This is a genomic window from Marinobacter sp. THAF197a (assembly GCF_009363275.1).
GTDB lineage: Bacteria > Pseudomonadota > Gammaproteobacteria > Pseudomonadales > Oleiphilaceae > Marinobacter.
In genome coordinates, this window is record NZ_CP045324.1 from 974751 (window position 1) to 1436123 (window position 461373).

Annotated in this window: 404 protein-coding genes, 6 tRNA genes and 6 pseudogenes (2 of these 416 running past the window's edge); 243 read left to right on the forward strand and 173 right to left on the reverse strand. The window is 56.4% G+C overall.

Annotation, left to right across the window (positions count from 1 at the left end):
* The 8 genes from FIV08_RS04535 to pdxJ all read left to right on the forward strand — a co-directional run.
* Nucleotides 1-1955, forward strand: the 3' portion of a protein-coding gene (locus FIV08_RS04535) for an EAL domain-containing protein (protein ID WP_152437485.1). The gene continues 772 nt to the left of window position 1, outside the view; 1955 of the gene's 2727 nt are visible here — the last part of the coding sequence; its start codon lies off the left edge, out of view; its stop codon occupies nucleotides 1953-1955.
* 103 nt (nucleotides 1956-2058) lie between these two features.
* Nucleotides 2059-3861, forward strand: a complete 1803-nt coding sequence (lepA, locus tag FIV08_RS04540; protein WP_061332334.1) for a translation elongation factor 4 — start codon at nucleotides 2059-2061, stop codon at nucleotides 3859-3861.
* A 15-nt stretch (nucleotides 3862-3876) separates the two neighbouring features.
* Entirely contained in the window at nucleotides 3877-4665 is a 789-nt protein-coding gene (gene lepB, locus FIV08_RS04545) for a signal peptidase I (RefSeq protein ID WP_138437766.1), read from the forward strand.
* A gap of 25 nt (nucleotides 4666-4690) precedes the next feature.
* Nucleotides 4691-5077, forward strand: coding sequence for a DUF4845 domain-containing protein (locus FIV08_RS04550; protein ID WP_072678269.1), 387 nt, complete (start codon nucleotides 4691-4693; stop codon nucleotides 5075-5077).
* On the forward strand, nucleotides 5074-5763 hold the full coding sequence (gene rnc, locus FIV08_RS04555; protein ID WP_061332276.1) for a ribonuclease III: 690 nt from the start codon (nucleotides 5074-5076) through the stop codon (nucleotides 5761-5763). The genes FIV08_RS04550 and rnc overlap by 4 nt, the downstream gene beginning before the upstream one ends.
* Entirely contained in the window at nucleotides 5763-6680 is a 918-nt protein-coding gene (era, locus tag FIV08_RS04560; protein ID WP_152437486.1) for a GTPase Era, read from the forward strand. Before rnc ends, era begins: the two co-directional genes overlap by 1 nt.
* 7 nt (nucleotides 6681-6687) lie before the next feature.
* Complete coding sequence (recO, locus tag FIV08_RS04565; protein WP_061332274.1) at nucleotides 6688-7428, forward strand: DNA repair protein RecO; 741 nt, start codon at nucleotides 6688-6690, stop codon at nucleotides 7426-7428.
* On the forward strand, nucleotides 7425-8159 hold the full coding sequence (gene pdxJ, locus FIV08_RS04570; RefSeq protein ID WP_152437487.1) for a pyridoxine 5'-phosphate synthase: 735 nt from the start codon (nucleotides 7425-7427) through the stop codon (nucleotides 8157-8159). Before recO ends, pdxJ begins: the two co-directional genes overlap by 4 nt.
* 7 nt (nucleotides 8160-8166) lie before the next feature.
* On the opposite strand, the gene FIV08_RS04575 is transcribed toward pdxJ, so the two are convergent.
* Nucleotides 8167-11037 carry an ATP-binding protein gene (locus FIV08_RS04575; protein WP_152437488.1) on the reverse strand — a complete coding sequence of 957 codons (2871 nt, stop codon included), beginning with the start codon at nucleotides 11035-11037 and terminating at the stop codon, nucleotides 8167-8169.
* A 226-nt stretch (nucleotides 11038-11263) separates the two neighbouring features.
* Here FIV08_RS04575 and cysM point away from each other — a divergent pair, with 226 nt between their 5' ends.
* The 5 genes from cysM (at nucleotide 11264) to FIV08_RS04600 (ending at nucleotide 17194) form a co-directional block, all read left to right on the forward strand.
* A complete protein-coding gene (cysM, locus tag FIV08_RS04580) occupies nucleotides 11264-12157 on the forward strand; it encodes a cysteine synthase CysM (RefSeq protein ID WP_058091714.1) in 894 nt (297 codons plus the stop codon).
* Nucleotides 12158-12198: 41 nt separating this feature from the next.
* Entirely contained in the window at nucleotides 12199-13542 is a 1344-nt protein-coding gene (gene rlmD / locus FIV08_RS04585) for a 23S rRNA (uracil(1939)-C(5))-methyltransferase RlmD (protein WP_152437489.1), read from the forward strand.
* An 85-nt stretch (nucleotides 13543-13627) separates the two neighbouring features.
* Nucleotides 13628-15865, forward strand: coding sequence for a GTP diphosphokinase (relA, locus tag FIV08_RS04590; RefSeq protein WP_152439587.1), 2238 nt, complete (start codon nucleotides 13628-13630; stop codon nucleotides 15863-15865).
* The gene (gene mazG / locus FIV08_RS04595) at nucleotides 15862-16701 is read left to right on the forward strand and encodes a nucleoside triphosphate pyrophosphohydrolase (RefSeq protein ID WP_061332270.1); all 840 of its coding nucleotides are present in this window, start codon (nucleotides 15862-15864) and stop codon (nucleotides 16699-16701) included. Before relA ends, mazG begins: the two co-directional genes overlap by 4 nt.
* Nucleotides 16702-16849: 148 nt before the next feature.
* On the forward strand, nucleotides 16850-17194 hold the full coding sequence (locus tag FIV08_RS04600; RefSeq protein ID WP_061332269.1) for a hypothetical protein: 345 nt from the start codon (nucleotides 16850-16852) through the stop codon (nucleotides 17192-17194).
* Nucleotides 17195-17274: 80 nt separating this feature from the next.
* Here the strand turns inward: FIV08_RS04600 and FIV08_RS04605 are convergent, their stop codons facing one another.
* On the reverse strand, nucleotides 17275-17508 hold the full coding sequence (locus FIV08_RS04605) for a hypothetical protein (RefSeq protein WP_061332268.1): 234 nt from the start codon (nucleotides 17506-17508) through the stop codon (nucleotides 17275-17277).
* A gap of 104 nt (nucleotides 17509-17612) precedes the next feature.
* On the opposite strand from FIV08_RS04605, the gene ppc reads away from it, so the two are divergent.
* The 6 genes from ppc (at nucleotide 17613) to FIV08_RS04635 (ending at nucleotide 24608) form a co-directional block, all read left to right on the forward strand.
* Nucleotides 17613-20258 carry a phosphoenolpyruvate carboxylase gene (gene ppc, locus FIV08_RS04610; protein WP_152437490.1) on the forward strand — a complete coding sequence of 882 codons (2646 nt, stop codon included), beginning with the start codon at nucleotides 17613-17615 and terminating at the stop codon, nucleotides 20256-20258.
* Between the two features lie 57 nt (nucleotides 20259-20315).
* Nucleotides 20316-21686, forward strand: a complete 1371-nt coding sequence (locus tag FIV08_RS04615; protein WP_058091708.1) for an HDOD domain-containing protein — start codon at nucleotides 20316-20318, stop codon at nucleotides 21684-21686.
* Nucleotides 21687-21914: 228 nt separating this feature from the next.
* Nucleotides 21915-22568, forward strand: a complete 654-nt coding sequence (gene adk, locus FIV08_RS04620; RefSeq protein WP_061332267.1) for an adenylate kinase — start codon at nucleotides 21915-21917, stop codon at nucleotides 22566-22568.
* Between the two features lie 33 nt (nucleotides 22569-22601).
* The gene (gene tsaB / locus FIV08_RS04625; RefSeq protein WP_138437758.1) at nucleotides 22602-23306 is read left to right on the forward strand and encodes a tRNA (adenosine(37)-N6)-threonylcarbamoyltransferase complex dimerization subunit type 1 TsaB; all 705 of its coding nucleotides are present in this window, start codon (nucleotides 22602-22604) and stop codon (nucleotides 23304-23306) included.
* Nucleotides 23307-23409: 103 nt separating this feature from the next.
* Nucleotides 23410-23784: a UDP pyrophosphate phosphatase gene (locus FIV08_RS04630; RefSeq protein WP_152437491.1), complete on the forward strand. Its 375-nt coding sequence runs from the start codon at nucleotides 23410-23412 to the stop codon at nucleotides 23782-23784.
* A complete protein-coding gene (locus tag FIV08_RS04635; protein WP_152437492.1) occupies nucleotides 23784-24608 on the forward strand; it encodes a class I SAM-dependent methyltransferase in 825 nt (274 codons plus the stop codon). Before FIV08_RS04630 ends, FIV08_RS04635 begins: the two co-directional genes overlap by 1 nt.
* Before the next feature lie 29 nt (nucleotides 24609-24637).
* Here FIV08_RS04635 and plsB read toward each other — a convergent pair whose 3' ends face one another.
* Nucleotides 24638-27109, reverse strand: coding sequence for a glycerol-3-phosphate 1-O-acyltransferase PlsB (gene plsB / locus FIV08_RS04640; RefSeq protein ID WP_152437493.1), 2472 nt, complete (start codon nucleotides 27107-27109; stop codon nucleotides 24638-24640).
* A 140-nt stretch (nucleotides 27110-27249) separates the two neighbouring features.
* Between plsB and nudC the strand changes: the two genes are divergently transcribed.
* Both nudC and murI read left to right on the forward strand, forming a co-directional pair.
* A complete protein-coding gene (gene nudC / locus FIV08_RS04645) occupies nucleotides 27250-28080 on the forward strand; it encodes an NAD(+) diphosphatase (RefSeq protein ID WP_152437494.1) in 831 nt (276 codons plus the stop codon).
* On the forward strand, nucleotides 28080-28925 hold the full coding sequence (murI, locus tag FIV08_RS04650; protein ID WP_152439588.1) for a glutamate racemase: 846 nt from the start codon (nucleotides 28080-28082) through the stop codon (nucleotides 28923-28925). Before nudC ends, murI begins: the two co-directional genes overlap by 1 nt.
* Here the strand turns inward: murI and FIV08_RS04655 are convergent.
* The 4 genes from FIV08_RS04655 to FIV08_RS04670 all read right to left on the reverse strand — a co-directional run bounded on the left by FIV08_RS04655 (nucleotide 28903) and on the right by FIV08_RS04670 (nucleotide 35019).
* Nucleotides 28903-29910, reverse strand: coding sequence for a DUF2156 domain-containing protein (locus FIV08_RS04655; protein WP_068351570.1), 1008 nt, complete (start codon nucleotides 29908-29910; stop codon nucleotides 28903-28905). The two genes, murI and FIV08_RS04655, sit on opposite strands and share 23 nt — an antisense overlap.
* 45 nt (nucleotides 29911-29955) lie before the next feature.
* On the reverse strand, nucleotides 29956-30609 hold the full coding sequence (locus FIV08_RS04660; RefSeq protein WP_061332259.1) for a class I SAM-dependent methyltransferase: 654 nt from the start codon (nucleotides 30607-30609) through the stop codon (nucleotides 29956-29958).
* A 234-nt stretch (nucleotides 30610-30843) separates the two neighbouring features.
* Nucleotides 30844-33021 (reverse strand): EAL domain-containing protein, encoded by a 2178-nt coding sequence (locus FIV08_RS04665; protein ID WP_152437495.1) that lies wholly within the window; start codon nucleotides 33019-33021, stop codon nucleotides 30844-30846.
* A 21-nt stretch (nucleotides 33022-33042) separates the two neighbouring features.
* On the reverse strand, nucleotides 33043-35019 hold the full coding sequence (locus FIV08_RS04670; RefSeq protein ID WP_228715492.1) for an HDOD domain-containing protein: 1977 nt from the start codon (nucleotides 35017-35019) through the stop codon (nucleotides 33043-33045).
* 227 nt (nucleotides 35020-35246) lie between these two features.
* Here FIV08_RS04670 and FIV08_RS04675 point away from each other — a divergent pair, with 227 nt between their 5' ends.
* The 5 genes from FIV08_RS04675 to FIV08_RS04695 all read left to right on the forward strand — a co-directional run bounded on the left by FIV08_RS04675 (nucleotide 35247) and on the right by FIV08_RS04695 (nucleotide 42741).
* Complete coding sequence (locus FIV08_RS04675) at nucleotides 35247-36563, forward strand: MinD/ParA family ATP-binding protein (RefSeq protein WP_152437496.1); 1317 nt, start codon at nucleotides 35247-35249, stop codon at nucleotides 36561-36563.
* Nucleotides 36564-36817: 254 nt separating this feature from the next.
* A complete protein-coding gene (locus FIV08_RS04680; RefSeq protein WP_152437497.1) occupies nucleotides 36818-38356 on the forward strand; it encodes a fatty acyl-CoA reductase in 1539 nt (512 codons plus the stop codon).
* Between the two features lie 301 nt (nucleotides 38357-38657).
* Nucleotides 38658-40607 carry an acetate--CoA ligase gene (acs, locus tag FIV08_RS04685; protein ID WP_152437498.1) on the forward strand — a complete coding sequence of 650 codons (1950 nt, stop codon included), beginning with the start codon at nucleotides 38658-38660 and terminating at the stop codon, nucleotides 40605-40607.
* A 41-nt stretch (nucleotides 40608-40648) separates the two neighbouring features.
* Entirely contained in the window at nucleotides 40649-41314 is a 666-nt protein-coding gene (locus FIV08_RS04690; RefSeq protein WP_058090659.1) for a LuxR C-terminal-related transcriptional regulator, read from the forward strand.
* Nucleotides 41315-41655: 341 nt separating this feature from the next.
* Complete coding sequence (locus tag FIV08_RS04695; RefSeq protein WP_152437499.1) at nucleotides 41656-42741, forward strand: fatty acid desaturase family protein; 1086 nt, start codon at nucleotides 41656-41658, stop codon at nucleotides 42739-42741.
* Between the two features lie 341 nt (nucleotides 42742-43082).
* Here FIV08_RS04695 and FIV08_RS04700 read toward each other — a convergent pair whose 3' ends face one another.
* Nucleotides 43083-44060, reverse strand: coding sequence for a D-2-hydroxyacid dehydrogenase (locus FIV08_RS04700; RefSeq protein ID WP_152437500.1), 978 nt, complete (start codon nucleotides 44058-44060; stop codon nucleotides 43083-43085).
* Nucleotides 44061-44264: 204 nt separating this feature from the next.
* Between FIV08_RS04700 and FIV08_RS04705 the strand changes: the two genes are divergently transcribed.
* From FIV08_RS04705 to FIV08_RS04715, 3 genes are all read left to right on the forward strand, one after another.
* Nucleotides 44265-45491: a pyridoxal phosphate-dependent aminotransferase gene (locus tag FIV08_RS04705; protein WP_058090650.1), complete on the forward strand. Its 1227-nt coding sequence runs from the start codon at nucleotides 44265-44267 to the stop codon at nucleotides 45489-45491.
* A 6-nt stretch (nucleotides 45492-45497) separates the two neighbouring features.
* Nucleotides 45498-45689, forward strand: coding sequence for a CPXCG motif-containing cysteine-rich protein (locus tag FIV08_RS04710; RefSeq protein ID WP_058090649.1), 192 nt, complete (start codon nucleotides 45498-45500; stop codon nucleotides 45687-45689).
* 85 nt (nucleotides 45690-45774) lie between these two features.
* Nucleotides 45775-46347: a DUF1439 domain-containing protein gene (locus FIV08_RS04715; RefSeq protein WP_228715493.1), complete on the forward strand. Its 573-nt coding sequence runs from the start codon at nucleotides 45775-45777 to the stop codon at nucleotides 46345-46347.
* A gap of 84 nt (nucleotides 46348-46431) precedes the next feature.
* Here FIV08_RS04715 and FIV08_RS04720 read toward each other — a convergent pair whose 3' ends face one another.
* Nucleotides 46432-47691, reverse strand: a complete 1260-nt coding sequence (locus tag FIV08_RS04720) for an aspartate aminotransferase family protein (RefSeq protein WP_058090647.1) — start codon at nucleotides 47689-47691, stop codon at nucleotides 46432-46434.
* A gap of 43 nt (nucleotides 47692-47734) precedes the next feature.
* Nucleotides 47735-48889 (reverse strand): isocitrate/isopropylmalate dehydrogenase family protein, encoded by a 1155-nt coding sequence (locus tag FIV08_RS04725; RefSeq protein WP_152437501.1) that lies wholly within the window; start codon nucleotides 48887-48889, stop codon nucleotides 47735-47737.
* A gap of 198 nt (nucleotides 48890-49087) precedes the next feature.
* Between FIV08_RS04725 and FIV08_RS04730 the strand changes: the two genes are divergently transcribed.
* Together FIV08_RS04730 and FIV08_RS04735 are read left to right on the forward strand one after the other, a co-directional pair.
* Nucleotides 49088-49852 carry an EAL domain-containing protein gene (locus FIV08_RS04730; protein WP_172972247.1) on the forward strand — a complete coding sequence of 255 codons (765 nt, stop codon included), beginning with the start codon at nucleotides 49088-49090 and terminating at the stop codon, nucleotides 49850-49852.
* Nucleotides 49853-49877: 25 nt separating this feature from the next.
* Entirely contained in the window at nucleotides 49878-50234 is a 357-nt protein-coding gene (locus FIV08_RS04735) for a hypothetical protein (RefSeq protein WP_072677863.1), read from the forward strand.
* Here FIV08_RS04735 and FIV08_RS04740 read toward each other — a convergent pair.
* Nucleotides 50228-51130 carry a LysR family transcriptional regulator gene (locus FIV08_RS04740; protein ID WP_152437502.1) on the reverse strand — a complete coding sequence of 301 codons (903 nt, stop codon included), beginning with the start codon at nucleotides 51128-51130 and terminating at the stop codon, nucleotides 50228-50230. The two genes, FIV08_RS04735 and FIV08_RS04740, sit on opposite strands and share 7 nt — an antisense overlap.
* Before the next feature lie 147 nt (nucleotides 51131-51277).
* Here FIV08_RS04740 and FIV08_RS04745 point away from each other — a divergent pair, with 147 nt between their 5' ends.
* From FIV08_RS04745 to FIV08_RS04765, 5 genes are all read left to right on the forward strand, one after another.
* A complete protein-coding gene (locus FIV08_RS04745) occupies nucleotides 51278-52489 on the forward strand; it encodes an acyl-CoA dehydrogenase family protein (RefSeq protein ID WP_152437503.1) in 1212 nt (403 codons plus the stop codon).
* A 470-nt stretch (nucleotides 52490-52959) separates the two neighbouring features.
* Entirely contained in the window at nucleotides 52960-53781 is an 822-nt protein-coding gene (locus FIV08_RS04750; RefSeq protein ID WP_152437504.1) for an SDR family oxidoreductase, read from the forward strand.
* A 21-nt stretch (nucleotides 53782-53802) separates the two neighbouring features.
* Entirely contained in the window at nucleotides 53803-54867 is a 1065-nt protein-coding gene (locus FIV08_RS04755; RefSeq protein WP_152437505.1) for a phosphotransferase family protein, read from the forward strand.
* Nucleotides 54867-55556: a histidine phosphatase family protein gene (locus tag FIV08_RS04760; RefSeq protein WP_072677858.1), complete on the forward strand. Its 690-nt coding sequence runs from the start codon at nucleotides 54867-54869 to the stop codon at nucleotides 55554-55556. Before FIV08_RS04755 ends, FIV08_RS04760 begins: the two co-directional genes overlap by 1 nt.
* 14 nt (nucleotides 55557-55570) lie before the next feature.
* Nucleotides 55571-56341, forward strand: a complete 771-nt coding sequence (locus tag FIV08_RS04765; protein ID WP_072677857.1) for an SDR family oxidoreductase — start codon at nucleotides 55571-55573, stop codon at nucleotides 56339-56341.
* Between the two features lie 76 nt (nucleotides 56342-56417).
* On the opposite strand, the gene FIV08_RS04770 is transcribed toward FIV08_RS04765, so the two are convergent.
* Entirely contained in the window at nucleotides 56418-57284 is an 867-nt protein-coding gene (locus tag FIV08_RS04770; protein ID WP_152437506.1) for a DUF6279 family lipoprotein, read from the reverse strand.
* A gap of 366 nt (nucleotides 57285-57650) precedes the next feature.
* Between FIV08_RS04770 and FIV08_RS04775 the strand changes: the two genes are divergently transcribed.
* The 7 genes from FIV08_RS04775 to FIV08_RS04805 all read left to right on the forward strand — a co-directional run bounded on the left by FIV08_RS04775 (nucleotide 57651) and on the right by FIV08_RS04805 (nucleotide 63760).
* Nucleotides 57651-59048: a DUF4397 domain-containing protein gene (locus FIV08_RS04775; RefSeq protein ID WP_152437507.1), complete on the forward strand. Its 1398-nt coding sequence runs from the start codon at nucleotides 57651-57653 to the stop codon at nucleotides 59046-59048.
* A 145-nt stretch (nucleotides 59049-59193) separates the two neighbouring features.
* Complete coding sequence (locus FIV08_RS04780) at nucleotides 59194-59370, forward strand: periplasmic nitrate reductase, NapE protein (protein WP_152437508.1); 177 nt, start codon at nucleotides 59194-59196, stop codon at nucleotides 59368-59370.
* Nucleotides 59371-59378: 8 nt separating this feature from the next.
* On the forward strand, nucleotides 59379-59876 hold the full coding sequence (gene napF / locus FIV08_RS04785; protein WP_152437509.1) for a ferredoxin-type protein NapF: 498 nt from the start codon (nucleotides 59379-59381) through the stop codon (nucleotides 59874-59876).
* A complete protein-coding gene (locus FIV08_RS04790) occupies nucleotides 59869-60192 on the forward strand; it encodes a chaperone NapD (RefSeq protein ID WP_138437734.1) in 324 nt (107 codons plus the stop codon). The genes napF and FIV08_RS04790 overlap by 8 nt, the downstream gene beginning before the upstream one ends.
* Nucleotides 60189-62693, forward strand: coding sequence for a nitrate reductase catalytic subunit NapA (gene napA / locus FIV08_RS04795; RefSeq protein WP_152437510.1), 2505 nt, complete (start codon nucleotides 60189-60191; stop codon nucleotides 62691-62693). The genes FIV08_RS04790 and napA overlap by 4 nt, the downstream gene beginning before the upstream one ends.
* Before the next feature lie 12 nt (nucleotides 62694-62705).
* Nucleotides 62706-63176, forward strand: coding sequence for a nitrate reductase cytochrome c-type subunit (locus FIV08_RS04800; RefSeq protein ID WP_152437511.1), 471 nt, complete (start codon nucleotides 62706-62708; stop codon nucleotides 63174-63176).
* Nucleotides 63176-63760, forward strand: coding sequence for a NapC/NirT family cytochrome c (locus FIV08_RS04805; RefSeq protein ID WP_072677850.1), 585 nt, complete (start codon nucleotides 63176-63178; stop codon nucleotides 63758-63760). The genes FIV08_RS04800 and FIV08_RS04805 overlap by 1 nt, the downstream gene beginning before the upstream one ends.
* Before the next feature lie 23 nt (nucleotides 63761-63783).
* Here the strand turns inward: FIV08_RS04805 and dacB are convergent, their stop codons facing one another.
* Nucleotides 63784-65358, reverse strand: coding sequence for a D-alanyl-D-alanine carboxypeptidase/D-alanyl-D-alanine-endopeptidase (dacB, locus tag FIV08_RS04810; RefSeq protein ID WP_152437512.1), 1575 nt, complete (start codon nucleotides 65356-65358; stop codon nucleotides 63784-63786).
* A 266-nt stretch (nucleotides 65359-65624) separates the two neighbouring features.
* On the opposite strand from dacB, the gene FIV08_RS04815 reads away from it, so the two are divergent.
* Together FIV08_RS04815 and FIV08_RS04820 are read left to right on the forward strand one after the other, a co-directional pair.
* Nucleotides 65625-66395 carry a glutathione S-transferase N-terminal domain-containing protein gene (locus tag FIV08_RS04815; protein WP_072677848.1) on the forward strand — a complete coding sequence of 257 codons (771 nt, stop codon included), beginning with the start codon at nucleotides 65625-65627 and terminating at the stop codon, nucleotides 66393-66395.
* Nucleotides 66396-66487: 92 nt separating this feature from the next.
* Nucleotides 66488-66901, forward strand: a complete 414-nt coding sequence (locus FIV08_RS04820) for a GFA family protein (protein WP_072677847.1) — start codon at nucleotides 66488-66490, stop codon at nucleotides 66899-66901.
* On the opposite strand, the gene FIV08_RS04825 is transcribed toward FIV08_RS04820, so the two are convergent.
* From FIV08_RS04825 to FIV08_RS04860, 8 genes are all read right to left on the reverse strand, one after another.
* Nucleotides 66902-68023, reverse strand: coding sequence for a PQQ-dependent sugar dehydrogenase (locus FIV08_RS04825; protein ID WP_152437513.1), 1122 nt, complete (start codon nucleotides 68021-68023; stop codon nucleotides 66902-66904).
* Nucleotides 68024-68157: 134 nt separating this feature from the next.
* Entirely contained in the window at nucleotides 68158-70296 is a 2139-nt protein-coding gene (locus FIV08_RS04830) for a TonB-dependent siderophore receptor (RefSeq protein ID WP_152437514.1), read from the reverse strand.
* Between the two features lie 68 nt (nucleotides 70297-70364).
* On the reverse strand, nucleotides 70365-71195 hold the full coding sequence (locus FIV08_RS04835; protein WP_152437515.1) for a (2Fe-2S)-binding protein: 831 nt from the start codon (nucleotides 71193-71195) through the stop codon (nucleotides 70365-70367).
* Nucleotides 71182-73212 (reverse strand): Fe(3+)-hydroxamate ABC transporter permease FhuB, encoded by a 2031-nt coding sequence (fhuB, locus tag FIV08_RS04840; protein ID WP_152437516.1) that lies wholly within the window; start codon nucleotides 73210-73212, stop codon nucleotides 71182-71184. The genes FIV08_RS04835 and fhuB overlap by 14 nt, the downstream gene beginning before the upstream one ends.
* On the reverse strand, nucleotides 73202-74086 hold the full coding sequence (locus FIV08_RS04845) for an iron-siderophore ABC transporter substrate-binding protein (protein WP_228715494.1): 885 nt from the start codon (nucleotides 74084-74086) through the stop codon (nucleotides 73202-73204). The genes fhuB and FIV08_RS04845 overlap by 11 nt, the downstream gene beginning before the upstream one ends.
* A gap of 43 nt (nucleotides 74087-74129) precedes the next feature.
* The gene (locus FIV08_RS04850; RefSeq protein ID WP_152437518.1) at nucleotides 74130-74903 is read right to left on the reverse strand and encodes an ABC transporter ATP-binding protein; all 774 of its coding nucleotides are present in this window, start codon (nucleotides 74901-74903) and stop codon (nucleotides 74130-74132) included.
* 62 nt (nucleotides 74904-74965) lie between these two features.
* Nucleotides 74966-76768, reverse strand: coding sequence for an ABC transporter ATP-binding protein (locus FIV08_RS04855; protein WP_152437519.1), 1803 nt, complete (start codon nucleotides 76766-76768; stop codon nucleotides 74966-74968).
* A gap of 84 nt (nucleotides 76769-76852) precedes the next feature.
* A complete protein-coding gene (locus tag FIV08_RS04860; protein ID WP_106693594.1) occupies nucleotides 76853-77305 on the reverse strand; it encodes a YaiI/YqxD family protein in 453 nt (150 codons plus the stop codon).
* A gap of 304 nt (nucleotides 77306-77609) precedes the next feature.
* Here FIV08_RS04860 and FIV08_RS04865 point away from each other — a divergent pair, with 304 nt between their 5' ends.
* The 7 genes from FIV08_RS04865 (at nucleotide 77610) to FIV08_RS04895 (ending at nucleotide 83123) form a co-directional block, all read left to right on the forward strand.
* Entirely contained in the window at nucleotides 77610-78149 is a 540-nt protein-coding gene (locus FIV08_RS04865; protein ID WP_228715536.1) for a histidine phosphatase family protein, read from the forward strand.
* 40 nt (nucleotides 78150-78189) lie between these two features.
* Nucleotides 78190-78528 carry a zinc ribbon domain-containing protein YjdM gene (locus tag FIV08_RS04870; RefSeq protein ID WP_058090623.1) on the forward strand — a complete coding sequence of 113 codons (339 nt, stop codon included), beginning with the start codon at nucleotides 78190-78192 and terminating at the stop codon, nucleotides 78526-78528.
* A 34-nt stretch (nucleotides 78529-78562) separates the two neighbouring features.
* Nucleotides 78563-79072 (forward strand): phosphate-starvation-inducible PsiE family protein, encoded by a 510-nt coding sequence (locus tag FIV08_RS04875; protein WP_152437521.1) that lies wholly within the window; start codon nucleotides 78563-78565, stop codon nucleotides 79070-79072.
* Between the two features lie 213 nt (nucleotides 79073-79285).
* On the forward strand, nucleotides 79286-80365 hold the full coding sequence (gene pdhA, locus FIV08_RS04880) for a pyruvate dehydrogenase (acetyl-transferring) E1 component subunit alpha (protein WP_152437522.1): 1080 nt from the start codon (nucleotides 79286-79288) through the stop codon (nucleotides 80363-80365).
* Nucleotides 80362-81366 carry an alpha-ketoacid dehydrogenase subunit beta gene (locus FIV08_RS04885; RefSeq protein ID WP_152437523.1) on the forward strand — a complete coding sequence of 335 codons (1005 nt, stop codon included), beginning with the start codon at nucleotides 80362-80364 and terminating at the stop codon, nucleotides 81364-81366. The genes pdhA and FIV08_RS04885 overlap by 4 nt, the downstream gene beginning before the upstream one ends.
* Nucleotides 81363-82487 carry a dihydrolipoamide acetyltransferase family protein gene (locus FIV08_RS04890; RefSeq protein ID WP_152437524.1) on the forward strand — a complete coding sequence of 375 codons (1125 nt, stop codon included), beginning with the start codon at nucleotides 81363-81365 and terminating at the stop codon, nucleotides 82485-82487. The genes FIV08_RS04885 and FIV08_RS04890 overlap by 4 nt, the downstream gene beginning before the upstream one ends.
* Nucleotides 82488-82601: 114 nt before the next feature.
* Nucleotides 82602-83123, forward strand: a complete 522-nt coding sequence (locus FIV08_RS04895) for a copper chaperone PCu(A)C (protein WP_228715495.1) — start codon at nucleotides 82602-82604, stop codon at nucleotides 83121-83123.
* Between the two features lie 12 nt (nucleotides 83124-83135).
* Here FIV08_RS04895 and FIV08_RS04900 read toward each other — a convergent pair whose 3' ends face one another.
* Complete coding sequence (locus FIV08_RS04900) at nucleotides 83136-83846, reverse strand: tellurite resistance TerB family protein (RefSeq protein WP_152437525.1); 711 nt, start codon at nucleotides 83844-83846, stop codon at nucleotides 83136-83138.
* A 432-nt stretch (nucleotides 83847-84278) separates the two neighbouring features.
* On the opposite strand from FIV08_RS04900, the gene FIV08_RS04905 reads away from it, so the two are divergent.
* Complete coding sequence (locus FIV08_RS04905; protein ID WP_267313116.1) at nucleotides 84279-85334, forward strand: efflux RND transporter periplasmic adaptor subunit; 1056 nt, start codon at nucleotides 84279-84281, stop codon at nucleotides 85332-85334.
* Nucleotides 85331-88429 (forward strand): efflux RND transporter permease subunit, encoded by a 3099-nt coding sequence (locus FIV08_RS04910; RefSeq protein WP_152437527.1) that lies wholly within the window; start codon nucleotides 85331-85333, stop codon nucleotides 88427-88429. Before FIV08_RS04905 ends, FIV08_RS04910 begins: the two co-directional genes overlap by 4 nt.
* Before the next feature lie 112 nt (nucleotides 88430-88541).
* Here FIV08_RS04910 and FIV08_RS04915 read toward each other — a convergent pair whose 3' ends face one another.
* Nucleotides 88542-90269, reverse strand: a complete 1728-nt coding sequence (locus tag FIV08_RS04915) for an alkyl sulfatase dimerization domain-containing protein (protein WP_172972248.1) — start codon at nucleotides 90267-90269, stop codon at nucleotides 88542-88544.
* Nucleotides 90270-90331: 62 nt separating this feature from the next.
* On the opposite strand from FIV08_RS04915, the gene FIV08_RS04920 reads away from it, so the two are divergent.
* Nucleotides 90332-91306, forward strand: coding sequence for an arsenic resistance protein (locus FIV08_RS04920; protein ID WP_152437529.1), 975 nt, complete (start codon nucleotides 90332-90334; stop codon nucleotides 91304-91306).
* A gap of 15 nt (nucleotides 91307-91321) precedes the next feature.
* Here FIV08_RS04920 and FIV08_RS04925 read toward each other — a convergent pair whose 3' ends face one another.
* The gene (locus FIV08_RS04925) at nucleotides 91322-91600 is read right to left on the reverse strand and encodes a SelT/SelW/SelH family protein (RefSeq protein WP_106693606.1); all 279 of its coding nucleotides are present in this window, start codon (nucleotides 91598-91600) and stop codon (nucleotides 91322-91324) included.
* Between the two features lie 98 nt (nucleotides 91601-91698).
* On the opposite strand from FIV08_RS04925, the gene FIV08_RS04930 reads away from it, so the two are divergent.
* The 3 genes from FIV08_RS04930 to FIV08_RS04940 all read left to right on the forward strand — a co-directional run bounded on the left by FIV08_RS04930 (nucleotide 91699) and on the right by FIV08_RS04940 (nucleotide 93802).
* Nucleotides 91699-92931 carry an RNA polymerase sigma factor gene (locus tag FIV08_RS04930; protein WP_152437530.1) on the forward strand — a complete coding sequence of 411 codons (1233 nt, stop codon included), beginning with the start codon at nucleotides 91699-91701 and terminating at the stop codon, nucleotides 92929-92931.
* A 142-nt stretch (nucleotides 92932-93073) separates the two neighbouring features.
* Entirely contained in the window at nucleotides 93074-93433 is a 360-nt protein-coding gene (locus FIV08_RS04935) for a YciI family protein (RefSeq protein WP_061333342.1), read from the forward strand.
* Between the two features lie 15 nt (nucleotides 93434-93448).
* Nucleotides 93449-93802, forward strand: a complete 354-nt coding sequence (locus FIV08_RS04940) for a DUF1428 domain-containing protein (protein ID WP_072677831.1) — start codon at nucleotides 93449-93451, stop codon at nucleotides 93800-93802.
* A gap of 25 nt (nucleotides 93803-93827) precedes the next feature.
* On the opposite strand, the gene FIV08_RS04945 is transcribed toward FIV08_RS04940, so the two are convergent.
* Entirely contained in the window at nucleotides 93828-96014 is a 2187-nt protein-coding gene (locus FIV08_RS04945; protein ID WP_152437531.1) for an OsmC domain/YcaO domain-containing protein, read from the reverse strand.
* Nucleotides 96015-96038: 24 nt separating this feature from the next.
* On the opposite strand from FIV08_RS04945, the gene FIV08_RS04950 reads away from it, so the two are divergent.
* Nucleotides 96039-96266, forward strand: coding sequence for a hypothetical protein (locus FIV08_RS04950; protein WP_152437532.1), 228 nt, complete (start codon nucleotides 96039-96041; stop codon nucleotides 96264-96266).
* On the opposite strand, the gene FIV08_RS04955 is transcribed toward FIV08_RS04950, so the two are convergent.
* Together FIV08_RS04955 and FIV08_RS04960 are read right to left on the reverse strand one after the other, a co-directional pair.
* Nucleotides 96263-97096, reverse strand: coding sequence for a zinc-dependent peptidase (locus FIV08_RS04955; RefSeq protein ID WP_152437533.1), 834 nt, complete (start codon nucleotides 97094-97096; stop codon nucleotides 96263-96265). The genes FIV08_RS04950 and FIV08_RS04955 overlap by 4 nt on opposite strands.
* Nucleotides 97097-97138: 42 nt before the next feature.
* Nucleotides 97139-97558: a universal stress protein gene (locus tag FIV08_RS04960; protein WP_152437534.1), complete on the reverse strand. Its 420-nt coding sequence runs from the start codon at nucleotides 97556-97558 to the stop codon at nucleotides 97139-97141.
* 86 nt (nucleotides 97559-97644) lie between these two features.
* On the opposite strand from FIV08_RS04960, the gene FIV08_RS04965 reads away from it, so the two are divergent.
* Nucleotides 97645-97965, forward strand: a complete 321-nt coding sequence (locus tag FIV08_RS04965) for an antibiotic biosynthesis monooxygenase family protein (protein ID WP_152437535.1) — start codon at nucleotides 97645-97647, stop codon at nucleotides 97963-97965.
* Here the strand turns inward: FIV08_RS04965 and FIV08_RS04970 are convergent, their stop codons facing one another.
* On the reverse strand, nucleotides 97966-98937 hold the full coding sequence (locus FIV08_RS04970) for a ribonuclease Z (protein WP_152439593.1): 972 nt from the start codon (nucleotides 98935-98937) through the stop codon (nucleotides 97966-97968).
* A 71-nt stretch (nucleotides 98938-99008) separates the two neighbouring features.
* Here FIV08_RS04970 and FIV08_RS04975 point away from each other — a divergent pair, with 71 nt between their 5' ends.
* The 3 genes from FIV08_RS04975 to FIV08_RS04985 are packed head-to-tail and all read left to right on the forward strand — an operon-like array spanning nucleotide 99009 to nucleotide 100860.
* A complete protein-coding gene (locus FIV08_RS04975) occupies nucleotides 99009-99380 on the forward strand; it encodes a YidH family protein (protein ID WP_058090609.1) in 372 nt (123 codons plus the stop codon).
* 37 nt (nucleotides 99381-99417) lie between these two features.
* On the forward strand, nucleotides 99418-100272 hold the full coding sequence (locus FIV08_RS04980) for a crotonase/enoyl-CoA hydratase family protein (protein ID WP_152437536.1): 855 nt from the start codon (nucleotides 99418-99420) through the stop codon (nucleotides 100270-100272).
* Between the two features lie 3 nt (nucleotides 100273-100275).
* Nucleotides 100276-100860: a CPBP family intramembrane glutamic endopeptidase gene (locus FIV08_RS04985; RefSeq protein WP_152437537.1), complete on the forward strand. Its 585-nt coding sequence runs from the start codon at nucleotides 100276-100278 to the stop codon at nucleotides 100858-100860.
* On the opposite strand, the gene FIV08_RS04990 is transcribed toward FIV08_RS04985, so the two are convergent.
* Nucleotides 100850-101749, reverse strand: coding sequence for a LysR family transcriptional regulator ArgP (locus FIV08_RS04990; protein WP_072677825.1), 900 nt, complete (start codon nucleotides 101747-101749; stop codon nucleotides 100850-100852). The genes FIV08_RS04985 and FIV08_RS04990 overlap by 11 nt on opposite strands.
* Before the next feature lie 88 nt (nucleotides 101750-101837).
* Here FIV08_RS04990 and FIV08_RS04995 point away from each other — a divergent pair, with 88 nt between their 5' ends.
* The 3 genes from FIV08_RS04995 (at nucleotide 101838) to FIV08_RS05005 (ending at nucleotide 105409) form a co-directional block, all read left to right on the forward strand.
* Nucleotides 101838-102443, forward strand: a complete 606-nt coding sequence (locus FIV08_RS04995; RefSeq protein WP_072677824.1) for a LysE/ArgO family amino acid transporter — start codon at nucleotides 101838-101840, stop codon at nucleotides 102441-102443.
* Between the two features lie 93 nt (nucleotides 102444-102536).
* On the forward strand, nucleotides 102537-103019 hold the full coding sequence (locus FIV08_RS05000) for a DUF4442 domain-containing protein (RefSeq protein WP_072677823.1): 483 nt from the start codon (nucleotides 102537-102539) through the stop codon (nucleotides 103017-103019).
* 98 nt (nucleotides 103020-103117) lie between these two features.
* Complete coding sequence (locus tag FIV08_RS05005; RefSeq protein WP_152437538.1) at nucleotides 103118-105409, forward strand: putative bifunctional diguanylate cyclase/phosphodiesterase; 2292 nt, start codon at nucleotides 103118-103120, stop codon at nucleotides 105407-105409.
* 7 nt (nucleotides 105410-105416) lie between these two features.
* Here the strand turns inward: FIV08_RS05005 and FIV08_RS05010 are convergent, their stop codons facing one another.
* Nucleotides 105417-106472 (reverse strand): alpha/beta hydrolase, encoded by a 1056-nt coding sequence (locus FIV08_RS05010; protein ID WP_152437539.1) that lies wholly within the window; start codon nucleotides 106470-106472, stop codon nucleotides 105417-105419.
* An 85-nt stretch (nucleotides 106473-106557) separates the two neighbouring features.
* On the opposite strand from FIV08_RS05010, the gene FIV08_RS05015 reads away from it, so the two are divergent.
* The 3 genes from FIV08_RS05015 (at nucleotide 106558) to FIV08_RS05025 (ending at nucleotide 108629) form a co-directional block, all read left to right on the forward strand.
* Nucleotides 106558-106872 (forward strand): DUF2007 domain-containing protein, encoded by a 315-nt coding sequence (locus tag FIV08_RS05015; RefSeq protein WP_152437540.1) that lies wholly within the window; start codon nucleotides 106558-106560, stop codon nucleotides 106870-106872.
* A 92-nt stretch (nucleotides 106873-106964) separates the two neighbouring features.
* A complete protein-coding gene (locus FIV08_RS05020; RefSeq protein WP_072677819.1) occupies nucleotides 106965-107966 on the forward strand; it encodes a CobW family GTP-binding protein in 1002 nt (333 codons plus the stop codon).
* 3 nt (nucleotides 107967-107969) lie between these two features.
* On the forward strand, nucleotides 107970-108629 hold the full coding sequence (locus tag FIV08_RS05025; RefSeq protein ID WP_072677818.1) for a hypothetical protein: 660 nt from the start codon (nucleotides 107970-107972) through the stop codon (nucleotides 108627-108629).
* Between the two features lie 33 nt (nucleotides 108630-108662).
* On the opposite strand, the gene FIV08_RS05030 is transcribed toward FIV08_RS05025, so the two are convergent.
* From FIV08_RS05030 to FIV08_RS05040, 3 genes are all read right to left on the reverse strand, one after another.
* On the reverse strand, nucleotides 108663-109505 hold the full coding sequence (locus FIV08_RS05030) for a DUF6160 family protein (RefSeq protein ID WP_152437541.1): 843 nt from the start codon (nucleotides 109503-109505) through the stop codon (nucleotides 108663-108665).
* A gap of 102 nt (nucleotides 109506-109607) precedes the next feature.
* Nucleotides 109608-111422, reverse strand: coding sequence for a choice-of-anchor D domain-containing protein (locus tag FIV08_RS05035; RefSeq protein ID WP_152437542.1), 1815 nt, complete (start codon nucleotides 111420-111422; stop codon nucleotides 109608-109610).
* 248 nt (nucleotides 111423-111670) lie between these two features.
* Complete coding sequence (locus FIV08_RS05040) at nucleotides 111671-112693, reverse strand: helix-turn-helix transcriptional regulator (RefSeq protein WP_152437543.1); 1023 nt, start codon at nucleotides 112691-112693, stop codon at nucleotides 111671-111673.
* A 194-nt stretch (nucleotides 112694-112887) separates the two neighbouring features.
* Here FIV08_RS05040 and FIV08_RS05045 point away from each other — a divergent pair, with 194 nt between their 5' ends.
* Nucleotides 112888-113547: a class I SAM-dependent methyltransferase gene (locus FIV08_RS05045; RefSeq protein ID WP_152437544.1), complete on the forward strand. Its 660-nt coding sequence runs from the start codon at nucleotides 112888-112890 to the stop codon at nucleotides 113545-113547.
* Here FIV08_RS05045 and FIV08_RS05050 read toward each other — a convergent pair.
* The 5 genes from FIV08_RS05050 to FIV08_RS05070 all read right to left on the reverse strand — a co-directional run bounded on the left by FIV08_RS05050 (nucleotide 113544) and on the right by FIV08_RS05070 (nucleotide 118029).
* Nucleotides 113544-114605, reverse strand: coding sequence for a PA2778 family cysteine peptidase (locus FIV08_RS05050; RefSeq protein WP_228715496.1), 1062 nt, complete (start codon nucleotides 114603-114605; stop codon nucleotides 113544-113546). The genes FIV08_RS05045 and FIV08_RS05050 overlap by 4 nt on opposite strands.
* Nucleotides 114563-114964 (reverse strand): PA2779 family protein, encoded by a 402-nt coding sequence (locus FIV08_RS05055; RefSeq protein WP_152437545.1) that lies wholly within the window; start codon nucleotides 114962-114964, stop codon nucleotides 114563-114565. The genes FIV08_RS05050 and FIV08_RS05055 overlap by 43 nt, the downstream gene beginning before the upstream one ends.
* A gap of 94 nt (nucleotides 114965-115058) precedes the next feature.
* A complete protein-coding gene (locus FIV08_RS05060; RefSeq protein WP_228715497.1) occupies nucleotides 115059-116531 on the reverse strand; it encodes a phospholipase D family protein in 1473 nt (490 codons plus the stop codon).
* A 10-nt stretch (nucleotides 116532-116541) separates the two neighbouring features.
* Entirely contained in the window at nucleotides 116542-117285 is a 744-nt protein-coding gene (locus tag FIV08_RS05065) for a glutamine amidotransferase (protein ID WP_152437546.1), read from the reverse strand.
* A 15-nt stretch (nucleotides 117286-117300) separates the two neighbouring features.
* Complete coding sequence (locus FIV08_RS05070; protein WP_152437547.1) at nucleotides 117301-118029, reverse strand: YebC/PmpR family DNA-binding transcriptional regulator; 729 nt, start codon at nucleotides 118027-118029, stop codon at nucleotides 117301-117303.
* Between the two features lie 182 nt (nucleotides 118030-118211).
* Here FIV08_RS05070 and FIV08_RS05075 point away from each other — a divergent pair, with 182 nt between their 5' ends.
* Complete coding sequence (locus tag FIV08_RS05075) at nucleotides 118212-118634, forward strand: tetratricopeptide repeat protein (protein ID WP_152437548.1); 423 nt, start codon at nucleotides 118212-118214, stop codon at nucleotides 118632-118634.
* A gap of 9 nt (nucleotides 118635-118643) precedes the next feature.
* On the opposite strand, the gene FIV08_RS05080 is transcribed toward FIV08_RS05075, so the two are convergent.
* Both FIV08_RS05080 and FIV08_RS05085 read right to left on the reverse strand, forming a co-directional pair.
* Nucleotides 118644-119444 (reverse strand): MBL fold metallo-hydrolase, encoded by an 801-nt coding sequence (locus tag FIV08_RS05080; RefSeq protein ID WP_152437549.1) that lies wholly within the window; start codon nucleotides 119442-119444, stop codon nucleotides 118644-118646.
* Nucleotides 119445-119631: 187 nt separating this feature from the next.
* Entirely contained in the window at nucleotides 119632-120060 is a 429-nt protein-coding gene (locus tag FIV08_RS05085; RefSeq protein WP_058091690.1) for an SRPBCC family protein, read from the reverse strand.
* A 168-nt stretch (nucleotides 120061-120228) separates the two neighbouring features.
* Between FIV08_RS05085 and FIV08_RS05090 the strand changes: the two genes are divergently transcribed.
* The 4 genes from FIV08_RS05090 to FIV08_RS05105 are packed head-to-tail and all read left to right on the forward strand — an operon-like array spanning nucleotide 120229 to nucleotide 126237.
* The gene (locus FIV08_RS05090) at nucleotides 120229-122349 is read left to right on the forward strand and encodes a type VI secretion system Vgr family protein (RefSeq protein WP_152437550.1); all 2121 of its coding nucleotides are present in this window, start codon (nucleotides 120229-120231) and stop codon (nucleotides 122347-122349) included.
* Nucleotides 122346-123143 (forward strand): DUF4123 domain-containing protein, encoded by a 798-nt coding sequence (locus FIV08_RS05095; protein WP_152437551.1) that lies wholly within the window; start codon nucleotides 122346-122348, stop codon nucleotides 123141-123143. The genes FIV08_RS05090 and FIV08_RS05095 overlap by 4 nt, the downstream gene beginning before the upstream one ends.
* Nucleotides 123140-125269, forward strand: a complete 2130-nt coding sequence (locus FIV08_RS05100; RefSeq protein ID WP_152437552.1) for a LysM peptidoglycan-binding domain-containing protein — start codon at nucleotides 123140-123142, stop codon at nucleotides 125267-125269. Before FIV08_RS05095 ends, FIV08_RS05100 begins: the two co-directional genes overlap by 4 nt.
* Complete coding sequence (locus FIV08_RS05105; protein ID WP_152437553.1) at nucleotides 125269-126237, forward strand: formylglycine-generating enzyme family protein; 969 nt, start codon at nucleotides 125269-125271, stop codon at nucleotides 126235-126237. Before FIV08_RS05100 ends, FIV08_RS05105 begins: the two co-directional genes overlap by 1 nt.
* Before the next feature lie 108 nt (nucleotides 126238-126345).
* On the opposite strand, the gene FIV08_RS05110 is transcribed toward FIV08_RS05105, so the two are convergent.
* Nucleotides 126346-127257 (reverse strand): formylglycine-generating enzyme family protein, encoded by a 912-nt coding sequence (locus tag FIV08_RS05110; RefSeq protein WP_152437554.1) that lies wholly within the window; start codon nucleotides 127255-127257, stop codon nucleotides 126346-126348.
* Between the two features lie 203 nt (nucleotides 127258-127460).
* Here FIV08_RS05110 and FIV08_RS05115 point away from each other — a divergent pair, with 203 nt between their 5' ends.
* Both FIV08_RS05115 and FIV08_RS05120 read left to right on the forward strand, forming a co-directional pair.
* On the forward strand, nucleotides 127461-128159 hold the full coding sequence (locus tag FIV08_RS05115) for a DUF3592 domain-containing protein (RefSeq protein ID WP_152437555.1): 699 nt from the start codon (nucleotides 127461-127463) through the stop codon (nucleotides 128157-128159).
* Nucleotides 128160-128185: 26 nt separating this feature from the next.
* Entirely contained in the window at nucleotides 128186-128797 is a 612-nt protein-coding gene (locus FIV08_RS05120; RefSeq protein ID WP_152437556.1) for a DUF3592 domain-containing protein, read from the forward strand.
* 88 nt (nucleotides 128798-128885) lie between these two features.
* On the opposite strand, the gene FIV08_RS05125 is transcribed toward FIV08_RS05120, so the two are convergent.
* Both FIV08_RS05125 and FIV08_RS05130 read right to left on the reverse strand, forming a co-directional pair.
* Nucleotides 128886-130220, reverse strand: coding sequence for a S8 family peptidase (locus tag FIV08_RS05125; protein WP_152437557.1), 1335 nt, complete (start codon nucleotides 130218-130220; stop codon nucleotides 128886-128888).
* A 90-nt stretch (nucleotides 130221-130310) separates the two neighbouring features.
* Nucleotides 130311-130676: a thiol-disulfide oxidoreductase DCC family protein gene (locus FIV08_RS05130; RefSeq protein WP_152437558.1), complete on the reverse strand. Its 366-nt coding sequence runs from the start codon at nucleotides 130674-130676 to the stop codon at nucleotides 130311-130313.
* A 215-nt stretch (nucleotides 130677-130891) separates the two neighbouring features.
* Here FIV08_RS05130 and FIV08_RS05135 point away from each other — a divergent pair, with 215 nt between their 5' ends.
* The 3 genes from FIV08_RS05135 (at nucleotide 130892) to FIV08_RS05145 (ending at nucleotide 134257) form a co-directional block, all read left to right on the forward strand.
* Nucleotides 130892-131995 carry an AI-2E family transporter gene (locus tag FIV08_RS05135; RefSeq protein WP_152437559.1) on the forward strand — a complete coding sequence of 368 codons (1104 nt, stop codon included), beginning with the start codon at nucleotides 130892-130894 and terminating at the stop codon, nucleotides 131993-131995.
* Between the two features lie 79 nt (nucleotides 131996-132074).
* Nucleotides 132075-133226, forward strand: a complete 1152-nt coding sequence (locus tag FIV08_RS05140) for an alcohol dehydrogenase catalytic domain-containing protein (RefSeq protein ID WP_152437560.1) — start codon at nucleotides 132075-132077, stop codon at nucleotides 133224-133226.
* Complete coding sequence (locus FIV08_RS05145; protein WP_152437561.1) at nucleotides 133223-134257, forward strand: proline racemase family protein; 1035 nt, start codon at nucleotides 133223-133225, stop codon at nucleotides 134255-134257. The genes FIV08_RS05140 and FIV08_RS05145 overlap by 4 nt, the downstream gene beginning before the upstream one ends.
* On the opposite strand, the gene FIV08_RS05150 is transcribed toward FIV08_RS05145, so the two are convergent.
* The 3 genes from FIV08_RS05150 to FIV08_RS05160 are packed head-to-tail and all read right to left on the reverse strand — an operon-like array spanning nucleotide 134254 to nucleotide 136393.
* Nucleotides 134254-135471 carry a MerC family mercury resistance protein gene (locus FIV08_RS05150; RefSeq protein WP_152437562.1) on the reverse strand — a complete coding sequence of 406 codons (1218 nt, stop codon included), beginning with the start codon at nucleotides 135469-135471 and terminating at the stop codon, nucleotides 134254-134256. The two genes, FIV08_RS05145 and FIV08_RS05150, sit on opposite strands and share 4 nt — an antisense overlap.
* Nucleotides 135472-135509: 38 nt before the next feature.
* The gene (locus FIV08_RS05155) at nucleotides 135510-135743 is read right to left on the reverse strand and encodes a zf-HC2 domain-containing protein (RefSeq protein WP_152437563.1); all 234 of its coding nucleotides are present in this window, start codon (nucleotides 135741-135743) and stop codon (nucleotides 135510-135512) included.
* Entirely contained in the window at nucleotides 135740-136393 is a 654-nt protein-coding gene (locus FIV08_RS05160; protein WP_152437564.1) for an RNA polymerase sigma factor, read from the reverse strand. The genes FIV08_RS05155 and FIV08_RS05160 overlap by 4 nt, the downstream gene beginning before the upstream one ends.
* Nucleotides 136394-136557: 164 nt before the next feature.
* Between FIV08_RS05160 and FIV08_RS05165 the strand changes: the two genes are divergently transcribed.
* Nucleotides 136558-137070: a cupin domain-containing protein gene (locus tag FIV08_RS05165; protein WP_172972249.1), complete on the forward strand. Its 513-nt coding sequence runs from the start codon at nucleotides 136558-136560 to the stop codon at nucleotides 137068-137070.
* A gap of 4 nt (nucleotides 137071-137074) precedes the next feature.
* On the opposite strand, the gene FIV08_RS05170 is transcribed toward FIV08_RS05165, so the two are convergent.
* The 5 genes from FIV08_RS05170 to FIV08_RS05190 all read right to left on the reverse strand — a co-directional run bounded on the left by FIV08_RS05170 (nucleotide 137075) and on the right by FIV08_RS05190 (nucleotide 141758).
* Nucleotides 137075-137575: a VOC family protein gene (locus FIV08_RS05170; RefSeq protein ID WP_152437565.1), complete on the reverse strand. Its 501-nt coding sequence runs from the start codon at nucleotides 137573-137575 to the stop codon at nucleotides 137075-137077.
* 207 nt (nucleotides 137576-137782) lie between these two features.
* On the reverse strand, nucleotides 137783-138604 hold the full coding sequence (locus FIV08_RS05175; protein WP_072677799.1) for an ABC transporter permease subunit: 822 nt from the start codon (nucleotides 138602-138604) through the stop codon (nucleotides 137783-137785).
* Complete coding sequence (locus FIV08_RS05180; RefSeq protein ID WP_061333489.1) at nucleotides 138597-139526, reverse strand: ABC transporter permease subunit; 930 nt, start codon at nucleotides 139524-139526, stop codon at nucleotides 138597-138599. Before FIV08_RS05180 ends, FIV08_RS05175 begins: the two co-directional genes overlap by 8 nt.
* Nucleotides 139527-139530: 4 nt before the next feature.
* Nucleotides 139531-140613 (reverse strand): polyamine ABC transporter ATP-binding protein, encoded by a 1083-nt coding sequence (gene potA / locus FIV08_RS05185; protein WP_416376628.1) that lies wholly within the window; start codon nucleotides 140611-140613, stop codon nucleotides 139531-139533.
* Nucleotides 140614-140651: 38 nt separating this feature from the next.
* Nucleotides 140652-141758, reverse strand: a complete 1107-nt coding sequence (locus FIV08_RS05190) for a polyamine ABC transporter substrate-binding protein (protein WP_058091669.1) — start codon at nucleotides 141756-141758, stop codon at nucleotides 140652-140654.
* Between the two features lie 266 nt (nucleotides 141759-142024).
* On the opposite strand from FIV08_RS05190, the gene FIV08_RS05195 reads away from it, so the two are divergent.
* The gene (locus FIV08_RS05195) at nucleotides 142025-142990 is read left to right on the forward strand and encodes a hypothetical protein (RefSeq protein WP_152437566.1); all 966 of its coding nucleotides are present in this window, start codon (nucleotides 142025-142027) and stop codon (nucleotides 142988-142990) included.
* Here the strand turns inward: FIV08_RS05195 and FIV08_RS05200 are convergent.
* The 4 genes from FIV08_RS05200 to FIV08_RS05215 are packed head-to-tail and all read right to left on the reverse strand — an operon-like array spanning nucleotide 142970 to nucleotide 147732.
* Nucleotides 142970-144157: an ABC transporter permease gene (locus FIV08_RS05200; RefSeq protein WP_152437567.1), complete on the reverse strand. Its 1188-nt coding sequence runs from the start codon at nucleotides 144155-144157 to the stop codon at nucleotides 142970-142972. The two genes, FIV08_RS05195 and FIV08_RS05200, sit on opposite strands and share 21 nt — an antisense overlap.
* The gene (locus FIV08_RS05205) at nucleotides 144157-145302 is read right to left on the reverse strand and encodes an ABC transporter permease (protein ID WP_152437568.1); all 1146 of its coding nucleotides are present in this window, start codon (nucleotides 145300-145302) and stop codon (nucleotides 144157-144159) included. Before FIV08_RS05205 ends, FIV08_RS05200 begins: the two co-directional genes overlap by 1 nt.
* 25 nt (nucleotides 145303-145327) lie before the next feature.
* The gene (locus FIV08_RS05210) at nucleotides 145328-146305 is read right to left on the reverse strand and encodes an HlyD family secretion protein (protein WP_152437569.1); all 978 of its coding nucleotides are present in this window, start codon (nucleotides 146303-146305) and stop codon (nucleotides 145328-145330) included.
* The gene (locus tag FIV08_RS05215; RefSeq protein WP_152437570.1) at nucleotides 146302-147732 is read right to left on the reverse strand and encodes a TolC family protein; all 1431 of its coding nucleotides are present in this window, start codon (nucleotides 147730-147732) and stop codon (nucleotides 146302-146304) included. The genes FIV08_RS05210 and FIV08_RS05215 overlap by 4 nt, the downstream gene beginning before the upstream one ends.
* A gap of 254 nt (nucleotides 147733-147986) precedes the next feature.
* Between FIV08_RS05215 and FIV08_RS05220 the strand changes: the two genes are divergently transcribed.
* A complete protein-coding gene (locus FIV08_RS05220) occupies nucleotides 147987-150485 on the forward strand; it encodes a penicillin acylase family protein (RefSeq protein ID WP_152437571.1) in 2499 nt (832 codons plus the stop codon).
* 103 nt (nucleotides 150486-150588) lie between these two features.
* Here FIV08_RS05220 and FIV08_RS05225 read toward each other — a convergent pair whose 3' ends face one another.
* The 5 genes from FIV08_RS05225 to FIV08_RS05245 form a co-directional block, all read right to left on the reverse strand.
* Nucleotides 150589-151026 carry a DUF7282 domain-containing protein gene (locus tag FIV08_RS05225; RefSeq protein ID WP_152437572.1) on the reverse strand — a complete coding sequence of 146 codons (438 nt, stop codon included), beginning with the start codon at nucleotides 151024-151026 and terminating at the stop codon, nucleotides 150589-150591.
* Nucleotides 151027-151130: 104 nt separating this feature from the next.
* Nucleotides 151131-151877 carry an anti-sigma factor gene (locus FIV08_RS05230; RefSeq protein WP_152437573.1) on the reverse strand — a complete coding sequence of 249 codons (747 nt, stop codon included), beginning with the start codon at nucleotides 151875-151877 and terminating at the stop codon, nucleotides 151131-151133.
* Nucleotides 151874-152482 (reverse strand): sigma-70 family RNA polymerase sigma factor, encoded by a 609-nt coding sequence (locus FIV08_RS05235; RefSeq protein WP_152437574.1) that lies wholly within the window; start codon nucleotides 152480-152482, stop codon nucleotides 151874-151876. The genes FIV08_RS05230 and FIV08_RS05235 overlap by 4 nt, the downstream gene beginning before the upstream one ends.
* Before the next feature lie 7 nt (nucleotides 152483-152489).
* Nucleotides 152490-153023: a hypothetical protein gene (locus FIV08_RS05240; protein WP_152437575.1), complete on the reverse strand. Its 534-nt coding sequence runs from the start codon at nucleotides 153021-153023 to the stop codon at nucleotides 152490-152492.
* Nucleotides 153024-153105: 82 nt separating this feature from the next.
* Complete coding sequence (locus FIV08_RS05245; protein WP_152437576.1) at nucleotides 153106-154086, reverse strand: XdhC family protein; 981 nt, start codon at nucleotides 154084-154086, stop codon at nucleotides 153106-153108.
* Between the two features lie 99 nt (nucleotides 154087-154185).
* Here FIV08_RS05245 and FIV08_RS05250 point away from each other — a divergent pair, with 99 nt between their 5' ends.
* Nucleotides 154186-155658 (forward strand): metal-dependent hydrolase family protein, encoded by a 1473-nt coding sequence (locus tag FIV08_RS05250; RefSeq protein WP_152437577.1) that lies wholly within the window; start codon nucleotides 154186-154188, stop codon nucleotides 155656-155658.
* Between the two features lie 21 nt (nucleotides 155659-155679).
* Here the strand turns inward: FIV08_RS05250 and FIV08_RS05255 are convergent, their stop codons facing one another.
* Nucleotides 155680-156600, reverse strand: coding sequence for an AraC family transcriptional regulator (locus tag FIV08_RS05255; protein ID WP_152437578.1), 921 nt, complete (start codon nucleotides 156598-156600; stop codon nucleotides 155680-155682).
* A 115-nt stretch (nucleotides 156601-156715) separates the two neighbouring features.
* Here FIV08_RS05255 and FIV08_RS05260 point away from each other — a divergent pair, with 115 nt between their 5' ends.
* The 5 genes from FIV08_RS05260 to mmsB are packed head-to-tail and all read left to right on the forward strand — an operon-like array spanning nucleotide 156716 to nucleotide 162230.
* Nucleotides 156716-158209 carry a CoA-acylating methylmalonate-semialdehyde dehydrogenase gene (locus tag FIV08_RS05260; protein ID WP_152437579.1) on the forward strand — a complete coding sequence of 498 codons (1494 nt, stop codon included), beginning with the start codon at nucleotides 156716-156718 and terminating at the stop codon, nucleotides 158207-158209.
* Between the two features lie 15 nt (nucleotides 158210-158224).
* On the forward strand, nucleotides 158225-159391 hold the full coding sequence (locus tag FIV08_RS05265; RefSeq protein WP_152437580.1) for an acyl-CoA dehydrogenase family protein: 1167 nt from the start codon (nucleotides 158225-158227) through the stop codon (nucleotides 159389-159391).
* Nucleotides 159392-159420: 29 nt separating this feature from the next.
* Nucleotides 159421-160200: an enoyl-CoA hydratase gene (locus FIV08_RS05270; protein WP_152437581.1), complete on the forward strand. Its 780-nt coding sequence runs from the start codon at nucleotides 159421-159423 to the stop codon at nucleotides 160198-160200.
* 14 nt (nucleotides 160201-160214) lie between these two features.
* Nucleotides 160215-161300, forward strand: coding sequence for an enoyl-CoA hydratase/isomerase family protein (locus FIV08_RS05275; protein WP_152437582.1), 1086 nt, complete (start codon nucleotides 160215-160217; stop codon nucleotides 161298-161300).
* Nucleotides 161301-161342: 42 nt separating this feature from the next.
* The gene (gene mmsB / locus FIV08_RS05280) at nucleotides 161343-162230 is read left to right on the forward strand and encodes a 3-hydroxyisobutyrate dehydrogenase (RefSeq protein WP_152437583.1); all 888 of its coding nucleotides are present in this window, start codon (nucleotides 161343-161345) and stop codon (nucleotides 162228-162230) included.
* A 38-nt stretch (nucleotides 162231-162268) separates the two neighbouring features.
* Here the strand turns inward: mmsB and FIV08_RS05285 are convergent, their stop codons facing one another.
* The 3 genes from FIV08_RS05285 to FIV08_RS05295 all read right to left on the reverse strand — a co-directional run bounded on the left by FIV08_RS05285 (nucleotide 162269) and on the right by FIV08_RS05295 (nucleotide 165417).
* The gene (locus FIV08_RS05285; protein WP_152437584.1) at nucleotides 162269-163600 is read right to left on the reverse strand and encodes an acyltransferase family protein; all 1332 of its coding nucleotides are present in this window, start codon (nucleotides 163598-163600) and stop codon (nucleotides 162269-162271) included.
* Between the two features lie 7 nt (nucleotides 163601-163607).
* Nucleotides 163608-164312 (reverse strand): SGNH/GDSL hydrolase family protein, encoded by a 705-nt coding sequence (locus tag FIV08_RS05290; RefSeq protein WP_152437585.1) that lies wholly within the window; start codon nucleotides 164310-164312, stop codon nucleotides 163608-163610.
* A 79-nt stretch (nucleotides 164313-164391) separates the two neighbouring features.
* Complete coding sequence (locus tag FIV08_RS05295; RefSeq protein WP_152437586.1) at nucleotides 164392-165417, reverse strand: DUF2235 domain-containing protein; 1026 nt, start codon at nucleotides 165415-165417, stop codon at nucleotides 164392-164394.
* 195 nt (nucleotides 165418-165612) lie between these two features.
* Between FIV08_RS05295 and FIV08_RS05300 the strand changes: the two genes are divergently transcribed.
* The 10 genes from FIV08_RS05300 (at nucleotide 165613) to FIV08_RS05345 (ending at nucleotide 174003) form a co-directional block, all read left to right on the forward strand.
* Nucleotides 165613-165900, forward strand: a complete 288-nt coding sequence (locus FIV08_RS05300) for a DUF4258 domain-containing protein (protein ID WP_072677781.1) — start codon at nucleotides 165613-165615, stop codon at nucleotides 165898-165900.
* The gene (locus FIV08_RS05305) at nucleotides 165887-166189 is read left to right on the forward strand and encodes a CopG family antitoxin (protein WP_072677780.1); all 303 of its coding nucleotides are present in this window, start codon (nucleotides 165887-165889) and stop codon (nucleotides 166187-166189) included. Before FIV08_RS05300 ends, FIV08_RS05305 begins: the two co-directional genes overlap by 14 nt.
* Before the next feature lie 67 nt (nucleotides 166190-166256).
* Entirely contained in the window at nucleotides 166257-166841 is a 585-nt protein-coding gene (locus FIV08_RS05310) for a DJ-1/PfpI family protein (protein ID WP_152437587.1), read from the forward strand.
* Nucleotides 166842-167045: 204 nt separating this feature from the next.
* On the forward strand, nucleotides 167046-168695 hold the full coding sequence (locus FIV08_RS05315) for an AMP-binding protein (RefSeq protein ID WP_152437588.1): 1650 nt from the start codon (nucleotides 167046-167048) through the stop codon (nucleotides 168693-168695).
* Nucleotides 168692-169108 (forward strand): PaaI family thioesterase, encoded by a 417-nt coding sequence (locus FIV08_RS05320; protein WP_152437589.1) that lies wholly within the window; start codon nucleotides 168692-168694, stop codon nucleotides 169106-169108. Before FIV08_RS05315 ends, FIV08_RS05320 begins: the two co-directional genes overlap by 4 nt.
* A gap of 88 nt (nucleotides 169109-169196) precedes the next feature.
* Nucleotides 169197-170000, forward strand: coding sequence for an ABC transporter ATP-binding protein (locus FIV08_RS05325; protein WP_152437590.1), 804 nt, complete (start codon nucleotides 169197-169199; stop codon nucleotides 169998-170000).
* Complete coding sequence (locus tag FIV08_RS05330; RefSeq protein ID WP_152437591.1) at nucleotides 169997-170719, forward strand: ABC transporter ATP-binding protein; 723 nt, start codon at nucleotides 169997-169999, stop codon at nucleotides 170717-170719. Before FIV08_RS05325 ends, FIV08_RS05330 begins: the two co-directional genes overlap by 4 nt.
* 79 nt (nucleotides 170720-170798) lie before the next feature.
* Entirely contained in the window at nucleotides 170799-172010 is a 1212-nt protein-coding gene (locus tag FIV08_RS05335; RefSeq protein WP_152437592.1) for an ABC transporter substrate-binding protein, read from the forward strand.
* A 107-nt stretch (nucleotides 172011-172117) separates the two neighbouring features.
* On the forward strand, nucleotides 172118-173005 hold the full coding sequence (locus FIV08_RS05340) for a branched-chain amino acid ABC transporter permease (RefSeq protein WP_058092356.1): 888 nt from the start codon (nucleotides 172118-172120) through the stop codon (nucleotides 173003-173005).
* 2 nt (nucleotides 173006-173007) lie between these two features.
* A complete protein-coding gene (locus FIV08_RS05345) occupies nucleotides 173008-174003 on the forward strand; it encodes a branched-chain amino acid ABC transporter permease (protein ID WP_152437593.1) in 996 nt (331 codons plus the stop codon).
* A gap of 112 nt (nucleotides 174004-174115) precedes the next feature.
* Here FIV08_RS05345 and FIV08_RS05350 read toward each other — a convergent pair whose 3' ends face one another.
* Both FIV08_RS05350 and FIV08_RS05355 read right to left on the reverse strand, forming a co-directional pair.
* Complete coding sequence (locus FIV08_RS05350; RefSeq protein WP_152437594.1) at nucleotides 174116-174937, reverse strand: YciI family protein; 822 nt, start codon at nucleotides 174935-174937, stop codon at nucleotides 174116-174118.
* 143 nt (nucleotides 174938-175080) lie between these two features.
* On the reverse strand, nucleotides 175081-176388 hold the full coding sequence (locus tag FIV08_RS05355) for a short-chain fatty acid transporter (RefSeq protein ID WP_152437595.1): 1308 nt from the start codon (nucleotides 176386-176388) through the stop codon (nucleotides 175081-175083).
* A 199-nt stretch (nucleotides 176389-176587) separates the two neighbouring features.
* Here FIV08_RS05355 and FIV08_RS05360 point away from each other — a divergent pair, with 199 nt between their 5' ends.
* A complete protein-coding gene (locus tag FIV08_RS05360; RefSeq protein ID WP_072677778.1) occupies nucleotides 176588-176965 on the forward strand; it encodes a nuclear transport factor 2 family protein in 378 nt (125 codons plus the stop codon).
* A 122-nt stretch (nucleotides 176966-177087) separates the two neighbouring features.
* Nucleotides 177088-178425 (forward strand): GGDEF domain-containing protein, encoded by a 1338-nt coding sequence (locus FIV08_RS05365; protein ID WP_152437596.1) that lies wholly within the window; start codon nucleotides 177088-177090, stop codon nucleotides 178423-178425.
* A 26-nt stretch (nucleotides 178426-178451) separates the two neighbouring features.
* On the opposite strand, the gene FIV08_RS05370 is transcribed toward FIV08_RS05365, so the two are convergent.
* The 3 genes from FIV08_RS05370 to FIV08_RS05380 all read right to left on the reverse strand — a co-directional run bounded on the left by FIV08_RS05370 (nucleotide 178452) and on the right by FIV08_RS05380 (nucleotide 180192).
* A complete protein-coding gene (locus FIV08_RS05370; protein ID WP_152437597.1) occupies nucleotides 178452-178838 on the reverse strand; it encodes a cupin domain-containing protein in 387 nt (128 codons plus the stop codon).
* A gap of 111 nt (nucleotides 178839-178949) precedes the next feature.
* On the reverse strand, nucleotides 178950-179714 hold the full coding sequence (locus tag FIV08_RS05375) for a dioxygenase (RefSeq protein ID WP_152437598.1): 765 nt from the start codon (nucleotides 179712-179714) through the stop codon (nucleotides 178950-178952).
* 37 nt (nucleotides 179715-179751) lie between these two features.
* Nucleotides 179752-180192 (reverse strand): DoxX family protein, encoded by a 441-nt coding sequence (locus tag FIV08_RS05380; RefSeq protein WP_152437599.1) that lies wholly within the window; start codon nucleotides 180190-180192, stop codon nucleotides 179752-179754.
* A 109-nt stretch (nucleotides 180193-180301) separates the two neighbouring features.
* Here FIV08_RS05380 and FIV08_RS05385 point away from each other — a divergent pair, with 109 nt between their 5' ends.
* Together FIV08_RS05385 and FIV08_RS05390 are read left to right on the forward strand one after the other, a co-directional pair.
* The gene (locus FIV08_RS05385) at nucleotides 180302-181192 is read left to right on the forward strand and encodes a LysR family transcriptional regulator (protein ID WP_152437600.1); all 891 of its coding nucleotides are present in this window, start codon (nucleotides 180302-180304) and stop codon (nucleotides 181190-181192) included.
* A 37-nt stretch (nucleotides 181193-181229) separates the two neighbouring features.
* Nucleotides 181230-182513 (forward strand): MFS transporter, encoded by a 1284-nt coding sequence (locus FIV08_RS05390; RefSeq protein WP_152437601.1) that lies wholly within the window; start codon nucleotides 181230-181232, stop codon nucleotides 182511-182513.
* Nucleotides 182514-182527: 14 nt separating this feature from the next.
* Here the strand turns inward: FIV08_RS05390 and FIV08_RS05395 are convergent, their stop codons facing one another.
* From FIV08_RS05395 to FIV08_RS05465, 16 genes are all read right to left on the reverse strand, one after another.
* On the reverse strand, nucleotides 182528-183223 hold the full coding sequence (locus FIV08_RS05395) for an aspartate/glutamate racemase family protein (RefSeq protein ID WP_152437602.1): 696 nt from the start codon (nucleotides 183221-183223) through the stop codon (nucleotides 182528-182530).
* 113 nt (nucleotides 183224-183336) lie between these two features.
* Nucleotides 183337-184071 carry a hypothetical protein gene (locus FIV08_RS05400; RefSeq protein ID WP_152437603.1) on the reverse strand — a complete coding sequence of 245 codons (735 nt, stop codon included), beginning with the start codon at nucleotides 184069-184071 and terminating at the stop codon, nucleotides 183337-183339.
* A gap of 227 nt (nucleotides 184072-184298) precedes the next feature.
* Nucleotides 184299-184784, reverse strand: coding sequence for a shikimate kinase (locus FIV08_RS05405; RefSeq protein WP_152437604.1), 486 nt, complete (start codon nucleotides 184782-184784; stop codon nucleotides 184299-184301).
* Nucleotides 184785-184872: 88 nt separating this feature from the next.
* Nucleotides 184873-185187, reverse strand: a complete 315-nt coding sequence (locus FIV08_RS05410; RefSeq protein ID WP_152437605.1) for a HigA family addiction module antitoxin — start codon at nucleotides 185185-185187, stop codon at nucleotides 184873-184875.
* Between the two features lie 10 nt (nucleotides 185188-185197).
* Complete coding sequence (locus tag FIV08_RS05415) at nucleotides 185198-185476, reverse strand: type II toxin-antitoxin system RelE/ParE family toxin (RefSeq protein WP_152437606.1); 279 nt, start codon at nucleotides 185474-185476, stop codon at nucleotides 185198-185200.
* Between the two features lie 141 nt (nucleotides 185477-185617).
* The gene (yidD, locus tag FIV08_RS05420; protein WP_152439597.1) at nucleotides 185618-185821 is read right to left on the reverse strand and encodes a membrane protein insertion efficiency factor YidD; all 204 of its coding nucleotides are present in this window, start codon (nucleotides 185819-185821) and stop codon (nucleotides 185618-185620) included.
* Complete coding sequence (locus FIV08_RS05425; RefSeq protein ID WP_152437607.1) at nucleotides 185821-186063, reverse strand: DUF4177 domain-containing protein; 243 nt, start codon at nucleotides 186061-186063, stop codon at nucleotides 185821-185823. Before FIV08_RS05425 ends, yidD begins: the two co-directional genes overlap by 1 nt.
* A gap of 294 nt (nucleotides 186064-186357) precedes the next feature.
* Nucleotides 186358-188058 (reverse strand): AMP-binding protein, encoded by a 1701-nt coding sequence (locus FIV08_RS05430; protein WP_152437608.1) that lies wholly within the window; start codon nucleotides 188056-188058, stop codon nucleotides 186358-186360.
* Nucleotides 188059-188111: 53 nt separating this feature from the next.
* A complete protein-coding gene (locus tag FIV08_RS05435) occupies nucleotides 188112-188690 on the reverse strand; it encodes a peroxidase-related enzyme (RefSeq protein ID WP_152437609.1) in 579 nt (192 codons plus the stop codon).
* Between the two features lie 146 nt (nucleotides 188691-188836).
* Complete coding sequence (locus FIV08_RS05440; RefSeq protein ID WP_152437610.1) at nucleotides 188837-189745, reverse strand: hydroxymethylglutaryl-CoA lyase; 909 nt, start codon at nucleotides 189743-189745, stop codon at nucleotides 188837-188839.
* Nucleotides 189745-191748 carry an acetyl/propionyl/methylcrotonyl-CoA carboxylase subunit alpha gene (locus FIV08_RS05445; protein WP_152437611.1) on the reverse strand — a complete coding sequence of 668 codons (2004 nt, stop codon included), beginning with the start codon at nucleotides 191746-191748 and terminating at the stop codon, nucleotides 189745-189747. The genes FIV08_RS05440 and FIV08_RS05445 overlap by 1 nt, the downstream gene beginning before the upstream one ends.
* Before the next feature lies 1 nt (nucleotide 191749).
* Nucleotides 191750-192556, reverse strand: coding sequence for an enoyl-CoA hydratase-related protein (locus FIV08_RS05450; protein ID WP_152437612.1), 807 nt, complete (start codon nucleotides 192554-192556; stop codon nucleotides 191750-191752).
* A 14-nt stretch (nucleotides 192557-192570) separates the two neighbouring features.
* Nucleotides 192571-194178 carry a carboxyl transferase domain-containing protein gene (locus tag FIV08_RS05455; RefSeq protein ID WP_152437613.1) on the reverse strand — a complete coding sequence of 536 codons (1608 nt, stop codon included), beginning with the start codon at nucleotides 194176-194178 and terminating at the stop codon, nucleotides 192571-192573.
* Between the two features lie 91 nt (nucleotides 194179-194269).
* Nucleotides 194270-194401 carry a hypothetical protein gene (locus tag FIV08_RS19890; RefSeq protein ID WP_267313118.1) on the reverse strand — a complete coding sequence of 44 codons (132 nt, stop codon included), beginning with the start codon at nucleotides 194399-194401 and terminating at the stop codon, nucleotides 194270-194272.
* 77 nt (nucleotides 194402-194478) lie between these two features.
* Nucleotides 194479-195645 (reverse strand): isovaleryl-CoA dehydrogenase, encoded by a 1167-nt coding sequence (locus FIV08_RS05460; protein WP_152437614.1) that lies wholly within the window; start codon nucleotides 195643-195645, stop codon nucleotides 194479-194481.
* Between the two features lie 49 nt (nucleotides 195646-195694).
* Nucleotides 195695-196135, reverse strand: a complete 441-nt coding sequence (locus FIV08_RS05465; protein ID WP_152437615.1) for a MerR family transcriptional regulator — start codon at nucleotides 196133-196135, stop codon at nucleotides 195695-195697.
* Between the two features lie 104 nt (nucleotides 196136-196239).
* On the opposite strand from FIV08_RS05465, the gene FIV08_RS05470 reads away from it, so the two are divergent.
* The 4 genes from FIV08_RS05470 to FIV08_RS05485 all read left to right on the forward strand — a co-directional run bounded on the left by FIV08_RS05470 (nucleotide 196240) and on the right by FIV08_RS05485 (nucleotide 201792).
* Nucleotides 196240-197001, forward strand: coding sequence for an SDR family NAD(P)-dependent oxidoreductase (locus FIV08_RS05470; protein WP_152437616.1), 762 nt, complete (start codon nucleotides 196240-196242; stop codon nucleotides 196999-197001).
* 80 nt (nucleotides 197002-197081) lie between these two features.
* A complete protein-coding gene (locus FIV08_RS05475) occupies nucleotides 197082-198230 on the forward strand; it encodes an acyl-CoA dehydrogenase family protein (protein ID WP_152437617.1) in 1149 nt (382 codons plus the stop codon).
* A gap of 499 nt (nucleotides 198231-198729) precedes the next feature.
* Nucleotides 198730-199908 (forward strand): thiolase family protein, encoded by a 1179-nt coding sequence (locus FIV08_RS05480; RefSeq protein ID WP_152437618.1) that lies wholly within the window; start codon nucleotides 198730-198732, stop codon nucleotides 199906-199908.
* A gap of 549 nt (nucleotides 199909-200457) precedes the next feature.
* A complete protein-coding gene (locus tag FIV08_RS05485; RefSeq protein ID WP_152437619.1) occupies nucleotides 200458-201792 on the forward strand; it encodes a sodium-dependent transporter in 1335 nt (444 codons plus the stop codon).
* A 445-nt stretch (nucleotides 201793-202237) separates the two neighbouring features.
* Here the strand turns inward: FIV08_RS05485 and FIV08_RS05490 are convergent, their stop codons facing one another.
* A complete protein-coding gene (locus FIV08_RS05490) occupies nucleotides 202238-204136 on the reverse strand; it encodes a sigma 54-interacting transcriptional regulator (protein ID WP_152437620.1) in 1899 nt (632 codons plus the stop codon).
* Between the two features lie 303 nt (nucleotides 204137-204439).
* Between FIV08_RS05490 and FIV08_RS05495 the strand changes: the two genes are divergently transcribed.
* The 4 genes from FIV08_RS05495 to cynS are packed head-to-tail and all read left to right on the forward strand — an operon-like array spanning nucleotide 204440 to nucleotide 208132.
* Nucleotides 204440-205864 carry an ABC transporter substrate-binding protein gene (locus tag FIV08_RS05495; RefSeq protein WP_152437621.1) on the forward strand — a complete coding sequence of 475 codons (1425 nt, stop codon included), beginning with the start codon at nucleotides 204440-204442 and terminating at the stop codon, nucleotides 205862-205864.
* 2 nt (nucleotides 205865-205866) lie between these two features.
* Nucleotides 205867-206694, forward strand: coding sequence for a nitrate ABC transporter permease (ntrB, locus tag FIV08_RS05500; protein WP_072677764.1), 828 nt, complete (start codon nucleotides 205867-205869; stop codon nucleotides 206692-206694).
* A 57-nt stretch (nucleotides 206695-206751) separates the two neighbouring features.
* Nucleotides 206752-207660: an ABC transporter ATP-binding protein gene (locus tag FIV08_RS05505; protein WP_152437622.1), complete on the forward strand. Its 909-nt coding sequence runs from the start codon at nucleotides 206752-206754 to the stop codon at nucleotides 207658-207660.
* Between the two features lie 28 nt (nucleotides 207661-207688).
* Nucleotides 207689-208132: a cyanase gene (cynS, locus tag FIV08_RS05510; RefSeq protein WP_058093075.1), complete on the forward strand. Its 444-nt coding sequence runs from the start codon at nucleotides 207689-207691 to the stop codon at nucleotides 208130-208132.
* Nucleotides 208133-208585: 453 nt separating this feature from the next.
* Here the strand turns inward: cynS and ilvD are convergent, their stop codons facing one another.
* From ilvD to ilvG, 3 genes are all read right to left on the reverse strand, one after another.
* Entirely contained in the window at nucleotides 208586-210262 is a 1677-nt protein-coding gene (gene ilvD, locus FIV08_RS05515) for a dihydroxy-acid dehydratase (RefSeq protein ID WP_152437623.1), read from the reverse strand.
* A 316-nt stretch (nucleotides 210263-210578) separates the two neighbouring features.
* Nucleotides 210579-210851, reverse strand: a complete 273-nt coding sequence (locus tag FIV08_RS05520; RefSeq protein ID WP_152437624.1) for an ACT domain-containing protein — start codon at nucleotides 210849-210851, stop codon at nucleotides 210579-210581.
* Entirely contained in the window at nucleotides 210848-212542 is a 1695-nt protein-coding gene (gene ilvG, locus FIV08_RS05525) for an acetolactate synthase 2 catalytic subunit (protein WP_152437625.1), read from the reverse strand. Before ilvG ends, FIV08_RS05520 begins: the two co-directional genes overlap by 4 nt.
* Nucleotides 212543-212883: 341 nt before the next feature.
* On the opposite strand from ilvG, the gene FIV08_RS05530 reads away from it, so the two are divergent.
* Together FIV08_RS05530 and FIV08_RS05535 are read left to right on the forward strand one after the other, a co-directional pair.
* Nucleotides 212884-213966 (forward strand): efflux RND transporter periplasmic adaptor subunit, encoded by a 1083-nt coding sequence (locus tag FIV08_RS05530; protein ID WP_152437626.1) that lies wholly within the window; start codon nucleotides 212884-212886, stop codon nucleotides 213964-213966.
* Between the two features lie 5 nt (nucleotides 213967-213971).
* The gene (locus tag FIV08_RS05535; protein WP_152437627.1) at nucleotides 213972-217055 is read left to right on the forward strand and encodes an efflux RND transporter permease subunit; all 3084 of its coding nucleotides are present in this window, start codon (nucleotides 213972-213974) and stop codon (nucleotides 217053-217055) included.
* Here the strand turns inward: FIV08_RS05535 and FIV08_RS05540 are convergent.
* Nucleotides 217052-218677, reverse strand: a complete 1626-nt coding sequence (locus FIV08_RS05540; RefSeq protein ID WP_152437628.1) for a methyl-accepting chemotaxis protein — start codon at nucleotides 218675-218677, stop codon at nucleotides 217052-217054. The two genes, FIV08_RS05535 and FIV08_RS05540, sit on opposite strands and share 4 nt — an antisense overlap.
* Nucleotides 218678-218838: 161 nt before the next feature.
* On the opposite strand from FIV08_RS05540, the gene FIV08_RS05545 reads away from it, so the two are divergent.
* Nucleotides 218839-219594 carry a pseudouridine synthase gene (locus FIV08_RS05545; RefSeq protein WP_228715499.1) on the forward strand — a complete coding sequence of 252 codons (756 nt, stop codon included), beginning with the start codon at nucleotides 218839-218841 and terminating at the stop codon, nucleotides 219592-219594.
* Nucleotides 219595-219722: 128 nt separating this feature from the next.
* A complete protein-coding gene (locus tag FIV08_RS05550) occupies nucleotides 219723-221591 on the forward strand; it encodes a sensor domain-containing diguanylate cyclase (protein ID WP_152437629.1) in 1869 nt (622 codons plus the stop codon).
* Here FIV08_RS05550 and FIV08_RS05555 read toward each other — a convergent pair.
* On the reverse strand, nucleotides 221561-223027 hold the full coding sequence (locus FIV08_RS05555) for an amidase (protein WP_152437630.1): 1467 nt from the start codon (nucleotides 223025-223027) through the stop codon (nucleotides 221561-221563). The genes FIV08_RS05550 and FIV08_RS05555 overlap by 31 nt on opposite strands.
* 184 nt (nucleotides 223028-223211) lie before the next feature.
* Between FIV08_RS05555 and FIV08_RS05560 the strand changes: the two genes are divergently transcribed.
* Nucleotides 223212-223820, forward strand: coding sequence for a methyltransferase family protein (locus FIV08_RS05560; RefSeq protein ID WP_152437631.1), 609 nt, complete (start codon nucleotides 223212-223214; stop codon nucleotides 223818-223820).
* Between the two features lie 9 nt (nucleotides 223821-223829).
* Here the strand turns inward: FIV08_RS05560 and djlA are convergent, their stop codons facing one another.
* Both djlA and FIV08_RS05570 read right to left on the reverse strand, forming a co-directional pair.
* Nucleotides 223830-224612, reverse strand: coding sequence for a co-chaperone DjlA (gene djlA / locus FIV08_RS05565; protein ID WP_058093084.1), 783 nt, complete (start codon nucleotides 224610-224612; stop codon nucleotides 223830-223832).
* Nucleotides 224613-224662: 50 nt separating this feature from the next.
* Nucleotides 224663-227464 carry an HD domain-containing phosphohydrolase gene (locus FIV08_RS05570; RefSeq protein ID WP_152437632.1) on the reverse strand — a complete coding sequence of 934 codons (2802 nt, stop codon included), beginning with the start codon at nucleotides 227462-227464 and terminating at the stop codon, nucleotides 224663-224665.
* Between the two features lie 86 nt (nucleotides 227465-227550).
* Between FIV08_RS05570 and alkB the strand changes: the two genes are divergently transcribed.
* Nucleotides 227551-228246 (forward strand): DNA oxidative demethylase AlkB, encoded by a 696-nt coding sequence (gene alkB, locus FIV08_RS05575; RefSeq protein ID WP_152437633.1) that lies wholly within the window; start codon nucleotides 227551-227553, stop codon nucleotides 228244-228246.
* On the opposite strand, the gene FIV08_RS05580 is transcribed toward alkB, so the two are convergent.
* A complete protein-coding gene (locus FIV08_RS05580; protein WP_152437634.1) occupies nucleotides 228205-229485 on the reverse strand; it encodes an MgtC/SapB family protein in 1281 nt (426 codons plus the stop codon). The genes alkB and FIV08_RS05580 overlap by 42 nt on opposite strands.
* A 324-nt stretch (nucleotides 229486-229809) precedes the next feature.
* Here FIV08_RS05580 and FIV08_RS05585 point away from each other — a divergent pair, with 324 nt between their 5' ends.
* The 3 genes from FIV08_RS05585 to FIV08_RS05595 all read left to right on the forward strand — a co-directional run bounded on the left by FIV08_RS05585 (nucleotide 229810) and on the right by FIV08_RS05595 (nucleotide 233803).
* Nucleotides 229810-231297, forward strand: coding sequence for a SulP family inorganic anion transporter (locus FIV08_RS05585; protein ID WP_152437635.1), 1488 nt, complete (start codon nucleotides 229810-229812; stop codon nucleotides 231295-231297).
* 77 nt (nucleotides 231298-231374) lie between these two features.
* A complete protein-coding gene (locus FIV08_RS05590) occupies nucleotides 231375-232226 on the forward strand; it encodes a universal stress protein (protein WP_416376917.1) in 852 nt (283 codons plus the stop codon).
* A 17-nt stretch (nucleotides 232227-232243) separates the two neighbouring features.
* Nucleotides 232244-233803, forward strand: coding sequence for a phospholipase D family protein (locus tag FIV08_RS05595; RefSeq protein WP_152437637.1), 1560 nt, complete (start codon nucleotides 232244-232246; stop codon nucleotides 233801-233803).
* A gap of 6 nt (nucleotides 233804-233809) precedes the next feature.
* Here FIV08_RS05595 and FIV08_RS05600 read toward each other — a convergent pair whose 3' ends face one another.
* From FIV08_RS05600 to FIV08_RS05610, 3 genes are read right to left on the reverse strand one after another with little or no spacing between them, the layout of a single operon-like run.
* Entirely contained in the window at nucleotides 233810-235000 is a 1191-nt protein-coding gene (locus FIV08_RS05600; RefSeq protein WP_152437638.1) for an NAD(P)/FAD-dependent oxidoreductase, read from the reverse strand.
* Nucleotides 235001-235045: 45 nt separating this feature from the next.
* On the reverse strand, nucleotides 235046-235852 hold the full coding sequence (locus tag FIV08_RS05605) for a PhzF family phenazine biosynthesis protein (RefSeq protein WP_152437639.1): 807 nt from the start codon (nucleotides 235850-235852) through the stop codon (nucleotides 235046-235048).
* Nucleotides 235849-236154: a hypothetical protein gene (locus FIV08_RS05610; protein WP_152437640.1), complete on the reverse strand. Its 306-nt coding sequence runs from the start codon at nucleotides 236152-236154 to the stop codon at nucleotides 235849-235851. Before FIV08_RS05610 ends, FIV08_RS05605 begins: the two co-directional genes overlap by 4 nt.
* 208 nt (nucleotides 236155-236362) lie before the next feature.
* On the opposite strand from FIV08_RS05610, the gene FIV08_RS05615 reads away from it, so the two are divergent.
* Complete coding sequence (locus tag FIV08_RS05615) at nucleotides 236363-237784, forward strand: PLP-dependent aminotransferase family protein (protein WP_228715500.1); 1422 nt, start codon at nucleotides 236363-236365, stop codon at nucleotides 237782-237784.
* Here FIV08_RS05615 and FIV08_RS05620 read toward each other — a convergent pair.
* Nucleotides 237765-238421, reverse strand: coding sequence for a response regulator transcription factor (locus FIV08_RS05620; RefSeq protein ID WP_152437642.1), 657 nt, complete (start codon nucleotides 238419-238421; stop codon nucleotides 237765-237767). The genes FIV08_RS05615 and FIV08_RS05620 overlap by 20 nt on opposite strands.
* A gap of 6 nt (nucleotides 238422-238427) precedes the next feature.
* Entirely contained in the window at nucleotides 238428-239918 is a 1491-nt protein-coding gene (locus tag FIV08_RS05625; RefSeq protein WP_152437643.1) for a sensor histidine kinase, read from the reverse strand.
* Between the two features lie 149 nt (nucleotides 239919-240067).
* Here FIV08_RS05625 and FIV08_RS05630 point away from each other — a divergent pair, with 149 nt between their 5' ends.
* Both FIV08_RS05630 and FIV08_RS05635 read left to right on the forward strand, forming a co-directional pair.
* Complete coding sequence (locus FIV08_RS05630) at nucleotides 240068-241696, forward strand: acyl-CoA synthetase (RefSeq protein WP_152437644.1); 1629 nt, start codon at nucleotides 240068-240070, stop codon at nucleotides 241694-241696.
* Between the two features lie 95 nt (nucleotides 241697-241791).
* Nucleotides 241792-243162, forward strand: coding sequence for a solute carrier family 23 protein (locus FIV08_RS05635; protein ID WP_058093103.1), 1371 nt, complete (start codon nucleotides 241792-241794; stop codon nucleotides 243160-243162).
* Between the two features lie 94 nt (nucleotides 243163-243256).
* Here FIV08_RS05635 and FIV08_RS05640 read toward each other — a convergent pair whose 3' ends face one another.
* Entirely contained in the window at nucleotides 243257-244240 is a 984-nt protein-coding gene (locus FIV08_RS05640; protein ID WP_152437645.1) for a hypothetical protein, read from the reverse strand.
* 270 nt (nucleotides 244241-244510) lie between these two features.
* Between FIV08_RS05640 and FIV08_RS05645 the strand changes: the two genes are divergently transcribed.
* The 3 genes from FIV08_RS05645 (at nucleotide 244511) to FIV08_RS05655 (ending at nucleotide 247555) form a co-directional block, all read left to right on the forward strand.
* On the forward strand, nucleotides 244511-245329 hold the full coding sequence (locus FIV08_RS05645) for a metal-dependent hydrolase (RefSeq protein ID WP_152437646.1): 819 nt from the start codon (nucleotides 244511-244513) through the stop codon (nucleotides 245327-245329).
* A 117-nt stretch (nucleotides 245330-245446) separates the two neighbouring features.
* Complete coding sequence (locus tag FIV08_RS05650) at nucleotides 245447-246397, forward strand: DegV family protein (RefSeq protein ID WP_106695330.1); 951 nt, start codon at nucleotides 245447-245449, stop codon at nucleotides 246395-246397.
* A gap of 132 nt (nucleotides 246398-246529) precedes the next feature.
* Nucleotides 246530-247555, forward strand: a complete 1026-nt coding sequence (locus FIV08_RS05655) for a hypothetical protein (RefSeq protein WP_152437647.1) — start codon at nucleotides 246530-246532, stop codon at nucleotides 247553-247555.
* Nucleotides 247556-247666: 111 nt separating this feature from the next.
* On the opposite strand, the gene fdxA is transcribed toward FIV08_RS05655, so the two are convergent.
* Entirely contained in the window at nucleotides 247667-247990 is a 324-nt protein-coding gene (gene fdxA / locus FIV08_RS05660; RefSeq protein WP_011785560.1) for a ferredoxin FdxA, read from the reverse strand.
* Between the two features lie 163 nt (nucleotides 247991-248153).
* A complete protein-coding gene (gene mutS, locus FIV08_RS05665) occupies nucleotides 248154-250787 on the reverse strand; it encodes a DNA mismatch repair protein MutS (protein WP_152437648.1) in 2634 nt (877 codons plus the stop codon).
* A gap of 103 nt (nucleotides 250788-250890) precedes the next feature.
* Between mutS and pncC the strand changes: the two genes are divergently transcribed.
* From pncC to FIV08_RS05680, 3 genes are all read left to right on the forward strand, one after another.
* Nucleotides 250891-251391 (forward strand): nicotinamide-nucleotide amidase, encoded by a 501-nt coding sequence (gene pncC / locus FIV08_RS05670; protein ID WP_152437649.1) that lies wholly within the window; start codon nucleotides 250891-250893, stop codon nucleotides 251389-251391.
* A gap of 163 nt (nucleotides 251392-251554) precedes the next feature.
* Nucleotides 251555-252598: a recombinase RecA gene (recA, locus tag FIV08_RS05675; RefSeq protein WP_152437650.1), complete on the forward strand. Its 1044-nt coding sequence runs from the start codon at nucleotides 251555-251557 to the stop codon at nucleotides 252596-252598.
* A 301-nt stretch (nucleotides 252599-252899) separates the two neighbouring features.
* The gene (locus FIV08_RS05680) at nucleotides 252900-253367 is read left to right on the forward strand and encodes a flavodoxin family protein (protein WP_152437651.1); all 468 of its coding nucleotides are present in this window, start codon (nucleotides 252900-252902) and stop codon (nucleotides 253365-253367) included.
* Here the strand turns inward: FIV08_RS05680 and FIV08_RS05685 are convergent, their stop codons facing one another.
* Nucleotides 253368-253745 (reverse strand): PilZ domain-containing protein, encoded by a 378-nt coding sequence (locus FIV08_RS05685; RefSeq protein ID WP_058093151.1) that lies wholly within the window; start codon nucleotides 253743-253745, stop codon nucleotides 253368-253370.
* A 239-nt stretch (nucleotides 253746-253984) separates the two neighbouring features.
* Between FIV08_RS05685 and FIV08_RS05690 the strand changes: the two genes are divergently transcribed.
* The 3 genes from FIV08_RS05690 to FIV08_RS05700 are packed head-to-tail and all read left to right on the forward strand — an operon-like array spanning nucleotide 253985 to nucleotide 258669.
* A complete protein-coding gene (locus tag FIV08_RS05690; RefSeq protein WP_152437652.1) occupies nucleotides 253985-256393 on the forward strand; it encodes a Lon protease family protein in 2409 nt (802 codons plus the stop codon).
* Between the two features lie 38 nt (nucleotides 256394-256431).
* Nucleotides 256432-257052 carry a response regulator FixJ gene (gene fixJ, locus FIV08_RS05695; RefSeq protein ID WP_058093114.1) on the forward strand — a complete coding sequence of 207 codons (621 nt, stop codon included), beginning with the start codon at nucleotides 256432-256434 and terminating at the stop codon, nucleotides 257050-257052.
* Nucleotides 257053-257103: 51 nt separating this feature from the next.
* Entirely contained in the window at nucleotides 257104-258669 is a 1566-nt protein-coding gene (locus FIV08_RS05700; protein WP_152437653.1) for a response regulator, read from the forward strand.
* Nucleotides 258670-258716: 47 nt separating this feature from the next.
* On the opposite strand, the gene FIV08_RS05705 is transcribed toward FIV08_RS05700, so the two are convergent.
* A complete protein-coding gene (locus FIV08_RS05705; RefSeq protein WP_152437654.1) occupies nucleotides 258717-259589 on the reverse strand; it encodes a MaoC family dehydratase in 873 nt (290 codons plus the stop codon).
* A 247-nt stretch (nucleotides 259590-259836) separates the two neighbouring features.
* On the opposite strand from FIV08_RS05705, the gene FIV08_RS05710 reads away from it, so the two are divergent.
* Nucleotides 259837-260868: an AraC family transcriptional regulator gene (locus tag FIV08_RS05710; RefSeq protein ID WP_152437655.1), complete on the forward strand. Its 1032-nt coding sequence runs from the start codon at nucleotides 259837-259839 to the stop codon at nucleotides 260866-260868.
* Nucleotides 260869-260990: 122 nt separating this feature from the next.
* Nucleotides 260991-261067, forward strand: a tRNA-Asp gene (locus FIV08_RS05715).
* Between the two features lie 23 nt (nucleotides 261068-261090).
* On the opposite strand, the gene FIV08_RS05720 is transcribed toward FIV08_RS05715, so the two are convergent.
* Nucleotides 261091-262134 (reverse strand): AraC family transcriptional regulator, encoded by a 1044-nt coding sequence (locus tag FIV08_RS05720; RefSeq protein ID WP_152437656.1) that lies wholly within the window; start codon nucleotides 262132-262134, stop codon nucleotides 261091-261093.
* 139 nt (nucleotides 262135-262273) lie between these two features.
* Between FIV08_RS05720 and FIV08_RS05725 the strand changes: the two genes are divergently transcribed.
* The 21 genes from FIV08_RS05725 to FIV08_RS05825 all read left to right on the forward strand — a co-directional run bounded on the left by FIV08_RS05725 (nucleotide 262274) and on the right by FIV08_RS05825 (nucleotide 289073).
* Nucleotides 262274-264337, forward strand: coding sequence for an NADPH-dependent 2,4-dienoyl-CoA reductase (locus FIV08_RS05725; protein WP_216646173.1), 2064 nt, complete (start codon nucleotides 262274-262276; stop codon nucleotides 264335-264337).
* A gap of 139 nt (nucleotides 264338-264476) precedes the next feature.
* The gene (locus FIV08_RS05730) at nucleotides 264477-265706 is read left to right on the forward strand and encodes a DNA repair protein (protein ID WP_152437657.1); all 1230 of its coding nucleotides are present in this window, start codon (nucleotides 264477-264479) and stop codon (nucleotides 265704-265706) included.
* A gap of 112 nt (nucleotides 265707-265818) precedes the next feature.
* On the forward strand, nucleotides 265819-266703 hold the full coding sequence (locus FIV08_RS05735; RefSeq protein ID WP_058093152.1) for an NAD(+) kinase: 885 nt from the start codon (nucleotides 265819-265821) through the stop codon (nucleotides 266701-266703).
* Between the two features lie 2 nt (nucleotides 266704-266705).
* Nucleotides 266706-267719: a metallophosphoesterase gene (locus tag FIV08_RS05740; protein ID WP_152437658.1), complete on the forward strand. Its 1014-nt coding sequence runs from the start codon at nucleotides 266706-266708 to the stop codon at nucleotides 267717-267719.
* A gap of 2 nt (nucleotides 267720-267721) precedes the next feature.
* Nucleotides 267722-268411, forward strand: coding sequence for a rhomboid family intramembrane serine protease (locus FIV08_RS05745; RefSeq protein ID WP_197492793.1), 690 nt, complete (start codon nucleotides 267722-267724; stop codon nucleotides 268409-268411).
* 176 nt (nucleotides 268412-268587) lie between these two features.
* Nucleotides 268588-268887 carry a YeaC family protein gene (locus tag FIV08_RS05750; RefSeq protein WP_072677728.1) on the forward strand — a complete coding sequence of 100 codons (300 nt, stop codon included), beginning with the start codon at nucleotides 268588-268590 and terminating at the stop codon, nucleotides 268885-268887.
* Entirely contained in the window at nucleotides 268884-269720 is an 837-nt protein-coding gene (locus FIV08_RS05755) for a DUF2797 domain-containing protein (RefSeq protein WP_152437659.1), read from the forward strand. Before FIV08_RS05750 ends, FIV08_RS05755 begins: the two co-directional genes overlap by 4 nt.
* A gap of 30 nt (nucleotides 269721-269750) precedes the next feature.
* Entirely contained in the window at nucleotides 269751-272393 is a 2643-nt protein-coding gene (pepN, locus tag FIV08_RS05760) for an aminopeptidase N (RefSeq protein ID WP_152437660.1), read from the forward strand.
* Between the two features lie 177 nt (nucleotides 272394-272570).
* Nucleotides 272571-273959, forward strand: coding sequence for a DUF1329 domain-containing protein (locus FIV08_RS05765; protein ID WP_152437661.1), 1389 nt, complete (start codon nucleotides 272571-272573; stop codon nucleotides 273957-273959).
* A 140-nt stretch (nucleotides 273960-274099) separates the two neighbouring features.
* On the forward strand, nucleotides 274100-275248 hold the full coding sequence (locus tag FIV08_RS05770; RefSeq protein WP_228715501.1) for a WD40/YVTN/BNR-like repeat-containing protein: 1149 nt from the start codon (nucleotides 274100-274102) through the stop codon (nucleotides 275246-275248).
* Nucleotides 275249-275294: 46 nt separating this feature from the next.
* Nucleotides 275295-277679 carry an efflux RND transporter permease subunit gene (locus FIV08_RS05775; protein WP_061331698.1) on the forward strand — a complete coding sequence of 795 codons (2385 nt, stop codon included), beginning with the start codon at nucleotides 275295-275297 and terminating at the stop codon, nucleotides 277677-277679.
* 185 nt (nucleotides 277680-277864) lie between these two features.
* Complete coding sequence (locus tag FIV08_RS05780; RefSeq protein WP_152437662.1) at nucleotides 277865-278848, forward strand: TAXI family TRAP transporter solute-binding subunit; 984 nt, start codon at nucleotides 277865-277867, stop codon at nucleotides 278846-278848.
* A gap of 81 nt (nucleotides 278849-278929) precedes the next feature.
* Nucleotides 278930-281530, forward strand: coding sequence for a TRAP transporter permease (locus tag FIV08_RS05785; RefSeq protein ID WP_152437663.1), 2601 nt, complete (start codon nucleotides 278930-278932; stop codon nucleotides 281528-281530).
* A 151-nt stretch (nucleotides 281531-281681) separates the two neighbouring features.
* Nucleotides 281682-283607 carry a threonine--tRNA ligase gene (gene thrS, locus FIV08_RS05790; RefSeq protein WP_152437664.1) on the forward strand — a complete coding sequence of 642 codons (1926 nt, stop codon included), beginning with the start codon at nucleotides 281682-281684 and terminating at the stop codon, nucleotides 283605-283607.
* Nucleotides 283604-284149 (forward strand): translation initiation factor IF-3, encoded by a 546-nt coding sequence (gene infC / locus FIV08_RS05795; protein WP_072677721.1) that lies wholly within the window; start codon nucleotides 283604-283606, stop codon nucleotides 284147-284149. Before thrS ends, infC begins: the two co-directional genes overlap by 4 nt.
* Before the next feature lie 94 nt (nucleotides 284150-284243).
* Nucleotides 284244-284435, forward strand: a complete 192-nt coding sequence (rpmI, locus tag FIV08_RS05800) for a 50S ribosomal protein L35 (protein WP_007151842.1) — start codon at nucleotides 284244-284246, stop codon at nucleotides 284433-284435.
* 50 nt (nucleotides 284436-284485) lie between these two features.
* Nucleotides 284486-284839: a 50S ribosomal protein L20 gene (gene rplT, locus FIV08_RS05805; protein WP_022989373.1), complete on the forward strand. Its 354-nt coding sequence runs from the start codon at nucleotides 284486-284488 to the stop codon at nucleotides 284837-284839.
* Nucleotides 284840-284977: 138 nt separating this feature from the next.
* A complete protein-coding gene (gene pheS / locus FIV08_RS05810; protein ID WP_058093131.1) occupies nucleotides 284978-285976 on the forward strand; it encodes a phenylalanine--tRNA ligase subunit alpha in 999 nt (332 codons plus the stop codon).
* A gap of 72 nt (nucleotides 285977-286048) precedes the next feature.
* Nucleotides 286049-288421 carry a phenylalanine--tRNA ligase subunit beta gene (gene pheT / locus FIV08_RS05815; protein WP_152437665.1) on the forward strand — a complete coding sequence of 791 codons (2373 nt, stop codon included), beginning with the start codon at nucleotides 286049-286051 and terminating at the stop codon, nucleotides 288419-288421.
* A 3-nt stretch (nucleotides 288422-288424) separates the two neighbouring features.
* Nucleotides 288425-288727, forward strand: coding sequence for an integration host factor subunit alpha (ihfA, locus tag FIV08_RS05820; protein ID WP_044386556.1), 303 nt, complete (start codon nucleotides 288425-288427; stop codon nucleotides 288725-288727).
* Complete coding sequence (locus FIV08_RS05825; RefSeq protein ID WP_152437666.1) at nucleotides 288708-289073, forward strand: MerR family transcriptional regulator; 366 nt, start codon at nucleotides 288708-288710, stop codon at nucleotides 289071-289073. The genes ihfA and FIV08_RS05825 overlap by 20 nt, the downstream gene beginning before the upstream one ends.
* Before the next feature lie 92 nt (nucleotides 289074-289165).
* On the opposite strand, the gene FIV08_RS05830 is transcribed toward FIV08_RS05825, so the two are convergent.
* Nucleotides 289166-289354 (reverse strand): DUF2892 domain-containing protein, encoded by a 189-nt coding sequence (locus tag FIV08_RS05830; RefSeq protein ID WP_152437667.1) that lies wholly within the window; start codon nucleotides 289352-289354, stop codon nucleotides 289166-289168.
* A 110-nt stretch (nucleotides 289355-289464) separates the two neighbouring features.
* Between FIV08_RS05830 and FIV08_RS05835 the strand changes: the two genes are divergently transcribed.
* Nucleotides 289465-290106 (forward strand): Crp/Fnr family transcriptional regulator, encoded by a 642-nt coding sequence (locus FIV08_RS05835; RefSeq protein WP_152437668.1) that lies wholly within the window; start codon nucleotides 289465-289467, stop codon nucleotides 290104-290106.
* Here the strand turns inward: FIV08_RS05835 and FIV08_RS05840 are convergent.
* Together FIV08_RS05840 and FIV08_RS05845 are read right to left on the reverse strand one after the other, a co-directional pair.
* A complete protein-coding gene (locus tag FIV08_RS05840; RefSeq protein WP_152437669.1) occupies nucleotides 290092-291255 on the reverse strand; it encodes a glycerate kinase in 1164 nt (387 codons plus the stop codon). The two genes, FIV08_RS05835 and FIV08_RS05840, sit on opposite strands and share 15 nt — an antisense overlap.
* Before the next feature lie 11 nt (nucleotides 291256-291266).
* Complete coding sequence (locus tag FIV08_RS05845; RefSeq protein ID WP_058093137.1) at nucleotides 291267-291719, reverse strand: winged helix-turn-helix transcriptional regulator; 453 nt, start codon at nucleotides 291717-291719, stop codon at nucleotides 291267-291269.
* 203 nt (nucleotides 291720-291922) lie between these two features.
* Here FIV08_RS05845 and putA point away from each other — a divergent pair, with 203 nt between their 5' ends.
* From putA to FIV08_RS05870, 5 genes are all read left to right on the forward strand, one after another.
* The gene (putA, locus tag FIV08_RS05850; RefSeq protein WP_152437670.1) at nucleotides 291923-295552 is read left to right on the forward strand and encodes a bifunctional proline dehydrogenase/L-glutamate gamma-semialdehyde dehydrogenase PutA; all 3630 of its coding nucleotides are present in this window, start codon (nucleotides 291923-291925) and stop codon (nucleotides 295550-295552) included.
* 220 nt (nucleotides 295553-295772) lie between these two features.
* On the forward strand, nucleotides 295773-296963 hold the full coding sequence (locus tag FIV08_RS05855; protein ID WP_228715502.1) for an MFS transporter: 1191 nt from the start codon (nucleotides 295773-295775) through the stop codon (nucleotides 296961-296963).
* Between the two features lie 68 nt (nucleotides 296964-297031).
* Nucleotides 297032-297487, forward strand: a complete 456-nt coding sequence (locus FIV08_RS05860) for a sn-glycerol-3-phosphate transporter (RefSeq protein WP_152437671.1) — start codon at nucleotides 297032-297034, stop codon at nucleotides 297485-297487.
* Nucleotides 297488-297823: 336 nt separating this feature from the next.
* On the forward strand, nucleotides 297824-299182 hold the full coding sequence (locus tag FIV08_RS05865) for a tyrosine-type recombinase/integrase (RefSeq protein WP_152437672.1): 1359 nt from the start codon (nucleotides 297824-297826) through the stop codon (nucleotides 299180-299182).
* Complete coding sequence (locus tag FIV08_RS05870; protein WP_152437673.1) at nucleotides 299182-300234, forward strand: hypothetical protein; 1053 nt, start codon at nucleotides 299182-299184, stop codon at nucleotides 300232-300234. Before FIV08_RS05865 ends, FIV08_RS05870 begins: the two co-directional genes overlap by 1 nt.
* Nucleotides 300235-300314: 80 nt before the next feature.
* Here the strand turns inward: FIV08_RS05870 and FIV08_RS05875 are convergent, their stop codons facing one another.
* Both FIV08_RS05875 and FIV08_RS05880 read right to left on the reverse strand, forming a co-directional pair.
* Nucleotides 300315-301814, reverse strand: a complete 1500-nt coding sequence (locus FIV08_RS05875) for a YfjI family protein (protein ID WP_152437674.1) — start codon at nucleotides 301812-301814, stop codon at nucleotides 300315-300317.
* A complete protein-coding gene (locus tag FIV08_RS05880) occupies nucleotides 301811-302068 on the reverse strand; it encodes a helix-turn-helix transcriptional regulator (protein WP_152437675.1) in 258 nt (85 codons plus the stop codon). The genes FIV08_RS05875 and FIV08_RS05880 overlap by 4 nt, the downstream gene beginning before the upstream one ends.
* A 253-nt stretch (nucleotides 302069-302321) precedes the next feature.
* Here FIV08_RS05880 and FIV08_RS05885 point away from each other — a divergent pair, with 253 nt between their 5' ends.
* The 8 genes from FIV08_RS05885 (at nucleotide 302322) to FIV08_RS05920 (ending at nucleotide 309030) form a co-directional block, all read left to right on the forward strand.
* A complete protein-coding gene (locus FIV08_RS05885) occupies nucleotides 302322-302666 on the forward strand; it encodes a hypothetical protein (protein WP_152437676.1) in 345 nt (114 codons plus the stop codon).
* A 141-nt stretch (nucleotides 302667-302807) separates the two neighbouring features.
* Nucleotides 302808-303770 (forward strand): DUF932 domain-containing protein, encoded by a 963-nt coding sequence (locus FIV08_RS05890; protein ID WP_152437677.1) that lies wholly within the window; start codon nucleotides 302808-302810, stop codon nucleotides 303768-303770.
* A gap of 86 nt (nucleotides 303771-303856) precedes the next feature.
* Entirely contained in the window at nucleotides 303857-304858 is a 1002-nt protein-coding gene (locus FIV08_RS05895) for a lambda-exonuclease family protein (protein ID WP_216646174.1), read from the forward strand.
* Nucleotides 304859-304922: 64 nt separating this feature from the next.
* Nucleotides 304923-305819, forward strand: a complete 897-nt coding sequence (locus tag FIV08_RS05900; RefSeq protein WP_152437679.1) for a hydrolase or metal-binding protein — start codon at nucleotides 304923-304925, stop codon at nucleotides 305817-305819.
* 224 nt (nucleotides 305820-306043) lie between these two features.
* The gene (locus tag FIV08_RS05905) at nucleotides 306044-306640 is read left to right on the forward strand and encodes a PIN domain-containing protein (protein ID WP_152437680.1); all 597 of its coding nucleotides are present in this window, start codon (nucleotides 306044-306046) and stop codon (nucleotides 306638-306640) included.
* A gap of 109 nt (nucleotides 306641-306749) precedes the next feature.
* Complete coding sequence (locus FIV08_RS05910) at nucleotides 306750-307205, forward strand: DUF6998 domain-containing protein (protein WP_152437681.1); 456 nt, start codon at nucleotides 306750-306752, stop codon at nucleotides 307203-307205.
* Between the two features lie 129 nt (nucleotides 307206-307334).
* Nucleotides 307335-307637 carry a hypothetical protein gene (locus FIV08_RS05915; protein ID WP_152437682.1) on the forward strand — a complete coding sequence of 101 codons (303 nt, stop codon included), beginning with the start codon at nucleotides 307335-307337 and terminating at the stop codon, nucleotides 307635-307637.
* Between the two features lie 178 nt (nucleotides 307638-307815).
* Complete coding sequence (locus FIV08_RS05920) at nucleotides 307816-309030, forward strand: IS256 family transposase (protein WP_152439549.1); 1215 nt, start codon at nucleotides 307816-307818, stop codon at nucleotides 309028-309030.
* 42 nt (nucleotides 309031-309072) lie between these two features.
* Here FIV08_RS05920 and FIV08_RS05925 read toward each other — a convergent pair whose 3' ends face one another.
* Entirely contained in the window at nucleotides 309073-309960 is an 888-nt protein-coding gene (locus tag FIV08_RS05925; RefSeq protein ID WP_228715537.1) for a protein rep, read from the reverse strand.
* 604 nt (nucleotides 309961-310564) lie between these two features.
* On the opposite strand from FIV08_RS05925, the gene FIV08_RS05930 reads away from it, so the two are divergent.
* The 10 genes from FIV08_RS05930 to FIV08_RS05975 all read left to right on the forward strand — a co-directional run bounded on the left by FIV08_RS05930 (nucleotide 310565) and on the right by FIV08_RS05975 (nucleotide 330243).
* Nucleotides 310565-313495 carry an SNF2-related protein gene (locus FIV08_RS05930; RefSeq protein WP_152437684.1) on the forward strand — a complete coding sequence of 977 codons (2931 nt, stop codon included), beginning with the start codon at nucleotides 310565-310567 and terminating at the stop codon, nucleotides 313493-313495.
* A gap of 48 nt (nucleotides 313496-313543) precedes the next feature.
* Nucleotides 313544-316117: a site-specific DNA-methyltransferase gene (locus tag FIV08_RS05935; RefSeq protein ID WP_152437685.1), complete on the forward strand. Its 2574-nt coding sequence runs from the start codon at nucleotides 313544-313546 to the stop codon at nucleotides 316115-316117.
* Between the two features lie 75 nt (nucleotides 316118-316192).
* On the forward strand, nucleotides 316193-316825 hold the full coding sequence (locus FIV08_RS05940; protein ID WP_216646175.1) for a hypothetical protein: 633 nt from the start codon (nucleotides 316193-316195) through the stop codon (nucleotides 316823-316825).
* Nucleotides 316822-320163, forward strand: a complete 3342-nt coding sequence (locus FIV08_RS05945; RefSeq protein WP_216646176.1) for a DEAD/DEAH box helicase family protein — start codon at nucleotides 316822-316824, stop codon at nucleotides 320161-320163. The genes FIV08_RS05940 and FIV08_RS05945 overlap by 4 nt, the downstream gene beginning before the upstream one ends.
* Nucleotides 320164-320226: 63 nt before the next feature.
* Nucleotides 320227-322401 (forward strand): ATP-dependent nuclease, encoded by a 2175-nt coding sequence (locus FIV08_RS05950; protein WP_152437686.1) that lies wholly within the window; start codon nucleotides 320227-320229, stop codon nucleotides 322399-322401.
* On the forward strand, nucleotides 322398-324281 hold the full coding sequence (locus tag FIV08_RS05955) for a UvrD-helicase domain-containing protein (protein ID WP_152437687.1): 1884 nt from the start codon (nucleotides 322398-322400) through the stop codon (nucleotides 324279-324281). The genes FIV08_RS05950 and FIV08_RS05955 overlap by 4 nt, the downstream gene beginning before the upstream one ends.
* Before the next feature lie 92 nt (nucleotides 324282-324373).
* Nucleotides 324374-325237, forward strand: coding sequence for a hypothetical protein (locus tag FIV08_RS05960; RefSeq protein ID WP_152437688.1), 864 nt, complete (start codon nucleotides 324374-324376; stop codon nucleotides 325235-325237).
* Nucleotides 325221-328217: a hypothetical protein gene (locus FIV08_RS05965; protein ID WP_152437689.1), complete on the forward strand. Its 2997-nt coding sequence runs from the start codon at nucleotides 325221-325223 to the stop codon at nucleotides 328215-328217. Before FIV08_RS05960 ends, FIV08_RS05965 begins: the two co-directional genes overlap by 17 nt.
* Entirely contained in the window at nucleotides 328214-329632 is a 1419-nt protein-coding gene (locus tag FIV08_RS05970; protein WP_152437690.1) for a hypothetical protein, read from the forward strand. The genes FIV08_RS05965 and FIV08_RS05970 overlap by 4 nt, the downstream gene beginning before the upstream one ends.
* Entirely contained in the window at nucleotides 329629-330243 is a 615-nt protein-coding gene (locus FIV08_RS05975; protein ID WP_152437691.1) for a condensin complex protein MksE, read from the forward strand. The genes FIV08_RS05970 and FIV08_RS05975 overlap by 4 nt, the downstream gene beginning before the upstream one ends.
* Before the next feature lie 151 nt (nucleotides 330244-330394).
* Here the strand turns inward: FIV08_RS05975 and FIV08_RS05980 are convergent, their stop codons facing one another.
* The gene (locus FIV08_RS05980; RefSeq protein WP_152437692.1) at nucleotides 330395-333124 is read right to left on the reverse strand and encodes an ankyrin repeat domain-containing protein; all 2730 of its coding nucleotides are present in this window, start codon (nucleotides 333122-333124) and stop codon (nucleotides 330395-330397) included.
* A gap of 187 nt (nucleotides 333125-333311) precedes the next feature.
* Between FIV08_RS05980 and FIV08_RS05985 the strand changes: the two genes are divergently transcribed.
* Nucleotides 333312-334223, forward strand: coding sequence for a viperin family antiviral radical SAM protein (locus tag FIV08_RS05985; RefSeq protein WP_152437693.1), 912 nt, complete (start codon nucleotides 333312-333314; stop codon nucleotides 334221-334223).
* Nucleotides 334224-334605: 382 nt separating this feature from the next.
* Here FIV08_RS05985 and FIV08_RS05990 read toward each other — a convergent pair whose 3' ends face one another.
* From FIV08_RS05990 to FIV08_RS06025, 8 genes and pseudogenes are all read right to left on the reverse strand, one after another.
* Entirely contained in the window at nucleotides 334606-334818 is a 213-nt protein-coding gene (locus FIV08_RS05990) for an AlpA family transcriptional regulator (protein WP_152437694.1), read from the reverse strand.
* A gap of 820 nt (nucleotides 334819-335638) precedes the next feature.
* On the reverse strand, nucleotides 335639-336130 hold the full coding sequence (locus FIV08_RS05995; RefSeq protein ID WP_323847470.1) for an SCO family protein: 492 nt from the start codon (nucleotides 336128-336130) through the stop codon (nucleotides 335639-335641).
* Nucleotides 336131-336254: 124 nt separating this feature from the next.
* Nucleotides 336255-337097, reverse strand: a pseudogene (locus FIV08_RS06000) (cytochrome c oxidase assembly protein).
* Between the two features lie 19 nt (nucleotides 337098-337116).
* On the reverse strand, nucleotides 337117-337755 hold the full coding sequence (locus FIV08_RS06005; RefSeq protein WP_011786689.1) for a DsbA family protein: 639 nt from the start codon (nucleotides 337753-337755) through the stop codon (nucleotides 337117-337119).
* Nucleotides 337756-337799: 44 nt separating this feature from the next.
* Nucleotides 337800-338792, reverse strand: coding sequence for an arsenic resistance protein (locus FIV08_RS06010; protein ID WP_197492701.1), 993 nt, complete (start codon nucleotides 338790-338792; stop codon nucleotides 337800-337802).
* Nucleotides 338793-338834: 42 nt separating this feature from the next.
* Nucleotides 338835-339743 (reverse strand): cation diffusion facilitator family transporter, encoded by a 909-nt coding sequence (locus tag FIV08_RS06015; RefSeq protein WP_023011863.1) that lies wholly within the window; start codon nucleotides 339741-339743, stop codon nucleotides 338835-338837.
* 97 nt (nucleotides 339744-339840) lie between these two features.
* Nucleotides 339841-340356, reverse strand: coding sequence for a signal peptidase II (gene lspA / locus FIV08_RS06020; protein ID WP_023011862.1), 516 nt, complete (start codon nucleotides 340354-340356; stop codon nucleotides 339841-339843).
* A gap of 4 nt (nucleotides 340357-340360) precedes the next feature.
* A complete protein-coding gene (locus tag FIV08_RS06025; RefSeq protein WP_072678654.1) occupies nucleotides 340361-341257 on the reverse strand; it encodes a cation transporter in 897 nt (298 codons plus the stop codon).
* Between the two features lie 172 nt (nucleotides 341258-341429).
* On the opposite strand from FIV08_RS06025, the gene FIV08_RS06030 reads away from it, so the two are divergent.
* The gene (locus FIV08_RS06030) at nucleotides 341430-341897 is read left to right on the forward strand and encodes a hypothetical protein (RefSeq protein ID WP_152437695.1); all 468 of its coding nucleotides are present in this window, start codon (nucleotides 341430-341432) and stop codon (nucleotides 341895-341897) included.
* 345 nt (nucleotides 341898-342242) lie between these two features.
* A pseudogene (locus FIV08_RS06035) lies at nucleotides 342243-342548 on the forward strand (MerR family DNA-binding protein); the annotation flags it as partial.
* 696 nt (nucleotides 342549-343244) lie between these two features.
* On the opposite strand, the gene FIV08_RS06045 reads toward FIV08_RS06035, so the two are convergent.
* Nucleotides 343245-344558 carry an ATP-binding protein gene (locus tag FIV08_RS06045; protein ID WP_152437696.1) on the reverse strand — a complete coding sequence of 438 codons (1314 nt, stop codon included), beginning with the start codon at nucleotides 344556-344558 and terminating at the stop codon, nucleotides 343245-343247.
* 144 nt (nucleotides 344559-344702) lie between these two features.
* Here FIV08_RS06045 and FIV08_RS06050 point away from each other — a divergent pair.
* From FIV08_RS06050 to FIV08_RS06065, 4 genes and pseudogenes are all read left to right on the forward strand, one after another.
* Nucleotides 344703-346002: pseudogene (locus FIV08_RS06050) on the forward strand (IS1380-like element ISMaq4 family transposase).
* A gap of 333 nt (nucleotides 346003-346335) precedes the next feature.
* Nucleotides 346336-347553 carry a TolC family protein gene (locus tag FIV08_RS06055; RefSeq protein ID WP_058092801.1) on the forward strand — a complete coding sequence of 406 codons (1218 nt, stop codon included), beginning with the start codon at nucleotides 346336-346338 and terminating at the stop codon, nucleotides 347551-347553.
* 24 nt (nucleotides 347554-347577) lie between these two features.
* Complete coding sequence (locus FIV08_RS06060) at nucleotides 347578-348828, forward strand: efflux RND transporter periplasmic adaptor subunit (protein WP_068351585.1); 1251 nt, start codon at nucleotides 347578-347580, stop codon at nucleotides 348826-348828.
* A gap of 14 nt (nucleotides 348829-348842) precedes the next feature.
* On the forward strand, nucleotides 348843-352040 hold the full coding sequence (locus FIV08_RS06065; RefSeq protein WP_068351588.1) for an efflux RND transporter permease subunit: 3198 nt from the start codon (nucleotides 348843-348845) through the stop codon (nucleotides 352038-352040).
* 87 nt (nucleotides 352041-352127) lie between these two features.
* On the opposite strand, the gene FIV08_RS19810 is transcribed toward FIV08_RS06065, so the two are convergent.
* On the reverse strand, nucleotides 352128-352556 hold the full coding sequence (locus FIV08_RS19810; RefSeq protein WP_227513205.1) for an ATP-binding protein: 429 nt from the start codon (nucleotides 352554-352556) through the stop codon (nucleotides 352128-352130).
* A 6-nt stretch (nucleotides 352557-352562) separates the two neighbouring features.
* Nucleotides 352563-352985 carry a hypothetical protein gene (locus tag FIV08_RS19815; protein ID WP_228703918.1) on the reverse strand — a complete coding sequence of 141 codons (423 nt, stop codon included), beginning with the start codon at nucleotides 352983-352985 and terminating at the stop codon, nucleotides 352563-352565.
* A 302-nt stretch (nucleotides 352986-353287) separates the two neighbouring features.
* Between FIV08_RS19815 and FIV08_RS06075 the strand changes: the two genes are divergently transcribed.
* Nucleotides 353288-353527: a hypothetical protein gene (locus tag FIV08_RS06075; RefSeq protein ID WP_072676519.1), complete on the forward strand. Its 240-nt coding sequence runs from the start codon at nucleotides 353288-353290 to the stop codon at nucleotides 353525-353527.
* 59 nt (nucleotides 353528-353586) lie between these two features.
* On the opposite strand, the gene FIV08_RS06080 is transcribed toward FIV08_RS06075, so the two are convergent.
* The 3 genes from FIV08_RS06080 to FIV08_RS06090 form a co-directional block, all read right to left on the reverse strand.
* Nucleotides 353587-354255, reverse strand: a complete 669-nt coding sequence (locus tag FIV08_RS06080; protein WP_072676521.1) for a response regulator transcription factor — start codon at nucleotides 354253-354255, stop codon at nucleotides 353587-353589.
* A gap of 209 nt (nucleotides 354256-354464) precedes the next feature.
* Complete coding sequence (locus FIV08_RS06085; protein WP_072676522.1) at nucleotides 354465-355820, reverse strand: sensor histidine kinase; 1356 nt, start codon at nucleotides 355818-355820, stop codon at nucleotides 354465-354467.
* Complete coding sequence (locus FIV08_RS06090; RefSeq protein WP_152437697.1) at nucleotides 355807-356472, reverse strand: response regulator transcription factor; 666 nt, start codon at nucleotides 356470-356472, stop codon at nucleotides 355807-355809. Before FIV08_RS06090 ends, FIV08_RS06085 begins: the two co-directional genes overlap by 14 nt.
* Nucleotides 356473-356920: 448 nt before the next feature.
* Here FIV08_RS06090 and FIV08_RS06095 point away from each other — a divergent pair, with 448 nt between their 5' ends.
* The 3 genes from FIV08_RS06095 (at nucleotide 356921) to FIV08_RS06105 (ending at nucleotide 358409) form a co-directional block, all read left to right on the forward strand.
* On the forward strand, nucleotides 356921-357385 hold the full coding sequence (locus FIV08_RS06095) for a hypothetical protein (RefSeq protein WP_152437698.1): 465 nt from the start codon (nucleotides 356921-356923) through the stop codon (nucleotides 357383-357385).
* Nucleotides 357382-357735, forward strand: a complete 354-nt coding sequence (locus FIV08_RS06100) for a hypothetical protein (protein WP_152437699.1) — start codon at nucleotides 357382-357384, stop codon at nucleotides 357733-357735. Before FIV08_RS06095 ends, FIV08_RS06100 begins: the two co-directional genes overlap by 4 nt.
* 65 nt (nucleotides 357736-357800) lie before the next feature.
* Entirely contained in the window at nucleotides 357801-358409 is a 609-nt protein-coding gene (locus tag FIV08_RS06105; protein WP_072676526.1) for a hypothetical protein, read from the forward strand.
* 394 nt (nucleotides 358410-358803) lie between these two features.
* Here FIV08_RS06105 and FIV08_RS06115 read toward each other — a convergent pair whose 3' ends face one another.
* The 8 genes and pseudogenes from FIV08_RS06115 to FIV08_RS06150 all read right to left on the reverse strand — a co-directional run.
* The gene (locus FIV08_RS06115) at nucleotides 358804-359526 is read right to left on the reverse strand and encodes a cytochrome c biogenesis CcdA family protein (RefSeq protein ID WP_011784772.1); all 723 of its coding nucleotides are present in this window, start codon (nucleotides 359524-359526) and stop codon (nucleotides 358804-358806) included.
* A 26-nt stretch (nucleotides 359527-359552) separates the two neighbouring features.
* Complete coding sequence (locus FIV08_RS06120; RefSeq protein WP_011784773.1) at nucleotides 359553-360029, reverse strand: hypothetical protein; 477 nt, start codon at nucleotides 360027-360029, stop codon at nucleotides 359553-359555.
* A 36-nt stretch (nucleotides 360030-360065) separates the two neighbouring features.
* Entirely contained in the window at nucleotides 360066-360497 is a 432-nt protein-coding gene (locus FIV08_RS06125) for a c-type cytochrome (protein WP_011784774.1), read from the reverse strand.
* Nucleotides 360490-361344, reverse strand: a complete 855-nt coding sequence (locus FIV08_RS06130; protein WP_152437700.1) for a hypothetical protein — start codon at nucleotides 361342-361344, stop codon at nucleotides 360490-360492. The genes FIV08_RS06125 and FIV08_RS06130 overlap by 8 nt, the downstream gene beginning before the upstream one ends.
* 10 nt (nucleotides 361345-361354) lie before the next feature.
* Nucleotides 361355-361867, reverse strand: a complete 513-nt coding sequence (locus FIV08_RS06135; protein WP_011786663.1) for a DUF411 domain-containing protein — start codon at nucleotides 361865-361867, stop codon at nucleotides 361355-361357.
* A 99-nt stretch (nucleotides 361868-361966) separates the two neighbouring features.
* Nucleotides 361967-362272 (reverse strand): hypothetical protein, encoded by a 306-nt coding sequence (locus tag FIV08_RS06140; RefSeq protein WP_011784777.1) that lies wholly within the window; start codon nucleotides 362270-362272, stop codon nucleotides 361967-361969.
* 110 nt (nucleotides 362273-362382) lie between these two features.
* Nucleotides 362383-362691, reverse strand: coding sequence for a hypothetical protein (locus tag FIV08_RS06145; RefSeq protein ID WP_223268882.1), 309 nt, complete (start codon nucleotides 362689-362691; stop codon nucleotides 362383-362385).
* Between the two features lie 386 nt (nucleotides 362692-363077).
* Nucleotides 363078-363443 (reverse strand): annotated as a pseudogene (locus FIV08_RS06150) (Tn3 family transposase); the annotation flags it as partial.
* A gap of 510 nt (nucleotides 363444-363953) precedes the next feature.
* Between FIV08_RS06150 and phnC the strand changes: the two are divergent.
* Genes phnC through FIV08_RS06175 form a run of 5 tightly spaced genes read left to right on the forward strand, consistent with a single transcriptional unit; the run spans nucleotide 363954 to nucleotide 368374 of the window.
* Complete coding sequence (gene phnC, locus FIV08_RS06155; RefSeq protein ID WP_011784779.1) at nucleotides 363954-364799, forward strand: phosphonate ABC transporter ATP-binding protein; 846 nt, start codon at nucleotides 363954-363956, stop codon at nucleotides 364797-364799.
* Nucleotides 364796-365659 (forward strand): phosphate/phosphite/phosphonate ABC transporter substrate-binding protein, encoded by an 864-nt coding sequence (gene phnD, locus FIV08_RS06160; RefSeq protein ID WP_011784780.1) that lies wholly within the window; start codon nucleotides 364796-364798, stop codon nucleotides 365657-365659. Before phnC ends, phnD begins: the two co-directional genes overlap by 4 nt.
* 10 nt (nucleotides 365660-365669) lie before the next feature.
* Nucleotides 365670-366500, forward strand: a complete 831-nt coding sequence (phnE, locus tag FIV08_RS06165) for a phosphonate ABC transporter, permease protein PhnE (protein ID WP_011784781.1) — start codon at nucleotides 365670-365672, stop codon at nucleotides 366498-366500.
* A gap of 9 nt (nucleotides 366501-366509) precedes the next feature.
* Nucleotides 366510-367520, forward strand: coding sequence for a phosphonate dehydrogenase (locus FIV08_RS06170; RefSeq protein WP_011783502.1), 1011 nt, complete (start codon nucleotides 366510-366512; stop codon nucleotides 367518-367520).
* Nucleotides 367514-368374, forward strand: a complete 861-nt coding sequence (locus tag FIV08_RS06175; protein ID WP_011783503.1) for a LysR family transcriptional regulator — start codon at nucleotides 367514-367516, stop codon at nucleotides 368372-368374. Before FIV08_RS06170 ends, FIV08_RS06175 begins: the two co-directional genes overlap by 7 nt.
* On the opposite strand, the gene FIV08_RS06180 is transcribed toward FIV08_RS06175, so the two are convergent.
* The 5 genes from FIV08_RS06180 to FIV08_RS06205 all read right to left on the reverse strand — a co-directional run bounded on the left by FIV08_RS06180 (nucleotide 368289) and on the right by FIV08_RS06205 (nucleotide 373260).
* The gene (locus tag FIV08_RS06180; protein WP_081432065.1) at nucleotides 368289-368858 is read right to left on the reverse strand and encodes a reverse transcriptase domain-containing protein; all 570 of its coding nucleotides are present in this window, start codon (nucleotides 368856-368858) and stop codon (nucleotides 368289-368291) included. The genes FIV08_RS06175 and FIV08_RS06180 overlap by 86 nt on opposite strands.
* A gap of 494 nt (nucleotides 368859-369352) precedes the next feature.
* Entirely contained in the window at nucleotides 369353-369934 is a 582-nt protein-coding gene (locus FIV08_RS06190; protein ID WP_011784782.1) for a DUF6448 family protein, read from the reverse strand.
* Nucleotides 369935-370149: 215 nt separating this feature from the next.
* Nucleotides 370150-371289 carry a helix-turn-helix domain-containing protein gene (locus FIV08_RS06195; RefSeq protein ID WP_011784783.1) on the reverse strand — a complete coding sequence of 380 codons (1140 nt, stop codon included), beginning with the start codon at nucleotides 371287-371289 and terminating at the stop codon, nucleotides 370150-370152.
* Entirely contained in the window at nucleotides 371280-372605 is a 1326-nt protein-coding gene (locus FIV08_RS06200) for an ATP-binding protein (RefSeq protein ID WP_019677803.1), read from the reverse strand. Before FIV08_RS06200 ends, FIV08_RS06195 begins: the two co-directional genes overlap by 10 nt.
* Entirely contained in the window at nucleotides 372595-373260 is a 666-nt protein-coding gene (locus FIV08_RS06205; protein WP_011786648.1) for a response regulator transcription factor, read from the reverse strand. The genes FIV08_RS06200 and FIV08_RS06205 overlap by 11 nt, the downstream gene beginning before the upstream one ends.
* 167 nt (nucleotides 373261-373427) lie before the next feature.
* Between FIV08_RS06205 and FIV08_RS06210 the strand changes: the two genes are divergently transcribed.
* From FIV08_RS06210 to FIV08_RS06250, 9 genes are all read left to right on the forward strand, one after another.
* A complete protein-coding gene (locus tag FIV08_RS06210; protein WP_011784786.1) occupies nucleotides 373428-374744 on the forward strand; it encodes a ferric reductase-like transmembrane domain-containing protein in 1317 nt (438 codons plus the stop codon).
* A gap of 76 nt (nucleotides 374745-374820) precedes the next feature.
* The gene (locus FIV08_RS06215; protein WP_011784787.1) at nucleotides 374821-375201 is read left to right on the forward strand and encodes a PepSY domain-containing protein; all 381 of its coding nucleotides are present in this window, start codon (nucleotides 374821-374823) and stop codon (nucleotides 375199-375201) included.
* A 54-nt stretch (nucleotides 375202-375255) separates the two neighbouring features.
* Nucleotides 375256-375729 carry a DUF2271 domain-containing protein gene (locus FIV08_RS06220; protein WP_011784788.1) on the forward strand — a complete coding sequence of 158 codons (474 nt, stop codon included), beginning with the start codon at nucleotides 375256-375258 and terminating at the stop codon, nucleotides 375727-375729.
* Nucleotides 375730-375751: 22 nt separating this feature from the next.
* The gene (locus FIV08_RS06225; protein ID WP_011784789.1) at nucleotides 375752-377971 is read left to right on the forward strand and encodes a PepSY domain-containing protein; all 2220 of its coding nucleotides are present in this window, start codon (nucleotides 375752-375754) and stop codon (nucleotides 377969-377971) included.
* Nucleotides 377972-378046: 75 nt separating this feature from the next.
* Nucleotides 378047-378799, forward strand: coding sequence for a VIT1/CCC1 transporter family protein (locus tag FIV08_RS06230; protein WP_011784790.1), 753 nt, complete (start codon nucleotides 378047-378049; stop codon nucleotides 378797-378799).
* Nucleotides 378800-379424: 625 nt separating this feature from the next.
* On the forward strand, nucleotides 379425-379931 hold the full coding sequence (locus FIV08_RS06235; protein WP_152437701.1) for a hypothetical protein: 507 nt from the start codon (nucleotides 379425-379427) through the stop codon (nucleotides 379929-379931).
* A 58-nt stretch (nucleotides 379932-379989) separates the two neighbouring features.
* A complete protein-coding gene (locus FIV08_RS06240; RefSeq protein ID WP_152437702.1) occupies nucleotides 379990-381714 on the forward strand; it encodes a hypothetical protein in 1725 nt (574 codons plus the stop codon).
* Entirely contained in the window at nucleotides 381711-383408 is a 1698-nt protein-coding gene (locus FIV08_RS06245) for a hypothetical protein (RefSeq protein WP_152437703.1), read from the forward strand. Before FIV08_RS06240 ends, FIV08_RS06245 begins: the two co-directional genes overlap by 4 nt.
* A 239-nt stretch (nucleotides 383409-383647) precedes the next feature.
* Nucleotides 383648-384262: a tyrosine-type recombinase/integrase gene (locus FIV08_RS06250; protein ID WP_152437704.1), complete on the forward strand. Its 615-nt coding sequence runs from the start codon at nucleotides 383648-383650 to the stop codon at nucleotides 384260-384262.
* A gap of 116 nt (nucleotides 384263-384378) precedes the next feature.
* Here the strand turns inward: FIV08_RS06250 and istA are convergent.
* Both istA and FIV08_RS06260 read right to left on the reverse strand, forming a co-directional pair.
* Nucleotides 384379-385362, reverse strand: a pseudogene (istA, locus tag FIV08_RS06255) (IS21 family transposase); the annotation flags it as partial.
* 83 nt (nucleotides 385363-385445) lie between these two features.
* Nucleotides 385446-385889 (reverse strand): annotated as a pseudogene (locus FIV08_RS06260) (transposase); the annotation flags it as partial.
* 112 nt (nucleotides 385890-386001) lie between these two features.
* Between FIV08_RS06260 and FIV08_RS06265 the strand changes: the two are divergent.
* On the forward strand, nucleotides 386002-386247 hold the full coding sequence (locus FIV08_RS06265; protein ID WP_152437706.1) for a hypothetical protein: 246 nt from the start codon (nucleotides 386002-386004) through the stop codon (nucleotides 386245-386247).
* Between the two features lie 63 nt (nucleotides 386248-386310).
* On the opposite strand, the gene FIV08_RS06270 is transcribed toward FIV08_RS06265, so the two are convergent.
* The 9 genes from FIV08_RS06270 to FIV08_RS06310 all read right to left on the reverse strand — a co-directional run bounded on the left by FIV08_RS06270 (nucleotide 386311) and on the right by FIV08_RS06310 (nucleotide 395158).
* Nucleotides 386311-386739, reverse strand: coding sequence for an Lrp/AsnC family transcriptional regulator (locus FIV08_RS06270; RefSeq protein WP_152437707.1), 429 nt, complete (start codon nucleotides 386737-386739; stop codon nucleotides 386311-386313).
* A gap of 143 nt (nucleotides 386740-386882) precedes the next feature.
* Nucleotides 386883-388712: a glutamine--fructose-6-phosphate transaminase (isomerizing) gene (glmS, locus tag FIV08_RS06275; protein ID WP_152437708.1), complete on the reverse strand. Its 1830-nt coding sequence runs from the start codon at nucleotides 388710-388712 to the stop codon at nucleotides 386883-386885.
* 22 nt (nucleotides 388713-388734) lie between these two features.
* On the reverse strand, nucleotides 388735-389505 hold the full coding sequence (locus FIV08_RS06280; protein WP_152437709.1) for an SDR family oxidoreductase: 771 nt from the start codon (nucleotides 389503-389505) through the stop codon (nucleotides 388735-388737).
* Between the two features lie 34 nt (nucleotides 389506-389539).
* Nucleotides 389540-390505, reverse strand: a complete 966-nt coding sequence (locus FIV08_RS06285; RefSeq protein WP_152437710.1) for a DMT family transporter — start codon at nucleotides 390503-390505, stop codon at nucleotides 389540-389542.
* An 11-nt stretch (nucleotides 390506-390516) separates the two neighbouring features.
* On the reverse strand, nucleotides 390517-391275 hold the full coding sequence (locus FIV08_RS06290; RefSeq protein WP_216646177.1) for an SDR family NAD(P)-dependent oxidoreductase: 759 nt from the start codon (nucleotides 391273-391275) through the stop codon (nucleotides 390517-390519).
* Nucleotides 391272-391976: a cupin domain-containing protein gene (locus FIV08_RS06295; RefSeq protein WP_152437712.1), complete on the reverse strand. Its 705-nt coding sequence runs from the start codon at nucleotides 391974-391976 to the stop codon at nucleotides 391272-391274. The genes FIV08_RS06290 and FIV08_RS06295 overlap by 4 nt, the downstream gene beginning before the upstream one ends.
* Complete coding sequence (locus tag FIV08_RS06300; RefSeq protein WP_152437713.1) at nucleotides 391954-392679, reverse strand: hypothetical protein; 726 nt, start codon at nucleotides 392677-392679, stop codon at nucleotides 391954-391956. Before FIV08_RS06300 ends, FIV08_RS06295 begins: the two co-directional genes overlap by 23 nt.
* Before the next feature lie 647 nt (nucleotides 392680-393326).
* Nucleotides 393327-393403 (reverse strand) — tRNA-Pro (locus FIV08_RS06305).
* A 126-nt stretch (nucleotides 393404-393529) separates the two neighbouring features.
* Nucleotides 393530-395158: an FMN-binding glutamate synthase family protein gene (locus FIV08_RS06310; RefSeq protein ID WP_152437714.1), complete on the reverse strand. Its 1629-nt coding sequence runs from the start codon at nucleotides 395156-395158 to the stop codon at nucleotides 393530-393532.
* Nucleotides 395159-395433: 275 nt separating this feature from the next.
* On the opposite strand from FIV08_RS06310, the gene FIV08_RS06315 reads away from it, so the two are divergent.
* On the forward strand, nucleotides 395434-397026 hold the full coding sequence (locus FIV08_RS06315; RefSeq protein WP_152437715.1) for a BCCT family transporter: 1593 nt from the start codon (nucleotides 395434-395436) through the stop codon (nucleotides 397024-397026).
* 71 nt (nucleotides 397027-397097) lie between these two features.
* Here the strand turns inward: FIV08_RS06315 and FIV08_RS06320 are convergent, their stop codons facing one another.
* From FIV08_RS06320 to FIV08_RS06335, 4 genes are all read right to left on the reverse strand, one after another.
* Nucleotides 397098-398045, reverse strand: coding sequence for an alpha-L-glutamate ligase-like protein (locus tag FIV08_RS06320; RefSeq protein ID WP_152437716.1), 948 nt, complete (start codon nucleotides 398043-398045; stop codon nucleotides 397098-397100).
* 1 nt (nucleotide 398046) lies between these two features.
* Nucleotides 398047-399564, reverse strand: a complete 1518-nt coding sequence (locus FIV08_RS06325; RefSeq protein ID WP_152437717.1) for an inactive transglutaminase family protein — start codon at nucleotides 399562-399564, stop codon at nucleotides 398047-398049.
* On the reverse strand, nucleotides 399561-400361 hold the full coding sequence (locus FIV08_RS06330; protein ID WP_152437718.1) for an ATP-dependent zinc protease: 801 nt from the start codon (nucleotides 400359-400361) through the stop codon (nucleotides 399561-399563). Before FIV08_RS06330 ends, FIV08_RS06325 begins: the two co-directional genes overlap by 4 nt.
* A 146-nt stretch (nucleotides 400362-400507) precedes the next feature.
* On the reverse strand, nucleotides 400508-400894 hold the full coding sequence (locus tag FIV08_RS06335) for a hypothetical protein (RefSeq protein ID WP_152437719.1): 387 nt from the start codon (nucleotides 400892-400894) through the stop codon (nucleotides 400508-400510).
* 292 nt (nucleotides 400895-401186) lie between these two features.
* Between FIV08_RS06335 and rmuC the strand changes: the two genes are divergently transcribed.
* Together rmuC and FIV08_RS06345 are read left to right on the forward strand one after the other, a co-directional pair.
* Nucleotides 401187-402830: a DNA recombination protein RmuC gene (gene rmuC, locus FIV08_RS06340; protein ID WP_228715538.1), complete on the forward strand. Its 1644-nt coding sequence runs from the start codon at nucleotides 401187-401189 to the stop codon at nucleotides 402828-402830.
* Nucleotides 402831-402879: 49 nt separating this feature from the next.
* A complete protein-coding gene (locus FIV08_RS06345) occupies nucleotides 402880-403716 on the forward strand; it encodes a hypothetical protein (protein ID WP_172972317.1) in 837 nt (278 codons plus the stop codon).
* Nucleotides 403717-403743: 27 nt separating this feature from the next.
* Here FIV08_RS06345 and FIV08_RS06350 read toward each other — a convergent pair whose 3' ends face one another.
* Nucleotides 403744-404763 carry an AraC family transcriptional regulator gene (locus FIV08_RS06350; protein WP_152437721.1) on the reverse strand — a complete coding sequence of 340 codons (1020 nt, stop codon included), beginning with the start codon at nucleotides 404761-404763 and terminating at the stop codon, nucleotides 403744-403746.
* A gap of 189 nt (nucleotides 404764-404952) precedes the next feature.
* On the opposite strand from FIV08_RS06350, the gene FIV08_RS06355 reads away from it, so the two are divergent.
* The gene (locus FIV08_RS06355) at nucleotides 404953-406011 is read left to right on the forward strand and encodes a CaiB/BaiF CoA transferase family protein (RefSeq protein WP_152437722.1); all 1059 of its coding nucleotides are present in this window, start codon (nucleotides 404953-404955) and stop codon (nucleotides 406009-406011) included.
* Between the two features lie 77 nt (nucleotides 406012-406088).
* On the opposite strand, the gene FIV08_RS06360 is transcribed toward FIV08_RS06355, so the two are convergent.
* Nucleotides 406089-409127, reverse strand: coding sequence for a hypothetical protein (locus FIV08_RS06360; RefSeq protein WP_152437723.1), 3039 nt, complete (start codon nucleotides 409125-409127; stop codon nucleotides 406089-406091).
* Between the two features lie 377 nt (nucleotides 409128-409504).
* Here FIV08_RS06360 and FIV08_RS06365 point away from each other — a divergent pair, with 377 nt between their 5' ends.
* Nucleotides 409505-411019 (forward strand): fumarate hydratase, encoded by a 1515-nt coding sequence (locus FIV08_RS06365; RefSeq protein WP_058091821.1) that lies wholly within the window; start codon nucleotides 409505-409507, stop codon nucleotides 411017-411019.
* 43 nt (nucleotides 411020-411062) lie between these two features.
* On the opposite strand, the gene FIV08_RS06370 is transcribed toward FIV08_RS06365, so the two are convergent.
* The gene (locus FIV08_RS06370; protein WP_152437724.1) at nucleotides 411063-411386 is read right to left on the reverse strand and encodes an MGMT family protein; all 324 of its coding nucleotides are present in this window, start codon (nucleotides 411384-411386) and stop codon (nucleotides 411063-411065) included.
* 23 nt (nucleotides 411387-411409) lie between these two features.
* Nucleotides 411410-412171, reverse strand: coding sequence for an SDR family oxidoreductase (locus FIV08_RS06375; RefSeq protein WP_152437725.1), 762 nt, complete (start codon nucleotides 412169-412171; stop codon nucleotides 411410-411412).
* Between the two features lie 72 nt (nucleotides 412172-412243).
* On the opposite strand from FIV08_RS06375, the gene FIV08_RS06380 reads away from it, so the two are divergent.
* The 6 genes from FIV08_RS06380 to gspD all read left to right on the forward strand — a co-directional run bounded on the left by FIV08_RS06380 (nucleotide 412244) and on the right by gspD (nucleotide 418827).
* Nucleotides 412244-412813, forward strand: coding sequence for an FxsA family protein (locus tag FIV08_RS06380; protein ID WP_138436635.1), 570 nt, complete (start codon nucleotides 412244-412246; stop codon nucleotides 412811-412813).
* A gap of 196 nt (nucleotides 412814-413009) precedes the next feature.
* On the forward strand, nucleotides 413010-413297 hold the full coding sequence (gene groES / locus FIV08_RS06385; protein ID WP_058091815.1) for a co-chaperone GroES: 288 nt from the start codon (nucleotides 413010-413012) through the stop codon (nucleotides 413295-413297).
* Nucleotides 413298-413373: 76 nt separating this feature from the next.
* The gene (gene groL, locus FIV08_RS06390) at nucleotides 413374-415023 is read left to right on the forward strand and encodes a chaperonin GroEL (protein ID WP_106695369.1); all 1650 of its coding nucleotides are present in this window, start codon (nucleotides 413374-413376) and stop codon (nucleotides 415021-415023) included.
* Nucleotides 415024-415191: 168 nt separating this feature from the next.
* On the forward strand, nucleotides 415192-415983 hold the full coding sequence (gene gspN, locus FIV08_RS06395; RefSeq protein ID WP_152437726.1) for a type II secretion system protein N: 792 nt from the start codon (nucleotides 415192-415194) through the stop codon (nucleotides 415981-415983).
* Between the two features lies 1 nt (nucleotide 415984).
* Nucleotides 415985-416839 (forward strand): type II secretion system protein N, encoded by an 855-nt coding sequence (locus FIV08_RS06400; RefSeq protein ID WP_152437727.1) that lies wholly within the window; start codon nucleotides 415985-415987, stop codon nucleotides 416837-416839.
* Between the two features lie 32 nt (nucleotides 416840-416871).
* Nucleotides 416872-418827 carry a type II secretion system secretin GspD gene (gene gspD / locus FIV08_RS06405; protein ID WP_152437728.1) on the forward strand — a complete coding sequence of 652 codons (1956 nt, stop codon included), beginning with the start codon at nucleotides 416872-416874 and terminating at the stop codon, nucleotides 418825-418827.
* A 226-nt stretch (nucleotides 418828-419053) separates the two neighbouring features.
* Here gspD and FIV08_RS06410 read toward each other — a convergent pair whose 3' ends face one another.
* From FIV08_RS06410 to purE, 6 genes are all read right to left on the reverse strand, one after another.
* Complete coding sequence (locus tag FIV08_RS06410; RefSeq protein WP_152437729.1) at nucleotides 419054-421030, reverse strand: M48 family metallopeptidase; 1977 nt, start codon at nucleotides 421028-421030, stop codon at nucleotides 419054-419056.
* Nucleotides 421031-421040: 10 nt separating this feature from the next.
* Nucleotides 421041-421628 carry a LemA family protein gene (locus tag FIV08_RS06415; protein WP_058091810.1) on the reverse strand — a complete coding sequence of 196 codons (588 nt, stop codon included), beginning with the start codon at nucleotides 421626-421628 and terminating at the stop codon, nucleotides 421041-421043.
* Between the two features lie 23 nt (nucleotides 421629-421651).
* The gene (locus tag FIV08_RS06420) at nucleotides 421652-423712 is read right to left on the reverse strand and encodes a putative bifunctional diguanylate cyclase/phosphodiesterase (protein WP_152437730.1); all 2061 of its coding nucleotides are present in this window, start codon (nucleotides 423710-423712) and stop codon (nucleotides 421652-421654) included.
* Between the two features lie 255 nt (nucleotides 423713-423967).
* Nucleotides 423968-424546: a superoxide dismutase [Fe] gene (sodB, locus tag FIV08_RS06425; RefSeq protein WP_058091808.1), complete on the reverse strand. Its 579-nt coding sequence runs from the start codon at nucleotides 424544-424546 to the stop codon at nucleotides 423968-423970.
* 74 nt (nucleotides 424547-424620) lie between these two features.
* Nucleotides 424621-425739, reverse strand: coding sequence for a 5-(carboxyamino)imidazole ribonucleotide synthase (locus FIV08_RS06430; RefSeq protein ID WP_152437731.1), 1119 nt, complete (start codon nucleotides 425737-425739; stop codon nucleotides 424621-424623).
* Between the two features lie 174 nt (nucleotides 425740-425913).
* Nucleotides 425914-426405: a 5-(carboxyamino)imidazole ribonucleotide mutase gene (purE, locus tag FIV08_RS06435; protein WP_152437732.1), complete on the reverse strand. Its 492-nt coding sequence runs from the start codon at nucleotides 426403-426405 to the stop codon at nucleotides 425914-425916.
* Between the two features lie 173 nt (nucleotides 426406-426578).
* Here purE and FIV08_RS06440 point away from each other — a divergent pair, with 173 nt between their 5' ends.
* The 6 genes from FIV08_RS06440 (at nucleotide 426579) to FIV08_RS06465 (ending at nucleotide 429327) form a co-directional block, all read left to right on the forward strand.
* Nucleotides 426579-427535 carry a hypothetical protein gene (locus tag FIV08_RS06440; RefSeq protein ID WP_152437733.1) on the forward strand — a complete coding sequence of 319 codons (957 nt, stop codon included), beginning with the start codon at nucleotides 426579-426581 and terminating at the stop codon, nucleotides 427533-427535.
* Nucleotides 427536-427680: 145 nt separating this feature from the next.
* Nucleotides 427681-428541, forward strand: a complete 861-nt coding sequence (locus FIV08_RS06445; protein WP_152437734.1) for a DUF2846 domain-containing protein — start codon at nucleotides 427681-427683, stop codon at nucleotides 428539-428541.
* Nucleotides 428542-428590: 49 nt separating this feature from the next.
* On the forward strand, nucleotides 428591-428848 hold the full coding sequence (locus tag FIV08_RS06450) for a hypothetical protein (protein WP_152437735.1): 258 nt from the start codon (nucleotides 428591-428593) through the stop codon (nucleotides 428846-428848).
* 190 nt (nucleotides 428849-429038) lie between these two features.
* Nucleotides 429039-429114: transfer RNA gene (locus tag FIV08_RS06455), tRNA-Val, on the forward strand.
* Nucleotides 429115-429164: 50 nt separating this feature from the next.
* Nucleotides 429165-429241: transfer RNA gene (locus tag FIV08_RS06460), tRNA-Asp, on the forward strand.
* A 10-nt stretch (nucleotides 429242-429251) separates the two neighbouring features.
* Nucleotides 429252-429327, forward strand: a tRNA-Val gene (locus FIV08_RS06465).
* A gap of 138 nt (nucleotides 429328-429465) precedes the next feature.
* Here the strand turns inward: FIV08_RS06465 and FIV08_RS06470 are convergent.
* A complete protein-coding gene (locus tag FIV08_RS06470) occupies nucleotides 429466-430872 on the reverse strand; it encodes a 3-oxoacyl-ACP reductase (protein WP_152437736.1) in 1407 nt (468 codons plus the stop codon).
* Nucleotides 430873-431061: 189 nt separating this feature from the next.
* On the opposite strand from FIV08_RS06470, the gene FIV08_RS06475 reads away from it, so the two are divergent.
* From FIV08_RS06475 to FIV08_RS06490, 4 genes are all read left to right on the forward strand, one after another.
* On the forward strand, nucleotides 431062-432399 hold the full coding sequence (locus FIV08_RS06475) for an acetyl-CoA C-acetyltransferase (protein WP_152437737.1): 1338 nt from the start codon (nucleotides 431062-431064) through the stop codon (nucleotides 432397-432399).
* 97 nt (nucleotides 432400-432496) lie between these two features.
* A tRNA-Met gene (locus FIV08_RS06480) sits at nucleotides 432497-432573 on the forward strand.
* A gap of 139 nt (nucleotides 432574-432712) precedes the next feature.
* Nucleotides 432713-433933 carry a serine/threonine transporter SstT gene (gene sstT / locus FIV08_RS06485; protein WP_152437738.1) on the forward strand — a complete coding sequence of 407 codons (1221 nt, stop codon included), beginning with the start codon at nucleotides 432713-432715 and terminating at the stop codon, nucleotides 433931-433933.
* Nucleotides 433933-434439 (forward strand): shikimate kinase, encoded by a 507-nt coding sequence (locus FIV08_RS06490; RefSeq protein WP_152439605.1) that lies wholly within the window; start codon nucleotides 433933-433935, stop codon nucleotides 434437-434439. Before sstT ends, FIV08_RS06490 begins: the two co-directional genes overlap by 1 nt.
* Nucleotides 434440-434462: 23 nt before the next feature.
* On the opposite strand, the gene FIV08_RS06495 is transcribed toward FIV08_RS06490, so the two are convergent.
* The 3 genes from FIV08_RS06495 to FIV08_RS06505 are packed head-to-tail and all read right to left on the reverse strand — an operon-like array spanning nucleotide 434463 to nucleotide 438060.
* Nucleotides 434463-435470: a hypothetical protein gene (locus FIV08_RS06495; protein WP_152437739.1), complete on the reverse strand. Its 1008-nt coding sequence runs from the start codon at nucleotides 435468-435470 to the stop codon at nucleotides 434463-434465.
* Between the two features lie 53 nt (nucleotides 435471-435523).
* The gene (locus FIV08_RS06500; RefSeq protein WP_152437740.1) at nucleotides 435524-436738 is read right to left on the reverse strand and encodes an acyl-CoA dehydrogenase family protein; all 1215 of its coding nucleotides are present in this window, start codon (nucleotides 436736-436738) and stop codon (nucleotides 435524-435526) included.
* Between the two features lie 17 nt (nucleotides 436739-436755).
* Entirely contained in the window at nucleotides 436756-438060 is a 1305-nt protein-coding gene (locus tag FIV08_RS06505; protein WP_152437741.1) for an acyl-CoA dehydrogenase family protein, read from the reverse strand.
* Between the two features lie 217 nt (nucleotides 438061-438277).
* Here FIV08_RS06505 and FIV08_RS06510 point away from each other — a divergent pair, with 217 nt between their 5' ends.
* Nucleotides 438278-440026 carry an autotransporter assembly complex protein TamA gene (locus tag FIV08_RS06510; protein ID WP_152437742.1) on the forward strand — a complete coding sequence of 583 codons (1749 nt, stop codon included), beginning with the start codon at nucleotides 438278-438280 and terminating at the stop codon, nucleotides 440024-440026.
* Nucleotides 440023-443802, forward strand: coding sequence for a translocation/assembly module TamB domain-containing protein (locus tag FIV08_RS06515; RefSeq protein ID WP_228715505.1), 3780 nt, complete (start codon nucleotides 440023-440025; stop codon nucleotides 443800-443802). Before FIV08_RS06510 ends, FIV08_RS06515 begins: the two co-directional genes overlap by 4 nt.
* A gap of 10 nt (nucleotides 443803-443812) precedes the next feature.
* Here the strand turns inward: FIV08_RS06515 and FIV08_RS06520 are convergent, their stop codons facing one another.
* From FIV08_RS06520 to FIV08_RS06530, 3 genes are read right to left on the reverse strand one after another with little or no spacing between them, the layout of a single operon-like run.
* Nucleotides 443813-444499 (reverse strand): SIMPL domain-containing protein, encoded by a 687-nt coding sequence (locus tag FIV08_RS06520; protein ID WP_152437743.1) that lies wholly within the window; start codon nucleotides 444497-444499, stop codon nucleotides 443813-443815.
* 2 nt (nucleotides 444500-444501) lie between these two features.
* Nucleotides 444502-445245 carry a gamma-glutamyl-gamma-aminobutyrate hydrolase family protein gene (locus tag FIV08_RS06525; RefSeq protein ID WP_061331797.1) on the reverse strand — a complete coding sequence of 248 codons (744 nt, stop codon included), beginning with the start codon at nucleotides 445243-445245 and terminating at the stop codon, nucleotides 444502-444504.
* On the reverse strand, nucleotides 445238-446239 hold the full coding sequence (locus tag FIV08_RS06530) for an amidoligase family protein (protein ID WP_152437744.1): 1002 nt from the start codon (nucleotides 446237-446239) through the stop codon (nucleotides 445238-445240). Before FIV08_RS06530 ends, FIV08_RS06525 begins: the two co-directional genes overlap by 8 nt.
* A gap of 166 nt (nucleotides 446240-446405) precedes the next feature.
* Between FIV08_RS06530 and lexA the strand changes: the two genes are divergently transcribed.
* Both lexA and FIV08_RS06540 read left to right on the forward strand, forming a co-directional pair.
* Nucleotides 446406-447014, forward strand: a complete 609-nt coding sequence (lexA, locus tag FIV08_RS06535) for a transcriptional repressor LexA (protein ID WP_152437745.1) — start codon at nucleotides 446406-446408, stop codon at nucleotides 447012-447014.
* Nucleotides 447015-447054: 40 nt separating this feature from the next.
* On the forward strand, nucleotides 447055-447546 hold the full coding sequence (locus FIV08_RS06540; RefSeq protein WP_058090185.1) for a cell division inhibitor SulA: 492 nt from the start codon (nucleotides 447055-447057) through the stop codon (nucleotides 447544-447546).
* Nucleotides 447547-447552: 6 nt separating this feature from the next.
* Here the strand turns inward: FIV08_RS06540 and FIV08_RS06545 are convergent, their stop codons facing one another.
* Together FIV08_RS06545 and FIV08_RS06550 are read right to left on the reverse strand one after the other, a co-directional pair.
* Nucleotides 447553-447813: a hypothetical protein gene (locus FIV08_RS06545; RefSeq protein WP_058090184.1), complete on the reverse strand. Its 261-nt coding sequence runs from the start codon at nucleotides 447811-447813 to the stop codon at nucleotides 447553-447555.
* 61 nt (nucleotides 447814-447874) lie between these two features.
* Nucleotides 447875-448357, reverse strand: a complete 483-nt coding sequence (locus FIV08_RS06550) for a DUF6586 family protein (protein ID WP_152437746.1) — start codon at nucleotides 448355-448357, stop codon at nucleotides 447875-447877.
* A gap of 222 nt (nucleotides 448358-448579) precedes the next feature.
* Here FIV08_RS06550 and FIV08_RS06555 point away from each other — a divergent pair, with 222 nt between their 5' ends.
* The 13 genes from FIV08_RS06555 to FIV08_RS06615 all read left to right on the forward strand — a co-directional run.
* A complete protein-coding gene (locus tag FIV08_RS06555; protein ID WP_152437747.1) occupies nucleotides 448580-449938 on the forward strand; it encodes a DUF1329 domain-containing protein in 1359 nt (452 codons plus the stop codon).
* Between the two features lie 89 nt (nucleotides 449939-450027).
* Nucleotides 450028-450357: an SOS cell division inhibitor gene (locus tag FIV08_RS06560; protein ID WP_152437748.1), complete on the forward strand. Its 330-nt coding sequence runs from the start codon at nucleotides 450028-450030 to the stop codon at nucleotides 450355-450357.
* Between the two features lie 70 nt (nucleotides 450358-450427).
* Nucleotides 450428-451876: a sigma-54 dependent transcriptional regulator gene (locus FIV08_RS06565; RefSeq protein ID WP_152437749.1), complete on the forward strand. Its 1449-nt coding sequence runs from the start codon at nucleotides 450428-450430 to the stop codon at nucleotides 451874-451876.
* A 202-nt stretch (nucleotides 451877-452078) separates the two neighbouring features.
* A complete protein-coding gene (locus FIV08_RS06570; RefSeq protein ID WP_152437750.1) occupies nucleotides 452079-453317 on the forward strand; it encodes a sensor histidine kinase in 1239 nt (412 codons plus the stop codon).
* A gap of 25 nt (nucleotides 453318-453342) precedes the next feature.
* Nucleotides 453343-454800 (forward strand): sigma-54-dependent transcriptional regulator, encoded by a 1458-nt coding sequence (locus FIV08_RS06575; RefSeq protein ID WP_152437751.1) that lies wholly within the window; start codon nucleotides 453343-453345, stop codon nucleotides 454798-454800.
* Nucleotides 454801-455050: 250 nt separating this feature from the next.
* Entirely contained in the window at nucleotides 455051-455419 is a 369-nt protein-coding gene (gene fliE, locus FIV08_RS06580) for a flagellar hook-basal body complex protein FliE (protein WP_072677674.1), read from the forward strand.
* Nucleotides 455420-455434: 15 nt separating this feature from the next.
* Entirely contained in the window at nucleotides 455435-457138 is a 1704-nt protein-coding gene (gene fliF / locus FIV08_RS06585) for a flagellar basal-body MS-ring/collar protein FliF (protein ID WP_152437752.1), read from the forward strand.
* Entirely contained in the window at nucleotides 457131-458177 is a 1047-nt protein-coding gene (gene fliG, locus FIV08_RS06590) for a flagellar motor switch protein FliG (protein WP_058090175.1), read from the forward strand. The genes fliF and fliG overlap by 8 nt, the downstream gene beginning before the upstream one ends.
* Nucleotides 458177-459067, forward strand: a complete 891-nt coding sequence (locus tag FIV08_RS06595) for a flagellar assembly protein FliH (protein ID WP_152437753.1) — start codon at nucleotides 458177-458179, stop codon at nucleotides 459065-459067. Before fliG ends, FIV08_RS06595 begins: the two co-directional genes overlap by 1 nt.
* Nucleotides 459048-460439, forward strand: a complete 1392-nt coding sequence (gene fliI, locus FIV08_RS06600; protein WP_152437754.1) for a flagellar protein export ATPase FliI — start codon at nucleotides 459048-459050, stop codon at nucleotides 460437-460439. The genes FIV08_RS06595 and fliI overlap by 20 nt, the downstream gene beginning before the upstream one ends.
* Complete coding sequence (gene fliJ / locus FIV08_RS06605) at nucleotides 460439-460882, forward strand: flagellar export protein FliJ (protein ID WP_152437755.1); 444 nt, start codon at nucleotides 460439-460441, stop codon at nucleotides 460880-460882. The genes fliI and fliJ overlap by 1 nt, the downstream gene beginning before the upstream one ends.
* A gap of 133 nt (nucleotides 460883-461015) precedes the next feature.
* Nucleotides 461016-461321, forward strand: coding sequence for an STAS domain-containing protein (locus tag FIV08_RS06610; protein WP_058090171.1), 306 nt, complete (start codon nucleotides 461016-461018; stop codon nucleotides 461319-461321).
* Nucleotides 461296-461373: the 5' portion of a SpoIIE family protein phosphatase gene (locus FIV08_RS06615; protein ID WP_416376906.1), read on the forward strand. The gene runs 1716 nt beyond the window's last position; the window shows 78 of its 1794 coding nt (coding positions 1-78); its start codon is at nucleotides 461296-461298; its stop codon lies beyond the right edge, outside the window. The genes FIV08_RS06610 and FIV08_RS06615 overlap by 26 nt, the downstream gene beginning before the upstream one ends.

The following is a 461373-nucleotide window of genomic DNA, read 5'->3' on the forward strand; positions in this document are numbered from 1 at the left end:
GGATCTACGACAGCGGTGTGGTGGCCCGGGACACCCTGATGTATGGCTCCAACCTGGGGTCGCTGGATAACGAATTCAGCTTTGAAATGAGCCAGACTATCTCCCATGGCGGCCGGGACTGGCTGTTGCAGACCCGTTCAACACCTGCCTTCGACTTTCTGGCGGCAGACCCTCGCCCACCGATTGTGCTGGGGTCCGGGTTGGCCATCAGTGCTTTGTTATGCCTGTTTGTGCTGGCGCTGATTCGTTCCCGGCTGATCGCCCAGATCAGCGCTGGCCGTTACCGGGCCATTACCGAAGGAGCTGCCAACGTCACGCTGGTGATGGATCGCCGTGGTGAGCCGCTTTATGCCAGCCCGTCCAGTCGGGACATCCTGGGCTTCGACCCCGACAAGGTCCATTCCATGCAGTTGGAAGCCCAGGTGCATCCGGACGACCTGCCCCTGCTGCAGCGCGGTTTTGAGGAATCCATGCGTGCGCCGGGCAAACAGATGCCGGTCGTGCGGGCTCGTATCCGGGATTCTGAGGGCCAGTGGCGTGACATGGAAGGCACCTACACCGCCATGTTGTCTGTGCCTGGTGTTAACGGCGTGGTGCTGAGCCTGCGGGACCTGACCCAGCTCAAGGCTGCCCAATCCGAGTTGCATCGACTGGCGTTCTACGATCCGCTCACCGGGCTGGCAAACCGTCAGTTGTTCCGGGACCGTCTGAACCACGTGGTACGCCGGAGTCGCCGCAGTGGTGAACCCGCGGCCCTGATGTTCCTGGATCTCGATGGTTTCAAGCGCATTAACGACACCCTGGGGCACGACGCCGGGGATGAGCTGCTGAAACAGGTGGCGCTGTGGCTGGAAGGCTGTGTGCGTGAGGAAGACTCAGTGGCCCGCCTGGGAGGCGACGAATTTGTGGTGCTGTTGTCCCAGATCAGCGGGCCGGACGCCGCCGGCAAGGTGGCAGAGTCCATACTCCGCCGCCTGTGCCAGCGAATACGCCTGAACGACCACGAAGTAGGCATTACCGTGAGTATCGGCATCACCATGATTCCGCATGATAGCGAGGATGCCGGTACTCTGATGAAGTATGCCGATCTGGCCATGTACCGGGCCAAGGAGCTGGGTCGCAATACCTATCAGTTCTTCACTCCTGCCATGAATATCAAGGCCGCCCGGCGCCTGTTGCAGCAGGAAGAGCTGGCCACGGCCCTGGATGGCGACCGGTTTGTTCTGCATTACCAGCCAAAGATTGATCTCGTCAGCCAGCGGGTGATTGGCGTTGAAGCTTTCCTGCGTTGGCACCACCCGGAAAAGGGACTGGTTTCGGCGCAGCAGTTTATCAACCTGGCGGAAGAGACCGGCCTGATTGTCCGGCTGGGCGAGCTGGCCCTGCGGCAAGCGTGTATTCAGGTGCAGGCCCTGGAACGGGCCGGCTTCGAATCCCTGAAGATGGCAGTGAACCTGTCGGTGCGACAGCTGACCGATTCCGGTTTCCTGGACATGATTCGCCAGGTCATTACGGAAACCGGCGTGTCGCCGGAGCGTCTGGAGCTGGAGATGCCGGCAGAGTTGTTGAACGAAGACCCTCGCATGCTGCGTGAACTGCTGGTGTCGCTGAATGATCTCGGGGTTTGCCTGATCCTGGATGACTTCGGGACCGGTTCATGCTCGCTGGTCGCGTTACAGCAGCTCCCGCTGGACGTCATCAAGATTGATCATCGGTTTATCCGGGACATTCCCTATAACGTCAGTGCTACCGATGTGGCGTCTGCCGTGATCGCGCTGGCGAAGAAACTGCATCTGACCGTGGTAGCCGAGGGCGTGGAAACCCTGCAGCAGCTGAGTTTCCTGAAATCCGCCGGGTGCGCCCAGTGTCAGGGTAATCTGTTCAGCTACCCGCTGGACGAAGACGCGTTGATCGGGTTCCTGATCCGGCAGTACGAGAAGCCGCTTATTTCCTGATCATGGCAATAGCGGCCGGTAACCGGTAAAATCACGCCGTTCCCGGACCCGGTAGCGGCCATTCCGGGCTCAACCCTACGTCTTATATGAGTAATCATTGTCTGTGACTGAACTGAGCCGAATCCGTAACTTTTCCATTATTGCCCACATTGACCACGGTAAATCCACACTGGCGGATCGTTTTATCCAGATATGCGGTGGCCTGACCGACCGCGAAATGGCCGAACAGGTGCTTGACTCCATGGATCTGGAGCGGGAACGGGGTATTACCATCAAGGCCCAGAGCGTAACGCTCAACTACACCGCCAAAGATGGTGAAACCTACAAGCTGAATTTCATCGACACCCCTGGCCACGTGGATTTTTCCTATGAGGTATCCCGGTCCCTCTACGCCTGTGAGGGTGCGCTTCTGGTGGTAGATGCCGGCCAGGGTGTGGAAGCCCAGTCGGTGGCCAATTGCTATACCGCCATTGAGCAGGGCCTTGAAGTGGTGCCTGTTCTGAACAAGATGGACCTGCCCCAGGCAGAGCCGGAACGGGTGGCGGCGGAAATTGAGGACATCATCGGCATCGAAGCCGCCGATGCGGTGCGCTGCAGTGCCAAAAGCGGCCTGGGCGTGGAAGATGTACTTGAGGATCTGATCAGGAAGATTCCGCCACCGAAGGGTGACCGCAGTGCGCCTCTGCAGGCGCTGATCATTGATTCCTGGTTCGATAACTATCTGGGCGTGGTATCCCTGGTTCGGGTGACCGAGGGCGTTCTGCGCAAAGGCGACAAGATTGTCATCAAATCCACCAAGAAAGCGTGGAATGCCGACAAGGTGGGTATCTTTAATCCGAAACCCACCGACACTGATGTTCTGGAAGCCGGTGACGTAGGCTTTGTGGTGGCGGGTATCAAGGATATTCACGGTGCACCGGTGGGCGACACCATCGTGCATCAGAAGTTCGCCGACGAAACTCCGATGTTGCCGGGCTTCAAGAAGGTTCAGCCACAGGTTTATGCGGGCCTGTTCCCGGTCAGCGCTGACGATTATGACGACTTCCGGGATGCCCTGGAAAAGCTGACGCTGAACGACGCCTCCCTGTTTTTTGAGCCAGAGAATTCTGACGCCCTTGGTTTCGGGTTCCGCTGTGGTTTCCTGGGCATGCTGCACATGGAAATTATCCAGGAGCGGCTGGAGCGTGAGTACGATATCGATCTGATTACCACGGCGCCCACGGTAATCTATGAAGTCATTACCAAGCAGGGTGAGACCCTGTCGGTGGACAACCCCTCGCGGCTACCGGATATTGGCTCCATCGAGGAAATGCGTGAGCCCATCGTGGAGGCGAATATCCTGGTGCCTCAGGAACACCTGGGTAACGTTATTGCCCTGTGTGAAGAGAAGCGGGGTGTTCAGAAGAACATGCACTTCATGTCCACCCAGGTTCAGCTCACCTACGAGTTGCCGATGGCGGAAGTGGTGATGGATTTCTTCGATCGGATCAAGTCTGCCAGCCGTGGTTTTGCCTCGCTGGATTACCACTTCGTGCGGTTCCAGCAGGCCAATCTGGTTCGCCTGGACGTGTTGATTAACGGTGAGCGGGTCGACGCCCTGGCATTGATCGTTCATCGGGATCTGGCGCACCGCAAGGGGCGCCAGCTGATCGAGAAGATGAAAGAGCTGATTCCCAGGCAGATGTTTGATATCGCCATCCAGGCGGCGATCGGAACCCAGGTGGTGTCACGGGTTACGGTCAAGGCATTGCGCAAGAACGTTACCGCCAAGTGTTACGGTGGTGACGTCAGCCGGAAGAAGAAACTGCTTCAGAAGCAGAAAGAAGGTAAAAAACGTATGAAGCAGCTGGGCAATGTCGAGGTGCCTCAGGAAGCGTTTCTTGCTGTATTGAAAGTGGATAACTAAAACTAAGGCTCCCGGATGGATATTGATTTTCCGCTGGTACTGGTGGTTCTGACCTTCGCGACTGGATTGATCTGGCTGGCGGATAAAGTGTTTTTCAGCAAACGGCGGCAGGCAGCTGGTCCGGACGTTGGCGGTGCCGCGTCTGATGACACTGCCGAAACCAGTGAACCCTGGTTGGTCGACCTGAGCCGATCGTTCTTCCCGGTACTGGCCATCGTTCTGGTGCTTCGTTCGTTTCTGGTAGAACCCTTTCAGATTCCCTCCGGTTCGATGCTGCCGACCCTCGAAGTTGGTGATTTTATCCTGGTAAACAAGTACGCCTACGGGCTTCGGTTGCCAGTGGCCGGCACCAAGGTGGTGTCGATGGGTGATCCCGAGCGTGGTGATGTCATGGTGTTCCGTTATCCGGAGGATGGCGCCACCAACTACATCAAACGAGTGATTGGTTTGCCGGGTGACCGGGTGCGCTATCGCGATAAACAGCTGTTTATCAATGATGAACCGGTGGCCAGGGAGTTTGTGGCCCGTCTTCCGCCAATGGAGCGCTGGCGTGAGGAAGTGGGCGGCGTTGAGCACGATGTGTATCTGACCCTGGGCCGGGTTGCAGGCAACGGGGAAGGTGAATGGCTGGTGCCTGATGGCCACTACTTTGTCATGGGGGACAACCGGGACAACAGTAACGACAGCCGGTTCTGGGGCACTGTGCCTGATGAGCTTGTGGTCGGGAAGGCCTTTGCCATCTGGATGCACTGGAAATCGCTGACAAGTCTGCCATCTTTTGATCGAGTGGGTAGCATTGACTAACCCCGTTGTGCCGGAGACAAACATGATGAAAAAGAATAATCCCGTCGGATTGCAGCAGCAGGGCGGCAGCGCTCTAACCATGCTGATTGTGGCGATGTTTTTTGGCAGCCTGCTGGCCCTGGGGCTGAAAATTGGCCCTGCTTACCTGGACGATTTCACCATTCAGGAAGCACTGGAAGGTCTTGATGGCACCGAGGGGTTGTCGCGAATGGGGCCGGCTGAGGTGCGCAACCTGATTAACCGGCGCCTGAGCGTCAATAACGTCAGGGGCTTCGACGCCAAGCAGATCAGCGTTGAGAAAAATGGCGAGTTTGTGGTCATCAAGGTGGACTACGAGGTTCGCAATCATCTATTCGGAAACGTGGACACCATCGTTCATTTCCAGCACGAGTATGAGTTAAAGGGACAGTGAGTTCACAACCAGATCTGGATCAGTTGCAGCGTCGTATCGGATACACCTTCAAGGAACCCGAGCGGTTGCTGCTGGCCCTGACCCACAGAAGTTACGGGAACCAGAATAATGAACGCCTGGAGTTCCTTGGGGATTCCATCGTTAATATGGTGATTGCAGAGCACTTGTACCTGCACTTCGAGAAAGCCCGGGAGGGCCAGTTGAGCCGGCTCCGGGCGCGGATGGTCAAAGGCGTGACCCTCGCCGAGATCGGTCGCGAATTCCAGTTGGGCCAGTATCTCCGGCTGGGCTCTGGTGAGCTCAAGAGTGGTGGCTACCGGCGCGAGTCGATTCTGGCGGATGCGGTGGAGTCCATCATCGGTGCTATTTACCTGGACAGCGATTTTCATACCTGCCGTGAGCAGGTGCTGCGCTGGTTCGAGCATCGCCTGGCCAATCTGGACATTCAGGACACCCAGAAAGATCCGAAAACCCGGTTGCAGGAATACCTGCAATCCCGGCAGTTCCCGCTGCCTCGTTACGAAGTGATCTCCGTCGACGGTGAAGCCCATGAGCAGACGTTCCACGTCTCCTGTGCCTTACCGTCACTGGATCGAAAGACCAGCGGCACCGGTAGCAGTCGGAGAATTGCTGAACAGCAGGCTGCCCGCAATGCCCTAAAGCAACTGGGCGTGGAGAACTCCTGATGAATGATATTACCCGCCCGGAAGATCCGGACAGCCGTTGTGGTTTTGTCGCCATTGTTGGCCGGCCGAACGTGGGAAAATCCACGCTTCTGAACCATATCCTGGGCCAGAAACTGAGTATTACCTCCCGCAAACCCCAGACCACCCGACATCAGGTGCTGGGTATCAAGACAGACGGACCGGTGCAGGCCATCTATGTGGATACCCCCGGCATGCACGAAGACGAGCCCCGTGCGCTGAACCGTTATATGAACAAAGCGGCGTCGTCTGCCCTGATCGACGTGGACGTGGTGGTGTTCGTGGTGGACCAGCTGGCGTGGACCACTGCCGATAACATGGTGCTGGAGAAATTGTCGCGGTTGAAATGCCCGGTTATCCTTGCAGTTAACAAGGTGGACAAGGTTGAGAACCGGGACAAACTGCTGCCGCACCTTGAGGCACTGTCCAAAAAACGGGAATTTGCCGAAATTATCCCTTTGTCTGCGTTGAAAGAAACCAACCTCCAGCCACTGGAGGAAGCTGTGGGACGTTTTCTGCCCCAGAGTGTGCACTTCTACCCGGACGATCAGATTACGGATCGCAGCGAGCGCTTTATGGCGTCGGAGATGGTGCGGGAGAAAATTACCCGCCAACTCGGGGCTGAATTGCCTTATTCCGTGGCAGTAGAGATCGAAGAGTTCAAGCACGAGGGGAAAACCCTGCATATCTCGGCCCTGATTCTGGTGGAACGGGAAGGCCAGAAGAAAATCATTATCGGTGACAAGGGCGAGCGCCTGCGCCGCATTGGCCAGGAAGCCCGAGTGGATATGGAACGCATGTTTGGCACCAAGGTCATGTTACGTTTGTGGGTGAAGGTAAAGCGCGGCTGGGCCGACAGCGACCGGGCATTGAAAAGCCTTGGCATGAGCGATTTCTGAGGTCGCTATGAAGGGAGCGGTGCAGCAGGAGCCCGCTTATGTGATTCACCGGCGCCCCTGGCGGGAAACCGCCTTGCTGGTGGATCTGTTTACTCTGAATCACGGCCGAATGAGTCTGGTGGCGCGCGGCGCCAACAGTGCCAAAAGCCCCCTCAAGGCCCAGTTGCAGCCGTTCCAGCCGTTAATGGTGGACTGGACCGGAAAAAGCGATCTGAAAACACTGGTGCAGCTTGAGGTTCGGTCGGCGCCGCTGCTTTCGCAAACCCGTGCCCTGTACAGCGGCCTCTACATCAATGAACTGCTTCAGCGCATTCTGCCAGTGGCAGACCCTCATCCCACCCTGTTTGCCAGTTACATAGAAAGCCTGCAGGCTCTCGCGGCACTGGCGGCCAAAACCGATGTAGAGCCAATATTGCGGCACTTTGAACGGGCGTTTGCCGGGGCCCTCGGGTATGACTTCGCCTGGGATGAAGCCACTGATACCGGCTTGCCAGTGGTGGCCGGTGGTTACTACGGTTATGATCCGGTGCAGGGCATTGTGTCTGCCGCTGCCACCGGGGTTCGATTGCAGCAGATTCCGGGCGAAGCTTTGCTGGCCCTGGCCGACGGCGACTTTACCGGTGAGTTACCGCGCAGGACTGCCAAGCGGGTCATGCGTGTTCTGGTGGACTATCTGTTGCAGGGTAAACCATTACACAGCCGCAATCTGTTCAGCCATTCCGTTTCATCATCAGGGAGAACCCCATGAATTCCAGAGTGTTGCTCGGTGTGAATATTGACCATGTGGCCACATTACGCCAGGCCCGCGGCACCCGCTATCCAGACCCGGTTCAGGCGGCGCTGGTGGCCGAGGAAGCGGGGGCCGATGGTATTACCATTCACCCCCGGGAAGACCGCCGGCACATCCAGGATCGAGATGTACTGCTGCTGCGAGAAGTCCTGCAAACCAAGATGAACCTGGAAATGGCGGTAACCGATGCCATGCTGGCCTTTGCCGAACAGGTTCGGCCGGAGTGTGTCTGCCTGGTGCCGGAGAAGCGCGAAGAATTGACCACCGAGGGTGGGCTGGATGTCGACGGTCAGGAAGAGCGTGTGGCCAAGGCCTGCGACCGGCTGGCAAAGATCGGGGCCGAAGTATCACTGTTCATTGACCCGGATCCGGTGCAGATAGACGCCGCTGTGCGCTGTGGTGCGCCGGTTGTCGAGCTGCACACCGGCGAATACGCCGAAGCGCAGGACCCGGCTGTTCGGGAAAAAGCGTTCAAACAGCTGGCCGATGCCGTGGCCTATGCCCGAAAGAAAGGGTTGATTGTGAACGCTGGCCACGGCCTGCATTATCACAACACCGAGCGGGTGGCGGCGATTCCGGGCATTAACGAGTTGAACATCGGCCATGCCATTGTTGCCAGGGCAGTGTTCACTGGTCTGAAAGAGGCGGTTCGGGAGATGCGCGCCATTATTGAGCGCGCCCGCCCCTAAGCTGGCCTCAGGTGGTCTCCGGTTGGCGCTGCTGCTCTCTGAACAGCTGCTGCCAGTCGGTTTGTTCACTCCAGATCTGCAGTCGGTCCATGGCTGCCAATAGCTGGTCCTTCTGTAACTCCATATCCGGGGCCTGGCACTTCAGTGCGGTTTCAAAACGGTTGGCGGCGGTTCTCAGCTCCGGTACGCCGCAGTAACGGGTTGCGCCGTGGAGCTTGTGTACGCATTCAAGCAGCTCGTCGGTGTCATTGTTGTTCCAGAGTTCGGTTACACGCTCGATGTCGGTGTGCAGTTGTTCCAGCAACATGCTGAACAGTTCTTCCGCCAGGTCGGCCTTGCCAGCGGCCAGTTGAATGCTTTCATCAACACTGACGCAATCCTGCTGCATGCGACGGTTTGATGGCCGCAGGGTGCGGCGGGTATCCCGGACTTCCGAGATTTTGAAACTGTCGTTGCTGCTCTTGCAGTCATAACCCGTGTATTCGCGAATCAACTGGACCAGCTGAGTGCTGCTGATCGGTTTTGGCATGTAACCGTCGAAGCCCTGCTGGGTCAGTCTTTCCTGTTCATCCGCCAGGGCATGGGCGGTCAGGGCGATGATCGGGGTATGGTGAGAGCCGGTATCCAGATCCCGGATTCGTGCCGTGGTTTCCACACCATCCATGCCCGGCATTTGCAGGTCCATGAACACCAGGTCAAAGGGCTTCTGCCGGGCCTTGGTCAGCGCCTCGAATCCGCTTGAGGCGCCCTCTGCTTCAAGCCGGCAGTCCTGCAGCAGGGTCATCACCAGTTTCAGGTTGGCGTCATTGTCGTCCACGGCCAGTACACGCGGAACTCTCGAAGGGCCGCTGCTTCTCAGTGGCAGGGGCACTTCTCCTGCGCCCCGGTTGCTGGCCTGGATGCCGTGGATCAACAGCAACAGTTCGTCGTAGAAGGCATCCCGGCACACCGGTTTGGTAAGGTGTCCGCTGGACAGCCCGGACAACGGCGTGTCGTGGGTTTCCAGGGTGGGGGTCAGCAGCAGTGTCCGGCAGTCCCGCTCAACTTCTAGCGAACGCACCATGTTGCAGTACTGGCTGGAGTTCAGCAGGTGGCGGGTAATGCCGATAATGGCGGCGGCGTAGCCTTCCTGCTTCCGTTGGGCTTCCTCCACGTGTTCCACCAGGGCGGCTGGCGAGGACACCCGTTGTACCGCCACGCCCCAGTCCCGTAACAGGTGTTCGACCGCGAGCCCGGTGGTTTTCTGCTGTTCGAGGTAGATTATCCGCTCGCCGCGCAGGGCGTCTTTTGGCGCGCTGGTGTCGGCAGCGGCAGACAGTTCCGGCGTGAGGGTAAACCAGAAGGTAGAGCCTTTGCCGAGTTCGCTTTCCAGGCCAATCTTGCCGCCCATCTCTTCCACCAGCCGCTTGGAAATGGCCAGTCCCAGCCCGGTGCCGCCATACTGCCTGGCGGTTGAGGCGTCAGCCTGGCTGAAGGCGTTAAACAACGATTGTTGCTGGGCCCGGGACAGGCCCACGCCGGAGTCCGTGATGCTCAGGCGCAGGGTTACCCGATTGCTGTCGGGTGTTTCGTCTTCCAGGCTGGCCCGCAGCACCACTTCACCGGTCTGGGTGAATTTGATGGCGTTATTGACCAGGTTGGTGATGACCTGCTTCACCCGCAGCGGGTCACCCATGACGTTGTCCGGTACATCGTTATAGACCAGTGGCACCAGGTCCAGGTTCTTGGCGTGGGCTGCCGGTGCCAGCATCACCATCACCTCTTCCACGATATCCCTTAGCTGGAACGGTACCCGGTCAAGAATCAGCTTGCCGGCCTCGATCTTGGAAAAATCCAGGATGTCGTTAATGATCGTCAGCAGAATCTCGGACGATTTCCGGATGGTGTTCAGGTGGTCCCGTTGCTGGCGGGGCAGGGGGCTTTTCAGCAGCAATTCGGTAAAGCCGATGATGCCATTCAGGGGCGTGCGGATTTCGTGGGACATATTGGCCAGGAATTCGGACTTGATCCGGCTGGCTTCCAGGGCTTCCTTGCGGGCGAAATCCAGTTCGATATTCTGAATTTCAATGGTTTCCAGGGTTTCCCGGAGGTCCTCTGTGGCCTGGTCGATGTTCTGCTGCATTTCCGCCTGGGCCTTGCTGAGCTCGGAGGCCATGTCATTCAGGCCGGATTCCAGTTGCTCGAATTCGGGGCCGGCACTGGTGTACACCCGGGTATCCAGCTTACCTTCCTTGAGCCGGGCTACGGCTTCATTGAGCTGGAACACCGGATCGGTGAAGGCACGGCTCAGACGCAGGGCAATGGCCATGCTGAGCAGTACCCCGCCAATCACCAGTAGCAGGGAAATCAGTAGCGCCTTGTAGGTTTCCTTTTCGGTGCGGACATGGGACATCTCCACCGCAACCCAGCCCAGGGGTTCCTGTAACCGGGTGGCCGACTGCCGGACATCCGGGTCGAGCATGGTCTCGATCATCAGGTCCTGCAGATAAACCGGAGTGACAAACCGGGTGCTGCTGTCCCGGGTAATCTTTACCGCCAGGTCCGGCTTCAGGGAGGATTCGTCGATGGCATCGGCGCCGCCCGGACCGGTGTGGAGCAAGCGGCGGCCGTCTGGCGAGAAGAAGGTGATCGAGCGAACGTCCTGCTCTTCCAGCAGGGCGTTGGACAAGCTGCTCAGCAGGCTGCGGTTGGCGGTGAACAGGCCATACTCGGAGCCGGCAGCAAGCTGGCGGGACAGGGATTCACCCCGATCCCTCAACAGGTTCTCGATGTTGTTGACCCAGCTGTAGGTGAAAAACAGCCCCAGTAACAAAGTGGTCAACAAGGTGGGAACCAGCGTTACCACCAATACTTTTTTGCGAATGCCCCAGCGCCGCATAGATATGTTCCTGCTAGTTTCCTGAGCCTGGCCGGGCCGATCTTACCCGGAACCGGCACTTCCCTGTGTTATGAGCATAGTTGATCTGATTCCCGAAAACTGTGGTAAAGGTTCCGGGAACAAACAGTTATAGCCGCGGGTCATGGATATAGCGACAAGCTGTATTGGGACAATGCGGCCATAAAGCGTATGATTCGAACCCAAAAGTGTATCACAGGGTTTCGCTATGATTTTCCCGACCATTGAAGATTATGTAGGGCATACCCCTCTGGTTCGATTGCAGCGTCTGCCGGGGGAAACCTCCAATGTCATTCTGGCCAAGCTGGAAGGCAATAACCCGGCCGGGTCGGTGAAGGACCGGCCTGCCATCAGCATGATTCAGGAAGCCGAACGCCGTGGAGAAATCAAGCCAGGCGATACCCTGATTGAAGCGACGTCCGGTAACACTGGCATCGCCCTGGCGATGGCTGCGGCAATCAAAGGTTACCGGATGGTTCTGATCATGCCGGCGCACATGAGTGAGGAGCGCCGCGCTTCCATGCGGGCATACGGAGCGGAGATCGTGACCGTCAGCAAGGAAGAGGGCATGGAAGGGGCACGGGACCTGGCTGCGCGGATGGAATCTGAAGGCAAGGGCAAGGTGCTGGACCAGTTCAGCAACCCGGATAACCCACTGGCCCATTACCGCACCACCGGCCCGGAAATCTGGGAGCAGACCCAGGGCAAGGTGACTCACTTTGTCAGCTCCATGGGGACCACCGGGACCATTATGGGCGTGTCCCGTTATCTGAAAGAGCGAAATCCCGATATTCAGATTATTGGGTTGCAGCCGGAAGATGGTGCATCCATCCCCGGTATCCGCCGCTGGCCCGAGGCCTATTTGCCGTCGATTTACGACGCTGCCCGGGTAGACCAGGTTCTGGACATTGGCCAGAAAGAAGCAGAAGACACCATGAGGGCGCTGGCCGCCAAAGAAGGAATTTTCTGTGGCGTGTCGTCCGGTGGCTCCATTGCCGCTGCCCTCAAATTATCCCGTGAGGTTGAAAACGCGGTGATCGTGGCCATTATCTGTGACCGCGGAGACCGATACCTGTCTACCGGTGTTTTTCCCGGCGCCTGAACCGGTCATCCAAGCCGGCTACACAAGAGAGATTAACCCCTATGAGTAAGCGTCGCCGCAAGGTTCTGCCCCAGGAACCGGTGCGTTGTGAAATTGAGACCCTTGGCCACGACGGCCGGGGCATTGCCCGGGCCGAAGGTAAAGTCCAGTTTGTGGACGGCGCTCTGCCGGGTGAAACGGTGATGGCAAAGATGGTCAGCACCCGCAGCAAGTTTGATGAACTGCGTACCATGGAGGTTCTGGAAGCGGCTCCAGACCGCCAGCAACCGCCCTGTGATTTTGCTGACCTTTGTGGTGGCTGCAGCCTCCAGCACATGAGCGCCGATGCTCAGATTCGGTTCAAGGAAGACACGCTGAGGGAGCATTTTGCCCATTTTGGAGGCATCGAACCCCAGGAGTGGGTTGAACCCATGCGCTCACCCGCTACCCTTGGCTATCGTCGCAAAGCCCGCCTGGGCGTGCGCTATGTGAAGGCCCGGGAGTCGGTGCTGGTAGGATTCCGGGAAAAGCGTAACAGCTTCCTGACGGATATTGACCGCTGTGTAGTGCTGGACCCGCGCATTGGTGATCGCATCAAGCCCCTGCGGGAACTGCTGCATGGCATGGTGGCTTTCGACCGGATTGCCCAGGTGGAAGTGGCCTGTGGTGATGATGTGGCGGCCATGGTGTTCCGTAATATGGACGAACTGGTTCCCGAAGACCGGGAAAAACTGATTGCCTTTGGTCAGGCCCATGACTTGCATATCTATCTTCAGCCCAAGGGCCCGGATACGGTGCACCGCATCTGGCCGGAATCGTCCGGTCGTGATGGTGAGCGCCTGAGCTACAGCCTGGACGAGTTTGATCTGACCATGAAGTACCATCCGATGGACTTCACACAGGTCAATGCCGGTATCAATCAGAATATGGTTCATCGAGCCGTGGAGTGGCTGGATGTTCAGCCCGGTGAGCGGGTATTGGATCTGTTCTGTGGCCTGGGTAACTTTACCCTGCCGTTGGCCCGCAAAGGTGGCCAGGTGGTTGGCGTCGAAGGCGATGATGCCATGGTGGTGCGTGGCCGCGAGAACGCACAGCTCAATGGTCTGGATAATGTGGAGTTCTTCGGAGCCGATCTGCACGGTGACTTTACCGGGCAAAGCTGGGCCAAAGAGGGTTTCGACAAGATTCTGATTGACCCGCCCCGGTCCGGCGCGGAAGACATCTGCAAGTACCTCACGGCGTTCGGGGCCAGCAGAATTGTCTATGTTTCGTGTAATCCGGCCACTCTGGCAAGAGATGCCGGCGTCATGGTGCGCAACGGTTATCGCCTGGTGCGCGCAGGTGTGATGGATATGTTCCCCCACACCACCCATGTCGAATCCATTGCTCTTTTTGAGCGTGAATGACTCTGACTGATCAGTCGACAGTCAGATGCCGGGTCGCCAGGATCGCGACCCGGGTAACCGGAAAATCAGCGGGTATGCCTCTGCTATGGTAAAAGTTCGGGAAGATTATTCGGTCACTGGTGATGGCGAAATCGACATTGATCGTTGTGTTCGCCACATCGCTGAACAGACGCACCTGGATAATCCGGAGCAGCTCCGGCAGGCCTGTGAAAAAGCGGCCAGTATTGCCATGCAGGCATTCAGAGAGGATCGCCTCTGGGCGCCGGGCTCCAGCAGTTTCCGTACTGGTCTGGAAATGGCACAGGTGCTGGCCGAACTGCATCTGGACCAAGCCAGTCTGGTGGCTGCGGTGTTGTACCGGGCCGTGCGTGAAGAGCGGGTACCCCTGGAAGAGATCCGCAAGGAATTCGGTGACGAAGTCGCCGGGCTGATCAATGGTGTGCAGCAGATGGCAGCCATTTCGTCGGTGCACCACCCGCTCAAGGGCAATGTGCTGGGCCAGAGTGAAGGGCAACTCGACAATGTCCGGAAAATGCTGGTTACCATGATTGACGACGTCCGGGTTGCGTTGATCAAACTGGCCGAGCGGACCTGTGCGATTCGGGCCGTCAAGGATGCGCCGGAAGAGAAGCGCATGCGGGTGGCCAGGGAAGTCTTCGATATCTACGCGCCCCTGGCACACCGCTTGGGTATTGGTCACATCAAATGGGAGCTGGAAGACCTGTCTTTCCGGTACCTGCACAGCTCAGCGTACAAGAAGATCGCCAAGCTGCTGGATGAGAAGCGGCTGGACCGTGAAGGCTATATCCGGCGAGTAATCGAGACCCTGCAAACCGAACTTCAGGCCTCCGGTATCAAGGGTGAACTCTCCGGCCGGGCCAAGCATATCTACAGTATCTGGCGCAAAATGCGCCGCAAGGGTATCGACTTTTCCCAGGTCTATGATGTCCGTGCGGTGCGCATCCTGGTGCCGGAAGTGCGGGACTGCTATGCCGCTCTGGGCATTGTTCACACCTTGTGGCGGCATATTCCCAACGAGTTTGACGACTACATCGCCAACCCCAAGGAGAACGGCTACCAGTCGCTCCATACCGCGGTGATCGGCCCCGAAGGCAAGGTGATGGAAGTGCAGATCCGCACCCATGCCATGCACGAGGAAGCTGAGTTAGGTGTTTGTGCCCATTGGTTGTACAAGGGCACCGACAAGAACAACAAGTCCACCGGTTACGACGCCAAGATCAACTGGCTGCGGCAGGTGCTGGAGTGGCAGGAAGAGTTGGGCGACTTGTCTGGTTTGGCTGACCACCTGAAGTCAGACGTCGCCTCGGACCGGGTTTATGTCTTCACCCCCGAGGGCCACGTGGTCGATCTGCCCCAGGGTGCCACACCGGTGGATTTCGCTTATCGGGTACACACCGAAATCGGTCACGCCTGCCGGGGTGCCCGGGTGAACAGCCGGATCGTCCCTCTGACCTATCCGCTGAAAACCGGCGACCAGGTATTTATCCTCACCTCCAACAACCCGGCGCCGAGCCGGGACTGGCTGAACCCAAGCCTGGGCTATATCCAGACATCCCGGGCCAGGGCAAAGGTTACCCACTGGTTCAAGCAACAGAATCGTGACCGTAATATCACAGACGGCCACGCAATCCTGGAAGACGAATTCAAGCGTTTGTCGCTGTACGATGTTGATCTGGGGGATTTGGCCAAAAAGGTGAATTACCACTCGCCAGACGATATGTTCGCCGCCATTGGGGCCGGCGATTTGCGGCCTGCGCACGTGGCGAACGTGGCGCAGCAGATGCTGGAGCCGAAGTCTGAACAGCTCGACCTGAAGCTGACCACTGCCCGCAAGAAGGATTATGACACCGAGTCAGACATCCAGATTCTCGGTGTGGGCAAACTCAAGACCCAGGTGGCCAAGTGCTGCAAACCGCTACCGGGTGATGCGATTGGCGGATATATCACGGTTGGGCGCGGTGTCACCGTGCACCGACAGGACTGCCTGACCTTCCTCAGCCTGAGGGAATTCGAGCCCAACCGGATCATCGAGGTGAACTGGGGTGGCAAGCCGGCCTCTGTGTACCCTGTCGATATCGAAATCGAAGCTTACGATCGCTCGGGGCTGTTGCGGGATATAACCCATGTGTTGTCGTCGTCCCGCAGTGACGTGCTGGCCCTGAATACCTTGACCAACAAGGATGAGAACATCGCTACCATGAGGGTGACGGTGGAAATCTCCAGCCTGGAACAGTTGGCGCGGTTGCTGGCCCAGATTCGCAACCTGCCGAACATCATCGACGTAAGGCGAAAGCGCGGATGAGCTATTCCATTGATGACCTGAAAAACCTGATGGCCCGGCTCCGGGAGCCAGACACGGGCTGCCCCTGGGACACCCGGCAGACGTTCGCCAGCATCGTGCCCCACACGATAGAAGAAGCCTACGAAGTGGCCGACGCCATTGAACAGGCGGATTACCCGCATCTGAAGGATGAGTTGGGAGACCTGCTGTTCCAGGTGATCTTCTACGCTCAGATGGGGCGTGAGGAAGGGCATTTCGATTTCGATAGCATCGTTGATCACCTGGTCCGCAAACTGATTCGCCGGCATCCCCATGTCTTCCCGGAAGGCACTCTGGAAAGCCGCATTGACCCGAGCAACCGTCCCAGCGAAGCCTGGATCAAGGAGAGCTGGGAGCGTATCAAGGCGGAGGAGCGGGCCGAGAAACCTGTTGTTGAGTCTTCGGTTAGCCGCCTGGATGGCATTGCACGAACCCTGCCGGCCATGGCCCGTGCCGAAAAATTGCAGCGCCGGGCTTCGCGCCATGGCTTTGACTGGCCTGACGTTGGCCCGGTCTTCGACAAGCTTCACGAGGAGATCGATGAGCTGAAAGACGCATGGCAGGCCGCCCAGAATGGTAGTGGCGACCAGGATGCGGTCGAGGATGAACTGGGTGATCTGCTGTTCGTGTGCGTGAATTTGGCACGATTCATGAAAGTGGATCCTGAGCAGGCCCTGAACCGAACGAACCGCAAATTCGACGCACGTTTTCGGGCGATCGAAGCGGTGCTGGAAAGTGAGGGGCGTGATCTGGATGAGGAGTCCCTTGAAGCGCTGGATGCCATATGGCAGAAGGTCAAGGGGGTTGAAAACCGTTAACGGTCAGTGCCTCGGAACAGTAGCCGATAAGTACAATCCGTTACCAATTTTCAGTCACTGAAATGTCATTCTTCGTCTACACTTCTAGTACGGCTTGCACCATATCGGTGCGCTGTACCGTCAGATAAGATGCAGGGGTGAAGGCACCATGAAAATCAAAGATCTGGTCAAGCATTGGGACAAGCACGGTCGTGGTCGGCTCACTCGTGATGCCGCGTACCTATCGTTGTCTGACCAGCATCACGAGCTGTTGCAGAAAGTGGCAGCGATGTATCCGATGAAATCCTCTCAAGACCTGATGCGTGATCTGATCTCCGCTGCGCTTGATGAGCTGGAAACCAGCTTTCCCTACGTTCAGGGCGACAAAGTGGTTGCTTATGATGAGGATGGTTTTGAGATCTACGAAGACCAGGGGCTGACTCCGCGGTTTGTAGCCCTGAGCCAGAAGCATATCAAGCGGATCAAAGCCCGTCAGCTTGAATCGGTGGCCTGACGCCAGTACCGATTCAGCTCACCACCGGGTTTCCATCAACCCAGGCGCCGTGCGCTTGGGTTGATGTCTGCTCATCTATATTACTTTCCCTTGTCTGCCAGGCGATCCTTCAGCGGCCCCTGAGTAATCAGGTCGTCCAGGGCAGCGGCAATCATGTCATTGAGAATCTCGCTTTCGCTGCGATCTGGATAGAGTTCCGCCAGCGCGGCTACCCGGGCGGCGTCTTCAAGGGGCAGGCGCAGATTGTATTCGTGTGTACGTTCCGTCGTCTGTTTTTCCTGTTCCCAGTGCTGGGGCAAATCGGTCACTTTCATGGTGGCTCCTTGGGGCGAGGGGATTGAATCGCCAATAGACTTTTCGAACGGATCCTTAGTATCGTAAGTTTACTTCGTCTCCGTCAATTCAGAAGGAACTCAACGTGACCGAACTGCACCCCGATCTGCGAGAAAATGTGCGTCTGCTGGGCGAATTACTGGGCCAGAGCATCCAGCGTTTTCCCGGGCAGGACTGCTACGAGCGGATTGAGGAGATTCGGGCTGCGGCCAAAGCTGACCGTCGGCAGGAGAGTGGCTCCGGGCAGCGCCTGGTAACACTCCTGGGGCAACTGAGCGACGATGAACTGTTGCCGGTCACCCGCGCCTTCAACCAGTTTCTCAACCTGGCGAACCTGGCCGAGCAGTACCATGGCATTCGCCGTAAGCAGGGCCACCCTTCCGACCTGATGGTGGAGTCCCTGGGTGAGGTCTTCGAGCGATTGAAATCCGGGGGCGTTGATCCTGAGGAATTGCATCAGCGGGTGGCTGACCTGCGGATTGAGTTTGTACTGACAGCCCACCCGACAGAAGTTGCCCGCCGTACCCTGATTCTGAAATACGACGAAATGTCGGATTGCCTGGCCCGGCTCGACCACGACGATCTGATGCCGGCGGAGCGTGATGAGATTGTGGCCCGCCTGTCACAGCTGATTACTGAGGCCTGGCACACCGACGAAATCCGCCATGAGCGGCCGACGGCTGTGGACGAGGCCAAGTGGGGCTTTGCGGTCATCGAGAACAGCCTCTGGCAGGCATTGCCCAGATTCCTTCGAAGCCTGGACCAGTCACTTTCTGATGCAACGGGCAAAGGCCTGCCCCTGCAGAATTCCCCGATTCGTATTGCCTCCTGGATGGGAGGGGACCGAGACGGTAACCCGAACGTGACTCACGATGTGACTCGTCAGGTCTTCCTGCTGGGCCGCTGGATGGCTGCCGATCTTTACCTGCGGGATATTCAGGCACTGAGGGCCGAGTTATCCATGTGGCAGGCCAGTGATGAACTGAGGGCGCGGGTCGGTGATTGCCGGGAACCCTATCGTCAGGTACTGGCCGAGTTGCGGGAGCGCCTGGTCCGTACCCGGGACTGGGCCGAGGCCGGCGTTAAAGGCCACGTAGCGGACGAGACCGGTATCCTGTTTGAGAACGAAGACCTGACGGCTCCCCTGGAGCTGTGTTATCGATCACTGATGGATTGCGGCCTGGAGCGAATTGCCAACGGCCCGCTGTTGGACACCATTCGCCGTGCTCACACATTCGGACTGCCGCTGATTCGCCTGGATATCCGGCAGGAGGCTTCCCGGCATGCGGAGGCGGTGGCAGAGATGGTGGATTACCTGGGGCTGGGAGACTATCTGTCCTGGTCGGAAGACGACCGGCAGGCATTCCTGCTGCGCGAGCTGCAAGGCCGCCGGCCACTGGTGCCCCGCAACTGGGAACCCTCAGAGTCAGTCAGGGAAGTGCTGGCTACCTGCGAGGTGGTGGCGGGCCAGACCCCGGAAGCGCTGGGTTCCTACGTTATCTCCATGGCCAGCAAGCCTTCAGATGTATTGAACGTGATCCTGTTGTTGCGGGAAGCGGGAATGAAGTTCCCGATGCGTGTGGTGCCTTTGTTTGAAACCCTCAGCGATCTTCAGGGTGCACCAGACAGCATGGCTGCCCTGTATCAGGTTGATTGGTACCGCGAGTACTGTCAGGGCCGCCAGGAGGTGATGATTGGCTATTCGGACTCGTCCAAGGACGCCGGCCAGCTGATGGCAGCCTGGGCCCAGTACCAGGCGCAGGAAAAACTCACCCAGGTGGCCCGCCAATATGGCGTTCACCTGACCCTGTTCCACGGTCGCGGCGGCACGGTGGGCCGTGGTGGCGGCCCGGCAAACCGGGCGATTCTGTCGCAACCGCCGGGATCGGTGAACGGCAGTTTCCGGATTACCGAGCAGGGGGAAATGATCCGATTCAAGTTCGGTTTGCCCCGGCTGGCGGTACAAAGCCTTACCCTGTACACCACTGCCGTCATTGAGGCGACCCTGGCGCCACCGCCACAACCCGAGGACAGCTGGCGCGAGATGATGGACTGGCTGACCGAGCGTTCCCTCAAATCTTACCGGGAAGTGGTAAGGGATAACCCGGATTTCGTGCCTTATTTCCGGCAGGTTACACCCGAAACTGCGCTGGGTAAGCTGGCCCTGGGCAGTCGACCGGCGCGCCGGAAAGCCACCGGTGGCGTGGAGAGTTTGCGAGCCATTCCCTGGATTTTTGCCTGGACCCAAATGCGCCTGATGCTGCCCAGTTGGCTGGGCAGCGATGTGGCCCTGGAGGAAGCCGCCCGGCATCAGCGCCTGCCAGAGCTGCGTGAGATGATGCGGGGCTGGCCGTTTTTCCGCACCTATGTCGACATGCTGGAAATGGTGCTGGCCAAAGCCGACCTGCGCATTGCCAGCTATTACGAGCAGACCCTGGTGGAGGATGAAAGCCTCAGGGCCCTTGGGGGTAGCCTCAGGGAACGGCTGAACGGCTGTATCGAGCGCGTGCTGGAGCTCAAGGATCAGCAAGCCCTGTTGGAGAGCGAACCGGTGTTTGCCCATTCCATGAGAGTGCGCAACCCCTACACGGACCCATTGCATTACCTTCAGGCGGAATTGCTCAAACGTGACCGCGAGAGTGAGGGCAAAGGTGAGGTGCCGGATATGGTGGAGCGGGCGCTGAAAGTCACCATGGCGGGCATCGCCGCTGGTATGCGTAATACGGGCTAACGTGCATAATAACGCCGGGGCCGGAAAGCCCTGAACCGGATAAAGGAGTCTTCCCCGTTGGCACTGTCAGAGCGACTGTCGCATTACCTCGCCCGCAAGGGTATCAGCTATCAGCAGATCGAAATTGCACCGGTAAGCAATCTCGATGCCGCGGTTCTTGCCTCTGGCAAGCCCCAGCATGATTTTATCCAGCCCACGCTGCTGATCGACATCAATGGTGTGGTCATGGCGGTGCATCGCTTTGACAGTACGTTGGATATGGACACCCTGCATCAGTTTACCGGGCGTCGCCTGCAGCCGCTAACCGCGCGCCAGACAGCAAGGCTGTTTGGCGACTGCGAGCCGGGATTCGTGCCACCGGTGGGGAATGCCTGGGACCTGCCGGTGCTGATTGACGAAGATCTCACCACCGCCGACCAGGTGGTGTTCTCAGCTGGCACCAACGATACCCTGGTTGTGATGGACGGCCGCTCGTTCCGGTTGGCACTGGCGGGTGCCCGGGAAGGGCATCTGGTTATCCGGGGGCAGGGTAATGGCTCCCGTGGCGCACTGAGCCTCGACGAAGTGGCTGACAAACTGCAGAAACTCTATCGTCTGCCGCCCATGCCGGCGCTGGCGTTGCGGATTCTGCGCCTGACCGCCAATACGGAAGCCACAGCCAGAGAGCTGGCGGAACTGATTGAGTTTGACCCGAGCATGACGGCCCAGATCATGCGCTACGCACGGTCGGCACTGTTCAATTACCCTGGTCAGATCAACTCGGTTCAGGAGGCCGTTACCCGGGTGCTGGGATTTGATCGGGTCGCCCATATTGCCATGGGTATTGCATCGGTGAGGGCTTTTGATGTGCCCAGGGGTGGAATGCTGGGCATGGATAATTTCTGGCGTCACTCACTGTATTGTGCCTTCCTGTGCCAAAGTCTGGCGGCGCGCTCCGGCCGGGACAAGGGGCTGGCGTATCTGTGCGGGCTGTTGCACAACTTTGGCCTGTTGCTGGTGGGGCACCTGTTCCCCTCTGAATTTCAGGAACTGAACGCTCTTCGGGAGATCAACCCTGAAGCAAGCATGCATTCACTGGAACAGGAAGTGTTTGGCCATAGCGAGCGCCAGGATATCCTGGCGGTTGGCCATGGTGCCATTGGCGGTATTCTGCATCGGCTCTGGCAACTGCCGGAACCGGTCATCAAGGCGGCAGGCATGCACCAGCACCCGGGTTATCATGGTGAGCATGAAGAGTATGTTTTGATGGTCCAACTGGCGAATGCACTGCTGAAAGAGCAGGGTATTGGCGACGAGTTCAACCCGGATGATATCCCCGCACTGACAGAAGCGCTTGGCCTGGAGCCCGCAACACTGGCGCTGGTTCAGGAAGAAATCCAGGCGGTTGCAACCGACCTGGATGTGCTGGCGTCGTCGCTTGCATCCTGAGCAAAACGGCGTCAGGCTTCTGTGCCTGAAGCCCCCTGTCTTCCGGTAATTCCAACCATGATACGGAGGTCGACTTTCTCTGTCGGGGCGGACTTCGTATAATGCTGCCTCAATTTTGGGCAGGCGCGCCAGCAAGTGGGCCTGGAGCCCCTGAGAGGTTGTCGCAAAGGCGACGGTTTTTGCCGCAACTTTTCAAACGATAATATAAGACAACGGGAGCACAACGTTATGAGAATCATCATGTTAGGCGCGCCAGGCGCTGGAAAGGGTACTCAGGCTCAGTTCATTACCGAGCGTTTCGAGATCCCCCAGATCTCCACAGGCGACATGCTCCGTGCCGCCGTCAAGGCCGAGTCCGAACTGGGCAAGCAGGTCAAGGAAGTGATGGCCTCCGGTGGGCTGGTGTCTGACGATATCATCATCGCCCTGATCGACGAGCGTATTCAGCAGCCGGATTGCAAGAACGGTTTCCTGCTGGACGGTTTCCCGCGCACCATTCCCCAGGCCGAAGCGCTGAAGAACCAGGGTATTGCCATCGATTACGTGGTGGAAATCGCCGTTGAAGACGAAGAAATTGTCAGTCGTCTGTCTGGCCGTCGTGTGCACGAAGGCAGTGGCCGTATCTACCACGTGAAATACGATCCGCCCAAGGTAGAGGGCAAGGACGATGAGACCGGCGAACCGCTGGTACAGCGTGAAGACGACAAGGAAGAAACCGTACGCAAGCGCCTGAACATCTACCACGAGCAAACGGCGCCGCTGATTGGTTTCTACCAGGACTGGGCCAGCAAGGCACCTGCCGATGCGCCCAAGTACGTGCGCGTGGAAGGCATTGGTAGCCTGGACAGCATCCGCGACCAGATCCTGTCCCAGCTTAAGTAATCGAAACGGGAGTAGCCCGGGAGGCTTGATTCTGTGAAGCTTTTAGCACTGGATACGTCTTCTGAGGGCTGCTCCGCCGCTCTATGGCTGGATGGCCAGATCAGCGAGCGGTTTGAACTGGCCCCACGGGGCCACACCCGCCTGTTAATGCCCATGGTTCGCGAACTGCTCGCCGAACAGGGGCTTTCCCCGAAAGATCTTGACGCTCTGGCTTTTGCCCGTGGCCCGGGCTCCTTCACCGGTTTGCGCATTGCGACCGGGGTGATCCAGGGGCTTTCCTGGGGGCTCAACTTACCGGTTGTGCCGGTGTCGTCGCTGGCGGCTGTCGCCCTGGACGCCATTGAGCAGCACCAGTTGGCTGATGGTGAACACATTGCGGTGGCCTTTGATGCCCGTATGGGCGAAGTCTACTGGGGTACCTTCCTGTGTCAGCAGGGGTTGCCTGTGTTGATCGGCGAGGAGCGGGTCTGCCCGCCCGGGGCGGTGAGCCTGCCGGGCTCAGACGTATCGGCGAACTGGACTGGTGCTGGCCAGGGCTGGACATTAAAGGGCGATATGCCCGAAGTGGTGGTCTGCCGGATCAGAGCGGTGGATGACACCCTGGTGCCCCGGGCCGCCATGGTGGCACGGTTGGCAGAACAGGATTTTCGCAATGGCATCGCGGTGCCGGCGGAGCTGGCGCAGCCGGTCTATATCCGGGATGAAGTGGCCTGGAAGAAACTGCCCGGCCGTGCGTGAAAGGTCGTTTTCTGATCAGAAATGTTGCCGCCTGCCTTTCCAAGAGGCCCCGGTTCTTCCATAATGCAGCAACACACTTGAACCGTTTCTGTGGTTGCGCATTATGATCGGTGGTATTAATCCGGCCAATTCCTCCCTGATTCAAACGGGTAACAACAACCCGGCACGAGAGCGTACCGATGTCGCCAGGTCCCCGGCCGCCTCTCCCCAGGCCCCCGGTGCCGAGTCGGTTCGTCGTGACCTGAATGCGCCCCAGCAAAGTCGGGATACCGCTCCTGGCAGCCAGACCACCTCTGAAGCGACTGAGCGCCGCATTGAAGCCCGCAGGGCGGCTGAAGATGCCCGTCTCGAACGATTCCGTGCCGACGAATTGCCATTGCCTGCGTCCAGGGCACTGTCCACCTTTGCCGGTGTGGCAGCCGCCGGGCAGGAATTTGAAGGCGGCTCGGTTATTTCCGGTATCGACATTCTCGTCTGATGCCAAACCCTTCCCATGATACTTGCCACTCCCTGACGACGACCGTTGCCGTTGGTTCCAGCCCGCTGGGTGACCAGATGGTTGCACGACAGCTGGCGGACGAGCTCGGGGTGCGTTGGCTGGGTGTCGTCAAACCCAAACAGGTCCGGGAATTTCCGGTGTTGCTGTATATGGACGACGAAGGCCTTGCCCTGCAGCTGACCGGCAAAGGAGCACCTGGGCCAGTCCGGGCCGAGTTTGTGACCGGCAAAATGGGCTACCGCCGGGAGCACGGTGGCGGTACCGGCCAGTTGGTGGCCCGCGCCGTTGGTTTGCAGAAAACCAGGGCCCAGCTGCACGTACTGGATGCCACTGCCGGCCTCGGCCAGGACGCGTTCGTGCTTGCCAGCCTCGGTTGCCGGCTAACCCTGCTGGAGCGCAACCCGGTGATCCATGCCTTGCTGGCAGATGGCCTGGCAAGGGCCGTACTGAATATCGATTGCGCGCCCCTGGTGGCTCAGATGCAGCTTGAGGCCGGCAGTTCCATTGACTGGCTTGAGAACGCCGGCAGGGAAGCGGCGGATGTGGTGTACCTGGACCCGATGTTCCCCCATCGGGACAAAGCTGCCCTGGTCAAAAAGGAAATGCAGGTATTCCGGCAGGTGGTGGGAGACGATGACGATTCCGAACAGTTGCTTGCCGCAGCCTTAGCCTGTGCCAGTTACCGGGTGGTTGTGAAGCGCCCCCGGAAGGCGCCTGCGGTGGCGGGGCCGGAGCCCACTACGCGGCTCGAAGGCAAAAGTAGCCGTTACGATATCTATTCCATCAAGGCGCTGCCCGCCTGAGATAACCCGGGCCGGCAGACCTCAAAGACTCACGCATCCAGCATGGTGACCTGCTGAATGGCTTGTCGTTTTTCAACGCTCAGCACCAGCCGGGCATCTTCGGCCACCTCATCCAGACCTTCTCCGTAACAAAGCAGGCCGTTGTCATCGGTGGTTAGCACGCCGGTTTTCTGCATATTGGCGATGAAGTTCCGGAACAGGGTTTTGTCGAAGAATTCCGGCGCATTCAGGCCAAACAGGATAGACATCCGCTCGGCCAGCAGGGTGCTTTGCTCTTCCAGTTCCGCCGCGGTCAGTTTGCCCGAACCATACTTGCGCAGAATGCCCAGGGTAATGTGGTATCGCTCCAGGGTCTGGATGATAAAGCGGGACAGGATGCGGGCCCGCAGCATGGCTTCGGTGCCTTCTTCCGGTCGGCCCAGGCGCTCGTCATCCAGTTGGATAACCAGGCCCTGATCAATCAGCACGTCGATCCACTTGTTAATAACCGATTCCACTTCATCCTGCCCGAATTTCAGGAACAGTTCGGACTGCAGGTAAGGGTAGGCAACGCTGGTAAGGAACAGAACCTTGTCTCTGCGCAGGCTGGTTTTGTTCTCGAACAGGCTGACAATCAGCGCCGGCAATGCAAACAGGTGCTGGATGTTGTTGCGGTAGTAGGTCATCAGAATGGCGTTGGCGCCTTCCAGGGCAATGATATCGCCCAGCTTCTGGGGTTGGCGGGTAATCAGCCCCATGTTCTCACAGTAGGCAACCCAGTCCCGCGCAGAACCCTCTGGCAAGGTGACGGTGTTGGCGTACGGGTAGGCCCTGAGCAAGTTGGCATACTGGTCCATCAGCCTGATCAGTTGACCCTCATCCATGGCCAGGCGCTCGGTACCCAGTAAAACGGTGGCGGTCATGCCAATCGGGTTGACCGCCACAGAAGCGTTGATGTTGCTGGCTACCCGCTTGGACAGTTCATCCACTGCCTCGGTGAGCCACGTGGGCCGGTACTCGGCGTCGTAAGCCTCGCTGCGCCAGCTTTCATGGACTTCGTCCAGAACATCGGCCAGTGGTATGGCGTCACCAAAGTTCACCGCTACCCGGCCGAACGAGTTGGTCAGTTTCCGGGCCGTCTTGGCCAGGCCGAAGACGCTTTCCTTCTGTTTCTTTTTACCGCGCAGCTCGCCCAGGTAGGAGCGGCCCTCCATCACTTTCTCATAACCGATGTAAACCGGCACGAATACGATGGGTTTGCGGTGATCCCGCAGGAAGCTGCGCACGGTCATCGACAGCATGCCCGGACGTGGTGGCAGCATGCGCCCGGTGCGGGAGCGGCCGCCCTCGACAAAGTATTCCACCGAGTAGCCCCGGGTGAACATCACGTGCATGTATTCGTTGAAAACCGTGGCGTACAGGGGATTATCCCGGAAGCTGCGGCGCATGAAGAAAGCCCCGCCCCTGCGCAGGATAGGGCCAACAATGGGCATGTTCAGGTTGATGCCGGCAGCAATGTGGGGTGGCATCAGGCCGTTCTTGTAAAGCACGTAGGACAGCAACAGGTAATCGATGTGCGAACGATGGCAGGGAACATAGACCACCGCATGGTCCTGGGCGACTTCCTTGGCCACCTTGATGTTGTTGACGGCGATGCCGTTGTAGATTCGGTTCCAGAGCCAGGCCAGCGCCAGTTCCAGGAATCGGATGGTCACAATGGACATGCTGGCGGCAATTTCGTCCGCGTATTTGTAGGCTTTGGCGCGAACCTTTTCAGGCGGGATATCGTCTTTGGCGGCAGTTTCCCGTATCGCTTCCTTGACAGCCTGGGTGCGCACCAGGCCTTCCACCAGGGTACGACGGTGCGACAGATCCGGCCCCAGCACCGCCTGGCGAACCCGGCGGAAATGGGTGCGCAGAATACGTGCCAGCTTCCGCTTGGCTTTTTCTTCGTTGTTCCTGTATTCGTCGACCACCTGCTTGAGTGACAGGGGCTGGTTAAACTGCACATAGGTGCTGCGACCATGCACCAGAATGATCAGGAACTTCTGCAGCCGCCCGGCAACCGACCAGGTGTCTGACAGCAACAGCTTGACCAGGGATTTCTCCTTATCCGGAGAACGGCCCCAAAACAATGAGACAGGAACAATCTGTACGTCCTGTTCGGGATGCTCCAGGCCAAACTGTACGAGGCCGGTGAACTCTTTGGTGGGAACCGGGGTTTGCCGGCCGCCGCTGAACGGCCCGCCAATGCGCTTGTACAGATAGAAAAAGGAGTGGGCCGGCCCGTTTTTTACCGGCAGGCTGTCGGTTGCACCGGGCAGGCGCGCATGGATGACCTCTTGCTCAAGCACCAGGCGGCTGGACAACGAGCTGTATTGCAGCACGTAGCACACCGGTTTGTCCGGATCGAGCCCCAGGGCCTCCAGGGTATTGCCGCTGACATCGGTCCTGACCCATAAAAACAGGATCTTGCGGAAAAGAGACAGGATCAGGCTGCGAATGCCCTGATAAAGTCGCATAAGATGTTACTCCGGTACTGGAAACAGGCGCCAAGTTTAACGGGTTGAGGCGGGTGCGGAAAGCGGTATACAGATTCTTGCTAGTGATTGTGATGTGTTACATTGCCGCTCAGACAAACGGTTGCTGATAAGGCAAAAGCATGGTGAGCAAAAGCGAGCAGTGGTTGCCGGGCTGGTTTGAAGACGTCCCTGTGCAAGGGGACCTGCTTCTGGCGTTTTCCGGTAACAATGTCCTTAAGCCGGATAACGGCTGGTTGTTGGCCTGGGGCGGTCCGGAAATGGGCGACAGTCGCCCGGAGGCCCTTGCCCTGGGTACCTGGAATGGCCGGCGTCTGTTCGTTTGTACCTTGCCAGACTCCGGGCTGCCTGGCGCCCAGTTGGTTACCTTGAGGGACGCCCTGCTGGTGTCACCCGAGGCGCCTGCAGATTTGCTCAGTACCGGCTTCCAGGTATTGCAGTGGTGGCAGGACCACCGCTATTGCGGTCGGTGCGGAGAGCGCACCGAGTCACATCCCCGGGAGCGGGCTCGCTGGTGCAGCCGTTGCAATATCCCCTGGTATCCCCGAATCGCACCCTGTGTGATTGTGGTCATCCGGCGCGGCAGCCAGTTCCTGCTGGCGAGGTCTTCCAGGGTGACCCGGAATTTCTACAGCCTGATTGCCGGTTTTGTCGAACCTGGGGAAAGCCTTGAGCAGGCCGTGGCCCGGGAAGTAAAAGAAGAGACAGGATTGGACGTTGGCAATATCCGCTACCGGAGTTCCCAACCCTGGCCTTTTCCCCATCAGATGATGGTGGGTTTTTTTGCCGATTATCAGGGTGGTGAACTCAGCCTGCAGGAAGATGAGCTGGCGGATGCCGGCTGGTTCAGTGCCGACGATCATCCACCCATTCCGCCCGATACCACCATTGCCGGCCGCCTGATCAGTGCCATGAAACAGGAAATTGCCGAGAACGGGAGCGATGCCGGATGATGGCCGGTTTGCCTCCTCGGGTGCTGGTATTCGATTCCGGTGTTGGCGGGCTCAGTGTGGCTGCCCGCATTCACCAGTCGCTTCCCGGTGCGGACCTGGTGTATCTGGCGGATAACGCTGGTTTTCCCTACGGCGGTCAGAGCGAGCAGGTGGTGATTGAGCGCTGCTGCTCCCTGATCCGGCAAAGCCTGCAACAGTCGCCTTGTGACATCATCGTGGTGGCCTGCAACACCGCCAGCACGGTGGTGCTTCCGCATTTGCGGGCCATGACGGAGCTCCCGGTTGTGGGTGTGGTGCCGGCGATCAAGCCCGCCGCCGCCTGCACTGTGAATGGTCGGGTCGGGCTACTGGCAACGCCGGCAACGGTACAGCGACCCTATCTGGATAAGCTCATTGCCGAGTTTGCCAGTGACTGCGACGTGGTGCGGCTTGGCCACCCTGGGCTCGTGTGCTGGGCAGAGCAACTGGTGCAAGGCGCAGAACCGCCCCAGAATGAGCTGGATGAAGCCATGGCGCCGCTGCGTGAGGCTGGTGTAGATACCGTAGTGCTTGGCTGTACTCACTATCCGCTGTTGCTACCCTGGCTCCGGAAAAGCCTGCCGGAGGTCACTGCATGGGTGGATTCCGGTGACGCCATCGCTCGCCGGGTCGCCTTCCTGCTGGGCGAATCCGGGCGTTTGGCGGCAGCGGAAACCCCCAGAGCGGATACCGGTGGCGTGGTGTCAGAGGCCCACTTTACCGGGGACGCCCCCCCGGATGTTGCCCTGTTCATGGCCGAAATGGGGATTTCAGTGGCGCGGGTTTGCGAGCATTGGCCCGGCGTTACAACAGCCGGGTCAGCTTGAACATGGCGAGGAATTCCAGAGCCGGAATAGCGCGTTTGTGGCAGCAGTAGGTTTTGAAGTTGTCACCCCGGAAACGGGATTTGGTGAACTCCAGGCCTTTGAAGTTGTAAAGGAAATTGCCTTTCTCGTAGATGCCGTGCATCAAACGTTTCAGTAATCGGCTTTCCTGGTGCTCGGTGGCCTGGTCCAGCGATAGCGGAATCAGGCCCAGGTCCAGGAAGGGCACACCTTCGGCCTTGAAGGTGTCCATGGCGTGGGCCATCAGGGTGTAGAAAATGCCCTGTCGGAAATCGGCGTTGGCGCGGGAGATATTCGGTACGTAACTGATGATCTCGTTGTTGCGGTAGATCGGATCAAAATAGATGAAGCCCACCGCCTTGCCGTCCTGGTAGGCGTAAAAGTGCCGCTCGTTTTCCCGATAGTCCATTTCCATGGGCCGAATCAGGAAGCGGATCTCGTTGCTCTTGCACTTGCGGGTGCGTATCCAGGCTTCGGAGATCTCCCGGGTGTGGTCATCACTGAACCGTTCCATGACGGTAATGCCGTTCTTCTCGGCCTGGTTAAGTGCGGTGCGCAGAATCTGTTTCTTCTTGCCGGTCAGGCTCCAGGACCTGAGATCAATCCGGGATTCGCAGCCAAACTGGGTGCCATACAGGCCAAAGCGAAGGTGCAGAAAATCCACCACCGATTTCGAAACCTGGATGTAGCAGGCGTTAGGAAAGGTCTGCTGGAACTTCTCCAGCATGGCGGGGAAATGCTCGGGTGCGCTCACTGGATCTGACAGGACAAAGGTGCCGCCCCATTTTCGCATATAGGCAATGTAGCCCATACCCGGCACATCAAAATACTGCATGCCCGGCTGCAGGGTTGAGAACGACTGTGAGTGCTGGCCGTATTTCTTGAGGTAGTTGACGCGCTCGGCGAAGCTGAACTGGCCGTCTGCCAGTTCCCTGATGTTGTCGAGGGCAAGAATCTGATCTGACATGATGAAGCTCCCGGTAACCTGTTGTTATTTTGAGTCGGAAGAGATTCAGGCTTGCTTGCGGCCAAGAATCGACCAGTAGCAATCCATGTTCAGAAGTTTGAAATGCTTTTTCTCGGTAACCTGCAGGCCCAGGCGCTGCATGTGTTCCGGGTAGTTGTAGATCTTGTGGAAGGCGTTGTTGGCAAACAGCCAGAAGATGAACACCGCCATGTACCAGTAGAGCTTCTTGAACATGCGGGAGAGGATGTTGCCGGTCGGGTAGCAGAAGTCACCAACCACCACGCTGGCGTCTGCCTTGCCCAGGCGAATCAGGTGTTCCAGCACTTTCACCATCATGTCTTCGTCAAACACGTTGAGGAAAAAATTCGCCACTACCATGTCGTACTGCTCGAACTCGTTCACCTTCATGATGTCGCTGTGAATACGGCGGATGGTCAGGTTCGGCGCTTCTTTCTGCTGGGCATCGGCAAACTTGCGCAGCATGGTTTCAGACAGGTCGACCACGGTTACATCGGCGCCGAGTTCGGCGGCGCGGATGGCATCCCGGCCGTGCCCTACGCCAGCAAACAGGATGCGGTCACCGGGTTTGACGGTTTCCACGTCGAGCATGGCGGTTTTGCAGCGGTGAATGTTTTTGCCGCTGTACAGGTTGCTCAGGAAGTCATAGACGGGGCCGATGTACTTGTACTTGTCGCGCATGATGACTGCTGCCTTCTTCTTGTTCGCTGGTTGAACGTCACCGTTATTGTGATTGTTATTCCGACAGCCTGTCGGACAGTCCGGTGATCGGTTACTGATAACCTGAGCTTAGAGAAGGGGTGGGTTCAAAGATGTGCAGTACTGCGCAATTCCAGATACACAAAGTAACGTATCGAAACACTTTGCAAACCGGGTCAATGTTTTAGTTAGGAGTGTCCTACAATCGAAAACCGGTTATCCGGTGTGGGCGAAGGCCAGGCCATCGCGGCTCAGCAGCCGGTCAATATCGGCCGCTGGCCGGGCGGGGCCGTAGAAGAATCCCTGCACCTGATGGCAGCCCAGGCTTGTCAGGTAGTTGAGCTGGTCGTCTGTTTCCACGCCCTCGGCGACGATCTCCAGTTTCAGGCCGTGGGCCATGGCAACGATGGCGTTCACTATGCAGGCGCCGTCCTCTCCGCTGCGAATGGCCCTGACAAAGGATTGATCCACTTTCAGGGTGTGGATGGGCAGCCGGTGCAAATAGTTGAGGGAGGAGTAGCCGGTGCCGAAGTCGTCAATGGCGATGCGTACACCGCAATCCGCCAGTTCTTTCAATTTCCGGCTGATCTGTTCCAGATCGTTCATGATCACGTTCTCGGTGATCTCGATTTCCAGATTGCCGGCAGGAAAACGATGGGACTGGACCTGCTCCAGCAATGTCTCGACAAAGCGCGGATGTTCTACCTGGCTGGGTGACAGGTTGACCGCCAGGCGCAGGTTCGGATGCCCGCTGTTGATCCAGTGTCCTACGTCTCTGCAGGCCTGGTCCAGCACTCGCTCACTGAGCTTGCCGATTAGCCGGGTTTCTTCCGCCAGTGGCAGGAAGTCGCCCGGATAGATCAGCCCCCGTTCCGGATGTTGCCAGCGCACCAGAGCCTCCAGCCCTACCACCTGGTTGGTCTTGGAGCAGACTTGAGGCTGGTAGAACACCCTGAGTTCGTCCCGCTCCAGGGCCAGCCGTAAATCCCGCTCAAGGCTGAGCCGGTTGGCGGTATTGATGCTCATGCTGTCGGAATAGAAACGATAGCCATCTTTACCGCGGGCTTTGACGTGATACATGGCGATATCCGCGTTCTGGATCAGCTGGTCCATGGAGTTTCCAGCATCCGGGAACACTGCGATGCCAATACTGACCCCCACAAAGACTTCATGGTTACCGAGCTGGAAAGGATCTTTCAGAGTCTGTATCAGTTTCCTGGCAATGCCCCGGGCGTCTTCCGGGCTATTTACCGAGGGCAGCAGCAGGGTGAATTCGTCGCCACCGAAGCGCGACAGGGTGTCGCCCCGGCGCAGGCATTTCTCGAGCCTGTGGGTCACGGCTTGCAGCAGGCGGTCACCCATGGCGTGGCCGAGGGTGTCGTTCACCACCTTGAAGCGATCCAGGTCCAGGAACATGACGGCGAGTTTTTGCTTGGCCCGCCGAGCCTGGGTGATGGCCAGCTCCAGGCGATCTTTGAACAGGGCCCGGTTGGGCAGTCGGGTGAGCAGGTCGTGGTAGGCCTGGAAGTTGATGAACGCTTCCGCCTCCTTGCGTTCAGTGACATCCCGGGCGATGCCGTAATAACGGGCCGGCTGGGCTGTCGAGCCGCCACGGGTGTCGCCGGTCTGGGGCCAGGTTTGCGGGTCTACCGGGAAGGCAGTGATTTCGAAATGCCGGGTTGCCTTGCTGCTGCCGCGGGTTTTAAGCCGCACTTCCAGCGTTCTGGGGTTATCCACCGAGATGTCCGGCCCCTGAAGGGCGTAGGTGCCCCTGGCCACGTCCCGGTCGTCCAGAATGTGCCCGAAATGACGACCGCAGAGCTCCGAAGGCTGATAGCCCAGCAGGCTTTCCACCTTGTTGTTGATGAAACAGATATGACCGGTTTTATCGAGCATGAATACGATATCCGGTGAACTGTTGACGATGTAGCGGTGCAGGGCTTCGGATTTTTCCAGCCGGGTCTGGATCATTTCGTGGGCTTTGATCAGAGACTGTTTGCCCAGTACGCCCTCAACCGTGGTCAGCAGTTCCTCGGGATCAAACGGCTTGCGTATGTAGTCCAGGGCTCCCCGGCGCAATGCCCGGCTGACGGTACCGAAAGATCCTTCGCCGCTGACCACAACCACACCGCAATCCGGCTGGTGGCTGGCTATGCGCTCCATCACCGCAAAACCATCGGTGTCGGGCATGTTGAGGTCGAGCAGTGCCAGGTCAAAGGCCTTGCTGGCCAGTTGTTCACAAGCCTGTTTTCCGCCATTGGCTTCGGTTACCTCGAAACCTCGGCCTCTCAGTAATTTGGCCAGGCTGGCCAGGAGGCGTGGTTCGTCATCGGCTATCAGAATCCTGGCCGGTTCGGACCCATGGAAGGGCTGCTTGCTCTGCTCTAATGCCATTGGTCTGCTTCCGCTAATTCGTCAGTCGGTACCATGCTTGTAGTGGCCTGCCGCCGGGAGCAGAATCCGGAAGGTAGTGCCTTCCTGCCCCGTGTGACAAGCGATGATGCCCTCCATGTCATCAATCAGCTGCTTGACAATGCTCAGGCCAAGGCCGCTGTGGCCCTGGCCCTTCAAACTGTTTACCGGTGCAAACAGGTTGCGCCTGACGGCCTCGGGAATGCCGGGGCCATTATCGGTAATTTGCAATTCAACCCAGCGGCGCTGGTTCTGGAATATTGGTGCTGCTGTACTCAAGGAAATCTCGCCATTGCCGGGCTCCAGGCTCTCAACGGCGTTGCGGATCAGATTGATGATGATCTGCCGGACGGCAGAGGCGCTGCCCTGCACCTGGGTGTCCTCACGGCACGGCCTCAGTTTGAGGGTGCGGTCGTTGCCGTTGAACAGGCTGTCCTGAAGGATGCGGGCAAGGCTTTCAAGCTCCCGGTTCAGGTCTGTACCGCTGGTAGTGCCGGGCGCATCGCCGGTGCTGATTTGCAGCAACAGATAGCCTGCCCGATCCAGTTCCTCCTGAATTATGTCGAGTTCTTCCTGGACGGTCTCATCATGCATCCGGGCACGAAGCTGGAAAATGTACTGTTTGATGATGGTCAGGGGGTTGCTGACTTCATGTACCTGGCGACGTATCCGGTCGTGGGCGATCTGGCTGTCGACGCCTGGCCCTTCGGTTGTCTGACCTTCAATCAGCTGCGTAAGCTCGTGGATGAACAGCCGAACCAGCTGGGTAGTGACCTCCATTGATTCGGAGTCGGTGCCCAGGGCAAAGATCCCGTGTTTTTGCCCACCCTGCTGAACAGGAATCGCCAGGAGAGACGGCGTTCTCAGAATGGCCAGCAGTTGCCGGTCAAGTACGCTGGGCTCACGTTCGTTCAGGCTGACCAGAGTGCCGCCGTTCCACGCATCGCTCAGGACGCTGCCGCCAGGCTGGGGCGACAGGCGCAGGTCCGGAAGGTTGGTGTCGGTACCGGAAAGCAGCCTGAGCTCCTCTGCCTCGGGGCCAAAGCACAGGGCCGGCAGTCCGGTCAGGACGCCCAGACTGCTGACGGTACTGGCGATCAGATCGCACGGGGTCGTGCTGTCTGTGGCTCGCAGCTCAAGGGTTTTGCTGGCGATCGCCTGGTGTATCAGGGTTTGCCTGAGCTGCCGGGCGCCTTCCTCACTCTGGTAGGCGGTGTCCAGAGGAATTCCGAGGGAGGCCGCCATGGTGGCTACTTCTTCGTTGATTCTGTCGCAGATTTCCCGTGTCAGGTCTTCCTGCAACCCAAAGATCGTTCCTGCAGCAGCAATGCCCGCTGAGTCTGAGAGGGCAAGCCGGGTCGACAGGCTGATCAGTTTCACCAGGTGGCTGGCGTCCCGGAGCTGGGTTGGTAGCGACTGCTGATATCGCATGGCGTCTGCCGCCAACGGTCCTAACCCCCATACGGTTACAAAATGGGCGGCAATCTCATTCTGGTGGTTGAGGATGTCCTGTTTGCGTTCCTGGGGCTGGGTCTTGATGGCGATCAGTTCACCAATGTTGTGAACCATACCAAGCAGGAACGCTTCTTCAGGGCTTGGGTAGCGTGTCAGTGTGGCCAGGGCCCGGGCGGTCAGGGCTGTGGTCAGAGAGTGGCGCCAGAAATCCCTCAGTTGCTGCCACTCGTCGCCGCCGAGTTCAAATAGCAATTGTCGCAATGCCGATGTCAGCAGCAGGGTCTGGAAGCGGCGGGTGCCCAGGCGAAGCAGTGCCTGCTCAACGGAGCGGATGGGAGGATTACTTCTGTACAGCGCGGAGTTGGCCAATGACAGAAGTCGGGCGACGAGTGCGGTGTCCGTGGCGACAATCTGACTGATCTCGCGGTAACTGTCTCCGGCATGACATGCTTTCAGCGCCCGCAGGGTTACCTCCGGCAGGCTCGGTAGTTGAAGATCAGCTGCAATATCCATCGCATTAGTCATCGCGCGCCCTTTGTCCTTGCTCCGCGTCATTATGTTTGCGGGGCAAGGTTCCCTGTTCTGTATCAGAGTTTTATGACAGGGTGTTCATTCTTCTTATAAGTCAGTGAGCTTAGACAATAATCCACCCGTGTTAAACCTTTATTGCTGATTTTTTAAGCAGGGTATTTCAAGTCTGTGATATGTGTACCCTTTTTACAGGTTAAAATGTCGCTTATAGTGACAAGCCTATGGATTCGTCTGTTTTCGGTTGCTCAAGCTACGAGGGAAGGCAAAAGTTGCGCCAACCAAGAACCATCGCGGTAACAGGCGGTAAAGGTGGAGTGGGAAAGACCACCGTTGCCGTCAATCTGGCGCTTGCCCTGGCCAAAGCCGGGCAGAAAGTGCTGTTGCTGGACGCGGACACAGACCTTGCCAACGTGAGTCTTTTGGTGGGGCTTTATCCGGAACGCACGCTTGCCGATGTGATCGCCGGCCAGTGTGGTCTGGCTGATGCCATTCTGCAAACCCACTATGGGCTGGACATTGTTCCAGGTGCCTCCGGGGTTCAGTCGTGTATGGAGATGACCCGCGAAGACAGCCTGAAGCTCCTTAAGTCGCTGCATGAGCTGGAGCATTGTTACGATTATGTGATTATTGACACGGCATCAGGGCTGCAGACTGTAGGTCTTCATATGATCGCAGCGGCAGAGTTGGCCTGTGTGGTTGTAACCCCGGACCCAGCCTCACTCACCGATGCTTTCTCCCTAATGAAAGTTCTCAAGCGCCGAGGGTACAGGCGCAAGCCGTCCGTGATCGTCAACATGGCGCAAGGCGCCAGCCAGGCACGATCGGTGTTCCAGCGTCTGAACGGTGCCTGCCAGCGGCATCTGCAGTGGACATTGCATTACCTGGGGGCACTTTGGCGGGATGAAACGCTTCGGCAGTCCGTGCTCAATCAACACCCGGTGACCCTGCTGCCCACCTCGGACCCCTCCTGCCGGCAGTTTCACACCCTGGCGGAAATGCTCAATGTTCACCTGGCGGCACTGCCTCGGCGCAAAGCCGGTATAGCGGCTTACTGGCATCAGGCCGCGCGCCGGCAAGCCGGGCAGGCTGAAGCCGCCATTCCCGGCGGTGAACCCGTTGGCGAGCAATGTCGGGCCCTGGTCGGGCAGTTGGAAAAATTGCTGGCAGCAAAGCCGGACGATGCCATGCTCCGGTATGACGCATTTACCCGCCTTTTTGCACTGTTGGGGCGCAACCCTGATGCCGATACCGTGGAGATCGTACAAACCGGGTTGGCATCAATGAAATGGGATCATCTGCGCCAGGTAGACCGGGATAGGCTGGCGGCCCACCTGCGGCACCTGGCCGATGATCTGGCGTCACCCTCGGCTAAGCCGGAGCCTGCTGTATTGCCTCGAGGGGTGGAGGGACCACTGTACGATCGAGTCAGTTTTGGCGAGCAGGATCAATTACTTCGGGTGCTGCGAGAGAAACCATCGGATGTTTCCCTGGATGACATCTTGCGCTCACTGGCAGGCAGAGATCCCACCCGGTCATGAACGAGCCAAGAGTATGTGCCCAGTTGCTGGTCATTTTTTTAGGGATTTATGTGTCGTAATTTTGCAGTCTGTCACCGCCCTGTAACGGTCACTGTGCAAGAATTGACCGAAATCGTGGCCCGCATTATGCAGGCAGCTCTGACAGGCGGATGCAAAACGGATGCATACATGTCGGGGCAAAGGAAACCGGCCCCCCGCGACTTTTGACCGGCGTTGATCGCTGGTGACATCGATCTCAGAGAAGGAGTTCTACCATGGCAAACCAGCAAGTGAATCAAAAAGAGTCTTCGTCGAAGGTGCTCGGGCAGCTCCGCGGCAAGCGGGTGCTGATTACCGGAACCACCGGCTTCCTGGGAAAGGTGGTTCTGGAGAAGCTGATCAGGTCCGTCCCGGACATTGGTGGCATTTACTTGCTGATTCGGGGCAATAAACGTCATCCTGATGCCCGCAGTCGCTTTGATAATGAGATTGCCACGTCATCGGTATTTGATCGCTTGAGAAGTGTCGATGCGGACTGGTTTGAAACCTTCCTCGAAGAGCGGGTTCATTGCATCACCGGTGAAGTGACGGAACCTTGTTTCGGTATGGGTGAGGACGCCTGGCAGAAACTGGCCGGAGAACTGGATGCCGTGATCAACTCTGCTGCCAGCGTGAACTTCCGGGAGGAGCTGGACAAAGCCCTGACCATCAACACCCTGTGTCTTGAGAATATCGCCGGGCTGGCCCGGCAGAATGCGGAGCTGGCAGTTCTTCAGGTGTCTACCTGCTATGTTAACGGCATGAATTCCGGGCCGGTCACCGAATCGGTGATCAAGCCCGCAGGTGAGTCAGTTCCCCGCTCAAGCGAGGGGTATTACGAGATTGAAGAGCTGGTGCAGTTACTGCAAGACAAGATTGCCGATGTTCGCGCCCGTTACTCCGGTAAAACCCTTGAAAAGAAGTTGGTGGACCTGGGTATTCGGGAAGCAAACCGCTACGGCTGGAGCGACACCTATACCTTTACCAAGTGGTTGGGCGAACAACTGTTGATGAAGGCGCTGAACGGCCGCAGCCTGACCATTGTTCGGCCCTCCATCATTGAAAGTGCCCTGGAAGAGCCTGCCCCTGGCTGGATTGAAGGCGTCAAGGTAGCGGATGCCATTATCCTGGCCTATGCCCGGGAGAAGGTGACCCTGTTCCCGGGTAAGCGCTCGGGTGTGATTGATGTCATTCCGGTGGATCTGGTGGCCAATGCGATTGTTTTGTCGCTTTCCGAGGCCCTGGCAGAACCTGGTCGGCGCCGGATCTACCAGTGCTGCAGTGGCAGCTCCAATCCGGTCTCACTGGGGCAGTTCATCGACCACCTGATGGCGGAATCCAAAGCCAATTACGCCGCCTACGATCATCTGTTCTACCGGCAGCCCAGCAAGCCGTTCATTGCGGTTAACCGAACCCTGTTTGACCTGGTGGTCAGCGGTGTGCGCCTGCCCCTGAGTGTGACGGACAAGGTATTGAAGTTGTTGGGTAATTCCCGTGACCTGAAAATGCTAAAGAATCTGGATACCACCCAGTCACTGGCCACTATTTTTGGTTTTTACACAGCCCCGGATTACATCTTCCACAACGATGAACTGCAGGCGTTGTCTGCCAGAATGGGTGAGGTCGACAAGGGGCTTTTCCCGGTGGATGCACGCCAAATTGATTGGGAAGTCTATCTGCGCAAGATTCACTTGGCGGGTTTGAACCGCTATGCCCTGAAAGAAAGAAAGGTCTACAGTCTCCGGGCTTCCAAGCAGCGCAAAAAAGCTGCCTGATCATCCTTCCTGGGTCCGGCCAGCGGCCGGGCCTGCTTTCCCCACGTCATGTTTTGCCATTCCCCGATCTGCAACTATTCTTGATAAAGCCGCTGTTAAAGCTGCTAAACCCTGCCTTGATCGACGCATTGCTGAACAGGTTAGCCCGAAAATGGCGGTAGGTTAGGACGTTAGTCTAATTCATTGTGCGGTGGCACACATGTTGAACTACATGCATCTGTCTTAAGGGCAAAAATCGCCCGACCACCCTGAATTTTAAAAAACCGACAATGACAACAGACTCTGATTAAGGGGGAGCACAATGACTGATAAACAGGTATATCCGGTGAGTCCGGAAGTTGCCGAGCGTGCACTGGTCAGCAAAGAGCAATATGAACAAATGTATCGCCAGTCCGTAGAAGACCCGGATACGTTCTGGGGTGAGCACGGCAAGCGCCTTGACTGGATCAAGCCCTACAGCAAGGTCAAGAACAGCACCTACGATTACAACAACCTGTCCATCAAATGGTTTGAAGACGGTGTACTGAACGCCTCCGCCAACTGTCTGGACCGCCACCTGGAGAAACGCGGCGATCAGACGGCCATCATCTTTGAAGGCGACGACCCTTCGGTATCCCGCAACGTTACCTACCGGGAGCTGTACGAAGAGACCTGCAAGTTTGCCAATGCGCTCAAAGCCCAGGGCGTAAAGAAAGGTGATGTGGTCACCATCTATATGCCGATGATTGTGCAGACCGCGGTCGCCATGCTGGCCTGTGCCCGGATCGGTGCGATTCACTCGGTGGTGTTCGGTGGCTTCTCCCCGGAAGCGCTCGCTGCCCGGGTTGTGAACGGCAAATCCCGTTTCGTGATTACCGCTGATGAAGGTTTGCGCGGTGGCCGTGCCATCCCGCTGAAGAAGAATGTTGACCACGCGCTCAAGCACGAGGAAGACGCCAAGGTCGATAAGGTGATCGTGGTTACCCACACTGGCAACAAAGAGGTCCCCTGGACCGAAGGCCGTGACGTTCGTTACGAAGACCTGATCAAAGATGCACCGGCCGAGTGTAAGCCGGAGCCGATGAACGCGGAAGACCCGCTGTTCATGCTCTACACCTCCGGTTCCACCGGTGCGCCGAAGGGCGTTCTGCACACTACTGGCGGTTACATGGTCTATGCCTCCATGACCCACGAGTATGTGTTCGACTACCACGACGGTGACGTTTACTGGTGTACCGCCGACTTCGGTTGGGTAACCGGTCACAGCTACATTCTGTATGGCCCGCTGGCCAATGGCGCCATCACCCTGTTGTTTGAAGGTGTGCCCAACTACCCGGACAGCTCCCGCATGGGCCAGGTTGTCGACAAGCACAAGGTCAACATCCTGTACACCGCGCCCACCGCCATCCGTGCGCTGATGGCTCAGGGTGAGTCCTGCATGAACGGCACTTCCCGCGAAAGCCTCAAACTCTTGGGTTCGGTGGGTGAGCCGATCAACCCGGAGGCGTGGGAGTGGTACCACCGGGTCATTGGTAACAGCAAGTGCCCGATTGTGGACACCTGGTGGCAGACCGAGACCGGCGGCATCCTGATTTCCCCGCTGCCTGGCGCGGTAGACCTGAAGCCGGGTTCCGCCACCAAGCCGTTCTTCGGCGTTCAGCCGGCACTGGTGGATAACGAAGGCAACATCCTGGACGGCAAGACCGAGGGTAACCTGGTCATCCTGGATAGCTGGCCGGGTCAGATGCGCACCATTTACGGTGATCACGAGCGGTTTATCCAGACCTACTTCAGCACCTACAAGGGCATGTACTTTACCGGTGACGGTGCCCGCCGTGATGAAGACGGCTACTACTGGATCACCGGCCGTGTGGATGACGTTTTGAACGTGTCTGGCCACCGCCTGGGTACTGCCGAGGTTGAGAGTGCCCTGGTGGCTCATGACAAGGTGGCCGAGGCTGCGGTGGTTGGCTACCCCCATGAAATCAAGGGGCAGGGCATCTACGTGTACGTGACCCTGGTGCAGGGTGAGGAGCCATCGGACGAGCTGAAGAAGGAGCTGGTTCAGTGGGTTCGTAAAGAAATTGGCCCGATTGCGTCTCCGGATGTGATTCAATGGGCGCCTGGACTGCCCAAGACGCGTTCTGGCAAGATTATGCGCAGGATTTTGCGTAAGATTGCTGCGAACGAGCACGATCAGCTTGGAGATACTTCGACCCTGGCTGATCCGGGCGTAGTGGATGACCTGATCAGCAGCCGGGCGTTTCAGTAACGCCGGCGGCTGACAGCCCTAACCTGTGAGGAATCTGTTGAATGACACAAACAATTATCGTCGCTGATGATCACCCGTTGTTTCGGGCTGCATTGAAACAAGCGGTCAATCAGGCGGTGCCGGATGTCGAGACTGTGGAGGTCGACAGCATCAAGTCACTGCAGGCGGCGGTAGAGTCGCACCCGGATGCAGACCTGATCCTGCTGGATCTGAACATGCCGGGTGCCCATGGTTTCTCCGGGCTGGTGTTCATGCGAGGCCAGTACCCGGGGCTGCCGGTGGTGGTTGTGTCGGGTTCCGAAGACTTGCAGGCCATGCGTCGCTCGATTGACTACGGTGCCTCGGGGTTTATTCCCAAGAGTGCACCGCTGCCTACCATTACTTTGGCCATTCAGGCGGTGCTGGAGGGCGATGTCTGGCTGCCTGAGGGCATAGCCGACAAGATTGAGCGGATGCAGTCTGAATCCACCGATTTCTCGGAGCGCCTGGCGTCTTTGACGCCGCAGCAGTTCCGGGTGTTGGGGATGCTGGCTGAGGGGCTTTTGAACAAGCAGATTGCCTATGATCTGGATGTGTCAGAAGCCACCATCAAGGCCCATATCACGGCGGTGTTCCGGAAGCTTGGTGTTCGTAACCGGACTCAGGCGGTGATTGCCATTCAGCAGATGGAGCTTGATCCTTCGGAGCAGTCGCTTTCGGGGGGCTGAGATTTGGCTTTTAGTTGATGCATTGAGAACGGGCGCCTTCGGGCGCCCGTTTTTTTTTGGAGTTAGGCGGTAGTCGGGATGGGCTTCTGAAACACGCTGTGAATACTTCCCTGTACGCTCCGCTCCGCCATCCCTGGCTCCGCAGGGTTTCAGAAGCCCATCCCGACTACCGCCCCGTACTCCGAGTGGTTTTCAGCGAACGCTTGTTTTTATTTTTCATGGGTTCTTTGATTTTTCTATTTTCCAGCCATTGTTTAGTTGTCTTTATTGGTATAAATTCGGCGCACACATGTACGCTGTAAATTTGTTATTGTCGAAATTCAACTAAGCAAAGGTGAAAAATGAACGCAGCAGTGAAACCGGGAGCGGCGGGGGCCGTGGTTTATGGTAAGCCGGACGAGCGGGAGCTTCGGGACCGGATGAAGAAGGAGCTTCCCGCTGATACGTTCAAGGCTCAGACCTGGCGAGTGATCTGGTTCTTGCCCCTGCAGGCGATTATCTGGGGTGGGCTGGCGGTGATTCTGATGGCGGGGTTGCCCTGGTATGCCAATCTTGGCCTGGCGTTGCTGGTGGGGCATACCATTGGTTGCCAGGCTTTGTTGGCTCATGAGGTGTTGCACGGCGCCTTGGGCATGAGCCGGCGTTGGCAGAATTTTTTTGGCTGGCTGGGGTTTGGTCCGTTGATGGTGCCGCCGGAGTTTTGGCGTAAGTGGCACAATGTGGTTCACCACGGTAACACCAACACCGGCGACACAGACCCGGATAGCTTCGGCACACTGCGCCGTTATAAAACCAATCCCGGGCAGAAGAAGTTTCACAAGCTGGCGCCGGGTTCAGGTACCTGGTACAGCTATCTGTTCCTGACCTATTCGTTCACGTTTCACGCCCAGCTGGTGCTGTGGATTCAGGCGAAACATCGAAAGCAGTTCAAGGGCTTTAACCGCAATCTGGCCATTGCTCAGGTGTTCCTGTGCGTGGCGTTGTGGGCTGCCCTGGCGGTTGTCTCAGGCCCGCTGGCGGTGTTTACCGTGCTGATTCCGTTCATGACGGCCAACGCCTTGGGGCAGGGCTATATCCTGACCAATCACTTCCTGCGGCCGCAAACGCCCACGAACAATCCGCTGGATAACTCCATGAGCTTGCGCAGCAATCCGGTTCTTGATCGATTGCATTTCCGGTTCAGTCATCACATCGAACACCATTTCTTTCCGAAGATGGCCCACAACATGGCGCCGCGGGTTCGGAAGTGGTTGGAGGAGAATGAGCCTGAGCGTTACATGGCGATGCCTCATGGCAAGGCTCTGAAAATGCTCTACACCACGCCTCGGGTTTACAAGTCCGCCACGGAGCTTGTGGACCCCAACGACGAGACTCGTGTTTTCGACTTGTTGCCGTTGCAGCGGGAGTTTTCGGCGGCCAACCGATAACTTGGGGATGTGAGCGGGTCGGAGGGTGCCTTCCGAAACACGCAGTAAATACGTCCATGTAAGCTCCGCTCCGCCATCCCTGGCTCCGCAGGGTTTCGGAAGGCACCCTCCGACCCGCTCAGTCCAACCCGGGAGTTGGTTTCAGTGAGTCAGGAGCGGCGTCAGGCCGGCTTACTCGGAGGAGCGGATGACGGGGAGCCCTCTCACAAACCTTGCGGAGCCAGGGATGGCGGAGCAGAGCGTACAGGGAAGTATTCACAGCGTGTTTGTGAGAGGGCTCCCCGTTAGCCGCTCCGGACTCTGACCCAAACGGCAAAGAACCCGAGCGGCAATCACAAAGGCTAACCGGCGTACCCAAGTTCCTTGTTGACAAGGTTGAACAGCTCGCCACCCTTGTGCCAGCGGTCAAAGTTCTCCAGGAACTGGTCCGTCAGCGACCGCTTCCAGCCGATGAAATCGCCCGCCATGTGCGCCGTCATGATCACATTATCCCGCTCCCAGAGCGGATGATCTTCCGGTAACGGCTCCTCCTCGAACACATCGAGAGCCGCTCCGGCAATCTCACCATCGTCCAGAGCTTTGATAAGATCATCCGTCTTCACAATCGGCCCGCGGCCGATATTGATCAGCCTGGCTGACTTTTTCATCGCCGCAAACGCCTTGCTGTCGAACAGCCCTTCGGTTTGCGGTGTCAGTGGTGCGGCAATCACCACAAAGTCCGCATGGCTCAACTGGTCATACAATTCATCGTTGCCGTGCACCGCTACAAAGTCCGGGTCTTTCTGCCGGGGCGTGCGGGCAATGCCATGGGCATGCATGCCTGCGGCGTTAACCAGTCGGCCGATCTGACGGCCGATGGAGCCGGCGCCCACTACCAGCACCTGCTTGCCTTCGGCCCGCTCTGTGTCCCGATGCTTCCACTCGTGCTTCAGTTGTAAACGGATGGACCGCGGGAAATCCTTGGCGAACATCAGAATGCTGCACAGCACATATTCCGCAATGGTCCGGTCGAAGATGCCCCGGGCATTGGTCACGGTAACGTCGCCCTTGATCAGTGCCGGGAACATGAGTGCATCGACACCGGCGCTGGTGGCGTGAATCCATTTCAACCGGTCTGCGGTTGGCCAGGCGGCTTCCAGAGCTTCAGTCCGGAAATCGGTCACCATCATGACATCGGTGCCGGGCAGGGTGTCCCGGAGTGTCTGTTCATCGCAGGCGAAGCGAACTTCCGCCCTGGCCTGAACGGCTTCTATGCCGGGAGGCGGTGCCTCGCCAGGCGCTGTCAGAACAGTGACAACCGGTTTGTTGGACGCTGTCATTTCACCTCCGCAGGAATCGCAACGATTGGTTTTAGTCCATCGTTGTAGTCTGGTAGGCGAGTGGGTGTGGGTCAACCTGGCTTGACGGATCCATTGCCTCGGCGGGTTTGTTCAGTCTTTAGTCCCACTGGCCTTGTACCGCTGATTTTTACTGACTAACCTGCAGGGGTAGGTCTTTATTTACCCTGTTATCGGGAGGTGCGTATGGCGGAATCCGCGAACAAGGATACCGGCGAGACCAAGCCGCGGAAAGTGAAGTACCGCAAGACCAAGGCCAGCTGGAACCCGGCCATGCAGGCCATTCCTGTTTCGGGGATTCGCCGGCTGGTGAATATGGCATCCACCATGAAGGATGTGATTCACCTGTCGATAGGGCAGCCAGACCTGCCAACACCAAAGCATATTATTGATGCCTATATTGACGCGCTGAACGCCGGCCAAACCGGCTATACCATGGATGCCGGCCTGCCGGAACTGCTGGTGGCGCTGCGGGATTACTATGGCAAGCGCTACAACCGCAAGCTCACCCGCGACAATATTCTGGTAACAAGCGGTGCCACCGAGGCCATGTACCTGGCCATTTCGGCGACCTCGGCGCCCGGTCGTCAGTTTATCGTGACGGACCCGTCGTTCCTGCTCTACGCACCCCTTATCCGGATGACCGGCGGCGAGGTGAAGTTTGTGCCCACCCGTGCTGAGAACAACCACCAGCTGGACCCGGATGATGTGATCCGGGCCATGGGGGCACGAACATTCGCTCTTATCCTGAATAACCCCAACAATCCGACCGGAGCGGTGTATCCCCGCAGTACCGTCGAGACGATTCTCGAGGAGTGCGCCTATCGCGGGATTCAGGTATACGCAGATGAGGTCTATGACCACCTGATCTTTGATGATGATGACTTTGCCAGCGTCCTGAACTGTTCTATGGACCTGGACAACATCATGTGCATCAGCAGCTTCTCCAAGACCTACAGCATGGCGGGTTTGCGGGTTGGTTGGGTCATCTCCAGCCAGGCGGCAATCAAGTCGCTACGGCGCTACCATATGTTTACCACCTCGGTGGCCAATACACCGTCGCAGTTTGCTGGCGTGGCTGCCCTGACGGCAGACCAGCAGTGCGTCCGCGACATGGTTGATATTTATCGCGAGCGTCGGGACAAGATTGTGGAGCTGATTGACCAGACTCCCTATCTGACCGGCTACAAGCCCGGCGGCGCGTTCTTTGCTTTTCCGGATTTACCGCCCCATGTGGATGGTTCTGATCTGGCGCTCCGGATGCTGAAGGAAACTGGGGTATGTGTGGTGCCGGGTGACGCCTTCGGTGAGCACTGCACCAATGCCCTGCGCTTCAGTTTCTCGACGACCTGTGAGCGGATGGAAGAAGCGTTCGACCGGATCATCCCCTGGATGGCCAAGCAGCAGTTCTGAGTTCGCATGTCTGCGCTTGATTCAGTGCTCGTTCAATGCCCTTACTGCTGGGAGACGCTGGAAATCAGCGTCGACCCCTCGGTGGCTGAACAGGAGTATGTCGAGGATTGCCAGGTGTGCTGTCAGCCCATCGTGCTGACCGTAACGTTTGATGAACGGCTGACTCCAACCGTGCAGGCCCGTGCTGAGAACGACTGACTCCCTCACCAATCGTTAATCAACACGGCTTGCGTGGAAGGCATGCCTGCCGCAGGATAGGGGGCTCGGTTTCAGAGGAAGAAAAATGAAAACATTCATGCAGGTTCGGGTCTGGTTCCCGGTTCTGGTGCTGGCAGTACTGGCCAGTGGTTGTGCGAGCATTTCACCTTATGCCATCTCCGAGGGCGAGATTGAGCGGCATCTCAAGCGGGCCGTGGCCGACTATGATCGGCAGCATTTGCAGAGTGGATCGCCGCTCAGCCTGAGTCTTAGTGATGCAGATATTACCCTGGGGCCGGATGGTCGCGATGTCGCGGTGATTGATCTTCGGGGGCAGGTGGCTTTGAACGCACTGATGGCCAAGCTGCCGGTGGACCTGGCGCTCAAGGTTGAAGGTGCACCAGTGTACGACAGTCAGGAAAAAGCGGTGTACATCCGCCGGCTCCAGCTTCTGGAGAGCTCCATTGATTCACCCTTTTTCAAGGGCGACCTGGCGCCGGTCACGGACAACGTGATGCGGGTGGTGGCCCAGATGCTGGAAACCATGCCGGTGTATCGCCTCAATGAGGAAGACTTTGCCCAGCGGATGCTGGGCATTGTGCCCGTGGATATCCGTGTTGCCCCCGGGCGCCTGGAGTTTGTCACCGCCGACAGATAATACCGCCGTGGTTCCAGGATAGGCTCTGTGAGAAAGGCCGGATGATGGATATCATCCGGCCTTTTTCGTTTCATGAAATGGGGCTCAGGCGGTGGCTTTCAGGGCCTCCTCGAAGATGCCGGTCGCTTCATCAATCTGGTTCTGGGTGACGATCAGTGGCGGCAGCCATCGGACGATTTCCTGGTAAGGCCCGCAGCGAAGCATCAGTAATCCCCGGTTTTCGCATTCCTTGAGGATCTTGCCGGCCCGTTCGCCATCGGGGCAGTCGCCCCGGCGCATTTCAACTCCGACCATCAGGCCTTTGCCCCGGACATCGGCCATCTCCGGATAATCCTTTTTCAGGGCATGCAAATTGTCCCACAGGCGTTTACCCATGCGGTCTGCGTTTTCCACGAGGCCCTCTTCGCGAATGACGTCGATGGTAGCAATAGCTGCCGCCGCAGCCACGGCGTTGCCTCCGTAGGTGCCACCCTGTGAACCGGGCCAGCCTTTGGACATGGTTTCCTCGGAAGCCGCCAGGGCAGAGATCGGGAAGCCGCTGGCCAGGCCTTTGGCGATCATGATGGCATCCGGGGTTACGCCAAAGTGTTCATGGGCCCAGAACTTCCCGCTGCGGCCGAAGCCGGCCTGCACTTCATCGAACACCAGCATGATGCCGTGTTTGTCGCAGCGTTCCCGAAGGCCCTTCAGGAAGCGGGCGTTGGCGGGTACGTAGCCGCCTTCACCCTGAACCGGCTCAATCAGCATGGCGGCGGTTTCCTTGGGGGCCGAATAAGTTACGAAGATTCTGTCCAGCTCCCGCAGGCAGAAGTCGGTGGCTTCGTCCAGGCTCCAGCCATAGTGAAAAGCGTGTGGAAAGGGGGCAACCACAACGCCACCCATCATCGGGCTGACACCGGCCCGCAGGGCAACGCTGGAGGTGGTCATGGACAATGACCCCATGGTGCGGCCGTGGAAGCCGCCATGGAATACAATCACGTTGGGGCGTCCGGTGGCCTGGCGAACCAGGCGAACCGCGCCCTCGGCCACCTCGGTGCCGGAGTTGGAGAAGAAAAAGGCATTCAGAGGGTCTGGTGTCAGCTCTCCGAGTTTTTCCGCCAGTTCCGGCAGCCTGGGGTTCATTACCGTGGTGGCCTGGGCGTGAATCATGGTAGCCACCTGTTTTTGGGCTGCGGCCACCACTTTCGGGTGGCAGTGGCCGGTGCTGGTGACACCGATGCCGGAGGTGAAATCCAGATACCGACGGCCCTCGGGGTCAATAATATAGGCGCCTTCGCCTTTGGCGGCAGTAATGCCGGTAGCCTGCTTGAGCAGGGGAGACAGTTTGCCTTTATGGTCGGTCATGGGCACCTCCCGAAGTGAATGAAATACCTCTTTAGCAGACTAGTCAGGCCTGCAGGCGTTTACAAATGGCATCGCCAATCTGGCTGGTCGCCCGTTGCTGGTTACCCTGTTCGGCAAGGTCAGCGGCTACTGCGTCGAACAGCTCCTTCCCGGCCTGTGCCAGTTTGGGGTCTTTGCGGCCAAGCCAATCGAGCATACGCGCCGTGGTAAACAGCATGGCGGTGGGGTCTGCAATACCCTGGCCGGCAATATCCGGTGCACTGCCATGGGTGGGCTCGAACATGGACGGCATATTCGGGTCGGTCGGGTTGAGGTTGCAGGAGGGAGCAACGCCCATGCCGCCAGACAGGACGGCTGCCAGGTCGGTCAGGATATCGCCCTGCAGGTTGCTGGCCACCACCACATCAAAGGCCCAGGGGCACTGAACAAACTTCATGCAGGCGGCATCTACGAGTTCGTGGTGGGTGGCCACGTCGGGAAAGTCGTGGCTGACTTCCTCAAAGACTTCGGTGTACATGTCACCCCAGTAACGCAAGGCATTGCGCTTGGTCACCAGGCAAACCTGGCTTTCACAGCTTCGGCCATCCAGTGTGCGGAAGGCGCGGGTACGGCCTTCCTGCACCCGCTCACCGGCACGCTTGCGGGCCTGCTCAAAGCCGTAACGGATGATTCGTTCGGTGGCCCGGCGGGTAAAAACCTCCATCTGGGTGGCCACTTCATCTGGCTTGCCCGGGCGCAGTCGCCCGCCCTGACTGACGTACTCGCCTTCACTGTTCTCGCGGATCACCAGCATATCGATGTCCTTGGCGCGATCATCTTTCAGGTACTGCCTTGCACCCGGCAACAGGCGCGCGGGGCGTTCACACACCCACTGGTCGAAACCTTTACGCATGTCCAGCAGGGGAGCCAGTGAAATGCTGTCTGGCAGGAGGTACCGGTTGGTGTCGTCCATAGGGCCGGGATCGCCCAGGGCGCCCAGCAGGATGGCGTCATAGGCCTTTAGCTGGGCAAGCGCGTCTGCCGGCCAGGATTCGCCGTATTCTTCGTGCCAGGCATGTGATGGCCAGGGGAACCGGGTCCATTCCAGTGCCAGCTTGTGCTTCGCGCGCAGGGTCTCCAGACAGCGGACAGCTTCGGCGACAACTTCCGGACCGATGCCGTCTCCGGGGGTAACTGCGATGCGAGTGGTCTGGGCCATTCCCGAGCCTCCTAACGTGCGGTGTTTGCGGGTTCTGAACAACAACCCCAGTGTAGTCCTCGGGCTGGCAGATGCCAGTGGTGGTGGCTTTAATTAATTGACGAAGTTTTACGACCTGTCGGTTGATAGCTATAGTGGAAACTGATTGATTCTTTTAAGCTTCCAGCGACATGTATCTGTTTTTGTTCCGGAGCCCGTGTGAATAAACCCGAAGTGCTATTTGATGAGTCACATTGTGAGCAGTGTGCCTGTGGGAGCGGTCTGGATTTTGCGTTCAGTTTTGCCTTCCAGCCCATTGTGGATGCGGACAACAAAACAGTGTTTGCCTATGAGGCGCTGGTGCGCGGCCCCGAAGGAGAGGGCGCCATGTCGGTGCTGTCCAGGGTCAATGAAAACAACCGATATGCGTTTGACCAGATTTGCCGGGTCAAAGCGGTCAAGCTGGCAGCCCGGCTCGACATGCAACCGCTACTCAGCATCAACTTCATGCCGAACGCGGTGTACAAGGCTGAATATTGCATACGGACCACTCTGGCGGCGGCGGAAACCTACAACTTTGATACCCGGAAAATCATCTTCGAGATGATTGAAAACGAGGATCTCAGTTCCGTAGAGCATCTGTCCTCCATCATCGAGGCGTACCAATCGATGGGGTTCAGCACTGCAATTGACGATTTCGGGGCCGGTTACTCCCGCTACAACATCATGATGCTGAGCCCGCCGGATCTCCTGAAACTGGATATGGCGCTGGTGCGGAATATTCATGACGATTCCAATAAACAGGCGGTTGTGCTTGGAATCATCACCATGATGCGCCATCTTGGTGGTCGGATTATCGCGGAAGGCGTAGAAACCAAAGAGGAATACTTCTGGCTGCGCTCCCAGGGAATTGCGCTCTATCAGGGCTACCTGTTCGCCAAACCGGGGTTTGAGTGCCTGCCAGAGCCCGTGTTCCCGGACTGACCACCTAAACGTAAAGGATAACTCAGTGCTGTACCGGATTATTACGCTTGTTGGCGGCCTGGTCTTTGTGGTTGCCCTGTTTGCCCTGCTGTGGTTCTTCTGTAAGAAGTTTCTGGAGCACCATGGTGTCAAAGAGCAGAGTTCGGATCGGGCCATGGTGCTGGCTACCTGGACCTTTGCCGGCATCGCAGTTGGCCTGGTGTTTGCTGTCGTGGGCTCGTTTGTGCTCGGCCCCTGGGCTTTCTATCGAACCTTGAGGGGCCACGACGTGCCAGTGTCAGACGCCGCCGCAATCTGGTGGGGTTTTGGAATTGTAGTGCTTTCCCTGGGCATTACCGCTGCCGGTTTCTTTGGCTTCCTTGCCCTGGTAGGCGCCTACTGATGTTGTGGCAGGCTGCGTAGCAGGTCCCGAAACCACACCAGCGCAGGCTCCCGCTCATACGCCCTGTGCCAGTATAGGTGCACATCGATGGAGGGCATCTGTGCGGGCGGGCTCATCACTTCTATTTCACTGCGTTCGGCAATAATCCGGGCGTAGGTTTCCGGCATAGTCAACAACAGGTCGGAATTCTCCACCACCCGGCAGGCAGCATAGTAGTGCTGGCAGCGTAGCCTTATGCTGCGCTGTACGCCGTGCCGGGACAGCTCAAAGTCCTCGATGCCCGGACCCTCGGTACGGGACGAAACCAGTACATGTTTTGCCTTCAGGTACGCCGGCATATCCAGCCCGTCTTTAATGGCTGGGTGCCCCTTGCGCGCCAACACCACCAGGCGGTCCTGCCGAAGCAGTTCGTGGCTGGTCTGGTTACTGACCGGCAGCAATACATCAATGGCGAAATCCAGTTTGCCGGCGGCTAACTGGGTTTCCATATCCCGCCTTGGTATCCGCTGGGAGACAATCTCCATGTCCGGGTAGGGTGCCAGCTTGCCCATCAACTGCGGCAGAAAGGTTGATTCCAGCACATCCCGCAACCCCAGGGTGTAAGTCTTGCGCTGACTGGCCGGGTCAAAGGCATGGAACTGGTTTACCGCGCTCTGCACCTGATTCAGTCCCGGCCGCATGGACTCCAGAAACCTGCGTGCTAACGGAGTGGGCACCATCTGGTTGCCCTGGCGGGTAAACAATGGGTCATCAAAGTGATCCCGCAGCCGCGCCAGGGAATGGCTCACCGCTGGCTGTGTCAGGTGCAGCGCCCTGGCGGCGCGGGTCAGGCTGCCCTCCCGATAAATGGTATCGAAAACATGCAGCAGGTTGAGGTCCAGTCGATTCAGGGCCATGAGACGCGTCCGGTTCCGGAATAAGTAAGGGTAATGATAAACGATAAGAACAATTCAGTCGCGTAATAGCGCGTTGGCTCCTAGACTGTTTTCCATCTGAACAAAAGTGCGCCCCGGTTGGGGCAGGTAAGCGCGAGGAGCTGCACCATGGATTTCAATATTTCCGAGAAAGGCCAGGATTACCTCAAACGCGTGAAACAGTTCATGCGTGACGAGATCTTTCCCATTGAAGAGCAGTACCACAAGGAGCTTGCCTCCCTGGAAAACCGCTGGGTGGTGTTGCCGATCATCAAAGAACTGAAAGAAAAAGCCAAGGCCCAGGGCCTGTGGAACATGTTTTTCCCGGACGACAAATACGGCTGTGGCCTGCTGAACTCCGACTATGCCCTGATTGCCGAAGAAACCGGTCGCAGCTTCATTGCCCCGGAAATCTTTAACTGCAATGCGCCAGACACCGGCAACATGGAAGTGCTGATCCACTACGGCTCGGAAGAGCAGAAAGCCGAGTGGCTGCCAAAATTGATGAGCGGCGAAATCCGCTCCGCCTTCTGCATGACCGAACCGGCGGTTGCCTCCTCCGACGCCACTAACATGGAAGCTACCGCGATGGTTGAAGGTGACGAAGTGGTGCTCAATGGCCGTAAATGGTGGAGCACCGGCATTGGCCACCCGGACTGTAAAGTCGGCATTTTCATGGGCGTGACCGACCCGGACGCACAGAAACACCGCAGGCACTCCATGGTGTTGGTGCCGCTGGACACCCCTGGCATCACCATCGAGCGCATGCTGCCAGTCTTCGGCGCCTACGATGAGCCATATGGCCATGGCCAGGTACTGTTCGACAACGTACGCCTGCCCAAGAGCGCCATCATCGCCGGCCCTGGCCGTGGCTTCGAAATCGCCCAGGGCCGTTTGGGGCCGGGCCGCGTGCACCACTGCATGCGTGCCATCGGTGCCGCTGAGCGCACTCTTGAGTTAATGATCAAGCGCGCCATGACCCGCGAAGCCTTCGGCCGGCCCATCGCCAAGTTGGGTGGCAACCCGGATGTCATCGCCAATGCCCGCATGAACATTGAGCAGGCTCGACTGTTGACGTTGAAGTGTGCCTGGGCGTTGGATACCAAGGGCATTATGGGGGCGTTACAGGAGGTCTCCATGATCAAGGCGGTGGTGCCGGCGATGTTGCAGCAGATTGTGGATGATGCGATTCAGATTCACGGTGGTGCCGGGGTTAGCGACGATGATTTCCCGCTGACGGCATTGTTCGGTTACGCTCGGGTTCTGCGGTTGGCCGACGGTCCCGACGAAGTGCATCGGGCCATGGTGGCTCGCCTGGAGCTTCGGAAGTATAAGTCCTGATTTTTGGATTGGGTGCTTTGGTTCGCCTGGCCTCTTGATTGGGCGTGGGGTGCCGTCGGGGTGGGGCTTCTGAAACACGCTGTGAATACGTCCGTGTAAGCTCCGCTCCGCCATCCATGGCTCCGCAGGGTTTCAGAAGCCCCACCCCGCCGGCCCCTTTTCCAACTTTGGTGAGGGATTGCGGGTAAAGACTTAGGGCAACCTCGTTGCGTTGAAAGTATGAGGTGGTCAGGGCATAAGACTCATTTTTGTTCGGAACAGCCCACTGAGGCGCTTGGGAGCTGATGCCGGGTAGGCCTTTCCAAAACCTTGCGGAGCCATGGATGGCGGAGCAGAGCGTACACGGACGTATTCACAGCGTGTTTTGGAAAGGCCTACCCGGTAGCAGCTCCTACTCCAAAACAAAGAACACGAACTCCAAAACAAAGAACACGAACTCCAGAACATAAACATAACGGAGAGAAACACCGATGACACAGCGAGTATTTATAACCGGCGGGGCCAGTGGCTTGGGCCGGGCGATTGCATTGCGGTATGCCAAAGAGGGCGCGAAAGTCTGCATTGGGGACATTAACCCGGAGCAGGGCGTGGCCGTTGAGGCGGAACTGAACAACGCAGGGGGCGAGGGCTATTTCGTTGAATGTGACGTCCGCCGCCTGAGCGACTTTGAAAAAGTTCGTGATGACCTGGTAGAGAAGTGGGGCGGTGTGGACGTTGTGGTCAACAACGCCGGCGTTGCCTCCGCAGGCTCCATTGAAGACACCACCATTGGCGACTGGGAATGGATTCTTGATATCAACGTACTGGGTGTGGTGCGTGGCTGCAAAGCCTTCACGCCGCTGTTCAAGGAACAGGGCTCCGGAGCGTTTGTGAATGTGGCTTCCATGGCCGGGCTCATGCTGGCGCCGTTGATGGACAGCTACAATGTTTCCAAGGCGGGGGTGATTGCCCTGTCCGAAACCCTCAGCCAGGAGCTGCGGGATTCCGGTATTCATGTTAGCTGTGTGTGTCCGGCGTTTTTCCAGACCAACCTGGCCAGCACCATGCGTTCGGATATTCCCGGCATCCAGCAGAACGTCAACAAGTTGATGAAGCGGTCCAACATTACCGCCGAAAACGTGGCCGAAGATATCTTCCGCAGCGTGAAAGACAAAGACTTCTGGGTACTGCCCCACGCCAAAGAGCGCCGTATGTGGATGCTCAAGCGCCATGCGCCCTGGGCGTTTGACTGGTTGATGCACCAGGAAACCAAGCGCTGGATGAGCAAGATGGGTGGCAAGGCGAACGCCTGAATACATCACAGGAGAGATTGAATGACTCAGATCGACCAGGCCGTAGACATCCGGGAAGGCGAAGAGCTGGATATCAGCGCCGTCGACCAGTTCATGAAACAGGCCATTCCCGGCCTGGAAGGACAGCCGAGTATCAAGCAGTACCCCGGTGGTGCTTCCAACCTGACCTATCAGGTGGACTACGGCGAGCAGTCTTACGTACTGCGCCGGCCACCGTTCGGCAAGATTGCCAAGTCGGCCCACGACATGCTGCGGGAAGCGCGGGTGATGGACGCGTTGAAGCCGGTTTACCCCTATGTGCCCAACATTGTTGCCATCTGTGACGATCACAGCGTGCTGGGGTGTGACTTCTACGTGATGGAAAGGCTCAAGGGCATCATCCTGCGCCAGGATTTCCCCAAGGATTTCGAGCTGAGTGCGGAAGATACCCGCAAGCTGTGCCTGAACGTGATCGACAAGCTGGTGGACCTGCACACCGTGGATGCCACGGCCGCCGGCCTGGACAAACTGGGTAAGGGAGCCGGCTACGTGCAGCGCCAGATTGGAGGCTGGAGCGACCGTTTCCGCAAGGCTCGCACCGAGGATGTCGGTGACTTTGAAATCGTGATGGCGTGGCTGAACGAAAAGATGCCGGACGACATCGCCCAGGTTGTCATCCACAACGATTTCCGTTTCGACAATGTGGTGCTGAACCCGGACAACCCGTTTGAAGTGATCGGCGTTCTGGACTGGGAAATGGCCACCATCGGTGACCCGTTGATGGACCTGGGCAACAGCCTGGCGTACTGGATTGAAGCGGACGATGAAGGCCCGTTCCAGATGCTGCGGCGCCAGCCCACCCACCGGCCGGGCATGCTGACCCGCAAGGAAGTGGTGGACTACTATATGGAGAAATCCGGCTTCCGGTCTGAAAAGTTCGATTTCTACGAAATCTACGGTCTGTTCCGATTGGCAGTGATTGTCCAGCAGATCTATTACCGCTTCTATCATGGACAGACCAAAGACAAGCGCTTTGCCGCCTTCGGCCACGCTGCCAATTATCTGGAGAAACGGTGCCAGCGCCTGATCAGCGAGAGCGCGCTGTAATGGCCACGATTTATCTGGTGCGCCACGGCCAGGCCAGTTTTGGCAAGGAGAACTATGACCAGCTCTCTCCGCGAGGCTGGGAGCAGGGCAGGATCCTGGGCCGCTGGCTGGCGGACAAGGTGGAGCCGGGTGCCATTTTTGGAGGTAACCTGCAGCGCCATCGGGAAACCGTTGAAGCGATCACCACCGGTTACGGTGCAAGCCTGCCGGATATGCAGGTGATGGAAGGCCTTAACGAGTTTGATCATGTTGAAGTGGTGGAACGCCTGCGCCCGGAATGGGCGGACAAACAGTTGATGGCTCGGGACCTGGCGAGTTTCCCGAAACCGGCGAGGGCGTTTCAGCAGGCTTTTGAAAAAGCTGTCGCCCGCTGGGTGAGTGGTGAACACGACCACGAATACGCGGAATCCTGGCAGGGTTTCCGGCAACGGGTTAGCACTTCGCTGGATCAACTGATTGAGCTGGCGGACGGTGCCGATGTCATTGTTTCCACCTCCGGCGGGCCCATTGCGGTGATTGCCCAGCACCTGCTGGAGTTGTCCGACCACAAGGCGCTGGAGATGAACAATGTGATTGCCAACACCAGCGTGTCCCGCATTCTGTATTCCGGCCCCCGGCGCAGCCTGGCCGTATTCAACAACTATAGCCACCTGGAAGCGGAAGACCCCGCCCTGGTGACATTCCGATAATCTGAGGGAAATCCATGAGCAACGTAAACCTGTTCGACCTGACTGGCAAAGTCGCCCTGGTAACCGGTGCCAGCCGTGGCATCGGTGAGAGCATCGCCCGCACACTGGCCCACTACGGCGCCCACGTGATCGTCAGCAGCCGCAAGATTGACGGTTGTGAAGCCGTGGCCAGTAGCATCCGTTCCGATGGAGGTAGCGCTGAAGCCTTCGCCTGCCACATTGGTGAAATGGATCAGATTGAAGCGGTGTGGGAACACATTGCCAAAGCGCACGGCAAGCTGGATATTTTGGTCAACAACGCCGCTGCCAACCCCTACTTCGGCCCGGTAGAAGATACCGACCTGAGCGCTTTCCACAAAACCGTGGACGTGAACATCCGTGGTTACTTCTTCATGTGTGCCCGCGGTGCCCAGCTGATGAAGAAAAACGGTGGCGGTTCTATTGTGAACGTGGCGTCTGTAAACGGCGTAAATCCCGGCCACTTCCAGGGCATCTATTCGGTGACCAAGGCGGCGGTGATTTCCATGACCAAATCCTTCGCGATGGAACTCGGCCAACAGAACGTGCGGGTAAACGCCCTGCTGCCGGGCCTGACCGACACCAAGTTCGCCAGCGCCCTGACCACCAACGAGGCCATCAAGAAACAGGCCATGGCCCACATTCCCATGAAGCGGGTGGCAGACCCGGACGAAATGGCCGGTACCGTGCTGTACCTGGTGTCCAACGCTTCCAGCTACACCACGGGTGCCTGCATTAATGCGGACGGTGGTTACCTGACGGTTTAATCACAGCCAGAATGAAAAGGGCCGGAGAATTCGTCATCTCCGGCCCTTTTTTGTGTCTGGTGCTCAGCTGGCAAGATCAGGAGCAGGTCAGGGCTGTGAAGTCCTGGTTCAATTTATTTGCCCGGGCCTGCAGGTGCTCCCGGTGCTGTTGGTCGCCAGCCTGGATCAACGAATGCATCAGGTTTGCCATGGCTTGCTGGCTTTCCGTCATCATGGCTTGATACTCCGGGCCTCTGGCGTTTTCTGAGTTAACCACCAGCTCGCGGATGGCTTCATCAAAGCCGGGTTGATTCCGGCCCTCCAGTGTCTCCAGCAGCACCTCTTGCCAGTTTTTCCGGCCTTGTAGCCAGATTTCCGTTTGTTGACCGCGATCGGCAGACCATTCTTCAACCAGGGACTGCTGCTCCCCGTTCAGGCTGCCGAGCCATCGCTCTACGCGTTTGGTGGTGCGCTCTGCCCGGGCGCTGGCGGTCGGGTTCTGGTTACCTCCCAGCATTTCCTGTTCAAGCTCAGCCTGATCTTCTGCCATGTTCCTGGCCAGCTCGGTCACCTGGTCATCAGACAGGCTGGCCAGAAGATTCACCGCCACTGGTACAGCTCGATCCAATAAGTCTGGTACAAAGACCAGAAGTTGTTGTTGGTGATACTCAATGGTGTCGATATCCGGTGCGCCATCGGCTATGTCGGCCTCAAGTTCGTCCAGCCAGGCCCGGTAGCGGGGTAGCTCCGTTGAGCAATGCCACTGGCGCAGGCTGTCCAGGTCCTGGTTCAGCTGCTGTTTTTGCGCCCGGCTAAGGGTGACATAATCCTCTACCCACCAAACCACACCCCAGTCCGCATAGCGATAGGCCATGCGGGTCGAGCTGCAGCCAGCCAGGATGAAGAGGGCGACAAGGGAAAGCGTCGTCAGCTTCAGGGTTTTTGTGCGGTGCCGCTGATCCATGGTGCCTGTCTCTCGGTGGTAAAACTTTGCCTACTTATTTTGATGTTGCGCTTGCCTGACGGAATGCTGATCACTTCAGTCTAGTTACGGATTGGCAAAAGTTTCAGATGCTGTTTGCTCACAATTGCCGTGGAGGTGTCATGTCTTCCCATAAAATGACGCGTGCACAGGGGCATCCCGGAATGCCTGCTGGCATAGAGAAAATTGAATTCAGCTCACATTCGTGAGCTGGAATGTAAAAAATTGTGAATCCGTTTTTTTTCCCTCCCCGTAGATTGCTTTGACGCATTAGTCAGGGACTGAACTGGTGCAGGTTCGAACCAAATAAACCGATCGTCAAGCTTTGTACAGTGAGGAACAGCGACAATGAAAACGATAGTGGCTTTACCGGTTTTGATGGCCGGCAGCGTTTTGCTTTCTGGTTGTTTTGATGGTTCGAGCAGTACTCCAAGAACCGATATTCGGGTTGTTCATGCCGTATCCGACGCCCCTTCTGTTAACGTGAGTTTCAACGGCGAGGCACTGGTTGCCGGTGCGGACTTCAAGCAGGCTGCGACCTTGCGGCCAAATCGCGGTAATTATTCAGTTGATGTTGATGCGCTCTTGCCAACAGGCGATCAGTTGACCGTCATCGAGGTCGGAAGCACCCGGTTTGAGGCAAACACCCGATACGACATTATCGCGACTGGTACCGTTGGCGGTAGCGACATTGAGCCGGTGGTGCTGACAGACGACGGCCAGCGGGATGATCCGAATTCGGCTCGCTTGAGGGTGGCCCATCTGTCACCAGCGGCTGACAGCCTGGTGCCAGCTGTGTCGGTTTATGTGACCGCTGATGGCGCCGACTTGCCAGCAGAACCCGCTTTCAGTTTTGCATTCCGTGATTCCGTTGGGCCGCTGGAGCTGGACGCCGGAACCTACCAGATCCGGGTGACCGCCGAGGGCAGCACCGATGTGGTGTATGACAGCGGTGCGGTCGAGTTGCCTGCAGGCTCTGATCTGTTGATTGCCGCTATCGATAACACGGTGTACGGCGAGTCTCCGGTGAGCCTGCTAGTGATTAATGGCAGCGAGACGTCGGAAATTCTGGACAAGGACACAGGTGCAGGCATTCGCGCGGTTCACAATTCTTCAGATGCACCTGATGTTGATATTTATCTGAACGAAGACCCGGACGGTTCCGCCGCCGCTACCGGCGTGGCCTTCGGTGAGACAGTGCCGACGTTCGCCAGACTGGGTGAGTACGTGGGATTGGAGACCGGCGATAACCGCGTCGCGGTGACAGCAACTGGTGAACTGACTGCGGTGTTGGATGAAGACCTGGCCCTCGATAACGGTAGCCTTCTGACCATTCTGGCAGCCGGTTCCGTAGGGGCGGGAACACTCGAAGCCCTGGCCTTTGCAGACGATAACCGCCGTATTGCCACCGAGGCCCGTCTCCGGGTTATCCACGGCGCGGTAGAAGCACCGCTGGTGGATGTATTCCTGGTTCCTGCGGCGGAGGCCGGTACTAACCAGGGTAATGCCATGCCGGCACTGGATGACTTCGCCTATGGTGACTCGTCGGGCTATCTGGGAGTGCCGGCCGGTGATTATGTCGTATTTATCACCTCTGCCGATGGTACCGAGGTGCTCTTCCGTTCCGGTGAGATCAGTCTTGAGACCGGCGGTGTATATACCGCAGTTGCACGACTTGCCTTGGACGAGGAAGAACAGACAGCAGGCGTTACCTTGTTGGACGATTTCGTGCCGCCAGCGACCTGATTCCTGCCTCCAGGCCCCAGATGAAAGCCCCGGCCCCGTCCGGGGCTTTTTTGTCTATACCTCCAAAGAAATACCAAATTTGATTTTTGCCAAGTTTGCTCTGTTTGACTAGGGTGATGAATACACATACAAAAAAGGTGGGTTTATGGATGACCTCCAACAACTGACGCCGGAGCAGAGAAAAAGCAGTGAGTTCCGGCTGTTTGTCTTCATCATCGTATTCCTGTTTCCCATTCTGGCCGTTGCGGTGGTTGGTAGCTACGGCTTTTTGATCTGGATGTCGCAGGTCTTTATGGGGCCTCCCGGACCGCCCGGGGGATAAGGTAAGGCATGGCTGTTAACGCTTCCCGACGGCTGTTTCTGCGCGGCGGCAGGGCGACTGCATCTGAGTGGCGGCCGCCCTGGACAACCGAGGCAATAACCGATCAGTGCACCCGCTGCGACCGGTGCATTGAAGCCTGCCCGGAAGGTGTTCTGTTTCGCGGTGATGGCGGTTTCCCGCAAATCCGCTTTACTGGCGACGGCTGCACGCTGTGCGGTGAGTGCGCCCGTGCCTGCCAGGAACCGGTGTTTGACCTGGCCCGTGAGGCGTTCCCCTGGCGTGCGGTGATTCGGGATCACTGCCTTGCCCAAGCCAATATCCATTGCCAGACCTGCCGTGACGCCTGCGAGCCAATGGCCATCCGATTTCCACCCAGGCTTGCTCATGTCGCCGTCCCGGAGATTGCCGAAGACGAGTGTACCGGATGCGGTGCCTGTGTCGCCGTGTGCCCTGAAGATGCCATCAGTCTGATTACCCAGGAACAGAGAGAGCCAGCCCATGCCTGATTCGCAGAAAGCCGAAATTCACATTGCCAGTTTTCTGGTACACGTGCGCCCGGAGTCTCTGGATGCTGTTCTTGAACTGCTTGAGCAAACGCCGGGCCTGGAGGAGGGCACTCGAGACCCGATTGGGAAACTGGTGGTTCTGGCAGAGGGTAGTAGCCATCAGGATTTGCTCGGTGCCATGGAGTTGATCGAGAGTGCGCCAGGCGTTCTGGAATGCATTCTGGTTTACCACGAAGTGATGTCGCCCGAAGAGGCGAGGCAACAGTTGATTGCTACAGGACAGTCAGAAACAGAACAACAGGAAGCAATGTCATGAACCTGACACGACGTGAATTCGCAAAAGCCAATGCGCTGGCCATGGCGGCATCTGCTGCCGGCCTGTCGATTCCGGCTGCGGCCAGTAATCTGATCACGAATGCCGAGCTCACTGAGCTCAAGTGGAGCAAGGCGCCTTGTCGTTTTTGCGGCACCGGTTGCAGTGTGATGGTCGCAACCAGGGACAACCAGATTGTGGCGACCCATGGCGACACGCAATCGGAAGTGAACCGCGGTCTGAACTGTGTGAAAGGCTACTTTCTGTCGAAGATTCTGTACGGTCGCGACCGGCTGACCAAGCCCTTGCTGCGTAAACGCGACGGCAAATTCCACAAAGAGGGCGATTTTCAGGAGGTCAGCTGGGACGAAGCCCTGGATGTGATGGCAGAAAAATTCACCAGTGCCATCAAGGAGCACGGCCCGGAAAGCGTCGGCATGTTTGGATCCGGCCAGTGGACCATCTGGGAAGGTTACGCGGCCAGCAAACTGTTCAAGGCTGGCTTCCGCTCCAACAATATTGATCCCAATGCCCGCCATTGTATGGCGTCTGCGGTGGCAGGCTTCATGCGGACCTTTGGGTCCGATGAGCCGATGGGTGTCTATGACGACATCGAAAGCGCTGATGCCTTCGTGCTTTGGGGCGCCAATATGGCGGAAATGCACCCGATCCTCTGGACTCGGGTAACGGACCGTCGCCTGTCCCATCCCGGCACGGAAGTGGCTGTGCTCTCAACCTACGAACATCGCTGCTTTGATCTGGCCGACCTGCCGATGGTGATGGAGCCCCACGCCGATGTGGCAATTCTGAACTACATTGCCAATTACATCATCCAGAGCAACGCGGTGAACCGGGATTTCGTCAGTAAACATACCCGGTTTGTGCGTGCTGCAGACGACATTGGCTACGGTCTAAGGCCGGAAGACCCGCGCGAGCAGAATGCCAAGAACGCCAATAATGCCAACGACTGGGAAGACATGTCGTTTGAGGATTTTGCCCGGCATGTCCGTGAGTACGATGTGAAGAAGGCCGCCGAGATCTCCGGCGTCTCTGAGGCACGGCTCGAACGCCTGGCAAAGCTATATGCCGATCCGGACAAGCGTGTCACCACCTTCTGGACCATGGGGGTAAACCAGCATACTCGCGGCGTTTGGGTGAACAATCTGATCTATAACATCCACCTGCTGACAGGCAAGATTGCCACCCCGGGCAACAGCCCGTTCTCGCTGACCGGTCAGCCTTCCGCTTGTGGTACCGCCCGTGAAGTAGGCACCTTCGCCCATCGCCTGCCAGCCGATATGGTGGTGGCCAATCCAGAGCACAGGGCCAAGGCCGAGAAGATCTGGAAACTGCCGGATGGCACCATCCCGGCCAAGCCAGGTTATCACGCAGTGCTGCAAAGCCGGATGCTGAAAGACAGCAAACTGAAGGTGTATTGGACCCAGGTCACCAACAATATCCAGGCGGGTCCCAATACCATGCAGGAGACCCTGCCGGGCTGGCGTAACCCCGATACCTTTATCATCGTCTCTGATATATATCCCACGGTATCTGCCCAGGCGGCCGACCTGATTTTGCCGGCGGCGGGTTGGGTTGAAAAAGAAGGGGCATTTGGTAACGCTGAGCGCCGGACTCAGCTCTGGCGCCAGCTGGTGAACGCACCTGGAGATGCCCGCTCAGACCTCTGGCAAACCGTGGCCCTGTCCCAGCGTATCAAAGTGGCCGATGTGTGGCCGGAGGATCTGATTGCCAAGGCACCGGAAGCGCGGGACAAAACCCTGTTTGACGTGCTATTCCGCAACGGCAATGTGGACCGTTATCCACTGGACGACCTGCACCCGGATTATGAGAACCAGGAGTCGAAAGACTTTGGTTTCTACATCCAGAAGGGGATTTTCGAGGAGTACCGCCAGTTTGGTGCCGGCAAAGGCAAAGACCTGGCCGATTTCGAGACCTACCACGCCACCCGCGGCCTGAGATGGCCAGTCGTTGACGGCAAGGAAACCCTGTGGCGCTATCGCGAAGGGTCAGACCCATATGTGGCGGAGGGCAGTGGTTTCCAGTTTTACGGCAACCCGGACAACCGGGCACGAATCTTCGCGGTACCCCATGAGCCGCCTGCGGAATCTCCGGACGACGAATACCCGTTCTGGCTGTGCACTGGCCGGGTACTGGAGCACTGGCACACCGGTTCGATGACCCGCCGTGTGTCCGAGCTGCACAAGGCGGTACCGGATGCGCTGTTGTACATGAACGCCGATGATGCCCGTGACAAGGGCTGGCGGCGCGGCAGTGAGGTGAAGGTGATCAGCCGCCGGGGTGAAGTCCGGGTTCGGGTGGAAACCCGTGGTCGTGTTCGTATGCCCAAGGGCATGGTGTATGTGCCTTTCTTTGATGCCGGAAAGCTGATCAACAAGGTCACGCTGGACGCAACGGACCCCATTTCCAAACAGACCGACTTCAAGAAGTGCGCTGTCCGTCTGGAATTGGTTAACCTGGCTTAAGGAGACGTCACCATGAGAACGCTTTTATTTTTTCTGGCCGCCTCCCTGGCCTTCCTGGCGTATGCCGAGAGTGATCATTTGTCACCCTCTTCACCGGATGGTCTGCGCAAAGGCGGAACTCTCGGACAGGATCTGCCCGCACCGCCTATCGCCGGTGATCCCAGAGAGGTGAAACGGGAAGTGCGTAATTATCCGGAGCAACCGCCGGTGATTCCCCATGCCATCCGCGACTATCAGGTAGACAAGAACTTCAACCGTTGCCTGGATTGCCACAGCCGCGAAGCAGCCGTGCAGGCGGGTGCGCCCATGGTGAGTGTGACTCACTTTATGGATCGTCACTTTCAGGTGCGGGCTGAGGTAACGCCGGGGCGCTATTTCTGTACCCAGTGTCATGTACCCCAAACCGATGCTCAGCCGCTGGTGGAGTCAGATTTCAAAGCCGTGGATGAAGTGATCCGTGCCTCCAACAGAGGAGATCGCTGATGATGAAACGGCTGAAGCTCTACTGGAACCTGTTGCGCAAGCCCAGTGTGCACTACAGCCTCGGTTTCCTGACACTCAGCGGCTTTATTGCCGGGATCATCTTCTGGGGTGGTTTCAACACGGCGCTGGAAGTGACCAACACCGAGCAGTTCTGCATAGGGTGCCATGAGATGTATAGCAACCCGTATCAGGAGCTGAAAACAACCATCCATTACACTAACCGATCAGGTGTGCGTGCCGAATGTTCAGATTGCCACGTGCCCCACGGCTGGACTCACAAGATTGGCCGAAAGATGGAAGCCTCGAAAGAAGTCTGGGGTTGGATATTTGGCTCCATCAACACTCCGGAGAAATTCGAGGCCAAGCGACGTGAGCTGGCGGAGCGGGAGTGGCAGCGGCTGAAAGCCAACGATTCCCTGGAGTGTCGTAATTGCCATGAGTTTGATTCGATGGACTTCACGCTGCAGGATCCAAGGGCGTCCCAGGCGCATTCAACGGCATTGGCAGACGGCGAGCAAACCTGCATCGATTGCCACAAAGGTATCGCGCACAAGTTGCCTGACATGGCCGGGGTATCCAGGTAGGTTCAGGCTTTTACTGGCGGGGCTTACTGGATGGAAGGCCCCGAGCCATCAGCCGGTGACTGGGACAGGGACGTTCCGACCGGTGGCCGGAAATGCAGGGAGTAAAGCACGCGATCCAGCACCGCCTGGCCATTCCAGGCCGGGTTGTTATTGACCATGCCGACGATGGCCCAGGTGGTGTTCCTGTCATCACGGGTAAAGCCGGCGATGGAGCGCACATGCTCAAGGTAGCCGGTTTTGATCCGGCCCTGACCGTCCATGCCGGTATTTCTCAGGCGCCGGGACATGGTGCCATCCATTGCAATGATCGGCATGGAGGCCATCAAGTCTGAAGAATAGGGACTGTTCCAGGCGTGTTGCAAAATCTGTGCGCCCTGGCGTGCGGTAATCCGGCCATGGCGTGTCAGACCCGCGCCATTATCAATCACCATGCCCGCCGTATTGACGCCAAGCCCTTCCAGCCAGTCATAGATGGCGCGGATGCCCGCCACCCGGTCATCCTGTTCATCATCCTTGCGAAATTCGGCGCCAATGGTCAGCAGCATTTGCCGGGCCATCACGTTACTGCTCCACTTGTTGATGTCCCGCACCATGGTTACCAGGTCGGGTGAGGTGGTGCGCATGACCAGGCGTGCTTCATCCGGTGTGGTCTCGAAGCGATCGCCGCCACTGACAATCACGCCCATTTCAGACAGTACCGAACGGATCAGGGAGGCGGAATAGCGCTCATGGGGCAGCAATGACAGATAGGTTGTGGTCCGGCAACCCTGCGGAAGTTCACCGGTAACCTGTACGGTTACCCTGTGATCGTTATGGAACACCGGTTTCCAGTCAAAGCGGCTGCGGGCGGGGCAGGGACCTTCCGGCAGGGCGGTAACCCGGTTATCAATGGTGACTTCACCAAGATCGGGCGTGGTCCAGGCCTGGGTACCCCGTTCATCCGCGCGCACCTGAAAATGCAACAGGTTAAGGTTGGTCAGGTAAGCGGAGGGCTCCACCAGAAACGGCGCGTGGGGATTGTTGCCGTTGTCTTCAAAGGCAGGGAAACCACCATCCACCCGAAAATAACTGCCATCCAGAACCAGATCGCCTTCAATCCGGTTAATACCCATGCTGCGCAGTTCCCGAAGGGTACCCCAAAGTCGCTCAAGGGTGAGTTTTGGATCGCCACCGAAACGCACATACAGGTTGCCCTGCAGGGTATCGCCAACCATGGTGCCGTCGGTCAGGAAGTCGGTATTCCAGTGATGAGTAGGACCCAACAATTCCAGAGCGGCGTAGGTGGTGACCAGCTTCATGATGGAGCCAGGGCTCATCAGTTCGTCAGCGTTCACATACTGCTCAATGCCCGGCCCGTTAAGGGGAATGGCTGCAACACTGAGGGCCTGCTCGCTATTCAGGGACTTGTTTGCGTAGTCTTTGATCTGACTGGCCCAGAGACGGGATTCGGCAAAGGCAGCGGCAGCTGTGTTGCTTTCCTGGGCCAGGACCGGCGTGCTTGCCATGGTGCAGGCAGCCGCAATGGCCAAAACCAGTCTCTTGGGTGAGGTTACACACCTTGACGCGCAGGTCCTCGCCTGCAAACCCTGAATCAGCATCACACCAGCCCGTTGTTATGTTCTCTTTGTACAATAGCTCATCCCGTGGTTTTGTACTATGCAGAAAAGCTATACATGACGTTAAAAAATGGCAGTAGAGTCGTTGTTTATATTGAGTTTTTGTGACAGCACGTAAGTGCCTTTCAGAATCAGTGGGTTAGCTTTGACCGTAACGCAGTGACGCGCAAGCCAATGGGACAGGCTGCGATTGTGCGACAATGCCGCCCAGAGCCCGTGAACTGAACACAACAGACAAAGGGAACAATATGCTCAAAGCGCTCAGACATCAGGTGAATGTACTGGAATCCGTGGCAACGTCCTCTTTTGCCGCCTGGCGTGGGTGCCTGGTGATCAAGGCCGTTCCACAGCCGGAGAAGCCCCTCATTCTGTACGACATGGAAGCCTGCCCCTACTGTCGCCGCGTGCGGGAAGTGCTGACGGCCTTGCACCTGGATGTTGAGATCAGGCCCTGCCCTAAAGGCGGCCGATTCTTCCGCCCGGAAGCCGAAGCCCTGGGCGGCAAGCAACAGTTCCCGTTGCTGGTGGATCACAACACCGACAAGGTGATCTACGAATCTGAGGATATTGTTGAGTACCTGTTCAGTCAGTATGCCGGTCGGTCCGTGCCCGGCTACTATCAGTCCAAAGCCTGGCAGCCAGCTTTAAATTCAATCGGATCGGCCGCCAGTGAACTGCGCGGCTTGCGTGCCACCTCCGGTAACCGACCGGAACAGGGATTACACCTCTGGAGCTTCGAGGGCAGCCCCTTTTCACGGCTGGTGCGGGAAAAACTCTGCGAGCTGGAGATTCCCTACACGCTGCATAACCTGGGCAAGGAACACTGGACCGAAATCGGCCCGGCCAAGCAACGTTTAAAGCCAGGCGAGTACAGGCCTATACCGGGCGGCAAGCGGGATGCGTTTTTCCAGCAACACGGCCGTGTTCAGGTGCCTTACCTGGAAGACCCCAATACTGGCCAGCAGTTATTTGAATCAGGCCGGATTGTGGCTTATCTGAACAGTCAGTATGGCGGCTGAGTGCCTGCAGACATTGGCCCGGGGCTGGTATTCCGGGCCCGACAAGGTATGATCAGCGCCCAGAGTTTGTGAGCCAGAATCAGGAGCGCACGATGTATACCGGCCAATGCCTTTGTGGCGATATCCAGTTTGAATACGATGGCCCGCTTGGCCCGGTTGCCCTGTGCCATTGCAGCCAGTGCCGTCGGGCGCACGGCAGTGCTTTCTCCGCCAGTGCGCCGGTTCAGACGGTGCGCTTCCGGTATGTTGCCGGACAGGATCTGGTGCGTGAATTCGAATCCCGGCCCGGCAAATACCGGGCTTTCTGCCCCCGTTGCGGCAGTCAGCTTTACAGCCGTGTTGACGCCATCCCCGGCATCCTGAGACTGCGGGTGGGCGTGATCAACGAACCCTTGGGAAAAAAGGCGGCCCAGCACGTATACGTGGGGTCAAAGTCTGACTGGTTTGATATCACCGACAACCTGCCCCAGTTCGAGAAAACCGAACGCACCAACGATCCACACTGATCACTCGGCCGGCACCACCCGGTACACCTTGCCCTGGCGTGAATCGGTCAGCAGCCACAGGGCGCCATCCGGCCCCATACGCACATCCCGGATTCGCTCACCGAGATTGGTGAGCAGATCTTCTTCCTCAATCACCTGTTCGTTGTTAATGGTCAGACGCACCAGTTTCTGACTCCTCAGGGCACCGACAAACACATCGCCCCGCCATTGCGGGAACAGGTCGCCGGTATAAAAGGCCATGCCAGAGGGGGCAATAGACGGGTCCCAGTAGTGCAGTGGATCGGTTACACCGTCCATAGTGGTCTTGTCTGAGATGGGGATGCCGGAGTAGTCGATGCCGTAGGTGACCTTCGGCCAGCCGTAGTCATTCCCCGCCCTGATAATGTTAATCTCGTCGCCACCCCGGGGTCCATGTTCATGGCTCCAGACTTCACCGGTGTCCGGATGCAGGGTCATGCCCTGGATGTTGCGGTTGCCGTAGGTGTAGAAGGTGTTGTTGGTGCGGGCATCATCCATAAAAGGGTTGTCTGCAATCGCGTCACCGTTGGTGGAAATGCGATGAACACCACCGGCATCGTCCCGATTGTCCTGGGCCCTGTCCATGTCACCCCGGTCACCGATGGCCACGTAGAGATGGCCGCTCTGGTCAAAAACCATCCTGCCCGCAAAGTGCCTGCCATTGCTGGAGCGGGGTAAAGCTTCAAAAATCACTTCAACGTTCTCAAGCGCTTCGCCATTGTAGGTGGCACGGGCAACGCGGGTAGTCATGCCGTCGCTGTTGCGGTGTGCGTAACTCAGAAACAGGGTCTGGTTGTCGGTGAACTGCGGGTGCAGCACCACATCCAGAAGCCCGCCCTGGCCGGAGGCAACCAGCTCCGGCAGTCCCTTCACCGGCTCTCGCACAAGATTGCCGTTTTCAATCCGGCGAAGCCGACCCTCACGTTCGGTGACCAGCATGGTGCCGTCGGGCAGGAAAGCCAGGCTCCAGGGGTGCTCAAGGCCCTGGGCGACGGTTTCTATCCGGAAATCGGTTTTGTTGGATGAGAACGTCTGGTCAGACCATACTGGGGACGCTACCAGTACTGATAAGCCCGCGGCGATGACGATAGTCGAGCGGTTCATGAGGTCTCCTCCACGCTAAGGTAGTGTCAGCGGTGCCACGCCGACGACTAGTGAGTAATCTAGACGATACCAGAGTGTACGACACAAAAAAGCCACCGGTTTGCGGTGGCTTTTTTGTGTTCGTCAGGAAAGACTCAGAAACGGTAACTCAAGGTGCCCGTTACAGTGCGTTTGGTGCCTATGAAGCAATCGCCCCGAGCCAGGCAGGTAGTGAAGTAAGTCTCATTGGTCAGGTTGTTGACGTTCACAGCCAGTTCCCAGTTGTCACGACCGTAGGCAATCATGGCGTCCAGCAGGGTTTCTGCAGGGGTCTTGAGTTGGTCTGTGCCGTCCCAGCTTGACCCGACATAACGCACACCGGCACCGGCCCGAAGCCCCGGAATACCAACTGACCGCAGGTCATGTTGGCTCCAGATCGATGCTGTGTGGGCGGGAATGCTTGGCAGTCGGGCACCTTTGTTGTTGCCCTCCTCAACCTCGGTATCCGTGTAGGCATAGTTGGCGATCAGGTCCCAGTGTGCATTCACGTCCACTTTTGCTTCCAATTCGATGCCACGGGCGCTGGTCTCGCCATTCTGAATCTGATTGTTCGGATTCACGGGGTCAGGAGCCTGGCGGTTCTTTTCGCGCAGATCATATACCGTAGCGGTATACAGGCTCGCGGAGTCAGCCGGCTGATACTTTACGCCGACTTCAACCTGCTCACCTTTTAACGGCTCGAACGGATTGTTGAAAGCATCAAGACCGGTGACCGGTTTGAAGGATTCCGAGTAGCTGATGAACGGAGTGACACCGTTGCTGAACTTGTACATCAGGCCAGCCCTGCCGGTGACCTCCTCGTCGGTGAAGGCCGTGCCGCCCTCGGTCTTGTTGCGGGCGCTGTCGTGGCGAAGGCCCAGCACTGCGATCCAGCGATCATTAATGGTCATCTGATTCTGGGCGTAGAACCCACTCTGGATCACCGTATTTTCCGGTGTATCACTGAAGTCGCTTTCGGTCAGCCGGTCATAGTTCCCGTAGACGGGGTTAAATACGTTCAAGTCGCCAATGTCGGCCTTGTAGGCCCGGCGGCTGCTGCTGACCGCATGCTGGTAATCCCAGCCAAGCAGTACCGTGTGGTCCACATTGCCCGTTGAGAACAAAGCCTCTGCCTGATGATCTGCGGTCAGGGTGTCCAGGTTTGGCTTGTTAGCATAGGCGACCCGAGCGATATCCCCGTTCTCCTTGAGGGCAGGAGTAAATTGCGGGTAGATGCTCTGATAGTCTACCTCGGTCTCCGAGTAACGGAGGCTTTGCCGCACTGTCCAGACGTTGTTGAGCTGGTGGCTTAACAACGATGTCACCGCGTTTTCCTTGGTGTTGTAGCGGTCGAAATCCGGTTCGCTGATGAACAGATCGATGGGGATCTGTGGCAGGCCAAATGGTGACGGTTTCAGGGTCCCTTCGATAGGCAGGAACTGTGTGGTGGTGCCTGAACGGTCCTCCTGGTGCAGCGCCATAACAGTCCACTCGGTCTGATCCGTTGGGCGCCAGGTGATCGAAGGTGCGATGACCACTCGATTGTCCTCAACCTTGTTGACCTGTGTGTCGCTATCGCGGCCCAGGGCAATAAAACGATAAAGCAGGGTGCCGTCCTTATTAAGCGCCCCTGTTGAATCGACTGCTGCCTGCTTTCGGGAGTGGTTCCCTACCTGCAGTTTCAGTTCGGTAGACTGTTCTGCCTGTGGGCGTTTGGTGGCGAGATTAACCAGGCCCCCCACGTTGCCCTGGCCGTAAAGCACGGAAGAGGGCCCACGAATGACTTCAATGCGTTCCAGCAGGTACGGCTCCGTGCGAGGGCTCTGATAGAAACCGAAAGTCTTTTGCATGCCATCGAGGAAGATCACCGGGTCGCCGCCGCGCACGGACTGCCAGTCGCCCCGGCTATCAAGACCAAACTGCTCGGCTCCCACGCCCACGGTGTAACGTAAGGCTTCCTGAACACTGGCAACGCCCTGGTCTTGCATCTGATCGGCGGTAACCACAGAAATAGACTGTGGAATTTCGGTAATCGGGGTATTGGTTTTAGTTCCCGCCCGGCTAGAGGTCGCAATATACCCATCAACCGGGGCAGATGGGTCTTCAATACGCTCGCCACTGACATCAATCGGAGTAAGTGTTTCCTGGGCCAGAGCCGGTGTGCTACTCACTGCCAGTGTAAGGAGCCCTGCGGTCCATGAACCGCGCGGCGAATGCTTGTATTCCTTGTTTTTGGTGGAAGTGGGCAACTGCATTCCTGGGTATTCCTCTGATAGGTTAGGGTCAGATGTAAAATTTGTAACGCGGATTGTAATGATAAAGGTTATCGTTTACAAATAGAGTTGGTGGTTGATAACGTCTTTAATGGCTTGTCTGATGCTGATTCCCTGACGCTGCCCATGCGGTCGCGACGGTAAATCCCGCAAGTCCCGCAGTATCCGCCGTCCGGTAACAGGTACTTCAGGCAGCAGCCTCGCCGTTGAGGCAGTGCACAGCGCTGTTGGCTGAATTCAGCCGGTATCCAGTCGATGTATCGGTTTGCCTCACACTCAAACCGGGCCAGCCAGCTGGTGGCCAGGGCGCAGAGCGCTTCCGGGTCCACCTGATTCCAGACCGCAGAAAAGGGTGCACCCAGTGCCAGGCCAACACTGCTCCAGTAGGCGCCGGGACTGACCCCGAAGGACTGCCGGAAGACCGGATACCACGCCTGCATCTGATCAGCGGTTATCTCAATAAATGCCTCGGGTGCCAGCGGCGTCTGACCGTCATTCAAGTTAACCCAGCGAGACGGCGCGTCAGCGAGTTCCAGCGGGCACAGGAAAATTCGGTCTGGGTTCAGGGGGGCGCAGACTCCATCCCGGAACAGCTGTAGCACCCGGGGGGCGATGACCTGCAAGGCCAGGCTCTGGTGTAGCACCGACACGCGGGCCTTGTGCATCCTGGGGTGGCACGCGTCCGGATAATCCTCCAGCAGCTGGTTTTCCAGCAGCTCCGGCCTGGCCAGAACCTGTGCCAGGGAAAACAGCGCAGGGCGTTGCCCGGCGTCTTGAGCCAGTGCGCTGTTCAGCGTGTTCTGTGGGCTCAGACCATGGCCGGTTAACAGTTGGCGATAGCTGGCCAGCCAGTGATCACCACAAACCTCAGTGACGGCCATGGCGGCTCAATCCCCAGAGAAAGTACAGGCCACCCACCAGGGCCGCTAATAGCCCGGATGGCAACTGGTTGGGAAACACGACGACCCGCGCCAGATAATCGGCGATGGCCAGCAGCAGTCCACCTGCCAGCGCCGCAACCACAAGCTGACGCCCCACCGTTTGCTGGCCCAGCACCCTGGCAAGGTGGGGTGCGATCAGCCCAACAAAGCTCAGCGGGCCGATCACCACAGTGGCGGCGGCAGTGAGTACCGAAGCCATCAGCAGCAGCAGAAGCCGGGCCCGCGCAACCGGCAGCCCCAGCGATGATGCGGCCGAATCCCCCAGCGGCAAAAGGGTCAGCGGTCGTATAACCAGCAAAAGCAGTGCTCCAAGCCCCAGCACCAGTGCCAGCAAACCAATGGCTTCCGGTTCAGACACCAGCCAGGTGGAGCCATACATCCAGTTCAGCAATCTCGACGCAACGGTTCCCCCGGAAGCCATTACCAGCCTCAATCCGGCATCCATAAAGACGTAAAGCGCCAGCCCGCCCAACAGCAGTTGGTTGCCGGCAAAGCGATGACGGCGTGCCAGCAGAATCAACAGGCCCAATGCAGCAGCGGCCCCCGCAGTGGCTCCGACCAGTTGTCCGCCACGGCCGATGTCGAGGCCGGTGAGCACCAGGACCACCATCACCAAAGCCGCTCCACCGCTAATACCCAGCAATTCCGGGCTGCCCATAGGGTTGCCGGTCATGCGCTGTATCAGCGTGCCGGCCATGCCCAGAGCCATGCCGGCAAGAATGGCCGCCATCAGCCGGGGGCCACGCCACACCCAGGCATCGCTCCAGTTCGACACGGGTGTCCAGTTCCAGGAACTCAGGCCGGGCGACCAGGCCATAGACACAGCGATGGTCAGCACCAGTAGCGCCATTAGAATGCCGGCGATCAGAACTGTTGGCTTGCGGGTGGGCATGAACCCGGCTGGGCTCGAATCTGCTCCGGGCATATGGTGGGTGTTTCGAATGCCCTGCAACGCCATCAGGATAATGGGGCCGCCGATCAGGGCGGTGGTGGTGCCGGTGGGCACAATGGAGCCGTTACCCAGAGTTGTTGCCCAGTGCGCCAGGGTGTCTGCCAGCAGCAAGAGCCCGCCGCCAGTAATCGTGCTCCAAAGCAGTCGCTCACCCAGCGTGCGGGCGCCCAGTAGCTTGGCCAGCACCGGGGCCGCCAGCCCCACGAATGCCACCACACCTACCCGGCTGACCACCACGGAACTCATCAGCACCACGAGAATCAGGGCGCCGCCCCGAACCAGCGCAACCTTGGCCCCGAGTGCCGAAGCCGAAGCCTGCCCCAGTTGCAGCAGTGCCAGTGGCCGCATCAACATCAGCATGGCAACCGCCAGAATCAGTACTCGCGGCAGCAACTCCAGGAAGGGCCCCCAGTTATTCTGGACCAGTGAGCCTGCACCCCAGATGAACAGGTTGCCCAGCCATTCGCCTTTGAGCAGAAGAAAGGCCATGTTCATGGCGCCGAGGAAGAAGGTGATCACCAGCCCCGCCAGAATGACCGTGACTGGAGAGAAACCCAGGCGCCAGGTCAGCGCAATCACCAGGCCAATGGCCAGAAGGCCGCCCGCCACGGCGGCCAGGTCGGGGCTGAAGGCCAGCAAACCCGGTACAAAAAGCGTAGCAATGGTCACCCCGAACTGCCCGCCGGCTTCCACGCCCAGCGTGGTGGGCGAGGCCAGGGGGTTGCCAAGGATTTGCTGGGTAACGGCGCCTGCCAGGCCCAGTCCGCAGCCGATCAGAACGGCCATTGAGACCCTGGGGGCCCAGCTGTAGTGAGCGAGCACAGACGGGTAATAATCTTCGGTATAGCTCCAGAACGCCGCGAACAGTTCGCCTGGTGTCATCTGGCTCAGCCAGGGAAGGGAGCTGGCCGCCAGGGCGACAAGCCAGAGCAGGGCAATGGCAACCGGAAGTCTTTTGGGGAGGGAAGGGGCGGTCGCAGGTACGCGTGCCGAGTCAGCGAACATTGTTGCGGCCTCCCTCCAACAGGGCATCAGCCAACAAGATCGCCAGGCGTTTTACCGGGTACACCCCGCCGAATGGCCACACCGGCTCAATCTGATACACCTGGTTTCGCTTGACGGCCGGCAGGTAAGTCCAGAAGGGGCTGCCGGCCAGGTGATCCGAGAGCCCGGGCAGGGTGGGTGAAATTACAACGATACGACTGTCGTGATAGGGCGCAATGGCCTCCAGGCCAACCACAGAGAAACCCCAATAGTTACCCTCGTGTGGCCATGCATTGCTCAGCCCCAAGGCTTTGAGGGTGGTCTGATAGAGGCCGTTGTGCGCGTAGATTCGGACATGCCGGTCATCCAGAAAGTTGACCAGGGCCACCGGCTGCCGATCCAGGCCGGCCTCGGCCAGACGGGTGCGTTGTTGTTCGAGGGTTTCGTCGATATCAATAAGTATGGCCTCGGCCAGGTCTTCGCGGCCAAGCATCTGGCCAAGCGTGGTTAGCATTTCCCTGGCTTTGGTGAAGGGGGCGGAGCCCTCTTTGTAGACACTGATGACGTAGGTGGGAGCAATGCGTTCCAGTAGTTCGGCCGCAGGCGCCATTTCGGCACTGGTAACGATCAGGTCTGGTTTCAGCTCGGCAATCGCCTCTAGGCTGGGAGCAACGCGGGTGCCAACATTGGCAACGCCACCGGGTAATTCCGGGGCCTGGACCCAGGCGCTGTAGCCGTCCCGATCTGCCACGCCTACGGGGGTCACCCCCAATAGCAAAAGCGCCTCAGTCGCGGCCCAGTTGAGGGCAACGATACGCTCGGGCGGCCGGGGCAGGGTGAGGGTGCCCTTCTCATGGCTCCAGGTGCCGGAGTGCGCGGGTTGGCTGATTATCAATGCAAGTAAGCAGAGATACGCGAGTGGGCGGGAAGCCCGTTGTTCAGTGCACATAAGACACCCATTGGCCGGGCGCTCGTTCCATCACGCCCATGGCGACGCCGTAGATGGATTCCAATATGCCGCTGTCCATAATCTCATTGGGCGTTCCATCCGCCACAACCTGACCGGCTTTCAGGGCCACGAGGCGGTCGCAGAACCTGGCCGCGAGATCCACATCGTGTAACACCACAATGACGGTCAGTTCCCGCTCTTCGGCAAGGCGGTGGACAAGGCGCAGGGTCTCCACCTGGTGTTTCACATCCAGGGCGGAAATGGGTTCATCCAACAGCAGGCAGCGGGTTTGCTGGGCCAGCAACATGGCTATCCAGGCCCGTTGCCGCTCACCACCCGACAGGGTGTCGACCGCACGGTCAGCGAATCGTGCCAGGCCGGTGTCATGGATGGCCTGTTCAATCAGTGTCTGGTCGCCCGCAGTGTAACGGCCGAGGGGGCCGCGCCAGGGATAGCGTCCGAGTGCGACCAGCTCTCTCACTGTGAGTCCGTCGGTTGCCGGGGGATGTTGTGGCAGGTAGCCCACGGTTCTTGCGAATGCTCTGGTACCTGTAGCCCGGAAAGACTGGCCATTGAGCAGGACTTCGCCGTGGGAGGGCGATATCTGCCGGGCCAGGGTCTTCAACAAGGTGGATTTGCCCGAGCCGTTATGACCGAGCAGCGCCGTTACCTCGCCTTCCTGAAATGCCAGGCTGACATTGTGCAATATGGCGGTGTCACCCAGGCGAACCGCCAGTTGGTCGACTTCAAAAAACGCTGGCATTCAGACTCTCCCTTGGCTTTGGCGGGCAGGATAATCTAAATGCGAATTACTATCAATGAATATCAGGTGTCGGCATTGTTCACCTGGCCGGTTTGAACGCGCCATTGCGCAGCGTAGGCGCCGTTTAGCGCCAGCAGTGTCTTGTGATCGCCTTGTTCGACCACCTGGCCTCCGTCGATCACCGCGATGTTGTCCGCGTCAACAATGGTCGACAATCGGTGGGCGATCATGATCACCGTTCGGTTGTGGCCAATGCGCCGGAGCGAGCGCTGAATTGCCGCTTCAGTTTCGTTGTCCACGGCACTGGTGGCTTCATCGAGTACCAGAACCGGAGGATCTTTCAACAGGGCACGGGCCAGGGACAGCCGTTGGCGCTGGCCGCCGGAGAGGCGCACCCCGCGTTCGCCAACCGGAGTATCCAGGCCCTGGGGTAACTGGCTGATGAACGACCAGGCCTCTGCTGTTCGGGCCGCTTCGATAATCTCTTCATCGGTGGCTTCGGGCTTACCGTAGGCCAGATTGTCGCGAATGCTGCCTTCAAACAGGTAGACATCCTGGCTGACCAGACCGATCGCATCTCGCAGGGATTTCAGGCTCACGTCCCGAATAGCCTGGCCATCCAGGCGGATCTCGCCGTGGGTGGGATCATAGAATCGCAACAACAGTTTGATCAGGGTTGATTTGCCAGACCCGGTTGCACCCACCAGGGCCAGGGTATTGCCGGCGGGTACCTCCAGGCTGATGCCGTTAACACCGGCACCGCTGCTGGCATAATGAAAGCCCACCTGGTCAAACGCCACCCTGCCCTGAACCGGTTGTTCAAGGTCTTTTCCTGCCTGGTCCCGCACGTTGACCGGTTCCGCCAGCAGGTCGAGAATTCGTCGGGTGCTGGCCATGGCGCGCTCGAACAGGTCAATAACCTCAGCGAGGCCCGTCAGGGGCCAGAGCAGGCGTTGGGTCAGGAATACCAGCACGCCGTAGGCACCGACGTTGAGGTCGCCGTTCAATGCCATCATGCCACCGACGGTAAAGGTCGCCAGAAACCCGGCGAGAATCGCCATTCGAATCACGGGTATGAACGCTGAGCTGATACGAATCGCCTGCCGGTTGGCTTCCACATAGGCCTCGCTGGCCTGTTTCAGGCGGCGGGCTTCGCGCAGCTCAGCGGTAAAGCTTTTGATAGTGGCAATACCACCCAGATTGTTGGCAAGGCGGCTGGACAGGTCACCGACTTTTTCACGGACATCGGCGTACAGCGGTCCGGCTTTACGCTGAAAATAGAAGGCTCCCCAGATGATCAGCGGGATAGGGGTGAACGCCAGCAGGGCAATCAGTGGGGACAGCACGAAGAAAACTGCACCCACGGCCACCACGGTGACGGCCACCTGAATCATGGCGTTGGCACCGCCATCGAGAAAACGCTCAAGCTGGTTAACGTCGTCGTTCATGGTGGCAACCAGCTGCCCGGAGCTTCGAGCTTCAAAGAAACTCATATCCAGACGCTGGGCGTGCTCATAGGCGTCTTGCCGAAGATCCGACTGCAGGCGTTGGGCCAGATTGCGCCAGAGGATCTGGTACAGGTATTCGAACAGGGATTCGCCTGCCCAGATGAAAAAGGTCAGTACCGCCAGGATGGTAATCTGTTGCTGGGCGGTCTCGAACCCAAGCCGGGCGACAAAGCTCTGTTCCTGGTTCACAACCACATCGATGGCCACGCCAATCAGGATTTCGGGGGCAATATCGAACAGTTTGTTGATGACGGAGCAGGTGGTGGCGGCGATGATCCGCCGACGATAACCCCGGGCATAACGTAACAGGCGGCCGAGTGCCGCAAAGCTGCTGGTGTGTTGGCTGCTTGTGGCCATGTTCCGCTTCCTTCTTGCCGTGGCTTATCTCACTGAAGGCGGGAAGGTTAGCGGATTTTTGACTGAGTTAAAATAGAATCATTATCACCTGCGACCGTTGCGTTGCAGCCAGCGGTCCAGTTGATCGGCGAATTCTTTGCGGTCTGCCTGGCCGAAGGGAGCGGGCCCGCCAGTGACTTGCCCGGCGTTGCGCATCTCTTCCATGAAGTTTCTCATGGCCAGGCGCTGGCGGATGTTTTCCTTGGTGAAGGCTTGGCCTCTGGGGTTGAACACGTCGGCGCCTTTTTCGATGGCTTCGGCGGCCAGGGGGATATCCTGGGTGATGACCAGGTCGCCTTTGGTCATCTGGTCCATGATTTCGTTGTCGGCTACGTCAAAGCCTTGGGGTACTTGGCGGCGGCTGATGTAGGGGCTCGGCGGCAGGGTGATGGCGTGGTTGGCAATGAAGGTGGTTTGGATTTGCCAGCGGGTGGCGGCGCGGCACAGTATTTCCCGGATGGGGACGGGGCAGGCGTCGGCGTCGACCCAGATTGGCATGTTGGTTTTCCTCGTTGGTTTGTCGTTGGTGCATTTTAACCTTTCATCGGGTGAGCTTGTTAGTTTTGGTCCGCGTATTTGTCTCTATGCCGTCTGGGTTCTGGTGCCTGTGTCATTGGGGGCCGCTTTCCAAAAAACGCTACGAGCACATCCATGTGCGCTTCTCTCAGGCCATCCTTGGCCTTCGAAATTTTTGGAAAGCGGCCCCCAATGACACCGTTCCGACAGTTCGGGTACCTCCACGATTTGGCAGGAATCTGAGAAATGAGGGAAAACTATGAAGGTTTTGTTGTTGGGACTCTTGATGGTCTTTTCAGCGCTGCCCGTGCGGTCAGCTGCAACAGATTTCGACGCCTGGACCGCCCTCCGCGAGGGACGGGCGGTTCTGATGATGCGTCACGCTCTTGCGCCGGGTACCGGCGATCCCAGCGGGTTTGACCTGGAGGATTGCAGCACCCAGCGCAATCTCAATTCGGTCGGGCGCGAACAGGCGCGTTCGTGGGGGCCGTTTCTGGCGTCTCGGGGTATTACCGAGGCAAGGGTGTTTTCCAGCCAGTGGTGTCGGTGTATGGATACGGCGCGGGAAATGGATATGGGGGAGGTGACGGAGTGGCCGGCGTTGAATTCGTTTTTCCGGAATCGGGGTGATGGTGATACCCAAACGCGGCAAACGATTGCGTTGGTGAATGAACTGGAGCCGGGGGCGTCGGTGATTCTGGTGTCGCATCAGGTGAATGTGACGGCGCTGACCGGGGTTTTTCCGGCCTCCAATGAGGGTGTGATTCTGGCGTTGCCGCTGTCGGAGAATCCGACGGTTCTGGCGAGGGTGTCTCCGGGGCGGTAGTGGTATAATCCTGTGCTCATTTAATTAACAGGAAATGATAATGTCTCAATTGCCCCCATGCCCCCAATGCAATTCTGAATACACCTATGAAGATGGCGTTCAGCTGGTTTGCCCCGAGTGCGGGCATGAGTGGACTGCGGCGGAACAGGCTGAGGCCGAGGCCGGTAAGGTGGTTCGGGATTCCAACGGTAATGAACTTCAGGATGGTGATACGGTCACTGTGATCAAGGACTTGAAGGTTAAAGGGTCCAGCCTGGTGGTTAAGGTAGGCACTAAGGTCAAGAACATTCGACTGGTGGATGGCGATCACGATATTGATTGCAAGATTGACGGTGTTGGTGCTATGAAACTCAAGTCGGAGTTTGTGAAGAAAGCCTGATTCCCGTCGTCATCGGCAGCACAGGAGCGGTGCCATGGTGGATAAAGAAAAGGATGTTTTGCCCGAGCGTTCCGCTCGAAAGCATGAGCTTCACCAGGAGCTGCCGATTGATTTCCCCGATCCCTTCTTCCGGGGGCTGCACCGGATTATCCGCTTTGCCATACGCGTGCTGGCGGTGCTGATGGTGGCGGTGATTCTTTGGGGCGTGGGTGATGTGGTGTATATCATCTACGCACGCCTGCTGACGCCGCCTTTCCTGCTACTGGATATCAACGATATCTTCTTCACCTTCGGTGCCTTTATGGCGGTGCTGATTGCGGTGGAGATTTTCATCAACATCCGTCTGTACCTGGGTACCAATGTTTTTCCGGTTCAGCTGGTTGTTGCTACAGCACTGATGGCGATTTCCCGGAAGGTCATCGTGCTGGATTTCGACACGCTTACCCCGATGTACCTGCTGGGTATTGCAGCAACCACTCTGGCTCTGGGTATTACCTACTGGTTGTTGAGCCGCAAGAATTCCGGTGAACCCTGGCACGATTGAGTCGGCCAGGGGCTATCCAGTCGGAGTTTGCCCTTCGTGTTTTTATTGTCTAATACTTAATCAGGACACCGGAACAGGTGTTCTGATCATTATCCCAGGTGTGTAACCCACGCCAACAACAAGACGACCACCCCAAGGCCGCCGTTGCCCGCCAAAAGCAGGCTTGTTGAGCGGTCAGGCTTTTATCGCGAAGCCGGGGGACAGGAGGACGGGATGAGACAAATCCACGAATTCCATGTGGATAGCACCCGCTATCTGGATGACCATGGCAAGCCTCTGGGGGAGCTGCCGCCCCAGGCCGGGAACACCGATCGGGTTCTGGCCGCCTACCGCAACATGGTGCTGACGCGCACCTTTGATTCCAAAGCCATCGCCCTGCAACGCACCGGCAAGTGCGGTACCTATCCCTCTGTGCTGGGGCACGAGGTGGTGGGCACGGCGATTGGCCAGAGCATGGCGAAGTCTGATGTGTTTGTGCCCTATTACCGGGACCAGGCGGCCCATCTTCTTCGCGGCGTCAGTCTCACGGAATTACTGCTGTATTGGGGCGGTGATGAGCGTGGCAGCGCCTGGCAGAACTGCCCGGAAGACCTGCCAATCTCAGTGCCCATTGCCACTCAGTGTTGCCATGCTGTGGGCGTGGCGGCGGCCATGAAGATTCGCGATGAGAATCGGGCCGTGGTGTGCTGTATCGGCGATGGTGGCACCTCTAAGGGTGATTTTCTGGAGAGTATCAACCTGGCCGGCGCCTGGCATTTACCCGTTGTATTTGTAGTGATCAATAACCAATGGGCGATTTCCACACCTCGCAGCCTGCAAAGTGGCGCGGAGACCATTGCGCAGAAAGCCATCAGCGCCGGATTGCCGGGCCACATTGTCGATGGTAACGACTACTTCGCTACGGTCGAGGCGCTGGATACGGCTCTGGGCCGGGCACATGGTGGTAAAGGCGCGACGGTGATTGAAGCCATTACCTACAGGCTGGGTGATCACACCACCGCCGACGACGCGACCCGCTACCGTACCGCCGAAGATCTCAAGCGCGCCTGGGAGAAAGATGGCATCAAACGCCTGCAGAACTGGTTGCATGACAACGGCCACTGGAGCCCGGATAAAGAAAAATCTCTTCAGGCCGACTGCAAGCAAACTGTTGAACGGGCCGTTGAAGCATACCTGGCTATGGAGGCCGAGCCACCCACCGCGATGCTTGATTACCTGTTTGAAACCCTCCCCGCCGCGTTGCAACCCCAGCGTGAGCAGATCGCCAGCAAATACCGGGGAGGTGACCTATGAGCCAGGCAAAGCAATCCATTGAAACCCGTGATGTGACCCTGGTGGAAGCGGTGAATATGGCCCTGCATCGGGCCATGGCAGACGATGCTAACGTAGTGATGCTGGGCGAAGACATTGCCACCAATGGCGGCGTGTTCCGGGCCACCGTAGGCCTGAAAGAAGCCTTTGGCTTCAAACGGGTGATGGATACGCCGCTGGCGGAGAATCTGATCGCCGGTACGGCCATTGGTATGGCTACGCAAGGCCTGAGGCCCGTGGCGGAATTCCAGTTTATGGGCTTTATCTACGCCGGCATGGAGCAGATTGTAAGCCACGCCGCTCGCATGCGTAATCGCACCCGCGGCCGCCTCCATTGCCCATTGGTGTTTCGGGCACCGTTCGGTGGCGGTATCCATGCGCCCGAGCATCATTCGGAAAGCACCGAAGCCCTGTTTGCCCACATCCCCGGCCTGCGGGTGGTTATTCCCAGCTCCCCGCAACGGGCGTATGGCCTTCTGCTGGCGGCCATCCGCAATCCGGACCCGGTGATCTTCCTGGAGCCCAAGCGTATCTACCGGGCAGTCACCCAGAGCGTGGAGGACAACGGTGAGGCGCTACCGCTGGATATTTGCTTCACCCTGCGCGAAGGCGATGACGTCACCCTGATTACCTGGGGCGCCTGTGTGCAGGAAACCCTGCAGGCCGCGGACAAACTGGCGGAGCAGGGCGTCAGCTGCGAGGTGATCGACGTAGCCACCGTCAGCCCCCTCGATCGGGAAACCCTACTTTGCTCTGTGGCCAAAACCGGTCGGGCGGTCATTGTTCACGAAGCCTGCCGCAACGGCGGTGTTGGTGCGGAGGTGGCTGCCTCCATTGCCGAAGGTGCCTTCCTGGACCTTCAGGCCCCGGTGGTGCGAGTCACCGGTTACGACACCATCATGCCTTACTACCGAAACGAGCAGTATTACCTGCCGCAGGTGGAAGACATCGTTAAAGCCGTCGAACAGGTGATCGCGCTATGAAAAACTTCAAACTCCCAGACTTAGGCGAAGGCCTGCCCGAAGCCGAAATCGTCGAATGGCACATCAAAGTTGGCGATACCGTGGACGTTGACCAGGTACTGGTCAGCGTAGAAACCGCCAAAGCCATCGTTGAAGTGCCCTCGCCCCAGGCCGGAACCATCGCCAAACTCTATGGCGAACCCGGCGACATCATCCACACTGGCGAACCCCTGCTGGCCTTTGAAGGAGAGGGGGACGACAGCGGTACCGTGGTGGGTGAGTTGAAGTCCTCCGGAAAAGGCGATGGTAACGGTGCGCAGCAGGACCAGTTTATCGTTGGTGCGGCACCTTCCAGCAAGCGGGCCCGGGCCAATCGCGCCACCCCGGGCGTGCGCGCACTGGCGGAACGCCTGGGCGTTGGCCTGGAAACCATCAAGGGCAGCGGCCCGGGTGGCCTGATCACCACGGACGACGTGCACAAACAGGCCAGCCACCAGAAACAGTTGGGCGAAGCCGAACCCTTGCGAGGCACCCGCCGTACCATGGCCAAGAACATGGCGTTGTCTCACGCCCAGGTCGTGGCGGTGTCGATATTTGAAGACGTGGATATTGGTGACTGGAAAAAGGGCACCGACATCACCATGCGCCTGGTGCAGGCCATTGGCAAAGCCTGTGAAGCTGTGCCGGAGCTCAACTGCTGGTTTGATGGCGACAACCTGAGCCGGCAACTCCTGAACGAGGTGCATGTGGGCATCGCCGTAGATACCCCGGACGGCCTGTTCGTGCCGGTGTTGCGGGACATCACCCATCGCAGCCAGAAAGACCTGCGCCAGGGCCTGGAGAACCTTCGCGAGGCGGTGGCCACCCGCAAGATACCGCCGAAAGAGATGCAGGGCGCCACCATTACCCTGTCGAATTTCGGAACCATGACCGGACAGTACGCCAACCCCATTGTCAGCCCGCCACAAGTGGCCATCGTGGGGGCCGGGCGAATCCGGGATAAGGTTGTGCCACATAAGGGCACTGCGACCATTCGTCGCATCCTGCCGTTGTCATTGACCTTCGACCACCGGGCGGCAACCGGCGGGGAAGCCTCGCGGTTTCTGGGGGCGATGATGACAGCTTTGGTCAAATCGGCTTGATGGATTTTTTCGTTGTTGTCCGGCCTTGTGACTGACCACTTGCCAAGGCAGGATGCAGGGTCAACACTTAAGGTACTGCGAGTGTCATCAACATAATAATCCATGCGAGAAGCCATGAAACCACTGACAAATGCGGCAGCGGCTTTGCTGTTGTCCTCCGCCACACTATGCATGCCATTGATGGCAGCTGATCACAGTCATCATCACGGGCATAGCCAGGAACAGAAGACTGTTCAGATTGACCACCCCTGGAGCCGGCCAACCCCGCCGGGAACCCCCATGGGCGTTGGCTACATGGTGATTACCAATAACGGCGAGCAGGACATCACGCTGGTATCAGCTGAAAGCCCGAGAGCCGGGCATGTGTCCATTCATGAAACATACGAGCATGAGGGACTGATGCGAATGCAGCGGGTCAGCGGCGGGCTCACCATTCCTGCCGGCGGGACAGTGGAACTGAAGCCCCATGGTTACCATTTGATGTTGGAGCAACTTGCTGAGCCCCTGACGGAGGGGGAGCTCGTCTCCGTCAGATTAGGCTTCGATGCTCTTGAAGACGTCACGGTGGAGCTAAAGGTTCAGCCCCTGGATGGCACCCAGGGTAAGATGAACCATTCTGGTATGCATCACCACTGAGCCGCGGTGCGGCTAGCCTGCGGCAGCCTGAACCTGCTGCTCCAGTTCTCTAGCAAGGCCCGCCTCCAGGCGCAATGCAGACGCCAGTTGGTCTAGCCATGCACGCTCCATGGGGTTCTGGTCATCAATCATCAAAACGCTGACGATATACATCTCTCTCGCGGCCTGGGGTGAATCAGCGTTTCTGGCCAGGATTCCTGCATCCAGGGGCGCGTCGAACTGCTGCTGGATCCACTGATGAAGTTCATCATCCGGATTCAGCTTCTCAATCTCCTGTGTCAGAAGGTTGCGCTCGTTGGCATCAATATGGCCATCGGCGCGGGCTGCCATGATCATTGCCTGAAGAATCTCGAGTCCTCGGCGCTCCTGATCCGCACCCTGGAGTTGTTCCAGTGGTCGGCCTTGTTGAGCGGGTTCCGAGGGTTCTGGCGTTTGGGCCTTGCCCTGATAATTCTGGTAGGCCTTCCAGGCCAGCACGCCTGCACCGGCGAGCGCACCGTACTTGAGTGCTTTACCTCCCATTTTCCGACCACGTTTTGATCCGAGCATCAGGCCCAGTGCTCCGCCGCCAAGCAGGCTTTTAACATCAATCCCACTGCCGGATTTTCCGCTGAGATGACTGCCAAGGCCCCCGGCCAGCTGGTTTACATCAACGCCGCCTTTACGCGAAGGGTCAATCTGGGCTTGGCCCATAATCTGATTCAAAACTGACATAACATTCATGAAATGCTCCTTCTATGGGCACAGATAGCACATCCGCACAGCATTCCGACCGGCCTGGTCAGAATCCCGATAATCACGACACGACTATATAGTTGCCCGGTGTCACCAAAAGTTCCCTCAGTGATGACTCGGTACGTCAGATCCGTTTCGCTTGACGCTGTGTAGTTAGGAAAGCTATATAAATGTTTGTCTTGCAGATTACCGCCCCGGAGCATCCGGTGGAGGTGTTCGCTACTCTGTCATTAAATCGGCGTGAACGCCCGTGCTCGCACGTTTAAGGGAATAAAGTTAATGGAAAGAAAACAATCTGCCCACCTCGGCCCCACGAAGCAAGGTGGAATCTGCTTGGTATTGTCTGTGTGTTTTTTACTTCTGACTGCTGGTTGTTCCGAACCCACTGGCGCGCCTGCGAGCCCGCCGGTCGCAGTATCCGTGGTCACACTGACTAATGCGGAAGTGCGGCCATCCCGAGAATTCGTGGCCCGAACCGCCGCGTCTGCAAAAGCGGATATCTCTGCTCGCATTGAGGGAGAGATCAGGGAAATCAATTTCAAGGAAGGCGCCCGGGTTGAAAAAGGCCAGTTGCTGGTGCGCCTGGAAGACACCGTGGCCAGGTCGGACCTCAGGAAAGCAGAAGCTGAACTGACGGCATCCAGGGCGGAACTGGAGTCGGCTACCAGAAACCTGCGCAGGGGCGAAGATGTTGCAGACAAAGGATTCCTTTCAGCGGCTGACCTGGACAAACTCCGTGATCGTTTCAGTGTTGCTCAGAGCCGGCTGCAGGCGGCAGAGGCTGCGGTGGAGAAAGTGCAGAACAATCTGGGTTACACCGAAATCCGAGCACCGTTTGATGGTTGGATCGGCAAGCTGAATTTTGATGTCGGCGCTGTGGTTAGTCCCGCAAGCGGCCCGATTACGGAAATTCTGGTGACTGATCCAATGTACGTAGGCTTCCAGGTTAACGAGGCGGATTTTGTGGCCTATCGGCGCGCCGGCCAGGCTGCGGCGGAGACGAGGGCCGGTAATCTCTCGCTGTCCCTGACACTGCCCGATGGCGAGCGCTATGATCAGGGGGGCGTTCTGGACTTTGCTGACGTCAGCACAGACGCCTCCACCGGCACCGTAGCCATGCGGGCCGTGTTTCCGAATTCCGCTGCGGTTCTTCTGCCGGGGCTGTTTGTAACCCTGCACATAGAAGGGCGAACCGGTGAGTCCAGGCTCCTGGTGCCGCAGGTTGCGGTGCAGGAAACGATGGAGGGCCTGTTCGTGCTTGTGGTAGACGACCAGGAACAGGTCGTTCAGCGTTTTATAACCACCGGTCCACGCCGCGGTGCGATGGTCGTTGTTCAATCCGGGCTCGAGGTTGGCGAGCGGGTGATTGTAGAGGGAATGCAGAAGGTTCGCTCCGGTATCATCGTCAGCCCGGTCGAGAAGCGTATCAACCCTGAAACGGGCGTACTTGCTACTGAGAGCGAGCTTGCCCAATGATCAGCCGCGTCTTCATACAGCGACCAAAGTTTGCCTTTGTTATTTCCATCCTGATAACCCTCGCAGGCGTGCTTGCCCTGCGCGGGTTGCCGGTGAACATGTACCCCGACATGGCTCCGCCGCAGATTCAGGTGTCTGCATCTTTGCCTGGAGCCGGCGCCGAGGTGGTTGAGGAATCGGTTGTTCGGCCCATTGAGCAACAGCTCAATGGGGTGGAGGGGATGATCTACATAGAGTCGACGGCCTCCAGTGATGGGGTGGCAAAGATAACGCTGACCTTTGAAAGTGGAACAGACACGGACCTTGCCCAGGTAAACGTTCAAAACCGTGTCGCCCTGGCGGAACCTTTCCTGCCGGATGAAGCCCGCCGGCAGGGTGTGGTGGTGAGTAAGCAGTCCGGTAATATGCTGATGGGTATCAACCTGACGTCTGAACGGCCGGATCTTGATGGTGTTTTTCTCAGCAACTACGCCTCCAACAACCTGGTTGAGGCGCTGGGGCGGGTGCCTGGCGTTGGTTCTGCTGAGGTCATGGGGGCAAAAGACTACAGCATGCGGATCTGGCTGGACCCGCAACGCATGTCATCGCTCGATATTACCGTTGCAGAGGTGGCCGCGGCACTGCGCGAACAAAACCAGATTGTCGCGGCGGGTAAACTGGGCCAGTCGCCTGTGCCACCCGGGCAGCAGTTTGTATACAGCATACAGACCCGGGAGCGGCTTTCAGACCCTGATGAATTTGCCAGGACTATCCTGAGGGCAAACGCCGATGGCGGGTTCCTGCGCCTGCAGGATATTGGTCGCATTGAGCTGGGGTCACGCTCTTATGCCTCAACCGCCAGGCTCAATAATCGGGATACGGCGTTCGTGGTGATTTACCAGTTGCCGGATGCAAACGCGCTTGACGTCGCCGAGCGCGTTAAAAAGGTCGTAGATGACGCCGCGCCAGGATTTCCGGACGGCGTTGAGTACAGCGTTCTTTTCGATAGTACCGAATTCATCAGCCGCTCGATCGACGAAGTGATTGTAACCCTGTTGCAGGCCGTCGGTCTGGTCATACTGGTGGTGTTCCTGTTCCTGCAGAACTGGCGGGCTACGTTGATTCCCAGTATCGCGATTCCCGTCTCGCTCATTGGCACTTTTGCAGTGATGGCAGTACTCGGGTATTCAATCAACACCATCACATTGTTCGGGTTGGTGCTCGCCATCGGTATCGTGGTGGATGACGCAATCGTGGTGATCGAGAACGTTGAGCGGCTGCTTAAGGAAGAACGGCTGCCAATTCGCGAAGCAGTCACCAAGGCTATGGGCGAGGTTACCGGCCCTGTCATAGCAACAACGCTTGTGCTTTTGGCTGTGTTTGTCCCGGTCGGCTTCATGCCGGGTATAACCGGTGAACTATACAAACAGTTCTCCGTGACCATTTCAGTGGCAGTGGTTATCTCCTCGATCAACGCACTGACACTGAGCCCGGCGCTTTGCGTTTCACTGCTGGGCCGTGGCGGAAGCCAGACCATGGGCTGGTTGAGCCCTTTTGAAAAGCTGATTACCAGAAGCACCAGAGGCTATGACGGGCTGGTAACGCGCCTGCTACGTAAGGGTGCGCTGGCGGGGCTGGCCCTGGGGGCGATACTGGTTGCCAGCGCGGGTTTATTCAAGGCAGTGCCGACGGCATTTGTACCGCCGGAGGATCAGGGGTTTTTGTTTGTTGATGTGCAGTTGCCAGATGCAGCAGCCCTTGAGCGCACCGATGTCGTGCTGGAAAAAGTTACGGAGCTGGTGCTCGAAGACCCGGCAGTGACAAATTTCATCACGGTGTCCGGATTTTCCCTGTTGGGTGGCGCAAACTCCAACAACGGCCTTGGCATTGTGACGCTCAAAGACTGGGAAGAACGCGAAAGTGAAGCGCTGGGCCTGGGGCAGGTCATTCCGCGGTTAACATCACGGCTCTGGTCAGTTTCGGAGGCGCAGGTGATGGTATTCAACCCCCCGCCCATTCCGGGATTAGGCACAACCTCCGGGTTCGACTTCCGGCTTCAGGACAACCAGGGGCGGGATGTTTCTGAGCTGTCCCGGGTGATGAATGGTCTGATCTTTGAGGCCAATGCGCACGAGGCGCTGTCGCGGGTTTACAGTACGTACCGGGCAAACATTCCCCAGTACCTGTTGCAGGTGGACCGCAACAAAGCAAAGGCAATGGGCATTCAGCTTTCTGACATCTTTTCCACCCTTCAGACACAGGTTGGTTCGCTGTACGTGAACGATTTTACCCGGTTTGGCAAGAACTATCGGGTTTTGCTGCAGGCTGAAGGTCGCTTCCGACAGGATCCCGAAGACCTCTCCTACTACCATGTGCGAAATCAACAGGGTGACATGGTGCCGCTCACTACGCTTGCATCACTGGAGCCGGTTCTTGGTCCGTCGACTATTCAGCATTTCAATCTCAAGCGTTCTGTCACGCTGTCAGGTGAAGCCGCCGCCGGCTATGCCAGCGGGGATGCGCTTAAAGCTATGGAGAGCCTTGCAAAAGAGCTGCCCCAGGGTTACGAATTCAGCTGGGCTGGACAGAGTTTGCAGGAGATTCAGGCTGGTAGCCTGGCAACGGTGATCTTCCTGCTGGCTATTGTCTTCGTGTATCTGTTTCTGGTTGCCCAGTACGAAAGCTGGAGTCTTCCCCTGGCGGTCATTGGTGCGGTGCCGCTGGCGATGTTCGGCGCCATGGGTGGGCTCTGGCTGCTTGGCATGGCGAATAATATCTATGCGCAGGTGGGGCTGGTGTTGTTGATCGGCCTCTCGACCAAAACCGCCATCCTGATTGTTGAATTTGCCATGCAGTTGAAACAGTCCGGCCTGGCCACTGCTGAGGCGGCCCGAAAGGCGGCCGTTCTACGTTTTCGTGCGGTCTTGATGACGGCGTTTTCGTTCGTGCTGGGTGTGCTGCCCTTGGTGTTTGCCAGTGGTGCCGGTGCGGCGAGCCGGGTGAGCCTGGGTGTAACGGTACTTTGTGGTATGGTCGCCGCGACGATTCTGGGAACCTTGCTGGTGCCGGTTTTCTATCAGTGGATCCAGGGTGCTCGGGATCGGTTCTGTCGTTAGCGGGCAATTCGTTGTCAGAGTTTCCCGTTCACGGAACCGAGAGTGTTAAGGTTGGCATCCTCGCTGGAAGGCTTGGCGAGGATGCCGTTTGCCGGCCTGTGATTCGTGTTCGTTAGTCCTCAAGATCTAGTTCAAACAACCGGAGAAACCGGGTAAAGCCAATCCGCCCACCTTTGACATACTCGAAATCCGACAGAATGGCCAAGGCCGGGTTGCGGATGCCGGCGAGCATTCGCTTGAAGTCGAGGCTGTCGATGCGCACATGGATATCGGCATCCCTTGATTCGCCGTCCCGAAGTTCTGAGGCGCCTCCTCTCACAGTGAGAGTGAAGCTCTGATCCAGGTCGGGAAATTCAAAGACCACAGACTGATAGATGTCCCATGCGGACTCGCCATCCAGGTTGACGCTCATGCCGCTGAAAAAGTTGTTGATGGGAATTCCCTTCAACATTGTATCGTTCGGGGTTACTGCCATCAGAGGCAAGGTAATCTCGCCGGCCAGCTCGGCGGCGGACGTGAGGTAGTAGTGACGAGCTCCCGGATTGGATTCTGCTGACGCCAGGGCATGCAAGGCCGCAATTCGGTGCTCGATGGCTGCCTGGTGTTCCGGTGTCAGGCTCAGTACATAGTCAGTCAACTCCAGCACCCATTGATGGTCTTCGTTACTGACAGCCTGGTCCACCGCAGCCATCAATGCATCTTCACCACCTGCCAGTTGGGCGATGCGCTCGGCTTTTTCTCTCGGCGGTGTGGGGTGCAGGTTACTGGGATTGCCATCAAACCAGCCAAGCGTTCCGCTAAAGACCATGCGGGCAGACCATTCCGGTTTGCCATAGAACTCCTGCAGGAACGGGGATTGTGCCAGGTGCGGCGGCAAACGGATCTCATGGGCAATTTCGTCGGGAGTTTTGCCGGCATTCATCATGCGGATGGTCTGGTCATAGACATAGCGGATCGCATCGCGGTAGTCGGTCAGGTGCTTACGGATTTCAGCTTTGCCGGTTACCGGGCGTGAGTGGCCGGGTACCAGGTATTCCGGCTCCAGGTCGCGCATCATCTCCAGGCTGTCAGCCCAGGTTTTCGGGTCCCTGTAGCTGGTGCCTCGAATGGTGTAGAGGTTGGGAAAGGCCCGGTAAAAGTTATCGCCGGGCAGCAGTACTTTCTGTTTCGGTAGCCACACCACCACTTGATCATCGGTCTCGCCGGGGGCGTGTTTGAGTATCATCTCCACACCGCCAACGGTGATGCTCAGCTCATCCTGAAAGGTCTGAGTCGGTCGCAGGATCTGCAGGGTACTGTGTTCCTGCAAATCCACAAATGGGCCGATACCCACATTGGTTCGGTCGGCATCGGACAGTCGGCTGCCGTACATGCGAAAGGAGCGCTGGGTGATAATGGGCTGAAGCACACTCACGGTCTGGTCAACCGCTTTCTCCAGAGAGCGGTGAGCATAGATTTCGACCGGATCGCCATCGTTGATAAAAGCCGGCGCCCCATGGATATGGTCCGGATGCGAATGGGTATAGATAATGGCTCGCACCGGTTTGTCAGTGATTGCCCTGAAACGCGCGGCGATTCGTTCCGCCGCTTCCAGCGACTCCATGGTATCCACAATGGTGACGGCGTCATCCCCTTCGATCATGATGGAATTGGCAATACCAAAACCAATGGCAACATAAACACCGTCGGTGACTTCAATCACGTCTTCCCGGAATTCCTCGCCATGGCGGTCAAGAGCTTCCTGTGTCAGGGTTCCGGATGCCGGCGGCCTGTCAGTGCTGGAAGGGCTGCAGGCGGAAATCAGGAGGACGCTCAGTAACAGGAAGGTGATGCGGGGCATGGTGAGATCCTTAGTGTTGTTGTTTCTGGTAGCGAGCATGAGTGTTGCACTGATCGTCACTGATGAACGAGGAGGCATTACTGTTGGCCCGTGAAGTGATGGAAGAGTATCAGGTCTTTATCTATCTGGTGGCTATCTGCCTGGGCCTTTTGGTGGGAGTGTGGATGCCCGACCTTGGTGGGCGTCTGGAATGGCTTCTTTGGCCGCTACTGGGCTCTTTGCTCTACGCGACGTTTACCCAGGTGCCGCTGGTGCGCCTGCGGGATGCGTTTACAACGCCTCGATATATGTTCGCGGCGGTGATTGGCAACTTTCTTTTGCTACCATGCATCGCTTGGGGATTAATGGCCCTTGGCCCGGCTATTCCAGCTGTCCAGTTGGGCCTGTTGCTAGTCTTGTTGGTGCCCTGTACCGACTGGTTTATCACCTTTACCCATTTGGGGGGCGGTGACACCAGAAGTGCCATTGCGTTCACACCAATTAGCCTTTTGCTCCAGCTGCTGCTGTTGCCATTTTACGTGTGGTTGTTCCTGGGCACAGAGATTACCGCCAGTGTGGTCCAGCAGGAGTTGATACTGGCATTCGTCGGGTTGATGGTCGCGCCCCTGATTGCCGCTTATCTGACGGAAACCTGGGTGGGGCGGAGCAAAAGCCGGCAATCGGTTGTGATAGCTCTTGGTTGGCTGCCTGTACCGTTGTTGGCCTTGGTGGTCTTCTGTATTGCAACCGCGCAAGTGAATCTGGTCTTGGAGTGGGTTGGACTTCTTCCCTGGCTATTCCTGCTCTTTGCCGCATTCTTGCTGGCTGCCGGGATGCTGTCGGTGGTCGTCGCCAAGGTTGCGCGGTTACCGGCCAAGCAGGGCAGGGTGTTGGCGTTCAGTTTTGGTAGCCGGAATTCGTTTGTTGTCCTCCCACTGGCACTGTCATTACCTGCCTCGTATGAGCTGGCCGTGGTTGTGGTGGTGTTTCAATCCCTGGTGGAGCTTTTCGGGATGGCTTTTTTCCTGTGGTGGGTTCCGAGGAAGCTGCATCGTTAACCTCCCTGGCCCGAATTACGCGGGTTTGTCTGAATGCCCGAGGGAGTGTTCCGGCGCGATCTGATCCCGCACCAGCTGTTTCAATTGCTTGATGTCCGGGAAGCCTCCCTGTTCCTTGCGGGACCAGATACGGGTGTCGTTTACCCAGACTTCGAAGATGCCGCCGGTGCCGGGTTTCAGGGTAAGTTCGTCGACCATGCCGTCAAAGGTGGTGAGCAGTTCCTGGGCCATCCAGGTGGATCTCAGCATCCAGTTACAGCCGGTACAGTAATGTAAGGTGATTCGCGTTGCCATTTGGTAATGCTTCCTGCGTGGAAAAATCTGTGAGTCATGCTATCAAATGATGTGTGGTGTTTCCTTCGCTCAAGGCAATGGACGGCAATGTGCAAGCAATGTCATCAGACTATCCCGCAATTGGCCAACTTTACCATCAGCATTCCCGACAGGTGCTGGCTACCCTTATTCGTTTGTTAGGCGACTTTCAACTGGCCGAGGAAGCCATGCAGGAGGCGTTTGCCGCTGCTGTGCGCCAGTGGCCTGATGAAGGGCGGCCGGATAATCCGGTTGCCTGGCTGATCCGGGCCGGCCATCACAAGGGCATTGATCATATCCGCCGGGGTCAGACCGCCAGGCGCTATGCGCATCTGATGGCGGTAGACGAAGAAAACTCTGAAGCTGCCGCTCCAGAGGGTATCGAAGACGACCAGCTTCGGTTGCTGTTTATCTGTTGCCACCCGGCGTTATCGCTGGATGCACGAGTTGCGTTAACCCTCCGCGAAATGTGCGGCCTGACCACAGAGCAGGTGGCCAGCGCCCTTCTGCAAAAACCAGCCACCCTGGCCCAGCGGATAGTACGAGCCAAGAAGAAGATCCGTGAGGCGGGGATTCCCTACGAGGTGCCGGAACCGAGGGAGCTTGATGAGCGCTTGCCCGGGGTGCTTCGAGTCATTTACCTGGTGTTTAACGAGGGCTATTCCCGGAGCGACGGCGATTCATTGGTGGATGTGAGCCTTTCAGGTGAGGCCATTCGGCTGGCTGAGGTGCTGGCGAGGTTGCTTCCCGAGGGTGAAGTGTTCGGCCTGTTGTCACTGATGCTACTGCACGATTCTCGCCGAAGCGCCCGTGAGGACGAGCAGGGCGATCTGATTACGCTCGAGGATCAGGACCGTTCAAAGTGGGACCAGAGCCAGATCGAGCTCGGGCTGAAGTGGCTGGAGCGGGCACTGTCAAGAACGCCGGCCTCACCGTATACCCTGCAGGCATCCATAGCGGCGGTGCACGCCCAGGCTCGCCGGGCGGAAGACACGGATTGGCGGCGAATTGCCCGGTTATACGATGCCCTGTATCGCCAACACCCATCGCCGGTAATAGCACTTAACCACGCAGTGGCCGTTGCCATGCGGGATGAGCCGGAAGCCGGACTGGCGCTCCTGGACGGCTTGCTGGGCAACAAGGAAATCCTGACCTACCACCTGTTCCATGCGGCCCGTGCCGACCTGTTGCGCAGAGCCGGTGATTTCGAATCGGCGATCGCTGCCTACCAGCGTGCCTTGGAACTTGCCACTCAGGGGCCGGAGCGCCGTTTTCTGGAGCGACGGCTTCAATCCCTTTCTGGCGGTGTTTGAAAAAATATTCCCGTCCTGTCGATTTCCGGGGTGTTGGCTCGACTAAACAGTAGAACAACCCCCGCAGGAAACATTTATCGCGCAAAGCGGGCGAACCCAGTTCAAACCAGATCCTGCCCCACTGGCAGAAGGAGGGTAATCCATGAAATACGTTGCTCTGGTGTATTACCAGGAGAGCATAATCAACGCCATGACCGATCAGCAGTGGCATGACCTGAACCAGGAGTGTGTGGCCGGAGTAGAGCGGCTGACCGAACAGGGAAACTACGTCACCGGCCAGCCTCTGCAGCCAACCGACACGGCCACCACCGTGCAGGTTCGTAATGGTGAGGTGTTGATATCAGACGGCCCGTTTGCCGAAACCAAAGAGCAGTTGGCCGGGTTTTACCTGCTGGAGGCCAGAGACCTGAACGAAGCCCTGCACCTGGCCAGCCGGATTCCACCGGCACGCTTCGGCAGCATTGAAGTGCGGCCGGTGCGAGAGCTGCCACCGAAGGACTGAATCAGGAGAAAAGTCATGAGTTATATCGATGGATTTGTGGCCGCCGTGCCAACCGCAAACAAACAGAAGTACATCCAGCACGCCAGCGATGCCGCCGTGGTGTTCAAGGAATACGGCGCTACCAAAATGGTGGAGTGTTGGGGTGACGACGTGCCAGACGGCAAGGTCACGTCGTTTCCTATGGCCGTGAAGTGTCAGCCCGAGGAAACGGTGGTGTTCTCATGGATTGAATGGCCGTCCCGCGCAGTGAGGGACAAGGCCATGCCCAAAATCATGGACGATCCGCGCCTACAGCCGGATGTGAATCCTATGCCGTTTGATGGCAAACGGCTGATCTACGGCGGCTTCGAAACGGTGGTGCTGGAGTAGCGGCGCCTGCTGGCACCGCCTGTGGTCAGAGCCCCGCTTTGCGGGCCCTGGCCGCGTGCAGCTTCTTGTAGCTTTCGATCATCTTCAGGTGCCGGTCCAGACCGCGCAGGTCCATGCCGGTTTCTTCCAGGCCATAGAAGCGGACCGTGCCGTTAATCGAGCCCACTACGGCATCCATTACCTCGTCACCAAACATACGGCGGAAGTTGTAGAGGTAGTCGTCCAGCGCCAGTTCTTCATTCAGCGTCGCTTCCAGGGCTGCGTTCATGGCCTGGTAGAACAGGCCCCGTTCTACGGTGTTGTCGTTAAACTGCAGGAACATGTCCACCAGCTCCTGGGCCTCTTCCAGCTCGCCCAGCGCCAGGTAGATGAGCAGTTTCAGCTCCAGAATGGTGAGTTGGCCCCACACGGTGTTTTCATCGAATTCGATGCCGGTGAGGGTGACGATGGTCATGTACACGTCCAGCTCGGCCTCTTCCAGGCGTTGCACCAGATCGGCCAGTTCGTCTTCATCCAAACGGTGCAGGTTGAGGATGTCCTCCCGGAATGCCAGCGCCATGTTGGTGTTGTCCCACACCAGGTCTTCGACCGGATACACCTCGGAATAGCCTGGCACCAGGATGCGGCACACCGGAGCACCCAGGTCTTCGAACACCGCCATGTAGCATTCCTTACCCATATCGGCGAGGATGCCGAACAGGGTGGCGGCTTCTTCTTCGTTGGAGCCGGAGAAATCCCATTCGACAAAATCGTAGTCGGATCTGGCACTGAAGAAGCGCCAGGACACCACGCCGCTGGAATCGATAAAGTGCTCAACGTAGTTGTTGGGCTCGGTCACCGCCATGGAGTTGAACGTTGGCGCCGGCAGGTCGTTCAGGCCTTCAAAGCTGCGGCCCTGCAGTAGTTCGGTCAGGCTGCGTTCCAGCGCCACGTGGAAGCTCGGGTGCGCACCGAAGGAAGCAAACACACCGCCGGTTTTCGGGTTCATCAGGGTCACACACATCACCGGGAACTGACCACCCAGGGAGGCGTCTTTTACCAGCACCGGGAAGCCCTGTTCTTCCAGGGCCTTGATGCCTTCAACAATCTCCGGGTACTTGGCCAGCACGCTCTCCGGCACGTCCGGCAGGGCGATTTCGTTTTCGATGATCTCTTTCTTCACCGCCCGCTCGAAGATTTCCGACAGGCACTGTACCTGGGCTTCCTGCAGGGTGTTGCCGGCGCTCATGCCGTTGCTCAGGTACAGGTTTTCGATCAGGTTGGAGGGAAAATATACCGTTTCTCCGTCTGACTGGCGCACATAGGGAATGCTGCAGATACCGCGCTCCGGCGTGCCCGAGTTGGTGTCGAACAGGTGGGTGCCCAGCAGTTCGCCGTCCGGGTTGAAAATCTCCAGGCAGTAGTCGTCGAGAATGCCCTCGGGCAACTCGCCTTCCGGGCCGGGCTGGAACCATTTCTCGTTCGGGTAATGCACGAACTCGCTGTTGGCGATGTCCTGGCCGAAATACTGATCGTTGTAGAAGAAGTTGCAGTTCAGCCGTTCAATGAACTCGCCCAGGGCCGAGCACAGGGCGGCCTCCTTGGTGGCGCCCTTGCCGTTGGTGAAGCACATGTGGGCGGCGGTATCACGCACGTGCAGGGACCACACGTGGGGCACAATGTTGCGCCAGGAGGCAATTTCGATTTTCATACCCAAGTCTGCCAATATGCCGCTCATGTTGGCAATAGTGGTTTCCAGGGGCAGGTCTTTGCCTTCGATGTAGGTGCTGGAGTCGGTGCCCGGTGCAGCGGTGAGCAGGGCCTGAGCGTCTTCGTCCAGGTTTTCGACCACTTCAATCTGGAAGTCCGGGCCGGTTTGCACCACCTTTTTGACCGTGCAGCGGTCGATGGAGCGGATGATGCCCTGGCGGTCCTTGTCGGAGATGTCTTCCGGCAGCTCTACCTGGATCTTGAAAATCTGCTTGTAGCGGTTTTCCGGGTCTACAATGTTGTTTTGCGACAGGCGGATGTTATCTGTGGGAATATCCCGGGCGTTGCAGTAAACCTTTACAAAGTAGGCTGCGCACATGGCGGACGAGGCCAGGAAATAATCGAAGGGGCCGGGTGCCGAGCCATCGCCCTTGTAGCGGACAGGCTGGTCTGAGACGACGGTGAAATCGTCGAATTTGGCCTCAAGCCTCAGGTTGTCGAGATAATTGACTTTGATTTCCATGGGCAGCTTACCGGATTCAGAAATATGAGCAGTTTACGCGGAATAGACGAGGTAATCCCCGATGCGCGGGATGGTCTCACAAAAACCGAAAGGACGATACTTTACGTCCTCAGTGAAACCCAGAAGGAGCTGGGTGGCCGCAATGTGCCTACGGTGATGCTCTACGGCCGGGTGCTGGAATACGTGAACATCAGCGAGCAGGAGCTGCACCTGTTTCTGGACCGGCTTGGGGTCAAGGGTGATGGCCGTTAAGGGCGGTGGCTACTGAAGTCACGCGGGTCCAGCCGGTAATAGCCGCACAACGCTTTGTAAACATCCGGCTGAGCTTCGAGCAGGTGTTCGGGCTGTTGAAAGAAGGTTTCGGTCAGTACCGCAAAGAATTCCGCCGGTTCGGTGGCGCCGTACGGGTCCAGCCAGGGCTTGTGGTGGTGTGCCAGGCGGTGTTGCAGGTGGTCCCAGGCCTTGGTCATGGTTTCCTGCCAGTTCCGGGCCTGCTCGCCATACAGTGGTGGTGCGCCATCGGCGGTGCCGTCCAGGTAGTCCAGCTGGTGGGCGAATTCGTGAAGAATCACGTTGTGAGGGCTGTCCGGCTCTTCGATGGCGCTCTCGCACTCGCTCCAGGCCAGTACCACCTGGCCACGGGAGGAGGCTTCGCCGGCGCGGACCTGGTCACTGTGGCTTACCACCAGGCCGTCACTCTCAGTACCCTGGGCCCGGTAGACGTCCGGATACACCAGAATACTCTGCACTTCATCGTAGTCTGAAAACGGCCGTTCCAGAATCAGCAGGCAGGCATGGCCAGCAATGGTTACGCGTACTCTGTCGTCTACCTCAAAGCCATCGCAGCCGTAATAGTCCTTCTCTGAGACAAACAGCTGCACCAGGCGCTCAAGCCGCTTCCTTTGCTGCGGTGCCAACCGTTTGTAGGCGGGCACCTGCTTTTTAAGATAGCTGCGCCAAGGTTTGGGGAAGGGCTGCTGCAGTTCCCGCTTTCGCCGCCAGGTGCGATAGAAAAACAGGTAAAACAACGACCCGGCAAGCAGAGTGGTGGCAAAGACAGCAAAAATGACAGGCGCAGACATCAACAACTTCCCCAGGCGTGTCTGGCCAGTCTACCTCAACGATCAGCGAACCACGAAGACCGAAATGTCGCTGTGTTTTACGATCTCAGCGGCGTTAGAACGCAGCAGGTGCAGCTTATCTCCCAGTCCGGGCGTGTGCGATGCCATCACAACAAGGTCTGCGCCAGTATCTTTGATGGCGCCTAGTAACTTGGAATCCAGTTCCACCGCCGTATCGACAGACTCAAGTACCTTGGCGTCTGTTTTTATGCCGTGAGCTTGGCCTTGCTCATGGGCAAACTCGGCTAGTTTCCCGGCAAGCTCTTTCGGGTTGTGGGCGGCGGCGCCGGGCGTGCTATTGGTGACCGTCACGTAGCAAAGGTTTGCCTGATAGTGCTTCGCCATGTCGATGGCGGTGCTCAGGGTTTTGGGAATCTTGTCCATGTGAGAAAGATCCACAGGTACGAGTATTTTTTTGTACATGGTTCAGTCTCCATCGCTCAGAATTTGAACTTATGTCTTCAAGTCTGGACCATGAAACGACAGGTCGGCAAATCAGAGGCAGTTTTATGAAGTATATTTTTGAAGTCACCGTGAAGGACGGCCACACGGCGGAGGATTATGCAGATGCCTGGGTAAGAGCCAGCGAGCTGATTCAGCAGGCCCCCGGGGCTCGCGGCACGGAATTGCACCGGAAGATCGGTGAGCCGAACAAGCTGATTGCCATCGCCAGCTGGGACAGCAAGGCAGACCGGGATGCCATGGACGCAACCAAGGACCCCCGGATTATGGACATCATCAAAAGTGCGGCGCCGTTTGTGGAGATCCGGCCTTTGGGTGAATTTGAAGACCCGGAATGGGTGGTGATGCCGCCCGGGGACAACGGGTAATCAATGGCCATCGAGCTTGTTCAGCTTCAGGTCTTTTTCCAACCGGTATGTATCAAAATCTTTGGCCAGAAACAGGTGGCCTCTGTAGTGCTGTAACGCCTCCGCTGCCAATTGATTAATATGGGGCGTGCCACCAGGTACCGACTGGTAGCGTGAGCTGAAATGAGTCAGCACCAGGTTAGGCAGTTTCGCGCTCTGGGCGAATCGGGCTACCTGTTGGGCTGAGCTGTGTTGGGGCCAGGGGCCAACCCGGTCGGCCACGTCCTGTGTATAAGTGGCTTCGTGGATGAGTACATGAGTGCCTTGGCTGGCCTCTTTAAGAAGCTCCGGTGTGTCGTTATCGCCACCCACAATGATGCGCCGGGCGGTTCTGGGTATGTGCGTGTAGTCATCGCTCCGCAACAACCGGCCGTCATCCAGCAACACGTCTTTGCCCTTCTGCAGATCGCCCCAGGCCGGGCCGGCCTCTATGCGGTCCGCCGCCAGTTTCTCCTGCTTTAGCTGGCGCTCCAGGTTTCTTTCGGTAAAGACATAGGCCCGGCAGGCCACGCGGTGGGAGAGCGCCACGTTGGTAACGCCCATATGGTCATCTTGCCAGTAGAAATCCGGCGCCTCGGAGTTGATGAAGTTCAGCGGGTAGCTCAGGCTCGAATCACTGTTTTCGATCACGGCATCAATAAAGCGGCGCACCTGTGGCGGCGCAATGATATCCAATGGTTCTGTGCGGCCGAGCATGGAGGCACTGGTGAGCAGACCGGGCAGGCCGAAAATGTGGTCGCCATGGATGTGAGTGATGAAAATGGCGCGTAGCTGCATCACCGAATACCGGGTGCGCATCAGTTGGTGCTGGGTACCCTCACCGCAGTCGATCAGGTACCAGGGTTTCGGGCCGGAGCGGCTCAGGGCCAGCCCGGTGACATTGCGTGACCGGGTTGGTGTTCCGGCGGATGTGCCCAGGAAAGTAAATTCCATCATGCCTCGTTTCGCGGTAATGTGCCCCCTGATGATACGAAACCTTTTGCCGAGAGGATACGTGCCGCACCATGTCCGACCTGAAAGACCCCCGGGTACTGTTCGCCGCAGAGCGCACTCTACTGGCCTGGAACCGCACCAGCCTTGGGCTGACAGCCTTCGGCTTTCTGGTAGAACGGGCGGGTTTGCTGCTGGCGGCATTAGCTCCGGAGACGGGCAACAGCATGAACCTGGTGGCCATGTATTGGTTGGGAATGCTGTTCATTCTGCTGGGTGCCGCAACAGCGTTTTACGCCACCCGCCAGTTTGCAGCGGTGTTGAAAACCCTGAGCCCGGAAGAATTTCCCAATGGCTATAACGCCCGCTGGGGAATGACCATCAACCTGATCGTGGCGTTCCTCAGCCTGGCACTGGCAGCCGCCCTGTTTGTCAGTCAGTACTAACACAATCCAAGAACGACAGAATCAAAGGAGTTACACCTTGTCTGAACTAGCGAACTACGAAAGCTTCGATATCGAAGTAAAAGACCAGATTGCCCACGTGCAGTTCAGCCGCCCGGAAGCCCTGAACACTATGAACAAGGCGTTCTGGCTGGAGCTGCCCCGCTGCGTGCAGGACATCGAAGCCAATACCGATGCCCGAGTGATTGTGATTTCCTCCACCGGCAAACACTTTTCCGCCGGTATGGATCTGGGCGTATTCTCCGATCCCAAATCTGTGCCCATGAGCGGTGATCCGGGCCGGATGGCGGAGAACCTCCGCCGGGTGGTGCTGCAGCTGCAGGATACCCTCACGTCGCTGGAGAGAGTGCGTTTGCCGGTGTTGGCAGCGGTTCATGGCGGCTGCATTGGCGGTGCCCTGGATCTGGTGTGTGCGGCCGACAGCCGTTACTGCACCGCGGATGCCTATTTCACCATCAAGGAAACCGAACTGGGCATGACCGCCGATGTGGGCACCCTGCAACGCCTGCCCAAGCTGATGCCCGAGGGCGTGGTGCGGGAACTGGCCTACACCGGGCGCAAGTTCGGGGCAGAGGAAGCTCACCGCCTTGGTTTCGTGAACACGGTATACGAATCTCAGGAAGCGATGCTGGAAGGTGTCATGGCCATTGCGGCACAGATTGCGGCCAATTCGCCCCTGGCGGTGACCGGTTGCAAGGAAATGATCAACTTCAGCCGCGATCACAGTGTGGAAGACAGCCTCAAGTACATGGCTACCTGGCAGTCTGGCATGTTCCGCCCCACCGATATGATGAAGTCCTTCCAGGCGAAGGCCCAGAAACAGGCGCCTGTCTACGATGACCTGTTCCCGGTCAAGGATCTGTTCTCTAACTGATCCATGCCTGACCGCCGTAGCTCCTCAATCTCAACATCCGCCGCCCTGTTGTTTCAGGGCGGCATTGGTGTGGTTGGCCTTCTGGCCATCTGGCTGTTTGGTATTCCGATACTGTCGGGCGGCCTGAGCCTTGCCGGGGCGGTTTTGTCTGGCGTGATTGGTGCTGCTGTTACCTATCTTTCGTTGCTGTTGCTGACCCAGAACTCCTGGTTGTTCCCCGATGACCTCAGCAGCCAGATGCAAGCGCTCTATGATTTTGTATCCGGTTATCGATGGCCGGTGTTGCTGGCATTGGCTGTGCTCGCTGGCGTCGGTGAAGAACTTCTGTTCCGGGGCGCGATACAGGGCTGGTTACTGCAATACACGGGGCCCTGGACGGCGGTACTGGCGGCCTCGGTGCTGTTCGGCCTGGTGCACTATGTGTCATTCACTTACTTTCTGGTTGCCACTGGCCTGGGCCTGGTGTTGGGGACTGCTTACCAGCTCAGCGGTAGTCTTGAGCTGGTGATGGTGTGGCATGCGGTTTATGACATGTTGGCGATATACTGCCTGCTGAGGTATCCGCACTGGTTTGGTGTCAGGGCCTGACCTGCGTGTGAGGACTTTTCTCAAGTAATCGGTTGTTGGTAAGTGCCTGAGTCAGGCGTTCCAGAGCTTCTCCGCTATGGCGCCAGAAATGCCAGTAGAGTGGCACCTCCAGTGATTGTCCCGGGGCGAGACTGACCAGCTCTCCAGATTTCAGCTCCCGGGTTGCCTGTATCTCCGGGATCATGCCGTATCCCAGGCCCGCGCAGGCGAGCTTCACGAAACCCTCCGATGACGGGCAAAGGTGATGGGGAAAGGCGCCATCGTATCCACATTGCGCAAGAAAACGGTGCTGGAGCAGGTCGTCTGGCCCGAAGACAATTGCCGGGGCTTGTTTCAGGCTTTGAGGATTGATGCCGTCCGGAAAATAACGGCGGGCATAGTCGGGCGTTGCCAGGGCGAGATAATGCATTGTGCCCAGCGCAACGCATCGAGCGCCGGCAAGGGGTTGTGGGCTACTGCAAAGGCAGGCTGCGACATCGCCTTCCCGCATCCGCCGCAGGCCAATATCCTGATCTTCAATCACCAGATCCAGTAACAGTTCGTCATCCCTGCATACGTTGCCGATGACCTCCGCCCACCAGGTCGCCAGGCTGTCCGCGTTCAACGCAATGCGTAATCGGCTGGCTCGCTCGGTCAAAGCTGGCAAAGTTCTGGCCAGGTCTCTTTCCAGTAGTTGTACCTGTTGAACGTGATTGAGCAGCCGCCGGCCGGCGGGGGTTGGCGCGAGCGTGGGACTGCGAACCAGCACCGGTTGGCCCAGTCTGATCTCCAGTGTACGAATGCGCTGGGAAACGGCGGACTGAGTGAGCCCCAGGGTGTCCCCGGCACGTTCAAATCCGCCGCATTCAACCACGGTTGCCAGTGCTTCCAGCAGCTTGTAATCAATCATAAGTAAAATTAATTCACTATTAGCAGGATGAATTTAAAGTATATAGGTTTGCGGTTAGTCTGGCCCCTCAATCTTCGGAGGAACGGGCGTGCTTGAAAGTTATCTGACCGGCTTGCTGGTGTGTGGCGGTATTATTGTCGCAATTGGTGCACAGAATGCCTACGTGCTGAGCCAAGCGATTCGTCGTGAGCATCATTGGTGGTCTGCGGGTGTGTGCATGACGTCCGATATCCTGCTGTTCACCCTCGGCATGTTTGGCGTAACGGCGGCCTTGATGGCCATGCCAGAGGCACTTGAGGTTTTGCGCTGGCTTGGTGTGGTATTCCTGGGCTGGTTGGCGATTCAGGCGTTCGTGCGGGCCGGACGGGGCAGGGCCGCGCTTGAAGCTGGGGCAGAGGCCCGAAGAGGTCTGAAAGGAGTGCTGTTGACTACTCTGGCGGTCACCCTGCTCAACCCTCAGGTTTACCTGGATACCTTATTGTTGATCCCGGCCGTAGGCGCCCAGCAATCCAGTGCGCCCGGCTTTGTTGCGGGGGCAAGCAGCGCCTCGGTGATCTGGTTTGGTGGGCTGGCCTGGCTGGGCTCTTCGCTGGCCCCTGTGCTCTCCCGACCCGGCGCCTGGCGGGTTATCGATGGTGTTATCGGTTTGATGATGCTCGCCATCGCTCTGCAACTGGCGTTCGCTGGTCTGTAAATTTCAAACGATCGTATGAATTCTCGTTGAAACTTGTGTCGGCCTGGAACAACATAGCAGGCTATATATTCACCCGCTTTCTCAGGAATTCCTATGAACGCTGCTGTTCGCCGCTGGTTTGCCAGTGCCGGCGCTATGCGCCGTATGATGAGTACGTTTGCGCCATACCTTGGCGCGGGCGTCAAAGTCACGAAGATTGCTGATGACTTTTCGTCCGCAACCGTCGAAATGCGCCAGCACTGGTACAACACCAATTACGTCGGCACACACTTCGGCGGTTCCCTATACAGCATGGTAGACCCCATGTACATGCTGTTGCTGATGCGGCGTCTGGGCAACGACTATGTAGTCTGGGACAAAGCCGCCAGTATCGACTTTATCCGCCCTGGCAAGGGTCGTGTGCAAGCCCGGTTTGAGCTGACCGACGATCGGCTTGAGGAAATCCGCAACGCCACAGCCAGCGGCGACAAATACTTGCCGGAATGGACAGTGGATATCGTGGATGACAGCGGTGAGATTGTTGCGCGAGTTCACAAAATTCTCTATGTCCGAAAGAAACATCGACCGGTTACCTGATCGGCCGGGGGCGGTGCTCGCGAAGTCTGTTTTTCTGCCTATACTCACGTCAGTAACAGAGGAATAGCTTTAACAACAACCACTCTGGCGGAGTTAATTTGGGAATCTTCAAGCGCAATCTTTGGATGTTGTTCTGGCTGGTTGTTGCTGTTGGTGTGCTTGTCCTGTCGTTTATCCTGACCAGTATCTGGCAATCCACACTGCGTGCCCAGGAAGCTCACCATCAGTCCCGCGTTCAACTGATCAGTCAATCTGCCATCAACGTGTTACGTACCCAGGAGTTGATCCTGGACGTAGCCGCCGCTGAGCTTGTGCGCCAGGATCTTGTCAACGCCACTCCAGAGGTGTTGCCTTTTCTCGACAATATCATGGAGGCCAGCCCGGCGCTCGCAGGTTTCGGTATGGCCTTGCCGGATGGGCAATTGGTGAAAGTGACATCCACTGTGGATGTCAGCCTGATGCCGAACCTGTTGGAGCAGGAGGAATCCCGGGACGGCTTCCAGCGGGCTATGGAGTCTGATCGGTTGGTGGTGGGCCGCACCTACTATTTGCCGGCAGTCGGGGCCTGGATTATTCCCGCCCGCAAAGCCATCAGGGATGCCAACGGCCAAGTGATTGCGGTGATGTCTGCCGGAATCCGCGCCGATGGCGAAAAAGGGGTGTTCGGGAACAATCTGCACACCGGCGCGGACGACTCTGTGATGATCTTCCGGGAGCACGATGGCTATTTGCAGTTTATGTCCAGCGAAGGCGTCACGCCGGATATGTACGCCCACATCCAGCGGACACCGGAACAGCGTGAAGAGGACAGGCAAGGCCTGATAGCGGCCAATGATGCGTCTCTTGAGGAACTGAAAGTAAGCCCGGAACCCAGTATCTATTACAGCCATAGAGACGGTGATACGTTCATTGGTGGCGCCTGGTATTCCCCGGACTATGAACTCTGGATTGTTTCGGAATCCAATATTCGTTCGGTCTGGAGTACCTTTCTGGATCGTGCCCTGGTGTTGTTGGCGGTGTTTGTCGCCCTATTCTTCCTGCTCTTCTATCTCGTGCGCCAGATCGAGCGCGCAGAGAAAAAACGCCGCTCGGCCCTGATGTATCAATCTCGTCATGATGACCTGACGTCGTTACTCAACCGGGTAGGCATGATTGACCAGATCCAGCAGCTTGTGAATCGCGACGAGGGCTTTGGCGTTGTCTTGCTCGACATCGATAATTTTCGAGGTATCAATGATCGGTTCGGGCAGGAACACGGCGACAAGGTACTGAGCGAGTTCGCCCGGTGTTTAGGTGAGCTGACCAGTGAACAATACGGCGCGTCGCGACTTGGCGGTGATGAGTTCGCAGTGATCAGCCGTATCCGTGAGCCTGAAAAGCTGCTGGCGTTCTGTAGCGATCTGCTGCGAGGGCTGGCCCGCCATATGGCCACCGGACCGCTGGGGCTCCAATTGGGCGCCAGTGTGGGGGCTGCTGCGTTTCCTGACCACGGAGATTCATTCAACAGCGTTATTCGAAGTGCCCACCTGGCGCTATACCAGGCCAAGAGGACCCGCAACGATGTGTGCCTGTACCGGAACGAATTTGAGGCAGGCTATTTGCGGCGCGTACACATTGAACAGCGACTTCGTGGGGCCATTCACCAGGGAAGGATATTTATGGCGTACCAGCCGCAGCTGGACGCCTGTGGCCGGGTAGTGGGCGTTGAGGCGCTGGCCCGATGGGATGATGAAGAGCTCGGGTATGTGCCACCCAATGAATTTGTTGAAGTGGCAGAATCCTGTGGCTTGATGGTGGAGCTCGGCAACTACGTGTTGGGCCGGAGTCTCTCAGACTTCCGGACGATTCTTGACCAGGCGCGAATGCCATTGGAGCTGTCGGTGAACATCTCCGCCATGCAGTTTATGCAGTCAGGCTTTGCCGAACTGGTGTTGTCTGAATTGCAAAAGCATGGCGTGCACCCCCATTACCTGACCCTGGAAATCACCGAAACGGTTTTCATGGCAGGTTTTGACCAGGTCATCCCCGTGCTGGAACACCTTCGGCGCGAAGGCATCAGTTTGTCCATGGACGATTTCGGTACCGGTTATTCGTCCCTGAGCCTGTTGCGCAAGCTGCCGATTGATGAACTGAAAATCGACAAGAGCTTTGTGGATAACATCATTGATGACGAGCCCGCCCGAAATATGGTCGAGAGCATCATTGCCATTGGCAAGAATCATCGCATGCGGCTGGTTGCCGAGGGGGTGGAAGAGCAAGCCCAGTTTTCAACGCTGGTAGCGATGGGGTGCGGCCGCTTCCAGGGTTACCTGTTCAGCCGTCCGGTGCCGGCGAGCAACGTGGCTTCCGTGGTCCGTCAGTGCAATGACAAGGCTATGCCCTCCGTCTGAGCCAACCTCAGGCGTGTTGTTTCTCCACCTGGCTCAGAAACTCCCCGATGTCTTCAAAGGCTTGTTCCGCTTCCGGCAACAGGGGGGAGAAGATGTGCCATACATGGACCATGTTCTGCCATGTGTGAAGTTGTACCGGTGAGCCTTCGGCCCGGGCTTTGGCGGCATATCGGGTGGCGTTGTCCAGCAGCATCTCCGTGCTGCTGGCGTGAATCAGCGTGGGCGGCAAGTCGTTAAGGTTTCCGCGCAGGGGCGACGCCACGGGATTGGTGGGGGAAATTCGAAACGCCGCCAGGGTACCCCACCAGAGTACCGGTAGCGGAATCTTCGACAAGCCCCCGAAAACCGGCCCAAGTAAGGGATCGGTACGGATATTTTCCCGGTTGCTGGGGGCGGTCAGGGTGAGGTCGGTGGACGGTGACAGGGCAATAGCGGCATCGGCCTGGCGCACCCCGTTATCCCGAATCCAGGCCAGCAGAGACAGGGTATGGCTACCGCCGGCAGAATCGCCCGCTACTACCATGAACGCCGCCTTCTCTTCGCCAGCCGGGCCGTGGTTCAGCAGCCAGGTATAGGCCTGGCGGCAGTCGCGAATGCCGTCCATAAAACGGTGTTCCGGCATCAATCGGTAATCCAACGCAAACACCGCCGCATTGGCCAGTTGCGAGAACCGGTCGGTAATGGCGCGATGACTGCGGGGGCTTCCTGCGGCCCAGGCGCCACCGTGAATGTAGAGCACCCGGCGGCGGGTATCGGCACCGGGTGCAATCACCCATTCGCCCCGGGGGTGCTCGCTATGGCGAATCTCGGATTTAACCTCCACACCTTCACCGAGACTGTCCAGATGGTTCCTGAGTGCAATCAGGCGGGCTTTGCCCTTCAGGCCCCGGGACGCTCGCCCCATGTCTTTGATGCGTTCCATCACCTCGTCGTGGGCGGGGTTCGGAGCCACTTCCCGCACCGCCCAGTCACCGCCATCGTAATGGGAAAGGTCATGCACCCGGAACAGCAAGAAGGTTGAGAGAACGATGAGCGCAACGACAGCGAGCAGAATCCAGAGCATGGGTTTTCCTTTTGGGGCCCTGTGAAAAGGGAACTATGCTGAAACTATATTCGTACCATGGCCAAGCATACAGAGGAAAGTCATCTTGCAAATAGCCTATCGGGCCCGGGATATCACCGAGGCACACATTGTTGCCGGCATGTTGGAGGCCAATGGCATCGACGCCTATGTGGGTGGGCACTACCTGCAGGGTGCGATGGGGGAAATTGGTGCTGCCGGGTTCAGCAATGTTCATGTGGACGATGATGATGTTTACCGAGCCAGAGTTCTGATTGATGAGTACGAATCCGACCGGGCGGTAGCTGCCTCGCAACGCGATGAGCAGGACAAGCCGGATCATTATGCTCGCTGGTTTATTGTTGCAATCGTTGCTTTGGTCTGGTTTCTGTGGCGATTTTGAACTGATCGGATGGTTTGGCGTCTGTTGTTGCGCCCGCACTGGTACTGGGTGCCTCATTTTTGTTATGTTGTAACACTTTTGAGGCCGCACTCATGTCTGATCCCGTCCGTCCTGTTCCTACCAATCTGATCCTTGGTTTTCTTGGTGTAGGCAAAACCACCGCCATCCTTGATTTGCTCCGTCAGAAGCCGGAAGGCGAGGTTTGGGCGGTTCTGGTGAACGAGTTTGGTGAGGTTGGGATCGACGGCGCCATCCTGGAGACCGAGGGAGCCGTGGTAAGGGAAATTCCCGGCGGCTGCATGTGTTGTGTTGCCGGCCTGCCCATGCAGATTGGCCTAAACCAGCTGATTGCCCGGGCCAAGCCCGACCGGCTGTTGATCGAACCCACCGGTCTTGGCCATCCCTCCCAGATTCTGGATACCCTGACGGGCGAGTATTATCAGGACGTCTTGAAACTGGGCCCGGTGATTACCCTGGTTGACCCCCGTAAACTGGAAGACCCGAGGGTGCTGGACAACGTTCAGTTCCGGGACCAGGTGGCGGCGGCGGATATATTGGTCGCGAACAAGACGGACTTGTGCACAGACAACCAGGTGCACGCATTTGATCAATGGGCGGCCCGACTTGCACCGGAAGGCCGTCCGGTGTATCACACCAACCATGGCCACCTTTCGGTTGGCTGGCTTGATGGCACGGCCGCGTTACCCGAGGTGTCTGAGCCCCATGCGCACCATCACCACCATGGCAAGATCGTGGATACCCCGCCACCGTCAGTTGATGAGAGCCCATGGCAATTGGTCACTAACCGGGGGCAAGGGCACAATAGTATAGGCTGGCGGATTCATCCGGAGTTGATGCTGGAGGAAAATGCGATACTGGCGATGGCCATGGATGACCGGCTGCTGCGCTTCAAGGCCGTTGTTCATACCCGGGATGGCTGGCGTGTTGTGAACGTTGTGGACGGCGCGGTTACTATCCTGCCCGGCGAGCCCAGGGAGCTTTCCCGGGTGGAATTGATTTCAGCCGAGGCACTGGATGCCTCGGAAATGGACCAGCTGCTGCGGGCCGCAGCAGGGCTGACCGACCAGGATTAAGGTATGAGAATTCGGATTACGCACCAGAGAATCACCCTGTTTCTGCAATCCATTCTGTTGCTTGAGGCGGTGCTTGCGATCTGGGGGCAGCGCTGGTTTACCGCTTTCCTGACCAGCATGATCATTGTGATCACGCTGTTTCCGATACTGTTTGAGCGGCGGTTCCGGATTCACATTCCCCCGGAACTGCAGTTGGCGGCCATCGGGTTCGTGTTCGCGTCACTGTTTCTCGGAGAGATTCACGACTACTACAACCGGTTTTGGTGGTGGGACATGGCGCTGCATACCATGTCTGGCTTCCTGCTGGGGATACTCGGTTTCTTGCTGGTTCACATCATGAACGAGACCGAAAAGATCCATGTTCACATGAAGCCCGGGTTTGTAGCGTTCTTTGCCTTTATGTTCGCGCTGGGCGTTGGCGCCCTATGGGAGATTTTCGAATTTACCATGGACAGCCTGTTTGGCATGAACATGCAGAAGCCGATGCTGGGCGATCCCTCGGGGCTGACCGATACCATGTGGGATCTGATCGTTGACGCGCTGGGCGCGCTGATTATTTCGATCCTTGGCTGGCGATACCTGAAGAACCCTGAGCGGAACTCGTTCCTGGAGCGCTGGATTGATTCGTTTATCGAGCGTAATCCACGCTTTTTCAGGAAGTGAGTGAAAGCCCGGCAAGCGCCGGGCTTTTCGGTTTTAATGGCCGTAGATGCGCATGGTGGTGTCTTGAACCACCAGGTTGTCCATCATCACCGAGCCGATAGAGGTGCCGCCCACCAGCACCTGGTCAATCGACATATCTGCCGCGAAGGTGTTCAGATCGATGGCCAGGGCGTCGCCGGCACCACCCAGGCGGGTACCCTTGTACACGTCCAGATCAATGGTGGCGCCAAGAGTCAGAACGCCCGGGTTCGCCGCTGAGCCATCGAGCCGGGTGCCCATGTAGTCAGCGCCGGTCATCTTCAGACCACGGATGCCCAGGGCCAGGAAGTCGAAATCAACGTTCAGCTCGGAGATGCCCACCTGGGTGTTCAGGTTAAGGGTATCGGTGGCGGTATCAACGCGGATGCCGACTTTGGTGAAAGCGCCAACCATGTTGAAGTTGCTGGCCAGCAAGGTCGAATCGGTATGGCCCTCCAGCGTCCAGTCACCGGTGCTGATACCGAAATCGATCGGCGCCGCAGTGATCGGGAAGATGTCGATCAGTGCGTCACCGTCATCCGCGATGTCGATGTCGATCTTGATGTTGTCGATCAGATCACTGGTCTGACCGAACAGGGCGTCGCGGAAATCGGTGATTTCCTCGAACAGATCTGTACGGTTGGCACCACCAATCTTGATGTCTTTGATGGACAGTGAGCCTTCATCGGTATACCGGAATTCGCCGATGTCCACCCGGGTTTCCAGCTCAATGGTGACACCGGCCTGACCGGTGATGTTGCCCATACGGGCGTCGTCAAGAGGCTTGAGGTCGGCTTGTGCGGCAAACGGCAAGCCCGCCATGGCCAGCACTAACGCAGTTTTTTTCAGGCTTTTCATTGTATTGTTCCTTTTTGGTTTTGTTATTCGACGTTTCCAACGACGTAGCCACAGCCGGCTATCGCCAGCTGTGGCTGTGTTATCCGGCAAAGCCGGACTTCCTTACAGTTCCGGGGTCAACTCCAGTTCAATGGTGTTGCCGGAACCGGTGAGGAACTGGTTGAGAAGGCTGGTTAGCAGTCCGCAGTTCTCAAGCGCCGGCAGGTCGTAGACGCCGCTGACGGTGCCACCGGTAGCCGGAGAGAAGTTGGAGCCTTCAACCGAAGCGAGGTCGATGCTGACGGGCTCGCGAGTCTGACACTCGGAACCGCCACCAACCCGAAGCGGCAGGCCGAGGATCTTGATCGCCACCTTGGGCACTTTCACGTACAGCTGTGAGTTGGCGGTGAGCTTGCCGTTGATCAGCGTGCCGGTAGTGACGTCTGCCTGTTCAAATTCAACATTGGCTGAGGCATTCAGCCTGCTGAAAAGCAGTTTGATAGAGAAGTTGCCATACGTTGGCTCCAGTTCCAGATCGGCTTCGAAGGTGCCCGCCGCCAGATCCAGCAGGGTGGCAATGGAACCGTTCAGGGGCAGGGTGCCGCCTGAGGACTTGATGAAGGTGGAGCCTTCCAGGCCGAGCAGCAGCTCAAGTTCGGAACCGGTTTGCTCAAAGGCTTCGGCGGAGACGGGAACGCTGACTTCCGGTGTCTCGGGGTCGTCTGAACGGATCACCAGGTTGGCGTTGCTCATACCCACCACGTTGGCGGTATAGCTCAATTCAACGGTACAGCTTGCGTTGGCGGCAATGGTTGTACAGTTGTTGGTTTGACCAAAGTCTGCAGCGCCGGCGCCTTCAAGTGCAATGCTGTCAATCAGCAGGGTTTCATTACCGCTGTTGCTGATGGTCACTTCAGCTGATGCGCTCTGGCCCAGCTGGATTCGGCCCAGATCAACAGCGTCGGGATTAACGCCGATTTCCGGTGTCGGAGCCAGTACGCCACGGCCGGTCAGTGCCACATCAACCGCAGGGTTGTCGGCATCGGTTGACTCGATAGTGAGGGTTGCATTGCGAGTGCCTTCGGTGCTTGGGGCGAAGGTCACGTTCACGTCACAGGACTCACTCGGAGCCAGGCTTGCGCAGTTGTTGGCCTGCAGGAATGCGTCGGCGTCGGTGCCGCTGATGGTAACGTTGTTGATGCCCAGCGCAGCATTGCCCGTGTTGGTAACGGTGACGGTTTGTTCAGCAGTCAAACCGGCCTGCACGTTTCCGAAGGCCAGGTCTTCCCGGTTCACGCCAATACGTGGAGTTTCGGACACCTCACCGCTAACCAGAATGGTTTGCAGCAGGTTGTCCTGATCCGGGAGTTGCACACAATCGGTGAGGATTTCGCCAATGGGCGCTGGCGCAATAGCGCCATTCGGGGTGCGGGCTGTCAGGTCAAGGGTCAGCCCGCCAACGCGAATCTCAGCCTCGCCGATATCGTCTTCGGTAAAGAGTACTTCAGGCGCCAGGCCAGAGGCTGGAACATCGAATTCGCCGCTTACGTTAGGAATGAATGTGGGCGGAATCGTCAGTTCGACAATCTGGTCCAGACTGCGATTGGCGGTTACCACGGTGTTGAAGCTGGTTGCGATGCCTTCGACCGTTTCCGAGCCAACCAGCTTGAGCCCGGTGCGGGCGTCGTCGTTCACCACGGTAATGGCGGTGACTTCAAACTGCGGGGTGGGCTCACCAACGTTGGCCACTGTGGGAATGTCTGCGCTGATCTGGGCGCGGATGGGTTGGGTTCCGATCAGGGGGAACGGGCATTCGAACGCCAGTTCAATGGATACCGGCTCTGCGGCTACGTTGCTGGCACCACCGGCCATCAAAGCCGCTGCCGCAACGGCCGGGCCGAGCTTGCGGACACTCGTATTGAGGTTCCTGAGTTTCATGAGTTCGTCCTCTGTCTATCTGTAGTTGTTGTAGTTGGGTTGCAGACAACACCGATGACGGACAGCTCAATCGGACTTGCAAAGATCCCTTTGCCACGCGTGCAGGGCACGCATGAGTGCAGGGTTATTTAACGGTCTTGGGGTGGCGCGGGTCATTGCTTGCCCCGGCAGGGTTTTTGTCCAAAACGGAGAAGAGGGGAGGGATTGCCTAAAGCGTGAACAGCATCAACCTAATAGCTGAACCGTGTTCACTTTTTTTTGCGGGCCTTGCGACGAACGTCGCCGGGCGTATTGCCGGTCCATGACCGATAGGCTTTGGTGAAGCCGGCTTGATCACTGAAGCCCAGTTTTTCAGCAATGGATTCCAGAGGCACATTGGTGTCTTTCAGGTACAGCGTGGCAAAGCTTTCCCGGATGTCGTTTCTCAGTTGGCGAAACGAGGTGCCTGCGCTGGCGAGATGTTGCCTGAGTGTTCTGGGGCTGATGTCCAGGCGCCGGGCAATGTTCTCTGTGGTGCAGGGGCGGCCTGGCTGGCTCATGATCAGTTCCCGTACCTGCATGACCGTTTCGTCGGCCTCCAGGGTTTGCTGTTTGCGGTCGTGGCGGGTGCGGGCCACCAGGAATTCCAGGCTGGCGTCGTCTTTTCGGATTGGTAGTCCGTTAAGCGGCATGGTGACCTGGCTTACGTTGGCGTTGAATTCAAACTCGCAGCCAGGCGCCAGCCGTTTCCAGTCCTCTTCGGGGATGGCGGTGGGGAAGTCGAACTGGAAGCTGAAATGGCTGCACACCTGGCTGGAGACCCGATGGATGCTGCCCATGTAAATTTTGGTCAGGCATGGACGAAGGTTTCCAAGCCCCCAGGTATCCATCAGCCGGATTCGGAAGGTGGAACCCGTGGAGGCCAGTTCCATATCCATCAACGGCAGCCCCACCCGGAGATACTGTACGATCATGCTGATCAACCGCCGCGGATTCTCCTGGCCGAGCACTGCAAACCCCAGCAGTCCATGGCTTGGGAGATCCAGTTGCTGGCCGAATTCGAAGGCGGCTCGTTCATCGGTCATTAACCAGTCTGCTTTGCTGAGCACCGCCAGAACCTGGTTCATCGACAGGCTGGCCTCCGGGCTTTGGAGCATGTCCTCAGTAACGCCGGTGGTTTCAAGAATGGTGTGGCGCTTCACCCCCCGGCTCTCCATAAAACGGATGAACCGGTACGCATAGCGGGCCGAAATAATTGGCACTTCCAGGGCAAGACTGTTCAACGTGTCCATGTTTTTGTCTCTGGGCCGGTTTACTCTCGGCGTTTCGTCATAAGCCATACAGTTGTTATTATTCATGCCTTTTACAGGCTGCTTCAGGCGCCAGTATAGGCACCGTAGAGGAGCGACTTTCCGGCAGCCGGTCACAAACTGGTTTCATGGCCGGATATGACAATGAAACTTTCGACAGGTTGGGAATTGCCAAAATGCTAGATGGTGAGGAAGGCCAGCCCCTGTGCCCGGTGTGTGAGTCCGGCACTTTGCAGCCGTTTCGCACGGTGATGGAGAAACGCTACCTGCGCTGCGGGCAATGCCTGGCAACAGTGATGGCCCCTGAGTGTCGCCTGACGGCGGAGGAAGAACGGGCCATATATGCGCTGCACAACAATGAACCCGGGGATGCCGGCTATCGCCGGTTTCTGTCGAAGCTGTCAGAGCCTCTGTTGGCGAGGCTGGTTGATGGGGCAAAGGGGCTGGATTTCGGCTGCGGCCCGGGGCCTGCGCTTGCGGACATGATGCGGGAGGCGGGTTTTGACATGGCGCTGTACGATCCGTTCTTCCACCCTGCCACGTCGGCCCTTGAGCAGCAGTACGATTTCATCACCTGTACCGAGGTGGTAGAGCACTTGTACCGCCCCGCTGAGGTGTTCAGGCAACTGGATTCGTTGCTCAAGCCGGGGGGCTGGCTGGGTATTATGACGTGCTTCCAGACCGACGATGATCGGTTTGATCAATGGCACTATCGGCGCGATCCGACGCACGTGGTGTTTTACCGGGAACAGACGTTCGCCTGGCTGGCGGGCCACTACGGTTGGCAGTATGAAGTGCCCCGTAAGGACGTGGTGCTGATTCGCAAGCCGGGCTAGCGCTCTATCGTGTCAGCGGGGCAGTCCGGTATCGACGGGCACGAGCTTCGGCTGCCTCCGGTTGTGCCCTTTGGCAGCTCCGGTGCCTGGCCAAAACGTTCCGGGTTCAGGCTGGCCGCACAGGCCAGAGCCTTGCTGGCCTGCTCCGGGCAAGACTGGGCGCTCAGGGCGTAAGCGAGGTTATTCCAACTCTCCGAGAAGCCGGGAAAGCGGTTAACGGCGCGCAGGAAGTGTGATGCCGCGCCCTCGGCATTGTCCTGGTCGTATGCCAGGTTACCCTGGGCCATGATCGGTGCGGGTTGGTCTGGCCACTGCTGTTCGGCGGCCTGGTAGGCTTGTTGAGCGGCCCGGGTGTGCCCGGTGCTTTCCAGATCGTGGGCCGCTCGCAGGTAGGGCAGGGTTTCCGCGGTTGCTGGCAGTGTGTCTGGCGGCAGAACGACCACCGCCCAACGGTCGGCCCGGTTCCAGGTGGCGTGAAACACCTTGTAGGGCATCCGGTAATGGCGCCGGGTGTCTGTATTCAGAATCAGGACTTCCTCTTCACTGTCGTAGCCCACCACTACCGCAAAGTGCCATTGTGGCCACCAGTTGAACCTCAGGTTCTGCATGATCAGAACGGGGTTGCCTGCATTCACCTCGCCAAGCACTGCCTCAAGGTTGGGCTTCAGTGGATACACCACCATGTCGTGGGAGCGGGCGCCGGCGACCATTTCAACTTGCAGTGACCCCTGACGGCCGGGCAGGTAAACCAGTTCTTTCAGGATCTCCGGGTCCGTTGCCAGGCCCTGGGTGTTCAGCATGGTTGCCAGTGAGGCCGGCCCACACTGGAACTTTTCCTGAGGGTAAAAAGGCACATGGTCCAGCAATGCCTGGCCCGGTATCGTGCTGTCCGGTTGCGCAGGGGCGGCAGACTCTGGCCAGGGCGGTGTGCTGGCACAGCCTGCCAGCAGGATCAGACCCAGAAGGGCTGCGAACCTGCCGGCAAGGCTGGGCTTGTTGATGGGGGCGGAGGGTGTCAACGAATGCAATTGACGAAGGAGAACAGGTTCGTGGCACACAGCATGTCGGTGATGATGAATACCAGAAGGAACAGCACGATAACGCCAACAACGCCTTCCCCGGCGGGGGCCTCAGCCAGCTGTTGTTCAAAGTCTGCCAGCTCGGCCGGTGTCAGGTTCTGGATACGTTCGGCAACCTGAGCTTCGCTGACGCCCATCTGCGCCAGTTTGTCCTTCACGTTCTGGTCATCGAGCATGTCCAGCAGTTGCTGGCGGTCAAGGTCGGTCTGTTGCTGCTGAATCATCTCGCCCGTGCCCACCATGCCGGCATGGGCCGAGACGGAGAAGGTGGTTGCGAACGACATCAAGATGACCATGATCAGGGAAAGCTGCTTCATGTGACGTCTCAGGCTGTTCATATCAGACTCCTTGATTCTTGGGTTATCTGAAAAACCTTAGATGGGAATGTGTACTGATTCAACATACAAAACGTTCACGCTTGCACGCTAAACCTCAGAATGTAGAGAGCCCCGTGGCTTCCATAACCCTGTATTGCCAGTACTTCAGACTGGAGTGATCAGCCCAGGCTGAATAGGGAAGGCTCAGGGTCTGTTCGTTGTCCGGGCCGTGTGTCCAGTAGTCGTTAAAGAAGGCATTGGCTTTTTGCGCGACAGGGGCACCCTGATGCACGGCCAGCCACACGTTGGATTCAAGATTCAGGTCATCCAGATTACGGCGGGTAAAGTTGGCGGAGCCCAGCAGCAGTTCGATTTGCTCATTCTGCCCCCGGTAGATGACAAGTTTGCTGTGGCATTGCTCGCCCTTGGTGTTGCACCAGCGTACCGGAATGCCGGCTTGATGCAGTTCAAGGGCAACCGGCCGATTGGGAATGCCGTTTTTCTCGTGGCCAAAGGCATCCTTGTTGGCGTCCAGCAGCAGGCGAATCTCGACGCCCCTGCGCTGTGCCTCCAGCAGTCCATTGATGATCGGGCGGTGCGACAGATAGAACATGGCCATGTCTAGCTGCTCGCCTTGCTGGCTCCGATTGATCATATCCAGAGCGGCGTCCCGGATAGCGGACTCGGTAAGAAGCCGGATGGTGCCCTTTGAATGGTCGGGCAGCTGGCTACCTTGAGTCATCCGTGCCAGCCAGCGCTCGAGTGTGCTGGTATCGGCACCAGACATCCGGATAACCGCCTGTTCGCTTCGGATGACATCCACAACCGCAGGGCCACTGAAGGCCAGCCCGATATTGCTATGCCGGCTGCTGCCGTTGTGGGGGTTTGCGGAGGTGACAACCGCCCGGAACCGGTCGCCTTCGTCGGTCACCAGCAGCTTTCGGTGATTGGCTTTGAAATTCGGTAGCGCCAGGTAGCTTCGGATGGTGGCGGGTTGGTTGCCCAGGGCATTGGGCAGCCAGCCACCATCCGGGTTGTTGCCCAGCCACCGGCAACACAATCGCCATAGGGATGACCAGGCCGGGTTGCTGTCGCGCAGCGGTTCCAGATCAGTGACAACGACCTCAATGCCAGCGGCAGACAGTGCTTCAAAGTGAGGTGAGTGGGTGCCCCCGTAAAAGGTGTTCAAGGGGTCTGAAATCAGAACAATATCCATGCCTGGTTGAGCATTCTTACGCTCAAGCAAAGCCTGGGTGAGCTGTTCGGCCAGGGGGCGAACGTGGATGTCCTCGGGGCCGGTACTGTTGAACAGGAACATGTCCAGCAAGATAAAGGTTTCCGCCTGTTCGATCAGCCGGAAGATCTCATCGAATATCTCATGATCCAGTGTTGACTGCCCGTCACTGAAATGGCGGGTGGTGTCTGTCAGCAGTTCAGCGTCTTCCAGCGGTGCGGCATCGCCTTGGTAGCGAATGCCGGGCGGCAGGGTTTTGAAGGAATGCCATAGGCCAAGGCCGATCAGGCTGAGCAGGACAACGCCGACAATGAACTTGAGGATCATGGTGGGTTCGTTCCATCGAATGGGCATGGGTGCGGGTTCAGTGCTGCTGTTTCATCACCCAGTCGGCGAAAAGCCGGAGCAATTGGCTGGCCTCGGGTGCTGGCTGAACGGAACTCAGCAAGGCGTTTGCGTCCAGGCCTTCGGTCTCAAGATCAGGGTACTGGACTTCCAGATAGGCTTTCATAATCTGTTCGTCGAATTCCGGATGAAACTGAACGCCCCAGGCATTCTTGCCAACCCGGAAGGCCTGATGGGGTTCAAAGGTGGAGCGGCCCAAAAGCACAGCGCCCGGTGGCAGTTCTATTACCGACTGTTTGTGGGTCAGCTGGGCCGGGAACTGTTTCGGCAGCTGGCTGAACAGTGGGTCGTCCTGGGCGCTGTCAAACAGGGTTACCGCCTGGGTGCCGGTCTCCCGGCCGTCTGGGTGATAATCCACTTTGCCGCCAAGCGCGTGGGCCAATAATTGATGCCCATAGCATACGCCCAGAAGCGGAACGCCCGCTTCAACCGCTTGCCGAACCCACGCTGCCGTCGTTTCACTCCAGGCCGCACGCTCGCTCACCATCGCCGGTGAACCGGTAATGACGATCCCGTTCCAGTCGCCAGGTTGCCCAGGCGGCGGTGCTTGAGTGACGTCTGCAATCGTGAGTTCTAATTGGCTGGAAAGCGCCCGCGAAAACCAGGCATCAAAGTCCCCGAACTGATCCCTGATCTGCGGGTAGGTAGACCCGGTTTTCAGGATCACCACGCGGGCTTTGTGGGGTGCTTCTGTTCCAGCCATAGTCAGCTCCAACTCTTATGACTCTTCCGGGACTTCCGCGTTGTGGAACACGTTCTGAACGTCGTCCAGATCATTCAGCATGTCGAGGAACTTCTCGAACATCGGAATATCGTCGCCCTGCACCACGGTGGTGGTTTTCGGCAGGAACTGGATTTCATCAACATCAAACTCGATGCCTTCAAACGCCGATTCCAGGGCCTGTTTGGCTTTGGCGTATTCGGTGTTGGGGGCAAAGACAGTGATCTTGCCATCTTCGTTTTCGATGTCGGTTACATCGACATCGGCTTCCATCAGTGCTTCCAGAACGGCCTCTTCATCCTGGCCGGAAAAGGCAAAAATGGCGCAATGGTCAAACATGTGTGCCACCACACCGGGCGTGCCGATCTTGCACTTGGTTTTCGTGAAGGCCAGGCGTACATCACCGAAGGTGCGGTTGGGGTTGTCGGTCAGGCAGTCGACAATCACCATGCAGTTGCCGGGGCCGTAACCCTCGTAACGAGCCGGGGAGTAATCTTCGCCCGCGCCACCCTTGGCTTTATCAATGGCTTTTTCAATCACGTGTGCGGGAACCTGGTCTTTCTTTGCCCGCTCAATGAGTCCGCGAAGCGACAGGTTGGCCTGGGGATCTGTGCCGCCAGACTTGGCGCTCATGTAGATTTCCCGGCCGTACTTGCTGTAGACCTTGGTTTTTGCCGCGGCCGTCTTGGCCATGGATTCTTTGCGGTTCTGGTAGGCTCTGCCCATCTGTGGTGCCTCTCGTGCTCTCGGTAAAAGGACGGATTTTACTCAACTAGCGGCCTGGGTGACAGCCTATTTTGCCGGCTGGTGGTTCGAAGGTACCAGTTGAATGGTGCTTTGGTAGCGGCGACGTGTTGGGCACCGGCTGTTAGCGTGTCATGGTGTATCAGTCTCGGTGGAGTTTCGCTATGAACGTTGTCCGACCAACTGTTTTACTGGTCATTGCCATGGCCTTGGCACCCGTTACGGGGATCAGTGCCCAGGAAAATGATGAACAAACCCGCATAGCCCGGGATATGGTCAAGGCGTTGCAGGCCTATGCTGTCTACAAAATGGGGCAATATGACGAGGCGTTTGACCGTTACTGCGAGCTGGCTGAGCGGGGCAACAGCCAGGGCATGCTGAACGTGGCCAACATGTACGCCGCAGGGCTGGGGACCGATAAAGATCCCGAAAAGGCCTTTGAATGGTATCTGAGGTCCGCCACGGCAGGGGACGTGATCGGCATGGAGGAAGTGGCTAATGCCTACCGGAAGGGGTTGGGCGTGCCACAGGATGAGCGCCTTGCTGACGAGTGGCTGGCACGAGCACAGGCTGCGCGCCAGCTATAATCTTCTGTATCAGACGTACTCTACCGGCTGTCGGTAGTTATCCTGTGATACCAGATCAATCCCGCAGTCCATCTCGCTGACCCAGTTCAGGAAGCGGTCAACCATCGCCGGGCCCTCGAAGCGCTTGCCGTGCTGGGGCACGATCATGGCCACATCCATGCCGCGAACCATATTGGCCCAAAGGCCGCACACCTTCTTGGATGCGATATAGCGCCGATGGAAGCCGATCATGTTGGGGATGTGCTTGTCGAAATCCTTGACCGGCTCGTGGTCATCTTCACCGCCCATGGAGGCACCAAGATCGCCTGAGAACAGGATCTTGGAGACCGGATCATAGAACTGCAGGTTGCCCACGGAGTGCATGAAGTGCGCAGGCAGGCACTGAAGGTAGCTGTCACCGAACCGGACGTTAGCGCCACCGTCGGGAATGCTGACGATGCGGTCGTAAACGCTGCCGCTGAGCTGATTGGTGACATAACTGGACACCAGGTGTGGCAGGAACCTGGCCCACAGTTTGGAGGTTACAATCTTGGCGCGGGTGTGAACAATCCAGCGATCGATGGCGCCGATGATGTCTGGGTCCTGGTGAGACGCAAAAACATAATCCATGTCGCGGATGTTCATATACTTCGAGGCGGCTACGGACAGTGGTGTGTAAGTGAGGTCTCCACCGGGATCAATCAGGGCTTCATGTTTGCCATCGACAACCAGGAACTGGTTCGACTGGACGCCTTCGCCAGTCACCAGTGAATCAAACATCAGGCACTTGTGGTGTCCGTTGTCGAAAAGCACAATCGGTTCAGCCGCCATTTCGCTCTCCCGCAGAGGATTGGTTGTGCCATCAGGAAGCCCGCTAGGCCCCTGATGGCCGGATATTGCAAGTTGCGCGGGAGGTTACAGAATTGACAAATGTGAAGTGTTGCCTCAGGTCAATTATCTGATATTCATCAAGTAACGGTTTGTCACGCCGGCTGCCCGGGCCGGGGCTCTTATGGCATCAGGCCAGCTTGGGGACCCGCTTGATTCCTCGGCGCAGGCCCTGCTCCAGAGCGACGCTGACCACTTTCCCGGAAAACGGCACTATGTCTTCAAAGGTGATGGTGTAGTTCAGCTGGGTTTGGCCATCCGGAGTCTCCGAAAAGCGAATCCTGCCCAGATGGTTCTTGATCGGGCTCATGCTGGTGATGGCGTACTCAATCAGCGTATCGGGCTCGAAGTTCAGTACGGTTTCCTCCAGAGAGAGGGGGCCGATGCCGATCTTACGCACAGAGCCAAGGCCGTTCGGGTCTGCCTGGTCACTGTCTTTGATCCGTTTGACCGGTGCGCCGAGCATTTTTCCGAAACGCTGGTGGTCTGCAAACAGGGCGAATACCTTTTTGCGAGGGACATTAAAAGTCTCATTGATTTCAATGGTGTACATAGCCATGGTTGCTCTCTTGTTGTAGGCATTGGGACAAGAGTAACCGTTCACAGAGTTCAACAAAAGTCGCAGATGCGGGCAGATGCAAGGTTGGCCTTACAATCCACACTGGTTATACTCATGCACGCTCAGGACGAGTAAGCAGTTCATCATTAATCTTCAGGGACCGAAGTCATGCCCCAGGCAAGCGGATTGCAGTTTACCGCCCGTGTAGGCGAATTCCCCTCAGATCACTTCGTTGTCGTCAGCTTCGCGCTGACCGAAAGCCTTTCCCAGCTGTTTCAGGGTCGAGTGCATCTGGCCAGTACTGACCCGGACGTGCAGGCGGCGGATATCCTGGAACAACCGGTGGACCTGGTGGTGTGGCAAGACGGCCAGCCCCTGCGGCGCTTCACCGGCGTGGTCAACGAATTCGTCCGCGGCAACACCGGCCACCGCCGCACCGCCTACGAAGTGGTCATCCAGCCCCCGGCCTGGCGCCTGGGCATGATGCACAACAGCCGCATCTTCCAGACCCAGACCACCGATGCCATCGTGCGCACCCTGCTGGAAGAGCGGGGCATCATCGACACCGTGTTCGACTTCAAGCGCTCACCCGAAGAGCGGGAATACTGCGTCCAGCACCGGGAAAGCGACCTGCAATTCCTTGAGCGCCTGGCCGCCGAAGAAGGCTGGCACTACCGCTACCAGCACGGCAGCGTGGATGGCGAAGAACAACCGGCCCTGATCATCGCCGACCACCATGGCGACGCCCCGAAACTCGACCCGGTCCCCTGCAACACCCAGGCCGGCGGCAACAGCAAACAGGCCTGTGTATTCAGCTTCGCCTACGAAGAGCGCATCAAAGCTGCCTCCGTGGCCATGAAAGACTACACCTTCAAGAACCCCGCCTATGCCCTGATGCACGAGCACAATGCTGGCGGTGTGAACCACCGAGAAGACTACCAACACTACGACTACCCCGGCCGCTACAAGGCCGACGCCAGCGGCCAGCCCTTCACCCAGGCTAAACTGGACGCCCTCAGAAATGACGCCTCCCTGGCCAAGGGCAAAAGCAACCGCCCGGACTTCACCCCCGGCGCCAAAGTGGAACTGCAGGAACACGACAGCCAGAGCCTGAACCGGGAATGGCTGCTGACCGCCATCACCCACACCGGCAAACAGCCCCAGGCCATGGAAGAAGAAGGTGGCAGCGAACCCACCAGCTACCACAACGACTTCACCGCCATCCCGGCCGATAAAACCTGGCGGCCCCTGTGTGAACACAAACCCATGATGGACGGCCCCCAGATGGCCATCGTCACCGGCCCCGAGGGTGAAGAGATTCACTGCGACCAGTATGGACGAGTGAAAGTAAGGTTCCCGTGGGATCGCTACTCCAAGAACGACGAACACTCCAGCGCCTGGCTACGCGTCGCCCAAGGCTGGGCCGGCGGCCAATACGGCTTTATGGCGTTACCAAGAATCGGTAACGAAGTGATTGTCTCCTTCCTGGACGGCGACCCGGATCAGCCCATCATCACCGGAAGGACTTACCACGCCACCAACACACCGCCCTACGCGCTGCCGGAACACAAAACCCGGACCACATTAAAAACCAAAACCCACAAGGGTGAGGGCAGCAACGAACTCCGGTTTGAAGACGAAGCGGACCAGGAACAGATCTACGTCCACGCCCAAAAAGACCTGGACCTGCTGACCGAAAACAACCGCACCGAAGTCATCAAGAACGACAGCCACCTGACGGTGGAAAACAACCGCTTCAGCCACACCAAAGGCAACAGCCACCACACCACCGAAGACGAACACCGCGAAAGCATCGGCGCCGACTACAGCCTCACCGTCAACGGCAGCCACCATAGCAAGCAGGGCAAAAACCAGCTTGTGGAAGCCGGCACCGAAATCCACCACAAGGCCGGTATGAAAATTGTGATTGAAGCCGGCGCTGAGGTGACACTGAAGGCCGGTGGCAGCTTTGTGAAGGTGGACCCGAGTGGGGTGACTATTTCCGGGCCGCTGGTGCGGATGAATTCCGGGGGTGGGCCGGGGAGTGGTAGTGGGGTTGGGGTCACGGGGCCGTTGTTGCCCGAGAGTTTGAACGAATTAACAGCCAACGATGAACCTGTGCAGGTGGCGGAAAATGGCACCAGAGCGACAGCGGGGCCTTCTGCAGCCTCGGCGCCCGCATTGAAGTCCGCAGCTAAAAAGGATGTCGCTCTTGTGAAGCAATGCGGCCGCCAACCGGATGGTTCTTGTGCCATGGAAGCCTGTGCATGTGAGGGCGACATTGTATGATGGGCTTGGATGAAAAGGCTATTGAGCGAGCGTGGATACTGATTGATGGTGCGGTATTTAATGCTCCCAGGTTCATCTATGAATACGATGATCAGCCGGAACTCGAATACCTGTACCTTGGCACACCCCATGAGTCGGTCATCGAGGTGAGCCCCTGCCTTGTAAAGCCTTCGCCATCATCACGAATATGGTCAGAGCAGGTAAGGTGGCAAGACCATGCCGTTGTCCTGATGGCAGACGAGATACTGCCCGTATTGGCCGATCATTTACGAAGCCTGTTGAGCGTCAAGTTGCCTGATGGGGGCTATTCCTATCTCAGGTTCTATTCCCCAAAACAGCTGGTCAGGTTGATGGGAGCGTTCAGTGATCTGGAGCGAGACCAATTCAGTGGCCCGATAACAGACTGGCTGGCGTTCCAAAATGATGGTCAATGGCGGCGATTCAGTGCAGATGGCCAGAGACCAGCCAGGCAGGCTGCTGAGGAAGGCTGGTTTGTTCTTGCTGATCACCATATTGAGGCCCTGGCCGCTATGGCCAAAGACGAGTTCGTGACCCGGTTGGCCCAATACCTTTCCCTAAACGATGCATCCAGGCTGAACGCACTGATTCAGCAGGCCAACTCGTTTGGGTTCCGTACAGAGAAAGACGTAAGCCGATTTGCAGAGCTAGCTGTAGTGCACGGAGAGCGCATTGAGCATCCAGAATTTCAGGCTATTTTGTCCAGTTCTGAAATGCCAGCAGGTACGCGCTTGAGTGAAGTGGATAAACGTTTGGCATATGGAGTTGCCCCATGAGTTCCGAGTACACCGTCAAGTCTGGCGACACTCTTAGCGCAATTGCACAGCGACACCAAACTACTTTAAGCAGCCTTCTGAGACTGAATCCGGATATCGACAATCCCGATCGGATCTTTCCTGGGCAGCGGCTAAAACTTCCCGCTGCGAACGATGCAGATTTCTCCAGCTGCGAGGTCGGACAAGTTGCTCAAGAGCCACCATGTGCAGAAGAAATTGTGGAAGTTGTCCATGTCACAGGCTCTGATGAGTTGATCCTGTTGACGGAAGAGGAGCTCTCTGAGTGGCTTGAGGAAGAAGAGTTCGTTTGCGGCCCGATGAATGAGTTTTATGCAAAGCTGGATGAGCTCAATGATGGCGAACGGGATTCCGAATTAAGTCCTGCTGATGGTGAGGGCCAGTTGTTGTCGGAAGTTCAGGAAGAGAAAGAGCGCTTAATTGAAGAACTGGAAGCTCGCTCCGTTCTTACTAACGATATGCAGAGCATCCCGCCCATAACCGAGATCAAGCGGCTTGCCGGTAACACGCATAGAACGTATGTACGCTCAGATAAAATGAAGACTCATCCGCGACGCTATTCCATAGCTGCCAGAGACCGAGCGCGGAGTGATGGATGGTTAACCGAGAATGGTGTTGATCCGGCTAAGCTTCGAGATGCTATTCGAAGTGAGCTAAGCATCAAGTTCAACGCAAAATTGTGGGAGCCTGATCAGAATGGTGCCCTCATGACGACATTGAACAAGTTCTACGATGAGGCGTCATGGTCGATCTGGGGTGATGCCGAGGCAAGACAACAAGCGGTTGACGAAACTGGCTTTGATGCTTCGGCAGAGGCTCAGTTTATGCGCTTTGCCGCGGGTTCAAGTGCCTCTGGAGAGTTTGATCCGAGAAAAGGCAAAGTTCACCTTCAGGCCAAGGCAGAAGGGCAATATTCTCTGGCGCAGGGCAAGGTTGGGGTTGAGCAGTCGTATCCTGTTAATAACCGGTCTGAAGTCAGAGTTTACTACAGAGTTGGTGGGTGGGATGGCGAGCGAAGAGAAGTTTCTCTTGGCCACTTCCAAGCCAGGCTTCGAGCCTCGTTGTCTGGATTTGCCGGGGCTTCTGCACTTCTCGCTGCAAATGTAACGATAGATTCGAGCAATGGTATACCGAATCTAAAAGGTGTTGCAGCTCGACAACGCGGACAAGGTGCAGCAGTTGATGGAGGAGTATTTGCAGGGGTTCGAGCGGGATGTGAACTGTCAGGAGCGTTGCTTTGGACTGATGTACTGTCGACGCAGGCCGATTGGAAAACACTTTGTGAAATAGGAAAGAAAGTTGAGGCGGCAGCTGGAATTGGCGGGGAGTTTCGGCTGCGACTGGAGTTTAGTGAAAGCACCGGCAAGTTTTATTTTAATTTTCACGCTGGCGTGGTGTTGGGCGTTGGTGCGTCTGGAAGCTTTGTGCTTGAAGTGGATCCGGAAAATATAATTACGATGATCCACTACGTCTACAAAGCTATGGGAGATGTGGATTTTCGATATCTGGAGCTCTTCGGTAGTGAGACTAAGGCTTTCGGCTGGTACACCAAGCTCGCCATATATGCTCTTGGAACGGGTGCCAATTTAACTGTCTCTGCGGCCAGGATGGTCGAGCAGGGTATTTCAACGATAGATGATTTTATGGATGATTTTGCTCTTGCCCTGCGATCCAATCTGGAAAAGGAAAGGGTTGGTCTAGAGGTTGCCCGTAATATTATCGCGGATGATGAGCGGGGAGAGGAAAGCGTCTTGCGCCACTCTCCCCCAGAGGTTAAAGCAAAGCTCTTAAACTTGTTAATCGATGACTTCTGGCTGACACCTAAATTGCTAGATGGCACATTTACAAAAGTAAGAGCAGTTGGACTGATTCTACAATCCATGCAGAGCTGGAGAGACTTTGAGGAGACCATGGTTCGCATCAACCCAGAGAACGAGCCGAGACAGGGCGATCTTGAGGAAAACGCACGGAACGTATTCAGTTTCATCGGGAAAAACGTTCACCACTATAACCTTTACAAGCGAATTCTGGAGGATACGACAGCCAATCTGGTTGGTCCTGTTCGGTTAGATCCGTTTTCAGCTTGCCGAACTGCGGGGATCGTCTGATGTTGTTGAAGTTACTCTTGAGGTCAACGATCGCTGGTAGTGCGATTTCGCTTTTCGCCTTCCTCGCCGGATGCTCATCACCGAAGGCGCCCTCAGAAATTGAAATTGAAGCGGTACTCCAGCGTGCCAAAAGCAATCTGGTTTTTGTCGAGGGCGGCGAGTTTTGGCTGGGAGATGTCGGAAATGAATCGGGTGTGCTTTTCAACCCGATCTCCGATGACAACAAACCGCCAAAGCTTGTGGAGATCGAGAGCTTTTCAATTCTCAAGACAGAAGTCACTTGGGGCGAGTTCGTTACATTTCTACAGGATGTGGGGCGAGCGGACAATTATACAGTCGAAAAGGGCTTTAAACGTGCTGTGAGGTTGCCAATAGTATCGAATGATGATCCCGCCTCGCCAAATTACAAAGACAAACCAGCGCGAAGTCCGAATTTCCAAGAGGCCGACGGCTACTGTCTATGGCTTGCTGAAAAGACAGGCCTTCCCTACTCACTACCTTCCGAGGCCCAGTGGGAATACGCAGCACGGAACCGAGGCCAACCAATTGCCTATGCGACCGACACTGGAGAAGTGGAGCTAGACAAGTATCTTCAGCGTCCATCACAATATATTGATCCGATGCAGCCTGTGTCTGGCAACGCGCTGATTCATTCATCAAGTGACGTTGAACGTCGTCCTGTTGGATCTTACCCTCCAAACCCCCTCGGCTTGCATGACATGACTGGGAGTGTGGCCGAGTGGACGAAAGACTGGTTCTATCCCGGTTTTGATCATCTCCCAACCAAGAATCCGGTAGCAAAGCAACAGAGCAACGAACATGCGGGAAAAAGGGTTGTGAGAGATTTGGCGGGTTTCGGTGATCACGTTGGCGGCAATGCGACGGTTTACGGGAGAACGGGACGCAGTATGAACTCTTACTATCAAGGCTTTCGCTGCGTTGTTAATCAGCCAGAACCCATCGAATAACCCTTAGCTGCCCGAAAATGCCAAGATAAACTGAAATGAACTTACGATTACATATTGGCTTTGAATACTGAAAATCCGCCGCATCCAAAGGTATCGAAGATGGCTGGGCTAGTTATCAGCGCAGCGGAATCCACCGTAAAGAGGCGCGGCAGATTGAGCGGCTTTTAGTCGAACAACCGCAGAGCTATTGATGATTGGGCCCTCAAAATTAGCTCCCCTCATAACTCTACGAGGTGCATCGAAGAAACTGCTGTGTTCGCCTGTTTCAGGCCCTTTAGGATTGACGATTTCGGAATATTGGTAGTAGTCGGGTTGGTAGTAGTCGTTGACCCATTCGCTTACATTTCCCGACATGTCATAGAGTCCCAGGGGGTTGGGTGGATACTGTCCGGGTGGCTCGGGTATACGGTGATTGCTCTTATGAGAGGATATAGCCGGATCGTTAGCGCGGTTGATATTACGCCCTGGTTCTATTGCTCCGTTATTTGTCGCATGTCGAACTGTTTGGCCTCGTGAGCGTGCGGCGTATTCCCACTGGGCTTCAGTTGGCAGGTCTACCAGCCGGCCAGATTGTTCGCCGAGCCAACGGCAGAAAGCTTTGGCGTCCAGCCACGACACAGCAGCAGGAAGATCATCACTAAAACGTTCTGGATAGCGTTCCTTATTCACTTCGTAGCGGTTTGCTTCGATATTGTGTCCGGAGGCCGCAAGGAAAGTTTCAAAATCTGCTTGGGTCACCTCATATTTCTGTATATGGAAATCATCCAACACCACTTCATGAGCGGGAATAGTATCCGCACCCATTGCCCAGCCACCAGGGTTGCCCATCATGAATGCGCCACCTTCAACAAAGACCATGGCCTCCATTTGCCTGTGAACCATGTCGTCTTCTTTGGAGTCGGAATATTCGCTACAGCCCGCCAAGGTTGTAGAGGTGATTAATGCGACAGGAAGGAATTCTCTGAAATGTCGGGATATCCGCATGGGGTCGGCTTCCTTTCCGCCATGGAGCTGAAACATCGATATATGCTAGCGGAATGGGTGTTTCCGCTCTAGGAAGAAAGCTTCATATTCTGATAGGAGGGGGTTAATGATGTGACGCGAATATTACCCAATTCCTCCATTTCTGCTGGGGGCGCGGTATAATCTCGCCGGTTTCACGCTAAGGTTTTATCAAAAGCTCGCTCGAAACACGGAAGCAAATAAGTTCAAGGAACGAAAAAATGAAAACCCTGAAAATCCTCAAGTACACTTTCACCCTCATCGGCGTAGCCATGCTGTTCGGCGCTTTTGCCAGCTACAGCAGCACCTCCGCCTTTATCGACCGGGCGACCGAAACCAGCGGGATAGTGACTGAGCTTGTATATTCCCGCTCCAGTGATTCCAGCAGCTATTACCCGGTCGTGGCATTTCAGGATGCCAGTGGCCGAGAGATCGTGTTTCAGTCCCGTTCCGGTTCAAACCCTCCCTCCTTCAGGCGCGGTGAGCGGGTTTCTGTGTTGTATGAGCCCTCAGCGCCGGAGAACGCGCAGATCAACAGTTTCTTTTCCCTGTGGGGGATGTCATTGATCGTTGGCGGGCTCGGCCTGGTGTTTGCCTTGGTCGGTGGCGGGATGGTGCTGTTTGGTGTTCTGAAGGGGCGATCAAAAGCCTATCTGGAACAGCATGGCACCGAAGTACTCGCAAAATTTGCGTCGGTTGAGCAGAACACCAGTCTCACGGTCAACGGCCGGAATCCTTTTCGCATTGTCTGCCAGTGGCAACACCCGCAAACGGGGGAGCTGCATGTGTTTCGGAGCGACAACCTGTGGTTTGATCCCAGCGACCACATCCATCAGGAGACAGTGCCGGTCCTGGTTGATGAATCCAACCTCAAACGTTACTGGGTGAACACGTCATTTCTGCCGAAATTAGCGAGTTAGTCTTTTCGACCCTGACGGAGACCAACATGCGCAGAAAAGGCACCACCGACTGGCCGCTTCTAAGGGCAGCGGTAAAAGATCATCTCGACTTTTTTTTCATGTTACTGGGCATGGGGCTTGTTTTCGGAGTTGTTGGGGGAGGCGTTTTCTACCTGGGCTTTGGCGAGTGGGGCGCCATGATCTTCGGAGCCTTTTTCGCGTTGATAGGTTTGGCCCTGTTCATTTCTTCGTTTGTCACCGCCTACTCAAGTATCGGCTATTACTATGAACAGGCACTGTTGCGTAAGCACGGCGTGGAGGTGGATGGCGTTCTGACCAGAAAAGAGGCGGACTGCCAGTTTCACCAGGAGTATGACAAACACAACCGGCCATTGGACGAGGGACACTACCAGTGCAATCTGTTGGTTGAGTTTGATTTTCAGTTTAACGGCAAAAATTGCAGTGGCGCTTTCTATCTGAATAAGGCTGAGCTGTTCGACAAACTCAAGGAAGGGGATCCGCTGCCACTGAAAGTTCTGAGGCTTGACCCTTCCGTTCATACGGTTCGTGAGCGGCGCCTCGCGAATATGCTTAAGGGCCGGGAGCCACAGACGCCGTCTCTGATTCCGGAAGGGGCAGAGATCAGCCGGTTGGCGTAGGTGTACTGTCGCTATCCTGGAGAACCCTGCTCATCGCACAAAACTAAAGTAACGCCCGCCAGCCATAGTAGCTGGCGGGCACTCTCCCTCAAGGGTTCACATTCACTAACAAATTCGGTGACCCGTTCAGGTTGGTCAGCTGGTTCGTGCTTGCCTGGTTGCGCAGCGTCTGGGCAACCTGTTCCGGCGTCAGGCCTGGGTTCAGGCTGAGCAGCAGAGCGGCTGCGCCAGCCACGTGGGGCGAGGCCATAGAGGTGCCGCTGATGGTATTAAAGGCGGTGTCGCCGGTGTGCCATGCAGCGGTGATGTCTGTGCCTGGCGCCATGATGTCCACGCAGGAACCGTGATTGGAAAAGCTACTGCGGCGGTCCTGGTTGTCGGTAGAACCTACGGTCACGGCTTCTGCTACACGGTTGGGAGAACCGCTGCAGGCATCGGCGTTGCTGTTACCCGCAGCGACCACCACCGGAATGCCGGAGGCGACGACTTCGCGAACGGCGTTGTCCAGTGCCGTTGAATTGCCACCGCCCAGAGACATGTTGGCAACGGCCGGCTTTTCGGCGTTCTCTACCATCCAGTCCAGTGCTTCGATGATGGCACTGGTGGCGCCGGAACCACTGCAACCGAGCACGCGCAGGCCGATCACCTGGCTTTCTTTAGCGACACCGAACAGCGAACCGGTTGCGGTAGAGGCAACATGGGTACCGTGGCCGTTACAGTCTTCGGCAGAGTAGGTTGAGATGGTGTCTTCGTCGCCGAAGGAAATCAGCCCGCCCAGCAACAGATCGATGATTCCGCCAATCAGCGGCACGCCGCCCAGGCCGCTGTCATCGTGGAAGTTCACGCCGCTGGCACGGCCCTGAAAGTCGGCGTGCGTGGTTCGAATGCCGGTATCCAGTACATAAACATTAACACCCTGCCCGGCAACGGTGGGGTAGGTAAACTGGGTGTCCAGAGGCAGGGTGGTCTGGTCAATCCGGTCCAGTCCCCAGGTGGCGTCCTGTTGGGTTTGTGTGGAGGATGTTGTCATCCAGGTGTCCGGCTCCACCGCAAGTACCCCCGGCAGGGCGGGCAGCAGGTCGGCCTGGCTTTGGGTGAGCTGCACGGTCGCACCGGTCATCACGTTCTCATACAGAAACAGAATGTTCCCGCCGCCAACGGCAGTTAATAACGCCTGGATACCGGCAGACAGATCACCACCAACGCCCAGAAGCGAGGGCAGAGTTGGGTCGACCGTTACAATGTATCGCTGCGCAATGGTGTTCTCCGCGCTCGCTGATGTGCCGGTGCTCTCTGTTGTTTCCGTTTGGGAGGATGTCCCCAACAGCCCTGAGAGAAGGCTGGCCTGGGTGTGCAACGGTGCGGTGGAGAGAACGATCGCGGCGGCAAGTGCGCAGGGACCGGGGTTCAGAGAAAAACGCATGGTAGCTCCTTTGGTGACTTTTGTTTTTATCGTAGAGCATAATGCATGCGTTAATATTTCAAGTTCAATGCAAACTGCATTAAATACTGGTCACGATGGGCCAACCGAACAGGCGTACTTCTTTTCGAACCGGCGATCAGCCCAGCTTTCATAAACCCGTTTTGCGACCGGGTAAACCACTGGCCACAACAGAGGCTTGAGCAGCCAGCCAAACGGTGTGTGAGACCATGCACGAACATTGGCCGGCAAGCCGATTACCCATTCGCCGTTCCAGGTCAACAGGTGCAGCCGCTTGAGCAGCTCCTCACGTGTTGGCAACTGTGCGTTGTGCGCATTCTGCTCGTGGATATCGGCAAAGATCAGATCGCCACGTTGTAACTTTCTGAGCGTGCGGATTTCCTTGGCGCACAGGGGGCAGCGTCCGTCGTAGAAAAGGGTGTCATAACGCGGTGGCATCTGGTTCTCCGGTTCACCTCGGGCTTCGTGCCTTTGTATACGCTGTCGGCAATGCCCCCGGTTCAGTTTTGTGCTCGGGCGAATGGTAATTGTTTGATAATGCAAGCAAGATGCTGGAACGCTACACTAGCAAGTCGCCCGCAACCTGCCTGTGCGGGCCTAATCGGCGTTGTGGATGACACGGCGCCATCCTGACCTGAAGGTACTGAAACAGCATGGATGATTCCCCAACAGAAAACCGCTCTCCCGAGAACCAGCCCGGGAAGAGCGTGCTGGCTGAGCTCTCTACGCCCATCTATGGTCTGTTTATCCTGGGCATCCTGTACACCCTTTATCTTGCTCACCAGATTATCCTGCCTATTGTTCTGGCGGTACTGACGAGCTTGCTGCTCTCGCCGTTGGTGAAGAAAGCCTATATCAATTGGCGGTTGCCAAAAGTGGTGAGCTCGCTGGTACTGGTGTTGGTTGTGCTTGCAGGGATCGTGGGTATCGGTGCTGCCGTTGCGACCCCGGCGCTCGAGTGGGCCCAGAAAGCACCTGAGGGCATATCCAGGCTGTTGGTGGGTGACAGTGAAATCATGCGCCAACTCGATAAGGTCAGCCAGTCAGCGGAGCAGGTGGAAAAGTCCGTGGATGAGCTGTCGGAGAACGATCAGTCGAAGCCCACAACGGTGGTCTTGCAAACGGAATCCTGGCGGAGCCAGCTGATGTCCAAAGCCCGCAACGGTGTGGCAGGCCTGGCGTTGGCACTGGCGTTAACCTACTTCCTGCTGGTGAGCGGTGACAGATTGATCTTTAACTTTGTCAAACAGCTGCCAAGGCCGCAGCGCAAGACTGTTTTACGAATCACCCACGACTCCCAGAAACAGATTGCCCAGTATCTGGCAGTGCTGGGGTTGAGTAATCTTTCAGTGGGCGCGCTTACCGGACTCATCTGTTGGGTCATAGGTTTGCCAGACCCAGCCATGTGGGGCCTGATCGCTGGCCTTGCCCGGTTTATCCCATATCTCGGTAATATGCTCACGATTGCGTTGCTGGCGGTGGTTTCGGTAATTACCCTGGATACCCTTTGGATGATGGCCATCGCGCCGCTGAGTTTTATCCTGCTGACCACCATTGTTGGCTTTTTCCTGGAACCCTGGATTCACGGCTTTCGCATGGCCATCAACCCGGTCATCATTTTTGTGTCGATCTTTTTCTGGGGCTGGCTCTGGGGCCCGGTGGGCGTTCTGCTGGCGGTTCCGTTGATGACGGTCATTCAGGTCGTCCTCAAACAAATACCCCGCTTGCGCCCGGTGTACAAAGTCATAGCCCGATAACCAGCGCGCTCCCTGACACAACCACAGATCTCTCCTATGCTCTGAAGATCACTGAAACCACCGGAACAAGGGGGGAGCCATGCCAGATATCCCGGCGTCCATGAAAGCCATGGTCCTCACCGGCCATGGCGGCATCGACAAACTCGAATACCAGGACCTGCCCGTGCCCAAACCGGCTGCCGGCCAGGTACTGGTGCAGGTAACCGCCACCGCCAAGAACAACACCGATCGCAAGGCCCGGGAAGGACTCTACCCCACGAAAAAAGGGGAGATGACGTCGTTCCAGATGGGAGGCAAACCCACGTTGACGTTTCCGCGTATTCAGGGCGCCGACATCGCCGGTAGAGTGGTGGCGGTGGGCGAGGGCGTCAGTGAAACCCGTATCGGAGAGCGGGGTCTCCTGGACTTTAACATCTACGCCAACGACCGCACCGATATCAATCTCACTCCGGACTACTACGGCCATGGCGCCGATGGCGGTTACGCCGAATACGTGGCCCTGCCGTCCGATCAGTTTCACCATATCCCCAACCCCGAGCTGGCCGATGCCGAACTGGCGGCCATGGGCATGTGCTCCTACCAGACCGCCTACCACATGCTCACCTCCGCCAGCGTTCAGGCGGGTGAGCGGGTGCTGGTGACCGGTGCCAGCGGCGGCGTGGGCACCGCACTGATCCAGCTTTGCCGGATCATCGGCGCCGTCCCTTACGCATTGAGCCAGATAGACAAGGCCCAAACCCTGCTCGATCTGGGCGCCGAAGCGGTGTTGGATCGTAGCGACATGAGCACCTTTGTAGACCGGGTCAAGAAAGAAACCGGCGGCAAACCCCTCGATGCGGTGATGGATTTGGTGGGTGGTGAAATGACGGACATATTCATCGACGCCATGATCTTCGACATGAACGCCCGCAGCACCTACCCGCGCCTGAGCATCGCAGGAGCCAGTGGCGGCAACATCAGTGAAATTCTCTGGACCCGAATCTACCTGTATCAGATGCAGATTTTCGGGGTATCCCACGGCACCCGTGAAGAAGCAAACCAGCTGATGACCTGGATACGCGATGGCCATCTAAAACCCGTGCTACACGGCGCTTTCAAACTGTCGGAGTTGCACCGGGCCGAGGAGTATTTCGTCAATCGGGGCGGTAATTATCTGGGCAAGATCGTCATCGTGCCGGATGCCCAATGGCAGGCACACGGCCAACCTTTTGCGCTGGAGGCAGGCGGATGAAACCGGAACTCACCATTCAGTTGATGGATACCCACGCCGGCGGCGATGTCAGCCGTATTGTGACCGGTGGCATCACCGCTTTGCCCGGCGATACCGTACGAGCCCAGATGGAGTATCTGCGAGATGACGCCGACGGCCTGCGCCGGCTGCTGTTGGAAGAACCCTACGGCATCCCCGAAATGTCTGTCGACCTGCTGGTTCCCGCCACCCATCCGGAAGCCGCCGCCGGTTACATCATCATGGAAGTCATGGGTTACCCCATCTACTCCGGCTCCAACACCATCTGCACGGCAACGGCGGTTCTGGAAGCCGGTATCGTCCGTAAACAGGAAGGCAAACAACACTTCAAACTGGAATCTCCCGCCGGCCTGGTGAGCATTGAGGCCACCGTGCATGACGGCGTGGTGGAAGCCATCACCTGCGAAGGCCTGCCCAGCTACATCCACACCCACAACGCCAGTATCAACGTGCCCGGCATCGGCCAGGTCCGCTACAGCGTGGCCTACAGTGGTGGCTTTTACGCCCTGGTAGATGCGAGATCACTGGGCTTCGACCTAACCTTGGACGAAGAGCGCCGGCTGGCCGAAACTGCCCATGCCATCGTTGAGGCTATCCAGGCTGAACGGGGCTTCTCCCATTACACTCTGGGCGACGTGGGCCCGCTGCCGTTCCTGCACTTCATGGGCCCGGTAGAACAAGTGGCCGAGGGATACTACCGCTCCCGCTCCGCCACCTATGTGCACCCCGGTGTTATCTGCCGAAGCACTACCGGCACCGGAACCTCGGCGCGGCTGGCGTTGATGAATCTCGAAGGCCGAATCAAACCCGGCGACAAACTGGAAACCATCTCCCTGCGGGAAACCGGGTTTATTGGGCAGTTCACGGCGGTCGAGCAGGAGGGGGAATACCAGGTGGTCGAAAACAACATAACTGGCAAAGCCTATGTCATCGCCCGTTCCGACATCGTGGTGAACTGTGACGACCCGATGGTGGAGTGTGATGGTTTGAGCCATATTCTGTCGGGTCGCTAGCGTTTCAAGCCCAGTTTCCGTGCTTCCAGCTTGCGCTTGAAATTCAGGTCCAGCCCGGCGGCGCCCGCCAGCAGTGCAAATCCCAGCAATTCCGTGGCCGCATGGTAGCTGATGTAGAGCGCAAACAGGACCAATGCTGTTCCCAACGTTGCCAGCAGGCCAGGGCTTGGTTTGCGATGCCGAATGAAGCCTGATCCGATAATCAATGCTGTTATAACGGTGAACACTGCGATGGCGAAAGACCAGACCTGAAGCGACAGTGATAACTGAACGCCCAGGAGAGTCAGCAGTACGGAGATCGCCAGGATGCCGTAACAGGTAACAAGGGCCATGCTCAGAGCGAGTAGACCCGAAAATCCCTGGCGATGCAGTTGGCCCAGCCATCGGCGAGGGTTCAGCCTTCTTGCCCACTCCCGAATGAGGCCGGGTGTTTTGCTGGCTCGTGTGGCGGACAGCTCCACGGAGCAGGCCCCGAAACTCCGGGCAATATCCCGGGTCTGCTGGCTGGGACTCAGGGCAAAGTAGTCGTGGCGGTTGAGAATTCGGATATCTTCAAACCCGACATCACCAAGCATCGCCAGCAGGTCTTCTTCCACGGTGGCCCCCACCACGCATTCAACCCACAACCTGGGGTCGTCTTCGCAATCGACGGTTACCGGGCGGTGAATGACCACATCCGCCAGTTGCAGCTTGCCGCCGGGTTTGAGAATCCGGAACATTTCCCGAATCGCTTTGCGTTTCGAGGGAACCAGGTTCAGGGCACCGTTGCTGGTGATGCTGTCCATGGATTGATCGAGCAACGGAATTTCCTCGGCGGAGCCCTGTATCGGGTGGATATTCGGGTACTTGCCTGCGATACATCGGCGGAGTTTCTGAACCATGGCGGCGGTCAGATCCAGTGCGATGACCTGGCCGGAAGGGCCCACGATATCGCCTGCGATGAGGCTGTCGTTGCCGGCGCCAGAGCCCAGATCCAGAGTGGTGTGGCCGGGTTGGATAACCTGGCCACGGAACGGCCAGCCGACGCCGGCGAAGGAGGCGGCGGTGCTCTGTGGTAGCCGGGATACCTGTTCTTCAGGATAACCAAGGGCCACACAGGTGGCTTGACCAGTCGGAAAATGGAAGGGCGCCTGGGGCGACTCGGCGACATGGGTATACATTTGCTGAACCGCATCCCGGATTTGTTCGTTTGAATAGCCCAAAATAGCGACCATCGCGCAGTCCTCCTCGTTATTCCAGCCATTCCATCGTGCTATTGCCCGGTCAGCTCCCGAATTCGTTGCTTCAGTCGGATTGGCGCCACCTCCACGCCTGTTGCTGCAATCCGTTCGCGAAGCCGACGTTCAAACTCCGCTCGGCTGAAACAATCAAAACAACGTTTGAGGTGGGCATCGATGATCTGCTGATTGTGGTCATCCAGCTCTCTGTCCAGGTACTCGAACAGGTGATCAATGACTTCCTCACAGGCTATCTGCGATGCCTTCATGGGCTCACCCTCCCGGACTTGTTCTTGGTGTGACCGGTTAATCCGGCCTCCTGACCCTGTCGCCAGAGTGATTTTTGCAACAGCCCCCGGGCACGGTTCAATCGGGACCGAACGGTACCGGATGGCACACCGAGAATGTGCGCGACTTCGTCGTAGCTGTGGCCCTGAATCTCCACCAGAACGAGCACGATACGGTACGGGTCTGCTAGCGCATCAATGGCTTGCGCCAGGTCTTGCTCAAGCAACTGATTAATAAAATCCGCCTCGGGCTGACCGATCCAAAGCAGGAAAGGCTGATGTAAGTGGGCAAACAGGGAAAAAGAAGCAGTGTCGGACGTTTCTGGCTCATCGAGTGATACTTCCTTTTCCTGGCGACACTGTTTTCGTCGCCAGTGGTCGATAAAGGTGTTGTGCAAAATGCGGAAGAGCCAGCCCTCAAGGTGATTGGGGTCGTCCAGTTGTTCCAGCCGGCACCAGGCGTTTGAGACCGATTCAGCGACCACATCCTCGGCTTCGTCAGGATTGCGGGTGAGGCGCAAGGCGGTTCCGTACAGCCGGTCCATCAACGCCTCGACCTGGCGCCTGAATATGGACTGGACCTGTTCCGGGTGCCGGTGTTGCCCTTGATTTTCTGAAGCCTTCGTTTCCATAGCGGTTCCCCGTGAGCTCTTTCGCAGGGACGAAGCAGCAGGGGTAGATGTTCCTGAAATCTCCGGGAACATTTGGTCATCCGGATACGTCCTTGCGGCAGCCAGGCCGTTGTCTGGCGTAACAGCAAACTCGGGAAGAACCCTTACTAGGGAGGATAGATGCGATGGATATTTATGCAAACCAACACAAACGGGCCAGTAACCGGTTACTGGCTCTGGCAACCGCGTCACTGGTGTGCTTCGGCCTGGCATCGTTTGCTCAGGCAAAGACGCCCTACAAGGGCGAGGGCCATATGATGATCGAGCCGTCAGAGATGTCATGGAAGCCTGTTGCTTCCATGGCGGCAGGGGCTGAAATCACTGTTCTGGAAGGTGACCTGAGCAGCGGAAAGCCGTTCACTATTCGGCTGCGACTGCCGGCCGATTACAAAGTGCTGCCGCACATTCACCCGGCCTACGAGCGGGTAACGGTGCTGTCTGGCACCTTTCATTTCGCGCATGGCGAGGAGTTCCGGCGTGATGAGGCCAAGGCCTTACCCACGGGTAGTCTCGCCATTATGGCCCCCGGCGAACCCATGTTCGGTTACGCCGGTGAGCAGGGTACAGTCATCCAATTACATGGCACCGGGCCCTGGGGCATTGAGTACCTCAACCCCGCCGATGATCCACGTAAATGAACCGTTAACGGCGGCCTGGTGTCACGCCATACCGGGCCGCTTCTATGGCAGAAATGTCGATCTTGCCCATCTCCATCATCGCTTCGAAGGCACGCCGGGCGGCGGCGCGGTCTGGGTCGGCTATGGCTTCTGTCAACGCCACCGGCGTGATCTGCCAGGAGATCCCCCACTTGTCTTTGCACCATCCGCAAGCGCTTTCTTCGCCACCATTGCCAACGATCGCATTCCAGTACCGGTCCGTTTCCTCCTGATCTCTCGTGGCGACCTGAAACGAAAACGCTTCGTTGTGCTGGAAGGCGGGGCCGCCGTTGAGCCCCAGGCAGGGAGTGCCAAGTACCGTGAACTTAACGGTCAGCACATCGCCCTGGGTACCAGAGGGAAAATCTCCGGGAGCGTGGAGTATTTCTCCCACCGAGGAGTCGGGGAAGGTTTGCGCGTAGAAACGAGCTGCGTCTTCGGCATCGCCGTTGTACCAGAGGCAAATGGTATTCTTGGGATGTTCCATGATGCTACTCCTCCATTCGATGTGTCGATCTGCGCTCTGTGTGTCCGCATTGATTGTGCTTATCAATATAGATCCCACACGGTGGCGCTCCAGTGGTTTTACTGGCCTTCACTGGTAGGTCGTGTGGCAGGGCTGGGAATCGACAGTGGAAGGAAGAATTTTCAGGAGGGCTATTACCCTCCTGAATGAGTTCTGTGCCTTGGCGCGTTAACGGGGCCGCAATCGCCGCTTCTCCGCCCGCCGCATCCAGAACCACGCGATAAACGCGATCACCGACACCACGGCAATAATGATGGTCGCCAGCGCGTTGATCTCCGGCGACACTCCCATCCGTACAGATGAAAACACCACCATCGGCAACGTCGTTGCCCCGGGCCCGGAGACAAAGCTGGCAATCACCAGGTCATCCAGAGACAGGGTGAACGCCAGCAACCAGCCCGAGACCAGGGCCGGTGCAATCACCGGCAGCGTAATCACAAAGAACGTTTTCAATGGCGTACAACCCAGATCCATGGCGGCTTCCTCAATAGAGAGGTCTACCTCTCGCAGCCGCGCACTCACCACCACCGCCACATAGGCACTGCAGAAGGTGGTGTGGGCGATCCAGATGGTCGCCATGCCACGGTCGGTTGGCCAGCCGATCAACTGGGCCATCTGCACAAACAGCAGCAACAGCGACAGGCCCGTGATCACTTCCGGCATCACCAGGGGAGCGGTGATCATGCTGGACAGCAGGGTGCGGCCGCGCATTTTCTTGAACCGGGCAATCACAAACGCGCACAGGGTGCCCAAGCACACCGCCATGCTGGCGGAGTAGAAGGCAATGCGCAGGCTCATCCAGACGGCAGACAGGATCTGCTCGTTGGCGAACAGAGCCCCATACCACTTGGTGGAAAAACCGGCCCACACGGACACCAGCCGGGAGGCGTTGAACGAGTACACGATCAATACCACCATCGGCAGGTACAGGAACAGCATGCCCAGCACCAGCATGGTTTTGGAGAAACCAGGAGCTCTTAACCTAACCATTCTTTTCCATCTCCCGTGCCTGGAAGCGATGAAACAGCACAATGGGCACCAGCAGAAGTGCCAGCATCACAATCGCCAGGGCGGAAGCCACCGGCCAGTCACGGTTGTTGAAGAACTCTTCCCACAGCACTTTGCCGATCATCAGGGTATCGGGCCCGCCCAGCAGTTCCGGAATCACAAACTCGCCCACGGCGGGTATAAATACCAGCATGGAGCCCGCCAGGATTCCGGCCTTCGATAACGGCAGGGTAATGGCCCAAAAGGTGGTCAGGCTGCGGCAGCCAAGATCAGACGCCGCTTCCAGCAGACGTATATCCAGCTTCACCAGGTTGGTGTAGATGGGCAGGATCATGAACGGCAGGTAGGCGTAGACGATGCCCAGAATCACCGCAAAGTTGGTGTTCAGCATTTTCAGGGGCGAGTCGATCAGCCCCAGCCACATCAGGAACGTGTTCAGCAGGCCCTGGTTGCCGAGAATGCCCATCCAGGCGTATACCCGAATCAGGAACGAGGTCCATGACGGCAGCATCACCATCAGCAGGAACACCAGTTGCCAGTGCTTGGGTGCCCGGGCTATAGCGTAAGCCATGGGGTAGCCGATCAGCAGGCAGAACAGGGTGGCCAGGAACGCCGTCTTCACCGAGCCCCAGTAGGCGGCCACGTACAAGCTGTCGGAGGCCAGGAACAGGTAATTGCCAAAGTTCACCACCACCGACAGGGTGTTGTCGACAAAGCGGAACACCGGTTCGTAGGGTGGAATGGCCATCACCGCCGAGGTCAGGCTGATCTTCAATACCAGCGCAAACGGCAGCAGGAAGAACAGCAGCAGCCAGGCGAACGGTACGCCGAACACCACCCGGCGATGGAACAGCACCGCACGCACCCGCTCCACCACCGGGGCAGGAAACAGCTTTCGATTCATCGCGTCAGTTCCAGAGCAGGATGGGGCTGGAGGCTTCCCAGGACACATAGACCCGGTCGCCCCAGGTGGGCCGCTCACCACGGCGTTCCACGTTGGCCATGGTGGCCTGAACCCGCTTGCCACTGGCCAGTTTCACGTAGTAAGACGTGATGTCACCCAGGTAGGCAATGTTGTCTACGGTACCGCAGCTCCAGTTGGTGTCACCTTCTGGCTTCTCTGTGGTCAGGTAGATCTTTTCCGGGCGCAGGGCAATCAGGGTTTCCGTGGTTTCTGCAGGCGTGGTTACGCCCCGGTCGATAAACACCGGTGCATCCAGCAGGTCGCTGGTCAGCGAGATGCTGTCGGAGTTGTCTTCCAGGATGTTCGACTCAAAGATATTCACCGAGCCGATAAACTCCGCCGTCATCCGGCTGTTCGGGCTCTCGTAGATATCAATGGGTGACCCCACCTGGGCAATCCGGCCATGAGACATAATGGCAATGCGGCTGGCCATGGTCATGGCTTCTTCCTGGTCGTGGGTGACCATCAGGCAGGTTACGCCCACCTTTTCCAGGATATCCACCAGCTCCAGCTGCATCTCCGTGCGCAGTTTTTTGTCGAGCGCGCCCATGGGCTCGTCCAGCAACAACAGTTTGGGGCGTTTGGCCAGGGATCTGGCCAGGGCCACGCGCTGTTGCTGTCCGCCAGACAACTGTTGTGGCCGCCGCTTGCCGTAGGCTTCCATTTTCACCAGTTTGAGCATGGCCGCTACGCGGTCGGCAATTTCGTTCTTCGGTAGCTTGTCCTGTTTCAGGCCCATGGCAATGTTCTGTTCCACCGTCATGTGCGGGAACAGGGCATAGGACTGGAACATCATGTTGGTGGGTCGCAGGTACGGGGGCAGGGCAGTGATGTCCTGGCCGTCCAGCACGATGCGACCGGAATCCGGAGTTTCAAAGCCTGCCAGCATGCGCAACAGGGTGGACTTGCCGGAGCCTGAACCACCCAGCAGGGCAAAGATCTCACCCTTGTGGATGTCCAGGCTCACATCGTCCACCGCCAGGGTGCTGTCAAAGCTCTTGGAAATGCCCTTGATGCTGAGAAGCACCTCCGCTTGCGCGGAGGTGCTGTTGGTTACGGCCACCGTCAGCGACCAGACTTCACGCTGGTCCAGGTACGGGTCATCAGGCGCTGGGCGTCCTGGGGCCGACCTTCCATGATGTAGAGATTCTTCATCACCTCATCAGTGGGGTAGATGCTGGTGTCTTCCAGGATCTCCGGGTTCACAAACTCGTCCGCCGCCTTGTTCGGGTTGGCGTACCACACGTAGTTGGTGACGTCTGCGATGATCTCCGGGCGCATCAGGAAGTCCATCAGTTTGTGGGCGTTGTCCACGTTCGGTGCGCCGGCCGGAATGGTCATCATGTCAAACCACAGCACCGCACCTTCCTTCGGGATGGTGTAGCGGATGACGTTGCCGTTCTTTGCTTCGTCAGCGCGGGCAGCGGCCTGCAGGATGTCGCCGGAGTAGCCGGCAGCCACGCACAGGTCACCGTTGGCCAGATCGCCAATGTAGCGGGACGAATGGAAGTAGGTGATGTGGGGGCGCACAGCCCGGATCACATCGCCACCTTTTTTGATGTCGTCGGCGTTGTTGCTGTTCGGGTCCAGGCCGATGTAAGCCATGGCGGCACGCACCATCTCTTCACCGGAGTCCAGCATGGCAATGCCACAACCGCCCGCGGCCAGTTTTTTGGTCACTTCCGGATCAAACACCATGGCCCAGGAGTCTACAGGTGCCTCGTCACCCAGGATTTTCTGGATGCGGCCTTCGTTGTAGCCATAGCCGTTGGTGCCCCACAGGTAAGGCAGGGAGAACTGGCTGCCCGGGTCGACCTTTTCCAGGTTGTCCATCAGGTCCGGGTTCAGGTTGGCCATGTTTGGCAGTTTGCTGTGGTCCAGCGCCACGAAGGCCCTGGCAGTAATCTGCTTGGCTACGTAGTGGTTGGAGGGCACTACCAGGTCATATCCGGAACGGCCAGACAACAAGGCTGCTTCGAGCACTTCGTTGCTGTCGTAAACGTCGTAGATAACCTTGATGCCGGTCTCTTCTGTGAACTTCGCCAGAGTGTCCTCGGCGATGTAGTCAGACCAGTTATAAACACGCACTTCTCCGGCGGCAAAAACCGAAGAGGCACCCAGAGACAACGCAACAGCGGCGGCAAGCGCCTGTGGCTTACACAACTTGAACATTGGATGGTGTCCCTCACTGAAAAGGGATGGATACAAAGCGTGCAGGACGCACGCAGTTCTTGGTGGGATTCGAGCGATTTTTAACACGAGAACCCGGCGCGCGCTACAAAAATTTCAATGTTGGGATTGGGGGTTGTACGTAGCTGATTTTACTCTGAGCAAACGCCTTGTCCGGTGGACCTTTACCCGGTCTTTACATGGGTTGACGGACACAAAGCGCGGCCTGACGAATAATAGAGGCAAACAACAGGTCGCGGAGTAAAAACATGGAAAAATCCAGGAGGTTGTGGACGGTGGGGTTGCTGACTCTTGCAGCCATAACGTTGTCTGGCTGCAAGGTGAGCGCCACATCCGGGGATCGCTACTACGACCGGGATGAACAGCACTTTAGCCGTGGCTATGTCCTGGATGCCCGAGACACCGGGCGCTACTTCCCCGAGGGCAGATGGAGCCTGAATTACGAGACGGAAGTGTGCATTGGCGACACCCTGTATTTTGAAACGGCGGACCGAAGGGTGCGAGTCTATGGCTCGCCCGCCTACAGCGAAAATACCTTTCGCGCCGCCGCCACAGAGGTGAGCACCCGCATAGACGGCGTGCTCAACCGGTTCAGAATGAGCTGGCGTGATTTCGTAGATGAGCGCAGCTCAGCCGTACCATACCCGGAGCAGGTGATCGCCTGTTTGAGTCCGAGAGTCAGCACCAATAATCTTGCATCTGGCACCCTCGCCGCTGTGGCCGTCGCTCCCTACCACCGAAGCTGGCCCTACGAGGCCGGGCAGATCTTCACCCATGAGCTGGCCCACTACGTCCAGGAAAACCTGAGCCGGTACAACGCCGCTGCATCTCTGCTGCCCTACTGGTTTGCGGAAGGCCAGGCCGCCCTGGTGGCCGGTGACCCCGTAGCACCTGCCTACCGGCATTACGACTATGACCCCCTGCGAGACGCCACCAGAAACGACGCCAGCAATGTCAGCTACCGTTTCGAACATTACGCACTGGCCTACCGCTATCTGGAGCGGGCCAACGGCGCACTGGAAATGACCCTGCTGCTGGATCTGGTCCAATTCATGGACTGGACAGGGGATTACCGCGGGGTGATCAGCACGGGTGAATCACGGGCCTTTGTGGAAGCCTTTGATGCCAAGGAGCTGGTGGACCATCGGGGGCGGTATATGAGCTTTGCTCGTTTTCGGGCGGACTACCATTCCCTAGTAGGAGCGGGGGGTTGATTCAGCGTCCATTCGGTTCCTGCTGCGTCTTCTCTCCGACATTGCGAGCAGCAGGATGCCCAGCCCAAAAAACAACGATAGGCCGGACAAGTACGCAATCTCCGACGTCAGGCTTTGGATTGGGGCTCCCATCTGATTGAGGGAGAGAAATCCTTGAATACCGGGTTTGGCGGGAATCATCATGGTGATTGTGTCTAACCACGCCGGGAGATTAGACGCGGGCCAGGCAAAACCCGCTGTAAAGACGATAGGTAGCGAAGACAGCAGAACAATAACGGTCGTCAGTTCGGGTCTTGGCAACAGGTAACCGAGCAGGATTGCAAAGAGTGTTGTTGAAGTGAGAAACAACATGCTAAAACCGATTAATGCGAACTGCGGTGCAGCGTGCGGGACGCCATAAAGCTGAAAGAAAAAGCCGAAATACAAAAGCGCCAGGATCAGGTAGGCGAACACAAACTTTACTAATCTGATCGGAAGTGCCTGTCTGAGCGGGGTTGTGACGAGCCCAGACAACCGGCGGGCCCGATCTTTAACGGTGACCGTGCCGGCTGCAATCAACAGGGTCTGGTGCAGGATCAGAACAAAGACGGCCGGAACAATATAGTTGATGTATCCGCCGGTTGGGTTGAACACCCCATGCGGAGATATCTTGAACGGCATGATTTCACCGGGGATGTTGGCCGGACTGCTGCCTTTTCTGAGGCTACTGATGATCTGAGTTTCAACGGACAAAGTGGTTGTGGCCTTCAGCAAGCCTTCGACGATATTTCCATAAATCAAAAAGTAACTGGCATCGCCGGCGAAGGCGATATTCACCGGGCGCCCGAGATAAACGTCTCGCTCAAAGTTAGCCGGGATGACCAACAACCCGTGAACGACATCGTTCTCCAACAGGACGGTTGCCTCATCCATGCTTTGTGGGACCGCAGCCACGCGCAATTGGGGCGTTGCATCGGCCATGCGTATCAATTGCCGGGCGAGCGCTGAGCGGTCCTGATCCAGAACCGCGAGGGCCTGTTGCCCCGGAACGTTCTTCTGGTAGGGCAGCGGGTAAAGCAGTGCGTAGAACAAAATGCCACCGATCATCACCAGCATCACCGATCTGTCGTGGATGATATTCGACAGTTCTGCTTTCCAGGCATCCCACAGACTGGTATTGCGGATCATCAGCTCACCTGCTCTGCAAGTTTGGGGTCGAGCTTTGTCGGAAGTAGCTTCAGCGCTATTGGCAAGACGAAGAGGAAAAGCAGCAACGCAATCAGTGAGTTGAAAATGAGAGGCAGGGAGGCGCCGTGGTCGGCAATGTCCACCTGCAATTTGATGTAGTGGGTGGATGGCATCAAGCCTCCCCAGGCCCATGCGATCACGTTCATATCACCTCGGGGGAAGGTAATGCCCATAAATGCAAACGCAGGGGCGAGGTACGCAGCGCTAACACTCATTGCTTTTACCCGGTCCCGAACGAGAGCAACAATGAGGATTGCCATGGCCTGAACGCTGAAGATGGTCAGGGCCAAACCAAGAAGAAGCCAGATGATGTTGCCGGATGGCTGCCACCCCAGAAAGAGGCGGAACAATAGGAGCATCAGCAGCCCCTGGAGCCAAAGGAGCAGACTCACAGGCGCAAGCGCGGCAGTGATCGCTTTGCTCCGCTCAATCAATGCTGCAGGGAGGGTTTGTTTTTCGAGTCGCCAGCTTAACGTCAGAACCGTTGAGATAACGATGATAATTTGCCAGAGAGCCGGCGATATTGACGTCACTAGAAAGCGTGCATAGCTCATGTTGGGGTTATAGAGGGATGTGACTTGTGGGCGCACGGGCACTGCCGAGGTGATGGCTTCAGGGGCGGTCTGGCCATGGCTGATTTTAAGACCAACACCCGTGCGTGCGGCCAGATCCATGGAGGCGCTTATTAACGATGAATTGATGAATTTTCCGGACAACAGATATTGATTGTTGTAAAAGGCGGTCACCGTAGGGCTGACCGAAAGCCGAAGGTCCCGGCCAAAGTTTTCCGGAATGATGACAAGGGCAAGGATATCAGATTGCTGAAGGGCATCTGCGCCAGCGGACGTCGAGGCGTATGACCGTAACAGGCTCAGGCCCGGGCTTGCGTCCAACTGACGTTCAACCGTATAGGATTCATGACTATGGTCCAGATTGACGACACCGACCGGAAGAGATTGCGGTGTGCCAATCTGGAAGATACTGATCAACAACACGAACAGAACCGGCGGCAGCCATACGACAACCGCAAGCAGCCAGGGTTGCTCCTGCAGAGCTTTCCAGCCAGTTAGATGCTCACGACCCATCGAGCTCTCCGGTCTGTTGCCGAGCTTACGGTGCCATTTCAAGAAGAACGCTCATGCCCGCCCTCAATCCAGCGATTGGCTCCACAGGTTGCATTTCTACCTCGAACGTTCTCATGTCAAATCCGCGCCCTGGCGTTGTTGCACGCCATGTTGCGTAATCCCCGAGTACAGAAATGTGGCTGACACGGAATCGTGCGGATTGATCAAGGGCAGGGATTTTCAGGTCAAATTCACTGCCTTCTGTGACTCGGCTGAGCAAATCTTCCCTGACGTTGAACAATGCCCACGAATCATCAAGATCGGTGACAATAATGACCGGGAAACCCTGGGGAGCAAGCTCTCCTTCGTTCAGCAGCACATTACTGACAACGCCGCCTCTGTGGGCCCGCGCCACGGTATCATCCAGTAGCTCAGCAACTTCGTCTCTCAAACTTGAGGTAGCTGCCTCACCGGCTTGAGCCGCGGTGCGGGCTTCCTGCCGTGGGCCTACTTCGGCCAGTTTCAGAATCTCAGAAGCCGTCACCCGTGTTTTCTCGGCCACCTTCCACAGGGTGAACGTATCGTCGGCTCTTTGCCTGGCAACCAGTCCCTCATCCGCCAGTGCGCGAATGCGTTCAAAGGTCGTTTTAGCCAGTGCCTCGGCGGCCAGGGCTTTTTCGTACTCGCTGCGAGCTGCGGCAATACGTTCTTCACGCGTGCCACCCTCAACGGCCTGAGCGAGTGATCGGCTTATGGTTTCAAGCGCCTCTATCTGAGTCAGTTTGGCCTCAAGCTCCGGGCTGTCGATGCGGAAAACCTCAGTGCCTGCCTCTACGCGATCCCCACGGCGAACGCTAATGTCTGCAACCCGCCCCGGAATCTTGGACGCCACCATATGTTGCCTGGCCTCAATCTGCCCCTGTAACTGGATGGGTGCAGGTGCGTAGGCTTTCCAGAAGACGATGACAATGCCCAACAGGATGACAACAACGACAAGCGGAATGGCAATTCGTTTTGCATTCACTGAATTTCATCTCCATCAAGCATGTAGGAAAACAGGTTTTCGTAATCACCGCTCAATGTAAGCAACTGAGTGAACGCCAGTACAAAACGGAGCGCAGCGGCATCACGACGAGTCTGGGTGGCAGCCAGAAAGGTTTGGGCATCAATGACATCAAGAGAGCGGCCCAGCCCTTCTGCGAAAGCGCGTTCCTGCAACCTCAGTGTCTGCTCTGCCAGGGCAACCGTCGATGCCAGGTCACGATGCTCGGCCAGGGATTGCGTCGCTTCGCGATAGCTTCGATCGAAGATAAGCTCCAGCCTTCGTTGTGCGGCTCGTTGAAGCGAATCGACTTCGCGAACGGTGTTGTCGGCAGCTCCTATTTTGCCCTTTCGGCCGCTACGGTCCACAAGTGCGATTCTGACGCCGACACCTACCAGCCAGTCCGGGGTGAGGTCACTTGCGAAAGAGTCATTTTCATACACGTTGTAGCTGCCGAAGAGAAAAACGTCAGGGCGGTACAGCCCTCGGCTTGCTTCCGCGACGCTCTGTGCCTGTTCATGCTTTGTTGCCAATATTTTCAGCTGTGGATGTTCCGTCAGTCCGGGTCTGAAGCTGTCTCTCGGTGGCAATTGAGGAAGAGTGAAGAGCGGTGTTGTTGGGAGAAGTGCATTGCCGTTGAAAGATCGTCCATCATCAGAATCGGCATGGATTAGTGACGAGAGTGCGTTGTGCGCCGTGTCGCGTTGATCTTGGACGGCTCTAGTCGTAATCCTTGCTCTATCGTGGGCTGCTTCGGCGGCCAGACGCTCAACACTGGAAATCTGGGCTTGGTTCTCCAGCGCCTGGGCAACGTGGAGGTGTCTCGCAAGAGCTGCTTCGGTTTGTTGCTGGGTGTTCAATGCGCGTTCGGCCATCACCAACCCGAAGTAAGTGGCAACCAGTTCTGCAAACCGGGCCTGCTTGACTTCTTTCACGACGAAGGATGCCTCAGATTTTTCGAGTTGAAGCAGGTTTCGTTTCGCGGTGATCTTTCCCCCAGTGTAAATCGGCCAAATGGTATTCACAGAGCTTCTGGTAATGTTCCGGCTGGTGACGGGCGTTCGAAAAGCGTCGGGGCCGCCGATCAAGTCGATCAACAACTGTCCCGGTATGGTTTCGGCTGCTCCGCTGAGCGGATTCAGGGCAAGGGCATCCAGCTCAATTTCGGAGTCTAGGCGCGTATAAGACCCCACGAGATCAACCTGTGGCAGATAAAGACTGTTTGCGGTTGATGCCAGTGCCTCCGCCCGAAGGCTGGCTGACTGATTCGCAGCCAGCAAATCGTCGTTATCAATAAGCGCCTGCCATGACTCGAGCAGGGTTAAAGAGGATGGTTTTTCAATACCTTGCGCGGTAGCAGAACAAACGATGGCTAGAGTGAGCGAGAGAAGCTTGGTTATACCATGCACGCTTGGCCGTCCTCCAGTTGCGCCAGATTCGGCTCGCGTCGTATCACGGCCAAAAGTTATAAATTCAAACTATTAGAAAACTCTGGTTTTTTCAACTTTTAACCTGCTTCTTCCGCGAGTCTTGTAGCGCGCGTCATGGTAATAAGAGGTTGGCATAATATATATTATGCTATAAATTAATCGTGTGATGGATAAATGCTGACCAGTTGGCCAGTAACCACAACAACAAATCCAAACACGATGGAGCAACCAACATGATGACAATAAAGCGTGCCATGTTGCTGGCTGCGCTGGTGGCCGGTACAACCGGCTGCCTGAGCTCTGGCGGCGGCAATTCTGCAGCAGACAATCTTGCGGGCCCCGCCGCAGATGCCCCCGGACTTGATCGCTACCGCGCGACCGTTACCCGTACTTCTTTCGGTATTCCTCACATTGAAGCGCCAGACTTTGCCAGCATGGGCTACGCCTACGGTTATGTTCAGGCGGAGGACAACCTTTGCCTGTTGGCTGAAGACACCCTGACCGTTCGAGGTCTGCGCGCGCGTTACCTGGGTGGCGAAGGGCAATACACCATTCCTGCCAACGGTGCCGTGGCGAGCAACGTGGATGCCGATTTCTTCTGGCGTACCGCCATCACCGATGCCGCCCTGGAATCACAGCGCAGCAACAGTGACCCGGAGGTGATCGAGGCATCCCAGGGCTATGTGGATGGCTTCAACCGATACGTTGAAGAAATCCGTCGTGGCGAGCACCCAGGGCGGCACCAGGCGTGCCGTGATTCAGACTGGCTGCTACCGTTAACCCTGGACGATATGTTCCGGCGCTACTTCCGGCTGGCGGTTCTGGCCAGTTCATCCGTGTTTGTGGAGGGAGTGGCCAACGCCCAACCTCCGGCACTGGATTTCATTGGTGGCGAAGAGCCGGATGAAGGGCTGATTGATACGCTGCTTAACACCCTCGAAGGGCCTCTGCCTTTCCCGCTCTCACGGGAGTTGAACATCGGCAGCAACATGTACGCGTTTGGTTCCGAAACCACTCGTGATGGCCAGTCCCTGTTGTTCGGCAACCCCCACTTCCCGTGGGAGAAGACTGAAAGACTGTATCTCGCTCATCTCAAAGTGGGCGATCAGGCCGAAATCATGGGCGCTGCCTTGTACGGCTTGCCGGCAGTGCTCATCGGATTCAACGAGCATTTCGCCTGGAGCCACACGGTGTCCACCGCTTTCCGGTTCTCCTTCTATGAGTTGACCCTGAATCCGGCAGACCCCACCCAGTACCTGTTTGACGGCGAGTTTGTGGATATGACCTCCGAAGACATCACCGTGGAGGTGCTTGAGGCGGATGGTTCAGTTTCCGAGCAAACCCGCACGCTCTATCACTCCCACTATGGCCCCATGCTGGAGTTTGCCGTGTCCGGTGTGCCGGTGTTGTCCTGGTCGCCCCTGAAGGCCTACACCCTGCGTGATGCCAACGCCGAGAACGATCGCTTGTTGAACCAGTTCTTCCGGTGGAACCAGGCATCCAGTTTTGAAGAGTTTGTGGAGCTCCATGGCAGCGTGCTGGGTGTGCCCTGGGTGAACACCATCGCCACTGGCCCGGGCAAGCCTGCGTATTACGGAGACCTGACTGTGGTTCCCAACGTAACGGATGAGCTGGCCATGCAATGCCCAACCGCACTCACTCCGGTACTGGGCGCACTGATGCCGGGGCTGCCGATACTGGATGGTAGCCGTTCAGACTGTGACTGGGGGATAGATGCCGATGCCCCTGCGCCGGGCGTATTTGGCCCTGGCAACCTGCCTACGTTGTCCCGAAACGATTGGGTGCACAACTGTAACGACAGCTATTGGCTGACCAACCCGGATGAGCCGCTGACCGGTTTTGCCAGCATTATTGGTGATGAGGAAACGGCAAGAACATTACGCACCCGGTTGTGCATTACGCATGTAGAGGAACGTTTGAACGGTTCGGATGGCCGCACGGGCAGTCTCGGATTCGATATGGACAACCTTCAGGATGTGGTTCTGGAAAGCAGCCTGATGTCGGAACGACTGGCCAGAGAGTCGGTTGTCACGGCCTACTGCAACCCGGTGTCTGAACTGCTCAGTGGCGTGACTCAGACCGGGATTGCCGAGGCCTGCGACGCGCTCCAGGCTTGGGACGGCACCTATAATCTGGATTCGCGGGGTGGCCATATCTGGCGGGAATTCTGGGCACGTTTGAACCTGTTGCCCGTTGCTTCGCCGCTGCAGTGGTTGACGCCATTTGATGCCAACGATCCGGTTAACACACCGAGAATGTTTAACGCAGCAGACCCGGTGGCTATTCAGGCATTCGTTGATGCGGTTCAGAGCATTGAGTCTGCCGGCATTCCTTTCGATGCCCGTATGGGAGACCTTCAGCGTTCCGGGATTCATGAGGGTGCTGACATTCCGGTATTCGGTGGCGAAAGTTTTGAAGGGGCGTTTACCATTGCGTCCAGCCGAGGCTCCAACCTGGAGGAAGCCCAGGGCTACTCTGTGACCTATGGCAACAGCTACATCCAGACCGTCACCTGGGGCGACGACGGCAACCCGATCGCCGAGGGATTTGTCACCTATTCCCAGTCGACTGATCCCGCATCGCCTTACTACCGGGATATGACCGAAGCCTATTCCAACAAAGAGTGGATTCGGTTCCCCTACACAGAACAGGAAATTCGACAGGACCCGGCACGGGTGATGGTTCGGCTGAACGAGCCGGCGACGCCATGATGAAAGCAGCGCTTAGCTGAAATGAAAAAAATCCCCCGGTAGCGCACGCAGCCGGGGGATTCTTTCAGGCCTTAACGAAACGGCGGTTAACGCCCACAGACTTTTATTTCGCGGTAATAACCGTCATCACCAGCTTGCCGTCTTTGCGAATGGGGCCATCTTCCTTGGCGCCCAGAGTGTATTCAAAGATACCGGTCTTGCTGCCACCTTCCTCGTTGTGAATCATCAGCATCAGCTTGTCGCCACTGGCCACTTCCTCGGTCAGGATGGCTGCAACGTCCATATTCTTGCCCTTCTTTAGGGGCGCATAGGCCACGACCGGGCCGGGCTTCATGGCTTCGTCGGTGCGGTGAACCACCAGCCAGCCGTTTTCCTCAGCTACCACCTTTTTGGCGGTCACCGTGCCTTCGGACACAGACTGGTCATCGCCCCAGACACCTACTTTATTGCCATGCTCCATCGCCAGTGCTGAACCTGATGCCAGTGCACCGGAAACCAGGGCTGCGGTCAGGAATGCGGTGGTTTTGATGTGTTTTTTCATTGTGTGCTCCTTAGGTTCGGTTGTACCCATCCATCACCTTGTTTTTGATGGGAGTACAAGCAGCTACGGAGCGGCGCCTGAAAAGTTTCAGGCGCGATCACAATTTAGTTGCGACCTTTGCCTTGGTCGGCAGAAGTGGGGTAAAGGAAGCCGTGAATGGCCGGGCCAGTCGGTTGTCCGGTGGGTGAACCACCCTTTGGCTCCAGGCTGATGCCAAAGGTGGCGCCACGCAGAGTCTCTGGGTCGTAATCACGCAGTGCAGCCTGGTCCAGGGTGAAGTTGTCACCCATCACGCCCACCGACCGCGGATTCGGGCCATACCCCTCTGCCACAATCCAGAGCTGGTAGGATTTGTCTGGCTCAGGTTCGGCGGTCACCGGCTGGATGTTCAGCTGGCGGCTGTTCAGATCCACGGTCAACAGGAACGCAGGCTGCTCATCGTTGTGTTGGAACACCGCCACGAAGGATTGGGCTTGCGGCTCGGGCTCCGGCTGAGTCGCCAGCACGGCAACCAGTACCAGCGCCGCTGCCGAAGCAATGGCCGTGCTCCAGCGCCAGCGGGTCAGCTGTTTCCGGAGACTGATCACATTGTCTGGCACCGCACTTGGGGATTTGGGAGCGGATGGTTGCTGTTCGATCGTTCGCTGAATTCGTGCAAACAGCTCGGGGCCGGGCTCCACAGGTTCAACCCCATCAAGCATGCCAGCCAGCCGGGCCTCCCATTGCTGAATTAGCGCTTCCAGCTCAGGTTCGCGGGCACGGCGAGCCTGCAAGGCATCCCGCTCTTCTTCTGGCAGAGTTCCCAGAACGAACTCTGCAACCATCATATCCAGGTCGTCGCGTTCGCTCATGGTTCAAGACACCTTTTGATCTGTTTCAGGGCTCGGTGCAACCAGGTTTTCACAGTGTTGATCGGCTGGTCAAAATGCCTCGCCAGCTGATCCCGGGACCAACCGTTCAGATACGCCAGACGAACCATGTCCTGGCGATCTTTTTCGAGTTGGTCAATGCAATGGTTCAAGTGCTTTACCGTTTGTTGATCTGAGATTTGTTCATGGGCCGCCGGCGAATGGTCGGCAATATTGTCGAGTTCGTCGCTTGCGGTCTCCCGCCTTGCCGGATGCCGCCGCAGTTCGTCGATAGCGCCGTGCCTGGCAATCGCTGCAAGCCAGGTGATCGGTGAGGAACGTTCCGCATCGAACTGGTCGGCCTTATGCCAGACTTTGACATAGGTGTCGTGAATCACATCATCTGCCCAAGCCCTGTCCTTGAGGATACGCAGCACGGTGGCCAGAAGTTTCGGGGCGGTGGCTTCGTATAACTCGGCAAACGCGTTTCTGTCCTGCTGGGCAACCCGGTGCAGGAGCCGGGTGATACCGGAGCTGCCTTCCTGATCAGTGCTCAGGTAGTCAGTGGCGCCGGGAGACGCGTCTGGCTGATGTGAATCAGAGTGCATGCGCGCCTCAGTCGGTCTGTTGCGGGGAGCGGGCGTTGGTCCCGATGAACAGGTACACGGAATGTCGGCGGTGGTCTTCTACCCGGTGCAAGGCGACAGCCGGTGCCTTGGCCTCGGCGCTCGTAAACTGAATTCGCTCGCCCGCGGGCTTGCCATCACGCTCCCGAGTGCCCTTTTCGGCCTGCCAATTCGGCCCAAGGCACTCAGACAATTCGCTTGCGGCGCGGGCATGCATGGTTTCCGCAACCTCTTTATCCGGAGCAGACACTGTGCAGGTGTAGGCAGAGTCTCCGTTGCCCCAGGCCCAGATTTCGCAATGGCCCTTGATCAGTTGCTCTTTCGCCCGGTAGATGGTCACCGAATTGAAATTGCTGCTGCTTCCCCGAAATTCGGCAAAGCCGGTCGGGTAATCTGCCACTATGTTCTGGAGAGTTGCGCAGGGATCTTCGGTACCGCTGGTGACAGGCTGAAAACTGCTGCAGCCGGCAAGTGCCGCGCTCGTCAGGGTAACAATGAGAGCCGCGGTTGTGTTTCTGACCATCAATCGGTTCCTTCGCTGAATAGGGGGCCAAAGATCATTTGTTCTTAACTGTAGAAGCGATGCCACAGCCAGACAAGCAAGTTCACAGTTGTTGGCGCGAGATGCCTTGCCGCACCCGGATAATATCGGCCATCACCGCCAAAGCAATTTCGGCGGGCGTTTTGCTGCTGATATTCAAACCTACGGGCATATGGATCCTGCGGATCTGTTGCTCGGTCAGCCCGCCAATGCGAGCCAGCCGTTCCCGCCGCTTCTCAGAGGTTTTCATGGACCCCATCACGCCGATGTAAAACGCCTCGGTTTTGACCGCCTCCATCATGGCGGTGTCGTCAATGCGCGGGTCATGGGTGAGAGCGACTACCGCGGTAGCGCGATGGCAGCCCTCACGGGCAATGTATACCGAGGGCAGCTCCTGTTGGAGTGTCACGTCTGCGAGGTTGAAGTGCCGAACTTCCTCGGGCCTTGGGTCGCACACAATAACTTCAAAGCCCAGGCTGTGTGCAAAGCTCGCGCAGGCGGTGGCAACCGGTGACAGCCCTGCAATAATCAGTCGCGAAACCGGGCCAACACGCAGTCTCAGGCGCGCGTGGGCCGCCTCCTCGGTAACCCGGGCGCCCAACTCGCTCTCCGGCTCGAGGTGAATGTCTCCGGTTTCCAGCGAGACCACCCGGGCAACCGGCCCTTCGCCCGATAACGCGGACTGGAGCGCCAGGAAATGTTTTCGGGTAGCGGCGGATGCTGGCCAGTGCTCTATCAGAACATCCAGGATTCCGCCGCAGGGGAGGGTGACGCGGGCATTATCCGGGCCGTCCGGAGCGCCGTAGCGAATACGATTAATACGTCCCTTGAAGACGTTGTCCTGCAAACGGGCCAGGAAATCTTCTTCCACGCACCCACCAGACAACGAGCCACAGTGGGCACCATCCTGCCGGGCGATCAACCAGGAACCCGGCGCTCGGGGTGAGGAGCCAAAGGTACTCACCACGGTACAGAACCAGAAGTCATGCCCCTCATCACACCAGTGCAGGGCTTGTTCAACAACTTTAATATCCAGTGGCTGCATGCAGAGATCGCTGTGTTGATGGATTCAAAGGCGGCCGGGCCGGCTCGCAGCATAGCCCAGATTGTCTATAATCGGGTACTCATCACAAGGAGTTGTCTGATGCCGGCCTTACCCCACGTCTTCAAGCCTCAACCGCTAGGTCACAACCACTCCCACGGCGCCTGCCAGTGCGGCTCGCCGCTATTAGCCCGGTTTCATGAACGCATGATGGCGGACATCAGCCGCCGGCAACTTATCGGAGGTATGGCTGGTGTGATGGCGATGTTTGCGGCATTGCATGCCCCGAGCGTTCTTAGCCAGCAGCCAAAGGATGATAATCGCCCGATACTGCTGAAGAACCTCAGGCTGTTTGATGGCAGCGGCGGGCCACTGCGAGACGGCGTGGCCATTCGCATTGAGGGTGGCCGTATTCAGGCGCTGCAAACCAACGGTGCAGACGCCGGTGATGCAGAGGTTATTGATTGCGGTGGCCGTGTTGTCATGCCGGGGCTGATTGACGCCCACTGGCATACCACGCTGGCGGGCATCAGCCAGCTGGAGGCCATGACCGCAGACCCAGGCTACGTGCATCTGGTTGCAGCCAAAGAGGCCGAGCGCACGTTGATGCGCGGCGTTACCTCGGTTCGAGACGTGGGCGGGCCTTCCTTTGCCCTCAAACGCGCCATCGACAAGGGCATTGTGGATGGCCCGCGAATTTTCCCCGCCGGTGCCATGATTTCTCAGACCTCTGGCCATGGCGATTTCCGCATGCGGCATGAAGTGCCCAGAGGCACCGCCTCGCCCCTGAGTGAGCAGGAAAAACAGGGCGTTGCCGTAATTGCCGATGGCGAAGCCGAGGTGCTCCGGCGTACCCGTGAACAGCTGATGCTGGGTGCGTCGCAGATCAAACTGATGGCCGGAGGTGGCGTGGCCTCCACTTACGACCCGCTGGACAGCACCCAGTTTACCGAGCGCGAACTGCGCGCCGCTGTTGAGGCGGCAGACGACTGGGGCACCTACGTGGCCGTGCACGTATACACGTCTAAGGGGATTCAGCGATCTTTGCGCGCCGGGGTAAAGTCCATCGAGCATGGTCAGCTGGCTGATGAGGAAAGCGTGCGGATGATGGCCGGTGAGGGCGCCTGGTGGAGCCTGCAACCCTTCCTGCAGGATGAAGATTCCAATGTCTACCCGGATGCCGCGCGCCGAGAGTCTCAACGGATGGTTGCTGAAGGCACTGTTCGGGTGTACGAGATGGCTCAACGTTTTGACGTTAAAACTGCCTGGGGCACCGATATCCTGTTCAGCCCACAGAACACCCACAATCAGTTGCGCCACCTGACCAAGCTTACGCGCTTTTACGACTCGCTCACCACACTGGCCATGGCAACTGGCCGCAACGGCGAACTGCTTGCCATGTCTGGCCCAAGAAGCCCCTATCAGGGCAAACTCGGCACCCTGGAGCCAGAGGCTCTGGCAGACCTGTTGGTGGTGGATGGCAATCCGGAGCAGGGGCTGGAATTTCTGAATGATCCGAATGCCAATCTGCGCCTGATCATGAAGGGCGGGCGAGTCCACAAAAATACCCTTTAACGGCCATCTCCCCAGTGACGGTCAATGCCGTGCTGTATGCCGATAGTCACTGGGGGATTTGCCCATTACCTTCTTGAACAACCGGGAAAAGTAATAGGCATCGTCATAACCCAGCTGACGGCTGATGTCGGCAAAGCTCTGGCTGGTAGTGTCCAGAAGCTGGCAGGCCCGCTCTACCTTCAGGTGCAGGAAGTGCTGGATTGGCGAGGTGCCGGTTTGTTCCCGGTAACGGGTGGCAAAATGTGCTGACGACAGGCCAGACAGTTCCGCCAGTTGCTGCAGAGTCAGCCGTTCTTCCAGATGTTCCCGCATGAAATTGTGAATGGTCTCCAGCTCCGCCTGCTGTGCCAGCCCGGTTTCGTCGGCATTCAGGGGCACGGCAGCCAGCAGTTGTCGCAATCGGTTGCTGGCGTGAATCAGTCCGCGGGCGCGAAAGCCGGTCTGGCGAACCGACAACAGGCCGTTGAAATCCACCAGCAGCCTCGGTTGTCGGCCCAGATGGCGAACGTGGTTGTTGCCATCAAACCCCATGTAGTTTCTGAACTCCTCGGCCAGCGGCCCGGTGTAGTGCACCCAGTGGATGGTCCATGGGTTGTCCGGTGCGGCGGTGTAGCGATGGCTGGCGCCGGCCGGAAGCAGCAGGAGATCGCCTGCCTGCACCGTCAGGGGCTCGCCCGCCACATTCAGGAAGGCCTTTCCCTCGGTGCAATAGATCAAAAGATTGTCACGATGGTGTTCCCGGTGCATGTGATGGCCCGCGGCCCTGCGGTAGTGCCCGAAGGCCAGTGGATACAGCTCGCGGGTCAGCGGATGGTGTGCCAATAGCCGAACAATGGGTTCCGGCACCACATAGCGCACGCTGTCTGGCGGTACGGGCCACTGCGAGGTTTGTGTGGTTTTGGGGAGCCTGGAATCGTTAGTCATCGAAAAATAATCCATCATGGGCGAAATTTAGTCAATCACCCTTTGCCAAACCCCGTGCTACGCTCTTTCCATATCCTGCCGGTTCCAGATGGGAAACGGCGTGCCCGCATAACAACAAACAGGGATTATCAGCATGAAGAAGATACCTCAGTACATCGCCGGTGAGTTTGCCCAGAGCCAGACCGAAAACTGGATCGACGTCACCAACCCTGCCACCAACGAAGTGATCGCCCAGGTGCCCTGTGCCACTGAAGCCGAGATGCGCCAAGCCATCGATAACGCCGGGGAAGTGTTCAAAAGCTGGAAAGAAACGCCAGTCTCCGAACGGGCCCGGGTGATGCTGCGTTACCAGGCGCTGCTGAAAGAACATCACGACGAGATTGCCGAAATCCTGTCCCAGGAAACCGGCAAGACCTTTGATGACGCCAAGGGCGATGTCTGGCGCGGTATTGAAGTGGTGGAGCACGCTGCCAACGTGGCCTCCATGATGATGGGTGAGACCGTTGAAAACGTCGCCCGCGAAGTCGACACTCACTCCTGGATTCAGCCCCTGGGCGTGTGCGCGGGCATCACCCCGTTTAACTTCCCGGCTATGATCCCTCTGTGGATGTTCCCCATGGCCATCGCCTGCGGTAACACCTTTATCCTGAAGCCCTCCGAGCAAGACCCGATGACCCCCATGCGCCTGGCCGAACTGTTCGAGCAGGCTGGCGCTCCCAAGGGTGTGTTGCAGGTAGTGCATGGCGCGAAAGAACAAGTGGATACCCTGCTCACTGACCCGGCCATCAAAGCCATCTCCTTCGTCGGTTCGGTGCCGGTAGGGCGCTACATTTATGAAACCGGCACCAGCCACATGAAGCGCGTACAGAGCTTTGCCGGCGCCAAGAACCACATGGTGATAATGCCGGATGCCGACAAACAGCAAGTGATCAACGCCCTGGTGGGCGCCTCCGTGGGTGCCGCCGGCCAGCGTTGCATGGCGATTTCCGTCGCGGTGTTTGTGGGCGCGGCCCAGGAGTGGATTCCGGAGCTGAAAGAGGCCATGGCCAAAGTCCGCCCCGGTGCCTGGAACGATTCCGGTGCCAGCTACGGCCCGGTCATCAGCCCCAAGGCCAAGGAGCGCATTGAACAACTGATTGCCACCGGCGAGAAGCAGGGTGCGCAACTCCTGCTGGACGGTCGGAACTGCACCGTGGATGGCCTGCCCGACGGCAACTGGGTTGGGCCAACCCTGTTCGGCAACGTGACTCCGGAGATGGATATCTACAAGGAAGAAATCTTCGGGCCGGTTCTTACCTGCATGAACGCCAACGACCTGGGCGAAGCCATCGCGCTGATCAACAACAGCCCCTACGGCAACGGTACCTCCATCTTCACCAATCACGGTGGCGCGGCACGCCGGTTCCAGCATGAGATCGACGTAGGCCAGGTAGGTGTGAACGTGCCCATCCCGGTGCCCTTGCCGTTCTTCTCCTTCACCGGTTGGAAAGGTTCGTTCTACGGCGATCAGCATGCCTACGGCAAGCAGGCGGTGCGCTTCTACACCGAAACCAAAACCGTGACATCCCGGTGGTTCTCCAGCGAGGCCACCTCATCCGAGGCGAACTTCTCAATTCAGCTTCGCTAACGGAGGAGCCGGGTAATGGACTTCAATCTGACCGAAGACCAGCTGGCATTCCGGGATGCCGCCCGTGCCTTCGCCGAGAAATCCATGGCACCGCACGCGGCCCAATGGGATGCCGAACACATCTTCCCTGTGGAGGTGATGAAGCAGGCCGGCGAGATGGGCTTTATGGGCATGTACACGCCCGAAGCCCTGGGCGGTATGGGGCTGTCTCGCCTCGACACCTCGGTGATTGTGGAAGAGCTGGCCATGGCGTGCCCCTCTACCGCCGCGTTTATCACCATCCACAACATGGCCACCTGGATGGTGGCCAGTTTTGCCTCGGATGATCTGAAGCAGGCGTTTGTGCCTAAACTGGCCAGCGGCGAATGGTTGGCCAGCTACTGCCTGACCGAACCGGGGGCCGGCTCCGATGCCGCCAGACTGCGTACCCGCGCGGTGCGTGACGGCGACAGCTACGTGATCAACGGCAGCAAGATGTTTATCTCCGGCGCCGGTGCCACCGACATTCTGGTGTTGATGGCCCGAACCGGCGATGCTGACAGCGGCGCCAAAGGTATCTCGACCTTTGTGATCCCGGCCAATACCGACGGTATTTCCTACGGCAAGAACGAAGAGAAAATGGGCTGGCACAGCCAGCCGACCCGCCTGGTCACGCTGGAAGACGTTCGTATTCCTGCCGGCAACCGGGTAGGCGAGGAGGGCGACGGCTTTGCCATTGCCATGAAGGGGCTGGACGGTGGCCGCCTGAACATTGCCACCTGTTCCCTGGGTGGAGCCCAGGCGGCCCTGTTGCGGGCCCGCAATTACATGCATGAGCGCCAGCAATTCGGCAAACCGTTAGCGGCATTCCAGGCCTTGCAGTTCAAGCTGGCGGATATGGCCACCAACCTGGTAGCGGCCCGCCAAATGGTACGGCTGGGGGCCTTCAAGCTGGACAGCGCAGACCCGGAAGCCACCCTGCATTGCGCCATGGCCAAACGCTTCGCCACCGACGCCTGTTTTGACGTGGCCAACGAAGCCCTGCAGCTGCACGGCGGCTATGGTTACATCCGTGAGTACCCGCTGGAACGCTACCTGCGGGATTTGCGGGTGCACCAGATCCTGGAAGGCACCAACGAAATCATGCGCCTGATTATCGCCCGCCGGCTGCTGGAGGATGGCGTGGTAGAAGCCATCCAGTAACCGGCCAGAGACAAAACAAGGAACCGATCATGAGTGACCTGATTCAACTTGAGAAACGCGACCACATTGCCATCCTGACCATCGCCAATCCACCTGCCAACACCTGGACGGCGGATTCCCTGGCAGCGCTGGCGAAACTGGTGGAAGAACTCAACCAGGACCGCAACATCTTTGCCCTGGTGGTTAACGGACAGGGCGAAAAGTTCTTCTCCGCCGGGGCGGACCTGAAAACCTTCGCCGACGGTGACCGCGCACGGGCCAACGACATGGCTCAGCGATTTGGAGAAGCCTTCGCCGCGCTCACCGCTTTCCGGGGTGTTTCTATAGCAGCGATCAACGGCTATGCCATGGGTGGTGGCCTGGAGTGCGCGTTGTCCTGCGATATCCGCATTGCCGAGGAGCACGCCCAGATGGCCCTGCCGGAAGCCAGCGTTGGCCTCTTGCCCTGTGCTGGCGGCACCCAGAACCTGCCCTGGCTGGTGGGTGAAGGCTGGGCCAAGCGCATGATCCTGTGCGGCGAGCGCGTAGATGCCCAAAAAGCCCTGCAGATTGGCCTGGTGGAAGAAGTTGTGCCCTCCGGTGAGGGGCTGGCAGCCGCCCTGAAGCTGGCGGAAGGTGCCTGCAAGCAGAGCCCGTCTTCCATTGCCCGCTGCAAACAGCTGGTGATGAGTGCCCGGGATGGTCGCAGCCACAGCGATGGCTGGCGGATGGAACGGGAACTGTTCGTAGAACTGTTCCACACCGAAGACCAGAAAGAAGGTGTGAACGCTTTCCTCGAGAAGCGCAAACCGGCTTGGAAGAACCAATAACCGTTGAGACTGCTATGAGCGAGCAACCCATTATTTTTGAAGAGTGGACAACCAGCGGTGATGAGCTGATTGCCGTGGCGCGGCTGAACACACCGCGCAACCTCAACTCGTTGTCGATGGAGATGATCCGCCTGCTCAAACCCCAACTGACCCGCTGGGCGGAAGACCAACGGGTTTGCGCGGTCTGGCTGGAGGCCGAAGGCGACAAGGCCTTCTGCGCCGGTGGCGACATAGTGTCTTTGTACCGCAGCATGACCGAGCCGGGAAAACTCGACGAGGGCGACCAGTTCTTCACCGAAGAATACGAGCTGGACTACCAGATTCACACCTTCCCGAAACCGATCATTTGCTGGGGGCACGGCATAGTGATGGGCGGCGGCATCGGCCTGATGGTGGGCGCTTCCCACCGGGTGGTTACCGAGCATTCCAAGCTGGCCATGCCGGAAGTGAGTATCGGCCTTTACCCGGACATCGGCGCCGGCTGGTTCCTCAATCGTATGCCCGGGCGAACCGGCCTGTTCCTGGGCCTGACCGGCGCCCGGATGAATGCTGCCGACGCGTTGTTCACCGGCATGGCGGACCGGTTCGTGAAGCAGGAACTTAAAGCGCAGGTGGTCGACACTCTGGTTGCGGCCGACTGGCAGGGTTCCAATAGCCACGCCGTGGTCAGTCAGGTACTGCGCAGATACGAGCAGCAAAGCCAGGACGCTGCGTTGGAGTCACCGGTGCGGCAGCATTATGACGAGATCCAGCAAGCCACCGATGCCGATTCCCTCGAACAGGTGGTTATTCGCCTGCAGGAACTCGGCAGCCGCAACGACTGGCTGGGCAAATCTGTGAAAGGCCTGGCCGCGGCCAGCCCGACATCCCTGGCGCTGCATTGGCAGCATTACCACCGCAGCCGTTTGCAAAGTCTGGCCCAGGTACTGGACAACGAACTGGTCATGGCCAAGCAATGCCTGAGAAAAGGCGAGTTTGCCGAGGGCATCCGCGCCCTGCTGATTGATAAAGACATGCAACCCCGCTGGCGCTACGCCGCACTGGGGGAAATCGACAACAGCTGGGTAGATGAGTTTTTCAGCCAGGAAGCCGAGGGCTAACCACTGCCCCTTGGTTTCACTACAACAACAAGGAGAAGCAACATGGCGAAGATTACCTTTATCGGTCTGGGCAACATGGGCGCGCCCATGGCCTCTAACCTGCTTAAGGCCGGGCATGACGTGACTGTATTCGATCTGTCACAGCCCGCCGTTGAGGCGCTGGTGGCCGAAGGCGCCAGCACCGCCGATTCCGGCAAGGCCGCCGCCGAAGGGGCAGAGTGCATCATCACCATGCTGCCGGCCGGCAAACATGTAGAAGCGGTGTACCTGGGCGACGACGGCCTACTCTCGGCCTTGCCGGAAGGCACCCTGGTGATTGATTCCTCCACCATTGCCCCGGAGACTGCCCGCGCAGTGGCGGAAGCCGCTGCAGCGCGGCGCCTCGCGTTCATCGATGCCCCGGTGTCCGGCGGCGTAGGCGGTGCCAAAGCCGGCACCCTCACCTTCATCTGCGGCGGCGAGGAAGACACCTTCAACCGCGCCAAACCTGTCCTGGAAGGCATGGGTAAAAATATCTTCCACGCCGGCCCTCACGGTGCCGGGCAGGTGGCCAAGATCTGCAACAACATGATGCTGGCCATCCTGATGGCAGGTACCAGCGAGGCCCTGGCACTGGGCGCCAAGAACGGCCTGGACCCTGCGGTGCTGTCGGAAATCATGAAGCAAAGCTCTGGCGGCAACTGGGCGCTGAACGTGTACAACCCCTGGCCGGGGGTGATGGAGGGCGCGCCGGCATCGCGGGAGTACCAGGGTGGTTTCCTGGTGAACCTGATGACCAAAGACCTGGGCCTGGCGTTTGATAACGCGGTGAAGAACCAGGCGTCTATCCCCATGGGCTCGCTGGCACGCAACCTGTTCCAGCTGCATGCGGGGCAGGGTAATGGGGAACTGGACTTTTCCAGCATCCTCCGGCTCTACAAGGCGGACTGAGAGGTTCAGCTTTGTAAGTCGGCGCTGTAAAGATCAGGTTATCGTCCTGGCTGGGGATGCACCCGCAACAGCCAGGACGCAGCTGCAACTCCGAGCAGACCAATCAGGGCGCCCGGCAATGCGCCCAGGGCAAGGCTTACGACCAGCCCAGCCATCAGTGAGAAGCCGCCGGCTAGGATGATTCTTGGGCTGGAGGTTGTCACAACCCCTCGCTTGCGCCGCATTTCAAAAGCCACCACCAGCGCGATCACCGGCACCACCATCAGGCTGCAGAGAACAATCCACCACAAGCGCCCCATCCAGAACCCGGGTTCACCGGGTAACCCTGCGTCTACAGGCAACCCGAAACGATCACCCAGCCAGGCGGCTGGCAGTTCTGCCAGTTTGTGCCAGAGGTACAGCGGCATGCTCAAGGCACTGAGCATGGTCACAGTACCGCTGATTCTGCGCCGGTCCAGTAGCCAGCGCCCCGGCCGTTCGAAGAACAACACCGCGCCAACCTGAAGCCACATCACGCCCACCAGGGCCAGGGTGGGGGGCAACATGTTGCTGTCACCATGAAAATCCCGGCCCACCATGCCGATGGGATAACCACTGGCCAGCGCGGCCACCAGCCAGACTGCGCCCAGAACCAGGAAAAACAGGCCTATCCACACACCTTTGAATCGGCCTCGCTTCCAGGCGATGCCCAACTGCTGTGGCAACAGCCACACCAGAACCGCATTGATCCACCCGATGCCATCTGCCGAATCCGTTACCCGTTGGCCAAGGCGCAGAATATCTACGGGTGAGCCGGGCATGGCCCGCACAACATCCACCACCGCGGCAGCCAGAACCAGGCCAACGACTGCCCCCAGGCCCCAGCGCCTGTCGGCTTCCACGCTCAGGGGCAACAGCGCCTGCACGGCCAGAAGCATGATCAGAAACCATAAATGTATAGTGAGCGACTGGTTAAACGGCCCCAATACACGGCCGCCGGTGTAGAGTGAAAGCAGGGCAATCAGTGTAATGGCGGCAAGATACGTCACCGTAGGCCGTGCCAGAGCCAGAGCTCGCCCTGCCCACCAATGCATCTGCCGGTGCCCCTGAGCCATCCGGTGTGCCACACCATCGGCACTGACGGTGGCAGATACAAACACGAACAGAGGCACCACCTGTACAAACCAGGTGATAAACCCTGATGGCTCCCAGATCTTTAGCAGGTGTTCTGTTTGAATTTCCAGGCCACCATCAAATCTGGGCAGGGTGGCAATCCAGTGCCCGAATACCACCACCAGCAAGGCACCGGCACGCAGGGCATCCAGGTACAGGTCCCGCTCGGAAGGTGACTTGGTGTGTTTGTCGGATGACGGCGAAGGTTGTTTTGCCATGAAACTCCTAAGGAAGGGCTGCCAGGGCTTCCGCGATGTAACGGTAGCCTTTCGCGCCGGGATGATAGCCGTCACTGGCCAGCAATTCCGGGTCTGAAATCACAGGGTAGTGAGCGTACGAGAATCGCGCTGGCGCCTCGCTGGCGAGTTTCTTGAACAGGTTATCCAACAACCGCGCCCGCCACCCGATGACGTGCCGCAACGGCGCGGGCAGGGCGGTAAACAGATGCATGGGCGGAACACTCAGCAGCACCAGCGGCGCCGGGTAACGTGTACCGAGTAAATCCCGTAACTCCAGTAACTGCTGGCGGAAACGATACCTTGGGGTAAACCCGGTGGTGTCGTTCACCCCCATGCTCAGGATCACCAGGTCTGCCTCGGGTAATTCGGCCTTTGCAAGCGCCTTGTTCAACGCACCCAGGCGAATACCGTTCACCCCAAAGGTGTGCCAGGCAATGGTCTGGCCGGTACGCTCATGGATCTGCTTTGCCAACTGGCTGGCTAGCCCTTGCTCATGTTTTTCAACGCCCACTCCGGCGGCTGTGGATTCTCCGATCACCAGAACGCGCCTAGCGGGTTCGCCTTCGCCATACTGGCCAGATGGCGAACCGGAGGCCTCCGGCAGCCGAGGAGTGGTTCGCCGGGTGCGCTTACCCTGGTACAGCAACACAGGAAACAGCAGGGCCGTTGTTAGCCAGAATGGAAGATGCATTGTGTAGATCTCAGGTTCAATAAATCAGTGTTTGGCAATGGATAACCTGGCCAGACTAGCACGAAACCGAACCTGCGAATTACCCTCCCCACAATGGCGGCCATTGCCCGTGAGCTTTGATGTACTGCTCAATCGGCTCGCTGCGGTAGCCGCTGGCGTAGCGTTTCTTGACGCTGGGGTGGACGTAGGTCAGGTTGGCCTCAGGTACGGGAATGGTGCGAACCAGTTTGCCCAGCAGCCGGTACTTGCCCTTGTATTCGTTATGTTGCTCTGCCGTTGCGTGGGTTTGGGAGGGCAGATTGTTGTTAAACAGGAGCTTCTGCTTCTTCGCCTCGTCTGCCATCCAGAGTAGCGGAATGTCCGCCAGAACCTGATTCGCCTTATCCGGTCCGTAGCCGCCACCCACATCTGAGTGCACCCCGGCAAACCACACCTGCTGAATGTCTGTGCCTTCCCTCGGCTCCCACAGCGTCGGTTCAAAATCCTCACGCTGCTCGTCCAGAGACAACGCATGCCGGGCGGTTGCGATGTTGCTGCCAATCTCCCTGTCGTAGAACAGGTCTTTGTCTTTAATCAGCCCGAAAAACGTAAACGGCAGCCCCAGGGCACCCACGGTATCCCACACACCCACAAATTTGATGGGAGTGCGCAGCTCCACCGAATGGGCTTTCTTCCACACCATGGCATGTTCGCCATTGGCGGGGTGCTTTTTGGTTTTGTACAGCTTGAACGCGTTTTCAATCTGATTGGCGTGAACCTTCTTCAGAATGCTGCAGTTATTGATCATGCCGCACAGGCTGCGAGCCGTGTAGGCACCGCGACTGAAACCAAACAGAAAAATCTCATCACCCGGCTCGTAGTTGTGAACCAGAAACCGGTAGCCATCCATCACATTCTTCTCCAGCCCTTTGCCTGTGGCACCGGCCCGAAGCTGATCGTGATAGGAGCCAATGCCCCAATCGTAGAACACCACCTGCTCCACGCCCTGGTCATCCGTGGGCCGAATAGCTCGGGCAAACTGCAGAACATTGGTGGGAAAATCTTCGCCGATGTTTTCTTCCGGTCGGTTCCAGGTACCGTCAAAGCAAATGGCGATGCGTTTCATGGTAATGACCTCCTGTCATGCCCACACCTTGCTGCCATACACCAGAGCCAAAACTCCGGCAGGCAAGTACCGCCTGGCTGTTGTGAATGAGTAACTCTGGTAATTAAAGCCGATGGGGGCGGGATATACGAATGTGTTCGTACGAGTCATTGTCGATAAGATGCCAATAGGCACACATTCTGCTAAGCTCGGCCCATGAAGCAAATTAACTGGAATGCTGAAAAGAACCAGCAGTTGATGAGCGAGCGCGGAGTTTCCTTTGAGGATGTCCTGTTTGCTCTTCAGTCTGGTGCTTTACTTGATGATGGACCTCACCCCAACAGGGACAAGTATCCGAATCAACGCCTGCTTGTGGTTCGGATTGACGATTACGCCTGGCTGGTGCCGTACGTCGAGAATGATAGAGAGATCTTTCTCAAAACGGTTATCCCCAGCCGCAAGGCCACCAAGACATTTCTAGGGGGAGAGTATGGCCAAGACTAAATTAGATCCCGAAGAGCAAGAGCTACTGGAGGCTTACGAATCCGGGGAGTTCGAGTCAGACCTGGATGCCGATCGTCGGGAGTACCTGACGAAGTCAGCCGAAGAAACTTTCAAGAAAGACAAGCGGATAAATATACGCATCTCCAGTCGCGACCTGGAGGCACTACAACGTCGAGCGTTGGAAGAAGGGCTTCCTTATCAGTCTCTCGTTTCTAGTGTCCTGCACAAGTATGTCTCCGGCGGCCTCAAGGACATCTCTGCTAACAAGTCAGGCCAGCGGACGCGCTAAAGCGCGCCGCTGCCTTCTGCGGAATGCACCATCCAACATCGGCCGCTTTGTATTTTTGGAAAACCAAGTGAATATTGGCATTTATATCTACCCTGAAGCTGAAGTTCTGGACTTTTCCGGACCATTCGAGGTTTTCTCAACGGCGTCGCGCCTGTGTGGGGCGGAAGCGCCGTTTTCGGTGTATTTGATTGCTGAGAACAGCGAAGCAGTGCCGGCCCGCGGTGGCTACAAAGTCCTTCCAGATTATTCAATCAAAGATCACCCGCCGCTGGATGTCCTGATTATTTCTGGCGGTGTTCATACCTCAGAAATGAAAAATAAGACGGTGGCCAACTGGATTGAGCGCCAAGCTGAGTCTGTCGAGCTTATGGCTACCGTTTGTACTGGCGTCTTTCTATTGGCCAATGCCGTTCAGTCCTTGTCATGCAAGGTGACGACGCACTGGGAAGACATTCCGGAGCTCAGAAGATTGTTCGGTCAACTCGATGTGCTTGAGGGTGTCCGGTGGGTTGATGAGGGCAGTATCGTAAGTTCTGGTGGCATATCCGCAGGTATTGATATGAGCCTGCATCTGGTGAGCAGGTTGCACAGTGATGAATTGGCGGAGAAGACAGCGCGTCAAATGGAGTTCACATGGACGAAAAACGTATAACGCAAACCATAGTCTCAGCAATGTGTGCCTGGTGGTAATGCGGATAGTACCTGAGATCGCCCCTTCTAACCCTCCCAAATAATGACCGCTTCCGATGTTATGCGGCTCTCTTTTAGCCAAAAGTTTACCTTTACGTAAAGTGAAGGCTGTGCTACACCTGATTGAAGTTTGTACAACCAACAACGACAACAAACGGAGTGTACGATGAGCCTTCCGCAATACAATGACGTGTACAACCATTTTGATGCGGCCGCACTGGAAGCGGATATCCTGGACGGACGCTTGGAGAGTGGCCTGAACGTATGCCACGAAATTTGTGACCGATGGGCCGTTGACCCGCAAAAGGTTGCGCTCTATTACGAAAAAACCGGCGGCGGTGACGGAACCCTGACCTTCGCTGAGCTTAAAGCCGCGTCTGCACGTTTCGCCAACTACCTGAAGTCTATTGGTGTCACCAAAGGTGACCGGGTAGCCGGCCTTTTGCCCAGGGGGCCGGAGCTGTTGATTGTGATTGCCGGAACCCTTCGCCTGGGCGCGGTGTACAAGCCGCTATTCACCGCCTTTGGTTCCGGCGCTATCGAGTATCGCCTGGAGAAGGCGAGCACCCGGCTGGTGGTGACCGATCCAGACAACTACCCGAAGCTGAAAGAAGTCAAAAATTGCCCGCCGGTACTGTGCCTGAATGCGGCGGCTACCGGTGCGGATGTGCACGATTTTGATGCGGTGTTGGCGGAACAGTCGGATCAGTGCGAGCCGGCGATGATCACTGGCAACGATCCGTTCTTGCAGATGTTTACCTCCGGTACCGTTGGTAAGGCTAAAGGCGTGGCCGTGCCCGCCAAGGCGTTGCTGGCATTCTACGTTTACATGAAATACGCCATCGATCTGCGCGAAGACGATGTGTTCTGGAATGTGGCAGACCCCGGTTGGGCCTATGGCCTCTATTACGCAGTCACCGGCCCGCTGCTGATGGGCCACGCCACCCATTTCAATCCCAATCCGTTCACCCCGGAATCCACCTACGAGATGATCCGCAAGTACCGGATCACCAACCTCGCAGCGGCGCCGACGGCCTATCGCCTGCTCAAGGCGAACGATCAGGTTCTGCCGGAAGGGGAGAATCTTGGCCTGAGGGTGTGCAGCAGCGCCGGCGAGCCCCTGAATCCGGAGGTGGTGAACTGGATTGCCCGTCGTCACTTCTGCCCGGTGAAAGACCATTACGGCCAGACCGAAACCGGTATGACCTGTTGCAACTTCCACGGCCTGGACCACCCGATTCGCCAGGGCTCCATGGGGTTCTCATCGCCAGGCCACAGAGTAGTGGCGTTGAACGAAAAAAATGAAGAGGTGGGAGAGGGCGAAATCGGCCAGTTGGCAGTGGATCTCAAGGCGTCGCCGCTGTTCCATTTTGATGGCTACACCTGGGGCGAGAAAGACCCGTTCGTGAACGGCTACTACCTGACCGGCGACATGGTGATCTGCCATGGCGATGGCAGTTTCTCCTTCAGCGGCCGTGACGACGACATTATCACCACAGCAGGTTACCGCGTAGGGCCAGCGGATGTTGAAAGTACCCTGCTGGAGCATGCGGCAGTGGCCGAATCCGGTGTGGTGGCCAAGCCGGATGAAAAGCGCGGCTCGATCATCAAGGCCTATGTGGTTATCAAATCTGGTCAGGAGCCGGCGGACGACGCCGTGCTCAAAGAAGAGCTGCAGGAACTGGTCCGTCACCGCTTGTCTACCCACGCCTACCCGCGGGAAATCGAGTTTGTGGACGAGTTGCCGAAAACACCCAGCGGCAAGATCCAACGCTTTGTGTTGCGCAACCGGGCAAAAGAGGAAGTCGCTGTATGAAGATTACCTTTGAGGAGCTGCGCTATTTCCTTGAAGAGCAGTTTCCGCAGGGGGCCTCATACGGCACCCTGCAGGAACTGGGTGATGGCTGGGCAGAAATGAAGCTGGAGGTAGATGAAGAACACCTGCGCCCGGGTGGAACAGTGGCCGGCCCCGCCATGATGGGGCTGGCCGATGTTGCCATGTATGCCGCGTTGCTCAGCAAGATTGGCTTGGTGCCGCTGGCGGTGACCACCAACCTGAACATCAACTTCCTCAGGAAGCCGGTGGCTCATGCGCCTATCTGGGCCAGGGCGACCATTCTAAAGGTGGGGCGAACCATCGGTGTGGGTGAAGTGTTTGTGTATTCCGAAGGCTCCGAAGAGCCGGTTGCGCACTCCACCATGACCTATTCCATACCGCCGGAAAAATAACCAAGTTTGTTCTTGACGTTTACGTATACGTCAATCTAATCTGTGGGTTGATTGTTAAATACAACAATAACAAAAGGTGAAGTGGCTCATGAGTGAACAGTACGTTCTCGAGACCCGTAACCTGGTCAAGGAATTCAAAGGATTTGTAGCGGTTGATAACGTAAATCTGCAGGTCCGGCAGGGTGATATCCATGCACTGATCGGGCCCAATGGCGCGGGCAAGACCACGGTCTTTAACCTGCTGACTAAATTCCTGAGCCCGACCAGAGGCCAGATCCTCTACCACGGTGAAGACATCACCTCCCTGAAGTCTGCGGCTATTGCCCGTAAGGGTATCGTTCGGTCTTTCCAGATATCGGCGGTGTTTCCCCATATGACGGCGCTGGAGAATATCCGCATTGCGCTGCAAACCGCAGAGGGCACGTCTTTCAGCTTCTGGAAATCCGGCGCCTCCCTGAACCGGCTGAACCAGCGCTGCATGGAATTGCTCGATTCCGTCGGCCTTGTCGAGTTTGCCAATACCACCACCGTAGAACTGGCCTATGGCCGCAAGCGCGCGCTGGAGCTGGCCACCACCCTGGCGATGGAGCCCAAACTGCTGTTGCTGGACGAACCAACCCAGGGCATGGGATCGGAAGACGTAGACCGGGTAGTGGAGCTAGTGCGCAAGGCCGCCGCAGGGCGCACCGTTCTGATGGTGGAGCACAACCTGAGTGTGGTCAGCAAACTGTGCGACCGCATCACGGTACTGGCCCAAGGCGCGGTGCTGACTGAAGGGGATTATCAAGCGGTCTCTGCAGACCCGAGGGTGCGTGAAGTTTACATGGGCAGCGATGGCAGCGGAGAACGCGGTGGCAAGAATCCCGCCGAACAGGCGGAGGCAGCACAATGAGCCAGAACCCTCAGAAAGACTACGAACAGTTGCGCGTGTCTGGCCTGCACGCCTTTTACGGTGAATCTCACATTCTCCATGGCGTTGACCTGGTGGTTAAGCGTGGCGAGCTGGTTACCCTGCTTGGCCGAAACGGCGCCGGCCGCAGCACCACCCTTAAGGCCATTATGAATATGGTGGGCCGCCGCACCGGCTCCATCATGATTAACGGCGAAGAAACCATGCAGTGCGCGCCGCATCACATTGCGAGGTTGGGAGTGGGGTATTGCCCCGAACACCGGGGCATTTTTTCCTCTCTCAACGTTCAGGAAAACCTCACTTTGCCGCCGGTGGTGCGCAGTGGCGGTATGAGCCTGGAAGAAATCTACAACATGTTCCCAAACCTGTATGAACGTCGGTTCAGCCAGGGCACCAAGCTGTCCGGTGGTGAGCAGCAGATGCTGGCGATGGCCCGTATCCTGCGCACCGGCGCCAATATGCTCCTGCTCGATGAGATCACGGAAGGGCTTGCACCCGTGATTGTCGAGAAGCTGGGTGAGGTGCTGATGGCGCTCAAAGAAAAAGGCCTGACCATCATACTGGTTGAACAGAATTTCCACTTTGCAGCCCCGTTGGCTGACCGGCATTACGTGGTTGAGCATGGGCAGATTGTGGAAGAAATCCACGCCGATGAACTGAGTGCCAAACAATCGGTGCTGGACGGCTATTTGGGGGTCTGAACTCCGGATAGAACGAGTGCAACAAAACCAATAACTCCAACAACATCAACCAACGCAAGACAGTAGCGGAGATACAATAATGACAATTACCAAAAAGCTTCTGACCTCAGCCGTTGCCTCAGCCCTGATGGTGAGTGGCGCGCAGGCGGCCATTTCTGATAATACCGTGAAGATCGGCTACCTGGCCGACATGTCTGGTACCTATCGTGACCTGGCTGGCCCCAATGGCCTCAAGGCCCTGCAGATGGCCATCAAGGATTTCGGTGGCACTGTGAACGGCGCCAAGATCGAAGTCGTCAGTGCTGATGATCGTAATAATCCCGATGCTTCTTCCAGTACCGTTCGCCGCTGGGTGGAAAACGACAAGGTAGACATGGTTGCGGGGCTGGTGGCTTCGTCTGTCACCATCGCAGTCAGCAAGATCCTTGAGGAGAATGACCGGCTGGGCATTGTTTCCGGTTCTGCTGCCTCAAGCATCACCAATGAGCACTGCACCACCAACCACATTCACTATGTGTATGACACCTATCCGCTGGCCAACGGCACCGCCAGTGCAGTGGTTAAAGAGGGTGGCAAGAGCTGGTACCTGATGACCGCAGACTACGCGTTTGGTCACGCCCTGGAGGCAGACGTTACCCGCGTAGTGGAGGCCAACGGAGGTGAGATCGTCGGCTCTGTACGCCATCCGTTCCCGACCCAGGATTTCTCCTCCTTCGTGCTGCAGGCTCAGGCTTCTGGTGCGGATGTCGTTGGCCTGGCCAACGCCGGTTCAGACACCACCAACGCCATCACCACCGCCAGTGAGTTCGGTGTTACCCAGGCGGGTCAGACCCTGGCCGCCTTGCTGCTGTTCCTGACCGACGTACACGCACTGGGTGTTGATACAGCCCAGGGTATCCAGCTCACCACCGGGTGGTACTGGGACATGAACGATGCCACCCGGGAGTGGTCAGACCGCTTCATGAAAGAAACCGGTGTGCGGCCCACCATGGTGCACGCGGGTATCTACTCCAGCACCCTGCATTACCTGAATGCGGTTGCCGCGGCTGGCTCGGACGATGCCCAAACCGTTCGCAAGCAGATGATGGACACACCCATCAACGACATGTTCGCCACCAATGGTCGTATCCGTGCCGACGGCCGGATGGTGCACGACATGTATCTGGCCGAGGTGAAAACGCCGGCGGAGTCCAAGAACGAATGGGATCTGTACAAGATCCTGCGGACCATTCCGGCCGATGAAGCCTACCGCCCACTCTCTGAGAGCAAGTGCAAACTGGTGACTAACTGAGGCTGAGCAAAGCTGAGGCACGCCCTGCAAAGGGCAGGGCGTGCCCGGCGTGTCACTGAGCCGACAAGCTCAATACCAATGTACGTGCTGCTTGTGGAGTTAAACCCATGACCATGATTTTCGGCGTCCCTCTTGCTGTGCTCTCCGGTCAGCTTTTGATCGGGTTCATCAATGGCGCCTTTTATGCCCTGTTAAGCCTGGGCCTTGCCATCATCTTCGGCCTGTTGAAGATCATCAACTTCGCCCACGGTGCCATGTATATGCTGGGTGCCCTGTTGACGGTGGTTATGTTCAACACCCTGGGCGTCAACTATTGGGTCGCCCTGTTTATGGCGCCGCTATTGGTCGGCGTGTTCGGGGTGCTGATTGAATATTTCCTGCTGCGGCGAATTGCCGGGCAGGATCACATATACAGCCTGCTGCTCACATTCGGGGTGGCGCTGATTATTCAGGGCGTGCTCACCAATATCTACGGTGTGTCTGGCCTGCGCTATGCCATGCCCGATATGTTCAAGGGCGGCATTAAACTGGACTTTATGTTCCTGCCTTATTACCGGGCCTGGGTGATTGTGGTGGCGCTGCTGGTGTGTTTTGGCACCTGGTTCATGATTGAAAAAACCAAGCTGGGGGCATACTTGCGGGCCGGCACGGAAGATTCCCAGCTCATGCAGGGCTTTGGCATCAACGTGCCCCTGCTGGTCAGTCTCACTTACGGCTTTGGTGTGGCGCTGGCGGCTTTTGCCGGTGTGCTTGCCGCACCCATCTACTCCGTCACGCCCGGAATGGGCGCCAATACGCTGATCGTGGTGTTTGCCGTAGTGGTGATTGGCGGTATGGGCTCCATTGGCGGGGCGATTATCACCGGCATTCTGATGGGCGTGATTGAAGGTCTCACCAAAACCTTTTACCCACCCGCGTCGTCTGCCGTTATTTTCCTGGTCATGGTGGTGGTGTTGATGTTCCGACCCTCCGGCCTGTTCGGTAAGGAAGCATAATCATGAGCCAATCCTTTAATCCCGCCGATGTGCGAAAGGCGATCATCGACCAGCAAAAGGCCCAGGATCGCCGGAAGATGCTCCTCAACGGCGTACTGCTGCTCTTGCTGCTGGCAGCGCCTTTCGCGATGTACCCGGTCTTCCTGATGAAGATCCTGTGCTTCGCACTCTTTGCGGTGGCCTTTAACCTGCTGTTCGGTTTTACCGGGCTGCTGTCCTTTGGCCATGCCGCGTTTCTCGCCACCGGCGGCTATACCACCGGTTACCTGCTCAGCAACTACTCGGGCCTGACCACAGAAGTGGGCATTATTGCAGGCACCCTGGTGGCAACCGCTCTGGGCCTTGCGTTCGCCTTGTTGTCCATTCGCCGGCAGGGTATTTACTTTGCCATGGTCACCCTGGCCCTGGCCCAGTTGGTCTATTTCTTCTTCGTGCAGTCGGAATTTACCGGCGGCGAAGACGGCATGCACGGCATCCCCCGGGGCCACCTGTTTGGGCTGATTGACCTGTCGGAAAACCTGAACATGTACTACTTCGTGCTGGCCGTGTTCATCGGTTGCTACCTGCTGGTCCAACGCATTGTCAGCAGCCCCTATGGCCAGGTGCTCAAGGCCATCAAGCAGAACGAACCCCGCGCGGTGTCACTTGGCTACAACGTGGATCGCTACAAAGTGCTGGCATTCGTGATTTCGGCGGCACTGGCGGGCCTGGCAGGTTCCATGAAATCGGTGGTGTTCCAGCTGGCTTCGCTCAACGACGCCCACTGGCATATGTCCGGTGAGGTCATCCTGATGACACTGGTCGGCGGCATGGGAACCTTGCTCGGCCCGGTGGTGGGCGCCACCTTTGTGGTCAACATTGAATACCAGTTGTCCCAGGGGCCTCTGCGGGATTGGGTGAACCCGATCCTTGGCGGCATCTTCGTACTGACCGTACTGGCGTTCCGCAGCGGGATCGTCGGCGAAATCCAGAAATTCCTGAAAAAGAACCTTGGGTGAACCCGGCCCGGACAACATTCATCAAACACACCGGGCTACAGGAGGTGTGGGGGCATTACCCCCTCACCTCGTCCTGCCGGGTAGCGCACATGCCTACTAGAACAGCGGGGGGCTACTGACACTGCTCCAGTTCGGCACTGATCATCCACTGAACACCAAAACGGTCCTTCACCATTCCAAACCGGTGCGCCCAGAACGTCTCTTCAAATGGCATGATTGTTGAGCCTCCCTCGGACAGCGCCTGGAAAACCTGCTCTGCCTGTGCCGCATCAGCGTAATCCAGGTGAACCTGGGTGCCCTGGGGTGCTTGATAGCAGTCGCCTGCCATATCCGCCCCCATCAATCGGCGCCCCCTCAGGTTCAGGGATGAGTGAACAATGCGGTCGTGCATCGCTTCGGGCACATCCGCCTTTGCCGGTGTTTCGCCATAGGTAATCATGGCTTCCAGATGGCCGGCGGTTACCTCAGCATAGAATTCCATCGCCTCCCGGCAATTGCCGCCAAAGGCCACATGCACGTTCATTTCGCGGGGCAAATTTCCCATGGAGCGGTGTTTCTCAAGGGCTGCGCCTGGCTCAAAGTCTTCCAGGGTGAAGTAACGGCGTAATTCCAGGGTCACGTTGCCATCTGAATCTTCCCGGGGCCACTGTTTTGCCCAGGCGATGGCGTCTTCCAGGGAATCTGCCTCAAGCACGCTGTAGCCAGCGAGCAGTTCGTGGGTGTGCTCAAAGGGGCCGCGTACCACTGTTGGTTCACCATTACGGAACTGTATGCGGCATCCTTCGCGGGTTGGCCGTAAGCCATTGCCATCAACGAACACCCCGGCGTGCAGCATGCGTTCGTTGTAGTCAGCCATCGCCTGCAGGATCTCTTCGGTCGGCAATACGGCGTTTTCAGTGTCTGTATCGGCCTTGCGCATCAGCATGTATCTCATACCAGCTTTCTCCAGTGATTGTGGGTTGTCTTCACTGGTAAGTCGGGCGAGGCTGATGGAAATCGACAACCGGATTTATGGATATCGTCGGGAAAGTACCGGCTGTTGGCAACGAGGCTCGCCAACAGCCGGCAGGGGGAAGGTTAAAGCCAGGTCAGGCCGATGCTGATGATGGCGCCGGTAATGAACAGCAGCATCAGGCAATAGCCCATGATGTCTTTGGCTTTCAGCCCGGCAATCGCCAGCACGGGCAGGGCCCAGAAAGGTTGCAGCAGGTTGGTCCAGGCGTCACCCCAGGCTACCGCCATGGCAACTCTCGGGATATCGGCACCCAGTTCCTGGGCAGCTGGCAGCATGACCGGCGCCTGCACCGCCCATTGCCCACCCCCAGACGGCACAAAAATGTTCACCAGGCCTGCGCTGATAAAACTCCAGAAAGGCAGGCTTTGTGCGCTGGCGATGGAAACGAAGCCCGAGGAAATGCTGGCGGCCAGGCCGGATGCAGTCATAACCCCCATGATGCCTGCATAGAAGGGGAATTGAATCACGATGCCGGAACCGCCTTTGACCGCCTCGTTCAGGCTGGCCAGCAGGCGTTTTGGCGTCTGGTGCAGAATGATTGCCAGAAACAGGAACATGAAGTTGACGATGTTCAGGTTCAGGCCGCCACCGTTAATGAAATACTGGAAGATGAACGCGATGCCGCTGAAGCCAATCAGCCACGCCAGAACCCTGCTGTTTTCCAGGTGGTCCGCCGGGCGATTGATCACAACGGCGGTGTCTGGCTCGTCGTCCAGCACTTTCGGGTCTGCGTACACGCTGTCTCGTTCCTCGGGCAACATGAGCCGGTTAACCAGCGGCACCACGATAAACAGGGCCACCACGATGGCCAGGTTGAAAAACGCGAAAATGGTCTCGCTGGTGCCGATAACGCCGATCAAGTTTTCCGTGAAGTGGCCATCGGTGGCAATCACCAGTGGAATGGACCCCGCCAGCCCGCCGTGCCACACGATAAACCCGGAGTAGGCGCTGGCGATCAACAGTGGATAGTGCACCCGAATCTGCCGGGCCAGGGCTTTGGCAAACAGCGCTCCCACCACCAGGCCAAATCCCCAGTTGATCCAGCTGGCAATCAGGGCCACGAAGGTAACCAGCACAATTGCCTGCCCGGGTGTTCTTGCCAGGCCCGCAATCCGGTTGAGTATGCCGCGCACCAGCGGTGTGCTGGCCAGCATAAACCCGGTAACCAGCACCAGCAGCATCTGCATGGAGAACGTCAGCAGGTTCCAGAAGCCATTACCCCACATCTCAATAACCGCCAACGGGCCATGGCCTTCAAAGACCATGGCGGCGATGAACGATAGTAGCGTGAGGATAATAACGAACAGGTAGGGGTCTGGCAGGTACTTCTCCACCAGACTGACAAAGGGTTTGGATGCTCTGTCTAACATGATGTTCTCCTTTATTATTTTTGGGTCACCACAAGCTTAGCAATCAAACGGAAAAACGCATGCTGCAGGGATCATTCTTTTGTCGGATGTGCTCCTCACGCGCGCCAGATGAGTCGCTCAAATAGCACTGACATGTTGATGCACTAATTTGGTAGATTCAGGTTCTGGATCCTCTCTACTCTGAAAACGGAGTCTATTCATGCAGCCCAAAGACATCGTGGCGCAGTTCATTTCAGACATTCAGGCCCAGCGTTTTGATGAGGCAAAGGCCTTGCTGGTTGAAGAGGGGTTTGAATATGTGGGGCCGAACATGCGTTTCCTCCGGCCCGACGACATGCTGGCGTACCAATTCGGCATGGCGGCCATCCAGAAAGACCTGATTGTTCGCCAGCTCAGCGCAGACGGCGAACACGTTTACGCCATTCTGGACTACCAGACCCACTTCAAACCGATCGGAGACGTGCGGCTTGCGGTCTGGTTTCGTGTCCGGAATGACAAAATACACACGGTGGAAACCTTCTATAACGCCGCCGTGGTTGAAAACATGCTTGGGGGTAACCTGCCGTCTGCCAGTTAAAGCGCTGAGAATAGGCGGGCTTGACGTGTTTGCCGTTTGGCGGATAAGCGGCTATCCGTTGCGCCCATTCCCGATTATGCTAGTGAAATATACTTTCACATGCGAAGTAAATAGCTGCGCCTATGCCTGTCGATCTTGAAACCCTGTATCCCAAGCTGGTGAATCTGTTGCTGGATCCTGTATTCGTTGTGGATGAATCCGGGAACATTGTGTTTGTCAGCGATGCCTGCGAGGCGCTGCTGGGGTACACCGCTTCTGAAATGATCGGCTCGCTGATTTTCGATTACCTTCATCCTGATGATCGTGAGCGCACCCGCGCGGAAGCTGACCGCGTTATGCAGGGCCGGGCCCACACAAACTTTGAAAACCGATACCTCCATAAAGAGGGGCATGCTGTTCACATATTATGGTCCGCGCGCTGGTCAGAAGAGGACAGGCTGCGAATCGGCCTGGCCCGCAATGTCACGTCTCTTCGGCGCGCCAATCAGACCCGGGATGCGCTCTACCGAATATCTGAAACCACGCACAGTGCCGACAGCCTGCGTGGGATCTGTGACGGTGTGCGGCAGGTGATTACAGAGCTGTTTCCTCGCAACGACCTGCACCTGGTTTTCTATGACTCGGTGAAAGCGGTGTTGACCGTTCCGGACTGGTCAGCTGATGTCGCGAACGACTGGGTTGAAGGCTCAATGCAACCCGGCACGGCGCTGGCGGAGGTGCTTGGCTCCGGGCAGACAGTGCTTACCTCACGTGACGTTTCTAAACCGGGCCTTGGGGTAATAAATGTGGGCGGGTTGAAATCGACAGGCCCCATGAACTGGCTGGGTGTGCCGCTGATTTCAAACGGTTCGGTACTGGGTGCGCTGGTCATTGAGGGGCAGTCCGAACATACTCGTTATCACGCTGCGGACCAAGAGCTGCTTCAGTTCATTGCCACCCAGGTTGCTACCGTTGTCGAGCGCAAGCGCGCGGAAGAACATCTGCGCTTTCTTGCGCACCATGACCCACTGACCGGTTTGACCAACCGGTCACTGTTTTACGATCGGCTGGAAACCGCACTGAAGTCAGCCAGCCGGCATAACAGCCATGTGGCGCTGTTGTATCTGGACCTGAACGATTTCAAACAGATCAACGACAACCTGGGCCACGAGGCAGGCGACCAGTTGCTGATCGAAACCGCCCGCCGGCTGGAACAGTGCACCCGCGAAACAGACACCGTAGCGCGCATGGGCGGTGACGAGTTCACCGTGTTGTTGACCGATATCGGCGATCTTGCCGCAGCGGACGCTGCCGTTGGCAAAATCCGCGAGGTAATGGCGGCGCCCGTGGTGCTGGAGGGCCAGAGGGTGCCTATTTCCCTCAGCGTGGGTGTTGCCCTGTACCCGGAAGACGGCCACACGGCGCGCAGCTTACTTGGGCGCGCCGATTCGAAGATGTACGAGCAAAAACGGAGTCTCTGAACGGGCTTCTTCACTGCAAAGCCTGCTCAGCTGCCGACCTGTCTCCGGATGTGATCAATCACCAACCCGTGCTCATGCTGCGGGCTGAACATCACAATGTCGGTGTCTTGCTCGGCGCGCACACTATGCCCGGGTGGCCAGTAGAACAGATCCCCGTTACGGGAGGTTTCTTCACTGCCATCCAAATACAGTGCCGTGATTTCCCCTTTCACCACATAACCCCAGTGGGGGCATTGGCAGCGGTTGCCCTCAAGCCCGTGTAGCAACTCGGTGATGTCGGTGCCAGCACCAAAGGAGAAGTATTCGGCCCCCATGGTGTTGTAACCGGAGACATCGCCAAAGCCGGTTTGTTGTCGTGCCTTTGCGCCGGGAACATCAATTCGAACAGGTATATCTTCTCTTGCGATACGCATAGAAATCACCTCCATGGTGTTTCTTGCCGACTGCTCCTACTTCATACATACATCTCGGCAGCCATTTATAAAGATAGCAGAAAGAACCGAAGCGGGATTAACGCTGGCCCGTTAGAAAACGAACGAATCCATTGAAAGCACCCCGTGCTCAATGCCGCCTTCTATAACAGTGCCCCGGGCACCGGAACCAGCAGCCCCAAGGGCCAGCAGCAGTGGCAGGAAATGCTCAACGGTGGGGTGTGCGCGGCGAGCATGGTGCGCCAGGGTCAGGGCGTTGACCAGTCGCTCATGGTCGCCTGCAATCACCGCTTCCCGAATCCAATGGCTGAAGTCCCGGGCGTATTCGCTTGCCTGTTCGTCGCGCCAGCGGACCTCATACAGGTTGTGGGTCAGGCTGCCGGAGCCGACGATCAGAACTCCCTCATCCCTCAACGGGGCGAGCGTCTGGCCCAGGCGCCAGGCAGAGTGGCTGTCGAGCCAAGCCGGCAGGGATATCTGGAATACCGGCACGGACGCATCCGGGTAAAGATGCCGCACCGGCACCCAGGCACCGTGGTCGAGGCCGCGTTGGGCGTCGGCGACTGGTTTCCAGCCAGCTTCCTCAAGGAGAGAAAACGCCATTCTGGCAAAAGCCGGGTGGCCCGGAGCAGGGTATTCGAGCTCATAAAGCGCGGGTTCGAAGCCGTTGAAGTCGTGGATGGTTGCAGGTTTTTCGGCAAGGCCTACCCGCACCTCGGGCGTCATCCAGTGGGGCGACACCACCAGCACGGCGGCCGGCCGTGGAAGTTGCTGCCCCAGCCGGGTGAGGGCCGGGCCTGCCAGGCCCGGCTCCAGTGCAAAGGTGGGGGCGCCGTGGGATACGAACAGACTGGTCATGGCGCGTTGCTCCTTTGAGTTGAGTTCGGTGTACTGTTTAGCGAGCGGCCACAAGCCGGTCAACCGATGCGCGCCCGGCTCCGCTGAACATCAGCGAAACAGAAGCCGCCAGCAAGGCCAGTCCGAACTCGTAGCCATTGTTGCTCATGAACAGGCCGTTCTGGATGTGCACGCTGAAAATGGCAATCACCATGGCGAAAGCCAGAGCCGCGCTGGCAGGGCGAACCAGCAGGCCGATGATCAGCGCCAGACCGCCGAAGAACTCCGTTCCGCCGGCCAGCAGGGCCATCAGGAAGCCCGGGCTTAAACCAATAGAATCCATCCATTGCCCTGTGCCTTCAAGGCCGTAGCCTCCGAACCAGCCGAACAGCTTCTGGGCACCGTGGGCGGCGAAGATGATGCCCACCGGAATACGCAGGGCGAGGGCGCCCCAGCCAGCATTGGTATCAAGCAGTTTGTTGATGAGTGCGTTGTTCATGATCGTGCTTCCTTCTGTGTGGTTGAGTATGGGGCTACTTTACGAGGATCCATTTTTGGGATAAATATGCGTTTAAAAGATTGACTGTTTCAAAAAATGGAACAATAGGATGGATCGATTACTGGAAATGCAGACCTTCTGCGCCGTTGTAGACGCCGGCAGTTTTGTCGCCGCCTCCGAGACCATGGGCATGTCCAAAGCGGCGGTGTCACGCTACATCAACGAGCTGGAATCGCGCCTTACCGTGCGGCTGCTACACCGCACCACCCGGCGATTGTCACTCACGGCGGAAGGGGAGGTGTTCTACGTTCGTTGCCGGGAATTGCTGGCGGGGGTGGAAGAGGCCGAAGCGGAACTGACCTCGCGCACCAGCGTGGCCAAAGGGGTGCTGCGCATTAACGCACCGGTGAGTTTCGGTATTCGACACCTGGCCCCGCTGTGGGGTGAGTTCCACGCCCGGTTTCCGGAGGTGGAACTGAACATCGAGCTGTCTGATCGCATCGTGGATATCGTTGAAGAAGGCTTTGACCTGGCCATTCGTATATCCAGCCTGCAAACCTCCACCCTGGTGAGCCGTCGCCTCACCAATACCCGGCTGATGGTGTGCGCCTCTCCCGAATACATCCGGGCGCACGGTGCACCCGAAACGCCTGAAGACCTGATGCACCACAAGGTCATTGCCTACAGCAACCTGGCCAGCGGTAACGAATGGCAGTTTCAGGGGCCGGAGGGGCCGGTCAGTACGCGGGTACGCCCTTGGATGTACGCCAACAACGGTGACACCTGTTGCGCCGCCGCTGTGGCCCACCAGGGGGTGGTGTACCAGCCGAGCTTCCTGTTGCGTGATGATTTGGACTCGGGCAGGCTGGTGGAGTTGTTGCCGGAATACTGCTCTGCTGAACTGGGAGTGTATGCGGTTTATCCCACCCGCAAGTTCGTTACGCCCAAGGTAAGGGCGTTGGTGGACTTCCTGGTTGCAACGTTGCCAGACGCTGTGTAGTGCCGCCGTAAATTTACAGTAGCCTGCCGGAGGTGACATGAAGTTTCCTTCAAGTACCTCGTTTGCCCTTCTGGGTGCCGCTCTGATTGCCATTAGCTTCGGGCTGGCCCGTTTTGCCTTCGGCTTGTTCGTGCCGCCGATCCGGGCAGAGCTGGAACTCTCGCCAGATATGATCGGCATCATCGGCGCGCTTCCGCTCATCAGTTTTATCCTGGCTACCCTGGTCGCGCCGCTGGCGGCTGATCGCTTGGGCGCCCGCAACACGGCGGTGCTGTCTGGTGGCTTTGGTGCGCTTGGCCTGGTGTTGATCAGCCAGGCGTCGGGCGTTTTGTCGCTGGGTGTGGGCGTAGTCGCTTGTGGTATCTGCACCGGCCTTATGATGCCGGCACTGACCGCCGCCATGCAGGCGCTGGTAAAACGCTCCCTGCATGGGCGCGTGAGCTCGGTGATGAACGCCGGAACCAGTGTGGGTGTGGTGGGCGCCGCGTCGGCCATTCTGTTACTGGCCGGGGCCTGGCGTTATGCCTATTTCTCCTTTGCGGTTTTGGCCGTTATTGGGGTGTTGGCAACCTGGTATTTAATCCCCTCGGTTTCACGAGTCATGCCGGCGAACGCTGCGCCGCCGCCTGCCATTACTACCCTGCAGTGGGTGCGCCTGTTGCGGCTCTCATTGTTCGCCTTCGTGATGGGCTTTGTGTCCGCCGCGTACTGGATTTTTGCGCCGGACCTGGCGGTTACCGTGGGTGCCTTACCATCGGGCTCTACCGGCTGGCTGTGGCTGGGGGTAGGCCTGGCAGGGCTGGGCGGTGCCGTGGTTGCAGACCTTGCCGATCGCAACAACCCACCCATCACCCAGGCGCTGATGCTGATGATGCTGTCTGCCAGCCTGGCCCTGCTGGCCGCCAGCCCCGGCAATATAGTGATTGCGGTGTTTTCCGCGCTGGTATTCGGCCTGGCCTACATGAGCCTGACCGGCCTGTACCTGATGACTGGCATCCGCCTGCTACCCGGTCGGTTGTCTGTGGGGCCGGTGCTACCCTTTATATCGGTATCCCTTGGCCAGGCCGTCGGCTCGCCCATTGTGGGTATGTTGGTGAACGAGTTCAGTTATGCGGATGCGTTTGCCATGTTTGCCGCCATCGGCATACTGGCGGCACTGCTTTCTCCGCTTTACCCGCGTTCTCTCGAGCAGGGCTCCGATGAAGAGGGCGACTCTGAGACCGAAACTGGCCTGCAGGCGGCTTATGACTATCAGTTGCAGACTGAGGAGGGGGAGCCCTATCGGGCCGTCAAAATCGAGGCCCCGAGTGAGGGCAACTGACCTGCCACTCTTGGTTAAATACTGCCCAAGGCAAGCTGAACCGCCTGTTCGGCATGTATTTCCGTGGTGTCATAGAGTTTGACGTTGGTATCTGCGCCCTGAATTAAAAGGCCTATCTCCGTGCATCCCAGAATGACTCCTTGAGCACCGCGCTCAGCCAATGAGGCTACTACGTCCAGATACGCGCGTTTTGACTCAGGCTCAACCACACCCCGGCACAATTCCGTGTAAATCACAGAATGGATGAGTTCTCTTTGGGACTCATCTGGGACAAGAACTTGGATGCCATGATCCTGGAGACGACCAAGGTAAAAAGTCTGCTCCATCGTAAATCGTGTTCCCAGCAGCCCGACACAGGTTACCCCATCCTCTTTGAGGACTTTGGCGGTGGCGTCTGCAATGTGAAGCAGGGGAATGCCCACCGCCCGCTCAATCTCGGAGGCGACCTTATGCATCGTGTTCGTACAGAGAACCAGGAATTCGGCGCCTGCCGATTCAACCGACCGCCCGACAGAGCCAAGTATGTCCGCTGTCGCTTCCCAATCCCCTTGGTGCTGCAACGCCTCAATCTCGGCAAAATCCACGCTGTACAGGACGAGCTTTGCCGAGTGAAGCCCACCCAGCTCGTCTCTCACTTTCTGATTAATCAGCCGGTAATAGGTCTGGGTTGATTCCCAGCTCATTCCACCGATCAGGCCTATGGTTTTCAAGGGGAACCTCCTTGTTGTCTCAGCGGTTGGATTGACCACTTCGCATACCCCGCACTTTTTTCCGGTATTTTGGGGGTAGGGGGCAAATCACCGCTTCGCGCGGCCTCTCAGTCTTATTCGGAGCGGTCACTATTGTTAGAGTCGATCGGCATGTGCCAGGAGCGATACAGGCTTTTCTGACCATGCGTCCCCCGCAATTCCAGTAGCCAGTAGTAACATGGCAGGTCATTAACGGGTAGTCCTGAAGGCACATCAAAACTGAACAGAACAACACGCTCCCGGCCTTCGGGCTTCACCGGAATCTTCTGCTTTATGCTCCAGTATTCAGCGTCACGCGACGGATAATCACTACTTACGATTGCGTCTTTCTCATAACAAACCAGCTTCACCTCCACCTCCACTGACTGGTTCCCCCGCAGAGGCTTCAGAAAACGTATGATTCCTGAAGCGTTACCACCAACCTCAGGTTCCGTGTCCAGTTTTAGCAACGTGGCTCCGTACTTGAGCAACTTTCGTGTGGTGTTCAGCCGAGAGGAAAGCATGCAAATGCCGAAAAACGGACCGCACAACAAATTAGGATGGAAATAGTTGCCCAGCGTTACCGCGTAAACAGTCAGTGGCAACAGCAGAAAAAACAGCCCGATGAGATACTGAATCTTTGACCCTGTTGCCTGCGCACTGCGTGTCCAACGGCCAACTCCCGGATATCCCAGCTCCTCGCGGGACTTTGGTTTCAGGCCGGGGATCGGAATGCTTTTTTTGTATGACACACTAAAGCCCAGAGCAGGGCTTCGCTGACTTACGGAAATTGTTTGCGGACTTTTATCGCGACATTCTGTTCCTGACATAAATACTATTCTTCCCTGAAGTACACCGTTCGCAGAGGTTGCCACAGCCAAACCGTGCTTTCTCTGTTTCAGCTAACAAATAAGAGCATCAGTAAACGTATTGGTTCAGACCTTTTGTTTTCAGGGGGACGCTTTGTGTCTTCGTTTTGGTCTGACGCTATCAACACGGATGGTTTTGGGGTGGAGGCGAAGCTCCGATGGAAAAGACACCGCCACGCCTGCGATGGTTATACCGATTCATACTCACTCGGATGATTAAGCTCACGCTTTTTCCCCTTGAACGCATCATAGAGCGCCCGATGGCGACGGAGCCCGTATTCGTCTGAACGGGTTTCATAGGCAGATACCCATTCGATTAGAATATCCAGGTTTTCATCTTGCTTTTCCTTCGAGCTGAATTTCTCTGGCTCCCAGGGGCGTGCGAGACAATGAGCGATACAAACCTCAACTCCGGGATTCAGAAAAATGAGCTCGTCACACTCGCACAGGACCGGCTCGATGATGTCTGCGTAACAGCCTTCAATTATCCAGCTCTCATTATCGGCAATAAAATGCCTTACATCCGTGATGCTATCTTGGATCGGGCGCCGATGCGCCCCATTGTGAAATGCCACTTCATCAAGAGAAAGGCGAGGGGCTGGGTGTTTGGCAATTAATTTTTTTGCGAGAGTGCTTTTACCAGCGCCAGCATTTCCAAGAAGTATCGTTCTCATCGCGCTGTTTCTTCCTGGGTAACGCCCGGCTCACGCGCCGGCTTGGAGCCGCTAAGCGGCGGAAAGCCGGTCGCTTTACAGCCGTTCTTTATGCCCTGTGCCCAATTTCGGATACAGCAGTCCACGGACGAATATTCTTTAACTGATCCTCCAGGGCATCTTCCGCAATCTCAGTGTCGTAGGCTGCTTGAGCTCGCAACCAGTAGCCGTTAGACAAACCAAAGAAGCGACAGAGTCGCAGGTCCGTGTCTGCGGTAATCGAACGTTTTCCTGCGATGATCTGGCCTATTCTCTGAGCAGGCACCCCAATTTCTTTGGCCAGGCGATATTGAGAAATGCCCATCGGCTCCAGAAACTCCTCTTTCAGCAACTCGCCTGGCGTAACAGCATCAATATTGCGCATGAGCCACCTCCTAATGGTAATCAACAATTTCGACATCTTCCGCGCCAGCCTTGGTCCAGCGGAAACAAACCCGGAACTGTTTGTTGATTCGAATGCTGTGCTGGCCTTGGCGGTCACCATGCAATGGCTCCAACATATTTCCGGGCGGTACTTTCAAATCATCCAACTGGCTTGCAGCTTGGAGTTGCCGAATCTTCCTCAAGGCAACTCGCTCGAAATTGACGAAGCGCCTGACGCGGCGTCCACTTGCCAGTTTCTCGGTATCCTTACACTTGAACGATATGATCATGGCTCAATAATGACGCCCTGCGTCAATAACGTCAAACGTTATTATCTGGCAGATAGGTCTGGAGAAAGGCCTAACGTCTTGCTCACCGGTAAATTAGGAGCGCAGCGAGTAATTTATCCGCGTGCAGCAACTTGTTATGCCTCACGGCCAATCCTCTCCACCATTGGGCGGACAGCAGCGCTTCAATCTGAAAAGAGTTAACTGCCACCCTTTCAGAAAGCCATATTTCCGAAGCGCGGCAATCGCATACTCAGAGCAGCTTGGCTCGAACCGACAAGACTGGCGCACCGACTTTGGTGCTACCAGTCGATAAAACCCGATAAGCTGTACCGAAAGCCAAATCATCACGCCTGCTTTCTGAAAGAAACAACGTGATAGGTGCTCAAGGCCTCTTTCTGCCCAAACAAGCCTGCTATACAACCTGGCTTAACATTCACACCGATCGCGTCGACGCGGTAGAACTCCCAACCATCCTTTGCGTATGTGTTGACTACATCCTCAAGGTACGCTGCTGCCTCATTCCCCCTCTGCTGCTTCGCCTGGACTTCAATGTTTGGTGGAACTTGAACCATCTTGTACTGATACATAGCTAGAAGCCTCCTGGCTCTTTATTGTTGGTAGTGCATAACAGCAATTAGGCAGCAGTCACACCGCCAACATAAACGCGGCCACTTCACGATCACCGCTTGGTTTGTAAGCTAACCAATAAAATAGCCCATAAATCATGCTCCTGCAAAACAACTATCCAGAATTCTTGTAATAACGCCGTGCAAAAACGAAGCGCGCTTCATGATTACAGCCCCAAGGCGTAGTCGCCGCAGATAAATAAAAACCCCGACACAAGGCCGGGGTCTGAAGGGTGTGACTGAAGCCGGGGCGGCCTACTTCTTCAACCCCATCTCCTCAATCGAAATCTCCCGCATCTTGAACTTCTGGATTTTCCCGGTAACGGTCATCGGGAAGGCATCCACAAACTTGTAGTTCTTCGGAATCTTGAAGTGGGCGATCTTGCCTTTGCAGAAGGCTTGCAGGTCTTCACCAGTTACCGGGTCTGTGTCTGGGCGCAGTTTTACCCAGGCGATCAGTTCTTCGCCGTATTTCTCATCGGGTATGCCGGTTACCTGTACGTCTTCGATGGCGGGGTGGGTGTAGAGGAATTCTTCGATTTCTTTCGGGTAAATGTTCTCTCCGCCGCGGATGACCATGTCTTTGATGCGGCCGACGATCTGGATGTAGCCGTCTTCGTCCATGGTAGCCAGGTCGCCGGTGTGCATCCAGCCGCCGTCGTCTATGGCTTCACGGGTTTTCTCTTCGTTGTTCCAGTATTTCAGCATCACGCTGTAGCCACGGGTGCAGAGTTCGCCAATTTCGCCACGGGGCACCACGTTGCCGGTGCCTGGGTCGACAATTTTGGTTTCCAGGTGCGGTTGTGTTCGGCCCACGGTGGTGACCTGTTTCTCGAACGGGTCCAGGGAGCTGGTCTGGGTGGAGACTGGGCTGGTTTCCGTCATGCCGTAGGCGATCTGTACTTCTTTCATGTTCATCTTGCCGTTGACCTTTTTCATCACCTCCGCCGGGCAGATGGAGCCAGCCATGATGCCGGTGCGCAGGCTGGAGAGGTCGTAGGTGTCAAACTCCGGGTCGGCCAGTTCGGCGATGAACATGGTAGGCACGCCGTACAGGGCGGTGGCTTTTTCCTGGTGCACTGCCTGCAGCACGGTTTTGGGGTCAAAGCCTTCGCCCGGGTAGATCATGGCGGTGCCGTGGGTAATGCAGCCCAGGTTACCCATCACCATGCCAAAGCAGTGGTAAAGGGGCACGGGGATAACCAGGCGGTCGTTCTCGGTCAGGCGCTGGCTTTCACCCACAAAGTAGCCGTTGTTGAGGATGTTGTGGTGGGTGAGGGTGGCGCCTTTGGGGTTGCCGGTGGTGCCGGAGGTGAACTGGATGTTGATGGGGTCATCAAACTGTAGCTCGCTCTGGCGTTGGCTGAGATCGGCCTCGGACACGTCGCTGGCGAAACCGATGAACTCTTTCCAGGTCCACATGCCGTCGTGCTTGTCGTCGTGCATGTTGATGACGGCCCGCAGGTCTGGCAGGTGATCGGCTTTGAGCTTGCCGGGGGTACTGCGTTTCAGTTCCGGTGCCAGCTCGTAGATCATTTCCCGGTAGTTGGAGGCTTTGAAGCTGTCTGCGGTCACCAGGGTGGTGATGCCGGCCAGGTTGAGGGCGTATTGCAGCTCGTGCACGCCGTAGGCCGGGTTGATATTCACCAGGATGGCGCCGACTTTGGCGGTGGCGAACTGGGTAACGGTCCACTCATACCGGTTGGGGGACCAGATGCCCACCCGGTCACCGCGTTTGACGCCGATCGCCATGAAGGCGCGGGCTGCTTCGTTGACCTTGTCGACGAACTCTTTGTAAGTCCAGCGGATGTCCTGGTGCAGGCACACCAGGGCGTCGTTGTTGGGGAATCTCTCGGCGGTGCGGTCGAGCATATCGCCGATGGTCATGCCCAATAGCGGTTTGTCGGCGGTGCTGCTCGTATAGCTGGGATTGTAGCTTGGGAGAGTCTTGCTCATGTCTCTGCCTCCATTTGTTTTTGTAATTGAGGGCTGGCAAGTCAATGCACTTGCTAGCGACTCTGGCGGTGGTATTCCGGGTTGGGTTGCATGTCGCTGGCGATGGCCACGCGGTTACTCATATTGTAAAAGCCGATCAGGTTGCTCAGGTCCCAGATGCCCCGGTCGCTCAGGCCGGCGTCTCGCAGGGCCTGGGTGTGTTCTTCGGTCACCAGTGCGGGTGTGCGGGTGAGCAGGGAGGCGAAATCGAGCATGGCGCGCTGGCGTTGATCGAGTTTGGCGCTGCGGTAGTTCATCACCATGTGTTCGCCCAGGGCTGGGTCGCCGCTCAGTACCCGCACGGCGGCGCCGTGGGCGACCAGGCAGTAGAAGCATTTGTTCTCTGAGGAGACGACTACGGCGACCATTTCACGCTCGAGTTTGCTGAGTTCGCTTTCGCCGAGCATGAGTTCGTTGTAGAGGCGGGTGAAGCCTTCGAGCTGTTTTAGGTTGTGGCTGTAGGCGGTCAGTACGTTGGGGATCATGCCGAGTTTTTCCTGGCAGATCTGGAAGTACTTTTGGGTGTCTTCGGGCATGTCGCTGATCTCCGGGATTGGGAGATCCAGGGCTACCACGTTTTTGTTCTGATTCATTGGTTATTCCCAGCCTTCTTGTTTTGGTGCGTTGGCAGGTGGGGTACAACCTCCCGGGACACGCTGTGAATACGTCCGTGTACGCTTGACTGCAGCATCCTTGCTGCAGACAGTCCCGGGAGGTTGTACCCCACCTGCCAGTTCGATCATCGGCAGTTGCCGCCTAATGCCTGGCCGACTTTGGAGCCGTTGTGGCGGTTCAGCTGGTCGCTGATCCAGTCGCCGGTGGCTACTAACTTTTCGAGATCAACGCCCGTTTCTATGCCCAGACCGTTAAGCAGGTATAGCACGTCTTCTGTGGCCACGTTTCCGGACGCACCCTTGGCGTAGGGGCAGCCCCCTAGGCCGGCGACGGAGGCATCAATAACGCTCACACCCTCCTCCAGCACCGCGTACAAATTGGCCAGGGCCTGGCCGTAGGTGTCGTGGAAGTGGGCCGCGAGTTTTGCCATGGGTACGTGGGCGGCGACGGCTTCGAGCATGCGTTTGGCTTTTAACGGGGTGCCTACGCCGATGGTGTCGCCCAGGGAGATTTCGTGGCAGCCCATGTCATACAGGGCTTTGGCTACGGTGGCGACTTGTGCCGGGGCGATGTCGCCTTCGTAGGGGCAGCCCATGACGGTGGAAACATAGCCGCGCACGGGGATGTCGTGTTTGCGGGCTTCTTCCAGCACCGGGGCGAAGCGCTCGAGGCTTTCGGCGATGGAGCAGTTGATGTTCTTTTTGGTGAAGCTTTCGGAGGCGGCGCCGAACACGGCGACTTCGTCTGCCTTTGCTGCCAGGGCGCCCTCGAAGCCTTTAAGGTTCGGGGTGAGGGCGGAGTAGCGTACGCCGGGTTTGCGGGTGATGCCGGCCATCACGTCGGCGGCGTCGGCCATTTGCGGCACCCATTTGGGTGACACAAAGCTGGCGGCTTCGATGTGGCTCAGGCCGCAGTCGGCCAGGCGGTCGATCAGGCCGGTTTTGATGGCGGTGGCAATCACTGCGCCGGGCTCGTTCTGCAGGCCATCCCGGGGGCCCATCTCAACCAGGCGCACCTGTTTGGGAAAGGCCATCAGCTGGCCTCCTCTTCTGCGTCTGCGGTGACTTCGATGGCGATCAGCTCGGCCCCTTCGGACACCTGGTCGCCTTCGGCGAAGAAGATGTCGGTGACGACGCCGTCGGCCGGGGCTTTGATGGCGTGTTCCATTTTCATGGCTTCCATGATCACCAGGCTTTGGCCAGCTTTCACTTTGTCGCCGACCTTCGCTTGCACGGCGACGATGGCGCCGTTCATGGGCGCGGCCAGGCTGCCTTCGCCGGCCATTTCTTCAAAGCCGTAACTTTCCTTGTAGAGGGTGCAGTTGAAGGTGTCGCCTTCGTAGAAGAGCACCAGCTGGTCGTTATGCAGGTTGCCGTGAACGCTGATGCGATGGCCGTTAATCACCGCCTGCAGGTAGTCGTCGTCCAGGCGCATGGTCAGGTTATACACGCTGCCGCCCACGTACACCTGGTAGCGGTCGTCCCGCTCCAGAATTTTCAGGTCGTGGATGTCGTCGCCTACCTGCAACTGCAACGGTTGGGCGTATTCGGAGTTCATGCGCCAGCTGTTCTGGCGGGCGAAGGGCGACCAGGGGTCTGTGCTGATCACTTCCCGGGATTTGCGTTGCTCCAGCACGAAGCCGGCGGCCAGCACCAGGGCTTTGTGGGTATCCAGCCTGGATTTGGGGAACAGCAGTTCCCGGTGGTCGTCGATGAAGCCGGTGGTCAGGTCTGCCTCCCGGAACGGCTGGGCGTCGGCCAGGGCGTGCAGGAAGCGGATGTTGGTTTTCACACCGGCGATGCGGTAATGCTCCAGGGCCTGCACCATACGGTTGATGGCCTGGTCCCGGGTTTCGTCCCACACGATCAGTTTGGCGATCATCGGGTCGTAGTGGATGCTGATGTCGTCGCCTTCGGTGACGCCGGTATCCACCCGCACGTGGGCGCTCTCATCCGGGGTGCTCAGGTAGCGCAGGTTGCCGGTGGCGGGCAGGAAGTCCTGGTCCGGGTCTTCGGCGTAGATGCGGGCTTCCAGGGCGTGGCCCCGGGTTTTTACCTGGGATTGCTCCAGTGGCAGGGGTTCGCCCCAGGCCACTTTCAGCTGCCATTCCACCAGATCCTGGCCGGTGACCATTTCGGTGACCGGGTGCTCTACCTGTAGGCGGGTGTTCATTTCCATGAAGAAGAAGGAGCCGTCTACGTCGTAGAGGAATTCCACGGTGCCGGCGCCCACGTAGTTGATGGCCTGGGCGGCTTTAACGGCGGCTTCGCCCATGGCTTTGCGGGTTTCGTCACTCAGGCCGGGGGCGGGGGCTTCTTCCAGTACTTTCTGGTGTCGGCGCTGCACCGAGCAGTCTCGTTCCGCCAGGTACACGCCCTTGCCGCTCTGGTCGCAGAACACCTGGATTTCCACGTGCCGTGGCTGGGTCAGGTAGCGTTCGATGAGCATGTCCGGGTTGCCGAAGGCGTTCTTCGATTCCCGCTTGGCGGCGGCCAGGGCGTCGTCGAAGTCTTCCATGCGTTCCACCACCCGCATGCCTTTGCCACCGCCCCCGGCAACGGCTTTCAGAAGCAGTGGGAAGCCGCATTTCTCAGCCTCCTGGCGCAGGGTTTCCGGGGATTGGTCGTCGCCGTGGTAGCCGGGCACCAGGGGTACGCCAGCTTTCTCCATAATGGCCTTGGCGGCGGATTTGGAACCCATGGCGGCGATGGCCGAGGAGGGTGGCCCGATGAACACGATGTTGTTGGCTTCGCAGGCTTCGGCGAACTGGGTGTTCTCAGACAGGAATCCGTAACCCGGATGGATGGCCTGGGCGCCGCTTTCCTTGGCAATCTCGATGATCTTGTCGGCTTTCAGGTAGCTCTCGGAGCTGGGGGCCGGGCCAATGTGGAAGGCTTCGTCGGCCATGGCCACATGCCGGGCGTCTGCGTCTGCATCGGAATACACGGCAACGCAACGGATGCCCATGCGATGGGCGGTATGGATTATCCGGCAGGCGATTTCGCCGCGGTTTGCTATGAGAATTTTGCTGAACATGTTAGTTGCTCTCCGGAATCCAGTTGGCGCGGCGTTTGTTCAGGAAGGCGTTCAGGCCCTCTTGTCCCTCTTCGCCTACCCGAATGTCGGCGATGCGTTGTGCGGTGTCGTCGATCACGTCCTGGCCGATCACCTTATGGCTGACGGCAAATACCAGATCTTTGGCGGCTTTCATGGCTTCTGGCCCGTTGAGGGCAAGCTGCAAAAGCAGTTCGTCGCAGCGGCGTTCCATGGCGCTTTCGTCTTCACACACTTCGTGCACCAAGCCGAAGTGTTCGGCTTGCCGGGCGGTGAAGACTTCGGCACTGATAAAGTAACGCCGGGCCTGGCGCTCACCGATGGCGCGCACCACGTAGGGGCTGATTACGGCGGGAATCAGGCCCAGTTTGACTTCGCTCAGGCAGAAGCTGGCTTTCTCGGTGGCCAGTACGATGTCGCAACAGGCGGCCAGACCAACAGCGCCTCCAAAGGCGGCACCCTGAACCAGGCCGATCACCGGCTTGGACAGGTGGTTGAGCGCGTTCATCAGCCGCGCCAGTTGCCGCGAGTCGTCCAGGTTTTCCTGTCGGCTGTTGTCCGCCATGCGGCGCATCCAGCCCAGATCCGCCCCGGCGGAGAAGTGTTTGCCTTCGGAGCGCAGGATGACAACGTGGGTGTTGTTGTCTGCGTCTACCTGTTCCAGCGCCTTGATCAGTTGCTGGATGATGACGTCGTCAAAAGCGTTGCGTTTGTCTGGGCGGTTGAGGACGACCTCGGTGACGCCCTTGGCGCGGTGATTGAGGCGAACCGCTGGTTCCTGATCGGTCATGGCGATGTCCTCCATCACATCCGGAACACGCCGAAGCGTGTTGGCTTGGCGGGTCGGTTGAGGGTGGCAGACAGGCTCAGGGCAACCACTTCGCGGGTCTGGGCCGGGTCGATCACGCCGTCGTCCCACAGGCGCGCGCTGGCGTAATAGGGGTGGCCCTGGTGCTCATAAGTGTCGATGATCGGCTGCTTGAATTTGGCTTCTTCGTCGCTGCTCCAGTCCTGGCCTTTGCGCTCCATGCCTTCCCTTTTGACGGTGGCGAGTACGCCGGCGGCCTGTTCACCGCCCATCACGGAAATGCGGGCGTTCGGCCACATCCATAAGAAATCCGGGCTGTAGGCGCGGCCGCACATGCCGTAGTTGCCCGCGCCGAAAGAGCCGCCGATCAGCACGGTGATTTTCGGTACGTTGGCACAGGCCACTGCCATCACCATTTTGGCGCCGTGTTTGGCGATGCCTTCGGCTTCGTATTTCTGGCCCACCATAAAGCCGGTGATGTTCTGCAGGAACAGCAGCGGGATGTTGCGCTGGCAGCAGAGTTCGATGAAATGCGCGCCTTTCTGGGCGGACTCACTGAACAGAATGCCGTTGTTGGCGATGATGCCCACCGGGTAGCCGTGGATGTGGGCGAAGCCGGTGACCAGGGTTTGGCCATAATAGCGTTTGAATTCGTCGAATTCGGAGCCGTCGACAATGCGGGCAATCACATCGCGCACGTCGAACTGTTTGCGCAGATCGGTGCCGACGATGCCGTAGATTTCGTCCGCGCTGTACAGGGGCGCTTTGGGCTTGCGAATTTCCACGTCGACCGGTTTGCGGCGGTTGAGGTTGGAGATGCAGCGCCGGGCGATGTCGAGGGCGTGGGCGTCGTTTTCGGCGTAGTGGTCGGCCACGCCGGAGATTTTACAGTGCACGTCTGCACCGCCCAGGTCTTCGGCGCTGACCACTTCGCCGGTGGCGGCTTTCACCAGGGGCGGGCCGGCCAGGAAGATGGTGCCCTGATCACGCACGATGATGGATTCGTCCGCCATGGCGGGCACGTAGGCGCCGCCGGCGGTGCACAGGCCCATGACGACGGCGATCTGGGGGATGTCGTCGGCGCTCATGCGGGCCTGGTTGTAGAAGATGCGGCCAAAGTGGTCGCGATCCGGGAAGACTTCGTCCTGCCTTGGCAGGTTGGCGCCGCCGGAGTCGACCAGGTAGATGCAGGGCAGGCGGTTTTCCAGGGCGATTTCCTGGGCGCGCAGGTGTTTTTTGACGGTCAGCGGGTAGTAGCTGCCGCCTTTGACGGTGGCGTCGTTGGCGATGATCATGCATTCGGTGCCTGAGACGCGGCCTACGCCGGCGACAACGCCTGCGGCGGGGACTTCTTCGTCGTAGACGTTGTAGGCGGCGAATTGGCCGATTTCGAGGAACGGTGAGCCGTCATCGAGGAGGCGGTTGATGCGCTCTCTGGGCAGCAGTTTGCCGCGGGCGATGTGGCGTTCCTGGTAGCTTGGGCCGCCGCCTTGCTGGATGGTGGCAACTTTTTCTTTCAGGTCTGCGACGGCTTTGGCCATGGAGTTCTGGTTAGCCAGGAACTCATCGGACCTTGGGTTTATTTTGCTCTGCAGTATCGTCATTTGTTCTCGTCCCATTATTTGGGGGCGCGGGGTTGGCAGGATGCCCTTCCGGAAACCGCTACGAGCACCCCTTGCGGGGTCCGGACAGCAATCACAGATTGCTGTCGTTCGGCTGCGCATGAAGCTCCGCTTCATAAACGCTTGCCTCACCCATGTGCGCTTCTCTCAGGCCATCCTTGGCCTTCGACATTTCCGGAAGGGCATCCCGCCAACCCCTCGGCATGCTTTGGGTGCGGGATTCTCGGAAAGGAAACCCCGCCAGACCCTTGTCGAACCTTGTCAGTGGATTCGCTGGGGCGCTTACTTGTTCAGGAACAATTCCCGTCCGATCAGCATCCGTCGGATTTCAGACGTGCCCGCGCCGATTTCATAGAGTTTGGCGTCTCGCAGCAGGCGGCCAGTGGGGTATTCGTTGATGTAGCCGTTGCCGCCGAGCAGCTGGATGGCGTCCAGGGCCAGTTTGGTGGCCATTTCGGCGGAGTAGAGGATGGCGCCGGCGGCGTCTTTGCGGGTGGTTTCGCCGCGGTCTGCGGACATGGCGACCATGTAGACGTAGGATTTGGCGGTGTTCATCCAGGTGTACATGTCGGCGACTTTGCCCTGTACCAGTTCGAATTCGCCGATGGCCTGGCCGAACTGTTTGCGTTCGCGGATGTAGGGGACGACCACGTCCATGGCGGCTTGCATGATGCCCAGTGGGCCGCCGGAGAGGACGAGGCGTTCGTAGTCCAGGCCGCTCATGAGCACTTTGGCGCCGTTGCCTTCGCCGCCGAGGATGTTTTCACGGGGTACTTTGCAGTCTTCAAACACCAGCTCGCAGGTGTTGGAGCCGCGCATGCCGAGTTTGTCGAGTTTCTGGTGGCGGCTGAAGCCCGGGGCGTCGCGTTCTACGATGAAGGCGGTGACGCCTTTGGAGCCGGCTTTTACGTCGGTTTTGGCGTAGATCACGTAGGTGTGGGCATCCGGGCCGTTGGTGATCCACATTTTGGTGCCGTTGAGGACGAAGTGGTCGCCTTCGTCGCGGGCGCTGAGTTTCATGGAGATAACGTCTGAGCCGGCGTTGGGCTCAGACATGGCCAGTGCTCCGATGTGTTCGCCGCTGATGAGTTTGGGCAGGTATTTCTGTTTTTGTTCTTCGGTGCCGTTGCGGTGAATTTGGTTTACACACAAGTTGGAGTGGGCGCCGTAAGACAAGCCAACAGAGGCAGACGCGCGGCTGATTTCTTCCATGGCGATCACGTGCGCCAGGTAGCCCATTTCTGAGCCGCCGTATTGTTCGCCCACGGTGATACCCAGCAGGCCCATGTCGCCCATTTTCCGCCACAGGTCCATGGGGAACTCGTTGTTGCGGTCGATCTCTTCAGCGCGCGGGGCGATTTCAGCGGCGGCGAAGCCGTTGATCTGTTCGCGCAGCATGTCGAGGGTTTCGCCGAGACCGAAATTGAGTTCTGAGTATTGTGATTTCATCGTTGGCTACCTTGTTGTTCTTGAATCGGGTCTGTGTGCTTCGTCACGCTCAGGTGACGGTTTGTTTGGATTCTTTTTGCCCTGCGCCCTGCTGTTTCTTTTTCTTCTGCAGCTCTTCCAGTGCCTCGCGGCACCGGGTTTCGGCGGTTTCGATTTCCATTTCCGCCTGGGCGATGTCGTTTTTCTGTTGTTCCAGCTGGGCGCGCCTGTCGGCGAGGATTTCCAGCATCTTCAAAAGCTGTTTTTCGTTACCGGTGAGGGTTTCGTCCCACAGGTCGAACAGTTCCCTGGTTTCTGCCAGGGAGAAGCCCATGCGCTTGCCCCGGAGAATAAGCTTCAACCGAACCCGGTCTTTGGTGCTGAAGATCCGGGTTTGGCCCCTTCGGGTGGGCTTGAGCAAGCCCTGATCCTCATAGAATCGGATGCTTCGGGTTGTCACGTCGAACTCTTGGGAGAGCTCGCTGATGCTGAAGGTTCTTTTTTCGTTCATCACGATTTCCTTTTTAGACCAAGGTTAGATAAAGTTTACGTAAACGTAAAGTAGTTTTCGGGTCCGATTTTCAACAAATACAATCCTGAGAATAGGAGTGCATGATGGAATTCAATAATGTGGCGGCCATTGTAACAGGCGGAGCGTCTGGGCTGGGCGAGGGCGCTGCGCGTGCGCTGGCGGCTGCCGGGTGCAAGGTGGCCATCCTGGATCTTCAGAAAGAACAGGGTGAGAAAGTGGCCGCAGACATCGGCGGGATCTTCCTTGAGTGCGATGTAAGCTCCGCACAAAGTGCCGAAGCGGCCATCAACGCTGCGCGGGAAGCCCATGGCCCCTGTGGTGTCGCAGTTAACTGCGCAGGCATTGCGCCGGCGGCGAAGATTCTGGGCCGGGAAGGTGTGATGCCGCTGGACAGCTTCAGCAAGGTGATCCAGGTCAACCTGATTGGCACCTTCAACATCCTGCGTCTTGCTGCGGCAGATATGGCCCAGCGCGAGCCGAACGCCGATGGCGAGCGAGGCGTGATCATCAATACTGCTTCTGTGGCCGCCTATGAGGGCCAGATCGGCCAGGCTGCCTACAGTGCCTCCAAGGGCGGGGTTGTGGCGTTAACTTTGCAATCCGCCCGCGAATTGGCCCGTGAAGGTATCCGCGTGAACACCATTGCTCCGGGCCTGTTTATGACCCCGATGATGGCCGGTATGCCGGAAGAAGTGCAGGACAGCCTGGCGGCGACACTGCCGTTCCCCAAGCGATTGGGTAAGCCGGAAGAGTTCGGCATGATGGTAGACCAGATGGTGCGCAACCCGATTTTGAACGGCGAAGTGATTCGCCTGGATTGCGCCCTGCGCATGGCGCCCAAGTGAATTGACGCAAACCACCCGTCACAAGCGGGTTCAGGCAACAGGATTCGCCACAAGCGAACAAATAACAACAGGTGAGTGATATGACCAACCACGTCGATCAAGAAGAATTGGCCATGTTTCGGGAGTCGGTGATCAAGGCTCTGGAAGCCGAGGTGAAACCGCACTACGAGGCCTGGGAGAAAAGCGGCATTGTGCCACGGGAGCTATGGAACACCCTGGGCAACGCCAGTTTACTGTGTGTCGACGTGCCGGAAGACTGCGGCGGCATTGGTGCGCCTTTCCAGTTTTCTGTGGTGGTGGGTGAAGAAATGGCCCGCATGGGGTTCGGGGCGTTGTCCACCAATGTGATGGTGCACTCAGACATCGTGGCGCCTTACCTCAGCCACATCGGCAACGAGGCCCAGCGCCAGCAATGGTTGCCCAAAATGGTCTCCGGTGAAGCCGTCGGCGCCATCGCCATGACCGAACCCGGCGCTGGCAGCGACCTGCAGGCCATGCGCACCAGCGCGGTTAAAGACGGCGACGACTACATCCTCAATGGCTCCAAAACCTTCATCACCAACGGCCAGCACGCCGACATGGTAATCGTCGCCGCCAAAACCGACCCGAAAGCCGGGGCCCGCGGCATCAGCCTGTTCCTGGTGGACACTTCACTACCGGGCTTCAGCAAGGGCCGCAACCTGGACAAAATCGGCCAGCATTCTGGCGACACCTCCGAGCTGTTCTTCTCCGACATGCGTGTTCCCGCATCCGCTTTGTTGGGCGAAGAAGGGCAGGGTTTCATGTACCTGATGCGCGAACTGCCCCGCGAACGCCTGGTGATCGGCGCCCTCGGCGTCGCTGCGGCCCGGGGCTCCCTGGATCTCACCATTGCCTACGCCCAGGAGCGGGAACTGTTCGGCCAGAAGCTCAGCCAGCTTCAGAACACCCGTTTCGAAATCGCCCGCATGGAAACCGACTACCGCATCAACAAGGCGTTTGTTGATCAGTGCATCCGCGAATACGAAGACGGCAAGTTGGATGCGCCCACGGCGTCGATGGCCAAGTACAGTGCCACGGAGATGCAGTGCCGGGTGGCCGATGGCTGTTTGCAGTTGTTTGGGGGCTACGGTTACACCACCGAGTATCCGATTTCCCGGAACTTTATCGACGCTCGGGTTCAGAGGATTTACGGCGGTACTTCAGAGGTGATGAAAGAGATTATTGCCCGATCGGTGCTTGGGCGCTGACTTCTTTGGTTGGTTTTGAGTTGGGCTCCAAGCCTTCCGGATGTGCGGGCGGGCTTGCGGGGTGGCTGTTGGATTTTTTTTGGAAAAACAACTCGCTTCGCTCAGACATCTTTTTCCGGCAAAAAATCCAACAACCACCCCGCGCCGACGGGCATTGGCGCGTATTCGCTTGGTAACAGCAACTGAAATTTTGTGCTTAGAAAGGAAAACGATCGATTCGGTGCAACGCTCACGCGTACTTGAGGGTGCTTCCGTTGCTTTTCTCCCTTGGTATTCCTGTACTGCCCGTCGGTAGGGGGGTGTGGGGTATTTTTCTGGCAGGGAAAAAGATGTCTGAGCGAAGCGAGTTGTTTTTCCCAGAAGAAAAATACCCCACACCCCGCGTACCCGCCCGCACAACAGGAAGGCTGGGAGCCCAAACCATCAGGCTAGAAACCCAAATAAGACCGATCAACAAAACCAGAACACCAATCAGATTCCGTTGAAGGAGAACAAAGCCATGAACAACGATATCGTAATAGCAGGCTCCGCCAGAACCCCGATGGGCGGGATGATGGGCTCTTTGAGCTCGGTGCGCTCCCCGGAGCTGGGTGCCGTTTCCATCAAGGCCGCCATTGAACGCGCAGGATTGCAACCGGCAGACATTCAGGAAATCATCATGGGCTGCGTACTGCCCGCCGGCCTTGGTCAGGCACCGGCGCGGCAGGCATCCCGCGCCGCCGGTATTCCGGACAGCAGTGGCTGCACCACCATCAACAAAATGTGCGGCTCCGGCATGCAAGCCGTCATCATGGCCCACGACCAGATCAAAGCCGGCACCAACAACATCATGATCGCCGGCGGCATGGAAAACATGAGCCAGGCACCGTACCTGCTCCCCAAAGCCCGCGCCGGCATGCGCATGGGCCACGGCCAGGTGATGGACAGCATGTTCCTTGATGGCCTCGAAGACGCCTACGAAGGCGGGCTGATGGGCGTGTTTGCCCAGCGCACCGCTGATAAATTCAACATCACCCGTCAGGCCATGGACGAGTTCGCCATCGGCTCTCTGCAAAAAGCCCTGACGGCGATCCAGAATGGCTGGTTCCGGGATGAAATTACTCCGGTGACCGTTGCCGGCCGCGGTGGTTATACCGAAGTCGACACCGACGAACAACCCGGTAACGCCAAACCCGAAAAGATCCCGCAACTGAAACCGGCCTTTGCCAAAGACGGCTCGGTAACCGCCGCCAACTCCAGCTCTATCAGCGACGGTGCCTCTGCCCTGGTGCTGACTTCAGCGGTTGAAGCAGATGCCCGAGGCCTTGTTCCACAAGCCAGAATCGTGGCCCACGCCACCCATGCCCGCTTGCCGGCAGAGTTCACACTGGCCCCGATTGGCTCCATCGAAAAAGTGCTTAAGAAAGCCGGTTGGACGTTGGATGATGTCGACCTGTTCGAAATCAATGAAGCCTTCGCGGTGGTCACCCTGGCCGCCATCAACGAATTGAAATTGCCAGCGGAGAAAGTCAACGTGCACGGCGGCGCCTGCGCCCTGGGCCATCCCATTGGCTCCTCCGGTTCCCGGATCATCATTACCCTGATCAATGCCCTCAAACAGCGTGGTCTTAAGCGTGGTGTTGCATCGCTGTGCATTGGCGGTGGTGAGGCTACGGCGGTAGCCATCGAGGTGGTCTGAGTTCTGCTCTGAGCCCTCTGACTGGGTGGCGGGGGGCTTGGGCTCCTAGCCTTCCCGGTTTGCGGGCGGGCTTGCGGGGTGGCTGTTGGATTTTTTTGGAAAAACAACTCGCTTCGCTCAGACATCTTTTTCCGGCAAAAAATCCAACAACCACCCCGCGCCGACGGGCATTGGCGGGCATCCGCTTGATAAAAGCACTTGTCGTTTTTGCACTCAGGAAGGGAAAGGCGCGATTCGGTAAAACGGTCACGCGCGCTTCGGGATATTGTCTTTGCTTTTACCCTTGGTATTCCTGTGCTGCACGTCGGTAGGGGGGTATGGGGTATTTTTCTGGCAGGGAAAAAGATGTCTGAGCGAAGCGAGTTGTTTTTCCCAGAAGAAAAATACCCCATACCCCGCGTACCCGCCCCCACAACCCGAAGGCTAGGAGCCCAAGGCCGAAGTCCAGGAACAAAGAACCAAGAGCGCGTTGACCCCAGTCATGAACCTGAACGGCTGATTTGTTAGGCTTCCGTGCAAATAAGTCAGACCACGGGGAGCCAGTCACAGGTGACCAAACGCCACGAGTTTATTGAAGAATCCCGAAAGCAATGGAGTTCAGAACCGGCCTTTGTGTTCTCCATGGCAGCGGCCGCCGTTGGCCTCGGGAACCTTTGGCGGTTTCCCTATATGGTTGGGGAAAACGGTGGTGGAGCCTTCGTGGTGGCTTACCTGCTGGCATTGGTGATTGTGGTCCTGCCCATCATGATTCTGGAGGTAGCAGCCGGACGGTTGTCTGAGGGTAGTACCGTTCAGACCTTCCGCCAGGTCAACCGGTTTGGTGCCATCTACGGCTGGTTTGTGGTGCTGATCACCATGGCAATCACCAGCTACTATCTGGTAATTACTGGCTGGACGCTGGGCTATGCGGTGGACGCTGCCACGGATGACCTGCGTGTTTTCAGTGAATACAGTGCCGGCTACAACTCGCTATGGTACTTCCTGATCGTAACCGTACTGGCTGCCATCATCCTGGCTCGGGATGTGAAGGCGATTGAAGTCTTCTCGAAAATGTTGATGCCCGTGCTGCTGTTGGTGATGATCGGGCTGATGCTGTTTGCCTCGACGACGCCGGGATGGGAGCAAACCAAATCTTTTTTCTTTGACGTGGACTGGAGCCGGCTTGCAGACGGTCGTCTGTGGGCGTTTGCCTTTGGCCAGGCGTTCTACACCCTCGCCATCGGGCAGGGATATCTGGTCACCTACGGCAGTTTTATCCCCCGCAAAACCCACGTGCCCCGGGCTTGCCTGGTCGTTGCCGGTACTGAGACCAGCGTTGCCTTGCTGGCGGGGTGGATGATCTTCCCATTTGTGTTCAGTCTGGGCATGGAGCCTACCGAAGGCAGCCAGCTGGCGTTTGTCACCATGCCGCAGGTGTTTGAGGATATGCGTGGTGGTTACTGGGTTGGCGTGCTTTTCTTCGCATTATTCTTCATGGCCGCATTTAGCTCCAGCCTGGCGGGCCTGAAGGTGATGATTGCCGCAGTGGCGGAGGAGTTTCGCCTCAGTAATGCGGTGGCTGTCAGTATCGTCACCGTGGTGATGCTGGTGCTCGGTACCGCATCGGCATTGAGCTTCACACCCCTGGAATGGACCATCGCCGGTGAGCCAGTGCTGGATGTGATCGACCGGGTGGCCGGTGGCAATGTGATTATCTTCTCTGGAGTATTCGGAGCCGCCTTGTTCTGCTGGTTTATACCCCCGCAGCGAATCCGGACCGTTCTGGGCACCGAGAGCCGTTGGTGGGAATGGCGGATTTACCTGGTCGGTCGGTTTCTGCCCGTGCTGGTGCTGCTCTGGATTGTAGTCACCTACGCGCTCAGCCAGCTTGGGTTTGGCTCGTAGTCCACTTGCTGCGGAGGTGGGGGCTGGTTTGGGCTCCTAGCCTGCTGGTTGAGGGGCGGGTACGCGGGGTATGGGGTATTTTTCTTCTGGGAAAAACAACTCGCTTCGCTCAGACATCTTTTTCCCTGCCAGAAAAATACCCCATACCCCCCTACCGACGTGCAACTCAGGAATACCAAGGGCAAAACGCAACGAAAGTGCCCTGAATTAATGACTAGCACTGGACCATATCGCTCGTTTTCGCTTCTAAGCGCAAAAACCAATGCGGTCATCAAGCGGTTACCCGCCAATGCCCGTCGGCGCGGGGTGGTTGTTGGGTTTTTTGCCGGAAAAAGATGTTTGAGCGAAGCGAGTTGTTTTTCCAAAAAAAATCCAACAGCCGCCCCGCAAGCCCGCCCGCACAGCTGGAAGGCTAGGAGCCCAAGCCAGAAACCCAAGCGCAAACCTAAGAAGCCCGAAACTGCCGAGCATCCAACTTGAGCTTGCCCAGGCGGGAGTTGAGGGTCGTCGGTTTGATGCCTAGCAGTGCCGCTGCTCCGTCATCACCGAATATGCGCCCGCCAGTCATTTTCAGCGCCTTGATCAGGTTCTGTTTCTCCAGCTCCTTCAGATCAGCCTCGGTTAACAGCTCACTGTCGTAATGACGCGATGGCGTTGAGTTCGCTGCGGCATGCGCAGAAGGTTCGACACCCGGAAGGTCCAGGTCCAGGCGGCCAACGGCGGTAATCACCTGGCGTTCGATCACGTTTTCCAGTTCCCGAACGTTGCCCGGCCAGTGGTAGGCCTTGAGGGTACTCACATCTCGTTCTGTCAGAACCAGCGGTGGCCGGTTGAACTTCTGACACGCCCGGTTCAGGAACTCCTGGGCCAGCATCGGGATGTCTTCAAGTCTCCTGCGCAGGGGGATGGACTCGATGGGGAAGACGTTGAGGCGAAAATACAGGTCTTCCCGGAAGGTTTTCTCCTGCACCTCCGTTTTTAACTCCCGGTTGGTGGCCGCTATTACCCTTACATCGACGGCGCGAGTCTTGTTCTCACCCACGCGTTCGAACTGCTGATCCTGAAGCACCCGCAACAGCTTGCCCTGCAATTCCAAAGGGATTTCACCCACTTCATCCAGAAACAGGGTGCCGCCGTCGGCCAGTTCGAATCGGCCGATTCTGTCGTTCACGGCGCCAGTGAAGGCGCCTTTGATGTGGCCGAAGAACTCGCTCTCAAACAGGTCTTTTGGAATCGCGGCGCAGTTTACCCGGATCAACGGGCGGTCGCGTCGGGTGCTGGCCTGGTGGATGGCGCGGGCAATCAACTCCTTGCCGGTGCCGGATTCGCCGGTGATCAGAACGTTGGCGTCTGTCGGAGCCACCATGCCGATGCGCCGCACGATGGCCTTGATGGCGTCGCTCTGGCCGAGGATTTCGTGGAAGTGGAACTCCGCGCTGAGTTCTTCCTGTAGGTAGGCATTTTCCATTTCCAGCCGGCGTTTCAGGCTCTCTACTTCTTCCAGTGCTGACTGCAGTTCCTTCTGGGCTTGCAGTCTGGCGGAGATGTCCCGGAACACCACAACCGCACCCACCGGGTGGCCGTTGTCCATGATCGGGGTGCTGGTGTACTCCACCGGAAACCCGGTGCCGTCTTTGCGCCAGAACCAGTCGTCGCCAACGCGCTTGATGCTGCCATCCCGGAAAGCGCCGTAGATGGGGCATTCTTTCAGTGGGAACAGGCTGCCGTCTTCGTGGGAGTGATGCACAACACGGTGTATCACGCGCCCCATGAGTTCATCCATGCGCCAGCCCAGCATGCGCTCGGCGGCGGGATTGGCGAAGGTGGTGCGGCCTTCGGCGTCCACCCCGTAAATGCCTTCGCCAACGGCGTGGAGAATCAGCTGGTTCTCCCGCTCCATATCCTTGAACAGCTCTTCCACTCGTCGCCACTCCAGCAGGCCACCCCGGTGGTAGTGATTGGCTTCGTGGCGTTCGCGCAGGGTTCTCAATTGTCGCCGATCACGCAGGAGCAGTAGCAGGGTTTGCGCTTCTGCCTCGCCCACGCAGGAAGAAGAAATTTCCAGTTCAACCGTGTGGCCATCCCGGTGTTTCAGGTGGAAATCACGGCTCCAGCTGTGGCTGCGGAACAGGGTTTCTTCGGTGAAATTGATCAGCTGGGGCCGCTGGTCAGCAAACAGCTGGGTACATGCCATGTTGGCAATGGATTGTCGGTCGGTGCCGGCCATTCGTGCCATGGCGCTGTTGGCGGAGAGGATCAGGTCCTGGCCCGCATCTACCAGAAGGGCAGCCTCTGGCAGGTGGTTGATCCATTGGTGTGTTTCCATGCGTTCGGGCTGGTTCATGCCGGGCCTCCGCTTGAGTGACGGTAAATGCCAAACAAAGCCTGTGCCAACTACGAAAAATCGAAGCGCTCACTACGATAAATCGTGCATTGCGAAATTTCGTAGTGCACCTGGTTAGCATGAGTTTGTATTAAGCCCCATAAAAACAATGAGGTAGAGGTTTTAATAAAGTTGGCACGAACCCCGCAATAGTCATCTCAGAACGTGCTGTTTGCCAAGGCCAAATCCTGGCCGGGCAGAACCAGAGTCTTAGTTGCACCGCAAGAGTGCAAAAAAACTATCTGAGAGTAGGGAGAGTGCACCATGACAACCAAAAGCCTTGGAAACCCGTTTGACGGCGACCAGTCACTGATCCACGCGAAAACCTGTGGTTGCCCGGAATGCAAGCCTGGTGACGGCCTGCCGTCTGTATCGCTGAACCTTCGTGAGACTGCGGGCGAGCAAGCCACAGGCTCTACGGCCGGGATGGATTCCGAAGCCATGATGGACCGCGCCATCGAAAGCGCCGTGGTGCGTTCGGTGTTCGGTCACAACGATCACAGTCGCCGCAGCTTCATGAAGATGATGGGGGCAGGCACCGCAGCGGCATTGCTGGGCTCTGTGTTCCCCATGGATAAAGCCAAGGCGGCGGTGAAGGAATCTCTGGGCAAGCTGGAAAAAACCAAACTGAACGTTGGCTTTGTGCCGATCACCTGCGCCACGCCCATCATTATGGCCGCTCCGATGGGGTTTTATGAGCGCTATGGCCTGGACGTCACCGTCACCAAAACGGCGGGTTGGGCCGTGGCTCGGGACAAGTCTCTGGCGGGTGAATATGACGCCTCACACATGCTCACTCCCATGCCCCTGGCCATGACCATGGGCGCCGGTTCCACGCCGGAGCCGTTCATCATGCCAGCGGTTGAGAACATCAACGGCCAGGCGATCGTGCTGCACGTGGACCACATGGACAAGCGCGACCCGAAGCAGTGGAAAGGCTTCAAATTCGGGGTGCCGTTCGAGTATTCCATGCACAACTTCCTGTTGCGCTATTACCTGGCTGAAAACGGTATTGATCCGGATAAAGACGTTCAGATCCGGGTGGTTCCGCCACCTGAGATGGTGGCCAACCTGCGCGCCGGCAACCTGGATGGCTACCTGTCACCAGACCCGTTCAACCAGCGAGCGGTATGGGAGAAGGTCGGCTTCATTCATATGCTCACCAAGGATATCTGGGAAGGGCACCCCTGCTGCGCCTTCGCCTGCAGCCAGAAATTTGCCAGCCAGAACCCGAACACCTACGGCGCTTTGTTGCGCGCCATCATCGACGCCACCCAGTACTCCAATGAGCCTGAAAATCGCAAAGAGATCGCCGAGGCCATTGCCCCCCGAAACTACCTGAACCAGCCGGTGCCGGTGATCCAGCAGGTGCTGACCGGCCGATACGCCGATGGCCTGGGCGAGGTGCAGAACGTGCCGGACCGCATCGACTTCGACCCGTTCCCCTGGCACTCCATGGGCGTTTGGATTCTTACCCAGATGAAACGCTGGGGCTACATCGAGGGCGATGTGGATTACAAAGGCATCGCTGAGCAGGTCTACCTGGCGGGTGAAACCGGCAAGCTGATGCGTGAGATGGGTTATACGGCACCCACCGAGACCTACAAAACCCACACCATCATGGGCAAAACCTTCGATCCGGAAACCCCGGAAGAGTATGCCCGCAGCTTTGCCATCGGGAGGATTTGATCATGGCCTCGTTGAATGTGAGGGCAGCACTGCTGTCGGTGTCTTTCCTGATTCTGGCTTTGGGTATGTGGGAAATGGCCACACAGCCCCCGGCCGCTCAGGAAGCCATGTCGGAGTATGAACTGCTGATGGGCGGTGCGGACCAGGAATCCCGTGTGCCGCCACCCACGGCGGTTCTCAAGGTGGCCTGGGCTGAATTGTCCAACCCGTTCTACGACGCGGGTGCCAATGATAAAGGTATCGGCATTCAGTTGGCCTACTCGGTTTACCGGGTGCTGACGGGGTATCTGGCGGCCATGGCGATTGCCCTGCCATTGGGCTTTCTGATTGGCATGTCGCCGCTGATGTACAAGGCGCTCAACCCGTACATTCAGGTGCTTCGGCCCATCTCGCCCCTGGCCTGGATGCCGCTGGCCCTGTTCATTATCCAGGATTCGGATGCGTCGGCCATCTTCGTGATCTTCATCTGTTCCATCTGGCCTATGTTGCTGAACACCGCCTTCGGCGTGGCGAACGTGCGCTCGGACTGGGTCAACGTGGCGCGCACCCACGAGCTCAATCCGTTCAAGACGGCGATTACGGTGATTCTGCCCGCAGCAGCACCAACCATCCTCACCGGTATGCGCATCTCCATCGGCATCGCCTGGCTGGTGATTGTGGCGGCGGAAATGCTCGTGGGCGGCACCGGTATTGGTTACTACGTGTGGAACGAGTGGAACAACCTCGACCTCGCCAGTGTGATCTTCTCCATCCTGATGATCGGGGTGGTGGGCATGCTGCTGGACCTGGCTCTGGGCAAGGCTCAGAAGCTGGTTGAATACAAAGAATGATCGGGCAGGGCGCCACTGAGCTGGCGCCCGCCAGAACCCTCCGACTGGAGAAGTGTTATGAGTAAGTCATTTCTGGAAGTAGATGGATTGTCGAAGGTATACCCGGGCGGGCAGGGCGGTGAGTTGACGGTCTTCGAAGATATCCGATTCGCCCTTCAGAAAGGTGAGTTTGTGTGCATCATCGGCCATTCCGGCTGCGGCAAATCCACCATCCTGAACGTGTTGGCTGGCCTGGATGAGGCCAGTACCGGCAACGTGGTGATGAACGGCAAGGAAGTGAAAGGCCCGGGCCTGGAGCGCGGCGTGGTGTTTCAGAACTACAGCCTGCTGCCCTGGAAAACCGCTCTGAACAACATCATCTTTGGGGTAAAGGCTCGCTGGCCCAGCTGGTCCAAAGAGAAGGTGCGAGAGCACAGCGAGCGCTACCTGAAAATGGTCGGCCTGGACCACGCCATGGACCGCAAGCCCTCCCAGCTGTCTGGCGGTATGCGCCAGCGAGTGAGCATCGCCCGCGCCTTCGCCACCCAGCCCGAGCTGCTGTTGCTGGATGAACCCTTCGGCGCTTTGGATGCCCTCACCCGCGGGGTGATTCAGGACGAGCTGGTAAAAATCTGGGAAGAAACCCGCCAGACCGTGTTCATGATCACCCACGATGTGGATGAGGCCATTCTGCTGTCTGACCGCATCTTCCTGATGTCCAACGGCCCCAACGCCCGCATCGCCGAGAGTGTGAAGGTAAACCTGCCGCACCCGCGCTCCCGGGCCACCATTTTCCAGAACCCTGCCCATCAAAAGATCCGGCATTACCTGGTGGATTTTCTGGTGAATCGCAGTGGCTCAGCGCTGCCGGAGCAGGATGGCAGCCCGAGAGTAGTAGACCCCAGCACCGATGAGCTGACGCCCGACCCGGCGCCGGCCGAATCCGAGACCAAGACCGAAACCACCGCGAGAGCGGTGAATGCTTGATGTTGATTGTCCACAAGAGGAAATAACCATGATGAACAAAGAACTGATGACCGCAAAAATCCTGGAAGCCAAGGTTGCCAAGGGCATGACCTGGGAAGCCATTGCTGAATCCATTGGTATGTCGCCGGTGTTCACCACCTCAGCCTGCCTGGGCATGAACAGCTTCACCGAAGACAAGGCGTTCGCCCTGTGCGAAACCCTGGGCCTGGACAAGCCGGTGGCAGAAGCATTGCAGGTGTGCCCGAAGAAAGCCTGGGAAGGCGGTGTGCCCCAGGACCCGCTGATCTACCGTTTGTACGAGATTGTGGGTGTGTATGGCGACACCATGAAGGAGCTGATCCATGAGAAATTTGGTGATGGCATTATGAGTGCGATTGATTTCACCATGGATATCGAGAAGGAGGAGAATCCCAAGGGTGACCGTGTGGTGGTTACACTGAACGGGAAGTTCCTGCCTTACAAAGCCTGGTAATTTTGAGTTTGCCCGCTCCTAGCCTTCTGGTTATGGGGCGGGTACGGGGGGTATGGGGTATTTTTCTTCTGGGAAAAACAACTCGCTTCGCTCAGACATCTTTTTCCCTGCCAGAAAAATACCCCACACCCCCCTACCGACGTGCATTACAGGAATGCCGAGGGTAAAAGCAAAGAAAGCATCCCGAAGTAGCCGTGAGCGTTGCACTGAATCGATCCTTTCCCTTTCTGAGCGCAAAACCTACAAGGGCTTTTATCAAGCGGATACCCGCCAATGCCCGTCGGCGCGGGGTGGTTGTTGGATTTTTTGCCGGAAAAAGATGTCTGAGCGAAGCGAGTTGTTTTTCCAAAAAAAATCCAACAGCCACCCCGCAAGCCCGCCCGCAAACCGGAAGGCTCGGAGCCCAAGCCAGACGGTACCCGCAAAACCAGCAGGCTAGGAGCCCAAGCCAAACTACGGCAGGTCAGTAACGGCCCCCGTAGATGCAGAGCTGACCACCCGGGCATACTTGGCGAGAACGCCACGAGTAAACCTTGGTGCCGGTGGCGTCCAGGCCTTGCGGCGTTTCTCCATTTCCTCTTCAGAGATCTCCAGGATGATGGAGTTGTTGACCGCATCAATGGTAATGGTGTCGCTGTCCTCCACCAGGGCAATCGGCCCGCCAACAGCCGCCTCCGGGGTGATGTGGCCGACCACAAAGCCGTGGCTGCCGCCTGAGAAACGGCCGTCGGTGATCAGTGCAACATCGCTGCCCAGGCCCTTGCCCATGATGGCGGAGGTGGGACTGAGCATTTCCCGCATGCCGGGGCCGCCTTTGGGGCCTTCGTAGCGGATGACCAGCACATCGCCGGCGACCACGGTGCCGTCGAGAATGCTTTCCTGGGCTTCTTCTTCGGAGTGGAACACCCGTGCCCGGCCGGAGAAGTGGGTACCTTCTTTACCGGTGATCTTGGCAACGGAGCCTTCCGGTGCCAGGTTACCAAACAGAATGCGTAGATGACTGTCTGCTTTGATGGGGTTTTCAAAGGTCCGGATGATCTGCTGGTCTTCCGGATAGGGCTCTACGCCAGCCAGGTTTTCGGCCAGTGTTTGTCCGGTCACGGTCATGCAGTCGCCGCGCAACAGGCCGCGGTCGAGCAGCATTTTCATCAACGGCTGAATGCCGCCAATGGCCACCAGTTCAGACATCATGTAATGGCCGGACGGCCGCAGGTCGGCCAGTACCGGCACCTGTTTGCCTATGCGCACGAAGTCATCCAGCGACAACTCCACGCCCGCAGTGCTGGCCATGCCCAGCAGGTGCAGCACCGCGTTGGTGGAACCGCCCAATGCAATGACCACGGTAATCGCATTCTCGAACGCTTCGCGGGTCATAATATCTGAGGGTTTGATGTCAGCATCGATCAGCTTCAGCACCGCCGCGCCCGCAGCTTCACAATCGGCCAACTTGGTGTCAGACACCGCATTCTGCGCCGAACTGCCCGGCAGGCTCATGCCCATCGCCTCAATGGCCGAGGCCATGGTGTTGGCGGTATACATACCGCCACAGGAACCCGGCCCGGGAATCGCCGTTTCCTCGATCTGCTTCACCTCAATCAGGTCCATATTGCCGCGGGCATGGGCGCCCACTGCTTCGAACACAGAGATAATATCGGTGTGGTTCTCGCCAGGCAGAATGGTGCCGCCATACACAAACACCGACGGCCGATTGAGCCGCGCCAGCCCCATCAGGCAACCCGGCATGTTCTTGTCACAACCACCAATCGCCACCAGCCCGTCAAAACCCTCACAACCGGCCACGGTCTCAATGGAATCGGCAATCACCTCCCGCGACACCAGCGAGTACTTCATGCCTTCGGTGCCGTTGGCGATGCCGTCAGAAATTGTGATGGTATTGAAAATCAGGCTCTTACCACCGGCAGCGTCCGCCCCCTTGGCCGCTTCCCGGGCCAGGCCGTCAATGTGCATATTGCAGGGCGTCAGATTACTCCATGTAGAGGCAATACCCACCTGCGGCTTCCGAAAGTCCTCATCCTGAAACCCCACCGCACGCAACATCGCGCGACTGGCAGACTTGTTAATGCCATCCACCACCGGTGCGGAATAACGACGTCGTTTGTCCGTGGCCATAAAAGTGCCTCCCATCAAAAGTAAAAAGTCATCCAACCAGCAAAAACCACAAAACCCGGAAGTGCAAGATTTCCAACAAGCGCCGCAGGCAAAAAATCCCTAGACCAGAAAGGCCCGTCGGTAGTGGGGGCAACACAGGTCTAGGAAGTTTTCCCCGTGAACCCGCCAATGCCCGTCGGCGCGGGGTGGCTGTTGGATTTTTTGCCGGAAAAAGATGTCTGAGCGAAGCGAGTTGTTTTTCCAAAAAAAATCCAACAGCCACACCGCAAGCCCGCCCGCACAACCGGAAGTCTGGGAGCCCAATCTCAACGAACCCCTAAGCCGAACGAACAGCCGCTTGTTCCTGGAGGGCCACATCAACAACCGTATGCAGCTTCTCCAACTGAGAGCGTAACATGGCAATAGGCCGGCTGCCGGAAAGAGTCAGGGCGATGTCCAGATGATCATCGGCAGACTCCATAGACATACGCGAAATCTGGAAACCCCGAACCCGCACCACCTGGCAAAGCCGCTCCAGCGCCGCCGCCTCCTGGTTCATCCGACAGTTCAAGGTATAACTTGGCAAAGCCGTTTGCGCTTGCGGGTTCATGCTACGTACTCCTTGGTGGTGGTGCGACGGTTCTCGTCAATCATGTCTCGGTTACTGGCGCCGGGTTTCACGATGGGCCAGACATTCTCCTCCCGGCTGATGGCCACGTGCAGCAACATCGGGCCGTCGTAAGCCAGGATCGTCTCGATACCCCGGCGGATCTGATCCGTGCGCTCAATATGCAGGGCCGGGATATCAAACGCCCGTGCCATGGCGACAAAGTCCGGGTTGTCGTCCAGATTGATGTGGCTTTCACGGTTGTTGTAGAACAGCTCCTGCTGCTGGCGCACCATGCCCAGGCACTGGTTGTCCAGAATGATCAGCTTGAGTGGCAGGTTGTAGCGGCGAATGGTGGCAAGCTCCTGGGCGTTCATCATGAACGAGCCATCACCGGTGACATTGATGACCGTGCCGCGGCGATTCGCAAACTGGGCGCCGATGGCCGCCGGCAGGCCGAAGCCCATGGTGCCCAGGCCGCCACTGGTCAGATGGTGCCGTGGGTGGTCGAATTCGTAATGCTGGGCTACCCACATCTGATGCTGGCCAACGTCACAGGCGATTACCGTGTCATCCGGTGCAATGCGGGAGAGCTGGCGGATGAAGGCGGGGCCGGTGATCGGCGCCAGGGCTTCTTCGTTGTCCGCGGCCTGGAAGCCGCCAGTCGTGTGCCAGGTTCGGCACTGTTTCTGCCAGTCTGCAATGGCCAGTGGCTTCGCTTTTAAGGCCTCGGTAAACGCAGGCAATATCCTGTTCAGGTCACCCCGCAGGGCCAGGTCTGCCGGCCGCAGTTTGTTGATCTCGGCGGCATCCGCATCGATATGAATCATCCTCGCGTTAGGCGCGAAGCCGTCCAGTTTGCCGGTGGCCCGGTCGTCCAGGCGGGCGCCAACCACAAACAGCAGATCGCACTCATCAACCGCCTTATTGGCCGCCCGGGAGCCGTGCATGCCCAGCATGCCGAGGCTGTGAGGATGGTTTTTGCCGGGGTTGCCAATCCCCTTGAGGGTCACAACACCCGGCAGGGCTGACGCGTTGGCAAAGGCACGGAAGCTGTCCTCGGCGCGGGCCAGGGACACGCCGCCGCCACTGTAGAGCAGGGGGCGTTTGGCTGAGTAAAGCATGATCAGTGCTTCGGAAATGTCCGGGCAATGCGGATCTGGCTGAGCGCAGGTTGTAGCAGCTGGCGCCTCGATCTCCGTCAACTGGATGTCTTTGGGAATATCAATCCACACCGGCCCGGGCCGGCCGCTCTGGGCCAGGGTGATGGCTTCTTCCATGATGCCAGGCAAGGCCTCGGCATCGTCTACCAGGTAGCTGTGTTTCACGATGCCCAGGGTCATGCCCAGAATGTCGGTTTCCTGGAAAGCATCGGTGCCGATCAGCCCGGATGGAACCTGCCCGGTGATCACCAGCATGGGAACGGAATCCATGTAGGCATTGGCAACGCCGGTAATCAGGTTGGTGGCACCGGGGCCGGAGGTGGCGATGCAAACGCCGATCTCACCGCTGGCTCGGGCAAAGCCGTCGGCCGCCAGGGCGCACGCCTGTTCGTGGCGGCACAGCACGTGCTCCACACCCACATCGTCCACCAGGGCATCGTATAGTGGCATGATGCAGCCACCCGGATAGCCGAAAACGGTGTTGATGTTATGGCGGTGGAACGCTTCAAGAATGTGCTGTGCGCCGTTCATGGTCGTTTTTCCCTTTTTCTTTGCCGCAAAAAAGAAACCCCCGGGACCTTGCGGTGCCGGGGGTTTCTGGTGTCTTTGTCAGGTTGTCGCTATCTCACCTGCTTGTCCACGCAAAAGCCCCCGGACGGTACCACGACCACCAGGACTAGCTTCACGATGACAACCATTGCGTTGAGATTCATAAAATCGACAGTCTGCTCTGAATAGATTCAAACAATGTGTGTAGAATCTAACCCACGTTTTAAGCCGGTTGCAACTGTTTATTGCCGGAAATGTGGCCGCGTCCGCCCAGGGTGGGTTGTCACGGCCATCAATAAGAACGATTCCGTGGCGAGTGTTACATGACAAAAGCAAAACTGGGCTCTCTTGGGCTGTCACTACTGATCCTTGTGCTTCTGGTTGTCTGGATGGCTACCGGAGATGTAAAGGTCGCCAGTAAAGAGGCGCCGGATGAGCCACAGGCGCAGGAAGCGGAGCGGACTCGGGTTGAAGTTGAGACCCTTGAGGCAACCCGTTACCAGCCCACCCTGAAACTTCAGGGGCAGCTTGAGCCCTGGCGCTCGGTGATGGTCGGTGCGCGGGTAGCCGGCACGGTTGAGCGAATGCAGGTAGAGCTGGGGCAGAACGTTCGTGCCGGGCAGGCCTTGTTGCAGCTGTCGGTTGATGGCCGGGATGCCGTTGTAGAACGCTGGCGCGCCAACATTCAAAAGCTGGATGCAGACCTTGCCGCCGCGCGCCGGTTGAGAACCAACAACCTGGCGGCCGAGACCGACATTCTCCGGCTGCAGAGCGATCTGGCTGCGGCCCGCGCGGAACTGGCGGCTGCAGAACTCGCGGTCAGGCACCTTCGGCCCGAGGCCCCGTTTGACGGCGTGGTTAACCGCAAAGATGTGGAGCAGGGCGATCTTGTGCAGGTGGGTACGCCGATGCTGGAACTGGTGCAGATTGACCGGCTCAAAGCCACCGGCAGAATTCCACAGCAAACCGTGAAGGATGTTCAGCCGGGGCAGGCAGTGGAGGTTAATCTTCTGGATGGCACACGGCTGGCCGGTGTCGTCAGCTTTGTTGCCAGCGCGGCAAGCCCCGAAACCCGCAGTTTTGCCGTTGAAATTGTTGTGGAGAATCCCGAACAAAAACGCGCGGCTGGGGGCACGGCCAACCTGAATATCCGGTTGCCCGAGCAGGATGCGATTTTTATCTCACCGGCGTATCTGAGCCTGGACGATGACGGCCGGCCCGGCGTGAAATATGTGGATGACAGCAACGCTGTGGTTTTCCGGAACGTTCAGCTGTTGAGCGTATCCACCAACGGTGCCTGGGTGTCTGGCCTGCCGGAGCAGATTCGCCTGATTACCCGTGGTGGCGGTTTTGTGGCCGAGGGTGAACAGGTTGAGCCCGTTGATCGCTCGGATCGGCGGGGTTAACGGCCATGCGAGCGCTGATTTCGGCGGCCATGGACCGCAGCCGCACCACCTTGTTGCTGTTCCTGTTTCTGTTATTGGGCGGCATGGCGGCCTATCAGGCGATTCCCAAGGAATCCAATCCTGACGTCACCATACCCATGATCTATGTATCCATGACCCTGGAGGGCATCAGCCCCGAAGACGCCGAACGGCTGCTGGTGCGCCCCATGGAACAGGAACTGCGATCCCTGGAGGGCATCAAGGAGATGCGGGGCAACGCCTCTGAGGGTCACGCCTCGGTGATGCTGGAGTTCGATGCAGGCTTCAATCCCGACAAAGCGCTGCAGGATGTCCGGGAAAAGGTGGATACAGCCCGCACCAAGTTGCCCCAGGAAGCCGACGAGCCCCGGGTAAATGAGGTCAACGTCTCCCTGTTTCCCGTGCTGTCGATCGGTTTGTCTGGCCCACTTTCCGAGCGTGAGCTCATCACCATTGCCCGTCGCCTGCAGGATGCCATTGAAGCGATTCCCGAAGTGTTGGAAGTCGACATTGGTGGTGACCGCGAGGATCTTCTGGAAATCGTGGTGGATGCCCAGGTGCTGGAGAGCTACGGCATTGACTTCGACCAGTTGGCCTCTCTGGTCACGCGCAATAATCAGCTGGTTGCCGCTGGCTCCCTGGACACCGGCAACGGCCGTATGGCCCTGAAAGTGCCGGGGGTGATCGAGACCATCGAGGATGTGATGTCGATGCCGGTGAAGGTAGACGGCGATTCGGTGGTCACCTTTGGCGATGTGGCTATGCTGCAGCGTACCTTTAAAGACCCTACCGGTTTTGCCCGCATCAATGGCGAGCCGGCACTGGTGTTGGAAGTGTCCAAACGCTCAGGCGCCAACATCATTGAAACCATCGAGAAAATCCGCGCGTTGATCGACGATGCCAGACCACGGCTGCCAGACACTCTGGACATTCGCTACATCATGGATCAGTCCGATGAAGTTCGGGATATTCTGTCTGACCTCCTGAATAACGTGATGACGGCCATCGTGCTGGTGATCATTGTGGTCATTGCCACCATGGGGCCCCGCTCCGCGTTCCTGGTGGGCCTGACCATTCCGGGCGCGTTCCTGACCGGTATTCTGGTGATCTGGAGCATGGGGCTTACCCTCAATATCGTGGTGCTGTTCAGCCTGATTCTGGTAGCGGGCATGCTGGTGGATGGCGCCATTGTGGTGTCTGAGCTGGCGGACCGGAACCTCAGCGATGGTCAACCGGTGAAAACCGCCTGGGTAGAAGCCGCCTCGCGAATGGCCTGGCCGGTTATAGCTTCAACCGCCACAACGCTCGCCGTGTTTGTGCCCCTGTTGTTCTGGCCCGGGGTTGTGGGCGAGTTCATGAAGTTCCTGCCGATGACGGTGCTGATTTGCCTGATTGCCTCGTTGGCCATGGCTCTGGTGTTCCTGCCAGTGATGGGTGGTGTCAGTGGCGGCCGGCGTGTGCACCAGGACGCCACGGAAGGGCGGTTCATGGTCATTTACCGCAGTACCCTTGGCACCTTGCTGCGCCGCCCGGGGTTGACCCTGTTGGGTGCGTTGGGAGTGATTATCCTGATTTACGCGGCCTATGGCCGTTTCAACCACGGCGTGGAATTTTTCCCGAGTGTGGAACCGGACTCTGCCCAGGTGCAGGTGCGTGCCCGGGGTGATCTATCTGTGTGGGAGCGAGACGCCATTGTGCGCCAGGTGGAGCAGCGCCTGCAGAATATGCCGGAAGTAAAAGCCCTGTATGCGCGTTCCATGCTGTCAACCAGCAGCCAGTTGGCGCCGGATGTCATCGGGGTGTTGCAGTTCCAGTTCAACGACTGGTTTACCCGCCGCACCGCCACCGACATTCTGGAGGATTTTCGGGAACGAACCAGGGACATCCCTGGTATCGAGCTGGAGTTTCGCAAGCAGGAAGGTGGCCCGGCAGAGGGCAAGCCCATTGAGCTTCAGGTCAGCAGTATGGACAGTGGCGAACTGGATGGCTACGTGGATGAATTACAGCGGCAGATGCGCGCGTTGGGTGGCTTCGCCGATATTGAGGATGACCGTAGTCTGCCGGGTATCGAGTGGCGCCTGCAGGTAGACCGGGAAGCGGCGGCCCGCTTTGGTACCGACGTGTTGAGCATAGGCAGTGCCGTGCGCCTGGTCACCAACGGTCTGGTGCTGGCTACCTACCGGCCGGAAGATGTTCGGGATGAAGTCGATATAGCCGTGCGGGTACCAAACAACTGGCGGGAGCTGGACCACCTGCAACGCCAGACCATCCACACCCCGCGCGGCCAGGTGCCACTATCGGAATTTGTTAGCCTCGAACCGGGGGATAAAACCGGCTCCATTGTGCGGGTAGACGGCCAACGCACCATCACCATCAAATCCGACGTTGCCCCGGGCCGGCGCATGGATGAGGTCTTGCGCAGCCTGCAGGCCGAAATGCCAGAGCCACCCGAGGGGGTAAGCGTTCGCTTCGCCGGTGAGAATGAAGACCAGCAACAGGCGGCCACCTTCCTGACCACGGCGTTTCTGGTGGCGGTGGGCCTGATGCTGCTGATACTGGTTACCCAGTTTAATTCTCTCTACCAGACTTTCCTCATCCTGTCGGCGATTGTGCTGTCGACCGCCGGCGTGCTGCTGGGCCTGCTGGTCAACGGCCAGTCCTTTGGGGTGGTGATGGTGGGTATGGGAATCATTGCCCTGGCAGGCATTGTAGTGAACAACAACATCATCCTGATTGATACCTTCAACCAGATGAAGAAAGAGGGTAAGGCAGCCTACGAGGCCGCCCTGGAAACCGGTTGCCTGCGTATGCGGCCGGTGCTGCTGACGGCCATTACCACCATTCTGGGCCTGATGCCCATGGTTCTGGGCGTCAACGTCAACCTGCTGGAGCCGTCGTTCGGGCTGGGCGCCCCCTCAACGCAATGGTGGACTCAGTTGTCCAGCGCCATTGCTGGTGGCCTTGCCTTTGCCACCCTGCTGACATTACTCCTGACGCCGGCGCTGCTGGTGTTGGGGGATAAGGCCGGCCAGACCTTTTCCAGACTGACCGGTCGCACTCAAAGCGACTAGTGCCTGATACGATCAGCCAGTTCCCGGGCCTTGCTCGCCATGGCCTCAAGTTCCGGCACGGTGCGAAGATTGTCCTCTGCGGCCCGATGCATAGCCTCGGAGGTCTCTGACACGTCGGTTACATTGCGATTGATGTCTTCACACACACTGGTCTGTTGTTCTGCTGCTGTTGCGACCTGGGTCGTGGCATCACTGATACTGGCCATCCGGCGGTTGATTTCTGCGAGGGTACTGCGAACCGCTTCGACGGCTTCGTTGCTCTCCTGCGCTACTACTTCTGATGCGTGCATGTACTCGGTGGCATCACGGGAGGCGCCGCTGATGGCTGCAATGATCTGATCAATTTCGACGGTAGCATCCTGGGTTTTGGCGGCTAGGTTGCGGACCTCGTCGGCCACCACGGCAAAGCCTCTGCCTGCCTCGCCAGCCCGGGCTGCTTCTATCGCAGCGTTCAGCGCCAAAAGGTTGGTCTGGTCGGCAATCTCCCGAATGACCCGCATCACATCACTCACCTTCTTGCCATCGTTGGCAAGCTGATTGACGGTCTCTGCCGAGCTGCGAATCTGGTTGGTCAGCCTTTGCATGCTTTCGACTGCTTTGTTGATTTGGGCATCTGCGGTGCCAGTCTCTTCCGAGGTTTGGCTCACTTCCGATGCAACCGATGCGGCATGGCTGGCAACATCTTCGGCTGTGGCAGACATTTCGTTCATGGCAGTGGCAATCTGCTCGATCCGCTGATGGGCAAGATCGGACTGGCTGGCGACGTTATCGGCATTGGCGCGGATCAACTCCCCGGTCGTATTGAGCTGAGCGGCATTCTGGCTGAGCTGGGTGCCTGTATCGCTGAGGAATCCATGCAGATTTCGGGCGGCGCCCGCAAGTTTGCCCAGTTCGTCAGACCGTTGCATCGTTACCGGGTCAGACAGATCCCCGTCGCCGAGACGTGCTATCTGGGAGGTAAGCTTCTGAACCGGTCTTACAACACTGGTAACGAGCATGAAGATCAGCACGATCGTTCCAGCCACAATGGCAGCTATCAATAGTGCTGACACGATCCAGCTGCGTTCGGTTACCGTTTTATTGAGGATAGAGGCCACGGCTAACCCATCTTCTCTGATATTTTCAACAGCTTCCTGAATTAATCTGGCAGGCTCCCGATCAATGCCCTGTACGGCGATATCACCAGCATTGGGATCGAAGCCTGAGCGGGTAAAGGCCTCGAAGCCCCGTCTGTAAGCCCGGCCCATCTCCTGATGAGCCCGTTTAAAGTCGGTCAGCAAGGATTTTGCGCTAGCTGCTTCTACTGCCGGTATCAGAGAATCAAGCTGCGCCTGGATTGAAGCTTCTTCCTTCTGGAACCGTTGCCAGTATTTTTCGAGCTGATCTGAATCTGCCCCACGGATCAGCACGTTCTTCCACTCCTGGACCTGGGTTTTGAAATCTGAGAGAACGTCTTGGGCCTCGAGAGCCCTGACCATATTGCTGCTTACCAGTTCATTGAAATCATCTTTGACTTTCAGGGAGAAGTTCAGGTACACCATCGCAACGGCAGCGACCGTCAGGTTCGTCGCCAGTATGATGGCCAGGACACGGCCCAGGATGCTTCTTGAATACCAATTCATGGTTTAGGTTCCGGTTTCGGTGTTGGCTTATTCCAGATCATACGTTGCGGCTTTTTTATAGTGGTGCTTTATGTGTTTTTCTCATCTACATAATAATTCGGCTGATTGATTTGAAACATGAGACTTTCATGCCGAAAAGAATGTGAACTTTTTGTTGCAATATGATGACACCTAATCCGCTGACTGTTCTCTACCAAGACGCACAACTGCTGGCGGTTCACAAGCCGGCAGGCTTGCTGGTGCACCGAAGCCCTATCGACAAACACGAAACCGAGTTTGCCCTGCAATACGCCCGTGCGCTGAATGGCGGCGAGCATGTGTACCCGGTGCATCGCCTGGATCGGCCCACATCCGGTGTTTTGCTGTTTGCCAGAGATCCGGACACTGCCCGCGCAGTTGGCCAGGCCATGATGGCGGGCGAGGTGGAGAAGACTTATCTGGCCATGGTCCGAGGCTGGGCGCCAGAATCCGGGGTGATTGATCACCCGCTGAAAGATGAGCCGGAAGACCGGCGTTTACGTGGAACTGAACAGCCTGTGCGGGAAGCGCTCACTCACTTCCGAAGGCTGGCGACCACTGAGATTCCGGTGGCCATTGAACGCTATCCCTCCAGCCGGTACAGCCTGGTTGAGCTGTACCCGAAGACCGGCCGAAAGCATCAGTTGCGCCGCCACATGAAGCACATTAACCATCCCATCATTGGCGACGCCAACCATGGCCGGGGGCGCCATAACCGGTATTTTGCTGAACGGTTTGGCGAGGGCCGGTTGATGCTGGCGGCTACCCGGCTGTCGTTGTTGCACCCGGTCTCCGGCGAAGCGCTGACACTGGTATCCGAGCCGGAAGAGAGCTTTCTCCGGGTGCTTGAAGTGTTTTCTCAGGCCCGGTTTAACAATTGGCTAAAAGTGTTTGATTAATAACCATTGTGTATCTTTTTTTGTCATTTTGCGTCGATTGGTAGTAGTGGCAGGCGCCGCGCCCAAGCTTGGTGCATACTCGTTGATAAGCACATAACTACACTAAATGCTTATACCCGAGGCCCGCTGTGCCAAGACTCTCGTTACTGCTCATTCTTGCCCTCAGTCTTCTGCTGCCATCGTCAGTGTTGGCAGAGCCGGCAACCTGGGACAAGCACTCGAAGCGACTGGAACTGGCGCCCCATGTCGATTACTGGTTGGAAAACGAGCGAACCTCCTTCTCGGAGGTCACTCAGTTACCAGATGAATCCTGGACCGCCGGTGGCGACGAAAGTGCGAACTTCGGCTATAGCGATGATGTGTACTGGTTCCGTTTCCGAGTGACCAACGTTACCGGAGTGGAAGCCGTCAATTTCATGGAAATTGGTTACCCGGTCTTGGACCATATCGAAGTCTACCTGCCTGACGCCCAGGAGCCTCTGCTGCTGGGCGACAAGCGGCCGTTCTACGACCGGCCCATCCACCACCGTCATTTTGTTGTGCCTTTGCTGTTGCCAGCCAACGAGACGGTTACTGTGTACCTTCGTGTGGACACCACCAGCTCCATGCAGGTGCCGCTGACACTCTGGGAGCGGGATGCGTTTTATGCGGCAGACCAGGGCCGCAGTATGCTGGAAGGTATCTACTACGGCATTGTTCTGGTGATGATCCTGTACAACCTGTTTGTGTTCATGGCCGTGGGCGAGCGCAGTTTTCTCTACTACGTTGGCTACATCACCACCATGCCCCTGTTTCTGGCCAGTCTGCACGGGGTTGGCTTCCAGTACCTTTGGCCGGAGGGCACCTGGTGGAACGATCAGTCCATCATTGTGTTTCTGAATCTGGTGATTGTCTTTGGTGGGGCCTTCAGTATCCGCTTTATCAGCGTTACCCGTGAGAATCACCCGTTGCTGAACCGGTGGACCATGGCGATGATCATGGCCGCGGGCCTGATGGCTGGGGCAGGTCTGATTATTCCCTACAAGCACATGATTCTGCCCACCATTCTGATCGCTGCGGTGGGCTGTTCGACCATGCTGGTGCTTAGCGTGATGCGTTGGATCAAGAAAGATCCGGCGGCTCGCTATTACACCGTTGCCTGGGTGTTCATGCTGTCTGGGGGAATTGTACTGGCCCTGAACAAGTTCACCTTCCTGCCGCGCAACCTGCTGACAGAGAATGCCACTCAGGTGGGCTCGGCACTCGGTGTAATCCTGCTCTCACTGGCCCTGGCAGATCGCCTGAACCGGGAGAAGAAGCGTTCATTTGCTGCCCAGCAGAGGCTCCTGCGTGAAGAACGCAAGGCTCGCCTGGCTCAGGAAAAGTCGCTGCGGGTGCAGCAGGAGGCCAATGCCATGCTGGAGGAGCGGGTGCAGGAACGTACCCGGGATCTGGAAACCCTGAACGAGCAGTTGCTGGAATTGAATGCCACAGACCCGCTAACGGGCCTGAAAAATCGCGGGCATTTCGACAAGGCTTTCCAGTCGTCCGTGGTACATGCTTACCGGTTTGAGGAAGTGGTGTCACTGCTGGTGCTGGATATCGACCATTTCAAGAAATTCAACGATACCTACGGCCATCTGGTCGGCGACGATTGTCTGAAAATGGTGGCCCAGTGTATCAAGCGCCACGTGACGCGCCCCCAGGATCTCGCTGCCCGCTATGGCGGGGAAGAGTTTGTGGTACTGCTGCCGGATACTCCCGGAGATGGTGCCGAGCGCGTAGCAGAGCGGATTCGGAAGGAAATCGAGAAGACCGCCTTCCGGGTTTCCGGTGAAATGCTCCACCTGACCGTCAGTATTGGCGTGTGCAGTGTGTCACCGGCCCGTGCCGACGCCACCAAGGAAATCTTTTCCTGCGCAGACGAGGCGCTCTATGAGGCCAAGGGGCAGGGGCGTAATCGTGTAGTGGCTAACCGGCATCAGGGTCAGGCCATCAGTGCCACATCACCCGCGTAGCGATTATCGCCCAGGCGTGAGATGAGGGGCAGCGGATGGTCCGCTTCAAGCGCGTAAGCCAGTTCCAGCAGGGTGCGCTCATCACCGTGTCGAGCCATGAACTGAACGGAAACGGGCAGGCCCGCGTCTGTGAGTGCCATGGGTACGGAGATGGCCGGTGCCCCGGTGGTGTTGGCTAACGGAGTGAAACAGACGTACCGGGTCAGCCTATCAAACAGCTGGTCAAACGGTACTGTCGGGCTCAGGTGCCCCAGCGGCGGTGTCGTCTGGCCGAGTACCGGGGTCAGCACGGCATCGTATTGGGACATATGCCGCGCATAGTCCTGCTGCGAGCGCTTGAGTCGCCAGAGCGCCGCAGGCAATTTCCAGAGTTTCTTCCGGAACATTTTCTCCAGCCCGTTGGTCAGCCCGTCAACTTGCCGCTTATCGAACTGAGGGTGCATCAACTTGCGCCCCTGCAGTTTAACGCCGAAGGCCAGCAATCCCCAGTACAGTGCAAAGTCGTCCGGAAAAGACGCTGGAATGGGAGCATTCATCGGCTCGATGATATGCCCGAGTTTCTCGAGATAGCGTGCGGTGGCCTCCACGGTTTTGCGGGTTTTCGGGTCTGTCTTGTGGCCGGTCACCGAGTCCAGAACCACTCCGATCCTCAGCTGCTTTCCAGACGGACCCTGCACATGGCCCACCCGGGGAAGGGCCGGGTTGCGTAAATACTCGTCTGCGGCTGCAATGAAGCCTGCGGAATCCCGTACAGAGCGGGTGACTACTCCGTCACTGACAATATTGATGGGCAGGGTTTTGGCGGCCTCGTTATCCACCACACGGCCCCGGGTGGGTTTTAGCCCTATCAGCCCACAGCAGGCTGCCGGGATTCGGATCGACCCGCCACCATCGTTGGCATGGGCCACAGGCACAACGCCGGCGGCCACCAGAGCCGCAGCGCCGCCTGAGGAGGCGCCGGAGGAATATTGCAGATTCCAGGGGTTACGGGTGGCGGCGCCATGGGCCGGCTCGGTGGTGGCATTGAAGCCGAATTCCGGCAGCGTACTCTTGCCCAGACACAGGTAGCCCTGTGCCAGCATCTGCTCAGCGAACGGGCTGGTCTTGCTGGCGGTATTGCTGGGCACGGCCGCCGAGCCATGGCGTGTTGGCAGGCCCTGAACGTCGGTGTTGTCTTTGATGAACGTGGGTACACCGGCAAACGGGGCCTCAGGCTTTGCGAGGCTGCGAGCAAGCGAGAGGCTTCGGTCGTAATCCGTGGCAACCAGTCCGTTAATCACTGGCTGTGCCATTTCGGCCCGTTCAATGGCGGCTTTCGTGACGTCCAGCGCTGACACTTCACCTGCACGAATGCGCGCCGCCAGTGCGGTTGCGTCATCTTCGCCCATGGCATCATCACGAAAACAATGGAACGGACCTTGGTGCTCGGACTGCATGGTGTACTCCAGACTGATCAGATCGTCTAACGATAACCCACCTGAAAACGTGATGGCATGTCATTTTGGGTATCCCATCACATGCTCCGTTAAAACCCGCGAACGGGTGATTGATTCTGATCACTTTCAATAACCGGAATCAGACAGTAAGCTGATGGCCAACCTGTTGAACCAGAATGCATAAATGGATCTGATTGAACCCGCTGTCCGAACGTTTCTCGGCATCTTTTTTCTGATGATTGGCCTGCAGTTCTCCGCCAGAACACTGGGCTTATACGCCCGTATGGGGGTCAGCCACATTCATTATGGTGCCCGGGGCAAAGCGACCTGGTGGCATCGCCATATCTTCAATGTCTTTCGGGCAGCGATTCTTCTGGTGTGTCTGGCACGGATTTTTGTCGACCTGGATGACTGGCTCGGGGTATTTGCCTGGCTGTATCACTGGCCGGTTCTGTTGGCCGGTGCGGTGTTACTGCTGGCATCGTTTACGGCGGTGAACTACCTGCAGGCGTATATGCACGAAGACTGGCGCTCCGGTATCGCACCCTCTGCAGATAAGGCCAGGCTACTGACTCAAGGCCCTTACAGTCGTTCCCGAAATCCGTTGTTTCTGGCGGTTATGACCGGACAGTTGGGTTTTTTTCTGGCATTGCCCAGTGCGTTTTCGCTGGTTTGCCTGGTGGCGGGTGTGCTGGTGATTACCCGCCAGGCAAAAGAGGAAGAAAAAGCCCTGGCTCAGCGCTTTGGCCAGGACTATGAGGTTTACCGGGCAAGGGTGCCCCGCTGGTTCTGACGTCTGTCGTCAGGATGCCTGTTTTCGGGCGTCTTTGATCACATCGTAGGCGTGGCTGATTTCACGAGTGCGCTCTTCCGCCATCTCCCGCATGCTCTCGGGCATGCCGCGCCCGGCCAGTTTATCCGGGTGGTTCTCACTCATCAGCTTGCGGTAAGCGCGTTTGATCTCGGCATCGGAGGCAGAGGCGGATACCCCCAATACCTTGTAGGCGTCCTCAATCTGCTGCCCCGAGGAGTAGTTCGGGCTGCCGCCGGCATGCCCGGCATGGGCGCCGCGCAGCATGGCCTCCAGTTGGTCTACCTGGCTTTCTGGCAGGCCAAGGCCCCGGGCAATGCGTACCAGCATCTCGTGCTCGGCCGGGTGTACCTGGCCATCTGCGGCCACCGCAGACACCTGAACCTGCAGGAACATCTGCAGAAAGGCTGGCTGGCGGCCGGAGTTCTGCAGAAAGCGGTTCAGCTCGGCGTCCAGGTCAAAATCCGGTTGCTTACCACGGTTGAATGCGTCCCGGGCGATGGCTTTTTGCTCTTCGTTCAAACGAAACCGTTCAAACATCGCCTCCGCCAGTTGAATCTCGTCCCGGGTCACCACGCCGTCGGCCTTGCACAGGGCGCCCATGACGGCAAACACGGATTCAACGAAGTTGTTTTGCAGGCTCTGAATCTTGCCTATCAGCCGGCTCTTCATCCGCTGGAACAGGAATGCGCCAATGGCAGCCCCCACCAGAAATCCCGGAAACCGGCCAAAGGCATAACCGATCAGGCCACCGAAAATCATTGCGAACAGCATTCAGATATCCTTAGCGAGTAAATCAGTCCGTAGAATATACGTGTTTTTGGTCAGGGCTTCATGAACAGGCTTTCATCCACCGGATCAATCTGTTCCGGCCGCAGGTGCTGTTGTGCGTAGGTCAGCCAGGTGCGGGACTGCAAAAACAGGTTAAAAGTGTCCTTGTCCAGGTGCCCTTTGTCCACCATAACCGCCATCAGCCCCAGGGACTCGGAGAGGGTTTTACCGCGTTTGTAGGGGCGGTCTACCGCGGTGAGAGCTTCGAATACATCGGCGATGGCCATGATTTTTTCCGGAATGCTCATGTCTTCACCCGTCAGCCTGCAGGGGTAGCCATTACCGTCCATTCGCTCGTGGTGGGTGCCGGCTAGCCTCGGCACATTGGCCAGCCGATCTGGCAGCGGCAGGGCATCCAGCATACAAATGGTCTGCACGATATGCTCGTTGATTTTGAATCGCTCTTCGTCGGTGAGGGTGCCATAACGCACCGTGAGGTTGTGCAGCTCACCCCGATTGTAGGCGTGCTCCGGCAAGGTCATATCGAACCCCCAGCGGTTACGGGGGTCGTCTTTGCGCACCGGTGGAATATTGTCGCCCCAGCTGCGCAAGTGGCCGGGTTTGTCAGCCAGCAAGGTTTCCATAACGGGTAGCTCGGGTGTTGGCTGGTGTTCTAGAGCTTGCTGTTCGTCGCCGGACAAGCCCAGGCGGTCGTTAAAGTTCCGTAGCCAGGTGCGGTTGCCAATCTGGTGAATGCGCGCGACATCGTCATCCGACATGGATTCGCTGCCTTGATTGACCCGCGCAAGAAAGGCGAATTCCTCCTGCAGGGTTTCTTGCAACTGATCCCGTTGTTGTCTGGCCTGATGCTCATGGTCGCCGGCCAGGCGAGCCTTCAGGTACTGGATGTCGGCATCCCGGTGTAACACCTCAAAACGGGTGCGGATTTCATGTATCCGATTGTGAATGGTCTCAAGCTTGACCGCCTTATCAACCACATATTCCGGGCTGGTGATCTTTCCGCAGTCGTGGAGCCAGGCGGCCAGGCGGAATTCATAACGTTCGTCTTCGGACATCCTGAAGCGGGCAAACGGGCCATCACTGGCGTTTTCAGCCTGTTCAGCCAACATCTGTGCCAATTTGGGCACCCGCTCGCAGTGACCCCCGGTGTAGGGTGATTTGGCGTCGATGGCGTTGGCCACCAGTTGAATGATGCCGTCCAGCAGGGCCTGCTGGCTTTCGATCAGCTCACGGGTTTCGATGGCAACGGCGGCAGAACCGGCAATCTCGTCAACAAACTGGATCAGGTCATCGCTCAGTTCTGTTTTGTCTCCGTGCTCGATCTCGATAATCAACACGCCAATCAGTTTGCGGCGGCGGTTGCGGAGAATGGCAAACACTGAGTGGCCCGGAATGTGGCTGCGCAGAATACGGATCAGTTCGTTGTCATCGGCGGCAGGGGGGATAGACCTGAGTGCACTGGGTATTTCAAGGCCGCCATTCACAGTCAGTTCGAGTTTTTGATCGTGAATGTTGAACAGGTAGATCGCACCGCGTTTCTGGCCCACGATACTGACGATCTGCTCGAGAATATCCTGCAGCAGCTGGTTCAGGTCCTGGCCGCGGTTCAGTACGGTGGAAATGTTCTGGAAGCTGCGGATGGTATGGGCCATCTCATCCAGCGCAATGCTCAACTGCGACGCCTCACGGATGTGAGACTCGGAACGAACCTTGGTGTCGAAACGGAAGCGTGACAGCTGGCTGACTCTGTCTGTCAGTTGCTCCAGCGGCTTGCCCACCTGGCGCCCGAGAAACCAGCCGATGACCAGCAACAGCAGGGCGATGGCGCCGGCAATGAGGGTTTGCCTGGCCAGTGCGGCCCAGACTTCTGCAAGCAGTTCATCAGAGGGAATGGCAATCACAATCGACAGTGACTCATCCGGCAGGGCATCCAGTGCTACGGCAACGCCATACCAGTCACGCCCTTCTGCGGAAAAACCGCCGACGCCCTGTTCCGTTTGCTGCAGCCGGGCGGTTTTGATAATGGCACCGGCCGCCTGCTCTAATTCTGAGCTGGCCAGCAACTGTCCTCGATCATTGACGATGGCGAGTTGGCTGCCGGGCGTCTGGCGCAGTTGGGCGAGCTGGGCGCCAAGATCGTTCACCGTAACGTCAATGCCAAGGACCGTGGAAGGCTGTGCACTGGCCCGCTGAGACAGTGTCAGCCCGGTTTCCTGAGTGGTGAAGAAGACGTATGGCGCGGATAACTGCAGTTCGCTGACGCTCTGGGCTGCCTGATACCATGGGCGTTGGCGGGGATCGTAGTCATAACTTTCCAGCACCCGATGCTCGATCAGGTTTAGCCCGTGATCGTAGAAACGCCATATCCCAACCCGTTGCTCATCTTCCCGTTCGAGGCTTTGCAACAGGAAGTGACTGCCAGTGGGAGCATCCGGAAACTGCACGGCCCCCGAACTGCTCAAGGTGCGGAAGAGAAAGAAATCGCCGTCACCAAAACCGGCGTAAATAGCACTGACGATGGGGCTGCTGGACAGAATATCGGCCAGCACTGGCAGTCGGTCCAGCCGTTCATCCAGGTTGGTTGCGCCCGTTAACGGGTCATGTCGGAGCACTGCCAGGGCGGTGGAGGGCGGCTGGGTAATGGCGTTGATACGGTCATCCACGCTGGTGGCCAGTTGCCGTGCCGTGGCCTCTGCCGCCGTTAGTTTGGCCTGCTCCATGCCTCTGAAACTCTGGCCCACCAGTACCAGGGTGAGAATGAGCATGCCCAGGGTGATGGCGGACGCGATCAGAAAAGCGAGCGAAACCTGTGCGGTCTGGCGGTTCGGCAGCATGGGCGAGCCTTAAATGGAAAACAGGTATCCTGAGTGTAGACCCTGACCGCCGAGGTGTTTTGAATGTTGATGAAAATGATCAGGTTATGACAACAGATCTGTTTGATTTCAGTGATGGTGAACCATGGCAGGAACCGGTGGGTGAGGGCGTTGTGGTATTGCGCCGGTTTGCCCGGAATACGGCCCCGGATCTGATGCAAGCCATTGGCGAGGTGGCCAGCAAAGCGCCGTTTCGGCACATGGTAACGCCGGGCGGCCACAGCATGTCGGCCGCCATGACCTGCGCCGGCGAACTGGGCTGGGTGACCGACCGGTCGGGTTACAGGTACCAGTCCACCGATCCGGAATCCGGTCTGCTCTGGCCTGAGATCCCTGAGTCTTTTAAAGAGCTGGCGCGGAACGCCGCCGAGGCGGCGGGATATCGGGGGTTTGTGCCGGATGCCTGCCTGATCAACCGTTATCAGCGCGGTGCCCGCATGGGGTTACACCAGGACAAAGACGAGCAGGAATTCACCTGGCCCATTGTCTCCGTTTCCCTCGGTTTGCCAATAACCTTCCAGTTTGGCGGCCCAAGACGCTCAGACAAACCTGTGAAAATCCCGTTGGAGCACGGCGATGTGGTGGTTTGGGGAGGGCCTGCCCGGTTGTTCTATCACGGCGTGCTGACACTCAAAGCGGGCCACCACCCTCTGACCGGCTCTTGCCGTTACAATCTGACCTTTCGTCGGGCCGGCCGAATGTCACTGCAGCCAGGCGATCAACAGCCCGGCGGCAAGGGATAACACCATGGGGCCTGCCACCAGTAAACCGGTTCGCCGGTTGCCTATCGTCCACGCCATGCCGGATTTCACCAGATTGTTTACTGCAGCCGCGATGACAATGCCGAGCACGGCGGTATTCATTCCCAGGCCATCATTGGACATCCGGGTTAGTGAGAGGGTGATAGCATCGACATCCGCCACACCCGATGTGGCGGCCAAGGCATAGATGCCGGCGTCGCCGAAGCTGTTCTTCAGAAACTCTCCCAATATCAGAATGGCCGTCAGCAGAAGGCCGAACACCAGTGCGGAAGACAGGTCCAGCGGGTTCTGGCTCAGGTTCGGCTGGCTGACCTGAAACTGACGCGAATGCCGCTTCCAGATGAACAGGGCGGGACCGTAAAGCAGAACCGTCATCACCGCGACCGGCCAGATCAGGCTGGGCAGAAGCGCTGTATTGATGATCAGGCAGTACATCAGGATACGTGGGAACATGGTGCCGCAGGCAATCAGAATGCCGGCGGCGAACTGAGGGTTGAAGTCCGGATTTTTCGAGGCCTGCCTGGAAAAGTGTAAGGTCAGGGCAGTAGATGAACTGAGGCCGGCGAACAGACTGGTAAACAATATGCCCTTGCGGGCACCGGCGACCCGGATGGCGAAGTAACCGACGAACGAGATGGAGGCAATCAACACAACCATCCACCAGATTTCCCTGGGATTGAGGACTCCACCTGGGCCCATGGTGGTGTTGGGCAATAATGGCAGCATTACCACGGAAATCAGAAGCAGCTTGAGAGCCGCATCCAGCTCATGGGCCTGCAGCTTTTGCACCCAGCCGTGAATTTCTTCCTTATTATCGAGAATGATGGCGGTTATCACTGCTGCTGCAGTTGCCATGACCGGGTCTATGGCCACCGCGATGGCGCCGAAACAGAAGGTCAGCAACATGCCTACCATACCGGTGATGCTGAAGTTGCGAATGTGCTCCAGCCTTTCGCTGTAGGCCACCAGGCCAATGGCCGCCACGCTGACCAGCATCACCGGAAAAGCCCAGACCGTGATCTCCAGGGCCAGCACTGCAGAGATACCTCCCAGCAGGCCAATCAGGGCAAAGGTACGAATACCGGCGATGCGCTCTCCCGATTTCTGTTCCCGGGCATCCCAACCTCTTTCCAGGCCAATGATGGCTCCCAAGAGCAGGGCAATGGCCAGATTGATGGTGGTTTGGTTGGATGAAATAAACAGCGCTGCAACGTCGTCCACAGGTCGTTATCCTAAAGGGGTAAAAAGTATTCGCTTTGTATTCTAGGTAATTAGACGATTGCCGTGAATCTATGTTGGCATGCTGAAAGACAGCTACCTTACTTTCCTTGCCCGCTTCTGTTAAGCTTCGCCGCCCCGATTCGACAGTAATCTGACTTTCATCAAAGCGAAGCATTCCATAACCGTGACGATCCTTCCGCCATAGCGTTCATGCTCCCTTAACTGGCCTCGCCCAGACTTCTTTTTCAGGTTTCCTGACACCCGCCCGTGCCCGTGTGCATGGCAGTCGTTTATTTTTCATTGTTCAGTTGGATATCCCCAATCATGGTGCAATCACTCAAGCAGAACTGGTTTTCCAATATTCGAGGCGACCTGCTCGCCGGTATCGTTGTTGCCCTGGCGCTGATTCCGGAAGCGATTGCTTTCTCCATCATCGCGGGTGTGGACCCGAAAGTGGGTTTGTATGCCTCTTTCTGTATCGCCGTGATTATTGCCTTTGTGGGTGGCCGGCCGGGCATGATTTCGGCGGCAACCGGCGCCATGGCCCTGCTGATGGTGACCCTGGTCAAAGAGCATGGCCTCGAGTATCTGTTGGCAGCAACCCTGTTGACCGGTGTGATCCAGATTGCTGCGGGCTATCTGAAGCTGGGTGGACTGATGCGCTTTGTGTCCCGGTCTGTGGTCACCGGGTTTGTAAACGCCCTCGCGATTCTGATCTTTATGGCCCAGTTGCCGGAACTGACCAATGTGACCTGGCATGTGTATGCCATGACCGCCGCTGGCCTTGGCATTATCTACCTGTTCCCGCTGATACCCACCGTGGGCAAGCTGATTCCATCACCTTTGGTGTGCATTGTTGGCCTGACCCTTGTGGCCATGGTGATGGGCCTGGATATCCGCACGGTTGGAGATATGGGCGAGCTGCCGGATACCCTGCCCATCTTCCTGTGGCCGGACGTGCCGCTGACCCTTGAAACCCTGATGATCATCCTGCCGTATTCGGTTGCTCTGGCCGTCGTCGGCCTGCTCGAATCGCTGATGACAGCCACCATCGTGGATGACCTGACCGACACCACCAGCGACCGTGACCGGGAGTGCAAGGGCCAGGGCATTGCCAACATCGGCTCTGGTTTGTTGGGTGGCATGGCCGGTTGCGCGATGATTGGTCAGTCCATCATCAACGTGAAATCCGGTGGTCGCACTCGATTGTCGACCCTCACCGCCGGTGTCTTCCTGCTGATTCTGGTGCTGGTTCTGGACAAGTGGCTGGTGCAGATTCCCATGGCTGCACTGGTGGCGGTGATGATTATGGTGTCTATTGGTACCTTCAGCTGGGATTCCATTCGTAATCTCAGGGAGCACCCGTTGTCTACCAACATCGTGATGCTGGTAACGGTGATTGTGGTGGTGGCCACCCACAACCTGGCCTTTGGCGTTCTGGCGGGCGTGCTGCTGGCGGCCCTGTTCTTTGCCAACAAGATTGGCCACTACATGCTGGTGACTTCTGAGCTGGATGAAAACACCGAGACCCGTCGCTACACCGTGGTAGGCCAGGTGTTCTTCAGCTCGTCAGAGAAGTTCCTGGAATCCTTTGACTTCAAGGAAGCAGTCGATAATGTAGTAATAGATCTCAGCCGGGCCCACTTCTGGGACATTACCGCCGTGGCTGCGCTGGACAAGGCGGTGGTCAAATTCCGCCGGGAAGGCGCCGATGTTGAGGTGATTGGCCTGAACCAGGCCAGCGCCACCATCGTTGACCGCTTTGGCGTGCATGACAAGCCGGATGCGGTTGATCGCCTGATGGGGCACTGACCATGGCGGACAGTGAGGAAAAAACCGAGATTCGCAGCCACAATAATAACCAGACCGACAACCAGGGTGAGGCAAGTATGTTACGAGTAGTGGCCTGTATCGATGGCTCCCGGGCAGCACCTGCAGTATGCGATTACGCAGCCTGGGCCAGCCGGCACATGGAAACGCCCCTGATGCTTTTGCATGTTCTGGACGAAGAACGCTACCCGGCGGAGCCGGATCTGGCGGGCAACATCGGGCTTGGCAGCCGTGAGCAGTTGCTGGACGAACTGGCGCAACTGGACCGAAAACGGGCCAAACTGGCGCTGGAGCAAGGCCATCACATGCTGGATGAAGCCGAAACCAGGGTGAAGGCCGCCGGTGCGGAGGAGGCCGTCAAGCGCCAGCGCCACGGTAATCTGACTGAGTCTCTGGTGGCCCTTGAGAAAGAGACCCGCCTGTTTGTGATGGGGCTGCACGGTGAAAGCAGTTCTGACCGTGATATCCACATCGGCAGCCAGCTGGAAACCGTCATCCGAAGTGTGCATCGCTCCATCCTGCTGGTGCCGGATGACTATAGTGAGCCGAAAAGTGCCATGCTGGCGTTCGACGGCAGCCCCACCGCTTTCCGGGGGGTGGAACTGATTGCCCAGAGCCCGGTACTCAAAGGCATGCCCCTGCATCTGGTGATGGTTGGCCCGGATACCGCTGACCGCTGGGAACAGCTCAAGCAGGCAGAGCAGATGTTGTCCGGGCTGGGTGTTGATATCACCCTGGCTATTCGCGCGGGGGATGTGGAGCCTACATTGCATGCGTATCAGGCGGAACATGACATCGACATTTTAGTCATGGGCGCCTATGGCCATTCCAGAATTCGCCAGTTCCTGGTGGGCAGTACCACCACAACCATGCTGAAAACCGCTAAAAAACCACTGGTTATCATTCGCTGACAAGGAATCCCCCGGCCATGCTGACCCGGCAAGTAGTCCCGTTGATCACCAGGCTGAGCCTGTTATTGTTTGCGGGGCTGCTTGCCGGCTGCGCAAGGGGATTGCCGCCGGTCGACCATGGCCCGGTTTTGGCGGTATCCTCGGTGGCAGACTCCTTCACAACGGATCAGCGCCGGATGCACCTTGATCCCGAATCCCGACTCTCTGCGTTTCAGCTGCTCGACACGGGCCGCGATGCCTTTTTGGTTCGCAGCGCCCTGATTGAAACCGCCAGTCAGCGCATTGATGCCCAATATTACATCTGGAACGACGATGCCAGCGGCCGGTACCTGGCTGGCCGCCTGGTAGCCGCTGCAGACCGGGGCGTGCAGGTTCGCCTGTTGCTGGACGACATCAATGTGGCCGGCAAGGAATCCCTGTTTGCCATGATGGAGGCCCACCCTGCCATCAGCATCCGGATTTTCAATCCCTCTCCTTCCCGCAAGGGCGTTGGCCGTTGGCTGTCGTTCATCACCGACTTCGACCGCATCAACCGGCGCATGCACAACAAGACCTTTGTGGTGGATGGCAATGTAGGTATTACCGGCGGCCGCAACATTGGCGATGAGTACTTTGATGAACACCTGGAACTGAATTTCCGGGATCGCGACGTCATGGTGCTTGGGCCGCTGGCTGGCGCCATGACCGATAACTTTGAGGCCTACTGGCAAAGCCCTTGGTCTTACCCGCTGGGGCAATTGTATGAGCTGCCGGAATCGGAGCGTGCGGGTGACCGCTTGTCCGGACTCAGCCGTGCCACCACCGAGCCGCTGCCTTTTACTGCGTCAGTACCCCAGGGCAGGAACCAGGCGGAATCCCTGCTGGCAGGGTGGTTCGCTGACATGGTGAAGGCGGAGGCCGAGCTGGTGTTCGATCCGCCACCGGAAGACCTGGAAGCGCCGGCAGACAAACCGCGAAACACCGCAAAGGCCCTGTTTGATCTGATCGAATCGGCCCGCAAGGAAATTCTGATTGAGTCTGCCTACCTGGTTCTGGCAGACGAGCAGCTGAACGGGCTGGACAATCTGGGCAACCACGGGCTCAAGGTGGCGGCGATCACCAATTCGCTGGCCACCAATGATCTGGTCACCAATCATTCCGGCTACGCCCGTTGGCGGCGTGAGATGCTGGAGCAGGGCTTTGACCTGCACGAGCTGCGACCCGACGCACCCGCCTGTAAGCGTTGGGTGGCTAACGAACAGGCCTGCGATAGCGGTGTGGTCAGTCTGCATTCCAAAGCCGTGGTGTTTGACCGGGAAACGCTGTTTATTGGCTCGTTTAACGTGAACCTGCGTTCTATCTACCTCAACGGCGAAACTGTGCTGGTGATTCGCAGCCCGCAACTGGCGCGCGCGGTAGCCGAAGATATTGAGCGCGCCATGGCGCCGGAGAACAGCTGGCGGGTGAGCCTTAACGAGCAGGGTAGCCTGGTGTGGCAATCCCGGGATGGGGCGGTTTATCAGGAACCCGAGAGCGGATTCTGGCGCCGGGCGGCCTCCCGGATGTTGTCTTGGCTGTCGATCGAGAAGTATCTCTGAGGCCTGTCAGGCCACGTTGCCCGCCGCCACGCCGGAGGCCCACGCCCACTGGAAGTTATGCCCGCCCAGGTGGCCGGTAACGTCCACCACTTCCCCAATAAAGTACAGGTTCGGGCGATCCAGGGCCGCCATGGTTTTGGAGGATAGCTGGCGAGTATCCACTCCGCCCAGCGTTACTTCGGCGGTTCTGTAGCCCTCGGTACCTGCCGGCTTGATGGTCCAGTTGCCAAGCGTGCCGGCAACCTGTTCCAGTTCCTGGTTGCGATACCCCTGCAGGGGGCCGCTCCATCCGTGCAGCTCGTTGAATGCCTGGGCGAATCGTTTCGGCAGGTGCTGGTTCAGATAGTGCGCGATGGTGGATTGTGGCTTGCTGCTGCGCAGGGCCAGCAGGTCTTCGTGAATTTTCTCAGCCGGCAACAGGTTGATGTGTACCGCATCGCCCGGCTGCCAGTAACTGGATACTTGCAGCATCGCGGGGCCGCTCAGGCCCCGATGGGTTACCAGCATGGGTTCGCGGAAGTGCTGCTGGTGGCAGTGGGCATCGACAGGGCAGCTAACGCCAGATAACGGCGCCAGTTGCTGTTTCAGCTCCGGGTGCAGGGTGAAGGGCACCAGCCCCGCGCGGGTGGGCAGCACGCCCAAGCCAAACTGTTTGGCAATCTCGTAACCGAACCCGGTGGCACCCATGGTGGGAATCGACAGCCCACCACAGGCCACGATCAGGGATTCACAACCGAGTGTGCCGCTGCTGGTCTTCAGGGAAAAACCGGAGCCCTGCTGGCGGATGCCGGACACCGACGTGTTCATACGGATCTCGGCGCCGGCCCATTCGCACTCGGTCAGCAGCACATTGAGAATGTCCTTTGCGCTGTCTTTGCAGAACAGTTGGCCCGGCGCTTTCTCTTCATACTCCACACCGTGGCGGTCCACCAGTTCCACAAAATCCTGCGGGGTATAGCGCTTCAAGGCGGAGATGCAGTAGTGCGGGTTGTCGGAGAGAAAGTTCGCAGGCGTGCTGTTCAGGTTGGTAAAATTGCAGCGGCCACCGCCAGACATCAGGATCTTTTTGCCTGGTTTGTTGGCGTGGTCCAGCACCAGTACTTTGCGGCCCCGATATCCCGCGGTGGCCGCGCACATCAGCCCGGCAGCGCCTGCGCCGATGATGATGACATCGTACCGGGATGTTGAACCTGCCATAGAACTGCCCACCACTCGTTGAAAATGGCGGGCAGTATATCAGCCTCAGGCCAGGTAAACGGACCCTTCCATATAAAACGCCGCCTGGCCGGCGATGGCTACCCGGTCACCTCTGAGCTCGCATCGCAGAACGCCACCGCGTGCAGAGAGTTGGCGGGCTTCCAGGGTTTGTTTGCCGAGCTGTTCAGCCCAGTAGGGCACCAGCACGCTGTGGATGGAACCGGTTACCGGATCCTCGTCGATACCCGCTCCGGGGGCGAAGTAACGGCTGACGAAATCGCACTGGGTTCCCAGCGCGGTAACGATCAGCCCCTGATTGCCCAGTTCTGCCAGCAACGCCAGGTTCGGGGCAGCTTTGGTTACCGCAGCTTCCGAGTCCAGAACCACCATGTAGTTGGTGTCATTTGGCACGTAGAACGCCTGCTCGGGGGCGTTTGGCAGCGCTTTCCGGATTAACTCCGGGGTTGGTCGGGATTCAAACGGCAGGTTGGGGAAGTCCAGTTCGAGCCAGTCATCGGAACGGCGGGTAACCGCCAGGGGGCCGCTTTTCGACTGGAAACGAACCCTGTCGTGCTGCCAGCCAAGGCGATTGAACACCACCCAGGCCGACGCCAGGGTGGCATGCCCGCACAGTGGCACCTCGACCGTCGGGGTGAACCAGCGGATATGAAAATCTGCATCATCCTGCTCCGGGAGTGGCACCAGGAAAGCGGTCTCGGACAAATTGTTCTCCAGCGCAATGGCCTGCATCTGTTGCTCCGTAGGCCAGCTGTCCAGGGGCATCACCGCCGCAGGGTTTCCCCGGAACAGTTCATTGGTAAAAGCATCCACCTGGTAGATATTGGTCTTCATGGGTTGTCCTTGTGGGTTGTTAGTAAAAGGCGTCTGGCTGGTGAGACTGAGATTCCATGTAGCTCCTGCTCACTGTAACAGTGAATCTCGGGCAGCGGCGCGGCGCCCCGAAGAACCCAGTGACGGTTGCCAACGGGTATCACACGGATGCCCTCACGGGCCAGGGCCTGCAGGGCTGTCATCAGTGTGCCGGCGGCCGGCGTGCCCTCTGTGGCACAAAGGCCCAGCACATCGTTCCGGGTGGCGCGGTGAACGGGGCGCGTTGAACGCGAGTCGGGTTTTGGGATGATTGCCGTTGCCATGATGAAACTCCTTTTCTGATTCAGGAACCATTATTGGTTTCATCGGATTTCCATAACAGATTCAGCTACAGTGTTATTGAATCGGTACAGATACAGAAAAATGGAAACTGTACTGCCTAAAAAGCCCGGAAACTGTACTGCTCTCACCGGCGTCGGTTCTGGTGGAATAGAGCTTATTAAACACGGCACGGCGGAGAACACGATGGGCATGCTCTACAACCAGGTGGCGGACCAGCTCCAGGCGCTGATCCTTGATGGTGTATACCGGGAAGGGGAACGTGTGCCTGGTGTGCGGGTATTGAGCCGGCAGTTCGGTGTCAGTATTTCAACCGTGCTACAGGCCCACCAGACTCTGGAAGCACGTGGTTACCTGCAGGCCCGGGAACGCAGCGGATATTTCGTGCGCCGGCCAGCCCGAGACTTGCCGGAACCAAGAATGACGGAACAGCGCAGTCGTCCGGTACCGGTGTCTGCCCGGGAAATGACCCTGGACCTGTGTGCCGACGAACAAAAGCGCATGGTGCCTCTGGCCACAGCCATTCCGCACCCGGACTACCTGCCGGTCCGGCAGATTCAGCAGAGCACGTTGTGGGCCGCCAGGCGCGGCCTGGAAACCCTGGACTACGCGTTTCCCGGTAAGGAATCGTTCCGGCGCCAGATTGCACAGCGAATGGCCACCATCGGAGTGCCCGTTGCACCAGATGATGTGCTGGCCACCAACGGAGCCCAGGAGGCCATCATTCTGGCCCTGCGGGCGGTGACCCAGCCCGGGGATATCGTCGCCGTGGAGTCACCCTCGTTCCCCGGCATCCTGCAGGCGCTGGAAGTGGTGGGCCTGCGGGTGATTGAAATCCCCACCCATCCGTCAGACGGCATCAGTCTGGAAGGCCTGCAGCTTGCCCTGGAACAGTGGCCTTTGAAAGCCTGCGTGGTGGTGCCAAACCACAGCAATCCCATGGGTGCCCGGATGAGCGACGAGCGCAAACAACAGCTGGTTTCCATGCTGGCGGCCGCCGGGGTGCCGTTGATTGAAGACGATATCTACGGCGACCTTTTCCATACCGGCGAGCGCCCGCGCCCGGCCAAGGCCTTTGACCAGGCCGACAACGTGATTTACTGCAGCTCCTTCTCCAAAACCATCTCGCCGGGCCTTCGGCTTGGCTGGATGATCCCTGGCCGACATATGGCCGCCGCCCGGCAGCACAAGTATTTCGTGAATCTGGCGACATCGACCATCCCGCAACTGGCGGTGGCCCATTTCCTGGAACAGGGTGGCTATGACCGTTACCTCCGCTCGGCCCGGCAGCACTACAAAGAGTCAACAGACCGGCTTCGCTCGGCCATTGCCAGAACTTTTCCGGAAGGAACAGCGGTGAGCCGGCCCCAGGGCGGATTTGTGCTCTGGGTTCAGCTGCCGGAGGGTGTGTCGGGTACCGAGGTGTATCAACGGGCGCGAAGGGAAAACATCAACGTGGCACCGGGGCGGATGTTCTCCACCGCCAATAAGTTCGACAACTGCCTGCGGCTGAACGGCGGCAATCCCTGGACCGGCCGGATTGAAGCCGCGGTTGATCGGCTGGGCGCCATCGCCCGGGAAGTACAGTCCGGGGTCAGCCCGGACCGGTTCTGAGATTTGCCGGGTTCAGCAGTCCGGCTGCGATGGCAATGCCGGTGACATCCGGCAGCCGCTCGGCGCCCAGGCGTTTCATTACCCGGGCCCGATACAGGTCGATGGTTTTAACGCTGACGTCCAGTTGTTCGGCGATTTCCTTGCTGGTGTAGCCCTGGGCCAGGGGCAGAAAGACATCCCGTTCCCGGCGGGTGAGGGTGCTGATCAGCGCTTCGGTATCGGCATCGGATCGAACGGGTGGCTCGGGTTCGGCGGGTGCCTGCAGCGCCTGCTGCACACTGTCCAGCAGTAGCTGCTCGTTGAAAGGCTTCTCAATAAAGTCGAAGGCGCCGGATTTGAAGGCACGGACCACGATGGGCACGTCGGCGTGGCCGGAGACAAAAATGATCGGAATCTCCAGCCCCCGTTTTTGCAGTTCTTCCTGAACATTCAGCCCGCCAAGGCCGGGCATCCGGATATCCAGAATCACGCAACCGGGGCGTTGGCCTTCCACCGCATCCAGGAATTGCCGGCCATCACTGTAGGCTTTGACTTCAAGCCCGACCGATTCCAGCAGCCATTGGGTGGACTCCAGCATACCGGCATCGTCATCAACAACGTAAACGGTGTTGGCGTTTGACTGGGTGGTACCAGACATCGGGGCTTACTCCTGGGTTGATTTTGGGGTGCATCGGGTGTTGCCGGGGGGGAAGCGGCAGATCAGCGAAAGGCCGCCGGTGTCTGTGCGGGTAGCGTCCAGAAAGCCGCCAAATCCCTCAATGATGGAGCGGCTCATGGACAGCCCAAGTCCCAGCCCCTTGGCCTTGCTGGTGTAGAACGGCTGGAACATCTGGCGGATGCCTTCGTCGTCCAGCCCCGGGCCCTCATCGATGACCTGAATCAGGGTTTCCTGTTGGTCGTTGACGCAGGTGCTGACCACGATCCGGGAGGGGCCTGCACTGTCTTTGCCTGCCCCGGCTTCCACATTGGCCTCGATGCCGTTCCGGATCAGGTTGATCAACACCTGTTCAAGCAACACCGGGTCTGCGGTGATGGTGGGGGAGTCTGCGGCCAGGTTTTCATAGATCCGGACACCGTTCTTCTCCGCTTCCCATTGGCAAAGACGGGCAACCTCGGTAATCACCGAATTCAGGGATACCGGCCCCATACGCTTCTGGCCTTTGCGCAGGAACGCCCGAAGACGTTTGATCACTTCGGAGGCCCGATTGGCGTGGTGCACGATCTTCTGGAGGCCGTCGTCAACTTTCAACAGCTTCTCAGGATGTTTGTCCGCTTCCTTGAGAAAGCGCTGGCTGGCGGATGCGAAATTCACGATCGATGCCAGCGGCTGATTCATCTCATGGGCAATGCTGGAAGCCAGCTCACCCAGGGTGGCCAAGCGGGCAGTGTGGGCCAGTTCATCTGCCAGCAGCCGGTTCTGCTCCTCGGATTCCACCCGTGCGGTGATGTCACGGGATACGCTGATCACCTCCACCACGGCGCCGGTATAGGTCTCCCGGATGGCGCGGCTGGCAATCTCGAACCAGCGGCGGCTTCCGTTGCGGTGAATAATCTCCAGCGTCATGGTGGCGTAGCCGTCTTCCCGCAGCCGGTGGCGGGTCAGGGCCAGTTGCTCGGCCACGTTGTCACCCCGGAATACCTCCTCCAGTGCCTTGCCCCGAAGCTCTTCAGGCCAATAGCCGAGCAGGCGCCAGGACGCCGGGGTTGCATCAATGAAGCGCCCGTCCGGAGCGTGCCGGGATATCAGATCTGTGGTGTTCTCGGTAATCAGCCGGTACAGGCGGTTGGAGCGAACGGCCTCTTCCAGCGAGAGGATATCGTTGGTGGCATCACGGCCCCGAACCAGTACTTCCCCGCTGTCTGGATCCGGAATGAAGCTCCACAGGAAAATATGGTCGGCAAACCGGGATTCCACGTTTTCAATGGCTCGCCCCTGTTCCAGGGCTGATTTAACAAGCGCTGCCGCGTTCACCGGCAAAAGGTGCTCTGGATGGTCCAGTTCTGCGTGTTGGACGAGGGAATCGGCCGCTTGATTACTGGCCAGGGCCTCTAATGTGCGACCGACCACGAGAGTGGGTTGTGGGTCATTGGGGACCAGTTGGCTGAAAACGCGGGCTTTTTTAGGGCTGCTCATAAATTTATAGTAATAATCCTATAATACCATAGTAGAGTTTCTAGTATTTGTTCTATCTTCTACCATTTCGGGCAATCTGGAGTATAGCTGCTTTGGCTATTCTTCTGAATATGCCATAAGAACAACATCTGAGTTAGAGGACCACACCAATGACTTCGATCTTCGACCAGGGCCTTGCGCCCCGGGATGCCAACTACGCAGTTCAGTCCCCCATTGATTTTATCGAGCGCACCGCCAGTGTGTACCCGGATTATCCGGCTATTATCCACGGTGCCATCCGTCGTAACTGGGCCGAAACCTATGACCGTTGCCTGCGTCTGGCCTCTGCCCTGAAAGGCCGTGGTATCGGCCGGGGCGATACCGTGGCGGTGATGCTGCCTAACATTCCGGCCATGGTGGAATGCCACTTTGGTGTGCCCATGATCGGCGCAGTACTGAACACCCTGAACGTGCGCCTGGATGCCGAGGCCATTGCCTTCATGCTGGAGCATGGTGAGGCGAAAGTCGTGATTGCCGACCGCGAATTCGGCCAGGTAGTTAAAGATGCGGTTCGTCACCTTGAGCACAAGCCCCTGGTGATTGATGTAGATGACCCCGAGTACGGTGAGGGCGTTCAGGTCAGTGATCTCGACTACGAAGCCTTCCTGCAGGAGGGCGACCCCGAGTTTCAGTGGAGCTTCCCGGCCGATGAGTGGGATGCCATTTCCCTGAACTACACCTCCGGCACCACGGGTAACCCCAAAGGTGTGGTTTATCACCACCGCGGCGCCTACATCAATGCCCTGGGTAACCAGACTGTTTGGTCCATGGACATGCACCCGGTGTACCTGTGGACCCTGCCGATGTTCCACTGCAACGGCTGGTGTTTCCCCTGGACGATTACCGCCATGGCCGGCACCCACGTGTGCCTGCGCCGGGTAGACCCTGAGAAGATCCTGCAGCTGATCCGTGACCATCAGGTTACTCACATGTGTGGCGCCCCGATTGTTCTGAACGCGCTGCTGAATGCCTCGCCAGAAGCCAAGGCGGGTATTGATCACGAGGTGAAGTCCATGACCGCCGGCGCAGCGCCACCTGCCCAGGTGATTGGCTCCATTGAGGAAATGGGCATCAAGGTGACTCACGTTTACGGTCTGACTGAAGTGTACGGCCCGGTAACCGTGTGTGCCTGGAAGTCGGAATGGGATGAGCTGCCGTTACGTGAGCGTGCCCAGATCAAGGCGCGCCAGGGCGTTCGTTATCACACCCTGGGCGGCACCATGGTGGCTGACCCCAACACCATGCAGCCGGTCCCGAAAGACGGCAAGACCATTGGCGAGATCTTCCTGCGCGGCAACACTGTGATGAAAGGTTACCTGAAGAACCCGAGTGCCACGGAAGAAGCCTTCCGGGGTGGTTGGTTCCACACCGGTGACCTGGCCGTGTGGCACGAAGACGGCTACATGGAAATTAAAGACCGCCTGAAAGACATCATCATCTCCGGTGGTGAGAACATCTCCACCATCGAGGTGGAAGACACCCTTTACCGCCACCCGGCGGTGATGGAAGCGGCGGTGGTTGCCCGGCCGGATGAGAAATGGGGTGAAACGCCCTGTGCCTTCATCACCCTCAAGCCAGAGGCAGGGGATGTGTCTGAAGAAGACATCATCAATTTCTGCCGCGAGCACCTGGCCCGGTTCAAGGTGCCCAAAACCGTGGTCTTCTCGGAGCTGCCGAAAACATCCACCGGCAAGATCCAGAAGTTCGTGCTGCGGGACCAGGCCAAAGATCTGAACTAATCCCCCTGAACGGCGGCATCTTTCGGTGCCGCCACACCTCGTCACAAAAACAACATTGACTGGCACCCTTCACCGGTGTGCCCGGAGGTAATGCAATGCAAATGTTCCACAGAAAAAACGGTGAAGAACAGCCGTTCTGGCCCGCGGGCCCTTTCAAAATCCGTCTGCCGTTCGTCCACTATCGTTGGGAGTTCGCGGAGATGGTCCAGGCCCTGATCATGTTCGTGGTCAGTTTGGCGATGATTCCGCTGCTTGAAACCTATCTCGGCGTACCCTATGAGGTGGCCCTGGCTTATGTCGTTATCTGCGGTATTGGCTTTATGCTGCCGGCGCTGCTGGGCGTGCCACTGGTTCCCGGCTGGATAACCCCGGGTATTCCTGTGGTGCTGCTGTTCCTCTCGGACTACGAGCCTGGCCCTGAGGCCATTCAGGCGCTGTTCGCCCTGCAGTTCCTGGTGTTCCTGATCTTCCTGATTCTGGGGGTTACCCGCCTGGGCAGCAAACTGGTTGAGTGGATTCCGCGCTCCATGAAAGGCGGTATCATTATCGGTGCGGGTATTGCTGCCCTGATGGGCGAGATCGAAGCTGGTGGCCGTCTGGCCAACACGCCAATCTCCCTGATTGTCGGCGGCCTGGTGTGTCTCTACCTGATGTTCTCGGTGTCCTTCAAGGGCTTCGTCGACAAGAGCAATATTGCCCGCAAGATTGCCAACTACGGCATGGTACCGGGCATGGTAGTGGCAATCCTGGTTGGTTTTGCCACTGGTGAATACGCAGTACCGGATGTGCAGTGGGGCATCACCAAGCCGGCCTTTGACCAGCTGTGGAACTACCTGCCGTTTACCGTAGGTTTCCCGGATCTGAATATCTTCCTGTATGCGATCCCGACCGCAGTCATCGCTTACGTGATTGCCTTCGGCGATATCGTGGTGGGTCAGTCTCTGATGAATCGTGTCGACCATCTGCGTAAAGACGAAGACATCGACAACAGCATTGACCGTGTTCACCTGGTAACCGCTATCCGTAACGGTGGCCACGCTTTCTTTGCGCCGTACCCTGGCCTTGCTGGCCCAATCTGGACAGCGGTCACCGCCACCATGGCCGAACGCTACAAGTATGGCCGTAACGCCATGGACTCCATCTACAGCGGTGGTGGGACTTTCTGGATTACCGGCTTTATTGCCCTGTTTGTCCTGCCGCTGGTGAGCTTCTTCCAGCCAGTACTGCCAATTGCGCTGTCGCTGACCCTGCTGCTGACCGGTTACATCTGTTTGATGGTGGGCCTGGAGCAGCTGGAGAACAACACCGAGCGAGGCATTGCCGGCACCATGGGTGTGGTCCTTGCGGTGTACGGTGCGGGCTGGGGCCTCGCCACCGGTGCCATCCTCTACTATTTGATTGAGCGTACGCACCTGCTGAAGTTTACTTCCGACCCGGAAGCTCCGGGTGCTGAGAAGAGCGAGTAACACTGAACCCGGTGCCGTTATGAAGATGGCGGCACCAACCCACTGTGTGTCCTTGGGAGGCTTGATGCCTCCCTTTTTTCGTTTTCAGGTTGGTCTACTTCAGTGATTCGCGAAGGTCAGTCGCTGCCCGTATCAGCAGGGCTTCCTCGGCACTGAGAGGCTGCCTGTCGCCGATTTTTCTGAGGAGTGTCAGAGCGGTTTTCTTGCCGTCGCTGCCATCCATTTTCAAGCGGGCTCTGGCGTATTCGTAATAGACACCGGGATAGTCCGGCGACAGTTGCTGCGCCTTCTCGAACAGCTTTTCTACTGAGGACGCTTTTGCGCCGTAGGTCAGCCGCGCGATGAAGCCGCCGGCTTTTTCTATGATGCCGGCCTGAACGCCGGCAAGCAGAGTGATGGCGTAGATGTTGTCGGGGTTTTCCTTGAGCAGCGCGTCCAGCGTGTCTTGTATTTCAGAGGTGTAGCCGGTTCCCATCGCCTCGGTGGCCGAAAGATCTTCGAGAATCCGCGCCTTGCCATAGGCATTGCCAAACCGGATCATCGGGTGATCCGGCGCCATGGGCATGATGTCGCGGGTGAGGTGAATGACCTCCTCCAGAAGCGCACGCCTTACATCCTGATCGGTTTCAATCAGTGTGGCATGTAGAGCCTGGGCATACAGGCCGGGGAAATAACCGGCGGGTCCCAGGGCCAGTCCGAGGTTCCGCGCTTCTTCAAAGCGGCCGTTGAACAGCAGGCTCCAGGCCCTACGCAGCTCGGCGGCGTAAGATTCATAATGTGCGTCCAGGTCACCTTCGGCGAGATACGCCAGTTCGGGGTGTTCAGTGGCGATGGATTGCAGGTGATTCTGAGTGTACGCGGACATTTCCGGCCAGCGCAGAGCATCTTCTTTCAGGCTCTCTGCCGTTGGCAAGGGGCCTCGAAATCCATCGGTCAGCGCCTGCCAGTGTTCGCCCAGATTGTCTTCCGAGTAACTGAACGACGCCATGGTGGCGGGATACCCGCTCCAGTTCTGAGCGGACATTGCGGGGGCACTGATCAACAGGCCGACTACCAGTATTAAAATACGACTGAGCATGGTGATGGCTCCTCCTTTACTGAATAAGAGCATGGCACCCCCCGGGCTTTCATTGGCTCTGATTTTTTGAACAGTGAAAGAGAAGTCAATACTCGATGTCGTTGAAAGCCTGGTGGTGACAGTTTGTCATTTTGTGACAGTATGTTGATATTTGATCAGAAACCTATTTCCGCCGGCCTGAATCGAGGGTTACACTCGAGCAACTGGTGAATAACTATCCAACGTCGAGTGTTCCAAGAACAAACAACAAGCCGACAACAGGAGGTCGCAATGACCATCAGTTCCACACCGGACGGTATCGCCGTCAAGCCCAGAAATCTGCGCTTTGAGCTTCAGGACGAGTTGAAAACCCTGTGGCACGGTAACGATGCCTTTCGCACCGCATTTTTTAACGCCTTATCTTTGCAATTTCCCGACGGTGAGCAGCAGTTTATCAACGCGGTCAGGCTGTACCGTGACCAGATCACGGATCCGAAGCTGACTGAGGAGATTCGGGGCTTTATCGGCCAGGAAGCCCTGCACAGCCGGGAGCACAAAGACTACAACGAAGCCCTGAAAGCCCGTGGCTACGATATTGATGCCCTTGACGCGCGCTTCCGCAAGCACATGGACTGGGTAGGGCGGTTGCCGCCAAGCCGCCAGTTGGCGGGCACCTGTGGTGCGGAGCACTACACCGCCGTGCTGGCCAACGCCATCCTCAGCCACCCCGAGTGGATGGAGGGCGCTACGCCGACAATGCAGAGGTTGTGGCGCTGGCATGCCATAGAGGAAACCGAGCACAAGTCGGTGGCGTTCGACGTGTACCGGGCTTGCGTCGGCAATGAGCGGTTGCGCCGGATTGTCTTTTTGTTTGTCACCTGGAATTTCTTCAAGTACACCTTCATCAACACCTGCAGCCTGCTGAAGACGGATGGCAAACTCTGGAGCCTGAAAACCTGGTTAGGCGGGCTGAATTTTCTCTGGGGGAAGCCCGGCGTTCTGCGCAAGTGCCTTCCGGAATTCTTGGCCTACTTCCGGAAAGGTTTCCACCCATGGCAGCAAGATAACCGGCGGCTCCTGGAACATAACCTGAAAGAACTGGAGGTTTGACAGCCTGAGGTGGTGCTGAAATTTTCACCAATCTGTGCGAGACTGTAGCGCGATAAAAATAACGACAATAAAGGGCATGCCCATGTGAGGTGTTGCCCGCACCCGGAGACACACAGCATGCGAGTAGGCCTGATTGTAGATTCCGCCTGTGACCTGCCCTATGACTTTGCCCGCAAGCACGACCTGTTCGTGCTGCCGGTAACCGCTATTATCGACGGCCAGACCTACACCGATAAACATTGCCCGGTTCGTACCCAGGAGTTTTATCAAAGTGGCCTGCTGGGCAAAGGTCATGAAGCGGAAACCAAAGCCTACACCGCCGAACAAATCCATGACTTGTTCATGGAAAAGATCGTGACCGAGTTCGATGTGGCCATCTGCGAAACCGTCACCAAAAGCCGTAGCCAGATTTTCCAGAACGCCGCGGAAGCCATGAACTCCGTCATGGCTCATTACGAGGAGGCCCGTAAGGCCGCTGGCCGTGATGGCAAGTTTTCCATGCGGGTGATCGACAGCAAACAGATCTTTGCCGGGCAGGGTTTGTTGGCAGCCCATACTCTGAAACTGATTGAGCAAAAGCTTTCCAAGAATGCCCTTCGGCATGAGGTCGAGACGTTTACCGACAAGATCTATACCTGTGTGATTCCCCGAGACCTGCACTATATACGCGAGCGTGCCCGGCGCCGTGGTGACAAAAGCGTCTCGGCGTTTGCCGCGTTCCTGGGCAAGGCCTTGAACATTGTTCCGGTGATTTTTGGCCAGGGCGCTGAGGGCAAACCCGTGGTCAAAACCCGCAACTTTGATATGGCAGTCGAAAAAGTGATGAATTACGCGGTCGCCCGGGTAGAAGCCGGTTTATTGACGCCATACGTCAGCTTGTCCTGCGGCCTGACCTGGACGGAGATCGAAGATCTGCCAGGCCTGAACCGCTTGCGCGATGCCTGTGAAAGCAATGGGGTAGAGCTGTTGCTGTCACAAATGGGTATTACCAGTGCCATATACGTGGGCCCGGGCAGTATCTGTCTCGCCCTGGCCGCCGAGCCCCACACCTTCAACGATTTCCAGTAGCCTCCAGGCCTGTCGGCCAAGACTGGCCCTGCATTGCCCCAACCGGGGTAATTCCGGCGAACCCGCGCCAGGCCAGTTCGTGTTAGCCTCGTCGGCAACGTTCAGGACCCTAGCCAAAAGGATGCCCGGTTTATGTCAAAGACAAGCCCAAGCCTTGCCGATACTTTGTTGGAAGCACACGTCAAACACGAGATGTCTGCACTCAAAGGGGCAAAACTGAAAAAGTTCATCGATAACGAGGTAGACGAGCTGCTCGATCACGCGGGCAGTGTCACCCTGAACCGACTGGTAAGTGCGGACCAGGTGATGGGCGTGATCCAGCGTATTGTGGTGGATATGGAGCTGGACGCCGGTATTCCGGAGCTGGCCGCGGAAATGGCGACCGAGGTCATGAATGCCTCGGTCCAGTCTGACACCACCCTGGGCGATATCCTGTCTCGTGAACAGGCCAGCGGGTTCATCGAAGAAGCCCTGGAGCTACGTCACCAACGGGAGCGCATTATTGCCGAAATCATGGCGCACCCGGTCTACCAGGAGCTGGTGTCCAACGTGGTCTACCACGGTCTGGTCAATTACCTCTATGAAGACAACCTAATTACCCGGTCTGTGCCTGGTGTTGGCTCCATGATGAAGTTCGGCAAGAAAATGGCCAATAGGGCGGTGCCCGGGCTGGACGAAACGTTTGAGCGGCGCATCAAGGCCTGGTTGGCAGACAGTTTGCCGGGGCTGATTTCCCGCAGTGAGCAATTCCTGCACAAGGCGCTGTCTGATGATGAGCTGAGAGATACTGTGATGGCTGCCTGGGTATCCCTGGAAGGTCGCACCATTGCTGAGCTCAAAGAGGGCCTGGGTGATGTGGAGTTGCAGGAGTTTGTGGTGATGGGGTACGAGTTTTGGCTGAATTTCCGGAAAACCGGCTACTTTGAAGGCTGCGCCAGGGCGGTGGTGGAGCATCTTTTTGCCAAGTATGGCGATCGCCCGGTCATGGACCTGTTGCAGGATGTCGGGGTGACGCGAGAGGTTATCGTGACCGAAGTAGAATCCCTGGCGTTGCCCATCGTGGAGGTGTTGGCCGAAGAGGGCTACCTCGAAGCGCTGGTACGCCGGCGTTTGGGGGCATTTTATCGATCTGCCGCAGCCAAGAAATTGCTGGCTTAGTCTGTTTGGCGGCTTCCTTGCCCTGAGGCCGTCAAGACTCGGGCTCAAACAAAAAGGCCGGACGATGTTTGTCGTCCGGCCTTTTTGTTGTTGAAGTAATGCTGGAGGTTCTTAGCGCTCCAGGTACTTCAGTTTGTCAGGCTTGCCGTCCCACTCTTCAGCGTCTGGCAGCGGGTCTTTCTTCTCGGTGATGTTCGGCCATTTGCCAGCCAGCTCGGCGTTGATCTCAACGAACGCTTCCTGACCAGCCGGCAGTTCGTCTTCAGAGAAGATGGCCTCGGCCGGGCACTCGGGTTCGCACAGGGCGCAATCGATGCACTCGTCCGGGTCAATCACCAGAAAGTTGGGGCCTTCGTAGAAGCAGTCCACCGGGCAGACTTCCACGCAGTCGGTGTATTTGCACTTGATGCAGTTATCAGTAACGATAAACGCCATAGTCAGATCCCTGGTTCGTAAAGTAATCGGTCTCATCAGGAGCCCTGATGTTCCGGCCCCATCTATAATTTTGTGCGCGATATTGTAGGGAGCGCCCCCCGCAGCCGCAAGCGTTGGGCTGCTATAACCTTATTACACAGATCAAGTTTGGCCCAGTTTCCTGTTATTTTGCCAGCAAAGCTTTCAGCTCATAGAGCTGATTGAGGGCATCCCGTGGTGAAAGCCCATCAATGTCCAGTTGTTGCAAGGCGTCCTCTACAACGCTCGGCTCCGCGCTGGCAAACATATCGCCCTGAAACACCGACTCCACGGCAGCCGGTTGTTTAGCCGTTTTGGGGGCTGGTGGTGGCGTTGCAGCGGCACCGCCTGTCGTTCCATTGGACGGGCCGGCGCTGCCTTCCAGATGCGCTAGCTGCGCCTTGGCATTACGAATCACATCCTGGGGCACGCCCGCCAGTTTGGCCACTTGCAGGCCATAACTCTGGCTGGCCGGGCCATCGTGCACATTGTGCAGGAAAACGATGGAGTCGTCGTGCTCGGTGGCGGTCAGGTGAACATTCACTGCATGTTCCAGGTCATCCGCCAGTTGGGTCAGTTCGAAGTAGTGGGTGGCGAACAGGGTGTAGCAGCGAATGTCCCTGGCCAGGTGCTCAGCCGTGGCCCAGGCCAGCGACAGGCCGTCAAAAGTACTGGTCCCACGGCCCACCTCATCCATCAGCACCAGGCTGTGCTCGGTGGCATTGTGCAGGATATTGGCGGTTTCGGTCATTTCCACCATAAAGGTGGAGCGGCCGCCGGCAATGTCATCGGAAGAGCCCATGCGGGTGAATATCCGGTCTACCGGCCCCAGTACCGCCCGGTTAGCAGGTACAAAGCTGCCGGTGTAGGCGAGCAGGGCTATCAACGCGGCCTGGCGCATGTAGGTAGACTTACCACCCATGTTCGGGCCGGTGATCACCAGCATGCGCCGCCTGGCGTCCATCAGCAGGTTGTTCGGTACGAAGGGCTCGTCCAGCAGTTGCTCTACCACCGGGTGGCGGCCCTCTTCCACATCAAAACCCGGCTGCTCGGTGAACTCCGGGGCGGTGAAACGCAGGCTGGTGGCCCGCTCGGCAAAGTTGCTGAGCACATCCAGTTCCGCCAGGGCCTGGGCGGCGTCCTGCAGCGGTGCCAACTGCTCGGCGACGGTTTCCAGTACGTCGTCATACAGGCCTTTTTCCCGGGCCAGGGCCCGGCTCTTGGCGCTCAGGGCCTTGTCTTCAAACTCTTTCAGTTCCGGCGTGATGAACCGCTCGGCGTTTTTCAGGGTCTGGCGGCGGATGTAGTCCACCGGCGCCTGGTCTGACTGGGCCCGGCTGATTTCGATGTAGTAACCGTGCACCCGGTTATAACCCACTTTCAGGGTGGAAATGCCGGTGCGTTCGCGCTCGCGGGTTTCCACATCCAGCAGATACTGGCCAGCGTTCTCGCTGATGTTGCGTAGCTCGTCCAACTCTTCATCAAAGCCTTCGCGAATTACGCCGCCATCCCGGATCACCACGGGCGGGTTCTCGATAATGGCCCGCTCGAGCAGGTCAGCCAGCTCCGGGTATTCGCCAATAACCGTGGCCAGCTTCACCAGGTGATGTGAGTTAACGGGCTTCAGGGCCTCCTGCAGCCCCGGTAAGGTTTGGAACGCATCCCGCAGGCGTGCGAGGTCCCGGGGACGGGCGGAGCGCAGCGCGACTCGGGCCAGAATCCTCTCGATATCACCCACCTGCTTGAGCAGATCGTGGATTGGCTCGTAATGGAAGCCGTCCAGCAAAGCCGACACCGCCTGCTGGCGCTGGCGCACGACCTCCACATTCCTGAGCGGCCGGTTCAGCCAGCGGCGCAGCTCACGGGCGCCCATGGCCGTGGCTGTGCGGTCCATGACCCAGGCAAGGGTGTACTGCTGGCCACCCATCAGGTTGGTGTCTATTTCCAGGTTGCGGCGGCTGGCGGCATCCAGGATCACCGCATCTTCCCGACGCTCGCGGGTCAGTTTGCGGATGTGGGGCAGGGCGGTACGCTGGGTTTCCCGGGCGTACTGCAGCAGGCAGCCGGCGGCACAGATAGCCAGGTGCAGGTCTTCACAGCCAAAACCGGTCAGGTCTTTGACCTGTAGCTGTTGGGTAATCACCCGCCGGGCGGAGTCCATCTCGAACAGCCAAGGGCCCTGGCGACGAACCCCGGTAAAACCTTCCAGCAACTCACCGTAGGGGAAGTCTTCACTGATCAGAATTTCTGCCGGCCGCAGGCGCTGAAGCTCCCCCTGCAGGGCTTCCAGGCTCTCCAGCTCTGCCACCGAAAACCGGCCGCTGGAGATGTCCAGCGAAGCGAACCCGAACTGTTCCTTATAGCTGAAAATCGACACCAGCAAGTTATCCCGCCGGTCTTCCAGAAACGCCTCATCGCTCAGGGTGCCCGGTGTAACCACGCGCACCACCTGACGATCAACCGGCCCTTTACTGGTGGCCGGGTCGCCAATCTGCTCTGCAATGGCGATGGATTGACCTGCGCGCACCATGCGGGCAATGTAGCCCTCAGCCGCGTGGAAAGGCACGCCCGCCATCGGGATGGGGTTGCCCCCGGACTGGCCGCGGGCAGTCAGCGTAATATCCAGAAGTTCCGCTGCTTTCTTGGCGTCGTCGTAAAACAGCTCATAGAAATCACCCATGCGATAAAACACCAGCTCGTTCGGGTGTTCCCGCTTGATCTTCAGGTACTGCTGCATCATCGGGGTGTGCTTGGAAAGATCGGTCTGGGCTACTGACATGGGTTTGTCCGGTTGATCGTACTTTTGGGTGAAAGCGGGGATTGTAAGAAAATAATGCCCGTGATGAAACGAAGGGTTTGGCAACAGACACAGGGAGATTGCTATGCAGGCCTCTGACCAACAACTGGAGAGCGCTGGAAACACGCTGGGTGAGTGGCTCGCCGAGCACGGTAAAACCATCGCCACCGCAGAAAGCTGTACCGGCGGCTGGGTGGCCAAAGTGCTGACTGACCGGGCGGGATCGTCTGCGTACCTGATGGCCGGACTGGTGACCTACAGCAACGAGGCGAAACAGGCCATTCTGGGGGTTGAAGAATCGGTACTCGCCGAACACGGCGCGGTGAGCGAGCCAGTGGTTCGTCAGATGGTCGCCGGCGCCATCCGCGCTGCGGATGTGGACATAGCCGTGGCCATCAGCGGCATTGCCGGCCCGGGTGGCGGCAGTGATGAAAAGCCCGTAGGCACCGTATGGTTTGCCTGGGGCACCGGCCCGGACCGCATCGAAACCAGCCTGCAGTGCTTTGACGGCGACCGGGATCAGGTGCGACGCAAGTCGGTTTTGTATGTTCTGCAAGGGGTTACGGAGTTTCTGAAAACACTGTGACGTTTTTCACCCGGGCAGGGGTTGGTCTCAGCGAAGGCTTATGTTTTAATACTGTTCAAATATACAGGAAAACACTGGATGCCTCCGGTGTCATCGCTTTGAATTTCGCTGCTGTTGGCCCAATCGCGGCTCAGCGGCCCCGGAAAATGAGGGTCAGGTACCAATGGAAGACAATCGCAAGAAAGCACTCAGCGCAGCACTCGGCCAGATTGAGCGCCAGTTCGGTAAAGGTGCCGTGATGAAAATGGGCGACCAGCCCCGTGAAGCCATTCCTGCGGTATCCACCGGTTCCCTCGGGCTGGACGTCGCCCTGGGTATTGGCGGTCTGCCCTACGGCCGGATCGTTGAAATCTACGGCCCGGAAAGCTCCGGTAAAACCACACTGACCCTGCAGGTTATTGCGGAAGCCCAAAAGGCCGGGAAAACCTGCGCCTTCATTGACGCCGAGCACGCGCTTGACCCCATTTACGCGGAAAAGCTGGGCGTAAACGTAGACGACCTGCTGGTGTCCCAGCCAGACACCGGCGAACAGGCCCTGGAAATCGCCGACATGCTGGTGCGCTCCAACGCCATTGACGTGATCATCGTCGACTCCGTTGCCGCACTGACACCGAAAGCCGAAATCGAAGGCGAAATGGGCGACAGCCACGTAGGCCTCCAGGCCCGCCTGATGTCCCAGGCCCTGCGTAAACTGACCGGTAACGTCAAACACGCCAACTGCCTGATGGTCTTCATCAACCAGATCCGTATGAAAATCGGCGTCATGTTCGGCAGCCCGGAAACCACCACCGGTGGTAACGCCCTGAAATTCTACTCCTCCGTACGTTTGGACATCCGCCGCATTGGTGCTGTCAAAGAGGGCGACGAAGTGGTCGGTAACGAAACCCGCGTAAAAGTCGTCAAGAACAAGGTATCTCCGCCCTTCAAACAGGCCGAGTTCCAGATCATGTACGGCAAGGGCATCTACCACATGGCCGAAGTGCTGGACATGGGCGTTAAAGAAGGCTTCGTCGACAAATCCGGCGCCTGGTACGCCTACAACGGCGACAAAATCGGCCAGGGCAAAGCCAACGCCTGCAAGTTCCTGGAAGAGAACCTGGACATCGCCAACGAAATCGAAGCCAAGGTTCGCGACAAACTGATGCCCAAGCCGGTGAAGAAAGAAGCGGCAGAAGCGCCAGCGGAAGCGAGCGGCGAGTTGCTGTGATCTCTACGTTCAGCATTTCATAATGTGCGCTGTTATTAATATGCCGGACGGCGATCTGCGGTAACTGGCGGTCGGGGCAGGGGAACTTCCTCCCGGGAATCTCGGAGGCCATGGATGGCCGGAGCGAAGCGCACATGGGTGAGGCAAGCGTTGATGAAGCGAAGCTTCATGCGCAGCCGAACGACAGCAATCTATGATTGCTGGCCGGACCCCGTAGGGGTGCTCGTAGCGTTTCCCGGGAGGAAGTTCTCCTGGCCTGACCTCGCACCAAAGCGCGGTGATATGGGAGGTCGGACCCCAAATGGAAAAGAAGCGACTACTCATAGTAGCCCACGCCCCATCCCCAAATACCCTGAAACTCCGGAACGCCACAGAAAAAGGCGCCCGTAACCCCGACATCGAAGCCGTAGAAGTCGTGGTAAAAGCCCCACTTGATGCCGGCCCCGAAGACATCCTCGCCTGCGACGCCATCATCCTCGGCACCACCGAAAACCTCGGCTACATGTCCGGCGCCCTCAAAGACTTCTTCGACCGAAGCTATTACCCCTGCCTCGAGAAAACCCAGGGCCTGCCCTTCGCCTACTACATCCGTGCCGGCCATGACGGTACCGGCACCCGCCGCGCCATAGACAGCATCACCACCGGACTACGCTGGAAACGCATACAGGAGCCACTGCTGTGCAGGGGAGATTACAGGGATGAATTCGAGCAACAGTGCGAGGAGCTGGGCATGTACGTGGCGGCCAGCCTGGATGCTGGCCTGATCTGATTAACTGGCGAACCGGTTGTAAAAACCCTCAATCCGGGAAAGCGCATTGTCGATCGCTCTCGAGTAGCCTTTCTTGTCGAGACAATAGCTGAACTGCAGACTCACACGGAAGCCCGTCTGAAACGGCTGGCACGACACCACCCGGGCATCAATGCGCGACTCGCTGATGTATTTACCCTCAATATCCAGGAACAAATGGGCCCCGGAGTCTACCGGTCGAGGGCACAGTACCGCCATACCATAACGATTGAGGTCCAGGCATGTTACCGCCACTGGCTGCTTACCGCGACCAAAGAACGCCCTCTCACGGAGTTGCACCCTGAGACACGACGCCGAAAAACGATCCTTGATGCGGCGATCTGCGGAATAATTCGTCATTGCTTTGACCATCACCCGTATTGTACTTGTTGTATCCGGAATCCGTCCGGGCATGGAAGTGTAGTAATCGACGGCCTGCCTGAAAAATGACCAAGGGGGAATTTGTGACCCGGTTGGCATATTGTCACGAATCCGGCCTCATCCGATAAATGCGGTGTGGATAGGCGACAGCTTGAAGCTCAAACACTACAATGCGAGCGACAGTAACTATTCAAAACCGAACTCAACGGGAATCAAACTTGAAGTCATTGCCCTTGCATCAGCTCTACAAAGCCTGCGTTCTCAAAGATCTGCCATTCAAAACCACCCGGCAACTGGAGCCGCTGGCTGAGATTGTTGGCCAGAATCGCGCCCAGGAAGCGGTGCGTTTTGCGCTCGCCATGCCTCACGGTGGTTATAACGTGTATGCGGTAGGTCGCAATGGCTTGGGTAAGCGCACCATGATGCTCCGGTACCTGGAACATCACGTCGATACCGAGCAGCAGAGCCACGACTGGTGTTACGTGGCCAACTTTGATGAACCGCGCAATCCGCGGTTGTTGCAGCTGCCGGCAGGGATGGGCACCCAGCTCAAACAGGACATGGACAAGCTGATGTCGCGGTTGGTGAAGGTGATTCCCCAGACGTTTGACAGTGACAGCTTCCTGGAGCGCTCAGAGCACCTCAAGAACGAGTACGGCAAAAAGCAGGAAGATGAGCTCGAGAAAGTCGCCAAGCATGCGCGACGCAAGAAAGTCAGCCTCACGGTAACCACACCGGGAGGCTATCGGCTGGTTGCCATGAACGGTGATGAGCCCCACACCGTGGAGAGCTTTCAGGCGCTTACCGATGAGCAGCGTGATAAGTTTGAAGACACCATCAACGCCCTTGAAAAGAAACTCCGCCAGGCCCTTCGCAAGCTGGCCGATTGGGAGCAGGAGTACGCTGAGAAGCAGCAGGCATTGAACCAGGAAACCCTCGAGGGCATCTCTGGCCACCAGATTGATGAGTTGGTGAAGCGTTACAACGAACAACCAAACGTTGTTGCCTATCTGGAGGCGGTTCGCAAAGATCTGGTGGACAACCTGGATATCTTCCTTGAGGACGATGAAGAGCAGGCGGCGATTGCCTATGCCTCATTGGACAAGAAAACGCCCCGGCGCTACGTGATCAACGTGCTGGTGCACCAGAAAACCAACGAGGTGCCGGTGGTGGTGGAAGATAATCCCACCTATCACAACCTGTTCGGCTACGTGGAAAACGTCACCTTCAAGGGCACCGTGTTTACCGATTTCTCCCTGATTCGCCCGGGTAGTCTGCACAAGGCCAATGGCGGTTACCTGCTGATGGACGCCATCAAGGTTCTGGAACAGCCGTTTGTCTGGGACGGTTTGAAGCGTGCCCTCCGTTCCCGGACCCTGCAGATCAATTCCCTGGAACGGGAACTGACGCTCTCGGGAACCATTTCCATTGAGCCGGAAGCGGTACCACTGGATGTCAAAATCGTTTTGTTCGGCGATCGCGAAACCTGGATGCTGCTACAGGAATACGATTCCGAGTTTGCCGAGTTGTTCCGGGTGACCGCCGATTTCGAAAACGAGATGTACCGTACCGAGGAAAGCCAGCTGCTGTATGCCAAGTTCATTGCCAGTCTGGTGGTGGAGAAGAAGCTACTGCACTGCACCAACAAAGCGGTGGCCCGTATAATCGAACACAGCGCACGCATGGCCGAACATCAGAACAGGCTCTCGCTGCATGCAGCGGACATCGCCAATCTTTTACGGGAATCCGATTTCTGGGCCCGACAGGCCGGTGCCAAGCTGATTTCTGAAGTGCACGTGGAGCGAGCGCTGGAGAGCGCCCGTTACCGCAGCAGCCGTATCCGCGATCATTTTTACGATTCGGTTCGGGACGGCTCCACCCTGGTGACCACAACCGGCACCTGCGTCGGTCAGGTGAATGCCTTGTCGGTGCTTTCTACCGGCGGTTTCGAGTTTGGTCTTTCCAACCGGGTAACGGCAACCTGCTACTATGGTGATGGCGGTGTCATGGACATCGAGCGGGACGTGAAGCTGGGTGGCAATATCCATTCCAAGGGGGTGATGATTCTCAGCTCCTGGCTGGCCTCCCATTTTGCGGTGAACGACCCGATGCACCTGTCGGCCAGTCTGACCTTCGAGCAGAACTACGGCGAAGTGGACGGTGACAGCGCCTCCCTGGCCGAGCTTTGCGCGTTGATCTCTGCACTGTCTGGTATTCCGGTGCGGCAGGATCTTGCGATTACCGGCTCGGTGAACCAGTTTGGCGAGGTGCAGCCGATCGGCGGCGTCAACGAAAAGGTCGAAGGCTTTTACGCTACCTGTGAGCTGAAAGGCGGCCTGACCGGCTCCCAGGGCGTCATTATCCCGGTTACTAACGTGCAGAACCTGATGCTGGACAGCGAAGTGGTCAAGGCATCCAAAGCGGGCAAATTTGCCGTATACCCGGTTGCCCGTGTGGAGGAGGCCATTACACTGTTGCTTGGCAAACCGGCGGGCAAGGCCGATGACAAAGGCAGGTACCCCAAGCAAAGCGTTTTTGGCATTATCCAGCAACGGCTTGAAAAAATGCGGGAACATGAACGGCAGGAACATGCCAGGGACGATCACAAAGATCCGTCCATCCACTGACCGGCTCCATAATAAAACGGACAGGAGAAAACAGATCCATGACTGATATCCAGCAGACTGTGTATGTGGTAGAGGACGACGAGGCCGTCCGCGATTCACTGGAATTGTTGCTGAAATCCGATGGCAAGCCGGTGAAAACCTATGAAAGCGCTGGCTCCTTTCTGGCGGATTATTCCGACCAGATGGCAGGCTGCATTGTGCTGGATATCCGTATGCCGGGTATGGACGGCATGGAATTACAGAAAAAACTCAATGACAAGCATTCGATCCTGCCCATTATCTTCGTGACAGGGCATGGCGATGTGCCGATGGCTGTCGATGCGATGAAAGAGGGCGCTGTAGACTTCATTCAGAAGCCCTATCGTGAAGAAGCGCTGCTGGAAAAGATCGAGGCGGCGCTGGAACAGGATCGCGAGCAGCGGAAATCCCTGGACGAGCGCCAGGAGATTGTTCGCCGCATCAAGAGCCTGACACCCCGCGAGCGTGAAATCATGGATCGTATGATTGCGGGCCAGGCCAACAAGGTGATCGCCATCGAGCTTGAGATCAGCCAGCGTACCGTTGAGATTCACCGTTCCCGCGTTATGCACAAGATGGGCACCCATTCATTGGCACATCTGGTGCGTATGGTTCTGTCCGTAAAGGAACTTATCGACTAGGTCTGTCGGTATCGTCATCATACAATGACGTTTTTAACCGGCCATGTTTCTATGACTGAAGTTGTCAGTGAGAACTCCGAGGTGACGGTTCTGCTGGTTGATGACAACCCGCAGAACCTGAAAGTCCTCTACGAGACCCTGAAAGACAAAGGCTACCGGCTTCTGATCGCCAACGAAGGCGAGAAAGCATTGGACCTTGCCCACCGCCATCATCCGGAAGTGATTCTGCTGGATATCATGATGCCGGAAATGGACGGCTATGAGGTGTGTGAGCGCCTGAAAGCCGATCCGGAAACTTCAGATTGTGCCGTTGTATTCCTGTCAGCCCTGGACGACCTGCAGGCCAAGGTGAAAGGCTTCAGCCTGGGTGGTGCAGACTACATCTCCAAGCCATTCCAGTCCCTGGAAGTGATTGCAAGGGTTAAAACCCACGCCCAGGTGATTCGCCTCGAGCGGGAACTCCAGGCCCGGAACCGCGAGCTGCAGAGCGATCAGGCGCGCATCCTGAACTCCATCAGCGAGGGCATCTACGGCCTGGACGAGAACGGCATCATCGAATTTGCCAATCCCGCAGCCGCCATGATTATGGGATGCCCGGCGGAAGACCTGATCGGCAAGAGTTTTTTTGAACTGCACTTTTCGACGGCGGCGGAGTGCCAGGACAGCCTGCCGGTGATGGCCACCTGCCGGCAAGGTGTGGCGGAAAGTCAGCGTGATATCCGGCTGCTGCGTGCTGATGGCCGTGGCTTCCCCGCGGAGTATCGTTCCACCCCCAAACTGGATGACGGCGAGTTGCATGGCGCGGTGGTTGTGTTCCGGGACATTACCGTGGAGCTGGACAACGAACTGGCTCTGGAGGAAGCGCGGGCCCTGGTTCAGGAACAGCGGGATCAACTGGCCCACACCTCACGCTTGACCACGATGGGTGAGATGGCCGCAGGGTTCGCCCATGAGGTCAACCAACCGCTGACCGCTATCACCAATTATGCCCGGGTGTCCAAGCGCATGATGGCCAAGGAGCAACCCGACCTTGTGTTGCTTCAGGAAACCCTCGACAAGATCGAAGCTCAGTCGCACAGGGCCAGTGAGATTATTCGCCGCATTCGCCGATTCATGAAAAAGCCTGCCACTGGTAAAGAAGTTCTGTCTGTTCCGGTGCTGCTGGAGGATACCCGGCAGTTTGCGGAAGTGGATATGAGGAACAACGAGGGCGGTATTGATGTCCGCGTTGAAGATGACCTGCCAGACGTACTGGCAGACCCGATTCAGGTGCAGCAGGTTGCCCTTAACCTGATCCGTAATGCCCTTGAAGCCACTCGCAGTGCTGAATCCTCCACGCCTGTGGAAGTCAGTGCCCGCCGATGCGGTGACCAGTGTGTGCGCATTCAGGTGCTCGATCACGGGGTGGGTGTGCCGGAGGATGCCGAGGAAAAGCTGTTTCATCCCTTCTACACCACCAAGGACGAAGGCATGGGTATTGGTCTGGCCACATGCCGGTCCCTGATTCAGGCCCAGGGTGGCGACATTGGCTATGAGCGTCCGGAAGAGGGTGGCGCCTGTTTTTACTTTACGCTGCCTGTTGCCAATGCTGAGGGGCAGCCCTGCGCCGCAGATTGAGCATCGATCTGGCGGTGTGCGGCCAGATCGATGTGTTTATCCCGCCGTTATAGCCATTCAATACGACCACTCAGGTGTGGTGCATCGCCTTTGCTGTTCAGGAGCTGGTAATCCCAGGCGTCGCTGGCGGTCTGCCAGTTCAGTTGGGCGGTGCCGGGCAGAAACAGGGGTTTCTTGAACTGACAGTTCACCCGCACAGGGCCCGATTGCCAGTCAGCCTGCTGTTCCAGCAATGACAGCGCCCGGGCTTTACTCCACATGCCATGGGCGATGGCCCGTGGGAAGCCAAAGGCTTTGGCACTCAATGCGTGCATGTGAATCGGGTTGCGGTCCCCGGATACCTGCCCGTACCGTCGCCCAAGGTTCTCCGGTGCGGTGATGGACTCGCTGAACGGATAGGTTTCGAGTTTGGGCGGTTGCGCTTTCGGCTTGCCACTTTCAGCAGTTGCCATCCGGAACAGGTTGGTGCTTACCTCCTCCCAGATCAGCCGGCCCGCAGAGCGCGCCTCGGTGATCAGGTCGAACTCGATGCCGCGCTCCGTGCTCTGCTGATTGCCCAACGTAACCCGGATATCCAGGTTTTCGCCGGTCTGGATGGGTCGGTGTTGGGTGATGGTGTTGCGCAGATGCACCAGGCCCAGTAAAGGCAGCGGAAACCGTTTGTCGGTCAGCAATTTCAGGTGCAGAGGGAAAGCAAGGATGTGCGGCCAGGTCATGGGCAGGGTGGAGCCAGGCTTGAATCCGCACACGTTAAGATAGCGGGACAACATCGGCGTGTCGGTTGCCACGCCCAGCAGCTCAGCCTGCAATTCCGGGATCTCAGTGTTAGCGCCGGGCTTGTGTGATTTTGGCAGCAGTGCTCTGCCGAACATGGGCAGCAGCGAGGGTGGGGTGCTGCGATAAATCAGTGGTTCTGTCATGGTATTCATCTCCCTTGTTGGCCTGCTCGGCCGGGTAATTTCCCGTGAATCAGTAACGTAATTACCGATTTTCTCTACATTCTGGTACAACTGTGCGTCTGTGGCCTGATATGCTCTAATGTAAGACGAAAGTCGTGGCGGCCTCGCAGTCTGGCAAACCCCTCCAGATCGGGCATTGACCCGCCGTGCCTTGAGCACTGTCCGGTGGGTCAAAGTAGTAACCATATAAATAAAATAGCGGGATACTATGCAGGAACTACGTGATGCGGGCGTGATGTTGCGCCTGATTTATGAGGCGATGAAAAAAAAGGGTGTCGATACCGATGCCATATTCAGCCGCCTCGGCGTTGACGAGAACTACGTCTACACAGACCAGCTTCGCACTCCCCACAGCGCTCAGGTCTATTTCTGGCAGGCTGTGGAGGACGTCTCCGGTGATCCGGACATCGGCCTGCACCTTGGGCCTCTGCTTCCCGCCTACAAGGGTCAGGTGCTTGAGTATCTGTTTCTGAGTAGCCCGACCTTTGGAGAAGGTTTGCGTCGGGCGCAGAACTATCAGCGCCTGCTCAGTGACGCAGCCAATACCGACTTTTTCATCGAAGGCGATGAAGCCTGCATGGTGCTGGATGCAGCCTCAGACGAGATTCGCAGACTCAAGCACTTCAATGAGTGCTTTGTGCAGGGTCTGATTACCTTCTTCAAGTCCATCACCGATGGCAACTTCTACCCCTCCCGAATTGAGTTTGAGCATGAGCGGGAGCAGGGTGCGGAGCACGTTCGCGAAGTGGTGGGCTGTGACGTAGTCTTTGGCGCAGAAGAAAACCGGTTGTATTTCCCCGCTGCGATGCTGTCCCATGCCTCTCCCCACGCCGAACCGGAACTGTTGGCGCTGCACGAGCGCTTTGCCAGTGAACAGGTGGCGCGGCTAGAGAAAAAAGACATAGTCGGCCAGGTGGAGCGCATCATCGCCGAGCTGCTGGATAGCGGCGAGGTGACCCTGGATGCAGTTGCAGAACGGCTGGGTATCAAACCAAGAACCTTGCGCACCCGGCTCACCGAGGCGGAAACCAGCTTCAACCAGGTGCTGGCGGATTTCCGCTATCGGCTGGCGCGGCAGCTCCTTGCTACCACCGATGAGTCAATTGATGAAATTGTGTACCTCACCGGTTTTTCTGAACCCAGTACGTTCTACCGGGCGTTCAAGCGCTGGTCTGGTATGACGCCCATCGAATACCGGAAGACGGCCCAGGGCAAAGATGCCATGGTTGACGCCATGTAACCGGGGGTTTGGAAAAATCTGAAAAAAGTTCAGTAAAAGCGTTGACATAAACGGGGGCCTCTTTATAATGCGCCCTCGTTGTCACCGAGCAGTCAGCAAACAGGCTGTTAGGCAGCAAACGCGGAGCGGTAGTTCAGTTGGTTAGAATACCGGCCTGTCACGCCGGGGGTCGCGGGTTCGAGTCCCGTCCGCTCCGCCATTTTTATCCCCCCTTGCTTTACCTTAGTTACTCCCCTTGATGTGTTTACGGTATTCTCCCGGGCTTATGCCATACCAGCGCCGATAGGCCTTATGGAAGGCTGGTGGGTTCGCGAATCCCAAGAGCCAAGCGATTTCTGAAAGCGAGCTATTGGTCTCCTGCAAATAGTCTTGTGCCAGTTGCTGCCGAGTGTTGTCCAGCAACTCCCGAAAGCCGGTTCCTTCACTGGCAAGCTGGCGTTGCAGTGTCCAGGGCGTTGTTCCCAGCCGGTTGGCCAGGGTTTCAATGGTGGGTGTTTCGCCCCGCAATAACGGCGTCATCAGGTACCGGGCCCTGTCAGCCACACTCCAGCCTTTGCGAATCTGCTGCAGCTCCTGTTCACACCAGGCGGTCAGTTTTTCGTGCATACCTTGGTGCGCCTGGCTCGGCGCCTGAAGCCAAACGCTCTCCTTCAGACGAATCGAGTTTTCCTTCGCGCCGAATTCCACCGGGCAGCGAAACCAGCTCTCGAATACCTCGTCCAGCCCGATCGAGGGATACTCAATTCGTACCCTTTCCAGGATGTCGTAGCGGCCGGTCATGTGTCTGATCAGTTGGGTCCAGGCGGCAAGGATGGAGTCCACGACAAAGTAGTTGTACTGGTTGTATGGACTGATCGAATAGAAACAGGCCTTACGGTGTTCAGCCGCCAGACTGGGCTCGCCTCTGGAGTTCCGGCTGCTTAGCAGCGCATACCGTATCAGTGTGGCAAGGGACTGGTGTACGGTGTTGGCGGTTTCTGCGGCCAGGCCGGCAATGCCGGCGTCGATGGGGCGGGTCAGGGCGCCCATACGCAGGCCCAGGGCGGGGTTGCCCGTTGTGGCGATGGCAGCCTGGCCCAGGCGCATGAATCTGGGGATGCTGATGCGTCCCTCCGGCGCAGCCAGCTCGGGGTCGTTCAGATGGAACTGGGATTTTAGCCTTTCGGCATCACCCCCTTCGGCCTCAGTGGCGCGCAGCAACACGGAAGCATAGAGCAGGCTGATGTCGCCCAGCGAATTCTGGTTGGGTCTGGATGTATTGGTCATGATCGTATTATCGGTGTTATCCAGGGATAATAAAATGTTCTTTTTGGATATTGTTGCGCTGGCGGGAGCTGGGTAGTGTAGGGGCCATAACAACGGGAGCGATCGCTACCCGATCCTACAATCGATGAGGAGTTTACCCATGGCTGCATCACCGGGCATGACCAAATACCCGCACCTGCTTGAACCGCTGGACCTTGGCTTTACCACCCTGCGTAACCGCACACTGATGGGCTCCATGCATACCGGCCTGGAGGAAGTGAAAAACGGGTTCGAGCGTCTGGCTGCGTTTTACGCCGAGCGCGCTCTGGGTGGCGTTGGCCTGATCGTAACCGGTGGCATCGGACCGAACACCGAAGGTGCGGTATTCCAGCACGCAGCCAAGATGAACACAGAGGAAGAATCTGACAAGCACAAGGTGATTACCCAGGCGGTGCATGAGGCCGACGGCAAAATCTGTATGCAGATCCTGCATGCGGGCCGTTACGCGTATTCCCCTGAGCTGGTAGCGCCTTCAGCTATCCAGGCGCCGATCAATCCGTTCAAGCCCAAAGAGCTGGATGAAGCCGGCATCCAGAAGCAGATCGACGACTACGTGAACTGTGCTGCCCTGGCACAGCGCGCCGGATACGACGGCGTGGAGATCATGGGTTCCGAGGGTTATTTCATTAACCAGTTCATCGTCAAACACACCAACCACCGCACCGATCAGTGGGGTGGCAGTTATGAGAACCGCATTCGCCTGCCCATTGAAGTCGTTCGCCGGGTTCGTGAGCGCGTGGGCGAGAACTTTATCATCATTTATCGCCTGTCCATGCTCGACCTGATCGAAGATGGCAGCACCTGGGAAGAGGTGGTGCACCTGGCCAAGGAAATCGAGAAGGCGGGCGCCACCATTATCAACACCGGTATCGGCTGGCACGAAGCCCGTGTGCCGACCATCGCCACCTCTGTGCCCCGTGGCGCCTTTACCAAGGTAACTGCACGCCTTAAAGGTGAAGTAAGCATTCCGTTGGTAACCACCAACCGGATCAACATGCCCGACGTCGCCGAGAAAGTTCTGGCGGAAGGCGATGCGGATATGGTGTCCATGGCCCGCCCGTTCCTGGCGGATGCTGACCTGGTACTCAAGGCCGCGGAAGATCGTGCTGAGGAGATCAATACCTGTATCGGCTGTAACCAGGCCTGTCTTGACCACACATTCAGTGGCAAGCTGACCTCCTGCCTGGTCAATCCCCGCGCCTGCCACGAAACCGAACTGGCGTACGTGAAGACGGCTACGCCGAAGTCGGTTGCGGTGGTTGGTGCTGGCCCCGCAGGCCTGGCGTTTGCCTCGGTTGCCGCCGAGCGTGGGCATAAAGTCACTGTCTTTGACGCCGGCAGCGAGGTGGGCGGCCAATTCAATGTGGCCAAACGCATTCCGGGCAAGGAAGAGTTTTACGAAACCCTGCGCTACTTCCGGGTGATGCTCGACAAACATGGCGTTGATATTCGGCTCAATACCCGCGTTACCGCAGAGGACCTCAAAGCCGGTGGCTTTGATGAGGTGGTCCTGGCCACTGGCGTGGAGCCACGCACACCGGAGATCGAAGGCATTGATCACCCGAAGGTGATTGGCTACCTGGATGCGCTGTTGGAGCGCAAGCCGGTTGGTCAGAAGGTAGCTGTCATCGGTGCGGGTGGTATCGGCTTCGATGTGTCTGAATTCATCGTCCACAAGGGGGAATCGCCTTCGTTGAACACCGAGCACTTCATGAAGGAGTGGGGCGTGGATCTGACGGTTGAACATCGTGGCGGTATTCAGGGTGTTCAGCCTCAGGTGCCTGAGCCTGCGCGGGAGGTCTACCTGCTGCAGCGCAAGGCCTCGAAAGTTGGCAAGAACCTGGGCAAGACCACCGGCTGGATTCATCGTACCTCTCTCAAGCACCGCAACGTGCAGATGGTGCCCGGCGTCAGCTATCGCAAGATTGATGACGAAGGCCTGCACATCACCATCACACCGAAAGGTGCCGAGCAGGGCGAGGATAAAGTGTTGCCGGTGGATACCATCATCGTGTGTGCTGGTCAGGAGCCGCTGCGTGAGCTTCAGGCAGGCCTGGAAGCAGCCGGATTGCCGGTGCACCTGATTGGTGGTGCGGATGTGGCCGCCGAGCTGGACGCAAAGCGGGCCATTGATCAGGGTAGCCGCCTGGCAGCGGAGATCTGATCACAAAACGTTGCAGTTTTTCTCTGTGTTTCGGTTAAGGTCTGGCTAGACTATGGAGGTGAAGAGCGGGAGGGGGATGGAACTCTCTTCCCGCATCGGGCGTCCATAACAAGAGTTTTCCGAAGCATGGAGAAAGTGAATGGTTAATGCCGGGCAGGCAGCCGAGGGTTACGCGGCGGTTTTCTTTATGGAGGGCAGTCAGGTTGCCCGGCAGATGCGGTTGTCTGAATTCGGCGCGTTTCTGGATGGCTATGTTGGCCTGTCTGATCTTGCCGAGACAGATGTTCGGGCGGTGCTGGTAAACCTTTCACCGGAGTTGACGGTTCGGTCGCTGGTTTTCTTCCGTATCTGGTTTGATGACGAGGGGCGGGCCGACAGTCACTGGAACGTGCCTATCGAGGCGTTGGCAGAGAAAGGCGCCAAGGGGCCGGATATGGGCGGCGGTGCTATCCGGCTGGTTTGCCGGAGCCAGTGCCCTGATCCGGCATTTGCCCAGGAGCTCTGGGACCCGGACATGACGCCGGGCAGTAACCACTTCCAGTTGATCCGCAAAGCGGTTGAAGCCAACGCTTTGCGTTTCCAGAAAGTGGAACCGGAAGAAGAGAATATTCCGGTTCTGACCACGGCGAGTGTGGAGCAGCCAGTCGAGGATAACCGCGACCGGGCCCGCGTTGCCCAGATCCTCCGTGAACAGCGGCTCAGGATCAAAACCCTCCAAAGTGTGCACCGGGATTCCCTGGCAGACCTCCAGCGTGAGCATCGCCTCGAAATGCAGGCTTTGCGCAGCGAAATGTCAGATCTGGAGCAGCGATACGAACGCACCCGGATCAGCAATGAACAGCTCAAACAGCGCCTGGCTCGGCGCAACGAACAATATCTCTCCATGCAGGAAAAAATGGCGGAGGGCGATGCCCGCCAGCGTAAGGACGCAAATGCTGACGCCGAGACCGTTCTGCTGCATGAACAGCTGGAGCGCAAGCAAAGGGAGCTGGAGCTTCGGGATGACAAAATTGTTGCCCTTGAGCAGGAAAACCACGAGCTTCGCCACCAGGTACCACCCGAGGATTCGCTGCTGGAACAATTGCAGAGCCAATCCGTATTCCTGGTTGCCTATCATCCCGGCGTGGGCCATATCACACTGCCTTACGACGATATCGATACCTATTTTGGCAATCCGGTGGCCTATGCCGCCGAGCGTTGCGGTATGAACGAGCCGGCCTACAAAGACTGGCTGGCACACTACGAGCACCCGGTTTGTCGCCACGTGGATAGTGACGGAAATGCCTGCGGTGAGCCGATAATGCGTGTGACCCAGCCGGCGGAATTCCAGCCAGGGGTAGATGATCATTGCGAGCAGCACCGGTCCTGACGCGGATCTTTTTTCAGTATCTGCCTGAGATTCGTTAAACTGTGGCTCTGTTCGTTACAGAACAGGAGGGGCCATGCCTTTCCTGTCTCATTCAGACACCACGGGATACTTCATGGATCAGTTCAGGAATATCGGCATTGTCGGGCGCATGGGCAGCGTCAAGGTGGTTGAGTCTCTGCGGCAGCTCAAGCAGTACCTGACGGCCAACAACTACCACGTCATCATCGAGGAAGACACCTCCACCATGATTCCGGGCCATGGCCTGCAGGTCGCCAGCAAAAAACTGCTGGGCGAAATCTGCGACCTAGTTATCGTCGTGGGCGGGGACGGTAGTTTGCTGGGTGCCGCCCGTGAACTGGCCAAATCCAAGATCCCGATTCTGGGGGTCAACCGCGGCCGCCTGGGCTTCCTGACGGATATTTCTCCATCTGACCTCGAAGAGCGCCTGGCCCGGGTACTTGAGGGTGAATATATCGAGGAATCGCGGTTCCTGTTGGATGGCCATGTGGAACGCAATGGCCAGCCCCTGGGCTACGGTTCTGCCCTGAACGATGTGGTGCTGCACCCCGGTAAGTCTACCCGGATGATCGGTTTTGACCTGTACATTGATGGCCACTTTGTTTACAGCCAGCGTTCCGATGGCTTGATTGTTGCCACGCCCACCGGCTCAACCGCCTATTCCCTGTCAGCAGGTGGTCCCATCATGCACCCGAAACTGGATGCTGTGGTGCTGGTGCCCATGTTCCCGCATACCCTGAGCAGTCGCCCGATCGTGGTCGACGGCAAGAGTGAAATCAAACTGGTGATTGGTGAAACCAACGAAACCTACCCGCAAGTCAGCTTTGATGGCCAGATGAACATTGCCTGTGCGCCCGGGGATATCATCCGAATTACCAAAAAGCCGTTCAAGATCCGTCTGATCCACCCGACCGATCACAATTTCTATGCCACCTGCCGTGACAAGCTGGGTTGGGCAAGCGAAATAGCAGCGAGTTGATTATGGCGGGACAGACTTCAACCGCGAGCCGCGGTTACGACATTATTGGTGACATTCACGGTTGCGCCCACACCCTGGAGCGGTTGCTCCAGCAAATGGGGTATCGTAAACAGAACGGCATTTACCAGCATCCCCGGCGCCAGGCCATTTTTATTGGCGACATCATCGATCGGGGCCCAAGAATCCGTGAGGCCCTGCATCTGGTTCGGGACATGGTGGAGCACGGTGCCGCCCGCATCGTTATGGGCAACCATGAATACAATGCCCTTGGCTACTGCACCCGGGCTCGGCCGGGCAGTGGCAAGCAATTCCTGCGCGAGCACAACCCTCGCCATGACCGCCTGATCAAGGAAACCCTCGAGCAGTTCGATGCGTATCCCCACGAGTGGAACGATTTTCTGGAGTGGTTTTACACCATTCCGCTGTTTATCGAAGAGGAGCACTTCCGGGTGGTGCATGCCTGCTGGGATCAGGATCTGATCGACAAGTTCCGGCAGAATCAGGGCGGTGCCTGTATTGATGAAGACTTTCTTCATGCCTCGGCCGCCATTGAATCTTTCGCCGGCCAGGTGATGGACACCTTGTTGCGTGGCACTGACTTGCGCCTGCCGCCCGGGGTCAAGATTACCGGGCGGGATGGCTATGTTCGGGAATTCTTCCGCACCAAGTTCTGGGCCGACAACCCACAAACATACGCCGATGTGGTGTTCCAGCCAGACCCATTACCACCGGAAGTGGCGTCCATGACCTTGCGGGAGGATGAGCGCAAACAGCTGATTACTTACCCGCTGGATGCGCCGCCGGTCTTCGTCGGGCATTACTGGATGGATAGTGAGCCGGCGCCCTTGAAGTCGAATGTGGCCTGTATCGATTACAGCGCCGTAAAGTACGGCAAGCTGGTGGCCTATCGGCTGGATGATGAAAAGGCACTTTCCCGCGACAAGTTTGTCTGGGTAGAGGTGGATCGTCCCGAGCAGCCAGATTATCCCACCAGTGAAGACAGCGTGGCGCGCTAAGTATCAGCGAGGTTAGTTTGGACCAACATACATCATCTCCGATTACCCCCAGCGGGCGCTGGCAGCCGGCTCCCCGGCATGCACCGTTTGTTGTGAGCATGATCGGCATCGCCGTTGCCATGGTGTGGCTGACTTCCATGGGGCAAAACCCTCTGGCCGCGGCCATGATGATCGTCGATCCGAGGCACTATTCCTGGGACGTGTTCAGTTCCCTGGGCGGGAGGCTGGATGCGCTTTCTGCGACAGTGGCAAGCGGGCAGTTGTGGCGCCTGATTTCACCGGATTTCCTGCATTTCAGCTGGACCCACATCATTTTCAATTCGGTCATGCTCTGGTTTCTGGGCAGCCAGATTGAATGGATTGATGGTCGCGCCCGCCTGGTGGCGCTGTTCCTGGTTACCAGTCTGGCCGCCAATCTGTTGCAGTATCTGGTGTCTGGCCCCCTGTTCGGAGGCTTGTCGGGTGTCGTTTATGGCATCCTTGGTTACTGTTGGCTGAGCCAGCAACGCCGGCCCAGGTTCCAGTTTCCACCGGCGTTGGTCACCTTTGCCCTGGTGTGGATGGTGATCGGCTTTACGCCTATCCCGGAAATGATTGGTCTGGGCCGGATGGCTAACGAGGCTCACCTGGGAGGCTTTGTGGGCGGTCTGGCGGTGGCAGCGGTGATGCCCGCCCGGGGGCGGTTTCGGTGAAGGCATAAAAAAAGCCCCACCAAATGGTGGGGCATTAAAAGAGCTTTTAGCTCCTGATGAGAGAGACCAAATGATACGACCGTCGTCATTTGGTGATGTAATGATAATTGTTATCATTTCCATCTGTCAAACGGATTTGCCGATTTTTTTATGAATGATTTTTCAGGAGGTGGGTAATGACCTACGACGAACTCATTGAGCGGCTGGATCCGACTGTATACCGGAACCTCAAGCAATCTATCGAGCTTGGTAAATGGCCTGATGGAAGGGCAATGACCCGCGAGCAGCGGGAAATCAGCCTGGAAGCGGTTATCTATTACGAGAACAAACACAATGTGCCCGAAGAGCAGCGGGTGGGCTATCTGGACCGGGGCGAGAAAGCCGGTACCGCCTGTGATCCGTCCGTGCAGTTTCGTAAAGATCGCCAGAACGGCAAAGATGTGGATCCAGACCAGTTCGTCGAGGTCAAGGTTTGAGCGAGTCAATTGATGTAACCGGCCGCCTTCGGAAGATGCCGGCAAAAGCCGGTGACCCGGTGACCTACACCCTCAAGGTGGGCGACACTCCGATAGCCCTGAATGAGTTGATCGGCCGTCAAGTGCGCTTTGATTATGACGGCGTGATCCGGTGCATTCATTGTGATCGCACCACCAAAAAGAGTTTCAATCAGGGTTACTGTTACCCGTGTTTCCGCAAGCTGGCAGCCTGCGACAGTTGCATCATGAGCCCGGAGAAGTGTCACTTTCATCTGGGCACCTGCCGTGAACCTGAGTGGGGAGAGCAGAACTGCATGGTGGAACATGTGGTTTACCTGGCCAATTCCAGCGGCCTGAAAGTCGGCATTACCCGTGCGTCACAGGTGCCAACCCGTTGGATAGACCAGGGCGCTGTGGATGCCATACCGATGCTGCGTGTTGCCAGCCGCTATCTTGCGGGCCTGGCTGAAGTCGCCTGTAAGGCCCACGTGGCGGATCGGACCAATTGGCGCGCAATGCTCAAAGGCGATGTGCCGGAGCTGGACCTGGTGCAGGAGCGCCAGAGGCTGCTGGCAGTGATAGAGCCTGATCTGGCAGAGCTGCGGCGAACCCATGGCGAAGACAGTCTGCGAGTTGTGGATGAGGCCTCACTGGGGCTCGGTTATCCGGTTCAGATGTGGCCGTCTAAAGTGAAAACCCATAATCTGGACAAGTCACCGGATGTGGAAGGGCGGCTGGAAGGCATCAAGGGCCAGTACCTGATGCTCGATACCGGTGTGATCAATATTCGAAAATTTACCGGCTACGAAGTCCGGTTCCGGGTTCTTGACTGAGCGCGGAAGTCTACTGTCTGGAGAGTGTGAATGCGTACCAACCAGCCACAAACCATCTACCTGAGCGAGTACCAGGCGCCGGCGTATCTGGTGGACCATGTAAGCCTGAGGTTTGAATTGTTCGAGGACGGCGCGCGGGTGCACAGTACCTTGTCCATGCGCCAGAACCCCGCGGCCGGGCAGAGTGGTGGGCCCCTGGTGCTCGACGGCGACAGTCTGACCCTGGAGTCTCTGTCCCTGAACGGTCAGCCGCTGGCCAGTGGCGAGTATCAGAACGAGGGTGACAAGCTGGTGATTCCAGTGGTGCCGGATTCGTTTGAGCTGGCGGTCGTCACCTGGATAGAGCCGCAGAACAATACCCGCCTGGAGGGCCTGTACAAGTCATCGGGCATGTTCTGCACCCAGTGCGAGGCCGAAGGTTTCCGCTGTATCACCTATTATCCGGACCGGCCGGATGTGATGGCGCGCTTCCAGACCCGCGTTGAAGCCGATAAGTCTGCCTACCCGGTGTTGCTTTCCAATGGAAACCCCATTGAGCAGGGCGACCTAGAGAACGGCCGTCACTTTGTGACCTGGGAAGATCCGTTCCCCAAACCGGCCTACCTGTTTGCGCTGGTGGCGGGTGACCTTGTCGAGAAACGGGATACGTTTACCACCGTTTCTGGTCGCGATATCGATTTGCGCATCTACGTTGAGGCGCGCAATGCCCGCAAGTGCGATTACGCTATGGATGCGCTCAAGCGTTCGATGCGCTGGGATGAAGAGGTGTATGGCCGTGAGTACGATCTTGATATCTTCATGATCGTAGCAGTGGATGATTTCAATATGGGGGCCATGGAAAACAAGGGCCTGAACATCTTCAATTCATCCTGCGTGCTGGCCAGCCAGGACACGGCTACGGATGCCGCTTTCCAGCGTATCGAAGCCATTGTTGCCCATGAGTATTTCCATAACTGGTCCGGTAACCGGGTTACTTGCCGGGACTGGTTCCAGCTGAGTCTGAAAGAAGGCTTTACGGTATTCCGGGATTCCCAGTTCTCGGCGGATATGGGCTCGCCCACCGTCAAGCGCATTGAAGACGTTACCCTGCTGCGCACCGCTCAATTCGCCGAAGATGCCGGCCCCATGGCCCATCCGGTCCGGCCGGCCTCGTATATGGAAATTTCCAACTTCTACACCCTTACCATTTATGAGAAAGGGGCGGAAGTTGTGCGGATGATTCACAACCTGCTCGGCGATGACATGTTCCGCAAGGGCAGTGACCTGTACTTTGAGCGCCACGACGGCCAGGCCGTCACTACCGATGACTTTGTTAAAGCCATGGAAGACGCGTCGGGTCGCGACCTGGGCCAGTTCCGCCTGTGGTACGAACAGGCGGGCACGCCGGTGTTGGCGGTATCGGATCATTACGATGAGGTGCAGGGTGTGTACCGCCTGGATATTCGGCAGTCGGTTCCGGATACACCCGGGCAGACCGGGAAGCTACCGCAGCACATCCCGTTTGGGTTGGGCTTGCTGGATTCCGAGGGTCAGCCTCTGCCCCTGAATTTGGACGCAGATGAGCAGAGTGGCCCGGTTGAGCGGGTACTTGAGCTGACTGAATCGGAACACCGCTTTGAGTTTCATGGTCTCAGGGAGCGGCCAGTGCCGTCGCTATTGAGGGATTTCTCTGCGCCGGTTCGTGTTCATTACCCCTGGACCCGCGAACAGCTGTTGTTCCTGATGAGTCACGACCCGGACGGCTTTAACCGTTGGGATGCTGGCCAGAAACTGGCGGTCGATGTCATTCAGTCATTGGTTGACGCGCCCCAGGGCACGGAAATTGAACCACGGCTGGTGGAAGCCTATCGCCTGTTGTTGAACGATACCGAGTTGGACCAGGCGCTTGTGGCCAAGATGCTGCTGTTGCCTTCGGAAGCCTATCTGATAGAGCTTTCCGAGCAGGCCGATGTGCCGGCCATTCATGACGCCCGGGAGCAGGTTCTGACGCATCTGGCCCAGGCGCTCCGCGATGACCTGCTGGCCTGTTATCAGCGCAACGCTGGTCAGGGCGATTATCAGCTGACGCCGAGTGCCATTGCTCGTCGCAGTCTGCGCAACACGGCGCTTGCGTGGTTGCTTCACATTGATGATGAGCAGGGCCGGGCATTGGCCGTTGAGCAGATTGAACAGGCGGATAATATGACGGACCGCCTCGGCGCCCTGCGCGCCTTGGTGAACTCCGGTTTTGAATCGGAGCGGAACCAGGCCCTGGCGGCTTTCTTCGAGCGTTTCCAGAATGACCCGCAGGTGGTTGAGCTGTGGTTTTCGGTACAGGCCTCCAGTGACCGGGCCGGGCAGTTGCCACAGATTCAGGCGTTGCTGGACCACCCAGCCTTTGACTGGAAGAACCCCAACAAGGTGCGCTCTGTGGTCGGGGTGTTTGCTGGCCAGAATCTGGCCGCTTTCCATAAGCCGGATGGCAGTGGTTACCGGTTCCTGGCGGACCAGGTGTGTCGACTGGACGACAGCAACCCGCAAATCGCAGCCCGGTTGGTGTCTCCGCTCACCCGCTGGAAGAAGTTTTCACCGCAATATAGCAGTCAGATGAAGGCCGCCCTTGAGCGGATTCGTGACAAAACCGAACTTTCACGAGACGTGTACGAGGTGGTTCACAAGAGCCTGGCGGACTGACGCCGGCTCGATATCTGGCTGTGATTGTAAAGCCGTCGTCACAGCCAGATACAAAATCGCACTTTCGGTCGATAGACAATGTTGCTCAATCGGCTAATCTGATGGAAAGTCTGCGATTACGTCAGACCATAACAATAAAGCCCTGTAGAGGCTCCCAGACGGATTTAAGGTTGCACAATGAGATACAACAAGAACGCATTTTTTGGCGGGCTGCTTGCGCTTTCGTTTGCAGCTGCACCGGTTCACGCCGGTGTGTCTGCCGCTGAGGCAAACCGCCTCGGTCAGGACCTGACGCCCTTCGGGTCCATCAAGGCTGGCAATGAAGCTGGTACCATTCCTGCTTGGACTGGCGGGTTGACAGAGCCCCCGGCCGGTTACGAGGGCAGCGGGCAGCACCACATCAATCCGTTTCCGGATGACCAGGTGCTGTTCACGATCACCGCCTCCAACATGGAGCAGTACGACGAGTACCTGACCGATGGCGTCAGGGCCATGCTCCGTACCTACCCAACCACATTCCGTATTCCCGTGTACCAGTCGCGCCGCACCCATGCCGTGCCCGACTGGGTTGCCGAGAATACCCGCAAGAACGCAGTCAACGCGGAAATTGTCGGGCAGGCCGAGGGCTTGAGCGGTGCGTTTGGCGGTTACCCGTTCCCGATCCTGCACGGTACCGATGAAGAAAAAGCCTGGCAGGTGGTCTGGAACCATCTGACCCGGTGGCGCGGGATTTCCGTGACCCGTCGTTCCAGTGAGGTTGCCGTTCAGACCAACGGTGATTATGGTCTGGTAACCTCGCAGCAGGAAGCCTTCTTTAACTTCTACAACCCGGAAGGCGGCGAAGCCGATCTCGATAACATTATCTTCTACTACCTCTCGTTCACCCAGTCGCCGCCCCGCCTGGCCGGCGGTGCCATTCTGATTCACGAGACACTCAACCAGATCATCAACCCGCGCAACGGTTGGGGTTACAATGCTGGCCAGCGGCGGGTTCGCCGTGCGCCGAACCTCGGGTACGATTCTCCGATCGCGGCGGCCGATAACCTGCGCACCGCAGATGACACCGATATCTTTAACGGTGCCATGGATCGCTACAACTGGAACTACGAGGGTATGAGGGAAATATACATCCCTTATAACAACTACCGGATTGGCGAAAGAGGCACACCGTATTCCGAGATTCTGGGTATTTCCCACCTGAATCCTGATCTGACCCGCTGGGAGCTGCACCGCGTGCACGTGGTAGAGGCTACCCTCAAGCAGGGCGAGCGGCACATTTACGGCAAGCGTCGTTTCTATGTGGATGCGGACAGCTGGAATACCGTGCTGCTGGACCAGTACGACGGTCGTGGAGAGCTGTGGCGCGTGACCATGGGCATCCCCAAGAACTATTATGAGCTGCCCGGCGTGTGGACAGTGCTGGACGTATACCACGACCTTCAGGCTCGCCGTTACCACGTGCTGGGTCTGGATACGGAAGAATCCGGTACTCGGGTGTTTACCGACGATGTACCGAATAAACGTTATTTCTCACCGGCCTCGCTGCGCCGGCGGAGTGTGCGCTAAGGACTCGGCGCACAGTCTGATCCCGGAGTGGCAGTAGTGGTACCAGAGATACCGGCGGCCTTATGGCTGCCGGTTTGTTTGTGCTTCTGCGAGGCTCAGGGATAACGCAACAAGATACAATCAACGTAAAGGCAATTTGAATGGCTAATAGGTTCATATGCGAGACACTGGGGTCTGCCTGTCTGGGGTTCTCCATGGTACTGGCAGCCCCCGCGGCATTTGCGGTGCCAGATATTCTTGAAACTCCTGCCCGCCCGACACTGCTGGCGCCGGAATCGTTGCTGAATGACGCAACGCGTGCCGGCGAGCGGATTGTTGCTGTTGGGGAGCGTGGGCACGTGATCTTCTCGGATGATGAGGGGCGTACCTGGGTGCAGGGCGCCGTGCCGGTTTCCCTGACACTCAATGCTGTGGACTTTGGCACCGAGCAGCACGGCTGGGCGGTTGGCCATAGTGGGGTGGTACTGCACTCCTCGGATGGTGGCGAGAACTGGACCTTGCAGCTGGACGGCAATCAGGCTTCAACTCTGGCCATTGAAAGCAAGCAGTCTCAAATAGCCGAGCTGGAAGAGCAGATCGAACAGGCTGAAGACGATGAGAAAGCGGACCTGGAGTGGGCGCTTGACGACCTGTTCTTTACCCTTGAGAACATGCAGGCAGACCAGGATGTCGGGCCGGTAAACCCGTTCCTGGATGTCTGGTTTGAAGATGACAGCCACGGGTTTGTGGTAGGTGCCTACGGCATGATCCTGAGAACCCAGGACGGCGGCGAAAACTGGGAAGACTGGGCGCCGAACCTGGATAATCCTCAGAACTTTCACCTTAACAGCATCACCCAGGTTACCGGTGGCGCTTTGGTAGCGGTTGGTGAAGCCGGGCAGATCCATGTGTCCGTGGACGGTGGCGATACCTGGGAACGCCGCGAAAGCCCCTATGAGGGGTCGTTGTTTGGGGTTATGGGTACCGGCCAGGTTAACGAAGTCTTGACGTTTGGTCTGCGGGGCAACACCTTCCGCTCGACCGATCTTGGCCGTAGCTGGACAGTGGTTCCCAACGAGGGCGGTGCAACCATCAATAACGGTGCAGTTGCGGACGACGGCAGGATTACCCTGGTGGGTAATGGCGGCGCCGTGCTGATGAGTACGAATGGCGGCGAAAGCTTCCGCGTGTACTTCCGTAATGATCGGGAAGGTGTGATGGCCGTTGTTCCCCTGCAAGGAACCGATCTTCTTCTGGTTGGCGAGGGCGGTGTCAAATTCACCGACGCTCGTGGCCGGAATCCGAATTAACGCCCTGGTGTGGCATCAACAGATTAATGGATAGAGGGGCTTTTTAATGTCTAACCCGATGCACGACAGGGGTGAACATTACCTGACAACGCCAAAGGCGGAGCCGTTTCTCGAGCGGCTGATTTTCAATAACCGGGCACCGATCCTGGTTGCGTTTTTCATTCTGACGCTGTTCCTTGGCTATAACGCCGTCAAGATCCAGCCAGATGCGAGTTTCGAGCGGATGATTCCGCTTGAGCATCCTTACATCGTCAATATGCTCGAACACCGGGACGATCTGGAGAACCTGGGTAACTTTGTCCGGATTGCGGTGGCCGTGGAAGAAGGCGATATCTTTACCGCTGAGTACATGGAAACCCTGCAGCAGATTACTGACGAGGTGTTTTACCTGAATGGGGTAGACCGTTCCGGCCTCAAGTCGCTGTGGACCTCCAACGTACGCTGGGTAGAGGTTACAGAGCAGGGCTTTCAGGGTGGCACGGTCATTCCTGACGGCTACGACGGTTCCCGTGAAAGCCTGGAGCAGTTGCGCCAGAACATCCTGCGTTCCAACGAAGTAGGGCGCCTGATTTCCGATAACTTCCGTTCCACCATCGTTTACGCGCCACTGTACGAGAAGAACCCGGAAACCGGAGAGGCGCTGGATTATGGTGAGTTCTCACGCCAGCTCGAAGAAAAAATTCGCGATAAGTATGGAGCGGAGAACCCTAACGTCAATATCCACATTGTCGGTTTCGCCAAGAAAGTGGGTGATCTGATTGAGGGTATTGCCTCCATTGCCTGGTTTGCGGGGATCACCATCCTGTTGACCACGCTGTTGCTGTTCTGGTACTCCCGTTGTATCGCAGGCACCCTGGTGCCGGTGTTCACATCGATCATTGCGGTGTTCTGGCAGCTTGGTACCCTCAAGCTGCTGGGTTACGGGCTGGACCCATACTCGGTGCTGGTTCCGTTCCTGGTCTTCGCGATCGGTATCAGTCACGGCGTGCAGATCGTCAACGCCATGGCCGTCGAGGCAGGTAAAGGCTTTGATGCCATCACCTCGGCCAGGCTTGCGTTCCGGGCCCTGTATATTCCGGGCATGCTGGCGCTGATTTCCGATGCCTTCGGCTTCCTGACCCTGGTGTTTATCGAAATTGACGTTATCCGTGATCTGGCCATTGCGGCCGGTCTGGGTGTGGCGTTCGTGATCATCACCAACCTGGTGCTGCACGTACTGATTATGTCTTACATCGGTATCTCCAAGGGCGGTGTCCGGCATGTGCAGAATCACGGGGAAAAACAGGATCGCAAATGGCGGGTCATGTCGTACTTCTCCCATCCTGGCGTTGCGCCGATTTCCCTGCTGATTGCGGTGATTGGTCTTGGTCTGGGTCTGTACTACAAGCAGGACCTCAAGGTTGGTGACCTGGACGAAGGTGCGCCGGAGCTGCGCCCGGATTCCCGCTACAACAAGGATAACTCCTTCATCATCAACAACTACTCCACCAGTGCTGACGTTCTGGTGGTGATGGTGAAAACCCAGGAAGAGCAGTGCACCCAGTACAACGTATTGCGTGCGATGGATCGCCTGCAGTGGGAACTGCAGAACACTCCGGGCGTGCAGAGCTCTGCTTCCCTGGCGGATGTTTCCAAGATGGTGACCAAGGCGCTGAACGAGGGTAGCTGGAAGTGGTACGAGATCTCCCGCAACCAGACCATCATCAACGCTTCCATTCGTGAGGCCCCGGCAGGCCTGATCAACACCACCTGTGACCTGACGCCGGTGCTGGTGTTCCTGGAAGACCACAAGGCGGAAACCCTGCAGACCGTGGTTGACCGTGTTGAGGAGTTTGCCGATAACTTCAATAACGACGAGCACACTTTCCTGCTCGCCGCAGGTAACGCCGGTATTGAGGCCGCTACCAACGAAGTTATTGCTAATGCCAAAGACATCATGTTGCTGCTGGTTTACAGCGTGGTGAGCTTGCTGTGTTTCCTGACCTTCCGGTCGATCCGCGCGGTGGCGTGTATCGTGATTCCGCTGGGCCTGACCTCCATCCTGTGTGAGGCAATCATGGCGGTCTCGGGTATCGGTATCAAGGTGGCGACTCTGCCGGTGATCGCATTGGGGGTAGGTATCGGTGTCGACTACGGTATCTATATCTACAGCAAGCTGGAGAAGTTCCTGCTGGAAGGCAAGACACTCCAGGACGCCTACTACGAGACCCTGCGCTCAACCGGTAAGGCGGTTATCTTTACCGGTGTGACTCTGGGTCTGGGTGTGGTGACCTGGATCTTCTCGCCGATCAAGTTCCAGGCGGATATGGGCTTCCTGCTGTTCTTCATGTTCCTCTGGAACATGGTGGGCGCCATTTGGCTTCTGCCCGCACTGGCGCGCTTCCTGTTGCGCCCGGACAAAATGCTTGCCAAGGCAAGAGCGGCGAAATAATCGCCGGAACTGCAAAAAAGCCCGCACTCGCGGGCTTTTTTGTTGCTGAGTCAGACGGTTAGCGAGCTAATGCATTCTTTATTTATGGCCCGAAGTGGTCTATGTTCTTAAACGACCGGGATGTTTGTCCGCACTTTGAGCCGGGCAACTGACAATAAAGACCAAGAAAAGAAGGAAGAGCACACATGACACTAAAACTCAAAGCGTCCGCGTTTGCCGTTGCTGCCGCCGTGAGCCTCGGGGCCGCATCGACAGCCGTTTCCGCCCAGGAACAGCGCTTCGTGACGATCGGCACCGGCGGCGTGACCGGTGTGTACTATCCCGCTGGCGGCGCCATCTGCCGGCTGGTGAACATGGATCGGAAAGCACACGGTATTCGCTGCTCTGTCGAGAGCACCGGTGGTTCCGTGTACAACCTGAACGCCATTCGCGGGGGTGAGCTTGATCTGGCAGTGGCCCAGTCCGACTGGCAGTTCCACGCCTACAACGGCACCAGCCAGTTCGAAGACGCCGGCAAAAACGAGAAGCTGCGCGCTGTCTTCTCTCTGCACCCTGAGCCATTCACCGTAGTGGCTAGCAAAGGCTCCGGTATCAAGACCTTTGAAGATCTTGAAGGCAAGCGGGTATCTGTAGGTAACCCGGGCTCCGGCCAGCGCGCCACCGCCGAGGTTCTGATGAACGAAATGGGTTGGGGTATGGACAAGTTCGCCCTGGCTGCGGAAATCAAAGCGGCCGAGCAGTCCCAGGCCTTGTGTGATGGCAATATTGATGCTTTCTTCTACACCGTTGGCCACCCTTCCGGTGCCATCAAGGAAGCCACCACGTCCTGTGACAGTGTTCTGGTAAACGTGGACAATGCCTCCAGCAAGAAGCTGATCGACGACAATCCGTACTACCGGAAAGCCGTTATTCCGGGTGGAATGTACCGTGGGTCTGACCAGGACGTAACCACTTTCGGTGTGGCAGCAACCTTTGTGTCTTCAACCGATGTGGCAGACGATGTGGTTTATGAAGTGGTTAAAGCGGTCTTTGAGAACTTTGACAGCTTCAAGCGCCTGCATCCTGCGTTCGGTAACCTGAAGAAGGAAGAGATGGTCTCTGACGCCCTGAGTGCGCCTCTGCACCCGGGTGCCGCCAAGTACTATCGTGAGGCTGGCCTGATCGACTGATCCGGCCCGTCGCCGGCAGGGCGGGCGTCCGGCCCGCTCTGCTGATTCCAACCAGGTTATCTCCCATCACAGGTACATTCTATGGCGAAGAACGACCCCGGTACCGGGGCGGGTGTTGACGCCGCCAAGGTCGATCAGCTGTTGCAGACAGAAACCGGAGGCAGGGCTCTCACCGGACCGGCATCTGTCATCCTGTTTATCGTGCCCCTTTGCTGGTCTTTGTTTCAGCTCTGGATTGCATCACCGCTGCCGTTTATTCTGAACTTCGGCATTTTCAATTCCACGGAAGCCCGCTCCATTCATTTGGCGTTTGCGGTTTTCCTGGCGTTTTCAGCATTCCCCATGATCAAGGGGGTGCATGCCAACAAGGTGCCGGTCTATGACTGGATACTGGCACTTGCTGCTGCGTTTTCCGCGTCTTATCTCTTTGTTTTTTATAACGAGTTGTCTACGCGCCCAGGTGCGCCCATTACTATGGATCTTTGGGTTGCGCTAGGTGGCCTGGTGCTGCTTCTGGAAGCAACGCGACGGGCCTTGGGGTTGCCGTTGACCATTGTTGCGGCGGTATTTATCACCTATTCCCTGGCTGGCCCCTACATGCCGGACGTTATCGCCCACAAAGGGGTCAGCCTCAACAAGCTGGCGTCCCACCAGTGGCTGGGCACCGAGGGTGTTTTCGGGGTGGCGTTGGGTGTATCTACCAGCTTTGTGTTTCTTTTTGTGCTTTTCGGTGCGTTGCTTGAACGCGCCGGAGCCGGCAACTACTTCATCAAGGTGGCCTACGCCATGCTTGGCCATATGCGTGGTGGCCCGGCGAAGGCTGCGGTGGTGTCCAGTGGTTTGAGTGGTGTTATTTCCGGCTCATCGATTGCCAATGTGGTCACCACGGGTACGTTCACCATTCCGCTGATGAAGCGTGTTGGCTTTCCGGCTACCAAGGCCGGTGCTGTTGAGGTTGCCGCATCCACCAACGGGCAGCTCACACCGCCTATCATGGGCGCTGCCGCGTTTTTGATGGTTGAGTATGTGGGCATTTCATACCTGGAAGTGATCAAACACGCCATTCTGCCGGCTCTGATTTCCTACGTGGCACTGATTTACATTGTTCACCTTGAAGCCTGCAAGCTGAAGATGGAAGGCATTGAACGGCCGAATCGTCCCTCCCTGGCGCAGCGAATGCTGAATTGGGTCGTGATTCTGATCGGCCTGATCGTGCTTACCTTTGCGGTTTACTATGGTGTGGGCTGGACCAAGAATGTTCTTGGTGAGGCGGCGCCCTGGGTGCTTGGCCCGCTGCTGATAGCGGTATACGTAGGGTTGGTTGGCTATGCCACCCGATACCCGGAGCTTGAGGCCGATGACCCCAATCAGGAAATGGGAGCACTGCCGGAAGTAGGCCCGACGGTAAAAACTGGTCTGTACTACCTGTTACCGGTGGTGGTCCTGGTCTGGTGTTTGACCGTCGAGCGCTTCTCGCCGCAGTTGTCTGCATTCTGGGCGACCCTGTTCATGATCTTTATCGTGATAACACAGCGCCCGCTGAAAACACTTTTCCGCAGCCGCGGCCAGGTGCTCCGAGAGTTTGCCAGCGGCTTTGTTGATCTGGCGCACTCTTTGGCCACCGGCGCTCGCAACATGGTGGGCATTGGTGTTGCCACGGCCACCGCTGGCATCGTGGTTGGCACCGTAACTCTCACCGGTATCGGGTTGGTGATGACAGAGTTTGTAGAGTTCCTCTCTGGGGGGAATCTGCTGTTAATGCTCATCTTCACCGCAGTGATCAGCCTGATACTGGGGATGGGCTTGCCCACCACGGCTAATTACATCGTGGTATCTACCCTGATGGCGCCGGTCATCGTTACCCTGGGCGCCCAGAATGGCTTGCTCGTGCCGCTTATTGCGGTCCACCTGTTTGTCTTCTATTTCGGGATACTGGCGGATGATACGCCGCCCGTGGGTCTGGCCGCCTACGCGGCGGCCGCTATCTCGGGTGCGGACCCCATTCGAACGGGTATTCAGGGTTTTACCTACGATATCCGTACCGCCATCCTGCCGTTCATGTTTATCTTCAACACCCAGTTGTTGCTGATTGGCCTGACCGGGTGGGTCGACCTGCTGATCACGGTGGCCAGCGCGGTAACGGCCATGCTCGTGTTCTCCGCCGCGACACAGGGTTTCTGGTTTACCCGCAGCTACAAGTGGGAAAGCCTGCTCCTGCTGTTGATTACCTTCACCTTGTTCCGGCCCGGGTTCTGGTGGGACATGATCTATCCGCCTTATGAAGAGCGGCAGGGCAGTGCGATTATGGAGTACGTCGAGACGGTACCGGTTGATGACACAACGGTTTTCCGGGTATCGGGCATGGGGCTGGATGGCAGTGACGTGACCACCTATGTTCAGCTCGATATTCCGGCTGGTGGGTCAGCGGAGGAACGGCTGTCAGCTGTCGGTTTGGACGTGTCCGATCAGGGTGACGTGCTGGCGGTGAATTTTGTTGATTTTGGCAGCGCTGCGGAAGATGCCGGTATCGAGTTTGGCTGGAATATCGAAGCAGTTCAGGCAAAACTTGACCGGCCACCGAGGGAATTGATGTTTATTCCCGCGCTGTTGTTGCTTGGGTTGGTGGCGTTTGGCCAGCTCAAGCGCAAAGCCAGGGAAGACGCATCACCTCAAACGGCGTAGTGCTCATGGCACTTAGTAAAAACCCGGCGTTGCTGCCGGGTTTTTTTCTGTTAGACTCGCCCTCAAACCGGCCCGTGGTTTGTATCACGGAGCCCGGCCAACATGTGATCTTTGGTATAGATCACCGCTGAGAAACCATCAGGAGAGAATCATGCCCGTCGTTACCCTGCCGGATGGCAGTCATCGCAGTTTTGCCGAACCCGTTACCGTTCATGATGTGGCCGCCGATATTGGTGCAGGCCTTGCCAAGGCCGCCCTGGCCGGAAAAGTGAATGGCAAGCTCGTGGATACCAGTCATCTGATCGAAAACGATGTAGAGCTGGCTATCGTAACCGAGCGCGATGAAGACGGTGTAGACGTGATTCGTCACTCAACCGCCCACCTGATGGCCATGGCGGTACAAGATCTGTTCCCCGGTGCCCAGGTAACCATCGGGCCGGTGATCGAGAACGGTTTCTACTACGACTTCAAATACGAGCGTCCGTTTACCAACGAAGACCTGGCGCGCATCGAAAAGCGTATGGAAGAGCTCGCCAAACAGGACCTGCCGGTCTCCCGTTCCGTCATGTCCCGGGAGGAAGCGGTCAAACTGTTTGAAAAAATGGGCGAGGAATACAAGGTCCGGATCATCGAGGATATCCCCGGTGAGGAAGATCTGTCGTTCTATAGTCAGGGTGACTTTATTGACCTGTGCCGTGGTCCTCACGTGCCCAGCACCGGCAAGCTGAAAGCGTTCAAGCTCACCAAGGTGGCGGGTGCCTACTGGCGCGGTGATACCAGCAATGAACAATTGCAGCGTATCTACGGCACTGCCTGGGGTAACAAGAAAGACCTGAAAACCTATCTGCATCGCCTGGAAGAGGCTGAAAAGCGGGATCACCGAAAGATTGGCAAGAAGCTGGGCCTGTTCCACATGCAGGAAGAGGCTCCCGGCATGGTGTTCTGGCATCCGGATGGCTGGTCCCTGTACCAGGAAGTTGAGCAGTACATGCGGGCCAAGCAGCACCAGCATGGCTACAAGGAAATCAAGACCCCGCAGGTGGTGTCCCGCACGCTCTGGGAGAAGTCCGGGCACTGGGACAAGTTCAAGGATGGCATGTTCACCACCGAGTCTGAGAAACACGATTACGCCATCAAGCCCATGAACTGCCCGTGCCACGTACAGGTGTTCAATCAGGGTCTGAAAAGCTACAAGGACCTTCCGCTGCGCCTGGCAGAGTTCGGCTCATGCCACCGAAATGAAGCCTCCGGGGCTCTTCATGGCCTGATGCGGGTGCGTGGATTCACTCAGGATGATGCCCACATCTTCTGTGAAGAAGACGCCATCCAGGAAGAAGTGTCGGCGTTCATGAAAATGCTGCACGAAGTGTACGAGGACTTCGGTTTTACCGAGATTCTGTACAAATTGTCCACTCGCCCGGAGAAGCGCGTAGGTTCGGACGAGGTCTGGGACAAGGCGGAGGCTGCCCTTGAAGAAGCCCTGAACCGCGAGGGGGTTGATTGGGAGTTGTTGCCGGGTGAGGGTGCCTTCTATGGTCCTAAAATTGAGTATTCCTTGAAGGACTGTCTCGGCCGGGTGTGGCAGTGTGGTACCATTCAGGTAGATTTCTCAATGCCGGGCCGCCTGGGTGCCCAATATGTGGCCGATAACTCCGAGAGGAAAACCCCGGTTATGCTGCATCGGGCGGTTCTCGGGTCTTTTGAGCGGTTTATCGGTATACTGATCGAAGAATACGAAGGCGCATTCCCCACGTGGCTTGCTCCGACACAGGTTGCGGTGCTGAATATTACCGATAACCAGCGTGATTATTGTCAGAATCTGGCCAAAAAGTGGGATTCTTTGGGCTATCGGGTTAATGCTGACTTGAGAAACGAGAAGATCGGCTTTAAAATCCGCGAGCATACTCTTAACAAGGTTCCCTACCTGATCGTTGTTGGCGATAAAGAAATCGAGAACAACGCCGTTGCAGTAAGAACTCGCAAAGGTGAAGATCTGGGCACCATGTCTGTCGACGAGTTTGAACAGCTGCTTGCAGCCGACGTCGACCGAAAAGGCAGAAACAAAACGGAGATCTGATTATTAAACAGCGAACGAATCGGGGTGGGCGTACTCCAAAAGCGCCTATCAATGAGAACATTGACGCAACTGAAGTCCGTCTGATTGATGCCGAAGGCAATCAGGTCGGGATAGTACCCATCGAGGACGCGATCCGCATGGCGGAAGAAGCCACCCTCGATCTGGTGCAGGTTACGGATTCCGATCCGATCGTCTGTAAGATAATGGACTACGGCAAGAAAATTTTTGAAGAGAAAAAGGCCAAGGCGGCTGCCAAGAAAAAGCAGAAGCAGACGCAGGTCAAAGAGCTGAAGTTCCGACCAGGAACGGAAGAAGGGGATTATCAGGTCAAACTACGCAACCTGGTACGTTTCCTTGAGAACGGGGACCGCGGCAAGATCACAATTCGGTTCCGTGGCCGTGAGATGGCACACCAGGAAATTGGTATGAAACTCATGGCCCGGATCGAAGCCGACGTTGAAGAACTTGCAACGGTTGAGATGCGGCCGAAAATGGAAGGCCGGCAGATGACCATGATTGTGGCTCCCCGCAAGAAGAAGTGAACCTGATCCCAGTACGGGTCCCCCGCAGCGGCGGGGGATTTGTCGTTCAGGGGCACAGTTGTTTTTATTCATAATAGAATGCGGAGTTTTAAAAATGCCGAAGATGAAAACCAAAAGCGGAGCTACCAAGCGGTTCAAGAAGACCGCCACCGGCTTCAAGCACAAGCAGTCCTTCACCAGTCACATCCTGACCAAGAAGAGCCCGAAGCGTAAGCGTCAGCTGCGCGGCACCAAGCTCATCGCCAAGTCGGATGTTGCATCTATCAAGCGCATGACCGCGTGCTGATCCAGCCGCGCGAAACGTTCCTTAGAAAGTAAAGGTAGAAGGATTAAAGTATGGCTCGTGTAAAGCGTGGCGTGGTAGCACGTCGTCGTCACAAGAAGATTCTCAAGCAGGCCAAGGGTTACTATGGCGCTCGTAGTCGTGTATTCCGCGTTGCCAAGCAGGCGGTTATCAAGGCTGGTCAGTACGCCTACCGTGACCGTCGCAACCGTAAGCGCGCTTTCCGCGCTCTGTGGATTGCCCGTATCAACGCTGGCGCCCGTGCAAACGGCCTGTCGTACAGCCGTCTGATCGCTGGCCTGAAGAAGGCGAATGTTGAAATCGATCGTAAGGTTCTGGCTGATCTGGCCATGAACGAGCAGCAGGCGTTTGCCGCTGTGGTTGAGAAGGCCAAAGCATCCCTGTGATCGCTTAAGCTCTTTCATCGATTACTGATCGATCCGGGTGCTTCATGTCATCGTGAATGCGCCCTCTGATAGGGGAAGGGCACGCTCTTCCCCTATTTTTGTTTTAACCTACCCCATTTCTGGTTTGGAGCAGGGTCAATGGAAAACCTGGAGCAACTGGTTCAGGACGGGTTGAACGCGGTAGAAAACGCGAACGACCTTCAGGCACTTGATCAAATTCGCGTGGAATACCTCGGCAAGAAGGGGGTGATCACCCAGCAGGCGAAAACTCTGGGCAAACTCTCTGCGGAGGAGCGTCCTGCCGCCGGCCAGAAGATCAATGAAGCCAAGGGGCAGGTTGAGCAGGCTATCAATGCGCGCCGGGCAGACCTTGAGACAGCCGCCATAGAGGCGAAGCTGGCCAGCGAATCCATTGATGTGACCTTGCCCGGGCGCGGCCAGGACCTGGGGGGCTTGCACCCGGTCACCCGCACCCTGCAGCGTATTGAGGAAATTTTTGCCCGCGCCGGTTACAGCGTGGAGCAGGGGCCGGAAATCGAAGATGACTACCATAATTTCGAAGCGCTGAATATTCCCGGGCACCACCCGGCCCGTGCCATGCACGATACCTTCTATTTCAATCCCGGCACTCTGCTGCGGACCCATACCTCCCCGGTTCAGATCCGCACCATGGAAGCCGGCAAGCCGCCATTCCGGATGATCTGCCCGGGCCGCGTGTACCGCTGCGATTCGGATATGACTCACACCCCCATGTTCCACCAGGTAGAGGGGTTGCTGGTTGAGAAGAACGTCAGCTTTGCGGATCTGAAAAGCACGGTGGAAGAATTCCTGAGGGTGTTCTTCGAACGTGATCTTAAAGTACGTTTTCGTCCGTCGTATTTCCCGTTCACCGAGCCCTCCGCGGAGGTGGATATCGAGTGGGGTCGGGAAGCAGATGGCAGCATCAAGTGGCTGGAAGTGATGGGCTGCGGCATGGTGCACCCGAAAGTGTTCGAGCATTGCGGTATTGATGCCGAAGAATATCGTGGCTTTGCTTTTGGTCTGGGCGTTGAACGCCTGGCCATGCTCCGCTACGGCGTGAAAGATCTGCGCATGTTCTTCGAAAACGACCTGCGTTTCCTGCGTCAGTTCCGTTAAGCCCAAGGGCAGGACGACGTACGCAGAGCTCAGAATCAACCGCATAAACCGCATCAGGACAAGGCAAGAACGATGAAATTCAGTGAACAGTGGCTGCGCGAGTGGGTTAACCCGAACCTTGGATCCCAGGAATTGATGGACCAGATCACCATGGCCGGGCTGGAAGTGGATGGCTTTGAGCCGGTGGCCGGGGAGTTCAGCGGTGTGGTGATTGGCGAGGTGATTTCCATTGAACCCCACCCGGATGCTGACAAGCTGCGTGTGTGTCAGGTGAGTGACGGTACCAATACCGTTCAGGTGGTTTGTGGCGCTCCCAATGTGCGCGCCGGCCTGAAAGTGCCGTTTGCGGTGGTTGGTGCGGTGTTGCCCGGTAACTTCAAGATCAAGAAGGCCAAGCTGCGTGGCCAGCCTTCCGAAGGCATGCTCTGTTCCGAATCCGAACTGGCGCTGTCTGAAAATCACGATGGCCTCATGGAATTGCCTGCTGATGCGCCGGTTGGTCAGGACGTAGCGGATTACCTGAAGCTAAACGACATCACCATTGATGTAGACCTCACTCCGAACCGCAGTGATTGCTTGTCCATCAAGGGGTTGGCCCGGGAAGTGGGTGTTCTGAACAGCCTGCTGGTAGAGGCACCAGAGGTTGCCCCGGTGGAAGCGGTGCATTCGGAAGTGCCGGATATCCGCGTAGAGGCGCCGGAAGGTTGTCCGCGTTACCTGGGGCGCGTTCTGCGTAACGTAAACCTGCAGGCGGAAACTCCCTTGTGGATGCAGGAAAAGCTGCGCCGTTCCGGTATCCGGTCCATTGATGCCGCAGTGGATGTCACCAATTACGTGATGCTGGAGCTTGGCCAGCCCATGCATGCCTTCGACCGTGACGAGATCAGTGGAGGCATCATTGTGCGCATGGCCAAGGCCGGCGAAAAACTGGTGCTGCTGGATGGTCAGGAAGTTGATCTGACTCCGGAAACCCTCCTGATTGCGGATCACCAGAAGCCGATTGCCATTGCCGGCGTTATGGGTGGGGAACACTCCGGGGTCAGCCAGAAAACCCGGGACCTGGTGTTGGAGTCGGCTTATTTTGACCCCATTACCCTGGCCGGAAAGGCGCGGGAGTATGGTTTGCATACCGATGCCTCCCACCGTTTCGAGCGCGGTGTGGACTACCAGCTGGCCCGCGATGCCATGGAGCGGGCTACGCACCTGCTGATGGAGATCGTTGGGGGCGAACCAGGTGAAATTGTTGAGGTGGCCAGTCAGGAGCATCTGCCAAAGGCCCGGGTCATCGATCTTCGGGAAAAGCGCCTGGCTGACGTGCTCGGCCTGGCGATTGACCGAACCACTGTTGAAGAGATTCTGTCTCGTCTTGGGTTGCATATTGACAAGCTGCTCAAGGATGGCTGGCGCATCAGTGTTCCCAGCTTCCGCCCGGACATTTCCATCGAAGAAGACCTGATCGAGGAAGTCGGTCGTATTTTCGGTTACAACAACCTGCCGGTGACCGAGCCAACGGGCTCCCTTGGCTTGCGGGCGACGGAAGAGGCGGTACGGCCGTTGTCGGCCATTCGCAACTTCTTCGTGGCGCAGGGCTACCAGGAAGCAGTAACCTACAGCTTTGTTGATCCGAAGGTACAACAGCTGATTGACCCAGAGCGGGACGGCATTGCTCTGGCCAATCCGATTTCGGCGGATTTGTCAGTGATGCGTACCACCCTGTGGAGTGGCCTGCTGAAGACGGTGGTGCACAACCAGAACCGCCAGCAGCCCCGCATCCGCCTGTTTGAAACCGGTCTCAGGTTTGAGAAAAATGACGGTGAGATCGACCAGCAGCCGATGCTGGCCGGTGTGGTGGTGGGCAATCAGGCACCGGAAAACTGGGTAAACGGTCGCAGAACAGCGGACTTCTTTGATGTAAAAGGAGAGTTGGAAAGCCTGTTCCGTGTGCTGGGTATCGAGATTCAGTTCATTGCCAGCCAGCATCCGGCGCTTCACCCGGGCCAGACCGCTGAATTGTTGCGTGATGGTGAACATGTGGGCTGGTTGGGTACGTTGCACCCACAAGTTCAGAAAAATCTTGAACTTAATGGCACGATCCTGATGTTTGAGCTATTCTTGAATTCGATCGTTACCGGATATGTGCCTAATTTCAAAGATATTTCAAAATTTCCGGAAGTTCGGCGGGATTTGGCTATTATTATCGGGAGCGATGTGGCGTTCGCCCAGGTTGAGCATGTGGCCAGGAGGCATGCCGGTGAACACCTTACGGCGTTGCGTGTGTTTGATGTCTATGAAGGCGAAAGCCTGGGTGAAGGTAACCGAAGCCTGGCGCTCAGCCTGTTCTGGCAGCATCCCGAACGCACGCTCAATGAAGATGAAGTGCATTCGCTCTTCAACGGCGTTATTGATGCCTTGAAAGAAGAGCTGGGGGCAACACTGAGGAGTTGAGAAATGGCGGCTTTGACGAAAGCGGACATGGCAGAGCGCTTGTACGAGGAGTTAGGTCTTAACAAGCGTGAGGCCAAGGAAATGGTAGAAGCTTTCTTCGACGAAATCAGAGGCGCACTCAGCCACAACGAGCAGGTGAAGTTGTCGGGGTTTGGCAACTTCGATCTCAGGGACAAGAAGCAGCGCCCGGGACGGAACCCAAAAACGGGTGAAGAGATTCCCATCAGTGCACGACGCGTAGTTACGTTTCGACCAGGTCAGAAACTGAAGCAGAAAGTAGAAGCGTATGCTGGAACCGAGTCATAACAACGAGCTCCCCGCCATTCCGGGGAAACGCTATTTCACGATTGGTGAAGTGGCCGATTTGTGTGCTGTAAAAGCCCACGTATTACGCTATTGGGAACAGGAGTTTCCCCAGTTGTCGCCGGTCAAGCGCCGGGGCAATCGTCGTTACTACCAGCGGGCGGATGTGATCACCATTCGTCAGATCCGTAGCCTGCTGTATGATCAGGGCTACACCATCGGTGGTGCCAAGCAGAAGCTGAGCAGCTCTGAGGTAAAAGACGACATCTCCCAGTACAAGCAGCTGATCCGGCAAATGATCACCGAGCTGGAAGAGGTGCTGGATGTGCTGAATTCCCCGGCCCGGTAAGTTGCTTCGGGGAACACAGAGTAAGCCGTTGATGAAAGGCCGGAGTGGCGTACCCACTCTGGCCTTTATGCTTTCTGGCGTGCGCTTTCTGCCTATCTGGTTTTGCAGGTTTTGATGCCCAGCAGGGAATAGGCGGGGCAGTTGCCAATGGCAGCGGTGGCCAGGGGCACCACACCAATCCAGCCCCAGGCCGTTTGTGGTCCTACAAATACCAGGGCAATCAGAATAACGCCAACAATGGCGCGAATAATCCGGTCAGCTGAACCCATGTTTGCCGTCATCTTTGTCTCTCCTGTTTGATGTCGGGTGATGCTGACACTATAGGCCTGCGGCGACGAGCGTTCAGTGATAAAGTCACACAGCTAACCAAGATAAGCGTCCGGAGCCAATAATGGCGAAACACAGTATTCTGGAAACCCTGAACGAAAGCCTGCGCAAAGACACGCTGACGTCGATCAGTGTTATGCAATTTCCTCCGGGGCAGGTGCTTTTCAGCGCCGGGGAGCATTGCCGGGGGCTGCCATTGGTGCTTGGTGGCAGCATCAAGGTCCAGATGACCGGCGTTTCCGGGCAGGGCATCGTGTTGTACCGGATGGGTGCCGATGATATATGCACCTTGTCGATTGGCTGCCTGATGACCGGTCGTGGCTACCGGGCTGAGGCCATCGTTGAGGAAGAGGCGGAAGCGGCGATCATCCCGCGAGGGCTTTTTGACCGGCTGATGGACCAGTCCGCCGAGTTTCGGCTGGCGATTATGGAATCTTACGGGAAGCGCCTCGACGATCTCATGTTGCTGGTGGAGGAGGTGGCGTTTCGCCGGATGGATGAGCGTCTGGAGGAATGGTTGCTGGCGCGGGCGAGTCATGGCCAGCGAGTGCTGGCCATTACCCATCAGGAGCTGGGGATTGAGCTGGGTACGGCTAGAGAAGTGGTCAGCCGCCTGCTGAAGGAGCTGGAGCGGCAGGATCAGGTCAGGTTGGCCCGCGGCAAGATTGAGCTGACGGGGCTTGCTGGTAAGCTAGCGCCTGCCTGAAACGCTGTGCACCAGTCGGGCCAGCTGACCTGCGGCTGTTTCCAGATTATCGGCGGCCTGGGAGTAGGCCTCCTGCAGTTCCATCGGTGCAGGGGTAATGGAAAAGGCGGCAGATAACCCCAGGCGGTGCAATTCACCCAGTTCCGCCCCCAGTTTCCCTGCCAAGCCAATCACCGGAACACCGTATTTCTTTGCCAGCGATGCAACGCCGGCAGGGGTTTTGCCGTAGGCGCTCTGGGAGTCAATCGCCCCTTCGGCAGTGATCACCAGGTCCGCCCGGGCCAGGTGGCTTTCCAGCTCCACGGTTTCCATCACCAGCTCTATACCTGGGCGCAGTTCCGCCTCCAGAATACCCGCGACCATGCCGCCGATTCCACCCGCTGCGCCACTGCCCGAGAAACTGGCAATATCCATTCCTTGCTGTTCCACCAGGCGGGCAAAGTGCCCCAGATTGCGATCCAGCTCCACCACTTGCCGGGAGTCAGCGCCTTTCTGCGGTCCAAACACCGCTGCCGCGCCATTCGGCCCCAACAGAGGGTTGTTGACGTCGCAGGCCACAACCAGCTTTACCCCGGCCAATCGCTCCAGAGCAGGGGCCAGGTCAAGGCTGGCCAGTTCTGCCAGGCCAGCACCGCCGCGCGGTATGGGGTGGCCACCGTCATCCAGAAGGCGCGCCCCGAGGGCTTGCAATATGCCAGCGCCACCATCGGTGGTGGCGCTGCCGCCCAGGCCCATGATCAGGGTTTTGGGTTTGTGCTCAAGGGCGGCCAGAATCAGTTCGCCGATGCCAAAGCTGGACGCTGTCAGGGCATTTCGGCTACTGGCGGGCACGCAGTGCAAGCCGCTGGCCTCGGCAACTTCAACAATGGCAATCTCTCCCTCATTAACCAGGCCGAAGTGAGCTGAGACGGGTTCACCCATTGGCCCGGTGACCTTCACAGTGTGAAGCTGCCCCTGACGGGCTTCCGTCAGCGCCCGGGTGGTGCCTTCACCGCCATCGGCCAGCGGCACCGTCACAAGCTGGTCATCCGGAGCTGCCAGTCGCCAGCCCCGGGCAATCGCCTGGGCCACCTGTTCGGCGGCCAGGCATTCCTTGAATGAATCGGGGGCGATGACCACTCGTAAAGTGCAGGATTTGTTCGTCGACATTGGAGAGTTCCTCACAGGCCACGATCTTTAACGCTTTCCATCACTACAAAAGTGCTGGTCTGCAGTACATGGGGCAGGCTGGAGATCTGTTCGCCAAGCACTTGCCGGTACTCGGCCATATTTTTGGTTCTGACTTTAAGAAGGTAGTCGAAGTTGGCAGCCATCATATGGCATTGCTCAACCGCAGAGATTTGCCGAACCGCCGTGTTAAATGCCGCCAGCGCCTTGCTGCTGGTGTCACTCAAGGTGACCTGGGCAAAGGCTACGTGCGACAAGCCAAGCTTGGTCTGGTTCACCATGGCGCTGTAGCCGGTGATGTAGCCCTGCTCCTCCAGTCGCCGCATACGGATCTGGCAGGGGGTCTTGGAGAGGCCTACCCGGGAGGCAAGGTCTGTCACGGTTATGCGGCCGTTCTTCTGTAGTTCCCGGATGATCGAGAGGTCAATCCTGTCGAGATCCGCCATGGCTGCTATCCTTTTAGAAAGTCGATCTGATTTTCATGCCCAGGAAATAATTCCTGTTATTGGCCTGAATTAGGGGTAATAGATTCGTAATTTGAGCCTAAAAAAGGGAAAAGGTAAACCAATTCCGGTCTGAATAGGTAAATAGTATATAGCGGCTTCGTTAAAATGCGGACAGTATTCCAATAAGCAGGAGGGTATCCCCCATGAGTCCACAGCAATCCATGACGCCAGAGCTTCATAACATTCGCAAGGCCATCCGTGCCAACTACCTGGCGGACGAGTATGAGGTTATTCATCGATTGATTGCTGAGGCCCAGCTCTCCGATGACGCGCGGGTGGCTATCTCCGCTCGGGCGGCCGACCTGGTGCGCAGCGTCCGCAGCAGCGCCCGCCCAACCATTATGGAAAAGTTCCTGTCCGAGTATGGGCTGACCACCAAAGAAGGTGTGGCTTTGATGTGTCTGGCGGAAGCGCTGTTGCGGGTGCCGGATAACCTGACTATCCATGACCTGATCGAAGACAAGATTACATCCGGTAACTGGGGTGCCCACGTGGGCAAGGCCAAATCCGGCCTGATCAATTCCGCCACCCTGGCGCTGTTGATGACCAGCAACCTGTTGAAGGACTCCGAGCGCCAGAGCGTGGGGGATACCTTGCGCAAACTGGTCAAGCGACTGGGCGAGCCGGTGGTTCGTACCGTGGCTGGGCAGGCCATGAAAGAAATGGGCCGACAGTTCGTGCTGGGCCGGGATATCGAAGAAGCGCAGGAGCGCGGCAAGGCCCAGGAAGCAAGAGGCTACACCTATTCCTATGACATGCTGGGTGAGGCTGCCCGCACCGATGCCGACGCCCAGCGTTACTACCAGGCGTACTCCGATGCGATTGATAGCATCAGCAAGCGCTGCGAAGGCGATGTGCGCACCAATCCGGGTATTTCGGTAAAACTGTCCGCTCTGCTGGCCCGCTATGAGTACGGTAACAAAGAGCGGGTGATGAACGAGTTGATGCCCCGGGCCCTGAAACTGGCCCAGAAGGCCGCAGCGGCCAACATGGGCTTCAATATTGACGCGGAAGAGCAGGACCGGCTCGATCTGTCCCTCGATGTGATCGAAGCGATTCTCTCGGAGCCGTCACTGAAAGGCTGGGATGGTTTTGGCGTGGTGGTTCAGGCCTTTGCCAAGCGAGCCTCCCAGACACTGGATTGGCTCTATGCATTGTCTGAGAAACTGGACCGGCGGATCATGGTGCGGTTGGTGAAAGGTGCCTATTGGGATGCCGAGATCAAACGGGCCCAGGTGATGGGGTTGTCAGACTTCCCGGTGTTTACCCGCAAGGCCTGCAGTGACGTGTCGTACCTGGCCTGTACCAAGCAGCTACTGGACATGACCGACCGGATTTACCCCCAGTTTGCCACCCACAACGCCCATTCCGTCTCTGCGGTGTTGGAGTTGGCAAAAGGCCTGGGTCGAGACAAGTTTGAGTTCCAGCGGCTACACGGCATGGGTGAATCCCTGCACGACCAGGTACTTGAAGACAGCGGTGTACCTTGTCGGATCTATGCTCCCGTTGGTGCCCATAAAGATCTGCTGGCGTACCTGGTGCGCCGCCTGCTTGAGAACGGTGCCAACAGCTCTTTCGTGAACCAGATTGTGGACACCAGTATCACTCCGGAAGAGATTGCCAAAGACCCGATTGATGTGGTGAAGGCTCTGGGGCACAACCTGTCCAGCAAGGCGATTGTGCATCCGTCGAAGCTCTTTGGTGAGCAACGCCGTAACTCCAAAGGTTGGGATATCACCGACCCGGTAACCGTTGAGGAAATCGACGAGGGCCGTAATCGTTACAAGAGCCATCAATGGCAGGGTGGCCCCGTGCTCGCGGTTGAGCCCTCCAGTGATGAGGTGGTGGAAGTGCGCAATCCGGCCAACCCGGATGATCTGGTCGGCCACATTACCTACGCCTCCGAGGCGGACGTGTCTGCTGCCCTGGACGCAGCCCGGGACGGGTTCAAGCAGTGGTCGGCGCTGTCTGCAGAGGATCGCGCCGAGATGGTCCGCAAGGTAGGCGACCTGTATGAAGAGAACGTACACGAGCTCTTTGCCCTGACCACCCGGGAAGCTGGTAAATCCCTGCTGGACGCGGTGGCGGAGATTCGTGAGGCGGTGGATTTCGCGATGTTCTACGCCAACGAAGGTGTCCGTTACAAAGACGCGGGTGAGGCCCTTGGCGTGGTTTGTTGTATTTCCCCCTGGAACTTCCCGCTGGCCATCTTCACTGGCCAGATCCTGGCGAACCTGGCGGCAGGCAATGCGGTCGTCGCCAAGCCGGCGGAGCAGACCTCACTGCTGGCGGTACGAGCTGTTGAGCTGATGCACCAGGCGGGCATTCCCAAGGCGGCTATCCAGTTGCTTCCGGGCACCGGCGCCACTGTGGGTGCTGGCCTGACCTCCGACGCCAGGGTGAATGGCGTTTGCTTCACCGGTTCCACCCTGACCGCCCAACGTATCAACAAAGCCATGACCGAACACATGGAGCCGGACGCGCCGCTGGTGGCGGAAACCGGTGGCCTGAATGCCATGATCGTGGATTCCACCGCGTTGCCCGAGCAAGTGGTTCGGGACGTTCTGGCGTCGTCTTTCCAGAGCGCTGGCCAGCGTTGTTCGGCCCTGCGGATGTTGTACGTGCAGAAAGACATCGCCGACAACCTGCTGGAAATGCTCTATGGCGCCATGGAAGAGCTGGGCATTGGCGACCCCTGGCTGCTGTCTACCGACGTTGGCCCGGTGATCGACGAGAACGCCCGCAAGAAGATCAACGATCATTGCCAGAAGTTCGAGCAGCAAGGCAAGCTGCTGAAGAAGATTAAGGTGCCAGAGAAAGGCCTGTTCGTTTCCCCGGCGGTGCTGCAGGTGAGCGGCATTGAGGAAATGGAAGAGGAAATCTTTGGTCCGGTTCTGCATGTGGCCACGTTTGAAGCCAAAGACATCGACAAGGTTGTGGATGCGGTGAACGCCAAGGGTTACGGCCTGACCTTCGGCATTCACAGCCGGGTAGATAACCGGATTGAGCACATTGCCAGCCGCATCAAGGTGGGCAACACCTACGTTAACCGGAACCAGATTGGCGCCATCGTGGGCTCTCAGCCTTTTGGTGGCGAGGGTTTGTCTGGCACGGGGCCGAAGGCCGGTGGCCCGCAGTACGTGCGGCGCTTCCTGAGAGCGGAGGTTGCCCACAAGCCGTCCGAGTCCAGCAACAAGGTGCTCGGGGCGGACAAGGTACAGAAGCTGATCGACAAGCTGGAAAAGGCCGAAGTGCCGGCTGCAGAACGCCGTAAAGACGCCCTGCGCCCCTGGTTCAAGACCGTACCGGCGCCGTTGGATTTGGGCTATGAAGAAATGCCCGGACCAACAGGCGAGCAGAACCACCTGTCCTGCCATGCACGTGGCACCATACTGTGTTTGGGGCCAGATGCAGAGTCTGCAGTTGAGCAGGCTGGCACGGCGCTGTCGCAGGGCAACAAGGTGGTTGTGATTGCCCCAGGTGCCGAAAAGGCCCTGGCGGATGCGATCAAAGCCGGTTTGCCGGTGGTGGCCACCGACGGCGTGATCGCCCCGGACGCACTGACCCAGCTTGAGGGCTATGCCGCCATTACCAGCGTGGCCGAAAAGCCTCTGCTCAAGCAATATCGCCAGGCCCTCGCCCGGCGCGATGGTGCGTTGCTGCCCATCATCACCGAGCACAAACTGGACCAGCGCTACGTGATCGAACGGCACCTGTGCATAGACACCACTGCCGCCGGCGGCAACGCCAGCCTGATCGCCTCTGCCGAATAGGGTCTGTCCCAAGGGTCTGTCCCAAGGGTCTGTCCCCGAACGGGGACTGACCCCCTTTTACCAAGGTCCATCTCCCAACCCCGATACCACGTGCGCTTGGGGTCAGTCCCCATGCGGGGACAGACCCCGTAGCCAGACCCCGTAGCCACCGTAGCCAGCTCCCCATTCCCAAGCTACCATACCCACTCCCGAGTTCACGTCACCCATTACCGGAACACCATTGAACACGCCCGCACCAAAAGAGACCACCGAAGCCGAAGCCACTCAAACCTTCTTCGCAGTCTGCCTGTCGCTGACGCTCTGTTTCGTGGTCTACTCCATGCTGATCGTCGTGGTACCGGTCTACGGCCTGCAGCTGGGCGCTTCTCCCTTGGTGCTTGGTGCGGTCCTGAGTGCCCAGTATCTGTTACCTCTGGCCCTGGCTATTCCGCTGGGTGGGGTGGTTAGCCGTTTTGGCGGTCGGGCAACACTGATAACCGGTGCCAGCCTGATGGTGGCGGGGCTTTTGGCCATGCATTTCTGGCCTGGTTTTGGAGGGTTGGTCCTGGGGCAGCTTTTGGTTGGCCTGGCGCACCTGCAGATGGTTCTGGCGGCACAAACGATCATTGCCAATCTCGGTACCGGCCCGCGGCTGGAGAAGTACTTTGGCTGGTACTCCACCTGGCTGTCCGGTGGGCAGGTGATCGGACCACTGCTGGCAGGACTGTTGCTGAACGCCAGCGGAACCGCCTACGTGTTTTTGGTGATGGCGGCGTTTGCGCTGGTAGCCGGCCTGGTTGGTTTGTGGTTGACCGGTCAGGCCACTGAACGCATTCAGGTTACTCGAAAGCAGGCAGGATTCCGGGCCCAGTGGGCTTTAATGCAATCCAATCGCGGCGTACAGCTGTCGGTTCTGGTGACAGTGTTGGGCATGTTTGCCCTGGGTGTTTATGGCAGTTACCTTCCGGTTTATCTGGAGAGCCTTGCAATCAGCCCGGTGATCATCGGGGTACTGGTGAGCCTCAGGGCGGGGGTGTCCATGGTGATTCGTCCGTTCATGGCGTCGATCATCCAACTCGCCGGCGGCCGTGTGAATACGGTGTTTTTGTCCCTGGTCACTGTGTCTGCGGGGATCGCGTTTCTGGGTGCAACGGAGCAGGTTGTCGTTATGGGATTGCTCGCAGTGCTGGTCGGTATCGGCTCAGGGCTTACCCAGCCTTTGTCCATGGTTATTCTTGCGGAGTCGGTTGACCGTGCCAAGCGCTCCGGTGCGCTGGGAATGCGACTGATGGCGAACCGTGCCATCCACTTTCTGGCACCGCTGATGTTTGGCCTTCTGCTGGAGTTGGGCGGTTTCGCCCTGGCGTTCGGCGCCTCCGGTGTTGCCATCGCCGCCGCGCTACCCATAGGGCGAAAGCTGTTCAAGCCGTAATCCATTGCAAATTGAACTTCGGTACTCGGGTGGTTAACATTCAGCCTGCAGAGATGAGGGGCTATTCCGTGACCAGACTACTGATTTTCTTGATTGCGGTTTTCGCAGCCAGTGCCGCGTACGCCAATGAGACTCGCTGGTTGCTGCAGACCAGTGTGTTCACCTCCCACCATAACCCCAAGCCGGAGCACAACAACGACCAGAAACTGGTCTCGCTGGAATATGCCCGTGAGGATGACTGGGTGGTTGGGGGAGCCAGTTTTTTGAATTCGTTCAGTCAGCGCTCAGCGTATGTCTTCACAGGCCGATACTTTGATTTCGGGCCGGGGCCAGTGTTTGCCAAGGTGACCGGTGGGCTGATGCACGGCTATCGGGGCGAATATCGGGACAAGATTCCGCTGAATCACCTGGGCGTAGCGCCCGCTATTATTCCCGCGGTGGGGGTTCGAGGGCAGCATGTGTCCTCAGAGCTTTCGTTTCTGGGCGCCGCCGCAGTGATGATTACCACCGGCTTGCAGTTTTAGGGAACTACCAAGGATTCCTTGACGGTTCAGGTCGGCATTCAGTTGTTCCGGGATATGTTAGCCAGAAACAACAAAACCCGGACCTTTCGGCCCGGGTTTTGTGTAGGGAATTCTGGTCGGGACGGTAGGATTTGAACCTACGACCCCTTGCACCCCATAAAGGTAAATTGCCATCCAATAGGCTCTAACCCAATCCATCCTAAAAACCTTTATCACTGATTTAATTGATTTTTCTGTTTTGTGTTTTCTAACGGAATCCAATACCATCCAGTTTAAGCGATCGAGAAACGGTGACCAAACGGTGACGAGAATCCGGCCTCAACTAAGTGGATGGTAATGGGAACGATTACAGACAAGCAGATGAACTCCAAGCCAGGCAAGTCTGTCTGGTTGACTGAGGATGCTCCGAGAGGCTGTGGGCGTTTTATGGCTCGCATTCTGAAAAGCGGAGACAGGCTGTTTTACTTCCGATATACCAATTCTCGGGGCGAACGCGTCTTCCTACCCATTGGCAATTATGACCAGTCCGGAAAAGACGGCTTAACCCTGCGCGAAGCACGGGCAAAGGCTGGTGAGCTTTCCCGCTTGTATCAGACGGGCATTCGTGACTTGCGTGAGCATCTAGACGCAGAGGAAGCGGCGCGGAAAGCGAAACATGACGCTGAGATGGCCAGGCTGCAGGCCGAGCAGGAGGCTGCTGAAGCGGAGAAGGCACGTCAGGCTGCCCGTAAAACCGTTAGAGAGCTGTTTGAGCATTGGGCAGATATTGATCTCAAAAATCGTAAAGATCATGGTGCGGAGGTTCGTCGGCTTTTTAATAAGGATGTCCTTCCCAAAATTGGCCATCTCGCGGTTGAAGATGTCAAAAAGGGGCACGTCACAGAGGTTGTTGATGCGCAGCTTAATCGTGGGGTAACCCGGATGGCGAAGTTGACGCTGAGCCTGATTCGACAGATGTTTCGCTTTGCAGTAGATCGAGACTTGATTGAGCATGACCCCACTGCGAGTATCCGAAAGTCGAAGATTGGCGGGAAGGATGTCGAGCGAGACCGCGTGCTGAGTGATTCGGAAATAAAGGCGCTTGCCCGCCAGATTCCAAACGCAAAGTTGCTACCCTCAACAGCAATTTCAATCTGGATCATGCTTACAACTTGCTGCCGCATCGGTGAGCTAATTAAAGCCCGATGGGCTGATGTCGACTTGAAAAGAGGGCTCTGGAGAATCCCTGCTGAGAATAGTAAAAATGGTAAACCCCATGAGATTGCCCTATCCAGCTTCGCAGTTGCCTGGTTCAAGGACTTACAGAAATTAACGGCAGACTCTCAATGGTGTTATCCGAACTCCGAGGATTCAGGTCCGATCTGCCCGAAATCCATCACAAAGCAAATCCGCGATCGTCAATTGCCGGTCGGCAAAGAGCCAAACAAGAACAGGAGTTCGCAAGGACAAGCTCTAGTTTTAGCAGGTGGCAAGTGGACGCCCCATGATCTCCGCAGAACAGGGGCAACTATAATGACAGCTCAAGGTGTAATACCTGAGGTTGCTGAGCGCTGCCTCAACCACACAGAAGAAAACAAAGTTAAGCGGGTTTACCAGCGCCACAGCTATGGACCGGAAAAGCAAGAGGCATGGGATCTGTTGGGCGCGCATACTCGAAAACTATTCCACCTTGGGATAGCTGAGGGTGTCAAATAATGTCTAAATCGTTCAAAGCGAATCCTGCGGTCAGGCACTTAATTGAACTGCCATTGAGGCTGAACTTGGACGATACGGTTTTGGAAAAGTTCATGAAAGGCGGTGGGCGGATTTGGTGTCGCGCTCCAAGTGCCCTGCAGGTTTACTTTCGGATCGTGGACTTTGACTATTCGGGGCATGAGCTGCAGCGAAAGTACCTAGCTGAATCGCGGTCTTTTAGTTTCATAGCATTGAATCAAAGGGCCGTGAAAGAGGTATTGTGGCTTGGCGAGGCTGAGATAAATGAATCTGAGAAAATAGGGCGTCTATCCGAGTACGGCGGACTTGAAGATAAAGGCGTATCAGAAGTGGCTTTGGAGACAATGGTTGCAAACCTACGTTCTTCTGAACATCGCTCGCTACAATACGTAACGCAGGAAAGGAGAATACACTCAAAAACCGAGTCTTTTGTCCTGGCCAAGCAAGCTCCAGCAAGAGATCAAGGGTTTCAGTACAGGGAAGTCAGTGAGAGTAGCTTCCGTGTCAGGATAAACGATCTATTTGTCACGGAATCTGACTATCAGAACTTCCTTGCAGCAGATTTCATCGAGCCCGACCAAGATATAAAGAGACCGGATTGGATGCCACCACTACTAAGGACGTTAAACAAATACTCCGATCTTCATGCGGTGCTCACAAGCAAAAACTACAATAAAGATGACTTCGCCTCTGAAGCCTCGAGACTTAACTCGGGCTTGGCGGCGGCATTAGGCGAGTCTGAAGAGAAGTCACAGAAAATGGTAGCAGCGAAAAGAATCATTTTGGGGAAGCCGACATTTCACCCAAGACATCCGGTGCAACCTCGCGATGGGGAGGATAAAGTATCACTCCTCGACGTGGCCAACTCTTTAGCTCGACACTTTTGGAAGGGGGACGTTGACTCTACCAAGCGTAAGTACGGAAACATCGGAGCTTTCAATGACGAGTTGTCTGAGATTTTAAAAGACCACGATGTTGATCGGCGAGCTTCACTGTTACCACATTTAAGTCGGTTCATTAGATTCACTGACTAATCGAGGAAATATCCGTTCGAGGGCTCCTACCAGAGCCCTTTCATATATTAAGTGATCTATAACCCGCACACTCTCGCCATTCATCTCAGATTAGGCAGTATTTCAACAAAATGGGTTTTTTTGGCGTCGATGAATGTTCGAACGGACCCAGTTATTTCCAAGTGCTCGAGAGCGCTCCAGAATCTCTTTGCTTTCCTGGTTTTTGATGGGCAGTATTGCATAATCCACCTTCTTGGAAAGATATTGGTGCTAAGGTTTTTCGACTGTTCCACCATCCATGAGTAAAGAAGTTCGGCATCAATGATGTGTTGAGGTCTTGAGTCAAAAATAGTCAAGTATTCTTTTGAGAAGAATACGCAGATATGAATAGCAGTATTTAGTGTCTTCCAGCTTATATCTCCGTCACATTTGTTGACGATATGAAGGTTCGCCGCTACACGTGCAATATTTTCCATGAGTTTAGATGCGTGATCTTTGGCATTTTCAAATAGTCCTCCAGGTTGCATATTGAATTCAATTTCCCTGTCTATCGTTCTGTAAAGGTCTTTGGCTGCATCCTCAAAGCTAAGTACCGATCTACTATCAATATCATTCTTCGCTTTTTTTATGCACTTCGTAATAAGTTTCCTTATTCTTTTATGGTATTTTTCTGGAGATTCTAGGAATGTAATAGAAGAGTTATCTCGATATCCAATAGTGGTGTAGGGGCCGCATACAAAAGCTCTCGCCCACAAACCCGACTCTTTTGCTTGATCTGATTTTCGCTCGCGGTAGTCTTCAAACGGACCAGGCTGGATAGATATAAGCATCGAGAATCGTGGATCGTGGATAATGAACGACTCTGAGGTCTTTCTTCCGGTAATTAACTGGACACCGCTCCAGGCTGAGTTCAGTACAGAGATCCCTGGAGTGATTAATCCGTTAAGTGTTCGAGTTCCTTCATCAGCCAAAACACAAAGATATTTGCTATTTTCATTTGCAGCCTGAAGTAATGCGGGGTAAGTAATATCTTCGTGGAGCATTTGTGGTTTTTTGGGTTTGACCGGCTCGGCGACAAGATGCGCATCAACCAAGTCTTGAGCTTTCTGGACTTGGCTGTCGTCATAATCGAGCTCGCTCAACTCCGCAGCTAGTTGTGCTTGTGCCGTTTCTCGCAAAATTTTTGTGACTACCGTTTGTTTCATCTTCCATATCTGATATTTCCGTTTCCAAAGCTCAAGTTCTTCCCGGTACTCCTTCTCGACCTCTTTTTCTGCTTCACGTAGGAGCATATAGAAAAAGTTAATCAAACTAGATTTACGTTCACCAGAAAAGGCTATGATTAATCCATACAACGATAAAGATGTTACATCGCCCGTTGGCCTTTCGACATCACAAAGTGCCTGATTAACTGTCGCAATTGCTGATAAAGCTGTAAGAAGGACCATAGCGTATGGCGCTTTTATTTGCTCGCAAGCATAGCCTATGGCCGTACCTAGTAAGTCAAGATCTGATAAATTCGGAAGGCCAGTGTATCGTTCGAAAATATTGAATTTTCGATACCGATCTCTGGGATTAATGTGTGAACTGTCAGTAATCATTTTTTTATCCCCTTGCCTGTTTTTTTCGCCACATCACGTGATTTTTGAATTTGCAGGTTCATCCAATCGTCTATTTCATATTCGATCCAAACGACGATTCCTCCCCCTACTTTTATTTGTTGTGGAAAATCTGGATCGTAATATTTGGAGTCCGGCTTTAGTTTGTTATAGATCGAGGCTGTTGATAGACCTGTTTTACTCCTGACGGTCTTTATCCGGATAAATTGAAATACCCTCTCTGATGCATTAGTCATTTTTACCTCCTGTTCTTTATGCACAGATTAAAGTGAGGAGGGTCGGGAGGCTCAGGGATTCTCGGAATATTTGAGAATATTTTCTCACCGGCGTCGCGATTGAATCTTGGATACTCAAGGGAGCTGCTACAGTCGCTACGTGTAGCGCGAGTAGCAGCAAATATGCCATTGCAAAAAATTTCAAACCTATATCAGCTCTGTGAATCAGGGTACTGACAGTGCCTTCCCACCCAAATCACAGAGGTAATATCCAATGTCCGAACAATGCCCCAACTGCCTGTCCCGGCGGATTGGCAGGAATAACTACGGCAAGAAAACTGCCGGTGTGGTCGGTGCTTCTGCCGGTACCTATGGTGGTTATGCGGCTGCCACAGCTGGTGCTCAAGCGGGCGCTGCCCTTGGAATCGTTGCCGGTCCCGTCGGTGCGACCGTGGGCGGTATCGGCGGTGCCGTCATTGGCGCTCTGCTGGGGGGCGCGACGGGCGCTTCCGCTGGCGTAATTCTCGGCGACGTTCTGGATGAACGGGTGCTCGACAACTACCGCTGCCTCGACTGCGGCTACTCCTTCAGCGATGACCCTGGTTCCCCCGGGAAATAACTCCACACCCCAAGGGCGAGCTAGATCTCCCATGGGAGCAAAGCTTTACGCCCGAGGGCGCGGTTGGTCTCCCTCGGGTGAAAAGATCACTCCCACGGGAAAGCCTCTAATTTTCATAATAAATTTATAAGGAGCACAAGCATGGCTCATCTAATCGAACAAATGGCCTACGTGGGCCAAACCCCTTGGCATGGCTTGGGGAATGAACTGTCTTCCAATCAGCCTTTGGAGGTCTGGGCAAAGCAAGCCGGTTTGGACTGGCAGATAAAGGAGAGCCCGGTTCGCTTCGTGGCGAACTCGGGTGGACCACTCGGGGAGATCCTGTCCTATCCAGACTCCAAAGTGCTTTACCGCTCGGATACCAAGGCTCCGCTGTCGGTCGTTGGTAACCGCTTCAAAGTGGTTCAGCCTGAAGAAATCCTGGAGTTTTACCGGGATCTGACCGAGGTATCCGGTTTTGAGCTGGAAACCGCCGGTGTTCTGAAAGGTGGCCGGAAAATGTGGGCACTCGCCCGTACCGGTCAAACTGGCATGCTCAAGGGCAACGACCAGACCAACGCTTACGTGCTGCTGGCAACCGCCTGTGACGGCACTATGGCAACCACTGCTCAGTTCACAAGCATCCGTGTGGTGTGTAACAACACCCTGGCGGTTGCCCTGAAAGGCTCCACGGCTAACGCGGTCAAGGTGAAGCACAACACGGCCTTCGATGCTGACCTGGTTAAGAGGCAACTTGGTATCTCTGTCTCATCCTGGGATGACTTCATGTACCGCCTGAAGACGCTGAGTGAGCGAAAGGTGAAGACCCCAGAGGCCAGGAACTACTTCCTGAAGGTATTCACCGATGACTCCGGAGGTGGTGTTGGCAAAACTAACGAGCGATCCATGGCCAAAGCATTATCCCTCTATGAGGGAGAGGGCATGGGAGCCACGTTGGCTTCTTCGGATGGCACGGCCTACGGCCTGCTGAATGCTGTGACGGAATTCATCGATCACCAACGCCGAGCCAAGACTGTGGACCATCGGCTGGATTCCGCCTGGTTTGGAACTGGCGCAGCCTTGAAGAACCGTGCATTAGAGCAAGCCATGTTACTTGTGGCCTGAGCCAACCCTACAAATCTCTAAACCGCCATAAAGCCCACCGGAGCCTGATGCTCTGGTGGGTTTTTTTATGTCTGGAGGAAAACACCATGGGCATGCGTGCAAACACAATTCAGAAACAGCGACCGGCGTTGCGCCTGGTCTCCACCAAGGGTCTCAGCCGGGAAGAATGGCTGAAGGTACGGAAACAGGGCATTGGTAGTAGTGATGCCGCTGCCGCTGTCGGCATGAACCCGTATCAGTCCCAACTTGAGCTCTGGATGGTAAAAACTGGAAGGGATGCGGGCCTGCCCAAACCCGCTTCTGACGATCCCGAGTCCCCTGTCTACTGGGGTCATATCCTGGAACCGATTGTCGCGGAGCAATACAGTCAGCAAACGGGCCGCAAAGTGCGCCGGGTGAATGCCGTGCTCCAACATCCGGACCAGGAAAAGCACTGGATGCTGGCCAATCTGGACTACTCAGTCGTTGCCGATGAAGACGTGCAGATCCTGGAGTGTAAAACAGCCGGGGAATTCGGGGCACGACTCTGGAAAGAGGGTGTGCCGGACTACATCCAGTGCCAGGTCCAGCATCAACTGGCTGTTACCGGCAAACAGTCGGCAGATGTGTGCGTGCTGCTGTGTGGTCAGGAGTTGAAGATCTACCGCATTGAACGGAATGAGGAACTCATCGAGGCACTGTATGTGCTGGAGCGCCAGTTCTGGGATTTCGTAGAAACGGATACGCCGCCACCCGTTGACGGAACTGATTCCGCCGAACGCGCCTTGCGTCACCTTTACCCGGTGGACCAAGGCGAGACACTGGACTTCAGCCAAAGCAAGGAACTGTCGGATGCGTTCGACGAGCTGCTAGCCATCCGTTCGGAAATGGAAAGCCTAAAGTCCACTGAATCCCACCTGAAACAGCGAATCGAGAGCCAGATGGGAGAAGCGTCAAAGGCAACCTTCCCTAGTGGCAGCGTCAGCTGGAAGCGGAGCAAGGATTCGGTTGGTCTCAACGTCAAACAGCTGCTGAAGGACCAGCCAGGGCTTTTGGAGCAGTACCCCCTCACCAAGCCGGGAAGTCGGCGATTCCTTATCCAGGCATAAGTACCCCATTGGCCACGCGGGCGTGACGAGTGCCCCGTGGTCTTTTTTTCGAAGGAGAGTCATCATGATTAAAGGTTTAGCCATCACGCCCCCCGTATTGGGCCGTATCAGCATTGGTCGGGTCGTCGAGAAGAACGGTATCCGGTTACCGCACAAAGACGATCAGTTCACCATCACATCTCAGATCCAGGAGAAGAACGCCGGGTGGGTTTTGCACCCCATGGACGAAGAACTCAGAAAGGATGCGCCAAACGGCAAGCTGCGGACTATCCCGGTCCGCATGCTCTTCAATGACGAGGACCTCAATTTGCGGGCTGAGTACACCATGTTTGACCGTAAAAGCGGGCGCCCAATGTGTGTAGGTAATGGCGACAGCTGTAAGCGCATGACACAGTCAGGAGTGCAGTCTTTGCCATGCCTGGGACCAACGTTGTGTGAGTTCGGCAAAGGTGGTTTGTGTAAGCCCTACGGCCGTCTGAACGTGAAGGTTGGTGATGACGATGATCTCGGGACTTTTATTTTCCGGACGACCGGTTACAACAGCATTCGAACCCTCGCTGCCAGGCTGAGCTACTACCAGGCAGTCTCTGGCGGTCTACTGGCATACATGCCGTTGGAATTGAAGCTGAGAGGGAAAAGCACTACGCAGAGTCGTCGGACGCCGATCTACTATGTGGATTTGGTGATCCAGGAAGGGGTGTCACTGCAGGAAGCGGTGGCTGAGGCAAGGGAAAAGGCCAGGCAGGTAAAGGAGGAGGGCGTTGACCAGGCGGCTTTGGATGCTGCGGCTGCAAAAGGATTTGGCAACGCGTTGTTTGAGTATGATGAGGATGAGGTGAGTCAGGTGATTGAGGAGTTTTATCCACCGACGAATGATGGAGTTAATAGCCCGGTGGACAGTTCCTTTGTCGTATCAAAGCTACAAAGTGACCTGAAACCCGCCAAGTCGGCTTCCAGATGAAATTTAGCGAGTGGTCCTGCATGGGCCACTCGTCCGGACCGGTGTATGTTTATTTTTTGGTTGCGATGGGATGATCCTGGAGGAAGAGGCAAGCACCTAGTCAGATCAGATGGTAACGAATTATGGTTTGGTCTAACCTGCTGATTAATTGAAGGGAGTTGCAGCGCCGCGGAGTCCTATCTAACTCCTGTTCAAATTATCAGCAAGGAAGCGGGGAAGTAGCCTTGAAAACCAACTACGTACTGATCGACTTCGAAAATGTGCAGCCGAAAAACCTCGAACTGCTAAAGGGCCATGGCTTTAAAGTCATTGTTTTTGTGGGCTCGAAGCAGGTGAAGATATCGTTCGATCTGGCTTTTGCAATGCAGTCTCTTGGTCCTGATGCTGAATATGTGAAGATTGAGGGAAATGGACCGAACGCTCTGGACTTCCACATCGCGTTCTACATTGGAAACATCGCGGCAAAAGATCCCGATTGCTACTTCCATGTCATTTCAAAGGACACCGGGTTCGATCCACTGATCAAGCACCTGAAGGCTAAGAAGATTTACGCTCAGCGAGAAAAGGATATTTCGGAAATTCCACTCCTCAAGATCGCAAACTCTAAGTCTATGGCAGAGCGTATTGATGCCATCGTTGAATTTCTTAAAGCTCGCGGGTCGGCCAAGCCAAGGGCTGTGAAGACTCTATCTAATTCAGTGAACTCCCTATTTATGAAGAGCCTTGAAGAAGATGAGTTGGCGAAGCTCATGGATGAGCTCGTTCGCCAGAAAATCGTTGTGACCAATGGTTCCAAGGTAAGTTACCAGCTACCCAGCTAGGCTTCACTGCTTGTTCAGGCTGATGAAGACAATACCTGACTGGATGCGGATTAAGTGAAGGTTCTGGGGGCATAGATGTTTCTGCATGTGCTAAACCAAGAGAGGAACCGTGGATAACGAACTGCAGGAAATCCTTGCGGCGGCGAAAGATGTCGCTGTTCGTTTCAAAAAGCTAACCGGCAAACCACTGGGAATCACTGGTGAAATTGCAGAGTTCAGCGCCGCCAAGCTACTCGATTTAAAATTAGCCGAGGCAAGACAAGCTGGTTACGATGCCATTGACCGCGCGGGACGAAAGGTCCAGATCAAGGGCCGTTGTTTGCCACAGAAACCTGGCTCGGGCCAAAGGCTGGGATCTATTCGCCTTGACCATGAATGGGATAGCGTCTTGTTGGTTTTGCTGGACGACAGCTATACAGTTATCGAAATGTGGGAGGCAGACCGGCAACCAATCGAAGCAGCAATCCGGGCTCCCGGATCAAAAGCAAGAAATAAACGTGGCGCCTTGGCGGTGAGGCAGTTCAAATCGATTGGGACCAGAGTATGGCCTGTGAGCAAGCCGTGACAAACGACAGTTTCGAAATTGTATCTTAGCACCCTGTTCCGGTTTTATTTCACATTGTGTAACCTCTGAGGACAGGTGGCCCCGTTGCGGTGGTCACGGGTATCCCCATTGGCCCAAGGTGGAGTAAATATGAGCTTAGGCAACAATATCGACGATTCAGACTTTGAGCGTTCTCAAATCCTGTATGAAGCAGCGGTACAGATGGAAGTGAATGGGCTTCCCGATGAAGATGCCCTGAGAGTGGCGAAACAACTGATAGCCAAACGTGCAGAGGCTGAGAAATCTGGGGAAGTGGTCTCGGATGAGCAGGGTAACGCAGTGTCGTATCACGACTCTTCTTTGAACCCTGAACCTGTACCAGAATCTCAGCGTGGAGCAGTTAACAGTACTTATCAGAAATTGTGTGAGAGCGAGGGCGTTGAATCGATTTGATCGGTTCGGCTGGTCTCCAGCCCTTAAAGATGGCGCCACGACTCAGAACAACTCGTGGCGCTTGGTTAGCTGGGCAAGATGGTTAACAAAGTGGGATTACGTCGAGGCTGTAAACCAAATTGTGTAACTGCCCACGACTGAGTAATCTTTTCAAAAGTATACCATCGTGGGTACGCAATTGGACCAAGAAAAACTCAAAGCCATGGCCGCCGAGCTGGCCAAAGACATCAAGTCTGAAAAAGATCTCGGAGCCCTCACACAGCAGCTGGTCAAGCTCACCGTCGAGACCGCACTCAACGCCGAACTGGATGAGCATCTTGGATACGAGAAGCACGCTCTTGAAGGCCGTGGCACCGGCAACAGCCGTAACGGCTATTCTGCCAAGCGCCTGAAGGGCCAACACGGCGAAGTACCGATACAGGCTCCTCGGGACCGGGACGGTTCCTTCGAGCCTCAGTTCGTCCGTAAAGGCCAGTCCCGCCTGACTCAGATGGATGACCAGATCCTAGCGCTTTACGCCAAGGGCCTGAGCACCCGAGACATCGTAGACGCCTTCAAGGAAATGTACGACGCCGACATCTCGGCGACTCTGGTGTCCAAGGTGACGGAGCGTGTGATCGATCAGGTTCACGAGTGGCAGAATCGCCCTGTTGATCCGATCTACCCCATCGTCTATCTGGACTGCATCGTTCTGAAAATTCGTCAGGACAAGAGGGTCATCAACAAGTCCCTATACCTGGCCCTGGGTATCAACATGGAGGGCCAGAAAGAGTTACTGGGCCTCTGGCTGGCCGAAACCGAGGGTGCGAAGTTCTGGCTATCGGTACTGACGGAACTGAAGAACCGTGGTTTGGAGGACATCCTGATCGCCTGTGTGGATGGCCTCAAAGGGTTCCCGGATGCCATTGCCGCTGAGTACCCCCAAACCAAGGTGCAACTGTGCATCGTGCACATGGTTCGCAATTCGCTGCGCTACGTGTCCTGGAAGGACTACAAGGCTGTGACGTCCGATCTGAAGCAGATCTATCAGTCCGCCACGGAACATGAAGCCCGGCAGGCACTGGCGGCCTTTGGAGAGCGCTGGGACAGCCAATACCCACAGATCTCTCGTTCCTGGCAAAGCCACTGGGAGAACCTGATCACCATCTTCGAGTACCCGCCGGCGATCCGGAAAGTGATCTACACCACCAATGCTATTGAGTCACTGAACAGTGTCATCCGCAAAGCCACCAAGCGCCGGAAGCTGTTCCCAAGTGATGACTCGGCCCTGAAAGTGGCCTTCCTGGCGATCCAGCAGGCCTCAAAGAAATGGACCATGCCGATCCGTGATTGGAAGCCGGCATTGAATCGCTTTATTATCGAATTCGGTGACCGCCTGGACGGCCACCTGTAATGGGGTGGGCAGTTACACAGATTTATTTACAGGCTCATTACGTCACAGAGGACAATAAGATCTACTATGATCATCCCACCAGAAAGTAGATGTTTCGCAAGCCTGGTGCCCGGTTGAAATGTCGTCAACCTCAACTACATCTTCCCTGTTAAAATGCGGTGCAATAGTTCCGAGTTCCCCGAATGATTGAACCAGTTGCAGTCCTTTGAGTTGTTGAGTGACAACTATGAGCCATTGTGCAGTCGGTGAATCGCGTCGCGCTTTGGTTGAGTAGCCTGCCCAGTTGACAACCTGCTCTTTTACTTCTTGTGGCGCGCCTTGTATGCGTTCAACGTGAACCTCTGGTGTGTAATGCTCCTGCAATGCAAGCGCCCATGCCTCTTCCCAGCGCCTTTCTGACATGTAGTTGTTGCCCGCGAACATTGAGGGCCTGACCAGCAAAAGACAGTGGAAGTGAGGGTGTGCGGTCGATGGATCTGACCAGCCAACGCTGACTTCCGTATACCGAATGGCACCGAGCACGTTTTTTTGCCAAAACTGCCTTCTCGTCATGCGATAAAATGCTTGAGCCATTTTTTTTATTGTCTCTCGAAGATTCCAAGTCTCGCAGTTCCTGACTGTGAACGTCATGAAAAGCCATTTTCCCTCGGCAAGTTCGGGCCTGTAGTCAAAAAGCTTATGCATCTCCGCGCATGCTCTCTGGGAACGTCGCCATTGGCAGATAGGGCATTGCCGCTGTTTGCAGTAAAACGCAATAGGCTTTGGGCTAAAGGGGGAACTGTACGATAGGGATACTCGCTCAGCACACTCTAAGATTTTGCCCCCGGAACGCTCAGTTAGCGGATTAGTGAGTAAGATATGGCCCACCCACTCTGCTTGGCGCTTCAAGTAGGTTAGGTTATCAAGGTCGGGGTCGTGATTATTGATCATGGTCACTGGTTTATCTCCAAATTAGGTGTTTCAGATTTATTTGGTTGAAGTGGCTGCGCAGGGTTAATTGGCACTTAATTGTCGAGGCAATCGCGTGATTTGGTATGGTATGGTGTTGATATTTAGTGGTTTTGTGATGTCGGATAGTTGACTAATAATAAATATAAAGCTGGAGGACTGATGTGCCTCTCAAGCTATCAGGGGGTCGTTCTCTTCAATGCTGGGTGGGGGGATCAGTGAAATTTATGGTTCCTGGCATTGATTAGAACTGCTATGCAGCGGGAAGGGCTTCGGAAACGACTACAAGCCGGTTAGACTGCAGCGTCGGATGAATCATTGGGCTCTTTTCTGCTAAACATCTGCCTTTTGAGGGTATGCTGCGCCTCCCGTACGTAGCCACGTTCAGACGATCATGAAGGCCTGTAAAAAATGATCTACGGAACTCTACCGGCGTCTACGCATTTCTCTCTTGCTGCGGGAGTGTGTTCTGGTGATTATTCTGCTCCACGGAGTCAGTGGCGAGGCCTTCCGATTAACGATAGGGGGCGTCGAGTTCGCTCGCAGATAGCTACGCACGGCCGATTCAGTCTTAAGGAGTTTGTTTTTGATCACCGCCTATCACGCAAAATACTACGCTCATGAACTGACGCGTCGGCATGCTGTTGATGGTGTGGACAGGCTGTCGCAGTCACTCTTTGACGCAAGTGTTGATCTTAACCCGCACCAGATTGAGGCTGCGCTTTTCGCAATCCGCAACCCCCTTCAGCAGGGTGTTCTGCTTGCTGACGAAGTAGGTCTGGGCAAAACAATTGAAGCTGCTTTGGTCGTTTGTCAGTTGTGGGCGGAGCGCCGACGCAAGTTGCTGATCATTGCTCCGGCCAGCTTGCGCAAGCAATGGGCGCAAGAGTTGCTGGAAAAGTTTGCTGTGCCAACAACGGTTCTGGACGCTGTTGCGCTCCGCAAGCAGTCTGCTGGGAGTGCTCTGGATACTCTTCAGCGGATGGTGGGAAAAACCGTCATCATCATGTCCTATCAGTTTGCTGCGCGGCTGGAGGCTGAACTGCGTGCCATACCCTGGGATGTAGTGGTTATTGATGAGGCTCACAAGCTTCGTAATGCCCATCGCCCGAGTAATAGAACTGGGCAAGCGCTTCGCCGGGCATTGGAAGGCCGCAAAAAACTTTTGCTCACAGCAACACCCCTGCAAAACTCCCTGATGGAGCTTTATGGCCTCTCAACCTTGATTGACGAGCACCTGTTCGGCGATGAAAAGGCTTTCCGTAAGCAGTATGTAAATAATCCGAGCGGTCTTGAGGAGCTGCGAGGTCGCTTGGCCGCCTTCACTCAACGAACGCTGCGTAAGGATGTGCTGGAGTATATTCAGTACACCGAGCGTCATGCTCTAACCCAGCCATTCAGTCCAACGGACGAAGAGCAGGCCGTCTATGAGCGCGTTTCAGCATTTCTTCTGCGGGAAGACTCGTATGCTTTGCCCAAGCGCCAGCGTCATCTAACGGGTCTGATTCTTCGGAAATTGCTCGCCTCCAGCACCCCTGCAATCCTGGCGACACTTTCGACTATCTGCGCGCGGCTTGAGCAGATGTTGGATGATGAGGGGGATGCTGAGAAGATTAATTTGATTGAGCAGTGGGTCGAAGAGGATGACCTTGAAACTGATTATCTCGAGGAGGATCAGCAAGAAACCCTTGAAATTGATAATGTCGTTTCAGGTGATCTAGCCGCTCCGGATTCGACGGCGGCAGGCCCTGAGCAAAAAAAGCAGGCGATACGACAAGAGCTTGTTGAATTAAACGAAATCATCGCGCTAGCCCAGGGCTTGAGTGGTGATACCAAAGCGCAGTCACTGCTCACAGCGCTCAAGCATGGTTTTAGCAACATGGCAGAGCTTGGCGCTCCCCGCAAAGCTATTATTTTTACTGAATCCAAGCGTACTCAAGAATACCTTTACCAGTTTCTGGCGACGAATGGTTATGACGGCAAACTGGCCCTTTTCAGCGGAACGAATAATCACCCAGACACCACGCTTATCTATCAACAATGGCTAAATGAGCATAAAGGGTCAGACCGAGTGACCGGGTCGCCCCAGGTAGATCGCCGTACCGCCTTAATTGATCATTTCCGCAAGGATGACGGGACTGGCGCGGACATTATGATCGCCACAGAGGCTGCTGCAGAGGGTGTGAATCTACAATTCTGCGCGTTGGTCATTAACTATGACTTGCCGTGGAATCCGCAACGAGTAGAGCAACGCATTGGCCGCTGCCATCGATATGGTCAGCGTTATGATGTTGTTGTGATCAACTTCCTCAATACAAGGAACCAAGCGGATCAGCGCGTGTTGGAACTGCTGTCTGAGAAGTTCAACCTGTTCTCTGGTGTCTTTGGTGCATCAGATGAAGTGCTCGGTCGCATTGAAAGCGGTATCGACTTCGAAAAACGTATTCTCAAAATTTATGAGACTTGTCGTCATCCGGATGATATCGAGCAAGCGTTCAATTCCTTGCAGGCAGAGTTGGAACAAGCGATAAATGACCGCATTCAAGAAACGCAGAGCCAGCTGCTGGAGAACTTTGATGAAGACGTACACGATCGTCTGAAGTTACGCCTAAACGAGGCGGAAGCTCGCCTGGATAAATTGGGCCGCTGGTTCTGGGGAACGACGCGCTTTGCACTGGAAAAGCATGCACGCTTCGACCATGACAGCTATGCATTTGCTCTAAAGCAGTCTCCGGAGAGTATTAGCCCCCCGGTCGCTCCAGGACGCTACCAACTGATTCGTGGAGCAACTCAGCCCGATATGCTTGCTCATGCATACCGACTTAGCCACCCTTTGGGCGAGTGGACAATTGAGACCAGCTTGTCGGCCCCCACACCAATGGCGCAACTGGTTTTTAATTACAGTGCTCATGGTGGCAAGATTAGTCTCATCGAAGACCTGCTTGGACAATCCGGCTGGATACGACTTGACCGGCTTGAAGTTACGGCATTTGAAACCACTGATGCGCTGCTATTTTCTGGTTTGACTGATGATGGCCGCACACTTGACCAAGAGGCCTGCGAGAAACTCATGGCCGTAGAGGCCTTTGACCGTCCGGAAAGAGTGAATGGCCCGCTACCCCCAGAATTAGACGCCAATGCTGAGCGCTATATCGCTGCAGCTGTTGCAGAGATACTGGAAATCAACCAGCGCCTTTTCAACGACGAACGAGACAAGTTAGAGAAGTGGGCTGAGGACAAACTGGTGGCTGCAGAGGAAGTGCTCAAAAACACGAAAGCTCGAATTAACCAGCTTAAACGCGACGCTCGTAAAGCGGCGACCCTCCAAGAACAAGCTGGTATTCAGCAGGAGATTTCATCTCTGGAAAAGCAGCAGCGCCGCCAACGGCAGGAAATCTTTGCCGTCGAGGATGAAATCATCGATAAGCGAGATCAGCTAATCGAATCGCTGCAACAACGTTTACAGGAAAGAACAGAAACTACTACTCTCTTCACCCTTCGCTGGCAAGTGGTGTAATACCCCCCCGGCAAGTTACCCAGGGAAATAACCTTTAAGGCTTGAATCATGAGCGCAATGAATAACGCTAAATTCCAGGAACTCGTTGCCAAGCTGCGCGAGATTTTCCAGATTGACCGCCCAGAGCTAGATTTTGGTATCTATCGAATCCTCAATGCTCGTGCCGATGAGATTAATGAGTACCTGGAGCAGCGCCTGCCGGAAAAGGTTCAAGCAGCACTTAGCAGCGGTAATGAAGCTCAGCGAGAGCAGGTTGCCCGTGAGCTGAAAGAAAAAGAAGAGCAGTACATCGCCGATGGGGTCGACCCTTCCACTGTCCCCAAGGTGCAGGAACTGCGCAAAAAGTTGGCCGAATACAGTGCCGGCGCTTCCGAACACGAAAACGCCGTTTTCTCGCATCTACTGGCGTTCTTTTCTCGCTACTATGACAGCGGCGACTTCATCAGCCAGCGACGGTACAAAGGCGATACCTACGCCATTCCCTATTCTGGGGAAGAGGTCATGCTGCACTGGGCTAATAAAGATCAGTATTACACCAAGAGTGGCGAGAACTTCTCCAATTACAGCTTCAAACTGGAAGACGGCCGAATGGTGCACTTCCGCTTAGTCACAGCAGATACCGCCAAAGACAACCGCAAGGATAATGACAAAGAGCGTCGCTTCGCCCTGGTTCAGCCAAAAACAGTTGTTCGCACTGATGATCGGGGTGATGAGTATGAAGAAGACTTGATCCCAGTCGAGGAAATCGGTGGCGAAGATGGCCAGGAACTGGTCATTCGCTTCGAATACGCACCTCAGACCAAAGGAACCAAGCAGGAAACATTGGTTAAACAAGCCGTGGACGTGGTGTTGGATAACAGGGAGGTTAAGGCTCGCTGGCTGGATCTAGCTAACCGTGCACCTACTGAAAAGAATCCCCAGCGAACCCTATTGGAGAAGCATCTAAGCGACTACACGAACAAGAATACCGCTGATTACTTCATCCATAAGGACCTGGGTCGGTTTTTGCGTCGGGAATTGGATTTTTACATCAAGAGCGAAGTTATGCACTTGGACGACGTGCAAAATGCGGAGGCTTTTTCTGAAATCGAAAAAAACCTTCGCATGATTCAGTGTCTACGGATCATAGCCACAGAGCTAATTCAGTTCCTTGCCCAACTAGAAAATTTCCAGAAGAGGCTGTGGCTGAAGAAAAAGTTTGTCGTTTCGAGTCACTACTGCATCACATTAGATCGCGTGCCAGAAGAGTTTTATCCCGAAATTGTGAAAAATGATCTCCAGTGGGAGCAATGGAAGAGGCTTGGGGTCTGGGGTGGTTTATCTACTAGGTCGATAGAAGAACTGAAAAACGGAAAGTACCGGATGGTGGACACGAGCTTGTTTGTCGATGGCTTTAAGCATCGACTGCTTGCCTCTATTGATGCTGTTGACGAAAAGCTTGATGGGGTGTTGATTAATGCCGACAATTTTCAAGGCCTCAGCTTCCTGCAAGGTAGTTTTTCTCAGAAATGTTCCGGCATTTATATAGATCCTCCGTATAACACTGATGCCTCTCCGATAGTCTATAAAAACGGTTATCAGCACTCATCTTGGGCCAGCTTATTTGCGGATCGGATGAAGCTTGCTCAAGATTTGTTAAAGCCCGATTCGTCGATCTGTGTTGCTATTGATGATTTCGAGTATCCCCAACAATACTTGATAATGGAAGGTGCCTTAGGTTTTCGCCATTCAGCTACGGCGGTTATCCGAAGTAAGCCTCAGGGGAGGCCAACTGCTGCGGGTTTTTCTGCTAACCATGAGTACGCCGTATTTTGGTCAAAGGTGGAAAAACCGTCTATTGGACGCCTTCCCCGAATTGGCTCGAAAGCAGACCGCTATCCGTACACCGATGAGAAGGGAATATATTCTTGGGCTAACTTCAGGAAGTCGGGAACGGATTCCAACCGCATTGATAGAAAAAAGTCATTCTACCCGGTTTATGTAGCAGGTAAGTCTATCCGGGTGCCAGAAATGGTTTGGGAGGATGATCGTTGGATTGCCCTAGATGATCCAACTGAAAACGAGGTTGCGGTTTGGCCGGTCGACCCAAGTGGTAATGAAAAAGTGTGGACTTGTTCAGCAACACGCCTGCGCACTGAGCTAGATGATTTAAAAGTAATCTTAGGTGATGATGGCTCTATTGAATTGCAGAAAAAATATCGACCAAATCAAGAGGGCGCTCTGCCAGGGACATGGTGGGATAGGCCCGAGTACTCAGCTAGTGAGAGTGGAACAAAAGTTCTGAAAAATCAGTTTACTCAGAAGAGTTTTGACTTTCCCAAAAGTATAAACCTTGTGATTGATAATCTTCGTGTTCTAAATATAGACGGAAGTGGCATCGTAGTTGACTATTTTGCTGGCTCTGGAACAACCGGTTGTGCAGCAATTGCTCTGAATCGAGAGGATGGGGAGAACCGAAAGTACCTTTTGATAGAGCAGGGGGAGTACTTTGATACAGTTCTTAAACCGAGGCTCCAAAAGATCGTTTACTCTGCTGATTGGAAAAATGGGATACCAGCAACGCCTGAAACTGGAATTTCTCATTGTTTCAAAGTCCTCGAGGCTGTAAACCAAATTGTGTAACTGCTCACGACTGAGTAATCTTTTCAAAAGGATACCATCGTGGGTATACAAGTGGACCAAGAAAAACTCAAAGCCATGGCCGCCGAGCTGGCCAAAGACATCAAGTCTGAAAAAGATCTCAAGCTAGAGGGCTACGAGGACACACTTAATAACCTGCAGCTCCGCCGTGACCCTCAACAAAATAAGACCCTTAGCCTGCTCGATCAGCCAGCCATAGATGACTACTTGCTGCACTATATGCTGGATGTAGAAAGCCGGGGATCGCTGCTGTCTGTTGAGGATTTCAAAAAGCCTTTTGATTACAGCATGAACATCGCCGTTGATTCAGCGGGTGCCTCCGAGGAAACCAAAGTCGACCTGGTGGAAACCTTCAACTACCTGATTGGCCTGCATGTAAAACACATGGATGCCCAGCCAGAGAGAGGTTTTGTTACCGTCACTGGCACCCTGCCTAGTGGCGAGAGCTGTTTGGTTCTGTGGCGCGATTGCGACGTGCTGGATTACGAAGGTGTTACTCGTTTGTGCGATAAGCTAGCGATTAACCCTGCCGACAATGAATTTGATGTGGTCTATATCAACGGCGATCACAACATTCCCACTGTGCTGACTCAAACCGCCGAAGAGGGCGGAGCCACTCGCGTGCTCAAACTGCGCCAGATCGAGCCCGAGTTTCTGGACCGCATGTTCTCGGCAGGAGATGCGGTGTGAGCAAGAATAAACAGAAACGCAGCTTCCACCAAGAGCTCGTCCTTAACCGTTGGATGTTGACCTTTTTCAACACGGAAAAGTTGGCTGATTTGAAACTACGCCTGGGTGATGGCCGGCATGAGGGTATTGACGATGATGGCCAGAGCAAATTTTTTCATGAGCTGATGCGTGGCCTGTTCAATCCTAATCTGATTGCCGAAGCGGATCTTCGCCGATACGACCTGAACATCGTCGGCTATTGGAAACAAATTACTGCCGAGCGAAACAAACTGGAAGGCCATGAGCTGCAGCTGAAGTACTTCCAGTATTTATCGCTTCTGTTCAGCGAAATCTACCTGCACTGGTACTTCAACAAAAGACAGGCCTTGCTCGACGGTGTGAACGAGCAAATGGCTCGCTACCGGGAGGAAAAAGGCGCTGAACCTTTTCGTGACTTCACGGCGGATGACCTGAACAAGGTGGCGTTTTGGAACGCGACAGGTAGTGGTAAAACTCTGCTGCTGCACGTCAACATCAAGCAATATCTGAATTACTTTCAAGCAGGTCACGCAGACGCGCACCCGGACAAGATTATTCTTCTTACACCGAATGAGGGGCTGTCTCGGCAGCATCTGGAAGAGCTCACACTGTCTGGTTTCCCGGCGCAGCACTTTAATAAAAACCAAACCCTGAAGTATCCCGGCATGGTCGAGGTCATCGACATCAACAAGTTGGGTGACGACATGGGCGACAAAACCGTCGCGGTCGAAGCCTTCGAGGGCAACAACTTAGTCTTGGTGGATGAGGGTCACCGGGGTACAGGTAAAGATGCCACGGCTTGGATGCGCCGCCGTAACGCCCTGGTGCAGGGGGGCTTTGCGTTCGAGTACTCCGCTACCTTTGGGCAGGCCGTTGCCAAAGGCTATACCGTTGAAATGGCCGAGCTGGAGATCCAGAAAAAGCGTGCAAAGATGCTATTTGGCACGACTAATCTAAAAAAGCTGGACGATGGCCAGGTCGCACAACTGGCACTGAGCCAGGACGAGAAACGCATGGCCCGGGTGACAGCCACCCGAGAAAGCTATGCCAAATGCATTCTGTTCGATTATTCCTATAAGTTTTTCTATGAGGACGGTTACGGCAAGGAATCGCTGATTCTAAATATGAACGGCGAGGCCTACGAGCAGGAAGATAATGCAGCCAAATATTTCACAGCTTGCCTGCTGGCCTTCTATCAGCAGCTTTGGTTGTGGAGCAACCACAGGGATCAGCTGAACGACTTCAACATTGAAAAGCCACTTTGGGTGTTTGTTGGCAATACGGTGGCCGGCGAAGAGTCGGACATACTTGAAGTGGTGAAGTTTCTGGCTGACTTCTTGAACAATGATGTACGGATAAAGGTTTGGCTTGCGGATTTGGTGGCAGATAAGGCCCAGATTTTGGACGCCAAAGGAAACAACATTTTTAAAGGTCGCTTTACGCCCCTTATGGGCTTTGTCGATAACATTGACGCTCTTTACTCCGATATCCTTCAAAGGGTGTTTAATGCCAGGTCACGACAGCGACTGAAGCTGGTGAATATCAAGAGCAGCAAGGGCGAGTTGGCGCTGCGTGTTGGTGATGAAGAGCCATTTGGTTTGATCAATATTGGTGAAGATAGCAAGTTCTTCACTCAAGCTGAGAATGACGACTCGTTCGACCCTGATCGTGATGACTTTGGCGGCGCGCTGTTTGGCACACTGAACAACAAAGATAGCCAGCTCAATGTGTTGATCGGTTCACGCAAGTTCACAGAAGGCTGGAGCAGTTGGCGAGTGTCCACCATGGGATTGCTGAACATGGGTCAGGGCGAAGGTTCTCAGATCATCCAGTTGTTCGGTCGCGGTGTACGACTCAAGGGCAAGAACTTCTCTCTCAAGCGGACCACTCCTCAGGAGCGCCCTAAAGGCGTGCATCTGGATAAGCTGGAAACTCTCAACGTGTTCGGTGTGCGTGCCAGCTATATGGCAGCGTTTAAAGATTACCTGCGCGAAGAAGGAATTACGCCGAGCGACGAGATACTGGAGCTGGACTTCCCGACACGGGCAAACCTGCCAGCCGGCAAGCTGAAGACACTAGCTCTCAAAGACGGATACAAGGATAACCAGAAGCTTGGTTTCAAGCGCACGCATTATCCCTGGCTCTACGAAGTTCCAACAGAGTTTGAGAATAAGATCAAAAGCCCCCATGTGGTTTTGGATTTGTACCCCCGTGTGGAAGCTCTCAGCACAGAGCGTCGCCCGGGTACCACTGCACCTACTGAGGCTCGCCACAAGGGTAAGCTAAGTGCTGATCTGTTTTCACTATTTGATTGGGATCGAATTTATCTGGCCTTGCAGGAGTACAAAATTCAGCGCAGCTGGAGCAACCTGCGACTGGATCGCCAAAAACTCATTGATTTCTGTTCAGGCTCCGCGGACTGGTACACGCTGTTTATTCCGGCGACCGAACTAAAGGTAAGAAGCTTCGGCGATGTTAATAAGCAGGAAGATATTTTGATTCGCCTGCTGATTGATTACACCGACCGTTTCTATAATGCTTTGAAGAAAGGTTACGAAGGTCAGTTCTACGACATTGCCCATATCGATGAAGACCATGGGTCGATGCTCAAGCTTTATCAATTCGAAATCGACAACAGCGATGACGGATTGGCTTACCTCAAAAAGTTGGAGGTTCTGAAACAGCTGGTGGCCGATGGAAAAATCGGTGAAGCGAGCCAATGGAATGCGCCACACATGGTGGCTATCAGTTTTGATCGCCATTTGTACTACCCCTTGCTGGCACTTGAGGATAAGGAAGCGGTGCCCCTGAAGCTTCGCCCCTTGGGTTTTGATGCACCTAGTGAGTGGCAATTTGTTCAGGATCTGGAGAAATTCTATCGGTCACCGGAAGGCAAAGAAGTGATTGGAGCACGCAGCCTGTACCTGCTGCGAAATGCCGATAGCGAAAAGAAAGGGCTTGGTTTCGCTCTTGCGGGCAACTTCTATCCGGACTTCCTATTGTGGTTGGTAGACGAGGCGACGGGCCAGCAGTGGCTGTCTTTCGTTGATCCTAAAGGGCTCCGAAATCTAGATCTCTCGCACCCCAAGCTGGGGCTCTACAAGGAGGTCAAAACACTGGAGCAAACTCTTGGAGCCCATGCCAAGCCTGGCGAACCACCTCTGACCTTGAATGCTTTCGTGTTGTCACCGACCAAGTTTTCGGATTTGCTGAATGTGGGAGATCCGACGCAGAAAGGTGAGTTGGAGAATAGACACGTGTTGTTTATGGAAGACGGAGGCCAGTCGTATCTCAATAAGCTGTTTGCTAGGCTTCAGTAAAAAATGATGTCGAGCGGTTCCGCGAACTATCTCGTTTAATGGACTTAATGATTGGGGAAAGGGATGCACCTAAGCACAGTCAGGCTAAGGAATTATCGCCGCCTTGCGGATGTTAAGATCGATCTGGATAGTGAAATCTCGATTTTTGTAGGGGCGAACAACAGCGGCAAGACGTCTGTTGCGCACGCAATGCACTTCTTTATCGGTGGTGCCCGGGATCGGTTCAGCTTTCACGACATCAGTGCAAGCCGCTGGAGTGACATTGACGCTTTTGAGGCGGGCCAGGATGGAGCTTCACTTCCCACTCTTTCCATCGATCTTTGGTTTGAAGTTGAGCAAGCTGACCTTCACCGCGTAATTGATCTTCTACCCAATCTCCACTGGCAGGGATCGAAAGTCGGTGTCCGAATTGTGTTTGGACCACGCAATGAGGACGAAACGTTGGCGCGCTTTCGTGAAAGGCATGCGCACGCTCAAGAGGCGGTCGCTGGCTTAAACGAGGCAGAAGAAGAACCTTATATTGCTCCGCCGAGGTCGTTGCGTGAGTTTCTGGAAGAGGGCATCCAGAAAGAATACGAATTCAAATACTTCGTTCTTGACGAAAACCAGTTTAACGATGATTTGGAACCAAACGAAGGTTACGAACCACAAGAGCTGCTGCGAGATCAGGGACGGACAGGGAAGGATATTGTTAATACATTAGTTAAGGTCGATTTCCTGCACGCACAACGCCACCTTTCAGATAGTGAGGGAGGCAGCAGGTCAGAGGAGCTTTCTCGGCATCTCAGTCGCTACTATCAAAGAAATTTAGAACGTCATGGCGATGACTATAACGCGATTAGAGCGCTCGCAGACTCCGAGACGTTGCTAAATCAGCATCTTGAAAACGTATTCTCAGATACGCTTGGTCGCCTGGCGCAGCTCGGATATCCGGGATTGAACAATCCACGCCTGATGATCAAGTCGGCGCTAAATCCTGCGACAGTAATGAGCAGTCAGGATGGTGCCCATGTTCACTATGCCCTGAATAACGAGGGCCTAACTCTACCCGATAAGTACAATGGTCTTGGTTTCAAAAATCTCATCTACATGGTCGTCGAACTGCTCGATCTAAATGCCCAGTGGCTTGGGACAGAAGAGAGAAGACCGCCTCTGCACCTGGTTTTTGTTGAAGAGCCAGAGGCTCATATGCATGCCCAATTGCAGCAAGTTTTCGTCAGCAAGGTTCTGGAGATTCTGTCGGCCGAAGATGAAACTCCTGATGGCTTTCATACCCAATTAGCACTGTCAACGCACTCACCACATATTCTGTACGAGCGTGGCTTTCAGCCCATCCGCTACTTCCGACGCGAAGGCTCTGGGGTCGAGCAGGCATCTAAAGTCCTCAACTTGTCAGAATTTTACCGAACCACGGCCAATCCGAGCCGAGATTTCTTAGAACGTTATTTGAAGCTCACACATTGCGATCTTTTCTTCGCTGACGCGGCAGTGCTTGTCGAGGGTAATGTCGAACGATTGGTCATGCCGCTAATGATCGACAAGGCAGCGCCTGGCCTGAGATCTTGCTACCTTAGCGTACTTGAAATCGGCGGTGCTTACGCTCATCTGTTCCGCACACTCATTGAGTTCCTCGGAATTACTACACTGATCGTTACCGATCTAGACAGCGTCAACGGGCAAGCCGACGGTGAAGATGATGCCGACACCGATGAGGATGAAGATGGCGCGGGTAGTACCTGTATTCCGGAAAAGCCGGATGCCGTGACTTCGAACCAGATGCTTGCCCAGTGGCTGCCTGGCAGAAATAGGATCGATGAGCTCCTGGATATGGATGCGGCGGGGAAGACCATCCCTGCTGACCCATACGGATTAGGGGCAATTCGTGTCACCTATCCTTGCTCGGTCGATCTGACACTTAACGATGAGCAGTTGCAGCGGGCTGGCCGTACACTCGAAGTAGCTTTCGCCTTTGACAATCTTGAATGGACGCAGCAAGCCGCCAATGCTGACCTGAGGCTACGGGTGCGCGCACCGCAGAATCTTGAACATCTCGCAACGCGGCTCCATGAGAAAGTTCACAGCTCGGGCTATAAAAAGACGGATTTTGCGCTTGCACTGCTTGCAAAGGACCCGTGCGCTTGGAATGTCCCTCGCTACATCGCTGAAGGGCTGCAATGGCTTGAAACAGTTCTTGGCGTAGCGATTGATGACGACGAGCAAGAAGGTGAGGGGGCATGACAAGTCGTATCGGTAAACCCAATACGGAAACTGACACGTTACTTCATCAGCGGCTTGTCAGTGACGGGAGCCGGCATTTCGTGATGGTCGCTGGTGCGGGTTCAGGTAAAACCACATCGTTAGTCAAAGCTCTTGCGCAGGTGGAGCGTACTCGGGGACCGACTCTGCGCCTAAACGGGCAGAAGATCGCTTGCATCACCTACACAGAGGTAGCCGTCGAAGAAATTCGAGGTGACGTAGGGACTGACGAGTTGTTTCATGTCTCTACTATCCATAGTTTTCTATGGGCCATTATCAAGCCCTTCCAAAATGACCTCCGGAACTGGGTTCGGGGCCGACTGCAGAAGAAAATTTCTGACGAACAGGAGAAGATCGATAAACCACGAACCAGAGAAGCAACGAAAGTCCGTTCTGCTGAAGCCATAGAACGCTATCGTCGTCAACTTACCGAAATCGATTCGGTAAAGAATTTCCGGTACGGAACTGGCAGTGACTACGCGAATGGTGTCCTCGGCCATAGTGATATCCTGAAGATGGGGCCGGAATTTATCGCAGGATACCCGCTGATGCAGACCGTTTTGACACAGCGCTTTCCGATCATCTTCGTTGACGAAAGCCAAGATACGGAACCGGCCTTTGTAGAGGCTTTGCGCCACGTGGCGCGCGCCTTCCCCTTTGGCTTTTGCCTTGGTTTTTTCGGTGATCCGGTACAGAAAATATATATGCAGGGTGCTGGTCCGATACCACCAGAAGATGGGTGGGAACTTCTTGAAAAGCCCGAAAATTTCAGGTGCCCGCAGGCTGTACTTCGCGTCATTAATCGAATTAGGGCGGAAGACGACGGGCTTCAGCAAACACGGGGACGGCACATTGCTATAAACGGCGAACAGGTTGCTGTCGAAGGGTCGGCTAGATTGTTGATTCTACCTGCAGATGACCGGAGACAGGAGCGGCTGGAAAATGTCCGTCGTTGGCTGGCTGAACAGGACGGTGACGAAGGCTGGCTGGAAGAAACCGACGAGGATTCATTACGGATGTTGGTGCTGGTGCACCGAATGGCAGCGGCGCGGCTGGGATTTCCCGCCCTTTACAGCGCGCTCAATGACAAATCGCCAGAGGACTTAAGTGCCGGTTTGGTTGATGGAACAGCCTGGGTCGTGCGTCCCTTCATTTCCTACGTTTTACCATTGGTCCTTGCGCGGCGCGAAGGGAGAGAGTTCGAACTTATGTGCCTGCTTCGCAAATACTGTCCCCTTTTGCAGCCTGATGCTTTGGCCTATGGAACCGCAGTCGGGCTACTGAATGATCTGCAAGTACGGGTCGACGAGTTGGTTGCCATGTTGCAAGCCGATAACGGTTGGCGCATCGGTGATGTTATGCGTTTTATAAAGGAAAACGATCTGATGGTTTTCGATGAGCGTTACGTCAGTTTGATCGATTTCTACGCAGTCACTACTGATCCAGTTGCCGAACCGGCAACTGAGAACGCCACATTGCGTTTTATGCAGTGCGATGCTTCGGAGCTGTGGGGATACAGAAAGTACATCGAGAAGCTCTCTCCCTTTGCCACTCAGCAGGGGATCAAGGGAGCCGAGTTCGAAAAAGTTATCGTCGTAGTAGATGATGAAGAGAGTCGAACAAATACGTTCTCCTACGGCAAGTATTTCGGTGTTTCGGAGCCATCAGATACCGATCGTGCTAACACTGCTGCGGGTAAAGACTCAGTCATCGATCGAACACGACGCTTGTTCTATGTTTGTTGCTCTCGGGCATTATCCGACCTTGCCGTAGTGGTGTTCACTGAAGACCCAGTGCGGATGCGGGATGCGTTGATCGAAAGAGAATTCTTTGAACCCGAATGCGTCAAAGTCTTCGATTAATCGAGGGTCATTTTGCGCTGCCGCTCCAGTGCCCGATCAGGACCAACCATGAATTAGGGGCTGACATACCCTCAAACGTCGCAGGAGTATAAATGGTGGCACGACGCATTTCGCGGAGCCAGCTATTGGGCTACCTCGATAAACTATCTCGAGAAGAAGCCCTGTCTGAGCCCAAACTGTATCAGGCTGCAGACCAGTTTGCGCTGGACATCGACCAGCTGATCGCCAACGCCACTCGGTTACATGTCCGTCGTGACATGGTCAGATATCTGGGGGTAAATAAAGACCTTCTGGCAAAGTGGCAAGACATAGCAGAGGAACGCCACGAGGTTCCCCGGATTGACCAGTCCAGCCTGGGCAACAGCCACGGCGCTCGCGTCAGCGGCGCGATGGTCACTGTCCGTAGCGCTCGCCAGCCACACCCTCAGGTTGTTATGGTGAGCGATCAAGGCGATATCAGCGCGCCATTGGGGAGCGCTCCTGCTGCCCGACTGGTCATCGTGGAGAATCTTGAAAACTTCCTGAGCCTTGACGGCACGTTGTCACTTTTTCCGGCCTGTGGGCTAAGTCCGGCCTGGCAGGACGCTGATATCCTCTACGGAAGTGGTAATAGCATCACGAACATTCTCCTCACCCCTTTTTTTCAGCAGTACCAGGAGATCGGCTGCCTATTCGACCCGGACCCTGGTGGTATTCGCATGTGTGACACGCTTTATCAGCGCGGAGACCTTCCTCCCCTTTATTTTCTTGCACCAGCAGACCTTCGGGAGCGCCTGAGTGCTTCCAGGCGAGAGATCACCATGAAACAGCGCCAGCAGTTGGCCACTCACATACGCCGTTCACCGCCCTGCGCTCATGTAGCTGGCCTGATCCGCACTATGGGTAAGCACCTCGAACAGGAAACCTACCTTCTCCCCCTGTCAGCTAAGGAGGCCCCCGATGAATCTGGGCTTTGATACCTTTGATACTTTCCGCTTCAAGCAACTGGTCTTCGTTAACAGTGCGGCCTATGCATACACCCAGATTCGCATCGATCAGCACACAGCGCTTTTTGGCGAGAACAACCTGGGCAAGACCTCCATGCTCAACGCCCTTAAGCTGTTTCTCCTGCCGGAGGTCAATTTCCGAAACTGCGGCAGCAAGTTCAACTTTCGGGGTACCAACGGCAATCTCTACGACGGGATGGCGAGCTTTCGCTACTACTTCCCGGAAGACCGCGCCTTCATCATACTTGAGGCTGAGAACCCCCACGGTGACTTTTGTATTGTCCTGCATCGTGGCGGTGCCACCGATAAGATGGAGTACGCCCGCCTGGTGGTGCCTTGCCCTTATGCAAGGCTCGAAGCGCTATTCTGGGATGTCGATGCTGGCGGGGACGGCGGAATCGGCGCTCCGGTCGAGAGCATGACCCTGCAAGGGGTGAAAACGGTACTGCGTGAGATGGGCGGTGAGCCGCTGGGTGACCCGAAAACAATTCTGGAGCGCCTGTTCACCAACCAGCCCTATGACAAGAAGGCCGGACGTTACAGCCTGCTCCCCCTGCGTAATGGCGCCGGCAAGCGAGAAATGGATGCATGGCGCAAGCTCGTGCACCTCGCATTCGATATCTCCGCGTCGGACGAGCGCACCTTGCCGGATACCCTGGCTACCATCATCGAGGGCCAGAAGAGCCGGAAAGAAGAAGAGTTGCAGCTCGACCTCAATGCTATCGTAGAAGAGGCATACCAGCTTCGTGAGGAAGGCGACCGCATCACTCGCATCCGCAACGCCTCCGACAGCTGGAACAAATTCGACGAAAGGTTCCAGGTTGAGACGCAACTGCGCAGCCAAACGGCCAAGGCGTATGCGGATCTTAATGAAAGTGTTGAAATTGAGGAGGAGCGTCTGAAGGAGGCGCTGGAGACAGCCTCCCGCGCCCTCACGGAGGTCGAAAACCGAGCAGAAGCCCTTGATAGAATCAAGCGCGACTGCGATAAGGCGGTCACCAAGACCGATGCCGAGGTCGGGGCCAACCGGAGGCTGGTAGAGGACCTACGCAAGGACATCAATGCGGCATATGCCACTCTGAACGAGTTCCCTGACGGCACGCCTCGCCAGGAAATCATCAAAAGCCTCGATGAGCATATTGACCAGCAGTCGCAAACCATCAAGGGCTACGACGACAAGGCTGTAGCCCAACAGGATTACACCCGGACCTGTGAGCGACTGGACAAAAATATGCGCATCGCCAAACAACTGGATGAGCAGCTCACCAATCGCACCCCAACCCTGCTGGACGACCTCACCGTGAGTGATGCCAGTATCTTAAACTCCCTGAACCGCTCACTGGGCACCACCCATGGAGTGCTCACCCAAGAGCAGAAACAAGCATTCACTCAGTTCAGTCAACAGTTTCTGTCAGAAGATGGCCACTTGGTGTTAGGCGACCCTCAGGAGGGCATCGCTCTAAGTGATATTCGCTACCAGGAATATAACGCCGAAAAAACCCGCGAAGACCTGCAGGGCCGTTTGGACGAATTGAATGCAACAATTGCCCAGGATAAGAAACAGCGCGACAAACTCTTGGAAGAGGCGACCATGGGCCCCGAGGAAATAGCTCGGCGCCGCAACCGGGCAGAGAAGGAACTCAGCAATGCTCAGAAGGACAAGAACGCGCTGAACGCCCTCGATGCTAATCTACAGAAGTTGGATAGCAAAGAAGGCGAACTGCGGGAAAAAGAGGAAACACTTGAAGAGCTAAAGCGCCAGTACGGCATAGCTGATGTCCAGTGGAAGGAGGCGGATGAAAAACGCCAGAAAGCGGCGCAGGACCATAAAAATATTCACGGTCAGGCACAGCAGACGCGATCGATCCGGCAGCGCCTCGACCGCATCGGCAAGGATGCCAACAATGTCTTCGAAGGGCGCCACAAGGTGATCGAACCGACCCCTTGCGAGGTCAGCGAGGCCAATATCGAGGCCCTTGAGAGGAGTGTCGATGAGCTGAGCGCCCAGCGCAACAAGGTTCACGATCAGCTCCGTAAGCTGCTCACCATGAGCATCCTGCCCAACACAGACAGCCAGGCCCACCTCAGCTCTTTCACCAGTGATCAGGTGGCCGAGTTCCACGAGCAGCTCAAGGCGGTGTTCGACAACCTCGACACCCAAGAGGCGAACTACCGCCATCAGGTCGATCGCCACAATAAGACCACACACTCCCAGGTCGAGATCCTGCGCAGCGCCAAACAACTGGTGGCCGCCTTCATCAGCGGGATCAACGCTGAAATGGGACAGTTCTCGATTTCTGATCTGGAGGAGGTGCGGGTGGACTACAAGCTTCACCCACGCTTTGAGCAGCTCCTGGCCGACCTTGAGAAGGCCGATCTCCTAAGCGACGAACTGCAGGACAACAAGGTCTACGAACAACTGAAGGCCTTCCAGGCCGATTTTTTCAACGCGGACGCCCGGCGTACAGGCATCCTGCTCAGCCTCGACAAGATCCTGGCTGGCGTGCATTACAAGTACCGAAAACGCGGCGAGGAAGGCTGGACGACGAATGCCCAGTCTAATGGCACGACCATGATGATCACTACTAACCTGCTCTCGGTGCTGATGTCGCGCCTGATGGACGGTGACGCCCAGGTGACCATGCCACTGGTCATGGACGAATTTGGCTCTCTGGCCACCCAAAACATGCGCACCGCTCGCCAGATAGCCGAGCAGCACGGCTACTGCCTGTTCGTGGCCAATCCCAACCGAGACTCGAAGATTACTCAGGTGCTCGGCAACTACGTCCACCTCGGCCTGTTCCATGCCACCCAGGCCTATGCAGAGAACCGCACTGTCGTGCACCACGGCCTCTACGAGTCACTCGCCCGCAAGGGGACCCTCACTAGACAGGCGGCAGACACCCAGATTGAAGGACCGCCCCTTTCGAAAGAGGAAGCTGACCTGTGAATATCAAGTCGCCGTTCGTGCTCAAGCAGATCATCGAGCACCGTCAACTCTTCACCCAACTGGTGGCGTACATAGAAGAACACGACGGGGATGTAGAGATCCCCTCCAGGCTCTACCGTTTGATTGTTCGCCAGGCTATCCAGACAGAAGCAACCCAGGGCAATAACCGCGAATGCGAACGCCTCCGCTACACCCTTTCGGAAGAGAACCTGTTGCGTGAGCGGCTGATCATCAGGAAAGATCCTGCTCGCGGCACATTGGTGCTGGCCCCCTTCGTCGTCGACATGCTGCGCCACTTTGATATCGGGCGCATGCGAGGGTTGAGCCAGGCAGAGCTTGAGGATCTACGTGACGGCCTCAACCAGAGCCTATCGGCCTTCCAAGAGAGGCCAATCGACCTGAAAAACGACGATTTCACAGATGAGCTGCGCCTGCTCAGGCGTCGGATACAGGACACTCTCGGCAAGATGCAGGAAAGCATCGCGGCACTCGAAGCTCAAGGGGATCACCTGGCGGATCAGGTGGAACAACAGGACGTAGGCAGCCTCGAAGGTGCGGCGGAAACCCGCAAGGCCCTAGAGAATATAAACCATATCTACCAGCGATATATTCTGCCAGCACTCGAATTCCTAGACCCCAAGACACGTTTCAAGAAAGGCGTGCCGGCGATCACTGCTATACGCCGAATCGCTAGACTAGCCGGAGAAAGTGGCCATCCGGCGCTTAATGAGGAGATGCAGCTCTCAGCCAATGCCATACAGAGCTATGTCAAGGATATCGATTCTCTGCGCCTTTCACTTGAGCGCTATGTTCGTCAGGATCGGCAGCAGCGACAGCAATACGACGCCATCGAGCGAGCCTTCAATACCATCCGGCTCGCCACGGAGGAGCGTCACGACGATAGCTTCCGAAATCTCTACATTCCCGTTCGTCACGCTGCCATCCAGTCTCCAGGTACTTTCTTGGGAATCAAACGCATGCGCTTTGCCCGCCTGGACTGGCATGACATCGACCACAGGGCAGATATTGAGGAATTCACAGATCGGCGCATCAAGGAGCTGCGCAACCAGCTCGATAAAGCCGGCTCTGTTACGGTAGACCCGGCGCGAGCGGGTCGCTCAGAGGCCGAGCTGCAAGAACAGTTGCGCCAACACGAGATCCAGGCGCTACTCGAAACGTGGACGATCCCGGATGATTGCCAAGACCTCCACGCCTCTGTTCACGAATACTTAGGCGGTCACCTTGAGAACTACACCCTCAATGACCTTCTCGAAGCCCTGGACTGGGTAATGGCTCTCCCGGACTTCAAGTTTCATGCCCGCTTCCAACACCTCGAAATTGCCCACGGTGAGTTAGCGCTGTCATATCACCCCCTCATTCCCCGGGAAGCCCCGACCCAGGAGATCACCGCATGAGCGACATCCCCCATACTCAAGAAACAAATCCTGGACGGCCGGTCGTGAATCGTCGCTTGAGTCAGGAAGCTTTTCGCAAGTTGACTGCGGGCCAAGTCATCAACCAAACCCAATATGTGAATGGTCAGTTAGCCCCCAACCCTCTGTTCGATGAGCTCTTCAAGGAGCGGGACCGATATTACGTCGAGGCCTACGCCAACATGGGAATGGAATTGGTTCAGCGCCCCGGGTTCTTCTACGTTCGATCTCTATCTGAAGCGCAGAATGATGATGACACCAGGGATCATGAAAGCACTGGCGCCATCCGCCAAATTCAGGGGGTACTATTGGTGCTGGGTCGCGGCGTGCTTGAGAAGGGCTTCATGTTCGAAGCACTAACGCTACCTGATGCCGGCATCTCTCGAGAAATCCTCGAAAACATCGGTAACGATCCGATCTTTAACCAGATTCTTAAGGCATGCAAGATGGATCAACCGCTCCCCGAGGCGGCAAAGGTGGCTCTGGTGGACCGAGATATCGCCTACTTCAACGTGAAAGGGAACCTGGTGCTTGCCGAATCCGGGAAGGCGTTCTTCGACGACCTTTTCATCGAATATCAGTCCGGCGAATAGGCATCAGAGGGATGCTCTCCGGATGAATCGAGGATGATTCAGTAGCGTAATTAATCCGAGCATTTAAGGTTTGGATTGCGGATTAGGGCGGAGGTTATACCTGGCCGATGGGTTTTAACCGGCCAGGTATGTTGTCGTTTGAAGTAGTGGTTCAATTAATCATAGGGGCGTTTTCCAGAGAGCTAATGAGCCCCTCCAAGTCCTTTGCATAAACCGGTTTTCGCTTCTGCTTCTCCAGTTCTTGGTTGAGATAGGCAAGGGCATCTGGTTCTTCGCACAACTTTTCGGCGAGCTCCAAGGGGGTCATGTCATGCGAGTCTCTTCGCCATGCAAGTTGCGGAGATAGCTCGATAAGCCGATCGATTGCATACCCATTTCCTGACCAAGCCCCAGTGTGCATCGGCGAGCGCCCATCCACAGTGCTTAAATCGGTGATGCATGGGTGATCTAATAAAGCATCGATCGTCCTTTTGTCGTGCGATTTCACAGCAGCATGAAGGGCGGACCTTCCTTCAAAATCCTGAAGATCAGGATCTGCACCAGCGTCGAGGAAGCATTGAACCAATTCCGCATCACCCGCCTCAGCAACCAGCATTAAGGGAGTTTGGCCCTTGAAATCAGCGTAATTCAACTGCTTTTCGACCTTGCTTGCGAGCAATTTTATTGCCTGTCTCCAAGTTATTGTTATCGTCTCCACTCGTTGCAGCTCTGATTCGAACTCCGCCGGGGCGATACGCCGTAATTTTGGGAGTTGATCATTGAAATGTGATCGGAGCTTGATCCACAGCATCAGAACCGAATCTCCGGTAACGCATTTCAAGCTATTGCTGAATTTTCGGGAGTTATCCTTAATCCAGTTTTCCAGTCCTGGTAAGTCGCCAGACATGATGAGACCAAAGGAGTCTTTCAAGGCTTGCTCGGAAACGGGCTTCATTGGTTCAATGCCGGGGTAGGGGGTGTATAGCTCATGCCAGAAATAATCGGCAGCTTCTCGCGCTGAATCATAGAGGTCTAACACCTGACGGTTGTTGAAGACGCCCCAGCCAAGCATCGCCCGATAGTATCTTTCGTGGTTATTTGGGACTAGCCTTTGGTTCGCGACTTCAGTGGCCAGGCAATCCAAGGCGATCTCACCCTTGAGGGTTCCGTACGCCTTTTCGTCCGAGGCCTCAAGAGCCTGGCGGAAGCTCTTTGACGCATTGTTGATGTCGTCCATGGCCAGCTGGTGTTTGGCCTCAAAGTGAAGCAACAGTGCCCGCCAATTCTCATAGGCTGAATTTTGCTTGGCTTCATTCAAAAGCGATTCGACCCGAGTACAGGCGTCGTTTGGCAACCTCTTCCTACCCTGGCCTCCGAGGTAGTTGCCAAGCTCAAGCAGTATCCGCTGAATTTTCTGTTCGGGAGTGTCCGCCAGCTCTTTCATTCTCGAGGTCGCAGCCCATCTTGCCTTGGGTGAAAGTCCCGCGAAGTTTGCTACTTGTGCCATGACGGCGAAACGGTTTTCCTTTTGAAAAGTCCGCCAAGGTGAGGCTGTTCTGGCCCTCTCTATGAGGTCTCGAGCGGCTTCTGCTTCCTCTGCTTGGTTCCGGAGCAGCTCTACCCGGGAACGAACTATCTGCGCGTGAGTTGGCGCGTCACTGCCAACGATGTCCGTCAGTTCATCGCCAGGCCTTGATAAAGAGAACAACTGGGTCAGCAATTGCGCCAATTCGAGATTCCCGGTCTTGCGTCTTGACGGAAGGATGGACAGGTAAAGAGTGTTTGCGTCCCCGGGTTCAAGCTGCTCTTCGAACCAGGCATTTTCTGCTGCCTCGCCAGAGCTTCGAAAGTTGCGCCAGGCTTCTACAGTGAGATTGTAGATATGTTTATAGCTAGCAAGAATTTGCAGCAGTTTGTTCTGCTCGAAGTTAGAACATAGCTTATCGACACCGGGGCAGAGCTTTTTCAGGATTCGGTCGTAACCGTCTTGCATCAACCTAGCGAAAAGCAGGCGTTGGCGGATGATCTTGGTAGTTGGTTTCTGGTAGCGGTCTGCGACCAGACGCACCAAAAGCTCCTTTTCAGATTTTGTTGCTTGGCCAGCGATTATTCGCTTCACATCGTGATCGTTGCCCATTGCAAGCTCTCGCCTGAGAGCATCCTCGTTAACATCTAATTCTCTGTTCTTCAAAAACGCCACTGCGGTGTCGAACTGGTGCGCAGCAGGCTGGGCTGTGTCGATTTCAATCGTGCCCTCGAAGGGAATGTCCAAGTCATCGGGAAAAAACTGATAGATCTTATCGTGGAATGGAAGTGTACCGCTTCTCCAGTTGTATAGGGTTCTGGTGAAGGTATCGGCATCATCTTGCCCCCTATCGGTTTTAACTCGAATTCTAGTCTCGGAGAGGCTTTCAATCGAACCTCCAGCCAGATCCGCCAGCCAGTCGATAACCTGCTTCACCGGAAGATCTATTTTTGTTCCATCAGGCGTTGTACGCGGCTCTGGAAGATACCAAAAGCTTCCGCGAGGCATGCCCCGATCTAAATTACCGTGTAGGTTCCAGAAGGCCGTATGGCGAGCAATACCGGGTGTAAAAAAGTATCCCAATAGCACCCAAAGGACCTGTCGTTCGTCGGCCTGGAACGTCCATGTATTGCACTCCAGTCCCTTGAATGCATTGCCGAGCTCCGTCAGATTGGTCATGAAATCTGCACGCGCTTGCCCGTCAAGTTCGAGCTCATCGAATATTTCACTAAGGATTCGCTCGCCCATTGCCTGGTGCTCGGCAAGGCGCATATTTCCGGTACTGAATTTTCTTTTAGTCTTCGTCTGACCCTGCTTCAGCCCCAAGCTTTGATGGATTTCCATCAACACGGTCTCAATCGAAGGGAAGGTAGCCATATATTTCTCCTTGGTTAGTGATGGCTCCATCCTTGTCGAAATTGGTGGCGCTTTCACTGAAAAGTGGCGTACCCCTTATCTGTTTGAACTCGGTTTAGTGAGAAGGGGGGGGGGGTACGGCGGATTTCATACTGGGAAGATCTGATGCCTGACATTCTGGCTCCTCGATCAATCGATAGGAGCGTTTATGAGTCTAACTTCACATTCCGTACCCATCGTAGTCAATTGGCACCTGACTGAAGCATGTAATTTTTCGTGTCGATACTGCTATGCCCATTGGGAGAGGGCGGAAAGCATAAAGGACTTGATCAGAGAGGAGCACCAGGTTCGTGCCTTGGTGACAGAGCTTGGGCGATTCTTTCGTTCTGATGAGGCCGCCAGAAAGTTTGGGTTCCATGGTGTCAATCCGCGTTTGAATATCGCGGGTGGGGAGCCCTTGCTTTTCCCTTCAGCACTCCAAACAGCTATACATCAGGCGCGCCGGCTTGGTATTCGGGCATCTTTGATTACGAACGGCTCCTTTTTGACCGAGGAGCTATGCGAATCACTGGCTCCCGGGCTCGATATGCTCGGGGTTAGTATCGACTCTGGGAAGGTCGACACCAACAACCTAATCGGGAGAGTTGATAGTCACGGCCGGTTCCTGAACCTGGACTCCCTCAGCCGCTCTTTTGAGGTCCTGAGGCATTGCAATCCTGCCTTAGCGGTAAAACTGAATACCGTGGTTAATCGGCTTAACTGGCAGGATGACCTCTCAAACGTTGTTGACTTAGTAGAGCCCAAGAAATGGAAAATTCTCAGGGCGCTGCCGGTTGTTGATCAATCGACTAGCGTGACGGACATTCAGTTCCAGGCTTTTGTTGCGCGGCATGCAGCTTATCGGTCAATCGCAGTGGTTGAGGACAACCAGGACATGCAGGAGTCCTACATAATGGTTGATCCTCAGGGGCGCTTTTTCCAGAACTCTCCATGTTCCGCGGGGTATCAGTACAGTCAGCCTATTCTGGAGGTCGGCGCTGAAAAAGCGTTTGAGCAGGTGAACTTCAATCCTGAACGGTTTCTCTCACGGTATTCGAAGGAAGCCGGGGGCATCGCATGAAGTTCTCTTCGGATAAGGATATTAATCGGTATGCGAAACACCTGGTCCGTGACGGCTGGAGATTTAAGCAGGGTAAGAAGCACGGGAAATTGCTCGCACCCGGATCTCAGGCGATGGTGGTGGTTCCTTCGACGCCAAGTAAACGAAGGTCTCTACAGGAGATGGTCTCCACTGTGAGCAGGATCAAGCGCCGAATCTAAAGATGCGCAGGAGTCCGGGTCCACATTCATGTTGCTGGGGGTATCAGCTGGGTGGAAGGTGGCACCGACTCCACGTTGACTCCGACTGCAAACAAATAAGAGCGAACAAGGCCGCCGGTTTTAAGCCGGCGGCTTTGGGTTCCATCGTGATCCACCAGGGTTTATGGCAGACACTTAAAATATCAGAGGCCCCAGCCTCTAGGTGTTCCATGCCTCAGATCACGTTCAACCTGTTTTTCCTGTAACCACTCATGGATTTCCGAGTCGATCCATCCTACAGATTTTCCGCCCAATGATATCGGTCGGGGAAACATGCCCAAATCGACATATTTGTAGATGGTAGACCTTGCCAGGCCGGTTTTCTCCATCACATCTGGGAGTCTCAGTACTCTCATAACCATACTCCTGTTTTCATCCATATCATTTGTTGAGCAATTGCAAAGTGCCAACGACCGGAACTCAGAGCTGACACGGTTGCCATTATTTGCCACAACTTTTGCCAGGCCATGCCACTTTCTGTTGGTAGTGGTTTTAGAAAACCCCAATAAAGGACTGCTGCCATGGGGTTTGTTCGTGTCTCGAGAATCTGCAAACTGGTTTGAATCGCACTTCTACATCATTCAGCGGGGGTGAGAGCCCAGAGGAGCTTCGGGAGCGATGCCATGAATTGGAGGATGTGATTGAGAGGGCAGAACAGGGTTCTTCGCGTTTAGGTGACCTTGGCGGTATTGTTATCTTTTCAAAATCAGATGCTGCAGGAACAGTTGAAGCAAGAGCACATGGTGATGCCACCATAGTTGGCCGTAACAGCCTCATTATGGTGACATAAGTCAGGAGTTCTGGTCGTTCGGTTTTCAAAGAGGATCTTTTTAGGCGGTCTGAGAAGCTCACACTCTTAAACAAAAGCGAACATTCGAGTCAGGCCTTCCTTCTCCCCCCCGAAGGTTCCAAGCTCGTCATTGGCCTTTGATTCATCATGGTTGATGGAGCAACTTTCAGGTGCCAACTAATTCCGGTATAGAGTTAGCGATAATGGGCTAAGCCGATGTTTACCCCGATTGACCTGCCCCCAGCTTTCCAAAGGCCAAAAAAACTGGATATGTGAAGCCCGGCAAAAGATGAACATAAGCATCCGACAATCAAATCTTGAGTCACGGGCTGCTGCCGTATTCCGCAGCAGCTAAGCATTACTTTCCAATGGCAAGCTTCGTTAACTCAGGCATCCTCCTGAATAAGAGCAGCGAGGTCATGCCGAATTTCTTCCCCGCTCAAATCGGGCCGCATTAAAAGGCGAGGGTTACCTTCGCGATCAAATACATAAATCGCGCTGCTGTGTGACACCGCATAATTTCCATCAGCGTCAGGTTCGTCATAACCGAAGGTTGTCCTATATCGTTTTGCCAGTTCACGAAGCTGGGGTTCTTTTCCAGTGAGCCCTACAATATTGTCACCGAAGAAATCCACGTATTTTGCGAGGCGCTCGGGCGTGTCACGTTTCGGATCGACACTCACGAACAAAGTGAGTACTTCATCCTGAAGCTCGGGGTCCAGGCCACTGGTTACCTGATTGAGTTTTTGCAGGGCGGTCGGGCAAACATCGGGGCACGAGGTGAACCCGAAAAACAGCATTCTCACGCGGCCACTGTAATCATCGCCAGATACAGACTTGCCCTGGCTATTGATCAGGTCGAATTCCAGCTCAGGCATCAAGCCACTGATGTTTTTACCGTTCCAGTCTTCCTCGTCATTGCCAAAGCAACCAGTCAGCAATAGGGATGCTATCAGCGTTAAGGTCGCCGATATGATGTTGGCTGTCGCCAGAAGCGAGTTCTCATGACGCTGTTTCCTCAAGTTGTTTGGATTGGTTGGTATATTTTCCGTCCTGATGCATGGCTCGCCGGAGCATCAGAAGAATGCCAAGAATGCTCATCATGGCCGGAGGAATATAGGTCAGCATGCCGCCCAGAAGCTGGTCGACTTCTGGATCCAGCGGCCAGGCCCTGCCACAGACTTCGTAAACGTCATAGACCATGTCACGTGAGAACACGATCCACGCCCCAAGAAACATCTGAAGCACACCCGCGGCAGCCAGAACCAACATGCGTCTGCCATACCCCAACGATGAGGTGATCGCCGGCGGTCTTGGGTCAAAGATCAACCACCAGAAGAGAAGACCATCCAGCAACATGCTCCAGTTCATGACCCAGTACAGCTCCCGGCTGAGCATGGCGTCGAAATGGATCGATGGCCACAGCCAGAAATAAATGAGCCCAACAAATAGGAAAAGGGCGATAAAGGGCTGTTGCAGAACCTGATAAACCCAACCCAGAGGCCGTAGCGCGCGCCTCCAGCCCGGGCGGATTTTTTCAAACCAGAACCGCATGACCGGTAAAGGGTTGGACAGGGCGATAAGGATAGGCCCGATGTGATGAAGAATCAGATGCTGGCCCCGATGGACGAAGAACATGTATTGCGCGTAGTAATCGAAGCGCGTCTGCATCACCGCATAACAGATCAGCACCCCCAGGGTGAACGCAAAAATCCGTAGCGAGCCAGGCCGATCCTAATCCGGCATCCGAATTAGCCCGACGCCATAGAACCCCATCACGAGCATGTAGCTCAGCACGGTCAGCGGCGAGAAATCGTAGGGTAGAAGGTAGTCAAGCAGTGACATAGCGTTGCCGGTTTTGTTGTTATTCCAGTGACTCTACCTTGGATGTCACCAGGTCGTACAGTTCCTGAGGCCCCAGGCGGCTCAAGATGTCTCCGTTAACGTAGAATGTTGGGGTTCCGGAAATTCCAACCGCCTTAACGTCCGCAGCATCCTGTTGAATAATGCCGTCAATCTCGGGTGAGTTCATACCGGCCCGGGCGGCTTCTACGTCAAGCCCGGCTGACGCCGCCGCATCCCATGCTGCGGTGACCTTTGGATCATCGTGCCATTTCGGCTGTGCTTCCATAACAGCGTCAAGCACCGGTTCATAGATTCCCTGTTCACGGGCGGTTTCCAGAATTCTGACGGCCTCTTCCGAGCCTTTGTGAAACAATACGTAGCGCAGTACCAGACGCACGTTGTCCGGGTAGGCAGCCTGAATCTGTTTCACATAGGGATGCATGGCGCGACAACCTTCGCAGGATGGGTCGAAGAACTCGACAATGGTTACCGGCGCGTCCTCAGGGCCAATAACGGGAGAGTAATCCCTCACCAGTGGCGTTTTTTCAACAACGGCGGGTTCATTAGTGCCCTGGGAGCGATCGTAAATAACAAAAGCACCAGCAAAGACAACCAGACAAAAAAGAAGGAGACTGATGACCAGGGTTCGGGTTTGCACGGGAGATCTTCCTATTTTAAATGAGTTTACGGGTTTCAGATTATTCAGGTGTCCGGTAGCAGCCGACTAGGCACCCACCGCAGATAAAGCATCATTCCAAACAGTTCCAACAAAGACTGGACGACAATCACCACGACGGCCACAGCCCAGGCCTCTGGCATTGACAGTGCCAAAGGTAAAACCACGAAGGAGTTGCGTGTTCCTAGGCTGAAGATGACGGTGCGACCGGTTTCTACCGGTAATCGAAAGACCCGGCGCAGAGCCTTTCCAACCAGAGCCGCAGCTAGAAGATAGGCCGGAAACAGAATCATCAAGGGCCAGATAAGTGAGCCGGTACTGTCGATCTGGCTGACCTGTGTCATTGAGATGATGAACAGTACGACTGTCAGCAGAGGGACCGGCATCAGACCCATGAAGCGAATGAACCCGATGGCTTTTCTGGAGTTTTCGGCCCATTTTTCAGTCAGAAATGCCAGGATAAGCGGGACAATAATCAGCCCGCCAAAGGCCGGCAGGAGGTGCCGCCCAAGCTCAAGATTCACGTCGAACTGATTACCCATGAAAAGCCAGAGGTAAAGTGGAAGAAGACCCAGTTGAGCAATCAGCAGAACCGGTGTTGCCGCAATGGCTCGGGTGCTGTCCCCCTTGCCTAGGTGAGTGAAGGTGACAAACCAGTCGGTACAGGGCATCAGCAATACCAGAAGCACTCCCAACTTCAGCGCGTCATTGTCCGGCAGCGCCAATATCAGCAAGGCAGTGATCGCCGGCATGACCAGAAAATTTCCGGTGAGCAAGGCACCCATGAACCGACGGTCCCGGAACATATCAGACAGGTGGGTCAACGGTGTTTGAGTAAATGTGGCGTAGAGCAGAACTCCGAGCAACCCCCAGATTAAGTAATCCGGCACACTGTCACCGAGGGACGATGTCCAATCCACAGACAGTCCGAAAACAACAGCGATGAGGTAGGCCCAGACCTGGTGGCGTTCAATTACGTCTCGCATGGCGTGCTCGTAACCGAGTGGAATGTCGGCCATTCGCAGCATATCTGCCACACGGTACCCTTTTCAGCAGCCCTGCTAGCCATGGCCATAAGTATGGGCATCTTTGTGACTGTGATCAGGATGTTCAAACTCCAATGTTGAATGAGTGATGCCGAACTCGTTTTCCAAAGCTCGTTTTATCCCACCCTTGACTTTTTCAAGTTCATTCCAGGCACTTATTTCGACCACCACATGGGCGTCGAGGGAGGCATCATGCTCACCCATCTGCCAGAAATGTACGTGGTGAAGGTCTAAAACGCCTTCTACGTTTGATAAAGCCTCGATGACAGAATCTGTGTCGATATCCAATGGACTACCCAGCATGAGTGTCCGGATGGTTCCGCCGATTTCCGTTAGACCCAGGTAGAGAATATAGCTTGCGATACCAATTGTGATCGCGGGATCAACCCAACGCATGTCGTACAGGAGAATCAGGGCGCCGCCTACAACGACTGCAATTGACGCAAACGCATCAGACAAGTTGTGTAGAAACAGCGCACGGATGTTGACGCTGTCCTTTTGCATGGAGTAAGTAAGCAGCGCGGTCAAACCATCCACTACCAATGCGATAATGCCAAGCCAAACTACCCACCACCCCTTGATTTCCGGGGGATCTATGAATCGCATGCCACCTTCGTAGATCAAATATGCCCCGATCATTATCAAAGTGGTGTAATTTATGAGTGCCGCAACAACCTCAATTCTCCCGTAGCCAAAGGTCATCTTCGAGTCGGCCGGGCGGCGTGCAATCTTCCGCGCCGCAAATGCGATAAATAGTGACGCCATATCCGAAAAGTTGTGTATAGCGTCGGCTATCAGCGCCAAGCTGCCAGCGAAGATCCCTCCAGCGATCTGAGCCAAGGTTAGGATACCGTTCGCCCAGATAGCTACTGCAACTCTCTTATCCTTAGTATCCGGTGACATGTGAGCATGCTCGTGGCCCATTGTTTTCTCCTTGGTCGTTGCTGTTCAATTAAACGTAGTCGCAACACTCGCTAAGCCTGGCTCAGAGGGCTTAGCGAGTGTTGCGACCGCGCGAAAACTAGCCATTCTGGCGATTTTCCATGTTATTCCCGGCACCTTTCTCGGCTGTGAAGCTCGTGACCAAAATCATGGCCACGCCCAGGACGATGAACACGTCGGCAAGGTTGAACGCCGGCCAGTGCCGGGATTGCCAATGAAAATCCAGGTAATCGACAACATAGCCTCGAAAAACTCGGTCGATGACATTTCCAAATGCACCGCCAAGTACCATCGAATAGGCTAGTGCTTCGGTTCGCTTATGGCTGTCCCGAATCAATTTGACCAGAACAGCCGAGACGACAATGGCTATCGCAATAAAAAAATATCGCTGCCAGCCACCGCCATCGGCAAAGAGACTGAAGGCAGCGCCTTTATTCCATACGTGCACCCAATTAAAGAAAGGGGTGATCTCAACCGATTGTCCGTAAGCCATGGATTGCTGGACGAGCCATTTAATAAGTTGGTCGGCCAGAGCTATAAGTGCCGAAAAGCCGAGAAAAGTGAGCGTAAAAAAGCGAGAACGGTCTTCAGACATCGAATTATCCTTTTAGCGCAAGGATGCGCTTGGCACCAATGAGTACAATGCCTCCCACAATACCGCCAATAACCAGATCCGGGTAGTTGGAGCCGGTCCAGGCAACAAGAAGGGCTGCAAGGATAACTCCCAGATTGATAACCACATCATTGGCCGAAAATATCCAGCTGGCTTTCATGTGAGCACCGCCGTCACGGTGTTTGGCGATCAGGAGCAGGCAACTGATGTTGGCAATAAGGGCCACAGATGCGACGGCCATCATCATTGACGACTGGGGATCACTGCCAAACAGAAAGCGCCTGCCAACTTCAACCAGTACCCCAGCGGCAAGGATAAGCTGGAGTATGCCAGCCACATGCGCCGCTCTGACCTGCATTTTGATGCCGTGCCCAACGGCGTAAAGCGCGAGACCGTAGACGGCGGCATCGGCAAGCATGTCTAGCGAGTCTGCAATCAGGCCAGCGGACTGGGCGATCAGGCCCATCGTCATCTCGACCAGAAACATCAGGCCGTTGATTGCCAGCAGTATCCATAAAGTGCCGGATTCTTCGCTTTCGTTGGCCTTAGAAGATTCAGCCGCTCTGACGGATTCAGCGCTGGCGTCTTCTGTCCGCTGCAAGGAAGCACCCAAGCCCAGGTTTTCCAGTTTGCTGGTAATAGGACCGGTTTCTCCATGGTGGATAATTTCCAATGTACGACCCGATAAATCGAATGACAGCGACTGAATGTTTTCAACGCCAGTCAGTGCCATTCGAATCATTCGCTCTTCCGAGGGACAATCCATTTTTGGTATTTTGTAGGTGCTTAGCTGGCTACCTGTTTCGGCGGTGGCGCGTCCCTGAAACTTGTCATCTACGACAGAGTCTTCACTACCACACTGCCCATTGCAGGGTTTGCTCATTTTCTCGGCTCCGGTTTTCGTACAAATGATGCAATTTAAAACCCTGTAGCCACTACAGGGTCAATAACTAATCTACACTAGTAGTCGTCAAAATCGGCGTTTGTCTGGATAAAGATCTACAATGATAAGTGCGATGATGTGGACGTCTAATTTTATTTCGAGGGTAAACTTTATGATTTTATTTAAAGGACTTACAGCAACCGCTGCGTTGTTGGTTTTTCCTGCATTCGTGCTAGCGCATGGTGATCAAGGCTCATGGCAAGGGCATGGTCCTGGCATGATGATGGATCAGGAGCAAATGCAACAGATGCACCAGAACTGGTCTCACATGAACCAGCTGATGCAACGCATTCCTGATGAAGCTTCACCGCAAGAACGGCAACGATTGATGCGAGAACACAGGGAGGCGATGCAAGAGCAAATGGGTTTTATGCATCACGGTATGATGGGCCCCGGCATGATGCGTGGACAAAACGGCATGATGGGAGGTCAGCACATGATGAACGGCGGCGGTAAATCAAAGAATGGTGGTAGTCTGTCTAACGAGCAACAAATTCAGATGATGCAGGAGCGCATGGATCAAATGCAGCTGATGATGGAGCAAATGCTGCAATACCAGCAAAATCTAAAGGTAGAGTGATCGAGAAGCCTTCAAATACTTTTACTTAACAGACGCGTAGTAACTGGCGAGTTTGATAGGCTGAAGTTTGTGAAAACGGCGCAGTAGCTGGGTTTCGGTCTCAACGAAATCCCTGGCCTTTTACGGCTGGAAGATGGCGCTCTGGGCACCACTTCGAATGTTCGCTTTGCGACCAATGCACACGCGGAGTTTAAGCTAAACAAAAGCGAACATTCGAGTCAGGGATTTTCTACAAGATCTATAAGCTAGCCATGGCCATTTCAGCCGTAATGATTGCCAGAGCGGATTGCAGACGCTGCATTACTACATGGCAGAAATGTCCGTGCTAGCTTAAGCTACTGTTTATTGAGCCAGGTTGCCTTTATCCGCCGCTGCCGAATTCTGGACCTGTCACTGACAGAGATTCGCGAGCTACAGAGCTATCAGGACGACCCTCGCCAGCCTTGTACCGCCGTCAACGCCATGCTCGATGACCACATCTCTCATGTGCGGTCGCAGATAACTGCTCTGCAAGCGCTTGAGCAACAACTCGTTTCACTGAGGGCGAGTTGCAACGAGGGTCGGGAGATCAATGCCTGCGGCATCCTGACGGGGATCAGCGAGGAGAGCAAACAACAGCTGTATAGGGCTAGCTCAGGCCGTAAGGACTGAGCAGAGACATGCCGGACCTTGCAGTGACATTGTGAATGCATGGTGTGTTGATCGCGAAGCCTCACTGCGTATCTCGGCATGCGAACCTGGGCGTTGCTGCAAACTTGCAGGGGCCGTGAAGAAGAGTCGTCATCAACCAGGTAATCCGCTGAGCTGATGGTTGGTTCCGTCATCATGATATGAGCCAATCAACCAAAAAATCCGGATACCCTGAATATGGTGACCGTCTCCCAAGGGAAGGTTTCATTTTTCCCTGCTGGCACCGAGGGCCCACATCTGGACTATGAGATTGGAAGCCGGGTGGCAGGCACGAGTATGACTTACGACGTGTCGCCTGAGTTGGTGTTTAGTCCGAGGCAAACACTATTTTTGCCGAACCTGCTCGTACGCTCCGGTGGGGACGCAGTTAATATCGGGATTCCACAGGAATCCAGTGCAGCCGAAGATATGATAGGTGTTTATGATACTCGAGTTGATTGGTTGACGCTGAGATCCGGGAAATCTCCCAAAACGCAGTCAACAAGTCTTCTAACGTCGGTTCCGGTGTCCCCCGTATCAGGCAATACAGAGTTATTCTTTATGTCGCCGGATGAAAACTCAGTTCAAAGTGACAGTTTTGACGTTGAGACGTTGGTGTATCGGGCTGCTATGCCTACTGGTCGCTGACTAAAGCTGGATAAGTTGCCCTTGTAGTCGTCAAATGCTTCTGGGAAGCTCGATTAGAACCCGAAGACCACCTTTGGGTGATATAGAAAAATGCATGGCACCACCGTAGTCATTGATGATTTCCTCAACGATTGATAGGCCAAGGCCATAGCCAGGGGTTTTTTCGTCCAGTCTTTTCTGGCGCTTGGTAAGATCGGCGAGTTGGTGTGACGCTACTCCGGGGCCGTCATCTTCAACAAGAATGGTCAAAGTGTCATCGTGAAGTTTCAAGTGTAGATGAACTTCCTGAGAGCACCATTTGCTTGCGTTATCAAGCACATTGCCCAAGATCTCATTAAAATCACGCTCATCAATTGGCCAGACAAGCTCTCTGGGTAATGTTTCTTGAAGATGGATCTGTTTGTAAGGATAGATTCGACTGACTACGTCCACCAGTGCCAGAGTTCTCTCAATGATCGGTGTCGCCTTTCCAATGTACTGACCGGACATTTCGGTTTTTCTCATTTGAGTGTCGATCAGCTCGTGCATTTCAGACAGTTGAGACTTAATTTGACTCGCGATTGTGGTGGGAATGGCTTCGTCATTGATCATGGAGTTTATGACGGCAAGGGGGGTTTTTAAGCTATGAGAAATATCTGCGGCTAGGTGGCGTGAACGGGTAAGTTTTTTGTCGTACGACTCTAATAGACGATTAAGATGTTTGACAAGTTCATTGAATTCTTCAGGTACGTTCTCATCCAGTCTATTACGCTGACCCTTTTTAAGCGACGTTAATTGGGCACTCATCATTTTTAAGGGTTTTAGTGCGATAGTTACCCCAATAAATATGATCAATGATGTCGTAACGAGAATTGTAAAAGATATTATCCATATAAGAACGTGGATTTTGTCAAGCGTGTTTGGTGAGTAGGAGCTTTTTTCAATTATAGTAACGCTTAGTTTATCTTGTCTGTTATTAAATATTCTGTAGTAGCCAAGGATTGAGCGATCATCATCCGATATGTGAAAAATTCCAGGCTTTCTGAACGATTCTACCACCTGTAATTTCGGTTTAATGTTCTCGCTTGTAAAACTCCGACCTTGACTGTCTTCGATGTGAACTGAATATTGAGACAATGAAAAATTTCTGAGAGAGGATTTTGTAATTTCTTCTTTATCATTTGTTAGCATCTTTGAGAGTCGGTTAGCTGCAGCCTCTAGCTGCTGCCTGTGAAGCTCGTCATGGATATAGTCGATTAAAAGGGTGTGTGAGAAGAATATCAGCCCGGTACACGCGAAACCCGTTAGCGTCAGGAAAGTAAGCAGTTTCCGTTTTATTGAAGGGCGTTGTTGTTTTCTGGGCATGTTGTCTGCCAAGCAGGTGGTTAGAATTTGTTATCGACTAAATCTAGCCCGGATTTCTCATGACGGGATAAAAGAAAGCGGCTGAAAGTGCTATAGTTTCAGGACCTTACACCGTTCACCAAGCACCAAAAGCCGCTATCCAAAATGGTACCTGAAAAACTGACCTTCTCGCCACTGTCTCGCCGTCAAATTGAAGCCGATTTCTCCGGTGGTCACATCACCTCCGATGCCGGACTGCTTTTGCTTCGGGAAGTCGACAATCAACACCAGCTCACTCAGCGCCTGGCTACGGTGCTGGACGATGCCCGTAATCCCGTGCTGGTTCGTCACAAGCTTCAAACCATGGTCCGGCAGCGGGTCTTTGGCGTGGCTGCCGGGTACGAAGACCTCAACGATCACGAAACGTTACGCTGACCAGGCACTTCAGACCGCGACTGGCGAAGAGGCCATTCTGGCGGGCAAATCAACACTGTGCCGAATGGAGCAGCGCGTAGACCGGCAGGCCGTGGTCAAGGCCCACGAACTGCTGTGGCATCACTTCATTGAACAGCACGAGACTCCACCCAAGGAAATTGTGCTGGACTTCGATGGCACTGATATTCCAGTGCATGGCGACCAGCCCGGCAAGTTCTTTAACGCCTACTACGATCACCATTGTTTCTTCCCGCTGTACGTGTTCTGCGGCCGTCACCTGTTGGTGAGCTACCTGCGCACCAGCAATCGAAGCGACAGCCGCCACAGCTGGGCCATTCTGGCCCTGCTGGTGAAGTTCATCCGGCAGTACTGGCCGGATACCCGCATCGTGTTCCGGGGTGACAGCGGCTTCTATCGCCCCCGATTGCTGAGCTGGTGCGACCGGAATAACGTGGATTACCTTGTGGGCATCAGCAAAAACAGCCGGCTGCTCAAGGAGGTGGACGTACCCTCGATGCTGGTTCGCAGGGCTCACGGGGAGTTGGGAGAAAAAGTCTCTGCCACCTACCGGTTCCAGTACCAGGCCCGAACCTGGAAACACCCCCGCTGGGTGATCGCGCGTCTGGAGGAGGGCGAACTGGGTGCCAACCCCAGGTTCATTATCAGCTCCCGTTACGACGACGGCGTTAAACTCTACTACGAGCAATACTGTGCCCGGGGTGACATGGAAAACCGGATCAAGGATCAGCAGTTGTGTCTGTTCGCAGATCGCACCTCCAGCACGCGGTGGTGGACCAATCAGTGGCGGCTGCTTCTGTCGGGCTTTGCCTACACGTTGTTCGAGCGATTACGCGCTCACCTGAAGAAAACGCCCTTCGAGCGCATGAGCGCCAGTAACCTGCGGCTGAAGCTGATCAAGGTGGGCGCGGTCATCATTCGCAACACTCGGCGCATACGGGTGTTGATGAGTGATGCCTATCCTTACAAAGACGAACTCTCTGACCTGGTACGCCGTCTGGTTCCGGGATAGAAGCCCGGGCTCCCCCGGCCCGACGCAATGGGGGAAAGGGGGCCGTGTGTCCGGACAACGGGAATTGATCACTTATTGGGCAGGCATGGCCGAAACCGACCGGCCATAGCGGTAACCAGTTCAGTCTGCGAGACTTGCCGGGGACCTATGAGAAATCCGGGTTAGCCTCATTGAGAAGCGCTACAAAGAGTTTTTAGCGACTCATATCTGAACTGTTTTTCCGAATTCAAACTCATTTCAAAGTTTGCACTTATTATCTCGATCTTTTCCTGCCTCGTCATAGGCGCCTTACACCTATGATTTTTGGCTATTAATCGCTTCGGGAGAAAGTCGATGAAGGCAAGCAAGCACTCGCCTCGGGCGTTGCTGTGTTCAGTACTATTGTCCATTCCTCTGTTCGGTCAAGCTGAGACTGTTAATTGGGCGAATTGGCTCACTGGCCAGATAAGCAAGCACCCGGAGGTACTGGCAGCGACAGAGCAGGCGGCAGCGCGGAAAGAGGACGCTGAGGCAAGCGAACAACCGCTGTATAACCCGGAGTTGTCCGTAGGAGCAGACAGAACGGGCAGTGAGAATAACTTTGAGGCAGGGCTGTCACAAACGATCGATTGGTCTGATCAACAGGGCGCATTACAGGAGAAGGCAAAGCTGATCAGGCTGTCTGCGCAAGCTGGCTTGAGCGAAGCAGTTCTGACACAAACGTCTGAATCATTGTTTGCGCTTGTCGAGTGGCGCGCCACTACGCTGTTTGAGGAAATTGCTGAATCCCAACAGCAGCGCCTGGATGCTTTGCTGGACCAGGTTGAACAGCGCCAGCAGGCAGGTGATCTGGGGCGTGCCGATGCAGAGCTTCTGTTTCTAAATCTATCCCGTCAGTTGAGCGAAGTCGCCCAGGCAAAGGCCGCAGTTGATCGGGCAGAAACTCAGGTTCAAGAACGTCTGCCGGACTGGAGGCCTCAGGATGGGGGAATCCCCGAGTATATATGGCCAGCGCTGGAGTCCCAGATTGGTGAGGCTGATCTGCTGTCACACCCGTCAATTGCAGTCGCTCGAGCCGAGTGGCAGGTGCTGAAAAGTGAGGCAGAGGTTGCGAGACGCAAAGCCACAGCATCGCCGACAGTAGGGCTGAGCGGAGGGCGTGACGGCGGCGAGAACGTGGTTGGCCTGACATTCTCGATCCCTCTGAACGTCCGTAATAACTACAGCGCTGAAATCCGGGCCGCGAATCGACGGGCTCTGGAGGCCGAAGCGCGGTTTCAGGCGCTCTACCGGAAACAACAATATGACCTGGCAGGCGCTCGCGCTTCCTGGAAGCGATACGACAAGCAACTTCGTCGATGGAAAGAACTATCCCAGGGGCGTGTACAGCGAAGTGCCGATTTGCTTGAGAAGCAGTGGCAGGTCGGCGACCTCTCCACCTCTGAGTATCTCCAGGCGTTAGGCCAGCGCGCGGAGAGCCTGAAAACCGGTATTGAACTGGAAAAGCTGGCGCAGCTGGGCCTGATTGAACTCTTGAGCCAGTCTGGCGAACTGATCACCCCCTTCCAATAATATTCTGGAAACTGGATAGTCATCATGAAAAAAACTCTGATTTCAGTATTTGTATTGACGCTGTTTATAGCTCCCCCTTCATTGGTGCAGGCCGAGGAAGATGCGCATAACGAGGCGGGCCATGATCATGCCGCCGGTGGCGACGATCATCGAGAAGGTACCGGTGAAGAGGATGAGCATGAGGGCGGGCATGCTGAAGAACGTGAGCATGAAGAGGAAGAAGGTCATGGCCACGAAGAGGAGAGCGATGGTGGTCATGAAGAATCAACTACCGCAAGCATCAATGCCAAACAGAAAGAGCTCGCCGGCATTGAAGTAGCAACCCTCGAAAGCAAGCACGTTGACTATGAAATCTACGCTCCCGGTGAGCTGCTGACCAACGGCTATACCAGCTATCACGTGTCCCCCCGGGTTGCCTCAGTGGTGCTGCGGCGTCACGTGGAACTGGGTGAGCACGTAACCAAGGGCCAGCCGCTGGTAACCCTGTTCAGTGAGACGGTGGCACAGGCGCAGGCGGATTACAGGAAAGCTTTTCCTGAATGGAAGCGAATCAGCGGGCTGGGTCGTTCCGTGGTTGGCGATCAGCGGTTCAATACAGCGAAAGCCAACATTGAAGCAGCAAGGGCGACTCTGCTTGCTTACGGGCTGAACGATGATGACATTGGTGCGTTGAAGGCCAGCGGGGTGGATAGTCTCGGTGAATACATGCTCAGGGCTCGCGTGGATGGTGCAGTACTGACCGATGAGTTTGAGCAAGGACAAAGAGTTGAGGCTGGCCAGCCGCTGGTGACTCTTGCTGATGAGAGTGAGCTTTGGGTAGAAGCCCATCTGCCAGCAAGCTCCGACATTGTTCTAGAGAAGGGCGCGGAAGCCGAAGTCAGGGCAGCGGGTCGTGTGGGCGTGGCAACGGTGTCCCAGGAAGCCCACACCATTGATCCTGTGACCCGCACGCGGATTGTCAGGCTGGAGCTGGACAATCCTGAAGATCGTTTTCATCCAGGAATGTTCGCAGATGTGTATTTTCGTTTTAAGACCAGCGAGCCGGTGCTTGCTGTGCCGGAGACTGCATTGATGCGTGGCGCGGACGGCGACTGGACGGTCTATGTGGAAGAGGCCGAAGGCGAGTATGAACCCGTGGAAGTGGAACTGGGCCGCTCAATTGGCGGGCTCCGTGAGGTTTCCGGCCTGGCTGCGGGCCAACGAGTCGTTTTGCGGGGCGCATTTTTTGTGGCCTCTGAGATTGCCAAAGGCGGCTTTGATCCGCACAACCACTGATTCCGGGAGCCATTATGTTCAACCGAGTTGTCGACTGGGCGGTTCAGAACCGCCTGTTGGTTCTTATTGCGCTTGCAGTGCTTATCGCCACGGCCGCGTTTCAGATACCAAAACTGAATCTTGATGCTTTCCCCGACGTTACAAACGTCCAGGTCGCTGTTAATACAGAGGCGCCCGGACTTGCGGCTGAGGAAGTCGAGCAGCTGATCACCTATCCCATTGAAGCGGTGATGTATGCGTTGCCGGATGTTGAGGAGGTTCGGTCCATCTCCAAAACCGGGTTGTCTGGTGTCACCGTGGTCTTTAAAGAGGGCACGGATATCTATTTCGCGCGCCAACTGGTTTTCGAGCGGTTGCAGGCCGCGCGGGAGCTGATTCCGGACGGGGTCGGGGTGCCTGAAATGGGGCCGAATACGTCCGGTCTTGGCCAGGTCTACCAGTACTTGCTGATAGCGGACCCGGATTCGGGGTACGACGCAATGGAATTGCGCAGCTTGCACGACTGGCTGGTCAAACTGTTGCTGATACCGGCTGAAGGGGTTACGGAAATCCTGTCGTTTGGCGGAGAGGTCCGCCAGTACCAGGTTAACCTGAACCCGGCGCGAATGCTGTCCTATGACTTATCACAGAACGATGTCATGGAAGCCCTGGAGAACAACAACTCCAATGTTGGGGGCTGGTATATGGGCCGCGGGCAGGAGCAGTTGGTTATTCGCGGTATGGGCTGGCTGGGTAATGGCGAGCAGGGGCTCGAGCAGATCCGTCAGGTGCCCGTTAAAACCAGTGATGGCATTACAGTGACAGTGAACGATGTCGCCGAGGTAGCGCTGGGCACTGAAATTCGCCAGGGTGCGGTAACCATGACCCGGAAGGATGAAGCCGGTCAGGTTGAACAACTGGGTGAAGTGGTTTCTGGCATTGTACTCAAACGAATGGGGGCCAACACAAAAGCCACCATCGACGGCATCGAGGCCCGCATTGATCGCATAAATCAGGCGCTTCCGAGTGGGGTTCGTTTTGAGCCCTATTACAACCAGGCGGATCTGGTGACCAAGGCCGTAGAGACGGTGACCAATGCGCTTCTGTTGGCTTTTGTGTTTATTGCGATCGTGCTTGCCCTGTTCCTGATGAATCTGCGGGCAACAACGCTGGTGCTGCTTTCAATACCGATTTCCATCGGGATTGCCCTGATGATCATGGCCTGGTTCGGTCTCTCGGCCAACCTGATGTCTCTGGGCGGTATTGCTGTGGCAATCGGCATGCTGGTGGATGGCTCTGTTGTTATGGTTGAGAACATGTTCAAGCATCTGACCCATCCTGATGCTGAGCATGACGCCCGTCGGGATGAATTGGTGAAAAACGACCCTGACCCATTGGACGCGTCACACGATGACCATGGCATTGCGCTTCGACTGCAGGAGGCAGGCCGGGAAGTGGCGCGACCAATTTTTTTCGCGACGGCGATTATCCTGGTCGTTTTCATGCCTTTATTCAGCTTTGAAGGTGTGGAAGCCAAGCTTTTTCAGCCAATGGCGATCAGCATAATGTTGGCCATCGTGTCCGCTGTGATCGTTGCTCTGGTGGTTGTGCCGGCCTTGGCATCGTTTATGTTTCGCAAGGGTATTCGGGAGCGGGAAAGTTTCATTTTAAAGCCCCTCGAAAAGCTTTATCGCAAGGGCCTTGACTGGTCGTTGAAACACACCCGCTCTGTTGTCGGTGCAGCAGCTGTCCTTGTTGTGCTGGCGGCCTTGGTCGTGCCGCGACTCGGTACTGAGTTTGTCCCCGAATTGGAAGAGGGGACCATTAACCTCCGGGTAACGCTAGCCCCCTCATCAAGCCTTGATACCGCGCTTGAAGTGGCGCCGAAACTGGAGGCCATGCTGATGGAGTTTCCAGAGGTGACCTACGCGCTGTCCCGGGCGGGCCGACCGGAAATAGGCGGCGATCCGGAGCCCGTCAACAACATCGAAATCTACATTGGCCTCAAGCCAACAGCCGAGTGGACCAGCGCCAGTAATCGCTATGAATTGCAGGCCCTGTTTGAGGCGAAGCTCGAACAGCACCCGGGGCTACTGTTTAACTTTTCTCAGCCTATCGCGACTCGGGTTGATGAATTGCTGTCAGGTGTCCGCGCGCAACTGGCCATCAAACTCTTTGGCCCGGATCTCGACGTACTGGCGGAGAAAGGCCAGCAGATTGAAGCGGCGGTCCGAACAGTTCAGGGAACACGAGACGTGGCCATGGAGCAGATTGCTGGTGAAGCGCAGTTGGTGGTTCAGCCTGACCGTCAGGCACTTTCCCGGTACGGACTCGCCGTGTCTGATGTGATGAGTGTCGTCCGGGATGGACTGGGTGGTGCCGCCGCGGGCCAGATCATCAACGGAAATGAGCGGTACGATATCTATGTGCGTCTGGCCAAACGTTTCCGGGAAGACCGGGATGCCATTGCCGATTTCAGGTTACAGGCGCCGTCCGGAGCCTGGGTGAGACTCGGTGATGTGGCCGATGTGTCTATTGAGTCCGGCCCGCCTCAGGTGCGCCGCGATGACGTTCAGCGCCGTGTGGTCATTCAGTCTAATGTGCAGGGTCGTGACATGGGCAGTGTGGTTGCCGATATTCAGGATACCATCGCGACAGAAGTGAACCTTCCCCCCGGCTATTCGGTGGATATTGGTGGTCAGTTTGAAAACCAGCAACGAGCTCAGAAGCGATTGACCATTGTGGTACCTGTATCTCTGGGCCTGATCGCGCTGTTGCTGTACTTTGCTTTCAGTTCGGTTGGTCAAGCGCTGTTGATTCTGGTCAACGTGCCGCTTGCCGTTATTGGTGGCGTCTTTTCACTCTGGATCTCCGGCCAGTATCTTTCGGTGCCCAGTTCCGTTGGATTTATCACACTGTTTGGTGTGGCGGTGCTTAACGGGGTCGTAATGGTCGAAAGCATCAATCAGCGAATACAGGATGGGTTGAACGTGGATACTGCGGTGTTTGAAGGTGCCGTCTCCCGTTTGCGTCCTGTCTTGATGACAGCAATAACCTCGGCACTCGGTTTGATACCGATGCTATTGTCGACGGGCGTGGGTGCGGAAATCCAGAAGCCATTGGCCAGCGTGATTGTAGGTGGCCTCGTGACTGCGACTTTCCTAACGCTTTTTGTTTTGCCGGCTCTATTCACGCGCTTCTCAAGGTCTAAACTCGATGATATGCAACGGTAGAAGAGAGGTGGAAATACACAGTTTTGATCGCGAGCAGGGGAGGGTAATCCCTCCGTCATAGCGGGGCGGAGGAATTATGGTTGTGCTCTACTCTGGGAAAGGAAGCACAACTGTAATTCTGGCGCCCCCTGTTTCTGAGGGGCCAATGTTCATCCGTCCGAAATTGTCTTCTAGTATTTCGGACACGATGGACAGTCCCAATCCAAATCCAGAAACGGTTTCGTCAAGCCGGGAACCTCTATCCATCACTTTTGAGGCCGCTTCTGGAGTAATCCCAGGGCCGTCGTCTGCAACTTCTATCGTTAGCCCGGAATCGGTCTGGCTTATTGAAACGTCAATCTCAGCCTGACTCCATTTCCCGCCGTTTTCGAGCAGGTTACCGAATAACTCTGATAGGTCCTGACGCTCCATGGGCCAACTGAAGTTATTCGGCAAGGATGTATTAATACGGAAACTCTTATCGGGAAAGATTTTTTCCATGACAGAAATGACGTTGTTCGCTATTTCAATCGGCAAACATGTTTACCCCATCTGCCTGCCGGAGATATCTGCCTTGCTCATGCGGTAGTTCAAGGACCGGCTTAGATCCTTTAGGTTGGAGGTCATGAACTCTATGTCGTCGCGGGACGGAGGTAATGAACCAGTGTCTGACAAGATTGCGAGATTGGCAGAGATCGAGGTCTTGACCATGTGAGAAAGATCGGAATTGAGGCGGCGGTGGCGGTCAAGGCGACGACTTGCTAGTTCAAGTAGGTTATTGAACTGTTTGATCAGCGGACTGAACTCCTCTGGTGCGTCAGGATTCAAACGAGGTTGTTTGCCAGATTGCAGTCTCCTCATGTCTTCCTTGATGTGTTCGATCGGTTTCAAAGCGAGGTAAGTAGTGGTGCCTACCAGAGCCAAGAGAACAAAAAGTAATAATGCGGAGGCAGCCAGCAAGGTCATGGTATTAGTTATGGTCGATTGAGCGGGAGGAGCTAGCTGAGGGCTAGAGAGGCGACTGAGCTTGAAAGCATAGATGGGATTGATGCGTGTCGCAACTCACCTGACGCTAGAGGGGTTGTGCTTTGGTCGTTCGTTTAGTCTTGTCAAAATCTGCCTGAATAGCTGTGGGCCTGTAGTTTACGGAATGTGAAGATCTTTAAAATACGTCCACATTCAAATGTGTTTAAGGTTTCGATGTTCTACTAACTGCGTAAGGCGATTGAATTTCGTTGGTTGAATAGAATGACATATCGGAGCTGTTTATGAAAAAAGTGTCTGTAATTTTAATAGCATCTTTTCTAGGAACCGGGGCTTCCATAGCCCTCGCAGGCAGCAATGGCGGACAAGCAGATAGGTATAATGAGGCAAGAAGCTACCCTGATAAGAGCATCGATGAACGGTCCTCCGACTATCGTTCTGAAGAAAGCGAGACGGTCAAGAAGTTGAAGGAAGAGCATCGAGTAATCAAGGAGCTAGTTGCTGATCTATTGAAGAAACAGTAATTTTTTGGTTTTCTGCGAGTCAGGTGAGAGTTACTGACGTGACTCGCAGTATAAATTTTTTAGTGGGTCTCTCTCGCGAAATAGTAACCTTGCCCTCTCAACGTTTTTATTCTTTTTTTCCCAAGTATTTTCCTAAGCCTCGCAATATATACCTGAACAACATTTCGCGTTGGGCATCTTTCGATATTGTAAAGTGATTCAACAAGATCATCCTGGGAAAAGACTCTGTCAGGAGATCGAAGGAAGCATTGAAGAAGGCGATATTCTGTTGCGGTTAGCCTGAATTCTTTATGATCAGGGGTTGTTAGCGTTCTGTAGGTTGAACTTAGAAGAAACCCATCAACCGCTATCTTATCAGTTGTTCGCCCGTCTTTTCTTCTTATGATGGCGCTAAGTCGAGCTTTCAGTTCATCAAATTCGAACGGTTTTGGAAGATAGTCGTCTGCCCCGGCATTCAAGCCTTCAACTCTCTCTGTCCAGTTGGACCTGGCAGTTAGAATCAGGATGGCTTCATCTTTGCCGTTGCTTCTCCATTTTTGCATCAAAGAAAGCCCGTTCTCGTCGGGCAGTCCTATATCCAGAATGATCGCCTGATAACTGCTTGTCTCTACGAAGAAATTTGCCTCTTTTCCGTTTTGGGCAACATCTACAGTAAAGTTTTCCTTCGCAAGCCAAACGGAGATTTTTTCTGCGAGTACCGCGTTGTCTTCGACAATTAGAACCTTCATCTATAAGCGCCGTCTCTGGATGTTGGAAAATTGTGGCTGTCGCCCTTCTCGAGAGCAAATCAAAATTAGCTAAGAGATCGGACTTCAAGCGACCCGCTATAACAACAGACGAAGCTGAATCTAGCTTGAAAAAGGCATTACTGTGAGGAAAGTTTTCTATACAAACACTATCCACATGTGATCGCTTAACCACATACCAGGTGGCCGGGTCAACGATTGATCACCGGGACCGCCCTGGGAAGGTCAACTATCACGGACAACCCACTTTTCGGAGCAGGTGAGAAGTTGAGGGTTCCACTGTAGCGTTCGACAATTTCTCGAACAATCGCCAGCCCAAGGCCATGGCCTGGGGTCTGCTCGTCCAGCCGCAACCCCCGTCGACCCAGATTGCCGATTTCAGCGTCCGCGACGCCGAGCCCATCGTCTGTTACGCCGATCTGCAGATTTCCGGAGTGTTGAACGAGTGACAGCTCCACGCATCGTTCCGACCATTTGCCTGCATTGTCCAGAAGGTTGCCCATGATTTCATTCAGGTCGTGCTCCTCGATCGGCCAGCGGGCGTCCTCCGGCAGGGAGCTCGACAGTTCAAAGGACTTTTCCGGGTATAGTCGCCCCAGCATCCAGACTAGATCCCGTGCCTGTTTCAGAGGGTAAGCGCTTTTCCCAACCTGTGGCCCTGCAAAGCGACTTCGGCGCATCTCGGCTTCAAGCTGTTTGTCGATGTCATTGAGTCTCGCGGTCATCTGAAGGCGGAGATCGTTGGAGAGCGGACGACTGGTGTCCTCAAGAATCTGCCGGACGGCCGCAATGGGGGTTTTGACGCTGTGAGACAGATTCGCCAGCGCATCCCTTGATCGTTCCAGGCGTTGATCCAGCGAGTCGAGCAATTGGTTGAGCTGCTGGGCCAGCGGTCGAAATTCCTCAGGTGCTTGGACATGAATCCGCGAGACCTTGCCATCCTGAAGTCGCTTCAGCGTGGCCTTCAGTTCGACGACAGGGCGCATGGACAGATTGATACCGAACCAGATCACAACGACCAACAGCAGAATCAGCAGAATAGAGACGATGGCCGTCCACCCGTGCAACTCTGCCTGGCTGCGTTTCAGTGCGCCAAGATCCTCGGACACGATCACTACAATCGGCGTATCGCCGATCCGGAACGACTTTCGGTACGCAAGAATGCTCTTTGGGCCTTCGACGGTGTCCGCATCCCGAACACGAACGGTCCCATCCTTTGCTGATTCTATTAACGACGTTAACACCGGTGCCCAGGAATCCGGGGAAATGATCGTTCTGGACGGAGAATGTATGGCGAAGGCGTGGTGAAAGACTTCCTGAAAATAGTCACCAGTCTGGAGACTGTCCAATTGACCGCCAGAATCACGAATCTGATGCTCCAGAAAGGCGACCTCATCCTTGAGACGTGTCTCGACGAATTCCCGGGACATCCGGTCCAGTAAGAGGCCGTGAACCAGCCATGCAAGCCCCATTAGCGCAATGCCCGCTGGCAGTAGCAATAAAAGCAAGGTGCCTTTGACGGATCTGGGCTTGCTAAACCGCGTCATTAAACAGATACCCCTGGCCGCGACGGGTTGCAATGGTGTCGTTGCCAACCAGTTTTCGCAGTCTGCGGATATAGGCTTCGATGACGTTCTCATTCGGGCTGTCGTTCAGGTTGTAAAGCTGTTCCATTAATTGTTCTTTCGAGAACACATGGCCGGGACGGCTCATCAGACAGCGCAGCAGGCGAAATTCCGTGCCGGTGAGGCTGTGCTCCGTGCCATCCTCGGATTTCAGGCTTTGACGATTCTCATCCAGTTCGAAGCGTCCGGCTTTGACCATTGAATGAATGCGACCTTCGCTTCGACGCACAATGGCGTTAAGCCGGGCGATGAGTTCTTCGGTCTGAAAGGGTTTTGCAAGGTAGTCATCCGCTCCAGCTTTAAGGCCTTCCACCTTGTCGTGCCAGTCGCCCCTGGCGGTCAGAATAAGCACCGGACAGACGACCTGATGTTTTCGCCACTTCCTTAATACGTCTAATCCATTGCCGTCAGGAAGGCCAAGATCCAGAACGACGGCCCGATAGTCCTCCTGCTCGCCCAGAATCGCGGCTTCTTTGGCGGTGTAGGTCGTATCAACGCTGAACCCTGCCTTTTCAAGCTGACCACGTAATCCTTCAGCCAGCAAACGGTCATCTTCAACGAGCAGTAATCCCATCGGCCATTTATGTGCTGGATCTTTCCGATAATAAGATTGTGTACATCAGCGATTTTCCCATTCAGGGGTTTCCTGAATTCGAGGAGTCGGTCAGGGAGCTTGAAGACAACGGCCTTATCCTGATTCGGAAAGCAACTGAAGAGCGTCTTGGAAAGGGGTTGCGGGAACATCTGAAATCGATGTTCGCAGAGAAGTAAGCACCTCGCCTCTTTCATTCCGTTACTATCTCAAACCCCGGCTATGTGCCGGGGGGTTGTGGTTTATGTACTCTCTCTGGAAGACCGGAGGCCGCCCTTCGAGATCCGGCCAAAGCTAGATCTACACGTTCGAGTTTCTGGCCAAAGCGTGCAGGTTGTCGAGATTTGCCCCCATTTCCGCAAGCCGGCCGTCCACCGGACGCCCCAGTCGAGCGCCGCTTAATATTGGCGTTAAATTAGAAGAGGTTCGGATGAGGTTAGTTAGTATCTTGTTAATTTTTGTTGGCACATTATCAGCTTTCGGCACTGCCATCGCTTGCGGCAGAGGGCTCCCTGTTCTGAACACCACAAAAAGCGACGGTACCAAAGTTGGACTTTTTATTACGACGGACCAGATAGAAGCTACTCAGAAGTGGAGTTTGGACGAGGGTGAGCCTCCTTTAAGCATTTCGGCTGCGTATCAGCTAGTTGATGAGTGGGCTGAGAATCGATACGTCCGATATGATAGTGTCGAGCAGCGAAGATTCTCGCTCATTCATTATAGTTGCAAGCATGTTTCTGACCGCTGGTATTATGTTGTCGACTTGGTGCCGTTGATTGACGGGGACGAAGTTTGGGGAAATGGAAATTGGGCAGCAGTTTTAATGGACGGTACTGTTATAGGTCCACGAGAGTATTGGGCTGATAAATTATTTAAATTCGGGAGCAAACAATGAGTAAAACCGAACAATCTCATCGCCGAGCCGCTCAATTAGCGTTACCGATAAAGTATGTGGGCATTACTTTTTTAGCAGCGATTGCAGTTAACGCTATTATTATACTTTTATTTCGCGGTTCGTCTTTGGTGTATGCAGTAATACCTTTCAATGTTGCTTACATATTATCGGTAGCATGGCTTGCGAAGGTAGCTTATAGCTGGTTTATGGCTGTAATCACAATATTACTTACTGTGTTTCCTGTAGGAATTTTAGTTATTATGCTTCTGGCTTATAGTCGAGCAGCCAAAGAAATTAAAGAATTAGGGTACAAAACTGGATTCTCGGGAAACTTGGAACAAATTTTATAAATGCAGACAAGGGATGCTGGTGACGCCGCGCCCGTGCTGCAGGCACTATATTTTAGGAGAAAAACATGAAAAATGGTCTAGTCGTTCTGGTATTGACTCTGTTGATGGTAGGGGGGTGTGCTTCGAAATCACCTGAAATCAGCGCTGTTGAAGATCAGAAACTTCCTGCTAATGAAAGAGTGTTAACCTGCCTATTTCAGTGGGATTTCATGTTATATAGCTTTCAGGCGCGGAAGCAGGGACTAGATAGGGAACGGTTCGAGAACTATCTTTTAGAAGAATACACAAAAAATATAAGCCCTAAAGATAATAGGATAATTGAAACAGCTGTGAAGAACGGAGTGAGTGAAATATATACTGCTGAAGCTATTGAAGAAAACTTTTTGCAGGCGTTTTCCGGAAGTATCCATGACGGCTTCAAATCTTGTCTGGACGGCCAAGGAGTTGCTTCATTTGAAAACCATTTGAAAGGCGATATTCGATTGGCACAAATAGTCACTCTCATAGCTGCAGCCAAAAATAGAGGCATGACTAAGGCTCAAATGATAGAGCAATATGGTGGAGTCTCTGAAGAAAGAGATATGGTTATCCAGCACGTGTACAGTAGGCCAGATTTTAATGCCGGCTCTTTTAGACTCACTCTTTGGGGTGACGCAGTAAAAGCTATCAAGTGAAACAGAAAAAATGCAGGCACGACGACGCCCTCTACATTTCGCCTTCGGCTCAATTCCTAGGGCGCGCGTGCTGCAAGTGGACTTCCCCCGATACACATCACACGCCTTAGACTCAAACGGAGGTCCATTTAGGGGCCTTGAACGGCCAACTTCAATGTCCGCTTTGCGACCCCTGGTCACATTCCGGGCTCTGAACAAAAGCGAACGTTCACCATCCTCCACTGCGAAGCGGTTTTTAATCTAGTCCTGAAGAACAATGAGCCGCTTCAATCGTTCGGCAATGCAAAACCATTAGTTAACGAAATGGCAGCCCCATTTGTTCATGAAACCTGTTTATACGCAGTATTTGAGTATGAAGCCATGGACCGCTCCCTGTAGTTTGGCTGTAGGAAGCTCAACCAAGCCTTCCGAGAACCGGAAACGTCGACAACATCCACGACGCAAAGAGTGTCATCCGACCGGTGAGCACCATTACTCCCATTACAACGAGCACCAAGCCAGCAAGCGCTCTCAGTAGTCTACTCCAGCGACTGAGCCAGCGTACTCGTTGCCGAAAGTGTTCAATAAACAGGGCAGTTCCGAGAAAAGGGAGAGCTAACCCGAACGAATACGCCGCCAGATACAGCATGCCAGCCTCAGCATTGGCATGGGTGGAGCTGAGCGCCAATATGGCCCCGAGTATGGGGCCTATACAGGGTGTCCAGCCGATGGCAAACGCGATGCCCAGGAGGAAGGCGGCAGTGGGGCGCCCGCCTTCAAGAGACTGCCCAATGCGCCAGTCCCGCTGTAACGCCGGCATGCTCCACCAACCCAACATAAACAGGCCCATTAACACGATGAGCACGCCAGCCACCAGGTTGGCCTCTTCACGATAAGCCATCAGCCATTGCCCAAGAACACTGGCGCTTGCTCCCAGGGCAACGAATACGAGACTGAACCCCATCACGAAACAAAGACTCAGCCAGAACGCCTTCAACCGATTTGAAGCCTCAGTCAGAGCGCCTCCGGTAACAACCGACAGGTAGCCGGGAACCAAGGGTAAAGTACAGGGTGAGAAAAACGACACGAGACCTCCGGCAAACGCGGCGGCAATTCCCCAGGTTGCAAGATCAGGCATTCAGCCCCCTAAGTTTTGTTAGTTCGTTAAACCGCCCAGAAATCAAATTTGATGCCTTCCTTGGACGTGCCGTTGTCGATGATGGCCCGTGCGCGCCATAGCATTTTGCCGGTACCGCATTCCGGCAGGGTAATGGTTCCCTGGTAAACACCCTGGGTATGCGGTAACAGCTGGGTGCGGACCACGCCCATGTACATTTCAAGCCCTTCGAAATCCACGATCAGGGAGTCGGCTGTAACGTTGCCGAGATACACACGGATGGGAATCTCTGTCATCGATTCGATGGCTTCATTACCTAAGCCGACTGTGATGGTTTGATCGCCCTTTCGCCCGATACACTGACCTTTGAAAGGTGCGCATCCCTCGGTGGCGTAAAAGGTAACACCGGCATCCAGATCAGGCTTCAGGTACTGTGGCAGCACGAAGATTGCTGTGACCACAATGCTGAAACCGATGAGGCCGAATAACCATGACCACTTCTTAAAAAGCTGTTTCAATGCCATTTTCCAGTTACCAAAGACTTGAGGGAGGGTTGTTCGTTATTCCTGACTTTCGTTAGGTTGATAGCGGCGCTGGTCCTCGGTCCAGAGTGTTTTCAGGTAGTTGATCACCGACTGAATTTCCTGGTCGGTGAGGGTGTCCTCAAATGCTGGCATGGTCAGGCGGTCTGTTTTGTTGAAGGGATGCCGCCATCCCTCGGCAATCATCCTGAACAGCATGGCATCACTGTGGCGCCAGGTGTGGCCTGTCTCATCGTGAGGCGGTGGCGGCATTTCGCCTTTCTCATCCGGTTTGTTCCAGTCGGCCGCACCTTCACCCTGCCATCCGTGGCAAGCGGCGCAGTATTGCTCATAAATCTGGCGGCCCTCGGTTACTCCGGCCGGCACGCTGCCACTGTCTGTTGGCGCGCCCCCCGCCATCACAAGGGCCGGGGCAACGAGCAAGACCAGCGGGAAAGACCACTTATTCATAAACAGGAACCCATTCGCCAGAGGCGTTCTGCGAAAGCAACTCTCCGTTTTTAGTGCCCACCACGAGTCCTTCCGAGGGTGAGAACGTCAGAGCGGTCACCGCTTGGGGTATCTCAAGGCCAGCCCAGGTTTCGCCACCGTCAGAACTGTGGTGAAGTTGCCCCTCGATTACGGCGTAGACGTTTTCCGGGGCCGAAGGATCGTAATCAATGGCGGAAACAGTTCCTCGCAATTCGCCGGCGTCACCCCAGAAGCAGAAACAGTCCATGGAACGGGCCACACCGCGGGTGGTGCCGGCGAACAGCCAGCCACTTTCCATGCTGCCTGGCATATCAGAGTGCAGGAACGCCTGCACCGGCTCCCGGGGGCCACTGTCTACCTTCACCCATTCGGCACCCCCGTTCCTGGATCGGAACATGCCACTTGCACCGAGATAGGCGTAAAGCGTTTTGGCTTGGGTAGCGTGGGCGGCAATCGCCGTGACACCCAGGTCCGGCAGGGTGTCATTGAGGGATTGCCAACGCTTGCTGGCCTCGTCATAGCGCCAGATCCCAAGGCCAGGCCCTGAAAGGTACAGGCTTCCGTCAGCACCTTTTGCCATGGACCGGGGCTGGGCGCCGGAATCCGACGGTGGCAGGGGGATCTCGGTAGTGTTCTGGCTATCCAGGGCAAACAGACCGCTCTGCCGAAGCACCAGCAAAGCGCCAGATGAGTCCGTCGTCAGCGCTCTCACTGATTGGCCCTCATTCACAGACTGGGCTTGAACCAGGGTCGGCATGACAGCCACGAACGCGAACAGAAAAAGTCCGGAGACTGCTGAATTCAGGCGGGAAACCATTGCTCTCATAGGGCTGACCTCAGTAATCCTTGTGCTCACGGAAAACCTGTTGCTGGCCATTGGCGTTAAAGGCAATGACCTGGTAATCGTCCTTCCGGCCGGTTTCCATGCCAGGGGTGCCATGGGGCATTCCGGGTACAGACAAGCCGGCCGTGTTGAATTGCGGATCCTCAAGGTAGGCCAGGATGTCATTGGCCGGCACATGCCCCTCAATCACCAGATCATCAACCAGTGCGGTGTGGCAGGACGCCATATCGCGTGGCACGCCATGCTGCTGTTTAATTTCATTAAGGTTGTCGGTTTCAACGATTCGGGTGTCAAAGCCATTGGTCGCGAGGTGCTCGGCCCAGGACTGGCAGCAACCGCAATTGGGGCTCTTGTAGATGGTGATGGTTTGGCCTGCCTCTTCACTCTCGGTTAGAGAAGCCGACGGCTGGGCGGATTCGTCGGCCTGGAGGGCCAATGTGGTGGCGCCAGCGCCGATAACGATAGCGGCTATACCCGTATACAGGGCGAGTTTCTTGGTCTTCATGGGAAATCCTCGTTTGTAATCGCTTATGGGCAGTGCAGGGCTCGGGGGTGCACATGCATCCCCGGCCCAGAGCTTCAGTTCATGAGGGTGCCCAAATGGTTATTTGGCGCCGGTGTCTTTGTCTTTCATGCCACCAGGCATGCCATCGTCGCTATGAGCCTGCATCATCTTCATGCAAGCCTCGGTCATGGCTTTACGGTCTTCCGGGGACATATCTGACATCATGTTCATCATCCCCATCATGCCGCCCATACCCTCCATACCGTGCGAGGACATCATGCGGCTGTGTTCGGAATGACCAGCCATCATGCCGGCGCCTTCGCCATGGGCAAGGGCAGAGAAAAGGGCGACGCTGCCGGCCAGAACGGCGGCGGTTACGGTGAGCTTGAGATTTGAATTACGCATTTGATTCACTCCAGTTAAAGCCTCGTTACGGATGAACGGAAGTACGAGACTTTGTTGCAAGAATTAACTTCAAAGAGCTTGCCGCGATGGGCAAAAACCCGGGTTAAAACTCAGGAGTGATGTTCTGGAGGGGGTGTAATAGAGGCCAGGAACGGATTCTGGTAAAGGGCCGCTCGGCCGATCAACACCGTTTGGGAACCGGTGTCGGTAAAACCGATAGAATGCCCCGGTAGTAGGGCAAAGCTTACGTTGACGCCGCATTTGACCGGCCCAGTGGCGCTTGGACAGGCCATTTCCGGGGCGGAAACACAATCCGGTTCTGTGTCTGAGGAGTAAGCGGTGTCTTCAGTCTGGTCCATCATCATGGTGCCGCAATCCGCCATCGCTGGCTCCGCCTGGCCGCCTGCTACTTTTGACAAAGCAAACGCCGGCGCGCTGATCACAAGAAGCAGTGATAGCAATAGGGAGATGATTGGGCGGTTCTTTGCGGACATCCTGATCTTTAGCACCAAGCTTTGAGGACATGAGCTCTGACATGCAATTACTCTGTCAGTTCCGAAGATCTTAGCACTTTTCTATTCCCAAAACACACTCGCCCGGTCGGAAAGGGAGTGGACTTTCCGATGACTAGCTGAACGTCTTATTTTGGCGCGGAGGAGGACTGGCAACAGTGGCGTTTGGCTAATCGGGCGAATACGACGGAGTGTCATCTCGCAGACATTCAAAGGCTCGACGAAGGATTACGCGTGGTTGAAGGGATGGGGGACAGAATGGGGTCAGCTCACGAAACGGAAAAAATCGTACGCTAAGACCTCTGCAGTGTTCGTAACGATCGGTACTTTCCTTGTTCGACCTGTTTGTCCTGCTGCCAGATATAGTCGCCGGTCAGGTTGATGTGCTCCCAGCCCAAGGGAGAAAGATGCCGCAGAAGCGTCTCGTCGATATCCCGGCCGTCTTCGCGCAGTGCTTGAACCGCCCGCTCCATATAAACCGTATTCCAAAGGATAATAGCGCTGACGACGAGATTGAGTCCGCTTGCACGGTAGCGTTGATTCTCGTAACTGCGATCGCGGAGTTCACCGAGCCGGTTCAGGAAGACGGCACGAGCCAGCGCGTTCTTAGCCTCGCCCTTATTCAAACCAACCTGCACGCGGCGACGCAGTTCGACGTTTGCAAAAATTGCCACGACTATTGAAATCGTTTTTTGGCCATCCGGATTTGGCTTATATCTCCGGGTAATGTTCGCTTACTTTATTTCGAATTAGTAAGTGCAAGGCTGTCCTTGCCCACCCTTAAGGCCACACCTTGAATTGCTGCCCGTTTCCAGATCCACCCCACCATAGTCAGCACCTGGAAGCGCGACCTATTGGAGAGCGCGTCCGACCTCCTCGAAGGCAAGAGTATAGTCGGTAAGCAATTCGATGAACTCAGCACGGACGAACTGTACCGTGAGATTCGCCGACTGACGGTGGAACGCAATTTTTGTTGCTTAAGCTCCTGGGTGGCTCGTTCCACTTTGGCTGAGCTCCATGTATTTCACAGAGCCCTTCGGAAAATCCTTGCGAACCAAAAGCACTTCATCAACCTGTCACGTCAGTGACACGACAGTGTCATCTCTCAGCTTTACCGTTCAATTGTAACTCGCAATACGGCGAGCTTATTTATTGCAAAAGGTGATCCTGTGGCGCCAACTCAATCAACCAATGTGATGCTTCGAGTCGAGAGTATGGGCGTAACCTACCCGGGAAACGTCCTCGCGCTCAAACCCACCAACGTTCACTTTCACAAGGGCGAATTCACCGTGCTACTGGGACTTTCAGGCGCGGGTAAATCCACTCTGCTTCGTTCACTGAATCACCTGGTTAAGCCCACAACCGGGAAGGTTGTGTCTGGCGAGTTTGGTGAACTGACCAACCGTAGAATCCTGCGACAGCACCGCAGCCGCACCGCCATGGTGTTCCAGCATCACCAGCTGATCGAACGATACACCGCGTTACAGAATGTGCTGACAGGCAGACTTGCGTATCACGGTACTTGGCGAAGCCTGCTTCCCCTGCCCCGGCAGGACCTGGAGTTGGCTCTGCAATGCCTCGACCGCGTAGGTCTGGCTGACAAAGCGCTTTCCCGAGTAGATCAGTTGTCCGGCGGCCAGCAGCAGCGGGTTGGAATCGCCAGAGCATTGGTGCAGCAACCATCCATGATTCTTGCCGATGAGCCCGTTGCCAGCCTGGATCCGGCCACTTCTGAAAAGGTACTCGGCCTACTGCGCGATATTTGTCAGGAAGATGGAATCACCGCGGTTATTTCCTTGCACCAATTGGAATACGCCCAGCGTTTTGCAGACCGGATCATCGGCCTTTCGAACGCTCATATCGTTTTTGACGATGCTCCTGAAAACCTGAAATCGAAACACCTGGACGAGATTTACCACCGTTCACCCAGCGTGGTAGCTGCGGAAGGCAAACCAGCCATCCATAAACCTAAGACCACCCCGATAACGACAGACGTACTGGAGATAGCACAATGAAGACAATGATTCACTCTTTGCTGGCTCTGATAATGATGCTCGGCATCCATTGGTCAGCCCATGCCGCAGATACAGACCCTGATCTTTTGAAAGTTGCCTTGCTGCCGGATGAGAACGCGTCAGAACTGATCAAGCGAAACCAACCTTTGAAGGATTACCTGGAAACCACTCTTGGTAAGGAAGTAGAACTGATTGTTACCACCGATTACTCCTCCATGATCGAAGCCATGCGTTTTGGCCGAATTGACCTGGCTTACTTTGGTCCGTTGTCCTATGTGATGGCCAAGAGTAAGAGTGACATTGAACCCTTTGCCGCCATGGTGGTAGACGGGAAGCCGACTTATCGCTCCATCATTATTGCCAATGCGGACTCTGGCGTTGGCTCCTTCGCGGATATCAAAGGCAAGAAAATGGCCTACGGTGACCGCGCATCCACTTCCAGCCACCTGATCCCCAAGACCGTACTCCTTGAGAAGGCAGAGCTCGAAGCCGGAAAGGACTATGAGGCTCATTTCGTCGGTAGCCATGACGCTGTTGCGGTTAACGTCGCCAATGGCAATGCCGACGCCGGAGGGTTGTCCGAAGTTATCTTCGAGCATGTGATGGACCGCGGTTTGATTGATCGGAGCAAGGTCAAAGTGCTGGGCTACAGCGGTGACTTTCCTCAATACCCCTGGGCCATGCGTTCGAACCTGGCCCCTGAGCTGAAGAGCAACATTCAGAAAGCCTTTCTGCAGATCGATGACCCGGAGATTCTCGACAACCTGAAGGCTGAGGGATTCGCGGCAATTACCGACGAAGATTACGATGTCATCCGCGCTATGGGTGGCCTGCTCAATCTTGATTTCGCAAAAATGTGAGGAGTGCCCCATGAACTATACAACGACGGAACCGGCGACTCTGTCGCCGGCCCCGTCGGCCTCCGTGCTGGATGAGCACGCGAAAGGCTGGCGGAAAAAACTCGGACAGTCGCTGTTAGTGCTGCTCATCATTTTTGTCGCAAGTTGGTACGTAGGGCTGCTCAATTTCAATACACTTGCCAATGGCGTGCCAGCCATAGGCACACTCATTGGCGAATCTCTTCCACCTGACTTCACCAATGTGGCCAGCTGGGTGTCGCCGTTAATCGACACGCTTGCGATGAGCATTGCCGGTACTGCCATTGCAGTAACCTTGTCTGTGCCACTGGCATTCCTGGCTGCGCGCAACACCTCTCCACATCCGGTGGTGTTCCAAGTAACTCGAACCCTTTTAAACGGTTTGCGTTCAGTCCCGGAACTGATCATGGGCATCATCTTCGTGGCTGCTGTTGGTTTTGGGGCGTTGCCTGGCGTACTGGCGCTCGGTCTTCACTCCATTGGCATGGTTGGAAAGTTTTTTGCCGAAGCGATTGAGCATGTAGATGAGGCGCCAGTGGAAGCGGCCGATGCTGCCGGCGCTACTCGCTTGCAGGTGCTCTATCACGCCGTGCTGCCACAAGCACTTCCTCAATTCGCGGACGTGTCCATTTATCGCTGGGAATACAATTTCCGTGCCTCGACCGTAATGGGCATGGTGGGTGCCGGTGGTATTGGCTTCGAATTGATGGGCTCGCTGAGAATCATGCAGTATCAGGAAGTCAGCGCCATTCTCATTGTCATCTTGTTGATGGTCACCGTCGTGGACAGTCTCAGTGGCCGCCTTCGTAAGAAATTCAAATAAGGAACGTCGATGAAACCCAAGGTTGTGATAACCCATAAGATCCATGACAGTGTTCTGGATGAACTTGCCCAAGATTGCGAGCTGGTCACCAACCAATCCGGCGCCACGTTGCCCCAGGAGGAAGTGGCTGCGCGCGTTGCAGACGCTGATGCGATGATGGCGTTCATGCCAGACCGAGTTGGAGTGGAGTTCCTACAGGGGTGTCCGCGCTTGAAGGTGATTGGTGCAGCCCTGAAAGGCTATGACAACTTTGATGTGGATGCCTGCACGCGTCATGGGGTTTGGCTGACATTTGTACCGGATTTGCTAACCGTGCCTACTGCAGAGCTAACGGTCGGGCTGACGATCAGTCTCACCCGACAAGTCAAGGCGGCGGACCACTTCGTTCGATCCGGTGAATTTACTGGCTGGACACCACGCTTCTATGGGCAGGGGATCGAAGGCTCACGGATTGGTATTGTGGGTATGGGGGCCATCGGCCAAGCGGTGGCGCAGCGCCTGAACGGATGGGGAGCGGATTTAATCTATTCCCAGCCGGAACGTTTACCCGTGCAGCATGAGCAGGCACTGGGTTTGTCCCATACTCCCCTCAAGATGCTGCTGGCCCAGTCAGATATTGTGATCCTGGCACTGGCGCTCAATGAGCAAACCCTCCACACCATTAATCGCGAAACGCTAACAGGAATGAAACCGGGCGCATTCCTTATCAATCCCTGCCGTGGATCTGTGGTGGATGAGGGTAGTGTTCTGCAAGCGCTTCAATCCGGTCAGTTGGGGGGGTACGCCGCTGATGTGTTTGAGATGGAAGATTGGGCGAGAGAAGATCGTCCGAGGGAGATCGCCCAGGGGCTCAGGGCCCACCCCAACACGCTGTTTACTGCTCACATCGGATCGGCAGTCAGCCAGGTGCGTCTGGCTATCGAGCAACGCGCTGCTCGGAACATTCTGCAAGTGCTTCGGGGTGAGCGGCCGGGTGATGCGATCAATGATCCCAGTGGCCGCGAGAGCGGCCCATGCTGAATCTTGTCTGGCTGAAGAGTTTCGTGGCGGTGCTGGACCACAACGGGTTTCAGGCCGCAGCCCGCCAGTTGGACATCGCACAACCCACACTGTCCCAGCACCTTCAAAAACTCGAAAACCAACTTGGCGTTTTATTGGTCCACAGGGGGCGCTCTGGCTGTGAGCCAACCCGGGCTGCCTTAACCTTGTTGCCTTTTGCCCGAAGTCTGCTCCGGCTGGAGGAGCAGGCGAGATCTTCCATTATGGAGGCTCGACTTCGCGTTGGGGCGAGCTCCAATATTGGGATTTATATGCTCCAGCCCTACATCCGTCGTTACAAGGAGCTGGGCGTAGGGCCCGAGGTGGATGTGGTAATAGATTCCAATCCGACTATTGCACGGCATTTATCGGACGGTGAGCTGGACGTGGCGATTATGGAGTGGTGGCATGATCTACCCGGATTCCATGCTCAGGCGTGGCGTAACGAGCCCGTTGTTCTAATCGTTCCGCCTGGTCACCCGTTAGCCCGTCGAACCGATATCGACCGCGATACGCTGTCTAACATGGCTCTGATCGGCGGCGAACCCGGCACCGGCACTGGCCGGCTTTTGGCGACCTACTTCGGTGAGCATGGGCCATTTCCGACGGTATCTATGCAGCTGGGTAGCACCGAAGCCGTCAAGCAAGCGGTTAAGGTCGGACTTGGCGCATCGTTGGTGCTTGAAAGTTCTGTACGGGAGGAGGTCCAAAATGGAAGTCTGGTGGCTATTCCCGTGAGTGAGCCTGGCCTTAGCAAGGAGCTGATGGTGATTTATCCGAGCAGCCTGGACAAACACAGGCCAGTATACTCGTTTGTTGGGCATCTCTGTGAATAGCTATTGGGTCCACCTCACGCATATCTAGCTGGGAATGCAGATACTGAGCCTCACGCTCACTTCGACAACGCAGTATTCCGTCATCTGCATATCGGCAGAATGGGATATCCGGATGACGAACGGTCAGCCAACGATCCAATGCATAATGCAGAAACAGGTTTGCCAGAACTGGCGATAACGGGCCACCTTGTGGTGTGCCAACGTTCCGTCGTTCCTGCTTACCATCTTTCGTCTGCATCGGTGCCGTTAGCCAGCGCCTCACATACAGCAGCACCCAGGATTCAGAGCAATGGTGGTCAAGAGCCTTGAGCAATAGCTCATGATCAATATGATCAAACAAGCCACGGATGTCATACTCCAGCACCCAGTCCCTTTCCCAGCACCGCTTTCGCGTGATCACAAGCGCATCATGCGCGGATTTCCCGCACCGATACCCGTACGAGTCCACATGAAAGACAGGTTCCAGGATAGGTTCCAGCGTCATAGTAACCACAGTTTACGCTATACGATCGCTAACCGTGGGTACCCCGAGCAATCTTTCTCCTCCACTTTTCTTCGGAATTGGAACTGCTTTGACGGACGGTGGGAAATAGCTGCCGGAGGACATCCGATTCCAAATTAGATAGAGGTTCTTACTCAAGTCTCGATCAAAGTCCTGAATCGTCTGGCCATCTACACCGGCCGCACCTCGATTTGATTTAACGCGCTGATACGCCTTCCATACCTGGCGCTTGGAATTTTTTTCTCTAATTGCGGAAATACCGAAATTAGATAAAACACAGCACGCCCCTCAGTTAGTAATATGGCTGCCCGATATCCCGGAATGATTATGAAGCGGAGATTGGTGTTGGCTTCATTTATGTTTTTTGATGCGCCTTAATAGAATGATGGTACCAATTCAGCCGAAGGCGAAACTGGAAATGAATACAACGGCAAAGCAGGCCGTCAGCCTGCTTTGCGTCTGCGTGAAGATAGGAATTAGTGCCCCTGCCCTCCAGCAGCGCCATGCACGCCCTCTATATAGTGAATGTAATTGACGTAGTCAGCGACAAAGGCACGCCCCTTATCGCTGCTTTGATCAGCCATGGCCCTTGCACGCTGAGCCTCATGATAACGCTCACGAATACCGTTCTCGATCTTGCGGGTTATATTTGCCACGAGGCGATCAATTTGCCCGTTTTCCAACGCCGCATCCGCCGCCATTAAACCCGGATCAATCTGTCCGGAAGGCTTGATGCCGGTAAAGGGTGCGCCTTCGGAGGCACGATGAACCTCAACGAGCGTCGAGAACAGATGCTGATCGGCAATGTTTTTCGCAGTTTCGCTTTGCCCGCGGACTTGGCGCACATCGGCGAATACCCTTTTGATTTCGGCCTCATCCTTTGCCGGCACCCATTTGAGCAAGGGCTTAACATTGCCTGACTCCAGTGCCGCACGGGCTTCGGTAATCACGGGACCGTCCAGAGCATCACAATGAGCTTGGGCGCTACCGGCAAACATCAGGCTGAAGATTGCTGCGGCCACTGCGGGAACAGCGGTTTTGCGTAATTTGGTTTTCATACATGACCTCTTCATATTGCGTTGAGCTTCACGAGCACCGGGTTTGGTGTCGCTTGGCAATCAGAGTACGGAAGGGAGGTCAAAGAAGCGTTCTCAGGTACGAAACCGAACCGATTCCATGGTTTGGAAATAAAATATATAATTCAAAAGGATAGAGGTTTCAGTATCGGGTGAGAGCGTACTCGAACGCCGGGTAGCCAGGTTCAGGATCGTGGCTAGGGTCGGATATCGCCCTGCAGGGCTCGTCGGCGATATTCACTGGGGGTAAATCCTGTCTCTTTCTTGAAAGCAGTGTTGAATACGGACTTCGAGTTGAAGCCAGAGTCATACATAGTTTGCAGAATATTTGCCTGATTGGCTGCATCGGCCAGGCGCGATTTCGCCTCGTCGATGCGATAGCGACTGACGAACTCAAAGAAATTGCAGCCAAAGCCTTGGTTAATGGCCCGTGAAACCTCTCTTGAAGGGGCGCCCAATTTCCGTGAAAGTTGTTCCAGGGTCAGGTTGGGGTGCAAGTGGGGCTTTTCCTGGTGCATTAACTGTTGGAGCCTGACCTTTAAAGTTTGATCAAACTGCGGCGTGGGTTCTTCTTCCAGCAAGGCGGCCTGGTCTGCTGCCAATCCAGAGAAAACAACGGGTTGGCGAAGAGAGTTTATCATCAGAAAATTGATGAAAATGAAGCCCGTTACAGCGCCAGCGCCGGCCACCCACTCGGTTCCAGGCACGCTTCTAAACACATGCGCTGTAAGGCAGTACATCATGCTCACGGTCCAAGCCACTGCATAGCCGATCAGAAGCGTCCGTAACCACGCAAGTTGTTTGTTTTCAATACTCGAGAAAATCTGTCGAATACCAAGGCCGAAACGGTTAATCGCACGAATCGTCGCGTACAGGTAGCCCAGAAAGACCGCGTGAATAGCGACTGCAAGAAGGGGAGAGGTAAGTACGCCCGGGTGGTCCCGTTCAAGCAGAATCTGAACTTTGGTCTCGCTTGGCTGTAAATAATATTCAATCAGAAAAATTGCGCCGACCACCCAGAAGAGCAACGTGTGCACGAGATGCTTCCCGCGTAACTGGAAATTCTGATACATCAGCGATTGCGCATATAGATAGAGCGAGCCGGCTTGTAGAAGTCCGATGAGTGTTCCGAGGTAGGCGAAGTTTGGGTACTGGAGCGCAAGCCCGCTGCCATAGAGGAAGATCTCTCCCAGCCCGGCGGCGAAGAACACCAGAGTGGCAACCAGGAGTCGGTTAGATATGAGCCCACTGTTGGATGGAAGTAGGAGAAAAACGGCAAGAGCCAGCGATTGAATGATGCTCGTCAGCAGCACAATGTCGGTGAGTGTCAGATACATGCCAGATTCAGCTCCGCTTCAAAACCATCCTGCCGTCCTGTTGCCGGCGATCTGAGATGCAGGGTCATGCCGGCACCTTTAGCAATCGCATCGGCAATCGCGAGGCCCAGGCCAGAACCTGCAGCGTCCGTTTTGGCGCGTGCAAACCGGTTTCTTAAAAGAGCGAGCTGTTCCGGTGGCACTCTTGCACCGCCATTGCAGACCCTTAAAACCCCATTATCGTTCAGGTTGATCTTCACCGGCTCGCTACGGGAACCATGCTTAAGGGCATTCTCGATCAGGTTACGCACCAGGATGGCGAAGGCATCGGGATCAAGAAAGGAGTTCACTTCGCGCTCCGGCAGGGATAAAACAACTCGCCCGGGTGCCTGGGCCTCAAAATCCCGGGCAATCATCGCGAGGATGGGCACAAGATCCTGCTGACTTTGTGAGAGTGCACCGCCACCTTCTGCTTTTGCCAACTCGAGCAGTTTTCCGGACAGCACCGAGAGACTGCGTAACGCTTCTTCAATTTCTGCAACATCATTCTTGAGATAATCATCGGGCATTCTGGTTTTCAGTCGCTGCACTTTGGCAAGCGCTGTTGCCAGGGGAGTTCGCAGTTCATGGGCACTGTTGGCGGTAAAGCTGCGTTCTGATTCGAGAGCACGATGCAAACGCTCAAGCAGCCGGTTGATGGCACCGGCGATTGGTTCAAATTCACGGGGTAACTGCTCTTCTACAACAGGGGACAGATCTCCCGCGCCGCGGGATTCAATGTCTTGCTGAAAATCGACCACCTTACGAAGGGAAAGCCGGACAATCCACCAGACACCCAACAGGCTGACCGGAATCAGCACCAGTAAAGGCAACAGTAAGGCTAATCCCGCCTCCAGAGCGGATTCACGCCGGTGCGCCAAGGGTTCGGCCACTTCAAGATAGATGGTATAGCTGACTGCAGATACGCCATATAGCCGGTGGGTCAGAGTATCTGAAAACCCTTCCGCGGGGGTCCTGCTAAACACGCCAGGGTCGGCATCGTGGGACTGGAGCAGAATATTTCCAGCTTCGTCCCGTACCAGATAGGTCAGGTATTCGTCATGGTCTTTCAGGGCTGGGGCCTTTTGATTGCCCGCGCCGTTCTCACGGTTCAGGATGTCGGTGACCGCCAGTGGCAGTATGCGCTGGGCGGTTTCTTCCAGGGCACTGTCGAAGACCTCGTTCATTTCATGCTGTGCCACCAGTCCCGAAGCGGTCACGCCCAACAGCCAGAGTAGGGTGACACCGAGTGTCAGGCCGATACCGAGTGTTTTTTGCAGGCTGGTTCTAGTGGTCATGTGTTTCCAGGCGATAGCCCATTCCCCTGACGGTTACGATAGCGTCCCGCCCCAGCTTTTTACGCAGACGGCTGACATAAACTTCGATGGTGTTACTTTCGATTTCGGCCCCGAAAGCGTATAGACGATCCTCCAGTTGCGATCGCGATAACAGCATTCCGGGTCGCTGGATAAAGCCCTCAAACAATGCCCACTCCCGTGCCGTAAGTTCTACCGGCAGGCCGTTGCGACTGATGCGGTGATCGCCAAGATCAATCATCAGCTCGCCCACTTGTATGATCGGGCTTGGATTGCCGCGATATCGGCGAGCCACCGCGGCCACGCGGGCCGACAACTCCGAAAGATCAAAGGGTTTGACCAGGTAGTCGTCAGCACCGGCATTCAATCCTTCAATCCGGTCAGACACCTGATCCCTGGCGGTCAGAATGATCACCGGTGTTGTTATTCCGGTAGCCCGGATCGTTCGCAAAAAGCCGAAGCCATGGCCGTCGGGCAGCATCAGGTCCAGCAGAATCAGGTCGTAGGCTGTGGTCCTGATACTCGCCTCAGCAAAGCGCAGAGTTTGCACCCAGTCCACGGCGTGGCCGTCGTCCGCAATCTGATCCCGGACCGCCTCGCCCAATCCCGCCGTATCCTCCACCAAAAGAACCCGCATTGTTCACCTCTGACCCAGCCCTGAAATCAAGATACTACAGCTCGAACCTGACAACAGCCTGAATGGTCAATAACGCTTCGATCTCTCTTCACCGACCTTCAGCTGGCTGTCAGGTTTGGGCGCTAGCCTTCGGGGGAATATTCCAGGTACCGATCGCAGGAGATGTGATGATGCGGATGATTTTTCCTTTCGTTGTGTTGGTTTTGGGCCTATGGGCCTGGAACCTCTTTGCAGGTCCTGGGGCCGGTTCTCCCTGGGCAGTCTATGACCAGAGCCTGCTGCTCAGTGGGCTGTTATCCATTGCTCTGATGTCACTAGCCATGATGTTGGCACTGCGCCCAGCCTGGTTGGAGAGACCGCTGGGCGGGTTGGATCAGATCTATCGCACCCACAAATGGGCGGGCATTCTGGCAGTGGTATTCGCCGCCGCCCATTGGCTGATTGAAATGGGTGACGATGTAATAGAGTCGGTGTTCGGAAAAGCCGGCAAGCTGCACGATCAGGATTATTCCGGGTTCATCGACACCATGCGCGATGCGGCGGAAGAGGTAGGGGAGTTCGCCATCTATCTGCTGTTCGCCATGCTGCTGATCACCTTGTTGCGCAAGTTCCCCTACAAATACTGGCGCTATTTGCATCGCGGCATGCCGGTGCTTTATCTGTTGCTCGCTTTCCACGCGGCGTGGCTTACTCCGCTGCAATGGTGGCAGCAGCCAATCGGTGTGCTGATGGCCATTTTGCTCTTTGGCGGCAGCATCGCCAGCGGGCTATCCCTGACCGGCAGAGTTGGTCGTCGTCGCCAGGTTCGCGGCATGGTCACCGCGATCAAAACACCAGACCGGGACGTCACCGAAGTTACCTGCCACATGGGGCCGGCATGGCCCGGTCACCGTGCGGGGCAATTCGCCTTTGTGACCTTCGACCGACTAGAGGGCGCGCACCCGTTCACGATTGCCAGTGCCGATAGGGAAAATGGCACGGTTACGTTCATCATTAAATCGCTCGGCGACTTCACCCGCAATCTGAGCCAAAAAATCAGCGTGGGGCAAACCGTAAATATAGAAGGCCCTTACGGCTGTTTTAACTTCGATCGCCGCAACCGCAAATCCCACCAGATCTGGATAGCCGGTGGCATCGGGATCACGCCGTTTCTGGCCTGGCTCGAAGCTCTAAGCAGCGCCACCGACGCCACCGTGCCTGAAGCCGATCTGCATTACTGCACGCGCAACGCCGGCCAGGATCCCATGGTGGATCGACTTCGGGCGCTTTGCGATGGCTTTCCCGGGATACACCTCGAGATTCATGACAGCAGCAAGGGGCAGAGGTTGTCTGCCGAGACGTTGTCTACCAACGGACGCTCGGCAGCAGGCGCAGAGGTCTGGTTCTGCGGCCCGGCAGGGCTGGGGGAAGCCATTAGAAACGGCTTGCGGGCAGCACCCTTCCGCCTGACTCGCTTCCATAAAGAAGCTTTTCAGTTCCGCTGAAATGGCCTCGTTTGTTCAGGTCGTTGTCAGGTTAGCGCCTTAGAGTGGATTTAACACAACCAGCAGGAGAGACACCATGAAGACCAAACCCATTATTCTGAGCCTGTCTTTGTTACTTCTGAGCGGTACCGCAGTGGCCGATGACGACTGCGATGATCCGGTGGCGAGTTGGCAGCCCCGTGAAAATCTGCGTGAAAAGCTGGAAGCCGAAGGCTGGACAGTTCACCGAATAAAGGTTGACGACGGTTGTTATGAAGTCCGGGGCCTCGATGCCGATGGGGTCAGGGCAGAAGCCTCTTTCGCGCCCGCTTCATTGACCATGATGAAATGGGAGCGTGAAGACAGTGACGATGAGGAGAGGGACCGCGGCAACAGGAAAAATGGACAGGACAATCCCAAAAGTCAGGCGCCACGCAACGGCATCGTCAAGGGGCGTCCCACGGTTACCGTTGAGTAACTCAGCGAATTTGCCCTGTTCCTTTAACGTTCATCAGGTTTTTGGAGACCATTTATGAAAACGTTTGTTCTCACTTGCAGCCTTTTCGCCGCCTTGGCTTTACCGGTATTCGCCCAGGCCCGTGACGTGACCTTCACTACGGAACTACAGAATTACGGCGGCGATGGAGCCTATCTGGCGCTGTATCTTACCGATGCCGCCGGAGAGTATCAGGGTACCCTTTGGGTTTCCGGGAAGAAATCTAAATACTACAAACACCTGGGAGGCTGGGCCCGGGGCAGTGGGCTTGATCCTGCAGAGTATGACGGCTTGACTGGCGCCAGTGTTACCAGTGGCCGCACGCTGAAAGTGACTCTGAACCTCGATGATTCGCTGATCGACAACGGCTATGAGGTTCGAGTCGACTCTGCTGTTGAAGATATGCGCGATATCAGAGCCGATGTGATAGCCCCCCTGACCACCGAAGGGTCCGGAAAGCCGGTTTCAGGACGTGGTTACGTGCGCGCTCTGACCTACGAGCTTCAATAATTCACCAGGAGCATCGACTATTATGTTGCGCAAGTTCCACAGTTTACCGGGTTTGCTTGCAGGCGTGTTCCTGATCGTTCTCTCGGTCACGGGAGCTGTGTTGGCTTTGGCTCCGACGCTGGATAGAGTGTCAGCGGTCATTCCGGCTTCCGGTGAAGTCAGTATTGCCGAGCTGGCAGACCGGGTCGTTGCTCACTATCCCGGGACTGAGCAGATCGTGCGAGAGCCTTCTGGCAAGGTCATTGTCTATTACAGCCGTGACGGCCAGGCCGGTGCGGATCTGGTGAATCCGGTAACAGGTGAGGGCACCGCACCCTACGAACCTTCCGCATTTTTTGGCTGGGTCAAGGACCTGCACCGTGCGTTTATGCTGGATGATGCCGGTAGAGCGCTGGCCGGCGTATTAGCTGCTTTGATGGTACTTCTGTGTCTTTCGGGAATATTGTTGATAGCCCGGCGTACCGGGGGTTGGAAGAATATACTAAGACCGCTTTCCGGCTCAGGCGGGAAACGAATCCATGCCGAGCTGGCCCGGTTTGCCGTGCTCGGCCTACTGTTATCCGCACTGACCGGTAGCTATATGTCGGCACAGCGCTTTGGTTTGCTGCCGGAAGCGCCTGACACAGGGCCAGGGTTTCCGGCTGAGGTCTCGGGCGGGCAACCATCGCCTGTGGGCACCTTAAAAGCGCTAGGCAATTTCGATCTTGGCGAACTCCGGGAACTGGTGTTTCCCTATCCCGGTGATCCGCAGGACGTCTATTCGCTGTCAACCGCCGGCGGCTCCGGATTCGTGGACCAGGCTACGGGCGAGTTGCTGCAGTTCCAGCCGCGCTCTGACAGCGGCGTATTGCAGGACTGGATTGTACGTTTGCACACCGGTGAAGGCCTATGGTGGCTTGGCCTGATTCTTGGCGCTGCGGCACTGACTGTGCCAGCTCTCTCGATAACAGGTGCAACCATCTGGTGGCAGCGTCGCCGGTCTTCAGGGCAGCTTCCTGACAACGCCGATGCCGCTCAGGCGGATACAATTATTCTGGTCGGCTCCGAAGGTAATGCCACCTGGGGATTTGCCCAGGAACTCCATAGCAGCCTGAATAAGGCCGGTTTCCGCGTGCATTGCAGCGAGATGAATGCCCTGGCTAAGCAGTATCCGCAGGCTTCCAGGCTGTTCGTGCTGACTTCGACATACGGTGATGGTGATGCACCCGCATCGGCCCGGCAGTTTATGGCCAGGCTCAAAGAATTCCGGGCTGAGAAGAACCTGCGATACACGGTACTGGGTTTTGGTGACCGGCAGTTTCCGAACTTCTGTCAGTTTGCCTTGTCGGTGGATGCTGCGCTCGCCGGTAAAGGCGTCAGCCGTTTGCACGCCATTGAACTGATTGATCGGTGTTCTGCCTCGCAATTCAGTGAGTGGGGAAACCGGGTTGGTGAGGTTATCGGTACTCCGCTTTTCTTGAACTACTGTGCATTGCAGCCAGCAACGGTCAAACTGGAACTGGTAGAAAGGGCGGATTACGGGATTGCGGTTCAGGCGCCCACCAGTATCTTCCGGTTCAAACCGGCGGAGCAGGGCGGATGGCTAACGGCTTCTCCAAGAAGATTTAAAGCGCTGCCACCGTTCGAGGCGGGAGACCTTTTGGGGGTTATTCCCCCACACGGTCAACCCCCGCGGTTCTACTCGCTCGCGTCCTCGGCAAATGACGAAATTGTTGAGATATGCGTCCGTAAGCAGGCCGGCGGTCTTTGCTCCGGTTATTTGCATGACCTCAAGCCGGGTGATTGTATCGATGGCTTCATCCGCCCCAATCCAGGCTTTCGGCCAGCTACCGGTAACCGACCAGTGATTCTTGTCGGTGCAGGTGCCGGGATTGGTCCGTTAACCGGTTTCATCAGAAACAATACCAGTTGCAACCCTATGTATCTGTACTGGGGCGGTCGCGATGCCAGGTCAGATTTTCTCTACCAACCTGAGCTTGGGCGCTATCTTGAGGATCATCGACTGAGCGGGCTGAACACAGCCTTCTCAAGAACAGACGAGCGCGCCTACGTGCAGGATAAGCTCAAACAGGATGAATTAGCCGTGCGACAGATGGTTAACACCGGTGCGCAGATACTGGTCTGTGGTGGCCGGGATATGGCGGCGGCTGTGCGGCAGGTTATAGAAGACATTATCAAACCCTTGCACATCGATATTGAAACTCTGAGAGGCCAGGGACGTTATCTTGAAGATGTATATTGACAGATAAAGTGACAAGGTCGAACTGAGCCTATAATCCCAAAGCACCAAATCGCGTCCTGAACAGGAAGCTGAAAGATGCCATCCACAGAAAATGAAAGACTGCTCAGCGAGCACCAGCCTAATGCCGTTCGTGCACGGCTTGCTGGTCCCGTTAAGGCCTCGACGCTACCAGATGCTGTGCTTGGCGGCATCGATGGCTGCGTTACAACGTTTGCGGTTGTATCGGGTGCGTTCGGCGCAGGTTTCTCGCCACAGGTTGCGTTGGTACTCGGCTTTGCAAACCTGATTGCAGACGGCTTCAGCATGGCGGTAAGTAATTACGAAGCGGGCCAGGCGCAGTTGAATCAGATCAAATTTGCTGAACGCACAGAACGTGAACATATCCGTGCTGTGCCAGAAGGTGAACGTGAGGAAATTCGCCAGCTGTTTCAGGCGAAGGGATTCGACGGCGAATTGCTGGAGCAAGTAGTGGAGGCTATCAGTCGTAATCCCGATGTGTGGGTAGCAACCATGTTGCGAGAAGAGTACGGACTCTCGGGTGCCGGACTCAGCCCACGCCGAGCCGCGTTGACTACCTTCGCCGCATTTTTGTCGGTTGGTGCTTTACCTTTACTGCCTTATGCCATCCCGGGTATGGAGAGTCAGATTCAGTTCCTGACGAGTCTTGGTTTGGCAGGCGTCGTCTTCTTGGGTATCGGAATGCTTAAAAGTATCGTCTATGGCTTACCAGCAATGCGATCAGGACTCCGGACTTTGATCATGGGTACGGCCGCAGCGGGGCTGGCGTTTGCTACTGGGCATTTTGCGCAGGGGTTATTGGGGGGTTAGTTCTTCAGCGGTGAATAGACAATTTAACATAATATTCCCCTAAGAGCTGATATTCATTCGCGTACCCGCTATTGGAATTAACGGCGGATTTCTCGCTCTGTTCGCCCAATGAGTGTAGTTGCAGAATTGAATTTTTAAAGCACAACTCATGCTGAAATGAAAATTATTTAGCAAGGGCCAGTCGTCGACTAATTACTGCGCAACTTTATGAATTGTGGAAAAAATGGTGTCGATATCATTGATGCCAAAGGCTTAGCGTACAATTTTTTCCGTTTCGTGAACTGACCCCAGAATGTTCGCTTTGCGACCAGCACCTAAACAAAAGCGGACATTCAGATTTTGTTCTAAGTGTCTATTTGCGAGCCCTCCTGACTTGCGGAGATCGCGGACAGTTGTCGCAAAACTTCGTCGACGGAATTCTACAGGGCTTATAAGCCTTTGAACTTTATGGAAAGAGTGCAACAAGGCGATCTTGGATAAGCGAATCAGAAAAAAGGAAAAGGCGGTAATTTTTTGACTCAGAATCAGGCTTCACGCCAAAGTATAGGATACAACGAGTCGCGTAAGGCGGACGCCCCTGATGAGTGCCGCTTCGCTTTGCGATATGCGGAAGTAGAGAACAGAAATGAGAAGAGAGATTAACTCTGAGGAGCTGGGCTTTTTCTATAGAGCTACGGGTGAGGCTATCTGGCAACTGCAATATGTCGAAGATTCTCTCTGCAAGTTCTACATTGTCATCTGCATTCACTTTGGTTGCGATGGTATCACCAGAGAAAATGCAGAAATGATCCAGAAAAAAATCAGTCGGAAAACCCTGGGCCAGCTTATCGGTTTGCTGGAGCGAACTGAGCGCGTCCAAAGCTCAATGCTCTCAGATCTCAAAGAATTCAACTCGTTAAGAAAATGGGTTGTTCATAATTCGATGAGGGAGAATGGACAGGATTTGTATACAGATCATGGCAGGGACGAGTTTGCTAAAAAATTACTAGTTTTCGGTAACATGGCTAAATCGATTCACAATGGCATTTCGGATAGTTTGATGCATTTGGTCACAACGGCAGGACACGCAACCGAAGAACAAATCATTCGAAAGGCCAACTCTGAAATCGACAGGTTGAAAGGAAAAGCATAACCAAAGCGTTATGCCATCTCATTACCCACGAAGAGTAAACGACTAAAGTGATTAATAAGTGACAACCCTACCCGCTATCCACAAGCCACTGGAAGATGCTGATCATCGTGGTGAGTTGATCTCTTGTATTCTTTCCTTTGAGAGTCGTATTCGTAGGCAGGAATGCGGCCCTATACTATGCGAACTTCATAATTTAGGAAAAATATCGCTGGTTTCAGATGACAATCTGGCCGCTATTGAGGCACTTTCTCACAATGATTATTGGTCGATTGTACATGTGTTCGACCAGGCGATACCCGAACTAGATTGTTCGTATCGAGACGTACTGAAGTTGGTCCACACACTTGTAAGTAAAGCGGGATCAGTCGGCGCAGCAGGCTTACCAAATACTTCACTGGTTAGATGGTGCAAAACTAATCCTGAAAAGGCCAAACTGATCGTCGAGGGGGCTAAATCTCGCGACGAATTGTGCCTTTCGCATTGTGTTTTTGCCATCCAAGGCCTTGGGAGCGCAACGTTTGCGTTCGAGTTGCTAGAGCACCCAAACGAAAGCGTTGTCGCGGTGGGGCTGCGTGCTCTTGGGAGGCTTGATATAGACAATGAAGTAGTTGCAAAGCGCGTCATAGACGAATGCTGCCAAGCCATCAAACTGAGTTTCGATCAAAACGTCAGGTCTTCCGCTATCGAAACCGCTTTCATAACATGGGAAAGGCTTGATCCGGCGGAATCATACCGACAACAAGAGGTCCTTGAAGCTGTTATCAATGCAAATGAGGGTGACGAGTTAGTTCAATTATCAGCTGCTCTGTTTTATCACCCAAAAGGCTTGGCGACAGAGAGCATTGATCAAATTTTGGGGGCTCTCGCTGGGGAGGTTTCAAATCCCCGTGCAACCCTTCATTGGCTGGATCACGCTTTACATTCCAAGAGAAGAAACTGCGATCTTGCTAAAGTAATAGATATCCTCGCTGCGCAAATCCCGAAGCTGGAGGGCTCAATTGAGCCGAACGAGCTTCACAATTTTTCTCAATGGATTTGGGAAGATCCAGACAATTCGGCTCAGCTTTTTTCTAGATGGCTTAATCGTGGTCAGTATGAATTATGCGCATTTCTCGCGAGTATGGTTGGAGAAGGCGGCAAGAAAAACACGATTGTTGACATTCCTAGAGCGATTTTACCGAATGAATTGGTAGATCAGATCTTCATGGCACGGAAGTGCGTTGGTTTTCTATGGTTTCATGAGGTAACAGCCGCCTCAATTCTATTGAGTATCGTGAGAAACGGGAAAAAGGCCGCGCGAGAAGAGGCAGAGAAACTATTATATGACCCGCTATTGCTTAGCTACAGTGGTGATCTTCGTGATTTCCTTGAAGAACAGGTGAAAAACCCATCACAGCGGATCTCTGACTGCATTGCGCGCCTTATAAAAAGTCATGATGCCTATCTTGCGGGTCTTAAACAAACAGAACACTTGGTCGAATTTCTTCCTACAAATGCGCAGCGCCGTACCGCAGCGATGAAGGATCGTGAGCGCAATAAGGACATCCAAAAACAAGCACACAAGATGTCAATATTCTCCCAATTGATTTCCCACCAAACGCTTCTTTACGGAAAGAAAACGCTTTCCATAATTCACGGGGAAGGAGGAAAGAAGTTTCCCAACATAACGCGATTATCAGAGCTTTCTTACAGTGCCGAATTACCCAGGCTTTCCGTAATTGACCCTGTAGGTTTTCACCAAATGCTCACGGCTTTCCGAGTTGAGCGAAAGGTTTTGCAATGAAGATAATTTTGAAAGAGTACCTCGCGTCGCTTAAGGAGCGCGGCGATTTAGATAAATCCGTTTTGCCTAATTTACTTTCTGAGATTGGACTGCGCGTACTGAATACACCAATGATAGGGACGAGACAGAATGGTGTAGATATAGCAGCGGTTGGAAAGATCAAAGGCGAGGATAAACAGAGATATCTATATCTATTCTGTATCAAAGCGGGAAACATTTCGCGTAGCGATTGGTCAACCGGAATTCAGGCTGTCCGTCCAGAACTGGATGAGATCAGAGACGTTTATCTGAGGAGTAACATAGCGCGAGAGTACGCAGATCTTCCGATCAAGATTTGCCTGTGCTGCGGAGGAGAGTTAGAGGAAACAGCTCTTATGAATTGGGCGGGATACACTGATCGGTACACGACGGAAAAAGTCAGCTACGAAGAGTGGAATGGAGATCGACTAGCTGACCTCATGATGCGATCTCTCCTAGCCCGTGAGCTTTTGGATGAGGACCCGAGGCGGAACTTTCAAAAGGCCGTGGCAATGGTCAATGAACCTAATGCTTGTTACGAGTACGCGCGCGCCTTTCTCGGAAATCTCCTGTCAGAAGAGCATTGCACTGACAAAGACCAACTTCTCAGGTTACGCCAATCCTTTATCTGTTTGCACGCAGTGATAGCTTGGGCGATTGAGGCTGAAAACCTGGAGAGCACTTACAAGGTTTCCGAGCTTGGCATGCTGTTTTGCTGGAATACTATTCGAAAGAGAAAACAAAAGAAAAGGCCAACTAAGCATGACGAGTCTTTGATGTTCGTTTTGGATCAGTTCCTGAAACTGTACCTCACATCATCGGAGATGTACTTTCAGAAAACGGCATACACCCATGGTCGGACACCGCACGCACTATCTGTAGCTGTGCGATCAAGGGAGTCTGTTGATGTTAATCTGGCGATGTTTGAACTCTTGGGTAGATTGGCAATGCGCGGTATTTGGACCGATCTTTTCTCTAGGGGTTTACCGGAGGCCGACCCGGATTTTTCGAAATCTTTAGCAGAGAGCACTAAACACACGCTGGATACGATGGTGTCCGTTATCAATTCTAATCCGACTCTCAGTTCGCCAATTCGGGATGATCACATGATTGAGATTGCATTAGTCATGTATCTTGCTCAGCTAACCCAGTCAGAGTCTCGTTTCCTACCTTGGCTAAAATCCATCTCCTACCGAACAACTTTTGCTCTTATCACAAACTCGCAGTATCCAACATGTCTGAGGGACTATGCCGACCTTCTGGCACACCCAGAAAATTCAGATCAATCGTACCTTGATGAAGCATGTGTGGGGAGTATTTTATATCCCTATGTCTATTTCTGGATGCAGTACATGGCCAATGAGAAAGAGACAACGGAGTTCACAGAACGGCTAAAGAAAAAGATACCGAACTGCACCCATCAGGCATGGTTTCCGGATGAAGATTCTGATGATCTCATGTGGTGTGGCGAGACATATCATGGAATTTGCGTGACTGATGTGTCGCCTCATGATGGCCATGAAGCATTGGTGGAAACACTAAATAAAGCTATTGAGACTTGTACGGCGATAAGTGAAATTAGCGCAATTAAGGCTGGCCTAGTCCCCATGTTTTTGACTGCGTGTAGACACTACCGATTGCCCATACCTCCAAGTTTTTGGTTTATAGAAAGGTAGGAAAAAGGAACGATGCTTCGTCGGCCCGGTTTAATGCTTGGGCATTTCAAAAGCTTTCCTGTTAGCCAAGATGCGAAACAAGGTGCTGCATACCGATCACTTACTCGCTGCGCTCATAATGCTGGTGGGTACAGCAATATTCCCAAGCCTTAATGTCCGCTTTGCGACCAGGTTGGCCAACAGAAAACAAATTTCTGAGCCATACTTAAAGGCCCTTACCCTCTATAGAGGGCCACGTCATGACATTTTCTACCAGCAAAGCTCCCTGGAACAAAGGGAAGCTCGTCGGCCAGAAGCTACCGCTCAAACTCGAACAAATATGGGCTATCCGCATTCGGTTGGAGATTGCAAATAACATCCGCGAGCTGGCGATGTTCAACATGGCGATTGATTGCAAACTCCGGTCTTGCGATATGGTGAAGCTCATGGTTCGAGATATTTCCAGAAACGGAGAGGTTTTGGATCGGGCGCAAGTCATTCAGCAGAAAACCAGTCAGCCTGTTCAGTTTGAGATAACCAAAAAAACGCGTGAATCGGTCGAAGCATGGATTGAGTCTCGCCACCTTTCGGGTATGGATTATCTGTGGCCGAGCCGAATCAGAAAGTTTGACCACATCACTACTCATCAATACGCCCGTATCGTCAAGAAGTGGATAACCAGCATTGGACTGGATCCTTCTGTCTATGCCACCCACTCAATGAGACGTAGCAAAGCGACATTGATCTACAAGAAGACAAAAAACCTTCGAGCTGTACAGTTGCTACTGGGACACACAAATATGTCCAGTACCGTGAGATACCTTGGTGTCGAGGTGGAGGATGCTCTGGAGATCGCTGAGAGCATTGAGATCTAAGTGCGTAACTTTTCTCCTTCGTCCCTGGGTGCTGCAGACGCTGCCAGCTCCAGTCGATGATTACCCTCGGGTTTCGATCAGGCTCCTCCAATCCTAAATTGAAGCGAACTGAACTTACAACACTCTGCAGGTACGCTGTAGCGGTTGCCATGCACATCGATGTAGGCATCCCAGCCTACATGCCGGATGTCGTAGTACCGGGTATCGAAGTCCTCAGCGGGCCTGGGAAGGAGCTGGGGTTGCTCCTCCTGGAAGCGCTCCGCCGGCGTTTGCCGGAACCGCCTAAGCATCCGCTGTTGAGCGTAGGTGTCCAGCCAGTGCTCCAACAACTGGTTCAGGTGGGCATAGCTGTCGAAGCTGCGATAGCGCTGGAAGAAGTGGTGCTTTACATAACTCACCATACGTTCGGTCTTGCCCTTGGTTCTGGGCCGTTGGGGCCGGCAGGCCCTGGCGGCAAAGCCGTAATGGTTGGCCAGCTCCAGGAAGCCGGCATTGAAGGTAACCTTGCCATCGCGGTCGTGGCGAACCACGGCGGCCTTCTGGTTGTCCACCAGAACGCTGGCCGGAACACCGCCAAAGTACCGGAAGGCCTGCACCAGCGACTCATAGGTATGCTCTGCATCTTGGCGAGGGCCGGCCCAGACATGGAAGTGCCGGGAGTAACCCAGGATATTGACGGCGAAATTGACGGTGCAGAGCCGACCGCCCATTTCCGTCCGGATCTCGCCCCAGTCATGCTGGAGTTGTTTGCCGGGAAGCGTCTCGTACCGGACGGTTCGCTTGCTGGCCCGCAAGGGCCGTTTGGGCTGGATGTACTCACGAACGAGGGTGGATGAGCCGGTATAGCCCCGTTCGCGCAGCTGCTGGAAAATCACCTCGGCGTTCCAGACTTCATCGGCCAACTGCTCATCGATATACGGCTTGAAGGGATCCAGTTTGCTGGGCCGACGGGTCTTCGGCTTACCTGTGGGCGGTGCCGGCAAGGCCAGATACCGTCGCACGGTGCGTTCCGAACAGCCAATGCGATGGGCAATGTCCACAATGTGCGCCCCCTGGGTCCGTAGTTGCTTTATCATGTGAAAGTCCTCTCGGCTTTGCATGGCTCTTTTCCTTTCAGGTTTCGTCACCTTCAAGAAAAGGCCATGCGGGTCGGGGGGACAATCTATCCTGACAATTTACGGACTTTTAACACCGTTGCTGACACTTTGGATACCAGAGTGGCCGAGATGTCGGCGTCATACATCTCCTTGAAGGCGTCCACAATATCCCGGGTGCTCAGGCCCTTGGCGTAAAGCGCCAAGATCTGGTCATCCATCTGGGTCAGGCGGGACTGACCTTTACGGACGAACTGAGGCTCGAAGGAACCGTCCCGGTCACGAGGAGCCTGTATCGATACTTCGCCGTGTTGGCCCTTCAGGCGCTTGGCAGAATAGCCGTTACGGCTGTTGCCGGTGCCACGGCCTTCAAGAGCGTGCTTCTCGTATCCAAGATGCTCATCCAGTTCGGCGTTGAGTGCGGTCTCGACGGTGAGCTTGACCAGCTGCTGTGTGAGGGCTCCGAGATCTTTTTCAGACTTGATGTCCTTGGCCAGCTCGGCGGCCATGGCTTTGAGTTTTTCTTGGTCCAATTGCGTACCCACGATGGTATCCTTTTGAAAAGATTACTCAGTCGTGGGCAGTTACACAATTTGGTTTACAGCCTCGCGGACGAATGAAAATCGGAAGACTGTGCGTGTCTGTATGAGTTCAGGTTCTTCTGAGACTCTTTGCTGGCTTCCCATGGAGTCGGAAGAGGCTTTTGATCGCGCATACCTCAATGTCCTGGCTGTTGGCCGCATGAGAAAAGACCGGAAAATATCGAAACGAAAAGACCTCAAGCCGTTGCTCGAAGATCCATCACTTGTGCTCGATTGTTACGACTATGGCGTGCTGCCAAATCCAGAGCTCTATAATCAGCTTCGATCGCAACTGGGACTCGATGAATAAAAACTGGTGGAGCCTGCGAACGTGGGCTGCTTGACCTTGGCAGGTTATCGCTTCACTGAGCCTTCAAGATACCGCATCAAAGTACTGCATCAAGATCATGTGCGTCTTTATCTCCCCAACGCCATTAATCGATGCAATTTCATCGCGCACTTGTTCTATCCTGTCTGAGGATTCCGCCCTGACCGTCACAATCATATCAGTAGTCCCAGCAATGCTGTTGCAAGCTCGGACTTCGGGGATTTTTCGTAAGGCTTGCGCGACTTTGAGACACGGAACCTGATTCTTCCGGATCTCAAAATGTGCTGAAACCTTTTCTCTTTTCGGGTCATTGATAACAGTCGTGTAACCCTTGATGATTTCCGAGTGCTCGAGCTTTCTGATCCTATCTGCTACCGCCGTTCGAGAAAGGTTAACGGCCAAAGCTATCTCTGATACCGAAGCTCTGGCGTTTTCACGCAGCTTGCTTATGATTTTTCTATCGAAATCATCCATGAATAACTCCTATGGTGTGCACCTCAATGAGCAGGTCGGCTTATCGCAGGCCTACACCATAGAATATATAGATCTGCCTGCTAGGTGTCTATTAACTGGTTATCCAGTCATCGACAGTATGAGGCTAATCTATAAGGATAGCCTTACTCGACAGTCACGGCCTTTGCTAAATTTCTAGGCCTGTCGACATCCATCCCTCTTAAAATTGCTACGTGGTAGCTCAGTAACTGTAGTGCGACGGTAAACAGGATGGGTGCAGCCGCCTCTCCGAAGTCCGGCAAGGCGAGGACTGTAGTTCCTTCACTTTCAATAAAGCCTGTATCCCCTTGGGTGAGAATGTAGACGTGTCCGTTGCGGGCTTTTATTTCTTCTATATTCGACTTGATCTTGTCCAAGACCGCGTTCTGAGGTGCCAAAACAACAGTTGGCATGTTTTGATCTACAAGCGCCAATGGCCCATGCTTCAATTCACCAGCCGGATACGCTTCAGCATGGATGTAAGAGATCTCTTTGAGCTTTAGAGCTCCCTCTATTGCTATTGGGTGAAACTCACCTCGCCCGATGAACAAGCAACTTGATTTGTCGCTGAGATCACGAGCCATCGCCTTCATAGCTTCCGAGAGCAAGAGACATTCGAGAATCGCGCTTTCTAGTTTTGAGAAGCTTTGGAACACGCTGTCGAGGTCTCCTACCGGTAGACGCTTATGCCACGCCACGGTGAGCGTGAGCATATGCAGGGTTATCAATTGAGCAATGAATGCCTTCGTGGACGCGACCCCAATCTCTTTCCCGGCGTGAAGCAATACTGTTGAGTCGACTGCACGAGTCATTGAAGATCCAGGACTATTGCATAAAGCAATAGATGCGAGATATTCCTGGGCGTTCGCGACCTCCAGTGCGCCCAACGTATCCGCGGTCTCGCCGGATTGAGAAATGGCTACCAAAAGCGTATTCTGAGGCACTTTCCTGGAGTTGTATCGGTATTCCGACGCTATGAAGGCAGTGCATGGAACTTGGCAGTATCTTTCGAACCAAAGCTCGGCCAAAAGCGCAGCATTGTGACTGGAACCGCAAGAAATAATGTGGACGTGTTCGACCGCGTTTAAGGTCTCGCTTGGGATGTCTTCGATGCTCACTGGTGGCTTTGAGGAGGCTGTCCATTTCGCAGTAAGTTTCTTAGCGATGGATGGCTGCTGATATATTTCTTTCAACATGTAGTGGTCAAAGCCATCGAGTAAAGCGTTATCGACCTCGGTCGAAATATCCGATTCTTCTCTGTAAACAGACTCTCCGTTTCGGTCGATGACGGAAACCCGCCCACACGAAAGTTCGGCAACATCGCCATCTTGCAGGAACATGGCTTGCTTGGCACATTGGACCAATGCAAGGGTGTCAGACCCGAAATAGATGCCTTCCTCAGAAAAACCGATCACAAGGGGACACCCGTTCCTCACCACGACAATGGCTGTTGGATTGAGGGCGTCAAAAGCAGCAAAGCTGTAGTTTCCCTGTAATTGAGTTGAGACCAGGCGTACAGCCTCAGTTAGTGACTCCCCATTCTCGAGGTGATGGAGCACTAAGTGCGGAATGACCTCGGAATCAGTTTCCGAGGTCAGTTTTGCTCCTGCATTCAGTAGAGCATGCCTGTGGGTTTCAAAGTCATCGATGATTCCATTGTGTACAACGACAACCCTATCCTTGGCAGTGTGCGGATGTGCGTTTCTCTGAGTTACCTTGCCATGTGTAGCCCATCTCGTATGTGCAATGCCGCACCTACCGGCAAGGTCCAGCGGATTGGCAGCGTCTTCTAGATTCTGGACTTTGCCGACTTCTTTCAGGCTTGCCAGTTCCCCAGAGTCCGTTACTATGGAAAGACCCGCCGAGTCATATCCTCGGTATTCGAGGCGTTTGAGTCCCTCAATCAGAAAGGGATAGATGTCTTCACCCTGAATACCCCCAACTATTCCGCACATAAGCAAGTTCCTCACTATAAATTCAAATTGTCAGGCCGCCATCGACACTAATCTGCTGAGCTGTAATAAACCCGGCTAACTCGGAGGAAAGGAACGTGCAAAGAGCAGCGACCTCAGATGGCTTTCCGAGCCTCCTGGCTGGAATCGACCTGGCTAAGTTGGAGTTGTTCAAATCGATCGGAGTAGAGGCGGATAGACTGGCCTCGCTCTCGTTGATGAAAGCTTTAGTACGCTCAGTTTCAATCGGGCCAGGCAATACATGGTTAATCGTAATGTTATATGGAGCGTATTGTTTCGCCTGAGATCGTAGAGCTGCGATTAAGCCAGAGCGAGCTGCTGCAGATGCCTCAAGCCCCTGAATGGGCCGAATTGCTGATGTTGAAAGGATAGAGATTATTCTTCCGAACCTATTCCTCTCCATTGATGGAAGCAGAGCTTCGATCAGAAGACTCACTGAAACCATGTTTCGTTCGAAAGCGTCTAAAAGTGCCTGCTTACGATCAGAGTCGTTAAAATTAGGTGTAGGGCCAGGGGTGTTTGCTATCAGAATGTCTATTTCGCCAACCGAATCAGCCAACTCAATCACACACTCTGAGCTTGTAACGTCGCCCGTCCAAATCTCCACCCGATTTCCTGTTTGAGCACTTATTGACTCTGCAACCGCCAAATTCTTATTTTCATTGCGGCCGTTAATTATGATGTCGACGCCGCTGGCGGATAGCGATTCGGCGATCGCACGTCCAATACCTGCCGTAGAAGCGCCAATAAAAGCCCTTCTTTTTCGTTCATTCATATTGATATCCTTTAAACTTCTGCAAAGACCAGAGTCAGCTTTTCTGAAAGGCTTGGCGGAGTCTTGAAGCGAATATTCCTTTGACACCAAAGTTGGCAATCGCGACCCCAAACAGTGCGATTACGCCCCCGAATACCTCCATAAAGGTCGGTGACTGTCCTAGCACGAGATAGGCGAGGAGAATGGCTGATGGCGGCATCAGGAATGTATAGATGCCTGTTTTTGCACTTCCCAGTTCCTTAACGGCACTATTCCACCAAAGGTATGGAAGGAAGGTTGCGAAGACGACTAAGTAGAAAATGGAGAAGACGAACTGGGAGTTCAGAATTCCAAGGTCGATTTGCTCATTGAGCAGAAATGGTGCCGGGAGTAAAGCACAGGTCCCTATTACAAAAGAGACCGCTGATGCTTCGACAGATGATAGAGCCGACGGAGCTCGCCGGGCAGAGACAGCGTATATCGCAAAAGATGCCGCTGCGAGAAGGATCAAAAGGTTTCCATGGGAAGTACTCTCAGAGCTGGTCGCATAGGATTCGGACAATATTAGTGCTGCTCCAAAGAAACCTAGAACCAGGCCAATAATTAAAGACCTATTAAGAGACCCTTTTTCAAGGAAGCTACTCAAAATTGCTGTAAACAGTGGCTGTGTTGTTGGTATTAACAGTGCGGCGTACGCGGCACTCGACTTTGTTAATCCGAAGTGAAGAAAGAGGGTGTAGATGGTTACGCAGAAGAATCCCATCATGAAAAGCGTGAACCATTCCCTTACGCCAAGTTTGCGTAGTCTTAAGAATAAAGGACTTTCACTGCTGCCCCGAAGGTAGACGCAGAGCAGGATATATCCAAAGCTTGTAAGGACGAATCGCACGATCGCGGTAAAAGCTGGCGGTTGATTCAATAGTGCGATCTCACTTGCAACAAATGTCCCTGCCCAAAATATTTGGATAAGTACAAGCTTTAAGTGGGTAGAGTACTGGGGACCTTGGTTGCTGGCCGACATGCTATAAGCTCCTATGACAAGAGACCGCCATCAACATTCAGACACGTTCCCGTTATGAATGCAGCTTGATCTGAATTTAGAAATACAATCGCGTTCGCGACATCCTCAGTACTGGCTAAACGCCCTAACGGGTGCAGTGCCTTCCTTTTTGCAAGGCCTGCTTCCTGGTCAGTTTCAAGGGACAGAGCATGGTCGGTCATGGGGGTATCGACGATGGCGGGAGCTACTGCATTTACGCGAATCCCATATGATGCAACGTCAACCGCAAAGGCCTTTGTTAGTGAGAGCACCGCCGCTTTGGTTGCGCTGTAAACGCCGTCATTTGGCCATGTTCTGAATGATGCCACAGAGGCGATATTCACTATGCTCCCGGGTTTTCGCTTGATCATTTCGGCTATAGCAGCACGACAGCAAATAAAAACACTTCTGACATTAACGCTGAACAGCTTGTCGTAGTCTTTAAAGGACATTTCATGTGTAGGTCCAGTTATTTCAATGCCCACACAATTTACAACTGATGATATACCTCCAAACCCACTTGCCAGCTCCCGAAATAGAGAGCCTATTGCCGCCTCATCAGTAACATCGCAGGGGAACGACTGCGCAGAGCCGCCGAGCAATTCGATACTCTTCCGTGTTCGCTCAAGCCCTTCCTTATCGATATCGACTAAGGCAACGTGCTTGCCCATTTCAGAGTACTTGATTGCAGTTGTCCGACCGATCCCAGATGCAGAACCAGTTACTATCACAATAGGAATGTCCGGATTCACAGCTCTAGCTCCCTCTGTTTTTTCGGCAAGAGATTCCATCTGGGGGGTATAAAGATATTGAGAGATGTGGCATTTGCGCCTGACTCATTCACAGCTGAGTGGGGAACATTTTCATCCGCAAAGTAGACAGAGTTTCGCTTGAACTGTTGTTCGAAGCCGTCAACTTCCATTTTATAGTTGCCTGTCATTCCAAGGCCGATTTGTACGCCTCTGTGTGAGTGCCGAGGCATTACAGCTCCTGGACTAAGGTCCGAAAACATAATCTCGAACCATGGTCCTACAAAAAAGCTCAAGCCTATTTCACTCTTAATGCTCCGATCGCTGGCCACTTTAATAAGTCGAGTCTCTTTACTGCACGGGGTGACCCTCGCATCATCCAAGGCTGTTTTTCGTCTTTTAATATCGAGCGTTCGGATCACATTGGATGTTGTGTTTTTGGCGCTATGTGGAACGTTACTGGGTACCCAGTAGGCGTCTTGGAGAGCAGTGAGCTGCGATGAGACACCTTCGATAACTATCTCCATTGCGCCTTCGAGAACCAATCCGATTTGAACGTCCTCGTGTTGATGTACTGGAACCTCGGTGTAAGGTTCAACCTCGCTTACCATGAGAATCGTTTCGTTCTCGTCGCCCAGTTCATATACAAGAGATCGTACTCCCTCATAGGGCGTTTTAATTTCAGGCTCTACAAAAGGCTTCATTTCTAAGGCTGCTCCCCGTTTGTTTTGGTTGTTTCCACTCGGCGCCTGCGATGCCCTTCATAAGGAAGAGGTTCCAGGACATCTTTATGGGCTCACCGGCTTTCGAAATTACTAGGCCCAGTTTTCTGGCCGTGGTGTAGTTACAAAACGCAACCTGGCACTCGCCCGATAGGGCCTTATTAGCTGCCGCGACCGTTGAGGGCGCTTCAACCAGCTCCCAATTTTTTCGTTGACGGAGTAGTCGACGAATCATTCCAATTGGTGCTGGATGGGTCGCAATTTTTATCGGCGATTCATTTCTAAAAGGGTCTTCGCCGGGCTTCCATGCGAAATGATAAGGAGGAGTGGAGTTAAAAAAGCACCCGAGAAATTCACAGTTCTCAGACATAAAAAAAGCGTCAACACCCCTGAATGCCGAGGGGACAACGGCCAATTCGTTGCACGGGGTGTGTTCGGCCGCCTTGAGAATTGCTTCAAAGGTATCGTGAAGCACTATTTCTGGTTTTGAAGATACGCCTTGAAGAAGAAATTTCGCTGTAAGGTGACTACTAGTGGAGTCCGGTCCGAGGGTGTTTATCGCCCTTAGAGGTATGTCTAAACCTTTCACGAAAGGTTGAGCTAGGTTTGCCCCAGCCTTCAGAAATTTAAAAGTGTCTTTCAAAGAATAAAAGGACTCTTCCTTATCATCATGCATAGATTCCATGCTATGTCCTCGTGAATCACACCTAAGCTCATCCCACCATTGAAGATGCTATCACTCGGTTAGCTTGCAGATTGCAGGAAACTGCAGCCAGAACGGGGGATTACGCATTCATAATCGCTCAACGATCCGATCTGGCTAGGAAGTATGCGAATAGCTCTAAGCCCAGAGCTGGAAATTCACTGATTATGTATCCTGCTTGAAGCCGTCTCCAATCGAACTACTGGACTTCCCCCGATACGCATGACACACACGACCCTCAAAGCGAGCCCTTCGACCTTTGATCTGAATGTCCGCTTTGCGACCTTAGCGTGCTCTACGTAGTAGAGTGACGCAGTCCGAATAGTCCCGCTTTTCAGAAGCGTCCAAAGTCCGGTTAGAAAATCCGGACAGACGTTGGTGCCAATACCACGTGTTAACTGCAGGAAATGAGAGCGAGACTTTGAAAAAATAGGCGCTGAAGATTTCGGTCGGCTGGTGGAGGCGTTCCTGACAAAGGGAGTGTTGACGAAGCACGCGAAACGGTGACCGAGCGGTGACGAGATTTTTAAGGGTTTGAGAAACGGTGACCAAACGGTGACGAGAAAGGCAGTTTTCCAGAAACAACAAAGCCCGGCTCTTTCGAGACCGGGCTAAGTGTTTGATAAATCTGGTCGGGACGGTAGGATTTGAACCTACGACCCCTTGCACCCCATGCAAGTGCGCTACCAAGCTGCGCTACGCCCCGTAAACTGCTGCCCACCAAGAAAAGAGGTTTATCTCAGTGGCTTAGCGGGAGCGAAGTCTACACCAGCCCACGGTAAAAATAAACAGGGAGCGGGCGATTTTCTTCGATGGATTACCTCAGTTTGGTTTACCTCAGCTTCAGGATGAATTCCGGCGGCTCGAAGGTATCGGGCCGGGCATCGTCCCAGTATTTGTCGAATACCGTCAGGCCGGTTTTGCCTTCCAGCAGAGCGCCAGGTTCGAGAAACGGAAACAGGTCCAGGTAACTGTGGATTTCGGTTTTGGAAACACGCCGAACAATGTGTTCGGGCCCCAGTTCCGAGGGGTGTTTCAGGCCCGAGGCTTCCAGCAGGTTCTGGAGCGCATCCAGCGTGTTCTTGTGGTAGTTGTATACCCGCTCACTTTTCAGCGGCACATCGAGTTTGTTACCCCGGCGTGGGTCCTGTGTAGCGATGCCGCTGGGGCAACGCCCCGTGTGACAGTTCAGGGCCTGGATGCAGCCCAGGGCAAACATATAACCGCGAGCAGCGTTGCACCAGTCTGCGCCGAGAGCCAGCGTACGGGCGATGTTAAAGGCCGAGGTGATCTTTCCGGCCGCGCCAATGGCGATGTCTTCCCGAAGGTTTGTGCCCACCAGGGTGTTGTGTACCAGCAACAGGGCTTCGGTCATGGGCATGCCGAGCCGGTTGATGAACTCCAGGGGCGCGGCCCCGGTTCCCCCTTCGCCGCCATCCACCACGATAAAGTCGGGCTTCTTGCCGGTTGCCAGCATGGCTTTAACAATGGCAAACCATTCCCAGGGATGACCAATGGCCAGCTTGAAGCCGACCGGCTTGCCGCCCGAGAGCTCCCGTAGCTGTTCCAGAAATTCCAGAAGTTCCACCGGGTTGGAAAATGCCGAGTGACTGGCTGGGGATACGCAGTCTTCGCCCACCTGAACGCCCCGGGCTTCGGCAATTTCCTGAGTCACTTTTTCACCGGGCAGAATGCCGCCGTGGCCGGGTTTTGCGCCCTGAGATAGTTTGACCTCTATCATTTTAACCTGATCAATGCAGGCATTTTCCCGGAACATATCCGGGTTAAACCTGCCGTCGGGATGTCGGCAGCCGAAATAGCCGGAACCAATTTCCCAAACCAGGTCGCCGCCTGGCTTCCTGTGGTAACGGGAGATAGAGCCCTCGCCGGTGTCATGGTAGAACCCGCCTTTGCGCGCACCGGAATTCAGGCTGAGAATGGCGTTGGCAGACAGCGAGCCAAAACTCATGGCTGAAATGTTGAACACGCTGGCGCTGTATGGCTTATCGCAGTTCTTGCCGATCACAATACGGAAGTCGCTGGAGCTGAGCTTGCTTGGTGTAAGGGAATGGTTCATCCATTCGAACCCCTCCTCATACATGCCAAGTTGTGAGCCAAACGGTCTCTTGTCGAGTACGTTCTTGGCCCGTTGATAAACAATGGTGCGTTGTTCCCGGGAGAATGGCCGTTCTTCGGTGTCTGACTGGATGAAGTACTGCCGGATCTCCGGCCCCACGGATTCAAACAGGTAGCGAAAGTTCGCCATGATCGGATAGTTGCGACTTACCGTATGGCTTCTCTGGAGCAAATCCCAGGTTCCCAGGGAGGCCAATCCAGCGAAAATCAATGGAATAACGTATCCAGCGCCTGCCCACAAAGTGATCGGTAAGGAAATGATCAGACCGGCGATGCTGATTGCATAGGCCGAGTAGCGCAGCGGGAAGGTGGTGGTTTTCGCCATGGATACCTCTGTGGTCGGTATGGGTCAGGCCAAATTGGCGTGGGCTAGAGTATATCTTACGGTTTTCAATGCGGAGGGGTTCAGATAGATGTTCGGTTGTACTTTCGCTCCTGAAATCTGGTCTATGCTTGAATATGCAGTAATGACACATATCAACTTTTGATGTTTTGAGCTCAAAATAATAAGATGACCAGCTTGTAATCTATGAAGATAGATTCACAGCTAATGAACCCGAACGAATATTCAATCGTCACACCAGACCAGGAGGCGCCAACGTGGGCGAGGTAGTGAAAGACGAATATCAGACGGATTACGTCGCAGGCCAGGACAACATAAGACCGTTTGGACTGGACCTCCATAACTGGGTATTCCCGGTCACATCAGTCATTGTTGTGCTGTTTGTCATAGCAACCCTGATGTTCCCGACAGCCGCCAAGGAAACGTTGGACGGCATGAAGTGGGACATTATCGGGTCCTTTGACTGGTTCTTCCTGATCAGTGCCAACATCTTTGTGGTGGTTAGCCTGGCCCTGATCTTCATGCCCGTGGGCAAAATACGGCTAGGCGGACAGGACGCAAAACCTGAGTTCTCGACCCTGTCATGGTTCGCCATGCTGTTTGCAGCAGGCATGGGTATAGGCCTGATGTTTTGGGCCGTGGCTGAGCCAGTTGCGTATTACACCGGTTGGTACGAGACGCCATTCAATGTTGAGGCGAACTCGGCCGAAGCCCGTGACATGGCTATGGGCGCGACCCTTTACCACTGGGGCCTGCATCCATGGGCTATCTATGCGGTGGTTGCCTTATCGCTGGCATTTTTCGCCTTCAACAAGAACATGCCATTGACGATTCGCTCGGCCTTTTTCCCACTCCTGAAGGATAAAGTCTGGGGTTGGCCCGGTCATATCATCGATGTGCTGGCGGTTGTAGCGACTATCTTTGGTTTGGCTACTTCTCTTGGCTTCGGTGCGCAGCAGGCGGCTTCTGGGCTCGACTACCTGTTTGGCATGGGCTCCGGTATCAATGTGCAGATGGCTATCATCGTTGGTGTAACGGCCTTGGCACTGATTTCGGTGCTTCGCGGTCTGGACGGCGGCGTCAAGGTGCTCAGTAACATCAATATGGTCACCGCGGGTGTGCTGCTGTTCTTCGTGATTTTTGCCGGCCCGACGCTGGCCATTGTGGAAACCATCTGGATTACCTCGTCCACCTACGTGGCCAACGTGGTGCCCCTGAGTAACCCGTTTGGTCGCGATGACCAGGCCTGGCTGCAAGGCTGGACCGTATTCTATTGGGCCTGGTGGATTTCCTGGTCACCGTTCGTCGGGATGTTTATCGCCCGGGTGTCCAAGGGCCGGACAGTGCGCGAGTTTGTGACTGCAGTACTGATCATCCCGACCCTGATTACCACCGTGTGGATGAGTGGGTTTGGTGGCGCGGCCCTGGAGCAGATTCAGCAGGGCATGGGAGCACTGGCAGAGGATGGCCTGACAGAAGTGTCGCTGGCCACTTTCCAGATGTTCGCCAACCTGCCGCTGACTGGCATCATTTCCTTTGTGGGTATTGTTCTGGTGCTGGTGTTCTTCGTGACATCGTCGGATTCGGGCTCACTGGTCATTGATAGCATTACTGCCGGTGGCAAAACTGATGCACCGACGGCTCAGCGTGTGTTCTGGGTGGTGATGGAGGGTGCGATTGCCGCAGCCTTGATCTTTGGTGGCGGTGACGATGCCCTGGGGGCCATTCAGGCGGTGGCCATCAGTGCCGGCCTGCCGTTCACTGTCGTGCTGCTGATCATGACATGGGGTCTGTTGAAGGGCCTGACACACGAACGAAAACTGTTGTTGCAACGCGGTGAGCTGCTCTGACAGGGCAGCCCTCACGGCCACAAAAAAAAACCGGAGCCTGGCGCTCCGGTTTTTTTGTGGCCTGCCATCGGTCAGAATTTCCCGAAAGCTCCCATCGCGTACTGAACACGCTCCCTGGGGCTGAAATGGGGGCGCTTAAGGGCCTCGATGTTTCTCAGCCTGGGTAACAGTCCCTCCCCGTTAGCCATCTGTATGGCCAGGCCAGGACGTGCGTTGAGTTCTAGCAGCAGGGGGCCTTTTTGCGTGTCGACCACCAGGTCTACGCCCATGTAGCCCAGCCCGGTGGCTTCATAGCATCGGGAGGCCATTTCCAGCATGTCTTCCCAGCTTTCAATCTGGATGTTTTCCAATGCCAGGCCAGTGTCTGGGTGCAGGGTGATTGGACGATTGAACTGAACCGCGTTGAGGCTGCGGCCAGTGCCTACGTCCAGGCCAACACCAACGGCCCCCTGATGCAGGTTGGCTTTGCCATCGGAATCCTTGGTGGCCAGCCGCAACATGGCCATCACCGGATAACCCTGAAAGATAATGATGCGGATATCCGGAACGCCCTGGAAGGAATACCTGGCGAGGGAGGGGGTGGACTGTACCAGGTCTTCCACAATGGCGACGTCTGGCGTTCCTGCCAGGGAATAAAGGCCGGCCAGGATGTTGGTCAGATGGCGTTCGAGCATGGCCACGGAAATACGGGCGCCAGAGGCCTTGACGTAGTCATCGCCATCCCGCCCGGTGATTACGGTGATGCCTTTGCCACCGGAGCCCTTGGCAGGCTTGATGGCGAAGCCAGCGAGCCCTTCGGCTATCTCTCGGAAATGGGAGATTTCGTGTTGCTGGCGAACTACCTGCAACAACTCCGGAGTTTTGACGCCGTACTCGCTGACTGCAAGTTTGGTTTTCAGCTTGTTATCAACCAGGGGGTAGGCCGCCCGTTCATTGTACCGGGAAATGTAGTCCACATTTCGCCGGTTCATGTTCAGGATGCCAAGCTTTCTGAGTTTTCTGGGGGAAATCCAGTCCATATCAGTCGTAGGCCTTCATCGGGGTAAAGCGCCTTAATTCGCTGAGTTTGTAACCGGTGTACTGCCCCATTAGCAGGATCAATCCCAGCACCACCAGATGCAGTTCCGGGAAGTTGAATGTCAGGTGCCCGGCCAGCGACGTGTTCATGGCCAGATAGGCACAAATAGCGACAAACAGGCTGCCGCTGCCTTGTACCATAACTTCGCGGGCACCTTCCTCTTCCCAGAGGATGGACATCCTCTCAATGGTCCAGGCAATGATCACCATCGGGAAGAAAGTGACGGTCATGCCGGTATTGAAGCCCATCTGGTAGCCGATAATGCTAAGTCCGGCAGTGATGAATATCACCAGGATGATCAGTGCCGATATCCTAGATACCAGAAGCAGGTTGAGGCTGGAGAGATAGCCCCGCAGTAGCAATCCGATAGACACGACGGACAGAAACGCAATCAGTCCCGGGACCAGAGTGGTCTGCACAAATGCCACGGCAATCAGCACGGGCATGAATGTGCCGGAGGTGCGAACCCCGATGACAATCCGCATAAAGGCCACGATCAGAGCCCCGATGGGCAGTAACAGCAGCATCCGGAACATGCTTTGCTCTTCGATCGGGAGTTGGTAGAACCCCAGCACGCCGAGGCCATTCTTGTTGGCTTCCAGGGTGGCCAGCTGAAGTGCGGGCACTGTCTGCCGGAGCATGGAGAAGCTCACCTGGGAGTTGTCGCCACCCACCACATCAAGCAGCGACTCCGACCCCTGGCGCCACAACAGCAGATTTTCCGGCACCCCCTGTTCGGCGGTTCTTGGGTCAAAGGTGAGCCAGCGGTCGCCGTTATGAATCTGCAGGAACTGCATCAATTGCTGGCGCCGGCGGGCATCTTCCAGTTTGAGCGCGTCGGCGGTGCGGGCTGGAATGCCGGCATGATTCAGCATTCGAACCAGCATTTGCAGGTAGTTTTCGTCAGCGACCAACAGGGTGGTGTTCTGGGTTCGGCTGTCAGGTTGCAACAGCCGGATTAGCTCCCGTGTCAGGCTTTCCGGAGAGCTGGAGCGTTCGTTAGCCTGGCGCAGTACTTCGCGAACTGCGGTAGCCTGGGGTTCTTCCCAAAAGGTGGGGGTTGGTCTCGGTTTTCGTGACCGCGCGGATTCCCCGGCACTGTCATCAGGCACAAACTGGGCTTTGAAATAGAGTGTCTGGGGGCCGGAGACATCCCGCTTGGTCCACTCGGCGCGCCGGCTGCCAGAGGTTTCGATAATGGAGAAACCATAGCCGGGGGACGCTGCCTGTTCGGTGAGGATGCTGAACCCCGGCGGGTGCTCGGGAACGTGCAAACTGATCTGTGCGGCTTCATCCTGACCAACAAAATCAACCCGCGCCTCAATCATCCAGACCGGCCGTTGCTCGCCCGTCATCCAGGGGACACCAAGCTCGATGTGTCGCCAGGTGGCAATGGAAATGCCGGCGGCGATCAGTAGCAGAACAAAGGCGTAGAAAGGCGCTCTGGAGCGGACGGTCATGAGTCATCTCCGTTAACGGCTTGCCTGCGGTAGGAGTCAGGAAGTTCCGTGGCGTATTCCTTACCCACGTCAATGAGCATGACATCCCGCAAAACGTTCCGGCCAATCAGTACTTCGTAGGTCAGGTTAGTCCTGTCGGCCAGGGTAAACTCAGCCACTTGCTGGTGGTCGCCGATGGCAAACTGGAGCTCCACCACCACGCGCCGTTCTGCTTCTTCGGCACTGGCCTGAATGACTCGAACACGGCGCGATATCTCCCGCTCCATGGTTACCCATTCGCCGTCCGCACCGGGCACAGGTACCTCAAAGCGTACCCAGTTGCTGCCATCCCGCTCGAAACGTTTGACGTTACGTGCGTGAATCGAGGATGTCTCTGCACCACTGTCAATGCGTGCGGTGTAGATGTGCCCAGGGCCGGCCAGGTAAAACTTCTCTATTTCCCCCACAATCACTTTGCCTTTGAGCCTGTCGGCGCGCCCCTGGTTCTCCGCAACTGCAGGGCAAACCGGTGCTGCGGCCGGCGGGCAAACGGGCCTTTCAACCTGAGTGGCGATGGCATCTAGAATGGTTTGTGTGGCAGCGTCGCTTTTGTGGAGGAGTTGCTCATGCCGCACGGTGGCGTTGTTTTCCATCGTCACCTGCGTGGCTCTCTGGGTTTGTACCGATGTTCTCAGGTCTTCCATGTTATTTTTGGGGACCATGAAGTAACGATCTGCCGAGCAGCCGGTGATCACAAGCGCCATGGTTGGAATAACGAACATCAGGAAGCGCCGAGGCTGGAAGAACCTGTAACCCATTGATTTCCCCTGAGCTGGCTGCGGAAGCGGTTTCTGCGACCGATTGTGAATGCAGCCTGTGAATGTGTTTCTGAATCAGGCGGCAAAGTATACTACACGTGACCTGTGTGAATACTTTACAGTTGGTTAAGACCTTGAAAATCGACTCAGAGTGAAATCAGCTGTTCCTGGCCGAGGGCGGTTTCAGAGCGGAGAAATTCCTGGATCACCGGGGAGCAATTCAGATAGAACAACAACAGTTCGCGCTGAATATCCTGATCCTGGATGCGGGAGGCAAAGCCTACAATGTCTTTCAGCGTCTGATCGCTCACAGCGCTGTGTTCATTTGTGGGCACTGACTGGCCATAGCGAGAGTTGAGAAGTTGGGTCAGACGCTCAAGGTGAAATTCGCCGGTGTGGGTGATGTGCGGCAATACCCGTACAGATTCGCGCCCCGAATGCTCATCTGAGGTGCAAAATTCGTCATCAATGCATCCCGCGCCTGTTGCCGGCATGGTATCTACACCCAGTTTTCTCCAGAGTGCCTTGAGCATGTGCTGGTCCTGCCTTGGCGCGTTCAGTGTTCGGAACCCTGCGCCGCTGAGAGATCCTTTTGTTCCTTGTAGAGCAATTTACGTTAGCCGTAAAGAACCGGATTCCGTCACTTGCCGGAAATGCCGATCAGTCGAGGGCGGAACTGAGATCAGTACAGGTAATGAGGGTTTAACGGGCAAAAAGTTCCGCGCTTGGGGTAGACTGGTTCGTTAATGCTAACCATCGAAAATCTTTGGTGTTAACACGCTACGAAAGGAGTTTCACGCTGTGGTCGATACCCTGACCAATCTTATGGAGCTAAGCCCCGAATGGCTGGCCGGCTGGATTATCACGCTTGTGGTGGCGTGCGTCGCCTTGTTTGCTGGCCTGGTCTGGGCCGCTTTGACGGTGCGCAAAGTTCGTGCTGCGCTGGATCTGAAGGCACAGGAACTGTCTGATCAGGATGCCCGGTTGCGCGAATCGGATCAGGCTCAGGCGTTACACCATCAACAGGTAAGCCATCTGGAACAGCAGATAGAGCAGCAGCGGCAAACCCTGCTGGAGCGGGATAACAGTCTCGAGACCTGGCGCCAGAAAGCCACCGGTCTGGAAAACCGATTGGCCTCTGCAGATTCGGAGTTGGCCAGTCGCCGGGACCGGTTAAGCCAGTTGGAGCAGGAGAACCGGGATCTCCGGCTGCGGGCTGAGAGCCTGAGCGATGAGTTCAACCAGCTGAAAGTGGAGCTCCGGGAGCAACAGGTTACTCTGGAAAAAGAGCGCCGCTCGGCAGCGGAAAAAATGGAGCTGCTTGAGAAAAACCGGGACGCTCTCAAACAGGAGTTTGAGAACCTGGCCAACCGCATCTTTGACCAGAAAAGCGAGCGCTTCAGTCAGCAGTCGAAGACCAGCCTGGATTCCCTGCTCAACCCGTTCCGGGACCAGCTCCAGGACTTCCGCAAACGGGTTGAGGATGTATACACCACCGAAACCCGGGACCGCCAGGCCCTGCGAAGCGAAATCAAATCGCTGCAGGATCTGAACCGCCAGATTACCGAGGAAGCCGCCAACCTGACTCGCGCCCTCAAAGGTGACAAGAAAGTGCAGGGCAACTGGGGGGAATTGATTCTTGAGCGAGTGTTGGAACGCTCAGGCTTGCGCAAAGGCGTGGAATACGAAACCCAGGGCAGCTACCGGGACGAAGACAACCAGTTACTGCGCCCCGATGTCATCGTACATCTGCCGGACCAACGCAACCTGGTGGTAGACTCGAAAGTGTCACTGCTGGCTTACCAGCAGTGGGTAGTGGCCGAGGAAGACAGCGCCCGTGACGAAGCCCTCAAGCAACACGTAGAGGCGGTGCGCAGCCATATCCGAAGCCTCAGTGAGAAAGACTACAGCCAGCTTAATGGCCTGCATTCTCCGGATTTCGTGCTGCTGTTCATGCCAATCGAGCCGGCCTTTGTGGCAGCATTCCAGCAAGACGAGAACCTGTTCGCAGAAGCCTTCGAGCGAAAGATTATTGTGGTGACTCCCACCACCTTGCTGGCGACCCTCAGGACGATTGAAAATATCTGGCGTTACGAGCGGCAAAGCCAGAATGCCCGGCGGATTGCCGACCGGGCTGGCGCCGTTTACGACAAACTTCGGGTGTTTGTGGAGGCTATGGAGCGTTTGGGCACCCAGCTGCACACGGCTCAGGGCACCTACGATAACGCCATGAATACGCTGACTCGCGGCCGTGGTAATCTGATCTCCCAGGCCAACCGGTTTGTGGAACTTGGGGTTCGGGTAAAGAAGGAACTGCCCAAGGCCATTGTGGAGCAGGCCGAGGTGGATGCGGATGACGAAGATGCCGATTCCGGCGAGCCGAAGCATACCGAGCTTGGCGCGCCTACAGACGCAGGTAGCGACGCTCCCGAGGTGGCGGAAGAAGGCACAAATGACAATCAGGAGTAGCGGTATGTTGTCACCCAGAATTTTAAGCCTGGCCGGTGGACGGTCATTCATGGCAGGCCTGGCAATGGTGGCCTCGTTGGCAGCGGTTTCTGCCCACGGGCAGTCGTTGGCACCGGAGCATGAGATCCGTCGCCTGATGCTGGCCACCGAAGAGGCCGTTGCGGCAGAGCGCTGGGGTGAGGCGAGCGAGTACCTGAACCGTCTGCAGAAGATGGAATCGGAAAAACCGGCGGATTATTTCTACTACCGCGGCCGAGCAATGTTGCAGGCCGGACACCTCAACGAGGCACGGGCGGCCCTGGAAGCTTATGTGAGCAGGGCTGGAGTGGATGGGCAGCACTACCAGCAGTCACTGAAGCTGATCACCGATATTGAGAAAGAAAATCGCGCCAACGTACGGGCGCTGGCCAACGGCAATGGCGAAGCCAAAGAGCCCGTGGCAATCATCGAACCTGCGGGCGGCCAGGAGCTGAAAAGCCTGCGACAGCTGTACCTGGCCGACTCAGACCGGGAGGCGTTGACCATCCATCTCAATGCCCTCTTGGAAACCGCCGGCTGGCGTAGGGACAAAACCGTGGTGCGGTTGGACCGGCCAGCAGACATCCGGTACCGGGTGAGCGTTGCCAACGGTAACCTGAACATTCAGGAAATCACCCGGAACACCGATGACACAACCGTCCGGAAGTCCGTTTCGCTGCCGGTATTTGGCGTAAACCCACAGCCCCGCTGGGACTGTGAGCCCGCTGTAGGCGCCTGCTGGATTTATGATCCGAGGGATGGCTCCCGGCTGTTCCAGCTGGCACAAAGCCGAAACCAGGTGAATGAGATTGCCCTGACCCTGGGCCGGCTGATTCGCAACCTGCAGCAGGGCAGTTCCGGCTCCTGATACGCACCGGTTGGCAGGCCCTGGCCGTTATTCGGCCAGGTCACCCCGTTCGCCCTCCCGCCAGGCGCCCGGGGTGACGCCGGTCCACTTCTTGAAGGCCCGGTGAAAAGTTGAAGGCTCCGTAAAGCCCACCCGCTCTGCAATATCGTTGATCGGCAACTCCTGATGGCTCAGATAGTAAATGGCCATATCCCGCCGCAACAGATCCTTGATCTCCTGGAACGAAGTATTTTCCTGCTTGAGCCGCCGCCTGAGGGTTTGCGGGCTGGTGTGAAGCTCCTGAGCAATCCAGTCAAAATCCGGCATGGGCTTGGAAAAATCCCGGCCAATCAGCCCCCGGATTTTGCCCGTCCAGGTGTTGCTTTCGTCCGGCCGGGATAACAGATCTGCCGGCGAGGTTTTCAGAAACTGGCGCATCTCCGGCTTGTCCCGGATCACCGGGGCGGAGAGAAAGCGCTTGCTGAAGGTGAGGGCGGTGCAGTCGGAGTCAAATGTCAGTGGGCAATGGAAGATATGGCGGTACTCATCGCCATGCTCGGGCCTTGGGTAGCTGAATTCGGCCTTCTCCAACTCCACCGGCTGGCCAATCAGCCAGCTGCCCAGGCGGTGCCAGATCACCAGGATGCTTTCGCGCAGGAAATAGCTTGGGTCGTGAATCTCGCCCTCGATACGGGCCACCAGCCGGGCGTTGTCCTCGTTTACTTCCAGCTCCATGCTCACCATAGGTTCAAACAGGCGGGAGAACCGGAACGCCTGCTCGTAGACTTCCTCCAGCGTCTGGCAATTAATCACCAGGGCGCACATGGTGGCAAAGGTGCCGGTACGGGCCTTGCGGGGGCCCATGCCCATAAACTCGTCGCCGGTGCGGTTCCAGATCACCTGCATCAGCCGGCTGAACTGGTCGCTGCTTACCCGGGCCATGTCTATGCGCAGCAAGTCCGGCGAAATGCCGGCTTCCTGTAACAGCGTACGGCTATCCAACCCCAGACGCTCCGCGCCGGAGAGGGATGCTTCAACAAAATGCTTTGAAACCGTAAGCGTAGACATAACCGGTGCCATTGATGGAAACGATGTTCATCATAAGTGCCCCGAGGGACAATGCAACCATCTGATTTCGCGAAAGATGGAAGATTCTGCCAATGGGAATGAAGGAACCGGCAGTTGGCCCCCTCTGCAAAACCCGGCAGCATGAGCCACAGTAACAACAATACCATCGATCAACTAACGGAGATGATTATGGCAGGCCCCCTGAGCACCTTGAAAATACTGGATTTCAGCACCCTGTTACCGGGCCCCTACGCCACCATGATGCTTGCCGATATGGGCGCGGAAGTGCTGCGTGTGGAAGCGCCGGACAGGGTAGACCTGGCCAAGGTGATGCCCCCGTTTGATGGCAAATTCAGCACCACCTTTTCATATCTCAGCCGTGGCAAACAGACACTCCAGCTCAACCTGAAACAGCCCGAGAGCGTGGAGAAGGTGAAAGAACTGGTGAAAGACTACGACATCGTCGTGGAGCAGTTCCGCCCGGGCGTGATGGACCGGCTGGGCATTGGCTATGAAACCCTCAAAGCCATTAACCCGAATCTGATCTACTGTGCCATCACCGGCTACGGCCAGACCGGTCCCTACAAAGACCGCGCCGGCCACGACATCAACTACCTGGCCATCTCCGGCGTTGCCAGCCACTGCGGCCGCGCCGACAGCGGCCCCCCACCGATGGGTATACAGGTTGCCGACGTGGCCGGCGGCTCTCACCACGCGGTGATGGGCATTCTCGCTGCGGTCATTCAGCGCCAGCAAACCGGGCGGGGCGTCTTCATCGACATCAGCATGACCGACGCCGCCTTCGCACTCAACGCCATGGCTGGTGCCGCCGCCCTGGCCGGCGGCCAGCCCCAGAAGCCGGAGGGTGGAATGCTCAACGGCGGCACCTTCTACGATTACTATCAGACCAGCGACGGCCGGTGGTTGTCGGTAGGCAGCCTGGAGCCGCAGTTCTCCGCACGGTTGTGTGACACACTTGGGCTCAGCGAGATGAAGAGCTTTGCATTGAGCCAGAACCCGGAGCATCAGAACACATTGAAAGTGGCGATCAAGGAGAAGATTGCGGCGAAGACTTTTGCTGAGTGGCAGGAGATTTTTGCGGAGGTGGATGCGTGTGTGGAGCCAGTTTTGACGATTGAGGAGGCGGCGGAGCATCCGCAGATTAAGGCTCGGCGGATGGTGGTTGAGCGGGATCGGGGGGATGGCGTGGGGCAGCGGCAACTCGGGATCAACTTAAGCTTCAGATAAGTCGATGGTCTCGTTATCCCCAAAAAAATACCCCGGCTTTCGCCGGGGTATTCGCCTAAGCCATAACGGCTATGCTATCAGTCTGGGTCCACTATTGAGATAGAAGTATCAGGGCGCTCAGTGTCGCCTGTGTCCACCGCGACAACAGCTCCGTTTGTTGCGATCAGACTGAGAGTTTGGAGAACCATCTGGCTGAAGGTTGCATTTGCAAGATCTGCGGATCCCGGAATGTCGTCACCGTTCTGATCTTTTTTCGCTGACGGCAGCACCGGCGTGCTGTGCTGGGCAAGTGAGGTGAACTTGACGTAAGCCGGCAAATCAACACCGCCTGTGTCGCTGCTCGCAACCCTATTCGCGCCAATCAGCTCGCTAAGCGGGGTGGAGCCAGAGAGCGGCGCCTTTGAGGATTGCATATCCACCATGACAATCTGGCCGCCCACTTCACCGGGGAATGAGCCGTTGAGATTGTTTACCCGGCCGTCATTGATGGTTGTTGTATCGCCGTCCACTTCAGAGATGACAGAATTCTGAAGGTCCGCAACAAAGTTGACCGGGTCAACGGAGTCTATCGCGTGCTGAAGAACGTTAAAATACGTCTGCAGGCCAGCATCCTGTTGCGTCAAACCGGTCTGGGCGGATAGCCCGCCGACGATGGTTGGGCCGAACACTGGTGAGTTTTCCAGCATACGAACGACGCCACCCACCGGGGTCAGCAGGTTGGCGGCCTGAATTTCAAGGTCTGAACGACCTGAGGCATTGGTGGACGCAACGAAAGCTCCGCCGTTAATTGTGCCTAGCGAATGACCGACGAAATAAACGTTGGAGGCATCGAAGGCCGGTGCAATTGCGCCCACAGAAGCACGCACAGTCATCAAGTCGACAGATCCCTGGCGAAGGTTATCCCGAGAGCCCAGGAAATTGGTCAGGTTTATGAACAAGTCTCCAGACTCTCCTGCCGCGGCACTCGTGTCAAAACTCATCTTAATGATGTTGTTGAGATTGTCAGTGCCATAGCCAAAGTGTCGCTCTGTCGCTCCCTCTGCCGCAATGCCTTGACCGGTAAATGCAGGGGTAAGGCCAGGAATGGTACTGCCGGCTCGGGAAACCGTTCCAATGAGGATATTGGCATTCTGAGCCGGAATTCCAGCACCGGTCAATGTGTCGACATCGCCTTGTACAACGGCGTTGATCAGCGTTTCGTTGTTCCAGGTTCCGCTAGGCAGCTCAGCGCCAGATTCTGCTGCGGCCAGCAAGCTAGCGGCTAGCGTTTGCTGATCGCTAACAGAGAACGGAGATACACCGTGCAAGGGTTGATCTATTGCAACCACTGCGACACCGTTCGCTGCGAGCGCACTACCGAATGTCAATGCTGCGCTGCGATCGGTCGTGATGCCATGCTGGTAAATGACCACCGGGAGTGAATCTGCGCTTTCCAGGTCGGCTCCGGATGGATACATGACCAGCATTGGCACGGTAATGTCCGCGTTCTTTCTCGGGAACGGGAACACGGCATTCACCACCTCTGACTTGCCAGTGCCTTGAGGAATGACCAGTCCTGCGTCTTCGAAAGCAGCGTTAAGGCCTGCAGCGAGTTGCGTATCCGCTTTCCAGAATTCGGTTCTGAGCGCGGCGCCACTCTGACTGCTAGGTACTCCTAAGAAGTAAGGCAGAGTGATTGAGCCCTGCGCAACCAGAACGTTGCTTGCTCCTGGAATGTTAGACAGCACGGCAGAGACAGCTGGCGCTGGCATTGCTGAACTGAAGTCGATTGAGGGTTCTGACGCCTTTGGTTCAGGAAATGTAATTCCTTGAGCCTGCAGACCACCTTTCAGAAGAATCCCGGCACATTGGAACTTATCAGGCACGGTGACAACCGGTTCGGCACTCACAACAAACGGCTCGGCATCACAAGATGCGAGCGCTGGATTAATTGAGCTGGGCTCAAACGCGCCCGAGGCGAGAGCCACTGCATCTTCAATTTCAGAGAAGCCGAAAGAGGCCAAAATACCCGGAAGTTGGGCGGCATAAATGTCATAGAATGGCTGGAAGTCAGCTTTCGAGACTACACCGTCACCGTTCATATCCCACGTAGTGGCAGGGAGTGAGGGGGCATTTGGAACATTGTTCTCGTTGAGAAGGAGGAAGTGTGCCCCTCTCGCACGCTTAGCAGCTCCAGTGGTTACCGACAGTCTTAACTGGTCCTCGATCCATTGAGCTGGGTTAGCTATGTACTGAAGGACTTTTTTGTCGTTAGACGTCGTAAAGCTATATGCTAAGGCGATATTTTCTAACTCAATTTCGGCGCCGCCGAAATTCGATCTGAGGCCACTAATTGCTGACTTTGCGGTGGGCTCCCAGAAGTTCTGGATTAGATTGCGGACGGCGTCAACACTTGGGCCAAGTACTAAATCACTTTTGAGCTCTGTGTAGGCGGGTGAGCTTACGATAGGCTCTCCATTGCTATCCAGAATTTCCTTGGTAAGTGCAACCACATAACGTTTGTAAGGATCCAGTGGCTTGGTTGGCAAAATTCGGATGTAATCGGTGCCACTAAGTGGCTTTACTTCAACCTCGAAATCGAAGAATAGGTCTCCGTCCGGCACTTCGCTTGCTCGAAGGCCTCGCAGTGGGTCCCCACTGGCGTAATCTAGCTCGATCACAAATACGTTCTGCGCTAATACTGCTTGAACGTCTGCGGCTGGATCCGATGAAGTTCCCGTTTGAAGTCGGCCCAGTGCCTCGAGGTCAGGCCCAATAACTGATTCAGCGTCAATCGACTGGTTGAACTTTAAGTCGATGGGGGCAACTGTTGATGCACCGCTAAGACCGTTCAGTGCAGTGGTTACGGGGGGCTGTGTGTCGCCAACCGCAAAAGAACCGTCACCCACGTTTGCATAAATCAAATCATTCGGAATTGGCAGGTCGGACACTGCCGGGAACGGATCGAACACCGGCCAGGTTTTGCCCTCAAATTGAGCAAGGAAGTCAGCTCGGTTTTTATCCTGACTGATCTTATAATCCGGATTCGCATTACCCCCATCGCCGGCGCTATCGAAGCAACCAGTCAACCCAAGGGAAGAAGCCACGGCAAGACTTATTAGAGTTTTCTTGAACATGGGTGGAACCTTTTCCTGTTGTTGTGTCGTTATATCCGGCGTAGACGGAACCGGTCGGCCCCTGAATTCCGTGCTTTTGCCTGTTCTGCTTTTATGAATTCGTTCGTTGTCTGAAATTGTAGCCAGCACTTGAGCCAATTTCTGTAGCTTTGACTATAGCGACAGTCTGGCAAGTGTTGATCAGCCAAAAGTGTGATTCTGCTTTCGGAATCCCTCCCCGCACAGTCGGAGTGGCCTTTCTGAAAAATAGTGGGCACTGGCGGGTTTGTCGAGTCCTATCGGGTTCATTTCTGGTAAACTCACGCTTCCTTATATAAGCAGGGGCTGCCTGGGTGGCTCCGCACACTTCCGATAATCAGAAAGCTGATGAGGCGACTATGACCACTGTTATCCGCCAGGACGACCTGATCGAAAGCGTAGCCGATGCGCTGCAGTTTATTTCCTACTATCACCCCAAGGATTTTATCCAGGCTGTGTACGAAGCCTATCAGCGCGAAGAGTCCCAGGCCGCCAAGGATGCCATGGCCCAGATCCTGATTAATTCCCGGATGTGTGCCCAGGGCCACCGCCCGATCTGCCAGGATACCGGCATCGTGACCGTGTTCGTGAATATTGGTATGGATGTGAAATTCGAGTGCGACATGCCGCTGGATGACGTGATCAACGAAGGCGTCCGCCGTGCTTACACCCACCCGGACAATGTTCTTCGTGCCTCTGTGCTGGCAGATCCGGATGGCAAGCGCCAGAACACCAAAGACAACACGCCTGCCATCATTCACTACAAGATGGTGCCGGGTAACACGGTAGACGTTCATGTGGCGGCCAAGGGCGGCGGCTCGGAAGCCAAATCCAAATTTGCCATGCTGAATCCGTCTGATTCAGTGGTGGACTGGGTGCTGAAGATGGTGCCGCAGATGGGTGCCGGCTGGTGTCCGCCTGGTATGCTGGGTATTGGTATTGGCGGTACTGCCGAGAAGGCGATGGAGCTGGCGAAAGAAGCCCTTCTGGATCCGATCGATATTCACGACCTGCAGGCCCGTGGTGCGTCCAACCGCTCTGAAGAGCTGCGCCTGGAGTTGTTTGAGAAGGTGAACGAGCTGGGTATCGGCGCCCAGGGGCTGGGTGGTCTGACCACGGTTCTGGATGTGAAAGTTAAGGATTTCCCGACACACGCGGCCAACAAGCCGGTGGCGATTATTCCGAACTGTGCGGCTACCCGTCACGCGCACTTTGTGCTGGATGGCTCTGGTCCGTCTCTGCAGACTCCGCCGAGCCTGGACGACTGGCCGGAAATCACCTGGGAAGTGGGTGAGAACGTTCGCCGTGTGAACCTGGACACCGTGACTCCGGAAGACGTCAAAGACTGGCAGCCCGGTGAAACCGTTCTGCTGTCTGGCAAGATGCTGACCGGCCGTGATGCTGCTCATAAGAAGATGGTAGACATGATCGAGCGGGGCGAAGAGCTGCCGGTGGATCTGAAAGGCCGCTTCATCTATTACGTAGGCCCGGTTGATCCGGTGCGCGAAGAGGTGGTTGGCCCGGCTGGCCCCACCACGGCCACCCGTATGGACAAGTTCACCGACACCATGCTGGAGAAAACCGGCCTGACCGGCATGATCGGTAAAGCCGAGCGTGGCCAGGTCGCCATTGACGCAATCAAGAAGCACGGCGCGGTATACCTGATGGCGGTGGGCGGTGCGGCTTACCTGGTGTCCAAGGCGATCAAAGGTGCCGAGGTGGTGGCCTTCGAAGAGCTGGGAATGGAAGCCATCTACGAGTTCGAAGTGGAAGATATGCCGGTAACCGTAGCGGTGGATTCCCGCGGCAGCTCCGTGCACCAGACCGGCCCGGTCGAGTGGCACGACAAGATCATTGCTGCCAAAGCGGTTTGATCTGAGTCTTTGTTAGTCTCAGTGGCAGCCTTGAGTGTTCGGCTCAGGGCTGCCACTGAAAGTCCTTCATCTTTACCTTTCCTTTATACACCTCAACGCCTTCCAGTCTCAGCTTCTCGGTTTGAAGCTGGCAGGTTTCTGTGCCTTCAGGAAAAGCGATCTGGCCGTTGCTACGGATAACCCGGTGCCAGGGGATGCTGTGGCCGGCAGGCAGTTTGCCCAGTGCCCGGCCAACAAAACGCGCCTGCCGGCCCAGGCCGGCCATGGCGGCGACCTGGCCGTAGCTGGCCACCCTTCCTTGCGGAATGGCGGCCACTACCTGCCAGATCTTTTGCTCTTTTGTCGGTTCTTTGTCGAACTCGTCCATTCAGAGCCTCATGCGTCTGCGCACTAGAGACGCAGGGCGCCGTCTACTTCGATCATACGTCCGGAGACATAGTCGTTCTCGAAGATGAACGCCACGGCAGAGGCAATCTCTTCGGGCTTGCCCATGCGCTTGAGCGGGATGCCGGCGGTCATTTTCTCCAGGGCTTCCGGTTTCATGGAGGCGGTCATTTCGGTTTCGATGAAGCCGGGGGCGATGCCCATGCAGCGGATGCCATAGCGGGCCAGCTCTTTGGCCCAGACCGGCACCAGGGCCGATACGCCAGCCTTGGCGGCGGAGTAGTTGCTCTGGCCCATGTTGCCAGCGCGGGAGATGGAGGCGATGTTGATGATGGCGCCCTGGTCACCGTTTTCGATCATGCGGGTGGCGGCTTCGCGGCCGCACAGGAACACGCCGGTGAGGTTTACATCAATGACGGACTGCCACTGGGCCAGTTCCATGCGTTTTTCCAGTTTGCCGTCTTTGAATTTCACCATCAGGCCGTCGCGCAGAATGCCGGCGTTGTTCACCAGGCCGTTCAGGTGGCCAAAGTCGTTGATGATGGCCTGGAAGGTTTTCTCAACATCGTCTTCTTTAGCGACGTTGCAGACATAGGTTTTGGCATCGCCACCGGCTTTTTGGCAGGCGTCGGCGGCTTCCGCCAGTTTGTCTTCCATCAGGTCGATGAGGGCGAGTTTGGCGCCTTTGGCTGCCAGGTACTCTGCCATGGCGCGGCCGAGGCCCTGGCCGCCGCCGGTGATTGCGATCACGGAATCTTGAAGTTTCATGGTTTGCCCTAATTAAGTTCAGAGGTGGTTTACGTTCTCTGTGTGTCTGCATCGTTTTTATAAGGAGGCATTTTGCCCGTTTTCCTATTTCTTTTCATTATTATGCCCATCGCTGAGATGGTGGTTCTGATCAAGGTCGGCGGCCTGATCGGGGTGTTGAACACCATCGGGCTGGTGCTGCTGACCGCCGTCATTGGCGCCTGGCTATTGCGTCAGCAGGGGCTGGCTACGTTGTTGCGGGCGAACCAGCGGTTGAACAGCGGCGAATTGCCGGCAAAGGAAGTGGCCGAGGGGCTGATTCTGGCCGTGGGCGGGGCCTTGTTGCTGACACCGGGGTTTATTACCGATGCGGTGGGGTTTGCCTGTTTGTTGCCGGGGTCCCGGCACTGGCTCGCGGCGAAGGCTTTGAAGCGAATGACGGTAGCCGGCCAGAGTCGGAGCTTTTATTTTGGTACAGGCGGTGGTGCCGGGCCATTCGGGCAGGGGCCGTTTGAAGGGCATGGACCGTTCGGGCCGCAGCGTCCGTTTGATCGGGATGCCAATGGCGACATTATTGAAGGCGAATATCAGGATCAGACGGAGAGCGATCGGGAACGCCTTGAGCGGGCACGGGAGCGCGGTGAGGGCGACGAAAAAAAGTGAAATTTTTTTCGCTCTGGGTGTTGAAAACGTTGGTGGCAACCCCATTAACTCACCACAGATTCGTCTCGGGCTGAAAACTGCTGTCTATCAGTGGCTTGGATGCCGAGGCAATTTGTCCGGTCCGGGGTTCCGGCCAGACACTTTTAACATGCAATTGTCATTGCCACATTAATCTGACTATTGGAGAAACCGAGCAATGAAAATTCGTCCGCTACACGATCGTGTTGTCGTACGCCGTAAGGAAGAAGAAGAGAAAACTGCGGGTGGCATCGTGCTGCCGGGTAACGCCAAAGAGAAGCCCTCCCAGGGTGAGGTAGTTGCTGTGGGCAATGGCCGTATTCTGGATAACGGCGAAACCCGTGCACTGGCGGTCAAGGTGGGTGACACCGTGGTCTTCGGTCAGTATGCCGGTAACACCGTAAAGGTTGACGGTGAAGAGCTGCTCATCATGAGCGAAAGCGAAATCTACGGCGTGCTTGAGTGATCGCATCAGCGATAAGTACGAACGCTCATTAATCCGATCTTATTCAACTTCGGTTTAACGAACAGGAATAGAAGACATGGCAGCAAAAGACGTTAAATTCGGTGATAGCGCCCGCAAACGCATGGTTGCAGGTGTAAACATCCTGGCAGACGCAGTCAAGGTAACCCTGGGCCCGAAAGGCCGTAACGTGGTTCTGGAGAAGTCCTTCGGCGCTCCGACCGTGACCAAAGACGGTGTGTCTGTGGCCAAGGAAATCGAGCTGAAAGACAAGTTCGAGAACATGGGCGCGCAGATGGTCAAGGAAGTTGCTTCCCAGGCCAACGAAACCGCTGGTGACGGTACCACTACCGCAACGGTTCTGGCCCAGTCCATCGTCAATGAGGGTATCAAGGCAGTGACTGCCGGCATGAACCCGATGGATCTGAAACGCGGTATCGACAAGGGTACGGCTGAAGCCGTTAAAGCGATCCGTGAAATGGCCAAGCCCTGCGACGACAGCCGCATGATCGCCCAGGTTGGTACGATTTCTGCCAACGGTGACGAGACCATCGGCAAGATCATTGCGGACGCCATGGAGCGCGTAGGCAAAGAAGGCGTCATCACCGTTGAGGAAGGCCGTGGCCTGGAAGACGAGCTGGACGTGGTAGAAGGTATGCAGTTTGACCGCGGCTACCTGAGCCCGTACTTCATCAACAACCAGGACAACATGTCTGCCGAGCTGGACGACCCGTACATCCTGCTGGTTGACAAGAAAATCTCCAACATCCGCGAACTGCTGCCGGTGCTGGAAGCTGTGGCCAAGGCTGGCAAGCCGCTGCAGATCATCGCCGAAGACATCGAAGGCGAAGCCCTGGCCACTCTGGTTGTGAACAACATGCGTGGCATCGTTAAGGTGAACGCGGTTAAAGCACCTGGCTTTGGTGACCGTCGTAAGGAAATGCTGCAGGACATCGCCATCCTGACCGGTGGTACCGTGATTTCCGAGGAAGTAGGCCTGACCCTGGAGAACACCACTCTGGATGACCTGGGTACTGCCAAGCGCGTTAACGTGACCAAGGAAAACACCACTCTGATCGGCGGTGCCGGTGCTCAGGGCGATATCGAAGCCCGCGTTGAGCAGATCCGCAAGCAGATCGAAGACAGCACTTCTGACTACGACAAAGAGAAACTGCAAGAGCGCGTAGCCAAGCTGGCGGGCGGTGTTGCCGTGATCAAGGTTGGTGCCGGCTCTGAAGTGGAAATGAAAGAGAAGAAAGCCCGCGTTGAAGACGCGCTGCACTCCACCCGCGCCGCCGTTGAAGAAGGCATCGTAGCCGGTGGTGGTGTTACCCTGATCCGCGCCATTGCGGCTCTGGACAAGGTAGACGCCATCAACGAAGAGCAGAAAGCCGGCGTGAACATTCTGCGCCGTGCCATGGAAGCGCCGCTGCGTCAGATCGTATTCAACGCAGGTGGTGAGTCCTCTGTTGTGGTTGCCAAGGTGAAAGAAGGCGAAGGTTCCTTCGGCTTCAACGCCGCAACCGAGCAGTACGGCGACATGCTGGAAATGGGTATCCTGGATCCTGCCAAGGTCACCCGTTCTTCCCTGCAGGCGGCTGCCTCCGTAGCATCCTTGATCATCACCACCGAGGCGATGGTTGCGGACGAGCCTGAAGACGAGAAGTCTGGCGGCATGCCAGACATGGGCGGAATGGGCGGAATGGGAGGCATGGGCGGCATGATGTAATGCCGGCCAGGTCCCGACCAGATCTCAGTTTCTGAGGTCTGGCCCGATCTACCCCTGAAAAACCCCGCGCTGGTTCACACTGGTGCGGGGTTTTTCGTTATTTTTGTCATGAACTTGCCTAATGGCTTTGTTAGACTCGGTTACCCGTTCATTAACGTGCAAAACTCAATGACTGAACCCCAAGCCAAGCCTTTCCTGCGCCCTGCCAAGATCCTGCTGCTGTTGCTGCTTGGCTTCCTGGGGTATGGGGTGGTGCTGGTGCTGTGGGTGCCGGCGGGGTGGGTTTGGCACCAGGCTTCCCGGCATGTCCAGTTACCGCCGCAGGTAGTGGTGCAACAGGTGTCGGGTAGGCTCTGGGATGGCGCCGCAGGCGTTGTGGTTGCCGGTTTTCCAGCCCGGGTGCAGTGGACGTTGGGGTGGCCCTCGCTGACCGGGTTGGAGTTACCGATTGGAATTTCCTTGGCGTCGTCACAATCCCGGGTGGAGGGAGCTGCTAGTATCGGTTGGCCGGGTAACCTGGATGTGACGGCCCGCGGCCGGATAGCGGTCGAGGAATTCGAAGATCTGATTCGTCAGAGTGGCGGAGCCATGATTGAAGGGGACGTCAGTATCGATCGACTGCGTCTGGTCTTCGCGGATAACCGATTGCAGCAAGCCGACGGTGTCGGGCGCTGGAATGGCGGGCTGGTTACCTGGCCTATGGGGAATCAGACCGGGCAGGCAGAGTTCCCGCCTATGCAGGCCAATATAGATACCACCGAGGGTGGCGTTGCGTTGACGGTATCGGAGCAGGGCGGCGATGGCCCCGCCGCAGATGCCAGTATTCTTTGGGACGGCATGATGGAGCTCAGGGTGTATAAGCGCATGGTTGACCTGGCGCAGCAGCCATGGCCCGACAGTGCGCGCCCGGGTGATGTGGTGTTCCGGGTTCGTCAGCCAATACTGCCGGGAGGGTTCTGACGTGGCAGGATTGGCAGTACATCATCAGGAGCGTCTATCCAGAGCCCTTGCAAACATTATTCTGGTCGCCCTGGTGCTTTATCTTAGTATTTCGGCGGCCAAACTGACCTGGCTGTATGCATGGTCTGATCGGCCGGTTCCGGATGTCCCGGCACAGTTGGGTGGCCAACCTGGCGCCCAGAACCGGGTACCCCAGGCTTCCATCGCCGGTTACGAATTCTTCGGCCGGCCAGAGCAGCAGGCCGGTGTGGCAGAGGTTGTTCGCCGCAGCGCACCGGAAACCGGGTTACGGTTGCGCCTCGAGGGGGTGCTGATAGGGCAGCGGCCGGAAGACTCCGGTGCTATAGTTGCCGGAAGCAATGGTGAAACCGAGTATTACCGGGTAGGTGAAACCCTGCCTGGTAATGCAGAGCTGGCCGAGGTGGAATCAGACCGCATTCTGATTCGGCGTGGCGGCCGCTATGAGTCACTCGCATTTGAAGAACAGCTGGACTCTTCGGTAATGGTTGCGGACGCACCGGTTCAGGCGGCAGAATCGCCCGATGATTTCCTGGCCGGGGCCAGGCAGCAGCTGGATGCAGAAGGGGCTGCGGCATTGGCGGCTTATGGCTTACGGCCAGCGGATGACAGCGGCGCTTCTGGGTATGTGTACGATGGCTCCAACCCGATGCTCAATGCGGTCAATCTGCGCCAGGGCGATGTCATTACTGCCATTAACGGTCAGCGCCTGGGTGATGTAGAACAGGATAAATCCCTGCTGGAAGACTGGCGTAGCCAGGCCCAGCTGGATATCGAGATAGAACGAGACGGCTCCATACTGACCGTTAGCTATGCCATACCCGAGCAGTGGCGCTGATCGGGAACATTACAACAGGACGATATCGCCAGATGTATAACCACAAGACCAACGTACTCCGGACCCTCGTGTTTCTTCTGCTGTTGCCGATCCTATCGGTGGCTCAGGCACAGGATGAAACCTGGCGGTTGAACCTCAAGGATGCGGACATCCGGGCCTTTGTCACTCAGGTGGCGGATATTACCGGGTACAGTTTTGTGGTGGACCCCAGGGTAAAGGGCAAGGTGACCGTGCTGTCCAGTGCGCCCATGAACAAGCACGAAATCTATGATCTGTTTCTGGCGGTATTGAATGTGCACGGTTTCACCGCCATTCCCGGGGAAGAAGTCATCAAGATTATCCAGCAGGTGGATGCAAAGCAGTCTGCCGAGATTCTGGATCGATTCGAGGTTACCCCGTCTGAACAGCTGATTACCCGGGTTATCCAGATTGATAACGCCAATGCCCTTGAGCTGGTGCCGATCCTGCGGCCGCTGGTGGCAAAGTATGGTCATCTGGCCGGTGTGGCTGCGGCAAATGCCCTGATTGTCAGTGATCATTCATCGAACATTCAGCGAATTGAGCAGATTGTTCGCGAACTCGACAGCCCTTCCAAATACGAGGTTGAAGTTATCCAGCTCAGGGAAGCCTGGGTGGGTGACATGGTCAAACTCCTGCAGGAGCTCGCGCCCGATGAATTGCGTCGTGGCAGCGGTGACAGTTCCGCGAGAAAGTACAGCGTGACGGCGGATGAGCGGAGCAATCGGCTGATCCTCAGGGGCGACGAGACTTTTCGTGACAAAATGCGGGGCTTGATTCGTCAGCTTGATCAGCCCTCGGCAACTGGCGGCGCGACAAAAGTCATCCGACTCAAGCACGCTGACTCCAAAGCCCTGACCGAAATTCTAAAGGGCGTGATGGGCGAAGTGGTGCGGGAATCGAGTACCGGCAGTGGCTCCGGGGGCAGTGGCTCATCGGGTAGCCGTTCCGCAAGCTTCTCGGTGTTCGCCGATGAAGGTTTGAATGCGCTGGTTGTCCGTGGCGAGCCGTCGTTGATGCAGGAAGCCGAGCAGATTGTGGCGGCTCTGGATGTGCGCCGGGCTCAGGTGATGATTGAAGCGGCGATTGTCGAGATCAGTGACGAGCTGGGCGATCAGTTGGGTGTCCAACTGGCAGCTGGTGATGAGTCTGCCAACGCCTTCCCGGTAATGGGCACTAACCTTACCAGTGGTGAGGGCATGCTGGGGCTGAACTCGGTGATTGGTGCGCTGGTAGGCGATACCCTGCCGCAGTTGGGCGGCGGCATTACGGTCGGCGCTGGCCAGCGTGATCGGGACGGTCTCACCTGGGGGATTCTGATTCAGGCGCTGTCTTCCTCATCCGCTGCCAACCTGCTTTCGACACCGAGCATCATTACCCTGGATAATCAGGAATCCGAGATTATTGTGGGCCAGAACGTGCCGTTCCGGACGGGGCAGTCGACGGTTACCGGTGATGGAACCACCAACCCGTTTACCACCATTGAACGCCGTGATGTGGGCCTTTCCCTGAAAGTAACACCGACCATCAGTGCCGACGGCCTGGTTCGGCTGGTGGTCGAGCAGACCACCGAGGATATCTCTACCACGACGGTCTCCGGCGCCTCCGATTTGATCACTAACAAACGTGAGATCAAAACCACTGTGCTCGCCGATGATGGTGAAACCGTGGTTCTGGGCGGGCTGATCAAGGATGACTTCCAGGTCAACAAGAGTAAGGTGCCGCTGCTAGGGGATATCCCGTTGCTTGGGCGCCTGTTCTCATCGGAGTCTGAAACCCGCATCAAGCGTAACCTGCTGGTCTTCCTGAGGCCGACCATTATGCTCGGCAAAGACGAGAGCGTGGCTGCCACTACCGAGAAGTTTAACCAGCTGTGGGACGTAAACCTTGAAGTCCGCGAAAAGCTCGGCCTGCCCGCCCCGGAAGACCAGCCCTCGGTGGATATGCTGTTCCAGGGGCGCAGGGAGTAGGGTCTTAAGGGTCTGTCCCTCAGGGTCTGTCCCCGAACGGGGACTGACCCATTTTGGCAGGCCGAGTAGGTAGTTAGGCTTGGTTGCCATAGACGGGCAAAGGTGGGTCAGTCTCTCAGGGTCTGTCCCCGCAGGGGACTGACCCATTTTGGAAGACTAGATACGCGGTTAGAATTGGGTGCAACAGACGGGCAAAAGTGGGTCAGTCCCCGTTCGGGGACTGACCCTAGAGCGGCGGCATCGGGCAATCCAGCTGATCTGCTACCAGCCGCATTAACTCATACTCCCGCACATCCACCTTGCCATCGTGGGTCACGCAGTAGCCGCAGGCGTCGATGACGGCGGGCTTCAGCAGCGGCGACAGCCGATTCAGTATTTCCAGCGCTTCTCTCAGTTCCCGCATGGACACCTTCCCGGCTCTGCTTTCTTCCTGACCGGTACCAAAGCCGGCCATGGCTTCGAGATACAGCTTGTCCGCATCCTCAGGGGTGTCGGTGCCGGCCCGGGCAAACAGGCTGAGCAGGCGCCGCAGGGCCGGCATCACCTGGCGATAGTTCCGGTATTTGACCGGTACAACCTGTTCTGCGCCAAGCCCGAGATGCCGGTTCAGGAAGGTGGTCAGGGCCAGCTCGAACAGGCTGACCCGGTTGTCGGCTGCAACCAGCTTCTGAACGTTTTCAAGCAGGGCGTCGCGTTCGTCCGGGTCCAGTTTCCGCAATGCCGGCATGGCCAGTTCCAGTACCGGGAAGCGTGCAGTTTCACCCAGTCTTGCCAGGGCTGGCAGCATCTTGTCCAGCAGGTCTGGCTGCGCGCCCAGTAGCGGGTGTTCGGTTAACAGCGCCAGTCGTTGTTTCTGGATGCTCGGCGAAAGATCAAAGATCAGCAGGGCATAGCACAGCTGAATTGCGCCGGCGCGGGTGTAGAGCAGGTTACGGAAGGTGGATGGCAATTGTTCCAGAAGCTGGACGGCAAAGGCTTCGCTCTGGGCGCTGACGGTGCCTACCCGTGTGGACAACTTTTCAGCCAGCTGTGGAGTGTCGGGTGCCAGGGAAGAGCGTAGCGGTGATGAGCTACCACGGCCCCTGGCAGGCGCGACAACCTGGTTGACCAGATCGTTCAGGCCTGCTTTGCCGGCTGGCCTGGTGGTGTCCTGGCGCAGCTTTTGGCTTGGTTCAGTGTCTCTCAGGCGGCTGCGCAGGCGAGCCAGCATGCCGGGCTGGATGGCATTGATGCGTTCGTTGATGGGCGGGTGGGACGCGAGCAGGGTGCTGAACTTCATCCGTGCCGACTCACCAAAACACATGTGGTTCATATCGCTGGCATGGCTGGTGGTATCCAGGTAGCCGCCCTTCATGCCAATTTTGAACAGGGCGCTGCCTATGCCCTCGGGGTTACGGGTAAATTGTACGGAGGAGGCGTCCGCCAGCATTTCCCTTTGCCGGGATACCGCTGCCTGAATCAGCCGGCCGAAGAACACACCCACATAGCCGATGATCATCAGGGCCAAACCGATCAGGCCCATTGCAGCCTGCGCACGGCCATCCCGATTTCGGCTTCGGCCGCCGCTGTAGAAACCTGCCCGAAGCAGGAACTGGCCAATCTGACCAAGCATCAGAATGCCGGCCAGCAGCGCAATCAGTCGGACGTTAATGCGCATATCGCCATTCAATATATGGCTGAACTCGTGCCCCACCACGCCCTGAAGCTCGTCTCTGGTGAGGTGGGTAAGTGCGCCGTGGGTAACCACCATAACGGCCTCACCAGGCGTGTAGCCGGCCACAAAGGCGTTGATGCTGGTTTCGTTGTCCATCACGTAAAGGTCTGGCACGGGCACGCCACTGGCGATGGCCATTTCCTCCACGATGTTGCGAAGCTTGCGTTCTTCGGGATCGTTGGTGTCGGGCTCAATCGGGCGGGCGCCCACCATTTTTGCCACCCGGCTACCGCCACCGGCCAGGTCTGCCCAGCGAACCAGCGAGCCGACCCCTATAAGCAACACCACCGCAAGTGCGGTGGTGAGTCCGTGGCTGGAGGTCAGCCAGTAATGGAAGGGTAGAACCGAGGTTTGGCTGCGGGTGACCAGATACCCGACCAGGCAAACAGCCAGGGTAATCAATGTGACGGCTGTCAGAAACAGGACGATTAACAGGCCGGTATTGCGCCGGGCATGGGCCTGGCGCTGGAAGAAACCGGGGTTTGCCATGATTCAGGCCTCAGAAGCTGACTTTTGGTACCTGGCGCGCTTCCGGGGTTTCCAGTTGCAGCTGGGCGGTTTCCTTGAAGGCAAACATGCCGGCAACAATATTATTCGGGAACTTCTCGCGGAAAATGTTGTAGGTCATCACGCCGTCATTGTAGGCCTGGCGGGCAAAGGCCACCCGGTTTTCGGTGCTGGAGAGCTCTTCCATCAGTTGCTGGATGGTTTCGTTGGCCTTCAGTTCCGGGTAGTTTTCAGAAACGGCGTAGAAGTTTGCCAGGGCTTTGGTCAGCAGGTTCTCGGCACTGCCCAAACGCTGGATCTTGGTGCCGTCCCCCGGGTCTTTCGCCGCGTCTTTCTGGGCGCTGACGGCGTTGTTGCGGGCTTCCATCACCTGGGTCAGCGTCGATTTTTCGTGAACGAGGTAGGCCTTGGCGGCTTCCACCAGGTTGGGAATCAGGTCATGGCGGCGCTGTAGCTGCACATCAATCTGCGCAAAGCCATTCTTGAACTGATTACGCAGCGATACCAGGTTGTTGTAGATAAACACCAGGTACAGTATGACAACGGCAATAACAACAAGGCCGATGACGGTCGTTCCCATGACTACTCCTCAGGGTGAAAGGTTCAGGCGTTATTTTCCACGATACGGGCATGGAAAGTCTGTACAAACGTCTCAAATTCCTTGGGTGGCAGTGGTTTGCTGAAAAAGTACCCCTGGGCCAGTTTACAACCACGCTGGCTCAGATAGTACTCTTGTTCGGCGGTTTCAACCCCTTCGGCCACGACGGTGAGGTTCAGACTTTTGCCAAGGTCAATGATGGTGTTGGCAATTCGTGTGTCTTCCTCATTGACCAGCAAGTCCCGAATGAACTGCTTGTCGATTTTCAGGTGCTGAACCGGCATCTGCTTCAGGTAGGTGAGAGACGAGTATCCGGTGCCAAAATCGTCCACCGCGATGCTGATGCCTGCCCGATGCAGGCGATGCAGCTTGGCCACGGCATCGCTGAGATTGGTCATGAAGCTGGTTTCGGTTACCTCAAGCTCTAGCCGGCCGGCGGGAATGTTGTGGCGTTTCAGGGTGTTCAGGATGTCATCGACAATGGATTCCTGGCGAAGTTGAACAGCAGACAGGTTCACGGCAATTCTGAGGGGTGAACCTTCACTGGCCCATCGAGCGGCTTGCCAGCAGGCCTGGTCCAGTACCCATTGGCCAATCTCGACGATGGCGCCATTGGACTCGGCAACGGGGATGAAGTGATCAGGGGGAATCATGCCTCGCTCGGGATGTTCCCAGCGCAGCAGTGCTTCGGCACCGATGACGCGTTTGGTCTCGAGGTTGATCTGAGGCTGGTAAACCAGATGGAACTCGTGGTTTGCCAGCGCATTACTCAGGTCTTTCTCAAGCTGTTTGCGCTCCCGGATCTCCTGATCAATGCTGGCAACGTAGAACTGGAAATGATTGTGTCCGTTCTGTTTGGCCAGTGCCATGGTCTGTTCGGCGCTTTGCAGAAGCCGGTCGGCCTGGTCAGCATCGGAGGGGAACAGGGCAATACCCAGGGTAGCCGTCATGGATATGCGATGGTTGCCGGCGTTGATCGGGGTGGCGAAGCTGCCCAGAATCTTTTCGGCGGTATCGGCTGCCTGAAATCCATCGCGAAGCCGCTTCTCGACAACGACAAACTGGTCGCTGCCCAGCCGGGCAACACTGAACCGTTCCGAAGGCAGGTTGGCGGTCAGGCGACTGGCGACCGTCTGCAATATGGTGTCGCCAGTTCGGAAGCCGCACTGCTCGTTCACGGATTTGAAGTCATCAATGCCGCAAACCATCAATGCCAGTGTGCCATGGGATTCCCTGGCAGACACGATGTCGTGTTGCAGGTCTTCCATGAATGCGTCACGGCTGGGTAGCCCGGTCAGAGTGTCATAGCGTGCCAGGCGGTTGACCCGATCTTCGGCTTCCTGATGCCGTTTCTGGCTCTCAGCGATAGAGACCAGAAGATTATTGGTGGCGTTCACCCATAGCCCAAGCTCGTCTGCCCGATGTCCGTCCGGAACCGCAATCAGCCGGTCGTCGGGCCGTGCCGGGTCGACTTTGCGAACGGATTGCACAATGCGTAAAAGGGGGCGGGTAAGCACCAGATGGAACACCACGAACAGTACAAGGCCCAGAATCAGTGCCAGTGCAATGCCCGAACCAAAGGTGATCAATGCGCGGTTCAGCCAGTTCTCAGCGATAGGGGCAGTGTCGTAGTGCACTTCAAGGTAGCCGTAGATCGTGTCTGGGCTGGTGCCTCGGTGCAGGCTTTCGCGGTATTCACGAATGCTGCCGAAAATGGGGTCGGTAATGGGGCGGAATGCCCGGTCTTGCAGTGGCCTGAGCCGGCCGCCCAATTGGTCGCCATCCGGGTGAGAAATGCGAGCCAGGTGAATGGGCTCCAGCGCGAAAAGGCCATCAACCACTTGCTGGGCCAGGGTGTCATCAATACTGAAAACGGACTGGGTGGCGGCGTCACGAACCATTGCCATGGTCTGGTTGGCCTGGCGTTCCAGTTCCATGGATACCCGCCTGGCGTCGAGAACAACCTGAACGGTGCTGACCAGGATGCCTGTCAACAGGGCGACAATCAGCACCCAGCGCAGGATTCGGTATCCCAGGTGATTTTCAACTTTGAAGGCGGTTTGCATTCCGAGTCTTGTGGCTCATCTGTCCGGATTGTTCTTGAGTGCAGGCGCCAGGGTCAGGCCTGCCGTGTACGACAGTATGGTTCAGATTTTTTGCAACTGCATGGAGTATGGCCGATTTTTTCAAATAATCATGGGTGGGCGTGTATCGATTTGTTGCGGTTTTGTCGCATCTGGATACAGAAACGCCCGCCAGGCTGACCTGGCGGGCGTTCAGGCGGAAGCGGCTGGGCAGCTTCCGACGGCACTACTCTGTGATCAGGCCAGATTTTCGTTAACGAAATTCCAGTTGACCAGGTTCCAGAAGCCTTCGAGGTAGTTCGGGCGGCTGTTCCGGTAGTCGATGTAGTAGGCGTGTTCCCAGACGTCAACGGTCAGTACCGGCTTGTCAGCGCCGGTCAGCGGAGTTTCCGCATTGCTGGTATTGACGATGGCTACGCTGCCGTCGGCCTTCTTCACCAGCCAGGTCCAGCCTGAGCCGAAGTTGTTGGCGGCTTTGTCGTTGAATTCTTTCTTGAACTCTTCGAAAGAACCAAATGCCTTCTCGATCGCCTCTTTGGCAGCGCCAGTGGGCTCGCCACCGCCGTTCGGGCTCAGGCAGTTCCAGAAGAAGGTGTGGTTCCATACCTGCGCAGCGTTGTTAAACAGTGGGCCGCTCGCGCTCTTGATAATGTCTTCCAGGGATTTGCTGGCATTATCGGTGCCGTCGATCAGGCCATTCAGCTTGGTGACGTAGGTCTGGTGATGCTTGCCGTAATGGTATTCCAGGGTTTCCTGGGACATGTGCGGTTCCAGAGCGTTTTTTTCGTAAGGCAGTGCGGGAAGTTCAAATGCCATGAGGTCGTTCTCCCTGTCTCTCTGTTTATGTTGAATGTGTACGTCACAGCAATATAGGGGCGATTTGAGCTAAATCAACCCCTTGGTGTAAGAGTACTTGTAAACTCGGGGCTGCCGGGCAGGAACTGTGCGCAGTTCCGGACCCGCCAAACCAGCTCTTCATAGCTGTCGGCCAGAATATTTACATGCCCCAGCTTGCGCCCCGGGCGCTCACCTTTATTGTAGAGGTGAACATGAGCGTAGGGCAGTTCCAGTATGCGTTCAATGTCTCCATGCTCGCCGATGATGTTTATCATGCAGCTAAGCCCCCGGGCTTCCACATTACCCAGGGCATGGCCGCTGACAGCGCGAATGTGGTTTTCAAACTGACTGGTCATGGCGCCTTCGATGGTCCAGTGCCCGGAGTTGTGCACTCGCGGCGCCATTTCGTTGGCGACCAGCCCGTCATTGGTTTCAAAAAGCTCGAGGGTTAATACGCCCACGTAGTTCAATTCGTTCAGCAGAGATTTGATGTATTTCTCTGCGTCTTGCTGAATGTGTGCCTGAAGGGCAGGCGCGGGAGCAATGGAATAACGAAGGATGCCTTCGTGGTGGGTGTTCTCGGCGATGGGGTAGAAGGCCAGGTCGCCGTCCTCGGCGCGCACGGCAATAATCGATACTTCACGTTTGAAGTTGACGAACTTTTCGACGATCACCCGTGGGTGCCCGATGCTGCTCCAAGCGGCTTGTGCTTCTTCCGGTGTTTTCAGGACGGCCTGACCTTTGCCGTCGTAGCCTTCGGTGATGGACTTGGCAACCACCGGGCAGCCGAGTTCTTCGGCAGCGGCTTTGAGTGACTCGGCGCTGTCTGCAATTTGCCATTGGGGTGTGGGGATGCCCAGGCGGCCGAACAGGGTCTTTTCGGCTTCGCGGTTCTGGCAAACTTCCAGGGCCCTGGGGCAGGGATGCACGGGTTTGTGTTTGGCGAGTTCTTCTGCCACGGCGACGGGCAGGTGTTCGAATTCGTAGGTAACGCGGTCCACCCGGGAGATGAAGTCGTCCAGGTATTGGCCGTCACGGTCGATGATCACTTCGCCAAGACCGGCGCTGGGGCTGCCGGACATGTCATAGAACACGAAGTCTTTGGCCAGGGGGTAGCCTGCGAGGGCTAGCATGCGGCCTAGCTGGCCGGCGCCAAGTACACCAATTCTCATGTAATTTCTCCTGCCACTGTTTCGGCTCTGACATTGGTGGTGTGAGCAGTTCGGGGAAGGCTTTCCAAAACACGCTCAAGCCCATCCATGGGGCGCTTGGGCTCCGCCATCCATGGCTCCGCACAGTTTTGGAAAGCCTTCCCCGAACTGCTCATCCAGCCTTGGGAGTTGGCTTCACTGATCTCTGGGATCAGGATTGTCCAGAATCGTTTGTGTTTGGGTTGTCCTGAATTCGTCAACGGCCTTTCGCACGTTGTCATCGAACGTGCCAATAATCTGTGCTGCCAGCAGGCCAGCGTTGGTGGCGCCCGCCTTCCCGATGGCCAGGGTGCCAACGGCGATGCCGCCGGGCATCTGTACGATAGACAGCAGTGAATCCAGGCCGTTCAGGGCCTTTGATTGTACAGGAACGCCCAGGACTGGCAGAGAGGTCTGGGAGGCAACCATGCCGGGTAGGTGAGCTGCACCGCCGGCGCCTGCAATGATGACTTTCAGGCCGCGGTCGGCTGCGGTTTTGGCGTAGTCAAAGAGCAGGTCGGGTGTGCGGTGGGCGGAAACCACCCGGGTTTCGTAGGCGATGCCGAGTTTTTCGAGCATGTCGGCGGCGTGTTCCATGGTGGGCCAGTCGGATTTCGAGCCCATGATGAGTCCTACAAGCGGCTGCATATGCAACTGTCCTGTGATAATTGGAAAGCCGGCCATTGTATGTTTTGCCTACCTACCATGCAACACAGCGCGGGCGTGGTTCCGGTAATCTTTAAAAGGCTTCATTTTAACGGATTGTTAAGTGCGGGTATTATCGTGGCTGACATTTTGACCATCCCGATTCAGGAGTAGTAATGGAACCCATTCGCCCGGACGATGACGAGCTGAGAGCTGAGCCCCCTATTGGTGGCGCCGAGCCCAGAAAACCTGATGGGCAAAAGAGTAAATCGGCCAGTAACCGGCAGAAGCCCCCAAAGCCCCCAAAACCGGAGAAGACGTCTGGCGGTGGCGGCCCGGGAGGTGGGTTGTTGATGTGGCTTGTGTTGGTGGTGGTGGCCGCAGGAGCGGGTGCCGGCTGGTATGTTCAGAATGAGCGTATTGAAGCCCTCGAGGGGCAACTGGAAGAGGCCGATTACTGGGCTCGGCAGAGTAAGCTGGCGCTGGCCCGTTTTGAGGGTGAGTTATCGGAAACCGGGGAGTCGCTGCAGGAGCGGGGAGCTTCCCTGGAGGAGATGATTGCAGCTAATGACAAGCGCCTGGATTCAGCAGACAGTGAAATCCGTAAACTCTGGGTCATTGCCAACGAGCGCAACAAAAAGCGGCTTGATGAGCACCAGCAAAGGCTGTCGGATGTTGATGATCAGCTTGCCCAGGCAAACAAGGCTGCGTCTGATTTGACCGCATCGTTGGAACAGGCACGTACGGGGTTGTCGGCAGATGTGGCGCAGGTGCGGCAGCGACTTGACGATTCCGTTGCTTCGCTGGAGCGGGCCAACCAGGAGGCGACGCAGCAGTTGACGCGGCTGAGCCAACAGATCGGGGATGTGGATCAGGTGGTTGAGAGCCGGATAAGGCGGTTTGAGCAGGAACAGAAGCTGGGGGTCAGTGGCATGGAAGGCCAGATTGCCGCGCTGGAGCAGAAGGTGGACGCCATGGCGGGCGACGGCGAGGTCCGGGCTTTGAGGAATCAGCTGTCTGAGCTCAAGAAAACCGTTGATGCGGTGGATGCGTCGCGGTCTCAGCTTACTTCCCGGCTGGTCAGGCTGTCGGAGGAGGTAAACCAGCTTCGCTCGCAGGTTTCCGGAAACTAGGCGCTTTTATTCTCCCGAAGGCTTGGCTTCCAGGGTGTGGGGGTGAATGTAACGGTTTGTATTCATCCCTTGCGGTAGCTCTCATTTCTATTGAGTGGCAGTTGATATCATCGGCTAACTCGATAGGGATGAAGAGTGCATAACAATGAAAAAACGAGTGCCTTACCTTCGGAACGCTATCGCCCTGTTGTGTGTGGTGGCGCTCTCCGGTTGTACGATCTATCAATCTATTGGCAAGAGCGTGGGAGCTTTCCTGCACCCTGTGTCGGGGCATGACTTTGTCCATATCGACACCGATGCCTGGGACCAGCGCAATGCTGTTCTTTACTTCTACCGCACTCACTCCCAATGGGCTGCGGATGAGATCGAGTCGCCCAGCGTCTACATAGACGACAAGCACTACTTCAACATACGCAACAACAGTTACACCTGGCTTGAAGTGAAACCCGGTCAGCGTCACATCGCTATGCGCAGGCCGCTGCTGGGGCTGGAGGGGCTGAATTCGTTCAGCTTGAGCCTGATTGCCGATGCCACGCTGCGGGTTGAGCCCGGCAAGATCTATTACCTGCGTTACAACGAGCTGACCGAGCCGGAGCGGCGCCATCCGGATCTGGACCCGGATCATCCTCTGGCCAGTGGCGATCTGCAGCTGGTGACCCGTGACTACGCCATGCAGTCTGGTCAGATTGTTTCGACTCTGTTCCTCAACAGCGATCTGCTGGCGCCGAATCATGCTGGTGCTTCCATTGTTGAGGTTAATGAAGACATGGATTACAAAAAGCGAAAGGCGGCGTTGGAGGAAGAACGGGAGCTTGAGGTTGAGCAGCTGAAACAGCAGGGTAAGTATGAGTCTGCCTCCTGGTACTGGCCGTTCGGTGGTGGCCCCACAGAGCCCCTTGAGGCGGATCAGAAGCTGGAGGCGCTGGAGCGGGATTACGCAAAGCTGGAATTGGAACGTAAGCAGCGGCGTGAAGAGGAATCCGGCGGCGGCTGGTGGATTTTCTGAGCGAGGGTTGTCTACACTGGAGTTGGTTGACTTCGGTGAGATAAAAACAATGTCGCTCAAAGATAATCTGGTAGTTCGATTCGAGAAAGTGGCGAGGCGCCTGGTGCCTTATCTGGAAGAGTCCTGGCGGGATGTCAGGGTTAAGCTGGATGATCTCAACCGTTCGCTGGCCAGTCAGGCGATTCCGAATGAACGGCGAGACAAAGTCAGTGAGTTGGCGTTGCGTCAGAAGGGCGAGCAGGCGGGCCAGAAAACCGGAGAGGTGCGCGACTTTCCTGGCGGGCGCAAACGGCACACAAGCTCCTGATTTTGATTAATAAATGCTCAGGTAATGCCGGGTCAGAAAAAATTCATGAATTTTCCGGAAAACATTTGACACGGTGAGTGAAATGCTTAAAATGCGCGTCTCACTTGGTTGATGCAGCAATGCTGAATCAACAAGCGCCAAGCGCAACAAGTGACCGCTTTGAGCCTGAAGAACAGTAAGGCCACGAAGTGGGTGGTTAGCTCAGCTGGGAGAGCATCGCCCTTACAAGGCGAGGGTCGCAGGTTCGATCCCTGCACCACCCACCATTTTCAAGCGGTTTCAGGTTCGGCGTTTATTTACAGCGCTGAATCGATGCGGAGCGGTAGTTCAGTTGGTTAGAATACCGGCCTGTCACGCCGGGGGTCGCGGGTTCGAGTCCCGTCCGCTCCGCCAACTTTTTCCCGGGTGGTTAGCTCAGCTGGGAGAGCATCGCCCTTACAAGGCGAGGGTCGCAGGTTCGATCCCTGCACCACCCACCAGATGTGAGAAAAAGCAGATCCAAGCGGATCTGCTTTTTTTTTCGCCTGAAGGAAAGTCTGATCGTTTCCCCGTTACAAAAAAACCGGGAGCTCGATGCCCCCGGTTTCTCGTCGTTCAGGCTTTTGCAAGGCCCGGCATCATTTGCCGATCAGCGACTGCCCGCACACCCGCACAACGTTGCCGTTAACGCCGGCAGAAGCCGGGTTGCAGTACCAGGCAATGGCTTCTGCCACGTCTACCGGTTGTCCGCCCTGAGACAGACTGTTCATGCGCCGGCCCGCCTCGCGGATGGTGAATGGCATGGCGGCGGTCATCTGGGTTTCGATGAAGCCGGGGGCAATGGCGTTGATGGTTATGCCGTTTTTCAGGTGCTTCGCCATAGACTCCACATAACCGATCACACCGCTCTTGGCGCAGGAATAGTTGGTCTGGCCGAAGTTGCCGGCAATGCCGCTGATGGAGGAAATGCACACAATACGGCCGTTGTCGCGCATCAGCTTGCGCTCGGCCAGTTCTTCATCGATCAGTTCCTCAGCGGTCAGGTTGACAGCGATCGTCATATCCCAGAAGTGCTCTGGCATGTTTCCGAGGGTTTTGTCGCGGGTAATGCCGGCGTTGTGAACCACAAAATCAACCCCGCCGGTTTCTTTTTCGATGAAATCTGCTATCAGCTTGGGTGCCTTTTCTTCCGTAATGTCGCAGGCCAGTGCCTTGCCTTTGATGGCGTCGGTTACTTTCTGCAGTTCCTCCAATGCCGGGGGGATATCCAGGCCGATAACGGTTGCGCCGTCACGGGCCAGGGTTTCTGCAATGGCTGCGCCAATGCCCCGGGAGGCGCCAGTGACCAGGGCTACCTTGCCGGCCAGCGGAGCCACCGGGTTGGTGGCTTTGGCCTCCTCTGCTTCGCCAATACGCACCGCCTGGCCGGAAACATAAGCCGAGCGTGCAGACAGGAAGAAGCGAACCGTGGAATCCAGCTGGTTCTCGGCGTTCGGAGCCATCCATACCAGGTTGGCCGTGCAGCCCTTCTTGCCGATTTCCTTGCCAACGGCGCGGACAAAGCCTTCAAGGGCTTGCTGGGCGGCGGCCTGGGGTGCCTTCCGGCAGGTGTGAGGGTCCTGGCCTATCACCAGCACCCGGCCATTGGACGCCAGTTTGCGGATGGTCGGATGGAAAAAGTCGTACAGGGCGCGCAGTTCCTGAGGGGTTTTGAGACCGGTCGCATCGAATACCAGAGCTGAGAACTTTCCGTTCACTTCGCCGGACACATCCAGCGCCTTGGCTTTGTTGCCCGCCTGAGCGGAGTCCGCCAGGGTTTCGATGCCCGTGGCATGGTGCAGGCCCGCCGGGCTGGCGCCAATGATTGAGCCGAGCGTGGCGATAGCGCGGGCACCGGCGCCTGCACCAATCAATACGTCGCCTTCAATAAATGGCTGGTCGACCCGCTTCAGGCGGTTGAGGGGCGCCGGGGAGGGCAAGCCCAGCGACTGTGCAGCGGTTTTGCCAACCGGAGTGTTAACCAGTTTCAGGTAGAGGTCAGACATGATGTTCTTCCTTGTGAGTTTGGTTGAGTATGAAATAGCCCAAAGGGTAAAGCTTCTGCCAGTTATTGGATTGACTCAACTCAGTCATGGCGTTGTCAGAGTTGCCAATGAGCAACGGGCGCCAGGCGCTAGACTCTGGGCTAACCTGAATCAAACCACTTATGATCACCACTGAAGGGACAGTTTGCTATGGCACAGGCACCAAAAACCACTCGTACTGGCACGAAATCCGGTTCTCGGGCTACCAAAAAGGCGCCCGGCATTCGCCGCGTTGCCGTTATTGGCGGTAATCGCACGCCATTTGCCCGCTCCAACACCGCCTACAGCAAAATCAGTAATCAGGAGCTGCTGACATCCACGCTTCGGGGTCTGGTGGATCGCTACAACCTCCAGGGCATGAGGCTGGGCGAGGTGGTCGCTGGCGCGGTGATCAAACACTCCCGGGACTTCAACCTTACCCGTGAGTCGGTGTTGAGCTCGGGCCTGGCGCCGGAAACGCCGGCCTACGATATCCAGCAGGCCTGTGGTACCGGGCTTGAGGCAGCCATTCTGGTGGCGAACAAAATTGCTCTTGGGCAAATTGAATGCGGTATCGCCGGCGGTACCGATACCACGTCGGATGCGCCCATCGGTGTGGGTGAGGGCTTGCGGGAAATTCTTCTGGACCTGAACCGTGCCAAAACCGCCAAGGAACGCCTCAAGATTCTCGGCCGTTTCCGCCCGGGCCATCTGATGCCGGAGATTCCGGAGAATGGCGAGCCGCGTACCGGACTGTCCATGGGGGATCACTGTCAGGTCACGGCGAAGGAGTGGAATATTGCCCGTGAGGATCAGGATCGCCTGGCCTGGGAAAGCCACCAGAAGCTGGCCAAGGCCTATGACGAAGGCTTCTTTGAGGATCTTCTGACACCGATGGCGGGTCTGGATAAAGATAACATCCTGCGCCCGGATACCACCCTTGAAAAGCTGGCTACATTGAAACCCTGTTTTGATCGTGAGAACGGCACCATGACCGCTGCCAACAGCACCGCACTGACGGATGGCGCTTCTTGTGTGCTGCTGGCCAGTGAGGAGTGGGCCAAGGCCAATAATATGGAAGTGAAGGCCTGGCTGACGTTCTCTGAAGTGGCAGCGGTGGACTTCGTGGACAAGAAAGAGGGCCTGCTGATGGCGCCGGCCTATGCCGTGCCGCGTATGCTGGAGAAGGCAGGTCTGACCCTGCAGGATTTCGACTTCTACGAAATTCACGAAGCCTTCGCCGCCCAGGTATTGTCTACCCTGAAGGCGTGGGAAGATCCGGTCTTCTGCAAGGAGCGCCTGGGTCTGGACAAGCCGCTGGGCAGTATTGACCGGGCAAAGATGAACGTGAAAGGCTCCAGTCTGGCAACCGGGCACCCGTTTGCCGCCACCGGTGGTCGTATCGTCGCAACCCTGGCCAAATTGCTGGAAGAAAAGGGCAGTGGTCGAGGCCTGATTTCCATCTGTGCGGCGGGCGGTCAGGGCGTGACGGCGATTCTGGAGCGCTAAGTTACGGGAAAACCGTAATTTCCTTTGACAGGGGCAACTTCACGCCGTATTATTCGCGCCACGTTGATCGGGGTGACCCGGTAAACAACCAGTTTGATGCGGGGTGGAGCAGTCTGGTAGCTCGTCGGGCTCATAACCCGAAGGTCGTTGGTTCGAATCCAGCCCCCGCTACCAATAAAAAAGGCAGATCAGTACTAACTGATCTGCCTTTTTGCTTTTTGTATCCAAAAAATACGATATACCGATCTGAAGGTCGCCGATGGGTGTGCCCGCCTGGTGGACGGCCCCTTAGTCAACGAACAGGAGCTTTTACATGTCCAGCCGGCTGCCCGCTTTCCTACGCCCTTTATTGCAACTGGGCCTGATCCCGCAAATTACCATCGGCATTGTTGCCGGCATACTGTTGGCCATTATTGCGCCAGAGGCGGCGCGCTCGGTATCGCTGCTTGGGCAATTGTTTATTTCGGCTCTGACAGCCGTGGCGCCGATTCTGGTATTTGTACTGGTGGCGTCGGCTATTGCCGCCCACCAGAAGGGGCAACCTACCCACATTCGCGGGGTGTTGTTTCTGTATGTGGTTGGCACCCTGCTGGCGGCGGTGGTGGCCGTGGTTGCCAGCTTTGTGTTCCCCTCTGAGCTTACCCTGGATATGCCGGAAGTGACCGGTAATCCGCCGGGCAGCATTGTCGAAATTCTGCAGAATCTGGTTTTGAGCGTGGTTACCAATCCGGTCACGGCACTGATGGACGCCAATTTCATTGCCATTTTGGCCTGGGCCATCGGCCTCGGGTTGATGTTGCGGCAGTCCGGCGAAGCCACCAGAACGGTTCTGAACGATCTGTCTGAAGCCATTTCTGGTATCGTGAAGGTGGTCATCCGGCTGGCACCTTTGGGCATTTTTGGCCTTGTCGCCAATACCCTGGCGGAGTCAGGTGTGGCGGCCCTGCTCGAGTATGGTCATTTGCTGGCGGTGATTGTGGGCTGCATGCTGTTTGTGGCGCTGGTTACCAATCCATTGATTGTTTTTGCTTACACGCGCCGCAACCCATACCCTCTGGTGTTTGCCTGCCTGCGGGGGAGCGCGATTACTGCTTTCTTTACTCGCAGTTCTGCCGCCAACATTCCGGTGAATCTCAATCTGTGTGACCGTCTAAAGCTCGATCCGGACACCTATTCGATTTCCATTCCGCTGGGTGCAACCATCAATATGGCCGGGGCGGCGATTACCATCTCCGTGATCACACTGGCCACAGCGCATACGCTCGGTATTCCGGTTGACTTACCAACGGCACTGTTACTTTGTGTGGTATCCGCCGTTGCAGCCTGTGGTGTCTCTGGTGTGGCCGGTGGTTCCTTGCTGCTTATCCCGCTGGCCACCAGCCTGTTTGGCATTTCCGCCGATATTGCCATGCAGGCCGTGGCCATCGGGTTTGTGATCAGTGTGGTACAGGATTCCACCGAAACGGCGCTGAATTCCTCCACGGATGTCCTGTTTACCGCAGCCGCCTGCCGTGCGGCGGAGGATCGGGTGTGATGGTGGGTCGTAATGGCCGCAACCTGATTTTCATCGGCATGCCCGGCAGTGGCAAAAGTACCATCGGTGTGCTGGTGGCCAAGCGCCTTGGTATGGGGTTCACTGACACCGACCTGCTGATTCAGGAGCAGGCCGGTCGCACCCTGCAGGAGATCGTTGATCGGGACGGCTATGTGGCGTTGCGTCAGATCGAGGAGCAGGTGTTGCTGGCGCTGGACGTTCAGAATCAGGTGATCAGTACCGGCGGCAGTGCGGTGTACAGTGATGCTGCAATGCAGCACTTGAAGCGTAACGGCACCGTGGTGTTTCTGGACATTTCACTGGAGACGGTGATTCACCGCATTGGCGATTACAGCCTTCGGGGGATTTCGCGGCGGCCGGACCAGTCTCTGGCCGAGTTGTTCGAGGAGCGTTTCGCGCTTTATACCCGCTATGCAGACCTGACCGTAAAAGGGGAGGGCTTCAATCAGGACCAGTTGTGTGAGGCGATTATCCGCAAGCTCTGAAGGTATTCGTCCGGTGGGACGGGTTACGGCAGGTTTGCACGCCAGTGTTTCACTCGTACCTGGTCCTTGATGGCGTCAATGACTTCCAGAATGAGGTTGATCAACGCCTCTTGCTCCTGATCTGTTCCTTTCACTTCTCCCGGCTCCGGCAGCATCACGTTCACAATATCTTCGATAAAAGCGTGGTTGGTGGAAGACGCCAGGTCTTCCAGAATCTGGTGAATCACATTCGCAACAATATCGCCAACCGCGTTTTCCAGTGTGTCCTGTATGGTGGGGCCTACCACTGGCAGATATTTCAGTCTCGACAGTTCGAGGTTTTGCTTCAGGGCATTGTCTACACGGTCCTCCAGATAGACTCGCAGGGCACCTCTATTTGGGATGTAGCCGTGCTGCGCAGCCAGGGCGACGCGTTCCGATAACCAATCCGACAACATCGACCGTCTCGGGAACAGGATGTCAGTCTGGATCCGTTCAAACAGGGGCGAACCACGCTTTACCTCATCCTGAACGCCGCTCAGAACCTTCAGAACAATCCGGTCTGATAACTCTTCCATGAAGGCTTCATAGTAGAACGACACAAACTGGTACAAGCGAGTGCTGGTGAAGTCGATGATCTTGTATTGGTGCAGGCGGTAGATGATCGAAATGATCCGCAACGCCCGCAGGAAGCGGAAGCCGCCAACGGGGATGCAGCCCACCAGATCGTACCAGTGTATGAACGGGTAGAAATACCAGCGGTCGTAGACCTTGGCTTTGACGGAGTAGCCCCAGCGGACAAAAAACTCGGTCAGGAAGATGGAGACGAAGATCAGATCATAGAAAATAAACCGTTCATGGATCGGCTGATAGATCGCATTGACGGCGGGGAGGCTTTCTTCCAGCAGGTTCTGAACCGCAACGAAACTGTATATCGAATCCCAGATGATAAAGGCCAGGTTGATGATCAGCAGGCCCAGCATCAGGAAATCGATAAGGAACCAGATCAACTGATGGCTGGACCGAAGGTTGTCGCGGTTAATCCTGAGCATCCGGGCTACCTGTCATTGGTCAGGGGCATAATATAAGTCCCTGACAGGTTAGCTTATTTCAGCTCGGAGGACGACTTTCCGAGTAATCGTCGGGCGATGATCAGCAGCTGGATCTGCTGGGTGCCTTCGAAAATATCGAGTATTTTGGAGTCCCTGGCCCATTTTTCGAGCAGTTCCGTTTCCTGGTACCCCAGTGAAGCACACAGCTCCACGCAGCGGAGCGTGATCTGGTTACCCACCCGGCCGGCCTTGGCTTTGGCCATGGAGGCTTCTTTGGAGTTGGGTTGGCCGTTGTCGGCCATCCAGGCGGCTCTGAGCGTCAGTAGCCTGGCGGCTTCCAGTTCCGCTTCCAGCAAATGCAGTTCCCGGACAGCGGCGGTGGTTGTCCAGCTCTGTTGCTGGTAGGTAAGGTTCAGTCCCGCTGCCTTCAGAATTTCCTGAGTGCGCTCCAGGGCGGCCCGGGCCACTCCGATAGCCATTCCAGCGACCACCGGTCGGGTGTTGTCAAAGGTTTGCATGGCGCCGGCAAAGCCCTTGCCCACGCTGATCTCGGGATCACCCAGCAGGTTTTCTTTCGGAACCCGGCAATTGTCAAAACGGATAGCGGCCGTGTCTGAGGCGCGGATACCCAGTTTCTTCTCCAGTCGCTCCACGGTCATTCCAGGCGTGCCTTTCTCCACCACGAACGATTTGATGGCGGCTCGGCCCAGGGATTTGTCGAGTGTGGCCCAAACCACAACGGCATTGGCCCTTTCACCGGCGGTCACATAGATCTTTTCACCGTTGATAATATAGTGATCGCCGTCTTTAGTGGCAGTTGTCCGAATGGCGGCGGAATCCGAACCGACACCGGGTTCGGTGATGGCCATGGCTGCCCAGGTCTTGCCAAACCGTTGAAGCTGTTGCTCGTTGGCAACGGCGGCAATGGCCGAGTTACCCAAACCCTGGCGAGGGATGGACAGAGCCAGGCCGACGTCGCCCCAGCAGAGTTCCGTGAGACCCAGAACGGTTTTCATGTTGGTGCCATTCTGGTTGCCGGTGCCGGTGCCGGTGTCTCCAGCGGACCGGGCCAGGCGGCCAGCCCCGGCACCACCATCGGCAGCGCCATCGTTCATGCCGTCCATGATGGATGCGAACATATCCAGTTCCTTGGGATAGGCGTGCTCGGCGCGGTCATAATGTCGGGAAATGGGTCGGAAAACTTCCCGGGCCACCTGTTGGGCCTGATGAACAATCGGTGCAAACTTTCCAGGAATGTCGAGATTCATAGCGAATGTCCTTGGTGTCAGGCGTGAACGCCGCCATGGTGAGTGGCGGTGGAGCGAATATCCCGATACCAGCGCTCTACCGGGTGTTCTTTAACAAAACCGTGGCCACCGAGCAGTTGGACACCGTTGGTTCCAATCTCCATGCTTTTCTCATTGCACAGCAAGCGGGCCAGGCAGCTTTCCCGGTGGTAGCTTCGGCCGGTTTCGGCCCGGCTGGCGGCGCGCCAGGTGAGCATGCGCATACTGTCGGCCTCAATGGCCATATTGCTGATCATGAACGCCACCGATTGCCGGTGGCTGATAGGCTCGCCAAAGGCCTGGCGGTCGTTGCAGTAGGGAATGACATAGTCCAGTACCGCCTGTGACGTACCTATGGCCAGGCCGCAGCGCATCAGGGCGGCTCTGTCGATGAAGGTCTGAAAGCAAAAATCGTCATCGCCGAGCAGTGCGTCGGCCGGTACGTCCAGGTTGTCGAACCGGACCGAGGTGGCCTCCGCCGCGCGCAGCCCCATCCCCGGGGTATCCGCCATCGCCAGGTTTAGGCCAGCGGTTTCAATAATGAAGACCCGGGGTGTGCCATTAAGGACAGCCGAGACCAGCAACAACTCGCACTCGGCGCCTGCAATCACAAACGATTTTTCGCCGTTAATCCGGTAGCCCTGATCGGTCTCGGTAGCCGTGGTGGATGGTTGCATTGGGTCAAACAGCGGCGTTGGTTCGTCAATGGCGAGGCTGGCCACCGGCGGCGCATCCTCGCAGAAGGCCGGCAGATAGCGGGACTGTTGCTCTCCAGTGCCCCAGCAACTGATCGCCTGGGCGACGCTGAAGGGTGCCAGTAGCCGAATTGCCAGAGCCATATCGCCCCAGGCCAGTTGCTCAGCAATCAGCACGCTGGTCACCGGCGACTGCTGTTCGGCCACCCCGCCAAATTCACTGGGTACCGCGTACATGGGCAAGCCAAGGGCAGCAGCCTCGTGTTTAACGGCTTCAGGCAATCGGCCCTGTTCGTCGGCCTCCTGGGCTGCGGGCCTGAGGACATCACGTGCCAGGCGTTTCAGGCTGTCGACAATCATTTGCTGGTCGTCGTCCAGGCTAAGGTCAAACAGGTCGCCTGGGGCCCCGGGTGGCAGTCGCTTCCGGGGTAGCCAGTTGCGAACCCGCTTAAACTCACGGCCCGCCAGGGCAATGGTCCGGAAACCGGTCCGAGTACCTTGGTATGCCGTACGTTCAAGGGGAGATCTCAAGCCCAGTCGATCCAGTAAAGGGTTGCCGGATATCCGGTTCATGATCGAGAGTGCAAGTCCGATTGGATCCCTGGTCACGCTGAACTCCTGAGGTTGTCTGATTGATCACACCACGTGGAACCGAGCATGGCTCCGGAGGTCACAATGGCCATTGGCAGGTGCAGCATTCCCTTGTGGCATTGTGGTCAATTGTGATTTTGGCGCGCCAGGCGTAGAAGCGCGCATCCGCTATCGGTAAACTCACCCCCTGACTCAGGGATTCGTCAATCATCCAGGTGGGAAACCCAAACACTGCATGCTGTTAGCCCGATACCACATACAAAGAATCCTGAAGCTGACCGGGCTTGCGGTGCTGTTGAGCGCGTCTGCCAGCCATGCCAGTCAGGTCAGGGTTGAGGTTGAGGGCGATCACAGTGACTTGAGAGACAATGCCCGGATTTTTGTGGGTGAGGTAGAAGGCCGCTCAGCCGATGGCCTGCGCCGTTACGCCTCCACGGCGATAGCTCAGGTTGAACAGGCCATTCGGGCCCTGGGGTACTACAATCCGGTGATCACATTCGAAGTCACCGAAAATGCGGATGGGCTGGCCGAGCTGGTGTTGACGGTGGTACCGGGGGAGCCCGTACGCATTCGTTCCCGGTCAGTGCTGATCGAGGGGCCAGGCAGTGAAGATCCGGCACTGGTTAATCAGATTCCGAAAGAGCCAGCGGAAGGAGATGTGCTTCATCATGGCCGTTACAACACGCTGCGGCAGGCCATACAGAATCGGGCGCGACGTCTGGGTTACTTTGACGGTGAGTTTGTGACCCGCCGACTGGAAGTAGACCCTTCCGAGAATCACGCAGATATTACCTTGCACTACCGTACCGGCGAGCGGTATCGCCTGGGCGCGGTTACCTTCCTGGAAGGCCATGGTTTTGATGAAGGTTTACTGAACCAGTTTGTGACCTTTGAACCCGGCATTCCTTTCCACGCCGATGAAGTGGCGAAGCTCAACAGCGATCTCTCTAACAGTGGTTACTTTTCCGGTGTGGATATTGATGCTTCACCGAATCGGGCAGAGGATGGTGTGATACCGGTGGATATTGGTCTTACCCCCAGGCCGCCCCGGTCGGTAGGCGCCGGTGTTGGCTTCTCAACAGACGTCGGCCCCCGGTTCCGCGGTAACTGGCGAGAGCATTACACCAACCCCATGGGTCATCGACGCGGGGCAGACACGGAGCTTTCGGAGCTGCGGCAGAACGTCAGTGGATGGTATGAGCTCCCGCTGGATCCACCGATGACGGATTCTATTCGGTTGGGCACCGGTTATCAGCGAGAAAATATTGAGGATGTGGAGTCAGAGCGACTGACGCTCGGCCAGCAATGGCGGCACCAGCTGGATACCGGCTGGATGCAGGTGCTGTCCCTTCGATGGGAAGGCGAGCGCTTCAAAATTGGTGAAGATGAACGGGGCAACTCCAGCCTGTTGCTGCCGGGGCTCAGTTACTCCAAACTCCAGGCCAACTCGCCCCTGGACCCGTCCCGGGGCTATCGATTGCAGCTTGATGTGACCGGTGCCCACCGGGCCATCATATCGGACGCAGACATCCTGCACGTGAATGTGCTGGCCAGGGGGCTGTATACCCTGGCTGATAATCACCGGTTCCTGACCCGTTTCAACTTTGGTGGGGTGGCGACCAACAGTTTTTCCGATGTGCCTCCCTCATTGCGCTTCTTTGCCGGTGGTGATCAGAGTGTCCGGGGCTACGGCTACGAAACCCTGTCGCCCCGTGATGACAATGGCGTAGCCGTTGGTGGCCGTTTTCAGCTGGTCGGTGGTGTCGAATATCAGTACGAGTTTGTCCGGAACTGGCGGGTGGCGGCGTTCGTCGACAAGGGCAACGCGGTGAATGATGTGTTTGACCGGCTGGCGACAGGTGCCGGCCTGGGGATTCGCTGGGTGAGCCCGGTCGGGCCGTTGCGCCTCGACGTGGCCAAGGGGTTGGACGAGGAGTTTGGCGGCGGCTGGCGTATTCACTTTTCCATGGGGCCAGAGCTGTGACCGATCATCCACCGGTGCCACCAGAACAGGCTGAACGTCAGCCGGAGAAACACAAAAAGCCGCTGCGCCGGCAATGGTGGTTCTGGCTGTTGCTGGTCGTCGCATTGTTGCTGTTTTTGCCCCTGGTGCTGGTTGGTCTGATTTTGCTGGCCCTGCATACCGAAAAGGGCACAGCCTGGACCATTGATCAGATTCCCGGGTTGCAGACCGAGGCCGACCGAGGTTCCCTGCTTGGCCAGTGGCAGGCCGACCGCCTTGAATGGCAGGGCTATGGCGTGGGTGTGGTGGTTGAGGCTCCGGAAGTAGACTGGTCTCCGACGTGTCTGTTCGAAAAAACCATCTGCCTGGATACGCTCAAGGCCGATCGGATTGCAGTGACCCTGCAGCCCTCTGAATCTGATGATGAACGTTCCGGTGATATCAGCCTTCCCAGGATTAACCTGCCGCTGGCAGTGGTGATCGGGGATGTTGCCCTGGGGCCGCTGACGGTCAATGACGGAGCCATCTGGGACCGGTTTGAGCTGCAATCCCGGGCCTCCGGTGCCAGCCTGGAGCTTGAACACGTGCTGTATCAGCTGGAAGAGATACGGGTATCGGCGAGTGGTCGCGCTGACATGCGGCGGGATTGGCCCCTGGATATCGATGTTGACGTATCCTTGCCGCCGCCATCGGGAGATGACTGGCAGATCACCGTTAACCTGGGTGGCAGCGTCAGGGACTTGCGGTTGCGAGGTGCCAGTAGTGGTTATCTCAATGCGAATATACAGGGGCAGGTTCAGCCGCTGGAAAGCCGTCTGCCAGCGTCCATCAGACTCGAATCCGAGCGTTTTCTTGCCCATCATGATCTTCCGGAAACACTGACGCTGAAGAACTGGCGATTAACCCTTGACGGTTCCCTGGCCAACGGTTTCAGGACCCGCACCCAGGCGCTACTGCCGGGTACCGAGGGTGATATCCAGACGTCTATCCAGGGATTGGTCACCACAGAGAAGGTGACAGATCTGGTACTGTCCATGGCCGGCCCGGAAAGAGGGGGTGGTGAGCCACCCGGAACCCTGGAGGTGCAGGGCGAGGCCTCCTGGGCTGATGGTCTGGCCGCTGATGTGGGGCTGGCCCTGAACCGCTTCCCCTGGTACAGCCTGGTGCCGGGGCTGGGCGAGCCTCCGGTTTCGCTCAACCGTCTGGAAGGTCGGGCAAGTTACCAGGAAGACCGCTACCAGGCGGATCTTGACGCGCAGGTTACCGGTCCCCTTGGGGATGCCGAGCTGAAGGCCCGCCTTGATGGCGATACTCAGGCTGTCCGTATCACCCAGCTCGACATGACGACCGGAGCGGGTTCCCTGTCTGGCGAAGCCGAGCTCGATTTTTCTTCCCAGCTGGCTTGGCAAGCTGCCCTGGTTCTGGACCAGTTCAATCCGGGCTATTGGGTGCCTGTGCTGGAGTCCCGGTTGGACGGCAACGTAACCAGCGAAGGCCAGCTTCAGGACGACGCATTGCCCCGAATGTCGGCGGACTGGAATCTGCAGGGACGATGGCAGGGGAACAATGCTCGCGCCCGGGGCCAGTTGGCCAGTGACGGTCGCGAATGGCAAGTGGATGATCTTGTGCTTGTCGTGGGTGAGAACCGTATAGAAGGGCAGGGTCGTTACGGCAGCCAACTGGCAGGTGACTTGTCCATCCTGTTGCCTGAACCGGCGATGTTTGCCGAAGGTTTGGCTGGTGAACTGGAGGCCAGCCTGCAGTTTGCGGGCACCGTGGATGATCCCACCGCCGAGCTTGTCGTGGCTGGCCGCGGATTGAGCTGGCAGGATCTGTTGCAGATTGAGGCCGTGGATCTTGATGCCAGTCTGGCCAAAGGCGGTGTGCTGGATGCAGCGCTGGAGATCAATGAGATTCGTGCTGCCGACCAACAGCTGGAGAGCGTATCCCTTCGCCTTGAAGGTACCCGGGATGAGCATCAGCTAACAGTCAATGCCAGCCACAGTGAGGCGACCCTGCTTGCCGTATTCGCCGGCGCCCTGGGTGAGAGCCTTGATGCCTGGCAGGGTGCCCTGAACCGTGGTGAAATCGACATACCCGGCCCGGGCCAGACGTGGCAACTGGAATCTCCCGCTGACCTTGCCTACACCGAAGAAGGCAAACTGAGCCTAGGCGCTCACTGCTGGCGCTGGCAGGACAGTTCTGTGTGCGCTGACGATCAGCAGCTATTGCCGGATGCCCACATCGCCTTCCAGATTCGCCAGTTTCCGACCACGGCCCTTGAACCACTGTTGCCTGATACCTTCCGATGGAGTGCGCACCTGGATGCCGACGTGGATCTGTCACTGACCGACGCAGGGCCGGATGGCAGAATCACACTGGATGCCGGTGAGGGAACCTTCGAATTCCTGGTGCTGGATGACTGGGAAACCCTGAGTCATGAGGGTTTGACCGTTGATGCTCGTCTTCAGCCCAGCATCGCTGAGTTGTCAGTTGCCCTGCGAGGGCCGGAGCTGGGCGATTTTAATGCCGAGCTGGCGGTTGACCCGATGGCTGAAGAGCGACCGGTACAGGGCCGTTTCAGCCTGAACTCACTGGATCTGGCTTTTGCATCCGCCTTCGCCGGGGTGGAAGAGATTGGAGGTCAGGTTAACGGCCAAGGCGAAATTACCGGCCCATTGTTACGTCCCATGATTCATGGCGAGCTGGCTCTTACGAATGGTCGTTTTTACGATCCGGGCCTGCCACTACCACTGAATGATGTGGTTCTGGTGCTCGAGTTTCTCGGGGATTCCGCTGATATCAGCGGGCGCTGGAACAGTAACGACCGCAGTAGCGGGCAACTTTCGGGGATGATCAATTGGCAGCAGGAGCCCGAGATTGAGCTGTCGATTGTTGGCGACAGGCTGCCGGTAAATGTCGAACCCTATGCCCGGGTTGAAGTCGGGCCAGACCTCACCATTGCTTTCCGCAGTGGTGAACTCTCTGTGTCTGGACGGGTGGAAGTACCCCGTGGTGAGATCGAGATCAAGGGGCTTCCGGAGTCAGCGGTTTCTATCTCCGAAGATGAGGTGATTGTCGGAGTTGAAACCGAGGAGCCGACCATCCGGCGTATGGTGATGGACGTGACTGTGGTGGTCGGCGAAGACCGGGTAGCGTTTGATGCTTTCGGTGTGACCGGGAATCTCGAGGGGACTCTTCGGATTGGCAACGACATGGATACCCGGGGTGCGCTTCAACTGGTGAATGGTCAATACCAGGCATTTGGGCAGGATCTGGAACTACGGCGAGCGAGAATCCTGTTTGTGGGTGCCCTGACGGAACCCTACCTGGACATAGAGGCAGTGCGCAGAGTAGACACTGTTGTTGCCGGTATCCGGCTTAGCGGCCCCGTGAACGCCCCTGAAACCGAGGTATTCTCAGAACCCTCCATGCCCCAAAGCGATGCGCTGTCCTACATTATTCTGGGCCGCCCGCCTCAAAGCCGCGGTGACGACGGGCAGATGGCGCAGGCTGCTCTGTCGCTGGGGCTGACCCAGGCAAGCCGTCTGACCCAGGGCATTGGAGACGAGCTGGGCATTCGCAATCTCACCCTGGAAACCGAAGGCTCCGGGGATGAGGCTTCGGTGGTGGCCAGCGGATACATAACCGATGAGTTGAGCCTGAGGTACGGCGTCGGGATATTCGAACCGATCACCACGGTCGCACTGCGTTATGATCTGGGCCGGTATTTCTATCTGGAGGCGGCCAGTGGCCTGGCCGCCTCGCTGGATATCTTCTACACCCGGGATTTCTGATCGACGGTTGTTAATCCAGGTTGAAGGTGGCGTTGACGCTGGCCTGGATTTCCCGGGGGGCGATACTGGAAACGGTGTCGCTGGCGGCTCTTGCTTCCGCCATCATCATGGGCATCGGGCGGTGGCCGCCATTGATGTTGATGGTTTTGACCTCACCACAGGTTTTGCCCAACTGTTCCGCCACAAAGGCACACCGGCTGCGGGCATCCTCGATGGCTCTGGCCAGTGCCTGGCGTTGCAGGCGCTCTTCGTCGGAATGGAAGAATTGGTGTTCGCTCAGATGGTATTGCAGACCAGCCTTGTGGGCCTGTTCCAGCAGGGGGTTCAGGAGTTCAAGATTGTCGATCGAAAAGCTGACTGTCTGGCTTGCCACCGCCATTCGCTCCGGTTGTTGCCCACGCTCCTGAACCGGTAGTGACCGGGTATACAGGTTAACGTTGGCGTCTGAATAGTCCACCAATTGGTCGCGCATGCCCTGTATCGCCTTGCGCCATTGCTCCATGGTCTCGGAAAGGCGATCAGAAGCCCGCTCTGGGAGGTTGTGCTCGGCACTGGCGGTAAATTGCAAACGGGCGCTGTCCGGAGTGTAGCGAACGCTGCCCTCCCCACTCAGGCTCACTTCTCCAGCGGAAACGGCCAGTGGTGCCAATGAAGCCACGAACACCGTTGCGGCCAGTGCTTTGGTGTATTTTTTCATGATCAGTCTCCTTGTTGGCCAAAGGCCATATCTTGGCTTTGCAGCCGCTCCAGTTTCCGAGCCCGGGCGGCATGCACAAAGTGGCTGAAAATCCGCCGGTGGCCGGTGTGATACAGCAGGTATTCCGGATGCCACTGAACCCCCATCAACCATTGTTGCCCGGTGTTTTCGATGGCCTGCACGAACAGGTCGTTGTCCAGTGCCGTTACCCTGAGATTCCGCCCCAGGTGTTTAATCGCCTGGCTGTGAATACGGTTCGCGCCAATCAGGGTGCTGTGCATCAGCCGTCCTATACGGCTGTCCTGGACCAGCTGGACCGTTTGAAGGGGGAGCAGCAAAGGGCGGTGGCGGGTTTTCATTCGCAGCGGGGTCACGTTCTGGCACAACGACCCGCCATGAAAGACATTGATGAACTGGGCCCCACGGCATATACCCAGTACCGGAATGTCTATTTCCTCGGCTTGCTCAAGCAGCCTGAAGTCGGTTTCGTCCCGTTTCAGGTCGTATCTCGCGGTCACTTGTGGCTGTTGGCCATAGCGGTTGGGGTGTACGTGGGTGCCGCCAGAGAGCACCAGGCCATCGAGCAGGGAGACGTCCGTGCTGGATCCGGGGCGAATGTAGTGCGTGTGGGCGCCATGCAGCCGCAGGCCCAGATTGATCAGTCTGTGGGCGGTGCTGCGCCGGGCGGGGCCGCTGATGCCAATGGTGATCCCCGGCGATTCTGGTGCTTCTGAGATCTCAGACATAACCGCGCTGTTTAAGCCATTGTTCCGTGGTGTCACGCCATGAGCGGGTGAGATTGCGAAAACTGAATGTCTGGGCTTCGCGGAACAGTTCCCTGAGTTCTTTCAGGTGCTCTGGATGGTTTGCGATCTGCTCCAGTACCACCCAGTCGTTCCAGACCGTGGAAAAATGCCATCGGGGGTTGTCGATATCGCAATCGGGTAACCGGTAGTGAAGCGTCGGCCGGCTCTTGATTCTGGGGTCGTCCACATAGTCGTGCAACAGCTCTGAATCCAGGTGTGCAAACAGTGGCAGAAGGTCCAGGGCCTTGTTCCGCGTCGGGTTGAAGTTCAGGTAGTCTTTCATCAGCGAGGCCTGGTCGGGAGCATAATCTTCCGCCATCAGCATGTCCGTGTAACGGCTGCTCCAGGGCTCGATGTAAGTGGTAAATTTTCGGCTTATGTCAATCTGATGCCGGGATTTGAGCCAGTCATAAAGTGCCGCGAAGGCCTGCAGGTAGGTGACAATGGTTGCGGGTTCCAGGTCCGGCAGTTCGGGATTGAGTTGCAGGCCGAAAGCAAAATAAATCGCTTCCCGGCTGCCTTCCGCGCCAAGTTCGCGCAGCTCGTCTACCAGTTCTTCGATCAGGCCCAGTCTGGAAAAGGGCAGAGGTGGCCCGACAATCTCAAGAGGCACAATGCGTTCTGCGGCAAAATCGATGACATCCATGGCGTGGGTGCCCAGCTCGCGGATTGACTCGGGCAGGCGTTCGTCCGCCAGGTCAAGATCCTTCACAGGGTCAGAGTCCAGCTCAATGGTGAAGGTTCCGGCGTCAATCTCCAGGCGGCTGACATAACGCGACTCCAGCTCCGGGCTGCCCTTGAGCAGGCGGGCGACATGTTCGACCAGTTCATCGTAGCCCAGTCCGGAGAGTTCAATCTCCACGCCAACTCTACGCTCTTCTCCTTGATGATTACGAAGCCGCTCCGGCATCGCACAACGCTCTGTCGAATTCATTGGCACCTTGCATCCATATAATTCACGGACTTAAACCATAACACACCGATATGCAGCGGCCCGATTACATGACAGAAAATTTCAATCGGGCTTTACACTGGATAAAACACTGTATATAGTCAAATCACTGTATATAAAACCAGGATGAAAAACCCGGAGTACATGCATGAAGCTGACCGCGCGACAGTCCCAGGTGCTGGATATCATCCGGCGGTACGTAGACGAAACCGGTTACCCGCCAACGCGGGCAGAAATCGCTGCCGAACTGGGGTTTCGCTCCGCCAATGCGGCAGAGGAGCACTTGCGGGCCCTGGCCAGGAAAGGCGCCATCGAAATGGTGCCTGGTGCCAGCCGGGGGATTCGACTGCCGGAAGTGGAGCAGGACCCAGGGTTACCGGTTGTCGGCCAGGTTGCGGCGGGTAGCCCGATTCTCGCCCAGGAACACATTGAAGAGCACTGTACTTTGCAACCGGAATTTTTCTCGCCATCCGCCGATTACCTGCTCCGGGTGCGCGGCATGAGCATGAAAGACATTGGCATTCTCGACGGTGATTTGCTCGCAGTACATCGCACTCAGGATGTTCATAACGGGCAGGTGGTTGTGGCCAGGGTTGGTGAAGAAGTGACGGTAAAGCGGTTTCGCAGGGACGGCTCAAGGGTCTGGTTGATTGCGGAGAACGAAGAGTTCGCCCCGATTGAAATTGATCTGGCCGAACAGGAGTTGTTTATCGAAGGTCTGGGTGTGGGCGTGATCCGCCGATCAGATTTGCATTGATAACCAGCAATAAGAAACGATTAGCGCAGGTAGGTGAGCAATGGAACAGTTAAGCTTCACTCAGAATATGGCGTTCCAGCCGGCGGCCATCATGCCCGCCCGCACGGTGTCTACAGGAAAAGCACGGGCCACAGCCCTTCACTCATCGTCAGACGTCGGTCGGGGAACCAGGGATTTTGGCGGTAACGTGACGGAAATTATTCTTCCTGAAGGCCAGGTAGAGAATGTCCAGTTGCTGCTCCCTATGCTCACCCAGCTGAACCAGGAGAAGCGCTGGCTGGCCCTGATTGACCCGCCACAGTCCCTGGTTGGCAAGTGGCAGAAAATGCACGGTATTGTGGCCAGTGAGTTGCTGGTATTGCGCTCAACCAACGATTACTCCGCACAGCAGCTGGCTGAGCGGGCTTTGAGTGCTGGTACCTGTCATGCGGTGGTGCTCTGGACTAACAAGCTCGGGCGTTCAGCCTTTGAGTCCCTTCAAAAGGCTTCGGCGCAAGGTAGCAGCCACGGCGTGGTGCTGCGTCATCGGTAAAGGAGTTCAGTGGAGGGTGTATTGGGGCTGGGATTCGGCCAGATCATTGTCGTCATCGTCCCAGTCAATATCGTGTGCGATATTGCCAGCGGCCTCAATCCCTGCCGCAATCATCGCCTTGGCAACGCTCATGTCGCGGTCTTCCATCATTTCCCTGGCCTCCTGCGAGAAGGAAATGCGCACCAACGGCGCTGCGTCGTCATCAATGCGGCGCAAGGCGTAGTCGCCATTGGCAAGTTGTACGATTTCAAAAAACGATGGTGACATTCGTTCAACCTTTGTCTTGGTGTATTCGATTCGGTGCGGGAATTTAGCCAACAGGGTGGGGCTACCACTCGCTGTGTTGTTCCTCAAGCCGTTTGGCCAGTTCAGTCATGGCCGCCAGAGTCTTTCTGAGTGTTGCGGCGGAACGGTCCGGGCCCTGTTCGACGGAAACCGCAATGATATTCTCTTCCGTAACATTCTTGCGTGTGGTCGGAGGTTGGCTCAAAGCTGATTCAACCTGGTCAAGATGGTCCCACCAGCTTCCTGATGTCTCCGCCAGTTCTCTTAAAAGCCGGGTCTCGTGTACCTCGTAAGGAAACAGCGCTTCCAGTTCCGTCAGTGTCTGTGGTTTTTCGGCCTTATGCTGATGGTATCGGGCAATCATGACCAGCAGCGTTTGCCTTGCCCGCAGCAGGAGCTCGGCGGAGCCCTGAGACAGCGCTTCCGTTTCCGCAGCGGAGCGCTTGGTGTCCGACTCAAGCCTGGCGAGTAAGGTGTTGGCCAGAAAAAGCTTTTGGGCTACCAGTGAGTACCATTGTGATGCCATCTACCACCCGCACTACGTGAGCGTTCAAGAGTCCAATCAGAACAACCGTCAGAGTCTATCATTTTTGCGCGCTAATTTCTCCTCCCCTGGGCTCCCCGGAATAGCTGCATTTCACAAGAAACTACAAACAATCACTTGAAACGGTCGTTTGAAACTGGCAAAAAGGCGCACAGATTGAACAAGCTTTGATCGTCTTGTGGTCCATTATTGGAGGTAATGAGGATGCGGAACCGGATAATTGCTGCTATTGCAGCGGCGGTATTGGGGTGTTCAGGTCCTGTCTTGGCAAAGGTGTCGCCGGCCGAGGCCGAGCGTTTGAAGAATGATCTCACACCAGTGGGTGCAGAACGGGCGGGTAACGAGTCTGGCACTATTCCGGCGTGGACTGGCGGGTTGGCTTCACCCCCGGCCAATTGGCGCGAAGGCACCGTAGAGATTAATCCGTTCCCGGAAGACGAAGCGCTGTACGTTATTACCCGTGACAATCTGGACCAGTACCGGGACATACTGTCGGACGGCCACATTCAGATGCTGGAGCAGTACGGCCCGGAATTTTTCATGCCGGTGTACCAGACCCGCCGAACAGCAGCGTTCCCCGAGCATGTCTACGAGAAGTTTTTCCAGAACGCTCTGACAGCTGAACTCCTGGATAACGGTAACGGTGTTCGAGACACCATCATGACCAGTCCGTTCCCCATTCCACAGAACGGTCTGGAAGCGATCTGGAACCATATTCTCCGGTACCGGGGTGAGGAACTGTCGTTCCGCAGTGCATCGGCTACGCCGCAGCGGGACGGCTCATTCAACCCTGTAGTCAACCAGTACGATTATTTCTTTGCATACAGTCGCCCCGGCGCTGAGCTGGAAGACATCGATAACAAGATTTTCTACCTGAAAACCGAAACCGTCGCGCCGTCCAGCCTGGCTGGCACCATTACCCTGGTGCATGAAACCCTTGACCAGGTTCGCTCACCGCGGCTGGCATGGCGTTACGATTCCGGTTCCCGCCGTTTGCGCCGGTCCCCAAATCTGGCCTATGAGACGGACCTGCCGAACTCTTCGTCTCTGCGTTCTGTCGACCAGAAGGACATGTACAACGGTGCCCCCAACCAGTACGACTGGGAACTTAAGGGCAAGCGTGAACTGATCGTTCCCTACAACGCCTACAAACTGCACGATGAAAGTGTTCGGCCAAATGACGTGATCCGGCCGAACCACATCAATCAGGACCTGACCCGATACGAACTTCACCGGGTGTGGGTGGTCGAGGCCAAGCGACGCACCGGCATCAGCCACATCTATGATCGCCGTGTTTACTACATTGATGAGGACAGCTGGCAGATTCTGGCCACGGAAGAATATAACGAGGCTGGTGAACTCTGGCGCGTATCCGAAGCACACAACATTGTCTATTACAGTGTGCCGGTCTTCTGGACCACCATGGAAATGACGTATGATCTGAAAGCACAGCGTTATTACATCGATGGCCTGGATAACGGCTACCCGGCCTACAATTTCGAGCCTGGGTATCGGGGCAACGAATTTACCGCTGCCGCCGCCCGCAGGGCCGCGCGCCGGTAGACCTCCCCGGGTGCTGCCTGCTTATGGGCGGCACCCGCCTCAACCAACTGCCAGGCTCCAACATCCCGTCAAAACGTGGAGTACATCGCATGGCAGACCCCCAGGCTCTTCTTGAAAGTCTTGATCAACTCCGGTCCGAGCTGGACCAGGCCCTTGCCGCCCAGGACTGGGAGTTGCTGGCGGAACTCAACACCCGTGTTAAACCGGCGATTGAGCCGTTGATGACGGAACTGGAACAGGGGCGTATTGATCCGGCCCTGATCAGGGATCGCCTGGACGCCCTGAACCAGTTTGTGGAAGCGGCAAATCAGGCGGCGCTCAAGGCCCGGGATGAAGCCCGGGAGTCTCTCAAAGGTGTCAACGAAAACCGCACGGCCGCCCGTGCTTATCAGAACGTCTCAACGAACCGCCAAAGATAGCGTCATAAAATTGACTCCTGAGCTTATACAGTCTTAAATACCGCACAAATTCCCAAAGAGATTCTCGTGAATGTCCAAAAATAACAAAGTGCTGGTGCTGAGTGAGGATGACTCCAGGCGCAGGGACCTGATCACCATTCTGGAATTTGTCGGCGAAGAGCAGGTGCTGGCCGGTGACGAAGCATTGGCGCTTTTGGAGAGCGACGACGAGCAGACCAAAGAAAGTATCGGCGTAGCCGTGATCAACGGCGAAGACGCCGCCAGCACCGCGCATGTGCAGAGGGTGTGCAAACTGGCCCAGGGGCTGCCGATTCTTCTGGTGGGTGACCCGGACCTCAAGGGCGTGTCGGAAGACGATGCGAACCGCATAATCGCCAGGATGGAATGGCCCCTGAACTACACCAAGTTTGTGGATTCACTCTACCGGGCCCAGATTTACCACGACCAGTTCAGTCGCAGCAAGGAGCGGGGGCAGCAGCGGGGTGTTCAGTTGTTCCGCAGTCTGGTGGGCACCAGTCGCAAGGTTCAGCAGGTGCGCCAGTTGATGGAGCAGGTGGCTGATAAAGACGTCAGCGTTCTGATCACCGGTGAATCCGGTACCGGCAAGGAAGTGGTCGCCCGTAACCTGCATTATCATTCCTCCCGCCGGGATAAGCCGTTTGTGCCGGTCAACTGCGGCGCCATTCCCGCAGAGTTGCTGGAGAGCGAGCTGTTCGGGCATGAGAAAGGAGCCTTTACCGGCGCCATTACCGCCCGGGTAGGGCGTTTTGAGTTGGCCGAAGGGGGCACCCTGTTCCTGGACGAAATCGGGGATATGCCGCTGAACATGCAGGTTAAAATTCTGCGGGTGTTGCAGGAGCGTACCTTTGAGCGTGTGGGCAGTAACCGTACCCAGTCTGCGGATGTGCGGGTGATTGCCGCCACTCACAAGAATCTCGAAGACATGATTGAATCCGGCGATTTCCGGGAAGACCTCTATTACCGTCTCAATGTATTTCCTATTGAAATGCCGGCGCTGCGGGAACGGGTGGAAGACATCCCGTTGCTGATTAATGAGCTGATCTCCCGGATGGAGAAAGAGAAGCGCGGCTCACTGCGGATGAACTCCGCTGCCATTATGAGTCTGTGTCGCCATGACTGGCCCGGCAATGTGCGGGAGCTGGCCAACCTGGTTGAGCGCTTGGCCATCATGCATCCCTACGGGGTGATTGGTGTGCAGGAGCTGCCCAAGAAGTTTCGCTACGTGGATGACTATGACGAGAACCGCCCAGTGGAGGACACCGGCATGCCATCGGCCATTCCCGGGCTGGTGGGCCTGGATGCGCCGGCCCTGTTACCGGTGAATGGTATCGATCTCAAGGACTACCTCTCCAATCTGGAGAAGCAGCTTATTCAGCAGGCGCTTGATGAAGCTGCTGGCGTAGTGGCGCGGGCGGCCGAGAAGCTCAGAATTCGCCGTACCACCCTGGTGGAAAAAGTCCGCAAATATGGCCTTCGGGAAGAGTCAGACGAAGGTTGATCGCTCCCCCTGAGCGGCGTCAAAGGTTTGTAACCTTCGGCGCCGCTTGCATTTCCGACCGACGGAAACTTGTCGTTTTCCAGTTTGTCGTTTTCTTAACCTTCTAAAAAATATAGCAAAAACCAAGTTGGCATGGTGTTGGCTTAATCAAACCTGAACGAAAGATCCGTTGGCCCGGTCGGGGCCCGTCAGGGGGAAGGTTATGAGTCACGCACGCGTTGCCATGGAATCCGGTCACCAGAAGTCAGGTGCCAATGCCGCTGCTGATGTTAATGACAAGGTCACCGCTCTGTTTCCACAACAGGGTGATGAGGCCGTGGACTCTGCGCTTGAGTTGTTTAATCGCATGTCCCGGCAGATTACCGACTCCTACCGAACCCTGGAATCCCGCGTAAACCAGCTTTCCGGTGAGCTCTCCCACGAGACGCTTCAGCGTCAGCAGGAGCTGGAGGAAAAGGAACAGCTGGCCGACCGGTTGTCGACTCTGCTCAAGGCCCTGCCGGCTGGCGTGGTAGTGCTGGATCAGCAGGGCGTGGTCAGCCAGTGCAATCCGACGGCCATTGCTCTGTTGGGGGAGCCCCTGGATGGCGAGCGTTGGGTGGATGTGATCCGGCGCTGCTTTTCTCCCCGCAGCGATGACGGTCACGAAGTGTCCCTCAAGGATGGCCGGCGCGTCAGCATTGAAATCCGGACCATGGAAAACCAGCCCGGCCAGTTGATTCTGTTAACCGACCTGACCGAGACCCGGCAGCTGCAGTCACAATTGGCCCATGCCCAGCGCCTGTCTGCCATGGGTCGGATGGTGGCGTCTCTGGCCCACCAGATCCGCACTCCGTTGTCTGCCGCCATTTTATACGGCGGTCACCTGAGCCAGCCGGACCTGGACGAAGAGCTGCGTCAGCGGTGTGCTTCACGACTGATGTCGAGGTTGACTCACCTGGAGCAGCAGGTGCGGGACATGCTGATTTTCGCCCGTGGCGAAACCCGCCTGGCGGAGGAGTTGTCGGCCGGCAAACTGGTGGCCTCCCTGTCCGCGGCCGTTGAGGGTCTGAAACCCGCCAGTGGTATTGATGTGACACTGGACAGCCGGGTAGATGACCAGTGCCGATTGATGTGTAACCGCGATGCCCTGGTCGGCGCCTGCATGAACCTGGTGAACAACAGCCTGGAAGCCGGTGCCACCGACGTGCAAGTTCAACTGGCGTCGTCCGCTGAAGGTATGGAGATACGGGTGCTGGACAATGGCCCGGGCTTTTCGAAAGAGCAGTCCGGCAGGATCACCGAAGCATTTTACACCACCAAGTCTCACGGCACCGGTCTAGGCCTGGCCGTGGTGCAGGCGGTGGTCAAGGCCCATAACGGCCGGTTTTCTATTTTCTCGCCGGAGCAGGGCGGCGCAGTGGCGACACTGCAGCTGCCGACCCTGGCCGACAGAGCATAACGAATAGACGTTGGAGGCAGATACCATGGCTAAGGCCCAGATTCTGATCGTTGAGGATGACAGGGACCTGCGGGAGGCGCTGGTCACCACCCTGGAGCTGGCCAAGTTCCGGGTGCGGGAAGCTGCCAACGGCCAGGAGGCGCTTGCCGCCCTGGCTCGCGACCCCGTCGATATGGTGGTCAGCGACGTCAACATGCCGGGCATGTCAGGCCATGAGTTGCTGGCGGAAGTGCAGCGCCATTATCCCGGGCTACCGATGATGCTGATTACTGCCTATGGCCAGATCAGCCACGCGGTGTCTGCCATGCAGTCCGGAGCCATTGATTATCTGGTCAAACCCTTCGAGCCCCAGGTTCTGGTGGAGGCGGTCACCAAGGTGGTGGGTGGCGCGAAACCAAAATCCGGTGACGAACCGGTGGCGGAAGATCCTATCAGCAAAAGAATGTTCCAGTTGGCGGCGAAAGTTGCCGGCAGTGATTCCACGGTCATGATCTCTGGCGAGAGTGGCACCGGTAAAGAAGTGCTGGCCCGCTATATTCACCAGCAGTCGCCCCGGGCAGATCAGCCCTTTGTGGCGATTAACTGTGCCGCCATTCCCGAGAACATGCTTGAGGCCATACTGTTTGGTCATGAAAAAGGGGCCTTCACCGGTGCGGTGGCGTCGTCCCCGGGCAAGTTTGAGCAGGCCAATGGCGGCACCATCCTGCTGGACGAAATTTCCGAAATGGAGCTTGGCTTGCAGTCTAAACTCCTACGGGTGTTGCAGGAGCGTGAAGTGGAGCGGGTAGGAGGACGAAAGACCATCCCGTTGGATGTTCGTGTCGTGGCAACCACCAACCGCGACCTGGCGGATTACGTCCGTGAGGGCAAGTTCCGTGAAGACCTGTATTACCGCCTGACCGTATTTCCCATGCACTGGCAGCCTCTGAGGGAGCGGCCGCTGGATATACTGCCGCTGGCCAAGTTCCTGCTCAAGAAGCACTGTCGGAAAATGAAGCTAACGGGTATTGCCCTGGCGGAGGATGCGCGCAAGGCACTGATCAGCCACCGCTGGCCCGGTAATGTTCGCGAGCTTGATAATGCCATTCAGCGGGCACTGGTGCTGCAGCAGGGCAATGTGATTCACGAGGGCGATTTGTGCCTGGAGCTGGGGATCACTGGCCGGGCCGATTTCGGCTCACCGGGTTTGCACAGTGTCGCACCACAGATTAATCACCAGCCGTCGGAGCCCGAACCCCTCCAGTCCGTTCCGATGGAGTCGGCACCGGAACCGCTCAGTGAAGAGCTTCACGAGGCCGGTTCGCTGGGGGATGATCTGCGACAGCAGGAGTTCCGTATCATTATCCAGACGCTCAAGAAAGAACGAGGCCGTCGCAATCGGGCCGCAGAGCAGCTGGGTATCAGCCCCAGAACGCTCCGCTACAAACTGGCCCAGATGCGCGATGCCGGGATCGACCTTGAGTCCGAACTTGCGTTGGCCTGAAAGCCGTTTTTGTTTGTTGTCTAGACCTATACTCCTTCGGGCACCCTACGGGGTGCCGTTTTTTATACGCCTGTCCTTGCTACCTGTCTTCGTCAAATGTCCGTCACTGATTAACCCTCTCTGACATTAAAGCTTCTCAATCTATTGAATTGAAACGATAAAGTGTTTCTGGCCTGTCATTTGCTTAGCCCTATCCATGTAACGAACAAGTGAAGCCCGAGGGCTTAGCCTGGTTAGCGTGGAGAGAAATATGGTTCAGCGTGCCGACATCAACAGTGTTCTGTCAGATATCCGTTCCCTGCGTTCCCAGATGATGCAGAACCAGCGTATTGAACAGGATCAATCGGTTCGTGGCCGTGTTGACGGCCCGCGCAACGTTCAGGAACCCCGGGAAATTCCCAGTTTCAGCGATATGCTGGGCAATGCGGTCAACAGTGTGAATGATGCCCAGAAGCAGGCCAACGACCTGCGCACGGCCTACGACATGGGTGACCCCAATGTCGATATCACCCGAGTGATGATTGCCGCCCAGAAATCCAGTGTGTCTTTCGAGGCGCTCACCCAGGTGCGTAACCGGGTGGTACGAGCGTACGAAGACATCATGAATATGCCGATCTGATAACGGAGCACCAGCATGGCAAGCGTACCAGCACAAACTACTGCCACTGACGTGCCGGCAACCCAGGACGCGGATGCACCTGAAAGCCGCAGCAACCTTCTGCTGGGCTTCAACCGCCTGAACCTGTTACGACAGGTTGGCCTGATGGTCGGCCTGGCGGCCAGTGTTGCGCTAGGGGTTGCCGTGGTGCTTTGGGCCCAGGAGCCCAACTACCAGCCGGTTGTGGGGGATCTCTCTGCCTACAACCCACAGGATGTCACGACCATTCTGGACAGCAATGGCATCAAGTACCGTATGGACCCGCGCACTGGCGCACTCCTGGTTCCTTCTAATGAAGTTCATAACGCCCGCCTGAAACTGGCCGCCGAGGGGGTGACCGATCGGCGTACCATCGGTTACGAGTTGCTGGATCAGGACCGGGGGCTGGGTACCTCCCAGTTCATGGAAACCATCAGCTATCGCCGTGGTCTCGAGGGTGAGCTGGCCCGCACCATCGCCACCATGCGTGGTGTACGCAATGCCCGGGTACACCTGGCCATTCCCGAGCGTTCGGTGTTTATCCGGGATGCCCGAGAGCCAACGGCGTCGGTGTTCCTGGAAGTGTTTGCCGGTCGCCGGCCCGAACAGGAACAGATCCGCGCCATTGTTAACCTGGTCGCCGGCAGTGTGCCGATGATGAGCCGGGAACAGGTCACGGTGGTGGATCAGAACGGCAATCTGCTGACCGGGGACGAAACCCGGGCTAATGCCGACCAGATGAAAGACCAGTACGAGTATACGGCGCGGGTTGAAGACCGTCTTTCGCGCCGGGTGGCGTCAATGATCGCCCCGATTGTCGGCAATGGACGCTTCCGTACGGAAGTCACCGCAGATCTCGATTTCTCCGCCGTGGAGCGGGCGGAAGAACTGTATAACCCGGAACAGCAGGCGGTGCGCAGCGAACGTGAGCTGAGTGAACAACGCGGTGCCGGTGCGAACGGTGGCATTCCGGGTGCCTTGAGCAACCAGCCCCCGGGCAATGCAACCGTGCCTGAACAGGCAGCGGGCCAGGAAGGTGATGGTGCTCCCGCGGCACCTCCGGTGAATGTGCGTCGTGAATCCACCCGAAACTATGAACTGGACCGCACCGTCAGCTATACACGTCAGCAGTTGGGCGGTATCAAGCGGGTAACCGTTGCCCTGGCAGTGGATGACATGAAGGTGGTGAACCCGGAAACCGGGCAGGTTACCTATGAGCCCTGGCCGGAATCCGAACTTCAGCGCCTGAGTATGCTGGTGCGGGATGCGGTCGGTTACTCGGCCGCCCGAGGCGACAGTGTGACGGTTATGAACACGGCGTTTTCGCCGGAAGAATCGGTGGAGTTTGACACGCCTGGATTCTGGGAGCAGCCCTGGTTCTGGGACCTGATGAAGCAGGTTCTGGCCGGCCTGGTGATTCTGATTCTGGTGTTAGGCTTGCTACGGCCCACGCTCAAGAGCCTTTCTGGCGCGGGAACCAAAGAGCGCAGTGATGAATCTGACGGTGGTGGTTACGGTGGCTTGGATGGAATCGAGGGCGGCGATGCGCTCAGAGACGCTATGTCAGCCCAGGATGATCTGCTTTTGCCGGGTGCCACAGACAGTTATGATAGGCAATTGAATGCTCTCAAAGGCCTGATTGCGGAAGACCCGGCCAGGGTTGCTCAGGTCATGCGCCAGTGGGTGAATGTCGATGACTGAAGAGAACGCTCAGTTCCAGGGGGATAACACCCCCAGAAAACAGCAGCGCAAGATTCCGCGTGTCGAGCAGGCGGCCATACTGTTGATGTCCCTGGGCGAGGCAGATGCCGCCGAGGTGCTCAAACACATGGGCCCGAAAGAAGTACAGCGTGTGGGCGTTGCCATGGCCCAGATGAGGGATATCAGTAAAGACGACGTCACCTTTGTGTTGAACCAGTTTGTCGAAGCCGTGGGCGGCCAGACCGGGCTCGGGGTTGGTAATGACGATTACATCCGGGCCATGCTGACCCAGGCCCTGGGCGATGACAAAGCCGCCAGTTTGATTGACCGGATTCTGGTGGGCGGCAACACCACGGGCCTGGATACCCTGAAATGGATGGAGCCACGGGCCGTTGGCGATATTATCCGTTATGAACACCCCCAGATTCAGGCCATCGTCATTTCCTACCTTGATCCCGACCAGGCCGCCGAAATTCTGGCAACCCTGGATGAAAAAGTCCGGCTTGATGTCATGATGCGGGTAGCCTCTCTGGAAAGCATCCAGCCCCAGGCTCTGCAGGAGCTCAACGACATTCTCGAAAAACAGTTCTCTGGCGGTTCCGCAGCCCAGACCAGTCGGATTGGCGGTGTCAAACGGGCGGCGGATATCATGAACTTCATGGACCGTGGCATTGAAGGTAACCTGATGGACTCCATCAAGGACATGGACCCGGATCTGGCCTCAACCATTGAAGACCTGATGTTTGTCTTCGACAACCTCAAGGAAGTGGACGACCGCGGCATTCAGGCGCTGCTCCGGGAAGTATCTTCCGAAGTGCTGGTGGTTGCCCTTAAGGGCGCTGATGATGCGGTCAAGGACAAGATCTTCAAGAATATGTCGAAGCGTGCCGCTGAACTTCTGCAGGACGATCTGGAAGCGAAGGGTCCGGTGAAAGTCAGCGAGGTGGAAGCCGCCCAGAAAGACATCATTACCGTGGCACGCCGGATGGCGGAAGCCGGTGAGATTTCCCTCGGTGGTGCCGGTGAAGAAATGATGTGATGAAAGATTCAGACCAGGACACCAAGCGCATTCCGAAAGAACAGCTGACCGCCTGGGAACGGTGGGAACTTCCCCTGCTTGATGAACGGGGCAACCAGGTGGTTCAGGAGCAGGAAGTCAAACCGCTGACAGCGGCGGATCTTGAAGAGATTCGTCAGGCCGCCAGGGAAGACGGCTTTCAGGAAGGCCGGGAGGCAGGCTACCAGGAAGGCTTTGAGAAAGGCCGTGCCGAGGGGCACCAGCAGGGGCTTCAGGCCGGCGAAGCAGAGGGCCGGGAACAGGGCCAGCAGCAGGCCGAAGAAGCGACTCGAAAGGAAGTGGAATCCCGGGTTGATCGCCTGGAGCATTTGCTGGGCGAACTGGTGTTGCCGATCCAGCGCCATGAGGAAGAACTGGAATCTGTATTGGTCAATTTGACCACCGTGCTGGCAAGGGCGGTGGTTTACCGGGAGCTTAGCCTGGATTCTTCCCAGATTCGCCAGGTGGTCCGTAAAGCCCTTGCGGCCTTGCCTTCCACCGCCGATAACCTCCGAATACATATTCACCCGGATGATCTTGAGCCGGTTCGCGAAGTGGCCGAACGGTTGGAAGTCAGTCCCTCAATCATCGAAGACGACACCCTGATGCCTGGCGGATGTAAAGTAGAGTCCCGCCACAGTCTGGTGGACTACACCGTTGAGAAACGCTTTCAGCGGGCGGTACAGGGCATGCTTGAGGAGCAGTTGAGTGATCACGCCGGCGCCGAAGATGAAGAGCTGGGTTCAATCATGGCGGACCGGAGCGATTTTCATCGGGACGTCCTGAGCGAATCGGACATGACCAGTCCCGAGACTGATTTTCCGAATGCCGCACCAGAGCAGGGCGAGGACGATGACCTACCGCCTGGCTGAACGCCTGCGCCAGCTTCAGGGCGCCATTGTTGCTGAACCCGAACCGGAATTGTCTGGTCGATTGACCCGCATGGTGGGACTGACCCTCGAGTGTGTTGGCTGCCCGATGGTCGTGGGTGATCGTTGCATCATTCAGGGCGAAAGCAGCGGCAGTGTGGAAGCAGAAGTGGTTGGCTTCGAGGAAGACAAGGTTTACCTGATGCCGCTGACGGCCATCGAAGGCTTAAAGCCCGGCGCCCGGGTGATTCCGCTGTCGTCGGCCAGCCTGGTGCCGGTGGGCCCGCAAATGCTTGGGCGGGTAGTGAACGGTGCTGGCGATCCGTTGGATGGCAAAGGGCCTTTGCAGGCTGAGGCCAGGGTCCAGCTGGCAGGAGACATCATTAACCCACTGAACCGGGCTCCGGTTCGGCAGTCCATGGACGTGGGTATCCGGGCGATCAACGCCTTGCTGACTGTGGGCCAGGGCCAGCGGCTGGGGCTGTTCGCCGGCAGCGGTGTGGGTAAAAGTATGCTGCTTGGCATGATGACCCGGTTTACCGACGCCGATATCACCGTGGTTGGCCTGATTGGTGAGCGGGGTCGGGAGGTCAAGGAGTTCATCGAAGACATTCTGGGCGAGGAAGGTCTGGCCCGCTCGGTTGTGGTGGCTGCCCCGGCGGATGATTCGCCGCTGATGCGGCTGCGGGCCGCCATGCTGACCACCCGTATTGCCGAGTACTATCGTGATCAGGGGAAGCGGGTGCTGCTGTTGATGGATTCGCTTACCCGTTATGCCCAGGCCCAGCGTGAGATTGCCCTGGCTGTGGGGGAACCGCCCGCCACAAAAGGCTATCCGCCCTCGGTCTTCGCAAAATTGCCACAGTTGGTTGAACGGACCGGCAACGGACGGCCAGGTGGTGGCTCCATCACCGCCTTTTATACCGTTCTGACAGAAGGCGATGACCAGCAGGATCCGATTGCCGATGCTGCCCGGGCGATTCTGGATGGCCATATTGTGTTGTCCCGCCGGTTGGCCGAAGAGGGCCATTACCCGGCCATCGATGTGGAAGCGTCTATCAGCCGGGTCATGCCTCAGGTTACCGAAGCCGAACATTTCTCCCGCGCCCAGCGGTTCAAACAGGTGTATTCCCGTTACCAGCAGGCGCGGGACCTGATCAGTGTGGGTGCCTACGTCAAGGGCTCGGACCCGGAAACCGACTTTGCTATTCAGCACATCGGTAATATGCGGCAATTCCTGCAGCAGGGGCTGAACGAGTCCGCCCCCCTGAGCGAGAGCATAGAACAGTTGCTGGAAGTGGTTCCGGAGCGCCGCTCGCCGGAACGGCGCAAGACCGCCGTCCATAACCCCGCCGCCGAGCGTGGTGAAGGTTGATGTTACGCTCGAGGCGGCTGGAACCGGTACTCGCGCTGGAGGAACGTAAGGAGCAAGAAGCTCTGGAGCGCATGGGTGAGGCCCGCAAGCAGGCTGAAGCGCATCGGGAACAGGTGGAAAACCTGGAGCGCTACCAGCAGGAATACCGTGACCAGATCCGTGCCAATCAGCAGGGGGTAGTCCCCGTGGCTCGGCTGCAGGCCTGGCAAGCCTTTATTGCCCAGCTCGATCAGGTAATTGCCCAGCAGAACCGCCAGTTGCAGCAGGCCGAGCAGGTGTTCGAGGTTCGCCGTAAAGAGTGGCAGCAGGCCTGGGAGAGACGTCGGGGTATGGAAAAGTACATTGAATCCTGCCGCCAACAGGAACAGCGGGATCAGGACATGAAGGATCAGAAGTTGGCGGATGAAGCCGCCGGCCGTGCCTTTGCCCGCCGAAACCGCTAGTGCTGCCAATTGATTTGGGTCAGAAGCAACGGATGCATTTTTCGCTAACTTGGCTATGCTTAACCAGATACGGTGAAACCTGAGCAGGGAGAACTGCCATGATCGTTGAACACAGGGGCCGGGGGGTGACGGAATGCCAATAGAAACGCGCCGGAGTGACGACGGTCAGACTCTGACAATCCGGGTAGAGGGCCGTTTTGATTTCAGCACTCATCAGGCCTTCCGAGACGCTTATGAGCACAGTGATGCCAGCGTCAACCGTTATGTGATCGATCTCTCCGACACCACTTACCTCGACAGCTCCGCCCTGGGTATGTTGCTCCTGTTGCGGGACCATGCCGGTGGAGACAGTGCCAGTATCTCTATCGAGAACTGCAACAGCGATGTCCGGCGCATCCTCTCTATCTCCAATTTTGAGCAACTCTTCAGCATCGGCTGAGGCCGACGCCCTGAAGGTACTGATCGCTGAAGACAGCGACAGTGACCGGCTG

Excerpts from the sequence above, each read along its gene's own strand:
- lepB (WP_138437766.1), top strand. The coding sequence starts at position 3,877 with ATGGATATTGATTTTCCGCTGGTACTGGTGGTTCTGACCTTCGCGACT.
- FIV08_RS04550 (WP_072678269.1), top strand. The coding sequence starts at position 4,691 with ATGAAAAAGAATAATCCCGTCGGATTGCAGCAGCAGGGCGGCAGCGCT.
- era (WP_152437486.1), top strand. The coding sequence starts at position 5,763 with ATGAATGATATTACCCGCCCGGAAGATCCGGACAGCCGTTGTGGTTTT.
- recO (WP_061332274.1), top strand. The coding sequence starts at position 6,688 with ATGAAGGGAGCGGTGCAGCAGGAGCCCGCTTATGTGATTCACCGGCGC.
- pdxJ (WP_152437487.1), top strand. The coding sequence starts at position 7,425 with ATGAATTCCAGAGTGTTGCTCGGTGTGAATATTGACCATGTGGCCACA.
- FIV08_RS04575 (WP_152437488.1), bottom strand. The coding sequence starts at position 11,037 with ATGCGGCGCTGGGGCATTCGCAAAAAAGTATTGGTGGTAACGCTGGTT.
- cysM (WP_058091714.1), top strand. The coding sequence starts at position 11,264 with ATGATTTTCCCGACCATTGAAGATTATGTAGGGCATACCCCTCTGGTT.
- rlmD (WP_152437489.1), top strand. The coding sequence starts at position 12,199 with ATGAGTAAGCGTCGCCGCAAGGTTCTGCCCCAGGAACCGGTGCGTTGT.
- relA (WP_152439587.1), top strand. The coding sequence starts at position 13,628 with ATGGTAAAAGTTCGGGAAGATTATTCGGTCACTGGTGATGGCGAAATC.
- mazG (WP_061332270.1), top strand. The coding sequence starts at position 15,862 with ATGAGCTATTCCATTGATGACCTGAAAAACCTGATGGCCCGGCTCCGG.
- FIV08_RS04600 (WP_061332269.1), top strand. The coding sequence starts at position 16,850 with ATGAAAATCAAAGATCTGGTCAAGCATTGGGACAAGCACGGTCGTGGT.
- FIV08_RS04605 (WP_061332268.1), bottom strand. The coding sequence starts at position 17,508 with ATGAAAGTGACCGATTTGCCCCAGCACTGGGAACAGGAAAAACAGACG.
- adk (WP_061332267.1), top strand. The coding sequence starts at position 21,915 with ATGAGAATCATCATGTTAGGCGCGCCAGGCGCTGGAAAGGGTACTCAG.
- FIV08_RS04630 (WP_152437491.1), top strand. The coding sequence starts at position 23,410 with ATGATCGGTGGTATTAATCCGGCCAATTCCTCCCTGATTCAAACGGGT.
- FIV08_RS04635 (WP_152437492.1), top strand. The coding sequence starts at position 23,784 with ATGCCAAACCCTTCCCATGATACTTGCCACTCCCTGACGACGACCGTT.
- plsB (WP_152437493.1), bottom strand. The coding sequence starts at position 27,109 with ATGCGACTTTATCAGGGCATTCGCAGCCTGATCCTGTCTCTTTTCCGC.
- nudC (WP_152437494.1), top strand. The coding sequence starts at position 27,250 with ATGGTGAGCAAAAGCGAGCAGTGGTTGCCGGGCTGGTTTGAAGACGTC.
- murI (WP_152439588.1), top strand. The coding sequence starts at position 28,080 with ATGGCCGGTTTGCCTCCTCGGGTGCTGGTATTCGATTCCGGTGTTGGC.
- FIV08_RS04655 (WP_068351570.1), bottom strand. The coding sequence starts at position 29,910 with ATGTCAGATCAGATTCTTGCCCTCGACAACATCAGGGAACTGGCAGAC.
- FIV08_RS04660 (WP_061332259.1), bottom strand. The coding sequence starts at position 30,609 with ATGCGCGACAAGTACAAGTACATCGGCCCCGTCTATGACTTCCTGAGC.
- FIV08_RS04665 (WP_152437495.1), bottom strand. The coding sequence starts at position 33,021 with ATGGCATTAGAGCAGAGCAAGCAGCCCTTCCATGGGTCCGAACCGGCC.
- FIV08_RS04670 (WP_228715492.1), bottom strand. The coding sequence starts at position 35,019 with ATGACTAATGCGATGGATATTGCAGCTGATCTTCAACTACCGAGCCTG.
- FIV08_RS04675 (WP_152437496.1), top strand. The coding sequence starts at position 35,247 with ATGGATTCGTCTGTTTTCGGTTGCTCAAGCTACGAGGGAAGGCAAAAG.
- FIV08_RS04680 (WP_152437497.1), top strand. The coding sequence starts at position 36,818 with ATGGCAAACCAGCAAGTGAATCAAAAAGAGTCTTCGTCGAAGGTGCTC.
- acs (WP_152437498.1), top strand. The coding sequence starts at position 38,658 with ATGACTGATAAACAGGTATATCCGGTGAGTCCGGAAGTTGCCGAGCGT.
- FIV08_RS04690 (WP_058090659.1), top strand. The coding sequence starts at position 40,649 with ATGACACAAACAATTATCGTCGCTGATGATCACCCGTTGTTTCGGGCT.
- FIV08_RS04695 (WP_152437499.1), top strand. The coding sequence starts at position 41,656 with ATGAACGCAGCAGTGAAACCGGGAGCGGCGGGGGCCGTGGTTTATGGT.
- FIV08_RS04700 (WP_152437500.1), bottom strand. The coding sequence starts at position 44,060 with ATGACAGCGTCCAACAAACCGGTTGTCACTGTTCTGACAGCGCCTGGC.
- FIV08_RS04705 (WP_058090650.1), top strand. The coding sequence starts at position 44,265 with ATGGCGGAATCCGCGAACAAGGATACCGGCGAGACCAAGCCGCGGAAA.
- FIV08_RS04710 (WP_058090649.1), top strand. The coding sequence starts at position 45,498 with ATGTCTGCGCTTGATTCAGTGCTCGTTCAATGCCCTTACTGCTGGGAG.
- FIV08_RS04715 (WP_228715493.1), top strand. The coding sequence starts at position 45,775 with ATGAAAACATTCATGCAGGTTCGGGTCTGGTTCCCGGTTCTGGTGCTG.
- FIV08_RS04720 (WP_058090647.1), bottom strand. The coding sequence starts at position 47,691 with ATGACCGACCATAAAGGCAAACTGTCTCCCCTGCTCAAGCAGGCTACC.
- FIV08_RS04725 (WP_152437501.1), bottom strand. The coding sequence starts at position 48,889 with ATGGCCCAGACCACTCGCATCGCAGTTACCCCCGGAGACGGCATCGGT.
- FIV08_RS04740 (WP_152437502.1), bottom strand. The coding sequence starts at position 51,130 with ATGGCCCTGAATCGACTGGACCTCAACCTGCTGCATGTTTTCGATACC.
- FIV08_RS04745 (WP_152437503.1), top strand. The coding sequence starts at position 51,278 with ATGGATTTCAATATTTCCGAGAAAGGCCAGGATTACCTCAAACGCGTG.
- FIV08_RS04750 (WP_152437504.1), top strand. The coding sequence starts at position 52,960 with ATGACACAGCGAGTATTTATAACCGGCGGGGCCAGTGGCTTGGGCCGG.
- FIV08_RS04755 (WP_152437505.1), top strand. The coding sequence starts at position 53,803 with ATGACTCAGATCGACCAGGCCGTAGACATCCGGGAAGGCGAAGAGCTG.
- FIV08_RS04760 (WP_072677858.1), top strand. The coding sequence starts at position 54,867 with ATGGCCACGATTTATCTGGTGCGCCACGGCCAGGCCAGTTTTGGCAAG.
- FIV08_RS04765 (WP_072677857.1), top strand. The coding sequence starts at position 55,571 with ATGAGCAACGTAAACCTGTTCGACCTGACTGGCAAAGTCGCCCTGGTA.
- FIV08_RS04770 (WP_152437506.1), bottom strand. The coding sequence starts at position 57,284 with ATGGATCAGCGGCACCGCACAAAAACCCTGAAGCTGACGACGCTTTCC.
- FIV08_RS04775 (WP_152437507.1), top strand. The coding sequence starts at position 57,651 with ATGAAAACGATAGTGGCTTTACCGGTTTTGATGGCCGGCAGCGTTTTG.
- FIV08_RS04780 (WP_152437508.1), top strand. The coding sequence starts at position 59,194 with ATGGATGACCTCCAACAACTGACGCCGGAGCAGAGAAAAAGCAGTGAG.
- napF (WP_152437509.1), top strand. The coding sequence starts at position 59,379 with ATGGCTGTTAACGCTTCCCGACGGCTGTTTCTGCGCGGCGGCAGGGCG.
- FIV08_RS04790 (WP_138437734.1), top strand. The coding sequence starts at position 59,869 with ATGCCTGATTCGCAGAAAGCCGAAATTCACATTGCCAGTTTTCTGGTA.
- napA (WP_152437510.1), top strand. The coding sequence starts at position 60,189 with ATGAACCTGACACGACGTGAATTCGCAAAAGCCAATGCGCTGGCCATG.
- FIV08_RS04800 (WP_152437511.1), top strand. The coding sequence starts at position 62,706 with ATGAGAACGCTTTTATTTTTTCTGGCCGCCTCCCTGGCCTTCCTGGCG.
- FIV08_RS04805 (WP_072677850.1), top strand. The coding sequence starts at position 63,176 with ATGATGAAACGGCTGAAGCTCTACTGGAACCTGTTGCGCAAGCCCAGT.
- dacB (WP_152437512.1), bottom strand. The coding sequence starts at position 65,358 with ATGCTGATTCAGGGTTTGCAGGCGAGGACCTGCGCGTCAAGGTGTGTA.
- FIV08_RS04815 (WP_072677848.1), top strand. The coding sequence starts at position 65,625 with ATGCTCAAAGCGCTCAGACATCAGGTGAATGTACTGGAATCCGTGGCA.
- FIV08_RS04820 (WP_072677847.1), top strand. The coding sequence starts at position 66,488 with ATGTATACCGGCCAATGCCTTTGTGGCGATATCCAGTTTGAATACGAT.
- FIV08_RS04825 (WP_152437513.1), bottom strand. The coding sequence starts at position 68,023 with ATGAACCGCTCGACTATCGTCATCGCCGCGGGCTTATCAGTACTGGTA.
- FIV08_RS04830 (WP_152437514.1), bottom strand. The coding sequence starts at position 70,296 with ATGCAGTTGCCCACTTCCACCAAAAACAAGGAATACAAGCATTCGCCG.
- FIV08_RS04835 (WP_152437515.1), bottom strand. The coding sequence starts at position 71,195 with ATGGCCGTCACTGAGGTTTGTGGTGATCACTGGCTGGCCAGCTATCGC.
- fhuB (WP_152437516.1), bottom strand. The coding sequence starts at position 73,212 with ATGTTCGCTGACTCGGCACGCGTACCTGCGACCGCCCCTTCCCTCCCC.
- FIV08_RS04850 (WP_152437518.1), bottom strand. The coding sequence starts at position 74,903 with ATGCCAGCGTTTTTTGAAGTCGACCAACTGGCGGTTCGCCTGGGTGAC.
- FIV08_RS04855 (WP_152437519.1), bottom strand. The coding sequence starts at position 76,768 with ATGGCCACAAGCAGCCAACACACCAGCAGCTTTGCGGCACTCGGCCGC.
- FIV08_RS04860 (WP_106693594.1), bottom strand. The coding sequence starts at position 77,305 with ATGCCAATCTGGGTCGACGCCGACGCCTGCCCCGTCCCCATCCGGGAA.
- FIV08_RS04865 (WP_228715536.1), top strand. The coding sequence starts at position 77,610 with ATGGTCTTTTCAGCGCTGCCCGTGCGGTCAGCTGCAACAGATTTCGAC.
- FIV08_RS04870 (WP_058090623.1), top strand. The coding sequence starts at position 78,190 with ATGTCTCAATTGCCCCCATGCCCCCAATGCAATTCTGAATACACCTAT.
- FIV08_RS04875 (WP_152437521.1), top strand. The coding sequence starts at position 78,563 with ATGGTGGATAAAGAAAAGGATGTTTTGCCCGAGCGTTCCGCTCGAAAG.
- pdhA (WP_152437522.1), top strand. The coding sequence starts at position 79,286 with ATGAGACAAATCCACGAATTCCATGTGGATAGCACCCGCTATCTGGAT.
- FIV08_RS04885 (WP_152437523.1), top strand. The coding sequence starts at position 80,362 with ATGAGCCAGGCAAAGCAATCCATTGAAACCCGTGATGTGACCCTGGTG.
- FIV08_RS04890 (WP_152437524.1), top strand. The coding sequence starts at position 81,363 with ATGAAAAACTTCAAACTCCCAGACTTAGGCGAAGGCCTGCCCGAAGCC.
- FIV08_RS04895 (WP_228715495.1), top strand. The coding sequence starts at position 82,602 with ATGAAACCACTGACAAATGCGGCAGCGGCTTTGCTGTTGTCCTCCGCC.
- FIV08_RS04900 (WP_152437525.1), bottom strand. The coding sequence starts at position 83,846 with ATGAATGTTATGTCAGTTTTGAATCAGATTATGGGCCAAGCCCAGATT.
- FIV08_RS04910 (WP_152437527.1), top strand. The coding sequence starts at position 85,331 with ATGATCAGCCGCGTCTTCATACAGCGACCAAAGTTTGCCTTTGTTATT.
- FIV08_RS04915 (WP_172972248.1), bottom strand. The coding sequence starts at position 90,269 with ATGCCCCGCATCACCTTCCTGTTACTGAGCGTCCTCCTGATTTCCGCC.
- FIV08_RS04920 (WP_152437529.1), top strand. The coding sequence starts at position 90,332 with ATGAACGAGGAGGCATTACTGTTGGCCCGTGAAGTGATGGAAGAGTAT.
- FIV08_RS04925 (WP_106693606.1), bottom strand. The coding sequence starts at position 91,600 with ATGGCAACGCGAATCACCTTACATTACTGTACCGGCTGTAACTGGATG.
- FIV08_RS04930 (WP_152437530.1), top strand. The coding sequence starts at position 91,699 with ATGTCATCAGACTATCCCGCAATTGGCCAACTTTACCATCAGCATTCC.
- FIV08_RS04935 (WP_061333342.1), top strand. The coding sequence starts at position 93,074 with ATGAAATACGTTGCTCTGGTGTATTACCAGGAGAGCATAATCAACGCC.
- FIV08_RS04940 (WP_072677831.1), top strand. The coding sequence starts at position 93,449 with ATGAGTTATATCGATGGATTTGTGGCCGCCGTGCCAACCGCAAACAAA.
- FIV08_RS04945 (WP_152437531.1), bottom strand. The coding sequence starts at position 96,014 with ATGGAAATCAAAGTCAATTATCTCGACAACCTGAGGCTTGAGGCCAAA.
- FIV08_RS04950 (WP_152437532.1), top strand. The coding sequence starts at position 96,039 with ATGAGCAGTTTACGCGGAATAGACGAGGTAATCCCCGATGCGCGGGAT.
- FIV08_RS04955 (WP_152437533.1), bottom strand. The coding sequence starts at position 97,096 with ATGTCTGCGCCTGTCATTTTTGCTGTCTTTGCCACCACTCTGCTTGCC.
- FIV08_RS04960 (WP_152437534.1), bottom strand. The coding sequence starts at position 97,558 with ATGTACAAAAAAATACTCGTACCTGTGGATCTTTCTCACATGGACAAG.
- FIV08_RS04965 (WP_152437535.1), top strand. The coding sequence starts at position 97,645 with ATGAAGTATATTTTTGAAGTCACCGTGAAGGACGGCCACACGGCGGAG.
- FIV08_RS04970 (WP_152439593.1), bottom strand. The coding sequence starts at position 98,937 with ATGGAATTTACTTTCCTGGGCACATCCGCCGGAACACCAACCCGGTCA.
- FIV08_RS04975 (WP_058090609.1), top strand. The coding sequence starts at position 99,009 with ATGTCCGACCTGAAAGACCCCCGGGTACTGTTCGCCGCAGAGCGCACT.
- FIV08_RS04985 (WP_152437537.1), top strand. The coding sequence starts at position 100,276 with ATGCCTGACCGCCGTAGCTCCTCAATCTCAACATCCGCCGCCCTGTTG.
- FIV08_RS04990 (WP_072677825.1), bottom strand. The coding sequence starts at position 101,749 with ATGATTGATTACAAGCTGCTGGAAGCACTGGCAACCGTGGTTGAATGC.
- FIV08_RS05000 (WP_072677823.1), top strand. The coding sequence starts at position 102,537 with ATGAACGCTGCTGTTCGCCGCTGGTTTGCCAGTGCCGGCGCTATGCGC.
- FIV08_RS05010 (WP_152437539.1), bottom strand. The coding sequence starts at position 106,472 with ATGCTCTGGATTCTGCTCGCTGTCGTTGCGCTCATCGTTCTCTCAACC.
- FIV08_RS05020 (WP_072677819.1), top strand. The coding sequence starts at position 106,965 with ATGTCTGATCCCGTCCGTCCTGTTCCTACCAATCTGATCCTTGGTTTT.
- FIV08_RS05025 (WP_072677818.1), top strand. The coding sequence starts at position 107,970 with ATGAGAATTCGGATTACGCACCAGAGAATCACCCTGTTTCTGCAATCC.
- FIV08_RS05030 (WP_152437541.1), bottom strand. The coding sequence starts at position 109,505 with ATGAAAAGCCTGAAAAAAACTGCGTTAGTGCTGGCCATGGCGGGCTTG.
- FIV08_RS05035 (WP_152437542.1), bottom strand. The coding sequence starts at position 111,422 with ATGAAACTCAGGAACCTCAATACGAGTGTCCGCAAGCTCGGCCCGGCC.
- FIV08_RS05040 (WP_152437543.1), bottom strand. The coding sequence starts at position 112,693 with ATGGACACGTTGAACAGTCTTGCCCTGGAAGTGCCAATTATTTCGGCC.
- FIV08_RS05045 (WP_152437544.1), top strand. The coding sequence starts at position 112,888 with ATGCTAGATGGTGAGGAAGGCCAGCCCCTGTGCCCGGTGTGTGAGTCC.
- FIV08_RS05055 (WP_152437545.1), bottom strand. The coding sequence starts at position 114,964 with ATGAACAGCCTGAGACGTCACATGAAGCAGCTTTCCCTGATCATGGTC.
- FIV08_RS05060 (WP_228715497.1), bottom strand. The coding sequence starts at position 116,531 with ATGCCCATTCGATGGAACGAACCCACCATGATCCTCAAGTTCATTGTC.
- FIV08_RS05065 (WP_152437546.1), bottom strand. The coding sequence starts at position 117,285 with ATGGCTGGAACAGAAGCACCCCACAAAGCCCGCGTGGTGATCCTGAAA.
- FIV08_RS05070 (WP_152437547.1), bottom strand. The coding sequence starts at position 118,029 with ATGGGCAGAGCCTACCAGAACCGCAAAGAATCCATGGCCAAGACGGCC.
- FIV08_RS05075 (WP_152437548.1), top strand. The coding sequence starts at position 118,212 with ATGAACGTTGTCCGACCAACTGTTTTACTGGTCATTGCCATGGCCTTG.
- FIV08_RS05080 (WP_152437549.1), bottom strand. The coding sequence starts at position 119,444 with ATGGCGGCTGAACCGATTGTGCTTTTCGACAACGGACACCACAAGTGC.
- FIV08_RS05085 (WP_058091690.1), bottom strand. The coding sequence starts at position 120,060 with ATGGCTATGTACACCATTGAAATCAATGAGACTTTTAATGTCCCTCGC.
- FIV08_RS05090 (WP_152437550.1), top strand. The coding sequence starts at position 120,229 with ATGCCCCAGGCAAGCGGATTGCAGTTTACCGCCCGTGTAGGCGAATTC.
- FIV08_RS05095 (WP_152437551.1), top strand. The coding sequence starts at position 122,346 with ATGATGGGCTTGGATGAAAAGGCTATTGAGCGAGCGTGGATACTGATT.
- FIV08_RS05100 (WP_152437552.1), top strand. The coding sequence starts at position 123,140 with ATGAGTTCCGAGTACACCGTCAAGTCTGGCGACACTCTTAGCGCAATT.
- FIV08_RS05105 (WP_152437553.1), top strand. The coding sequence starts at position 125,269 with ATGTTGTTGAAGTTACTCTTGAGGTCAACGATCGCTGGTAGTGCGATT.
- FIV08_RS05110 (WP_152437554.1), bottom strand. The coding sequence starts at position 127,257 with ATGTTTCAGCTCCATGGCGGAAAGGAAGCCGACCCCATGCGGATATCC.
- FIV08_RS05115 (WP_152437555.1), top strand. The coding sequence starts at position 127,461 with ATGAAAACCCTGAAAATCCTCAAGTACACTTTCACCCTCATCGGCGTA.
- FIV08_RS05120 (WP_152437556.1), top strand. The coding sequence starts at position 128,186 with ATGCGCAGAAAAGGCACCACCGACTGGCCGCTTCTAAGGGCAGCGGTA.
- FIV08_RS05125 (WP_152437557.1), bottom strand. The coding sequence starts at position 130,220 with ATGCGTTTTTCTCTGAACCCCGGTCCCTGCGCACTTGCCGCCGCGATC.
- FIV08_RS05130 (WP_152437558.1), bottom strand. The coding sequence starts at position 130,676 with ATGCCACCGCGTTATGACACCCTTTTCTACGACGGACGCTGCCCCCTG.
- FIV08_RS05135 (WP_152437559.1), top strand. The coding sequence starts at position 130,892 with ATGGATGATTCCCCAACAGAAAACCGCTCTCCCGAGAACCAGCCCGGG.
- FIV08_RS05140 (WP_152437560.1), top strand. The coding sequence starts at position 132,075 with ATGCCAGATATCCCGGCGTCCATGAAAGCCATGGTCCTCACCGGCCAT.
- FIV08_RS05145 (WP_152437561.1), top strand. The coding sequence starts at position 133,223 with ATGAAACCGGAACTCACCATTCAGTTGATGGATACCCACGCCGGCGGC.
- FIV08_RS05150 (WP_152437562.1), bottom strand. The coding sequence starts at position 135,471 with ATGGTCGCTATTTTGGGCTATTCAAACGAACAAATCCGGGATGCGGTT.
- FIV08_RS05155 (WP_152437563.1), bottom strand. The coding sequence starts at position 135,743 with ATGAAGGCATCGCAGATAGCCTGTGAGGAAGTCATTGATCACCTGTTC.
- FIV08_RS05160 (WP_152437564.1), bottom strand. The coding sequence starts at position 136,393 with ATGGAAACGAAGGCTTCAGAAAATCAAGGGCAACACCGGCACCCGGAA.
- FIV08_RS05165 (WP_172972249.1), top strand. The coding sequence starts at position 136,558 with ATGGATATTTATGCAAACCAACACAAACGGGCCAGTAACCGGTTACTG.
- FIV08_RS05170 (WP_152437565.1), bottom strand. The coding sequence starts at position 137,575 with ATGGAACATCCCAAGAATACCATTTGCCTCTGGTACAACGGCGATGCC.
- FIV08_RS05175 (WP_072677799.1), bottom strand. The coding sequence starts at position 138,604 with ATGGTTAGGTTAAGAGCTCCTGGTTTCTCCAAAACCATGCTGGTGCTG.
- FIV08_RS05180 (WP_061333489.1), bottom strand. The coding sequence starts at position 139,526 with ATGAATCGAAAGCTGTTTCCTGCCCCGGTGGTGGAGCGGGTGCGTGCG.
- FIV08_RS05190 (WP_058091669.1), bottom strand. The coding sequence starts at position 141,758 with ATGTTCAAGTTGTGTAAGCCACAGGCGCTTGCCGCCGCTGTTGCGTTG.
- FIV08_RS05195 (WP_152437566.1), top strand. The coding sequence starts at position 142,025 with ATGGAAAAATCCAGGAGGTTGTGGACGGTGGGGTTGCTGACTCTTGCA.
- FIV08_RS05200 (WP_152437567.1), bottom strand. The coding sequence starts at position 144,157 with ATGATCCGCAATACCAGTCTGTGGGATGCCTGGAAAGCAGAACTGTCG.
- FIV08_RS05205 (WP_152437568.1), bottom strand. The coding sequence starts at position 145,302 with ATGGGTCGTGAGCATCTAACTGGCTGGAAAGCTCTGCAGGAGCAACCC.
- FIV08_RS05220 (WP_152437571.1), top strand. The coding sequence starts at position 147,987 with ATGATGACAATAAAGCGTGCCATGTTGCTGGCTGCGCTGGTGGCCGGT.
- FIV08_RS05225 (WP_152437572.1), bottom strand. The coding sequence starts at position 151,026 with ATGAAAAAACACATCAAAACCACCGCATTCCTGACCGCAGCCCTGGTT.
- FIV08_RS05230 (WP_152437573.1), bottom strand. The coding sequence starts at position 151,877 with ATGAGCGAACGCGACGACCTGGATATGATGGTTGCAGAGTTCGTTCTG.
- FIV08_RS05235 (WP_152437574.1), bottom strand. The coding sequence starts at position 152,482 with ATGCACTCTGATTCACATCAGCCAGACGCGTCTCCCGGCGCCACTGAC.
- FIV08_RS05240 (WP_152437575.1), bottom strand. The coding sequence starts at position 153,023 with ATGGTCAGAAACACAACCGCGGCTCTCATTGTTACCCTGACGAGCGCG.
- FIV08_RS05245 (WP_152437576.1), bottom strand. The coding sequence starts at position 154,086 with ATGCAGCCACTGGATATTAAAGTTGTTGAACAAGCCCTGCACTGGTGT.
- FIV08_RS05250 (WP_152437577.1), top strand. The coding sequence starts at position 154,186 with ATGCCGGCCTTACCCCACGTCTTCAAGCCTCAACCGCTAGGTCACAAC.
- FIV08_RS05255 (WP_152437578.1), bottom strand. The coding sequence starts at position 156,600 with ATGATGGATTATTTTTCGATGACTAACGATTCCAGGCTCCCCAAAACC.
- FIV08_RS05260 (WP_152437579.1), top strand. The coding sequence starts at position 156,716 with ATGAAGAAGATACCTCAGTACATCGCCGGTGAGTTTGCCCAGAGCCAG.
- FIV08_RS05265 (WP_152437580.1), top strand. The coding sequence starts at position 158,225 with ATGGACTTCAATCTGACCGAAGACCAGCTGGCATTCCGGGATGCCGCC.
- FIV08_RS05270 (WP_152437581.1), top strand. The coding sequence starts at position 159,421 with ATGAGTGACCTGATTCAACTTGAGAAACGCGACCACATTGCCATCCTG.
- FIV08_RS05275 (WP_152437582.1), top strand. The coding sequence starts at position 160,215 with ATGAGCGAGCAACCCATTATTTTTGAAGAGTGGACAACCAGCGGTGAT.
- mmsB (WP_152437583.1), top strand. The coding sequence starts at position 161,343 with ATGGCGAAGATTACCTTTATCGGTCTGGGCAACATGGGCGCGCCCATG.
- FIV08_RS05285 (WP_152437584.1), bottom strand. The coding sequence starts at position 163,600 with ATGGCAAAACAACCTTCGCCGTCATCCGACAAACACACCAAGTCACCT.
- FIV08_RS05290 (WP_152437585.1), bottom strand. The coding sequence starts at position 164,312 with ATGCATCTTCCATTCTGGCTAACAACGGCCCTGCTGTTTCCTGTGTTG.
- FIV08_RS05295 (WP_152437586.1), bottom strand. The coding sequence starts at position 165,417 with ATGAAACGCATCGCCATTTGCTTTGACGGTACCTGGAACCGACCGGAA.
- FIV08_RS05300 (WP_072677781.1), top strand. The coding sequence starts at position 165,613 with ATGAAGCAAATTAACTGGAATGCTGAAAAGAACCAGCAGTTGATGAGC.
- FIV08_RS05305 (WP_072677780.1), top strand. The coding sequence starts at position 165,887 with ATGGCCAAGACTAAATTAGATCCCGAAGAGCAAGAGCTACTGGAGGCT.
- FIV08_RS05315 (WP_152437588.1), top strand. The coding sequence starts at position 167,046 with ATGAGCCTTCCGCAATACAATGACGTGTACAACCATTTTGATGCGGCC.
- FIV08_RS05320 (WP_152437589.1), top strand. The coding sequence starts at position 168,692 with ATGAAGATTACCTTTGAGGAGCTGCGCTATTTCCTTGAAGAGCAGTTT.
- FIV08_RS05325 (WP_152437590.1), top strand. The coding sequence starts at position 169,197 with ATGAGTGAACAGTACGTTCTCGAGACCCGTAACCTGGTCAAGGAATTC.
- FIV08_RS05330 (WP_152437591.1), top strand. The coding sequence starts at position 169,997 with ATGAGCCAGAACCCTCAGAAAGACTACGAACAGTTGCGCGTGTCTGGC.
- FIV08_RS05335 (WP_152437592.1), top strand. The coding sequence starts at position 170,799 with ATGACAATTACCAAAAAGCTTCTGACCTCAGCCGTTGCCTCAGCCCTG.
- FIV08_RS05340 (WP_058092356.1), top strand. The coding sequence starts at position 172,118 with ATGACCATGATTTTCGGCGTCCCTCTTGCTGTGCTCTCCGGTCAGCTT.
- FIV08_RS05345 (WP_152437593.1), top strand. The coding sequence starts at position 173,008 with ATGAGCCAATCCTTTAATCCCGCCGATGTGCGAAAGGCGATCATCGAC.
- FIV08_RS05350 (WP_152437594.1), bottom strand. The coding sequence starts at position 174,937 with ATGAGATACATGCTGATGCGCAAGGCCGATACAGACACTGAAAACGCC.
- FIV08_RS05355 (WP_152437595.1), bottom strand. The coding sequence starts at position 176,388 with ATGTTAGACAGAGCATCCAAACCCTTTGTCAGTCTGGTGGAGAAGTAC.
- FIV08_RS05360 (WP_072677778.1), top strand. The coding sequence starts at position 176,588 with ATGCAGCCCAAAGACATCGTGGCGCAGTTCATTTCAGACATTCAGGCC.
- FIV08_RS05365 (WP_152437596.1), top strand. The coding sequence starts at position 177,088 with ATGCCTGTCGATCTTGAAACCCTGTATCCCAAGCTGGTGAATCTGTTG.
- FIV08_RS05370 (WP_152437597.1), bottom strand. The coding sequence starts at position 178,838 with ATGCGTATCGCAAGAGAAGATATACCTGTTCGAATTGATGTTCCCGGC.
- FIV08_RS05375 (WP_152437598.1), bottom strand. The coding sequence starts at position 179,714 with ATGACCAGTCTGTTCGTATCCCACGGCGCCCCCACCTTTGCACTGGAG.
- FIV08_RS05380 (WP_152437599.1), bottom strand. The coding sequence starts at position 180,192 with ATGAACAACGCACTCATCAACAAACTGCTTGATACCAATGCTGGCTGG.
- FIV08_RS05385 (WP_152437600.1), top strand. The coding sequence starts at position 180,302 with ATGGATCGATTACTGGAAATGCAGACCTTCTGCGCCGTTGTAGACGCC.
- FIV08_RS05390 (WP_152437601.1), top strand. The coding sequence starts at position 181,230 with ATGAAGTTTCCTTCAAGTACCTCGTTTGCCCTTCTGGGTGCCGCTCTG.
- FIV08_RS05400 (WP_152437603.1), bottom strand. The coding sequence starts at position 184,071 with ATGTCAGGAACAGAATGTCGCGATAAAAGTCCGCAAACAATTTCCGTA.
- FIV08_RS05405 (WP_152437604.1), bottom strand. The coding sequence starts at position 184,784 with ATGAGAACGATACTTCTTGGAAATGCTGGCGCTGGTAAAAGCACTCTC.
- FIV08_RS05410 (WP_152437605.1), bottom strand. The coding sequence starts at position 185,187 with ATGCGCAATATTGATGCTGTTACGCCAGGCGAGTTGCTGAAAGAGGAG.
- FIV08_RS05415 (WP_152437606.1), bottom strand. The coding sequence starts at position 185,476 with ATGATCATATCGTTCAAGTGTAAGGATACCGAGAAACTGGCAAGTGGA.
- yidD (WP_152439597.1), bottom strand. The coding sequence starts at position 185,821 with ATGATTTGGCTTTCGGTACAGCTTATCGGGTTTTATCGACTGGTAGCA.
- FIV08_RS05425 (WP_152437607.1), bottom strand. The coding sequence starts at position 186,063 with ATGTATCAGTACAAGATGGTTCAAGTTCCACCAAACATTGAAGTCCAG.
- FIV08_RS05430 (WP_152437608.1), bottom strand. The coding sequence starts at position 188,058 with ATGAGCAAGACTCTCCCAAGCTACAATCCCAGCTATACGAGCAGCACC.
- FIV08_RS05435 (WP_152437609.1), bottom strand. The coding sequence starts at position 188,690 with ATGAATCAGAACAAAAACGTGGTAGCCCTGGATCTCCCAATCCCGGAG.
- FIV08_RS05440 (WP_152437610.1), bottom strand. The coding sequence starts at position 189,745 with ATGGCCTTTCCCAAACAGGTGCGCCTGGTTGAGATGGGCCCCCGGGAT.
- FIV08_RS05445 (WP_152437611.1), bottom strand. The coding sequence starts at position 191,748 with ATGTTCAGCAAAATTCTCATAGCAAACCGCGGCGAAATCGCCTGCCGG.
- FIV08_RS05450 (WP_152437612.1), bottom strand. The coding sequence starts at position 192,556 with ATGACCGATCAGGAACCAGCGGTTCGCCTCAATCACCGCGCCAAGGGC.
- FIV08_RS05455 (WP_152437613.1), bottom strand. The coding sequence starts at position 194,178 with ATGACGATACTGCAGAGCAAAATAAACCCAAGGTCCGATGAGTTCCTG.
- FIV08_RS19890 (WP_267313118.1), bottom strand. The coding sequence starts at position 194,401 with ATGCCGAGGGGTTGGCGGGATGCCCTTCCGGAAATGTCGAAGGCCAAG.
- FIV08_RS05460 (WP_152437614.1), bottom strand. The coding sequence starts at position 195,645 with ATGAAATCACAATACTCAGAACTCAATTTCGGTCTCGGCGAAACCCTC.
- FIV08_RS05465 (WP_152437615.1), bottom strand. The coding sequence starts at position 196,135 with ATGAACGAAAAAAGAACCTTCAGCATCAGCGAGCTCTCCCAAGAGTTC.
- FIV08_RS05470 (WP_152437616.1), top strand. The coding sequence starts at position 196,240 with ATGGAATTCAATAATGTGGCGGCCATTGTAACAGGCGGAGCGTCTGGG.
- FIV08_RS05475 (WP_152437617.1), top strand. The coding sequence starts at position 197,082 with ATGACCAACCACGTCGATCAAGAAGAATTGGCCATGTTTCGGGAGTCG.
- FIV08_RS05480 (WP_152437618.1), top strand. The coding sequence starts at position 198,730 with ATGAACAACGATATCGTAATAGCAGGCTCCGCCAGAACCCCGATGGGC.
- FIV08_RS05490 (WP_152437620.1), bottom strand. The coding sequence starts at position 204,136 with ATGAACCAGCCCGAACGCATGGAAACACACCAATGGATCAACCACCTG.
- FIV08_RS05495 (WP_152437621.1), top strand. The coding sequence starts at position 204,440 with ATGACAACCAAAAGCCTTGGAAACCCGTTTGACGGCGACCAGTCACTG.
- ntrB (WP_072677764.1), top strand. The coding sequence starts at position 205,867 with ATGGCCTCGTTGAATGTGAGGGCAGCACTGCTGTCGGTGTCTTTCCTG.
- FIV08_RS05505 (WP_152437622.1), top strand. The coding sequence starts at position 206,752 with ATGAGTAAGTCATTTCTGGAAGTAGATGGATTGTCGAAGGTATACCCG.
- cynS (WP_058093075.1), top strand. The coding sequence starts at position 207,689 with ATGATGAACAAAGAACTGATGACCGCAAAAATCCTGGAAGCCAAGGTT.
- ilvD (WP_152437623.1), bottom strand. The coding sequence starts at position 210,262 with ATGGCCACGGACAAACGACGTCGTTATTCCGCACCGGTGGTGGATGGC.
- FIV08_RS05520 (WP_152437624.1), bottom strand. The coding sequence starts at position 210,851 with ATGAACCCGCAAGCGCAAACGGCTTTGCCAAGTTATACCTTGAACTGT.
- ilvG (WP_152437625.1), bottom strand. The coding sequence starts at position 212,542 with ATGAACGGCGCACAGCACATTCTTGAAGCGTTCCACCGCCATAACATC.
- FIV08_RS05530 (WP_152437626.1), top strand. The coding sequence starts at position 212,884 with ATGACAAAAGCAAAACTGGGCTCTCTTGGGCTGTCACTACTGATCCTT.
- FIV08_RS05535 (WP_152437627.1), top strand. The coding sequence starts at position 213,972 with ATGCGAGCGCTGATTTCGGCGGCCATGGACCGCAGCCGCACCACCTTG.
- FIV08_RS05540 (WP_152437628.1), bottom strand. The coding sequence starts at position 218,677 with ATGAATTGGTATTCAAGAAGCATCCTGGGCCGTGTCCTGGCCATCATA.
- FIV08_RS05545 (WP_228715499.1), top strand. The coding sequence starts at position 218,839 with ATGATGACACCTAATCCGCTGACTGTTCTCTACCAAGACGCACAACTG.
- FIV08_RS05555 (WP_152437630.1), bottom strand. The coding sequence starts at position 223,027 with ATGCAGTCCGAGCACCAAGGTCCGTTCCATTGTTTTCGTGATGATGCC.
- FIV08_RS05560 (WP_152437631.1), top strand. The coding sequence starts at position 223,212 with ATGGATCTGATTGAACCCGCTGTCCGAACGTTTCTCGGCATCTTTTTT.
- djlA (WP_058093084.1), bottom strand. The coding sequence starts at position 224,612 with ATGCTGTTCGCAATGATTTTCGGTGGCCTGATCGGTTATGCCTTTGGC.
- FIV08_RS05570 (WP_152437632.1), bottom strand. The coding sequence starts at position 227,464 with ATGCTGCCGAACCGCCAGACCGCACAGGTTTCGCTCGCTTTTCTGATC.
- alkB (WP_152437633.1), top strand. The coding sequence starts at position 227,551 with ATGACAACAGATCTGTTTGATTTCAGTGATGGTGAACCATGGCAGGAA.
- FIV08_RS05585 (WP_152437635.1), top strand. The coding sequence starts at position 229,810 with ATGGTGCAATCACTCAAGCAGAACTGGTTTTCCAATATTCGAGGCGAC.
- FIV08_RS05590 (WP_416376917.1), top strand. The coding sequence starts at position 231,375 with ATGTTACGAGTAGTGGCCTGTATCGATGGCTCCCGGGCAGCACCTGCA.
- FIV08_RS05595 (WP_152437637.1), top strand. The coding sequence starts at position 232,244 with ATGCTGACCCGGCAAGTAGTCCCGTTGATCACCAGGCTGAGCCTGTTA.
- FIV08_RS05600 (WP_152437638.1), bottom strand. The coding sequence starts at position 235,000 with ATGGCAGGTTCAACATCCCGGTACGATGTCATCATCATCGGCGCAGGC.
- FIV08_RS05605 (WP_152437639.1), bottom strand. The coding sequence starts at position 235,852 with ATGAAGACCAATATCTACCAGGTGGATGCTTTTACCAATGAACTGTTC.
- FIV08_RS05610 (WP_152437640.1), bottom strand. The coding sequence starts at position 236,154 with ATGGCAACGGCAATCATCCCAAAACCCGACTCGCGTTCAACGCGCCCC.
- FIV08_RS05615 (WP_228715500.1), top strand. The coding sequence starts at position 236,363 with ATGCTCTACAACCAGGTGGCGGACCAGCTCCAGGCGCTGATCCTTGAT.
- FIV08_RS05620 (WP_152437642.1), bottom strand. The coding sequence starts at position 238,421 with ATGTCTGGTACCACCCAGTCAAACGCCAACACCGTTTACGTTGTTGAT.
- FIV08_RS05625 (WP_152437643.1), bottom strand. The coding sequence starts at position 239,918 with ATGAGCAGCCCTAAAAAAGCCCGCGTTTTCAGCCAACTGGTCCCCAAT.
- FIV08_RS05630 (WP_152437644.1), top strand. The coding sequence starts at position 240,068 with ATGACTTCGATCTTCGACCAGGGCCTTGCGCCCCGGGATGCCAACTAC.
- FIV08_RS05635 (WP_058093103.1), top strand. The coding sequence starts at position 241,792 with ATGCAAATGTTCCACAGAAAAAACGGTGAAGAACAGCCGTTCTGGCCC.
- FIV08_RS05640 (WP_152437645.1), bottom strand. The coding sequence starts at position 244,240 with ATGCTCAGTCGTATTTTAATACTGGTAGTCGGCCTGTTGATCAGTGCC.
- FIV08_RS05645 (WP_152437646.1), top strand. The coding sequence starts at position 244,511 with ATGACCATCAGTTCCACACCGGACGGTATCGCCGTCAAGCCCAGAAAT.
- FIV08_RS05650 (WP_106695330.1), top strand. The coding sequence starts at position 245,447 with ATGCGAGTAGGCCTGATTGTAGATTCCGCCTGTGACCTGCCCTATGAC.
- FIV08_RS05655 (WP_152437647.1), top strand. The coding sequence starts at position 246,530 with ATGTCAAAGACAAGCCCAAGCCTTGCCGATACTTTGTTGGAAGCACAC.
- fdxA (WP_011785560.1), bottom strand. The coding sequence starts at position 247,990 with ATGGCGTTTATCGTTACTGATAACTGCATCAAGTGCAAATACACCGAC.
- mutS (WP_152437648.1), bottom strand. The coding sequence starts at position 250,787 with ATGTCAGTAGCCCAGACCGATCTTTCCAAGCACACCCCGATGATGCAG.
- pncC (WP_152437649.1), top strand. The coding sequence starts at position 250,891 with ATGCAGGCCTCTGACCAACAACTGGAGAGCGCTGGAAACACGCTGGGT.
- recA (WP_152437650.1), top strand. The coding sequence starts at position 251,555 with ATGGAAGACAATCGCAAGAAAGCACTCAGCGCAGCACTCGGCCAGATT.
- FIV08_RS05680 (WP_152437651.1), top strand. The coding sequence starts at position 252,900 with ATGGAAAAGAAGCGACTACTCATAGTAGCCCACGCCCCATCCCCAAAT.
- FIV08_RS05685 (WP_058093151.1), bottom strand. The coding sequence starts at position 253,745 with ATGACGAATTATTCCGCAGATCGCCGCATCAAGGATCGTTTTTCGGCG.
- fixJ (WP_058093114.1), top strand. The coding sequence starts at position 256,432 with ATGACTGATATCCAGCAGACTGTGTATGTGGTAGAGGACGACGAGGCC.
- FIV08_RS05700 (WP_152437653.1), top strand. The coding sequence starts at position 257,104 with ATGACTGAAGTTGTCAGTGAGAACTCCGAGGTGACGGTTCTGCTGGTT.
- FIV08_RS05705 (WP_152437654.1), bottom strand. The coding sequence starts at position 259,589 with ATGACAGAACCACTGATTTATCGCAGCACCCCACCCTCGCTGCTGCCC.
- FIV08_RS05710 (WP_152437655.1), top strand. The coding sequence starts at position 259,837 with ATGCAGGAACTACGTGATGCGGGCGTGATGTTGCGCCTGATTTATGAG.
- FIV08_RS05720 (WP_152437656.1), bottom strand. The coding sequence starts at position 262,134 with ATGACCAATACATCCAGACCCAACCAGAATTCGCTGGGCGACATCAGC.
- FIV08_RS05725 (WP_216646173.1), top strand. The coding sequence starts at position 262,274 with ATGGCTGCATCACCGGGCATGACCAAATACCCGCACCTGCTTGAACCG.
- FIV08_RS05730 (WP_152437657.1), top strand. The coding sequence starts at position 264,477 with ATGGTTAATGCCGGGCAGGCAGCCGAGGGTTACGCGGCGGTTTTCTTT.
- FIV08_RS05735 (WP_058093152.1), top strand. The coding sequence starts at position 265,819 with ATGGATCAGTTCAGGAATATCGGCATTGTCGGGCGCATGGGCAGCGTC.
- FIV08_RS05740 (WP_152437658.1), top strand. The coding sequence starts at position 266,706 with ATGGCGGGACAGACTTCAACCGCGAGCCGCGGTTACGACATTATTGGT.
- FIV08_RS05750 (WP_072677728.1), top strand. The coding sequence starts at position 268,588 with ATGACCTACGACGAACTCATTGAGCGGCTGGATCCGACTGTATACCGG.
- pepN (WP_152437660.1), top strand. The coding sequence starts at position 269,751 with ATGCGTACCAACCAGCCACAAACCATCTACCTGAGCGAGTACCAGGCG.
- FIV08_RS05765 (WP_152437661.1), top strand. The coding sequence starts at position 272,571 with ATGAGATACAACAAGAACGCATTTTTTGGCGGGCTGCTTGCGCTTTCG.
- FIV08_RS05770 (WP_228715501.1), top strand. The coding sequence starts at position 274,100 with ATGGCTAATAGGTTCATATGCGAGACACTGGGGTCTGCCTGTCTGGGG.
- FIV08_RS05775 (WP_061331698.1), top strand. The coding sequence starts at position 275,295 with ATGTCTAACCCGATGCACGACAGGGGTGAACATTACCTGACAACGCCA.
- FIV08_RS05780 (WP_152437662.1), top strand. The coding sequence starts at position 277,865 with ATGACACTAAAACTCAAAGCGTCCGCGTTTGCCGTTGCTGCCGCCGTG.
- FIV08_RS05785 (WP_152437663.1), top strand. The coding sequence starts at position 278,930 with ATGGCGAAGAACGACCCCGGTACCGGGGCGGGTGTTGACGCCGCCAAG.
- thrS (WP_152437664.1), top strand. The coding sequence starts at position 281,682 with ATGCCCGTCGTTACCCTGCCGGATGGCAGTCATCGCAGTTTTGCCGAA.
- rpmI (WP_007151842.1), top strand. The coding sequence starts at position 284,244 with ATGCCGAAGATGAAAACCAAAAGCGGAGCTACCAAGCGGTTCAAGAAG.
- rplT (WP_022989373.1), top strand. The coding sequence starts at position 284,486 with ATGGCTCGTGTAAAGCGTGGCGTGGTAGCACGTCGTCGTCACAAGAAG.
- pheS (WP_058093131.1), top strand. The coding sequence starts at position 284,978 with ATGGAAAACCTGGAGCAACTGGTTCAGGACGGGTTGAACGCGGTAGAA.
- pheT (WP_152437665.1), top strand. The coding sequence starts at position 286,049 with ATGAAATTCAGTGAACAGTGGCTGCGCGAGTGGGTTAACCCGAACCTT.
- ihfA (WP_044386556.1), top strand. The coding sequence starts at position 288,425 with ATGGCGGCTTTGACGAAAGCGGACATGGCAGAGCGCTTGTACGAGGAG.
- FIV08_RS05825 (WP_152437666.1), top strand. The coding sequence starts at position 288,708 with ATGCTGGAACCGAGTCATAACAACGAGCTCCCCGCCATTCCGGGGAAA.
- FIV08_RS05830 (WP_152437667.1), bottom strand. The coding sequence starts at position 289,354 with ATGACGGCAAACATGGGTTCAGCTGACCGGATTATTCGCGCCATTGTT.
- FIV08_RS05835 (WP_152437668.1), top strand. The coding sequence starts at position 289,465 with ATGGCGAAACACAGTATTCTGGAAACCCTGAACGAAAGCCTGCGCAAA.
- FIV08_RS05840 (WP_152437669.1), bottom strand. The coding sequence starts at position 291,255 with ATGTCGACGAACAAATCCTGCACTTTACGAGTGGTCATCGCCCCCGAT.
- FIV08_RS05845 (WP_058093137.1), bottom strand. The coding sequence starts at position 291,719 with ATGGCGGATCTCGACAGGATTGACCTCTCGATCATCCGGGAACTACAG.
- putA (WP_152437670.1), top strand. The coding sequence starts at position 291,923 with ATGAGTCCACAGCAATCCATGACGCCAGAGCTTCATAACATTCGCAAG.
- FIV08_RS05865 (WP_152437672.1), top strand. The coding sequence starts at position 297,824 with ATGGGAACGATTACAGACAAGCAGATGAACTCCAAGCCAGGCAAGTCT.
- FIV08_RS05870 (WP_152437673.1), top strand. The coding sequence starts at position 299,182 with ATGTCTAAATCGTTCAAAGCGAATCCTGCGGTCAGGCACTTAATTGAA.
- FIV08_RS05875 (WP_152437674.1), bottom strand. The coding sequence starts at position 301,814 with ATGATTACTGACAGTTCACACATTAATCCCAGAGATCGGTATCGAAAA.
- FIV08_RS05880 (WP_152437675.1), bottom strand. The coding sequence starts at position 302,068 with ATGACTAATGCATCAGAGAGGGTATTTCAATTTATCCGGATAAAGACC.
- FIV08_RS05885 (WP_152437676.1), top strand. The coding sequence starts at position 302,322 with ATGTCCGAACAATGCCCCAACTGCCTGTCCCGGCGGATTGGCAGGAAT.
- FIV08_RS05890 (WP_152437677.1), top strand. The coding sequence starts at position 302,808 with ATGGCTCATCTAATCGAACAAATGGCCTACGTGGGCCAAACCCCTTGG.
- FIV08_RS05895 (WP_216646174.1), top strand. The coding sequence starts at position 303,857 with ATGGGCATGCGTGCAAACACAATTCAGAAACAGCGACCGGCGTTGCGC.
- FIV08_RS05900 (WP_152437679.1), top strand. The coding sequence starts at position 304,923 with ATGATTAAAGGTTTAGCCATCACGCCCCCCGTATTGGGCCGTATCAGC.
- FIV08_RS05915 (WP_152437682.1), top strand. The coding sequence starts at position 307,335 with ATGAGCTTAGGCAACAATATCGACGATTCAGACTTTGAGCGTTCTCAA.
- FIV08_RS05925 (WP_228715537.1), bottom strand. The coding sequence starts at position 309,960 with ATGATCAATAATCACGACCCCGACCTTGATAACCTAACCTACTTGAAG.
- FIV08_RS05935 (WP_152437685.1), top strand. The coding sequence starts at position 313,544 with ATGAGCGCAATGAATAACGCTAAATTCCAGGAACTCGTTGCCAAGCTG.
- FIV08_RS05940 (WP_216646175.1), top strand. The coding sequence starts at position 316,193 with ATGGCCGCCGAGCTGGCCAAAGACATCAAGTCTGAAAAAGATCTCAAG.
- FIV08_RS05950 (WP_152437686.1), top strand. The coding sequence starts at position 320,227 with ATGCACCTAAGCACAGTCAGGCTAAGGAATTATCGCCGCCTTGCGGAT.
- FIV08_RS05955 (WP_152437687.1), top strand. The coding sequence starts at position 322,398 with ATGACAAGTCGTATCGGTAAACCCAATACGGAAACTGACACGTTACTT.
- FIV08_RS05960 (WP_152437688.1), top strand. The coding sequence starts at position 324,374 with ATGGTGGCACGACGCATTTCGCGGAGCCAGCTATTGGGCTACCTCGAT.
- FIV08_RS05965 (WP_152437689.1), top strand. The coding sequence starts at position 325,221 with ATGAATCTGGGCTTTGATACCTTTGATACTTTCCGCTTCAAGCAACTG.
- FIV08_RS05975 (WP_152437691.1), top strand. The coding sequence starts at position 329,629 with ATGAGCGACATCCCCCATACTCAAGAAACAAATCCTGGACGGCCGGTC.
- FIV08_RS05980 (WP_152437692.1), bottom strand. The coding sequence starts at position 333,124 with ATGGCTACCTTCCCTTCGATTGAGACCGTGTTGATGGAAATCCATCAA.
- FIV08_RS05985 (WP_152437693.1), top strand. The coding sequence starts at position 333,312 with ATGAGTCTAACTTCACATTCCGTACCCATCGTAGTCAATTGGCACCTG.
- FIV08_RS05990 (WP_152437694.1), bottom strand. The coding sequence starts at position 334,818 with ATGAGAGTACTGAGACTCCCAGATGTGATGGAGAAAACCGGCCTGGCA.
- FIV08_RS05995 (WP_323847470.1), bottom strand. The coding sequence starts at position 336,130 with ATGCCTGAGCTGGAATTCGACCTGATCAATAGCCAGGGCAAGTCTGTA.
- FIV08_RS06010 (WP_197492701.1), bottom strand. The coding sequence starts at position 338,792 with ATGGCCGACATTCCACTCGGTTACGAGCACGCCATGCGAGACGTAATT.
- FIV08_RS06015 (WP_023011863.1), bottom strand. The coding sequence starts at position 339,743 with ATGGGCCACGAGCATGCTCACATGTCACCGGATACTAAGGATAAGAGA.
- lspA (WP_023011862.1), bottom strand. The coding sequence starts at position 340,356 with ATGTCTGAAGACCGTTCTCGCTTTTTTACGCTCACTTTTCTCGGCTTT.
- FIV08_RS06025 (WP_072678654.1), bottom strand. The coding sequence starts at position 341,257 with ATGAGCAAACCCTGCAATGGGCAGTGTGGTAGTGAAGACTCTGTCGTA.
- FIV08_RS06030 (WP_152437695.1), top strand. The coding sequence starts at position 341,430 with ATGATTTTATTTAAAGGACTTACAGCAACCGCTGCGTTGTTGGTTTTT.
- FIV08_RS06045 (WP_152437696.1), bottom strand. The coding sequence starts at position 344,558 with ATGCCCAGAAAACAACAACGCCCTTCAATAAAACGGAAACTGCTTACT.
- FIV08_RS06055 (WP_058092801.1), top strand. The coding sequence starts at position 346,336 with ATGAAGGCAAGCAAGCACTCGCCTCGGGCGTTGCTGTGTTCAGTACTA.
- FIV08_RS06060 (WP_068351585.1), top strand. The coding sequence starts at position 347,578 with ATGAAAAAAACTCTGATTTCAGTATTTGTATTGACGCTGTTTATAGCT.
- FIV08_RS06065 (WP_068351588.1), top strand. The coding sequence starts at position 348,843 with ATGTTCAACCGAGTTGTCGACTGGGCGGTTCAGAACCGCCTGTTGGTT.
- FIV08_RS19815 (WP_228703918.1), bottom strand. The coding sequence starts at position 352,985 with ATGACCTTGCTGGCTGCCTCCGCATTATTACTTTTTGTTCTCTTGGCT.
- FIV08_RS06075 (WP_072676519.1), top strand. The coding sequence starts at position 353,288 with ATGAAAAAAGTGTCTGTAATTTTAATAGCATCTTTTCTAGGAACCGGG.
- FIV08_RS06080 (WP_072676521.1), bottom strand. The coding sequence starts at position 354,255 with ATGAAGGTTCTAATTGTCGAAGACAACGCGGTACTCGCAGAAAAAATC.
- FIV08_RS06085 (WP_072676522.1), bottom strand. The coding sequence starts at position 355,820 with ATGACGCGGTTTAGCAAGCCCAGATCCGTCAAAGGCACCTTGCTTTTA.
- FIV08_RS06090 (WP_152437697.1), bottom strand. The coding sequence starts at position 356,472 with ATGGGATTACTGCTCGTTGAAGATGACCGTTTGCTGGCTGAAGGATTA.
- FIV08_RS06095 (WP_152437698.1), top strand. The coding sequence starts at position 356,921 with ATGAGGTTAGTTAGTATCTTGTTAATTTTTGTTGGCACATTATCAGCT.
- FIV08_RS06100 (WP_152437699.1), top strand. The coding sequence starts at position 357,382 with ATGAGTAAAACCGAACAATCTCATCGCCGAGCCGCTCAATTAGCGTTA.
- FIV08_RS06105 (WP_072676526.1), top strand. The coding sequence starts at position 357,801 with ATGAAAAATGGTCTAGTCGTTCTGGTATTGACTCTGTTGATGGTAGGG.
- FIV08_RS06115 (WP_011784772.1), bottom strand. The coding sequence starts at position 359,526 with ATGCCTGATCTTGCAACCTGGGGAATTGCCGCCGCGTTTGCCGGAGGT.
- FIV08_RS06120 (WP_011784773.1), bottom strand. The coding sequence starts at position 360,029 with ATGGCATTGAAACAGCTTTTTAAGAAGTGGTCATGGTTATTCGGCCTC.
- FIV08_RS06125 (WP_011784774.1), bottom strand. The coding sequence starts at position 360,497 with ATGAATAAGTGGTCTTTCCCGCTGGTCTTGCTCGTTGCCCCGGCCCTT.
- FIV08_RS06130 (WP_152437700.1), bottom strand. The coding sequence starts at position 361,344 with ATGAGAGCAATGGTTTCCCGCCTGAATTCAGCAGTCTCCGGACTTTTT.
- FIV08_RS06135 (WP_011786663.1), bottom strand. The coding sequence starts at position 361,867 with ATGAAGACCAAGAAACTCGCCCTGTATACGGGTATAGCCGCTATCGTT.
- FIV08_RS06140 (WP_011784777.1), bottom strand. The coding sequence starts at position 362,272 with ATGCGTAATTCAAATCTCAAGCTCACCGTAACCGCCGCCGTTCTGGCC.
- phnD (WP_011784780.1), top strand. The coding sequence starts at position 364,796 with ATGAAGACAATGATTCACTCTTTGCTGGCTCTGATAATGATGCTCGGC.
- phnE (WP_011784781.1), top strand. The coding sequence starts at position 365,670 with ATGAACTATACAACGACGGAACCGGCGACTCTGTCGCCGGCCCCGTCG.
- FIV08_RS06170 (WP_011783502.1), top strand. The coding sequence starts at position 366,510 with ATGAAACCCAAGGTTGTGATAACCCATAAGATCCATGACAGTGTTCTG.
- FIV08_RS06175 (WP_011783503.1), top strand. The coding sequence starts at position 367,514 with ATGCTGAATCTTGTCTGGCTGAAGAGTTTCGTGGCGGTGCTGGACCAC.
- FIV08_RS06180 (WP_081432065.1), bottom strand. The coding sequence starts at position 368,858 with ATGACGCTGGAACCTATCCTGGAACCTGTCTTTCATGTGGACTCGTAC.
- FIV08_RS06190 (WP_011784782.1), bottom strand. The coding sequence starts at position 369,934 with ATGAAAACCAAATTACGCAAAACCGCTGTTCCCGCAGTGGCCGCAGCA.
- FIV08_RS06195 (WP_011784783.1), bottom strand. The coding sequence starts at position 371,289 with ATGTATCTGACACTCACCGACATTGTGCTGCTGACGAGCATCATTCAA.
- FIV08_RS06200 (WP_019677803.1), bottom strand. The coding sequence starts at position 372,605 with ATGACCACTAGAACCAGCCTGCAAAAAACACTCGGTATCGGCCTGACA.
- FIV08_RS06205 (WP_011786648.1), bottom strand. The coding sequence starts at position 373,260 with ATGCGGGTTCTTTTGGTGGAGGATACGGCGGGATTGGGCGAGGCGGTC.
- FIV08_RS06210 (WP_011784786.1), top strand. The coding sequence starts at position 373,428 with ATGATGCGGATGATTTTTCCTTTCGTTGTGTTGGTTTTGGGCCTATGG.
- FIV08_RS06215 (WP_011784787.1), top strand. The coding sequence starts at position 374,821 with ATGAAGACCAAACCCATTATTCTGAGCCTGTCTTTGTTACTTCTGAGC.
- FIV08_RS06220 (WP_011784788.1), top strand. The coding sequence starts at position 375,256 with ATGAAAACGTTTGTTCTCACTTGCAGCCTTTTCGCCGCCTTGGCTTTA.
- FIV08_RS06225 (WP_011784789.1), top strand. The coding sequence starts at position 375,752 with ATGTTGCGCAAGTTCCACAGTTTACCGGGTTTGCTTGCAGGCGTGTTC.
- FIV08_RS06230 (WP_011784790.1), top strand. The coding sequence starts at position 378,047 with ATGCCATCCACAGAAAATGAAAGACTGCTCAGCGAGCACCAGCCTAAT.
- FIV08_RS06235 (WP_152437701.1), top strand. The coding sequence starts at position 379,425 with ATGAGAAGAGAGATTAACTCTGAGGAGCTGGGCTTTTTCTATAGAGCT.
- FIV08_RS06245 (WP_152437703.1), top strand. The coding sequence starts at position 381,711 with ATGAAGATAATTTTGAAAGAGTACCTCGCGTCGCTTAAGGAGCGCGGC.
- FIV08_RS06250 (WP_152437704.1), top strand. The coding sequence starts at position 383,648 with ATGACATTTTCTACCAGCAAAGCTCCCTGGAACAAAGGGAAGCTCGTC.
- FIV08_RS06265 (WP_152437706.1), top strand. The coding sequence starts at position 386,002 with ATGAGTTCAGGTTCTTCTGAGACTCTTTGCTGGCTTCCCATGGAGTCG.
- FIV08_RS06270 (WP_152437707.1), bottom strand. The coding sequence starts at position 386,739 with ATGGATGATTTCGATAGAAAAATCATAAGCAAGCTGCGTGAAAACGCC.
- glmS (WP_152437708.1), bottom strand. The coding sequence starts at position 388,712 with ATGTGCGGAATAGTTGGGGGTATTCAGGGTGAAGACATCTATCCCTTT.
- FIV08_RS06280 (WP_152437709.1), bottom strand. The coding sequence starts at position 389,505 with ATGAATGAACGAAAAAGAAGGGCTTTTATTGGCGCTTCTACGGCAGGT.
- FIV08_RS06285 (WP_152437710.1), bottom strand. The coding sequence starts at position 390,505 with ATGTCGGCCAGCAACCAAGGTCCCCAGTACTCTACCCACTTAAAGCTT.
- FIV08_RS06295 (WP_152437712.1), bottom strand. The coding sequence starts at position 391,976 with ATGAAGCCTTTTGTAGAGCCTGAAATTAAAACGCCCTATGAGGGAGTA.
- FIV08_RS06300 (WP_152437713.1), bottom strand. The coding sequence starts at position 392,679 with ATGGAATCTATGCATGATGATAAGGAAGAGTCCTTTTATTCTTTGAAA.
- FIV08_RS06310 (WP_152437714.1), bottom strand. The coding sequence starts at position 395,158 with ATGGCGAAAACCACCACCTTCCCGCTGCGCTACTCGGCCTATGCAATC.
- FIV08_RS06320 (WP_152437716.1), bottom strand. The coding sequence starts at position 398,045 with ATGGACTGGATTTCCCCCAGAAAACTCAGAAAGCTTGGCATCCTGAAC.
- FIV08_RS06325 (WP_152437717.1), bottom strand. The coding sequence starts at position 399,564 with ATGACCGTCCGCTCCAGAGCGCCTTTCTACGCCTTTGTTCTGCTACTG.
- FIV08_RS06330 (WP_152437718.1), bottom strand. The coding sequence starts at position 400,361 with ATGGGTTACAGGTTCTTCCAGCCTCGGCGCTTCCTGATGTTCGTTATT.
- FIV08_RS06335 (WP_152437719.1), bottom strand. The coding sequence starts at position 400,894 with ATGCTCAAGGCACTCTGGAGAAAACTGGGTGTAGATACCATGCCGGCA.
- rmuC (WP_228715538.1), top strand. The coding sequence starts at position 401,187 with ATGGAGCTAAGCCCCGAATGGCTGGCCGGCTGGATTATCACGCTTGTG.
- FIV08_RS06345 (WP_172972317.1), top strand. The coding sequence starts at position 402,880 with ATGGCAGGCCTGGCAATGGTGGCCTCGTTGGCAGCGGTTTCTGCCCAC.
- FIV08_RS06350 (WP_152437721.1), bottom strand. The coding sequence starts at position 404,763 with ATGTCTACGCTTACGGTTTCAAAGCATTTTGTTGAAGCATCCCTCTCC.
- FIV08_RS06355 (WP_152437722.1), top strand. The coding sequence starts at position 404,953 with ATGGCAGGCCCCCTGAGCACCTTGAAAATACTGGATTTCAGCACCCTG.
- FIV08_RS06360 (WP_152437723.1), bottom strand. The coding sequence starts at position 409,127 with ATGTTCAAGAAAACTCTAATAAGTCTTGCCGTGGCTTCTTCCCTTGGG.
- FIV08_RS06365 (WP_058091821.1), top strand. The coding sequence starts at position 409,505 with ATGACCACTGTTATCCGCCAGGACGACCTGATCGAAAGCGTAGCCGAT.
- FIV08_RS06370 (WP_152437724.1), bottom strand. The coding sequence starts at position 411,386 with ATGGACGAGTTCGACAAAGAACCGACAAAAGAGCAAAAGATCTGGCAG.
- FIV08_RS06375 (WP_152437725.1), bottom strand. The coding sequence starts at position 412,171 with ATGAAACTTCAAGATTCCGTGATCGCAATCACCGGCGGCGGCCAGGGC.
- groES (WP_058091815.1), top strand. The coding sequence starts at position 413,010 with ATGAAAATTCGTCCGCTACACGATCGTGTTGTCGTACGCCGTAAGGAA.
- groL (WP_106695369.1), top strand. The coding sequence starts at position 413,374 with ATGGCAGCAAAAGACGTTAAATTCGGTGATAGCGCCCGCAAACGCATG.
- gspN (WP_152437726.1), top strand. The coding sequence starts at position 415,192 with ATGACTGAACCCCAAGCCAAGCCTTTCCTGCGCCCTGCCAAGATCCTG.
- gspD (WP_152437728.1), top strand. The coding sequence starts at position 416,872 with ATGTATAACCACAAGACCAACGTACTCCGGACCCTCGTGTTTCTTCTG.
- FIV08_RS06410 (WP_152437729.1), bottom strand. The coding sequence starts at position 421,030 with ATGGCAAACCCCGGTTTCTTCCAGCGCCAGGCCCATGCCCGGCGCAAT.
- FIV08_RS06415 (WP_058091810.1), bottom strand. The coding sequence starts at position 421,628 with ATGGGAACGACCGTCATCGGCCTTGTTGTTATTGCCGTTGTCATACTG.
- FIV08_RS06420 (WP_152437730.1), bottom strand. The coding sequence starts at position 423,712 with ATGCAAACCGCCTTCAAAGTTGAAAATCACCTGGGATACCGAATCCTG.
- sodB (WP_058091808.1), bottom strand. The coding sequence starts at position 424,546 with ATGGCATTTGAACTTCCCGCACTGCCTTACGAAAAAAACGCTCTGGAA.
- FIV08_RS06430 (WP_152437731.1), bottom strand. The coding sequence starts at position 425,739 with ATGAGAATTGGTGTACTTGGCGCCGGCCAGCTAGGCCGCATGCTAGCC.
- purE (WP_152437732.1), bottom strand. The coding sequence starts at position 426,405 with ATGCAGCCGCTTGTAGGACTCATCATGGGCTCGAAATCCGACTGGCCC.
- FIV08_RS06440 (WP_152437733.1), top strand. The coding sequence starts at position 426,579 with ATGGAACCCATTCGCCCGGACGATGACGAGCTGAGAGCTGAGCCCCCT.
- FIV08_RS06445 (WP_152437734.1), top strand. The coding sequence starts at position 427,681 with ATGAAAAAACGAGTGCCTTACCTTCGGAACGCTATCGCCCTGTTGTGT.
- FIV08_RS06450 (WP_152437735.1), top strand. The coding sequence starts at position 428,591 with ATGTCGCTCAAAGATAATCTGGTAGTTCGATTCGAGAAAGTGGCGAGG.
- FIV08_RS06470 (WP_152437736.1), bottom strand. The coding sequence starts at position 430,872 with ATGTCTGACCTCTACCTGAAACTGGTTAACACTCCGGTTGGCAAAACC.
- FIV08_RS06475 (WP_152437737.1), top strand. The coding sequence starts at position 431,062 with ATGGCACAGGCACCAAAAACCACTCGTACTGGCACGAAATCCGGTTCT.
- sstT (WP_152437738.1), top strand. The coding sequence starts at position 432,713 with ATGTCCAGCCGGCTGCCCGCTTTCCTACGCCCTTTATTGCAACTGGGC.
- FIV08_RS06490 (WP_152439605.1), top strand. The coding sequence starts at position 433,933 with ATGGTGGGTCGTAATGGCCGCAACCTGATTTTCATCGGCATGCCCGGC.
- FIV08_RS06495 (WP_152437739.1), bottom strand. The coding sequence starts at position 435,470 with ATGCTCAGGATTAACCGCGACAACCTTCGGTCCAGCCATCAGTTGATC.
- FIV08_RS06500 (WP_152437740.1), bottom strand. The coding sequence starts at position 436,738 with ATGAATCTCGACATTCCTGGAAAGTTTGCACCGATTGTTCATCAGGCC.
- FIV08_RS06510 (WP_152437742.1), top strand. The coding sequence starts at position 438,278 with ATGCTGTTAGCCCGATACCACATACAAAGAATCCTGAAGCTGACCGGG.
- FIV08_RS06520 (WP_152437743.1), bottom strand. The coding sequence starts at position 444,499 with ATGAAAAAATACACCAAAGCACTGGCCGCAACGGTGTTCGTGGCTTCA.
- FIV08_RS06525 (WP_061331797.1), bottom strand. The coding sequence starts at position 445,245 with ATGTCTGAGATCTCAGAAGCACCAGAATCGCCGGGGATCACCATTGGC.
- FIV08_RS06530 (WP_152437744.1), bottom strand. The coding sequence starts at position 446,239 with ATGAATTCGACAGAGCGTTGTGCGATGCCGGAGCGGCTTCGTAATCAT.
- lexA (WP_152437745.1), top strand. The coding sequence starts at position 446,406 with ATGAAGCTGACCGCGCGACAGTCCCAGGTGCTGGATATCATCCGGCGG.
- FIV08_RS06540 (WP_058090185.1), top strand. The coding sequence starts at position 447,055 with ATGGAACAGTTAAGCTTCACTCAGAATATGGCGTTCCAGCCGGCGGCC.
- FIV08_RS06545 (WP_058090184.1), bottom strand. The coding sequence starts at position 447,813 with ATGTCACCATCGTTTTTTGAAATCGTACAACTTGCCAATGGCGACTAC.
- FIV08_RS06550 (WP_152437746.1), bottom strand. The coding sequence starts at position 448,357 with ATGGCATCACAATGGTACTCACTGGTAGCCCAAAAGCTTTTTCTGGCC.
- FIV08_RS06555 (WP_152437747.1), top strand. The coding sequence starts at position 448,580 with ATGCGGAACCGGATAATTGCTGCTATTGCAGCGGCGGTATTGGGGTGT.
- FIV08_RS06560 (WP_152437748.1), top strand. The coding sequence starts at position 450,028 with ATGGCAGACCCCCAGGCTCTTCTTGAAAGTCTTGATCAACTCCGGTCC.
- FIV08_RS06565 (WP_152437749.1), top strand. The coding sequence starts at position 450,428 with ATGTCCAAAAATAACAAAGTGCTGGTGCTGAGTGAGGATGACTCCAGG.
- FIV08_RS06570 (WP_152437750.1), top strand. The coding sequence starts at position 452,079 with ATGAGTCACGCACGCGTTGCCATGGAATCCGGTCACCAGAAGTCAGGT.
- FIV08_RS06575 (WP_152437751.1), top strand. The coding sequence starts at position 453,343 with ATGGCTAAGGCCCAGATTCTGATCGTTGAGGATGACAGGGACCTGCGG.
- fliE (WP_072677674.1), top strand. The coding sequence starts at position 455,051 with ATGGTTCAGCGTGCCGACATCAACAGTGTTCTGTCAGATATCCGTTCC.
- fliF (WP_152437752.1), top strand. The coding sequence starts at position 455,435 with ATGGCAAGCGTACCAGCACAAACTACTGCCACTGACGTGCCGGCAACC.
- fliG (WP_058090175.1), top strand. The coding sequence starts at position 457,131 with ATGACTGAAGAGAACGCTCAGTTCCAGGGGGATAACACCCCCAGAAAA.
- FIV08_RS06595 (WP_152437753.1), top strand. The coding sequence starts at position 458,177 with ATGAAAGATTCAGACCAGGACACCAAGCGCATTCCGAAAGAACAGCTG.
- fliI (WP_152437754.1), top strand. The coding sequence starts at position 459,048 with ATGACCTACCGCCTGGCTGAACGCCTGCGCCAGCTTCAGGGCGCCATT.
- fliJ (WP_152437755.1), top strand. The coding sequence starts at position 460,439 with ATGTTACGCTCGAGGCGGCTGGAACCGGTACTCGCGCTGGAGGAACGT.
- FIV08_RS06610 (WP_058090171.1), top strand. The coding sequence starts at position 461,016 with ATGCCAATAGAAACGCGCCGGAGTGACGACGGTCAGACTCTGACAATC.